This is a genomic window from Pseudomonas mendocina (assembly GCF_900636545.1).
Classification (GTDB): Bacteria; Pseudomonadota; Gammaproteobacteria; order Pseudomonadales; family Pseudomonadaceae; genus Aquipseudomonas; species Aquipseudomonas mendocina.
This window is the reverse complement of the sequence record NZ_LR134290.1, coordinates 2,343,606-2,801,638: the sequence shown is the minus strand read 5'-3', so window position 1 is coordinate 2,801,638 and position 458,033 is coordinate 2,343,606. Positions and strand designations below refer to the sequence as shown.

421 protein-coding genes, 8 tRNA genes and 9 pseudogenes (2 of these 438 cut by a window edge) are annotated in these 458,033 nt (G+C 62.3%); 203 read left to right on the top strand and 235 right to left on the bottom strand.

Translation table 11 applies throughout. The annotated features are described in order from the left end of the window. The 4 genes in view from EL191_RS12955 to EL191_RS12940 are tightly spaced (at most 38 nt apart) and all read left to right on the top strand, a layout consistent with a single transcriptional unit that may run on beyond the window. Positions 1-49, top strand: partial view of a C39 family peptidase gene (locus EL191_RS12955; RefSeq protein ID WP_013715752.1) — the final stretch only. The gene continues 713 nt to the left of window position 1, outside the view; 49 of the gene's 762 nt are visible here — the last part of the coding sequence; its start codon lies off the left edge, out of view; the stop codon is at positions 47-49. A gap of 38 nt (positions 50-87) precedes the next feature. After that, positions 88-1,092: a transporter gene (locus EL191_RS12950; protein WP_041769463.1), complete on the top strand. Its 1,005-nt coding sequence runs from the start codon at positions 88-90 to the stop codon at positions 1,090-1,092. Between the two features lie 18 nt (positions 1,093-1,110). Beyond that, positions 1,111-2,700 carry an outer membrane protein transport protein gene (locus EL191_RS12945; protein ID WP_041978952.1) on the top strand — a complete coding sequence of 530 codons (1,590 nt, stop codon included), beginning with the start codon at positions 1,111-1,113 and terminating at the stop codon, positions 2,698-2,700. A gap of 4 nt (positions 2,701-2,704) precedes the next feature. Beyond that, a complete protein-coding gene (locus EL191_RS12940) occupies positions 2,705-3,856 on the top strand; it encodes a MalM family protein (protein WP_041978955.1) in 1,152 nt (383 codons plus the stop codon). A gap of 58 nt (positions 3,857-3,914) precedes the next feature. Here the strand turns inward: EL191_RS12940 and EL191_RS12935 are convergent, their stop codons facing one another. The 3 genes from EL191_RS12935 to rloA are packed head-to-tail and all read right to left on the bottom strand — an operon-like array spanning position 3,915 to position 6,974. Then, on the bottom strand, positions 3,915-4,901 hold the full coding sequence (locus tag EL191_RS12935) for an alpha-L-glutamate ligase-like protein (protein ID WP_013715748.1): 987 nt from the start codon (positions 4,899-4,901) through the stop codon (positions 3,915-3,917). 4 nt (positions 4,902-4,905) lie between these two features. Beyond that, positions 4,906-6,432, bottom strand: a complete 1,527-nt coding sequence (gene rloB / locus EL191_RS12930) for an osmotic stress tolerance membrane protein RloB (RefSeq protein WP_041978957.1) — start codon at positions 6,430-6,432, stop codon at positions 4,906-4,908. Between the two features lie 5 nt (positions 6,433-6,437). Next, entirely contained in the window at positions 6,438-6,974 is a 537-nt protein-coding gene (rloA, locus tag EL191_RS12925) for a retropepsin-like aspartic peptidase RloA (protein WP_041978959.1), read from the bottom strand. 304 nt (positions 6,975-7,278) lie between these two features. Here rloA and EL191_RS12920 point away from each other — a divergent pair, with 304 nt between their 5' ends. From EL191_RS12920 to prpF, 5 genes are all read left to right on the top strand, one after another. Continuing rightward, positions 7,279-8,001, top strand: a complete 723-nt coding sequence (locus EL191_RS12920) for a GntR family transcriptional regulator (protein ID WP_041978961.1) — start codon at positions 7,279-7,281, stop codon at positions 7,999-8,001. Further along, a complete protein-coding gene (gene prpB / locus EL191_RS12915; RefSeq protein WP_041978962.1) occupies positions 7,998-8,885 on the top strand; it encodes a methylisocitrate lyase in 888 nt (295 codons plus the stop codon). Before EL191_RS12920 ends, prpB begins: the two co-directional genes overlap by 4 nt. Positions 8,886-9,005: 120 nt before the next feature. After that, positions 9,006-10,163 (top strand): bifunctional 2-methylcitrate synthase/citrate synthase, encoded by a 1,158-nt coding sequence (gene prpC, locus EL191_RS12910; protein ID WP_041978965.1) that lies wholly within the window; start codon positions 9,006-9,008, stop codon positions 10,161-10,163. Between the two features lie 2 nt (positions 10,164-10,165). Beyond that, positions 10,166-12,787 carry a Fe/S-dependent 2-methylisocitrate dehydratase AcnD gene (gene acnD, locus EL191_RS12905; RefSeq protein WP_041978968.1) on the top strand — a complete coding sequence of 874 codons (2,622 nt, stop codon included), beginning with the start codon at positions 10,166-10,168 and terminating at the stop codon, positions 12,785-12,787. Between the two features lie 126 nt (positions 12,788-12,913). After that, complete coding sequence (prpF, locus tag EL191_RS12900; protein WP_041978970.1) at positions 12,914-14,101, top strand: 2-methylaconitate cis-trans isomerase PrpF; 1,188 nt, start codon at positions 12,914-12,916, stop codon at positions 14,099-14,101. 65 nt (positions 14,102-14,166) lie between these two features. On the opposite strand, the gene ppsR is transcribed toward prpF, so the two are convergent. Then, a complete protein-coding gene (gene ppsR / locus EL191_RS12895; protein ID WP_013715740.1) occupies positions 14,167-14,985 on the bottom strand; it encodes a posphoenolpyruvate synthetase regulatory kinase/phosphorylase PpsR in 819 nt (272 codons plus the stop codon). Positions 14,986-15,248: 263 nt separating this feature from the next. Here ppsR and ppsA point away from each other — a divergent pair, with 263 nt between their 5' ends. From ppsA to EL191_RS12850, 8 genes are all read left to right on the top strand, one after another. Beyond that, the gene (gene ppsA, locus EL191_RS12885; protein WP_017361005.1) at positions 15,249-17,621 is read left to right on the top strand and encodes a phosphoenolpyruvate synthase; all 2,373 of its coding nucleotides are present in this window, start codon (positions 15,249-15,251) and stop codon (positions 17,619-17,621) included. A gap of 154 nt (positions 17,622-17,775) precedes the next feature. Then, entirely contained in the window at positions 17,776-18,765 is a 990-nt protein-coding gene (locus tag EL191_RS12880) for an alpha/beta fold hydrolase (protein ID WP_041978973.1), read from the top strand. A gap of 119 nt (positions 18,766-18,884) precedes the next feature. Then, on the top strand, positions 18,885-19,373 hold the full coding sequence (gene rraA, locus EL191_RS12875) for a ribonuclease E activity regulator RraA (protein WP_041978976.1): 489 nt from the start codon (positions 18,885-18,887) through the stop codon (positions 19,371-19,373). A 4-nt stretch (positions 19,374-19,377) separates the two neighbouring features. Next, complete coding sequence (locus tag EL191_RS12870; protein ID WP_013715736.1) at positions 19,378-20,364, top strand: CorA family divalent cation transporter; 987 nt, start codon at positions 19,378-19,380, stop codon at positions 20,362-20,364. A 55-nt stretch (positions 20,365-20,419) separates the two neighbouring features. After that, a complete protein-coding gene (locus tag EL191_RS12865; protein WP_013715735.1) occupies positions 20,420-20,665 on the top strand; it encodes a hypothetical protein in 246 nt (81 codons plus the stop codon). Between the two features lies 1 nt (position 20,666). Next, complete coding sequence (locus EL191_RS12860; protein WP_013715734.1) at positions 20,667-21,491, top strand: mechanosensitive ion channel family protein; 825 nt, start codon at positions 20,667-20,669, stop codon at positions 21,489-21,491. 82 nt (positions 21,492-21,573) lie between these two features. Next, positions 21,574-22,164 carry an RNA polymerase sigma factor SigX gene (sigX, locus tag EL191_RS12855; protein ID WP_013715733.1) on the top strand — a complete coding sequence of 197 codons (591 nt, stop codon included), beginning with the start codon at positions 21,574-21,576 and terminating at the stop codon, positions 22,162-22,164. A gap of 108 nt (positions 22,165-22,272) precedes the next feature. Further along, positions 22,273-23,253, top strand: a complete 981-nt coding sequence (locus EL191_RS12850; RefSeq protein ID WP_013715732.1) for an OmpA family protein — start codon at positions 22,273-22,275, stop codon at positions 23,251-23,253. Between the two features lie 115 nt (positions 23,254-23,368). On the opposite strand, the gene cobA is transcribed toward EL191_RS12850, so the two are convergent. The 13 genes from cobA to EL191_RS12790 all read right to left on the bottom strand — a co-directional run bounded on the left by cobA (position 23,369) and on the right by EL191_RS12790 (position 39,078). Further along, complete coding sequence (gene cobA / locus EL191_RS12845) at positions 23,369-24,112, bottom strand: uroporphyrinogen-III C-methyltransferase (RefSeq protein WP_041978980.1); 744 nt, start codon at positions 24,110-24,112, stop codon at positions 23,369-23,371. Between the two features lie 146 nt (positions 24,113-24,258). Beyond that, the gene (locus EL191_RS12840; protein ID WP_041978982.1) at positions 24,259-26,976 is read right to left on the bottom strand and encodes a nitrate reductase; all 2,718 of its coding nucleotides are present in this window, start codon (positions 26,974-26,976) and stop codon (positions 24,259-24,261) included. An 83-nt stretch (positions 26,977-27,059) separates the two neighbouring features. Continuing rightward, positions 27,060-27,377: a nitrite reductase small subunit NirD gene (gene nirD, locus EL191_RS12835; protein WP_041978983.1), complete on the bottom strand. Its 318-nt coding sequence runs from the start codon at positions 27,375-27,377 to the stop codon at positions 27,060-27,062. Further along, positions 27,374-29,830, bottom strand: a complete 2,457-nt coding sequence (gene nirB, locus EL191_RS12830; RefSeq protein WP_041979546.1) for a nitrite reductase large subunit NirB — start codon at positions 29,828-29,830, stop codon at positions 27,374-27,376. Before nirB ends, nirD begins: the two co-directional genes overlap by 4 nt. 308 nt (positions 29,831-30,138) lie before the next feature. After that, positions 30,139-31,806, bottom strand: coding sequence for a bifunctional protein-serine/threonine kinase/phosphatase (locus EL191_RS12825; protein ID WP_041978985.1), 1,668 nt, complete (start codon positions 31,804-31,806; stop codon positions 30,139-30,141). Positions 31,807-32,064: 258 nt separating this feature from the next. Continuing rightward, positions 32,065-33,276, bottom strand: a complete 1,212-nt coding sequence (locus tag EL191_RS12820) for a nitrate/nitrite transporter (protein ID WP_041978987.1) — start codon at positions 33,274-33,276, stop codon at positions 32,065-32,067. Between the two features lie 424 nt (positions 33,277-33,700). Beyond that, complete coding sequence (locus EL191_RS24420) at positions 33,701-33,856, bottom strand: hypothetical protein (RefSeq protein WP_164722332.1); 156 nt, start codon at positions 33,854-33,856, stop codon at positions 33,701-33,703. 138 nt (positions 33,857-33,994) lie between these two features. After that, entirely contained in the window at positions 33,995-34,438 is a 444-nt protein-coding gene (locus EL191_RS12815; RefSeq protein WP_003240052.1) for a thioesterase family protein, read from the bottom strand. Positions 34,439-34,486: 48 nt separating this feature from the next. Further along, positions 34,487-35,176, bottom strand: a complete 690-nt coding sequence (locus EL191_RS12810) for a polysaccharide lyase family 7 protein (protein WP_013715725.1) — start codon at positions 35,174-35,176, stop codon at positions 34,487-34,489. Positions 35,177-35,273: 97 nt separating this feature from the next. After that, positions 35,274-36,065, bottom strand: coding sequence for an ABC transporter ATP-binding protein (locus tag EL191_RS12805; RefSeq protein ID WP_041978990.1), 792 nt, complete (start codon positions 36,063-36,065; stop codon positions 35,274-35,276). Between the two features lie 164 nt (positions 36,066-36,229). Continuing rightward, entirely contained in the window at positions 36,230-37,081 is an 852-nt protein-coding gene (gene ntrB, locus EL191_RS12800; RefSeq protein ID WP_041978993.1) for a nitrate ABC transporter permease, read from the bottom strand. A 12-nt stretch (positions 37,082-37,093) separates the two neighbouring features. Continuing rightward, positions 37,094-38,377: a CmpA/NrtA family ABC transporter substrate-binding protein gene (locus tag EL191_RS12795; protein WP_041978995.1), complete on the bottom strand. Its 1,284-nt coding sequence runs from the start codon at positions 38,375-38,377 to the stop codon at positions 37,094-37,096. Between the two features lie 386 nt (positions 38,378-38,763). After that, the gene (locus tag EL191_RS12790) at positions 38,764-39,078 is read right to left on the bottom strand and encodes a hypothetical protein (RefSeq protein ID WP_013715721.1); all 315 of its coding nucleotides are present in this window, start codon (positions 39,076-39,078) and stop codon (positions 38,764-38,766) included. A 155-nt stretch (positions 39,079-39,233) separates the two neighbouring features. Here EL191_RS12790 and EL191_RS12785 point away from each other — a divergent pair, with 155 nt between their 5' ends. Continuing rightward, on the top strand, positions 39,234-39,626 hold the full coding sequence (locus tag EL191_RS12785) for a hypothetical protein (protein ID WP_017360994.1): 393 nt from the start codon (positions 39,234-39,236) through the stop codon (positions 39,624-39,626). Between the two features lie 123 nt (positions 39,627-39,749). On the opposite strand, the gene EL191_RS12780 is transcribed toward EL191_RS12785, so the two are convergent. Then, positions 39,750-40,439, bottom strand: coding sequence for a crotonase/enoyl-CoA hydratase family protein (locus tag EL191_RS12780; protein WP_041978997.1), 690 nt, complete (start codon positions 40,437-40,439; stop codon positions 39,750-39,752). A gap of 186 nt (positions 40,440-40,625) precedes the next feature. Between EL191_RS12780 and EL191_RS12775 the strand changes: the two genes are divergently transcribed. Next, positions 40,626-40,844 (top strand): hypothetical protein, encoded by a 219-nt coding sequence (locus tag EL191_RS12775; protein WP_041978999.1) that lies wholly within the window; start codon positions 40,626-40,628, stop codon positions 40,842-40,844. A 92-nt stretch (positions 40,845-40,936) separates the two neighbouring features. Further along, positions 40,937-41,026 (top strand) — tRNA-Ser (locus tag EL191_RS12770). A gap of 55 nt (positions 41,027-41,081) precedes the next feature. Here EL191_RS12770 and EL191_RS12765 read toward each other — a convergent pair. The 13 genes from EL191_RS12765 to EL191_RS12710 all read right to left on the bottom strand — a co-directional run bounded on the left by EL191_RS12765 (position 41,082) and on the right by EL191_RS12710 (position 48,950). Further along, complete coding sequence (locus EL191_RS12765; RefSeq protein ID WP_041979547.1) at positions 41,082-42,089, bottom strand: phage integrase; 1,008 nt, start codon at positions 42,087-42,089, stop codon at positions 41,082-41,084. 69 nt (positions 42,090-42,158) lie between these two features. Next, complete coding sequence (locus EL191_RS12760; RefSeq protein ID WP_041979001.1) at positions 42,159-43,436, bottom strand: hypothetical protein; 1,278 nt, start codon at positions 43,434-43,436, stop codon at positions 42,159-42,161. Between the two features lie 143 nt (positions 43,437-43,579). After that, positions 43,580-44,758, bottom strand: a complete 1,179-nt coding sequence (locus tag EL191_RS12755; RefSeq protein WP_041979003.1) for a zonular occludens toxin domain-containing protein — start codon at positions 44,756-44,758, stop codon at positions 43,580-43,582. A gap of 12 nt (positions 44,759-44,770) precedes the next feature. Then, positions 44,771-45,097 carry a DUF2523 domain-containing protein gene (locus EL191_RS12750; RefSeq protein WP_041979005.1) on the bottom strand — a complete coding sequence of 109 codons (327 nt, stop codon included), beginning with the start codon at positions 45,095-45,097 and terminating at the stop codon, positions 44,771-44,773. Further along, positions 45,097-46,515: a virulence factor TspB C-terminal domain-related protein gene (locus EL191_RS24575; protein ID WP_232005477.1), complete on the bottom strand. Its 1,419-nt coding sequence runs from the start codon at positions 46,513-46,515 to the stop codon at positions 45,097-45,099. The genes EL191_RS12750 and EL191_RS24575 overlap by 1 nt, the downstream gene beginning before the upstream one ends. A 147-nt stretch (positions 46,516-46,662) precedes the next feature. After that, positions 46,663-46,869: a major capsid protein gene (locus tag EL191_RS12740; protein WP_041979008.1), complete on the bottom strand. Its 207-nt coding sequence runs from the start codon at positions 46,867-46,869 to the stop codon at positions 46,663-46,665. 5 nt (positions 46,870-46,874) lie between these two features. Next, positions 46,875-47,093: a hypothetical protein gene (locus tag EL191_RS12735; RefSeq protein WP_041979010.1), complete on the bottom strand. Its 219-nt coding sequence runs from the start codon at positions 47,091-47,093 to the stop codon at positions 46,875-46,877. A 10-nt stretch (positions 47,094-47,103) separates the two neighbouring features. Beyond that, a complete protein-coding gene (locus EL191_RS12730; RefSeq protein WP_041979012.1) occupies positions 47,104-47,283 on the bottom strand; it encodes a hypothetical protein in 180 nt (59 codons plus the stop codon). 15 nt (positions 47,284-47,298) lie between these two features. After that, positions 47,299-47,664 (bottom strand): hypothetical protein, encoded by a 366-nt coding sequence (locus tag EL191_RS12725; RefSeq protein WP_041979014.1) that lies wholly within the window; start codon positions 47,662-47,664, stop codon positions 47,299-47,301. Between the two features lie 254 nt (positions 47,665-47,918). After that, on the bottom strand, positions 47,919-48,230 hold the full coding sequence (locus EL191_RS24475) for a hypothetical protein (protein ID WP_041979016.1): 312 nt from the start codon (positions 48,228-48,230) through the stop codon (positions 47,919-47,921). Continuing rightward, positions 48,227-48,400: a hypothetical protein gene (locus EL191_RS24415; protein WP_155294769.1), complete on the bottom strand. Its 174-nt coding sequence runs from the start codon at positions 48,398-48,400 to the stop codon at positions 48,227-48,229. The genes EL191_RS24475 and EL191_RS24415 overlap by 4 nt, the downstream gene beginning before the upstream one ends. Before the next feature lie 4 nt (positions 48,401-48,404). Next, positions 48,405-48,695, bottom strand: a complete 291-nt coding sequence (locus tag EL191_RS12715; RefSeq protein ID WP_080764275.1) for a DUF5447 family protein — start codon at positions 48,693-48,695, stop codon at positions 48,405-48,407. Positions 48,696-48,734: 39 nt separating this feature from the next. Beyond that, entirely contained in the window at positions 48,735-48,950 is a 216-nt protein-coding gene (locus EL191_RS12710) for a hypothetical protein (RefSeq protein ID WP_012018532.1), read from the bottom strand. Between the two features lie 130 nt (positions 48,951-49,080). On the opposite strand from EL191_RS12710, the gene EL191_RS24570 reads away from it, so the two are divergent. The 10 genes from EL191_RS24570 (at position 49,081) to EL191_RS12660 (ending at position 56,382) form a co-directional block, all read left to right on the top strand. Next, entirely contained in the window at positions 49,081-49,350 is a 270-nt protein-coding gene (locus tag EL191_RS24570; RefSeq protein ID WP_041979021.1) for a hypothetical protein, read from the top strand. A gap of 86 nt (positions 49,351-49,436) precedes the next feature. Continuing rightward, positions 49,437-49,877, top strand: a complete 441-nt coding sequence (locus EL191_RS12700; RefSeq protein ID WP_041979023.1) for a hypothetical protein — start codon at positions 49,437-49,439, stop codon at positions 49,875-49,877. After that, the gene (locus EL191_RS12695; protein WP_052435033.1) at positions 49,874-50,245 is read left to right on the top strand and encodes a hypothetical protein; all 372 of its coding nucleotides are present in this window, start codon (positions 49,874-49,876) and stop codon (positions 50,243-50,245) included. The genes EL191_RS12700 and EL191_RS12695 overlap by 4 nt, the downstream gene beginning before the upstream one ends. 43 nt (positions 50,246-50,288) lie before the next feature. Continuing rightward, entirely contained in the window at positions 50,289-51,059 is a 771-nt protein-coding gene (locus tag EL191_RS12690) for a hypothetical protein (RefSeq protein WP_041979025.1), read from the top strand. Between the two features lie 65 nt (positions 51,060-51,124). Continuing rightward, positions 51,125-51,328 carry a carbon storage regulator gene (locus EL191_RS12685; protein WP_041979027.1) on the top strand — a complete coding sequence of 68 codons (204 nt, stop codon included), beginning with the start codon at positions 51,125-51,127 and terminating at the stop codon, positions 51,326-51,328. A gap of 108 nt (positions 51,329-51,436) precedes the next feature. Continuing rightward, positions 51,437-53,356: an NACHT domain-containing protein gene (locus EL191_RS12680; protein ID WP_126403481.1), complete on the top strand. Its 1,920-nt coding sequence runs from the start codon at positions 51,437-51,439 to the stop codon at positions 53,354-53,356. Positions 53,357-53,743: 387 nt separating this feature from the next. Next, positions 53,744-53,944: a hypothetical protein gene (locus tag EL191_RS12675; RefSeq protein WP_080764276.1), complete on the top strand. Its 201-nt coding sequence runs from the start codon at positions 53,744-53,746 to the stop codon at positions 53,942-53,944. 107 nt (positions 53,945-54,051) lie between these two features. Then, positions 54,052-55,182 carry an elongation factor P maturation arginine rhamnosyltransferase EarP gene (gene earP / locus EL191_RS12670; RefSeq protein WP_041979031.1) on the top strand — a complete coding sequence of 377 codons (1,131 nt, stop codon included), beginning with the start codon at positions 54,052-54,054 and terminating at the stop codon, positions 55,180-55,182. 46 nt (positions 55,183-55,228) lie between these two features. After that, the gene (efp, locus tag EL191_RS12665; RefSeq protein WP_003240094.1) at positions 55,229-55,801 is read left to right on the top strand and encodes an elongation factor P; all 573 of its coding nucleotides are present in this window, start codon (positions 55,229-55,231) and stop codon (positions 55,799-55,801) included. Positions 55,802-55,878: 77 nt separating this feature from the next. Next, entirely contained in the window at positions 55,879-56,382 is a 504-nt protein-coding gene (locus EL191_RS12660) for an RDD family protein (RefSeq protein ID WP_041979034.1), read from the top strand. Positions 56,383-56,388: 6 nt separating this feature from the next. On the opposite strand, the gene EL191_RS12655 is transcribed toward EL191_RS12660, so the two are convergent. Then, entirely contained in the window at positions 56,389-57,339 is a 951-nt protein-coding gene (locus EL191_RS12655; RefSeq protein ID WP_041979036.1) for a LysR family transcriptional regulator, read from the bottom strand. 100 nt (positions 57,340-57,439) lie between these two features. Here EL191_RS12655 and EL191_RS12650 point away from each other — a divergent pair, with 100 nt between their 5' ends. Continuing rightward, positions 57,440-58,207: a sulfite exporter TauE/SafE family protein gene (locus tag EL191_RS12650; RefSeq protein WP_041979039.1), complete on the top strand. Its 768-nt coding sequence runs from the start codon at positions 57,440-57,442 to the stop codon at positions 58,205-58,207. On the opposite strand, the gene EL191_RS12645 is transcribed toward EL191_RS12650, so the two are convergent. After that, positions 58,202-59,056 (bottom strand): LysR family transcriptional regulator, encoded by an 855-nt coding sequence (locus tag EL191_RS12645; protein ID WP_041979042.1) that lies wholly within the window; start codon positions 59,054-59,056, stop codon positions 58,202-58,204. The two genes, EL191_RS12650 and EL191_RS12645, sit on opposite strands and share 6 nt — an antisense overlap. 96 nt (positions 59,057-59,152) lie before the next feature. Here EL191_RS12645 and EL191_RS12640 point away from each other — a divergent pair, with 96 nt between their 5' ends. From EL191_RS12640 to EL191_RS12625, 4 genes and pseudogenes are all read left to right on the top strand, one after another. Continuing rightward, positions 59,153-59,377, top strand: a complete 225-nt coding sequence (locus tag EL191_RS12640) for a DUF1127 domain-containing protein (RefSeq protein WP_013715695.1) — start codon at positions 59,153-59,155, stop codon at positions 59,375-59,377. Between the two features lie 23 nt (positions 59,378-59,400). Further along, a pseudogene (locus EL191_RS12635) lies at positions 59,401-60,308 on the top strand (DMT family transporter). Between the two features lie 24 nt (positions 60,309-60,332). Continuing rightward, positions 60,333-60,779 (top strand): DUF3291 domain-containing protein, encoded by a 447-nt coding sequence (locus EL191_RS12630; protein ID WP_041979044.1) that lies wholly within the window; start codon positions 60,333-60,335, stop codon positions 60,777-60,779. A gap of 14 nt (positions 60,780-60,793) precedes the next feature. Then, entirely contained in the window at positions 60,794-61,987 is a 1,194-nt protein-coding gene (locus EL191_RS12625) for a winged helix-turn-helix domain-containing protein (RefSeq protein ID WP_041979046.1), read from the top strand. Here the strand turns inward: EL191_RS12625 and EL191_RS12620 are convergent. The 7 genes from EL191_RS12620 to EL191_RS12590 all read right to left on the bottom strand — a co-directional run bounded on the left by EL191_RS12620 (position 61,984) and on the right by EL191_RS12590 (position 68,584). After that, the gene (locus EL191_RS12620) at positions 61,984-62,373 is read right to left on the bottom strand and encodes a lysozyme inhibitor LprI family protein (protein ID WP_041979048.1); all 390 of its coding nucleotides are present in this window, start codon (positions 62,371-62,373) and stop codon (positions 61,984-61,986) included. The two genes, EL191_RS12625 and EL191_RS12620, sit on opposite strands and share 4 nt — an antisense overlap. Before the next feature lie 51 nt (positions 62,374-62,424). Beyond that, positions 62,425-63,180, bottom strand: a complete 756-nt coding sequence (loiP, locus tag EL191_RS12615; protein ID WP_017360983.1) for a metalloprotease LoiP — start codon at positions 63,178-63,180, stop codon at positions 62,425-62,427. A gap of 159 nt (positions 63,181-63,339) precedes the next feature. Beyond that, positions 63,340-64,686: a class II 3-deoxy-7-phosphoheptulonate synthase gene (locus EL191_RS12610; RefSeq protein ID WP_041979052.1), complete on the bottom strand. Its 1,347-nt coding sequence runs from the start codon at positions 64,684-64,686 to the stop codon at positions 63,340-63,342. Positions 64,687-64,798: 112 nt separating this feature from the next. After that, on the bottom strand, positions 64,799-65,542 hold the full coding sequence (locus tag EL191_RS12605) for a sulfite exporter TauE/SafE family protein (protein ID WP_013715688.1): 744 nt from the start codon (positions 65,540-65,542) through the stop codon (positions 64,799-64,801). Continuing rightward, positions 65,539-66,324: an SDR family NAD(P)-dependent oxidoreductase gene (locus tag EL191_RS12600; RefSeq protein WP_041979055.1), complete on the bottom strand. Its 786-nt coding sequence runs from the start codon at positions 66,322-66,324 to the stop codon at positions 65,539-65,541. Before EL191_RS12600 ends, EL191_RS12605 begins: the two co-directional genes overlap by 4 nt. Further along, the gene (locus tag EL191_RS12595; protein WP_041979057.1) at positions 66,321-67,259 is read right to left on the bottom strand and encodes a bile acid:sodium symporter family protein; all 939 of its coding nucleotides are present in this window, start codon (positions 67,257-67,259) and stop codon (positions 66,321-66,323) included. The genes EL191_RS12600 and EL191_RS12595 overlap by 4 nt, the downstream gene beginning before the upstream one ends. Continuing rightward, positions 67,256-68,584 (bottom strand): flavin-containing monooxygenase, encoded by a 1,329-nt coding sequence (locus tag EL191_RS12590; RefSeq protein WP_041979060.1) that lies wholly within the window; start codon positions 68,582-68,584, stop codon positions 67,256-67,258. Before EL191_RS12590 ends, EL191_RS12595 begins: the two co-directional genes overlap by 4 nt. A gap of 158 nt (positions 68,585-68,742) precedes the next feature. Between EL191_RS12590 and EL191_RS12585 the strand changes: the two genes are divergently transcribed. Both EL191_RS12585 and EL191_RS12580 read left to right on the top strand, forming a co-directional pair. Beyond that, positions 68,743-69,516 carry a spermidine synthase gene (locus tag EL191_RS12585; RefSeq protein WP_041979063.1) on the top strand — a complete coding sequence of 258 codons (774 nt, stop codon included), beginning with the start codon at positions 68,743-68,745 and terminating at the stop codon, positions 69,514-69,516. A gap of 330 nt (positions 69,517-69,846) precedes the next feature. Next, complete coding sequence (locus tag EL191_RS12580; RefSeq protein ID WP_013715683.1) at positions 69,847-71,529, top strand: DEAD/DEAH box helicase; 1,683 nt, start codon at positions 69,847-69,849, stop codon at positions 71,527-71,529. 84 nt (positions 71,530-71,613) lie between these two features. Here EL191_RS12580 and EL191_RS12575 read toward each other — a convergent pair whose 3' ends face one another. The 3 genes from EL191_RS12575 to EL191_RS12565 form a co-directional block, all read right to left on the bottom strand. Next, positions 71,614-72,012, bottom strand: coding sequence for a hypothetical protein (locus tag EL191_RS12575; protein ID WP_013715682.1), 399 nt, complete (start codon positions 72,010-72,012; stop codon positions 71,614-71,616). A gap of 140 nt (positions 72,013-72,152) precedes the next feature. After that, complete coding sequence (locus EL191_RS12570) at positions 72,153-72,650, bottom strand: DUF934 domain-containing protein (RefSeq protein WP_013715681.1); 498 nt, start codon at positions 72,648-72,650, stop codon at positions 72,153-72,155. Continuing rightward, the gene (locus tag EL191_RS12565) at positions 72,634-74,292 is read right to left on the bottom strand and encodes a nitrite/sulfite reductase (protein ID WP_041979066.1); all 1,659 of its coding nucleotides are present in this window, start codon (positions 74,290-74,292) and stop codon (positions 72,634-72,636) included. The genes EL191_RS12570 and EL191_RS12565 overlap by 17 nt, the downstream gene beginning before the upstream one ends. A 464-nt stretch (positions 74,293-74,756) precedes the next feature. Here EL191_RS12565 and EL191_RS12560 point away from each other — a divergent pair, with 464 nt between their 5' ends. Then, positions 74,757-75,785 (top strand): ABC transporter substrate-binding protein, encoded by a 1,029-nt coding sequence (locus tag EL191_RS12560; protein ID WP_017360976.1) that lies wholly within the window; start codon positions 74,757-74,759, stop codon positions 75,783-75,785. Between the two features lies 1 nt (position 75,786). On the opposite strand, the gene EL191_RS12555 is transcribed toward EL191_RS12560, so the two are convergent. Further along, on the bottom strand, positions 75,787-76,011 hold the full coding sequence (locus tag EL191_RS12555; RefSeq protein ID WP_013715677.1) for a DUF2970 domain-containing protein: 225 nt from the start codon (positions 76,009-76,011) through the stop codon (positions 75,787-75,789). Positions 76,012-76,128: 117 nt separating this feature from the next. On the opposite strand from EL191_RS12555, the gene EL191_RS12550 reads away from it, so the two are divergent. From EL191_RS12550 to EL191_RS12535, 4 genes are read left to right on the top strand one after another with little or no spacing between them, the layout of a single operon-like run. Then, positions 76,129-76,950 carry an AraC family transcriptional regulator gene (locus EL191_RS12550; protein ID WP_013715676.1) on the top strand — a complete coding sequence of 274 codons (822 nt, stop codon included), beginning with the start codon at positions 76,129-76,131 and terminating at the stop codon, positions 76,948-76,950. Between the two features lie 45 nt (positions 76,951-76,995). Continuing rightward, positions 76,996-78,399 carry an NAD(P)/FAD-dependent oxidoreductase gene (locus tag EL191_RS12545; RefSeq protein ID WP_041979069.1) on the top strand — a complete coding sequence of 468 codons (1,404 nt, stop codon included), beginning with the start codon at positions 76,996-76,998 and terminating at the stop codon, positions 78,397-78,399. 35 nt (positions 78,400-78,434) lie between these two features. Further along, positions 78,435-78,776, top strand: a complete 342-nt coding sequence (locus EL191_RS12540; RefSeq protein WP_013715674.1) for a cupin domain-containing protein — start codon at positions 78,435-78,437, stop codon at positions 78,774-78,776. A gap of 54 nt (positions 78,777-78,830) precedes the next feature. After that, complete coding sequence (locus EL191_RS12535) at positions 78,831-79,907, top strand: polyamine ABC transporter substrate-binding protein (RefSeq protein WP_013715673.1); 1,077 nt, start codon at positions 78,831-78,833, stop codon at positions 79,905-79,907. Between the two features lie 66 nt (positions 79,908-79,973). On the opposite strand, the gene EL191_RS12530 is transcribed toward EL191_RS12535, so the two are convergent. The 3 genes from EL191_RS12530 to EL191_RS12520 form a co-directional block, all read right to left on the bottom strand. Next, positions 79,974-81,857, bottom strand: coding sequence for a methyl-accepting chemotaxis protein (locus EL191_RS12530; RefSeq protein WP_041979072.1), 1,884 nt, complete (start codon positions 81,855-81,857; stop codon positions 79,974-79,976). A 142-nt stretch (positions 81,858-81,999) separates the two neighbouring features. Further along, positions 82,000-83,040, bottom strand: a complete 1,041-nt coding sequence (locus EL191_RS12525; protein ID WP_013715671.1) for an RNA methyltransferase — start codon at positions 83,038-83,040, stop codon at positions 82,000-82,002. A gap of 45 nt (positions 83,041-83,085) precedes the next feature. Further along, positions 83,086-84,825, bottom strand: a complete 1,740-nt coding sequence (locus EL191_RS12520) for an N-acyl-D-amino-acid deacylase family protein (RefSeq protein WP_017360972.1) — start codon at positions 84,823-84,825, stop codon at positions 83,086-83,088. 114 nt (positions 84,826-84,939) lie between these two features. On the opposite strand from EL191_RS12520, the gene EL191_RS12515 reads away from it, so the two are divergent. Continuing rightward, positions 84,940-85,944 (top strand): AraC family transcriptional regulator, encoded by a 1,005-nt coding sequence (locus EL191_RS12515; protein ID WP_041979074.1) that lies wholly within the window; start codon positions 84,940-84,942, stop codon positions 85,942-85,944. A gap of 9 nt (positions 85,945-85,953) precedes the next feature. On the opposite strand, the gene EL191_RS12510 is transcribed toward EL191_RS12515, so the two are convergent. Further along, entirely contained in the window at positions 85,954-87,000 is a 1,047-nt protein-coding gene (locus EL191_RS12510) for a DUF5924 family protein (protein WP_013715668.1), read from the bottom strand. 139 nt (positions 87,001-87,139) lie between these two features. On the opposite strand from EL191_RS12510, the gene EL191_RS12505 reads away from it, so the two are divergent. Together EL191_RS12505 and EL191_RS24755 are read left to right on the top strand one after the other, a co-directional pair. After that, complete coding sequence (locus EL191_RS12505; protein ID WP_013715667.1) at positions 87,140-87,433, top strand: DUF1883 domain-containing protein; 294 nt, start codon at positions 87,140-87,142, stop codon at positions 87,431-87,433. 88 nt (positions 87,434-87,521) lie between these two features. After that, entirely contained in the window at positions 87,522-87,608 is an 87-nt protein-coding gene (locus EL191_RS24755; RefSeq protein WP_115291545.1) for a small membrane protein YohP, read from the top strand. A gap of 38 nt (positions 87,609-87,646) precedes the next feature. On the opposite strand, the gene osmE is transcribed toward EL191_RS24755, so the two are convergent. Beyond that, a complete protein-coding gene (osmE, locus tag EL191_RS12495; RefSeq protein WP_013715666.1) occupies positions 87,647-87,982 on the bottom strand; it encodes an osmotically-inducible lipoprotein OsmE in 336 nt (111 codons plus the stop codon). A gap of 149 nt (positions 87,983-88,131) precedes the next feature. After that, positions 88,132-91,842, bottom strand: a complete 3,711-nt coding sequence (gene metH, locus EL191_RS12490) for a methionine synthase (RefSeq protein ID WP_041979076.1) — start codon at positions 91,840-91,842, stop codon at positions 88,132-88,134. A 152-nt stretch (positions 91,843-91,994) separates the two neighbouring features. Here metH and EL191_RS12485 point away from each other — a divergent pair, with 152 nt between their 5' ends. The 3 genes from EL191_RS12485 to nfuA all read left to right on the top strand — a co-directional run bounded on the left by EL191_RS12485 (position 91,995) and on the right by nfuA (position 96,117). Beyond that, complete coding sequence (locus EL191_RS12485; protein WP_041979078.1) at positions 91,995-94,271, top strand: fatty acid cis/trans isomerase; 2,277 nt, start codon at positions 91,995-91,997, stop codon at positions 94,269-94,271. Between the two features lie 171 nt (positions 94,272-94,442). Further along, positions 94,443-95,462 (top strand): acyltransferase family protein, encoded by a 1,020-nt coding sequence (locus EL191_RS12480; protein ID WP_041979081.1) that lies wholly within the window; start codon positions 94,443-94,445, stop codon positions 95,460-95,462. Between the two features lie 70 nt (positions 95,463-95,532). Beyond that, complete coding sequence (nfuA, locus tag EL191_RS12475) at positions 95,533-96,117, top strand: Fe-S biogenesis protein NfuA (RefSeq protein ID WP_017360966.1); 585 nt, start codon at positions 95,533-95,535, stop codon at positions 96,115-96,117. A 51-nt stretch (positions 96,118-96,168) separates the two neighbouring features. On the opposite strand, the gene EL191_RS12470 is transcribed toward nfuA, so the two are convergent. The 5 genes from EL191_RS12470 to EL191_RS24565 form a co-directional block, all read right to left on the bottom strand. Beyond that, positions 96,169-96,396: a DUF1272 domain-containing protein gene (locus EL191_RS12470; RefSeq protein WP_013715661.1), complete on the bottom strand. Its 228-nt coding sequence runs from the start codon at positions 96,394-96,396 to the stop codon at positions 96,169-96,171. Positions 96,397-96,518: 122 nt separating this feature from the next. Beyond that, positions 96,519-96,785 (bottom strand): hypothetical protein, encoded by a 267-nt coding sequence (locus EL191_RS12465; RefSeq protein WP_017360965.1) that lies wholly within the window; start codon positions 96,783-96,785, stop codon positions 96,519-96,521. A gap of 172 nt (positions 96,786-96,957) precedes the next feature. Further along, positions 96,958-98,151 carry a catalase family protein gene (locus EL191_RS12460; protein WP_017360964.1) on the bottom strand — a complete coding sequence of 398 codons (1,194 nt, stop codon included), beginning with the start codon at positions 98,149-98,151 and terminating at the stop codon, positions 96,958-96,960. Between the two features lie 33 nt (positions 98,152-98,184). Then, positions 98,185-100,059 (bottom strand): di-heme-cytochrome C peroxidase, encoded by a 1,875-nt coding sequence (locus EL191_RS12455; RefSeq protein WP_041979084.1) that lies wholly within the window; start codon positions 100,057-100,059, stop codon positions 98,185-98,187. A 527-nt stretch (positions 100,060-100,586) separates the two neighbouring features. After that, positions 100,587-100,811 carry a hypothetical protein gene (locus tag EL191_RS24565; RefSeq protein WP_232005546.1) on the bottom strand — a complete coding sequence of 75 codons (225 nt, stop codon included), beginning with the start codon at positions 100,809-100,811 and terminating at the stop codon, positions 100,587-100,589. Between EL191_RS24565 and EL191_RS12450 the strand changes: the two genes are divergently transcribed. Both EL191_RS12450 and EL191_RS12445 read left to right on the top strand, forming a co-directional pair. Continuing rightward, positions 100,725-101,495: a sigma-54-dependent transcriptional regulator gene (locus tag EL191_RS12450; protein ID WP_231118670.1), complete on the top strand. Its 771-nt coding sequence runs from the start codon at positions 100,725-100,727 to the stop codon at positions 101,493-101,495. The two genes, EL191_RS24565 and EL191_RS12450, sit on opposite strands and share 87 nt — an antisense overlap. A 68-nt stretch (positions 101,496-101,563) precedes the next feature. Then, positions 101,564-102,031, top strand: coding sequence for a DUF3429 domain-containing protein (locus tag EL191_RS12445; protein ID WP_041979087.1), 468 nt, complete (start codon positions 101,564-101,566; stop codon positions 102,029-102,031). Here EL191_RS12445 and EL191_RS12440 read toward each other — a convergent pair. The 4 genes and pseudogenes from EL191_RS12440 to EL191_RS12425 all read right to left on the bottom strand — a co-directional run bounded on the left by EL191_RS12440 (position 101,999) and on the right by EL191_RS12425 (position 105,422). Beyond that, a complete protein-coding gene (locus tag EL191_RS12440) occupies positions 101,999-102,550 on the bottom strand; it encodes an AAA family ATPase (protein ID WP_041979089.1) in 552 nt (183 codons plus the stop codon). The genes EL191_RS12445 and EL191_RS12440 overlap by 33 nt on opposite strands. Next, positions 102,547-103,116 carry a nicotinamide riboside transporter PnuC gene (pnuC, locus tag EL191_RS12435; RefSeq protein ID WP_017360960.1) on the bottom strand — a complete coding sequence of 190 codons (570 nt, stop codon included), beginning with the start codon at positions 103,114-103,116 and terminating at the stop codon, positions 102,547-102,549. Before pnuC ends, EL191_RS12440 begins: the two co-directional genes overlap by 4 nt. A gap of 50 nt (positions 103,117-103,166) precedes the next feature. Beyond that, positions 103,167-103,781 carry a hypothetical protein gene (locus EL191_RS12430; RefSeq protein WP_017360959.1) on the bottom strand — a complete coding sequence of 205 codons (615 nt, stop codon included), beginning with the start codon at positions 103,779-103,781 and terminating at the stop codon, positions 103,167-103,169. 7 nt (positions 103,782-103,788) lie between these two features. Continuing rightward, positions 103,789-105,422 (bottom strand): annotated as a pseudogene (locus EL191_RS12425) (methyl-accepting chemotaxis protein). A gap of 251 nt (positions 105,423-105,673) precedes the next feature. Between EL191_RS12425 and EL191_RS12420 the strand changes: the two are divergent. The 3 genes from EL191_RS12420 to EL191_RS12410 all read left to right on the top strand — a co-directional run bounded on the left by EL191_RS12420 (position 105,674) and on the right by EL191_RS12410 (position 108,184). Then, positions 105,674-106,504, top strand: a complete 831-nt coding sequence (locus EL191_RS12420) for an undecaprenyl-diphosphate phosphatase (protein ID WP_026041899.1) — start codon at positions 105,674-105,676, stop codon at positions 106,502-106,504. After that, the gene (locus EL191_RS12415) at positions 106,501-107,223 is read left to right on the top strand and encodes a DUF1294 domain-containing protein (protein WP_041979096.1); all 723 of its coding nucleotides are present in this window, start codon (positions 106,501-106,503) and stop codon (positions 107,221-107,223) included. The genes EL191_RS12420 and EL191_RS12415 overlap by 4 nt, the downstream gene beginning before the upstream one ends. Positions 107,224-107,326: 103 nt before the next feature. Then, on the top strand, positions 107,327-108,184 hold the full coding sequence (locus tag EL191_RS12410) for a hypothetical protein (RefSeq protein WP_041979098.1): 858 nt from the start codon (positions 107,327-107,329) through the stop codon (positions 108,182-108,184). Here EL191_RS12410 and EL191_RS12405 read toward each other — a convergent pair. The 3 genes from EL191_RS12405 to EL191_RS12395 are packed head-to-tail and all read right to left on the bottom strand — an operon-like array spanning position 108,179 to position 110,132. Beyond that, positions 108,179-108,526: an MmcQ/YjbR family DNA-binding protein gene (locus EL191_RS12405; protein WP_017360955.1), complete on the bottom strand. Its 348-nt coding sequence runs from the start codon at positions 108,524-108,526 to the stop codon at positions 108,179-108,181. The genes EL191_RS12410 and EL191_RS12405 overlap by 6 nt on opposite strands. 29 nt (positions 108,527-108,555) lie before the next feature. Further along, positions 108,556-109,320, bottom strand: coding sequence for an aminoglycoside nucleotidyltransferase ANT9 (locus EL191_RS12400; RefSeq protein WP_017360954.1), 765 nt, complete (start codon positions 109,318-109,320; stop codon positions 108,556-108,558). Then, complete coding sequence (locus EL191_RS12395) at positions 109,317-110,132, bottom strand: helix-turn-helix domain-containing protein (RefSeq protein ID WP_013715646.1); 816 nt, start codon at positions 110,130-110,132, stop codon at positions 109,317-109,319. The genes EL191_RS12400 and EL191_RS12395 overlap by 4 nt, the downstream gene beginning before the upstream one ends. A gap of 108 nt (positions 110,133-110,240) precedes the next feature. Between EL191_RS12395 and EL191_RS12390 the strand changes: the two genes are divergently transcribed. From EL191_RS12390 to EL191_RS12380, 3 genes are all read left to right on the top strand, one after another. After that, positions 110,241-110,567: a hypothetical protein gene (locus EL191_RS12390; RefSeq protein WP_041979100.1), complete on the top strand. Its 327-nt coding sequence runs from the start codon at positions 110,241-110,243 to the stop codon at positions 110,565-110,567. After that, the gene (locus EL191_RS12385) at positions 110,564-110,986 is read left to right on the top strand and encodes an MAPEG family protein (RefSeq protein WP_013715644.1); all 423 of its coding nucleotides are present in this window, start codon (positions 110,564-110,566) and stop codon (positions 110,984-110,986) included. Before EL191_RS12390 ends, EL191_RS12385 begins: the two co-directional genes overlap by 4 nt. Positions 110,987-111,078: 92 nt before the next feature. Further along, positions 111,079-112,935 carry a sensor domain-containing diguanylate cyclase gene (locus tag EL191_RS12380; protein ID WP_041979102.1) on the top strand — a complete coding sequence of 619 codons (1,857 nt, stop codon included), beginning with the start codon at positions 111,079-111,081 and terminating at the stop codon, positions 112,933-112,935. Positions 112,936-113,003: 68 nt separating this feature from the next. On the opposite strand, the gene EL191_RS12375 is transcribed toward EL191_RS12380, so the two are convergent. The 6 genes from EL191_RS12375 to EL191_RS12350 form a co-directional block, all read right to left on the bottom strand. Continuing rightward, positions 113,004-114,392, bottom strand: coding sequence for an efflux transporter outer membrane subunit (locus EL191_RS12375; protein WP_041979104.1), 1,389 nt, complete (start codon positions 114,390-114,392; stop codon positions 113,004-113,006). Beyond that, on the bottom strand, positions 114,389-117,568 hold the full coding sequence (locus tag EL191_RS12370) for an efflux RND transporter permease subunit (protein ID WP_017360948.1): 3,180 nt from the start codon (positions 117,566-117,568) through the stop codon (positions 114,389-114,391). The genes EL191_RS12375 and EL191_RS12370 overlap by 4 nt, the downstream gene beginning before the upstream one ends. Before the next feature lie 27 nt (positions 117,569-117,595). Beyond that, entirely contained in the window at positions 117,596-118,834 is a 1,239-nt protein-coding gene (mexE, locus tag EL191_RS12365; RefSeq protein ID WP_017360947.1) for a multidrug efflux RND transporter periplasmic adaptor subunit MexE, read from the bottom strand. 240 nt (positions 118,835-119,074) lie between these two features. After that, positions 119,075-119,983 (bottom strand): aromatic amino acid exporter YddG, encoded by a 909-nt coding sequence (gene yddG, locus EL191_RS12360; RefSeq protein WP_041979106.1) that lies wholly within the window; start codon positions 119,981-119,983, stop codon positions 119,075-119,077. A gap of 161 nt (positions 119,984-120,144) precedes the next feature. After that, positions 120,145-120,909, bottom strand: coding sequence for an AraC family transcriptional regulator (locus EL191_RS12355; protein ID WP_041979108.1), 765 nt, complete (start codon positions 120,907-120,909; stop codon positions 120,145-120,147). A 70-nt stretch (positions 120,910-120,979) separates the two neighbouring features. After that, complete coding sequence (locus EL191_RS12350) at positions 120,980-121,894, bottom strand: LysR family transcriptional regulator (protein ID WP_013715637.1); 915 nt, start codon at positions 121,892-121,894, stop codon at positions 120,980-120,982. A 218-nt stretch (positions 121,895-122,112) separates the two neighbouring features. On the opposite strand from EL191_RS12350, the gene EL191_RS12345 reads away from it, so the two are divergent. From EL191_RS12345 to EL191_RS12330, 4 genes are all read left to right on the top strand, one after another. After that, on the top strand, positions 122,113-123,135 hold the full coding sequence (locus tag EL191_RS12345) for a zinc-dependent alcohol dehydrogenase family protein (protein ID WP_041979111.1): 1,023 nt from the start codon (positions 122,113-122,115) through the stop codon (positions 123,133-123,135). Between the two features lie 58 nt (positions 123,136-123,193). Beyond that, positions 123,194-124,084: a chemotaxis protein CheV gene (locus tag EL191_RS12340; RefSeq protein WP_013715634.1), complete on the top strand. Its 891-nt coding sequence runs from the start codon at positions 123,194-123,196 to the stop codon at positions 124,082-124,084. Between the two features lie 165 nt (positions 124,085-124,249). Continuing rightward, positions 124,250-124,753, top strand: coding sequence for a hypothetical protein (locus tag EL191_RS12335; protein WP_013715633.1), 504 nt, complete (start codon positions 124,250-124,252; stop codon positions 124,751-124,753). A gap of 197 nt (positions 124,754-124,950) precedes the next feature. Continuing rightward, complete coding sequence (locus EL191_RS12330) at positions 124,951-125,814, top strand: helix-turn-helix transcriptional regulator (protein WP_013715632.1); 864 nt, start codon at positions 124,951-124,953, stop codon at positions 125,812-125,814. Positions 125,815-125,859: 45 nt separating this feature from the next. On the opposite strand, the gene EL191_RS12325 is transcribed toward EL191_RS12330, so the two are convergent. Continuing rightward, positions 125,860-127,065, bottom strand: coding sequence for an NAD(P)/FAD-dependent oxidoreductase (locus tag EL191_RS12325; protein ID WP_041979113.1), 1,206 nt, complete (start codon positions 127,063-127,065; stop codon positions 125,860-125,862). Between the two features lie 121 nt (positions 127,066-127,186). Here EL191_RS12325 and pdxR point away from each other — a divergent pair, with 121 nt between their 5' ends. After that, complete coding sequence (pdxR, locus tag EL191_RS12320; protein WP_041979115.1) at positions 127,187-128,686, top strand: MocR-like pyridoxine biosynthesis transcription factor PdxR; 1,500 nt, start codon at positions 127,187-127,189, stop codon at positions 128,684-128,686. A gap of 36 nt (positions 128,687-128,722) precedes the next feature. Here the strand turns inward: pdxR and EL191_RS12315 are convergent, their stop codons facing one another. After that, positions 128,723-129,976: an OprD family porin gene (locus EL191_RS12315; RefSeq protein ID WP_013715629.1), complete on the bottom strand. Its 1,254-nt coding sequence runs from the start codon at positions 129,974-129,976 to the stop codon at positions 128,723-128,725. Positions 129,977-130,094: 118 nt separating this feature from the next. Here EL191_RS12315 and EL191_RS24410 point away from each other — a divergent pair, with 118 nt between their 5' ends. Then, positions 130,095-130,256 carry a hypothetical protein gene (locus EL191_RS24410; protein WP_155294770.1) on the top strand — a complete coding sequence of 54 codons (162 nt, stop codon included), beginning with the start codon at positions 130,095-130,097 and terminating at the stop codon, positions 130,254-130,256. Positions 130,257-130,315: 59 nt separating this feature from the next. Here the strand turns inward: EL191_RS24410 and EL191_RS12310 are convergent, their stop codons facing one another. From EL191_RS12310 to imuA, 3 genes are read right to left on the bottom strand one after another with little or no spacing between them, the layout of a single operon-like run. Continuing rightward, positions 130,316-133,384 (bottom strand): error-prone DNA polymerase, encoded by a 3,069-nt coding sequence (locus EL191_RS12310; RefSeq protein WP_041979117.1) that lies wholly within the window; start codon positions 133,382-133,384, stop codon positions 130,316-130,318. Then, complete coding sequence (locus EL191_RS12305) at positions 133,381-134,790, bottom strand: Y-family DNA polymerase (RefSeq protein WP_041979120.1); 1,410 nt, start codon at positions 134,788-134,790, stop codon at positions 133,381-133,383. The genes EL191_RS12310 and EL191_RS12305 overlap by 4 nt, the downstream gene beginning before the upstream one ends. A 7-nt stretch (positions 134,791-134,797) precedes the next feature. Next, positions 134,798-135,415, bottom strand: coding sequence for a translesion DNA synthesis-associated protein ImuA (gene imuA / locus EL191_RS12300; protein ID WP_041979122.1), 618 nt, complete (start codon positions 135,413-135,415; stop codon positions 134,798-134,800). A gap of 236 nt (positions 135,416-135,651) precedes the next feature. Here imuA and EL191_RS12295 point away from each other — a divergent pair, with 236 nt between their 5' ends. Both EL191_RS12295 and EL191_RS12290 read left to right on the top strand, forming a co-directional pair. Then, positions 135,652-135,972 (top strand): hypothetical protein, encoded by a 321-nt coding sequence (locus EL191_RS12295; RefSeq protein ID WP_017360938.1) that lies wholly within the window; start codon positions 135,652-135,654, stop codon positions 135,970-135,972. Beyond that, complete coding sequence (locus tag EL191_RS12290) at positions 135,969-136,388, top strand: DUF1810 domain-containing protein (protein ID WP_017360937.1); 420 nt, start codon at positions 135,969-135,971, stop codon at positions 136,386-136,388. The genes EL191_RS12295 and EL191_RS12290 overlap by 4 nt, the downstream gene beginning before the upstream one ends. Before the next feature lie 3 nt (positions 136,389-136,391). Here EL191_RS12290 and pdeM read toward each other — a convergent pair whose 3' ends face one another. The 5 genes from pdeM to EL191_RS12265 all read right to left on the bottom strand — a co-directional run bounded on the left by pdeM (position 136,392) and on the right by EL191_RS12265 (position 143,656). Next, a complete protein-coding gene (gene pdeM, locus EL191_RS12285) occupies positions 136,392-137,066 on the bottom strand; it encodes a ligase-associated DNA damage response endonuclease PdeM (protein WP_041979126.1) in 675 nt (224 codons plus the stop codon). 10 nt (positions 137,067-137,076) lie between these two features. After that, positions 137,077-139,689 (bottom strand): ligase-associated DNA damage response DEXH box helicase, encoded by a 2,613-nt coding sequence (locus EL191_RS12280; RefSeq protein ID WP_041979129.1) that lies wholly within the window; start codon positions 139,687-139,689, stop codon positions 137,077-137,079. After that, positions 139,689-141,347 (bottom strand): ATP-dependent DNA ligase, encoded by a 1,659-nt coding sequence (locus tag EL191_RS12275; protein WP_041979132.1) that lies wholly within the window; start codon positions 141,345-141,347, stop codon positions 139,689-139,691. The genes EL191_RS12280 and EL191_RS12275 overlap by 1 nt, the downstream gene beginning before the upstream one ends. Then, on the bottom strand, positions 141,344-142,351 hold the full coding sequence (locus EL191_RS12270; protein ID WP_041979134.1) for a ligase-associated DNA damage response exonuclease: 1,008 nt from the start codon (positions 142,349-142,351) through the stop codon (positions 141,344-141,346). Before EL191_RS12270 ends, EL191_RS12275 begins: the two co-directional genes overlap by 4 nt. Positions 142,352-142,528: 177 nt before the next feature. Beyond that, entirely contained in the window at positions 142,529-143,656 is a 1,128-nt protein-coding gene (locus tag EL191_RS12265; RefSeq protein ID WP_026041897.1) for a YkvI family membrane protein, read from the bottom strand. Between the two features lie 399 nt (positions 143,657-144,055). Between EL191_RS12265 and EL191_RS12260 the strand changes: the two genes are divergently transcribed. Continuing rightward, positions 144,056-145,102 (top strand): GlxA family transcriptional regulator, encoded by a 1,047-nt coding sequence (locus tag EL191_RS12260; protein ID WP_232005537.1) that lies wholly within the window; start codon positions 144,056-144,058, stop codon positions 145,100-145,102. A 230-nt stretch (positions 145,103-145,332) separates the two neighbouring features. Here the strand turns inward: EL191_RS12260 and EL191_RS12255 are convergent. Further along, positions 145,333-146,297 (bottom strand): annotated as a pseudogene (locus EL191_RS12255) (GNAT family N-acetyltransferase). Positions 146,298-146,531: 234 nt separating this feature from the next. On the opposite strand from EL191_RS12255, the gene EL191_RS12250 reads away from it, so the two are divergent. Together EL191_RS12250 and EL191_RS12245 are read left to right on the top strand one after the other, a co-directional pair. Continuing rightward, positions 146,532-147,704, top strand: a complete 1,173-nt coding sequence (locus EL191_RS12250) for a hypothetical protein (RefSeq protein ID WP_013715596.1) — start codon at positions 146,532-146,534, stop codon at positions 147,702-147,704. A gap of 10 nt (positions 147,705-147,714) precedes the next feature. Next, entirely contained in the window at positions 147,715-148,434 is a 720-nt protein-coding gene (locus EL191_RS12245; RefSeq protein ID WP_013715595.1) for a ferritin-like domain-containing protein, read from the top strand. A 44-nt stretch (positions 148,435-148,478) separates the two neighbouring features. Here EL191_RS12245 and EL191_RS12240 read toward each other — a convergent pair whose 3' ends face one another. Together EL191_RS12240 and EL191_RS12235 are read right to left on the bottom strand one after the other, a co-directional pair. Continuing rightward, entirely contained in the window at positions 148,479-148,745 is a 267-nt protein-coding gene (locus EL191_RS12240; RefSeq protein ID WP_041979554.1) for a DUF2061 domain-containing protein, read from the bottom strand. 38 nt (positions 148,746-148,783) lie between these two features. After that, positions 148,784-149,293 (bottom strand): ferritin-like domain-containing protein, encoded by a 510-nt coding sequence (locus tag EL191_RS12235; RefSeq protein WP_017360929.1) that lies wholly within the window; start codon positions 149,291-149,293, stop codon positions 148,784-148,786. 282 nt (positions 149,294-149,575) lie between these two features. Between EL191_RS12235 and EL191_RS12230 the strand changes: the two genes are divergently transcribed. Next, positions 149,576-151,057: an FAD-dependent oxidoreductase gene (locus tag EL191_RS12230; RefSeq protein ID WP_041979139.1), complete on the top strand. Its 1,482-nt coding sequence runs from the start codon at positions 149,576-149,578 to the stop codon at positions 151,055-151,057. A gap of 30 nt (positions 151,058-151,087) precedes the next feature. On the opposite strand, the gene EL191_RS12225 is transcribed toward EL191_RS12230, so the two are convergent. The 3 genes from EL191_RS12225 to EL191_RS12215 form a co-directional block, all read right to left on the bottom strand. Further along, positions 151,088-151,522, bottom strand: coding sequence for a DUF2383 domain-containing protein (locus tag EL191_RS12225; RefSeq protein WP_013715591.1), 435 nt, complete (start codon positions 151,520-151,522; stop codon positions 151,088-151,090). A gap of 87 nt (positions 151,523-151,609) precedes the next feature. After that, entirely contained in the window at positions 151,610-152,074 is a 465-nt protein-coding gene (locus tag EL191_RS12220; RefSeq protein ID WP_013715590.1) for a ferritin-like domain-containing protein, read from the bottom strand. Positions 152,075-152,203: 129 nt separating this feature from the next. Beyond that, positions 152,204-152,755 (bottom strand): ATP-dependent Clp protease proteolytic subunit, encoded by a 552-nt coding sequence (locus EL191_RS12215; RefSeq protein WP_013715589.1) that lies wholly within the window; start codon positions 152,753-152,755, stop codon positions 152,204-152,206. 434 nt (positions 152,756-153,189) lie between these two features. On the opposite strand from EL191_RS12215, the gene EL191_RS12210 reads away from it, so the two are divergent. Further along, positions 153,190-153,603 carry a CopD family protein gene (locus tag EL191_RS12210; protein ID WP_013715588.1) on the top strand — a complete coding sequence of 138 codons (414 nt, stop codon included), beginning with the start codon at positions 153,190-153,192 and terminating at the stop codon, positions 153,601-153,603. Positions 153,604-153,680: 77 nt separating this feature from the next. Here EL191_RS12210 and EL191_RS12205 read toward each other — a convergent pair whose 3' ends face one another. Next, positions 153,681-154,139 (bottom strand): DUF2231 domain-containing protein, encoded by a 459-nt coding sequence (locus tag EL191_RS12205; protein ID WP_013715587.1) that lies wholly within the window; start codon positions 154,137-154,139, stop codon positions 153,681-153,683. 147 nt (positions 154,140-154,286) lie between these two features. On the opposite strand from EL191_RS12205, the gene coxB reads away from it, so the two are divergent. The 7 genes from coxB (at position 154,287) to EL191_RS12170 (ending at position 160,727) form a co-directional block, all read left to right on the top strand. Continuing rightward, positions 154,287-155,177 (top strand): cytochrome c oxidase subunit II, encoded by an 891-nt coding sequence (gene coxB, locus EL191_RS12200; RefSeq protein WP_041979142.1) that lies wholly within the window; start codon positions 154,287-154,289, stop codon positions 155,175-155,177. Beyond that, the gene (gene ctaD, locus EL191_RS12195; RefSeq protein ID WP_041979144.1) at positions 155,174-157,705 is read left to right on the top strand and encodes a cytochrome c oxidase subunit I; all 2,532 of its coding nucleotides are present in this window, start codon (positions 155,174-155,176) and stop codon (positions 157,703-157,705) included. Before coxB ends, ctaD begins: the two co-directional genes overlap by 4 nt. Beyond that, positions 157,705-158,058: a hypothetical protein gene (locus tag EL191_RS12190; protein ID WP_041979146.1), complete on the top strand. Its 354-nt coding sequence runs from the start codon at positions 157,705-157,707 to the stop codon at positions 158,056-158,058. The genes ctaD and EL191_RS12190 overlap by 1 nt, the downstream gene beginning before the upstream one ends. After that, on the top strand, positions 158,049-158,867 hold the full coding sequence (locus tag EL191_RS12185; protein WP_041979150.1) for a cytochrome c oxidase assembly protein: 819 nt from the start codon (positions 158,049-158,051) through the stop codon (positions 158,865-158,867). The genes EL191_RS12190 and EL191_RS12185 overlap by 10 nt, the downstream gene beginning before the upstream one ends. 345 nt (positions 158,868-159,212) lie before the next feature. Beyond that, entirely contained in the window at positions 159,213-159,530 is a 318-nt protein-coding gene (locus EL191_RS12180; RefSeq protein ID WP_041979152.1) for a hypothetical protein, read from the top strand. Between the two features lie 144 nt (positions 159,531-159,674). Then, on the top strand, positions 159,675-160,001 hold the full coding sequence (locus EL191_RS12175; protein WP_232005475.1) for a hypothetical protein: 327 nt from the start codon (positions 159,675-159,677) through the stop codon (positions 159,999-160,001). A 396-nt stretch (positions 160,002-160,397) separates the two neighbouring features. Next, positions 160,398-160,727, top strand: coding sequence for a four-helix bundle copper-binding protein (locus EL191_RS12170; protein ID WP_013715581.1), 330 nt, complete (start codon positions 160,398-160,400; stop codon positions 160,725-160,727). A 197-nt stretch (positions 160,728-160,924) separates the two neighbouring features. Here the strand turns inward: EL191_RS12170 and katE are convergent, their stop codons facing one another. After that, positions 160,925-163,063, bottom strand: a complete 2,139-nt coding sequence (katE, locus tag EL191_RS12165) for a catalase HPII (RefSeq protein ID WP_041979154.1) — start codon at positions 163,061-163,063, stop codon at positions 160,925-160,927. Between the two features lie 279 nt (positions 163,064-163,342). Between katE and EL191_RS12160 the strand changes: the two genes are divergently transcribed. Beyond that, entirely contained in the window at positions 163,343-163,867 is a 525-nt protein-coding gene (locus tag EL191_RS12160) for a DUF4142 domain-containing protein (protein WP_041979157.1), read from the top strand. Between the two features lie 45 nt (positions 163,868-163,912). Here the strand turns inward: EL191_RS12160 and EL191_RS12155 are convergent, their stop codons facing one another. Beyond that, complete coding sequence (locus tag EL191_RS12155; RefSeq protein ID WP_041979160.1) at positions 163,913-164,395, bottom strand: CinA family protein; 483 nt, start codon at positions 164,393-164,395, stop codon at positions 163,913-163,915. A gap of 230 nt (positions 164,396-164,625) precedes the next feature. On the opposite strand from EL191_RS12155, the gene glgA reads away from it, so the two are divergent. From glgA to glgX, 6 genes are read left to right on the top strand one after another with little or no spacing between them, the layout of a single operon-like run. Further along, complete coding sequence (gene glgA / locus EL191_RS12150) at positions 164,626-166,161, top strand: glycogen synthase GlgA (RefSeq protein ID WP_041979162.1); 1,536 nt, start codon at positions 164,626-164,628, stop codon at positions 166,159-166,161. Positions 166,162-166,184: 23 nt separating this feature from the next. Continuing rightward, positions 166,185-167,915 (top strand): malto-oligosyltrehalose trehalohydrolase, encoded by a 1,731-nt coding sequence (gene treZ / locus EL191_RS12145; protein ID WP_041979165.1) that lies wholly within the window; start codon positions 166,185-166,187, stop codon positions 167,913-167,915. After that, positions 167,912-169,966, top strand: coding sequence for a 4-alpha-glucanotransferase (gene malQ, locus EL191_RS12140; protein WP_041979167.1), 2,055 nt, complete (start codon positions 167,912-167,914; stop codon positions 169,964-169,966). The genes treZ and malQ overlap by 4 nt, the downstream gene beginning before the upstream one ends. Further along, positions 169,959-172,730 carry a malto-oligosyltrehalose synthase gene (locus tag EL191_RS12135; RefSeq protein WP_041979171.1) on the top strand — a complete coding sequence of 924 codons (2,772 nt, stop codon included), beginning with the start codon at positions 169,959-169,961 and terminating at the stop codon, positions 172,728-172,730. Before malQ ends, EL191_RS12135 begins: the two co-directional genes overlap by 8 nt. After that, positions 172,720-172,974: a DUF2934 domain-containing protein gene (locus EL191_RS12130; RefSeq protein WP_013715573.1), complete on the top strand. Its 255-nt coding sequence runs from the start codon at positions 172,720-172,722 to the stop codon at positions 172,972-172,974. The genes EL191_RS12135 and EL191_RS12130 overlap by 11 nt, the downstream gene beginning before the upstream one ends. Before the next feature lie 10 nt (positions 172,975-172,984). Further along, entirely contained in the window at positions 172,985-175,105 is a 2,121-nt protein-coding gene (gene glgX, locus EL191_RS12125; protein ID WP_041979174.1) for a glycogen debranching protein GlgX, read from the top strand. Positions 175,106-175,133: 28 nt separating this feature from the next. On the opposite strand, the gene EL191_RS12120 is transcribed toward glgX, so the two are convergent. Beyond that, positions 175,134-176,345, bottom strand: a complete 1,212-nt coding sequence (locus EL191_RS12120) for an MFS transporter (RefSeq protein WP_041979176.1) — start codon at positions 176,343-176,345, stop codon at positions 175,134-175,136. 129 nt (positions 176,346-176,474) lie between these two features. On the opposite strand from EL191_RS12120, the gene EL191_RS12115 reads away from it, so the two are divergent. From EL191_RS12115 to EL191_RS12090, 6 genes are all read left to right on the top strand, one after another. Then, positions 176,475-177,062 (top strand): TetR/AcrR family transcriptional regulator, encoded by a 588-nt coding sequence (locus EL191_RS12115; protein WP_013715570.1) that lies wholly within the window; start codon positions 176,475-176,477, stop codon positions 177,060-177,062. Positions 177,063-177,229: 167 nt separating this feature from the next. After that, entirely contained in the window at positions 177,230-178,498 is a 1,269-nt protein-coding gene (locus EL191_RS12110; RefSeq protein WP_041979178.1) for a zinc-dependent alcohol dehydrogenase, read from the top strand. A 16-nt stretch (positions 178,499-178,514) separates the two neighbouring features. Next, positions 178,515-179,303: an endonuclease/exonuclease/phosphatase family protein gene (locus EL191_RS12105; protein ID WP_041979180.1), complete on the top strand. Its 789-nt coding sequence runs from the start codon at positions 178,515-178,517 to the stop codon at positions 179,301-179,303. Beyond that, positions 179,300-180,502 carry a cardiolipin synthase ClsB gene (gene clsB, locus EL191_RS12100; protein ID WP_041979182.1) on the top strand — a complete coding sequence of 401 codons (1,203 nt, stop codon included), beginning with the start codon at positions 179,300-179,302 and terminating at the stop codon, positions 180,500-180,502. Before EL191_RS12105 ends, clsB begins: the two co-directional genes overlap by 4 nt. After that, positions 180,499-181,473, top strand: a complete 975-nt coding sequence (locus EL191_RS12095) for a lysylphosphatidylglycerol synthase domain-containing protein (protein ID WP_041979184.1) — start codon at positions 180,499-180,501, stop codon at positions 181,471-181,473. Before clsB ends, EL191_RS12095 begins: the two co-directional genes overlap by 4 nt. A gap of 139 nt (positions 181,474-181,612) precedes the next feature. Then, positions 181,613-181,834, top strand: a complete 222-nt coding sequence (locus tag EL191_RS12090; protein WP_041979187.1) for a hypothetical protein — start codon at positions 181,613-181,615, stop codon at positions 181,832-181,834. Positions 181,835-181,888: 54 nt separating this feature from the next. On the opposite strand, the gene EL191_RS12085 is transcribed toward EL191_RS12090, so the two are convergent. Then, the gene (locus EL191_RS12085) at positions 181,889-184,354 is read right to left on the bottom strand and encodes a glycogen/starch/alpha-glucan phosphorylase (RefSeq protein ID WP_041979189.1); all 2,466 of its coding nucleotides are present in this window, start codon (positions 184,352-184,354) and stop codon (positions 181,889-181,891) included. A 188-nt stretch (positions 184,355-184,542) separates the two neighbouring features. Here EL191_RS12085 and EL191_RS12080 point away from each other — a divergent pair, with 188 nt between their 5' ends. From EL191_RS12080 to EL191_RS12065, 4 genes are all read left to right on the top strand, one after another. Next, complete coding sequence (locus tag EL191_RS12080) at positions 184,543-184,971, top strand: hypothetical protein (protein ID WP_232005474.1); 429 nt, start codon at positions 184,543-184,545, stop codon at positions 184,969-184,971. After that, a complete protein-coding gene (locus EL191_RS12075; protein ID WP_041979557.1) occupies positions 184,971-186,059 on the top strand; it encodes a DUF3182 family protein in 1,089 nt (362 codons plus the stop codon). Before EL191_RS12080 ends, EL191_RS12075 begins: the two co-directional genes overlap by 1 nt. After that, entirely contained in the window at positions 186,056-186,826 is a 771-nt protein-coding gene (locus EL191_RS12070; RefSeq protein ID WP_013715561.1) for an alpha/beta hydrolase family protein, read from the top strand. Before EL191_RS12075 ends, EL191_RS12070 begins: the two co-directional genes overlap by 4 nt. A gap of 71 nt (positions 186,827-186,897) precedes the next feature. Further along, entirely contained in the window at positions 186,898-187,311 is a 414-nt protein-coding gene (locus EL191_RS12065; protein WP_026041892.1) for a CBS domain-containing protein, read from the top strand. Positions 187,312-187,454: 143 nt separating this feature from the next. On the opposite strand, the gene glgB is transcribed toward EL191_RS12065, so the two are convergent. The 4 genes and pseudogenes from glgB to EL191_RS12045 all read right to left on the bottom strand — a co-directional run bounded on the left by glgB (position 187,455) and on the right by EL191_RS12045 (position 195,588). Then, complete coding sequence (gene glgB / locus EL191_RS12060; RefSeq protein WP_080764278.1) at positions 187,455-189,617, bottom strand: 1,4-alpha-glucan branching protein GlgB; 2,163 nt, start codon at positions 189,615-189,617, stop codon at positions 187,455-187,457. Next, positions 189,614-192,912 (bottom strand): annotated as a pseudogene (gene treS / locus EL191_RS12055) (maltose alpha-D-glucosyltransferase). The gene glgB and the pseudogene treS overlap by 4 nt, the downstream one beginning before the upstream one ends. Positions 192,913-192,928: 16 nt before the next feature. Beyond that, the gene (locus EL191_RS12050; RefSeq protein WP_041979197.1) at positions 192,929-194,911 is read right to left on the bottom strand and encodes an alpha-1,4-glucan--maltose-1-phosphate maltosyltransferase; all 1,983 of its coding nucleotides are present in this window, start codon (positions 194,909-194,911) and stop codon (positions 192,929-192,931) included. A 152-nt stretch (positions 194,912-195,063) separates the two neighbouring features. Continuing rightward, on the bottom strand, positions 195,064-195,588 hold the full coding sequence (locus tag EL191_RS12045) for an MgtC/SapB family protein (RefSeq protein ID WP_041979199.1): 525 nt from the start codon (positions 195,586-195,588) through the stop codon (positions 195,064-195,066). Positions 195,589-195,735: 147 nt separating this feature from the next. On the opposite strand from EL191_RS12045, the gene EL191_RS12040 reads away from it, so the two are divergent. Next, positions 195,736-196,116, top strand: coding sequence for a Rho termination factor N-terminal domain-containing protein (locus tag EL191_RS12040; protein WP_041979201.1), 381 nt, complete (start codon positions 195,736-195,738; stop codon positions 196,114-196,116). A gap of 108 nt (positions 196,117-196,224) precedes the next feature. On the opposite strand, the gene EL191_RS12035 is transcribed toward EL191_RS12040, so the two are convergent. The 5 genes from EL191_RS12035 to EL191_RS12015 form a co-directional block, all read right to left on the bottom strand. Continuing rightward, positions 196,225-196,425, bottom strand: coding sequence for a hypothetical protein (locus EL191_RS12035; RefSeq protein WP_041979204.1), 201 nt, complete (start codon positions 196,423-196,425; stop codon positions 196,225-196,227). Next, a complete protein-coding gene (locus EL191_RS12030; protein WP_041979206.1) occupies positions 196,422-196,844 on the bottom strand; it encodes a hypothetical protein in 423 nt (140 codons plus the stop codon). The genes EL191_RS12035 and EL191_RS12030 overlap by 4 nt, the downstream gene beginning before the upstream one ends. A 72-nt stretch (positions 196,845-196,916) precedes the next feature. Next, the gene (locus tag EL191_RS12025; protein WP_013715553.1) at positions 196,917-197,261 is read right to left on the bottom strand and encodes a YgaP family membrane protein; all 345 of its coding nucleotides are present in this window, start codon (positions 197,259-197,261) and stop codon (positions 196,917-196,919) included. A 118-nt stretch (positions 197,262-197,379) separates the two neighbouring features. Then, the gene (locus EL191_RS12020; RefSeq protein WP_041979209.1) at positions 197,380-198,546 is read right to left on the bottom strand and encodes a zinc-dependent alcohol dehydrogenase; all 1,167 of its coding nucleotides are present in this window, start codon (positions 198,544-198,546) and stop codon (positions 197,380-197,382) included. A 56-nt stretch (positions 198,547-198,602) separates the two neighbouring features. After that, positions 198,603-199,739 carry a carboxylate-amine ligase gene (locus EL191_RS12015; RefSeq protein WP_041979213.1) on the bottom strand — a complete coding sequence of 379 codons (1,137 nt, stop codon included), beginning with the start codon at positions 199,737-199,739 and terminating at the stop codon, positions 198,603-198,605. Positions 199,740-199,900: 161 nt separating this feature from the next. Here EL191_RS12015 and EL191_RS12010 point away from each other — a divergent pair, with 161 nt between their 5' ends. Continuing rightward, entirely contained in the window at positions 199,901-201,301 is a 1,401-nt protein-coding gene (locus tag EL191_RS12010; protein ID WP_041979216.1) for an iron-containing redox enzyme family protein, read from the top strand. 15 nt (positions 201,302-201,316) lie between these two features. Further along, positions 201,317-202,285 carry a methyltransferase gene (locus tag EL191_RS12005; RefSeq protein ID WP_041979219.1) on the top strand — a complete coding sequence of 323 codons (969 nt, stop codon included), beginning with the start codon at positions 201,317-201,319 and terminating at the stop codon, positions 202,283-202,285. Between the two features lie 37 nt (positions 202,286-202,322). On the opposite strand, the gene EL191_RS12000 is transcribed toward EL191_RS12005, so the two are convergent. The 9 genes from EL191_RS12000 to gorA form a co-directional block, all read right to left on the bottom strand. After that, entirely contained in the window at positions 202,323-202,793 is a 471-nt protein-coding gene (locus tag EL191_RS12000) for a hemerythrin domain-containing protein (RefSeq protein ID WP_013715548.1), read from the bottom strand. A gap of 77 nt (positions 202,794-202,870) precedes the next feature. Further along, on the bottom strand, positions 202,871-203,041 hold the full coding sequence (locus EL191_RS11995; protein ID WP_013715547.1) for a con-10 family general stress protein: 171 nt from the start codon (positions 203,039-203,041) through the stop codon (positions 202,871-202,873). 91 nt (positions 203,042-203,132) lie between these two features. After that, positions 203,133-203,987, bottom strand: a complete 855-nt coding sequence (locus tag EL191_RS11990; RefSeq protein ID WP_041979222.1) for an SDR family oxidoreductase — start codon at positions 203,985-203,987, stop codon at positions 203,133-203,135. A gap of 26 nt (positions 203,988-204,013) precedes the next feature. Then, positions 204,014-204,877, bottom strand: coding sequence for a UTP--glucose-1-phosphate uridylyltransferase GalU (gene galU, locus EL191_RS11985; protein WP_013715545.1), 864 nt, complete (start codon positions 204,875-204,877; stop codon positions 204,014-204,016). A gap of 144 nt (positions 204,878-205,021) precedes the next feature. Then, a complete protein-coding gene (locus tag EL191_RS11980) occupies positions 205,022-205,189 on the bottom strand; it encodes a con-10 family general stress protein (protein ID WP_013715544.1) in 168 nt (55 codons plus the stop codon). 118 nt (positions 205,190-205,307) lie between these two features. After that, positions 205,308-205,757, bottom strand: coding sequence for a DUF421 domain-containing protein (locus EL191_RS11975; RefSeq protein ID WP_041979224.1), 450 nt, complete (start codon positions 205,755-205,757; stop codon positions 205,308-205,310). Positions 205,758-205,767: 10 nt separating this feature from the next. Next, positions 205,768-206,259 carry a hypothetical protein gene (locus EL191_RS11970; protein WP_041979227.1) on the bottom strand — a complete coding sequence of 164 codons (492 nt, stop codon included), beginning with the start codon at positions 206,257-206,259 and terminating at the stop codon, positions 205,768-205,770. Positions 206,260-206,456: 197 nt separating this feature from the next. Next, entirely contained in the window at positions 206,457-207,080 is a 624-nt protein-coding gene (locus tag EL191_RS11965) for a trimeric intracellular cation channel family protein (RefSeq protein ID WP_013715541.1), read from the bottom strand. Positions 207,081-207,087: 7 nt separating this feature from the next. Beyond that, a complete protein-coding gene (gene gorA / locus EL191_RS11960; RefSeq protein ID WP_041979229.1) occupies positions 207,088-208,446 on the bottom strand; it encodes a glutathione-disulfide reductase in 1,359 nt (452 codons plus the stop codon). A 69-nt stretch (positions 208,447-208,515) separates the two neighbouring features. On the opposite strand from gorA, the gene EL191_RS11955 reads away from it, so the two are divergent. Then, positions 208,516-208,950: a VOC family protein gene (locus tag EL191_RS11955; protein ID WP_041979231.1), complete on the top strand. Its 435-nt coding sequence runs from the start codon at positions 208,516-208,518 to the stop codon at positions 208,948-208,950. A gap of 179 nt (positions 208,951-209,129) precedes the next feature. Here EL191_RS11955 and galU (EL191_RS11950) read toward each other — a convergent pair whose 3' ends face one another. Continuing rightward, positions 209,130-209,969, bottom strand: a complete 840-nt coding sequence (gene galU / locus EL191_RS11950) for a UTP--glucose-1-phosphate uridylyltransferase GalU (RefSeq protein WP_013715538.1) — start codon at positions 209,967-209,969, stop codon at positions 209,130-209,132. Positions 209,970-210,011: 42 nt separating this feature from the next. Continuing rightward, on the bottom strand, positions 210,012-211,373 hold the full coding sequence (locus EL191_RS11945; RefSeq protein WP_041979234.1) for a UDP-glucose dehydrogenase family protein: 1,362 nt from the start codon (positions 211,371-211,373) through the stop codon (positions 210,012-210,014). Positions 211,374-211,547: 174 nt separating this feature from the next. Here EL191_RS11945 and EL191_RS11940 point away from each other — a divergent pair, with 174 nt between their 5' ends. The 3 genes from EL191_RS11940 (at position 211,548) to EL191_RS11930 (ending at position 215,134) form a co-directional block, all read left to right on the top strand. Next, positions 211,548-212,195 (top strand): hypothetical protein, encoded by a 648-nt coding sequence (locus EL191_RS11940; protein WP_013715536.1) that lies wholly within the window; start codon positions 211,548-211,550, stop codon positions 212,193-212,195. Between the two features lie 154 nt (positions 212,196-212,349). After that, on the top strand, positions 212,350-214,143 hold the full coding sequence (locus EL191_RS11935; RefSeq protein WP_041979237.1) for a thiamine pyrophosphate-requiring protein: 1,794 nt from the start codon (positions 212,350-212,352) through the stop codon (positions 214,141-214,143). A gap of 16 nt (positions 214,144-214,159) precedes the next feature. Next, entirely contained in the window at positions 214,160-215,134 is a 975-nt protein-coding gene (locus tag EL191_RS11930; RefSeq protein WP_041979240.1) for an SDR family oxidoreductase, read from the top strand. A 9-nt stretch (positions 215,135-215,143) separates the two neighbouring features. Here EL191_RS11930 and ligD read toward each other — a convergent pair whose 3' ends face one another. The 3 genes from ligD to EL191_RS11915 all read right to left on the bottom strand — a co-directional run bounded on the left by ligD (position 215,144) and on the right by EL191_RS11915 (position 218,884). Then, the gene (gene ligD / locus EL191_RS11925; protein WP_041979242.1) at positions 215,144-217,684 is read right to left on the bottom strand and encodes a DNA ligase D; all 2,541 of its coding nucleotides are present in this window, start codon (positions 217,682-217,684) and stop codon (positions 215,144-215,146) included. A 15-nt stretch (positions 217,685-217,699) separates the two neighbouring features. After that, complete coding sequence (ku, locus tag EL191_RS11920) at positions 217,700-218,560, bottom strand: non-homologous end joining protein Ku (RefSeq protein WP_041979245.1); 861 nt, start codon at positions 218,558-218,560, stop codon at positions 217,700-217,702. Between the two features lie 99 nt (positions 218,561-218,659). After that, on the bottom strand, positions 218,660-218,884 hold the full coding sequence (locus EL191_RS11915; protein ID WP_013715531.1) for a PLDc N-terminal domain-containing protein: 225 nt from the start codon (positions 218,882-218,884) through the stop codon (positions 218,660-218,662). A gap of 184 nt (positions 218,885-219,068) precedes the next feature. Here EL191_RS11915 and EL191_RS11910 point away from each other — a divergent pair, with 184 nt between their 5' ends. Further along, positions 219,069-219,965: a DUF72 domain-containing protein gene (locus tag EL191_RS11910; protein ID WP_041979247.1), complete on the top strand. Its 897-nt coding sequence runs from the start codon at positions 219,069-219,071 to the stop codon at positions 219,963-219,965. 22 nt (positions 219,966-219,987) lie between these two features. On the opposite strand, the gene ubiT is transcribed toward EL191_RS11910, so the two are convergent. Genes ubiT through ubiU form a run of 3 tightly spaced genes read right to left on the bottom strand, consistent with a single transcriptional unit; the run spans position 219,988 to position 222,330 of the window. After that, positions 219,988-220,449, bottom strand: coding sequence for a ubiquinone anaerobic biosynthesis accessory factor UbiT (ubiT, locus tag EL191_RS11905; protein WP_041979249.1), 462 nt, complete (start codon positions 220,447-220,449; stop codon positions 219,988-219,990). After that, positions 220,446-221,333 carry a U32 family peptidase gene (locus tag EL191_RS11900; protein WP_041979251.1) on the bottom strand — a complete coding sequence of 296 codons (888 nt, stop codon included), beginning with the start codon at positions 221,331-221,333 and terminating at the stop codon, positions 220,446-220,448. The genes ubiT and EL191_RS11900 overlap by 4 nt, the downstream gene beginning before the upstream one ends. Before the next feature lie 7 nt (positions 221,334-221,340). Further along, positions 221,341-222,330: a ubiquinone anaerobic biosynthesis protein UbiU gene (gene ubiU, locus EL191_RS11895; RefSeq protein WP_013715527.1), complete on the bottom strand. Its 990-nt coding sequence runs from the start codon at positions 222,328-222,330 to the stop codon at positions 221,341-221,343. A 191-nt stretch (positions 222,331-222,521) separates the two neighbouring features. On the opposite strand from ubiU, the gene EL191_RS11890 reads away from it, so the two are divergent. Next, on the top strand, positions 222,522-222,758 hold the full coding sequence (locus EL191_RS11890) for a DUF3079 domain-containing protein (RefSeq protein WP_013715526.1): 237 nt from the start codon (positions 222,522-222,524) through the stop codon (positions 222,756-222,758). 39 nt (positions 222,759-222,797) lie between these two features. On the opposite strand, the gene norR is transcribed toward EL191_RS11890, so the two are convergent. Next, positions 222,798-224,327 carry a nitric oxide reductase transcriptional regulator NorR gene (gene norR, locus EL191_RS11885; protein WP_041979253.1) on the bottom strand — a complete coding sequence of 510 codons (1,530 nt, stop codon included), beginning with the start codon at positions 224,325-224,327 and terminating at the stop codon, positions 222,798-222,800. A gap of 137 nt (positions 224,328-224,464) precedes the next feature. On the opposite strand from norR, the gene ytfE reads away from it, so the two are divergent. Continuing rightward, complete coding sequence (gene ytfE / locus EL191_RS11880) at positions 224,465-225,148, top strand: iron-sulfur cluster repair protein YtfE (RefSeq protein WP_041979256.1); 684 nt, start codon at positions 224,465-224,467, stop codon at positions 225,146-225,148. Positions 225,149-225,214: 66 nt separating this feature from the next. Here the strand turns inward: ytfE and EL191_RS11875 are convergent, their stop codons facing one another. The 3 genes and pseudogenes from EL191_RS11875 to EL191_RS11860 form a co-directional block, all read right to left on the bottom strand. Then, positions 225,215-226,399 carry an NnrS family protein gene (locus EL191_RS11875; RefSeq protein ID WP_041979258.1) on the bottom strand — a complete coding sequence of 395 codons (1,185 nt, stop codon included), beginning with the start codon at positions 226,397-226,399 and terminating at the stop codon, positions 225,215-225,217. Positions 226,400-226,506: 107 nt separating this feature from the next. Then, positions 226,507-227,232 carry an anaerobic ribonucleoside-triphosphate reductase activating protein gene (locus EL191_RS11870; protein WP_041979260.1) on the bottom strand — a complete coding sequence of 242 codons (726 nt, stop codon included), beginning with the start codon at positions 227,230-227,232 and terminating at the stop codon, positions 226,507-226,509. Positions 227,233-227,299: 67 nt separating this feature from the next. Continuing rightward, a pseudogene (locus tag EL191_RS11860) lies at positions 227,300-229,507 on the bottom strand (ribonucleoside triphosphate reductase). Positions 229,508-229,720: 213 nt separating this feature from the next. Here EL191_RS11860 and EL191_RS11855 point away from each other — a divergent pair. Both EL191_RS11855 and EL191_RS11850 read left to right on the top strand, forming a co-directional pair. Further along, the gene (locus EL191_RS11855) at positions 229,721-230,128 is read left to right on the top strand and encodes an antitoxin Xre-like helix-turn-helix domain-containing protein (protein WP_013715519.1); all 408 of its coding nucleotides are present in this window, start codon (positions 229,721-229,723) and stop codon (positions 230,126-230,128) included. Next, complete coding sequence (locus EL191_RS11850; RefSeq protein WP_041979267.1) at positions 230,128-230,823, top strand: RES family NAD+ phosphorylase; 696 nt, start codon at positions 230,128-230,130, stop codon at positions 230,821-230,823. Before EL191_RS11855 ends, EL191_RS11850 begins: the two co-directional genes overlap by 1 nt. A gap of 168 nt (positions 230,824-230,991) precedes the next feature. Here the strand turns inward: EL191_RS11850 and EL191_RS11845 are convergent. The 7 genes from EL191_RS11845 to EL191_RS11815 form a co-directional block, all read right to left on the bottom strand. Then, positions 230,992-231,078, bottom strand: a tRNA-Leu gene (locus EL191_RS11845). 119 nt (positions 231,079-231,197) lie between these two features. Continuing rightward, positions 231,198-231,271: transfer RNA gene (locus EL191_RS11840), tRNA-Cys, on the bottom strand. Between the two features lie 38 nt (positions 231,272-231,309). After that, positions 231,310-231,385, bottom strand: a tRNA-Gly gene (locus EL191_RS11835). A 67-nt stretch (positions 231,386-231,452) separates the two neighbouring features. Then, positions 231,453-232,013, bottom strand: coding sequence for a CDP-diacylglycerol--glycerol-3-phosphate 3-phosphatidyltransferase (gene pgsA, locus EL191_RS11830; RefSeq protein WP_013715517.1), 561 nt, complete (start codon positions 232,011-232,013; stop codon positions 231,453-231,455). 33 nt (positions 232,014-232,046) lie between these two features. After that, the gene (uvrC, locus tag EL191_RS11825) at positions 232,047-233,870 is read right to left on the bottom strand and encodes an excinuclease ABC subunit UvrC (RefSeq protein WP_041979270.1); all 1,824 of its coding nucleotides are present in this window, start codon (positions 233,868-233,870) and stop codon (positions 232,047-232,049) included. A 2-nt stretch (positions 233,871-233,872) separates the two neighbouring features. Then, a complete protein-coding gene (gene gacA / locus EL191_RS11820; protein WP_041769442.1) occupies positions 233,873-234,517 on the bottom strand; it encodes a response regulator transcription factor GacA in 645 nt (214 codons plus the stop codon). Between the two features lie 162 nt (positions 234,518-234,679). Further along, a tRNA-Ser gene (locus EL191_RS11815) sits at positions 234,680-234,767 on the bottom strand. Positions 234,768-234,934: 167 nt separating this feature from the next. Between EL191_RS11815 and EL191_RS11810 the strand changes: the two genes are divergently transcribed. The 7 genes from EL191_RS11810 to EL191_RS11780 all read left to right on the top strand — a co-directional run bounded on the left by EL191_RS11810 (position 234,935) and on the right by EL191_RS11780 (position 239,185). Then, the gene (locus EL191_RS11810; protein ID WP_017360873.1) at positions 234,935-235,603 is read left to right on the top strand and encodes a Bax inhibitor-1/YccA family protein; all 669 of its coding nucleotides are present in this window, start codon (positions 234,935-234,937) and stop codon (positions 235,601-235,603) included. Between the two features lie 134 nt (positions 235,604-235,737). Further along, the gene (gene tusD / locus EL191_RS11805; protein WP_013715513.1) at positions 235,738-236,130 is read left to right on the top strand and encodes a sulfurtransferase complex subunit TusD; all 393 of its coding nucleotides are present in this window, start codon (positions 235,738-235,740) and stop codon (positions 236,128-236,130) included. Then, a complete protein-coding gene (tusC, locus tag EL191_RS11800; RefSeq protein WP_013715512.1) occupies positions 236,131-236,490 on the top strand; it encodes a sulfurtransferase complex subunit TusC in 360 nt (119 codons plus the stop codon). Beyond that, positions 236,490-236,789, top strand: a complete 300-nt coding sequence (gene tusB / locus EL191_RS11795) for a sulfurtransferase complex subunit TusB (protein ID WP_013715511.1) — start codon at positions 236,490-236,492, stop codon at positions 236,787-236,789. Before tusC ends, tusB begins: the two co-directional genes overlap by 1 nt. Continuing rightward, on the top strand, positions 236,786-237,121 hold the full coding sequence (locus tag EL191_RS11790) for a TusE/DsrC/DsvC family sulfur relay protein (protein ID WP_041979273.1): 336 nt from the start codon (positions 236,786-236,788) through the stop codon (positions 237,119-237,121). Before tusB ends, EL191_RS11790 begins: the two co-directional genes overlap by 4 nt. After that, positions 237,118-238,101, top strand: a complete 984-nt coding sequence (locus tag EL191_RS11785) for a glycosyl transferase family protein (RefSeq protein WP_041979276.1) — start codon at positions 237,118-237,120, stop codon at positions 238,099-238,101. Before EL191_RS11790 ends, EL191_RS11785 begins: the two co-directional genes overlap by 4 nt. 85 nt (positions 238,102-238,186) lie before the next feature. Beyond that, complete coding sequence (locus EL191_RS11780) at positions 238,187-239,185, top strand: glutathione S-transferase family protein (RefSeq protein WP_041979278.1); 999 nt, start codon at positions 238,187-238,189, stop codon at positions 239,183-239,185. A gap of 44 nt (positions 239,186-239,229) precedes the next feature. Here EL191_RS11780 and cysG read toward each other — a convergent pair whose 3' ends face one another. The 6 genes from cysG to ftsK form a co-directional block, all read right to left on the bottom strand. After that, entirely contained in the window at positions 239,230-240,618 is a 1,389-nt protein-coding gene (gene cysG, locus EL191_RS11775) for a siroheme synthase CysG (protein ID WP_041979281.1), read from the bottom strand. A gap of 166 nt (positions 240,619-240,784) precedes the next feature. After that, entirely contained in the window at positions 240,785-242,065 is a 1,281-nt protein-coding gene (gene serS, locus EL191_RS11770; RefSeq protein WP_041979283.1) for a serine--tRNA ligase, read from the bottom strand. Between the two features lie 123 nt (positions 242,066-242,188). Beyond that, positions 242,189-242,569: a fluoride efflux transporter CrcB gene (crcB, locus tag EL191_RS11765; RefSeq protein WP_041979285.1), complete on the bottom strand. Its 381-nt coding sequence runs from the start codon at positions 242,567-242,569 to the stop codon at positions 242,189-242,191. Beyond that, entirely contained in the window at positions 242,566-243,891 is a 1,326-nt protein-coding gene (locus EL191_RS11760) for a replication-associated recombination protein A (protein ID WP_041979287.1), read from the bottom strand. The genes crcB and EL191_RS11760 overlap by 4 nt, the downstream gene beginning before the upstream one ends. Before the next feature lie 3 nt (positions 243,892-243,894). Then, entirely contained in the window at positions 243,895-244,521 is a 627-nt protein-coding gene (lolA, locus tag EL191_RS11755) for an outer membrane lipoprotein chaperone LolA (protein ID WP_024308154.1), read from the bottom strand. 116 nt (positions 244,522-244,637) lie between these two features. Further along, positions 244,638-247,043 carry a DNA translocase FtsK gene (gene ftsK, locus EL191_RS11750; RefSeq protein WP_041979291.1) on the bottom strand — a complete coding sequence of 802 codons (2,406 nt, stop codon included), beginning with the start codon at positions 247,041-247,043 and terminating at the stop codon, positions 244,638-244,640. A 194-nt stretch (positions 247,044-247,237) separates the two neighbouring features. Between ftsK and trxB the strand changes: the two genes are divergently transcribed. The 4 genes from trxB to infA all read left to right on the top strand — a co-directional run bounded on the left by trxB (position 247,238) and on the right by infA (position 250,039). Continuing rightward, positions 247,238-248,188, top strand: coding sequence for a thioredoxin-disulfide reductase (gene trxB / locus EL191_RS11745; protein ID WP_013715501.1), 951 nt, complete (start codon positions 247,238-247,240; stop codon positions 248,186-248,188). A 54-nt stretch (positions 248,189-248,242) separates the two neighbouring features. Next, positions 248,243-248,923, top strand: coding sequence for a leucyl/phenylalanyl-tRNA--protein transferase (gene aat, locus EL191_RS11740; RefSeq protein WP_013715500.1), 681 nt, complete (start codon positions 248,243-248,245; stop codon positions 248,921-248,923). Positions 248,924-248,976: 53 nt separating this feature from the next. Beyond that, on the top strand, positions 248,977-249,684 hold the full coding sequence (locus tag EL191_RS11735; RefSeq protein WP_013715499.1) for an arginyltransferase: 708 nt from the start codon (positions 248,977-248,979) through the stop codon (positions 249,682-249,684). 136 nt (positions 249,685-249,820) lie between these two features. Then, entirely contained in the window at positions 249,821-250,039 is a 219-nt protein-coding gene (gene infA / locus EL191_RS11730) for a translation initiation factor IF-1 (RefSeq protein WP_002553999.1), read from the top strand. An 89-nt stretch (positions 250,040-250,128) separates the two neighbouring features. On the opposite strand, the gene clpA is transcribed toward infA, so the two are convergent. Beyond that, a complete protein-coding gene (gene clpA, locus EL191_RS11725) occupies positions 250,129-252,399 on the bottom strand; it encodes an ATP-dependent Clp protease ATP-binding subunit ClpA (RefSeq protein ID WP_041979335.1) in 2,271 nt (756 codons plus the stop codon). A gap of 29 nt (positions 252,400-252,428) precedes the next feature. Next, a complete protein-coding gene (gene clpS, locus EL191_RS11720) occupies positions 252,429-252,791 on the bottom strand; it encodes an ATP-dependent Clp protease adapter ClpS (RefSeq protein WP_003460431.1) in 363 nt (120 codons plus the stop codon). A 231-nt stretch (positions 252,792-253,022) separates the two neighbouring features. Between clpS and cspD the strand changes: the two genes are divergently transcribed. Continuing rightward, a complete protein-coding gene (cspD, locus tag EL191_RS11715) occupies positions 253,023-253,292 on the top strand; it encodes a cold shock domain-containing protein CspD (RefSeq protein WP_017360860.1) in 270 nt (89 codons plus the stop codon). A gap of 100 nt (positions 253,293-253,392) precedes the next feature. On the opposite strand, the gene icd is transcribed toward cspD, so the two are convergent. After that, entirely contained in the window at positions 253,393-254,649 is a 1,257-nt protein-coding gene (gene icd / locus EL191_RS11710) for an NADP-dependent isocitrate dehydrogenase (protein WP_013715496.1), read from the bottom strand. A 360-nt stretch (positions 254,650-255,009) separates the two neighbouring features. Here icd and EL191_RS11705 point away from each other — a divergent pair, with 360 nt between their 5' ends. The 12 genes from EL191_RS11705 to EL191_RS11650 all read left to right on the top strand — a co-directional run bounded on the left by EL191_RS11705 (position 255,010) and on the right by EL191_RS11650 (position 268,268). After that, positions 255,010-257,238 (top strand): NADP-dependent isocitrate dehydrogenase, encoded by a 2,229-nt coding sequence (locus EL191_RS11705; protein ID WP_013715495.1) that lies wholly within the window; start codon positions 255,010-255,012, stop codon positions 257,236-257,238. 124 nt (positions 257,239-257,362) lie between these two features. Further along, complete coding sequence (locus tag EL191_RS11700; protein ID WP_013715494.1) at positions 257,363-257,803, top strand: NUDIX hydrolase; 441 nt, start codon at positions 257,363-257,365, stop codon at positions 257,801-257,803. 260 nt (positions 257,804-258,063) lie between these two features. Then, complete coding sequence (mnmA, locus tag EL191_RS11695) at positions 258,064-259,176, top strand: tRNA 2-thiouridine(34) synthase MnmA (RefSeq protein WP_041979338.1); 1,113 nt, start codon at positions 258,064-258,066, stop codon at positions 259,174-259,176. Next, on the top strand, positions 259,173-259,793 hold the full coding sequence (gene hflD / locus EL191_RS11690; protein ID WP_041979341.1) for a high frequency lysogenization protein HflD: 621 nt from the start codon (positions 259,173-259,175) through the stop codon (positions 259,791-259,793). The genes mnmA and hflD overlap by 4 nt, the downstream gene beginning before the upstream one ends. 2 nt (positions 259,794-259,795) lie before the next feature. After that, positions 259,796-260,659 (top strand): DMT family transporter, encoded by an 864-nt coding sequence (locus EL191_RS11685; protein WP_041979344.1) that lies wholly within the window; start codon positions 259,796-259,798, stop codon positions 260,657-260,659. A 148-nt stretch (positions 260,660-260,807) separates the two neighbouring features. Next, positions 260,808-262,178 (top strand): adenylosuccinate lyase, encoded by a 1,371-nt coding sequence (gene purB / locus EL191_RS11680; protein ID WP_017360854.1) that lies wholly within the window; start codon positions 260,808-260,810, stop codon positions 262,176-262,178. A 78-nt stretch (positions 262,179-262,256) separates the two neighbouring features. Continuing rightward, positions 262,257-263,423 carry a ribosomal protein uL16 3-hydroxylase gene (locus EL191_RS11675; RefSeq protein ID WP_013715488.1) on the top strand — a complete coding sequence of 389 codons (1,167 nt, stop codon included), beginning with the start codon at positions 262,257-262,259 and terminating at the stop codon, positions 263,421-263,423. Then, positions 263,416-263,841, top strand: a complete 426-nt coding sequence (locus EL191_RS11670) for a GNAT family N-acetyltransferase (RefSeq protein WP_013715487.1) — start codon at positions 263,416-263,418, stop codon at positions 263,839-263,841. The genes EL191_RS11675 and EL191_RS11670 overlap by 8 nt, the downstream gene beginning before the upstream one ends. An 8-nt stretch (positions 263,842-263,849) precedes the next feature. Next, complete coding sequence (locus tag EL191_RS11665; protein WP_041979345.1) at positions 263,850-264,491, top strand: DUF7931 domain-containing protein; 642 nt, start codon at positions 263,850-263,852, stop codon at positions 264,489-264,491. After that, positions 264,488-265,297, top strand: coding sequence for a secretin N-terminal domain-containing protein (locus tag EL191_RS11660; RefSeq protein WP_041979346.1), 810 nt, complete (start codon positions 264,488-264,490; stop codon positions 265,295-265,297). Before EL191_RS11665 ends, EL191_RS11660 begins: the two co-directional genes overlap by 4 nt. Positions 265,298-265,858: 561 nt before the next feature. Then, a complete protein-coding gene (locus EL191_RS11655; RefSeq protein WP_013715484.1) occupies positions 265,859-267,454 on the top strand; it encodes an isocitrate lyase in 1,596 nt (531 codons plus the stop codon). Positions 267,455-267,605: 151 nt separating this feature from the next. Then, positions 267,606-268,268 (top strand): hypothetical protein, encoded by a 663-nt coding sequence (locus EL191_RS11650; RefSeq protein WP_041979347.1) that lies wholly within the window; start codon positions 267,606-267,608, stop codon positions 268,266-268,268. Between the two features lie 39 nt (positions 268,269-268,307). Here the strand turns inward: EL191_RS11650 and EL191_RS11645 are convergent, their stop codons facing one another. After that, positions 268,308-269,705, bottom strand: a complete 1,398-nt coding sequence (locus tag EL191_RS11645) for a pectin acetylesterase-family hydrolase (protein ID WP_041979348.1) — start codon at positions 269,703-269,705, stop codon at positions 268,308-268,310. 569 nt (positions 269,706-270,274) lie between these two features. On the opposite strand from EL191_RS11645, the gene EL191_RS11640 reads away from it, so the two are divergent. From EL191_RS11640 to nuoN, 13 genes are all read left to right on the top strand, one after another. After that, positions 270,275-270,688, top strand: coding sequence for an NADH-quinone oxidoreductase subunit A (locus tag EL191_RS11640; RefSeq protein ID WP_013715479.1), 414 nt, complete (start codon positions 270,275-270,277; stop codon positions 270,686-270,688). Between the two features lie 10 nt (positions 270,689-270,698). After that, positions 270,699-271,376 carry a NuoB/complex I 20 kDa subunit family protein gene (locus EL191_RS11635; RefSeq protein ID WP_013715478.1) on the top strand — a complete coding sequence of 226 codons (678 nt, stop codon included), beginning with the start codon at positions 270,699-270,701 and terminating at the stop codon, positions 271,374-271,376. Positions 271,377-271,439: 63 nt separating this feature from the next. Next, on the top strand, positions 271,440-273,221 hold the full coding sequence (gene nuoC / locus EL191_RS11630; protein WP_041979349.1) for an NADH-quinone oxidoreductase subunit C/D: 1,782 nt from the start codon (positions 271,440-271,442) through the stop codon (positions 273,219-273,221). Next, the gene (nuoE, locus tag EL191_RS11625) at positions 273,218-273,718 is read left to right on the top strand and encodes an NADH-quinone oxidoreductase subunit NuoE (protein ID WP_085982470.1); all 501 of its coding nucleotides are present in this window, start codon (positions 273,218-273,220) and stop codon (positions 273,716-273,718) included. The genes nuoC and nuoE overlap by 4 nt, the downstream gene beginning before the upstream one ends. Next, the gene (nuoF, locus tag EL191_RS11620) at positions 273,715-275,061 is read left to right on the top strand and encodes an NADH-quinone oxidoreductase subunit NuoF (protein WP_041979351.1); all 1,347 of its coding nucleotides are present in this window, start codon (positions 273,715-273,717) and stop codon (positions 275,059-275,061) included. Before nuoE ends, nuoF begins: the two co-directional genes overlap by 4 nt. A gap of 59 nt (positions 275,062-275,120) precedes the next feature. Next, the gene (gene nuoG, locus EL191_RS11615; RefSeq protein ID WP_041979352.1) at positions 275,121-277,829 is read left to right on the top strand and encodes an NADH-quinone oxidoreductase subunit NuoG; all 2,709 of its coding nucleotides are present in this window, start codon (positions 275,121-275,123) and stop codon (positions 277,827-277,829) included. Next, positions 277,826-278,818: an NADH-quinone oxidoreductase subunit NuoH gene (gene nuoH, locus EL191_RS11610; RefSeq protein WP_041979354.1), complete on the top strand. Its 993-nt coding sequence runs from the start codon at positions 277,826-277,828 to the stop codon at positions 278,816-278,818. The genes nuoG and nuoH overlap by 4 nt, the downstream gene beginning before the upstream one ends. 11 nt (positions 278,819-278,829) lie before the next feature. Next, positions 278,830-279,378, top strand: a complete 549-nt coding sequence (gene nuoI, locus EL191_RS11605; protein ID WP_041979355.1) for an NADH-quinone oxidoreductase subunit NuoI — start codon at positions 278,830-278,832, stop codon at positions 279,376-279,378. Positions 279,379-279,388: 10 nt separating this feature from the next. Continuing rightward, positions 279,389-279,898 carry an NADH-quinone oxidoreductase subunit J gene (nuoJ, locus tag EL191_RS11600; protein WP_041979356.1) on the top strand — a complete coding sequence of 170 codons (510 nt, stop codon included), beginning with the start codon at positions 279,389-279,391 and terminating at the stop codon, positions 279,896-279,898. Next, the gene (gene nuoK, locus EL191_RS11595) at positions 279,895-280,203 is read left to right on the top strand and encodes an NADH-quinone oxidoreductase subunit NuoK (protein WP_003460477.1); all 309 of its coding nucleotides are present in this window, start codon (positions 279,895-279,897) and stop codon (positions 280,201-280,203) included. The genes nuoJ and nuoK overlap by 4 nt, the downstream gene beginning before the upstream one ends. Further along, positions 280,200-282,050: an NADH-quinone oxidoreductase subunit L gene (gene nuoL / locus EL191_RS11590; protein ID WP_041979358.1), complete on the top strand. Its 1,851-nt coding sequence runs from the start codon at positions 280,200-280,202 to the stop codon at positions 282,048-282,050. Before nuoK ends, nuoL begins: the two co-directional genes overlap by 4 nt. 13 nt (positions 282,051-282,063) lie before the next feature. Beyond that, positions 282,064-283,593: an NADH-quinone oxidoreductase subunit M gene (nuoM, locus tag EL191_RS11585; RefSeq protein ID WP_041979359.1), complete on the top strand. Its 1,530-nt coding sequence runs from the start codon at positions 282,064-282,066 to the stop codon at positions 283,591-283,593. A gap of 19 nt (positions 283,594-283,612) precedes the next feature. Beyond that, the gene (nuoN, locus tag EL191_RS11580) at positions 283,613-285,097 is read left to right on the top strand and encodes an NADH-quinone oxidoreductase subunit NuoN (RefSeq protein WP_041979360.1); all 1,485 of its coding nucleotides are present in this window, start codon (positions 283,613-283,615) and stop codon (positions 285,095-285,097) included. A 128-nt stretch (positions 285,098-285,225) separates the two neighbouring features. On the opposite strand, the gene tam is transcribed toward nuoN, so the two are convergent. After that, positions 285,226-285,987, bottom strand: a complete 762-nt coding sequence (gene tam / locus EL191_RS11575) for a trans-aconitate 2-methyltransferase (RefSeq protein WP_041979362.1) — start codon at positions 285,985-285,987, stop codon at positions 285,226-285,228. Between the two features lie 312 nt (positions 285,988-286,299). On the opposite strand from tam, the gene EL191_RS11570 reads away from it, so the two are divergent. Beyond that, positions 286,300-287,307 (top strand): TRAP transporter substrate-binding protein, encoded by a 1,008-nt coding sequence (locus tag EL191_RS11570; RefSeq protein ID WP_013715466.1) that lies wholly within the window; start codon positions 286,300-286,302, stop codon positions 287,305-287,307. 55 nt (positions 287,308-287,362) lie between these two features. Here EL191_RS11570 and EL191_RS11565 read toward each other — a convergent pair whose 3' ends face one another. The 8 genes and pseudogenes from EL191_RS11565 to EL191_RS11530 all read right to left on the bottom strand — a co-directional run bounded on the left by EL191_RS11565 (position 287,363) and on the right by EL191_RS11530 (position 303,454). After that, on the bottom strand, positions 287,363-288,829 hold the full coding sequence (locus EL191_RS11565) for an efflux transporter outer membrane subunit (protein ID WP_041979364.1): 1,467 nt from the start codon (positions 288,827-288,829) through the stop codon (positions 287,363-287,365). Beyond that, positions 288,826-291,929: pseudogene (locus EL191_RS11560) on the bottom strand (multidrug efflux RND transporter permease subunit). The gene EL191_RS11565 and the pseudogene EL191_RS11560 overlap by 4 nt, the downstream one beginning before the upstream one ends. Before the next feature lie 103 nt (positions 291,930-292,032). Beyond that, positions 292,033-295,125, bottom strand: a complete 3,093-nt coding sequence (locus EL191_RS11555) for an MdtB/MuxB family multidrug efflux RND transporter permease subunit (RefSeq protein ID WP_017360837.1) — start codon at positions 295,123-295,125, stop codon at positions 292,033-292,035. Continuing rightward, positions 295,122-296,339, bottom strand: a complete 1,218-nt coding sequence (locus tag EL191_RS11550) for an MdtA/MuxA family multidrug efflux RND transporter periplasmic adaptor subunit (protein WP_041979366.1) — start codon at positions 296,337-296,339, stop codon at positions 295,122-295,124. Before EL191_RS11550 ends, EL191_RS11555 begins: the two co-directional genes overlap by 4 nt. A 164-nt stretch (positions 296,340-296,503) precedes the next feature. Next, entirely contained in the window at positions 296,504-297,004 is a 501-nt protein-coding gene (gene tpx, locus EL191_RS11545; RefSeq protein ID WP_017360836.1) for a thiol peroxidase, read from the bottom strand. Positions 297,005-297,178: 174 nt separating this feature from the next. Next, complete coding sequence (locus EL191_RS11540; protein ID WP_041979368.1) at positions 297,179-300,859, bottom strand: translocation/assembly module TamB domain-containing protein; 3,681 nt, start codon at positions 300,857-300,859, stop codon at positions 297,179-297,181. After that, positions 300,856-302,583, bottom strand: a complete 1,728-nt coding sequence (locus EL191_RS11535) for an autotransporter assembly complex protein TamA (protein ID WP_041979369.1) — start codon at positions 302,581-302,583, stop codon at positions 300,856-300,858. Before EL191_RS11535 ends, EL191_RS11540 begins: the two co-directional genes overlap by 4 nt. A 226-nt stretch (positions 302,584-302,809) precedes the next feature. Next, positions 302,810-303,454: a GNAT family N-acetyltransferase gene (locus EL191_RS11530; RefSeq protein ID WP_017360833.1), complete on the bottom strand. Its 645-nt coding sequence runs from the start codon at positions 303,452-303,454 to the stop codon at positions 302,810-302,812. A 136-nt stretch (positions 303,455-303,590) separates the two neighbouring features. On the opposite strand from EL191_RS11530, the gene xthA reads away from it, so the two are divergent. The 4 genes from xthA (at position 303,591) to EL191_RS11510 (ending at position 307,229) form a co-directional block, all read left to right on the top strand. Next, positions 303,591-304,403 (top strand): exodeoxyribonuclease III, encoded by an 813-nt coding sequence (gene xthA / locus EL191_RS11525; protein ID WP_041979370.1) that lies wholly within the window; start codon positions 303,591-303,593, stop codon positions 304,401-304,403. A 101-nt stretch (positions 304,404-304,504) separates the two neighbouring features. Further along, positions 304,505-305,887, top strand: a complete 1,383-nt coding sequence (locus tag EL191_RS11520; RefSeq protein ID WP_041979372.1) for a substrate-binding domain-containing protein — start codon at positions 304,505-304,507, stop codon at positions 305,885-305,887. A 163-nt stretch (positions 305,888-306,050) separates the two neighbouring features. Further along, the gene (locus EL191_RS11515; protein ID WP_017360830.1) at positions 306,051-307,040 is read left to right on the top strand and encodes a TerC family protein; all 990 of its coding nucleotides are present in this window, start codon (positions 306,051-306,053) and stop codon (positions 307,038-307,040) included. Positions 307,041-307,049: 9 nt separating this feature from the next. Continuing rightward, positions 307,050-307,229: a hypothetical protein gene (locus EL191_RS11510; RefSeq protein WP_013715454.1), complete on the top strand. Its 180-nt coding sequence runs from the start codon at positions 307,050-307,052 to the stop codon at positions 307,227-307,229. A gap of 52 nt (positions 307,230-307,281) precedes the next feature. Here EL191_RS11510 and EL191_RS11505 read toward each other — a convergent pair whose 3' ends face one another. Next, complete coding sequence (locus EL191_RS11505; RefSeq protein WP_017360829.1) at positions 307,282-308,511, bottom strand: acyl-CoA dehydrogenase; 1,230 nt, start codon at positions 308,509-308,511, stop codon at positions 307,282-307,284. 151 nt (positions 308,512-308,662) lie between these two features. On the opposite strand from EL191_RS11505, the gene EL191_RS11500 reads away from it, so the two are divergent. After that, on the top strand, positions 308,663-309,598 hold the full coding sequence (locus EL191_RS11500; protein ID WP_013715452.1) for a LysR family transcriptional regulator: 936 nt from the start codon (positions 308,663-308,665) through the stop codon (positions 309,596-309,598). 63 nt (positions 309,599-309,661) lie between these two features. Here EL191_RS11500 and EL191_RS11495 read toward each other — a convergent pair whose 3' ends face one another. Together EL191_RS11495 and EL191_RS11490 are read right to left on the bottom strand one after the other, a co-directional pair. Further along, positions 309,662-310,096: a DoxX family protein gene (locus tag EL191_RS11495; RefSeq protein ID WP_041979374.1), complete on the bottom strand. Its 435-nt coding sequence runs from the start codon at positions 310,094-310,096 to the stop codon at positions 309,662-309,664. A gap of 105 nt (positions 310,097-310,201) precedes the next feature. Continuing rightward, positions 310,202-311,617 carry an MltF family protein gene (locus EL191_RS11490; protein ID WP_013715450.1) on the bottom strand — a complete coding sequence of 472 codons (1,416 nt, stop codon included), beginning with the start codon at positions 311,615-311,617 and terminating at the stop codon, positions 310,202-310,204. Between the two features lie 269 nt (positions 311,618-311,886). Between EL191_RS11490 and EL191_RS11485 the strand changes: the two genes are divergently transcribed. The 3 genes and pseudogenes from EL191_RS11485 to EL191_RS11475 all read left to right on the top strand — a co-directional run bounded on the left by EL191_RS11485 (position 311,887) and on the right by EL191_RS11475 (position 314,716). Further along, positions 311,887-312,714, top strand: a complete 828-nt coding sequence (locus EL191_RS11485; RefSeq protein ID WP_041979376.1) for a TatD family hydrolase — start codon at positions 311,887-311,889, stop codon at positions 312,712-312,714. An 84-nt stretch (positions 312,715-312,798) separates the two neighbouring features. Beyond that, a complete protein-coding gene (locus EL191_RS11480; RefSeq protein WP_041979378.1) occupies positions 312,799-314,265 on the top strand; it encodes a methyl-accepting chemotaxis protein in 1,467 nt (488 codons plus the stop codon). Positions 314,266-314,360: 95 nt separating this feature from the next. Further along, a pseudogene (locus EL191_RS11475) lies at positions 314,361-314,716 on the top strand (Mpo1-like protein). Between the two features lie 15 nt (positions 314,717-314,731). On the opposite strand, the gene EL191_RS11470 reads toward EL191_RS11475, so the two are convergent. The 10 genes from EL191_RS11470 to selD all read right to left on the bottom strand — a co-directional run bounded on the left by EL191_RS11470 (position 314,732) and on the right by selD (position 325,625). Then, positions 314,732-315,529, bottom strand: a complete 798-nt coding sequence (locus tag EL191_RS11470) for an acyl-CoA thioesterase (protein WP_041979383.1) — start codon at positions 315,527-315,529, stop codon at positions 314,732-314,734. A gap of 106 nt (positions 315,530-315,635) precedes the next feature. Continuing rightward, positions 315,636-316,406, bottom strand: a complete 771-nt coding sequence (locus tag EL191_RS11465; protein ID WP_041979386.1) for a CHAD domain-containing protein — start codon at positions 316,404-316,406, stop codon at positions 315,636-315,638. 72 nt (positions 316,407-316,478) lie between these two features. Further along, complete coding sequence (locus EL191_RS11460) at positions 316,479-318,470, bottom strand: transglutaminase TgpA family protein (RefSeq protein ID WP_041979388.1); 1,992 nt, start codon at positions 318,468-318,470, stop codon at positions 316,479-316,481. Beyond that, on the bottom strand, positions 318,467-319,423 hold the full coding sequence (locus EL191_RS11455) for a DUF58 domain-containing protein (protein ID WP_041979390.1): 957 nt from the start codon (positions 319,421-319,423) through the stop codon (positions 318,467-318,469). The genes EL191_RS11460 and EL191_RS11455 overlap by 4 nt, the downstream gene beginning before the upstream one ends. Further along, positions 319,423-320,340, bottom strand: coding sequence for an AAA family ATPase (locus EL191_RS11450; protein WP_041979392.1), 918 nt, complete (start codon positions 320,338-320,340; stop codon positions 319,423-319,425). Before EL191_RS11450 ends, EL191_RS11455 begins: the two co-directional genes overlap by 1 nt. 95 nt (positions 320,341-320,435) lie before the next feature. After that, complete coding sequence (locus EL191_RS11445; RefSeq protein ID WP_041979394.1) at positions 320,436-322,403, bottom strand: methyl-accepting chemotaxis protein; 1,968 nt, start codon at positions 322,401-322,403, stop codon at positions 320,436-320,438. 126 nt (positions 322,404-322,529) lie between these two features. Next, positions 322,530-323,135, bottom strand: a complete 606-nt coding sequence (locus tag EL191_RS11440; protein ID WP_041979395.1) for a flavin reductase family protein — start codon at positions 323,133-323,135, stop codon at positions 322,530-322,532. After that, entirely contained in the window at positions 323,135-323,413 is a 279-nt protein-coding gene (locus EL191_RS11435; protein ID WP_013715439.1) for a hypothetical protein, read from the bottom strand. The genes EL191_RS11440 and EL191_RS11435 overlap by 1 nt, the downstream gene beginning before the upstream one ends. A 77-nt stretch (positions 323,414-323,490) precedes the next feature. Then, complete coding sequence (gene mnmH / locus EL191_RS11430) at positions 323,491-324,591, bottom strand: tRNA 2-selenouridine(34) synthase MnmH (protein ID WP_041979398.1); 1,101 nt, start codon at positions 324,589-324,591, stop codon at positions 323,491-323,493. Continuing rightward, positions 324,591-325,625 carry a selenide, water dikinase SelD gene (gene selD, locus EL191_RS11425; protein WP_041979400.1) on the bottom strand — a complete coding sequence of 345 codons (1,035 nt, stop codon included), beginning with the start codon at positions 325,623-325,625 and terminating at the stop codon, positions 324,591-324,593. Before selD ends, mnmH begins: the two co-directional genes overlap by 1 nt. Before the next feature lie 103 nt (positions 325,626-325,728). Here selD and EL191_RS11420 point away from each other — a divergent pair, with 103 nt between their 5' ends. Further along, entirely contained in the window at positions 325,729-326,742 is a 1,014-nt protein-coding gene (locus EL191_RS11420) for a patatin-like phospholipase family protein (RefSeq protein WP_041979402.1), read from the top strand. Here the strand turns inward: EL191_RS11420 and EL191_RS11415 are convergent, their stop codons facing one another. The 11 genes from EL191_RS11415 to EL191_RS11365 form a co-directional block, all read right to left on the bottom strand. Beyond that, entirely contained in the window at positions 326,743-327,828 is a 1,086-nt protein-coding gene (locus EL191_RS11415) for an AI-2E family transporter (RefSeq protein ID WP_041979405.1), read from the bottom strand. A gap of 75 nt (positions 327,829-327,903) precedes the next feature. Further along, the gene (locus EL191_RS11410) at positions 327,904-328,707 is read right to left on the bottom strand and encodes a DUF4892 domain-containing protein (protein ID WP_041979558.1); all 804 of its coding nucleotides are present in this window, start codon (positions 328,705-328,707) and stop codon (positions 327,904-327,906) included. Between the two features lie 127 nt (positions 328,708-328,834). Next, positions 328,835-329,698, bottom strand: a complete 864-nt coding sequence (locus EL191_RS11405) for an alpha/beta hydrolase (RefSeq protein ID WP_041979408.1) — start codon at positions 329,696-329,698, stop codon at positions 328,835-328,837. Then, complete coding sequence (locus EL191_RS11400; RefSeq protein ID WP_041979410.1) at positions 329,695-330,498, bottom strand: alpha/beta fold hydrolase; 804 nt, start codon at positions 330,496-330,498, stop codon at positions 329,695-329,697. The genes EL191_RS11405 and EL191_RS11400 overlap by 4 nt, the downstream gene beginning before the upstream one ends. Positions 330,499-330,596: 98 nt before the next feature. Then, positions 330,597-331,229: a LysE family translocator gene (locus EL191_RS11395; RefSeq protein ID WP_041979413.1), complete on the bottom strand. Its 633-nt coding sequence runs from the start codon at positions 331,227-331,229 to the stop codon at positions 330,597-330,599. Positions 331,230-331,274: 45 nt separating this feature from the next. Continuing rightward, positions 331,275-332,078: an AraC family transcriptional regulator gene (locus EL191_RS11390; protein WP_041979415.1), complete on the bottom strand. Its 804-nt coding sequence runs from the start codon at positions 332,076-332,078 to the stop codon at positions 331,275-331,277. A gap of 58 nt (positions 332,079-332,136) precedes the next feature. Then, the gene (locus tag EL191_RS11385; protein ID WP_041979416.1) at positions 332,137-332,580 is read right to left on the bottom strand and encodes a hotdog fold thioesterase; all 444 of its coding nucleotides are present in this window, start codon (positions 332,578-332,580) and stop codon (positions 332,137-332,139) included. 54 nt (positions 332,581-332,634) lie between these two features. Then, positions 332,635-334,302: an AMP-binding protein gene (locus EL191_RS11380; RefSeq protein ID WP_041979418.1), complete on the bottom strand. Its 1,668-nt coding sequence runs from the start codon at positions 334,300-334,302 to the stop codon at positions 332,635-332,637. Between the two features lie 178 nt (positions 334,303-334,480). Beyond that, the gene (sixA, locus tag EL191_RS11375; RefSeq protein ID WP_013715424.1) at positions 334,481-334,939 is read right to left on the bottom strand and encodes a phosphohistidine phosphatase SixA; all 459 of its coding nucleotides are present in this window, start codon (positions 334,937-334,939) and stop codon (positions 334,481-334,483) included. After that, the gene (locus tag EL191_RS11370) at positions 334,936-335,283 is read right to left on the bottom strand and encodes a DUF4389 domain-containing protein (protein ID WP_013715423.1); all 348 of its coding nucleotides are present in this window, start codon (positions 335,281-335,283) and stop codon (positions 334,936-334,938) included. The genes sixA and EL191_RS11370 overlap by 4 nt, the downstream gene beginning before the upstream one ends. 29 nt (positions 335,284-335,312) lie before the next feature. Continuing rightward, positions 335,313-336,335 (bottom strand): NAD(P)H-dependent glycerol-3-phosphate dehydrogenase, encoded by a 1,023-nt coding sequence (locus EL191_RS11365; RefSeq protein WP_017360809.1) that lies wholly within the window; start codon positions 336,333-336,335, stop codon positions 335,313-335,315. A 222-nt stretch (positions 336,336-336,557) separates the two neighbouring features. Here EL191_RS11365 and EL191_RS11360 point away from each other — a divergent pair, with 222 nt between their 5' ends. The 3 genes from EL191_RS11360 (at position 336,558) to fabB (ending at position 340,476) form a co-directional block, all read left to right on the top strand. Then, the gene (locus EL191_RS11360; RefSeq protein WP_232005527.1) at positions 336,558-338,510 is read left to right on the top strand and encodes an ATP-binding protein; all 1,953 of its coding nucleotides are present in this window, start codon (positions 336,558-336,560) and stop codon (positions 338,508-338,510) included. 218 nt (positions 338,511-338,728) lie between these two features. After that, a complete protein-coding gene (gene fabA, locus EL191_RS11355; protein WP_013715420.1) occupies positions 338,729-339,244 on the top strand; it encodes a 3-hydroxyacyl-[acyl-carrier-protein] dehydratase FabA in 516 nt (171 codons plus the stop codon). Positions 339,245-339,255: 11 nt separating this feature from the next. Continuing rightward, positions 339,256-340,476, top strand: a complete 1,221-nt coding sequence (fabB, locus tag EL191_RS11350) for a beta-ketoacyl-ACP synthase I (RefSeq protein ID WP_013715419.1) — start codon at positions 339,256-339,258, stop codon at positions 340,474-340,476. 62 nt (positions 340,477-340,538) lie between these two features. Here the strand turns inward: fabB and EL191_RS11345 are convergent, their stop codons facing one another. The 5 genes from EL191_RS11345 to EL191_RS11325 all read right to left on the bottom strand — a co-directional run bounded on the left by EL191_RS11345 (position 340,539) and on the right by EL191_RS11325 (position 346,023). Continuing rightward, entirely contained in the window at positions 340,539-342,164 is a 1,626-nt protein-coding gene (locus EL191_RS11345; RefSeq protein ID WP_041979423.1) for a methyl-accepting chemotaxis protein, read from the bottom strand. 133 nt (positions 342,165-342,297) lie between these two features. Further along, positions 342,298-342,648 (bottom strand): hypothetical protein, encoded by a 351-nt coding sequence (locus EL191_RS11340; protein ID WP_041979426.1) that lies wholly within the window; start codon positions 342,646-342,648, stop codon positions 342,298-342,300. A 4-nt stretch (positions 342,649-342,652) separates the two neighbouring features. Then, on the bottom strand, positions 342,653-343,333 hold the full coding sequence (locus tag EL191_RS11335) for a phosphatase domain-containing protein (RefSeq protein ID WP_041979429.1): 681 nt from the start codon (positions 343,331-343,333) through the stop codon (positions 342,653-342,655). Beyond that, positions 343,330-344,055 (bottom strand): phosphatase PAP2 family protein, encoded by a 726-nt coding sequence (locus EL191_RS11330; RefSeq protein ID WP_041979431.1) that lies wholly within the window; start codon positions 344,053-344,055, stop codon positions 343,330-343,332. Before EL191_RS11330 ends, EL191_RS11335 begins: the two co-directional genes overlap by 4 nt. A gap of 9 nt (positions 344,056-344,064) precedes the next feature. After that, positions 344,065-346,023 (bottom strand): LTA synthase family protein, encoded by a 1,959-nt coding sequence (locus EL191_RS11325; protein ID WP_041979434.1) that lies wholly within the window; start codon positions 346,021-346,023, stop codon positions 344,065-344,067. A 103-nt stretch (positions 346,024-346,126) separates the two neighbouring features. Between EL191_RS11325 and EL191_RS11320 the strand changes: the two genes are divergently transcribed. The 5 genes from EL191_RS11320 to EL191_RS11300 all read left to right on the top strand — a co-directional run bounded on the left by EL191_RS11320 (position 346,127) and on the right by EL191_RS11300 (position 349,931). Continuing rightward, the gene (locus EL191_RS11320; protein WP_041979436.1) at positions 346,127-346,810 is read left to right on the top strand and encodes a response regulator transcription factor; all 684 of its coding nucleotides are present in this window, start codon (positions 346,127-346,129) and stop codon (positions 346,808-346,810) included. Then, on the top strand, positions 346,800-348,071 hold the full coding sequence (locus EL191_RS11315) for a sensor histidine kinase (protein ID WP_013715412.1): 1,272 nt from the start codon (positions 346,800-346,802) through the stop codon (positions 348,069-348,071). Before EL191_RS11320 ends, EL191_RS11315 begins: the two co-directional genes overlap by 11 nt. 81 nt (positions 348,072-348,152) lie before the next feature. Next, complete coding sequence (locus tag EL191_RS11310; RefSeq protein WP_041979438.1) at positions 348,153-348,842, top strand: class I SAM-dependent methyltransferase; 690 nt, start codon at positions 348,153-348,155, stop codon at positions 348,840-348,842. A 1-nt stretch (position 348,843) separates the two neighbouring features. After that, a complete protein-coding gene (locus tag EL191_RS11305) occupies positions 348,844-349,548 on the top strand; it encodes a lipopolysaccharide kinase InaA family protein (RefSeq protein ID WP_041979440.1) in 705 nt (234 codons plus the stop codon). Continuing rightward, entirely contained in the window at positions 349,545-349,931 is a 387-nt protein-coding gene (locus EL191_RS11300) for a diacylglycerol kinase (RefSeq protein WP_041979442.1), read from the top strand. The genes EL191_RS11305 and EL191_RS11300 overlap by 4 nt, the downstream gene beginning before the upstream one ends. Here the strand turns inward: EL191_RS11300 and EL191_RS11295 are convergent, their stop codons facing one another. Both EL191_RS11295 and EL191_RS11290 read right to left on the bottom strand, forming a co-directional pair. Next, on the bottom strand, positions 349,932-350,396 hold the full coding sequence (locus tag EL191_RS11295) for a DUF3859 domain-containing protein (protein WP_017360800.1): 465 nt from the start codon (positions 350,394-350,396) through the stop codon (positions 349,932-349,934). It lies immediately after the preceding gene. 66 nt (positions 350,397-350,462) lie between these two features. Continuing rightward, positions 350,463-351,473, bottom strand: a complete 1,011-nt coding sequence (locus EL191_RS11290; protein WP_041979444.1) for an amidohydrolase family protein — start codon at positions 351,471-351,473, stop codon at positions 350,463-350,465. A 241-nt stretch (positions 351,474-351,714) separates the two neighbouring features. On the opposite strand from EL191_RS11290, the gene EL191_RS11285 reads away from it, so the two are divergent. From EL191_RS11285 to EL191_RS11255, 7 genes are all read left to right on the top strand, one after another. Continuing rightward, entirely contained in the window at positions 351,715-353,109 is a 1,395-nt protein-coding gene (locus EL191_RS11285) for a methyl-accepting chemotaxis protein (protein WP_041979447.1), read from the top strand. Positions 353,110-353,167: 58 nt separating this feature from the next. Continuing rightward, on the top strand, positions 353,168-353,569 hold the full coding sequence (locus EL191_RS11280; RefSeq protein WP_017360797.1) for an OsmC family protein: 402 nt from the start codon (positions 353,168-353,170) through the stop codon (positions 353,567-353,569). Further along, positions 353,566-354,426: a pirin family protein gene (locus tag EL191_RS11275; RefSeq protein WP_041979449.1), complete on the top strand. Its 861-nt coding sequence runs from the start codon at positions 353,566-353,568 to the stop codon at positions 354,424-354,426. Before EL191_RS11280 ends, EL191_RS11275 begins: the two co-directional genes overlap by 4 nt. A 53-nt stretch (positions 354,427-354,479) precedes the next feature. Continuing rightward, positions 354,480-355,283 carry an XAC2610-related protein gene (locus tag EL191_RS11270; RefSeq protein WP_041979452.1) on the top strand — a complete coding sequence of 268 codons (804 nt, stop codon included), beginning with the start codon at positions 354,480-354,482 and terminating at the stop codon, positions 355,281-355,283. A 106-nt stretch (positions 355,284-355,389) separates the two neighbouring features. Continuing rightward, positions 355,390-355,938: a sigma-70 family RNA polymerase sigma factor gene (locus EL191_RS11265; protein WP_041979455.1), complete on the top strand. Its 549-nt coding sequence runs from the start codon at positions 355,390-355,392 to the stop codon at positions 355,936-355,938. Next, a complete protein-coding gene (locus tag EL191_RS11260) occupies positions 355,935-356,645 on the top strand; it encodes an anti-sigma factor (RefSeq protein WP_041979458.1) in 711 nt (236 codons plus the stop codon). Before EL191_RS11265 ends, EL191_RS11260 begins: the two co-directional genes overlap by 4 nt. 182 nt (positions 356,646-356,827) lie before the next feature. Then, a complete protein-coding gene (locus EL191_RS11255; protein WP_041979460.1) occupies positions 356,828-357,607 on the top strand; it encodes a DUF4394 domain-containing protein in 780 nt (259 codons plus the stop codon). 62 nt (positions 357,608-357,669) lie between these two features. Here the strand turns inward: EL191_RS11255 and EL191_RS11250 are convergent, their stop codons facing one another. From EL191_RS11250 to EL191_RS11220, 7 genes are all read right to left on the bottom strand, one after another. Further along, complete coding sequence (locus EL191_RS11250; protein WP_041979463.1) at positions 357,670-358,458, bottom strand: dienelactone hydrolase family protein; 789 nt, start codon at positions 358,456-358,458, stop codon at positions 357,670-357,672. Between the two features lie 95 nt (positions 358,459-358,553). Next, positions 358,554-359,558, bottom strand: coding sequence for a response regulator (locus tag EL191_RS11245; protein WP_041979466.1), 1,005 nt, complete (start codon positions 359,556-359,558; stop codon positions 358,554-358,556). Further along, entirely contained in the window at positions 359,555-363,196 is a 3,642-nt protein-coding gene (locus EL191_RS11240) for a PAS domain S-box protein (RefSeq protein WP_232005526.1), read from the bottom strand. The genes EL191_RS11245 and EL191_RS11240 overlap by 4 nt, the downstream gene beginning before the upstream one ends. A gap of 186 nt (positions 363,197-363,382) precedes the next feature. After that, positions 363,383-365,281 carry a molecular chaperone HtpG gene (gene htpG / locus EL191_RS11235; protein ID WP_041979468.1) on the bottom strand — a complete coding sequence of 633 codons (1,899 nt, stop codon included), beginning with the start codon at positions 365,279-365,281 and terminating at the stop codon, positions 363,383-363,385. A gap of 84 nt (positions 365,282-365,365) precedes the next feature. Then, a complete protein-coding gene (locus tag EL191_RS11230; RefSeq protein ID WP_041979470.1) occupies positions 365,366-366,613 on the bottom strand; it encodes a hypothetical protein in 1,248 nt (415 codons plus the stop codon). A 61-nt stretch (positions 366,614-366,674) separates the two neighbouring features. After that, positions 366,675-367,121, bottom strand: a complete 447-nt coding sequence (locus tag EL191_RS11225; protein WP_013715394.1) for a PaaI family thioesterase — start codon at positions 367,119-367,121, stop codon at positions 366,675-366,677. Further along, the gene (locus EL191_RS11220; RefSeq protein WP_017360785.1) at positions 367,118-367,570 is read right to left on the bottom strand and encodes a PaaI family thioesterase; all 453 of its coding nucleotides are present in this window, start codon (positions 367,568-367,570) and stop codon (positions 367,118-367,120) included. Before EL191_RS11220 ends, EL191_RS11225 begins: the two co-directional genes overlap by 4 nt. A 147-nt stretch (positions 367,571-367,717) precedes the next feature. On the opposite strand from EL191_RS11220, the gene EL191_RS11215 reads away from it, so the two are divergent. Both EL191_RS11215 and EL191_RS11210 read left to right on the top strand, forming a co-directional pair. Further along, positions 367,718-367,993: a hypothetical protein gene (locus EL191_RS11215; RefSeq protein WP_017360784.1), complete on the top strand. Its 276-nt coding sequence runs from the start codon at positions 367,718-367,720 to the stop codon at positions 367,991-367,993. A 143-nt stretch (positions 367,994-368,136) separates the two neighbouring features. Beyond that, on the top strand, positions 368,137-368,427 hold the full coding sequence (locus tag EL191_RS11210; protein ID WP_013715391.1) for a hypothetical protein: 291 nt from the start codon (positions 368,137-368,139) through the stop codon (positions 368,425-368,427). Between the two features lie 62 nt (positions 368,428-368,489). Here the strand turns inward: EL191_RS11210 and EL191_RS11205 are convergent, their stop codons facing one another. The 12 genes from EL191_RS11205 to sdhC all read right to left on the bottom strand — a co-directional run bounded on the left by EL191_RS11205 (position 368,490) and on the right by sdhC (position 382,788). Further along, a complete protein-coding gene (locus EL191_RS11205) occupies positions 368,490-368,882 on the bottom strand; it encodes an MAPEG family protein (protein ID WP_041979474.1) in 393 nt (130 codons plus the stop codon). Further along, positions 368,879-369,613, bottom strand: coding sequence for a DUF599 domain-containing protein (locus EL191_RS11200; RefSeq protein ID WP_013715389.1), 735 nt, complete (start codon positions 369,611-369,613; stop codon positions 368,879-368,881). Before EL191_RS11200 ends, EL191_RS11205 begins: the two co-directional genes overlap by 4 nt. A 105-nt stretch (positions 369,614-369,718) precedes the next feature. Next, entirely contained in the window at positions 369,719-371,032 is a 1,314-nt protein-coding gene (gene brnQ, locus EL191_RS11195) for a branched-chain amino acid transport system II carrier protein (RefSeq protein WP_041979476.1), read from the bottom strand. Positions 371,033-371,387: 355 nt separating this feature from the next. Then, complete coding sequence (gene sucD / locus EL191_RS11190; protein ID WP_017360781.1) at positions 371,388-372,275, bottom strand: succinate--CoA ligase subunit alpha; 888 nt, start codon at positions 372,273-372,275, stop codon at positions 371,388-371,390. Then, entirely contained in the window at positions 372,275-373,441 is a 1,167-nt protein-coding gene (sucC, locus tag EL191_RS11185) for an ADP-forming succinate--CoA ligase subunit beta (RefSeq protein ID WP_013715386.1), read from the bottom strand. Before sucC ends, sucD begins: the two co-directional genes overlap by 1 nt. A gap of 240 nt (positions 373,442-373,681) precedes the next feature. Further along, the gene (gene lpdA, locus EL191_RS11180; RefSeq protein ID WP_013715385.1) at positions 373,682-375,118 is read right to left on the bottom strand and encodes a dihydrolipoyl dehydrogenase; all 1,437 of its coding nucleotides are present in this window, start codon (positions 375,116-375,118) and stop codon (positions 373,682-373,684) included. Positions 375,119-375,184: 66 nt separating this feature from the next. Then, positions 375,185-376,411 carry a 2-oxoglutarate dehydrogenase complex dihydrolipoyllysine-residue succinyltransferase gene (odhB, locus tag EL191_RS11175; protein WP_041979478.1) on the bottom strand — a complete coding sequence of 409 codons (1,227 nt, stop codon included), beginning with the start codon at positions 376,409-376,411 and terminating at the stop codon, positions 375,185-375,187. 64 nt (positions 376,412-376,475) lie between these two features. Further along, positions 376,476-379,307, bottom strand: a complete 2,832-nt coding sequence (locus EL191_RS11170) for a 2-oxoglutarate dehydrogenase E1 component (RefSeq protein ID WP_013715383.1) — start codon at positions 379,305-379,307, stop codon at positions 376,476-376,478. A gap of 249 nt (positions 379,308-379,556) precedes the next feature. Then, positions 379,557-380,264 (bottom strand): succinate dehydrogenase iron-sulfur subunit, encoded by a 708-nt coding sequence (locus tag EL191_RS11165; protein WP_013715382.1) that lies wholly within the window; start codon positions 380,262-380,264, stop codon positions 379,557-379,559. Positions 380,265-380,275: 11 nt separating this feature from the next. Further along, entirely contained in the window at positions 380,276-382,048 is a 1,773-nt protein-coding gene (gene sdhA, locus EL191_RS11160) for a succinate dehydrogenase flavoprotein subunit (protein ID WP_013715381.1), read from the bottom strand. A 3-nt stretch (positions 382,049-382,051) separates the two neighbouring features. Then, entirely contained in the window at positions 382,052-382,420 is a 369-nt protein-coding gene (gene sdhD / locus EL191_RS11155) for a succinate dehydrogenase, hydrophobic membrane anchor protein (protein WP_024308045.1), read from the bottom strand. Next, positions 382,414-382,788: a succinate dehydrogenase, cytochrome b556 subunit gene (gene sdhC / locus EL191_RS11150; protein WP_013715379.1), complete on the bottom strand. Its 375-nt coding sequence runs from the start codon at positions 382,786-382,788 to the stop codon at positions 382,414-382,416. Before sdhC ends, sdhD begins: the two co-directional genes overlap by 7 nt. Before the next feature lie 362 nt (positions 382,789-383,150). Between sdhC and gltA the strand changes: the two genes are divergently transcribed. Next, a complete protein-coding gene (gltA, locus tag EL191_RS11145) occupies positions 383,151-384,431 on the top strand; it encodes a citrate synthase (RefSeq protein WP_041979482.1) in 1,281 nt (426 codons plus the stop codon). Between the two features lie 66 nt (positions 384,432-384,497). Here the strand turns inward: gltA and EL191_RS11140 are convergent, their stop codons facing one another. The 3 genes from EL191_RS11140 to EL191_RS11130 form a co-directional block, all read right to left on the bottom strand. After that, on the bottom strand, positions 384,498-385,097 hold the full coding sequence (locus EL191_RS11140; RefSeq protein ID WP_013715377.1) for an START domain-containing protein: 600 nt from the start codon (positions 385,095-385,097) through the stop codon (positions 384,498-384,500). Positions 385,098-385,162: 65 nt separating this feature from the next. Beyond that, positions 385,163-385,414, bottom strand: a complete 252-nt coding sequence (locus EL191_RS11135) for a YkgJ family cysteine cluster protein (RefSeq protein ID WP_013715376.1) — start codon at positions 385,412-385,414, stop codon at positions 385,163-385,165. A 125-nt stretch (positions 385,415-385,539) separates the two neighbouring features. After that, a complete protein-coding gene (locus EL191_RS11130) occupies positions 385,540-386,415 on the bottom strand; it encodes an NAD(P)-dependent oxidoreductase (protein WP_041979484.1) in 876 nt (291 codons plus the stop codon). A 121-nt stretch (positions 386,416-386,536) separates the two neighbouring features. Between EL191_RS11130 and EL191_RS11125 the strand changes: the two genes are divergently transcribed. The 3 genes from EL191_RS11125 (at position 386,537) to rhtA (ending at position 388,573) form a co-directional block, all read left to right on the top strand. Beyond that, the gene (locus EL191_RS11125; protein WP_013715374.1) at positions 386,537-387,085 is read left to right on the top strand and encodes an exonuclease domain-containing protein; all 549 of its coding nucleotides are present in this window, start codon (positions 386,537-386,539) and stop codon (positions 387,083-387,085) included. A gap of 138 nt (positions 387,086-387,223) precedes the next feature. After that, positions 387,224-387,505 (top strand): pyrimidine/purine nucleoside phosphorylase, encoded by a 282-nt coding sequence (gene ppnP, locus EL191_RS11120; RefSeq protein WP_041979485.1) that lies wholly within the window; start codon positions 387,224-387,226, stop codon positions 387,503-387,505. A gap of 216 nt (positions 387,506-387,721) precedes the next feature. Beyond that, on the top strand, positions 387,722-388,573 hold the full coding sequence (gene rhtA, locus EL191_RS11115) for a threonine/homoserine exporter RhtA (protein WP_013715372.1): 852 nt from the start codon (positions 387,722-387,724) through the stop codon (positions 388,571-388,573). Here rhtA and EL191_RS11110 read toward each other — a convergent pair. From EL191_RS11110 to EL191_RS11090, 5 genes are read right to left on the bottom strand one after another with little or no spacing between them, the layout of a single operon-like run. Continuing rightward, a complete protein-coding gene (locus EL191_RS11110; RefSeq protein ID WP_041979486.1) occupies positions 388,570-390,327 on the bottom strand; it encodes an ABC transporter transmembrane domain-containing protein in 1,758 nt (585 codons plus the stop codon). The genes rhtA and EL191_RS11110 overlap by 4 nt on opposite strands. Positions 390,328-390,334: 7 nt before the next feature. Beyond that, on the bottom strand, positions 390,335-390,742 hold the full coding sequence (locus tag EL191_RS11105) for a DoxX-like family protein (RefSeq protein WP_041979489.1): 408 nt from the start codon (positions 390,740-390,742) through the stop codon (positions 390,335-390,337). Next, positions 390,735-391,169, bottom strand: a complete 435-nt coding sequence (locus EL191_RS11100; protein WP_041979491.1) for a thiol-disulfide oxidoreductase DCC family protein — start codon at positions 391,167-391,169, stop codon at positions 390,735-390,737. Before EL191_RS11100 ends, EL191_RS11105 begins: the two co-directional genes overlap by 8 nt. Continuing rightward, entirely contained in the window at positions 391,166-391,756 is a 591-nt protein-coding gene (locus tag EL191_RS11095) for a DUF1287 domain-containing protein (protein ID WP_041979493.1), read from the bottom strand. Before EL191_RS11095 ends, EL191_RS11100 begins: the two co-directional genes overlap by 4 nt. 9 nt (positions 391,757-391,765) lie before the next feature. Next, entirely contained in the window at positions 391,766-392,881 is a 1,116-nt protein-coding gene (locus EL191_RS11090) for an ATP-NAD kinase family protein (RefSeq protein WP_041979497.1), read from the bottom strand. A 147-nt stretch (positions 392,882-393,028) separates the two neighbouring features. On the opposite strand from EL191_RS11090, the gene EL191_RS24405 reads away from it, so the two are divergent. Then, positions 393,029-393,196 carry a PA1571 family protein gene (locus tag EL191_RS24405; RefSeq protein ID WP_017360767.1) on the top strand — a complete coding sequence of 56 codons (168 nt, stop codon included), beginning with the start codon at positions 393,029-393,031 and terminating at the stop codon, positions 393,194-393,196. Positions 393,197-393,237: 41 nt separating this feature from the next. Here EL191_RS24405 and msrB read toward each other — a convergent pair whose 3' ends face one another. Next, on the bottom strand, positions 393,238-393,633 hold the full coding sequence (msrB, locus tag EL191_RS11085; RefSeq protein ID WP_017360766.1) for a peptide-methionine (R)-S-oxide reductase MsrB: 396 nt from the start codon (positions 393,631-393,633) through the stop codon (positions 393,238-393,240). A gap of 289 nt (positions 393,634-393,922) precedes the next feature. Between msrB and EL191_RS11080 the strand changes: the two genes are divergently transcribed. The 3 genes from EL191_RS11080 to htpX all read left to right on the top strand — a co-directional run bounded on the left by EL191_RS11080 (position 393,923) and on the right by htpX (position 396,554). After that, entirely contained in the window at positions 393,923-395,134 is a 1,212-nt protein-coding gene (locus EL191_RS11080) for a pyridoxal phosphate-dependent aminotransferase (RefSeq protein ID WP_041979498.1), read from the top strand. A gap of 6 nt (positions 395,135-395,140) precedes the next feature. Next, a complete protein-coding gene (locus EL191_RS11075; RefSeq protein WP_013715363.1) occupies positions 395,141-395,593 on the top strand; it encodes a hypothetical protein in 453 nt (150 codons plus the stop codon). 88 nt (positions 395,594-395,681) lie between these two features. Further along, positions 395,682-396,554, top strand: coding sequence for a protease HtpX (gene htpX / locus EL191_RS11070; protein ID WP_017360762.1), 873 nt, complete (start codon positions 395,682-395,684; stop codon positions 396,552-396,554). A gap of 62 nt (positions 396,555-396,616) precedes the next feature. Here the strand turns inward: htpX and EL191_RS11065 are convergent, their stop codons facing one another. Continuing rightward, positions 396,617-397,273 carry a thiopurine S-methyltransferase gene (locus EL191_RS11065; protein ID WP_041979500.1) on the bottom strand — a complete coding sequence of 219 codons (657 nt, stop codon included), beginning with the start codon at positions 397,271-397,273 and terminating at the stop codon, positions 396,617-396,619. A 53-nt stretch (positions 397,274-397,326) separates the two neighbouring features. Between EL191_RS11065 and EL191_RS11060 the strand changes: the two genes are divergently transcribed. Continuing rightward, complete coding sequence (locus tag EL191_RS11060; RefSeq protein ID WP_041979502.1) at positions 397,327-398,559, top strand: transporter substrate-binding domain-containing protein; 1,233 nt, start codon at positions 397,327-397,329, stop codon at positions 398,557-398,559. Positions 398,560-398,651: 92 nt separating this feature from the next. Continuing rightward, positions 398,652-399,419, top strand: a complete 768-nt coding sequence (locus tag EL191_RS11055) for a DODA-type extradiol aromatic ring-opening family dioxygenase (protein ID WP_041979505.1) — start codon at positions 398,652-398,654, stop codon at positions 399,417-399,419. On the opposite strand, the gene EL191_RS11050 is transcribed toward EL191_RS11055, so the two are convergent. Continuing rightward, positions 399,416-400,000: a TetR/AcrR family transcriptional regulator gene (locus EL191_RS11050; RefSeq protein WP_017360759.1), complete on the bottom strand. Its 585-nt coding sequence runs from the start codon at positions 399,998-400,000 to the stop codon at positions 399,416-399,418. The two genes, EL191_RS11055 and EL191_RS11050, sit on opposite strands and share 4 nt — an antisense overlap. A 102-nt stretch (positions 400,001-400,102) precedes the next feature. On the opposite strand from EL191_RS11050, the gene EL191_RS11045 reads away from it, so the two are divergent. Continuing rightward, positions 400,103-400,540: a hotdog fold domain-containing protein gene (locus EL191_RS11045; RefSeq protein ID WP_017360758.1), complete on the top strand. Its 438-nt coding sequence runs from the start codon at positions 400,103-400,105 to the stop codon at positions 400,538-400,540. Positions 400,541-400,579: 39 nt separating this feature from the next. On the opposite strand, the gene EL191_RS11040 is transcribed toward EL191_RS11045, so the two are convergent. Then, positions 400,580-401,569 carry a YhdH/YhfP family quinone oxidoreductase gene (locus EL191_RS11040; protein WP_041979509.1) on the bottom strand — a complete coding sequence of 330 codons (990 nt, stop codon included), beginning with the start codon at positions 401,567-401,569 and terminating at the stop codon, positions 400,580-400,582. Between the two features lie 69 nt (positions 401,570-401,638). After that, on the bottom strand, positions 401,639-402,658 hold the full coding sequence (gene sohB / locus EL191_RS11035; RefSeq protein ID WP_041979511.1) for a protease SohB: 1,020 nt from the start codon (positions 402,656-402,658) through the stop codon (positions 401,639-401,641). Positions 402,659-402,857: 199 nt separating this feature from the next. On the opposite strand from sohB, the gene EL191_RS11030 reads away from it, so the two are divergent. The 4 genes from EL191_RS11030 (at position 402,858) to EL191_RS11015 (ending at position 406,072) form a co-directional block, all read left to right on the top strand. Next, positions 402,858-403,556, top strand: coding sequence for a histidine phosphatase family protein (locus EL191_RS11030; protein WP_041769432.1), 699 nt, complete (start codon positions 402,858-402,860; stop codon positions 403,554-403,556). A gap of 58 nt (positions 403,557-403,614) precedes the next feature. Continuing rightward, positions 403,615-403,926 (top strand): SCP2 sterol-binding domain-containing protein, encoded by a 312-nt coding sequence (locus EL191_RS11025; protein ID WP_003459932.1) that lies wholly within the window; start codon positions 403,615-403,617, stop codon positions 403,924-403,926. Positions 403,927-404,220: 294 nt separating this feature from the next. Next, a complete protein-coding gene (locus tag EL191_RS11020; RefSeq protein ID WP_041979513.1) occupies positions 404,221-405,288 on the top strand; it encodes a phosphotransferase family protein in 1,068 nt (355 codons plus the stop codon). Positions 405,289-405,304: 16 nt separating this feature from the next. Then, entirely contained in the window at positions 405,305-406,072 is a 768-nt protein-coding gene (locus EL191_RS11015) for an SDR family oxidoreductase (protein WP_041979515.1), read from the top strand. A gap of 346 nt (positions 406,073-406,418) precedes the next feature. Here the strand turns inward: EL191_RS11015 and EL191_RS11010 are convergent, their stop codons facing one another. Then, a complete protein-coding gene (locus EL191_RS11010) occupies positions 406,419-407,066 on the bottom strand; it encodes a membrane protein (RefSeq protein ID WP_041979516.1) in 648 nt (215 codons plus the stop codon). A 102-nt stretch (positions 407,067-407,168) separates the two neighbouring features. Between EL191_RS11010 and EL191_RS11005 the strand changes: the two genes are divergently transcribed. Continuing rightward, entirely contained in the window at positions 407,169-407,948 is a 780-nt protein-coding gene (locus EL191_RS11005; RefSeq protein WP_041979518.1) for a TSUP family transporter, read from the top strand. 92 nt (positions 407,949-408,040) lie between these two features. Here EL191_RS11005 and nudC read toward each other — a convergent pair whose 3' ends face one another. The 7 genes from nudC to EL191_RS10970 all read right to left on the bottom strand — a co-directional run bounded on the left by nudC (position 408,041) and on the right by EL191_RS10970 (position 416,039). Continuing rightward, positions 408,041-408,865 (bottom strand): NAD(+) diphosphatase, encoded by an 825-nt coding sequence (nudC, locus tag EL191_RS11000; RefSeq protein ID WP_013715348.1) that lies wholly within the window; start codon positions 408,863-408,865, stop codon positions 408,041-408,043. Further along, the gene (locus EL191_RS10995) at positions 408,865-410,544 is read right to left on the bottom strand and encodes a hypothetical protein (protein WP_041979519.1); all 1,680 of its coding nucleotides are present in this window, start codon (positions 410,542-410,544) and stop codon (positions 408,865-408,867) included. Before EL191_RS10995 ends, nudC begins: the two co-directional genes overlap by 1 nt. Positions 410,545-410,581: 37 nt before the next feature. Then, positions 410,582-411,394 (bottom strand): crotonase/enoyl-CoA hydratase family protein, encoded by an 813-nt coding sequence (locus EL191_RS10990; RefSeq protein WP_041979522.1) that lies wholly within the window; start codon positions 411,392-411,394, stop codon positions 410,582-410,584. Positions 411,395-411,597: 203 nt separating this feature from the next. Then, a complete protein-coding gene (locus tag EL191_RS10985) occupies positions 411,598-413,841 on the bottom strand; it encodes an Orn/Lys/Arg family decarboxylase (RefSeq protein WP_041979524.1) in 2,244 nt (747 codons plus the stop codon). Positions 413,842-413,963: 122 nt separating this feature from the next. Beyond that, positions 413,964-414,758 (bottom strand): DNA polymerase III subunit epsilon, encoded by a 795-nt coding sequence (dnaQ, locus tag EL191_RS10980; protein WP_041979525.1) that lies wholly within the window; start codon positions 414,756-414,758, stop codon positions 413,964-413,966. 28 nt (positions 414,759-414,786) lie between these two features. Next, a complete protein-coding gene (rnhA, locus tag EL191_RS10975) occupies positions 414,787-415,239 on the bottom strand; it encodes a ribonuclease HI (protein WP_013715343.1) in 453 nt (150 codons plus the stop codon). Positions 415,240-415,280: 41 nt separating this feature from the next. Then, the gene (locus EL191_RS10970; protein ID WP_017360749.1) at positions 415,281-416,039 is read right to left on the bottom strand and encodes a class I SAM-dependent methyltransferase; all 759 of its coding nucleotides are present in this window, start codon (positions 416,037-416,039) and stop codon (positions 415,281-415,283) included. A 72-nt stretch (positions 416,040-416,111) separates the two neighbouring features. On the opposite strand from EL191_RS10970, the gene gloB reads away from it, so the two are divergent. Beyond that, positions 416,112-416,885: a hydroxyacylglutathione hydrolase gene (gene gloB, locus EL191_RS10965; RefSeq protein ID WP_017360748.1), complete on the top strand. Its 774-nt coding sequence runs from the start codon at positions 416,112-416,114 to the stop codon at positions 416,883-416,885. A gap of 168 nt (positions 416,886-417,053) precedes the next feature. Continuing rightward, the gene (locus tag EL191_RS10960; protein ID WP_041979527.1) at positions 417,054-418,628 is read left to right on the top strand and encodes a lytic transglycosylase domain-containing protein; all 1,575 of its coding nucleotides are present in this window, start codon (positions 417,054-417,056) and stop codon (positions 418,626-418,628) included. On the opposite strand, the gene EL191_RS10955 is transcribed toward EL191_RS10960, so the two are convergent. Continuing rightward, a complete protein-coding gene (locus EL191_RS10955; protein WP_013715339.1) occupies positions 418,629-420,050 on the bottom strand; it encodes an HDOD domain-containing protein in 1,422 nt (473 codons plus the stop codon). Between the two features lie 168 nt (positions 420,051-420,218). Between EL191_RS10955 and EL191_RS10950 the strand changes: the two genes are divergently transcribed. From EL191_RS10950 to EL191_RS10920, 7 genes are all read left to right on the top strand, one after another. Continuing rightward, the gene (locus EL191_RS10950) at positions 420,219-422,048 is read left to right on the top strand and encodes an extracellular solute-binding protein (RefSeq protein ID WP_041979529.1); all 1,830 of its coding nucleotides are present in this window, start codon (positions 420,219-420,221) and stop codon (positions 422,046-422,048) included. Continuing rightward, positions 422,045-423,892, top strand: coding sequence for an extracellular solute-binding protein (locus EL191_RS10945; RefSeq protein ID WP_013715337.1), 1,848 nt, complete (start codon positions 422,045-422,047; stop codon positions 423,890-423,892). Before EL191_RS10950 ends, EL191_RS10945 begins: the two co-directional genes overlap by 4 nt. After that, positions 423,892-424,965 carry a microcin C ABC transporter permease YejB gene (locus EL191_RS10940; protein WP_013715336.1) on the top strand — a complete coding sequence of 358 codons (1,074 nt, stop codon included), beginning with the start codon at positions 423,892-423,894 and terminating at the stop codon, positions 424,963-424,965. The genes EL191_RS10945 and EL191_RS10940 overlap by 1 nt, the downstream gene beginning before the upstream one ends. A 2-nt stretch (positions 424,966-424,967) precedes the next feature. After that, positions 424,968-425,987, top strand: a complete 1,020-nt coding sequence (locus tag EL191_RS10935; protein WP_013715335.1) for an ABC transporter permease — start codon at positions 424,968-424,970, stop codon at positions 425,985-425,987. A 1-nt stretch (position 425,988) separates the two neighbouring features. After that, on the top strand, positions 425,989-427,602 hold the full coding sequence (locus EL191_RS10930; protein WP_017360743.1) for an ABC transporter ATP-binding protein: 1,614 nt from the start codon (positions 425,989-425,991) through the stop codon (positions 427,600-427,602). 28 nt (positions 427,603-427,630) lie between these two features. Then, positions 427,631-428,425, top strand: coding sequence for an enoyl-ACP reductase FabI (gene fabI, locus EL191_RS10925; protein ID WP_013715333.1), 795 nt, complete (start codon positions 427,631-427,633; stop codon positions 428,423-428,425). A 199-nt stretch (positions 428,426-428,624) separates the two neighbouring features. Further along, entirely contained in the window at positions 428,625-430,172 is a 1,548-nt protein-coding gene (locus tag EL191_RS10920; RefSeq protein ID WP_041979530.1) for a phospholipase D family protein, read from the top strand. 52 nt (positions 430,173-430,224) lie between these two features. Here the strand turns inward: EL191_RS10920 and EL191_RS10915 are convergent, their stop codons facing one another. From EL191_RS10915 to EL191_RS10875, 9 genes are all read right to left on the bottom strand, one after another. Continuing rightward, positions 430,225-432,072, bottom strand: a complete 1,848-nt coding sequence (locus EL191_RS10915; RefSeq protein ID WP_041979531.1) for a SurA N-terminal domain-containing protein — start codon at positions 432,070-432,072, stop codon at positions 430,225-430,227. A gap of 194 nt (positions 432,073-432,266) precedes the next feature. Continuing rightward, positions 432,267-432,539, bottom strand: coding sequence for a nucleoid-associated protein HU-beta (gene hupB, locus EL191_RS10910; protein WP_003239952.1), 273 nt, complete (start codon positions 432,537-432,539; stop codon positions 432,267-432,269). A gap of 135 nt (positions 432,540-432,674) precedes the next feature. Further along, complete coding sequence (gene lon / locus EL191_RS10905; RefSeq protein ID WP_041979534.1) at positions 432,675-435,071, bottom strand: endopeptidase La; 2,397 nt, start codon at positions 435,069-435,071, stop codon at positions 432,675-432,677. A gap of 149 nt (positions 435,072-435,220) precedes the next feature. Continuing rightward, a complete protein-coding gene (gene clpX, locus EL191_RS10900) occupies positions 435,221-436,501 on the bottom strand; it encodes an ATP-dependent Clp protease ATP-binding subunit ClpX (RefSeq protein WP_041979536.1) in 1,281 nt (426 codons plus the stop codon). Between the two features lie 107 nt (positions 436,502-436,608). Then, positions 436,609-437,250, bottom strand: a complete 642-nt coding sequence (clpP, locus tag EL191_RS10895) for an ATP-dependent Clp endopeptidase proteolytic subunit ClpP (protein ID WP_013715328.1) — start codon at positions 437,248-437,250, stop codon at positions 436,609-436,611. A gap of 94 nt (positions 437,251-437,344) precedes the next feature. After that, positions 437,345-438,655, bottom strand: coding sequence for a trigger factor (gene tig / locus EL191_RS10890; protein WP_017360740.1), 1,311 nt, complete (start codon positions 438,653-438,655; stop codon positions 437,345-437,347). Between the two features lie 127 nt (positions 438,656-438,782). Then, positions 438,783-438,867, bottom strand: a tRNA-Leu gene (locus EL191_RS10885). Positions 438,868-438,923: 56 nt separating this feature from the next. After that, positions 438,924-438,999, bottom strand: a tRNA-His gene (locus EL191_RS10880). 38 nt (positions 439,000-439,037) lie between these two features. Continuing rightward, positions 439,038-439,114, bottom strand: a tRNA-Arg gene (locus EL191_RS10875). Between the two features lie 269 nt (positions 439,115-439,383). Between EL191_RS10875 and folD the strand changes: the two genes are divergently transcribed. Next, complete coding sequence (gene folD / locus EL191_RS10870; RefSeq protein ID WP_041979537.1) at positions 439,384-440,238, top strand: bifunctional methylenetetrahydrofolate dehydrogenase/methenyltetrahydrofolate cyclohydrolase FolD; 855 nt, start codon at positions 439,384-439,386, stop codon at positions 440,236-440,238. A gap of 60 nt (positions 440,239-440,298) precedes the next feature. Here folD and EL191_RS10865 read toward each other — a convergent pair whose 3' ends face one another. From EL191_RS10865 to EL191_RS10840, 6 genes are read right to left on the bottom strand one after another with little or no spacing between them, the layout of a single operon-like run. Next, complete coding sequence (locus EL191_RS10865; protein WP_017360739.1) at positions 440,299-442,041, bottom strand: ABC transporter substrate-binding protein; 1,743 nt, start codon at positions 442,039-442,041, stop codon at positions 440,299-440,301. Between the two features lie 51 nt (positions 442,042-442,092). Beyond that, positions 442,093-442,365: a DUF2160 domain-containing protein gene (locus tag EL191_RS10860; RefSeq protein ID WP_013715271.1), complete on the bottom strand. Its 273-nt coding sequence runs from the start codon at positions 442,363-442,365 to the stop codon at positions 442,093-442,095. A gap of 12 nt (positions 442,366-442,377) precedes the next feature. Continuing rightward, positions 442,378-443,178: a carbohydrate ABC transporter permease gene (locus EL191_RS10855; protein ID WP_041979539.1), complete on the bottom strand. Its 801-nt coding sequence runs from the start codon at positions 443,176-443,178 to the stop codon at positions 442,378-442,380. Between the two features lie 8 nt (positions 443,179-443,186). Beyond that, positions 443,187-444,050, bottom strand: a complete 864-nt coding sequence (locus tag EL191_RS10850) for a carbohydrate ABC transporter permease (RefSeq protein WP_013715269.1) — start codon at positions 444,048-444,050, stop codon at positions 443,187-443,189. Further along, entirely contained in the window at positions 444,047-445,144 is a 1,098-nt protein-coding gene (locus EL191_RS10845) for an ABC transporter ATP-binding protein (RefSeq protein WP_041979541.1), read from the bottom strand. The genes EL191_RS10850 and EL191_RS10845 overlap by 4 nt, the downstream gene beginning before the upstream one ends. After that, a complete protein-coding gene (locus EL191_RS10840) occupies positions 445,144-446,238 on the bottom strand; it encodes an ABC transporter ATP-binding protein (protein WP_041979542.1) in 1,095 nt (364 codons plus the stop codon). Before EL191_RS10840 ends, EL191_RS10845 begins: the two co-directional genes overlap by 1 nt. 259 nt (positions 446,239-446,497) lie before the next feature. Between EL191_RS10840 and EL191_RS10835 the strand changes: the two genes are divergently transcribed. From EL191_RS10835 to ampC, 7 genes and pseudogenes are all read left to right on the top strand, one after another. Next, entirely contained in the window at positions 446,498-448,327 is a 1,830-nt protein-coding gene (locus EL191_RS10835; protein WP_041979543.1) for a sigma-54-dependent Fis family transcriptional regulator, read from the top strand. A gap of 275 nt (positions 448,328-448,602) precedes the next feature. Then, a complete protein-coding gene (locus tag EL191_RS10830) occupies positions 448,603-449,487 on the top strand; it encodes a hypothetical protein (RefSeq protein WP_177491351.1) in 885 nt (294 codons plus the stop codon). A 45-nt stretch (positions 449,488-449,532) separates the two neighbouring features. Beyond that, positions 449,533-450,686 (top strand): IS3 family transposase gene (locus EL191_RS10825; protein WP_126403479.1). Its coding sequence is split into 2 segments (ribosomal slippage): positions 449,533-449,779 and positions 449,779-450,686, totalling 1,155 coding nucleotides; the frame shifts between segments, so codons are not numbered across the junction. Positions 450,687-450,693: 7 nt separating this feature from the next. Beyond that, positions 450,694-450,960, top strand: coding sequence for a hypothetical protein (locus EL191_RS10820; RefSeq protein ID WP_041978762.1), 267 nt, complete (start codon positions 450,694-450,696; stop codon positions 450,958-450,960). After that, complete coding sequence (locus EL191_RS10815; protein WP_041978759.1) at positions 450,957-451,682, top strand: DUF1353 domain-containing protein; 726 nt, start codon at positions 450,957-450,959, stop codon at positions 451,680-451,682. The genes EL191_RS10820 and EL191_RS10815 overlap by 4 nt, the downstream gene beginning before the upstream one ends. Before the next feature lie 133 nt (positions 451,683-451,815). Beyond that, positions 451,816-451,941, top strand: a pseudogene (locus tag EL191_RS10810) (Lrp/AsnC family transcriptional regulator); the annotation flags it as partial. A gap of 12 nt (positions 451,942-451,953) precedes the next feature. Then, a complete protein-coding gene (ampC, locus tag EL191_RS10805; protein ID WP_041978756.1) occupies positions 451,954-453,090 on the top strand; it encodes a class C beta-lactamase in 1,137 nt (378 codons plus the stop codon). 51 nt (positions 453,091-453,141) lie between these two features. Here ampC and EL191_RS10800 read toward each other — a convergent pair. After that, positions 453,142-453,890: pseudogene (locus EL191_RS10800) on the bottom strand (3-oxoacyl-ACP reductase family protein). Between the two features lie 120 nt (positions 453,891-454,010). Between EL191_RS10800 and EL191_RS10795 the strand changes: the two are divergent. After that, positions 454,011-454,961, top strand: coding sequence for a LysR family transcriptional regulator (locus EL191_RS10795; RefSeq protein ID WP_041978754.1), 951 nt, complete (start codon positions 454,011-454,013; stop codon positions 454,959-454,961). A 42-nt stretch (positions 454,962-455,003) separates the two neighbouring features. On the opposite strand, the gene cysS is transcribed toward EL191_RS10795, so the two are convergent. Then, positions 455,004-456,389 carry a cysteine--tRNA ligase gene (gene cysS, locus EL191_RS10790; RefSeq protein WP_041978752.1) on the bottom strand — a complete coding sequence of 462 codons (1,386 nt, stop codon included), beginning with the start codon at positions 456,387-456,389 and terminating at the stop codon, positions 455,004-455,006. Then, positions 456,389-458,033: the 3' portion of a glutamine--tRNA ligase/YqeY domain fusion protein gene (locus tag EL191_RS10785; protein WP_041978750.1), read on the bottom strand. It continues 20 nt past the right edge of the window; the window shows 1,645 of its 1,665 coding nt (coding positions 21-1,665); its start codon lies beyond the right edge, outside the window — the gene reads right to left on this strand; its stop codon occupies positions 456,389-456,391. Before EL191_RS10785 ends, cysS begins: the two co-directional genes overlap by 1 nt.

Here is a 458,033-nt window from a genome sequence, read left to right as displayed (position 1 = left end):
CGACCAACTGGGGTCGGGAGGCGACATCCAATACATTCGCCGCAAGTGATTTGCCCGGCATAACAATAACGATCTGGGGATAGCGTCATGGGAGTTTGGGGGTATGCATGGCTGGCCATGCTGACGCTGGTCGCGGCGCAGCCGTTGATGGCTGCAGAGACCACGGTCGACGACGCACGCGATGCGCTGACCAAGAAGGAGGACGACGCCGACAGCGCCAAGGCGCTGGAGGAGGTCTTCCAGGCTGCGGAGAAGAGCTACACCCTGCTCAAGAAGGGCGAGCGGACGCTGACCTACGGCTTCGACTACTCGTTGTTGCGTGATACGCAGATCCAGACTGTGCGTACCGGGGAGAACATCTACAGTGTAATCGGCCAGAGCGAGGCGCAGCATACCTTCACCAATTCCTTCACCTTCGATTACGGGGTGTGGGACAACCTCACCTTCAGCATGCGCGTGCCGTTTCTGGCCAAGTACGATACAGAGCGTGACCTCAGTACCTACAGCCTCGGCGATATCTCCGCCAGCTTTCGCTGGCAGCCCTGGTCGTCGGTGCGCGGTCGGCCGGTTACCACGCTCTTCGCGACTCTGGGTCTGCCGACCGGCGACAGTCCCTATGACGTCAACCTGGACAATGGCCTGGCCACGGGCAGTGGCTACTACAGCCTGGGCGTCGGCGCGAATCTCTCTTACGTGATCGATCCGGTGGTGCTGTTCGGCTCCCTTGGCTACACCTACAACCTGCCGATTCGCGACGCCGATCAGGTGCGTGGCGGACGCTTGCTGGAGGAAGTTGATCCGGGCTCCAGCCTGTCGCTGAGCATGGGCTTCGCTTACGCGCTGTCTTACGACGTGTCGCTAGCCACCTCCTTCCAGATGGCCCACAACCTGGCACCCAAGTTCAAGTTCAGCGACGCCACCTTCGAGGGCAACGAACAGACCAGTGCAGTGATGAATTTCTCGCTGGGTCTGCGTACGGCGCCCAATACTATCGTCAACGTCAATGCCGGTTTCGGCATGACCGAAGATTCGCCCGATGTCCTGCTCGGTATCTCCATGCCCCTGGATATCAAGGGTCTCAAGGCCGAGTAAGCAGCGAGCGAACCTGATATGACTCATCTTGCCAAGCTGCAGGCTCTGCTGCTGGTGGGGCTCGGCGCGGCCTGCGTCCTGCCTGCCCAGGCGCAACTGGCCAACAACCTGACCATCGGCAACCCCAAGGCCATGGCCATGGGTAACGCCGTCACCGCCGATATCACCGGTATCGATGCCGTGCACTACAACCCGGCGGCACTGAGCAAGCTCAAGGGGCGACAGACTACGGTCAAGCTGCTCAGCGGCGTGATGGATATCCGTGCCAAATTCGAAGCCAGAGAAGGGTACGGCTTCATGGGTTACGACGACGATCCCGTCAAAAACTCCAGTAGTCGCACTTTAACTCCGACCATGTACTTGCCGGGTGTCGGCGGCATGACCGAGTTGCCGGTGCTGGTGGCGCCGCTGGCCGGTTTGTCGATCAACCCGCCTGGCTCCAAGTTCACTTTCGCCACCAACGTCTATGCGCCGATGGCGCTGGGCTACTCCCGCGACTCCGACGACGATCCAGGTCGCTTCCAGGGGCGTCAGGTGTCCTTGCAGCGCATCACCTATTTCTCTCCATCGTTGGCCTACCAAGTCAATGATGAGTTGTCGCTGGGCTTGTCCATCGGCTTTTCCCATCAGGCCGTGGCGCTCAACCAGAACTTTCGCAACCCCGGCATGCTCACCGGTCTGACCCGTATCCTCAACGAGGCGCTTTGTCTGCCGGGGATGGATGACATTATTGGATCGTTGATTAATGTCTGTGGTGGCAAGATCGGCCCTTTCGATTCGCTGGCCAATATGGATCTGGATTTGCAGCAGAGTCTGTCGCCGAGCTACAACCTGGGCATCCTCTGGGAGCCGACCGACTGGTTCGCCTGGGGCGCGACTTACCAGAGTGAGTCGCGCATGAATCTCAAGGGCAAGTACCGCGTCGACTATACCGAGGACTGGGCCGGCTTCTGGCAAGGCTTTCAGGAGGCTCTCGCCGGAAAAATTCTCAGTCCCCTGTTCCCCTATGGGGCCGACGAAGAGAGCGGTAATGCCTCGCTCAAGCTGACCTATCCAGATGCTTTCAGCACCGGTATCAAGGTACGTCCGTTCGACAAGTGGCAGTTCAACCTGGACCTGCGCTGGGTCGGCTATAGCGACTGGAACAATTTCGAGATCGAGTTCGATCGCGAGCTAGATCTGTTACGTATCGCCAAGACCTTCGGCGGTGGCAACGCCACCGATCGCAGCATCATTCTCGATCGCGGCTATCGCGACACCTGGAACTGGGGTGTCGGCGTGCAGTACGACGTCAATGATCGCCTGGCCCTGCGTGCCGGCTACGAGTACCGCCCCTCGGCCATTCCCAAGAACAAGGCCGACGTGCTCGCTCCCGTCGGTGATGCCGATCTCTATGGTCTTGGCCTGGGTTATCGTTGGGACAAGGACACCACCATCGATGTCGGCTTCAACTATTTCGTTTCCAAGCAAAGCATTCCTGCCGGCAGTAGCTGCAACGTCAGCTGCGAAGGGCTGGACAACTTGGTCTACAACCCCTATGCCGGGCTCAATATCGAAACCACGGTCAAGGCCTATATCTTTGCCATGACCTACACCTCGAGGTTCTGAGGCGATGCGCAGTCTGATTATCGTCTTGGCATTGTTGCCCTGGGTGCAGGCCACTGCCAGCAGCCGTTACCTGACCTGGGTCGATGATCTTGGAAGGGTGCACAACACTTTCGTCGATAACCGTTTCGCCGAGCAGCAGGGCCAGGCCAAGCGCCGCGCTGAACAGAGCGATCAGACGCGGCTCGGAGACGGCGGTGCCTGGCCGGGTAGTGCGCCAAGCACGGGGGAGAGCAAGCGCCGCTATTTCACCTGGGTCGATGGCAATGGCCAACTGCAGAACAGTTTTTATGCCGGCGCACAGATTGCCGGTGCGTCGGATCGCGATCAGGTATTGGCCACCGGGGAACGGGCAGGGGAGTACATCGACTCGGCCGTGCTGGAAGGGCGAGGTTTTACCCGTGGCAGCTACGACAGCCCCTATTACACCTGGGTCGACGAACAGGGGCGGACTCACAATTCGCCCGTGCCTACCCAGCAGCAAACCTCTGCTTCCAGCACGACTGCTTCATCGGTGCGCTACAGCGAGGGTCGGCAGATCGAGTTCGAGCGCAGCAAACCGTCGTTGCCGATGCTCGATGGCCAGCCTAGCGCTGCCATGCAGGCGCTGCTTGAGGGCAGTCAGGCGCGTGGTGAAAACCTGTATGGCGAATTGTCGATTCGTTGTTGCGGGCAACTGCGCGACAGCGACTTCAGTGTGTTGTCGGCTGAGGAGCCTCGCTATGAAGAGCTGGATCGCTTCTCGCCCAGTTTCGACTTCCCGATGGGGCGCAGTTATTACGCTGCGCTGAAACTGCCGACATCGCGGCAAAGTTATGGATTGCGTGTGCGCAGTTTTGCCAACCGCCAGGTGGTCTATCCATCGCTGCTGTTTCTCGACGAGGCCAAGCGGCCGACCCGACTGGTCAGCGACGCGGTTTATCAGCTGCATCCGGAGACCTGGTACCGCTACGCCTACATCGAGGGCACGGTGCAGGTGCGCGCCGAACGTGGTGAGCGTTACGTACTGCTGATCACTACCGACGAGGATCGCAGTCTGCAGACGCTGGACAACAAGCCGTTCAAGCGGCCGTTGCAGGACCTGGCTGTGGATGCGGCGGGCATGCAGCGGCATGCGCATGCGGACGAAGGAGCGTTCGAGCTGGCAATCGTGCGTTGAGCCAGCCTTGGGCGCGCCAGGTCGGGGTGACCTGGCGCGACGCTACGGTAGCCGAGCGTCAGACTTCCTTGCTGACGATATGGCCAAACAGCTCCTGGGAGAAACGTACGCGCTCTTCGGCATCTTCCTGAATGCCCTTGGCCTTCAATTCTTCCAGGCGAGCTTCTACGGCGTGAGCACGATGGGTCAGGCCGCAGTCGTTGGCGATCTGGATGTTCAGGCCGGGGCGGGCGTTGAGCTCGAGAATCAACGGGCCCTTGTCCTGATCCAGCACCATGTCCACACCGATGTAGCCCAGGCCGCACAATTCGTAACAGCCGGCGGCGAGCTTCATGAAACCGTCCCAGTTCGGCAGTTGCACACCGTCCACCGCGTTGGTGGTGTCCGGGTGCTTGCTGATCTTGTTGTTCAGCCAGGTGCCGCGCAGGGTCACACCCGTGGCGAGGTCCACACCCACGCCGATGGCGCCCTGGTGCAGGTTGGCCTTGCCGTTGGACTGGCGGGTGGGCAAGCGCAGCATGGCCATCACCGGATAGCCCATCAGCACGATGATGCGGATGTCTGGTACGCCTTCGTAGCTGATGCTCTTGAAGATGGTGTCCGGGGTCACGCGGTACTCGATCAGCGCGCGGTCACGGTGACCACCGAGCGAATACAGGCCTGAAAGGATGCTGGAAATCTGCTGTTCCAGCTCCTCATGGCTGACGATCTTGCCGGAGACCGTCTTGAAACGGTCCTCGAAACGATCCGCGATGACCATGATGCCGTCACCGCCGGCACCTTGCGCCGGCTTGATGACGAAATCGCTGCGCCCGGCGATGATCTCGTCGAGCTTGTCGATTTCCTTCTCGGTTTCGATGATGCCGTACATCTCCGGCACGTCGATGCCGGCCTCGATGGCCCGCTCCTTGGTGATGATCTTGTCGTCGACGATGGGATACAGGTGCCGTTTGTTGTACTTCAGCACGTAGTCCGCATTACGTCGGTTGATGCCCATGATGCCTTTGGCTTCAAGGGCCTTCCACGTCTTGATCAGGCCGAACATGGTCTTAGTCCTTGAGGAAGGCTTTGAAACGGAACAGTTCGGTCAGGCGGTAGCCACGGTAGCGACCCATCGCCAGCATGAAGCCCACCAGGATCAGCAGGATCGCTGGGAAGGTGAACACGAAGTACACCAGCTCCGGCACGCTCATCAGCAGGTGGGCGATGGTTGCGGCGAACAGGGTGCCGATGGCGACCTTGAAGGCGTGGCCACCACCGCGCTCTTCCCAGGTGATCGACAGACGTTCGATGGTCATGGTCAGAATCACCATCGGGAACAGCGCCACCGACAGGCCGCGTTCCAGGCCCAGCTTGTGGCTGAGCAGGCTGATGGCGGCGATCAACACCACGACGAAGGTCAGTACCACCGACAGGCGCGGTAGCATCTGTAGTTTGAGGTGTTCCAGATAGGAGCGTAGCGACAGGCCCAGTGCCGTTATCACGGTGAACAGGAAGATACCGAAGCCCAGCTGGGTTTCACGGAAGGCCAGGGCGATCAGTACCGGGGTGAAGGTGCCGAGGGTCTGCAGGCCGCCGAGGTTGCGCAGGATCAGGATGACCAGCACGCCGATCGGGATCATCACCATGATCATGAAGGTCTGCTGGGTCTGCAGCGGCAGCCCGTACAGCGAGTATTCGAGGAAGCTGGCGTCGGTGTTCTCGTCGGTCAGCTTGGCCAGGCGAATGGCGTTCATCTCGCTGTTGTTCAGGCTGAAGCTGACCTGCGCCTGACGGCCGCCTTCGAGGCTGACCAGATCGCCATCGCCGATCCACCAGACCAGGCGATCGGCCGGCAGGCCCTGCTCACCGGTTTCCGGGTTGAAATACAGCCACTTCTGGCCATTGAAGCTGCGCAGCCACAGCTCCGGCGACTGCGCCACCTCGGCCTGCAGGCGAATGGTGTGAACGCGTTCCATAGGCACGTGAGCGATGGACAGCAGCAGGTCGACCACCTTGGCCTTGTTGGCGGTGGAGGCGTCGCCGCCGAGCAGCAGCTTGACGTTGTCGTCGTTGGCGTTGTTGACGCGCTTGATGGTCTCGCTGATGAAGGTTTCGACGTCTGCCGAGTGCTGGCGGATCGGCGCGAGCAGGGCTTCGGCTGCGATCTTCTCCGGGCCTTCGACCGGGATGCTGTCGCGGAAGATCGGGCCTTTGGCCGGTGGTTGTTCACCGCTGTAGCGCTTGGTCAGGACCAGACGGTAGTAAAGGGTCTGCTTGCCGCTGGCACGACGGGCCGACCAGGTGACACGGCGGTTGCCGTCCACACGGTTGACGCTGACGCCGTAGTTGTTGGAAATGAAGCTCTCGTTGAGACTCACGTAATCCTGGTTCAGCGGCGGTACGAACATCTGCAGCTTCACCGGCTCGCGCGGGGTCGCCTGGAATTCGACCTTGGCGTCGATGTTCCACAGATCGTCGGTCTCGTCCTCGGTCACCGGGATGCCGAGAATGAAGATTTGGTATGCCGTAATCAGAACGCCCAGGGTCACCAGCAGGGTGATCAGGACTTTCAGATGCAGGTTAAGAGAGCGCATGGGAATTACTCGCCAGGGGTTGCGTCGTCGGTGCAGTCGGGTTTGCCGGCCGCGTATTTAAGGCTTGGATCGACCATGGCTTCGAAGTCCTTGAGCGCTTCGGAGCCGATCAGAAGCGGGTATTGGAATGCGCTTCGGTCGGTCAAGTTCACTTCGATGGTGCGCAGGGTCTGCCCCATGCACAGTTCAAGGTCGATGACAGGGCGTGCGGTGTAGCTCTTGTCCTCTTCGGGATCGAAGTCGCCAGCCCGTCGTTTGATCTTGCTGATGCGCGCCAGTGGCCGTTCGATGGTCCGCTCGTGGGCATCATCGATGGCCAGCACGAAGCGCACCCAGGTTTCTCCGTCACGCTTGAAGCGTTTGATGTCGCGCGCGCTGAGCGAAGCCGTCTTGGCGCCGGTGTCGAGCTTGGCCGCTACCTGCAGATCCAGTTCTTCTATATGAATGTATTCGTTCAGGCCATAGATCGACTTGCCCATGGCCAGGGCCGGGCAGGACAAGGTGAGCAGGCAGAGAAACAGGGAGAAGGGTTTCAGTCTCATGTGTCCTTGAGAAGGTATTGCCAGGGGCGGGTGAGCGACAGCGTCTGGCGGCATCCTGCCATATAACTGTCTGCCGGGAAGTCTAGCAGGCATGGCAAAAGGCGTTAACCGGGCGTGAGTAGGTGGATTCTAACATGGGGATTTTCCGTGCTGACAGCAGCTTATGTAGCTTTCTGCAAGTAAGGTCGCGCCTCGGCGAGCGTGGCAGAAGAAAAATATTGTCGACAATACTTTGCTCTGCTTTGACGATTTTGCCGTTATGGCGTATTTTTATCGCCATTGAAAGTTATTGGTGTCGACAATCATGCTGCTAGAATCAGATGCGCCGGCAATGCCGCAGGTGGATTCGGAAACACTTTCCGAGCATGTGTTTCGCCTGATCCAGGCGGCCATCGTCAAGGGCGAGATCGCGCCGGGCAGCAAGATCTCCGAGCCCGAGCTGGCGCGCACCTACGGCATCAGCCGGGGGCCGCTGCGTGAGGCGATCCACCGGCTGGAGGGGCAGAAGCTGCTGGTGCGCGTGCCGCATGTGGGCGCACGGGTGGTGTCGCTCAGCCATGCCGAGCTGATCGAGCTGTACGAGATTCGCGAATCCCTCGAGGGCATGGCTTGCCGCCTGGCGGCCGAGCGCATGACCCAGCAGGAGATCGATGAGCTGCGCCGGGTGCTGGAGCTGCACGAGCAGGACGCCGCCTTCAAGGCCGGCGTCGGCTACTACCAGCAGGAAGGCGACTTCGACTTTCACTACCGGATCATCCAGGGCAGCGGCAACCGCACCCTGGCCAAACTGTTGTGCGACGAGCTGTACCAGCTGGTGCGCATGTATCGCCTGCAGTTCTCCGCCACGCCCAATCGGCCGCACCAGGCTTTCACCGAACATCACCGCATTCTCGATGCCATCGCCGACCGTGACGGCGAACTGGCCGAACTGCTGATGCGCCGTCACATCGGCGCCTCCAAGCGCAATATCGAGCGCCACTACAGCGAAGCGCTCGCCACTTCATCCAAGACCCGAGGTGATTCATGACCCAGCTTTCCGCCGGCCAGCGTTTCCGCCAGGCCCTCGCCGAAGAGCAACCGCTGCAGGTGATCGGCGCGATCAACGCCAACCATGCACTGCTGGCCAAGCGTGCCGGCTTTCGTGCCATCTACCTGTCCGGTGGCGGTGTTGCAGCCGGCTCGCTCGGGCTGCCGGATCTGGGCATCAATACCCTGGATGACGTGCTCACCGACGTACGCCGCATCACCGATGTCTGCGATCTGCCGCTGCTGGTCGACATCGACACCGGCTTCGGCCCATCGGCCTTCAATATCGAGCGCACCATCAAGAACCTGATCAAGGCCGGCGCTGCTGCGGCGCATATCGAGGATCAGGTCGGTGCCAAGCGCTGTGGCCACCGTCCGGGCAAGGAGATCGTCTCCTGCGAGGAAATGGTCGACCGCGTGAAGGCTGCCGCTGACGCCAAGACCGATCCGGACTTCTTCCTCATCGCCCGCACCGACGCCATCCAGGCCGAGGGCGTGGACGCCGCCATCGAGCGGTGCCAGGCCTACGTCGAGGCCGGCGCTGACGGCATTTTCGCCGAGGCTGCCTACGACCTGCCGACCTACAAGCGTTTCGTCGAGGCGCTGAAGGTGCCGGTGCTGGCCAACATCACCGAATTCGGTGCCACGCCGCTGTTCAGCCGCGACGAACTGGCCTCGGTCGGTGTGGCCGTCCAGCTTTATCCGCTGTCGGCCTTCCGCGCGGCGAACAAAGCGGCGGAAACTGTCTACACCTCGATTCGCCAGAACGGCCATCAGAAAGACGTCATTGAACTGATGCAGACTCGTGCCGAGCTGTACGACCGCATCGGCTATCACGCCTTCGAGCAGAAGCTCGACGCGCTGTTCGCCGCCGGCAAGAAGTAAACAGTAGGGTGGGCCGGGCGACGATTCGTTTCAGCCCACCGCATCAGCGCTGCCGGTGGGCCGAAGCGAATCGCCCCCCCCGCAAAGCTCAGCAGAACAAAAAGAGTCGAGGAGATAACCATGAGTGCCACCGAAACCACCCCTGGCTTCAAACCGAAAAAATCCGTCGCCCTGAGCGGCACCGCCGCCGGCAACACCGCGCTGTGCACCGTCGGCCGCACCGGCAACGACCTGCACTACCGCGGCTATGATGTGCTCGATTTCGCCAACCGCTGCGAGTTCGAGGAAATTGCCCACTTGCTGGTGCACGGCAAGTTGCCCAACGTCGCCGAGCTGGCTGGCTACAAGGCCAAGCTCAAGGCCCTGCGTGGTCTGCCTGCTGGGGTCAAGGCCGCACTGGAACAACTGCCGCCCTCGGCCCATCCGATGGACGTGATGCGCACCGCCGTCTCCGTACTCGGTTGCCTGGCGCCGGAGAAGGACGACCACAACCATCCGGGTGCTCGTGATATCGCCGACAAGCTGATGGCCAGCCTTGGTTCGGCGCTGCTGTACTGGTACCACTACAGCCACAACGGCAAGCGCATCGAGGTGGATACCGATGACGACTCCATCGGTGGCCATTTCCTGCATCTGCTGCATGGCGAGAAACCGCGCGAGTCCTGGGTACGCGCCATGCATACCTCACTCAACCTGTACGCCGAGCATGAATTCAACGCTTCGACCTTCACCTCGCGGGTGATCGCCGGTACCGGTTCCGACCTGTTCTCCTGCATCGCCGGCGCTATCGGCGCGCTGCGTGGGCCGAAACACGGCGGCGCCAACGAGGTGGCCTTCGAGGTGCAGAAGCGCTACGACAACCCGGACGAGGCCGAGGCCGATATCCGCGAGCGGGTAGGGCGCAAGGAAGTGGTGATCGGCTTCGGTCATCCGGTCTACACCGTGAGCGACCCACGCAACAAGGTGATCAAGGAAGTGGCCCGCGAGCTGTCCGTGGAGCAGGGCAATACCAAGATGTTCGACATCGCCGAGCGTCTGGAAACTATCATGTGGGACATCAAGAAGATGTTCCCCAACCTCGATTGGTTCAGCGCCGTCAGCTACCACATGATGGGCGTGCCCACCGCCATGTTCACCCCGCTGTTCGTCATCGCCCGCACCGCCGGCTGGTCCGCTCATGTCATCGAGCAACGCATCGACGGCAAGATCATCCGTCCGAGCGCCAACTACACAGGCCCCGAAGACCTGAAGTTCGTGCCGCTCAAGGATCGTAAATAACCATGAATGACACCGTGAATAGCCAATACCGCAAGCGCCTGCCTGGCACCGCGCTGGATTACTTCGACGCCCGCGAGGCGGTCGAGTCGATCCAGGCCGGCGCTTGGGACAAGCTGCCCTACACCTCGCGCGTACTTGCCGAGCAACTGGTGCGTCGCTGCGATCGGCAGGATCTGACCGCCTCGCTGGAGCAACTGGTCTACCGCAAGCGCGACCTGGATTTTCCCTGGTACCCGGCGCGCGTGGTCTGCCACGACATTCTTGGCCAGACCGCGCTGGTCGACCTGGCCGGCTTGCGCGACGCCATCGCCGAAAAAGGTGGTGATCCGTCCAAGGTCAACCCGGTGGTGCCGACCCAGTTGATCGTCGACCACTCGCTGGCCGTGGAAGCGCCGGGCTTCGACCCGGATGCCTTCGAGAAGAACCGCGCCATCGAGGATCGCCGCAACGAGGATCGCTTCCACTTCATCGACTGGACGAAAACAGCGTTCAAGAACGTCGACGTGATCCCGGCCGGCAACGGCATCATGCACCAGATCAACCTGGAGAAGATGAGCCCGGTGATCCAGGCGCGCGGCGGCATCGCCTTCCCCGACACCTGCGTCGGCACCGACTCGCACACCCCGCACGTGGATGCACTGGGCGTGATCGCCATTGGCGTCGGCGGTCTGGAGGCCGAGACGGTGATGCTTGGTCACCCATCGATGATGCGCCTGCCCGATATCGTCGGCGTCGAACTGACCGGCAAGCGTCAGCCGGGCATTACCGCCACCGATATCGTCCTGGCGCTGACCGAGTTCCTGCGCAAGGAGCGCGTCGTGGGTGCCTACGTCGAGTTCTTCGGCGAGGGTGCGGACAGCCTGTCCATCGGTGACCGCGCGACCATCTCCAACATGTGCCCGGAATACGGCGCCACCGCCTCGATGTTCTATATCGACGGTCAGACCATCGACTACCTCAAGCTTACTGGCCGCGAGCCGGAGCAGGTGGCGTTGGTGGAAACCTACGCCAAGACCCTTGGCCTGTGGAGCGACGCGCTGAAAACCGCCGAGTACGAGCGCGTGCTGCGTTTCGACCTGGGCAGCGTGGTGCGCAACATGGCCGGCCCGAGCAACCCGCATCGGCGCCTGCCGACCTCGGCGCTGGCCGAGCGCGGTATCGCCGACGAAGCCAAGCTGCAAGCCGGCAAGGGTGAAGAAGCCCAGGGGCTGATGCCAGATGGCGCGGTGATCATCGCCGCCATCACCAGTTGCACCAACACTTCCAACCCGCGCAACGTCATCGCCGCCGGTCTGGTGGCGAAGAAGGCCAATGCGCTGGGCCTCGTGCGCAAAACCTGGGTGAAAACGTCGTTCGCTCCCGGCTCGAAAGTCGCCAAGCTGTACCTCGAAGAGGCCGGCCTGCTGCCGGAACTGGAGAAGCTCGGCTTCGGCATCGTTGCCTACGCCTGCACCACCTGCAACGGCATGTCCGGCGCGCTCGATCCGGTGATCCAGAAGGAAATCATCGACCGTGACCTGTACGCCACGGCTGTGCTTTCGGGCAACCGTAACTTCGACGGGCGTATCCACCCCTACGCCAAGCAAGCCTTCCTCGCCTCGCCGCCGCTGGTGGTGGCTTATGCCATTGCCGGCACTGTGCGTTTCGATATCGAGCAGGATGCGCTGGGCACCGATGCCCAAGGCAGGCCGATCACGTTGAAGGACTTGTGGCCGAGTGACGAGGAGATCGATGCCATCGTCGCCGCCTCGGTGAAGCCCGAACAGTTCAAGCAGATCTATATTCCGATGTTCGACCTGGGCAGCGTGCAAGAGGCCGAGAGCCCGTTGTACGACTGGCGGCCGATGAGCACCTATATCCGCCGCCCGCCTTACTGGGAAGGCGCGCTGGCCGGCGAGCGCACGCTCAAGGGCATGCGCCCGCTGGCGATCCTGCCGGACAACATCACCACCGACCACCTGTCTCCATCCAATGCCATCCTGGCGGACTCGGCAGCTGGCGAGTACCTGGCGAAAATGGGCCTGCCGGAGGAGGACTTCAACTCTTACGCGACCCACCGTGGCGATCACCTGACCGCGCAGCGCGCCACCTTTGCCAACCCGCAACTGGTCAACGAGATGGTCGTGGTCGACGGACAGGTGAAGAAGGGCTCGCTGGCCCGCGTCGAGCCGGAAGGTCAGGTGATGCGTATGTGGGAGGCCATCGAAACCTACATGAACCGCAAGCAGAACCTGATCATCATTGCCGGTGCCGACTACGGCCAGGGCTCGTCCCGTGACTGGGCGGCCAAGGGCGTGCGTTTGGCAGGCGTGGAGGTGATCGTCGCCGAGGGCTTCGAGCGCATCCACCGCACCAATCTGGTGGGCATGGGTGTGCTGCCGGTGGAGTTCAAAGCGGGCACCACGCGCCTGACCCTGGGGCTGGACGGCACCGAAACCTATGACATCGAGGGCGACATTTCGCCGCGTTGCGAGCTGACCCTGGTGGTCAATCGCCGCAGCGGTGAGGTAGTGCGCGTGCCGGTGACCTGCCGCCTGGATACCGCGGCGGATGTCAGCGTGTACAAGGCCGGCGGCGTGCTGCAGCGCTTCGCCAAGGACTTCCTCGAAGGCGCGGTGGCGTGATGACGCGGTCTGCTCCCTCTCCCATTCATGGGAGAGGGAAGATAAGCGCGTAGCCCGGATGAAATCCGGGGCAAGGTTGAATGATTCGATCCCGGATTGCATCCGGGCTACTTCAGGACTGCACTCATGGCTCATCTGCCTCAAGTTAAAATCCCCGCCACCTACATCCGAGGCGGCACCAGCAAGGGCGTGTTCTTCCGCCTGCAGGATCTGCCCGAGCGCTGCCAAGTGCCGGGCGAGGCGCGCGACAAGCTGTTCATGCGCGTGATCGGCAGCCCCGATCCGTATGCCGCGCAGATCGACGGCATGGGCGGCGCTACCTCGAGCACTTCCAAGTGCGTGATCCTGTCGAAGAGCCGCCAGCCCGAGCACGACGTCGACTACCTCTACGGCCAGGTCTCCATCGACAAGGCTTTCGTCGACTGGAGCGGCAACTGCGGCAATCTCTCGACCGCAGCCGGTGCCTTCGCCATTCACGCCGGCTTGGTCGATCCCGAGCGGATTCCCGACAACGGTACCTGCGTGGTGCGCATCTGGCAGGCCAATATCCAGAAAACCATCATCGCCCATGTGCCGATCACCAACAGCCAGGTGCAGGAAACCGGCGATTTCGAACTCGATGGTGTGACCTTTCCGGCGGCGGAGATCGTGCTGGAATTCCTCGATCCGTCCGATGACGGCGAGGAGGGCGGTTCGATGTTTCCCACCGGTAACCTGGTGGATGAGCTTGAAGTGCCCGGCATCGGTACCTTCAAGGCGACCATGATCACGGCTGGTATCCCGACGATCTTCGTCAATGCCGAAGATATCGGCTATCAGGGCACCGAACTGCGCGACGCCATCAACGGCGACCCGGCGCAGTTGGCGCGTTTTGAGCAGATCCGTATTGCTGCAGCGCTACGCATGGGACTGATCAAAACGGCCGAGGAGGCTGCGACACGTCAGCACACCCCGAAGATCGCCTTCGTCAGCCCGCCCAAGGATTACCGCACGTCCAGTAGCAAAGACGTGAATGCCGGTGAGGTCGATCTGCTGGTACGAGCGCTGTCCATGGGCAAGCTGCACCACGCGATGATGGGCACCTGCGCGGTAGCCATCGGCACGGCGGCGGCGATCCCCGGCACCCTGGTCAACCTGGCTGCGGGTGGCGGTGAGCGTGAGGCGGTGCGCTTCGGTCATCCATCTGGCACCTTGCGGGTTGGTGCACAGGCCAAGCTGGTAAATGGTCAGTGGACGGTAACCAAAGCAGTGATGAGCCGTAGCGCGCGCATCCTGATGGAAGGTTGGGTGCGTGTGCCGGGCGATAGTTTCTAATGCCTAAACTAGAAAGGGCTCGAAGTCTCAAGCCCTTTCTCTTTTAAAACAAGATGTTGCGGGGGTTATTTAAGGCGTCGCTCAACACCTTTCTCCACCAGAATCTTGGCCGAGATCTCCTCGACCGAGAAATGCGTGGAGTTGATGAAGGCGATGTTTTCGCGGCGGAACAGGCTCTCGACCTCGCGCACTTCAAACTCGCATTGCGCATAACTGGCATAGCGGCTGTTCGGCTTGCGCTCGTGGCGGATGGCGGTGAGACGATCCGGGTCGATGGTCAGGCCGAACAGCTTTTCGCGGTACTTCTTCAGCGAGTCGGGAAGCTGCAGGCGCTCCATGTCGTCTTCGGTAAGCGGATAGTTGGCGGCACGGATGCCGTACTGCATGGCCATATATAGGCAGGTGGGCGTTTTGCCGCAGCGCGATACGCCGACCAGGATCAGATCAGCCTTGTCGTAATAGTGAGTGCGCGCGCCGTCGTCATTGTCCAGCGCAAAGTTAACCGCCTCGATACGCTCCATATAGTTGGAGTGCTGGCCAATGGAGTGGGACTTGCCGACGGAGTAGGAAGAGTGCGAACTCAACTCCTGCTCCAGGGGCGATAGGAAGGTGGAGAAGATATCGATCATGAAACCATTTGCGGTATCGAGGATCGCACGAATATCTCGATTGACGATGGTGTCGAAGATGATCGGACGCACGCCATCCCTTTCAGCGGCAGCATCGATTTGTTGTACCATGGCGCGCGCTTTATCGACGCTGTCGATATAGGGACGCGTGAGTTTGGTGAATTGAATATTCTCGAACTGCGCGAGCAAGCTCTGGCCCAGGGTTTCGGCCGTGATGCCGGTGCCGTCGGAGATGAAGAAAGCGGTACGTTTCATTTGCGCCAAAGGCCTTAAGCTGAGATCGATTCTTGGCTATGATAGGCCGCGTTTTTCGCCGGCCCCATGGGGTTTCGGCATTGTTACTTATTCAAGGGCAAGGCCACAATCTTGCGGCAGTTCGCCGCCAGAGCATCCAGCCCCCCGAGAATTTGTGCGAAGGCTTGCGAGCTGGAGCCCCGCTTTATAACGCAGCAGGGCTGAAGCGTAGCTGGCTTTACGCGAATTCTGAGCTTTTCCAACATCTTAGTGGAGAGATCACCTTGGTAGAGTACGTAGTTTCCCTCGATAAGCTCGGCAATCACGATGTTGAGCATGTGGGGGGCAAGAACGCATCCCTCGGCGAGATGATCAGTAACTTGGCTGGCGCCGGCGTATCGGTTCCCGGTGGTTTCGCCACTACGGCTCAGGCCTATCGCGATTTTCTCGAGCAAAGTGGCCTGAACGCCCAGATTCACGCAGCGCTGGACAGTCTGGATGTCGATGACGTCAATGCGCTGGCCAAGACCGGCGCGCAGATTCGCCAATGGGTGATGGACGCCGAGTTCCCCGCCGAGCTGGACAAGCAGATTCGTGAAGCCTTCGCCACCATGAGCGCTGGCAACGACAACATGGCCGTGGCCGTGCGTTCTTCTGCTACCGCTGAAGACCTGCCGGATGCTTCCTTCGCCGGCCAGCAGGAAACCTTCCTCAACATCCGTGGCGTGGACAACGTGATCCGCGCTGCCAAGGAAGTCTTCGCCTCGCTGTTCAACGACCGCGCCATCGCCTACCGCGTGCACCAGGGCTTCGATCACAAGCTGGTCGCCCTGTCTGCCGGTGTGCAGCGCATGGTGCGTTCGGAAACTGGCACCGCCGGCGTTATGTTCACCTTGGATACCGAGTCCGGCTTCCGTGACGTGGTGTTCATCACTGGTGCTTACGGTCTCGGCGAGACCGTGGTGCAGGGAGCGGTCAACCCCGACGAGTTCTACGTGCACAAGCCGACTCTGGAGGCTGGCCGTCCGGCAATCCTGCGTCGCAATCTGGGCAGCAAGGCGATCAAGATGGTCTACGGCGACGAAGCCAAGGCCGGTCGTTCGGTCAAGACCGTTGAAGTCGACCGTGCCGAGCGCGCGCGTTTCTGCATCACCGATGCCGAGGTCAGCGAGCTGGCCAAGCAGGCGCTGATCATCGAGAAACACTACGGCCGCCCGATGGATATCGAGTGGGCGAAAGACGGCGACGACGGCAAGCTGTACATCGTGCAGGCCCGTCCGGAAACCGTGAAGAGCCGCTCCAGCGCCACCGTGATGGAGCGCTACCTGCTGAAAGAGAAGGGTACCGTTCTGGTGGAAGGCCGCGCCATCGGTCAGCGCATCGGCGCCGGCAAGGTGCGCGTGATCCACGACGTATCCGAGATGGACAAGGTGCAGCCCGGCGATGTGCTGGTTTCCGACATGACCGACCCGGACTGGGAGCCGGTGATGAAACGCGCCAGCGCCATCGTCACCAACCGTGGCGGGCGTACCTGCCATGCGGCGATCATCGCTCGTGAGCTGGGCATTCCGGCCGTGGTCGGTTGCGGCAACGCCACCAGCGTGCTGAAAGACGGCCAGGGTGTCACCGTCTCCTGCGCTGAAGGTGATACCGGCTTCATCTTCGAAGGCGAGCTGGGCTTCGATATCCGCAAGAACTCGGTCGATGCCATGCCGGATCTGCCGTTCAAGATCATGATGAACGTCGGCAACCCGGATCGCGCCTTCGACTTCGCCCAACTGCCGAACGAAGGTGTGGGCCTGGCCCGTCTGGAATTCATCATCAACCGCATGATCGGCGTGCACCCGAAGGCGCTGCTGAACTTCTCCAGCCTGCCTCCGGAGATCAAGGACAGCGTCGAGAAGCGCATCGCCGGCTACGGCGACCCGGTCGACTTCTACGTCGAGAAGCTGGTCGAGGGCATCAGCACCCTGGCGGCGGCCTTCTGGCCGAAGAAGGTCATCGTGCGCCTGTCGGACTTCAAGTCCAACGAATACGCCAACCTGATCGGCGGCAAGCTGTACGAGCCGGAAGAAGAGAACCCGATGCTGGGCTTCCGTGGTGCTTCGCGTTACATCAGCGAATCCTTCCGCGACTGCTTCGAGCTGGAGTGCCGTGCGCTGAAGAAAGTGCGCAACGAGATGGGCCTGACCAACGTCGAGATCATGGTGCCCTTCGTGCGTACCCTGGGCGAGGCTTCGCAAGTGGTCGAGCTGCTGGCCAGCAATGGTCTGGCGCGCGGTCAGGATGGCCTGAAAGTCATCATGATGTGCGAACTGCCGTCCAACGCGCTGCTGGCTGAAGAGTTCCTCGAATTCTTCGATGGCTTCTCCATCGGTTCCAACGATCTGACTCAGCTGACCCTGGGTCTGGATCGTGACTCCGGCATCGTTGCCCATCTGTTCGATGAGCGTAACCCGGCCGTGAAGAAGCTGTTGGCCAATGCCATCGCCGCCTGCAACAAGGCCGGCAAGTACATCGGCATCTGCGGTCAGGGCCCTTCGGATCACCCGGATCTGGCCAAGTGGCTGATGGAGCAGGGCATCGAGAGCGTCTCGCTGAACCCCGATTCGGTCCTCGACACCTGGTTCTTCCTGGCTGAGGCGCAGCCTGCCTGAGAGCAGTAGCTGACGCGGAAAGAGGGCGGGTTGATCCCGCCTTTTTTCTGGGTAGTTACCCGAAGCCGTCGCCAGCGATTTGAACGTCGCTCCGACGGTTTTTTATGGGTTTCGTTCTTCTTTGTGGCACAGCGCCATTGCGGTTTTTCGATCCATGCAAAGCAGTAGTGAGCTTTTCCCCGTCGCGCTGATCAGTGCCGAGCTACGTGGCGATCTCAGTGAAGACGTCTATCGCCTGAAGCCCAACAACAGTCCGGATTCCAGTGTAGAGCTGGCGTTGACGCGAGTAGGCCTGGCGGATGCCGAAGGTGCGCGCGGCGTGCCTGTGGTGTTGCTGCATGGCAGTTTTTCCAACCGACGTTTCTGGTACTCGCCCAAGGGCATCGGCCTTGGCGCCTATCTGGCGCGTGCGGGGTTTGACGTGTGGATCGCCGAAATGCGCGGCCACGGCCTTTCGCCCCGCAATGAAGGCTATCGCGACAACAGCGTGGCGCAGTATGTGCACTACGACGTACCGGCCATCGCCGATTTCCTATTCGAGCAGACCGGGCAGGCCGCGCACTGGATTGGCCACTCGCTAGGCGGGGTGATCCTGGCGGCTGCGTTGGGTGGTGGTTATCTCGATCAGTCGCGTGCCAGCTCGGTTGCGTTGTTCGGCAGTCAGGTCAGCCGCAGCTACTGGCCGCTGAAGATACCTCCGATAGAGTGGGGCGCGCGTCTACTGCTGCGCGCCTTTCCTTACCTGTCCGGCCGGCGCCTGAAGCGCGGCCCTGAAGATGAACCTATCGGGCTGGCGCTGGAAGTTCTACGTTGGCTCAGGCTGTTCGGGCGATTCGGTGATGGGCGGAAGGACTGGTGGGCAGGCCTCGCTGAGGTGAGCGTACCGCTTATGGCCGTGGCAGCTGCAGCCGATTTCGATGATCCTGCCTGGGCCTGTCGCAAGCTTCTGGAGCAATGCAGCAGCGCGCCGAGGCACTTTCTACTGTTGGGTAAGGAGAAAGGCTTCAGCAGCGATTTCGGGCACATTGAAATGTTGGTCAGCAAAGAGGCGCAGCGCGAAGTTTGGCCGCTGACTGAATACTGGCTGCAATACCTGCGACTGCCTGTAGAGCTCACCGAGCAGGCCGCCGTTGCGGGTGTCTGAGCTATCGTAACGTTTCTTCGGCGAGTGCTTGGCGGTAAGATGTGACGCATCGTTTGGTGGCGGTCATTTCCTGGTCTTCCACTTGCCTGTCGTTCATTCATTGTCGAAAGGAGTTTGTCATGCACTACATCACCCCCGATCTGTGCGATGCCTACCCGGAGCTGGTTCAGGTCGTCGAGCCTATGTTCGCCAACTATGGCGGTCGCGACTCCTTCGGTGGGCAGATCGTCACCATCAAGTGCCATGAAGACAACTCGCTGGTGAAGGAGCAGGTCGATCTGCCAGGTCAGGGGAAAGTACTGGTCGTCGATGGCGGCGGCTCGCTGCGTCGGGCGCTGCTGGGTGACATGCTGGCCGAGAAGGCCGCCAAGAATGGCTGGGAAGGCATCGTGGTATATGGCTGCATTCGTGATGTCGACGCTATCGCGCAGACCGACCTGGGGGTCCAGGCGCTGGCCAGTCACCCGATGAAAACCGACAAGCGCGGCATCGGTGATCTGAACGTGCCGGTTACCTTTGGTGGTGTGACATTCAAGCCGGGCGAATACCTGTACGCCGATAACAACGGCGTGATCGTGTCGCCGCAAGCCCTGAAAGTGCCGGAATAAGCCGATGCAGGATCAGGATTCGGCACTGCTGCATGCCTTCGTACTCGATGGCCGCGGCGGGGCGCGCAGCATCAGTCGCGACGAACTAGACAGCCTGCAGCTAGGCGAGCAGGAGAGCCTGTGGCTGCACTGGGATCGTGGCCAGGTGCAGTCACAGCGCTGGTTGCGCGAAAACAGTGGCCTGGATGAATTCAGCTGCGATCTGCTGCTGGAAGAGAACACTCGGCCACGCCTGTTGCCACTGCCAGAAAATGAGCTGCTGGTCTTTCTGCGTGGTATCAATCGTAATCCGGGTGCCGAGCCGGAAGACATGGTATCGGTGCGCATATTCGCCGATGCGCGGCGGGTCATCTCGCTGCGCCTGCGCCCGCTGCTCGCGACCGATGCGTTGATTGCCGATCTGCTGGCGGGCAAGGGGCCGAAAACCTCTTCTGAGTTGTTGCTGGAGCTGGCTCGTCATCTCACCAGTCGCGTCGATGATCTAGTTGCAGAATTGAGCGAGTTGCTGGACGGTGAGGAAGATGCTCTCGATGACGACGAACGTTACCGTCCCGATCACGGCCTGATGCTGCAGGTGCGTCGGCGAGCGGCCAGCTTGCGGCGCTTTCTCGCGCCGCAGCGCGATCTTTATGCCCAGTTGGCGCGCAATCGACAGCCCTGGTTCGTCGAGGACGACGACGACTACTGGAACGAGTTGAACAACCGCCTGACTCGCTATCTCGAGGAGCTGGAACTGCTCCGCGAGCGTGTCGGTCTGGTGCTGGAGGCTGAGAATCGGCGTCTGGGTGAGCGCATGAATCGCATCATGTATCGCTTCACGGTGATCACCGGGCTGTTCCTGCCACTCACTTTTCTCACCGGGCTGCTGGGTATCAACGTCGGTGGTATTCCAGGCTCCGAAAGTCCGATCGGCTTTTTCGTCGCCTGTGGCCTGATGATCCTTCTGGCAGTGGGGCAAGTGCTGCTTTTTCGCCGTTGGCGTTGGTTGTGATGTGTGACTCATCCGCTGGCTACTACGTCTAGCCGTGACATCCCGTGAGGTGCGCATGCACGATCCATTCGAAGAGTCTCTACGCGATTTGCTCAAGTCATCGCCGTCCAGCCACGACGACGATGCTTGCTTGCACCGGGTTCTCAAGACCGCCAACCGTCAGGTCGGTGCTGGTGATCTGTTCAGCCTGATGGGGCACTGGGCACAGGCCCTGATGATCGCCCTGAACAACGGTTCGGCGCATGTCGCGCCGGTATCGCGCCGTACCCAATCCTCCGCTTCTGCTGATAAGGCCGACTGAAATGGAACTCGATCCCTGGACCCAAAGCCTGATTTCCGCGATGACCGCACTGTGGACCAAGGTTGCCGGATTCATTCCCAACCTGTTCGTCGCACTGGTGCTGGTGTTGCTTGGCTTCGTTGTCGCCAAACTGCTCGACACCCTGCTGTCCAAGCTGCTTGGCAAGGTCGGCCTGGATCGCCTGATGATGGGGACCGGCCTGACCAAGCTGTTGGCTCGTGTCGGTATTCACGCCTCGGTCTCGACCCTGATCGGCAAGATCGTCTACTGGTTCGTTCTGCTGATCTTCCTGGTTTCCGCTGCTGAGTCGCTGGGGCTGCAGCGCGTTTCCGCGACTCTGGATGTGCTGGCGCTGTATCTGCCCAAGGTGTTCGGAGCGGCCCTGGTGCTGCTGGCCGGCGTGCTGCTGGCGCAACTGGTCAGCAGCCTGGTGCGTGGCGCCGCCGAAGGTGTGGGCCTCGAGTACGCCAATGGCCTGGGGCGCGTTGCGCAGGGCCTGGTGATCATCATCAGCATCTCCGTGGCCATCGGCCAGCTGGAGGTCAAGACCGACCTGCTGAACAACGTCATCGCCATCGTGTTGATCTCGGTCGGTCTGGCAGTGGCGCTGGCACTGGGTTTGGGCAGTCGCGATATCGCCAGCCAGATTCTGGCCGGTATCTATGTGCGCGAGTTGTACCAGGTCGGGCAACAAGTGCAGGTTGGTGAGGTCGAAGGCCAGATCGAAGAGATCGGCACAGTGAAAACCACCCTGTTGACCGATACCGGTGAGCTGGTATCGGTAGCCAATCGAGTGATGCTCGAGCAACGCGTGAACAGTCGCTGACGCCAATCTGTTATTTTATGCAGCTGCCCGACAGGCGTGACCTGTCGGGCACTTTTCGTCCTGACCGTCGGCCCGACTCGTTTTGAACAAAGCTCAAGCCCTGCCTACGCGCTACGACCCCCGCGAGCTCACCGATGAAGAGCTGGTGGCGCGCGCCCATGACGAGCTGTTTCACATCACTCGTGCTTATGAAGAGTTGATGAGACGCTACCAGCGAACATTATTTAACGTTTGTGCACGTTATCTGGGGAACGAAAGGGATGCTGACGATGTCTGTCAGGAGGTGATGCTCAAAGTTCTTTATGGCCTTAAGAACTTTGAGGGTAAGTCCAAGTTCAAGACTTGGCTCTATAGCATCACCTACAACGAATGCATTACTCAGTATCGAAAAGAGCGGCGCAAGCGTCGATTGATTGACGCCTTGAGTTTGGATCCGCTCGAAGAAGCTTCCGACGAGAAGACACCCAAAGTCGAGGAGCGAGGCGGTCTGGATCGGTGGTTGGTTCATGTCAACCCGATCGATCGCGAGATTCTGGTGCTACGTTTTGTCGCAGAGCTCGAGTTTCAAGAGATTGCCGACATCATGCACATGGGCTTGAGCGCAACGAAGATGCGCTACAAGCGAGCATTGGATCGGTTGCGGGATAAATTTTCGGAAACTTCCGAAACTTAGTTCAGCTTGCCGACCACTAAGGGAGTGGCGAAACCTGATAAAATCGCCGCCAAGTTGCCGACTGAAGTTAACGGCGACTTATTAACCACCAAGATGGGGATTTAACGGATGAAAGTAAAAAACACCTTGGGCGTAGTCATTGGCTCTCTCGTTGCCGCAACCTCCTTCGGCGCGCTGGCGCAAGGCCAAGGCGCTGTCGAGGTGGAGGGCTTCGTCAATCGCTACTTCACCGACTCTCAGCGTGATTTCGCTCACGACGAAGGCAACCTGTTCGGTGGCAGCATCGGCTACTACCTGACCGACGACGTCGAGCTGGCACTGTCCTACGGCGAGTACCATGATCTGCGCGGCGAAGGCTCTCGCGGCAGCAAGAACATCAAGGGCAACCTGACTGACCTGAAGGCGATCTACCACTTCGGTCAGCCGGGTGTTGGTCTGCGTCCTTACGTCTCTGCCGGTTTCGGCCATCAGAGCATCGGCGACGCCAACGGTGGTGGTCGTAACCACTCCACCCTGGCCATCGCTGGCGCTGGCGCCAAGTACTACTTCACCGAGATGTTCTACGCCCGTGCCGGCGTCGACGCTCTGTACAACATCGACCAGGGCGACACCGAGTGGCAAGCTGGCGTGGGTGTTGGTCTGAACTTCGGTGGCGGCAGCAAGCCTGCTCCGGCTCCGGTCGTAGCTGCTGCACCCGAGCCGATGCCTGAGCCTGCTCCGGAGCCGGCTCTGGAAACCGTTCGCGTTGAACTGGACGTCAAGTTCGACTTCGACAAGGACCGCGTCAAAGAAGAAAGCTACGGTGACATCAAGAACCTGGCTGACTTCATGAACCAGTACCCGCAGACCACCACCACCGTTGAAGGTCACACTGACTCCGTCGGTTCTGACGCTTACAACCAGGGTCTGTCCGAGCGTCGTGCCAACGCCGTACGTAACGTGCTGGTCAACCAGTACGGTGTAGACGGCAGCCGCGTGAACGCTGTTGGTTACGGCGAAACCCGCCCGGTAGCCGACAACGCCACCGACTCCGGCCGCGCCATCAACCGTCGCGTTGAAGCCGAAGTAGAAGCCCAGATCAAGCAGTAATGCTTCTGGTGCTACAAGAAAAACCCGGCCTCGGCCGGGTTTTTTCTTTTCTGGAATAAAAAAGCCCGCCGAGGGGGCGACGGGCAAACAACGTCTTCTCCGGAGCGTGAAGCGGTCAGGCATGCAGGAGCTGGGGCATGCTGATCTGTGTGCTGGCGCGGGCGACTTCGCCGATCACCAGAATGGCCGGGCTCTTCAGGGCGAAGGCTGTTGCATCTTCCTGCATCGCGCCCAGTTGGCTGCGGCATTCACGCTGGGCGGGCAGAGAGGCGTTCTCGATCATCGCCACCGGCATCTCGGCGCTCATGCCGCCGGCGAGCAGGCCGTCGCGAATATCCGCCAGTTTGGCCACGCCCATATAGACCACCAAGGTGGTGCCGCTCTGCGCCAGGGCCGTCCAGTTCAGGCTGCTGTCGTCCTGGGTGTGGGCGGTGACCAGGGTCACGCCACGGGCAACGCCGCGCAGGGTCAGGGGAATGCCGCAGTTGGTGGCGCCGGCCAGCCCGGCGGTGATGCCGTTGACCATTTCCACTTCGATGCCGTGCTCGCCGAGCCAGTCGGCTTCCTCGCTGCCGCGGCCAAAGATGCACGGATCGCCGCCTTTGAGGCGCACCACGCACTTGCCCTGGCGCGCATAGCGCAGCATCAGGCGATGGATAAAGGCCTGCGGTGTGGAGCGACAGCCTCCGCGCTTGCCTACCGAGACGATGCGGGCGCCGGGGCAATGCTCGAGCACGGCCGGGTTGACCAGATCGTCAATCATCACGACCTCGGCCTGGTTCAGTGCCTTGACCGCCTTGAGGGTCAGCAGCTCGGGGTCACCGGGCCCAGCGCCCACCAGCCAGACTTTTGCATTCATGTTCACCACCTCTCTCGTGTCATGTGCCGGCGTTTGCCGCTGGCTCCCACGCTCCGGCGTGGGAACGGATTCGGGGACGCTCTGCGTCCCATGAGACGCGGAGCGTCTCGGCCTGCATACCCACGCAGAGCGTGGGTACGATCAATTCATGCGTTCACTGCAGTGGGCTGTTGCGCCAGCAGACGTTTGATTTCGGGGACACAGGAGCCACAACTGGTGCCGCACTTGAGCTCTTGCCTGAGACCGTCCAGATCCAGGCCGCGTGCGATGCCGGCGCATACCGCGCCTTCGCTGACGTTCAGGCAGTTGCACAGGGTCTTGCCACGCGTGTTGGCGGCTGCATTACCTGGCGGCGCGGAGACCGGGGCGAGCAGCCAGCGACGCAGGTCGGCGTCGGCCTGGCCGTCCAGCCACAGGCTTCTGAGCCACTCGCTGGCGGCGGTTTCGCCGGCCAGGCGGATGCTGACGATGCGGCCGTCCTCGATGCGCACGCGCTTGCCCACCGCACGGCGCGGGTCGTCGTAGGCCAGCACCGGACCTTCATTCAGGCGCAGCAGGCGGTCGATCTGCGCCAGCAGCTCCGGTTGCGGCGCCACGGCGCTGGCGGCGCGGATCAGCAGAGCGGGACGCTCGCGACCGGTGGGGGTGAGGCTGGCGTAGGCGAACTCCTCGAACAGCGGACGCAGGGCCTCGAAGCGGCTCTGCACTTCACCCTCGACCAGGGCGAACAGCCGCCAGGGCAGTTCGACCTTGTCCACCTCGACGCCGGCATGCTTGAGCTCCGGCTGCTTGGACAGCGGATCGAAGGCCGGCTGGGTCAGCACGTTGGTGCCCAGGCCCTTGAGGAAGCGGTCGCCCCAGTGCATCGGCAGCCAGGCCTGGCCTGGGCGCACCGACTCGTCGGCCTGCACCGGCAGGATCAGGCTGCCGCGGCGGCTGCGCAGCTTGACCAGGTCGCCGTCCCGCAGGCGACGACGACGTAACTCGTCCGGATGCAGGCCGAGTACGGCGGCCTCGACATGGCCGAACAGGCGCGCGGCGGTACCGGTGCGGCTCATGCCGTGCCACTGATCGCGCAGGCGGCCGGTGTTGAGAGTCAGGGAGAAACGCGCCTCGCGCTTTTCCTTCGGCGCGCGGTACGGGTCGGCATGGAACTGCGCGCGCCCGCTGGCAGTGGGGAATCGGCCGTCGGCATAGAGCCGTGCGGTACCCTGGCTCGCGCCGGGCGCAAACGGCCATTGTTGTGGACCTTGGTCATCGAGTAGCGCGTAGCTTAGCCCCGAGAGGTCGAGATCGCGCTGGGCGGTCAGGTGCTTGTATTCCTCGAACAGCGCCTCGGCGCTGGCGAAGTCGAACAGGCTGGGCAGGCCGGGGCGGAGCAGAGTTTCCAGGCGACGGGCGAAGTCGCAGGTGATCGACCAATCGGGCCGCGCCTCTGCGGGCGCTGGCACAGCACGGCGTACATGGCTGACGCGGCGTTCGGAGTTGGTCACCGTACCTTCCTTCTCGCCCCAGCTGGCGGCGGGCAGCAGCAGGTCGGCGTAGCGGCAGGTTTCGGTGGTGAAGAAGGCTTCCTGCACCACGACGAAGGGACAGGCGGCCAGGGCCTCGTGCACCTTGCTCTGGTTCGGCAGCGATTGGGCCGGGTTCGTACAGGCGATCCACAGTGCCATGATGCGGCCGTCGTGCACCGCATCGAACAACTCGATGGCGGACAGCCCGGGCGTCTCCGGCAGCGCGTCGACGCCCCAGTAGGCGGCGACTTCGGCACGGTGCTCGGCATTGCCGGCCTCGCGGTGACCCGGCAACAGGTTGCTCAGGCTGCCGGTCTCGCGGCCGCCCATGGCGTTGGGCTGGCCAGTCAGCGAGAAGGGGCCGGCGCCGGGCTTGCCGATCTGCCCGGTGGCCAGGTGCAGGTTGATCAGCGCGCTGTTCTTGGCGCTGCCGGAGGAGGACTGATTCAGCCCCATGCACCACAGCGAGAGGAAGGAGGGCGCTCGGCCGATCAGCTCGGCGCAGCGCTGCAGATCGTCCAGGCTGATGCCGCAAAGGTCGGCGGTGACTGCCGGGCTGTAGTCGCGCACCAGCTTCTTCAGTGCCTCGAAGCCTTCTGTGTGGGCGTCGATATAGGCGCGGTCGATCCAGCCCTCCCACAGCAGGATATGCAGGATGCCGTGAAACAGCGCCACATCGGTGCCGGGCAGGATCGCCAGGTGCAGGTCGGCCAGTTCGCAGGTGTCGGTGCGCCGCGGGTCAATGACGATCACCTTCATCTCTGGGCGGCGCGCCTTGGCTTCTTCCAGGCGGCGGAACAGCACCGGGTGGGCATAGGCCATGTTGGAGCCGGCGATCAGCAGGCAGTCGCTTTGCTCGATGTCCTCGTAGGAGCAGGGCGGACCGTCGGCGCCGAGGCTGCGTTTGTAGCCGACCACGGCGCTGGACATGCACAGGCGCGAGTTGGAGTCGATGTTGTGGGTGCCGACCAGGGCGCGTGCCAGCTTGTTGAAGGCGTAGTAGTCCTCGGTCAGCAACTGGCCGGAGATGTAGAAAGCGACGCTGTCCGGGCCATGTTCACGAATGGTTTCGGCGAACACCGCCGCGGCATGGTCCAGGGCGCTGTTCCAGTCGGTGCGCGAACGGGCCAGGCCCTTGCCCAGGCGCAGCTCGGGATAGAGGGCGCGGGCATCGAGGTCGCCGGTCAGGTGCAGGGTCGAACCCTTGCTGCACAGTTTGCCGAAGTTGGCCGGGTGGCTGGGGTCGCCGGCAACGCCGAGGATCTTCTCGCCGTCGTGCTCGATCAGCACGCCGCAGCCCACGCCGCAGTAGCAGCAGGTGGAGGCGGTGACTTGAGTGGGGCTGGCCATGTTCGGAGCTCCTGAGGCGCGGGGAAGTTCTGGTGGGAGGGGCTTCAGCCGCGACCGTCGCCGCTGAAGCGCCTCCCACAGGGCTAGCTGCTGTGAGCGAATGCCAGCAGCACGCGGCCATTCTCGACCCGGGCGTGGTGCCGATGAGCGCAGCCCACATCCGGCGCCACGGCGTCGCCGGACTCCAGCTCGATCTGCCAGTTGTGCAGCGGGCAGGCCACGCGCTTGCCGTAGATCAGTCCCTGGGACAGCGGGCCGCCCTTGTGCGGGCAGCGGTCGTCGAGGGCGAAGACCTCGTCGGCGGCGGTGCGGAAGATGGCGATGTCGCCCTTGGGGCCGCTGACGATTCGCGAGCCGAGCACGTTGATGTCGTCCAGGGCGCAGATATCCAGCCAGTTCATACGGTGGCCTCCTCGATTTGCACCACCTTGATGGTGTCGAACTCTTTCTTCAGTTGCGGCGTCTCGATGCGTTCCTTCCAGGGGTCCTGCTCGAACGACAGGGCGTAGTGCAGGCGTGCGGCCAGGGCCTTGCGGTTGGCTTCGTCTTCCAGCACCGCCTTCTTGATGTGCTCCATGCCGACGCGCTGCATGTAGTGCACGGTGCGCTCCAGATAGAAGGCCTCCTCGCGGTACAGCTGGAGGAAGGCGGCGTTGTATTCGCGCACTTCTTCGGCGGTCTTCACCTTGACGAAGAACTCGGCCACCTCGGTCTTGATCCCGCCGTTGCCGCCGATGTACATCTCGAAACCGGAATCCACGCCAATGATGCCGACGTCCTTGATGCCGGCCTCGGCGCAGTTGCGCGGGCAGCCGGAGACCGCTAGCTTGACCTTGTGCGGCGACCACATGTTGAACAGGTCGTGCTCCAGGTCGATGCCCAACTGGGTCGAGTTCTGCGTGCCGAAGCGGCAGAACTCGCTGCCGACGCAGGTTTTCACCGTGCGGATGGACTTGCCGTAGGCGTGGCCGGAGGGCATGTCCAGATCCTTCCACACCGCTGGCAGGTCGTCCTTCTTGATGCCGAGCAGGTCGATGCGCTGGCCGCCAGTGACCTTGACCATGGGCACGTTGTACTTATCAGCCACATCGGCGATGCGGCGCAGCTCGGAGGGGTTGGTCACGCCGCCCCACATGCGCGGCACCACCGAGTAGGTGCCGTCCTTCTGGATATTGGCGTGGGCGCGTTCGTTGATCAGGCGCGACTGCGGGTCGTCCTTGGCCTCGCCCGGCCAGGTGGAGATCAGGTAGTAGTTGAGCGCCGGGCGGCAGGTGGCGCAGCCGTTGGGCGTGCTCCAGTTGAGAAATGCCATGGTCTGCGCCATGGACGTCAGGTGTTGCTCGCGGATGGCCTTGCGAATCTGTCCGTGGTTGAGGTCGGAGCAGCCGCAGATGGCCTTCTCGCTCTTGGGCTTGACGTCCGCCGCGCCGCCAACGGTGCTAATCAGGATCTGCTCGACCAGGCCGGCGCAGGAACCGCAGGAGCTGGCTGCCTTGGTGTGCTTCTTGACCTCGTCGACCGAGAACAGGCCGTTCTCCTGGATCGCCCGGACTATGGTGCCCTTGCACACGCCGTTGCAGCCGCAGATTTCCATGCTGTCAGGCATGTTGGCGGTCTTGTCGGCGCCCTGGTGGCCGACGTCGCCGATGGCGCCTTCGCCGAACATCAGATGGTCGCGAATCTCGCTGACGTTGTGGCTCTCGCGGATCTGGCGGAAGTACCAGCCACCGTCGGCAGTGTCGCCATACAGACAGGCGCCGACCAGCACGTCGTCCTTGATCACCAGCTTCTTGTATACGCCGCCGATGGGGTCGGACAGCGTTATCGTTTCCGTTCCCTCGCCGCCCATAAATTCGCCGGCGGAGAACAGGTCGATACCGGTGACCTTGAGTTTGGTCGAGGTCACCGAGCCCTGGTAGCGGGAGAAACCGAGCTGGGCCAGGTGGTTGGCGCAGACCTTGGCCTGCTCGAACAGCGGCGCCACCAGGCCATAGGCGATGCCGCGGTGGCTGGCGCATTCGCCGATGGCGTAGACGCGCGGGTCATAGGTCTGCATGGTGTCGTTGACCAGGATGCCGCGGTTGCAGGCGATGCCGGCGCTCTCGGCCAGTTCGGTGTTGGGGCGGATACCGGCGGCCATCACCACCAAGTCGGCGGGAATCACCTCGCCGTCCTTGAACTTCACCGCACAGACGCGGCCTTCGCCGTTATCCAGCAGCTCGGCGGTGTGCTTGGGCAGGAGGAACTTCAGGCCACGGTCTTCCAGGGACTTCTGCAGCAGCTCGCCGGCGGTGCGGTCGAGCTGGCGCTCCAGCAGCCAGTCGCCGATATGCACCACGGTGACGTCCATGCCGCGCAGCTTGAGGCCGTTGGCCGCCTCCAGGCCGAGCAGGCCGCCGCCGATGACCACCGCATGCTTATGGGTCCTGGCGGTGTCCATCATGGTCTGGGTGTCGGCGATGTCGCGGTAGCCGATCACACCCTGCAGGTCCTTGCCCGGAATTGGCAGGATGAAGGGGTTGGAGCCGGTGGCGATGAGCAGACGGTCGTACTCGGCCTCGCTGCCGTCGTCGGCAATCACCAGGCGCTTCTTGCGGTCGATCTTGACCACCTTGCGCCCGAGCAGCAGTTTGATGCCGTTATCGGCGTACCAGTTGAGATCGTTGAGCACGATCTCCTCGAAGGTTTGCTCGCCGGCCAGCACCGGGGAGAGCAGGATACGGTTGTAGTTGGGGTGCGGCTCGGCGCCGAACACGGTGATGTCGTAGAGATTGGGGGCGAGCTTGAGCAGCTCTTCGAGGGTGCGCACACCCGCCATGCCGTTGCCGATCATCACCAGCTTGAGTTTTTGCATGCCGGCCATCTCCTGAGTCATTGATCACGGAAAAAAGTGGCCGCCATGAATGGCAGGCCAGAAAAACAAAAAAGGCGTCCCGCTAGTCACCTAGCGAGGACGCCTTTGTCCAGATCCCGTTCTATCGGGAAGTGCAGCCTTCTTCGTTGAAGGTCGCGCTTTATGTGTTTGCTGCCAGTAACAATGCAGCGCTTGTGCCAACTTTCTCGGAACCCTGTTTTCCCGGCTTTTCAGCAACTTGGCGGTGTGTAACGGCTGGGTTTATGCACCTTTGCGAGGCGTTTTGCGCTGCTTTGGTGCGAGCTGGGCTATTTGAACAGCAGCAGCGCCAGCAGCAGGTTGAGCAGCAGCGACACCAGCGCCACCGTGCGCCACACCAGCAGCGGCTCGCGCTCGAGCAGCGGCAGGGGATGGTTGTTCAGCGACTGACGCTCGCCGTTTTCCAGGGCCAGCAGCCATTCCTCGGCCGTCTCGAAGCGCTGTGCCGGGGTGGCGGCGACGGCGCGGTTCAACATCTCGTCGAGCCACGCCGGCACGTCCGGACGATAGCGGCTGGCCGGCACCGGCTGGCCGAAACGCGGGCGCTGGAAGGCTTCGACCTCGCCGTATGGATAGTGACCGGTGAGCAGGTGATAGAGGGTCACGCCGGCGGCATAGAGATCCTGCTGGGCGCTGGGCGGCGTGCCGATGAAGGCCTCTGGAGCAATATAGCTGGGGGTGCCGGGCAGGCTGTGGGTCTCGTCGCGCGTCAGGCCCGGACAGTAGGCCAGGCCGAAGTCGAGCACGCGCAGCTCCCCGTCGTCGCCAAGCAGCAGGTTCTCCGGCTTGATGTCACGGTGGATGATGTTGCGTCGGTGCAGCAGGCCCAGCGCCTTGATCAGGCGCGGCGCCAGGTCCTGCCAGTCGGCCATGCTCAGCGGGCCATGCTGCCGCAGGCGCGCGGCCAATGTCTGGCCGGCATATTGGCGCTGCACGTAATACAGGTGCTGGCGCTGCGGCAGGGCGTGCAGCTCGGGGAAATGGCGGCCGGCGACGCGGCGCAGGAACCATTCCTCCTGCAGCAGCGCCGGGCCGGCCTGCTCCTCACCGGCGCGGCTGGCCGGCAGGGTCTTGAGCAGCCAGGGCAGGTTGTCAGCATCGCGCACCCGGTAGATCAGCGACTGGCGTGATTCACCCAGCAGCCCTTCGACTCGCCAGCCTTCGAACTCCTGGCCATCGCGCAGACGCGGCGGCAGCGGCCAATGTTCGAGCTGGGCCAGGGTGTCAGCCAATGCGGCTTCAGGTAGCTGTTCGACCTTTACCAGCAGGGCACTGGCGTTGTCCTGGCTGCCGGCGCGGTGGGCTTCATTGACCAGTGCCTGACAGGTCGTTTCGGCGTCGTCGCTTTGCTGCAGCAACTCACCGATGCGCGTGTCGCTGAGGCAGGCCCAGACGCCGTCGCTGACCAGCAGGAAGTGATCGCCGGCCTGCAGCTCGCCGTCTCGGTAGTCCACCACCAGATGCTGGTCCAGGCCCATGGCGCGCTTGAGCACGTGCTGCATGTCCGGTTGCTCCCACACGTGGTCCTCGGTCAGGCGTGTGAGCTGGTGGTCGCGCCACAGGTAGGCGCGGCTGTCGCCGATATGCGCCAGGGTGTAGCGACGGCCGCGCAGCACTAGAGCAGTGAGGGTGGTGAGCAGCGGCTGGCCGCCGCCGTTGGCCTGTAGCCAGCGGTTATGCGCGATCAGTAGGCGATCCAGGCTGTGTTGCACCGGCCAGGTTTCGGGGGTGGAGTAGTAGTCCAGGGCCAGCGCCTGCAGGGTCGCGCGTGCGGCCAGGCCGCCGTCGGCGCACTGGCTGACACCATCGGCCAGGCCCAGCAGGTAGCCCTTGCTGGCGGCCAGGGCCGGCGCCGGGGTGACCACACGCAGGGCGTCCTGGTTCTCGCTGCGCGGGCCGGTGGCGCTGTTTTCGCCGATGCTCAGTTGCAGGGGCATGGGGAGTTTCCACAGATTCGTCAGTGGGGAAGGGCTGAGGCAAAGGCGGGACGGAGCCACGCGGTACAGGTGCGTCGCTGCCGACTTCACCCGCTTTTCCTGACCAGTGCAATGCCGCGCGGCTGGCCGGTCCCGCCTTTGCCTCAACGCTTCGGGTGGATTGAGCTATACCGATCCACCCTGGTTTGCATGGTGGATGAACAAAACGTCATCCACCCTACGATGGGCGGATCGTCGGAGAACGATCCGCCCGTGCGCTCACACCCGTGCGGCTGTCACCGCGGCGCTGCCCCAGGTGGTGCGCCAGCGCTGCTTGACCCCGTGCAGGCCGATCCAGGCCAGCACGCCGAGGCTGGCGAACAGCCACAGGCCGAGCTGGTAATCGCCGGTGTGCTGCTTGATGGTGCCGAGGCCAGCGGCGAGGAAGAAGCCGCCGACGCCACCGGCCATGCCGATCAGCCCGGTCATCACGCCGATTTCCCTGCGAAAGCGCTGCGGCACCAGCTGGAATACTGCGCCGTTGCCGGCACCGAGGCCGAGCATGGCGGCGACGAACAGGGCCAGGGCCGCGGTCGAGCTGGGCAGGTTGAAGCCCACCGCGGCGATGCACAGCGAAGCGATGGTGTACATCATCAGCAGCGAGCGGATGCCGCCGATGCGGTCGGCCAGGGCGCCGCCGAGCGGGCGCAGCAGGCTGCCGGCAAAGACGCAGGCGGCGGTGTAGTAGCCGGCGGTCACCGGGTTCAGCCCGTACTGGTCGCTGAAGTAACCGGGCAGGGCGCTGGCCAGGCCGATGAAGCCGCCGAAGGTGACGCTGTAGAAGAACATGAACCACCAGCTGTCGCGGTCGCCGAGTGCCTTGAGGTAGTCGCCGAACGCCTTGGGCTTGGGCCGCTCCGGCGCGTTCCTGGCGACCAGGGCGAAGATCACCAGGGTCGCCAGCAGCGGGATCAGTGCCCAGCCGAACACGTTCTGCCAGCCGAATAGCGCCGCCAGGCCTGGGGCGAACAGTGCGGCGAGCACGGTGCCGGAGTTGCCCGCACCGGCGATGCCCATGGCCTTGCCCTGGTGCTGCGGCGGGTACCACTGCGAGGCCAGCGGTAGGGCGACGGCGAAGGCGGCGCCGGCGAAACCGAGGAACAGGCCGAGCAGCAGCGCCTGCTCGTAGCTGCCGATGCCGACCTGCCAGGCGCAGAACAGCGCGACTATCACCACCACCTGGCCGAGCAGGCCGGCGGTCTTCGGTGACAGGCGGTCGCAGAGAAAGCCCATCAGCAGGCGCAGCACGGCGCCGGCAAGGATCGGCGTGGCCACCATCAGGCCGCGTTGCTGGGCGTTGAGCTCGAGGTCAGTGGCGATCTGCACCGCCAGCGGGCCGAGCAGGTACCAGACCATGAAGCTCAGGTCGAAATAGAGGAAGGCGGCGAACAGGGTGGGGGCGTGGCCGGCTTTCCAGAAACTTGTATTCATCGATCACCTCATCAGCGAGAAGGAGCCCGGCATGGCGCGGCGAACCGTGGTCGTGGACACGGCGGCCGTGCCTGCCGGGGAGGCCGTGCACTTGTGGTGCAGGGCCCTGCGGCCGAAGCCACAGCAGGGTTGAGCGATTGCGGTACAGGCTCGGATCGCGACACCTGCGCCTGCCCCGGACACTGGGGCTAACACGAAAAAAAACGCCGCTTCACCGCAGGCCATGAAGGCCGGGTGAGGCGACGTCTTTGTCGTGAGGGAGGTGGCCGCCGTTGGCTACCTGGTATCAGGGACTAAGCAAGTGCCGGGCCAATCGAACGAAGGCCCTGATAGGGGGGGCGTTGCGGCATTTCGGCGAGCGCCGGGCTGCCGCAAAACGAGGCGTTTGCGCCGTCAGTGCACCTGAACGGGGCGGGTGCTTCTCTCAACTGCGGTAAGTGCTGAGTGCAACCTGTGGAGTGATGCTGGAAGGAAGGGCCCCACTGGTGGCGTGAGTCGGTAGCGGCAGCGTCAGCAGGGCGATTGCCAACAGATTGCTGAGTAGTCCGGCCTGACGGGCACGGCGGTAGGTGTCAGACATCCTCGATCCCCCTTTTTTCTGTTCTGACCTAGGCGTAGCAGACGATTGGCAACGTGTCACGGTACTCACAGCAATAACTGTGCAAGTTCCTGCCAGGGCCTGCTTCGTCAGCGTGCGCCTGGCGCATGAAGACCCCACTCAGTCGAGCCGATTGACCTTGGGGAACTTGGCACTGAAGGCGTCCGGCATCGGCACCACCTTCGACTGGCGGTAATCGAAGAACACGAAGCCGGACTTGGCCATGGCCACCAGTGTGCCGTCGGCCGGGCGGGTGATGCGGAAGGTGATATCGCCGCCATAGCGGTTGAAGTCCATCACCCCGACCTCGAACAGCAACTGGTCGCGGGCATGGGCCTCGGCGCGGTAGGTGGTAGCCAGGTCGGTGACGATGATGCCGGTACCGTCCTCGTCGGTCTCGCGAATGCCGAACTCGTAGAGAAAACGCGCCCTGGCCTCGGAGATCATCGAAATCATCGAGTCGTTGCCCAGGTGGTTGGCGCCATTGATGTCGGTGACCCGCACGGTCAGCTGGGTGCTGTAGCAGTACTGGTCTTCGGGAAACTCCAGGGTCAGGCGGGCCATGGTCGAGCCTTACTCGAGAAAAGCGGCGATTGTATGTCGCCGCGAGCTTTAGCGGTGTGTGCTGTTGAGGTGATAGAAGGTAACCCGACCGCCTTCATTGTCCGGCCCGTAGTTGTCCTGAATGTAGGCGCCGGCCTTGAAGTAAAGGTACTGAGTATTCCAGCGGCTGCTGAGCTGGCGGTAAACCGCGCCCTCGTCACCGTCGCTGCTGGCCACGCTGACACCGAGGCGGCCGCTGGGGGTGACGCGCAGGTCGTAACCGAAGCGTTCGCCGAGCTGTACGTTGTCGGCCAGCAGGATGTTCTGCACCTCGCTATCACCGGGACGGACGCGCAGCAGCAGCTCCACGCGTCCGACGCCGCGGCGATAGTGGTATTGCACCTTGACCAGTGGATCGTTCTGGCTGCCCGGCACGTCTGTGCTGTGAATCTGACCAATCACTACCTTGTTGCGACTGGGTACCTGATCCACCTTCAGCACGGCGCTGAGGTAGCTATCGCTGCTGGCGTGCTGCCAGTTGCTCAGGCTGCCGTCACGCTGGGTTTCACGCAGCTCGCTGCGGGGATAGCGTGCATCAGCGGTGGTCGAGCCGGTTACCGGTACCCAGAAGGTCACGCTGCCATCGCCGTTGCGCCGGAAGTAGCGGCTTTCGTAACCATTGCTCAGGCGCTCGGTGCTGATGGTGGTGGGGGCGTTTTCAGTCGGGATCGACAGGTTCCAGGTCGTAAGGTCTAGCACGGCGTTCTCTGCTTGTCGGTTGAGGCCACTGGTTCGTCCTCTCAACAGGCCAGAGGTTCCCCGCTCCAGCCCTTGAGCCAGAGCGGTTGTCACAGGCTCAGGCGGCGGGGCGCTGCTGACGCTGGTAGAGAAACTCCAGTACGGCGGTACGGTAGGCGTGGTACTGCGGGTCGTTGGCCAAGGCCAGGCGGTCGCGCGGGCGCGGCAGCTCGACCGCGAGGATTTCGCCGACGGTGGCCGCCGGGCCGTTGGTCATCATCACGATGCGATCGGACAGCAGCACGGCTTCGTCGACGTCATGGGTGACCATCACCACGGTGCTCTGGGTCTGTCCGACGATACGCAGCAGCTCGTCCTGCAGGTGCGCGCGGGTCAGGGCATCGAGGGCGCCGAACGGCTCGTCCATCAGCAGCACCTTGGGCTCCATGGCCAGGGCGCGGGCGATGCCAACGCGCTGCTTCATGCCGCCGGAGATCTCGTTGGGGTGCTTGTGCATGGCATGGCTGAGGCCGACCATGTTCAGCGCCTGCTCGGTGCGAGCCCTGAGCTGGGCCTTGCTTTCACGTGCACCGAAGACCTTCTCCACGGCCAGGTGGACGTTGCCGAAGCAGGTCATCCAGGGCAGCAGGCTGTGGTTCTGGAACACCACGGCGCGCTCCGGGCCGGGGCCGTCGATCTCGCGACCATTGCAGATCAGCCCGCCCTCGTTGGCCTCGAGCAGGCCAGCGATCAGGTTGAGCACGGTGGATTTGCCGCAGCCGGAATGGCCGATCAGCGCCACGAACTCGCCGCGGGCGATGCTCAGGTTGACGTCTGCCAGGGCCTGGAAGCGGCCTTTCTTGGTGTCGAAGTGCTTGCTGACGGCAGTCAGCTCCACGAATTTGTCCATTGGAATTCTCTCGTTCTGATTTCGTCAAGAACTCATTTAAAACAATGACTTGTAATCGGTTATTGAACTGATTTGTAAGCTTACGTAGCCCGGATGCAATCCGGGGAACCGGAAATCGTGCTCCTGAACTGCATCCTGGCTACGAGGTTGGCGGATGCGTCTCTTCAGCTCGCGTAGTCGAAGCGTCTGGCGATCAACAGCAGCATCTGCTCCAGCGCCAGGCCCACCAGACCTACGATGATGATGGCGATGAGAATGTGCTCGACGTTGAGGTTGTTCCATTCATCCCACACCCAGAAACCCAGGCCGATGCCGCCGGTGAGCATCTCCGCGGCGACGATCACCAGCCAGGCCACGCCGATGGCCAGGCGGATGCCGGTCATCAGGTGCGGCAGCACGGCAGGAAACAGGATGCGCGTCAGCACCTTGAACTCCGACAGCTTGAGCACGCGGGCCACGTTCAGGTAGTCCTGCGGCACGCTGGCCACGCCAGCTGCGGTGTTGAGGATGATCGGCCAGATAGAGCTGATGAATATCACCCAGATCGACGCCGGGCCGGCTGCCTCGAACACCAGCAGGCCGATGGGCAACCAGGCCAGCGGCGAGACCGGGCGCAGCAGGCTGATGATCGGTGCCAGCATGCCGGCCAGGAAGGCGAAGCGGCCGATGGCGAAGCCCAGGGGAATGCCCACCAGCGCCGCCAGGCCGAAGCCGACGCCGACGCGGCCGAGCGAGTTGAGGATGTTCCAGCCGATGCCCATGTCGTTGGGGCCGTTGTCGTAGAAAGGATCGGCGAACAGCACCAGGGCAGCCTGCCAGGTGCTCAAAGGCCCGGGCAGACCCTCGCTGTACTGCGCCAGCAGTGACCAGAAGCCGATGAAGGCGAGGATACCCAGCAGCGGAGCGATGCCGGCCTTGAACAGCGTGGCGAGGGTTTGCGTGTCGGGTAGCCGCGTCACAAGGCTCGCGCGTGGTTTGGTGACTGGGGGTAATGGCGTTTTCAGGGGCGCATTCATGGTCACCTCCGGTCAGGCTTTGATGGCGAAGGAATCGGCGTAGGCGGCCGGGTTGCTGCCGTCCCAGACCGCACCGTCGATCAGCGTGCTGCTGCGCAACGGGCTGCTCGGCACGGCCAGTTTCAGCGCTCCGGCGGCCTCGGCGTAGAGCGCGGTCTGGTTGATCTGCGCGGCCACGGCGGCGTAATCCGGCGCATCCTTGAGCAGGCCCCAGCGCTTGAACTGGGTGAGGAACCACATACCGTCGGAGTGATAGGGGAAGTTGACGCTGCCGTCCTTGCAGAAGGCCATGGCGTGTTCGTCCTTCCAGCTGTTGCCCAGGCCGTCTTCATACTGAGCGAGAAAGCGCGGCTCGATCACCTGCACCGGCGCGTTGACGTAGGCCTTGCCGGAAATCAGCTTGGCGGTGCTCTTGCGGTTCTCCTCGCTGGCCTCGATGAAGCGGCTGGCTTCGAGAATCGCCATGATCAGCGCGCGCGCCGCGTTGGGATACTGCTCGATGAAGGCGCGGGTGGTGCCCAGCACCTTCTCCGGGTGGTCTGGCCAGATCTGCTGGGTGGTGGTGGCGGTGAAGCCGATCTTGTCGAAGATCGCCCGCGCGCCCCAGGGCTCGCCAACGCAGAAACCGTCCATGTTGCCGACGCGCATGTTGGCAACCATCTGCGGCGGCGGCACGACGATGGTCTTCACGTCACTCATGGGGTTGATGCCCAGGCTGCCGAGCCAGTAGTACAGCCACATGGCATGAGTGCCGGTGGGGAAGGTCTGGGCGAAGGTCAGCGGGTTGCCGCCTTTCTTCACGTGTTCGGCCAGTTGCGCGCCGTTGGTCACACCGGCCTCGCGCAACTGTTTAGAAAGGGTGATGGCCTGGCCGTTCTGGTTCAGCCCCATCAGGACCGCCATGTCTTTCTGCGGGCCGGCCAGGCCGAGCTGGGCGCCGTACATCATGCCGTAAAGCACGTGGGCAGCGTCCAGTTCGCCGGTACCCAGCTTGTCGCGCACGCCGGCCCAAGAGGCCTCCTTGCTCGGGTTGATGGTCAGGCCATATTTCTCGCCGAAACCCTGTGTCGCGGCTACCACCACCGAGGCGCAATCGGTCAGCGGAATGAAGCCGACCGTCAGCGCGGATTTTTCTGGTGCATCGGAGCCGGCAGCCCAGGCCGCGCTGCGCAGCGAAGCAGGGGCGGACAGGCCGAGCGCGGCGATACCGCTCACGGCGCCGGCCAGGGCGATGGATTGCTTGAGGAAGTTGCGGCGGCTGGTGCTCGAGGGCTTGTTCGAATCACGATCGGTCATGGGTCTAATCCTTGTCAGAGCGCATAAACAAAAACGGCGTACGCCAGGCCGCCTCGGTAAGAGGAGGTGACCTGACGGACGCCGTTGTCCGTGATCCTCGGCCCGCCGCCGTTGGCGTGCTACGCAGGATGTTGACAGGGACTTAGCAAGGGCCTTGCCAGCTTTCACACGCGCAAATCGGGCATCACTCTGCGATGCGCAAAGAGCACTCGATGCAGGGCATCTTTGTCTGCTCGTAGCAATTTAAAACAATGGGTTACGTATGTTTTATGAGATTGATTGGAGATTTTTGCATCCTTGCGCAAGAGCAATCTTCCAGACTCACTGTTGAGCCAATGCCGTGCATGAATGTTCGTCGTTGAGCGTTTTTGGTTCGCGTTGCCTGCTCAGGAGGCCGGTTGTACGTGAGCTTCTTCGACGTAATCACGAAGCCAGCGCAGCACTTCGACGGCCTCCCAACGAGCCGGGTCGAACAGTGCGTAGGCCAACCCCTGATAACCGACCACATCCAGTTGCCGATGGTAGCCAGCGCGTTGCAACAGCGCCTCGATCTCTGCGAAGCATGTATTGAAGTGCTGACGATTAAAGGGAGTGCGGCTCTCGGTGACGATGCCTTCGAGCCGCAACTCATCGACCATCTCGCGAACGCGCTCCAGCGGCATACGGTTCACTCGGTGTTTCAGCTGCAGTACGTCCAGCATGATGGCGCTCCTAATGTGCTCGGTCATTTACTGCCAAACAGGGTAATTGAAAAATACTGTACAAATAAACAGTATTGGGTAATAGTGAGCTCACTCACGCGATTACAACCCGCCCATCCGTGCGCGATGGGCGCCTTGCTAAAGGGGTATTGGCAATGCAACAGATGCTGATGACGATTGTGCTATTGGCCTTGCTGAGTGGCTGCGCGCAACCGCAGATCGAACGACCACAGGCCAATGGCGCCTATCTGGTGATTGAGGGCGAGCAGGCGTGGGCCGTGCTGGTGTCCGATGGCCAGCGTGTCGAGGAGGTCGGCGTCGTCCTCGACGTGATTCACTTGCCCAGCCATCACTCCAACATCGCCGCTAGCTACGTAATCGAGACGCCCAATTGCGGCAAGCTGCAGTGGCTCACTGAGCGCCATGGTGCTGCGGAAGGGGAAACCACGCTGTTGCCGGCAGCCTTCAACGAACAATTGAGCATGCCGGGCTGCGTACTGGCACAGGGCCTCAGCAGGGCCTGGACGGCGCTGGATTACTCCGGATGATGCGGTGCAGGCACGGTGAGTCCGGGTAGGTTGCGCTGTGCGCACCGACATCTGACGACGTGTAAAAAAGCGCCACGACCTTAACGGATGCGGCGCTTTTCATAGGCGCGGTGTATCCCGTGTTTACATCAGATGCTGCTTGTCCATCTCGATGGCGGCATCGAGGATTTCCAGCAACGCCTTGCGCACTTTCAGCTTGGTGTTTTTGTGCGCGGTCATATTTATCTTCTTCATCTGCTGCGCTGCCGCCTGGGCGGTGGCCAGCAATTGCTCTGCCGGTACCACCTTGTCCAGAAAGCCGGCATCTACGGCTGCCGCCGGATCGAACATCTCGCCATTGATCACCGAGCGGTGGAAGGCTGACTTGCGCAGGCGGTCACGGGCCAGCTCGATACCGACATGATGCATGGTCATGCCGATCTGAACTTCGTTCAGGCCGATGCTGAACGGGCCCTCGACGCCGATACGGTAATCGCTCGACAGCAGGATGAAGGCACCCTTGGCCACGGCATGACCCGGGCAGGCCACAATTATCGGGAAGGGGTGGGCGAGCATGCGCCGCGCCAGGGTGGAACCAGCGGCTACCAGGTTGATCGCGTTCTGCGGGCCGGAGGTCATTACTTTCAGGTCGTAGCCGCCGGAAAGAATGCCTGGCTGACCGGTGATGATGACGATAGCGCGATCCTGTTCCGCGCGGTCGAGCGCAGTATTGAAGGCGGCGATCACATCGGGCGAGATGGCATTGACCTTGCCATTGCTCAGGGTGAGGGTGGCGATGCCGTCTTCGAGTTGATAGCTGATCAGGTCGCTCATGGCAGTTTTCCTTGTTGGAGCCGCGGGGCTGAATGTCGGCAGAAGGTACTCAGCCCAATCGTTCCGGTAAAGCGCCATGACTGACTGGTGGGTCAGTGTTTTTGCCTATCGTGGTGATGCTGGATAGCAATTGGCGTACGGCGAAACCTGACCCTTAAGGTGAGCAGCGAAGCGAAGGAGCTGCCCATGAATATCCTGTACCCGATCCTTTATACAGTCACCGTGATCAGTTTGCTGCTGGTGTCGGTCGTGCTCAGCGAGACGCTCTACCTGCGTAGTCCCGCGGGCGTGCTGTTGCTCTTCGGCGTGGGCCTGTTTCTGTCCCTGGGCTTCTTGCTGTTCGGCCACCTGCGTTTCGACGAAAAGCCTGCCGACGCCCCTAAGGAAAACACGCTGCGCTCTTAAGCGCATGAATCCTTTAAAAAAATTTGCCATTCGAAAAACATTCGTCTACATTAGCGCACCTCGACGGGCTGCACGCCAAAACGTCGAGATCCGGTGAAGTGTCCGAGTGGTTGAAGGAGCACGCCTGGAAAGTGTGTATACGGGAAACCGTATCAAGAGTTCGAATCTCTTCTTCACCGCCACTTTCGCAATACCTAAAGCCCTGAAAGCTAACAAGTTTTCGGGGCTTTTTGCTTTTCAGCTTTCGGCAGGTGTCGAAGAAGTGTCGAAAAGCGGATTCAAGGTCAAAGCATCCTGCAAATGATCGGGTGACAGGTGCGCATAGCGCATGGTCATTGCCAGCGACGTATGCCCCAGGATTTTCTGAAGCGTCAGGATATTCCCGCCCCGCATGACGAAGTGGCTGGCGAATGTGTGCCGCAGCACATGGGTGGCCTGGCCGGCCGGGAGCTTGATCGAGGTCTTCTCCAGGACCCTGCTGAAGGTCAGTATGCAGTTGGTGAACAGGCCGTGTCGCTTGAAGTAGATCTGCAAAGCCTTTTCCAGTTCGCCAGCAATCGGTATCGACCGGGTTCGCTTCGACTTGGTGTTGGCGAAGGTCACCATGCCGTTACGCACTCGCTCAGGTGTCAGCGCTTGGGCTTCTCCCCATCGAGCCCCAGTACTCAGACAGACGCGAGCGATCAGGCCGATGCCTGGGCTAGTCGTGCGTCCGTCCAGAGCTTCAAGCAGCTCAGCTATCTGGCAGGTCGACAGGAAGGAGATAGGACGTTCCTGAAGGCGTAGCGGACGTACCTTGGCCAGCGGGTTCGGGTAGTCGATATCGCCCAGGCGGTGCAGTTCGTTGAACAGCGCTTTCAGGTAGCCCAGCCGGTTATTCATGGTCTTGCCTTGAATGCCAGCCTTGAGCAGCTCGCTGCGCGTTTCGCAGAAGGCATTGCCGGTAAGCTTCACCGCGATAGGATCGCCTAGATCCTTGGCAAGGTTCTGCAGGGTTCGGAGGATCGCGGCACCGTCAGCCAGGGCGTGGCCGTGCAGTTCGTGGTAGCGGGTGCAGAGTTCGGAGAGGCGGCGACGGTCTTTCGGCTTGGGCGTCCAGGCAGGGGATTCGATGCAGTTGGCCCGGCAGGTTGCCTCAAAGCGCTGGGCTTCACCCTTGGTCTTGAAGGTCTTGCGAAAGCGCCGGCCCTTGATGGGCTCAACATCGACTTTCCAGCGGCCATCGCTCAGTTGCTCAATTGCCATGATGTCGGCCCCGGCCAAGAGCGTGAACGTCAGCGTGTTTGTCTTGTTTGTGTATTTGGCAAACAAACATCAGACAGCACGCCCCCAACGCACATGCCGTTCCTCAAGGATGCCTTTGATGTGCTTGTACAGACCGTCCTCATCCATGCCCTTGGCGGCATAGTGGTCGCGGATCACCGGCCAGCATTCCCAATCCTTGAGCCGATAGAAAGCCTTTCTAGCGCCCACTCGCTCCCGTGCCAGCAGGCTGACGAAGTTTCCCAGGAACAGTTCCACGTTCTTACCGGAGAAGCCCCGCGAGGTCTTGTATTGGCGCTTGTACTCGGTTTCGTCCACCAGGGAATCGACCGGCAGATCGACGCGCACGTCGTCGCGGATCAGCGTCCAGATGGGTTCGAAGTAACCAGGGCGAGCCAGCAACTTGAATTGGCGCAGGCCATAGCGCCACAGGCCGTCGAGGTGCGGAGCAAAGGCGGCGTAGCTGTTGGTTTCAATGGCCGCACCGGTGTGCAGATCCACCGAGCCACTGGCGAATTGCTGGATAACAGAGTGGTGGTAACGCAGCTCGACACGCCACACGTCTTGCTCGGGGTTGTAGTTGTCCGGGTCGGTTTCGTCGAAGCTATCGCGACGCTTCCAGACGCCTTCCCAGTAGTCGAGCTTATCGATGGCTCGGGCTTGTTCGGTCTTGTTGTAGATGCCCAGCTGGACGCCTCCAGCGGAGCCAAACAGGTAGGACTGGCCTTTACCGTAGGTCGCAGACTCCAGCGTCCACTGGATTTCCTTGATGCCGGAAATATCACGGGCAGCACGTGCGCGGCAGTGCATGCGGGCGACCAGATCGGCAGGCGGTTGCCAGCCTTGGAGGTCAAGCGCGAGGTGGACAGCGCATTGGTTGCGTTCGATGTTGGTCAGGACGTGGCTGGCGTAGTAGTCGAGGCGCTCTTGCAGGCGCTCAGGCGAGAAGGTGTCGATGGCATGGGGCGACACTTCGATTTTCAGGTGTGGCCCGATGTTCTCCAGCTTGGCGTTGAAGTTCTTCACCAGCAGGATGATGCCCAGGTCAGCATTCTGCAGCTTGTACTGGTAGCCGGAATCCTTGCTCACACGGCCCGAGTGCCAACGCTGGCCAGCGAAGTCAACGATGGTCCCTGGCTTGTCGAATAGGCACATGATTTCCGGGCGGATCAGGCCGCGATACAACTGGCGGACGGTATCGACACTGCAGGCCAGGATTCGGACGTTGGAAAGGTCAGTTATCCGAGCGGTCATGCTGTCGAAAAACAGCCTACCGGTCGGGGTTTTATTGAACTCACCATCAACACGGAGTTGGTCTTTAACTGCCATTTTCTACTGCTCCAAATAGTGCCGAATCGACACGTTTAACCTTGGTTTATCTGACGTGCTACAAGGGCGTCAGCAGGCGCGTTCTGCGCGCCTGCTCGTCCCTCGCAGGCGTATGCAGAACACGCCCAGGACGCCCCGAGGGATCACCACAAGAAACGCCCCTTCTCATAGGTCACGATGGTTACGCCGTTGTTTGACTGCGGCTCTGGGGGCGTCTGAACAGGGGGCGAGCTGGGAGGCTGGGCGGCGGGAGCCTGGCTGTATTCTGGCTGGGTGCGATCAGGTATCGCGGGATCGAAATAGCCGTTCTCGACGACATCCAGGCAAAACCGAAAATCAGTTTTCACCTTGGTGCCTTGTTGGGTGTAGCACTGGCACACGGTCGGCCTGCCGTTGACGGTGGCGCTCGGGGCGCTGGCGAACTTGCGGGCATAGATATCGGGGTCATGGCTGGACATGCAGTACAGCCGCGGAAAGGCCTTGGGCTTGGTCAGGTCGTCATAGATCGGAGCCGATGCCGGTAGCTGCGGCACCCGAGGTGTTCGGTCGGCCAGGTAGTTGGCGGGGTTCTTTCTGTCTTGCTCGGGCGCCTGCTGGCCAAGCGGATTGATGAAGGAGCCAATAGCCCCTTTGGCTTGCTCAACCACGCTTGCCTCGGGCGCGCCTGCCGATGCCGCGCTCTCGCCTGTAGGTGCGTATTGCCCGATGAAGCGATACGACCAAACGACAGCAATAGCAATGACGGCAGCAGCCAGGATGAACTTGGTTGGCACCGTGGTCTGAAAGTGGTGTTTGGCGTTGGTGCTGGTGTAGCTACCGAAGTAGCGCTTATCGAGGCGTAGGGTTTTCTTGTCGGCATCCTTGAAGCTGGTTTTGACTTCGACCTTTTCCACCACCACTTCGGATTCGAAGCGCAACAGCTGGGATGACTTGAAGACGCGCCAGTAGTGGATGTGGCTGTTGCACAGGCGGCGAAGGTGCACATCCAGGTATCGCGGGTCCTGGGTGACCAGGTGCACTTCATGGCCTTGGTGACGCATGGTTTCGAAGCGGGTGATGTGCTCTGGCGGTCGCGCCCTTGGGTCACGGGCGCCAAACCAGCCTTGGGCCTCATCGATGACGACGATGCTGTCTTTCGGCAGTTCGTACCACTTTTCCGGGTCTTCGAACTCGAACCACTGCGCCTGCAAGGTTTCGGGTTTGAGGCCGTTGATGTTGTGGAAGTAGACCACACGCCCTTCGGCCAGGGCTTTCTGGTCGACTTCACGGATGGTGTTGAGGGTCTTGCCGTGGCCGGGCTTGCCGGTGCGGATAACGAGCATGGTGCGGCCCCCTTAAGCTTCGATTGAGGTGCCGCCTGGCTTGCGCCAGACCTGATTGCGCTTGCGATCCTGGGCCTTGTCGATGCCGGCCAGGATGAACCGCGTGGCGATAGCCGCGAAGTACATGTTGACGATCACGTCGAAGTTGGCGAGGCCGAGGATGCCGCTGATTTCGGCACCTAGCTGACCCATGCTGGCTTGCATGTAACTGCGTGCCTGATCGATCACGAGATTGAAGCCGACATAGGAAACGAAGCCGAAGCCGATGATGCGTAGCGCCATCTTCACCAATGGCCCGACGATCATGATCAGGAGCTGTGCAAGGAATAGGTAGTGCATTAGTTACCTCCTACGGAACGACCGACATAGAGCGCGCAGATCACGGCGGTGACGGCGACGAGGAACGGGCCGAGTGAGCTGGCGAAGGTGCAGAGCGGTTGAAAGGACAGGCCGACCGTGCGGCCTGCCATGGAGAGGGAAATGACGCGATCAGGTGGGCAGGACGGGGTCAGAAAGCGGGTGCCCTGGCTAATGAAGGAGGGCACGTCGATATCACCCTGGCCTTCCTGCAGGTTGAACTTATCGCCTTCCAGCAGCCCATTGATCGCGTCTTTGTTTTCTTCAAAGTCGTTGGCCTCTTCGAAGTCGCAACGGGCCTCGTACTGTTGATTGAGGATGGCGCACTGGACGGCATCGCCTTCGCACACCGGGGCGGCCTCACAGGTCTGGCCACCAGACACGGAGCTTTCGCTTTCCTCTTCTTGTTCCTTTTCGCGCTCTTCCTGGCTTTTGCCGTCCGAGTCAGGACAGGCCGCGCCGGTACAGGTGGTGGACTCGCCACCCGGAGTGCCGTCCGACTTGGTGTGGCTGGTGGTGCTTGAGGTGGTGGTGCTGGTTGAGCACGCATTCACACCACTGCAATTGGTGGTGGTCGTGGTGGTCGTGGTTGTGGTGTCTTTTGAACCGTCCGGATTGGTTTTTTCGGTGACTTCGACATCGGTGGTTTTGTCGGTCATCTTTGGGCTGGGCGCTTTCGGCTCACAGCGATATTCACCACCGGCTTCGAACTGGCCGCAGTTCATGTTGCCAATGTCGGTGTACTTTTCAGCCGAACTGCACGAGTAGGTTTGGCTGCCATCGGCGTGGACTATTTTGTTCGTGCACTCGCTGCTTTTCTCAGCTGTTGGAGTGCCGTTAGTGGGCTGTGAACGGATGGCATCGCCACCGGTACAAGAAACGCCATTGCCCTTGTATGTGTAGGTCGCGAAGACCCCGCTAGGGTCACCGTTGACGAACCGCGTGATGCTAGTGGGTGGCTGCTGAGTGGAGGCGTACTGGCAACCGCCGTCGCAGACCACGCCCGGCGGATCGATCCGAGCACCGACGACACCTCTCCCGGTGAACTCACCCAGCCGATGCTGGTGGCCGACATTGGAGCCGACTGACGATTCACATTTATCTGGCTCAGGCGTGATGCACTGGCCGCCAGCACCGGTTGGTATCTGACCAGCAGGGCAACCAGACCATTTGTAAGCGTGAATAATACTGCCAATGGAGCTAACAAGAATGGCTTGTTGCTGTTGGCCGTATACCTGACACCAAGAACCTGGGTAAGTACCAGAGCGCTCAGCAGCTTGGCAGGCCTTAACCGCGTCAGTCGAATTTGCGAAGTTATAGGTAGCTGAAAAAACAAACTGCCCCCACCCCATAAGGCCAAGGACCAGCAATAATCGAAGTAGTAAACCTGGCTTGTTCATCGTTAAACCCGCCCAAAGAACACGAGATACAGCGCCAGGACGGTGATCAGCAGGACAAACAGTTGGTAGTTCATGGCGGTATCCGGAAAAGAAAACCCCGCCGAGGCGGGGCTTTGCTTGCTTCGGCACATACGTGCAGTTGCTGGGTTACATGGCACGACGCATGTACTTGAACGCGGCAGCCGCGATCAGCACGACGAGGACCAGGCCACCCAGCTCGACAACGTCGGTCTTGGCGTTGCCGAGTTCGGTGTTCACCTCGGCTGGCAGGGCGGCATAAGCCTGTTGAACAGTCAGTACGCCGACTGCAGCAGCGGCGCCGAGCGAACGGCGCAGGGTGCGGATGTGCTTCATGGGTATTACCTCGATTTCAGGACTTTTTTGAGGACGAGGAACCCGAACACGGTGGCGAACAGAATCATCGCTTCGCCTTGCAGTTCGGACACGTCATCCCAGGTGAGCGCAGAGCCTGTAAGGCCCTGCATTTCAGCGTCCGCGACGGATACCAGTTGGCCTGTGCACAAGAGTTCACCCGAGGCACCAACCGACCATTCCCCATCGCAGGCGATGAAATTCATAGGCCCTCGGTTACTCAGCCAGGCTGGGGTCGCGGATGACCTCAGCCATGGCGATGCAGTCGGGGCAGATGACGAGGGCGGGCGCCTTGTTCAGATCGGGCAGCAGGTCGGGCTGAGGAGCAGGCTGGCTGTAGAGCTGGCCCATGGGCTGCCCGCAGCAGTCACACAGCACGCGATCAACGATCAGCACGGCGGCGCCCTCCCGTCAGGCCTTGGCCGCGTCCGGTTGAGCACCGGTCGGCTTGGGCTGTTGTTGGGTGGCTTGCGGGGCCGGCTTGTTGGCCTGAGCCGGCTTAGCCGACTCGACGTGCAGGACGATGAACTTGCCCGCGTTCTTGGAGCCGCGTTCGATTTCGGCAGTAACGCGGATGGTCTCCAGTACATCGAAGCCCTGGCAGGCCGCCCACACTTCGTCGAGGGCGTCTTCAGTGACTTGCATCGACATGAGCGAAACGCCGAGGTCCTTTTCGCCATCGGGTTCGTCACCGAAGAACAATTTGACGAGCTTTACGTTATCGAACTGGACGCGCTCAGCGCTGATGAATGCCAATTCCATAGTGGTGCGTGCCATGTTGTGTTTCCTCGCTTAGTTGCGCCTTATTGCGCGGGTTTGCCTTTCAGCAGGCCGAGCGGGTCCACACGGGCAAACTTCTCGTTTTTGCCCGGGTGGGGTTCTCGACTTGCCGAGGTTTTCAGTTAGCGCCGCTGGTGCAGCGGGTTAGTTGTTCAACACCAAGGGCTTTGCCCTTGTCATCCCACTCTTGCCGCCGAGGGCTCGGGAGCGCGGGGCGGTGGAGCTGCCCCACACTCACGAGCGGAGGCTATTTAGGGTGGTGGGTGTTCAAGGGTGCGCTCCGCCCGTGCTTCCGTTCGCCGGATCGGTGAAGCGTGATCCGACGAGCCGGGAGCGCGGCCCTTGACCTGTTCAGCAGCGGCGGCGTTGGCCGGATCGCTGGGGGCGCACTGGTGAACGACCTTGGCCATTGCCTGATAGAAGTAGTCGTCTACCGATTCCACCACCTTGACGACTTGCAGCGTCGAGAAGATCGAACCGACAGCAAACCCGATGCACAGATAGGGAAATGCGTGCCAGAGCAGGGCGACCAGATAGCGACCTGTACGGAATGAGACGGTCATTGATGGCCTGCCTCTTCATTATCAAGAGAACCCTCAAGTCCCTCTCGGTTGTCCTGAGCTTCAAATTCGATGTCCTCAAGAAAGCCAATGCGTTGCTCAACGGTGAATTGCTTGCTGAGGGCAAGGACTCGAATAGCACGAATGATTTCTTCCTTGGCTGGGTTGCTCATGCGCTCACCCCACCAGCTCGAACGGCTCGCGTAGCGGCACGAAGGGCGTTGGTTTGCCGGTGTCGAGCACAACGTGCCAATACCTGGGCGGTCGGTTGCTTGGGGTGTGTTTCGCGCAGATGAAGGCAGGCGTCAGCTTCCAGCGTCCATCGACCTTTAGGACCGACACGGGGCGGCACTCGGTGCAGGGTGTGGACGGGCAGACTGCGCGGCGAGCCGTTTCGCGTCGGGACCAGCACACAGAGCAGTCGCAGCCCTCGGGGTGCGGTTGGTGCAGGTAGCGGGAGAGGTTCATAAGTCATGCCCTCACCTGGGAGGCCGGAGGTTTGGCGGATCATGCCGTCCACTCCTGTTCCAGCAGCCAGGAGCGGAGCAGGGCGCTATTGACCATGCGGCGCTTGCCTAGCTTTACGGTGGGGAGAACGCCTTTCATTGCCCAGGCACGCGCAGTGCCGTAGGTCAGGCCGTTTCGGTCGGCCCAGGACTCGACGGTTTCCACGTCCTGTTGCGGGCCTATCAGCTTCGAAGGTTCCAGCTCTTCCAGTTCCATGCTCGTTCCGTCACTATTCGTTTCAGTAACACCGAGGGGCAAATCTACGGTGTAATTATTGAACTCATGATGGAGTCTATCAGTTCAGATTTGGAGTTCAAATATTGAACTGATGATTTTATAGAACAATATGGAATCAATTCAGGATAGGGCTATAGCCTTGATTTATAAGGCTGGGCTTGACGAGCTGGTAAGGCAATCTGATATCACTTGGAGCAGGTGGAAGAACCTGCGCCACCGGAAGGCTCGCATCAGTACCGAAGAGGTTGAGGTGCTGGTGAAGCTTTTTCCTAGCTATGCGCTATGGATCGCGAGCGGCCAGGTTGCGCCGGAAGCAGGGCAGACAAGCCCCGAATACGATCAGGCCAATTCAAACTTGCCCAATCAAAACGCGGGATAGCGATTACAACGGAAGTGACTAGGCGTTGGTACGAGCGCAAGGGGAGAGAGGAAAAGCAGTGATGCTAGTTTATAAGGGAGGGAGGAATGCTAAGCGAGATAGTGACATTTTTAGAAGTTTCGGCTGATATTGCAACTATAGCCGCTTCAGGTATTGCTGTTTATTTGTTTGTCGCCAAGGGGGCGGCAATTTCAAATGCGCTTTCAGTACTGATAAACTACAGTCATCAAGTGACTTTGGCTGAGTTAAAAGAAAAGCTTGAGAGATTAAATGATTATAATGTGAATGGCGAAGAGGGGTATGAAAAGGTCATCATAATTTTTCATGAAATGATAGGTCAGATTAACGGCAATGAAAGGCTGAATGAGCGATTTTCTGATCTTGTTGTAAAACTGGAGGCTGCGGTCTCAGAAAAGCAGCGCCTAACAGAACCTAGGAAAAGAAGTCTGGTCAGCGAGATAAGAGAGCGTATTAGACACCTGAACGTTGCTGATAATGCTATTGTGATGGATGGAGGTAAAAGGTGAGTAAGATTGTTCAGGCAATTAATTCGATGATTGCCAATGCGGGGCTCTTGGCTAATGTTGTTGAAGGGCATAATACTCGTAATGGGGAGGAGTATTTTTTCTGCTATAAGGAAAAATATATATGGTCGATTTATTTGAGGGAGGATGGTGATTATTGGGTGTACTATTATCCTGAGGCAATGAGCTCTGCTCAGGCGGCTAGTATTCAGGATTTTTCTACTTATCCTACGGTTGCATATGGGGACAACGATTTAAGATCAAGAGAAGCCAGGGAGTCGGTTGCTGAGCTCTTCATGATTTTGAAGGGTAAGTTGTATGATATTGATGCTGTTTTAGATGATATTATCAATGATGATCTTATTGGCTAGTTGATTTTTGATTTTGTAGCGCAGTTAAAAGCACGGAGGCTAAATGAAGTCCGACTGGGATGACGCACCAGACTACCTACGCAGCAAGAAAAATGCCGGGCCATGGCGAATGGTGGCCATCCTGGGCGTGGGTTCCGCGATTACCTGGGGCGTGATCGCGTTGTTTGCCAAGCCAATCGTGATCAATGTGGATCAGCTCAAGCAGGCGATTCACGTAGACGGCAAACCCCTGTTCAGCCAGCAATCGGCGCCACAGCACTTTAGCGAGCCGGAAGAGCCTACAAGGCTGCCATCCATTCCCATCGATCCACCCGCACAGCAGGTTGCATATGAGCCGGTTAATCAGCCTCAGCCGCATGCATCGATCCAGTGGACGGATAAAGACATGGAGAGGGCGATTGCCAGTTCTAGGAATGCATTCAGCGACAAGAACTACACGCCTAAGCAGCCGGCCAGCACCTACACACCGCCCGCAACCCACCAAATAGCGCAGGCACCCCAGCAGACGCAGCAGCGCCAAACTAGGCAGGTAAACCGCGAGCACACATCCAAGTGGATCAAGAGTTGGAATGGCGGCACTAACTACCTGGCGGAATGGCTATCGGTGAACAACTACATCGACGGCACCAGCGTTTGCGCCAATCACCGGCGCGGATCAATCGACTACCGCGAATGCCGCAAGGCCGCCAAACAGCACTTCCACGAAGAGTGCAAAACCTGGCGTGCCCGCTATGACAGTGACCGCAAGACAAGCAGTGATCGCATGAAGACGCGCTATTGCTCTGCGGCGAGTAGCTTTAATCCGATGGGATAAGCGATTCTTGCACTAAAAAAAGATTGAGCTAGTCTAAAAGTCGACAAACACAAGGAAGGTGCCGCATGTCTCTGGTAATTACTCGTCGAGCTGGCGAAAAAATCTATATTTTTCTTGAGCCTAATGCTGACCTCGACTCTATTGTGAAAACACTAGTCACGACTGGTATAGAGATAAAGGTGACGTCGATGAAGCGCTCTCAGGTTAAGGTTGGTATAGAAGCGCCGCAAGGGCTTATGGTGCTTCGTGAGGAGTTGTGCGCGCTCTGAAACTGGCGTTGCATATCTTAGTTTGCGGTCTGTCGTGTGGAAATCGAGTGACGTGATAATAAATATCTTTTGAAAGATATTTTTTTATAAGTTTGGGGAGGTTTTGTGGTGGTAGGTGAGGTAGCTGCGGCGCGTACCGCATTACAGCCTGTGGGGACTGTTGTGAGTGCTCTGCTAGGGCCAAAAATTGAACGAATCAAGCAGTGGGCCATTGAAAAAGATTTGGCAAAGCACCTTGAGGAAAAAAAATTATCTGTGCTCCTAGAGAATTATTTGACAAGGATCACGGCTAAAATTTCTTTCGTTTCTACAATAGTATTTCCTCAGGAAAAGATTGAGCTTGCAGTTATTTATGAGCCAATTACTTTAAGCGAGCGCAGTGCAGAATGGGGGAGAAGCGGGGCAGGCGCTCTTGCTCAGTTAGATATAGCTGCGGATGGAGCATCTTATCTGATAGTTGACGAGGCCGGGATGGGGAAGTCAACTTACGTGAAATCCCTATGTCTTCATGTCTTGAAAGATTCTGATAGAATTCCGGTATTATATGATCTCTCTGAATATGATGGGTCGCGAAGCCTGTTTGAATGTATTGCTGATATGTTTGACGAGCTTGATTCGGTTTTTAGTCGGGAACTGCTTAAAAAGCTTATTGTTGGGGGGTATCTTTTCATTGTTCTCGATGGCTTTGATGAGGTTTCGTCAGGTGCTAGGGATAAGTTAGCTAAAGAAATAAAAGCATTAAATGAAAAGAAAAGAAAGACGCCGCTGGTTGTTACTTCGAGGCCCCGGGAATCTCTTCCCAGCATTGGTGGTGCAGTAATTTATCGTTTAAATAGGCTAAATAGAAAGCAAGTCCTTTCAATTCTTGAAAGGTATGATAAATATTCATTGAGAACCATTGGGGTTGATCTAATAAATGAAATAGATAAGGTTCCGCCCAGATTTCTTGAAACCCCGCTTTTGGTTGGGCTTTTGTACCGAACTTATGGGTTTAATGGGGCAATTGCTGATAAGATCACTATTTTTTATAGTGAGGTATTTGAGGCTCTTTTTAAAGGGCATGATCTCACGAAGGCGGGATATGTTAGGGATAAAGAGTCGCGGTTAGATATTGATGATTTTAGAAAATTACTAACTGTTTTTTCATATTATTATATCGTTAGATCCTCTGGCTCCGAAGGGACGCGCGAAGCATTGATTGAGTTAGTGAATGAAGCTAAGGCGCTGTCTGCATCGCCCGATGTTTCTTCGAAGGCGTTTATAGATGACCTGCTGTTGGCTGTGCCCTTGCTTACCACTGTTGGTAGTGGCATCAAGTTTATGCACCGAAGTTTGGCGGAATATTTTGCGGCAGAATTCATTTCCACTCGACCTCAGCTGCTTGATCGTTTGATATCTAGCAAACTGGTCGAGCAGTTCAGGGACTCTATTGAGTATATTTACGAGCTTTTCCCTCAGTTGTATCTTGAGAAAATAACGGTGCCACTAGCTCAGAAGTACTTAACTTATGTTTCATTAAGGGGGTCTGGTGATGTCTTGTGGGACAATCTTGATTTTATTTCGGAGTGGGCGATTTCGTGCTGGCCTTTAGAGGCTGTCTCGCATGTTGTAGGCGATAGACATATGGTGACGATTCCGGATAGCGTTGGTTTTACTGGGACGCATTACTCATACACCTCAATTAATGATGTTGATTATGTTGTTTGTTTGGGACAGAAAATCACGGAGGATTATTTGGCACGGAATGCATTTTCGGAGCTGGGAGCGGAGGCGCTCTCTAAGTCTCGCACAGCTGAGCGCGAAGCTGCAAAGTATCTAGCGTCTATTTTGCCACTGGGGCAGTGGCACCATCCTCAAGATGAAATTATTTCGAATTTGAAGAGTAACCCCCAAGTTGAGGGCGTTCTCAGGAGGGGGCTAATGACTACTGGAGTCATGATTTGTGAGGATAAATGTAAGGCTGCAATTGAGGCGCTTGCAAGGCTGAAGCAAGCAGAAAAAAATCTAGATAGTATTCTGGATTTTTAGGTTTCTTAGCTTTTTATAGTGTCGAAAAAGTGTCGAAATCATAGAGCCGAATAGCGACGAAACGAGCCGTCGAGGGTAGCGCAAAGCCCGTATTGAGCGGGTTTGGCATGAAATGACACGCTGTCGAAACGGGTTCGAATCTCTTCTTCACCGCCACTTTCGTAATAAACAAAGCCCCGAGAACTGAAAGGTTCTCGGGGCTTTCGTTTTCTGGCCTTTATTTCTCTCTTTTGTCCAGTCCACTGGGGTCGCGTACTGGTTAGTGCTGACTCCAATGGGGCGTCATTGGCAGTATCCATGGTCACTATCGAAACCACTGATTTCTGTCTGGCGAGGCGGCGGCCTACAGTTGATCCCAACAGAGATTGAGTTTGTTTGGAGGTCGTGATGCCCCGTATCGATGTGGTTTCCCTTGTAGGCAGCGCCATTCCAGCCGAGCTGAGGGCCGATGGTCGAATGGCCTGCTGGCTGTTGCTAGTCGATGGTCAACCCAAGGCTGGTCCGTTCGCTTCTCGTGAGGCGGCGCTGGCTTGCCAGGCTGTCTGGTTATTGAGTAGTCACCGTGATAGCGACTCACTACTGGCTTGATTGATCGCTTTACCCGCGCTTGCTCCAGCGCTCCCCTTGGCCCGCCTCTGGCGGGCTTTTTCTTGCACGCCGGTTAGAATGGCGATCATTTTCTGAAGGGGTGCAGTGTGGCCAGGTGGGACATCTTCTGCAGCGTGGTGGACAACTACGGTGATATCGGCGTGACCTGGCGACTGGCCCGACAACTTGTGGCTGAGCGGGGGCATGCGCTGTGCCTTTGGGTCGATGACCTGGGGGCATTCGTGCGCTTGTGTCCTGACGCAAATGCCAGTGTCGAAAGTCAGCTATGGTCTGGCGTCGAGGTGCGTCAGTGGTGTGAACCTTTCCCCCAGGTCGAGCCAGCCGAAGTGGTGATCGAGGCCTTTGCCTGCCAGTTGCCACCGTCTTATATAAAGGCGATGGCCGCCAGCGGCAGCCGCCGTTTGTGGCTGAACCTGGAGTATCTCAGCGCCGAGGATTGGGTCGCAGGCTGCCATGGCCTGCCATCGCCGCAGCCTGGGGGTTTGCAGAAGTTCTTCTTCTTTCCGGGGTTCGTGGAGGGTACGGGCGGTCTGCTGCGTGAGGCTGATCTACTGACGCGAAGACGTGCCTTTCAGGCTGACGTGCCGGCGCAAGAAGCCTTTTTGCTATCGCTTGGAGTGGTGCGTGAAACAGGCACGCGCCTGATTTCGTTGTTTGCCTATGAAAATGCGGGGCTGGCGGGCTGGCTCGATGTTCTGGCGGCCGATACGCAGTTGACCCAATTACTGGTGCCGCAAGGTAAGGTCATCGGCGACCTGCAAGCCTGGCTCGGTGAGGCCCTGCTGGAGCCCGGTGATCAGCGTCGCCGTGGCAACCTGCAAATTCACGTCCTGCCTTTCGTCGCGCAGGACGACTATGACTGCCTGCTGTGGTGTTGTGATCTCAATGCAGTACGCGGCGAGGACTCTTTCATTCGCGCACAATGGGCCGGGCGGCCATTGCTCTGGCATATCTATCCGCAGGAAGAGGGGGCGCACTGGAACAAGCTGGAAGCTTTTCTGGCGCTCTATGGCGATGAGTTACCAGTAGAAGCGTCGGCCGTGCATGCCGCCTTGTGGCGCGCCTGGAATGCAGGGGAGGGAATGGAGGAGGCCTGGCTTGAACTGCAAAACGCGTGGCCGGCGCTGCAGCAGCATGCCGAGCATTGGTGCGATTTACAGGCCGGCCGGCCAGACCTCGCCACAGCGCTGGAACAGTTTTACCTAAATTGGCTATGATACGCGGCCTAGATTTCTGTACCTCCCGCATATTTCGGATATCCGCATGAAAACTGCACAAGAAATGAGAGTCAACAGCGTGGCCCTGATCGATGGCCAGCCGTGGCTGATCCAGAAGGCCGAGTTCACCAAGTCCGGTCGTAACAGCGCCATCGTCAAGATGAAGCTGAAGAACCTGCTCAACGGTTCCAAGACCGAGACCGTCTACAAAGCCGACGACAAGATGGAGCCGGTGATTCTCGAGCGCAAGGAAGTGAACCTGTCCTACATCAGCGGTGAGGACTACGTGTTCATGGATCCGGAGTACAACTCCTACGAGCTGCGTGCCGAAGATCTGGAAAGCGTTCTGCCGTTCATCGAAGAAGGCATGACCGATGTCTGCGAAGCCGTGTTCTTCGAAGGCAAGGTGATCTCCGTCGACCTGCCGACCACCATCGTGCGTCAGGTTGTTTACACCGAGAACGCTGCTCGTGGTGACACTTCCGGCAAGGTGATGAAGCCTGCCAAGCTGCGCAACGGCACCGAGATCAAGGTTGCCGAGTTCGTCGACATCGACGACTGGATCGAGATCGATACCCGTGACGGTTCCTACAAGGGCCGTACCCAGGCGCCGGCCTGATTCAGGCGGTATGATGAAAAAGCCCAGTCAGGTGACTGGGCTTTTTTATGTCTCTGTTTGCTAACAAGGAGGTTTCAATGAGTACCGACAATCCTTACCAGACTCCTCAGGCCGTATTGCATGAGCGGGCAGCGAATGAGCCGGCACAGGCTTCGCGAGGTGCGCGTCTCGGTGCGGTGATCATCGACACGCTACTGATGATGTTGGTTACGATGCCCATCGCCTATTTCAAAGGTGACTTCGAGCTGATCATGCAGGGCGTCGAGCCGGGCATCTGGCAGCAGGTGCAGAGCCTGGTGATGGGCATGGCGGTGTTCGTGCTGATCAACGGGCTGTGGCTCAAACGCTTTGGACAGACCGTCGGCAAACGTATCTGCAAGGTGCGAATCGTCGACATGCAAGGCCAGGTCCCAGCACTGCCGGGCTTGCTGCTCAAGCGCTACCTGAGTGTATGGGTGGTGTCGATGATCCCGCTCGTCGGTGGTCTGCTGTGCGTCGTCAACTACCTGTTCATCTTCCGTGGCGACCGCCGTTGTCTGCATGATCACCTGGCCGGAACCCGAGTCGTACCCGCCGACTGATGGCGCTCATCCGAGGTTTGCCTGGAGCGCCTGATCCCAGGGCGGGGGGAAGCCGAAACGCTGTTGCAGGAAGCTGAGCAGCAGACGCGTTCGCGGGCTGGCTTCGCGCTCCAGACGCAGCGCGTAGATGCTCACTGGCTCTGCTGCGGGCAGCCCATCCTCACAGAACAGGGGAATCAGTTCGCCACGCTGCAGATGCTCGCTACTCATCCAGGTCGGCAGGTGGGCCACGCCAAGGCCGGCGAGGGCGCCGAATAGCAGGGTTTCGGCATTGTTGCTGGTCTGTCGCAGGCGTTTGGGCTTGCACAGCTGCAGCTTGCCGTCGACTTCGAAGCGCCAGGCGTAGGGCGGCGCAAGACTATCCCAGTCGAGACCGTCGTGTTGTTCCAGCTCCAGCGGGCTGCGCGGAATACCGCGGCGACGCAGGTAGTCCGGGCTGGCGCAGACGATGCGGATCATGGATGCCAGCGGCGTGGCGACCAATCGGCTGTCGGGCAACGGGCCGATGCGCACGACGATGTCCACTTCGCCCAGGTGTTCGCCCTGCAGGTCGATGAAGCTGTCGATCAATCGCAGTTGCACGTCCAAACCGGGATTGGCACGCAGGAAATCGGCGATCGCCGGGGCCAGATGGCGACGACCGAAGGGTGAGGGGGCGTCGATTCGGATCAGGCCTTCCGGTGCGCTGCTCAGCGACACGGCCTCGGCTCGTGCCAGGTGTAGCTCGGCGAGGATTCGTCGCGCGCGCTCGGCAAATGCCAGGCCTGCTGGGGTGACCCGCACTGCGTGTGTGGTGCGGCTGAACAGACTGCTGCCCATGGCCCGTTCCAGTGCATCGATACGCCGCGCCACCGCCGACGGCGTAAGTGGATGGCGCCTTGCAGCGGCAGAGAAGCTGCCGGTTTCTAGTACGTCGAGGAAGAGTTCCAGCTGGTCGGTCAGGGCATCGGGATTCATGGCAGACTACTTATGCGGGATTAGCAAAGCCATTGTGCGTTGCTATGCGTTTCCGCGCTAGCCGCCACTGAGTAACATGCGCCCACTGTCTGGAGGTGCCATGAATCTGTTCGACTTGTTGCTGAATCTGCTGCTGGGGCTGAGCCTGGGAACGCTGGGCGGTTTGTTCGGAATTGGTGGCGGCCTGATCGCAATCCCGGTGTTGGGCATCGTCTTCGGGCTGGATCAGCAACTGGCGCAGGGCACCGCGCTGGTCATGGTGGTGCCGAACGTAATGTTGGCGATCTGGCGCTATCACCAGAGAAATCGCATCAACCTGCGGCATGCCCTGCTACTGGGTATCACCAGTTTCTTTTGTGCCTGGCTGGCCTCGTTGTACGCCGTGGAGGTGGACTCACGCACCATGCGATGGGCCTTCGTTGGTTTCCTGCTGGCGCTGGCGGCGTACAACCTGCTGCGTATGCTGATGGCTCAGGCGCCAGCGAGCGGTGAGCTGCGTCACCACTGGGGCTGGCTTGGTGTGCTGGGCGGAGTGTCCGGTGCCATGGGCGGCCTATTTGGCGTAGGCGGCGCGGTGGTGGCGACGCCGATGCTGACCAGCGTGTTCGGCACTACTCAGGTGGTGGCGCAGGGGCTATCGCTGTCGCTGGCGCTGCCCAGCACAGGGGTGACCTTGCTGACTTATGCCGTGCACCAGCACGTCAATTGGTGGATGGGCATCCCGTTGGCCGTCGGTGGCCTGCTCAGTATCAGCTGGGGCGTGCGTTTGGCGCACTCGCTGCCTGAGCGCCTGCTGCGCAGCCTGTTCTGCGGCTTCCTGCTGCTTTGTGCGTTGATGCTCGCGCTGGAGTCAGGCGGCAGCCTATAGGCGAAAACCTTCGACGATGTGATCGGCCAGGCATTCGGTGACGGGAGACCGGCTGCTCTCGTTACGCAGCAGCACGATGCTGGTCAGCGGCAGCAGCGGTAGGCCTTCGGCTTCGCCGAGGATGCGCAGATCGGGGGTGATCAGGCTTTGCAGTTGTGCGGTGACGGCCAGGCCGGCACGCACCACGGCGAAGATCGCCGACAGGCTCGGGCTGGTGTAGGCGATACGGTAGGGGCGATGCATGGCATCCAGCGCGTTGCAGGCCCATTCACGGCAGAAACAATCGGCATTGAACATGGCCAGTGGCATGGGGCTCTGTTCGTGCGGCGCAAAGCCTTGCGCAACGGCCCAGGCGAAGCGCTCCTGGCGCAGCAGTTGGCCGATCTCCTTGCCGGGCTGGCGAGTGACGATGGTCAGGTCCAGATCCTGGCGCAGGAGTAACTGACCGGAGGGTTCGCAATGGACCTCGACCTGAACCAGCGGATAGGCCTGGGCGAAGCGCGAGAGAATCTCCGGTAGGAAGCGCATCACGTAGTCGTCGGGTGTACCGATGCGCACGGCGCCGACCATATGTGGCTCGCGCAGGGTGTTGAGCACCTCGCCGTGCAGCTTGAGGATGCGCCGCGCATAGCCCAGCAGTACTTGACCCTCGGGCGTCAGTCGCACCTGGCGGCCGTCGCGCTCGAACAGTGGGCGCTGTACAACGTCCTCCTCCAGTCGCTTCATCTGCATGCTCACGGCCGATTGGGTGCGATTGACTGTTTCCGCTGCGCGGGTGAAGCCGCCGGTGTCGGCGATGGCAACGAAGCTGCGCAGCAATTCGGTATCGATACTGGGGTGATAAGCCATTCATCAATCCTCGAGATGGATTGCATAAGAAACATTCGTTTGATTGATCATAAGCGCGGGCTGACACTGACGCCAACCCCACAGGAGGGCGGAAAGATGAAAGGTCAAAAAGGTTACGCGCTGGCGCAGGCCATCCACTTTGAACGGTTGCCGTCATTGACCAATGTTTGGCGTATGCTGCGGCGCTGGCGCCAACTGGCTCGTGAGCGGCAGCAACTGGCACGACTGGGTGATATGGCGCTGAAGGATCTGGGGTTGTCCCGGGCCGATGCGTTGCAAGAGGCGGAACGGCCCTTTTGGGATGATCCATTGAAAAAATGAGTGGTAATGACTGGAGTGGTTGAATGACCGCGGTACGCAAGGGCGCCGACTTTTTCCTGTTCCAACTGATGCTGTTGCTGTGCGCCATCTGGGGCAGTCAGCAAGTAGCGATCAAGCTGGCTGCCGACGACATCGCGCCAATGATGCAGGTGGCACTGCGCTCTGGTATCGCGGTTGGCGCGAATGGCTGAGTTCTACCTGGCTGGCCGGTGTGCTGGCGGGCGTGCTGTTCGCGCTGGAGTTTTTCTTCATTGCGCTGGGTTTGCGCCATACCACTGCGTCGCATATGGCGGTGTTTCTATATACCGCGCCGATCTTCTCGGCGCTGGGGCTGCACCTGCTGCTGCCCAGCGAGCGCCTGCGGCGCCTGCAATGGCTGGGTATCGCGCTGTGCTTCGGCGGTGTGGTAATGGCTTTCGGTGTCGGTGGCAGTTGGGCGCAGATCGATGCCGGCATCCTGCTCGGTGATGCGCTGGGGCTGTGCGCAGGTATGGCCTGGGGCGCTACCACCGTGGTGGTAAGGGGTTCTCGCCTGTCCGAGGCGCCGGCCGGGCTGACGCTGTTCTATCAACTGGCAGTGGCTTTCGTGCTGCTGCTCGGCTACGCGCTGGCGGTCGTTGACCTCGACCAATTGCGCTGGACGCCGATCGCCATCGCCAGCATTGTGCTGCAGGGCGTGGTGGTGTCGTTCTTCACCTACCTGGCGTGGTTCTGGCTGCTGCGTCGCTATCTGGCCTCGAACATGGCGGTGTTTTCCTTCATGACGCCGCTGTTCGGTGTGACCTTCGGTGTGCTGGTGTTGGACGAACCACTTACCTTGAACTTCGTCATCGGCGCGGTATTGGTACTGTCGGGTATCACCCTGGTCAGCAGCGAAGCCTGGCTGCGCCGTCGCCTGGCCGACTGGCGTAGCGTGCCGCAGCAACCCTGATCATTCATGCGCAAGGAGGCTTAAGTGCCCGCTTATCACCTGGCCCAACTGAACATCGCCTTGATGACGGCGCCGCTTGAGTCGCCACAGATGGCCGACTTCGTTGCCAGCCTCGAGCGCATCAACGCCCTGGCCGAAGCCTCGCAGGGCTACGTCTGGCGTTTGCAGGACGAAGCGGGCGACGCCACGGCGATCCGCCCCTTTGGCGACGATGTTTTGGTCAATATGTCGGTCTGGCAGGACGTGCAGTCGCTCAGCGACTACGTCTACAAATCCGCGCACACCGAGATGCTCAAGCGCCGCCGCGAATGGTTCGAGCGCGTCGAGCAGGCGCATCAGGTGCTGTGGTGGGTGCCGGCTGGGCATCGACCGAGCGTGGTCGAGGCCGCCGAGCGCCTGGCGCATCTTCGCGAGCATGGCGCTACGGAACAGGCATTTATCTTTCGCCATGCGTTCGCGGCGCCGGCCTGATAGGCTGAATCGCCATGACAGACTCTCTTTCCCTGGCCGAAGCACGGCGCCTGGCCCTGGCTGCCCAGGGTTTTGGCCGTACGCCACGCGGCGTCATCGCCCACAAGCACTTGCAGGCGCAGATCGAGCGCCTTGGCGTGCTGCAGATCGATTCGGTCAACGCCCTGGTGCGATCGCACTACCTGCCGGCGTTTTCCCGCCTTGGTCATTACCAGGCTGAGCATCTCGATGAGCTGGCCTGGGGGCACGCACGGGGCAGACGACTGTTCGAGTACTGGGGGCACGAGGCCTCGTTGTTGCCGCTGGAGCTTTATCCGCTGCTGCGTTGGCGTATGCGCAGGGCTGCCGATGGTCAGGGCATCTACCCGGGCCTGGCACGCTTCGGCGTGGAGCGGCGCGACGTGATCGAGTCCGTGTTGCAGGCCGTGCGTGAGCGCGGCGCGTTAGGTGCCGGTAGCCTCAGCAGCCGCACCGAGAAGGCCGGCCCCTGGTGGGACTGGAGCGCTGAAAAGACGGCGCTGGAATGGCTGTTCGCTGCGGGTCTGGTCACTGTGGCTGGGCGCCGCGGCTTCGAAAGGCTGTACGACCTGTCGGAGCGGATCATTCCTGCGGATGTGCTGAATCACCCGTATCTCGATGAAGACGAGGCGCAACGGCGCCTGTTGCTGCGCTCGGCCGACGCTCTGGGCGTGGCGACCGAGAAGGACCTGCGCGACTACTACCGGCTCGATGCCAGCGACAGCAAACGTCGTATCGCCGAACTGGTGGAGGCGGGCGAGCTACGAGCGGTCGCTGTACAAGGTTGGCGGCAGCCTGCCTATTGCCGGGGCGAGCCGCGCATTCCGCGGCGTGTGCGCCATAACGCCTTGCTATCGCCCTTCGATTCACTGATCTGGGAGCGAGAGCGCACCGAGCGCCTTTTCGGCTTCCGCTACCGTCTGGAAATCTACACCCCGCAGGCCAAGCGTGTGTATGGCTACTACGTGCTGCCGTTTCTGCATCACGAACGCCTGGTGGCGCGGGTAGATCTGCGTAGCGAGCGCGCGGCTGCGCGACTGGCCGTGCATGCTGTGCATGTGGAAGAGTCGGTATTGAGCGAGGAAGCGCGCCTGGCGCTGGGGGACTCTCTGCATGCGCTGGCGCACTGGTTGGGCCTGCAGGAGGTGTGGCTGGCGCCGAGCGTCAATCTGCGTGGACTAATGGGCTAGCCGCCGTTCTCCAGCAGAAACTTCAACTCATCGAGACGCTGGATGTTCAGCTCCATCGGGCAGGTGTAGTACATCGGTGAGCCGATGTGCTTGCCCTGCAGGTCGCATTGGCCATTGCGGTAGATCAGCCAGGCCTTCTGCGCCGCTTGCAGTTGCTCGGCATCTTCCGGTGTACTTTCCTGCAGTTTCAGGAACAACTGCTGGTAGATGCGGTTCATCTCCTTCTTTGCCGTTTCCGATACCCCCTCGGCGCAACCCGCGACACTGGCGTTGTTGATCATCCCGCTGGCGTCCAGGCAGTCCTGGTACCGCTGGTCGTAGTCGGCCAGGGCGCTGAACGGCAGGATCAGCAAAAGCGGTATCAGGTATTTATGCAGGGCTGGCATGGCAGTTTTCCAATGAAACAGGGGCCGCTGAGCAGCCCCTGAGCGTCGTGCTTACTTGGCTGCCAGGCGGGTACGCATATTGTTGGCGCGGTCGCTTGAGCCCGGGTGCGAGGAGAACATGCTGCTTTCGCCGCCGCCCAGCTTGGCCAGTTTCTCGAACGCGGTAACTAGGCCTTCACGCGGGATGTTGCGTTGGGTCAGCAGGTCGAAGGAGAAGTTGTCGGCCGCATTTTCCTGGCTCTGCGAGAACTGCGCGTTGATCAATTGTTCGCCCAGGGCGCCAAGTTGCGAGGCGGACAGTGCTGCGACGGAGGCATTGCCCGAAGCAGCTGCAGCATTGCGCGCGGCAGTGGTGGCGTAAGCGGTCTGCATGGCCTTCTTGCTGTGACCGAGGGCGACGTGGCCGATTTCGTGGCCGAGTACGCCTTCCACTTCGTTGTCGGTCATCAGGTCCATCAGGCCGCTGTAGACACGCACGCAACCGTTGGCCATGGCCCAGGCATTGACTTCGTCGGCCTGGTAAACCTTATAGGTGATCGGCGTGCCGTTGATCTGGTGGCCGAGGTTATTGGCGATCTTGTCCAGGCGCTTGGTGTACGGGCTGTTCGGGCCGGCGATGTTGGCTTCGGCGTCCATCTCGGCGCAGGCCTGATCGGACATGCTGCGCACTTCGGCGTCGCTGAGGGTTACCGCCTGCACGGCCATCAGGCCGGATTGCAGCATGGCGTCGGGCGACATGTTCTGGCAGCCGGTCAGCAGAGCGGCGCTGGAGAGGGCGAAAGCGGAGAGTGTGGTGCGCAGTTGCATGGATCATCGTCCTTGTTGGTCGTGTTGGCCGCGAGTCCTTTCCGGCTGGGTAGCATCTCGGCACCTGAACGGCGCTCGCGTTGGGGGGCATTATGCCGGATACCGCACAAAAGAAGTGCGAGCCGGTTCGCGCCCTGGCAGCAGCCAGGGCGCAACGGGTCAGCGGCGTACCTGCTTAAGCGTTTCGGCAATCATGAAGGCCAGCTCCAGCGACTGATCTGCATTCATACGCGGGTCGCAGTGGGTGTGGTAGCGGTCGGACAGGCCGTCTTCGGTGATCGGGCGCGAACCGCCGATGCACTCGGTGACGTTCTGTCCGGTCATCTCGATATGGATGCCGCCGGCATAGGTCCCCTCGGCCTGGTGCACGGCGAAGAACTGCCGGACTTCGCTGAGAATCTGCGCGAAGTCGCGGGTCTTGTAGCCGCTGCTGGCCTTGATGGTGTTGCCGTGCATGGGGTCGGAGCTCCACAGTACCTGGCGACCCTCTTGCTTGACCTTGCGCAGTAGGCGCGGGAAGTGCTCTTCGACCTTGTCGGCGCCCATGCGCACGATCAGGTTGAGGCGGCCCGGATCGTTGTCCGGGTTGAGCGTGTCGATCAGGCGGATCAGCTCGTCCGGGTCCATGCTCGGGCCGACCTTGACGCCGATGGGGTTCTCGATACCGCGCATGAACTCGACGTGCGCGCCGTCCAGCTGACGGGTGCGATCGCCGATCCACAGCATGTGCGCGGAGCAGTCGTACCAGCGGCCGGTGAGGCTGTCACGACGGACGAAGGCCTCTTCGTAGTTGAGCAGCAGCGCTTCGTGCGCGGTGAAGAAGCTGACTTCGCGTAGCTGTGGCGCGCTGTCCATGCCGACCGCGCGCATGAAAGCGAGGGTTTCGTCGATGCGATTGGCGAGCTGGTGGTACTTCTCGGCCAGCGCCGAGTTGGCGATGAAGTCGAGATTCCACTGGTGAACCTGGTGCACGTCGGCGAAACCGCCTTGGGCGAACGCGCGCAGCAGGTTGAGGCTGGCGGTGGCCTGGTGATAGGCCTGCAGCAGACGCTCTGGATCTGGTACGCGGCTGGCGGCGTCAAAGCCGATGCCGTTGACGATATCGCCCCGGTAGGCGGGCAGCGTGATGCCATCGATGGTTTCGCTGCCGGATGAGCGCGGCTTGGCGAACTGGCCAGCCATGCGCCCGACTTTCACCACCGGGCAACCGGCGGCGAAGGTCATGACGATGGCCATCTGTAGCAGCACCTTGAAGGTGTCACGAATCTTCGCGGCGGAAAACTCGGCGAAGCTCTCCGCGCAGTCGCCGCCTTGCAGCAGGAAGGCGCGGCCCTCGGTGACTTCGGCAAACTGGCGGCGCAGCTCGCGTGCCTCGCCGGCGAACACCAGCGGCGGGTAGCCGGCCAGGGTCTGTTCGACACGGGCAACGTGAGTGGCATCAGGGTATTCAGGCTGCTGCTGGATGGGCTTGGCCCTCCAGCTATCGGGACTCCAGGCGTGCGACATGCTGCGTCTCTAGCGATTGATCAGGCGGAGGCGCATGTTAACCGATAAGCCTGGTGGCGTGACGGCAGGGAATCGCCTGCGAAGCGGATGTCGGCGATGGTCGTGCAGCGCCTCATGCCAGCCGCCAGGGTGCCAGCAACAGCAGCCCCGTAAGCAGTAGCAGCAGATGAATGGCGATGCGAAAGTGACGCTCGTCGAAGCGACGATGCAAGCGCTCGCCGAGCCAGACGCCAAGGAGCAATAGCGGGGCGTAGCTCAGCACCTGAGGCAGCGCTGGCAGCAGACGGCCGTCAAGCGCAAAGGCGAGGGTGAGCAGGCTGTTGAGGGTGAACCAGACGCTGATCAGGGTGGCGCGCAGTCGCGCCTTGTCCAACGGCGTGCCGGCCAGGCCATAGACCAGCAGCGGACCACCGGAGGCGAACAGGCCGTGGCTGAGGCCGGCGCCCAGCATGATGGCCCGGGTCAACCAGGCGGGGCGTCGTACCGGCGAACTGGCTTGGCTCAGGCGCCATAGTTCGCGGCCGGCGAACCAGGTGATCAACAGGCCGAAGCCGATTTGCAGTGCCTGCGTGTCCAGATAAGGCAACAGCGCGTAGCCCAGCAGTGTACCGACGAGCATGCCTGGCAACAGCGTACCGAGCAGCAAGGGCAGATCGATCTGCCGCCAGTGGCGCCGAACCAGGTAGCCGGTCATGCATATGTTCAGCGGCACCAGGATGGGCAGCAACTGGTCGATGGGCAGGAGCAGGGCTCCGAGCGACAGGGCAATGACCACGCTGCCGAAGCCGGTGATGGCTTCCAGGGTGTAGGCCAGCAGGATGAAAACGCCCAGAGCAAAGGAAATCAGAGCGCTCACTTCAGGTCTCCGGCGAAGCGCTCGCACATCTTGCGGTGATACAGCCTCGGTGTGAGGCGCCATAGCAGACTTGCCAGCCAACTGCCGTGATCAGGGAACAGGCGTTCGTGGCGCTGCTCGACGGCCTCGAGAATCTGCTTGGCCATCCAGTCGGCGCCGCGAATCCTGCCGATGGTCGAGCGGGCATGGCCGGCGGGCTGGCCATCACCACCCAGGGCGTTACGGTCGATGGGGGTGTTCAGAAAGCTTGGGTAGACCATCAGCAGAGCGATGCCGTCTTCGGTGATTTCTGCACGCAGCACTTCGAAGGCCTGGCCAAGCGCAGCCTTTGCTGCGCAGTAGCCGGCACGGCCAAGTACAGGCATCCAGCCGGCCATGGAGCCGATAGCGACCACCTGGCCGCGGCTTTCACGCAGCAGCGGCAGGGCGATCAACGTCAGTTCCAGCGGTGCGTGATAGTCCACCGCCATGACCTTGCGAAATACCGCTGGATCGGTGCGCAGCGTGGGTGAACGGTGGGTGATGCCGGCGTTGTTGATCAGCACGTCCAACCGGCCGAAGCGCTGTCTGCAGCCGTTGATCAGGCGTGCATGCAGCTCGGGATCGGTGATGTCTCCGGCCAGGCCCAGTACTCGCTCCGTGCCGAGCTCCGCGATTCGTGCTGTGAGCCCTTTGGCGTCGATATCGGTGAGCAGCAGGGCATCGCCCCGTGCGTGGCAGGCGCGCGCCAGTTGCCAGCCCAAGCCACTGGCAGCGCCGCTGATCAGGACGACGCGTGTCATCGTTCAGCACTACTGGTCAGGGGAGTCAGCAGCGTCTTTTCTTCGGGCGGCCGTCGCGACCAGAGCCAGGCCAGGCTGAGGCCGGACACCAGATGCCAGCAACCCCAAAAAGCGGCAATCAACAGCATGCCGCTGGCCTGTGGGAAGAAGGTGAAAATGATCACCAGGCCCAGCGCGGAGTTCTGGATCCCCACTTCAAGGGTCAGGGCGCGCCGGTCGGCCGAGGGCAGCCCGCTCAGGCGCGCACACAGGTAACCAATACTCAGCGCCAGGGCGTTGTGCGCCACCACCAGCCAGAAGAACAGGTGAAAGTGGCGAGTGAACTGTTCCAGGTTGCGACTGAAGGCCAGGGCCACGAAACCCAGCATCACCAACAGGGCGAACAGGCGCAGGGGCTTTTCCACTTTCAGCGTCAGTTGTGGGAAACGCCGCCCCACCCACATACCGGCAAGCAGCGGTAGGCCCAGTACCAGCAGCACGAGCAGCAGCAAGTTCAGCGGGGCGAGTTCGATCTGCGTCAGCAAAGGGCGCGTGTGAGGATTGAGCCAGGCATAGAGTGCGAAGTTGAGCGGTGTCAGCAGGCTGGCGGCGATGCTGGAAACCGCGGTCATGCTCACGGACAGTGCAACGTTGCCGCGCGCCATCCAGGTCATGATGTTGGAAAAACTGCCGCCGGGGCAGGCAGCGATCAAGGTCATGCCCAGAGCCAGCTCCGGCTGGATGGCTAGCGCCCAGCAAGCCAGGCAGGTCAGCGCTGGTAGTGCCAGGAACTGTGCCAGCATGCCGATCACCGGCGCTTTGGGGGCGCGGGCGACACGACGGAAGTCATCGGCGCGCAGGTCCAGGGAAACGCCAAACATCATCAGGGCGACGATCAGGTTGATCAGTACCAGGCTGCTGGGATCGAAGGCGATATCGACCTGTTCCACGTTCATGCCCTCTGCATCGCGGGTGCGGCTTGTTCGACAAGTTCGCGGCGCAATGCTGCGCTGTGTTCGGCTATGCGTTGACGATAGCTGTCCTTGTGCACGTAATAGGCCATGCGCTCCAGTTGCAGGTAACGGTAGCCCCCGTCCAGGCGTTGCCCGGCCTGCTCGCGGATGGTCTGGCGCAGCGCCTGTGCGGCCGGGCTGCCGGCTTGGCGCTGGCGGATGTACAGGGCCACCAGTTCGGCTTGCTCGTCGCGTCCTTGCCAGCCCAGGCCGGAGGCCTCGACCATGCCCAGCATGAACAGGTCGTCGTGCTCGGGATGAAAGACATTCAGGTACAACTGCGGCGCGCCGGCATCTGGCGGCCAGTTCAACTCGCTGCGGGCGATGAAGGGGTAATCGAGTGCGTAGCCGGTTGCCGTCAGAATCAGGTCGTAGTCGGCCCGGTCGCCATTGGCGAAGGTCACGCTGCGGCCATCCACCGCTGCGATATCGCCACGTGTGCGGATGTCGCCATGGCCGATGTGGTGCAGTACCAGTGAGTTCATCACCGGATGCGACTCGTACAGGCGATAGTCCGGATCGGGCAGGCCATATTGCGAGGGCTTACCGACCAGGGCGCGCACCAGCAGGCCATCGAGGAGTTGCTTGAGGCGACGCGGCAGCCTGATCGCACCGCCAAAGGTGTCGGTGGGCTTGCCGAGGATGAATTTGGGCAGGAAGTAATAGCCGCGGCGCACCGACAGATCGACCGAGGCTGCGCGGTGCACGGCGTCGACTGCGATATCGCAGGCCGAGTTACCGCAGCCGACCACCAAGACGCGCTTGCCGGCGAAGATGTCGGCGCTCTTGTAGGCGCTCGAGTGCAGCAGCTCGCCGCTGAAGTCGCCGGGCAGGCGTGGCAGGTTGGGCGTGTGCAGGGTGCCGTTGGCGATCAGTACACCGTCGAAATGCCATTCGCGCTGCTCGCCGTTGCGCTCGCTGATCAGCTTCCAGCCGCCTTGCTGGCGCTGCACCTGAATCACGCGGGTGTCGAACTGGTAGTGATCGTAGAGCTGAAACTGCCTGGCGTAGTCGTGAAAATACTGGCGCATTTCGCTGTGATGCGGGTAGGGCGCCACGTCGGCGCGCATGGGGAATTCACGGAACTCGGTGGTCCCCTTGGAGGAAATCAGGTGTGCCGAGTGGTACATGGTGCTGTGCGGATTGTCGATGTCCCACAAGCCGCCGACGTCGCTGTGCAGCTCGAAGCCGACGAAATCGATGCCGTGTTTCTTCAATTGCCTGGCCGTGCACAGGCCCATTGGGCCGGCACCTATGATGGCGTACATGGCGAACCTCGTTATTGTTATGGGTTGCAGCGCAAGATTGCTTGGTGTCACGTCGACGTAGCTGAATTATCGCGTGACCCGGCACGTCCGCTTCAATGACAATCGGCGCCTTAAGCGCGCCACTAGTGGTGCGGGATGTCACTGTGGGAGAGGTATCGATGCCAGGGTTGCCGCCAGACGACGAGTTGCAGGACGAGGTCCTGCTGGCCGAGGTGCGCGATGCCTTCGGGGTGATTCGCGTGGTGCAGATCGGTGCCTACCGCTTCCTCGAGTTCGGTGATGCCATCGAGCAGAGCTGCGTGTTCCAGGGCGATCCCAGCTGGCTTGAATACGACTACACCCGTGCCATGCTGCTGGGCGCGCTGTGCCATGATGCGCCGGAGACCGCGCTGTTCCTTGGTCTGGGCGCCGGTAACCTGACCCAGGCCTGCTTGAAATTCCTGCCGCTGGAGGATGTGGAGGCCATCGAGCTACGACCGGACGTGCCGCGCTTGGCCATGGAGTTTCTCGGGCTCGACGACGATCCACGCCTGACCATTCGCATCGGCGATGCTACCGAGCTGCTCGACAGCGCAGAAACCGCCGACCTGATCTTCCTCGATCTGTACACCGACCAGGGGCCGGGTGTCGGGCACCTGGCCTGGCGCTTTTTGGACCGTTGTCGCGAAAAGCTCAATCCGGGCGGTTGGCTGATCATCAACCAGTGGGCTGGCAATGACGGCAAGCCACTCGGCGCGGCGTTGTTGCGCGGACTCTATCACCGGCATTACTGGGAGTGCCCGGTGAAGGAGGGCAATGTAGTGCTGTTGATTCCGGCTGACCTCGAGCAGCGCCTTAACATGGGGCGTTTGCAGATGCGTGCGGGTGAACTGGCGCCGCGTCTGGGGTACTCCCTGCAACCGTTGATCGGGGCACTGCGTCCGGCCACCTGAGGCGTCATGGCCTGAAAACCAGGAAGAAACGGCCCGGGAGCTTCTACAGGGGGCGACGCAGGGAGGCGCGAAACATAAAAAACAGCACCCTGGTCAGGAATTTCCGGTATGATGCGCGCCGGCCAATTCACTGGCCACGTTCAGGTAGTGCAACTCGCCCGGGAAATTAACTTCCGGCAGCCAGTCCCCAGCGGACTATCCTTGACGATTCACTTTCATCACGTTTTCGCAAATCCCCGCCGACCAGGCTGCCAGGGTGACCCACAAGGTCTTACACGGCATGCGCAGCTTTGGAACATGGGTCTTTGCGGATGCACTTGAGGCAGACCCATGACCCAGGAAATCGGCGGCTTCGCCGCGCTCGGACTTCACCCCAATATTCTCGCCGCTCTGACCGCCGTCGGTTACGAAGAACCGTCCCCGATCCAGTCGCAGGCCATTCCGGTGATCCTTGCCGGCCACGACATGATCGGCCAGGCGCAGACCGGTACCGGCAAGACCGCAGCTTTCGCGCTGCCGCTGCTGAGCAAGATCGACCCGGCCAAGCGCGAGCCGCAGGTGCTGATCCTCGCTCCGACCCGCGAGCTGGCCCTGCAGGTGGCCACCGCCTTCGAAACCTACTCCAAGCAGATGCCGGGCGTTAACGTCGTCGCGGTCTATGGTGGCGCGCCGATGGGCCCGCAGCTCAAGGCCATCCGTCAGGGCGCGCAGATCATCGTCGCGACCCCGGGCCGTCTGGTCGACCACCTGCGTCGCGACGAGAAGGTGCTGTCCACCATCCAGCACCTGGTGCTCGACGAAGCTGACGAGATGCTCAAACTGGGCTTCATGGACGATCTGGAGATCATCTTCGAAGCCATGCCGGAAAGCCGCCAGAGCGTGCTGTTCTCCGCCACGCTGCCGCATTCGATCCGCGCCATCGCCGAGAAGCACCTGCGCGAGCCGCAGCACATCAAGATCGCGGCCAAGACCCAGACCGTCTCGCGCATCGAGCAGGCGCATCTGATGATTCACGCTGACCAGAAGACCAACGCCGTGTTGCGTCTGCTGGAAGTCGAGGATTTCGACGCTCTGATCGCCTTCGTGCGCACCAAGCAGGCCACTCTGGATCTGGCCTCCGCGCTGGAAGCCAAAGGCTTCAAGGCCGCTGCGCTGAACGGCGACATCGCCCAGAACCAGCGCGAGCGCGTTATCGAGTCGCTCAAGGACGGTCGCCTGGACATCGTCGTCGCTACCGACGTGGCTGCTCGGGGTATCGACGTGCCGCGCATCACCCACGTGTTCAACGTCGACATGCCGTACGACCCTGAGTCCTACGTGCACCGTATCGGCCGTACCGGCCGCGCCGGTCGCGATGGCCGTGCGCTGCTGCTGGTAACCCCGCGCGAGCGCCGCATGCTGCAGGTGATCGAACGTGTCACCGGGCAGAAGGTCGGTGAGGTCAAGCTGCCGAACGCCCAGCAGGTGCTCGATGCCCGCATCAAGAAGCTGACCAGCAGCCTGGCGCCGCTGGTGGCTGATGCCGAAGCCAGTCATGGCGATCTGCTCGACCGACTGACCGCCGACATCGGTTGCAGCCCGCGCGCCCTGGCCGCCGCACTGCTGAAGAAGGCCACCAACGGCCAGGCACTGGATCTGGCCAGCGTCGAGCGCGAGCAGCCGTTGGTGCCGGGTGTGGGTGGTGCGCCGCGTGAGCGTCGCGAGCGTGATGGTGATCGTGGCGGTGAGCGCGGTGAATACCGCGAGCGTCGTGCGCCAATGCCGCTGGCCGAAGGTCGTGTGCGCTGCCGTACCGCGCTGGGCACTCGCGACGGCATCGCCGCGAAGAACCTGTTGGGCGCTATCCTCAACGAGGGCGGCCTGGCGCGTGAAGCCATCGGTCGCATTCAGATCCGTGAGACCTTCAGCCTGGTCGAGCTGCCGGAAGACGGCCTGGATCGTCTGCTCGGCAAGCTGAAAGACACCCGTGTGGCCGGCAAGGCGCTGAAACTGCGTCGCTACCGCGAGGATTGATCAGGCAGGCTCGATGCCTTGCCACAGGATCAAAAAACGCCGCGCCCTAACAGGGCGCGGCGTTTTTGTTTCTGCACCGCGCTGTCAGCCAGTCTCGAGATTGGCCTTGGGCGCCAGGCGGTCGAACACCTCCGGCGTCAGCGCCGCTTCCCCTGCTTCGTCGAGCACTTCACGCGGGTGCTCGCTGCCGGGAATGCTGCTGTCGAGCATGCTCAGCAATTGTGCGCCGCGCGCGGTGAGGATGAAATTCTCGCCGTTACCGCCTTCTTCCTCCGGGCGCGGCTCGATAAAGCCGTTGTGTAGCAGGCGGGCCTCGTAGCGCGCGGCCTCGGCGCGCAGGTGGTCGAGATCGTCCACGGGTTCGCCGGCATGCTCATGCTCTTCGGCCAGGTCCTCGGCGTAGCGACGCGGGGCGAAGGGTTTGCCAGCGGAGTTCTGCGCCTCGTGCAGCAGGCGTTCGATCAGGTCCCAGTCATGTTTCATGGCGGTACTCCCTAAGCGATGGGCTTATAAAGTCCGACTTCACTGACGCGGCACGGTTCGACCCAATTGCCTGAGCGGTCCGTGCAAAGCAAAACGCCCCGAACCAGTCGGGGCGTTTCAGGTGTTCCTGCCTGCTGCGATCAGGCGCGGCGGCGGAACAGCGGTTGTGGCTGGTCGGCCGACGCCTGGTAGACCTCGCTGTAGTCCTCGAAGGCCTTCAGCGCATCGTACGGGTCCTTGTCGGCGCGTACGGCGAAGGCGTCGAAGCCGACGCGGCGCAGGGCGAACAACTGGTCACGCAGGACGTCGCCGATAGCACGGACTTCGCCTTTGTAGCCGTAGCGGGTACGCAGCAGGTAGGCAGTGGAGGAATGGCGGCCGTCGGTGAAGGCCGGGAACTCCAGGGCGATGACCTGGAAATGCGCCAGGTCATCGGCGATTTCCTCGATTTCGTCGCCGGCTTCCAGCCACACGCCGAGGCCGCCGTCGCGGGCCTTGAGGGCATGAGCATGCTCGCGCCACAGGGCCAGCGGGACGATGATGTCATCGCAGTTGGGAATGACGTCCAGGGTCACGTCCTTGGCTAGCAGGTGCCAGGTTTCGTCGACCACCTGACCGTTCTTAATGATTCGCTGCATAGACGCGCTCCTTGAACGGGTCGATACCGATGCGGCGATAGGTATCGAGGAAGCTTTCTTCTTCGGTGCGTTGTTCGACGTAGACGTTGATGATCTTGTCGATCACGTCCGGCATGTCGTCCTGAGCGAAGGACGGGCCGAGAATCTGCGCCAGGCTGGCTTCGCGACCGGCGCTGCCGCCCAGCGAGACCTGATAGAACTCCTGGCCTTTCTTGTCGACGCCAAGGATGCCGATATGGCCGACGTGATGGTGACCGCAGGCGTTCATGCAGCCGGAAATGTTCAGGTCGATGTCGCCGATGTCGAACAGGTAGTCGAGATCGTCGAAACGACGCTGGATGGCTTCGGCCACCGGAATCGACTTGGCATTGGCCAGCGAGCAGAAATCACCGCCCGGGCAGCAGATGATGTCGGTCAGCAGGCCCACGTTCGGCGTGGCGAAGCCCTGCTCACGCAGCTCGCCCCACAGGGTAAGCAACTGACGTTGCTCGACGTCGGCGAGGATGATGTTCTGGTTGTGACTGTTGCGCACTTCACCGAAGGAATAGCGGTCGGCCAGGTCGGCGATGGCATCGAGTTGCTTGTCGGTGACGTCGCCCGGCGCCACGCCGGTGGGCTTGAGCGACAGGGTCACGGCGACATAGCCAGGCTTCTTGTGGGCGAAGGTGTTGCGCTGACGCCAGCGGGCGAAGCCCGGGTGCTCGGCGTCCTGCTGGGCGAGCAGGGCGTCTTCGTCCTGCAGGGCCAGGTAGGCCGGGTCGACGAAATGGGTGGCGACGCGGGCGACTTCGGCCTCGGTCAGGGTGGTTGGGCCATCCTTGAGGTGCGCCCACTCGGCGTTGACGCGCTCGGCGAATACCTCGGGGGTCAGCGCCTTGACCAGAATCTTGATGCGCGCCTTGTACTTGTTGTCACGACGGCCATAGCGGTTGTACACACGCAGGATGGCGTCGAGATAACTGATCAGGTGCTGCCAGGGCAGGAATTCGTTGATGAAGCTGCCGACGATCGGCGTACGGCCCAGGCCACCGCCGACGGAGACGCGGAAGCCCAGCTCGCCGGCCTCGTTCTTCACCGCTTCCAGGCCGATGTCATGCACCTCGATGGCGGCGCGGTCGCTCACGGCGCCGTTGACGGCGATCTTGAACTTGCGCGGCAGGTGGCTGAACTCGGGGTGGAAGGTCGACCACTGACGGATGATTTCGCACCAGGGGCGCGGATCGACGATCTCGTCCTTGGCCACACCGGCGAACTGGTCGGTAGTGGTGTTGCGGATGCAGTTGCCGCTGGTCTGGATGGCATGCATCTGCACGGTGGCCAGCTCGGCGAGAATCTCCGGCACGTCTTCCAGCTCCGGCCAGTTGTACTGGACGTTCTGGCGGGTGCTGATATGGGCGTAGCCCTTGTCGTAGTCGCGGGCAATGCGTGCGAGCACGCGGACCTGAGCGGACGACAGCAGGCCGTAGGGCACGGCGACGCGCAGCATGGGCGCGTAACGCTGGATATACAGACCGTTCTGCAGGCGCAGCGGACGGAATTCCTCGCCGCTCAGCTCTCCGGCGAGATAGCGGCGGGTTTGATCGCGGAACTGCTTGACGCGATCCTCGACGATCTTTTGATCGTACTGGTCATATACGTACATGAAGGGTCCTGTTTTCAGGCTACTTACTGCCAATCAGCGCGCACGGCCGCGCACTCCCCGAGGAGCCGGGGCACGATACCAGCTCAGGTTTATGCGTAAAAGTGATGTTTGAATATATAAACCTAGCTTTAAGGAATAAGACTGTCCCAAAGCATAACCATATGGTTTGAGCGAAGGCCGAGGCTGGTCTTAAATGCAGTGTGCGTTACCCACAATCACAAGAAGAGGGGGAGCCATGAGCGAACACACCGATATGGACAATTCCGACAGCGTCATCGACGCCTGGGCGATCTTCTGCCTGATCCTGATTGCAGTGGGCACGGCGGTTTTCTGGGTCAGCGGGCAGTGAGCGCAAGGGCCGGCGCGCATTAGCGGTCGGCCTTTTCCCGTTTGCACCCTATACTGCGCCCCGTCAACCGGGGAGGGGCGTCGTGATCAGGTGGGTGTTGGGCGTCGGGATACTGATGTGCTGCGCGCTGGCGGCAGCGCAATCGCGTGCGCCGTCGGTGGTATTTCTCAATCCCGGTTTTTCCGACGAACCGTTCTGGGTCGACTACTCCCGCTACATGCAGGACGCCGCAGACGATCTCGGTATCGAGCTGACGGTGCTCTATGGCGAGCGTGACCTGACGCGTATGTTGAGCAATGCCCGGCAGGTTCTGGAAGGCGAACATCCCGATTACCTGATCTTCACCAACGAGCAGTTCCAGGGGCCGGTGTTGCTGCGTTTGTTCGAAGGCACTCAGGTTGGTCTTTTCGCCCTGCACAGCACGCTCACCGAGGAGCAGCAGGCCCTGATCGGAGGCAGCCGCGAACGGCATCGCAATTGGCTGGGCAGCCTGGTACCCAATGACGAAGAGGCCGGCTACCTGATGGGCCGCGAGCTGATCGCGCTCAGCAGCGGCAAACCGGCCGACTTGCTGGCGTTCGCCGGAGTCAAGCAAACACCTTCTTCAGTATTACGCCTGGCCGGCCTGCAACGCGCGCTGAACGAGGCGCCGCACGTGCGCCTGGTGCAGGCGGTGCATGGTGAATGGCTGGAACAGCGCGCCTATGAGCAGGCCGTTAGTCTGTTGCCACGCTACCCGGAGGTCAGCCTGGTCTGGTCCGCCAACGACGCCATGGCGTTCGGTGTCATGCAGGCGGCTGCCGAACAGAATCGAAAGTTGCACTATTCCGCCGTGAACAACTCGGCCCGTGTGCTGCAAGCGCGAATGGACGGGCAGATCGAGGTCCTGGTGAGCGGGCATTTTCTCCTGGGGGCTTGCGCGATGGTGATGCTTGGTGATCACGCACGCGGCCTGGACTTCATCGAGCGAGGCGGCAAGGACCAGATTGCGCGATTGTTGCGTACGGTCGATGGCCGGCAATCGCAGCAGTTGCTCATGCGTCTTGGCCAGGCGGATCTGGAAATGGACTTCCGCCAGTTCAGCGCTGCCTCGCAGCCACAACCGCAAGGCTACGACTGTTCGATCGCATCGCTGCTGGACTGATTCAGCCGGTCGCCAGGTGCAGGATCAGTTTCACCGCGCCCAGCAGCACGACCACGAACAGGGCAGTGAACAGTACCCCGAGCAGAATGAAGTGAGTGGGCTTGCCGCGGCTGAAGTCGCGACTGCGGTTCTTGCCGCTTTGCACCCCCAGCGCCGCTGCCAGCACGCTCTGTAGCATCTCGCGCAGCGTCAGAGGGGCCTGGGGGTCTTTGTCCTGATCAGTCATGGTCGGTCTCTCCTTCAGTCCTGCAAGCATAGTCCGCAACCGGCGAGGCGGCACGAGGGGCTAGGCCGGCTTCGGCGAATCAGGCAATCTGCCCGTGCCTGACCAACGATGCTTGCCATGCCTGACGACCTTTTTGCCGACGATGCCGCGCAGACCGAGCGCACCCGCGAAACCATCTTGCGCTACCACCTGAGCTGGAAGCATCGCGACCTCGAAGCGGTGCTGGCGCTGTATCACCCCGATATCGAATACAACGATTTCTATCAGCAACGTTGCATGCGCCTGGCTGAGTTGCGCGAGTACGTCGAAGCCAACCTGCCGCGCCGCCCAGGCGAGTTGCTGGAGCACGTCGATCGTATTCGCATCGATGGCCATACCGCCTTCATCCAGTACCGCACCAGCCTGCAGGGCGGGGAAGGGCTGGTGTCGTTTCGCACCGGCGAGGCCATCACCGTGCGTGACGGGCTGATCTGGCGTATCAACGAGTACGCCACCCTGGTGCACGAGATTCGTGGCGCTGGCGCAACCGCTACTTCACGCCCGGCGATCAGTCGCCTGGGGTTGTCGACGCGTCAGCTCGGGCAACTGGCGCAGGATCTTCAGGATTATTTCCAGCGCAGCCAGCCTTTTCTCGACCCGGAGCTAGACCTGCAGCAAGTCGCGACCGCCACTGGCTACAGCCGCAACCAGATTTCCCACCTGCTCAACCAGGTGCTTGGCGAAAGCTTCTATCGCTACGTCAACCGCGCGCGGTTGCAGTACCTGCTCGACGCCCTGCAGGCCGGCAGTGACCTGAAACGCATCGACGAGCTGGCCTTTGCCTCGGGTTTCAATTCCTTGTCGGCGTTCTATAGCTGCTTCAAGCGCCACACCGGGTTGTCGCCGAAATCCTATCTCAAGGAAATTTCCTCGCGGGCACGCACGCAAGACAGCGCCTGATCGCCACTACTAGCCTTGCGTCATCAAACGATGACGGAGGCGTGGATGAACTGGCGCAACATCAGCTTGTGGATGGATCAGCTCGATGATCCACTGCAGGCGCGGCCTGGCCTGCAGCACGATATTCAGGCGGACGTGACCATCATCGGCGCCGGCTATACCGGCTTGTGGACGGCCTATTACCTCAAGCGCCAGGCGCCGCAGCTGCGGGTGGTGATCGTGGAGGCCGAGACCGCCGGCTTCGGTGCTTCCGGTCGCAATGGTGGCTGGCTGATGGGCAACCTGCTAGGCGAAGACCGGTTGCTGGCCGGCTTGCCGGCGACCTTCCGCAAGGCCTCGTTCGAACTGCTGCACGCCATTCCCGATGAAGTGGCTGAGGTCGTCGCCCGTGAGGGGATCGACTGCGACCTGCGCAAGGGTGGGGTGTTGTATTGCGCAGCGCGTTATCCGGAGCAGGAGTTGCGGCTACGGGACTATCTCAAGGAACTGCGTGCACTGGGCCTGAGCGAGGACGACTACCGCTGGCTGCCGCCGAGCGAACTGGCTACGCAGCTGCGCCTGGCCAATGCCTACGGTGCGCTGTACAGCCCGCATTGCGCGACCATTCAGCCCGCCAAACTGGTCCGGGGCCTGGCGCGTTGCGTCGAAGACATGGGCGTCGAGCTCTACGAGCGCAGCCCGGTGATCGACTGGCAGCCAGGCCAGGTACGCACGGCACAGGCTCGTGTCACGGCTGACTGGGTGGTGCCGGCCATCGAGGGTTACGCGGCCACCTTGTCGCCGCTGGGTAATCATCAGTTGCCGGTGCAGAGTCTGATCGTGGCCACCGAGCCACTACCGGGGGACGTCTGGGCCGGTATCGGCCTGGAGCGCGGGCAGGCGTTCAGCGAATTCAGCCGCCAAGTGACCTATGGCCAGCGCAGCCTCGATGATCGTCTGATCTTCGGCGCACGCGGCGGTTATCGCTTTGGTGGACGTCTGCGCAGCGATTTCAACCTCACCGAAGAAGAACTGGGCCTGCGCCGCTATTTGATGGGGGAAATCTTCCCGCAACTACGCAACGTGCGCTTCAGCCACTCCTGGGGCGGCAATCTGGGCATGGCGCGGCGCTTCCAGCCGCACATGCTGCGTGACTCACGCAACCGCATCGCGTTGTCTGGCGGCTACGGCGGCGAGGGTGTAGGTGCCAGCAACCTGGGCGGACGCACCCTGGCTGACCTGATTCTGGGGCGCGACAGCGAACTGCTACGCCAGCCCTGGGTGCTGAGTGACAGCCCGATTTCCCGTTTGCCTCGCTGGGAGCCCGAGCCCTGCCGCTGGCTCGGTTACAACGCGATCATCCGCAGTTTCGTTCACGAGGACGAAGTCCTCGCCAACCCGCGCAGCCCAGCCTGGCGGCGGCGTCTGGCGCAGGCGGTGGCTGCGCGTATGGAAAGCCTGATGGGCTGAGCGAATGCCAGCCGTCTCTTTTATCTGGAGTCCCCATGAACATTACCCATTTTCGTGACACCCCCAACGTCGTCCTGGATACGTCCAATCCTGTCGCCGTTCCGCTGGGCGAGCCGGTGGCGGTCGCCTCGACCACCAGTGTCGAGCGCAGTGACGGCGTCGAGACCGGTGTCTGGGAGTGCACCCCAGGACGTTGGCGCCGGCAGATCGTGCAGCAGGAGTTCTGTCACTTCGTGGCTGGGTGCTGCACCTTCACGCCTGACGGTGGCGAGCCTATCGAGATCCGCGCGGGCGACGCGCTGATGATGCCGGCCAATACGGTCGGCATCTGGGACATACAAGAAACGGTGCGCAAGACCTATGTGCTGATCTTCTGACCAGCACCTTTTCAGTGACTGCCTAGAACAACAAGACCATCGACGAGGTATTCCATGCTGAAGAAACTCCTGCCGTGCCTGATCCTGGCCGGCACCGCCCATGCCGCTGACAGCGTGCGCATCTACAACTGGACCGACTACATCGCCCCGGACACCCTCAAGCAGTTTGAAAAGAGCAGCGGCCTGGGCACCCATTACGACGTCTATGACAGCAACGAGACCCTGGACGCCAAGCTCATGGCCGGGCGCTCCGGCTACGACGTGGTGTTCCCTTCCAACCACTTCATGGCCCGGCAGATTCAGGGTGGTGCGCTGAAGAAGCTCGATCGCAGCAAGCTACCGAACTGGAACAACCTCAACCCAGTGCTTATGAAGGCGCTGGAGGTGAACGACCCGGGCAACGAGCATGGCTTCCCTTATCTCTGGGGCAGTACCGGGATTGGCTACAACGTCGACAAGGTGCGCGCGGTGCTGGGTAACGACGTGAAGATGGACAGCTGGGACGTACTGTTCGACCCAGCCAAGCTGGCCAAGCTCAATGAGTGTGGCGTCGCGATCCTCGACAATGGCCCGGAAATGCTGCCGATTGCCCTGCATCATCTGGGGCTGCCGCACCACAGCAAGAACCCCGAGGACTACAAGCGCGCCGAAGCGCTGCTGATGGAGATGCGCAAGAACGTGCGCTACTTCCACTCCTCCAAATACGTTGGCGATCTGGCCAATGGCGAGATCTGCATGGCGGTCGGCTTCTCCGGCGACATCATGCAGGCTGGCGCGCGTGCTGCCGAGGCCGGCAATGGTGTGAAGATTCAGTACGAGATCCCGAAAGAGGGCGCGCCGATCTGGTTCGACATGGTGGCCATGCCGACCGATGCCGGCAACGAGGAGGGGGCCTACGCCTTCATGAACTACCTGCTGCAGCCAGAGGTGATGGCGGGTATCAGTAACCATGTGAACTACGCCAACGGCAACCTGAAGGCCGACAGCCTGGTCGATCCTGCGCTCAAGGCAGATCCGACCGTCTATCCGCCTGACGCGGTGATGGACAAGCTGTACACGCTGGAGGCCATGCCGCTGAAGATCGACCGGGTGCGCACGCGCATCTGGAGCAAGGTCAAGAGCGGCGTCTGATCGCTACGATTAAAAAGCCCCGGCATGCCGGGGCTTTTTCTTGTGCGTGGATCTGCGGCGCTTGGCTCAAACCTTGAAACGGCCCAGCAGGCGATCCTGTTGGCCGACTTGCTCCACCATCGAGGCGCACTGGCGAACCTGCTGTTCGGCGCCGCCGGCCAGTTCATGGCTGATGTCGCGGATGTTGGTGGTGTTGCGGTTGATCTCCTCAGTGGTGGCGCTCTGTTCTTCAGCCGCGGTGGCGATCTGCAGGTTCATGTCGTTGATGCGGGTGATGGCCTCACGAATACGGCCAAGCATGTCGTTGGCCGCGCTGGCCTCTTCGGCGGTCCTGCTCGCCGTATCGCGGCTTTGCTGCATGCGGTTTTCCGCCTGGCGTACGCCGCCCTGCAACTGGTCGATCATCTGGCGGATTTCCTGCGTGGCCTGCTGGGTGCGCGAAGCCAGCGAGCGGACCTCGTCGGCTACCACGGCGAAGCCCCGGCCGGATTCGCCTGCGCGAGCGGCTTCGATGGCTGCGTTCAGTGCCAGCAGGTTGGTCTGCTCGGCGATGCTGGTGATGACCTGCAGGATCGACTCGATGTTGTGGCTGAGCTTGGCCAGTTCGTTGATCGCATGACTGGTGCCGTCCATCTCGTCCGCCAGGTGACGAATCGCCGAACTCGATTGCGACACCACACGCACGCCGTTCTCGGTTTCCTCGTTGGCGGCGACAGCAGCCTGGGCCGCGGCCTGGGCATTACGCGCCACTTCCTCGGCGGTGGAGGCCATTTCCTGCATGGCAGTGGCCAGTTGATCAACCTCCTGCAACTGCTCTTGCAGGCGGCGGGCGGCCTGTTCCGATTCGTTCGAGGTAAGCGCAGTGCTTTCGCGGACATGGTGCGAGCTGCTCATCACGTCGCCGATCAGTGTCTGCAATGTCTGCAGGAAACGGTTGAACTCCTGCGAAAGCTCGCCCACCTCGTCGTTGCTGCTGATCGCCAGGCGACGGGTCAGGTCGCCTTCGCCGCTGTTGATTTCGCGCAACGAGCTGCTGAGCAGGCCCAACGGCTTGAGCAGGCTGTTCATCAGCAAGCCCAGCACCACCAGGCTGATGGCGACGCCGACCACGGTGCCGACAACCGCCAGCCAGGTCAGGCGATTGGTCTCGGCCATCACCACGCTCTCGTCCAGCACCACGCCGATGTACCAGTCCATGCCGCGAAGATTGGGCAGCGGGGTGAAGGAAATCAGCAGGGTCTTGCCGTCGGCCTCGACCTCGCGCAGCTCCTTGCCCAGGGCCGGGCTCTGGCCGCCGAAGAGTTCGCTGTAGGATTTGCCGTTATAGTCGGAGTTTGGGTGGGAGATGATGTTGCCTGAGCGGCTGAGCAGAAAGGCGTAACCGGCGCCATTGAAGTCCAGGGTATTGACCGCATCAGCTACCGATTGCAGGCGGATGTCGCCGCCGAACACACCGAGGAACCGGCCTGCATCGCTGATCTTGGCGACTGCCGAGATCAGGATTTCGCCGGTAGTGGAGTCGACATAGGGTTCGGTCAGCACCGCCCGGTCAGCGCCCTTGCCCAGGTCGTACCATGGGCGCTTGCGACCGTCATAGTCCGCCGCTGGGTTCCAGTCGGCACTGTTCTTGAGGGTTTGGCCGGTTGCCTCCAGTGCGCCGAAGACGAGGATGAATTCATCCTTGAGCAGCGGGAGATCGAAGACGCGCTGGGTTTCTTCCGGGCCGTAATGGCTGTCGATGGTTTGCGACATGGTGTCCATGAGCCGCAGTTTGGCGTTCAGCCAGTTTTCGATCTGTCGAGCGAGGGCATTGCTTGACTCGGAGATGCTGGATTCGATCTGGCTGCGCAGGGTATCGCGCACTTGGGTAACCTGCAGCAGCGATAGCAGGCTGGTGGTGAGAAAAAGCACGGTAGCGGCGGCTAAACCGACCTGGTGGGCGATTTTCATGGATGGCTCCTGGGTGCAAGGCAACGGGGGGCTGCATCCATGCAATGCGATTCTTTACAAACCTAGTACAGTGCTGGCGTTTTGCCGGCTGGACGCGTGATCTCTGAGCTTCTTATCGGTCTGTAGCGGCCGTTCTTGAGGCTCAGCGGCGATTTCTGTGGAGACGACTCGTGTTGATCACGTCCACCGCCCGCGCCCGCAACTGTCCGCAGCCACCGTCCACGTCCTGGCCGGCGGAATTACGCACCTTGGTCAGCACGCCGCGGCTATGCAGGTAGCGCACCATCTCGACGATGCGCTCACCCTCGGGGCGTCGGTATTCGTCGGCTTCCAGGCTGTTGTAGGGGATCAGGTTGAGCACGGCGAACTTGCCCTTGAACAGGCGCAGGATGTTGTCCATTTCCTGCTGGCTGTCGTTGATGCCTTTTAGCAGTGTCCACTGGTACTGGATCGGGTAGTCGATGGCACGGGCATAGGCTTCGCCCAGTTCCATCAGTTGCTCCGGATCGATGCGCGGCGCTCTGGGCAGCAGGCGCTGGCGCAGCTCGGCGTCGGTGGTGTGCAGCGACAGGGCCAGGGCGGGGCGTACGCGCTGCCTGGGCAGGCGTTCGAAGACACGGGGATCGCCAACCGTGGAGAAGACCAGGTTGCGGTGGCCAATGCCGCCCTCGGTGCCGAGCAGGTCGATGGCCTCCAGCACGTTGTCGAGGTTATGGGCGGGCTCGCCCATGCCCATGAATACCACTTTCTTCACTGCGCGGCGGCGACGACCCAACACCACCTGGGCGACCATCTCGGCACTGCTGAGCTGGCGCAGCAGGCCACTCTTGCCGGTCATGCAAAAGGTGCAACCCACGGCGCAACCGACCTGGCTGGAAATGCACAAGCCGTCACGTGGCAACAGCACGCTTTCGACCATCTGCCGGTCGGCCAGCTCCACCAGCAAGCGCGATGAACCATCCGCGCCCGGGTGTTCGGTGCTGACCCGGGCCAGTTGCTCGAGACTGGCAGAAATGGCTGGCAATCCCTCACGTACCGTAAGCGGCAGAAAATTCTCGGTCTTCTGGTGCTTGGTGCCAGTATCCAGCGCCTTGCCTTGTAGCCAGGCGCGGGTGATGCGCCCAATATGCTGGGGTTTGGCGCCGAGGGCGGCGAGGCGATGGTTGAGTTCGGAGAGCTGCATGGGGCGCGCATGCTACCACCGCGACGCGCCCATGCGTAGGCCGTTTCAGCGCGCCGCGAGGAACTGACCAAAACCGCGCTCGCGGCCCAGCTCAGGGACGATGCGCTCGTCGTCCACGGCCAGTTTCCCATTGATCAGCACATGGCTGACGCAGCCTGGATTGCGGCAGACCATGCGCTGAATGCCGAAGCCCTGCATCTCGTCCCAGTTTTCCCGCTCCAGGTTCTGCTGTAGCCCGGCCGGGTCGATCAGCACCAGGTCGGCGCGGTCTCCCAGGCGAATGTAACCCGCCTCGATGCCGAGCCAGTCTGCCTGCTCGCCGGTCAGGCGGTGTACGGCCCGTTCCAGGCTCATCACAGGCTGGCCTTCGTCGTGACTCTCCTTGACCAGCTTGAGGAAACGCAGCGGCAGGTTGTAGAAGGCCATGTTGCGAATATGCGCGCCGGCGTCGGAGAAGGTGATCAGCGTGTGCGGGCTGCGCACCATCTGCCGCAGCTTTTCCTGGCGATGGTTGCCGATCACGGTGAACCAGCGCAGCTGGCGGCCGTACTGCACCACCATGTCGAGGAACAGGTCGACCACGTGCAGGCCGCGCTCGCGCGCCACCTCGGCGAAATTCTTGCCGACCAGGGATGAGTCCGGACAGCCGAGAATCACCGCATCGCCGAAATCACGCTGCCAGACCCGCGGCGATAACTTGTCGGCGTAGTACTTGCGGAAGGTGCGGCGGTACTGCTCGTTCTGCAGCAGCATGTTGCGCTCGATGTGATCCTTGACGTCCAGCGCCATCTCGCCGGCACCGAACTCCTCGAACAGCACGATATCCATGCCGTCGGCGTAGATGGCGAACGGTGTGGGCAAGAGTTGCCAGCGGAAGTCGCCACCCAGGCGGTTGGTCAGCCAGGCGGAAAGGCGGGCGAGCAGTGCCAGGCTGCGGTTACCCTTGAGGTCGAGCAGGGAGATCAAAGTGGTCTTCAACGGCTTGCGCAGCACACCGATGGCTTCGCTGATGTACTGGGTGATCTGCAAGGGGTTGGCAGCATTGGGCGCCCCCTGATGTACGCGTCCGCGCTGGCGCAGCAGACGATTGAGGCGGCGCACTTCACGCCAGCGTGCATAGGTGCTGGGCAGGCTTTTCGACCATTCACGGTCGCCGTCGATCTTGTCCCACTTCAGGCACATGGTGGACAGGCCGAGAAAACCGCAATCCAACGCCTCGCCGAGCAGCGCTTCCATGCGCTGCAGTTCGGTCTCTGTCGGCACTACCTGGCGGTCGGTGGCGCGGTGCAGGCCCATGACCGCTACGCGCAAGTCACTGTGTCCAAGAAAGCTGACCAGATTCGGCCCCAGCGGATGTCGGTCGACGAATTCGCGCCATTGCCGTGGGCCGTTCCAGCGTTTGCGTTCCCGCAGGATCGGCAGGACCTTCTCGCGCGGCACCGTTTCCACGCGGGTGAAGATGTCGGAGGCGTCCTCGGCCTCGCTGCACACCATGCTCAGTGAGCAACTGCCCACCAGCACCGTGGTTACGCCATGGCGTACCGACTCGGAAAGGCTGGGGGCGACCATCAGTTCGGCATCGTAGTGGGTATGGGTATCGAGGAAACCAGGCGTGATCCACTTGCCCCGGGCATCGATGACCCGCTCGGCCAGACTGGCGTCGAGCGGTTCGACGCTGACCAGGGCGATGCGACCGTTCTTGATCGCCAGGCTGCGGGTAGCGGAAGGAGCGGGGCTACCGTCGAAGTAACGGCCGCTCTGGATGATCAGATCGAACTGGGGCATGACGGAGGCCTCGGATCTTGTTGTTGTGATGCCAGACTAGGCGCCTGCGCAGTGCAAAACTTGTCATGACGCGACAGTGTTGGCATCTTCGAGCGATCTGCCTGGAGGGGCGCCATGTCCGTTCGCTATGAAGTGCGCAGTGCAGCCCTGACCGGGCTGGATGCCGAGGTGGCGAGCCTGGGTGGCGATCTGCGCATGCTGCTTGCGCGCGTGGGCATGAGGCCCGATGCGCTTGACGATGGCGAAGGCCTGATTCGCATCGAACAACTGATCCACCTTCTGAGCGAAGCGGCCGCGCAATTGCAGTGCCCCGACCTGGGGCTGCGCGTGGCCGGCCATCAGGGGCTGGAGATGCTCGGCTTGCTGGGGCGCCTGCTGGTGCGAGAGGCGAACCTGCAGGCTGCCTTCAGCGCGGCGCAACGCTACCTGGCTCTGCACAACAAGGCCGAGCATTGGCAATTGCTGGCGCTGGAAGGGCGTATCCAGGTGCGGCGTATCGAGCACTTCTTTGCTCTGGAGGGCGCGCAGCAGTACCGGGAGATGGCGATCGCCGCCTATGCCCGTCTGGTACGTGCTGTGGGCGGCGCAGACCTGCGTCCGCTGCGTGTGGAATTCAGCCACAGTCCGGTGGCGCCGCGAGCCCGCTATCGCCAGCATCTGGGTTGTGAGGTGCTGTTCGATCAGGAATACGACTGCCTGGTGTACGACGCCAGTATCTTGCAGCGTCCGGTGTCGGCGATGGCCATGGATGATGCGCAGCGTCTCGAGGTGTTGTTGCGTGAGCGCCTGGCCGGTCTGCAGGACGATTTGGAGTTGCAGGTGCGCAGCCTGATCGTACAGACCCTCGGCATGCGCCAGCACTCGCTCGGGCATATCGCCGAGCTGCTTGGCCTGCATCCACGCACCCTGCAGCGGCGCCTGCGGGGTGAGGGCCTGTGCTTCAAGCAACTGGTGCATCAGGTGAAGATGGATACTGCCGGTTGGCAGGTGCGGGCATCGAACATGCCGCTGACGCTACTGGCCGATGTACTCGGCTATGCTGACCAGGCTGCTTTCAGTAAGGCCTTTCGCGAGCATTTCGGCCAGTCGCCATCGAGCTGGCGCAAGGCTCATCGCTAAAGGCAATCGCTAGAAGGGCGGCGTGGCCGACGCTCGCGGCGCAGCGGGAACCACCTCGAAACGCAGCACGCCAATCATCTGTCCAGCTTCGGTAACGACTCGCACCTGCCAGCGCCCCTCGGGCGAAGCGGGGAAATTGAGTTTGTGCGTCCAGGCGCGATAGCCTTCCTTGCGCCCACCGCTGATGTCCAGGGCGATGCGATCGACTTCCTGACCGTTGTGCTGCCAGACGTGATAGATGCGCTCGTTGAGGCCGCGTGGAGCATTGATCGAGGTATAGGCGTAGAGCCCATCATCGTGCAATTGCTGTGGCGTTATTTGCTCCAGGCTTGCACCCGGGGTGCGCTGTTCACCATCGAAACGGTCGCTGATCGCCACTTCGGTCAGCCAAAGTGTGGCCGGCGGCACCCACACCCGTGCCATCCAGCCGGCACTTGCCATCGCCAGCGGCAAGGCAGCCAACAGCAGGATGCGTCGCCAGCCGGCGAAACCGATCAGCCCGGGAAGGCTCGGTAGTGCCAGCAGCGTGGCGACCGCCAGGGCGATGCGATAACTCTGTGGCGTACTGAGGTGGAAGATGATTGGCAGCGCCGTGAGCATCACCGCGAACAGCGTCAGACTGTGAAAGATCAGTAGCAGCCAGCGCCGAGGCGCCAGCCAGCGGTAGTAGACCGGATCGGTGATCGAGGCCAGTGCAGCGAGCGCGAGCAGGCCGCTGAACAGCAATTGCCCACTGTTCCAGGTGGTGGTGATGAAGAAGAACGGCAGAACGAAGAACAGACTCTCCTGATGGATCATCTGCGTGCCGTAGCGCAGCAACGGCAGCGGCAACTCGAAGCCGAAGCGCTGGGCAATACGCTCGCGAAGCAGATTTTCCAGAATGAGCCAGACCCAGCTGACTACCAGCACTACGCCCAGAACCTTGGCCAGATGCGCCTGGCGGTCGACCAGCAGAAAGCTGGCCACGCCCGAGCAGAAGCCGAACAGCGCGACCAGGCCGGGATAGCGCTTGAGCACGGCAATCAGAATGGGAATACGGTCGAGCAGGACTTTCATGGAAGCAGCGCGTTTCTGTGATGGGGGCGCATGCTAGGTAGCGCGTGCTCCGGGCGCAAGCGAGTCGTCAGCTGTGCTGGCGATGCCGCGCTGCTTGCGGCACTATTGCGCCCCCGTTTCACCACCGAGTCCGAATACGATGAAATTCATCCATCAACGCGAGCATCTGGAAGAGGGCGATCTGGTGGTCATCCAGTGTTCGCAACCCTGCAATATCCGTCTGATGAACGATGCCAACTTTCGCGCCTTCAGGAACCGTGGGCGGCACAGTTACCACGGCGGCGCCTTCATCAAGTTCCCGGCGAAGATCCGCGTGCCCTCCAGCGGCTTCTGGAACATCACCCTGGATACCGTCAGCCGCCGAGCAGTGAGCATGACGCGCAAGCCGCAGATGGAATACAGCATCAAGATCGTTCGTCGCCCTGGCGCCTGACCGCCGCTGCTGCGGATTGAGAAAAAAGCTAAACGCTGGCGGCCGCTTCGCGGTCACAACTCCTGAATCCCGAAAAAGGAGAGTCAGCATGCTCAAGTTTCTAGGTGGCACCGTCGGTATCATTTTCATCATCGGCCTGATCGTGGTGATCGGGTTGCTGAAACTGATCTTCTAGCCATTCCAGCCCCGCTGCGTGCAGCGGGGCTGATTGCATCAGAGTCGTTTACGCTGGTTGCCCTGGTGTTGTTCGCAGGTCATGAAGCCTTTGCTGTCTACACGTCCGTTGACGTCGAAGTCCACGTAATAGGGTTGTTCGAGGCCGTCGACGTTCATCACGTAGTTGTTGCAGGTGCCGCCGGTGACGCTGTTGCGTACTTCCGAAGAGGGTGGGCCGCCGAGGGTGCGTACCTCTTCCTTGGTCATGCCGTGATCGACCTGCTTGACCAGAGGCTCGTTGCGAAAGGTCACGTAGTCGACCGGGTTCTCGATGGTCGAGCAACCGGTCATCACGGCCGCTACGGCCAGTACTGCAAGGCTGTGCTTGTACATGTCATCGCTCCGTCGAATGAGCCGAATTGGCTCGACAGTCGTTGGAGCTGAATTCACGTAATAGAGTTCGCGTTTTTCGATGATCGGCGCGAATCGCCCCTTGTATACGCTTTTGAATGAAAGAGCCCGCTTTCGCGGGCTCGTTTGCATCAGTCGTCGTAACCGAGGTTCGGTGCCAGCCAGCGCTCGCTGACGGCGATGTCCTGACCCTTGCGCGCGGTGTAGCTTTCGATCTGATCCTTGTCGACCTTGCCCACGGCGAAGTACTGCGCTTCGGGGTGGGCGAAATACCAGCCGGAGACCGCTGCTGCCGGGAACATGGCGTAGTGCTCGGTGAGGAACACGCCGCTGCGGCCGGCCTTGTTGTAGTCGGCCTCGGGGTCGAGCAGCTTGAACAGCGTGCCTTTCTCGGTGTGATCCGGGCAGGCCGGGTAGCCGGGGGCAGGGCGGATGCCCTTGTACTGCTCGCGGATCAGCGCCTCGTTGTCCAGTTGCTCGTCCTTGGCATAACCCCAGTACTCTTTGCGCACGCGCTCGTGCAGCCATTCGGCGCAGGCTTCAGCGAGGCGGTCGGCCAGGGCCTTGACCATGATCGAGTTGTAGTCGTCGCCCTTGGCCTCGTAGGCCTTGGCCACTTCCTCGGCGCCTATGCCGGCGGTGGTGATGAAACCGCCGACATAGTCGGTCACGCCGCTGTCTTTCGGTGCGACGAAGTCGGCCAGGGACAGATTCGGCTTGCCGTCCGGCTTGATGGTCTGCTGACGCAGGTGGTGCAGGGTGGCGAGCTGCTCGCCGTTGTCGCCGTACACCTCGATGTCGTCATCACGCACCTGATTGGCCGGCCAGAAGCCGAATACGGCGCGGGCCTTGATCAGCTTCTCGTCGATCAGCTTGCGCAGCATCGCCTGGGCGTCGTTGAACAGGCTGGTAGCCGCTTCGCCGACGATCTCGTCGGTGAGGATGCGCGGGTACTTGCCGGCCAGATCCCAGGAGATGAAGAAGGGCGTCCAGTCGATATATTCGGCCAGCACGTTGAGGTCGATATCGTCGAGCACCTTGGCGCCGGTGAAGCTCGGTTTGGGCGCGACATAGCCGTTCCAGTCGAAGGCCGGCTTGTTGGCGATGGCGTTGTCGTAGCTCAGGCGTTCGGTGCGTGTCGCACGGGCGGCGGTACGTTCGCGTACCACCACGTATTCGTCGCGGGTCTTCTGCACGAAGTCGGCTTTCAGTTCCTTGGACAGCAGCTGGGTGGCCACGCCCACGGCGCGCGAGGCGTCGGTGACGTAGACCACGGCATCGTTGCTGTACTGCGGGTCGATCTTCACCGCCGTGTGTGCTTTGGAGGTGGTGGCGCCGCCGATCATCAGCGGCAGCTTGAAGCCCTGGCGCTGCATTTCCTTGGCGACGTGGACCATCTCATCCAGCGACGGGGTTATCAGGCCGGACAGGCCGATGATGTCGCATTTTTCGGCGATGGCGGTCTGCAGGATCTTCTCCGCCGGCACCATCACGCCTAGGTCGACGATGTCGTAGCCGTTACAGCCCAGCACCACGCCGACGATGTTCTTGCCGATGTCGTGCACGTCGCCCTTGACCGTAGCCATGAGGATCTTGCCCTTGGCTTCGGGCTTGTCGCCTTTCTCGGCTTCGATGAAGGGGATCAGGTGCGCTACGGCCTGCTTCATCACCCGGGCGGACTTGACCACCTGAGGCAGGAACATCTTGCCCGAGCCGAACAGGTCGCCGACCACGTTCATGCCGGCCATCAGTGGGCCTTCGATCACCTCGATGGGGCGTGCACACTGCTGGCGGCATTCCTCGGTGTCCTCGACGATGAACGCGGTGATGCCCTTGACCAGTGCGTGCTCCAGGCGCTTGTCGACCGGCAGCGAGCGCCACTCTTCGTTCTCGACTTCCTTGGCGGCGCCGTCGCCCTTGTACTTGTCGGCGATGGCCAGCAGGGCCTCAGTGGCGCCGTCGTTGCGGTTGAGCACCACATCCTCGACCGCGTCGCGCAGCTCCTTGGGAATCTCGTCGTAGATCTCCAGCTGGCCGGCGTTGACGATGCCCATGGAGAGGCCATTCTGGATGGCGTAGTAGAGGAACACCGAGTGAATCGCTTCGCGCACCGGGTTGTTGCCACGGAAGGAGAACGACACGTTGGACACACCGCCGCTCGACAGGGCATAGGGCAGGTTGTCGCGAATGAAGGCGCAGGCTTCTATGAAGTCCACGGCGTAGTTGTTGTGTTCCTCGATGCCGGTGGCGACGGCGAAGATATTCGGGTCGAAGATGATGTCTTCCGGTGGGAAGCCCACTTCGTTGACCAGGATGTCATAGCTGCGCTGGCAGATTTCCTTCTTGCGCGCTGCAGTGTCGGCCTGGCCGACCTCGTCGAAGGCCATCACCACCACGGCGGCGCCGTAGCGCTTGCACAGCTTGGCGTGGTGCTTGAACTGCTCGACACCTTCCTTCATGGAAATCGAGTTGACGATGCCCTTGCCCTGGATGCATTTGAGGCCCGCCTCGATCACTTCCCACTTGGAGGAGTCGATCATGATCGGCACGCGGGAAATGTCCGGCTCGCCGGCGATCAGGTTGAGGAACCTGACCATGGCCGCCTTGGAGTCGAGCATCCCTTCGTCCATGTTGATGTCGATCACCTGGGCGCCGGCTTCCACCTGCTGCAGGGCGACTTCCAGCGCTTCGGTGTAGTTCTCCTCGCGGATCAGGCGGGCGAACTTGGCCGAGCCGGTGATGTTGGTGCGCTCGCCGACGTTCACGAACAGCGACTGGCGGTCGATGGTAAACGGCTCCAGGCCTGACAGGCGGCAGGCCTTGGGAATATCCGGAATTGGGCGCGGCGCGTATTTGGCGACCGCCTCGGCGATGGCCTGGATGTGGCCCGGCGTGGTGCCGCAGCAGCCGCCGATGATGTTGAGGAAACCCGAGGCGGCGAACTCTTCGACCACAGCAGCCATCTGCGCCGGGGTTTCGTCGTATTCACCGAAGGCGTTGGGCAAGCCCGCGTTGGGGTGCGCGGAGACGTGGGTGCCGGCCTTGTTCGACAGCTCTTCCAGGTACGGGCGCAGGTCGGCGGCGCCGAGGGCGCAGTTCAGGCCCACGGAAATTGGTTTGGCATGGGCCACCGAGTTCCAGAAGGCTTCGGTGGTCTGGCCGGACAGGGTGCGGCCGGAGGCGTCGGTGATGGTGCCGGAGATCATGATCGGCAGTTCGACGCCGTCTTCCTCGAACACCTGTTGCACGGCGAAGATCGCCGCCTTGGCGTTCAGCGTATCGAAGATGGTCTCGATGAGGATCAGGTCGGCGCCGCCCTCGATCAGGCCACGGGTGGCCTCGGTGTAGTTCTCCACCAGTTCGTCGAAGGTGACGTTACGGTAGCCGGGGTCGTTGACGTCCGGTGAGATCGAGCAGGTGCGACTGGTCGGGCCGAGGACTCCGGCGACGAAACGCGGGCGGTCCGGGGTTTCCAGGGTCTTGGCATCGGCCACTTTACGGGCCACGCGGGCGCCGGCGACGTTCAGCTCGTAGACCAGCTCCTCCATGTCGTAGTCGGCCTGCGACACACGGGTGGCGTTGAAGGTGTTGGTTTCCAGGATGTCGGCGCCGGCATCCAGATACGCCTTCTCGATGGCAGCGATGATCTGCGGCTGGGTCAGCAGCAGCAGGTCGTTGTTGCCCTTCACGTCGCTCGGCCAGTCGGCGAAGCGTTCGCCGCGGTAGTCGGCTTCTTCGAGCTTGTAGCTCTGGATCATGGTGCCCATGCCGCCGTCGAGGATCAGAATGCGTTCCTTGAGGGCTTGCTGAAGTGCTTGGAGGCGGGCGCTGCGATCTGACATGAGAACTACCTGAGCAAAGCGGGAACAAAGGTGCGCGATGATAGCAAAGCTGCAGGGTTCTGGAGCGGGTGGACGGTTTCCATGAATTTCATTCATGTTGCTAAAGGCGCCGTCTCGTTAGAATTGCCAGCATCGCAACCAAGGACGTGGTCATGTTCAAGCCCGCTGCATTGTTGTTCCTATCCTTCGCAGCTGGCCTGGCCCGCGCCGAAGCAATTTCCTACATAGATGACGTCCAGCCCATCCTTACCCACAAGTGCGTGGCGTGCCATACCTGCTATGACGCGCCGTGCCAGCTCAATCTCGGTGGTGGCGAGGGCATCCTGCGTGGCGCCAGCAAGCAACTGGTTTACGACGGTACACGTACCAAGGCACAAGCCACCACGCGCCTGTACCTGGATGCGCAAGGCGAGGCGGCCTGGCGTAAACGCGACTTTCACTCGGTGCTCGATGGCGAGAGCGGCCAGGCTGCCCTGATCAAGCGCATGCTCGAGCTTGGGCGCAGCCAGCCGCTGGAACCCAATGCCAAGCTGCCCGACAACCTGGATATCGCCATCACTCGCAGCAATAGCTGCCCAACACCGGTCGAGTTCGCCGCCTATGCGCAGAAGAATCCTCACGGCGGTATGCCGTTCGCCGTGACCGGCTTGAGCGATGACGAATACGCCACTCTGGAGCAGTGGCTGGCGCAGGGTTCGCCGGTCGCCGAGCAGGCGCTCAAGCCCAGCGCGGTCGAATTGCGCCAAGTCGAGCAGTGGGAACGTTTCCTCAACGCTCCCGGTGCGCGACAGGACCTGGTATCACGCTGGCTTTATGAGCACCTGTTCCTGGCGCATCTGCACTTCGAGGGGGGGGAGCCTGGGCACTTTTTCCAGATGGTGCGCTCGCGCACCCCGAGCGGCAAACCCATTGACCCCATCGCCACGCGCCGACCGAATGATGATCCGGGGTCCGAGTTCTACTACCGCCTGTGGCCGATCCAGGGCGTGATCGTGCACAAGACGCACATCACCTATCCGCTGGGCGAGGACAAGCTGGCACGGGTCAAGGAGCTGTTCTTCGGTGAAGAATGGGTGCTCGATGCGGTGCCGGGTTATGGCGCGCAACGCCGTGCCAACCCGTTCGAAACCTTCGCCGCGATTCCGGCGCAGGCTCGTTATCAATTCATGCTCGATAACGCCGAATACTTCGTGCGTACCTTTATCCGTGGCCCGGTGTGCCGCGGGCAGATCGCCACTGACGTGATTCGCGACAACTTCTGGGCGTTGTTCCAGGCACCGGAACACGACCTCTACATCACCAATGCCGAGTATCAACGCGAGGCCACGCCACTGCTGGCGATGCCCGGCCAGTTCGACGACATTGGCGATCTGCTGGGCCTATGGCGCAACTATCGCGACAAGCGCAACGACTACGAGAACCTGCGCAGGGATGCCTACGCCGATGCACCACCTGCTGATTGGGCTCATATCTGGAGTGGCAACGACAATGCGTTGCTGTCGATCTTCCGCCAGCACGACAGCGCATCGGTGCGCAAAGGCCTGCTCGGTGAGGTTCCACAAACCATCTGGTGGCTGGATTACCCGCTGCTGGAGCGCACCTACTACCAATTGGTGGTCAACTTCGACGTGTTCGGCAATGTCTCGCATCAGGCGCAAACACGCCTGTATTTCGACCTGATCCGTAACGGCGCCGAGGTGAACTTCCTGCGCCTGTTGCCGGCCCGTTCGCGCGAGACCTACCTGGACGACTGGTATCAGAACAGCGGCAAGCTGAAGATGTTGCTGGATTACACTTCGGTCGATCACCGCTCGCCGAGCGCCCTTGGCCTGACGGGCAAGGATCCTAAGAAGCAGTTCGCCGAACAGTTGCTGCAGCGCTATGCCACGCTCAATGCGCGGCCTGATCCGATCAACCGCTGCCTGGGGGCGCACTGTTATCGCGACGCTCTGCCCAAGGAACTGCAGCATGCCGAGCAGTCACTGTCGCGCCTGGCCAGTCGTCCGGCAGGGGGCTTGCGGGTGATCGACCAATTGCCGGAGGCGACCATGCTGCGGGTGGAGCTGAGCGATGGTTCGCGCGAGATCTACAGCCTGCTGCGCAACCGTGCGCACAGCAACGTGGCCTTCATGCTGGGTGAGGAGCTGCGTTATCAGCCTCGCCTCGACACCCTGACCATCTATCCGGAAGTTCTGAGCAGCTATCCGAACTTCATGTTCAACGTGAAGGCCGGTGAGGTGGACACCTTCGTCAAGCAGATGGAGGGCGTCAGTGACGCCAAGTCCTTCGAGTCCATCGTCGAGCGCTGGGGCGTGCGCCGCAGTCATCCCGAGTTCTGGCGCTATTTCCATGATCTGGCCGAGCGTATCCGTGAAACCCAGCCGCTGGAAGCGGGAGTGCTGGACATGAACCGCTACCAGAATCTGTAGTGGAGCGCTGAAAGCAGTGCGCGGCTGGCACTGATGTCTGCCGCGCTGCATGCAGCCCGTCGTTCGCCGTTTCTTCCGCCGACCTTTCTCCCGCCGTTGCGGTCGGACCCTGTGGTTGCCTGAACAAGGCAGCCCGGTGTCGAGTTCAGCGAAAGGGGGAATGGCGGTTTCATGCTGGTTTCAGTGCAGGCTTTACGGGCATTGGCGGCCTGGGTTGTAGTCTTTCATCACGTCATGCAGATTTTCTTCAATTTTCAGGCGGACAGCTTCGTCGGTCGGCTGTTCGCCGAAAGAGGTGCGGTTGGCGTCGACATCTTCTTCGTCATCAGCGGGTTGGTGATCTATCTGTCCACCCAGGGCAAGACGGTCACGCCCTGGCGCTTCATGCTCAATCGTGTGCTGCGCATTGTCCCTGCTTACTGGCTCTACTCGTTGATCGCGGCCTTGATCATCGCCTTTGCCAATCCGGTGATGCCCGTGCAGGAGTTCGATCTGCATCATCTCCTGCTCTCGCTGTTCTTCATCCCTGCGGAGAATCCCGCGGGCTTCGGTCTTTACCCGACGCTCAACGTCGGTTGGACGCTGAATTACGAGATGTTCTTCTATCTGCTGTTCGCAATGGCTTTCATGGTCACCGAGCGTCTGCGTCTGCTGTTCATCGTCCTCGCCCTGACGGCGTTCAGCCTGCTGGCAACCCAGCCGTGGATGAGCGATTTCTACCGCAACAGCATCGTCTACGAATTCATCTTCGGCATGCTTCTGGGCGTTCTCTACAAACGGGGCTGGATTCGCCACGGCCTGTGGCTGCCACTATTGGTCATCACGGCTTCGCTGCTGACCATTTATCACTTCGATAACTCCATGCGCCTGCTGCATTGGGGATTGCCAAGCGCATTGATAGTCGCTGCCTGTATCGCCATGGAGCCCTGGTTCAAGGGCAATCGGCTGCTGAGCCATCTAGGCGACTCTTCCTACTCGGTCTACCTGCTGCACGTGATCGTTCTCTCCCTTGGCTGGTATCTACAGGCCCGTCTCGATCTCTCGCCTGCGGTCGTCATCGCTGCCTGCGTGCCGGTAATCGCCCTGGCTGCCTGGGGCAGTTATGAGCTGATCGAAAAGCGTTTCGTCGCTCACGCCAAAGTCTGGGTCGGGCAGCGAGCAGACCGTGGAGGGCTGCAGTCGCTATCCTGAGTAAATTAGTAGGTCTATGTTCAGATCGTCACTTGGCGTACAATCCGCCACATGACCGTGAGGAGTTGCCATGAGTGCCATCACCATTACCCAAGCTGCCGAAGACTACCTGGCCGAGCTGCTGAGCAAGCAGGACACCCCGGGTATCGGCATCCGCGTTTTCATCACCCAACCAGGTACGCCTTATGCAGAAACCTGCATCGCGTACTGCAAGCCGGGTGAACAGAAGCCTGAAGACACCGCCGTTGGCCTGGCCAGTTTCACTGCCTGGATCGATGGTATCAGCGAGCCTTTCCTGGAAGATGCTGTCGTCGACTATGCGACCGACCGCATGGGTGGTCAGCTGACCATCAAGGCGCCGAACGCCAAGGTGCCGATGGTCAATGAGGACAGCCCCCTCAACGAACGCATCAACTACTACCTGCAGACCGAGATCAACCCCGGCCTTGCCAGCCATGGCGGTCAGGTGAGCCTGGTCGACGTGGTCGACGAAGGGATCGCCGTGCTGCAGTTCGGTGGTGGTTGCCAGGGTTGTGGTCAGGCCGACTACACCCTGAAGGAAGGTATCGAGAAAACCCTCCTCGAGCGTATCCCCGAACTCAAGGGTGTGCGTGACGTGACCGACCACAGCAATCGTGAAAACGCCTACTACTGATAGGCGCAGCGCACATGCAAAGGGGCGGCCGAGAGGTCGCCCCTTTGCATTTCAGGTTTTGTGTACGCGCTTGCTGGAAGCCGGGAACCGTTCGAGTTTGTCCGCAGGGCGGATCGGTCGCTTCACCAGTTCGCCGCCGCAGTTAGGGCAGCGTAGCGCCAGGACCGACTCGGCGCAGGAGCGGCAGAAGGTGCACTCGAAGGAACAGATCAGTGCGTCGGAACTGGCGGCCGGCAGATCGCAGTCGCAGTTCTCGCAGTTGGGGCGTAGTTCAAGCATGGCTCTAGGCTCTGCGCAGTAGGGGATTGCAGCAGTCTGCAGTTTCTCCTGGCACAAGCGCAACGGGGCAAAGCGTGCTCCCCATAACGAGCCCGGGGCGCACAAGGCGCCCCGGGAAAGACTTACTCCGGCATGCTCCATGGTGCCAGGTCGAAGCCCTGGCTGCGCAGTTCATCACGGGAGTTCTGCAGCGCATCTTCCAGTTGTTGCGGGTCGGTGTAGGTCGAGCTGGACAGTTGACGACCGAGCAGGCGAGTGCTGGTGCGGTCGACGACGCTGATATTGACGATGCCGGTGCCGTCCTGCGGAGCCCAAGCCACGCACTGGAACGGGCGGAAGGCACGATCGGCAATCAGCAAGGCTTCGTTGAAACGCAGCGGTGTGTTCATGGGTTCGGTTTCTCCGAGTGGATCCCAACAATTAATTGCGGCCAGCTTGTTGGCCTTACATTGTTGTTGATGAACTCAGCGAACCCATAAGTCACACATTGCTGAAAAAAGTTTTATTGCTGTGCAAAGTGCCTCAGTAAAAACTTCTGGCGTCTTGCGCGATTACAACTTTCTACTGTGAAAGTTCCGCCTCCGCTTCCTCTAAGGCCGGCTGCAGCTCAGGTACAGCGGGGGCTGGGGCGTTACGTTGATGGCGGTAGGCGCTCACCGCTTCATATACCGATTTGCGCAAACGGTTTATGCCGCCGATAGGACGGTGCTCGGGTAGTGCATGCCAGGGATTGAAGGACAAATTGTCGCAGAAGAGATTTTGTTCGCGGCTGTCGAAGTCCTGCGGCTGCACGGTAATACGCGCGACGCTTTCAAAGGGCGATATCTTTTCGCTCCATTCCACTGTCGGATCTTCGATGGGCATGTAGTACTGCGCGTCCTGTTTTTGCACCTGAAGTTCGAAGCACGCCGGTGCGCGATCCAGAGACAGTTGCTGGTAAAGCGCATTGCGCAGGAAGTTGGGCAAATCGGTGTTCTGTTCCGGCAACTCATAGGGTGGGCAGTTCTGCGGAGCCGGTATCACACGGTACTTGATGTTCAGCTCACCGAGCTTGAACGGAGCGATGGAGTTGTAGGTGGTAGCCACCGGGCTTTCCGGCGCAGGCGCCAGGGTCTTCAGGGCGATGATCAGGTGACGTGCTTCCCAGGTGCGCGGGTCCCAGCTGGGAAAGAAGGCAAGGGCCTTCTTGCCATCGGCCTGGGCGGCGAAGTTGGTACGGTATTCAGCCACGTCGCGCACGAAGAAGGCCGGATGATTGAACATCACGAAATCCTGCTCTGTGGCATGTGCCGGACTTTTCATGAGTTTCTCACCAGGCACTTCGAGCAGCTTGATGGCCATGCCACGGGCATCGCGGGCGCGATCGAATTGCGGATAGGCGTTGCCGTTGGAGAGGCGCATCCAGGCTTGCCAGGTATGCCCCGGTTCACTGAACACACCTTGGCGCAATGACTCGTCCAGCGTATCCAGCACCTGTACCTCGGCCCTGACGCAGCCGTGTGCCTTGGCATGGGCGTCGCGCAACACGCGAGTATTGTCACGGTGCTGCTCGACGATGCGCACCGCATCTTCGATGATCAGCCGGCTCAGTGCGGCTTCATCCGGAGCGATTTCTTCTTGAGTGGAAACCGGGCCGGAGAACTTCCAGGCGTAATAGGCCTCGCCCAATCCCCAGCCAACCAGGCCGAGCAGCGCGACGGTGAGCAGCAGTTTGCCGAGCAGGCGACCGAGCCAGAGCCAGAAGCGTTTCAACATCGTTGCAATCCTTGTTCTAGGTGTCGGTTGACATCAGCCTTCGCATCTCGGTCCGGGTGTCCAGGGGCGTACGGGCATATCGCTGAGCTGGGCTTCCAGTTCGGTATTGCCGAGCACCTTGAGGTACTCGATCAGTGCCAGACGCTCGTCCGGCGACAGGGCACGGCCGATCACGCCTTCCTGGCGGCAGCCGTCGCGGAATTCATGGCCGCCGTTGCCATTGCCGGTGACCCGGGTGTCGAGCAAGAAACCGCCCTTGAACTCTTCACTGCGGTAGCCCACCCGTACCGGATCGTATTCGAAGTTGCCGACCCAGAACTGGGCCTGCCGCTCGTAAACGGGGGAGAGCAACTCGAACAGGTTGGGTACCGAGCCGTTATGCAGGAAGGGAGGGGTGGCCCAGATGCCGTCCAGCGGGCGCGCCTTGTAGCCGCGCTTCTCCTGAACACCGATGGGCAGGCCATAGCCGTCCATTTCCTGGCGTTGGCGCGGTCCGATGCCCGCGTCCTGATAGGCGCGGTTTTCCACGTAGGCAGTGATGTAGGCCAGGGCCTTGGCGCTGGAAATGCTCTTGAAGTCGACGTCGTCGAGGCTGGCGCCGTACAACCTTACATCCAGCTTCGACAGTTCGGCCTTGGTCCAGCCCAGGCGGCTGATGTCGAAACGATGGTCGGCGATATTGTTGGCAGTGGTTGGATCGGTACCGACGATGCTGACCGGCACCACGCGCATTTTCCACTCGGGATCGCGTGACGGCGCCAGGCGCTCGTCCCGCGGTTTGGGATCAGGCGCGTGGCAGTAGGCGCAGTTTTCCGTGTAGAGGGCCTTGCCGCGACTGGCCAGGGGCAGATCCACCGCGCCAAAAATAGCTTGCGGCCACTTCGGTGGCTGCAGCCGTTTCAGGGTTTCCTCGAGGGTATACAGGTCGTGCAGGCGCACGCTGGAAGCGTAACGATCCGCCTCGGCGACGCCTTTGCCGTGTTCGTCGAGCAGGTGCAGGCTGGCTCCGACACCAAGGGCCTCGCCGACGTTGCGGGCCATCGGCTGCATGGCCGAGCCATTCCATTGCACCCAGTCGAACTTCCAGATGTCCCAGAGATGTGGGTAGCTCACCGGGGCATCGGCGATGCGGTAGTTGCTGTCGTCCAGGTCGTCGCCGAATACGGTGTTGGCGATACGGCCGAACGCATCGGTGCGACCAAAGCCTTCTTCGGTTGGGTAAAGGCCACGATGCCAGTCGTTGAATGCAGTCGCCAGCAGGCGGTCGAGCACCTGTTTGAATTCCTCGCGCAACTGATCACGGCGTTGCGGGTACTGCTCGCCCAGGACTTGTTGAGCGAAACGACGGAATTTCAGCGGGTTGTAGTAAGTGAACGCCATGCTCATGCCCAGCGCCTGGCCGAAGCCACCGCCGCGCAGGGTGGGGACGGTGGAGGCCAGCGAATGCAGGGCGGCGCCGCCGTCGATGCGCACAGCCTGGCCCTTGTAGCGCAGTTCACCGGTGTGGCAGGCGGCGCAGCTGATGTCCAGAAAGTGCTCACCGCTCTCGCTGTCCTGATGGCGGGTAAAGCCCACGGGCAGATTGCCGGGGTTGAGCGCACTAGGCTGCTGCTTGGGATCGGTGAGAAAGCCGAAACGGGCCAGGTAATCGAGGCGGGCGAACTTTTCCGTGCCGAATGGCATTTCCAGCGCATTGAACCAGTCGTAGCGCAGGCCTTTAACTGTGGTGCCTTGCGGCGTGTAGTAATAGGTCTGGCGCTGCTCGTCGCTCCATTGCTGCAGATAATGCAATTGCTCGGGCTGCTGGTAGGTCGGCAGGTTGGGGTTGGCCACGTAGTACAACACCACCGCCAGGCCGATCAGCGCCAGCAGAATAACGAGCTTGAGGGTACGGCGGAGCAGACGCATCGGAGACATCCTTGTGGCGTTCTTATTAATTGGCCCGTTATGCCAATACTGCAGGCTGTTGGCAAGGTGCCATCGCTGCAACCGTGAAAACTGCTCAATAACCCACAGGAACAAGGCTTATAGAGAAACGATCCATTAAACGTCAAAGTTCTTGCTAGCGTTACACTTGTGTGCGCCAAAGCATTGTTTTTATTGGAATTACAAAATAATGGCGCCAAGGATGGAGTATGCAGGCTGTTTCCGTCGTATCCCGGCGTTTATTGGTGCTCGAACCTTTCGCTGCATGCGAGACGTTGCTTCAGCCTCTGCAGGCGGCTGGCTGGACCTTGCAGCGTTGCACGGCAGAGACCTTCACTGGCGATGGAGCTGATGCGCTCGTGCTTCACCTCGACCAGCAACCTGGGCGTGCATTGCTCCAACACCTGCAACGGACAGGGCTCGCGTGTGTGGCGCTGCTGGATGCCCAGCGACTGAGGGCAATCGACAGCGAAGCGCTCGTCGGAGACTGGTGCTTCGCCGTGTTGTCGCTACCGGTGGAAATTCCACGTCTGATCGAGGCCTTGCAGCAGGCACAGGCAGGCACTCGCTTGCGCAAGTTCAAAAGCGGGCGGCAATCCTTCCAGTTTCTGGGCAATAGCGGCGCGGCGCGAAACCTGCGCAAACAGATGGATCACCTTAGTCGTGTCGATGGCCCGCTGTTTGTCAGCGGCGAGCGAGGCAGCGGCAAGCATCTGCTTGCGCACTTGCTTCATCAGCGCTCATCCCGCCGAGCAAGGCCCATGCGCCTGATGAATTGTGCAGAGTGCTTCGATGACGCCATCGTGGCCGCGTCGAGTACAACCACCGTGCTGCTTGAACATACCGCGGAGTTGGCGGATGCCGCGCAGCAGCGATTGCTCGATTACCTGCGGGCTCACCCTCGGGCCTCGCTAGTGACCCTGGATCGAGGGGAACTGATGCTGGCAGTGCAGCAGGCGCGTTTCAGCCGAGATCTGTTTCATCTGCTCACGGCGCAGCAATTGCACACACCGAATCTGCGCGAACATCCTGGCGATCTGTTGCTGCTGGCCGAGCATTTCGCCAAGCAGCATGGTGCGACGGTAGGACGCCCATACCGTCGCTTCAGCGAGGAAGCGATCAACGCCATGACCGCTCATGCCTGGCCGGGCAACGTGCACGAGCTGCGCAACCGTGTGGTACGAGCCCTGGTGCTGGCGCAGGGACGGCAGATCCTGGCTGCGGACCTGGGCTTACAGCCAGTGCAGATCGATATCGACGCGCCGGTGACTCTGGAGGATTACATCCTGCGGGCCGAGCGCCAGGCGCTGAACGATGTGCTGGGTCGTTACACCCACAACATGAGTCAGGCGGCGCGAACGCTAGGGGTTTCTAGGCCGACCTTCTATCGCCTGCTGCACAAGCATCGCCTGCGCTGAGACGCATGCTGTAACGCTCGAGAAACACTGCTAAGGTGCCCGTCGAACCTATCGCCAAGGAGATTTTCATGCACCCGTTCGACGCCGCGAAGCCACCGAAACTGGCAGTGTTGCTGGGTTATGCCGGGCTGGTGCCATTCGTTGGCGGCGCGCTGGGCATCTGGTTGATTCCCTTGGGCTGGCGACCCTTCGTGCTGGATGCCTTGCTGGATTTCTCGGCAGTGATCCTGGCCTTCATGGGAGCCATTCACTGGGGATTGGCGATGCGCGCGCAAGAGACCGATAAAAATGCCCAACTGCAACTGGGGCTTTCGGTGATACCGCCGCTGCTGGGGTGGGCTGCGCTGGCTGGCGGGTTGCCTATGGGGCTGGCGCTGCCGATCTTCCTGTTCGCCTTCATCGGCCTGTACCTGGCCGATATGCATGCAGTGCGCGTCAGGCTGGCACCGCAATGGTATCCGGCGCTGCGCACCCCGCTGACACTGGTGGTATGCCTGAGTCTGCTAGTAGCCTGGGCCAGCGTGCTGGTCAACTGAGCCGAGCAGCGCTGCGACCTGCTCCAGCGCTGCTGCGCGCCGTGCGCTCCAACTGCCGGATAGCTCGCTGAAGGGCTGACCGTGCTTCATCAGCCAGTCCCGACAGGCACGATGAAAAGCCTGGCGCTCAGCCAACTGCGGTTGGCAGCGCTGGCCATCCTCGACCCATGGCACCCCCGCCGGGTCGAGCAGCAGATGCTGGTCGTAGTGACGTGCAAGTAGCTCGGTTTCCAACCAGCCTGGACAATCGCCGAACAGGCATTGGCTCCACAACATGTTGCTCAGCAGATGGGTGTCGAGAATCAGCAGAGCGGGTTTGGCCGCCCGCGCAGCATCCTCCCAGGCCAATTGCCCGCGGGCGATATCGGCGATATCGGCGTAGCAGGTATCGCGCTGCTGCTGGTCGATGAAGTGGCGTACGTATTCGCCCACCACCACGCCGCCGAAGCGCGCTTGAATCTCCCCGGCCAGCCAGCTCTTGCCGCTGGACTCCGGCCCGGTCAGCACCAGGACCTTCATGACGCGTGCTGCAGGGCCGGATCGCGGCGCCAGCTCAACCAGCCACTGACGGCCAGGGCGGTGAAGGCGGCGTAGAGAGCCGCGGTCAGATACAGCTCGCTATACAGGAAGAACGCCACGTAGCAGAGATCCACGACCACCCACAGCGCCCAGCATTGCAGACGTTTTTGCGCCATCCACAATTGTGCGACCAGGCTGAATGCTGTCAATGCCGAATCCAGCCAGGGCGAGCTGGCGTCGGTATAGGTCGCCATCAGGTAGCCAAGCAGCCAGGCGCCGAGCGCGCCGATCAGCAGGCCGGCAGCGACCGCGAGGGGCCCCAGCCGGCTGACCCTGCGCCCATCATGGCGTTCGCCACCTCGGGTCCACTGCCACCAGCCGTAGAGCTGCAGCGCAGCGAACAGCAGTTGCAGGAGCAGGTTGGAGTACAGCCGCCAGTCGTAGAACAGCCAGGCGTAGAGCAACACCATGATCAAGCCGATGGGCCAGCACCAGGGGTTCTGCCTGACGGTCAGCCAGACGGCGACGATGCCGAGTCCGGCAGCAATGAGTTCGAGCCAGGACATGCGGCGTTCTCACACGGGGAAAGGAGGGCGATTGTACTGATGCAGGCGGCTCAGCACACCAGGCTGTCGGCCTGCCGGTAGAGCATCAGCAGCTTGCGCGTGATGGTCTGCTGGATGTCGTCGCGCTCGAAACTCGACAATCGTTCCAGGCGCGCCAATTGCAGGCGGTGCAGGTGGATGTAAGGCATCTGTTGGTCGAATTCGCGCAGATCGCCCTTCATCAGAACAGGCAGGAACAGATCGCCGATTTTCTTCTGGTTACTGATGATCTGCGCCAGGGCCGGTTTGAACGGCATGGTCTTGGGCGCCGGCCCGCCATCCCTGATCTGGGTGCTGAGCAACAGCCCGGGTTTGCCCAGCACCTTGCCCGGCAGCACGCACAGGCCCGTCTTGCGAATGGCCTGGCTATCGATGCCGTGCAGGGTGTCGTGGAAGGCGTAAGGGTTGGGCAGCACCACCATCTTGCGCCCGAGATCGCTGGGAAAATGCAGGCTGTAGTTGGTGTACAGCTGGCCCACCGACTCGGAGTAGACGCACAGGCGGTTCTCGAACAGCTTGATGAAGCGCTCGGCCAGCTCGCGGCGGGCGATGCTGTCCAGGTCCCAGACCAGGTCCTGGTTTTGTGGTCGACTGAAATCGACCTCCTGATGTTGCATGCTGCTCATGCTTGCCTCATACGCGGAATTGCCCGAGCAAGCGATTGAGCTGGTCGGCCAGTTGCTTCAGGTGCTGACTGGCTGCACTCGACTGCTCGGCGGCTTCGGCTGTGTTGTGAGCCAGCGCCGCCGTCTGCGTGACGTTTTGATTGATGTCTTCCACCACATGCGACTGTTCCAGAGTGGCACTGGCGATCGAGGCGTTGAGCCCGGTCAGGTTGCGCAGCGACTGGGCGATCTGGGCGAGGCTTTCACCGGCCTGGCTGGCTTGTTCCACGGTCAGCTGGGATGCACGGCTGCTGTCGTGGATCACCTTGACGGCGGCCTCGGAGTTGCCCTGCAGGCGTTCGATCATGCCCTGGATTTCGGCCGTGGACTGCTGGGTGCGCTGCGCCAGGAGCCGCACTTCGTCGGCGACCACGGCGAAACCACGGCCTTGTTCGCCTGCGCGTGCCGCCTCGATGGCCGCATTGAGGGCGAGCAGGTTGGTCTGCTCGGCAATCGAGCGGATCACTTCCAGCACGCTGCCGATCTGCGTGCTCTCGCTGGCCAGCGATTGGATTACCTCCACCGCCTTGTCGATGGTGCCGGAGAGCTGATCGATCTGGCGCAGGCTCGATTCGATGTTCTGCTGCCCCTGCCTGGCCTGATCCTCGGCCGTGTGCATCTCACTGGAGGCGTGTTCGGCGTTTTTCGCCACGTCCTGCACACCGTAGGTCACCTGGTTGACGGCGGTAGCGACCAGTTCCATTTGCTGCGCCTGTTGTTGGCTGTGGCGCTGCGCTTCGCTGGAGATATCGCCGAGGGTGCCTGCGGCCTGCTCCAGTGAGCCTGCCGAGTCGAGCATCTGCCGGATGACATGGCGCAGCTTGTCGGTGAAGGCGTTGAAATGGGTGGCCAGCGAGGTGAGCTCGTCGCGGCCGTGGGTGTCGAGGTTGCGGGTCAGGTCGCCTTCACCGCTGGCAATGTTGGCCATGGCTGCCACGGCATGCTGCAGCGGCTGGACGATGCTGCGGGTGATCAGCACCACCAGGGCAGCGAGGAGCAGGGCGATCAACAGGCCGATGCTCATGGCTTTGAGCGCCTGGGTTCTGAATTCCTCCTGCACGTCATCGACATACACCCCGGAGCCGATGATCCAACCCAGGGCTGAAACAGTTCGACGTAGGAAATCTTCGGTACGGGGTCGCTGGCGCCTGGTTTCGGCCAGCGGTAGTCGACCTGGCCGGCGCCCTTGCTGCGGGTAACGGCGACCATCTCGTTGAACAGCTCCTTGCCGTCCGGGTCCTTGAAACCCGACAGATTCTGTCCCTCGAGCTTGGCGTTGATCGGGTGCATGAGCATGACTGGGGTCTGGTCATTGATCCAGAAGTACTCCTGGCCGTCGTAGCGCAAGCCGCGAATCACTTCCATGGCCTGCTTCTGCGCCTCTTCGCGGCTCAGGCTGCCGGTGCTTTCCAGGCTGTGGAAGTGCTTGAGAATTCCGGCTGCGCTCTGCACCACGTGCTCGGTCTTTTCCGCTTTGCCGAGGTAGAGGTCGGAGTGGATCTGGCGCAGCATGTAGGCGCCCTGCAGGATCAGCGTCAGGATGGCCAGCGCCAGGATCAGCCATAGGCGGCGGCTGATGGGAAGACTACGTAAGCTGTTCATGGACGAATACCTGATTGTTGTAATTGTCGGCGTCAGGGCAACTCTAGAGTGCGCGAGGCCATACTGTCACATCGCCGCATTATTCACTCTAGTTGTCTGATAGCATTTCGGCCGTTCGGTACAGAACCTGAGCGAGCACCGAGCTAGACCTACGCGAGGAACCTCCGCGGCGGGTTTGTGTCCCACGGCGGGATCTGTGTTCCACGTTTTAGTTTTACGCGTAGGTGAGTCGCCGCGCTTTGGGGGATTTGATGGATATCTGGATGGCCTTTCAGGCCCTGATTCTGGGCATTGTGGAAGGCCTGACCGAGTTCTTGCCCATTTCCAGCACCGGGCACCTGATCGTGGTCGGTGACCTGCTGGGCTTCAACGGCGAGACGGCAACTGCGTTCAAGATCATCATCCAGCTCGGCGCCATTCTGGCTGTCATATGGGAATTTCGCGCGAAAGTATTGGGTGTGATCCTGGGTTTGCCCAGCGATCCGAAGGCCCAGCGCTTCAGCTTCAATCTGCTCCTGGCGTTCATTCCGGCGGTGGTCTTCGGTCTGGCCTTCGCCGACCTGATCGAACACTGGCTGTTCAACCCGATTACCGTCGCGATGGCGCTGATCATCGGCGGGATCATCATGCTCTGGGCCGAGAAGCGCGCCCATACGATTCAGGCTGAAACGGTCGATGAGATGAACTGGAAACTGGCCCTGAAGGTCGGCTTCGCGCAGTGCCTGGCGCTGATTCCGGGGACATCGCGCTCGGGTGCCACCATTATCGGCGGGCTGGTATTCGGTCTGTCGCGCAAGGCCGCGACCGAGTTTTCCTTCTTTCTGGCGATGCCGACGATGGTTGCGGCCACGGTCTATTCGTTGTTCAAGTACCGCGACATTCTGCAGGTGAGCGACCTACCGATCTTCGCCATCGGTTTCGTCAGCACCTTCATCGTGGCGATGATCACCGTGCGTGCACTGCTCAAGTTCATCACCAGTCACAGCTACGCTGTGTTCGCCTGGTATCGCATCGCTTTTGGCCTGGTGATTCTCGCTACTTGGCAACTGCACCTGATCGACTGGAGCACTGCGCAGCCGTGATTGGCAACGAGCGCAAGGGACGCCTGAAAAGCTGGGACGACGCCAAGGGTTTCGGTTTCATCCAGCCGGAAAACGGCGGGGCGGATGTGTTCGCGCATATCTCGGTAATGCGCGGCGACCGGCGCCCACAGCCGGGGGATGACGTACTGTTCATCGAAGGACGTGACCAGCGTGGCCGGCCGCGCGCGGAGCACCTGCGTCTGGCCGGTGAGTTGAGCCTTGATCGCCAGGCGATACGGCGCAAACCGAAAAGTCCCGACAAGGCTGCCCCGGCATCGCGAAAGACGTCCGACAGATCGGCGTACAAGGTGGTGGGCAAGGCTTCCATACAGAATTTCTCTGGCAAGGCCGTGATGCTCGCTTCGCTGTGCGTCTTGCCACTGCTGGGCGTATTGCAACTGTTCGGCAAGGGCCTCTGGTGGATATTGCCGCTTTATCTGCTGGCCAGCTTGCTGAGCTTTGTACAGTACTGGCTGGACAAACGCAGCGCCCAGAACGGTAGCCGCCGTACAGCTGAAAACACCTTGCATCTGGTGGAACTGGCCGGTGGTTGGCCGGGCGCGCTGATTGCCCAGCAGATCTTCCGGCACAAGACGCGCAAGGCGTCCTATCAGGCGGTGTTCTGGATGATCGTCGCCGCACATCAGATCTTCTGGGTCGACCTGCTGTTGTTTGACGGTGCTTACATAGCCCGCCATGTCCCGTTACTTGTTCAGTAGCAGCTAGCTGCAGGCACACTGGCATTAAGGTGTGGTTAGCGGCTATGTTCGCGCTCGGAGTCTGCCAGAGACGGATTCCGCCCCGTGGCGGAGCAACGTGGTCATGAAAACAATAATGAACAACCTCGGCGCAGGAAGTGCCGGACGACGTCTTGTGGCCTGCTTGCAGGGGCTGGGCCTGTGCCTGCTGGGCTGCTTCTCTGCCATCACGCAGGCGTCCACCGTGGTGCAATTGGCCCTGGGCGGCACGCCCGAGTCGGTAGCCTATTCCCGGCTGCTGCTTGAACAAACCCTTGCCTCGGATGGGCATTCGTTGGTTGTGCACGAGCGTGGCAACCTGCCGATGACACGCCTGGAACTCATGCTGCAACGTGGGGACATCAGCGTACTGATCCTCGGGCCGACGGCCGAGCGTGACCGCAGGTTCCTACCGGTGCGGGTGGATATGACCGACAATCTGGTCAACCAGCGCATCCTCTTCATTCCCAAGGGGAGTCAGGCACTGTACGATCCGGTACGCAGCCTGGAGGATTTTCGCCGTCTGCAGCGGGTAGCAGGCGTGGGCGCGGCCTGGGCGGATCGGACGATCTGGGAGGCCAATGACCTGCTGGTAGAGGCTGTCGACGGTGACTGGAAACGGCTCTACCGCATGGTGGCCTCGCCGACGCGGCCGATCGACTATCTGCCTCGCGGCGCCCACGAAATGGCCCGCGAATGGATGCAGCATTCCGAGCTGGAAGTGGAGCGCAACCTGGTGTTCCGCTATGCGCAGGATCACATTCTCTACGTCTCCCCCGCGTATCCGGAGCTACACCGGTTACTGCAGGAACTGCTGCCAAAGGCGCAACGCAGTGGCCTGATACGCCGCCTGGCTAGAGAGCACTACCGCCAGGTCTTCGAGCCCCCGGTCAGCCTGCAGCAGCGGCGGGTCATCCGCTTGGAAATGGCCACGCCGCTATAGAAGCAGCCCGGGTTGCAGGCGTTTGGGCAATCTGCGCACCACCAGTTGATGCGAACGAGTCAGTAACTGGCGCAGCTCGTCGTCACCCAACGGCAATTGCCGAGCGCTCATGTTGATCCAGCGAGCACGGGCCAGATAGGGAGCAGGGCGCACGCCCGGGCGGTCGACATAGCCAAGAAACAGGTCGTCATCGACCTTGAATGCCAGGTTCTCGCCAAGAAAGTCGAGTATGGCGAACATCTTGTTGCCCGCCACCGAGAACACCCGGTTGCTGCCCCACTTGAGATCTTCTCGGGCGCCGGGCAGGCCGAGGCAAAAGGCGGCGATCTGATCTGGTGTCATGGATGTCTCCACAAAGGGGTCAAGGCCGGTTAACTCGTGCGTAGCCGTTCGATTTGCAGGCGTGCGTAGTCGATGAAGCCTGCCAGTGCCCGTGGGTACTGGGCCAGATCATCTTCGCCCGTGCCCAGGTAGATGTTCCGCGCAGCTTGCAGCACAGGTCGATGTTCAGCTGGCAGGCGCTCCAGTAGCCAATCGGCTGCTACATCCTTGGCCGCGATCTCGCCAGTGCTCAGTGTCAGCCAGATGCGGGCCAGGGCCAGTACTACGCTGCACTCATCTCCCAGCCAATCGTCCGGTTGATTCCATTGTGCGACGGTATCGTGCAGTGCACGGAGCAGATCGGCTTCGGGCACTGGTTCGTACAACTCTGTTGCCGCTGGGCCGAACAGACAGATGCTGTGCTGGCGGGCCTTGCTGATGAGAATCGCCAGGTCGTGGTCGGTAACAGCCGGTTCGATGCGGCCCGCGTTCAGATCGTCGCGCAGCCATTCACCAAATTGCATCTCGCGCTTCGCGGGGTAGCGCCAGGGCAGCACGGCGTCTCGGTTCAACACCGTAACCTCCAGTGGTCGCAGGTATTCGGTGGCTGGCCAGGCGGAAATGTTCAGCAGTGCCCGCATCAGGCTGTGGCGCACGGCATCGCTCAGCGGCGTACCGACCATTACCAGCAGGTCAAGATCACTGCCAGGCTTGAGGCCACCGGCCACGGCTGAACCATAGAGGTGTACGGCCAGCAGGTCATCGCCCAGGTGCTGCTGCAGAAGGGCGAGGGCGGCGCTGATCTGTGCATTCATGACGGCGTTACCAGCGAACGTTCATAGGCCCGGGTCATGACCTGCCAGGTGAGTGGGTCGGCCGGGATCAGGTGTTCGATGCGCAGCGAAGCCACGGTGATGTCCAGCGGCATGCCGAAAGTCGTAAAGGTGGATAGAAAACTCAGCTCCCCTTCAGGCGAGTCGATGCGCGTCATCACCAGTGGCGGGAATTCGTTGCTCAGCGACGCCGGCCCGGATGGTGTCGGCAGGCTAGTCAGCAGCGTGGCCAGCTCCCGATTTTCCAGCGCTTCGCGGGAGGCGCGTTGCCAGGCGACGGTGCGGATTTCTTCGGCATTGAGCAGATGGTCGCCGAGGCCTCCCGGCTGCAGCAGAGTGACCAGCAGATTCAGCTCATCGGTCGTGTTCGCAGGTAGCCCCAGCAGCCCAAATAGCGCGGCCGTGCTGGCATTGGCAGCCAGTACCTGCCACTGGCTGCCCAGCACGATCGCCGGAGCCGGGTTATTGGCCTGCAGGACATGGCCGATGGCGCCACGAATGGCCTCCAGCGAAGGAGAGGTGAGCGGCGACGTACCATACCGCGGCGCATAACCGGCAGCCAGGAACACGCTGTTGCATTGTTCCAGCGGCGCCTCCAGTGCCATCAACAGGGCATGCAGGGTAGCGGGGCTTGGTTTGGCACGGCCGGTTTCGATGCAACTGAGGTGGCGCTGGGAAACGCCGGTGAGCAATGCCAGTTCGAGTTGGCTGAGGCTGGCCTGGCGGCGTAGCTGACGCAGTTGCAGTCCGGCCGTGGCAACGGTGGTGGGGCGAGGCGACAGGCGGGCATTCATACGCAAACTCTGATCGTGCGGGTGAGGGGGTGTCTATGACCTCACAGGTCATTGAGTCAGCGGCGACGATAGCACTAACTTGCGCGGGTCATCGATCAGGAGCCGCGCATGAACAAGCCTTACCTCGCCCTCGTCGCCTTGCTGGCATTTTCTGCCTATACAGCCTGGAGCATGGCGATTGCCGAACAGTCGCTGATAGCCTTCGGTCTGGAGCTGATGTCCCGTCCCGATACGGCGCAAGTGGTCATCGACCTTTATCTGCTCGGCAGCATGGCCTGCATCTGGATATACCGGGATGCCCGCGCGAAGGGGCGTTCGCTGTTCTCGATCTTGCCGTACCTGCTGCTTACCGCCGTCTTCGTCTCGATTGGCCCGCTGTTGTATCTCGTGGTCGAAGGTTTCTGCCGCGAGCGACTGAGCGAGACGCAGGCGTGAACGATCTCTTGCATCTTTACAGCCTGTGCGTGCTGGCGCTTTTTCTGAAGATGCTGGCGATCTCCTGCTACCAGGGATATTTCCGCCTCAGGTATCGGGCGTTCGCCAACCTCGAGGACGCCACCTTCTTCGGCCGCGCGGTACACGCGCAGGACATGCCGCAGGTACAGCGGGCAGCCAAGGCCTGGATGAACGATCTGGAGAACATTCCCTTGTTCTTCATGCTCGGCGCTCTTGCCGTGGCGCTGCAGACGCCGATTGAAACGACCAGCGTGGCATTCGCCACTTTCACGGGCGCGCGTGTCGCGCATACGCTGATGTACCTGGGCGGCTGGCAACCCTGGCGGACGCTTTCATATTTCGTGGCGTTAGCCTGCCTCCTCGTTCTGGCCGTATTGATCGGTATCGCCTTGCTGTGATTTTGCCGCCGCCAGAATTTGTCTTGTAGACTCTGGCTCCCCGTGATCACGCGCGAGCCGGGGCTCGTCCGAGCCCCAGTCGATATCTGCCAATGAACGCCCATCACCGTCTTCGGCTCTCTTCCTGGCTTTTGCTGGGCCTGTTGCTGCTTTCATCGCCGATATGGGCAGATAGTCGCCAACTCGATATCGCACAACCGAGTCAGCAACCCCTGTCGTTGACGACCCATGTCGGATTACTGGAAGACACCTCGCGGACGTTGGCATTGGAAGATATCCGTTCCGCCGAAATGGCCGGGCCATTTCGTTATGAACAGGCCAGCAGCGCGTCTTTCGCCCTCGGTTTTACCCGCTCGGCCTATTGGTTTCGTCTGGACGTCGGCAATTCCAGCGCCGAGTCCGTGACCCGTTTGCTGGTGGTCGACAATCCACGCATATCCCTGGTCGATGTCTATCTGCCGGACGAGCAGGGCGGCTATCGCGCCTGGTTCACCGGGGCTGACCGGCCGCAGGGCGGCAAGGCCTACGACAATCGCAACTTCGTCTTCCCGCTGCACCTGGCTGCACACTCGCAGCAGGTGGTGTACCTGCGGGTCGAGTCGAGCATCGGTCTGCTGGTGCCGTTACAGCTCTGGTCGGAGCAGGCGTTCCATGCCTACGAGCGCGAAGACTACATGGCGCGTGCCGGTTACATGGGGATCGCCATTGCCATGATCCTGTTTAACCTGATGCTGTTCATCGCCCTGCGCGAACGCATCTACCTGCTCTACGTGACCTTCGTGTTGTGCGCCGTTTGCACCTTGACGATCAAGAACGGCATGGCGCCGGACTGGACGTTGTTCGGCCTGCCGCTCAACTCCAACGTGGCGTATTACTCAGGCGCATCGCTGGCGCTGAGCGGGATGTTGCTGTTCATGCGCAGCATGCTGCAGACTACACGCCTGTTGCCGCGGGTCGACCGCGGTTTGCTGGCATTGGTGGCCCTCTACCTAGTTTCCCCGCTGATCTACGCCGTTGCGTTGCCGCAGGTGTCACGCGTGGCCATCGTGGCCTATTTACTGACCGCCTTCGTGATGATGGGGGTAGGGCTGGCCTGCGCCCTCAAGCGGCAGCGCAGCGCCTACTTCTTCCTGGCTGCATTCGGCCTGCTGATTCTCGGTGGCGCCACCACGACCCTGCGTGCCCTGGGCATCTTGCCGACCAACGCTTTTACGGAAGACGGCCTACAGATCGGTTCGTCACTGGAGATGCTGTTGCTGGCCTTCGCATTGGCCGACCGCATCAACGTCATGCGTCAGGAAAAACTGCAGGCTCAGGCCAGATTGCTACAAGCCCAGGAACAACTGGTGGAAACCCTGCAGCATTCCGAGCGTGAGCTGGAGCAGCGCGTTGCGGTGCGTACCGAAGAGCTGCAGGTACTCAACAGCCGCCTGGAGATGCTCAGCCTGACCGATGCCCTGACGGGCATCGCCAACCGCCGGCATTTCGACGAAGTCCTAGCCAAGGAATGCAAGCGCGCTCAGCGTGTCGGCGAGCCGTTGGCCCTGGCCGTGCTGGATGTCGACTGGTTCAAGGCCTACAACGACCATTACGGCCATCCCGCTGGCGATAGCTGCCTGCAGCAGATTGCGCACACCCTGGCCGCAACCATCAGTCGCTCCACCGACCTGGTGGCGCGCTATGGCGGTGAGGAGTTCGTCTTTCTCGCGCCTTCGACCGGGCTCGCCGGTGCACAGAGCATGGCGGAGAAACTGGTGAGAGCGGTCGAAGCATTGGCACTGCCACACGAGCGTTCGCCTTTGGGGTACGTCACGATCAGCGTGGGCATCGCCTTGATGCCGCTCGACGCCGAAAGCCCGGCGCAGGCGCTTCTGCAACGGGCCGATGCGGCGCTGTACCGGGCCAAGAGCCAGGGTCGCAATCGCGTGGCGTGTGACGGCCAGGCATAAAAAAGCCCCGGAGCATCCGCCCAGGGGCTGAGGAAGGTCGGCTAGCTGCCGACCGGGGGAGAGTCGTTTCAGGCCTGCGGCTGCCAACCACCGCCGAGCGCCTTGTAGATCGCGACGATGCCGCTGTACAGCTCGGTCTCGGCAGACGCTTGTGCATCCTCGGCAGCCAGGCGCTCGCGCTCGGCGTCCAGCAGCACGAGAAAGTCCACCGTACCTTCGCGATAGCGAATCGCGGCCTGATCGGCAGCAGCGCGGCTGGCTTCGGCCTGGCGTACCAGGGAAACCAGGCGTTGCTGGCGCTTGGCGTAATCGCTGAAGGCGTTTTCCGATTCCTCCAGCGCCAACAGCACTTGCTGTTCGTACTGTGCCAGGGCGCCGTCAGCTTGCGCTTCGGCGCCACGCAGACGAGCACGAACGCTACCCAGATCGAAGGCCGCCCAGCTGATGCTCGGTGCTACGCCCCAGGCGCGAGCTGCCGAGGCGCCCAGTTGCGAGCCACGACCAGCGGTGAAGCCGAGAAAACCGGACAGACTCACCCGTGGGAACAGGTCTGCCGTCGCCACACCCACGTCGGCGGTAGCGGCTGCCAGCTGCCGTTCGGCCGCCTGGATATCCGGACGCCGCCGCAGCAGTTCGGCCGGATTGCCGATCGGCAGCGCCTTGGCGATCACCGGCAAAGGCCGCGGCGCCAGGTCAACCTGCAGCTGCTCCGGGCGTTGGCCGAGCAGAGTGGCGATACGATTCTGTGCACGTACCTGTTGCGCCTGCAGTTGCGGCAGGCTGGCTTCGGTTGCCGCCAGTCGGGCATCGGCGCGCAACACATCGAGCTCGGTGCCGACACCGGCATCGCGCAACTGCTCGGTGATGGCGCGGGAGTCCTGCTGGTTCTTCAGGTTCTCGCGGGCGATGCTTTCACGCAGTTGCGCGCCGCGCAGGGTGCCGTAGGCATCGACCAGTTCGGCAATCAGGCTGACCTGCAACTGGTAGTAGTCGGCCTCGGCCACTTCGATGCGCGCCTCGCTGGCTTCCAACTGCCGCTGGATGCGACCGAACAGATCCACTTCCCAGGCCATGTCCAGGCCCAGGTCGTAGCGCTCCTGACGAACGCGCTGGTCCGTGGTCGGGGGCTGCTGAGCCTTGCCGAACTCGCCGCTGGCGCGGCTGGTGACGGTGGGCAGGCGGTCGTTGGCAACGTCATCGCGAATGGCACGTGCCGCACGCAGGCGGTTGAACGCCACGCGCAGCTCGCGGTTGTCCTGCAACGAGCGCTGCACCAGCTGGTTCAGCGTTGGGTCGTCGAACTGCTGCCACCAGGCGGCTTCGAACCGGCTGCGGTCGTAGTCGGCCGCCTCCAGCGCGGCGATGCGCGCGGGGTCGGTAGCAGGTGCTCGGTAGTCCGGGCCGACGGCGCAGGCCGATAGCGCCAGGGTCAGGAGAGCGGGAACAAAGGCTTTCATGCATGCGACTCCTGCAGGCGGGCGGCTTTGCGGGCTTCGCGTTTTTCCACGAAGCCACGGATCAGGACATAGAACACCGGCGTCAGCAGCAGGCCGAAGAAGGTCACGCCGATCATCCCGGAGAACACCGCCACGCCCATGGCATGACGCATCTCGGCGCCGGCACCGGAGGAGAGCACCAGCGGCACCACGCCCATGATGAAGGCGATGGAGGTCATCAGGATCGGACGCAGACGCAGGCGGCAGGCTTCCAGTACGGCAGCGACGCGATCCATGCCTTCTTCCTGTTTGTCCTTGGCGAACTCCACCAGCAGGATGGCGTTCTTGCAGGCCAGGCCCACCAGTACGATCAGGCCGATCTGGGTGAAGATGTTGTTGTCGATGCCGGCCATGATCACGCCGGTGATGGCGGCGAGCAGTACGGTCGGTACGATCAGGATCACCGCCAGCGGCAGACTCCAGCTTTCGTACTGGGCAGCCAGCACGAGGAAGGCCAGCAGCACGCAGAGCGGGAAGATGAAGATCGCGGTATTGCCGGCGAGAATCTGCTGGTAGGTCAGGTCGGTCCACTCGTAGGTCATACCGATTGGCAGTTCTTCTTCCAGCAGCTTGGCGATGGCGGCTTCGGCCTGGCCCGAGCTGTAGCCCGGCGCGGCGGCACCGTTGATCTCGGCAGTGAGGAAGCCGTTGTAGTGCATCACCCGATCCGGGCCTGCGCTGTCATCGACCTTGACGAAGGTCGACAGCGGTACCATCTCGCCACGGTTGTTGCGCACCTTGAGCTGGCCGATCTGTTCCGGCTCCAGGCGGAACTGCTGGTCAGCCTGGACGTTGACCTGGTAGGTGCGGCCGAAGCGGTTGAAGTCGTTGGCATACAGCGAGCCCAGGTACACCTGCAGGGTGTCGAAGATGTCGCTGATGGCTACGCCATGGGTCTTGGCCTTTTCACGGTCGATGGCGGCATCGACCTGCGGCACGTTGACCTGATAGCTGGTGAACACCGACATCGGGTTCAGCTCCGGCAACTGGCGGGCCTTGCCCAGAATGTTCTGGGTCTGCGTATACAGCTCTTCGTAGCCCAGGTTGCCACGGTCCTGAACCTGCAGGCGGAAGCCGCCGATGGTGCCCAGGCCCTGTACCGGTGGTGGCGGGAAGATGGCGATATAGGCGTCTTGAATCTCTCCGAACTGGCCGTTGAGTTCCGCGGCAATGGCGTTGGCGGACAGGTGATCGTCCTTGCGCTGGTCGAAGTCCTTCAGTGCAACGAACACGATGCCGCTGTTCGGGCTGTTGGTGAACCCGTTGATCGACAGGCCCGGGAACGCCACGGTGTTTTCCACGCCCGGATATTTGCCGGCGATCTCGCTCATGCGCTTGATCACCGATTCGGTACGATCCAGGGTTGCGGCGTCCGGCAGTTGGGCGAAGGCCACCAGGTACTGCTTGTCCTGCTGCGGTACGAAGCCGGTCGGGGTGCTGGAAAAGCCCAGATAACCGAGTGCCAGCAGGCCGCCGTAGACCAGCATGGCGATGCTACTGCCGCGCAGGACGCGGCGCACGGTGCCGACGTAGCCACTACTGGCACGGTCGAACATGCGGTTGAACGGGCCGAACAGCCAGCCGCCGAAGAGTTTGTCGAGTACACGCGAGAAGCGGTCCTTCGGCGCGTGATGGTCCTTGAGCAGGATGGCCGACAGGGCTGGCGACAGGGTCAGCGAGTTGACCGCGGAAATCACCGTGGAAATCGCGATGGTCAGTGCGAACTGCTGGTAGAACTGCCCGGTGAGGCCGGAGATGAACGCGGTCGGCACGAATACCGCGCACAGCACCAGCGCGGTGGCGACGATTGGGCCGGTCACTTCCTTCATGGCCTGGCGTGTGGCTTCCACCGGCGTCTTGCCCAGGGCGATGTTGCGCTCGACGTTCTCCACCACGACGATGGCGTCGTCCACCACGATACCGATGGCCAATACCAGGCCGAACAGCGACAGGGCATTGAGTGAGAAGCCGAACAGGTGCATTACCGCGAAGGTGCCGATCAGCGATACCGGCACGGCGGCCAGCGGGATGATCGACGCGCGCCAGGTCTGCAGGAACAGGATCACCACCAACACCACCAGCACGATGGCTTCGAGCAGGGTGTGCACCACCGCCTCGATGGAGCCTCGGACGAAGATGGTCGGGTCATAGACGATTTCGTAGTCCATGCCCTGTGGGAAGCTCTGCTTGAGCTCGGCCATGCGCTCGCGCACCGAGTCGGAAAGCGCGATGGCGTTGGAGCCGGGGCGCTGGAATACCGGCATGGCCACGGCCGGCTGGTTGTTCAGCAGCGAGCGCAGGGCGTACTGGTTGGAGCCCAACTCGACCCGCGCGATATCACGCAGGCGGGTGATCTCGCCGTTGTCGCCGACGCGGATGATGATGTTCTCGAACTCTTCCTCGGTGACCAGGCGGCCCTGAGTGTTGATCGATAGTTGGAAGCTGTTGCCGGCATCGGCCGGTGGCGCGCCGAGGGCACCGGCGGCGACCTGGCGGTTCTGCTCACGAATGGCGTTGACCACATCGGTGGCGGTGAGCCCGCGCGAGGCTACCTTGTTCGGGTCGAGCCAGACGCGCAGCGAGTAGTTGCCCATGCCGAACAGTTGCACGTCGCCGACACCATCCAGGCGCGCCAGCTCGTCCTTGACGTTGAGCGCGGCGTAGTTGGACAGGTAGAGCATGTCATAGCGCTGGTCTGGCGAGGTCAGGTGCACCACCATGGTCAGGTCCGGAGAGGCCTTGTCCACGGTCACGCCAAGGCGCTGCACTTCGGTGGGCAGGGTCGGCATGGTGCGGGTGACGCGGTTCTGCACCTGCACCTGGGCGTTGTCCAGGTCGGTGCCGAGGGCGAAGGTCACGGTCAGGGTCAGCTTGCCGTCGTTGGTCGACTGCGACGACATGTAGAGCATGCCTTCGACACCGACGATGGCCTGTTCCAGCGGTGAGGCGACGGTTTCACCGATCACCTTGGGGTTGGCGCCGGGGAAGTTGGCGCGCACCACTACGGTCGGCGGCACCACTTCCGGGTACTCGCTGATGGGCAGCTGGAACAGCGAGATGGCACCGCCGATCAGGATCAGCAGCGACAGCACGGCAGCGAAGATCGGCCGCTGGATGAAGAATTGCGAGAAATTCATGGGTCTGTCCTCAAGGCGCGGGCTGGATCAGCCGCGCGGCGCGCGTGCGTCGATTTTTTCGGCGGCGATACGCGGGGCCTGGCTACCATCGACGGCCTGGCGCATACGAGCCAGTTGCTCGAGGGTGCTGTCATCGGCCATGGTCACCGGCTGCGGGTCGACGGTGGCGCCCGGCATGGCACGTTGCAGACCGTTTACGACGATTTTCTCGCCCTTGCTCAGGCCACTACGGACGATGCGCAGGCCTTCGAGCTTCGGCCCCAGTTCGATGGCGCGGTAGGCCACGGCGTTGTCTGCGCCGAGCACCAGCACGTACTTCTTGCCCAGGTCGGTGCCGACCGCTTCGTCCTTGATCAGGGTGGCGGCGTACGGCTTGCTGCCCACCAGTTTCAGGCGCGCGTACAGGCCCGGGGTGAAGCGACCGTCCTGGTTGTCGAACACGGCGCGGCCACGGATGGTGCCGGTACGCGGGTTGACCTGGTTGTCGAGAAAATCCAGCTGGCCCAGATGCGGGTGGCCGGCTTCATCGGACAGGCCGAGGTATACCGGGCTGGCGCCACGGGCGTCGGCACCGGACTCGCGGGCCAATTGCACGTACTTGAGGAAGGCGCGTTCGTCGGCGTCGAAATAGGCGTAGACCTTGTCGGTGGAGACCACCGAGGTCAGCAGGCTTTCACCGGCACCCACCAGGTTGCCCTCGGTGATCTCGGCGCGGCTGACGCGGCCATCGATGGGCGCGGTGATACGGGTAAACCCGAGGTTCAGGCGCGCATTCTCCAGTTCGGCGGTAATCGCCGCGACCTGAGCCTGAGCTTCGGTAGCGGCACTGGCGCGGGCATCGGCGAGTTCGGCGGAAATGGCGTTGCTCTGGCGCAGGCGCTCGCCACGACGTGCTTCGTTGGCGGCGCGAGCCTGGTTGGCACGAGCCTGTTGCAGCTGGGCTTCGAGGCGTTTGACTTCGGCCTGGAAGGGGCGCGGGTCGATCTGGAACAACAGATCGCCTTTCTTCACCAGGGTGCCCTCGTCGAAGGCGACCTTGTCGATGTAGCCGGAAACGCGCGGGCGAATTTCGACGGACTGCGGCGCTTCGAGACGCCCGGTGAACTCATCCCACTCGTTGACCGGTTGCTCGATGACCTCGGCCACGCTGACCTTGGGCGCAGGCATTTGTGCCTGGGTCTGCGCTGCCTGATCGCAACCGCTGAGGGTAAGGACACCAGCGAGGGCCAGGGGGAATATCCAGATGTTCTTGTGGTGCTGTTCCATGGGTGACTCCGCCAGTCGGATTTGTGGATGGGCGGAGTCTGCTGCGAGTCTTGGAAGGCTACGAATCGAACGCCATGAACTTGAATATCATCGTCAATGATTATGTGCGGCTATTCATCAATCGGGGGCGTGGTTGGAGACGAGTCTATTGGCCATTGATGCGCTGGGGACCAGCGGAAACCCGATCTGCGGTTATTGATGCTGCCCTGCGAAGCGATCCACCTGCAAGTCTGCCCGTCGCTATCGGTCCGAGGTCTTGCGTGCACGCGAGGTAGCGATGACCGCCCCGAGGATGATGAGCACTGCCGGGACCAACAGGATCGGGCTGGCATCGCTTTGCCCCACCACGATCAGCAATGCCGTGGAGAACAGGGGGGCCAGGTAGGACAGGGCGCCCAGCATCGCCAGGTTGCCGTGCTTGGTGGCGTGATCCCAGGCGAAGAAGGCCAGGCCTACCGGCCCCAGGCCCAGGGCGACGATTGCCGCCCATTGCTCGGCTGCAGGATGAACCGTGTTCTCGAAAAGCAGATGGCAGAGCAGGCCGGCAACTGCAACCAGGCCGCAGACACCTCCGATGATGCTGCTTGGAACCTTGCTGAAGCGTCGATTGACGACGGAGTAGCTCGACCATACCCACGCGCAGGCAAAGGCGGCGGCATAACCGAAGACAGGCATCGGCACTCTTGTTTCGCTGCTGCTCCGGTACATGATCAGGGCTGTCCCCACCAGGCCGAGCAAGGCGCCCAGCAGTTGGCGTTTATGCAGTGACTCGCCGGAGGTGACGCTTGACAGCAGGACGATCAGCAAGGGCCAGAGGTAGGCGATAAGGCTGGCTTCAGCCGCCGGCGCGGTCTTCAGGGCGAAGAAATACAAGGCGTGATAACCGAAGATGCCCGCGAAGGAGGTTGCCCATACGTACCAGGGCTGGCGCCACTTGGCGAATTCGCCTGCGCCACGCAAGCCGAGAACGCACAGGCTGGCCACAAAGGCGACAGCGAAGCTCGAGGCTAGCAATTGAAAGGACGGAATGCCGGCTGTCAGGGTCGTCAACAGCGCCAGGCAGGCCCACAAGAATACCGCGATCACCCCGATCAGCGTGGCGCCTGCGCTCGTGCCAAGGGGCGCGATGGAGAGGTTGGGAGTGGTCATGCAAGTTCCGCCTGCGTGTAATCCTCAAGCCGAGAGAATAGAAAGGCGTATGCCGCGGTGTCTTGATCGTGACTGCCGGAGAATTGTTCGAGACTGCTGCTTCAGGGCAGCTTGAAAAACGCTGGAGTGGGCGACGCCAGCAAAGGTCGAGCATGTGCCCTTCAGTGGGCACGCGTGCGTTTGCGCAGTGATGCGGGTGTCAGGCCGTGTGCCTTCTTCAGCGCGTGGGTCAGCGCGCTTTGGTCGGCGTAACCGGTGCGATGGGCAATCTCGATGATCGGCAGCGAGGTCTGGCGCAGCAGGTCGATGGCCAGGTTCAGGCGCAGGCTGGCGATATGGCTGAATGGCGTTCTGGCCAGGTGCCGCTCGAACAGGGCGTACAAGCGCCGTTCACTGGTGCCGGAATGGCGGGCAATATCGCGATTCTTCAAGGGTGTATGCAGGTGCCGTTCGATGTAGGCCAACGCCTTGGCGAGGATCAGCTGGCCGGGATCCTGCGGGCTGGCCTCGGGCTGCACCAAGGAGTGCAGCAGCAACTGGCTCCACGATGCAGTCAGTGCCGGTGACTGGCTCAAGTGCACACTGTTGCCGTTGGCGTAATCGAGCAGATGACGGATCTCTGGGCTGAGTGCGAAGAAGCGCTTGCCGCTCAGTGGGACCAGAGTTTGTGCGCCGCTGTCGCATTGGGCGGGCATGTCCAGCACCAGAAAAGTGCTATGGGCGTTGGCCTGGAAGGTGTGCCGGGCGCCAGAGGCGATCACCACGCCCTGGCTGGCATCCACCTTGCCACCTCGTCCGTCGAGCTCGATTTCCATCGCACCGGAACGAGGCAGGACGATCTGGTGAAAATCGTGCTGGTGAAGCTCCACCTCTCCCGAATAGGAACGTATCACCAGGGAGAAGGGAAGGAGGACCGTCGCGTTCATCCGTGACTCTCCGAATGTCGATACAGCGCGCAAGTGTCATGCGCCGCTCGGGTCTAACCAAAAAATGATGCTACAGGCTGTCCGGATCGCCGCAGAACATCTGGATGCGCGAGCGCAGCCAGCGCTCGGCAGGATCATTGTCCTGGGCGCCGCGCCAGGCCATGTGCAGTTCGAAGCTCTGCGTCTGCAGTGGCAAGTCCTCGGCACGTAGCCCTCCAGCCGCGGTCAGCGCAGCGGCGGTGTAGTCCGGCACGCTGGCGACGATATCGGTTTCCGCCAGCAGGGTGGCCAGGCCGTTGAATTGCGGTACGGCCAGTACCACGTGCCGTTCGCGGCCGAGCTTGGCCAGCTCATCGTCGATGAAACCGGTCAGATCACCCGCGAAAGACACCAGCGCATGGGGGCGCGCGCAGTAATCGTCCAGGCTCAGCGCGCCAGGGACGGTGTCGGCACGCAGCAGCTTGGCCTTGCTGCGGCGCAGCACCTTGCGCTTGGCATTGGCCGGCAGCTCCTCGGTGTAGGCCACACCTACGGAGATTTCCCCGGAAGCCAGCAGCCCGGGCATCATCAGGTAGTTGGTGCGCCGGATCACCAGCACCACGCCGGGCGCTTCGGCGCGCAGGCGACGCAGCAGGGCAGGCAGCAGGGCGAACTCGACATCATCGGAAAGGCCAATGCGAAATACTGCCTTGCTGGTGGCCGGGTCGAAGTCGGCGGCGCGACTGACGGCGGTGGAAATCGAGTCCAGCGCTGGCGAGAGCAGGGCGAAGATCTCCTGCGCGCGCGGTGTCGGCTCCATGCTGCGGCCGGTGCGTACGAACAGGGGGTCATCGAACAGGGTACGCAGGCGAGCCAGCGCCGCGCTGATGGCCGGCTGACCGAGGAACAGCTTTTCTGCGGCTCGAGTTACACTGCGTTCGTGCATCAGGGTCTCGAAGACGATCAACAGGTTGAGATCGAGGCGACGCAGGTCGTTGCGGTTCATCCGGGTACCATCCGAGGGATACGGGCCTTGTCAGCACGGTGTTGCTAATGAGAGCCTTTGCCCGGGCAATAGTACGGGCAGTGTGTAGCGGATTGAAAGACGCTGAATCACTGACAGGCATGAAGACTATCGATAGAGTCTGATAGTGTCGCCGCCGCACAGCGGATAGAGTCCACAGTCATTGAAGTGTTAATCCGCGATCAAGCTCGAGGTAAGCGATGTCCCGCATGATCCGTTTTCATAAGTTCGGCGATGCCGATGTGCTCCAGTACGAAGAGGTTCCGACGCCCGTGCCCGGCCCTGGTGAGGTGCTGGTGCGCGTTCAGGCCGTCGGCCTGGGCTGGAAAGACGTGCTGTGGCGGCAGAACCTGGCAGCCGAACAGGCCAAGCTTCCGGCTGGTACCGGCTTCGAACTGGCCGGTACCGTGGCGGCGCTGGGCGATGGCGTGAGCGACTTCGAGGTCGGCACCGCCGTTGCCGGTTTCCCGGCCAGCACGCCGAATCGTTATCCGACCTGGGGTGATCTGGTGCTGATGCCCAGCCACGCCCTGACCCGTTATCCCGAGGTCCTCAGCCCGGTCGAGGCCAGTGTTCATTACACCAGCCTACTGTTCGGCTACCTGGCGCTGAACGATCTCGCGCACCTCAAGCCCGGCCAGCACGTGCTGATCACCGAGGCCAGCCACTGCATGGCGCCGCAGACCGTGCAACTGGCCAAGGCATTGGGCGCCAAGGTCATCGTTTCCACCAGTTCTGCGGATGATCGCGAGTTCCTGCGCGGCCTGGGCGCCGACAAGGTGATCGCGACCGAAGAGCAGGACCTGGTTCTGGAAGTCGAGCGCTACACCGAGGGCAAGGGCGTCGAGGTGATCCTCGACCAGTGCGCCGGCCCACAGATGAAGCTGCTCGGCGATATCGCCGCACCGCGTGGCAAGCTGATCCTGTACGGGATCAACGGTGGCAACGACACGGCTTTCCCAGCCTGCGCCGCGTTCAAGAAGCACCTGCAGTTCTTCCGTCACTGCGTGCTGGACTTCACCGGTTGCCCGGAGCTGGGCATCGAGCCGAACAACGAGGCGGTGCAGCGTGCGCTTACACACATCAATCAGATGACCGCCGACCGGCTGCTCACGCCGGTGATCGACAAGGTCTTCGACTTCGAGGACTTCGTCGCGGCCCATCGCTACATGGAAACCTGTCCGAATCGTGGGCGGGTAGCCCTGAAGCTGGCCACGGATTAAAGTCCGTGGCCATGCGGTCGCTATAACTTGGGTCTAAGTTCGTTCTAAGGAAAGGGTCATGAGTCTGGTTACCGGCGACGCGCTATCGCTGTTGTTGTTTCGTCTGCATAGCGGTCGTCTGCTGGGGATCAACCTGCTCAAGGTCAATGAGATCATTCCCTGTCCGGCGTTGACCAAGCTGCCCAACCGCCATCCCAACGTACGCGGCATCGCTACCTTGCGTGGCGCCGCGATGACGGTGATCGACCTGGCGCGCGCCATCGGTGAACGTGGTGCGGCCGATGAAGATGACGGTTGCCTGATCGTCACGGAGTTGAGCCGCTCGCGTCAGGGACTGCACGTGAAGAACGTCGAGCGCATCGTGCAGTGTTCCACCCGTGATGTGCGCCCACCACCTGCCGGCTCGGGTAATCGCGCCTTCATTACCGGCGTGACCCAGATCGATGGTGCCATCGTGCAGGTTCTCGATATCGAGAAGGTGCTGCACGATATCGCGCCGGCACTGGAAGAGGCGCCCGTTGGCCTTATTGAAGGGCAGGATGCGCGCCTGTTGCAGGGGCGTCGCGTGCTGCTGGTTGATGACTCGCAAGTGGCATTGCAGCAAACCCTCAATGTACTGCGCCAACTGGGCTTCGATTGCACGGCGGTACGCAGTGCTCAGGCCGCCTTGCAGCAACTGCATGAATATCATCAGGCTGGCATGCCGTTCGAGCTGCTGGTTTCGGATATCGAAATGCCTGAGCTTGATGGCTACAGCCTGGTTCAGGAGATTCGTCGCAGTCCGGACATCGCCGGCACCTATGTGCTGCTGCACACTTCGCTGGACAGTACGATGAATACCGAAAAAGCCCGCTCGGTCGGCGCCAACGCGGTACTGACCAAGTTTTCCTCGGTTGATCTCACCCAGGCCCTGCTCGATGCCTTCCGGCAAATGAGTGGGCAAGCCTGACCCGGCCAGGCCGCACCTTGCCGCCTGGCGGCAAGGTTTTGCCTCTCCCATTTCCGTAAGAACCGCTAAAGCCCAGTAATTCCAATGGTTTGGTCGCGTGCTGCGAGCTGGCACGCGCTTTGAAACAGTGGGCCTTGCAATTGCAAGTCAGTCAAGGAGCACGGAATGAGCACCATTGGAGGTATTGGCAGTTACGGCGGCATATCGCTAAGCGGATTTCGTAACAAACCAAGCGAGGAGCAGGGCGAGCTGGCCCTGATGGCGCGCAACGTCGAAAAGACCACGCGCACGGCGAGCGCCGAGTCGGAGCGGGAGTTTCGCGCCAGGCAGGCGACGGAAGAGGGGTTTGCCCGCCTGCGTGTCGCCTTGCAGACCACAGCCGAAGGTCAGGTGGAAACCGGCGTCAGTTCGGGAACCGTGGAAAAACCCCTGGCGGAGGACAGCGGTGACGCTGCTCTGGCCGAGTTCATGGCCTACATGGCGATGACGCCGGCGGAGAAGATACGCTATGGCATCCTCAAGGAAATGGGGCTGACCGAAGAAGATATCGAAGCCATGTCCCCAGAACAGCAGCAGGCTGTCGAGCAGGAGATCGCCCAGCGTATGAAGGACCGCGCGGAAATGCAGGCCCAGGAAGAAGGCAGAGGCCGCTCTTACGGGCTGATCTGACCGGCATCGGCCGTGCTCGATGAACTTGGCGCCATGGGACCTGTGATCTGGATCATGAAGATTCTCTGTTGGGGCCGAATATAGTTGGAATTTTCATGGCTTGGACTGTCTATCAATCGACGACAGTTCAGCTTCCATGAAGGACAGCTGATTCGACATTTCCCAACGTAGAAATCTTTATCAGGCGTTCCCAAAAAATGGATGTTCTTTCCGAGTTCTTCGAGCGCACGAGCCTGCAAGGGCGACTGCTATTCGCCGGCCCGGTGGACGGTACCCTGGTGCTGGATAAGCCTCCTGGCATGGCTTTCATTCATGTGGTCGAACGCGGTGCACTGGATATGGTGCACTCCGAAAAACCACGCGTCGCGATCAGCCAGCCCAGCGTGTTGTTCTGTCCCAGCTGTTGTTGCTACAAGCTGCGCGCCCACGAGCCGGGAGGTGCGGACCTGATCTGCGCCTCGTTCCAGTTCGGGCGCTACGGTCAGCAGCCGTTCGAGCTGGGGCTGGAGGAAACCTTGGTGTTTCCACTGAGTGCCCTGGAGCAGCTCGGGCCAGTCATCGGTTCGCTGGTCAACGAGTTCCGTACGCCCGCGCCCGGCCGCAGCAAGGCGCTCAACCTGCTGTTCGAGTACGTGTTCGTACTGCTGGTGCGCCGCGCCGTGAACGAAGGGCGTATTACCAGCGGTCTGCTCTACGCGTTGCAGGACAGTCAACTGGGCCCTGCGCTGATCTGCATTCACCAGGAACCTCAACTGGCCTGGAGTGTGGAGCGTCTGGCGGAGCTGGCGAAGATGTCGCGTACCAAGTTCGCCGCGTTGTTCAACGAGGTGATGGGCATGACGCCGATGGCCTATGTCACGGCCTGGCGCATGAAAGTGGCGCAGGACCTATTGCGCGAGGGGATGCCGATCAAGGTGATCGCCGACGCGGTGGGATATGGGTCGCAAGCATCCTTCTCGCGAACCTTCGCCCAGCAAGTCGGGCAACCACCGGGCGAATGGTTGCGCGGTGAGGGGCAGGACCTGCCGGCGAAGCTGCAGGTGCAGATCTATCGCGATTGACCTTGGCCAGGCTCAGGGCGGCTTGCGCCCTGGGCCCGGCATCATTCAGGCGACAACCGGGATCAGCGGATCGGCAGCAGCCAGGGCGATGTCGCGCTTGGCCTCCGGCGGGTAGATCCACTGCGTGTTGATCTGCGTTTTCAGCTCCTTGCCTTCCTTGCCGGTCAGTACCACTTTACGCTCCCAGCCTTCGGTGAACACCGCGCCCCAGGCGCCCAGGTCGAGGCAGGTGACGTACTTGGGCTGGCTGTAGGGGATCGGCTGTACGCCAAGCAGATCGGCCGCAGCGTTGTTGCCGGATGAGCGGCCCAGGGCGATGGCATGCTGGCAGGTCATCAGCGCGTGGTTGCCCAGATCATCCACCGCCGCATATGCCGTATCGCCCGTGGCGTAGACGGCGTCCTGACCCAGAACCTTGAGGTTGCGATCCACGTGCAGGCGGCCAAAGGCATCGCGTTCGCCGTCGATCTGCTGGGTGAGCGGAGAAGCCTTTACACCCACGGTCCAGACCACGGTGCTGGCCTCGATACGTTCGCCATTGTCGAGCTGCACGCCTTGTTCATCGACCATCGACACCGGGCTGCCAAGTTTCCAGGTTACCCCGAGCGTATCGCTGGCCTCGGCGATCACCGTGGCGATCTGCTCGCCCATGACGCTGCCGACCTGTTTGCCCATGTCGACGATTATGACGCGAATATCCGCCTGGCTACCGAGGATGGCGCGCAGACGTGCTGGCATTTCCGTGGCCGTTTCGATACCGGTGAAGCCACCTCCCACCACCACGACGGTATTGCGCGCCTGGCTGCTTGGGCGATGACGCAGGCCTTGCAGGTGAGCCTCGAGCTTTTGCGCGGACTCCAGGCTGTCGACATCGAAGGCGAAACGGTCGATGCCGGCCAGCGGTGGGCGGGCAACCTGACTGCCCGAAGCAAGGATCAGCCGGTCATAAGCCAGTGTCGACTGCTCGCCACTGACGCTGCGGTAGAACACCTGCCTGTTCTGCGCATCGATACGGGTGGCGCAGCCCTGCACGAACTGCACGCCGACCGCATCGAACAGCGGACCGAGCGGAGCCACCGTGGTCGTCAGGTCTGTTTCATAGAAGCGTGGGCGCACGCGCAGCTCGGCTTGGGGGGCGAGGAGGGTAACGGCGATGTCGAGACGCTGATGCTGGTCCAGAAGACGAATCGCGCTCAATGCGCTCCACATGCCACCGAAGCCGGCGCCGATGATCAGGATTTGCTGTTTCATGTCGTTATGGTCCGTAATGAGGGGAGGTGTTTGGCTGACTACGGAGCGAATTTTGCCGCTAGCTTGGATCAAGGTATTGATCCAATATCTACATAAATAAATGGTCCACTTTGGAGGCGATATGCCGCTCGAGAAAGCCGCCCCGCAAGTGCTGTTCCTGCCGCTGGGAACCCCGGAAAACGGGGTCAGCCTGCAGAGTTGGCTGTATGAGTCGTTGCGCGGCGCCATTCTGGGCGGGCGTCTGCCGGCTGGCAGCAAGCTGCCCAGCACCCGTGCCATGGCCGAGCACTATGGTCTCGCGCGCGGAACGGTACAGGCGGCTTATCAGCAACTGCTCTCCGAGGGCTATCTGCAGGCGCGGACTGGCAGCGGTACACGCGTCAGCGAGGTGCTGCCGGATCCGACGCTCAATGCCGGCTATGTACGCCGCAAAGTGGTGGCCAAGAACGAGGAAGAGCGTGTTGCCCCACAGACGCCATGGCTGAACAAGCTGGCCGAGATCGAGCCGATCTTCTCGCGTCGCACTTCGCCTTCCGGCCTGCGTCCGTTCTTTCCGCACCGGGGTGATATCAACGCCTTTCCCATTGACCTGTGGCGCAAGCTGCACACGCAACAGCTGCGCAGTTCACGTCTGTCGATGCTGCTCGATGGCGACCCGGCAGGCTTGCACGCGCTGCGCGAGGCCATCGCCGGCTACCTCGCCATCGCCCGCGGCGTACAGGTCTCACCGCAGCGCATCCTGGTACTCGGCAGCGTGCAGCAGGGCCTGGATATCTGCCTGCGTTTGCTGGCGCCAGGTGATTCGCAGGTCTGGATGGAGGACCCTGGCTACCCAGGTGCCCGGCAGCTGATGGACATTTCCGGCGTGAGCCGTGTGGATGTGCCGGTGGATCGCTGCGGCCTCAAGGTGGACGAAGGGCTACGCCTGGCGCCAGGCGCTCGACTGGCATATGTCACACCGTCGCGTCAGGCGCCGCTGGGTGGCGAGCTATCGCCAGCTCGGCGTCTGGCGCTGCTGCGCTGGGCGGCGGAGCAGGGTAGTTACATCTTCGAGGATGACTACGACAGCGAATACCGCTTTATCGCCAAGCCGATTCCGGCGCTGCGTTCGATGCCGGGCGCCGAGCAGTCGGTCATCCTCGCCGGCACCTTCAGCAAGCTGCTGTTTCCCTCGATTCGCCTGGCCTATCTGGTGGTGCCTGAGCATCTGATCGAGTGTTTCACCCGTGCCGCTGCGCTGATGTCGCGGCATGCCAACAGCCTGGCCCAGGCCGTGTTGGCCGACTTCATCCATGAAGGGCATTTCGACCGTCATGTGCGGCGTATGCGCAAGATCTACGCAGCGCGCGCCGATGCCTTCGCCGAGGCGGCGCACAAGCATTGGCAGGGATTGATCGAGGTACCGGAAATCCGCGCGGGTATGGACATCGCCTGCCGCTTGCAAGTCGAGAACGAGCAGGATGCGTTCGCACGTTTTCAGGCAGCGGGCGTCGACGTGCTGCCGCTGGCGAGTTACTGCGTCAATACCAGGGCGCCAGGGCTGGTGATGGGCTTCGCGCCTTATGAGGAGCAGGCAATCGAAGAGGCGGCCCAGGCTGTCGCCCGGGCCTTGCGCAACTGAGCGAGAACAGCCCCGGCCAAGCCGGGGCAGCGACCATCAGAGGATGCTCAGTGGGTATTCGACGAATGCGCGAATCTCGTTGAGATCCGGCCCTACGTCGGTGCTGGAGCGGTAGATGGAGTTGCGCAGACGCAGGTGCAGATCCTTGGCTGCACCACTTTGGATGGTGTAGCCGATCTGGTTGAAGATCTCGCGTTCGGTGCCGTTGTTGTCAGTGCCGGTATCGATGTTGTCACCACGGACGTAGGCGAACTTGTAGCGCAGGCCCGGCACGCCGTACTCGGCGAAATCAAGCTCGTAGCTGGCCTGCCAGGAACGCTCGTCCTTCAGGTTGAAGTCCGAGTAGTAGGAGTTGGCCAGGTAGATGCTGGCGCCACCATCGCCGTAGTCATAGGCGAAGCCGGCATCGCCACTGTTGCGCTGATGAGCGACGATGAAGGCATGGGCACCGATGCTGTACTTGGCTGCCAGGCTCCAGATGGTGTTGCGATCACCCTGGCCATCGCCGCCAAGATCGATTGCGGCTACCGAGCCGGTGTCATACTTGGTGCGGTAGATGTTGAAGTCGAAGTTCAACGCCTGATCCGCCGCCAGAGCCAGGTTGTAATTGGCGTTGGCGTAGTAGCGTTTGTACATGTCCTCGAGGTCGGCGTGATAGACCGCCAGGCTCAGGTCATCACTGACGGCGTAGCTGCCGCCGAGCACGTCGATGCTCTTGAGACGATTGGGGTCGCGCGCCGAGTCGCCCATCGGGCTGTCGGCGGTGAAGCGTCCTGCATTCAGTTCCAGTCCCTCGATCTCGTTGCTGGTCACCAGCGTACCGGTGAAGGACTGCGGCAGCAGGCGGCTGTCGTCATGGGCCAGAACCGGCAGGGAGGGGAACTGGTTGCCGTACTTGATCACGGTATTGGAGACGCGCAGCTTCACCGCACCACCGGCCTGGGACAGATCATCCACTGGGCGACCTTCGCTGTCGGTGTCGAAGAATGCGCGATAGTTGCGGCCGCGGCCGCTGTCGAGCTTGATCCCGAGCAGGCCAAAGGCGTCGACACCGAAACCGACCGTGCCCTGGGTGAAGCCGGACTCGAAGGTGGCGATGAAGCCCTGGCCCCAGCTCTTGGCGTCGTTGGTGTTGTCCTTGTAATCACGGTTAAAGTAGGCGTTGCGCAGCAACAGATCGAGGTTGGCGTCTTCGATGAAACCCTTGGCTTCGGACTGGCTGCTGGCGTGCGCCAACTGCCCGCCCAGCGCGAGGCTGCAAGCCAGCGCGAGACAGTGCTTCTTGTGCATGGGTGCTCCCGGTGTTGGTGTGCTGTTCTAAACGCGCCTCACAGCGAGGTAAGGCCCGGCCCAGAGGGCGCGCTTAGAGTTATCACCCCGTCTGTCGATGCACTATTCGAGCTGATTGATGATCACTATCAATGACTTCGATGCGCTGTTGCAGTCGATCGACGATAGGCTTCACACCGATGAAGATTCCAGGGGCGGCGGTTTTGCTTCACTCCCGAAAGCCGTCGCCTTGGCTCCACTTCATCTCCTTTGGTTAAGACGACTTGTGGCCGCCTGGTGATCCAGTGCGGCCTTTTTTCATCTTCTTGGCCTGCGGTGAGTGCTGGCCAGACGAGTGATTCAATGAAAGTCGCGGCTGCGTATGTCCAACCCGGTCAGTAGCTCCGTCATATCCGTCAGACGCCCTGCGATCACATGGCGCACGCCATCTTCCGTCTCCAGATGACCGTCGATGCGCAGCAGCTGCGACTGCACCAGCACCCGCCGCTGGCGCTCGGCCAGATCATGCCAGACGACGACGTTGACCAGGCCGAACTCATCTTCGAGTGTGACGAAAATGACCCCACTGGCGGTTTGTGGCCTTTGCCGGCCGATCACCAGGCCGGCAACGCTGACTGGCCGGCCATGTTCGACCGCCTGCAGTTCATGCGAACTCCGGCAGCGCCGCGCGCGTAGCACCTGGCGCAGCAGGGCCAGTGGATGCGGGCCGAGGGTGGTGCCGAGCGTGGCATAGTCGGTCAGCAGATCTTCCCCTTGCGAGGGTGCCGGCAGGCTCAGGCTGGCTTCGTTCGGCGCAGACACGCCGGCGAACAGCGGCAGTTGCTCCTCTACGCCCGCCACGGCCCAGCGCGCCTGATGACGATGACCAGCCAGACCGGCAAGCGCGCCGGCATCGGCCAGTCGCTCGCGCGCCGAAGCATCCAGGCGTGCCCGCACGCTGAGGTCTTCGACATCACGGAATGAACCTGACTGGCGCGCCTGTTCGATACGGCGCGCGTCGTCTTCACGCATGCCGCGGATCATCCTCAGCCCCATGCGGATGGCCGGCTCGCCATGTTCATTGGGCTCCAGGCTGCAGTCCCAGTCGCTGTAGCGTACGTCCACGGGGCGCACCTCGACGTCATGCCGCCGCGCGTCCTGCAGCACCTGGTCGGGGCTGTAGAAACCCATCGGCCAACTGTTGACCAGGGCGCAGGCGTAGGCCGCGGGCTCGTGACACTTCAGCCAGCAACTGGCGTAGGCGAGCAGGGCGAAGCTGGCGGCATGCGACTCGGGGAAGCCGTAGCTGCCGAAGCCCTCGATCTGGCGGAAGATCCGCTCGGTAAATTCCTGCGTGTAACCCTTTTCCTGCATGCGCGAGGTGAGCCGCTGACGATGCGGTTCGAGACCTCCATGGCGTTTCCAGGCGGCCATGCTGCGGCGCAGCTCATCCGCTTCGCCTGGGGTGTACTCGGCGGCGACGATGGCCAGTTCCATCACCTGTTCCTGAAACAGCGGCACGCCGAGGGTGCGCTCGAAGACCGGCTTGAGTTCATCGGAGGGGTAGTCGATAGCTTCCTCTTCGTTCCGCCGACGCAGATAGGGATGCACCATGTCGCCCTGGATCGGCCCCGGGCGGACGATGGCCACCTGGATCACCAGGTCGTAGAAGGTATTCGGGCGCAGGCGCGGCAGCATCGCCATCTGCGCGCGGGATTCGATCTGGAACGCGCCGATGGTGTCGGCGCGGCTGATCATGGCGTAGGTGGCCGGGTCCTCCTTGGGCAGGGTGGCCAGCGTCCATTGCGTACCGCGGTAGCGCTCGATCAGGCCGAAACAACGGCGCAGGGCGCTGAGCATGCCCAGGGCCAGCACGTCGACCTTGAGCAGGCCGACCCTGTCGAGATCGTCCTTGTCCCACTGGATCACGGTGCGCTCGGTCATGGTCGCATTCTCCACCGGCACCAGGGTGTCCAGCGCGTGCTCGGAAATGACGAAACCGCCCGGGTGTTGCGACAGGTGCCGGGGGAAGCCGATCAGCTCGCCGGTCAGGATCAGCACGCGCCTGAGCAGCGGATTCTGCGGATCGAAGCCCGCTTCAAGCAGGCGTTCCGGTGTTGGTGGGCCGCTGCTCCAGCGGCCACAGCAGTCAGCCAGGGCATTGACCTGATCCGGCGGCAAGCCAAGGGCCTTGGCGACGTCGCGTATCGCCCCGGCGCCGTGGTAGGTGTTGACCACGGCCGTGAGCGCCGCACGCGTTCGCCCGTAGCGGCGAAATACGTACTGGATGACCTCTTCACGGCGCTCATGCTCGAAATCGACGTCGATATCCGGTGGCTCGTTGCGCTCGCGGGAGAGAAAACGCTCGAACAACAGCCGGCTCTCGGTGGGGTCCAGCTCGGTGATGCCGAGCGCGAAGCAGACGCTGGAGTTGGCCGCCGAACCCCGGCCCTGGCAGAGAATGTGCTGCTCGCGGGCGAAGCGGACGATGTCATGCACGGTCAGAAAGTAGCTTTCGTATTCCAGCTCGGCGATCAGCGCCAGCTCATGCTCGATCTGCGCGCGAGCGGTGGCCGGCACACTCTTGCCCCAGCGTTCGGCAGCGCCACGCTCCACCAGAACGCGCAGCCAGGAGGTGGGGTCATGACCTGCCGGCACCAGTTCGTGCGGGTAGTGGTATTCCAATTGTTTGAGGTGGAAGCTGCAGCGCTCGGCGATGCGCAGCGTTTGCGCGAGCAACTGCGGCGGATACAGCTCGGCCAGCTCTTCAGGCCGGCGCAGATGCCGTTCGCCATTGGCGAACAGATGGGCGCCGGCCTCGGCCACCGGCAGATGATGACGGATGGCGGTCATGCAATCCTGCAGGGCGCGGCGGCCACGGGCATGCATGTGCACGTCGCCACAGGCCACGGCAGGCAAAGCGTGCTGCTTGGCCAGGTCGAGCAGATGCTGCAGGCGCTCGGCATCGTCCGCGCCGCGGTGCAACTCGACGCCCAGCCACAGGCGCTCGGAGAATATCGAGCGCAGCCAGGGCAGGGCAGTGGTGTCATCTTCGCTGAGCCAGATGGCCAAAAGACCATCGAGCGGTACCACGAAATCCTCGTGCAACAGCCGATAGGTGCCCTTTGCCGCCCTGCGTCGCGCCCGGGTGATCAGGCCGCATAGCGCCTGATAGCCCACCAGGCTCTCGGCCAGCAGCACCAGCTTCGGGCCTTTCTCGATCTGCACTTCGCTGCCCACGATCAGCTTTACCCCGGTTTTTTTCGAGGCCTCCCACGCGCGCACGATGCCGGCCAGGGTGCATTCATCGGTGATCGCCAGGGCGTGGTAACCCAGCCGAGCCGCACGCTCGAACAGCTCCTGGGCGCTGGATGCGCCGCGCTGGAAAGTGAAATTCGACAGGCAATGGAGTTCGGCGTAATCGCTCATGCGAACCACCCGTGCAGCAGCAATGGGCCCTCACTGCCGACTGGGCGATACGCCCAGCCGCGCTGGCCGGCACGGGTCTGCACCACGTAATAGTCGCGGCGTACATCCTCGCCATCCCACCAGCCGGATTCGATGCGTTCGGGGCCGGCGAGAATGCGTAGCGAGGCCTCGTGCAGCGGCTGCGGTTCTTTCAGCAGCCAGCCGGGCCGAGGACCGCTGGGTGGTAGCACGGGGCGGGTTGCCTCATTGGCCCAAGCACGTTCGGGGCGGTGGTCGGCTCTGGCACCGAGGCCATGCAGGGCGTCATCACCGAGGCGCGCACGCAATCGCTCGCGTAGTTGCTCCCAGGGCTGGTTCTGTTGTGGTCGCTCGTCGAACAACTGCTGATGCTGCGGCGCGAAGGCCGGTAGTTCCCGCGCCACCAAGCGCACGGCCAGCACCGGCGCTGGTAGCTGCTGATGCTCCAGGCGTCCGCGCGTCAGCTCGAACAGCATGCCGGGATCACGCTCTGCGCTGAGCAGGCCCACCTGTATCTGCGTATCGGCACCCACGCGGTGTTCCAGGTGCAGGGCGAAACGCTGCACACCACTGTCACGCCCGGCCAGGTAGGCGGCCAGGTCGGCTGTCAGCCGGCGTAGCGGGAACAGCAGCGCCTGATGGGATTCCACCTCGAAATTCAGCTCGATACGGGCATCGAACACATCAGCGGGGGTATAGAAATCCAGCGCCAGTGGCCGCTGGCCAAGCAGGGTATCGAGATGGCGCAGCACCTCGGCGGGAAAACGCCTGGCCAGGCTGTCACGCGGTAGAGCCAATAACTGGCGCAACTGCCTGAGGCCCATGCGGTTGCAGGCTGTGGTTACCGTAGCGCCAAGCCCGAGCCGATCCACGGGCAAGGGATCGAGCATCTGTCTGAGCGTCTGCCCATCGCCTGCCATCAGGCCATCACCGATATTGACCAGCACCCGCGCAGCGGCCGGGTTCGGCGCGACCGCAATGCGGTGCTGGAAGGCCAGCGCCGACAGCTCGGCGCGCAGGCGTGCTTCGAAGCGCGGCCAGGGGCCGAATAGTCCCAGGCTCGATTGCACCTCTAGCAGCAGGCAGCGCGGGTAATGCAGGCTGACCTGCGCGCTGAAGCCATAGGCCCAGGCGGCGAGAAACTGCTGCCAACGCTCGATGGCCGCAAGGTCGTACTCCGCCGTAGCGAAACCGCGTGTCAGCGCCTGCGCCGCCGTCAGTGACTGGCCGGGCTTCAACCCCAGGGCGCGGGCCGCCGGATTGACCGCCTGCAGAACGCGCCGCTGCGGCGAACCGGTGAGCAGCGCCAATGGCTCGTCGGGATTGGCGCGGTTACGCTGCACGCCGTCCATGGCCAGTTGCGGCAGCAGGATGCAAGCCCAGAGCATGGCAGGCTCAATGCCAGGCAAAGGCGAGCGGCCGCGCTGGCGGCAAACCACCGCGACACTTGATCACCCGCACTTGTGCCGGCTGGCTTTCCAGCACCAGACGCAGCGCCGCCGGTGACGGGTTGGCGGCCTCTGCCTGCGGCCGGTAGGCGAACGCCAGGGTTTGCCCGCTGCCAGCGGCCACCTGCAGGCGCCTCAGGGAACGATCATCGGCCTGGCGCAACCAGCTCAGCACCGCGCCACAACTGCCCGAGCGCAGGCACTGTTCAGCCGCCCACAAGGCGTCGCGACCCTCGGCCTGGATGATGCTCAGTTGGCGCAGATCGACACCGGCGTGAATCCAGGCCAGGGGATAGGGCAGGTGCGGCGGTGCGACCAGTACCACCCGCTCGCCTGCAACCGTCAGGGCGGCAAGAGTGGGCCACAGCAGGCTCAGCTCGCCGATGCCCGGCACCGCCGTGAGAATTTCGCTGAGCGCAGCCGCAGGCCAGCCGCCGCCAGGCAGTGCGGCATCGAGAAAGCGGTGTCCGGTGGAGAAATGGGCACTCGATGGCGACGAAACGGCCTGACCTCGCCATACACGGCGAGCGTCGATCAGCCGGTCGAGCGCGATCACGGATGACATGGGTAAAAGACCAAATACTGTATATAGATACAGTATTGATGTGGCCGTTGCTCAGGTCAAGCGAATCGAAGGCAGAGGGCGCTGCCATCGGACGAAGCGCCTGCTGCCTGTTCTGAGCCGCTGAAGCACGCGGCCGACGCGGATGGCTTGCCACTCGATAGCCGCCAGTCTGAAGTGGCGAACGCCTGAACAGCGGCCCTGTCAGTTATCGGGTCATCCTTTGGGAAATACTCGACATGAAAGAACACAGCAATCTTCATGACTGGGAGCGCTGCGCAACGATCGGCGGCGGTTTGACCTTGCTGGGCTTGAGCTTGCGGCGCGGCGGAGTGCTGGGCCTGGCGGGCGCGGCATTGGGCGGGTGGCTACTGGCTTGCGGCCTTCAGAGGCATCACGAGCCCAAGCGCGCGGGGCAGTTCGACCCACTCGCGCCAGGTGCCGAAAAGGCCCGCTACGCGCATATGCCGCTGGATTCCGAGGTGCACAGCCCGGACTTCGCCACGCAGGACGTGCTGCCCGATACCACGCCGATGGGGCACGAACGGACAGGACGATGAACGATCCGTTCGACCTGACGCGGTTCGTCGAGGCGCAGCAGCGCGACTATGCGCGGGCCCTTGATGAGCTGTGTGCCGGGGCCAAGCGCAGCCACTGGATCTGGTACGTGTTTCCGCAGTTGCGCGGCCTCGGTCGTAGCGAAATGGCCGAGCGCTACGGTATCTCCGGCATCGACGAGGCGCGTGCCTACCTGGCGCATCCGTTGCTGGGCGCACGTCTGGAAGATTGCGTGCGTGCCTTGCTGTCGCATCGCGGGCGGCCGGTGCGGCAGATCATGGGTTCGCCGGACGACCTCAAGCTGCGTTCGAGCATGACCCTGTTCCAGGCCGCCGCGCCGGCCCAGCCACTGTTCGCCGAGGTGCTGCAGGCGTTCTACGACGGCGAGGCCGATCCAGCGACCTTGCAGCGCCTGTAAGCCTCAGGACTCGTGTACGGGCCAGATACCGCCGTCGCCGACCACCACGATGCGCTGCCCGGGTTCGACGCGAAAGGTCATGCTGCCGGTGAAGCTGCCGAAGGCCGGCAGCAGGCTGACCTCATCACCCAGCACGAAACACGGCAGGCGCAGGCGTTGCCGGCCCCGGCCGCGCAATGGGTAGGCCGGATGCAGGTGGCCCGCCAACACGTGGTGGGTAGCATGCGCGCGCGGTTCGTGCTGCAGGGCGAATGGGCCGAGCAGCAAAGGTTCTTCGACCACCTCGATACGCAGGTCTTCAGGTGGGTCGCCCGCGCGCTTGTCGTGGTTGCCGCGCACCAGTGTCATGCCCAGCCCGGCATGCCGCTCGCGCCATTCGGCCAGCGCCGCCAGTGTGGCCGGCGTGCGTGAGCCGGGGGCGTGGAGAAAATCGCCGAGAAAGATCAGTTGCCGGCAAGCGAAACGCTGCAAGAGGGCGTCCAGCCGCTGCAGATTGGCCGCGGTGGTGCCCTGTGGCACCGGCTGACCCAGGGCACGATAGGCCGCAGCCTTGCCGATATGGATATCGGCGATCAGCAGTGCCTGCTGCTGCGGCCACCAGATGGCCTTGTCCGCCAGCAGCCAGAGTTCGGTACCGGCTAGTTGCACGCTGTGATAATTGGTAGGGGTTTCGGTCATTTGGTCTCTATCAGCGGCGTTTTTTCGGGCGCTGCGCTGGTGGTCTTGGCAGGCCGTCCTTGCCTTGACGCGGAGAGCGGCCTTTGCGCGGCGCCGGGCGCTCGTCGTCGATGGCGAATGCCGGGTCCTGATAGCCGCCCGGCCCGGCGGCCTGCTCCAGATCGGCCACCATACGCCGGATGCGGTCAGCGAGTTTCTCCGAACTCAGGCTTTCGCGAAAGCGTTCCACCAGCAGCGGGAAGGCGAACGGCGTGGCGCGCCTGACCGTGCGGATATCCAGCCGGCGCGACTGCAGGCGCTGCAGGGTGTGCTGCAGGCGCTGCACGTCCAGCTCCTGGCGCAGCACTTCTTCCTGCGCCTGGCCGAGCAGCAGGTTGCCCGGGTCGTATTGGCTGAACACGTCGAAGAACAAGGCGCTGGAGGCCTGTAGCTGGCGGGTGCTCTTCGGCGCGCCGGGGTAGCCGCTGAATACCAGGCCGGCGATGCGGGCGATCTCGCGAAAGCGCCGGCGCGCCAGTTCACCGGCGTTGAGGCTGGCCATTACGTCGGCCAACAGATCGTCCGTGCTGAACAGCTCGGGCGTGAGCCGCGCGGCGAAATCCACCTCGCTGGGGCAGAGCAGCTCCAGGCCGTAATCATTGACCGCGATGGACAGGCTCAGTGGTTGCTCGCGGGCCAGGCGCCAGGCCAGCAGGCTGGCCAGCCCCAGATGCACCGAACGCCCGGCGAAGGGATAGAGGAACAGATGCCAGCCTTCGCGGGATTTCAGCACCTCCGCCAGCAGCGTGGCGGCGCCGGGCAAGGCGGACCAGGCCTGCTGCACGTCGAGCAAGGGGCGCAGCAACTGCATCTCCGGGCCGGTGTATTCATGGCGCGCAGCGGCATCGAGCTTGGCCAGCACGGCATCCGCCAGTTCGCTGGACAGCGGCATGCGCCCGCCATTCCAGCGCGGGATCGCCGCCTTGCGGCTGGTGGCTCGGCGCACGTAGACAGTCATGTTCTCCACCCGCACCAGCTCCAGCGTGCGGCCGGCGAAAAGGAAGGTATCGCCGGGGCGCAAGCGGGCGATGAAACCTTCCTCGACGCTGCCCAGCGAGCCACCACCGCCGCCCTTGCTCCAGTACTTAACCGCCAGGCTGGCGTCGCTGACGATGGTGCCGATGCTCATGCGATGACGCCGCGCCAGGCGCGCATCGGGCACCTGCCACAGGCCGCTGCCGTCCGGCTCGGCGCGGCGGTAGTCGGGATAGGCGGTCAACGAGTTGCCACCGTGGCGGATGAAGGCCAGCGCCCACTGCCATTCATCGTCGCTAAGGCTGCGGTAGGCCCAGGCGCTGCGCACCTCGGCCAGCATGGCATCGGCCTGGAAACCGCCGCCCAGGGCCATGCTCACCAGGTGCTGGACCAGTACGTCGAGTGGTTTGTCCGGCGACTGCCGCCCCTCGACCTTGCGTTCGTCCACCGCGGTTTTCGCGGCGGCGGCTTCCAGCACTTCCAGGCTATGGGTCGGCACCAGGGTTGCGCGTGATGGCCGCCCCGGAGCATGGCCGGAGCGCCCGGCGCGCTGCATCAGGCGGGCTACGCCCTTGGGCGAGCCGATCTGCAGCACCCGTTCCACCGGCAGGAAATCCACCCCGAGGTCCAGGCTGGACGTGCAGACCACGGCTTTCAGCCGGCCCTCCTTGAGCGCCAGTTCGACCCAGTCGCGCACCTCCCGCGACAGCGAGCCGTGGTGTAGGGCAAGCAGGCCGGCCCAGTCCGGACGTGCCTCCAGCAGCGCCTGGTACCAGGTTTCCGCCTGCGAGCGGGTGTTGGTGAACACCAGTGCAGTGCTGCTGGCGTCGAGCTCCTCGACCACCTGCGGCAGCATGCGCAGGCCCAGGTGCCCTGCCCAGGGAAAGCGCTCCAGACCGGCCGGCAGCAGGCTGTCGATGCGTAGGTCGTTGGCCAGCTTGCCCTGCACCAGGCGCCCGGCCTGCATCAGCACCTCGCGGGCATGGTCGAGATTGCCGAGCGTGGCGGACAGCGCCCACACCAGCAGCTCCGGCTTCCACAGACGCAGCCGTGCCAGGGCCAATTGCAGCTGCACCCCGCGCTTGTTGCCGAGCAGCTCGTGCCACTCGTCCACCACCACCATGCGCAGGTGAGCGAAGGTCTCACGGGCGTCGGCACGGGTCAGCAGCAGGGTCAGACTTTCCGGCGTGGTGATCAGCGTGCTCGGCAGCCGGCGGCTTTGCCGCGCGCGTTCGCTGCTGTCGGTGTCGCCGGTGCGCAGGCCGATGCTCCAGGCAATCTGCAGATCATCCAAGGGCGCCTGCAGGGCGCGGGCGGTGTCGGCGGCGAGGGCGCGCATCGGGGTGATCCACAGCACCGTCAGCGGCGCCATGACCGGTTTCTTGCGCGGGCGAGGGCTGGCGGTAACGGCAGGAGAGGGCGTGGCGAAACGGTCCAGGGTGGCGAACCACACCGCGTAGGTCTTGCCGGAACCGGTGGAGGCGTGCAGCAGGCCCGACTCGCCTGCCTTGACTGCCTGCCACACCTCCTTCTGAAAGGCGAAAGGCTTCCAGCCGCGCTGGGCGAACCAGGCAGCGGACAGACTCCGCCGGCGAACGGGCTGATCCATCAGAGCAGGCCCTGCAGCGTGGCCAGGGTATCGGCGTCCTCCACCTGCTTGTCGGTGCGCCAGCGCAGCATACGCGGGAAACGCACGGCGACGCCGCTCTTGTGCCGCTTGGACAGGGCGATGCCCTCGAAACCCAGCTCGAACACCAAGGTCGGGGTGACGCTGCGCACCGGGCCGAATTTCTCTACGGTGGTCTTGCGGATGATCGCATCGACCTTGCGCATCTCTTCATCGGTGAGGCCCGAGTAGGCCTTGGCGAAGGGTACCAGCACGCGCTCGCCAGGCGTGGAGTCGTCCCACACGGCGAAGGTGTAGTCGCTGTACAGGCTGGCACGGCGACCGTGGCCGCGCTGGGCGTAAATCAGTACCGCATCGACACTGAACGGGTCGATCTTCCACTTCCACCACAGGCCCAGATCGCGGGTGCGGCCGACCCCGTACAGGGAGTCGCGGCGCTTGAGCATCATGCCTTCCACGCCCAGCTCACGGGAGGCTTCGCGCTGACGGGCAAAGTCCTGCCAGTCGCTGCCGGTCAGTTGCGGTGACAGCTGCAGGCGCCCATCGCCGACTTCCGCCACCAGCAGCTCCAGGCGGGCGCGGCGCTCGTCCTGGGGGCGTGACCGCCAGTCTTCGCCACGCCATTCCAGCAGGTCGTAGGCCAGCAGCGCGGCGGGCACGTCCTGCAGCAGCTTCTTGCTCAGGGTCTTGCGGCCGATGCGTTGTTGAAGCAGGGCGAAGGGCTGGATGCCGAACACCGTCTCGCTGTCTGTGGCGGGCTCCTTCCAGGCCACCAGTTCACCGTCGAGCACGCTGCCGTCCGGCAGCGCCTCGGCCAGTTCGTGCAGCTCCGGGAAGCGTTCAGTGATCAGTTCCTCGCCGCGGGACCACAACCACAGCCGCCCGTCGCGTTTGACCAGTTGCGCGCGGATGCCGTCCCACTTCCATTCCACCAGCCAGTCGCTGGCCGGCCCCAGTTGCGTCTCGAACTGCTCAAGCGGCAGTTGCAGCGGGTGGGCGAGAAAGAAGGGGTAGGGCTGGCCGCCGCGCTGGGCGTGTTCGTCTTCCGACTCGGCGGCGATCAGCGCCAGGTAGCGCTGCGCCGTCGGCCGATGCGACAGGTCGGTGTAGCCGACCAAGCGCTGCGCCACACGCTTGGCGTCGATCTGCGCCAGGCCGGCCAGGGCACGGGTCACCAGCAGCTTGGAGACGCCGACGCGAAAGGCGCCGGTGAGCAGCTTGAGGCTGACCATCAGGCTTTCTCGATCCAGCTGCGCCCATAAAGGTGGCAGACGCTCGGCCAGCTCCGCTGGCGTCAGGCCGCGCAGGGGCAGCAGTTGTTCTTCCAGCCACCAGGCCAGGCCTTGGTCGGACACATGTTGAGAGTCGGGCAGGAGTAGGGCGATGGTTTCCGCGAGATCGCCAACGGTCTGGTAGCTTTCCTCGAACAACCAGTCGGACAGGCCGGAAAGCTGCGTGGCCAGCTCGCGCAGCACCCTTGTCGGCACGATCTGACGGGGCCGGCCGCCAGCTAGAAAGTACACCGCCCAGGCCGCATCCGCTGGCGGCGCTTCGGCGAAATATTCCTGCATCGCCTGCAGCTTGGCGTTGCTCGAGGTAGTGGCATCCAGCCGCGCGTAGAGTTCGGCGAAGGCTTTCATGGGCTCGGTTCCACGTCGTCTTCATCACCGTATTCGGTCTGAAAGGCGCGGGCGTCGAGGCCTTGCTCGCGCAAATGACGCACCAGCACGTTGACCTGGCCGTGGGTGACCATCACCCGTTCGGCGCCGGTCTGCTCGATGGCCCAGAGCAGGCCGGGCCAGTCGGCATGGTCGGAGAGGGCGAAGCCGCGATCCACACCACGCCGCCTACGGGTGCCGCGCAGCAGCATCCAGCCGCTGGCGAAGGCATCGCTGTACTCGCCAAAACGACGCATCCAGGTGCTGCCGCCGGCCGAGGGCGGGGCGATGATCAACGCCTGACGCAGCAGCGGGTCATTCCTGGCGATATCACCAGCGTATTGGGTGGGCGGCAGATGCACACCGCCGGCGCGGTACACCTCGTTCAACGGCTCCACGGCGCCATGCACGAGGATCGGACCGATGCTGGCGTCGATGCCGTGGAGAATGCGCTGGGCCTTGCCGAAGGAATAGGCGAACAGCACGCTGGCCTTGCCGGCGGCGGCATTGGCGCGCCACCAGGCGTCGATACCGGCGAAGATCTCGGCCTGGGACGGCCAGCGGTAGATCGGCAGGCCGAAGGTGGACTCCGTGATGAAGGTATGGCAACGCACCGGCTCGAAGGGTGCGCAGGTGCCGTCCGGCTCGACCTTGTAGTCCCCCGAGGCGACCCAGACTTCGCCCTGGTATTCCAAACGCACCTGGGCCGAACCCAGCACGTGCCCGGCGGGATGAAAGCTCAGGGTTACGCCGTGATGATCGAGGCGTTCGCCGTAGGCCAGGGTCTGCAGGCTGATGTCATCGCCCAGACGCGAGCGCAGAATGCCTGCGCCGGGCGCCGCCGCCAGGTAGCGACCGTTGCCGCGGCGGGCGTGATCGCCATGGGCATGGGTAATGACCGCGCGTTCCACCGGCCGCCATGGATCGATGTAGAAATCACCGGGCGGGCAGTAAAGACCTTCGGGACGGGCGACGACCAGATCCATGAAATCCCCTTGGCGCATTGGTGGAACTTAGAACGCCGGGGAGAAGATTAGGTTCGGATTTCAGGCCAGGCCAGCGTCGCCATCGAGAGTTTCGGTGCGCTGCTGCGGTGGATGGAAAGGCCGTATCGGATAACCAGTACGGCCTTCTGGCTCAGCGGAGGTGAGTCGTTATCCGCATCAGGAGCGCAAGGGAACGGCTACTGCCGACTTGAACAGTCGCGTACGGACGTCCTTGGCCAGCATCAGGAAGAGCAGGGCGAAGCCCACATAGCCATTGATCACGTAGACGACATTGATCAGGCGGTCGAAGGGGATGGTCAGACCAACGACGGTGCCGATCACTGCAAGCGATACCAGCAGAACGCGGTGGCGTCGGCTGTTCTCGTCCGGGGCGAAGCGTTTTACCGGCGCCCACAGCAGTGGCGCTGCGGTGGTGAAAATGGCGACGAACACGATCAGTGCGAAGCCGAGCGCCAGGGCCGGATGAATCTTGGCTATCAGCGCCAACGTAGGGATCTGCGTACCGGCCACGTCATCGAGATGTGCGGCCAGGCCCAGCATCATGGCCAGCACTGCCAGGCTGAACATTACCGCGCCCAGCGTCGCTCCCCAGCAGGCTTCCTTTCTGCTGGAGGCCGATTTGCCGAGATTGGTCATGAATGCGGCCAGCCACATCATGCAAAAGCCGACATAGGACGCGCAGGCGATGAACCAGTTGCTGCTGGCCTGCAGAATGGTGCGATCGCTCACCAGCGGTTCCAGTTTGGCCAGGTAGTTCTCCAACCCAGCAGGCGCGATGGCATAGCTGACGACGCCGATGATGATCGCCAGAACGCTCAGCAGTGGGCCAATCAGGCCGATGATCTCCACCAGGCGTTTGAAGCCGAAGAGCAGTGCCAGCAGGGAAAGGCTGCCCATCACCGCACCACCGACCCAGTTCGCCCAGCCGAACTGCTGATGCAACGCGGCACCTGCGCCGGCGATCATCACCCAGAAGGACATGAACAGGAAAACGACCGAGAAATAGTCGAAGAAATTGCCGATCAGTTTGCCGCAGTAGTACTGATAAATACTTTTAGGCTCGCTGAACTGTTGTTCATAGCCGGCGCTGACGAAACTGAGATTGACGTAGACGAACAGCAACAGCATGAGCGCGACGCTGGCGATGCCGCCATAACCGTATGCGACGAAGTACTGCATGATTTCCTGACCTGTGGTGAAGCCAGAGCCCACCAACAGTGCGATCAGAGCTCCACCAGTCAGCATTACGCGCATCAAGCGCACGGGGTTGTCGTTCCGAGACATAAATTTGCACCTTGTATTATTGGTCTTGTTGAGGCGGCAGCGGCGGATGTCTGTGACGTGCTGGAGGCACGGCGCGCTCCGGTCTGCAGGTATTGCGGGTTCCTTGTGGCTGTAGATGCAGGAACAGTAAGCTCGGGACGTCGTTTTCGGAGCAACTGCAAGCGGCATGAATTCGTCTGGATGCGACACGTTCGTGGGGCTGCGATGCTGCAAGAGTTCCGGTTTGCCGAGCGCGCGCTAATCGGGAAGAATCCAGGTACATCCACTGCTCTCGATGGCTGCCAATGAACAGGCAGAGGAGGGCGCGCTTACACGATGGCTCCAGTGGACAGTGGGTTGAACATGCCGCTTCTGATAACAAGTCAAATAACAACGGGTTCGGATAAGGTCTTGAAAGTGTTGCCAAAACGTAGCTTCAGCGAAGCCATGCAGGGGAAGAATCTGCGTTTCGTAGATGACAAGAAACAGCCGGTCAAACAGGCCCGGGTCGGTTTTTTGCTGCTTGAGCATTTCTCCTTGCCGGCCTATACCCAGGCGCTCGATACCATGGTCACGGCCAACCTGATCAGCCCCGGCTGCTTCGTTACCGACTCTTACAGCCTGACAGGCGAATCGGTTACCAGTGATCTGGGGCTGGTGATCTGTCCCGGTGCGCAGATACAGCTGTCGAACATGGCAGACATGGATCTGCTGGTGATCTGCGGTGGCTTGCGTACGCCATTGAAAGCCTCGCCGGCACTGAGCGCCTTGCTGCATGGTGCGAACAAGCAGTCCGTCGCGCTGGCTGGGCTATGGAATGGCGCCTGGTTCCTGGGGCAAGCCGGGCTGCTTGATGGCCACAAATGCGCGATCCATCCGGAGAATCGTGCCGTGCTGGCAGAAGTTGCCAAAAACAGCCAGGTAACCAGCGAAAGTTATATGGTCGATGGCAATCGATTGACCGCCGCCAGCCCGAGTGGTGCCTTCCATATGGTGATGGAGTGGATTCGCAATCGACATGGCCGGGAACTGGCAGATGGCGTTACCGACATCCTGGCCTTCGAGGAATCGCGTTACCGCCGCGCGCGTCCGTCGCTGCACGACAAGATGAGCGAGCCGCTGCGCAATGTGGTGCAGCTGATGTCCGCCAACATCGAAGAGCCACTGAGCCTGAGCCAGATTGCCGAGTATGTCGGGCGTTCCAGGCGGCAGATCGAGCGGTTGTTCCAGGATCAGATGACGACCACGCCAGTGCGTTATTACCTGGAGCTGCGCCTGACCGAAGGGCGACGTCTGCTGCAGCATTCCGATCTGCCGATCCTCGATGTGTCCCTGGCTTGCGGATTCGTCTCATCGAGTCATTTCAGCAAGTGCTACACGGAGTTCTATGGTTATCCGCCGTCAAAGGAAATGCGCTACGGCAATGTGCGTTCCTCGAAGGGTGAGAAACCTGGGGTTCGCACGTAGCTGCAATATGTTTAAGTTCGCATAATGTATATTATGTTAAATTACGTATTAGGAAAGATGCCCCACCTCGATTGAACTCAGCGTTTCAAGGATTCTAGATCGGGTTTCAAGGCTGACGCCCATGACCGCCCCTGATGACGGCGGTCATGGGTGTCGCCGGGCACCGAAGCTACCTCTTCCTCTCGAGGAATCTTCGTGCCTGATTGACCAGCGCTGGGCCAAAGATGCAATTACAGGTGGAAGTCGCCCGCGGCTTCCGGCTGGTAAAGCACTTTCCTGATTTCGATCCGACGAGTCCGATCGGAAATCCGCCAGTCGATGGCGTCTCCTTCCTGGTAGCCAAGGATCGCCGCACCGATGTCTGAACATACGGAATGCTTGCCGGCACTTCCGTCCGCGTCCTCAGGGTAAACCAGGGCCACTTCGATCTCTTCATCGTCGAGCTGCAGCAAGGCCCTGGAATTCATCGTTACGACATTGCGTGCCACCTGCTCTGGCTTGACGACAATGGCTCGCTCGAGCTCGTGTTCGAGTTCGACAACGGCAGGACCTTCCTCGAGTGCGATCAGGTTCTCGAGCCTGGCCTTGTCGATTTCAGTGATCTGAATCCCCGTGGCGTCGGCAACGGCACCTTCACGCAGCAACTGGCGATAGCGCCCCACCGTCATGGAAAACGATTTCAATGTCGGCGTTTCGTTCTCGAGCATAAAGCCGCTGCGCACGAAGGCTTTCAGGGAGCGCAGGTTGTCCGGGTGGATCTTGGCGATGAGCTTCTCGGCACGCATGTCGAGAAAGGCCAGTTTCATGCCTTCGCGGATCGTGCGGGCGCCGAGGTTTCGGCCCCATTTGTCGCTGTCGCCGATGACCAGGACGATCTCGCACTCCCGGCCGGTCTTGATCAGACGGACAAAGCCCACTGGTTCGTCATGCCGGTCATAGGCCATGAAGAAACGGCCGCCCCGGTTGAACAGATGGGTCAGGATCGGCAACTGCGTCCGATCGATGACTTCCTCGATGGAACGCGAAACATGGCGCGAATCGCTCAGATAGCAAGTGACGCGCTCATCTTCCAACCAATCCATCAACGTCAGCGCGTGTGCCCGAGTAATTTCAGGGCACAGCGAAATGAAAGGCTTGTTCATCTTCACCACACACTTATTCGCAAAGAATGAAAGCCCTTCATGGCTATGGCCATGACGGTTCTTTCGGCAACCGGTTACTTTAAGCCATAACGCGAAGAATGCCGAACCGCCTGCGCGCTTTTCCTGGTAATCGCTCCTCTGGCTGCGGCTGCGCCCCTGCCAACAATCAACCGAATCAAGGCATTCAGCCACCCCTGCCGCTCATCGCCCAACTGCAACATCGTCTCTGCACCTCCACTCCAGACTGAAGGCTCTCCCGCCTTTTGGACCAATCTGGAGGAACACAGATGGAAACCCTGACTAGCCTGTTCGATACCAAGGGTTGCCCCTTGGACAAACAAAAATTCACTTGGCGTGAAATGGCCGGCAAACCGATCAGCAAGCTCGACGACGATGCCTTCACGCGCGTGCGCATCATCCTGATGAATGGAATCGAAACCGATGCCCTGCGTTTGAAAAATATCGGCGCGCGCTTCAATGGGCATCTGCGTCAGGCTCTGGCCGAGGTGCGACGCACCGAGCAGCACCAGGCCACGATGGTCAACTGGCTGCTCTCGGCTGATCACTCACCGTTGGAAACCACAGTGGCCTACGAACAGGTGGCGATCGAGGTGACTGCCGCCGTGGCGCAGACCGAACCTGATCCCTACCAGGCGCAGACCTACCGCTTCGGCCTGCTCGAAGATTTCGATCACCTTTACCGTTATTCGGCGATGCTCGATCGCCTTGAGGGCAAGGACGCGAACAATATTCTCCAGGGCTATACGGACATCATCCCCAGTCGGCCGACCACCGTGCATCACCGCGCGCCCGAGGACGATCTGCGCGACTCCTATCAGCGCGACAGCGCGGCGCTGATCACCAAGATCCACGCAGCGATGATTACCGCCGCCGAATACCAGACGCATGACTACTACATGACCATCGGCCCGACCTTCGCCGATCCCCTCGCCCGTCAGCTGTACGCGGAAATCGCCTCGGTCGAAGAGCAGCACGTGACCCAGTACGGTTCGCTGCAAGACCCAGACGAAAGTTTTCTGGAGAAGTGGCTGATCCACGAAGCGATGGAGGTTTATGCCTACAACAGTTGCATGGAGCAGGAAGAGAACCCGCGGATCAAGGCGATCTGGGAGCGTTTTCTCGACTACGAGCAAGGCCACCTGCATCTGGTTTGCGAGCTGTTCAAGCAGTACGAGCGGCGCGACCCGGCGGAAATTCTGGGAGGCTCGGTACCCAAGCTGATCGAGTTCAAAAGCCAGCGCGACTTCGTACGCAAGACCCTGGCCGAGGAAATGGACCTGCGCGCCAAGGGCCATGATTACGTCGACAAGAAGCACGAGGGCCATGCCAGCCGTGACTACCGCAACCACCTGAACTCCGAGGGCGTACCTGCCGAAGCGGTTTCCGCCGGATACCAGTGGGCACCCGGTACCGAGCTCAGCCTTAAGAAAGCATCCTGAGGATCAAGTCATGCAGAACGCTACCAAGATGGGACTCAACTACACCGGCGTGCAGATGTCGCCAATCGACAGTGAAGCCATGCTCAAGGCCAGCCAGGAAGTGCCGCCAGATGTGCCTGGCAACGAACGCAAGCTAGCGGCGGTGCGCAGCGAGGAAGTAGTGCGGGCCGACAGCGTTGGTTCGGTTCCACTGCCTGGCTCGGTCAAGGGCATGATGAAGACGGCGCTGAACAAGCTCACTGGCGTTAGCCCGGAGATGCTCATCGACAAGCTTGGTGAGCGGCTGGCCTTCGAGCGCGCCGGGGTGCGCCTGTATGAGGCGCTATTGGCCAAGGCGTCGGTGGTCGAGGTGGTCGACAAGAATCAGCTACAGACCCTGCAGCGCTTTCGCGCTGAAGAAGCTGAGCATTTCGAGCTGGTGGTGGCCGCCATGGAAAAGCTCGGGGCGGACCCATCGGCGATGACGCCGTGTGCCGACGTCGTAGGCGTGACCGGGATGGGCGTCCTGCAGACCATCAGCGATCCGCGGACCAATCTGGCGCAGTCACTCAATGCCCTGCTCACGGCCGAACTCACCGATAACGCCGGCTGGGAACTGCTGATCGAGCTGGCCGACACCTGTGGTCAAACCGAGATTGCCGAGAGTTTCTACAAGGCATTGAGCCAGGAGCAGGTGCATCTCGAAACCATACGCGGTTGGCTCAGGGATGAGATCGTAAGGCAGGTATGACGCAGCAGCCTGGAGGGGCTGACAGCCCCTCCAGGCCACACGAGTCAAGAACTCTCACCGCCACGCAACATTCGCCGCAAGCTGCTCAGGATGCGGCCGTGGTTGCCCTCCCCTGAGCCATCGCTTTCCGGGTTTCCCTTGCCCTTCTCGATGCGCTTCCAGAACTTCTCGTGGAAGTAATACGCGACCGTGTTGCACGCCGGCTCCAGCAGCGCGATCAGGCCGCCGGTGAGGAGGTCACCGGTCAGCGCGAAGGCGATACCGAAGGCGATGGAAAAGTGCAGGATGGCAAAGGTGAAGGTCTTCAGCATGGAAGGCCCCAGCACCGCTTTGCCGGTGCTGGGCTCGCTCAACGCTTGGCATCCAGGTCTGGCGCGGCGCTACGTTGGAGGAAGGCCGCGGTGATCTGTGGCAAGTGCTCACGCAACCAGTCCGCCATTGCCACCTCCTGTTTCAGGATCTGCTCGCAGGCCGTCTGGGTTTGGGCGTCGCCGGCCTCCTCGGCGGCGGCTATCAGTACGGTGTAGGCCGCGATTTCCATGTTCTCGAACACGTAGCCGCTCATGGCGCCTTTGACCACCTCGTCGCTGACGGTCATGCCGGCAACGGCTTGGCCGAAGGCCATGACCTTGGCGGACAGATCCTTGAATGTCGATGGGCTGCTGCCCAGACGCTGCAGACAGGACTCCAGCAATTCGCGCTGGCCACGGGTCTCGTCGATGTGCTGGACGATACGTGCCTTGAGTTCGGGATAATGTTCCAGGCGCTCGGATTGGGCGGTAAGCATCTTCTCTGCTTGCTGCTCCATGGCATGGGCGTCGCGTAGCCAATCCAGCAGGTTCTCGGTAGCGGTGGACATTGGGTCATCTCCTGTTGGTCTGATCGGGCCGCCCTCCTCTCGCACCTGCTGAAAACTGGCGGAGGGAGAAAGACGGTCATGGACGAAGCATCTGGAAAGGGCTGTCGCGATTGCGTTGGCCCTCCTTATTGATGAGTCCGCCCCGACCGCGCCAGTTCAGGTTATTTGCTGGGACGCTTGACGAGTGGCGTGGGCTCTTACCAATGGGCCGAAAGGTTGAACCGTGCGGCGTGGCAGGTTTTCTACACGGGAACCTGTCTCTGCAGAAACGAGGAAAAGTCCATGACCGCGCTATCTGCCCAACCCGGCTGCTGCTGGCCTGCTTCCACTCCGGAAATCGACTTCCCCACCCTCTCCGGCCATTGCGAATGTGACGTAGCGGTAGTCGGTGCCGGCATTGCCGGACTGAGCACGGCGCTGGCGTTGTGTGAGGCCGGCAAATCGGTGGTGGTACTCGAAGCGAGGAAGGTCGGCCGCCAGGTGACAGGCCTGTCCACCGCCAAGGTCACCACCCAGCACGCGCTCATTTATCACGACCTGATCGCCAAGGCTGGTCGCGCTACCGCACAGTCCTACGCGGACGCCAATCAGCAGGCGCTGCAGCGCATTGCCGACTGGGTCGAGCAGTACGCGATCGATTGTGATTTCCAGCGTCGCTCGGCCTATGTCTACTCCCTCAGCGATAAGCAGGATGCCGCCCTCTCGGACGAAGCCGAGGCCGCGCGTTCGCTGGGGCTGGAGGCGCAGATTCTGGCACGTGCGCCGCTACCGTTTGCAACGTCCAGCGCGCTGGAGTTTCCGCAGCAGGCTCAGTTCAATCCGGCCCGTTATCTGCTGGGCCTTGCGCAGGCGCTGCAGGCCAAGGGCGGGCGTGTTTTCGAGGGTGTCCGAGCGACCCGCTTCGAGCACCATGGGCGCTGGCAGATCGGCTTCGAAGGCGGCGTGCTCAGCGCGGATACGCTGGTCATCGCCACTCATATGCCGGTGAAGACTCCGGTGGACTATGTCAGCCCGACACAGCCGCGCTGCCACGTCGCCATCGCCTTTCGACCGCGTGCAGGCGAGGAGCTGGACGGGATGTTCATCGCGGCTGACGAGCCCACGCACTCCATTCGTATGGCACAGGATGACGACGGACCACTGATTCTGGTGCTAGGCCCGCGTTTCAATACCGGTCAGGACGCTGACGTTGCGCAGCGTTTCGTCGAATTGGAGAGGTGGGCACGTCAGCACCTCCCGGTCGCTGAGGCCGTCTGGCGCTGGTGCAACGAGGATTACGACACCCCTGACCGCATGGCCTATGTCGGTGAACCGGATCCGGAGAAGGCCCCCCGCCTGTACGTTGCCACCGGGTTCAGCGCCTGGGGCATCACCAATGGCACCGCCTCCGGCATCGGCCTGGCGCAGCAGATCGACACCGGCCGTTGGCCCTGGGGCAAGTTGTTCGATCCCAGGCGTGATGCAGGGCAAGATCTCAATCAGAGCAGCGACAGCCATACGCTGATCGATGATGTGCAGGCGCTGAAGCCCGGCCAGGGCGGAGTCGTCATGCGTGGCGATGAAAAGCTGGCGGTGTGGCGCGACGATGACGGTGCATTGCACGCTCTGACGGCGGAGTGCACGCACATGGGCTGCCCGGTGACCTGGAACAATGCAGATCGTACCTGGGACTGTCCCTGCCACGGCTCGATCTTCGAGGCAGACGGCCAGGTCAGGCACGGCCCTGCCTGCGAGCCTTTGGCCAAGCGCCAACTGCCGGACTGAAGCGGGCTTCGCTGCAGCCGTGAGCCGTGGTTACAGCCGCGCGCGGATGAGTCTTTCGAACTCGATGCTGCGGCTGTTGTGCTCTTGCAGCTGCTGACGAAATTGCGGTGACAACTGCTCCGCGAAGAGCTGCTCGAAACCATGGCGAATCTGTTTCTCCGTGCGCAGTGCTGCGCGCAGACGGGCGCGGCCACGTTCGGGCAGTAGCGCGGCGGTCAGGCTGCGCCAGGCATGACGAAATACGCCGGGCACGCTTGGATGCTCGGCCGGTCGGCCGCCATAGGTGAGGATCTGGTTGTGCAGGCAGTCCATCAGCATCACGCACTGCTGTTCGCGCTCGCTGAACAGTCGCTGCTGTTCGGACGTTGCAGTGCTACCTGCGAGGCGTCGATAACTCAGGCTGGCGTCATGGCTGGCCATCAGCAGGTGGTTGAGCTGGGTGATGGTCTTGTCCAAGGTCGGCATGCGCTGCGCCTCCCCTACGCTTGCAGACTATGGGAATGAATCAACCGGATGCACGCGTTGGCACGCGGCACCCGGTAGTCAGCGAGATCAGCTCTTGGCGCGAGCCACGTCACGCATCGCTCTGACCTCGTTGTGGTTGCGCAGCACGCCCTGATACTGACGCTCCACCAGGGTGCGGATCTGCGGCGGCAGATTCTGGGTCAGGGCTTCGCTGTAGCGTTCCTTGGCGACGTCCTCGCCACGCTCGGCTTCGTTGAGAATCGCCTCTTCATCCTTGCCGGTGATCAACGATTTCAGGTCGACCCAACGGCGGTGCAGGTCGGCACTCACGCTGGTGCTGTCCTCGGGGTCACCGCCCAGTTCCAGTACGGTTCGCTGCAACTCTTCAGCCGCTTCGGCGCACTGCCGCGAGCGCTGCGAGAATAGCTGCTTCATGTCCGGGCGCTTGACGTCTTCGGCGCAGACCTTGAAGCCGGCTTCGCCGTCCTTGCAGGTTTCGATCAGCTTGTTGAGGGTGCGTACCAGGTCTTTGCGATCGTCTGTGAGATCCATAACTCGCCTCCGGGCCGGCTAAACGGCCATTGCTTGGTGGTATGTCCCTTGGCGGGGCCTACAAAAACTCCGACGCGCAGGCTTCGCTGATCGTTCAGGGAATTTTCCAAGCGGTTGAGGGAGCCCGGTTCAGGTATGCACGCACCAGTTCACCGACTCGGCCGGCATGCCGAGGCAGTCCTCGCGGTGAATCACGCCTGCTGCCAGGGCTTGCTCGACGTCGAGAATGCGCGGCGCGGACATCAGGCATTCCATCACGTTGAGTGGCGTCTCGGCGCCTGCCGTACGCTCGGCGACGATATCGGCGTAAAGCTGCAGGTCGTAGTCCAGGCTCATGGCGTATTCGGACATGCGCGCATGGTCCACGGCGCCATTGACCGTCCAGTGAAAGGGGTGGAACAGGAACTTGCTGTGCTGGCACGCGGTGCGTGTTTCCCCGGCGAGAAAGATGATGTTGCCCATCGACTCCACGGTGCCGAGGTTGTGCGTCTTGACCGGCACCGGCAGTGAGATGAGGAAGTTGTAGAGGGAGAAGCCGTAGCTGCACTCCCCACCCATGGTGGCGATCTTCAGCACCAGCTCATCGGCACCCTGGTGGATGGCCTGGCTGCATTTGTCGATCAACTGGCCACAGGTGTAGGAGTTGATCGGCGCAGTGAAATGCACGACATGAGTTCTCATGGTGTCCTCCTTTGCCAATGAAGCCCGTTACGGTCTGCGGTTGTGGGGCCTCTCTTGAAATGAGTGAAAACTCACCAGTGGGTTTCAATTTTCTGCCGGCGGCCGATTGTGACGAGTCGCATGCATCGGCGAAAAAGCTTGAACGCTCGCACGCTGGCACAACTCTGTTTGTTTCAGGGGGAGCTTGCCAGGCTTCGCACCTCGGCCTGGCCGGCGCAATGGCGCCAATCGAACGAGCATCCATGCTTCCCCCGGGCCGCCGCACCGTCTCCCTCCTTCTCCTTGCGGCGGCTCCTTCTTTCTCATCCGGGAGGCGATCGAGGCTCGTTCAGGAAAGCGGCCGAACTCACACACCATCAGGCAGTCACACAGTCGTGGCCTGCCCCACCAAAGGGCCACGTGCTCGAAACGAACGGACGCACGGGAGAGCATCGATGCCACTGCTCAAACTGCTGCATTTCATGGCGCTGATCGGCTGGTGCGGCGCACTGCTGTACCTGCCCGCGATGATCGCCGCCGGCACGCGTAGCAGCGACGACCTGTTCTACCGCGACCATGCCCACCTCACGCGCACCATTTTCAACCTGATTGCCACGCCAGCTGCCCTGCTTGCCATCGGCTCGGGCACGGCGCTGTTCCTGCGCGAGTCGATCTTCGACGCCTGGCTGATCGTCAAGCTCACCACCGTCGCCGGCATGGTGCTGTGCCATGCCCTGTGCGGCGTGCTGATCCTGCGCATCGAGCGCGTGAGCGATCCGGCGCTGCGCCGCGACTGCCTGCTGATCGGCCTGCTGCTGACGGTGCTGATCGGCGCCACGCTGTGGCTGGTGCTGGCCAAACCTTTCTGACCACGGAGTACCCGAGAATGCCTGCCCTGCCCCGCTCTCCCTACCATCCAGTGGCCGGCAAGCAGGGGCCGAGTGATTCAGCGCGTATCCACGCCGACACCGTGTTCGTACACCAGGCGCCCGCCCAGGTAAGCCGCCAGGCCGATCAGGGCAGCGGTCAGCAGCGACAGGTACAGCCCCCAGCGCTCCATGCCCTGTTCCGGGCCGGCGTAGCGCAGCAGCCAGTTGAGCGATGCCAGCGACAGCATCATCACGGCGATGATGGCATGGCACCAAGCAGTGATCTTGCGCCGGATGCTGCCGACCGTAAGCAGATCGACCAGCCCCGCCATGCTCGCCACCCAGCCACCGAAGGCGCCCACGCCTGCCAGCCAGAGACTGGCGCGCGCCCAGAACGGATCGGCCAGCAGCAGATAGGCGATGTCGGTCGCCACCAGGCCCAGCAGCGCGGCCACGGGAAAGTGGATCATCATCGGATGCAGCGGATGTCCGGCGATGGCTGCGCGACTGACGATAACTTCCTTTATTTCGGCCATCCCGGCCTCCCTGAACAGGTTGATGATGAGGTTAGGCAGGCGCGTCATTGGCTGACGCCCTGTTTCAAGTTGACCACGCTGACGCTGGCAGTTCCGTTTCTCGTTGCCTGCGAGGGGCCACAATCGGCGCTTGACCCGGCCGGACCGATGGCGCACGAGGTGGCGATCCTGTGGTGGGCGATGTGCGCGTTCGCCACCCTGGTGCTGATCGTAGTAACGGCGTTGTGGGTGCATGCCATGCGCCGCAAGACCCCGCTGATGGACGATGCACGGGCACGCCAGCTGACCCTGCGCTGGCTGATCGGTGGTGGCCTGTTGCTGCCGACCCTGAGCATTCTGGTGCTGTTGCTGTTCGGCATTCCCATCGGCCACCGCATGCTGCCCTTGCCGCTGAGCGGCGAGCAGCCGTTGCGCATCGAGGTGATCGGCCATCAATGGTGGTGGGAGGTGCGCTACCCGGACAGCGGCGTGGTCACCGCCAACCAGTTACACCTGCCGGTCGACCGCCCGGTGGACCTCGACGTCACCAGCGCCGATGTCATCCATTCGTTCTGGGTACCGCGCCTGGGCGGCAAGATCGACATGATCCCCGGCCGCCACAACCGCATCCGTCTGCAGGCCGACCGCCCCGGCATCTTTCGCGGGCAGTGCTCGGAGTTCTGCGGCACCCAGCACACGCACATGATCCTCGACGTGCAGGCCCACGACGAAGAGGACTTCGCCAACTGGCTGCAGACTCGCAGCGACTGGCAGGCCAGCGCCCTGCCCGGCCCGGCCGGCGAAGCCTTCGCCGCGCGTTGCGGCCAGTGCCACCGCGTCGCAGGCGTCAGCGACGGCGATCGTGCCCCGGATCTGAGCGATATCGGCGCGCGCTCGATGCTCGGCGCCGGTGTGCTGAACAACCAACCGGGCGCGCTATTGCGCTGGCTGCAGGAGCACCAGCGGCTCAAGCCCGGCAACGCCATGCCGTTGCACGACGATCTCGACCCTGACCACCTCAGTGCCATCGCCGACTGGCTGGAGACCCTGCACCCGTGAGCGAACCAAACAACCAGCGCGTTGCCGACCCCGAGCAACTGCACGATCAGTTCAACGATGTCTGGGGTAACCCGAGCGGCTGGAAGTCGCTGACCATCGTCAACCACACCACCGTCGGCATCCGCTTCATGCTCACCGGGCTGGGCTTCTTCCTGTTCGGCGGCCTGCTGGCGATGCTGGTACGCACGCAGCTTGCGATCCCCGGCTACGAGTTTCTCGAGCCGGATGTCTACAACCAGGTGTTCACCATGCACGGCACGGTGATGATGTTCCTCTTCGCCGTACCGATGATGGAGGGCCTGGCGGTCTACCTGATTCCGAAGATGCTCGGCGCGCGTGACCTGGTGTTTCCGCGGCTGTCGGCGCTGGGCTACTGGTGCTACCTGTTCGGTGGGCTGATTCTGTGCGCCAGCCTGCTGCTGGGTATCGCGCCCAAGGCCGGCTGGTTCATGTACACGCCGCTGTCCAGTGCCGTGCATACGCCAGGGCCGAATTCGGATTTCTGGCTGATCGGCATCACCTTCGTGGAGATATCCGCGGTGTCTGCCGGCGTCGAGCTGGTGGTATCGATCCTGCGTACCCGCGCCGAAGGCATGGCCCTGAACAAGATGCCGATCTATGCCTGGTACATCCTGGTGATGGCCATGATGATCGTGGTCGGCTTCCCGCCGCTGATCCTCGGCAGCATCCTGCTGGAACTCGAGCGCGCAGTCGGCCTGCCGTTCTTCGAGGTGGCGCGCGGCGGCGATCCGATTCTCTGGCAACACCTGTTCTGGCTGTTCGGCCATCCCGAGGTGTACATCATCTTCCTGCCGGCGGCCGGCATCGTCTCGACCCTGCTGCCGGTGTTCTGCCAGCGGCCACTGGTGGGCTATCGCTGGGTGGTGCTGTCGATCCTGACCACAGGTTTCATCAGCTTCGGCCTGTGGGTGCACCACATGTTCACCGTGGGCATCCCGCAGTTGGCGCAGGCGTTCTTTTCCGCCGCGAGCATGCTGGTGGCGATCCCCACCGGGGTCCAGGTATTCGCCTGGATCGCCACGCTGTGGGTCGGCAAACCGCGCTACCACGTGCCGATGCTGTGGCTGGTGGGCTTTCTGGTGATCTTCGTCTGCGGCGGCCTGACCGGCGTGATGCTGGCCCTGGTGCCGTTCGACTGGCAAGTACACGATACCCATTTCGTGGTCGCGCACATGCACTACGTGCTGGTGGGCGGCATGTTCTTCCCGCTGCTGGCCGGCATCTATTACTGGCTGCCGCATTTTTCCGGGCGCATGCCGTCGCTGCGTCTCGGCAAATGGGGCTTCTGGCTGGTGTTCATCGGTTTCAACCTGACCTTCCTGATCATGCACTGGACCGGCCTGATGGGCATGCCGCGGCGGATCTACACCTACCAGTCGGGCCTGGGCTGGGACCTGCCCAACCTGATTTCCTCGGTGGGCAGTTTCATCATGGCCATCGGTATCGCCACGGTGCTGCTGGATATCGTCCTGCACTTTCGCTTCGGTCAGAAGGCGCCGAACAACCCCTGGGATGCCGACACCCTGGAGTGGAGCACGCACCTGCCACCGAGCGCCTACAACTTCGTCAGCCTGCCGCCGGTACGTACCCGTCATCCGATGTGGGAGTGCCCCGATCTGGGCGAGCGCATCGACAAGGGCGAATTCGCCCTGACCGTGATCGACCATGGCCGGCGCGAAACCTGGGGCGTCGAGCCGCTGACCGGCAAGGTGCGCGAGATCATCCACCTGCCTGGCAACAGCTGGCTGCCCTTCGCGGCTTCGGTATTCATCGCCATCATGTGCCTGGGGCTGCTGACCAAGTTCTACTGGGTCGCATTGGCTGCCTGCATCGTCGCCGTGGCGGTGTTGCTGCGCTGGAGCTGGGAGAACGGTGCGCATCCGCTGGCGGCGCCGGATGCGCGGGTGCAACCGGGTGAACCGCCGCTGCACTCGCGCACCTGTGACGGGCCGGGGCTCTGGGGCATGGGCGTGACTCTGCTGGCCAACGGCGCCCTGTATCTGTCGCTGCTATTTGGCTGGTTCTACCTGTGGACGGTGTCGCCGAACTGGCTGGTGCCGGACGATCCGGTCATCGATCAACGCCTGCTCCTGGCCAGCGCCGTGCTGCTCAGCGTCGCCGTATTCTGGCAGCGGCCAGTGCTACGGCGTTTGCGTCAGGGCCAGGGCGAGCCGGCCACGCTGATCGCCTGCTTCGCCGGCGTGGCGCTGCTCGGCGTACTACATGCCGCTTTGCTGCTCTGGGCCCTGCTTTCTGGCGATCTGGCGCCACGCTCCACTGCACATGACGCGGTGATCACCGTCATGCTTGCCTATAGCCTGGTGCACGGCGCGCTGGCGTCCATCCTCAGCGCCTTGCAGGCGCTGCGCGTGCATTACGGCTACGTGTGCAAGCGCACACCTTACGAACCGCTGGTGGTCGAACAGTTGTGGCAGTACAACCTCGCCGTGCTGTGGATCACCTATTGCAGCGTGGTGCTGTTTCCACCCACCTTCGGAGGTGCGTGATGCAGCCATTACGCAGCCCCTACAACCCGGTTCATATTCCGCTCGGGCTGGTGCTCTGGAGCATCTGGTTCGTGGTCATCTACGGCGGCCTGTCGGTAGGCTGTTCGCTGCTGCCGCCACCTCCTGCACAAGGCCAGTGGACCTGGCTGAACGCCTCGCTAGGTGTGCTCAGCGTGGTTACGGTGGTGGCCCTGCTTGGCCTGGCGCGGCTGTTCCAGCGAGCTGCCAGAAGAGACCGCGCCACCCAATCCGAGCGCTTCGTGGCCCGCCTTGCAGCGGGTGTGAACCTGATCGGCGCCATCGCCACCGTCTTCGTCGCCCTGCCGACCCTGAGCCTGCCGCCATGCCTGTGATTGCTCTCGCCCTGCTGTTGCTGCCCGGTACAGCCGCTGCGCATGGCCTGCTCGATGGCCATCTGCACCTGAACGAGCGCGTGCCGTTGCTGTTGAGTGCACTGCTGCTCGGCGCCGCCTGGCTGCTCTACGTGCTCGGCTGTCGCAAGGTCAAGCCGCATGGGCGTGAAGCGCTATGGATGCACCTGGCGATGATCATCACCGTGCTCGCCGTGTTCGGCCCCATCGATGACTGGGCGGAAACCAGTACCAGCCTGCACATGGTCCAGCACATGCTGTTCATGATCGTCATCGCACCGCTCTGGGCACTGGCCCGGCCACTGCCGCAGTGGCGTGCGGTGCTCGGCGGCTGGATGGCCCCGGTGTCCAATGCGATTTTGCGTAGCGGTCGTTATCCGGTAGCGCTGGCGATGCTGCACGGGGCGATGATCTGGGTCTGGCACACGCCGAGCCTGTACATGCTGGCGCTGGAAAATACCTGGTGGCATGCCATCGAACATGCTTGTTTCCTCTTCAGCGCCTGGTTGTTCTGGTGGTCCTGCCTGCGCGCCAACCCGCGGCAGGTGCCGCACGCGCTGATGGCCATCCTCCTGACGTTAATGCACACCGGTTTGCTGGGCGCCCTGCTCACCTTCGGCAATGCACCGTTCTACGGCGAGTCCCGCGATCTGGCGGACCAGCAACTGGCCGGGCTGCTCATGTGGGTGCCGGGCAGCTTGGTCTATCTGGCCGCAGCCGGCTGGATCAGTTGGCGCTGGTTGACACGCATCTGGCGACGTCAGGGTGAAAAGGCCGGTACTACCCCATAGCGCGTTCTTCGTGCGCGCTAACTTCTTGTACAACTTCAATCCAAGTCTGCCGACAGCCTCTGGGCGTTTCGGTGAAAGCGTGACGCGCATTTGGTTCAGGGTATTTTTTCTGTCACTGCGAACCAGTTGACTTATTGCTCTGGCGCAAGATGCTGTATGCAAACAATAAAGTTATCGTCGCATTTCCAAGTCTCCGATTCTTTTTGAACTGATTCGTGTGTGCAGAAATTTTGTATAACTTCGGTAAATGATGTCACTTTGAATTTTTTTTTTACCAATCGTCCCAACTGTTGGTGTTAGCGAAAATCACCGTTATGTTTCATGAGTGCCATTAAGGAGATACTCATGAAACACGACTTGGAAAGTATTAGATCGGCGCTAGCCAATTATGAAGTTGATATGACGCCAAGGCCGGACGGCAGCATCGTGCTTACCGTTGCCCATAAAGAACGGCAACTCGTCCGCGTTCTGGATGGGAGTTGTCCTACTCAGGAGGTGATCAGACTGATTCATTTCGATATGACGCTGGAAGAGAATGGCGAGTCGATCAGCGAAGCGGTCAAACACTGTAATACCAAGCAGTTGCCAACCTATTCGCGCGAGCCGATTTTCCGTACGCGCATCTCCCGTTTGTGGGCTATGAGAAAGCTCACGAAAGAATGAGGGGATACGCACATGCCCAGATGCAAGGATTCAGCAACGATTCGGAACAAGGCCGAAGAGGTGATGGGAAGAATCAGACGGCATATGCCCTATCGGCACCAACTGATGTACGAGTGGCCTTACATGACGGGCGCGACATGCCTGGTGGTTCTTCTGGTTTGGCAACCCTTTCAGCCAGCGGCGCTGGCAGTAATGCTCTCTCAGCCGCCACCCAGTACCCAGGTAGCCCAGCGTTCGCTTCGGGAGGTCGACTCGAACTGCTATCAGGTGCACAGCGAAGCGCTTGACGAGCAGCCTTGCGAGGATTGTGACAAGGACAAGGTCACCGCCACGCACCCTGAGCGGGATTTTCAGTTCAGCCGCTCCATTCTCACCTGCCGGGATATACACCACGACCCGCTGCGCGCTCGCGCAGCGGACAGGCCAAACAACATGATGATCGAAGTGATCAAGGCCAATCACTCCTTCTAGCCGCCACTAGCGCCCTCGGCTGGCATTTCCAGCCTCTTACCCTGCCCTACCGATTACCCGCCCCCGATTGTTTGAGCTAACGATTCAAGTGACTGTCGACATGCATAGATGCCAGTCGCGGGATGTATATCATGCGCAACGGGTGAATTTACTTTTTCATTACAGTTGCTGTCGTCAGGGCATTGTCGCTTGCCTGGGTATTCAACTGAGCTTGCCTGATATTGCCGTTGGCAAGATGGCCGGCAAGCCATTTAAGTGAAACCCGGCAAGAGACCATTCGGGCTTTTCTTTATAAATAAGAGGTGCTTATAAGGCGCGCTGCGATCTGTATGGCCAAGTTGCTCTTTATTGGTGCGGCGCAATGTTTCTACAGTGGCTATATATGGAGGCATGAAAATGACAGATCAGTACAATTATCTGGATCAGATCACCGCCTACAGCAGTTGCGCCAATGCGTGTGAACAATGCGCATCGGCGTGCCTGCGTGAGAAAGACGCAGGCCATTACCGTTGCATCGAGCTGTGCCGAGATTGCGCAGACCTGTGCCGCCTCACGGCCACCCTGATGTTGCGTGACAGTCCTTACGTGGCAGTGGCCAGCCAACTGTGCCGGATCGCCTGTCTGGCCTGTGCCGAGGAATGCATCCAGCACACCAGTCAGCATTGCCAGGAATGCGCGCATGCTTGTCAGCAGTGCGCAGACGATCCCTTGCTGGAGACAGCCTGAGATGAACAGGAAAACACCGAAGGAAATCGGGCGGACGCCCGTAGCGCGTAGCAACGATAGGTTGCTGGACGACCCGGGTAACGAAGACCCTGGCTCACAGCTCGACGCGCCAGTGCCGCTGCGCCCCTCGACCGGGGCGCAGCAGGAGAAGCCGCCTCGACCTAGCGACGGAAAACCGCGCTAGGCCTGGCGTCGGTTCAGGCTGGAATGCTCTTGGCGCGGGCCTCTCGTGCCCAGATGCGATGTTGCTTGAGCGCCGTCTCGAAGCGCATGTACAGCGGATCGAAGCTGTCGCCGCCGAGCATCCCGTCATCCTCTTCCAGGCCCAGCATGGCCGCCAGCTGAGCGGCATCGCCGCTGAGCGCGACAGGCTTGAGGTGCTTGTAGGCTTCCAGCAGGTAATGCTTGGCCACGCCATCGTCCTGCAGGGTCTTGAGCACGTACTCGCCTCCCGGGACGAACACGGCGTCGACGGTGATCGACGGCTCCGAGGCGAAGCTGCCATCAGGTTGCACTGGCTGGCCGTCGGAGTCCTTCACTGCCGCCGCTGAAGGCGCCAGGAGTTTGGTCACGGCGCCGGCAGCTTCGAGTATCTTCTTCAGGCTGGCGACTTCGTCGGCCTTGCAACCGGGCGTCAGCAGAACCGCGACGCGACGCCCGCGAATGTCGCCAGGCAGCAGGTTCATCTGGCTGAGCGCCGGAGAAACCTGCGGCTTGCCTTCCATTTGCGGCGTCGAGGTACTGTCCAGATCGATGCCCAGGTTCTGCGCAACCCGCAGGGCCAACAGCGGGTCGATGTGAGCGAGTATTTCCTTTACCTGGCGCTCGCGAATGTACAGGCGCTCTACCTTCGACAGCTCGAAGCTGTAGGCGTCGACGATGTGCTGCTGCTCGGCCTCGCTCATGCTGCGCCAGAACAGCGTGGCCTGGGAGAAGTGGTCGGCGAAGCTGGGCGAACGCACACGGATCTTGGTGCCGTGCAGCGGCTCGGGATAGGAGCTGTAACCGCCTCCACTCGGCGCTGGCGGCGTTTCGCGTGGCCAGTTGCCGTCGATCGAGTTCGGCTCGTAGGACGCGCGGCCACGATTGATCTGCTGACGATGCGGCGCATCGCGCTGGTTGTTGTGAAACGGACACAGCGGGCGGTTGATCGGGATTTCATTGAAGTTCGGACCACCCAGGCGCAGCAGCTGGGTATCGGTGTACGAGAACAGTCGCCCCTGCAACAGCGGATCGTTGCTGAAGTCGATGCCCGGCACCACGTGGCCGATGTGAAACGCCGCCTGCTCGGTCTCGGCGAAGAAGTTGTCCGGGTTGCGGTTGAGCACCATGCGACCGACCACGCGCACCGGCACCAGCTCCTCGGGTACCAGCTTGGTTGGATCGAGCAGGTCGAAGCCGAAGCTTTGCGCGTCTTCCTCGTTCATCACCTGCAGGCCCAGTTCCCATTCCGGGTAGAGGCCGCGCTCGATGTCTTCCCAAAGGCCGCGGCGGTGAAAGTCCGGGTCCTTGCCAGCGAGTTTCTGCGCTTCGTCCCACACCAGCGAACAGACGCCGGCCTTGGGCCGCCAGTGAAACTTCACCAACTTGCTCTGGCCCTCGGCGTTGACCAGGCGAAAGCTGTGCACGCCAAAACCCTGCATCGAGCGATAGGCGATAGGAATGGCGCGGTCGGACATGGTCCAGAGCACCATGTGCGCCGACTCCGGGGTCAGCGAGACGAAGTCCCAGAAAGTGTCGTGGGCCGAGGCTCCGGTCGGGATCTCGTTGTGCGGCTCGGGTTTGACCGCATGAACGAAGTCGGGAAACTTGATCGCATCCTGGATGAAGAACACCGGCATGTTGTTGCCCACCAGGTCGAAGTTGCCCTCCTCGGTGTAGAACTTCACGGCAAAGCCGCGCACGTCGCGCACCGTATCGGCCGAGCCACGCGGCCCCTGCACAGTGGAAAAACGCACGAACACCGGGGTGCGCTTGCCGGCTTCGCTGAGAAAATTGGCGCAGGTCAGGTCGGTGGCAGGGTCGGTGACCTCGAAATAGCCATGAGCTGCCGAACCGCGGGCATGTACCACGCGCTCGGGAATACGCTCGTGATCGAAGTGGGTGATCTTCTCGCGCATGATGAAATCTTCCATCAGCGTCGGCCCACGTTCACCCGCGCGCAGGCTGTTCTGGTTGTCGGCGATGCGCACGCCGGTGTTGGTGGTCAGCGCCTCACCGGTGGAATCTTCGCGGAATTGCTCTAGCTGTTCGAGCTTGGCGTTGCTGTTGCTTCTGTCGAGCGTATCGCTGCCGGCCATCTGGCTCTGCTCGGCGGTTTTCGGTTGCTTGCTCATGGGCTACTCCCGGCTGTTGGAAGCACGCATAGGGCCGCGCGCTGGTAATTGTCGGTGGCCATGCCAGGCATGGCGGCCGCGCAGGCGACGACATGTCGCCACGGGTAATTTTTGAGGCGAGCTGGCGCTGCTTCGTTCGACTTGAATTTTCCTCGGCAGCTGGCGCTTTGCGGTCGTTTCGCTTGTCGTTGCGCGGTTTCACCGAGGCAAATTTGTCCTGAACTTCGCCCTCGCCCGGCCCTTCTACCCCTGTGAACGCACACCCCAGGAGGAACCACCATGCATCCATTGAAACCACTGGCCCTATTGGCCGCAGCCGCCTTTGCCATTTGCGCCGTCACCAGCCTGCAGGCCGCCAACAAGGCGGAGTCGATCAGCAGCGAGGAGTTCGTCGAAGAGGCATCGGCCAAAGGTGTCGCCGAAATCGAAACGGCCAAGCTGGCCCTGGAAAAATCGCAGAACGAAGCGGTCAAGGGGTTCGCCCAGATGATGATCGACGACCATCGTCAGGCGAATCAGAAACTGGCCGATCTGGCCAAGAGCAAGGATCTGGAGGTGTCCGACGACGCCGAACTGCTCAACAAGGCCAAGGCCATGGTCCTGAAAATGCGGGGCGAGGCGAGCTTCGACAAGGCCTATATGAACAACCAGGTAGTCGCACATCGCGAAACCATCGAGTTGTTCCGTCGCGGCGTGAATGCCGATGATGCCGAAATTGCCGCGTTAGCCCGCGAGACCCTGCCCAAGCTGGAGCAGCATCTGCAGCGGGCCGAGCAGCTCAACGGCCAACTGCCAGAAGAGTGATCTGACCTGCCGGGTCGCCTTTGCGGCCCGGCAGCGCCCGCGCCGTCAAACCTGGCGCAGGCGTTCGTAGTAATAGGGCAGCTGCATCAGCGCATAACGCGCCGTCTCTTCGCGCACTTCGTTGCGCGCACCGCTGAACTGCACTGTTTCGCTGACGATGCCCTGGTGCTGGTCGAGACGAATCGCGCAAGCGATGCACTGCACGCCATCCATGTCCCCTTCCGCTTCCGCCAGCCCGGTATTGGCCAGGACGATATCGGCATCGCTGCGCTGTAACGCGCCGAGCGCCATTTCCCGTGCCACTTCCTCGCTGGTCAGGCCGAAGCGCTCGATGGTCTCCGGATTGACGCCCAGGCAGCGCTGCTTGGCCTGGGGCGAATAGGTGACGAACGCGCAGTCCAGCACCTGGCCGCTGCCGGGCACGTCCGCCACCAGCGAACTGATCAGCCCGGCCGTGCAGGACTCGGCGGTGGCCAGGCGCAGTTTGTACTTGCTGAGAAAATTAACCACCTGCTCGATGCTGTGCATCTGCCGCTCTCCTAAGGCGAACAGTTGAGCTCTGTGGAAGTGTCGGCACTGGGCAAAGTTCAACCTTTCGCGTTGCGCCTGTCTGGTTAAAAAAAGGTCGAACCTTTGTCGCGATCGCCCCGTCAGGAAAAGGGTAAGGGGGAGATTGCCGGTCATGCTCATCGCACTCCTCCGATAGGCCCTCGCCCAACCGGCGAGTCGTCGTCGGTTCCAACCCAATGGAGAGAGACATGGCAAGTGCTGCAGCCTCCGCACATATTCCGTCCACGCCCACCCTTTGCGCCGCAGCCAAGCCACCCCTGCAGATGCACAGCGAGCATCCCGAGCGTAAGCGCGTGCTGTTCGTCACCTCGGAGTTCGCCGACCTGATCAAGTGTGGCGGGCTCGGTGACGTATCTGCCGCGCTGCCGCGAGCGCTGTCACCACAACACGACATGCGCCTGCTGATTCCGGGCTATCGCAAGGTCGTGGAAAGTGGCCGGCCGATTCGCATCGTCGGGCAACTGCCTGGCGTTGCCGCCCTGCCGCCCTGCCAGATCGGACGCATGGACCTGGCCGATGGGCTGATCGTCTATGTGCTGCTCAACCATGCGCTGTACGAGCGCGACGGCTCGCCCTACGTCGATGCCCAGGGGCGCGACTGGGCCGACAACCACATTCGTTTCGCCCGCCTCGGCCTGGCCGCAGCGGAGATCGCCAGCGGTGACGCCGGTATCCAGTGGCGGCCGGAGCTGGTACACGCCAATGACTGGCCCGCGGCAATGGCGCCCGCCTACATGGCCTGGCGCCAGGCCAGCGCGCCAGCCGTGCTGACCATTCACAACCTGGCCTATCAGGGCCTGTGCGACATGCGCTGTGCCAGCGAACTGGCGATACCGGAATCGGCGTGCGGCGTCGATGGCCTGGAATTCTATGGCCAGCTGTCGTTTCTCAAGGCCGGCATCGCCTACGCGCAGCACGTGACCACCGTAAGCCGCCGCTATGCCCGCGAAATCACCACTCCGGAACAGGGCTGTGGCCTCGACGGCCTGTTGCGGGCCAAGGTCCTGGGCAATCAGCTCAGCGGCATCGCCAACGGCATCGACGAAAGCTGGCAGCCCGAGAGCGACCCGCACCTGCTGCAGGGTTTCAGCGCCGGCGACTGGGCCGGCAAGCGGGCCAACACCGAGTATGTCCAGCGTTGGCTGAATCTCGACGCTGACGGCCCGCTGTTCGCCGTGGTGTCGCGCCTGGTGCAGCAGAAAGGGATAGACCTGACGCTTGATGTTGCCGAACACATCGTCGCCCGCGGCGGCCGTATCGGCGTGATCGGCCAGGGCGAGCCGGCGCTGGAAGCGGCCATGGCCGACCTGGGGCGGCGTCATCCTGGCCGCATCGGAGTGCATATCGGCTTCAACGAGAGCGATGCGCGGCGCCTGTACGCGGGTAGCGATTTCCTGCTGATGCCTTCGCGTTTCGAGCCCTGTGGCCTTAGCCAGATGTACGCCCAGCGCTATGCCTCACTGCCCATCGCGCGTTGCACCGGCGGCCTGGCCGATACCATCGAGGATGGTGTCAGCGGCTTTCTCTTCGATGCGCCGCACGTCGATGCCTACCGCGAAGCCATCGACCGCGCACTGCAGGTATTCGAGCACCCCGAGTTGCTGGAGGCCATGCGCTGCCACGCCATGCGCTCCCCGCTTTACTGGCGCCAGTCGGTGCAACCTTACGACCGGCTGTTCCAGCGTCTGCTGGGCCAGGTCAACGCCCGCCGGGCCCTGCGTTGATGTACAGCCATGGTGCTCGGCCAATGGCCGATGGACGCGTGCGTTTCGCTCTCTGGGCCCCCAGCGCTAGCCAGGTGGAACTAGAACTGCAGGACGGTGGCTTGCAGCCGATGCAGGCGCAGGACGATGGCTGGTTCGTGGCGTTGCTGCAGTGCCCGGCCGATACCCGTTATCGCTACCGTATCGACGGTCAGTGGTCGGTACCGGACCCGGCCTCGCGGCGCCAGGTCGAGGACGTGCATGGTTTCAGCCAGGTGGTCGACCATTCGGCCTACCTCTGGCATCACCGCGACTGGAACGGCCGCCCCTGGCACGAGACGGTGCTGTACGAGTTGCATGTCGGCCTGTTCGGTGGCTTTCAGCAGGTCATTGAACACCTGCCGCACCTGGCCGATCTGGGCGTCACCGCCTTGCAGCTGATGCCGCTCAACGCCTTCTCCGGCACGCGCAACTGGGGTTACGACGGTGTTCTGCCCTTTGCCCCGGCCAACGCCTACGGTACGCCCGAACAACTCAAGCAACTGATCGACGCGGCTCATGCCTATGGCCTTATGGTGTTCGTCGACGTGGTCTACAACCACTTCGGCCCCGACGGTAATTACCTGGGCGTGTATGCGCGGCAGTTCTTCCATGAAGAGCGCATCACGCCCTGGGGGGCGGCCATCGACTTCAGTCGCCCGCAGGTGCGCGATTTCTTCTGCGAAAACGCGCTGATGTGGTTGCTGGATTATCGCGTCGACGGCCTGCGGCTGGACGCCGTGCACGCCATCGACGATGACGACTTCCTCAAGGAGCTGGCGGCGCGCGTACGCTCGGCAATGCCCCGGCAACGCCATGTGCACCTGGTGCTGGAGAACGAGCACAACGCCGCGCACCTGCTGCGTGATGGCTTCGATGCGCAGTGGAACGACGATGGCCACAACACCCTGCATGCGCTGCTGACCTTCGAGAACGAAAGCTACTACGCCGATTACGCCCAGGCGCCGACGCGCAAGTTGGCCACCTGCCTGGAGCAGGGTTTCGTCTATCAGGGCCAGGCCAATCGTCACGGCCTGCCGCGCGGCGAGCCAAGCGCCGACCTGCCGCCGCACGCCTTCGTGCTGTTTCTGCAGAACCATGACCAGGTGGGTAACCGCGCCTTTGGCGAGCGCCTGACGCTGCTCGCCGACGTCGATGCGCTGAAGGCCGCTACCGTGCTCCTGCTGCTGTGCCCGATGGTGCCGCTGCTGTTCATGGGCGAGGAATGGGGCAGCAAGCGGCCGTTCCTGTTCTTCACCGATTACCACGACGAGCTGGCCAATGCCGTGCGTGAAGGCCGGCGCAACGAGTTCGCGGATTTCTCCCAATTCAATTCGGCGCACGACCGCGAGGCCATCGCCGACCCCAATGCCGAGGCCAGCTTCCAGCGCTCGCAGCCGGACCTGGCACCGGCGCTGGAACCTCAGCAGCGCGAGTGGCTGGCTTTCTATCGCGGCCTTTTACAAGTGCGCCACAGTCGTTTGCTGGCCGGCTTGCAGGAGGCTCGCAGCCTCGGTGTGCAAGTACTGGGCGACGGCGCCGTACTGGCGCGCTGGCGGCTCGGCAACGGGCCGGCACTGGGCATCGCCATCAACCTGGGTACCGGCGTCGTGTCCCTGCCTGCCGAAGCCATGCATGGCGAGCGTCTGTACACCCTGCGTATCGATGATGCCGACCTGCGCCAAACGCAATTGCCGCCGCGCAGTGCCCTGGTCACCCTGGAGCCCGTCCGATGAGCGATCAACTGCTGGCCGAGCTGGCTCAGGCTGCGGATCTCAGCATCGACTGGATCGACGCCTACGGTAAGCCACAAAGCGTAACCCCAGAAGCGCAGCGCAACTTGCTGGAGGCGCTGGGCTACCCTGCGCAAAGCCCCGAGCAGATACGTGAAAGCCTGACCTCGCTGGTGCACCGCCAGCATGTGCCGGAAGATTGTGGCCTGCTCCTGCAGGACCAGGGCCAAGCGCTGGCTCTGACCCTTTATCCGGCCGAGAGCCCCTATCAGCTGACCGACGAACAGGGCAACGTCAGCGAAGGACGACTCGACTCGGATGGTCGTTTGCCGGCCCAACAGCGCATCGGTTACTACCAGCTGGCAATCCGCGAGAGCCGGCATGCGCTTGCGGTGGCGCCGCAGGCCTGCCTTTCGGTGCAGCAACTGTGCGGCAAGCCGCGTATCTGGGGGCTCACCGCCCAACTCTACGGCCTGCGCCGCAGCGGCGACGGCGGACTGGGCGATACCCTGGCCGTGGCCGACCTGGCCCGGCATGCTGCCAATCATGGCGCCGATGCCATCGGCCTGAGCCCGGTGCACGCACAATTCAGCGCCGACCTGCGTAGCTATGGCCCCTACTCGCCATCCAGCCGGCTGTTCTTCAATACTCTGTACGCCGCCCCTGCCACCTTGTTGGGTGAGGAGCGCGTCAAGCGCGCCATTCAGGCCGCCGGCCTGCACGATGAAATGACGCGCCTGGAGTCGCTGGAGTTGATCGACTGGCCGGCTGTAGCCGCCGCTCGCCAGCGCCTGTTGCGTCAGCTGTACGAAGATTTTCGACAGGCCCCGACTCCCTTACGGGAACGCTTCGAAGCATTTCGCGCAACTGGCGGTGAAGCCCTTGAGCAACATTGCTGTTTCGAGGCCATTCATGGGCAACGCTTGCGCGAAGGGACCAGCGGCGACTGGCGCACCTGGCCGGATGAGCTGCGCAGCCCCAACCAGGGCGCCGTGACCCGTTTTGCCATCGAACATGCCAATGAGCTGCGTTTTCATGCGTTCTGCCAATGGCTGATCGCCCATGGGCTGGAAAGCGCGCAGGCCACCGCCAGCGGTGCCGGCATGGGCATTGGCCTGATCGCCGACCTGGCGGTGGGGGCCGACTGCGCCGGCAGCCAGGCCTGGTCGCGCCAGGATGAACTGCTGCCGCAGGTCACCGTCGGCGCGCCGCCGGATGTACTCAATCGCCAGGGACAGAACTGGGGCGTCGCCGCCTTCTCACCGCAGGGCCTGCGTCAGCACGGCTTTCGTGCCTATATCGAAATGCTCCAGGCCAACCTGGCACATGCCGGCGGCATTCGCATCGACCATGTGATGGGGCTACAGCGTCTGTGGGTGATCCCCCAAGGGGCGGAATCGCAGCACGGCGCCTACCTGCGCTACCCGCTGGATGACCTGCTGCGCCTGCTGTCTCTGGAGTCGCATCGCCATCGTGCGCTGGTGATCGGCGAGGACCTAGGTACTGTGCCCGAGGGCCTGCTCGACAAGCTCGCCGCGCGCAATATCCTCGGCACCCGCGTCCTGCTGTTCGAGCAGGACGACCTCGGTTTCGTCCCGGCCGAGCGCTGGCCCGGCAATGCCCTGGCCACCACCACCACTCACGACCTGCCGACGATCAAGGGCTGGCTCGCCGGCCGAGATCTGGAATGGCGGGTGCGCACCGGCCAACGCGACGCCGAGCTGCTGGAGGGCGACCACGCCGAGCGCGCCGGTGAGCGCGTGGCGCTGCGTCAGCTGCTGGAACGCCAAGGCATGGTCAGCGGCGGTGATGACGATGGCTGTCTGCAAGCCTGCATCGAACATGTCGGCCGTACCCCCGCGCCACTGGCGCTGCTGCCGCTGGAGGACGCCTGTGGCCTGGAGCAGCAGCCCAATCTGCCGGGGCCTGGCGATATCCACCCGAACTGGCGCCGCCGCTATCCGTTGGCGGCCAGCGAACTGCTGGAACAACCCGCCACCAGCGAGCGCCTGGCCACCCTCGATGACGCACGCCGGGAGGCTGGCAATGACTGAGTTGCGCGCAACGCTGCGCCTGCAGCTGCACAAGGATTTCACCCTGTTCGACGCGGCTGCGCAGGTGCCCTACATGGCGCAGCTGGGGGTCAGCCACCTGTATGCCTCGCCAATTCTCACCGCCCGCCCCGGTTCGCAACACGGCTACGACGTGATCGATCCGACCCGGATCAACCCCGAGCTGGGCGGCGAAGAAGCCCTAGTGCAGCTGGTCAATACCCTGCGCGCCCATGACATGGGGCTGATCCTGGACATAGTGCCCAACCATATGGCCGTCGGTGGCGATGGCAATCCCTGGTGGCTGGACGTGCTGGAATGGGGGCAAGGCAGCCCTTATGCGAGCTTCTTCGATATCCAGTGGCAATCTCACGACCCCTTGCTCAGCGGCCAGCTGCTGGTGCCCTTTCTGCGCAGCGACTACGGCGAGGCGTTGCGCGACGGCACCCTGGAGCTGCACTTCGATGCGCAGCGCGGACGCTTCCATGCGCAGCACTTCGAGCATCGCCTGCCGCTGACTCCAGCCAGCTACGCCAGCATCTTGCGCGGCAGCGATGATGCCGACTTGCGCGCGCTGGGCCAGCGCTTCGCGCGCCTGGGCAACGATGACGCCAGCCGCGCACAGGCCGCGCAGCTGTGCGCCGAACTGGCCGTTCAGGCGCACAAGGTGCCGCCGTTGCTCGCCGGCTTTCAGGGCGGTGACGAAGCGGCGCAGAAGCGCCTGCACGCGCTGCTCGAACGTCAGCATTACCGCGTGGCCAGTTGGCGCACCGCGGCGGACGATATCAACTGGCGGCGATTCTTCGACATCAACGAGCTTGGCGCGCTGCGCGTCGAGCACCGGCAGGTGTTCGAACAGACCCATGCCAAGGTCTTCGAACTGATCGAACGTGGGCTGATCGACGGCCTGCGCATCGATCATATCGACGGCCTGGCCAATCCACGCGCCTATTGCAGCCGCCTGCGCCGACGCATCCGGCAACTGCGTGGTGATGCGCCCTTCCCCATTTTCGTGGAGAAGATCCTTGGCGCAGGCGAACAGCTGCCGCAGGAGTGGCCGGTGGACGGCAGCACCGGCTACGAGTTCATGAATCAGGTCTCGCTGCTGCAGCACGACCCACACGGCGAACTGCCGCTCAGCGAGCTGTGGCAAACGCTTAGCGGCAGGCCTACAGCGTTCGAGGAGGAGATCCAGCAGGCACGCCGCCTGGTGCTGGAGGGTTCGCTGGCCGGCGATCTGGAGGAAGTCGCCCAGCGCCTGCTGCATGTCGCCCGCCACGATATCGCCACTCGCGACCTGACCCTCGGCGCGATCCGCCGGGCGCTGCGCGAGCTGATCGTGCATTTCCCGGTGTATCGCACCTACGCCCAGGGCTGTGGCCGCTCGCTGCAGGATCGGCGCTTCTTCCAGCAGGCGCTGGACGGCGCGCGACAGACCCTGGCCGAGGCTGACTGGCCCTTGCTGCCGCATCTCGATGACTGGCTTGGCGGTGCCATCCTGCGTACCTTGCCGCCCGGCCGTGCGCGGCGCCTGCGGGCCCAGGCGCTGACGCGCTTCCAGCAGCTGACCTCGCCGGTGGCTGCCAAGGCCGTCGAAGACACTGCGTTGTATCGCGCAGGCGTGCTGCTCTCTCGTTATGACGTGGGCTTCGATGCCGAGCACTTCAGCGCCAGCGTCGAGCGTTTTCACCAGGCCTGCGTCGAGCGTGCGGACCACCATCCGCAGAACCTGCTGGCCACCGCCACCCATGATCACAAACGCGGCGAAGACTCCCGTGCGCGCCTGGCAGTGCTCAGCGAACGTGCCGCCTGGTACGCCGAGCGTGTTCGGGAATGGCAGCGCCTCGCTCAATCGTTGCGCAGCAGCCAGATGCAGCAGGCGCCGGACGGTGGCGAAGAAGCGATTCTCTACCAGGCGCTGATCGGCAGCTGGCCGCTGGGGCTGCAGGCCGACGATGCCACAGGTCTGGACGCGTACTTGCAGCGCCTGCTCGAATGGCAGCGCAAGGCGCTGCGCGAGGCCAAACTCAACAGTGCCTGGAGCGCGCCGAACGACGAGCACGAAACAGCCTGCGCGGACTTCCTCCGGCGCCTGCTGGTCGAACCTGATGGCCTGGCGCTGCGTCGCGAACTGGCCAGTACGGTGTCCGCCATCGCGCCGGCCGGCGCTCTGAACAGCCTGGCGCAATGCCTGCTGCGCCTGACCACACCTGGTGTGCCCGACCTCTACCAGGGCTGCGAATTCTGGGATTTCAGCCTGGTCGACCCGGACAACCGCCGCCCGGTGGACTTCCCCGCGCGGCAGGCTGCCCTGCACGCCGAGGTCACGGCCGAGGCCAGGCTGGAGAGCTGGCAGGATGGGCGCATCAAGCAATGGCTGATCCGCCAGGCACTGGCCTTGCGCGCAGAACGGCCACAGCTATTCCGCCACGGCAGCTACCAACCACTTGGCGTCACCGGTGAGCACGCCGCCCAGGTGCTGGCCTTCCTGCGCAGCCACGGCGACGACCACCTGCTGGTCATCGTCCCACGGCTGGCCGCTGGCCTGCTCGACGAACATCCGGTGCCGCACGTACCGCCACAGCGCTGGGGCAACACCACGGTCGTCTTGCCCGACGCACTGCATGTCCGGCAGGCAACGGGCATGCTCGGCGACTGCCAGGCCGCCACGGATCAGGGCATCGCACTCGCCACTGCACTGGCCAGGTTTCCCGTCAATCTGCTTCGCATCACCCCGTCATTACAGGAGCCACGCCATGATCGATGAACAGCGTATCCGCGAATTTGCCTTCCAGATCTGGGAGTCCGAAGGTCGTCCCCATGGCCAGCATGAGCGCCATTGGAAGATGGCCAGCAAACTGGCCGAAGCCGAGGCGCAGGCCCAGACGCCGGCAGCGCCCAAGCCGCGGCGCATCAGCAAACCCAAGACGGTGCCGCTAAGCGAAGCCGAACAACCGGCGTTGCTGAAGAAGCCCCGTGCTCCGCGCACGCCCAAAACGCCGAAAGCCTGAGGTCGTTACCATGCGCAAACAACAGCGCTCACGCGTTACCGAAGGCAGACCCTTCCCCCTGGGCGCCAGTTGGGACGGCCTCGGCGTCAATTTCGCCCTGTTCTCGGCGCATGCCACGCGCGTCGAGCTGTGCCTGTTCGACGAACAGGGCAAGACGGAAATCGAACGCATCGAACTGCCGGAATACACCGACGAGATCTGGCACGGCTATCTGCCCGATGCGCGCCCTGGCCAGGTCTACGGCTACCGCGTTTACGGCCCCTACGAGCCGGAAGCCGGGCACCGTTTCAACCCCAACAAGTTGCTGATCGACCCCTATGCCAAGCAACTGGTGGGCAAGCTGCAATGGTCTGAGGCGCTGTTCGGCTACACCATCGGCGATCCGGATGGCGACCTCAGTTTCGACGAGCGAGACAGCGCACCCTACGTGCCCAAGTGCAAGGTGATCGACCCGGCCTTCACCTGGGGCGAGCAACCGCCGCCGCGCATCCCCTGGGACAGCACGGTGATCTACGAGGCGCACCTGCGCGGTCTGAGCATGCGCCATCCGGCGGTGCCCGACGCGCATCGCGGCACTTGTGCGGCGCTGACCAACCCGCAACTGCTGCGCTACCTGCACGAGTTGGGTATCTCCAGCCTGGAACTGTTGCCGGTGCACGCTTTCGTCAACGACCAGCACCTGCTGGAAAAGGGCATGAATAACTATTGGGGCTACAACAGCATCGGCTTCTTCGCGCCCCACCCCGCCTACCTGGCCAGCGGCAAGGTCAGCGAGTTCAAGGAGATGGTTGCCCACCTGCACGCGGCGGGCCTGGAGCTGATTCTCGACGTGGTCTACAACCACACCGCCGAGGGTAACGAGCGCGGCCCGACCCTCTGTATGCGCGGTATCGACAACGCCAGCTACTACCGCCTGATGCCCGACGAGCGCCGCTATTACGTGAACGACACGGGTACCGGCAACACCCTGGACCTGAGCCATCCGTGCGTGCTGCAGATGGTCACCGACTCCCTGCGCTACTGGGCCACCGAAATGCGCGTGGATGGCTTTCGCTTCGACCTGGCGACCATTCTCGGCCGCTATGCCGACGGTTTCGACGAGCGCCACAGCTTCCTTGTCGCCTGCCGCCAGGACCCGGTGTTGAGCAAGGTCAAGCTGATCGCCGAGCCCTGGGACTGCGGCCCCGGCGGCTATCAGGTCGGCGGCTTCCCGCCCGGCTGGGCCGAGTGGAACGACAAGTTTCGCGACAACGTACGCGCCTTCTGGAAAGGCGACGAAGGCGAGCTGGCCGCGCTGGCCAGCCGCCTCACCGCCTCCGGCGACCTCTACAATCAGCGCGGCCGGCGCCCGTTCGCCTCGGTCAACTTCATCACCGCCCACGACGGTTTCACCCTGCGCGACGTGGTGTCCTACGATCACAAGCACAACGAGGCCAACGACGAGAACAACCAGGACGGCACCGACCACAACATCTCCTGGAACCACGGCTGCGAAGGCGAAACCGATGATCAGGACATTCGCCAGTTGCGTCTGCAACAGATGCGCAACCTGCTGGCCACCCTGCTGTTCGCTCAGGGCACGCCGATGCTGCTGGCCGGCGACGAGTTCGGCCGCACCCAGCACGGCAACAACAACGCCTACTGCCAGGACAACGAGCTGAGTTGGGTCGATTGGGCCATCGACGAGGAAGGCCAGGCGCTGACCGCATTTTGCCAACGCCTGATCGCCCTGCGCCGCAGCTACCCGATCTTGCGTCGCGGGCGCTTTCTGGTGGGGCATTACAACGAGGAGTTGGGCGTCAAGGACGTCACCTGGCTGGCCCCCGGCGGCGAGGAAATGACCGAGGCGCACTGGCACGACGGCGAGGCGCGCTGCATGGGCATGCTGCTCGACGGACGTGCCCAGCCCACCGGCATCAAGCGCAGTGGTGCCGATGCCACCCTGTTGCTGTTGCTCAATGCCCATCACGACGCTCGCAGTTTCCAGCTACCGGAAGTGGCTGGCGGCAAGCACTGGATCTGTCTGGTGGACACCCATCGGCCGGATGCAGCCGATGAGCAGCGCCCTTTGTATAGCGAGACCCTGGAACTGGCCGGTCGCTCGCTGCAACTGCTGGAGCTGCAGCGCTGAACGTTGGCGTGAGGTCGCGTTAAACGGCCTAGCCGGCGGTATCTGGCTGTTCGGGCAGCGGCGTGCGCAGGCGCTGCTGCCCCCATAGCGCCACCGCCAGTACCAGCGTGCCGGCAGCCAGGGCAACGGTGAATCCGGCCAGTGCCCCGCTCTGGTCGACGACCCGGCCGGATATGGCGGCCCCCGTCGCTACGCCGACGTTCAGTCCCGCCAGCAGCCAGGTCATGCCTTCGGTCAGGCGCTGCTCGGGCACCAGGCGTTCGACCAGCGACATCGCCACGATCATCGTGGGTGCGAAGAACAGCCCTGCCAACAGTACGGCACCCGCCAGCTCTGCAATGCTGCCGGCCAGTTGCAGGGGCACGGTGGTCAGCGCCGTGGCCAGACCGCCCAGAAGCAGCAAACGGTGCAGCGGCGTCGTCAGGTTCAGCGCCCCGAATAGCAACCCGGCCACGCAGGAGCTCGCGGCATAGGCCGACAATATTAGGCTGGCTGCAGCGGGCCACCCCAACTGCTCGGCGAAGGCCACGCTGACGATGTCCACGGTGCCGACGATGATGCCCATGCCAACCATCAGCAGTGCCAGCAGTCGCACATTGCCGTTACGGATTACCGAACCCGAGGTATCGAGTTCGCTCGCCTGTGCCTCGACGGGTGGTTCACTGCCGCGTTGCAGCACCAGGGCAAAGACGCCAAGGGCCAGCAACAGCGCAGCGACCAGGGGGCCGGCCTGCGCGAACAGGCCGATGCACAGCCCTACCGACAGCGGCGGCCCGGCGATGAAGGTCACTTCATCGAATACCGTTTCCAGTGAATAGGCGGTCTGCAGGCGTGGCTGGCCGCGATAGATGGTCGTCCAGCGCGCCCGCACCATCGCCGACAGGCTGGGCATGAAGCCGGCCAGTGCAGCACCGATGAACAGGCACCAGTCGGCCGACCTCCACCACGAGCAGGCCACCAGCAAAAGCATCCCGGCCACGCTGATAGCCGTTGCCACCGGCAGCACGCGGCGTTGTCCATGCCGATCCACCAGGCGTGAAACCTGTGGCGACAGCAACGCGTAGGTCAGCACGAAAGTGGCCGATACCGCGCCCGCCAGCGTGTAGCTGCCTCGCAACTGGGCGAGCATGGTGATGATGCCAATCCCCGTCATCGGCAGCGCCAGGCGCGCGATCAAGCCCGCCAGGACGAAGCCCGTGGCGCCAGGCGCAGTGAAGAGTTCTCGGTAAGGATTGGCCATCTTGTTCTCCATGATTCCAGGCGCCAGGCGTGGCGCCAGGGCATATACATACGGATCGTATGAATAGAAGGCTATATTTATACACGGCGTATGTAAATAATCATCTGGTCCGTAACCCAGGAGAGAACCATGGCCCGCCGCACCCGTGCCGAGATGGAAGAAACCCGCGCCCTGCTGCTCGCCACGGCGCGCAAGGTGTTCACTGAACGCGGCTACGCCGATACATCCATGGACGACCTCACTGCGCAGGCGGGGCTGACCCGCGGCGCGCTCTACTACCACTTCGGCGACAAGAAAGGCCTGCTGGCCGCGGTGGTACAGCAGATCGACAGCGAGATGGACGAACGCCTCGAGGCCATTTCCACCAACGCCGAGGATGCCTGGCAGGGGTTTCGCCGACGTTGCCAGGCCTATCTGGAAATGGCCCTGGAGCCCGACATCCAGCGCATCGTGCTTCGCGATGCACGCGCCGTGCTGGGCGGCGCATCACCGGAAGCGCAACGCCGGTGCGTCGAGTCGATGCAGCAATTGATCGATGACATGATGCAGCGCGGCATCATCGCCAGGGCAGAGCCGCAGATATTGGCGGCGCTGATTTACGGCAGCCTGGCCGAAGCGACGTTATGGATCGCTGCCAGCGATCAAGGCCAGACGCATCTGGCCGACAGCCTCGCCGCGCTGGACCTGATGTTGCGTGGCTTGCTGGTGCAGCGCTAAGCCAGGTAGCAGCCCCGTCGACAGTGCCCAGTATCACGACAATCATCGGAGTCAGCGAAACGCCCGGAGCAGAAATAACCTGAACCCCTGTTTTTCTCCCGCACTCGAAAACACATGCGACGACATTCGTGTGCAGTACCGGCGACGCCGGTTTACGGGAGACGATCATGAAAGCAGTGGTATTCCACGACATTGGCGACATCCGCCTGGACGACGTACCTGAGCCCGAGGTGCAGGCCAGTACCGATGCGGTGATTCGCATAACCGCCTCGGCGATCTGCGGCACCGACCTGCATTTCGTGCGTGGCACCGTGGGCGGCATGCGCAAGGGCACCATCCTCGGTCATGAGGCCGTCGGCATCGTCGAGGCGTTGGGCAGCGATGTGCGCAACCTCAACATCGGCGATCGTGTCGTGGTGCCCTCCACCATCGCCTGTGGCAACTGCAGCTATTGCCGCGCCGGCTACTACGCCCAATGCGACGAGGCCAACCCCAATGGCAAGCAGGCCGGCACCTCCTTTTACGGCGGGCCGGAGATCACCGGCGCCTTCCACGGCCTGCAGGCCGAGATGGCACGCATTCCCTTCGCCCATATCGGCCTGGTGAAACTGCCCAGCGAGATCAGCGACGACCAGGCCATCCTGCTTTCCGATATCTTCCCCACCGGTTACTTCGGCGCGAAGCTGGCCGAAGTCGGTAGCGGCGATACCGTCGCCGTCTTCGGCGCCGGGCCGGTCGGCCAGTTCGCCATCGCCAGCGCCAAGCTGCTGGGTGCCGCACGCGTGTTCGCCATCGATCATCTCGATGATCGCCTGGACATGGCCCGCCGCCAGGGCGCCGAGGTGATCAACTTCGACCGTGAAGACCCGGTCGAAACCCTGCGCCGACTGACCAATGGCATCGGTGTGGACCGCGCCATCGATGCCGTTGGCGTCGATGCACAGTGCCCTGTCCATGGCCACTCGCCGCGTCAGCCAGAAGGCCACGAATGGCAACCGGGCGATGCGCCCGAGCAGGCCCTGCAGTGGGCTGTCGATGCCCTGGCCAAGGCCGGCACGCTGGGCATCATCGGCGTCTATCCGCAACAGGCGCGCGAGTTTCCCATCGGCCAGGCGATGAACAAGAACCTCAGCGTCAACATGGGCAACTGCAACCATCGCCGCTACATCCCGCAACTGATCGAGATGGTTCAGGCCGGGCGCATCGACCCGGCGAAGATCCTCACCCAGGTCAAGCCCATGAGCGACGCCATCGAAGCATTCAAGGCCTTCGACCGACGTGACAGCGGCTGGATCAAGGTGCAACTGCAGCCGGCGAAGAACGACGCCAGCCACGGCAGCGAAGAACAGGTGCATGGCGAGGCGCTTCTCGATCGCGCCATTGCCGAAGCCGATCCGCTCGGCGAGTCGCGCTCGAAAAAGCCCGGCAGCCTGTGAGCGAGCGCGGCCGAACATGAACAACACCATTGCCAAGCCGGAGGTGATCATCGACCGCGTGACACCGGTCAAGCGCCTGCGCGTGCTGACGATCAACACGCACAAGGGCTTTACCGCTCTCAACCGTCGCTTCATCCTGCCCGAGCTGCGCAGCGCCGTGCAGGCCACCGGGTCCGACCTGGTATTCCTGCAGGAGGTGCTCGGCAACCATGCTCTGCACGCCAAGCGTTTCCATGACTGGCCGAGCGTGCCGCAGTACGAATTTCTCGCCGACAGCATGTGGCCGCAGTTCGCCTACGGGCGCAATGCCGTGTACCCGGACGGCCACCACGGCAACGCCCTGCTCTCGCGCTTCCCGATTCTCGAACATCACAACCTCGATGTGACCGTCAGCGGCACCGAGCAGCGCGGGCTGCTGCATTGCCGTCTCGACGTGCCGGGTCACGATGCGGTGCATGCCGTGTGCGTGCATCTTGGCCTGCGCGAAGCGCACCGCCGCCAACAGATCGGCCTGCTGCTCGACCTGCTGGCGACCTTCGAACCCGATGCCCCGGTGATAGTCGCCGGTGATTTCAACGATTGGCGCCTGCGTGCGGACCAGCAGCTGGCACCACATGGCCTGCGCGAGGCTTTCGAGCATCGCCACGGCAAGCCGGCGCGCAGTTTTCCCGCACGCCTGCCGTGGCTGCGCCTGGATCGCATCTATACCCGCAATGCCTCGGCGTACGAGCCGCAGGTGTTGTCCACTCGGCCCTGGTCGCATTTGTCCGACCACGCGCCACTGGCAGCGGAGATTCACCTGTGAGCGGCATATGGCGAGATGGCAACCAGCTGCGCCTGCTGATCAATGGCGAGGGCTACTACCCGAGGGTGTTCGAATGCATTCGCGCGGCGCGTATCGAGGTGCTGCTGGAAACCTTCATCATCCGTGAGGACAAGGTCGGCTTCGAGCTGCAGGAAGTGCTGATCGAGGCCGCGCGGCGCGGTGTGCGCGTGGTCATCGCCGTGGACGGCTACGGCACCGCCGACCTGCAGCACGAGTACGTCGCGGCATTGACCCGCGAGGGGGTTAAGATCCACGTTTTCGACCCCAGCCCCAGGCGCTTCGGCGTACGGACCAACCTGTTCCGGCGCCTGCACCGCAAGCTGGTGGTGATCGATGGCCAGCGCGCCTTCGTCGGTGGCATCAACTACTCGGCCGACCATCTTGGCGACTATGGCGAAATGGCCAAGCAGGACTATGCCGTCGAAGTGGTTGGCCCGATCGTCAGCGATCTGCATGTGGCCATGCTGCGCCTACTGCGTCCGGCGTTCAGCGAGCCGAGTCCGGCGCAGCCTTCCAGAGAGCCGGTGGGCGATGCGCGGGTGATGCTGCTGGAGCGCGACAACGAACGCCACACCACTGATATCGAAGACGAGCACCTGCGCGCCTTCGAATCGGCGCACAAGCGCGTGGTGATCGCCAACGCCTATTTCTTCCCCGGCTACCGCGTGCTGCGCGCCCTGCGCAACGCGGCACAACGTGGCGTAGAGGTCACCCTGATCCTCCAGGGGCAGCCGGACATGCGCTGGGTCCAGGCCTTTTCCCGCCTGCTCTACAACTATCTGCTGCGCCACGGCGTGGTGGTCTACGAATACTGCCAGCGCCCGCTGCACGGCAAGGTGGCACTGGTGGATGAAGACTGGTCCACAGTGGGTTCGAGCAACCTCGACCCGCTGAGCCTGGCTCTGAACCTGGAAGCCAACCTGGTGATTCAGGACCGGGCCTTCAACCAATACCTGCACGACCATTTGCTCGAGCTGTCCGCCGAGCACTGCAAGCGCATCGAACTCGAACGCGTGATACGCGGCTACTGGTGGCGCGCGCCACTGGTGTTCCTGTGCTTTCACTTTCTGCGCCGCTTTCCGGCCATCGCCGGCTGGCTGCCGGCGCACCGCAAGAGACTGAAACCGCTGGCGCCGGACGCAAAGGCCAGCGGCTATGAAGAGGAAAAAACTGGATGAATGGTGCCCAGAACAACCCCTGGATGCGCTGGGGCAAACGCGCACTGACCTTGTTCTTCCTACTTGCGGTACCGGCACTGCTGTATATGCTGGCGCGCAACCTGGACTGGGGCGAGGTGCGTCAGGCGCTCGGGGACTACAGCGCCCAGACCCTGCTAGTGGGGGTCCTGCTCACCTGCGCCAGTTACCTGGTATTCAGCTGCTACGACCTGCTTGGTCGCCAGTACAGCCGCCACCACTTGCCGGCGCGCCAGGTCATGCCGGTGGCGATGGTCTGCTACGCCTTCAACCTGAACTTCACCACCTGGATCGGCGGTGTGGCGATGCGCTACCGGCTGTACATGCGTCTTGGCCTGAGTGCCTCGACGGTGACACGCATCCTCAGCCTCAGCCTGCTGACCAACTGGACCGGCTACATGGCGCTGGCCGGGGTGATCTTCTCCATGCGCCTGGTGCAGTTGCCCGACAACTGGGGCCTGGGCGTCACCGGCCTGCAGTTGGTGGGGTTCGCGCTGCTGGGCGTGGTCAGTGCCTATATCGGTATCTGCGCTTTCGCGCGGCAACGCGTGTGGCACTTGCGCGAGCGGTCGATCACCCTGCCCTCGCTGAAGATGGCGCTGTTGCAACTGTGCCTGGGTGCGAGCAACTGGGCGCTGATGGCGGCGCTGATCTTCTGGCTGTTGCCGGAGGGTGCGGCCTATACCTCGGTGCTCGGGGTGCTGCTGATCAGCTGCATGGCTGCGGTGGTGGCGCATATCCCCGCCGGCCTGGGCGTGCTCGAGGCGGTATTTCTCGCCCTGTTGCAGCACCAGTACAGCCAGGCCAGCCTGATCGCCGCCCTGCTCGCCTATCGCGTGCTCTATTACCTGCTGCCGCTGCTGCTGGCCAGCGTCACCTACCTGGTGCTGGAGAAACGCGCGAAAGCTCTGCGCAAGCAGGGCGAGCAGCGCATCGAGACCCAGCCCGGCTAGCGGATGCAAACAATGCCTGGTGCAATTGCACCAGGCGCAGCGGACTGCGGCCTGCAACTGCCACCCGGCGGATGGCGGGAACTTGCAAGCGAGGTGGGCTGGTCTATCTCACATCACTCAGCAAAACCGGAGGCATCGCATGGCCAAGCCACTGCATCTGATCAGCTACATCCTGCACAACCAGCCCCACAGCGTCGAAGTCGAGTCGGACCGCGAGCAGCTCACGCCGGACCAGGCACGCTTCTACCTTAGTGCCCTGCACACCTTCGAATGGCCCAACGAGTTCACCGACGTGCAGGTCACGCGCATCCTGCATCCGAAGAAAGGCGGCAGCACGCCGGCGCACCGCGTACAGCGCTGAACGCCTGTTCAACCTCTTGCAGTGTGTCGCTGCAAGAGGTTGAACAGGCTGCGATTAATCTCCCTCACGCTGCGGCAGCGCCGCCTGCCAGATATCTTTGGCATATTCGGCGATGGTGCGATCGGAGGAGAACCAGCCCATCCGCGCGGTATTCAGCACCGCCGAACGCCACCATTGCTCAGGCCGCTGCCAACGTTGATCGACCTGGCGCTGCGCCTTCCAGTAGGCATCGAAGTCGGCGCAGACCATGAAGCGGTCCTCGTACAGCAACGCGTCCACCAGGCCTACATAGCGCGCAGGATCGTCCGGCGAGAACACCCCGGCGCGAATGGCACCGAGGGCGGCTTCCAGGCGCTCCGAATCGGCCACCACATCGCCCATTTCCAGCCCCTGGCGCTGCCGTGCGGCGACCTGCTGCGCGGTCATGCCGAAGATGAACATATGCTCTTCGCCGACCTGCTCGCACATCTCCACGTTGGCACCGTCCAGCGTGCCGATGGTCAGGGCGCCATTGAGGGCGAACTTCATGTTGCTGGTGCCGGAGGCCTCCAGCCCCGCCGTGGAAATTTGCTCCGACAGATCGGCCGCGGGAATGATGGTTTCGGCCAGGCTGACGTTGTAGTTGGGAATGAACACCACCTTGAGCAAGCCGCGTACGGTGGGATCGTCATTGATGGTGCGGCTGATATCGTTGGCCAGTTTGATGATCAGCTTGGCCTGGCGATAACTGGCTGCGGCCTTGCCGGCGAAGATCTTCACCCGCGGCACCCAGTCGGTGGTTGGATCGTTGCGGATGGCCTGGTACAAGGCCACGGTGTGTAGCAGGTTGAGCAACTGGCGCTTGTATTCGTGGATGCGTTTGACGTGCACGTCGAAGATCGCCGTGGTGTCGAGGTTGATCCCCAGCAGCTGCCGCACCCGCTCGGCCAGCGCTTCCTTGCTGCGCTGGCGGCATAGCGCGTACTCGTCGCGAAAATCCTGGCGTTCGGCGTAGGGTTCGAGCGCCTTGAGGTGCTCCTCGGGGCGCTGCAGCACCGGCTCGCCCAAGGCATCGACGAGCAGATGGGTGAGCCCCGGATTGACCTGGAACAACCAGCGGCGGAAGGTCACGCCATTGGTCTTGTTGTTCACCCGGTCGGGGTAGAGCCGGTGCAGGTCACGGAACACCGTGTCACGCATCAGCCGCGTATGCAGCGCGGACACCCCGTTGATACTGTGCGCACCGAGGAACGCCAGGTTGCCCATGCGCACGCGTCGGCCGTGGTCCTCCTCGATCAACGAGACTGCGCGCAGCAGGCGGAAGTCGTGGATGTCCTTGGCGCGCAGCGCATCGATATGCTCGGCATTGATCAGGTAGATGATCTGCAGATGCCGCGGCAGCAGACGCTCCATCAGCGACACCGGCCATGACTCCAGCGCTTCGGGCAGCAGCGTGTGATTGGTGTAGGCGGTGGTCGCCACCGTCAGTTGCCAGGCTTGCGCCCAGGGCATGCGATGCTCGTCCACCAGCAGGCGCATCAGCTCGACCACGGCGATGGCTGGATGGGTGTCGTTGAGCTGGATCGCCACGTGCTGCGCCAGGCAGTGCAGGTCCTGATGCAGGCGCAGGTGGCGCTCGAGCAGATCCTGCAGCGAGGCGGAAACCAGAAAGTATTCCTGGCGCAGGCGCAGCTCCTGGCCAGCCTCGGTATCGTCGGCCGGATAGAGCACCCGCGAGATGCTCTCCGCGCGAACCTCGCCGGCCACCGCGCCGAAGTGATCGCCGGCATTGAAGCGATCCAGTTGCAGGTTCTCCTCAGCGCGCGCACGCCATAGCCGCAAGGTGTTGACCGACGCACCCCGCCAGCCCACCACCGGGGTGTCGTAGGCGATGGCGCGCACCCTCTCCTGCGGCTGCCAATACTGCCGCGTGTTGCCGCTGCCATCGTCCAGGGTGGTCACGCCGCCGCCGAAACCGATGCGATAGGCCACTTCCGGACGCTCGAATTCCCAGGGGTTGCCGAAGTCCAGCCAGGTTTCGGTCTGTTCGGCCTGCCAGCCGTCGATGATCGCCTGGCGAAACAGCCCGTGTTCATAACGGATGCCGTAGCCGTGAGCGGCCAGACGCAAGGTCGCCATGCTTTCCATGAAACAGGCGGCCAGGCGCCCGAGGCCACCGTTACCGAGCGCCGCATCCGGTTCCACCAGACGGATGCGCTCGAGTTCGACACCGAGCTCGGCCATGGCCTGGCGAGCCACGTCGAGCAAACCGAGGTTGCTCAGGTTGTCCACCAGCAAGCGGCCGATCAGAAACTCGAGGGACAGGTAGTAAATGCGTTTGGCGCCCTGGCGCTCGACTTGGGCGGAGGACTCCTCCCAGCGATCGATCATGTGGTCACGGGTGGCAAGGGCCAGTGCCTCGAACCAGTCGTGGTCGAAGGCGGTACTCGGGTCCTTGCCCACGGCGTAGCGCAGCTTGGCCAGGATGGCCGCCTTGAACTGGGCTACGGCACTCTCGGCCTCGCTGTGCGATTCGCTCATATCGATCCCCTCACGCGCGCGTCGCGTCGATTGCAGCCGAAGCGATGGGTTCGGCTTTTTCTTTGTGGCCTTCGCAACGGCGATGAGTTCAGGGTTTTTCTGTCTGGCGCCCCTTTGATCAAAAAGCCTGAACTTCGACTTGGCGGCTTACCTCACAACTCATGAATGCCATTGTCGAGGAGATCATCATGCGAGCCATCATTCCCGGCCTTCTGGTCGGTGCGCTGACGGCCGGCGACGCGCTGGCCGAGGCCTGCTACGTCAGCGCCAGCGCATCCAGCGATGCCATACAGGAAGTCGAGCAGGAGTTCTGCTACGAGTTCACCGGCATGGACAAGGGCGCCATCGACTGGTCATGCCATAACGAAACCGGGGACATGATCAGCAGCGAACAACGCAAGGTGGCCAGCTGCGCCGAGGCCAAGCTGGGCAGCTGCGAAGCGGCGCTGACCCAGGAAACCTTGACCAACTATCGCTCCGGCGACGACGACCGGGGCGAGGCGCGCCCGGCGGTGCCCAACGATGCCAAGGTGGTCACCCACTATTACCAGGCGGGTGACCTCAAGCAGGTACGCATCGACTGTGAAAGTGCCGGTGGCACCTGGCGGGATCGATGATGGGCACTTACCGAGGCCTGCTTCTGCTACCAGGCACCGCTCAGCACATGGCCCATGAACGCATGGTGCAACGCCAGCTCGGCGAGAAGCTCGCCGAGCTGCTCGATTGCCCCTTTCTTGGCCCCTATCAGCCGGGCATGCAGATTCGCGGACGCCACTACTTCCTGCCGGAGGACACGTTGGTCGGCGATGTGGGCTCGCTGGGCATCGACGGGCCGGACGATTTCTTCGGCGGCCAGGTCGGGCATGCCTTTCTCGCCACCAAGGCCATCAGTCACCCGGCCCTCGAGGCACCGCGCCACCTGCCAGCGGGCTGGTCCGAACGTTTAGCCTGGCAGGTCGAAAGCGTTACCTTGCAGGGCTTCAGCGTCTTCGACCTGGAAGACGCTGCCGAGGCTGGCCAGCGCCTGCTGCGCGAGGGTCCGATACGCCTGAAGCCGGTAGACGGCACCGGCGGCCGAGGCCAGCAGGTGGTGCGAGCGCATGATGAGCTGGCCAATGCCCTGGCGGCATTCGATGAGCCGCGTGTGAGGGAACAGGGCCTGGTACTGGAAGAGGATCTGCAGCAGCCCAGTACCTACAGCGTTGGCCAGATTCAGGTGGCAGGCGTCACCTTGAGCTACCACGGTACCCAGCAACTGACTGACGACGGCCACGGCAATCAGGTCTACGGTGGCTCGCGCCTGACACTGGTACGCGGCGACTATCTTGCGCTGATGACCCTCGATCTGCCGCGCGCCGTGCGCCTGGCTGTGCAGCAGGCGCGCATCTTCGAACTGGCGGCACTGGAGGTCTACCCCTCCATCAGGGCCTCGCGGCGCAACTACGACGTGGCGCAGGGGCTGAATGCGCGCGGGCTGTCACGCAGTGGCGTGCTGGAGCAATCCTGGCGTGTCGGCGGGGCCAGTGCGGCGGAAATCTTCGCCCTGGAAGCGTTCATCAAGGACCCGCATCTGCAAACGCTGCAGGCCTCGACCCATGAGTTCTACCGGGATGTACCGCCGCCGGCAGGCTCCATTTGCCTGTATCAAGGGCAGGATAGCGAGGACGGCCCGCTGGCCAAGTACGTCAAGGTGGGGCCGTTATGAGTGCCTGCAGCCAGAGCCTGGACATTCTGGTGGATGACCAGCACATCGCCGGGACTCTGCTGACGCCACCGAACAAGGTCCCCGGCGTGCTTTTCGTGCACGGTTGGGGCGGTAGCCAGCAACGCGACCTGGCCCGCGCCCGTGGTATCGCCGGGCTGGGCTGCGTGTGCCTGACCTTCGACCTGCGCGGGCACGAACGTAACGTCGAAGCGCAGGAGCGCGTATCGCGTGAAGACAACCTGGCTGACATCCTCGCCGCCTACGACCTGTTGGCTGCGCACGAGGCGGTCGACCCCGAATGCATCGCGGTGATCGGCACCAGCTACGGCGGCTACCTGGCCACCCTGCTCAGCGTGAGGCGCCCAGTGCGCTGGTTGGCCCTGCGTGTGCCGGCGCTGTACTGGGACGAGCAATGGCAGCTGCCCAAGCGCCAACTGGACGTTGCACGGCTGGCCGTGTACCGCCGCACGCCACTGCGCGCGCAGGACAATCTGGCGCTCGGCGCCTGCTCCGAGTTTCGCGGCGACGTGCTGCTGGTGGAGTCCGAGCATGACGACTTCGTCCCGCACACCACGCTGATGAGCTACCGCAATGCCTTCGACAAGGCGCACTCGCTGACCCATCGCACCATGGCCGGCGCCGACCACGGGCTCAGTGAGGACCGCCACCAGCAAGCCTATACGCGCATCCTGATCGATTGGGTCAGCGAGATGGTGGTAGGCGCGCGGGTAGGCGATTACCCGCATCACCTGGTGCGCTATTCCTGAACCGCCGTGCCTCGATGTGGTGGTTCGTTCTGGGCATATCTGCCCGCCTAACCTGCAACAGGAGATCGATGATGAAAATCAGCAAGCTTATGACCCGCAACGTTCGCACCCTGGAGCCCGAGCGCAGCATTCGCGAGGCCGCCACGCTGATGGCCGATATCGACAGCGGTGCGCTGCTGATCAATGAAGGCGACCGCCTGATCGGCATGATCACCGACCGCGACATTGCCGTACGTGCCGTTGCCGCAGGCCTTGACGGGGATACGCCGGTGCGTCAGGTAATGAGCAGCAACGTGCGTTACTGCTTCGACGACGAGGACGTCGAGCATGTAGCTGCCAATATGGCGGATATCCAGGTGCGCCGGCTGCCCGTGCTCAACCGCGAGAAGCGCCTGGTGGGTGTGGTATCGCTGGGCAATATCGCCTCCGGACATAGCCGGATGGCCAACGACACCGTGCTGCGCGGCGTGACCTCCGCGCACTGACCGCACCCTGGGTGGGAGGGGCTTTAGCCGCGATTGCCGTTAAAGCCCCTCCGGCTACAAGTCCGGGGCCTTGTTGGCCGGAGCAGAATCATCACTGCCAAGGCACATCTCGGTCTCTGTGGGAGGCGCTTCAGCGGCGAGGCTCATTGCGCCGGCCGCAGAATCAGCGTCGCCAACGGCGGCAATTGCAGATTCAACGAATCGGACTGGCCGTGAGCGGCCAGGTGCTCCGTGTGCAGCTCACCCTCGCTGCCAGCGCCCGAACCGCTCCAGCGGCGTTCATCGCTGTTGAGCAGCACCTGCCAGCGGCCAGCGTGCGGTACGCCGACCCGGTAGCCATCGAGCACCTGCGGGGTGAAGTTGTGCACCACCAGCAGCGGCGCGCTGCCCTCGCCGCCCTTGCGCAGCCAGGCGAACACGCTGTTGCGCGCGTCATCACCGATAACCCATTGAAAGCCGCTGTCCTGGTCATCGAGGCGGTGCAACGCCGGTTCTTCGCGGTACAGGCGATTCAGCTCGCGTACCAGCGCCTGGGCAGCCGCATGCTCCGGGTACTGCAGCAGGTACCAGTCCAGTTGCTGGTCGTGGTTCCACTCGCCCCACTGGCCGAACTCGCAGCCCATGAACAGCAGCTTCTTGCCCGGGTGGCTCCACATCAGGGCGAGGAACAGGCGCAGGTTGGCGAATTGCTGCCAGCGATCACCGGGCATGCGCCCGAGCAGCGAGCGTTTGCCATGCACCACCTCGTCATGGGAGATCGGCAGGATAAAGCGCTCGGAGAAGGCGTAATGCAGGCCGAAGGTGATCTGGTGGTGATGGTGCAGGCGGTACATCGGGTCCTGCTGGATATAGCTCAGGCTGTCGTTCATCCAGCCCATGTTCCATTTGTGGCTGAAGCCCAGGCCGCCCTGCTGCACCGGGCGACTGACGCCAGGCCAGGCGGTGGATTCCTCGGCGATCATCAACGCGTCGGGCACTTCGTTGCGCACCACCTCGTTGAGATGCTGGAGGAATTCGATGGCCTCCAGGTTCTCGCGCCCGCCGTGGCGGTTGGGAATCCACTGCCCCGCTTCACGCGAATAATCGCGATAGAGCATCGACGCCACCGCATCCACGCGTAGGCCGTCGACGTGGTACTCGCGCAACCAGTACAGCGCGCTGGCCAGCATGAAACCGTGCACCTCAGTGCGGCCGAGGTTGTAGATGCAGGTGTTCCAGTCCGGGTGAAAACCCTCGAACGGGTGCGCGTACTCGTACAGCGCGGTGCCGTCGAACTCGGCCAGGCCGTGGGCATCGTTGGGGAAATGCCCAGGCACCCAGTCGAGAATCACGCCGATGCCGGCGCGGTGGCAGCGATCGACGAAGGCAGCGAAGCGTTGCGGGCTGCCGAAGCGTGAGGTGGGCGCGAACATCGACAGCGGCTGGTAACCCCAGGAACCGCCGAACGGGTGCTCCATGATCGGCATCAGTTCGATATGGGTGAAGCCCAGGTCCTGCACGTAGGGAATCAGCCGTTCTGCCAGTTCGTCCCAGTCGGGTGCATGATCGTTATGCCATTGCCAGGAGCCGGCATGCAGCTCGTAGATCGCCAGCGGTGCCTGCGGAGCATGGCGTTGCTGGCGTTCGCTCATCCACTGCTGGTCCTGCCAGGCAAAGGCTTCATCCTGTGGCACCTTCGAGGCGGTGGCCGGCGGTACCTCGGTGGCTTGCGCCATGGGGTCTGCGCGCAGCGGCAGCACACCGTGCTCACCGAGAATTTCGTATTTGTAGCATTCGCCGGGCTGCAGCCTCGGGATGAACAGCTCCCACACGCCCGCCGGGTAGCGCAAACGCATGGGGTGGCGGCGCCCGTCCCAGCTGTTGAAGTCGCCAACCACCGACACCCGCCGCGCATTGGGCGCCCAGACGGCGAAGCGCACCCCAGGCACGCCTTCATGCTCTACCGGTGCCGAGCCCAGGCAGCGCCACAGCTGACGGTGGTTGCCTTCGGCGAACAGGTAGAGGTCGGTATCACCCAGCAGCGGGCTAAAGGCATAGGGATCTTCTGTTTCCTGCACGCTGCCCGGCCAGTGGATGCGCAGGCGGTAGCGCTGCGCCTGGGGCAGCTGCAATTCGAACAGGCCCTGCGGGTCGCTGCAGTGCATGCGCCCCAGCGGCGAGCCGTCGCTGGCCAGCAGCTCCACCGCGTCGGCACCGGGCAGCCAGACTCGCACCAGGCTCTCGTCGCCCTGCGGGTGAGGACCAAGGAAGCTGAACGGATCGCCATCTTCGGCGCGCTGCAGGCGCTGCACTCTGTTTTGATTCAAGGTCGCACTCCTAGCAATTGGTTAGCGAGATCCACCAGCCCCTGCAACGGGACATCGATCCAGTCGGGGCGGTGGCCGCTTTCGTAGACGATTTCATAGACAGCCTTTTCCAGGCAGAACAGGTCGAGGGCGGCGCCCTCGCCTTCGCGTTCGTGCCATTCGTGGGGCAGGCCGTTGGCGGCCAGACGATAGGCATCGAGAAAGGCACTGCACGCTTGCTCGCGGTAGCGTGACACCACGTCGCGAACTACCTGCTGGGCGTCCGCCGCGCCTTCCACGCCGCCGGCGTTGCGCTGGGCTACCGCGGCCGCGTAGTCGAAGGAGCGCAGCATGCCGGCAACGTCCTTGAACGGACTGTGGCGCTGGCGGCGCTCCTCCAGCGAGCGGTTGGGCTCGCCCTCGAAGTCGATGATGTAGGCATCGCCCTGCACCACCAGGACCTGGCCCAGGTGAAGGTCGCCATGCACCCGTATGCGCAGGCCACCTGCCGCCTGCGTTGCCAGGCGGGTGACGGCTTCCAGCAAGGATTTCTCCCTGGCCAGCAGCCAGTCGGCCTGTTCGGCTGTCGCCGGGCTCAGGGCGTCCCGCTGACGAGCCAGAGCCTGCAAGGCTTCCTGCAGCTGCGCCGTGATGGATTTGGCCCAGTGGGCGCTGTCGCGCTCGCCGCTGAGCTGATAACCGAAGTCCGGATTCTCAACCGGCCGCGCCAGTACCGCGTGCATCTCGCCGACGCGTTTGCCGAGCACGCCGGCGAACTGTTGCAGTTCGCCCAACGCATCGACATCCGGATCGGCGGTACCGCCGGCCAACTGATCGCGGATGGCGCGGTCGAGGGTGTTGAGCGTCCATTGCCAGGCGTCGCCCTGATTGTCCAGATAACGTTGCATCACCATCAGTGTATGGGGCTGGCCTTGCTCGTCGACCCGCACCACTTCGCCAAGAAATGGTGCGACGTTGGCGTAGCCGTGATCGGTCAGAAAACGCCCCATCTCCACTTCCGGGTGGATACCGGCGAAGCCGCGACGCAGTAGCTTGAGCAGCACCTGCCCTCCGATCAGCGCCGAGCTGTTGGACTGCTCTGCGGAGAGCAGCTTGAAGTCGTTCTCGTCGATACCTTCGAGTGCCAGCAGCGCCGCCTCGGCGCGGAACTGCAATTCGCCGCCAGCGCTGCGCAGCACTGCCTGCTCACGCAGCAGGCGCAGAACCTGCTGGCTGAACTGCGGCAGGCTGAAGGCATCGGTCAGCAGCTCCACATGGCGACCCCGGCGCAGCCGGGCCAGCGCCAGTTGCTGTGGTAGATCGTTACCCTCGGCGCGTTCCGGCACGGCCGCCAGCGGCAGGCGGTAATGCTCGACGCCGCCCCCCCCGTCACCTGAACCTCGGCCAGCAGCGGCGCGTTGGCGTCGTCGCCAAGCGGCATCACGTACAACACGCTGACGGCCGGGCGCTGTTCACCCGCGAACCAGCGGCGCTTGGGCAGATACAGCGGCAGCGACTCGCGCTCCAGCGTCTGCCGCGCGCGCCCGTCCATCACTTCGCTCAGGGTGCGACCCAGCACCAGGGTCTGTAGCTCCGGCATACGCTCCACCGGTTTCAGGTGCCAGCTGGGCATCTGCGAGGCGTCGGCCAGGTAGAACCAGTAGAAACCATACGGCGGCAACGTCAGCAGGTAGGTGAGCTGGCCAATGGGTGGGAACGAGGCGCCGCCGATCATTTCCACCGGCACCCGGTCGCGGTAGTCGGCCAGTTCCAGCTCGACGGCCTGGGCCGCACTGGACAGGTTGGCCACGCAGAGGATCTGCTGCTCGCTGCCGTCCTCGCCGCGATGCACGCGCAGGTAGGCCAGGATGCGCCGGTTGCTCGGCGTCAGCATCGTTAGCGTGCCACGGCCAAAGGCCTTGTGCTGGTTGCGGATGGCGAGCATACGCCGCGTCCAGTTGAGCAGCGAATGCGGGTCGCGCGCCTGCGCCTCGACGTTGATGGTCTGGTAGCCGTACAGCGGGTCCATGATCGGCGGCAGCACCAGGCTGGCCGGGTCGGCACGGGAAAAGCCACCGTTGCGGTCCACCGACCACTGCATCGGCGTACGCACGCCATCGCGATCGCCGAGGTAAATGTTGTCGCCCATGCCGATCTCGTCGCCGTAGTACAGGGTCGGCGTGCCGGGCATCGACAGCAGCAGGCTGTTGAGCAGCTCGATGCGTCGCCGGTCACGCCCTACCAGGGGCGCCAGGCGCCGGCGAATGCCCAGGTTGATCCGCGCACGGCTGTCGGCAGCGTAGTAGTTCCACAGGTAATCGCGCTCGTCGTCGGTGACCATTTCCAGGGTCAGCTCATCGTGGTTGCGCAGGAAGATGGCCCACTGGCAGTTGGGCGGAATTTCCGGGGTCTGGCGCAGGATGTCGGTGATCGGAAAGCGGTCTTCCTGGGCGATGGCCATGTACATCCGCGGCATCAGCGGGAAGTGGAAGGCCATGTGGCATTCGTCGTCCTCGCCAAAATACGGACGGGTGTCCTCCGGCCACTGGTTGGCCTCGGCCAGCAGCAGGCGATCCGGGTAGCGTGCATCCAGTTCGGCGCGGATGCGCTTGAGCACGGCATGGGTCTCCGGCAGGTTCTCGCTGCTGGTGCCGTCACGCTCGATCAAGTACGGAATGGCGTCCAGGCGCAGGCCATCGACGCCCATGTCGAGCCAGAAGCGCATCACCCCGAGCACGGCTTCGAGCACCTTGGGATTGTCGAAATTGAGGTCCGGCTGATGCGAGTAGAAGCGGTGCCAGAAGTACTGGCCGGCCACCGCGTCCCAGGTCCAGTTGGACTTCTCGCTGTCGATGAAGATGATCCGTGTGCCGGCGTACTTCTCGTCGCTGTCGGACCAGACATAGTAATCACGAGCCTTGGAGCCCTTCTTCGCCCGGCGTGCGCGCTGGAACCAGGGGTGCTGATCGGAGGTGTGGTTGATCACCAGCTCGGTGATCACGCGCAGGCCGCGCCGGTGTGCCTCGGCGATGAAACGGCGGGCGTCGGCCAGGCTGCCATAGTCCGGGTGGACATCGTTGTACTTGGCGATGTCATAGCCGTCGTCACGCCGTGGCGAGGGATAGAACGGCAGCAGCCAAAGGGTGTTCACCCCCAGCTCGGCGATGTAGTCGAGCTTGTCGATCAGGCCCTGAAAGTCGCCGATGCCGTCGTTGTTGGCGTCGAAGAAGGACTTCACGTGAACCTGATAGATCACCGCGTCCTTGTACCACTGCGGGTCGTTGAGGAAGGTCTTGCCGGCGCTGCGCTTGGCCATGGTGTTACTCCGTTGTTCAGCGGGCGGTCTGGATTCGCCAGATGCCGAAAGGCAGGTGCCAGGGTTCGATGCGCATCCACTGCACCTTGCCGTGCCAGGTCCAGCGGTGGCCGTTCATCAGGTCTTCACCGGCCAGCGAGGCATCGTCTGGCAGGCCCAGTTCCCACAGCGGCAGTTCGAAGTGCGCTTCCTGGGCGTGATGCGGATCGAGGCTGATGGCGATCAGGATGAAGTTGCTCAGATCAGCCGTGCGCTTGCCGAAGTAAAGGATGTTGTCGTTCCACGCGGTGTAGGCCTGGAAGCCCAGATGGGTCTGCAACGCCGGGTTCTCGCGGCGAATCTGGTTGAGCCGGGTGATCTCGGCGTTGATGTTGCCGGGGGCCTGGTAGTCGCGTGGGCGCAGCTGGTACTTCTCCGAATCGAAGTACTCCTCCTTGCCCGGCACCGGCTCGGCCTCGCACAGCTCGAAGCCCGAATACATGCCCCACAAGCCGGAGCCCATGGTCGCCAGCGCGGCGCGGATGAGAAAGCCGGGCCGGCCGCTGCGCTGCAGGAAATAGGGATTGATATCCGGCGTGTTGACGAAGAAGTTCGGCCGGTAGCAATCGCGCCAGGGCGGCTGGTTAAGCTCTTCGAAGTAGGCCTGCAGCTCGGCCTTGGTGTTGCGCCAGGTGAAGTAGGTGTAGCTCTGGCTGAAGCCGAGCTTGCCCAGGCGCGCCATCATGGCCGGGCGGGTGAAGGCCTCGGAGAGGAAGATCACCTCGGGATGGCGTTCACGCACGTCGGCGATCAGCCATTCCCAGAACGGCATCGGCTTGGTGTGCGGGTTATCGACGCGAAACAGTGTCACGCCCTGCTCCACCCAGCCCAGCACCACGTCGCGCAATGCCAGCCACAGGTCGGGCATGGCCGCTTCGGCGTAGAACTCGACGTTGACGATGTCCTCGTACTTCTTCGGCGGGTTCTCGGCATGGCGAATGCTGCCGTCCGGGCGCCAGCTGAACCAGCCGGGGTGCTGCTCGAGCCAGGGGTGATCGGGCGAGCACTGCACGGCAAAATCCAGCGCCACCTCCAGGCCATGTTCACGGGCCACGCGCACCAGCGTGCGAAAGTCTTCCAGGCTGCCCAGCTCGGGGTGCACGGCGTCGTGGCCGCCCTCCTCGCTACCGATGGCGTAGGGGCTGCCGGGGTCGTCCGGGCCGGCGCTCAGGCTGTTGTTCGGCCCCTTGCGATGGCTGCGGCCGATGGGATGGATGGGCGGAAAATACAGCACGTCGAAGCCCATGGCGGCGATCTCGGGGATGCGCGCCTGCACGTCGGCGAAGGTGCCGTGGCGGCCCTCCTCGCCCAGCGAGCGGGGAAACAGTTCGTACCAACTGGCGAACTCGGCCAGGTTGCGTTCCACGTCCAGCGGGTAGTTGGCCGTGCGCAGCAGATGGGGCCGATATTCGGCGCGGCGCATCAGCTCATTGACCGAAGGATCGATCAACACCGCCTCGCGTTCAGACTGCGATTGCGAGGCCTCCATGCGTTCGATCAGCGCTGTAAGCTCGGCACGCAATGGTTCCGGGGCCTGCGCGGCGATACGCCGGACCAGCTGCGCGCCCTCCTGCAGTTCGAGCTCTACCGGCACACCCGCACCGAGCTTCTTCACCAGTTCCTGGCGGAAGCTGGCGTAAACGTCCAGCCAGGCCTCGATGGCAAATTCACCACGGCCCTGCTGGTCGATGCGCAGCTCTGCGCTCCAGCGATCATTGCCCAGCGCCTGCATCGGCGTGCGCTGCCAGGTAGCTTCGCCGCCCGCGCGCCACAGCAGATCAGCGGCCAGTTGCTCATGGCCATCGCTGAATATCACCGCACTGACCGGCAACGGCCGGCCGCTCAGGCATTTGCTGGCGAAGCGGCCGCCTTCGATGATCGGCTGTACCGCTTCGATGGCGATTCTGGGTTGGGCAATGGCGTGTCTGACGGTCTGGTCGGCATGCTGCGGGGACGGCATCTTTCCTGGCTCCTCTACGCCTGGCAGACGTGTTCGAAGGGATGGGCAGGCAGGTTTGCGACAGCGCGCGAAGCGCTGCACCTGTCAGAAATTCCGAGGCGAAGGCAGTGGGAAAAGTTCAGGCAGTTTTTGCCCGTTCACCGGGCTGACGGTTATCGCCTGTCGCCCGGCTTTTCATCGCCCTGGTCGTCCGGCTTGGTTCTGGTGCCTGGATCTACCATCAGTGGCATGAGGTGTAGCACCACCAGCACAATCACCGTGGACAGCACGGCGGTGGCCTCGCGCCCGAGGCCGACCGCCACGCCGATGGCGGCCGAGGCCCACAGGCCGGCTGCGGTGGTCAGGCCTTTGACGTCGGAAATGTTCTGGCCTTTGAGGATGGTGCCGGCGCCGAGAAAACCGACGCCCGCGGCGATGCCCTGGATCACCCGGCTCATTGCATCGGCTTCGGCGCCGTCCTGCTCCAGGGCCATGACGAAGATCGCTGCGCCGAGGCAGACCAGCATGTGCGTGCGCATGCCGGCGGCCTTGCCCATCACCTCGCGCTCGTAGCCGAGCAGCCCGCCAAGGAACATGGCCAGAAGCAGGCGCAACGTGGCACGAGTGATGTGCTCCACCTGGCCGAGGTCGGAGAACTCCTGCATCAGGGTGGTAAGAATTCGTTCGAGTATGTCCATCTTCGTTCGATCTCCTGGGACGCTTTCCTTCTGAGCGACGTTGATGCCTGGAGGTTCGAACAATCGCCGCCGGTCATCCGAAACCGGGAACCAATTAATCAGGGCGCATTCACTTCCTTTACCTCACAACCAGCCGGGAGAACGCTCATGCCCCGTGGCAGCAAAGACAAATACACCGACAAGCAGAAGCGCAAGGCCGAACACATCGAGGACAGCTACAAGGAACGCGGCGTCCCCCAAGACGAGGCCGAGGCGCGCGCCTGGGCCACGGTCAACAAGCAGTCCGGCGGTGGCGACAAGGCTGGCGGTTCCGGACAGACGACCAGCGCGACCAGCAAGCAGGCTGCACGCAAGTCCTCGGCGCGGCGTGCAGCCGCTACTCGCGAAGGTACACCCCGCCCCGGTCAGCGCCTGGAAGCGATGACCAAGACCGAGCTGATGGACTTGGCGCGCAAGCGGGATATCGCCGGGCGCTCTCGCATGCGCAAGGAAGAACTGTTGCAGGCGCTGCGCAAGGCCAGTGCCTGAGAGGGGCTGCTGTTCACGCGATCAGTGCCCTCGGCCCTCTCCCCCAGCCCCTCTCCCATGAATGGGAGAGGGGAGCAAACGCGTGCCTCCAGTGAACAGCATTAGCGCCTAGGGAGCCTGCTCGCGTTCACGCGCCACGCGCTCGCCGCAATCGCAGCCGGCGCTCTGGCACTGGACCAGGCCCTTGGGATGTCGCTGCATGCAGGCCTCGCAGCAATACAGCAGATCTTCGCCCGCGACTTCGTGCACCCATTCACGGGACTCGACCGGGCAATCGCAATGTGGGCAGGCGCAGGTTCGTGCGTTCATGGCTTGCGCTCCTCGTCGGTAGGTACCACTTCATCGGTCCAGGGCTTGCCGTCGATGGGGGCCGAGCGCGCCAGCTCCGCTTCGTCGAGGCCAAAGCCACCGCCGACCTGCGATTCGTCGACCACGCTCAGTTCCTCATCGTTGGCACCGTCGCCACCACGTTCGAGCGGCGAGCGCGCGCCGCTGTCGTCGATCAGGGTGTCCGGACTGAGATCGTCGAGGCTGACGTTGTCCTCGTGTTCGCTTTCGCCGAGGGTCGCGGCGCCGGTCAGGCCGATCTCGTTCTCGGCGCTGGACGATGGTCGCGCGGACTGCCGCAACGAGGGCTCACCCGTGCCAAGGCTGTCGTCGTCATCGCTGAAGTCCAGCGCCTGTTCATCGATTCGTTCCGGGGTGGGACCTGGAGTCGTGTCTTTCATGGGATGCCTCCTTCGAACGATATGGGCCAAGCATGGCGACGGCGCAGATGCGCCATCGCCCTTACGCTCGGTTCAAGGCGAGATCGGATCGCTGGCCGGGAACGTTTCTTCGACGGCATGATCCAGCCGGTTTTCCTGGCGCCCTTTCAAGCTGTCCATTTCCTTCTGCAGGCGCGGCAGTGCGGCGCGCAGTTCGGCCACCCGCTCACGCAGGCATTCCAGCTCGGCCTTGGGGTCGCTGATCAGCCCCTTGACCACGCAGTGGCCAGTCAGACCGCGTTGCAGCAGTGCGGCGCCGCCAAGGGCCTTGAGTACACCCGAGGTGCCGCCCTGGCAGACGCCGGCGACGATGGCAGTGGCGCCCGTGGCGAGCGATACGGCACGTTCAACACGATGGACGTTTTGGGTCAGTGACATGGCGTTTCCTCCTGATGGTTCATGACGAATGCCGATTGCGGCGCCCGTGAGATTTAGAAAGCCTCGCCGACGCCAAAGGTTCAGAGAATCGGGCCAGCGGCCGCTTGGTAGCCTCGGTTCAGGGCCGCAGAATCACCTTGCGGCACTGATCGCGGCGCGAGTCGAACAGGCGATAGCCTTCAGCCGCCTCGGCCAGCGGCATGCGATGACTGATGATGATTTCCGGGTTCAGGTCGCCACGCTGGATGTGTTCCAGTAGCGTGGGCAGCAGCGGGTGGACATGGGTCTGGCCCATCTTGAAGGTCAGCCCCTTGTCGAAGGCATCGCCAAACAGAAAGCCGTGGATGAAACCGGCATAGACGCCTGGCACGCTGACCGTGCCGCCGCGGCGAACGGCCGCGATGCACTGGCGCAGCGCCACGCCGCTGCTGGCTTCCAGCTTGAGCGTGGTCAGCACGGTTTCGGTGAGGCTGCCCTTGGCCTCGAAGCCCACCGCATCGATCACCGCATCCACGCCACGGTGCCCCGGCGTCTGTTCGATGATGGCGCTGGCTGGATCATCGATCACGTCGAAATTGATCGGTATCACCCCGTAGGTCTGCTGAGCGTAGGTCAGACGGTAATCGTGATGGTCGACCATGAAGATCTGCTCGGCACCGAGCATGCGCGCGCAGGCTGCGCTCATCAGACCGACCGGGCCGGCGCCATAGATCGCCACGCGACTGCCCGGTCTGACTCCTGCGTTGACTGCAGCCTGGTAGCCAGTGGGCAGGATGTCGGTGAGGAACAGCACCTGCTCGTCGTCGAGTACGTCCGGCACCTTGAACGGGCCGGCATTGGCCTTGGGCACGCGCACCAGCTCGGCCTGCCCGCCCGGCACACCGCCGTACAGGTGGCTGTAGCCGAACAGCGCCGCGCCTGGCGGAATCTGCTTCTTGTTGAGAATCGCGCCACGCCCCGGATTGGTGGTTTCGCACGCCGCGTGCAGGTCCATCTGGCAGAAGAAGCAGTCGCCGCAGGCGATGACGAAGGGCACGATGACCCGATCGCCCTTGCTAACCGCGGTGACCTGCGGGCCGACCTCCTCGACCACGCCCATGAACTCGTGGCCGAAGATATCGCCGTCCTTGACCTGCGGAATCTTGCCGCGATACAGGTGCAGGTCCGAGCCGCAGATCGCCGTGGCGGTCACGCGCAGGATGATGTCGTCGGGTTGTTCGATGACGGGATCGGGCACCCGCTCCACCCGCACGTCGTGGCTACCGTGATAGGTCAATGCTTGCATGAGGCTTCTCCCGCAAAAGGCATGTTCCTATTCCGAAATCGCTGCCGGGCGGATGTTCAGGCTATTTGCCGAACGTCCTGCAGGGCCGTCTGCTGCATCAGCGTATCGACCACTTCGCCCACGGCGGCGCGATGATCGGCGCCGCCGCTGCGGGCACGCCGATAGAGGCCAAGCTGCGCTTCGGCACTGCCGCCGATACGTGCCAGCTTGCGCGCATGTGCCATGACCCAGCGGTCCTCGGGCGCGATCTGCTCGGCGACGCAGGCCAGTACCTGCTCCAGCCAGGCCGCGAACGGCAAGGTGCTCCGGCTGCGCGGTTCGATGAACAGACCGCGCAGGCCACGGCGCTTGGCACGCCAGCGGTTTTCCAGGGTGAGAATGCGCGTCAGCGGGTCGTCGAACCAGTCATGGTGCGGGGCATCCAGCGCATGGCCGAGCATGGCGCGGAACAACCCGGCGATGCACAGGGCGTCCTGCAGTTGCGGGCAGGCGTCGGCGATACGCAACTCTAGGGTAGGAAAGCGCAGTGACGGGCGGATGTTCCACCACAGGTTGACGGCCGAGCCGATGCAGTCGGTCGCGGTCATCACCTTCAGGTAACGCTGGTATTCGGCGTCATCGCGAAAGTGATCGGGAATGCCCATGCGCGGCCATTCATCACAGACGGCCTGGCGGTAGCTCATCAGACCGCTGGGCCGGCCATCCCAGAATGGCGACGACGCGCTCAAACCCAACAGCAATGGCAGCCAGGGCGTCAGCCTGTTCATCAGACGAATGCGGTCGATGCCTTCCGGCACCCCGACATGCACATGCAGGCCGGCCAGCACGCTGCGGCTGGCGACGATGCGGTAATCGTCGAAGATCGCCTGGTAGCGCGCCATGTTGGTGGCCTGCACGCTGCGCCATTGCCCCAGCGGATGGGTACCGGCGGCGAGAATGCCGCAGCCGAACTCGCTGGCCAGTTCGGCCATGGTGCGGCGCGCCTGGCCGAGAAATTCGCGCGCCTCGTCGAGGCTGTGCAGCACCGGGGTCACCACTTCGAACTGCGCGGCGAACATCTCGCGCGTCACGCGCGGGCCCAAGGCGCGGCGGCTGGATACGGCAAAGGCCTCGACCCCCTGCTGCGCCACGCAACGACTTGCCAGGTCGGTCAGAAAGTACTCTTCCTCGATGCCGAACGTGCTCGTGCTCATGCCCCACCTACTCCCAGGATTCCTGCAGTTGAGGACGTGTCTGCGGCTTGGGTTCAACCTGTTTGCGGCAGCGCCGGGTGAGGCGAATTTAGGTGGAATCTTTGTTTAGGCCGGGCCCTCCTAGACAGAACATGGCACCCGTTCTTCAGGAGACTTGACCCATGTCGATCGCCAGTTTCATCGACACGCCTGCCGCGCAACGTATTTCCTTCGTTCCTGCCACCGGCCCCTGGCAAAGCCTCTATCGCCAACTGCTGGACGAACCCGAGCCGGGTCATCCGCAAGCACGTGAGTTTCTCCAGGAGTGTCTGCAGGAGGTCGAGCAGTTGCCCTGCGAACTGCCGGCCAGCCCCTATGAGCTGGCCGACTGGTCGTTGCGTCAACATCAACGGGTGACCGCCGATTACGCCAGTTACCTGGAAGGACGCCGCTCGGGGCAGGGCCGCCGTTTCTTTCCGCGCAAGGCGCATGCGCTGCATTTTCTCCGCGCGGTAGCGCCAACCAAGCTGGTCGACGGTGCCTGGCTCTACGGCACCCTGCCCCACTGGCGTGATCACCGTGTGTATCCCCTGGTGCGGACCTACCTGGAAGAGCTGGGCGACGGCGTGCCACAGCAGAATCATGTGCTGCTCTATCGCCAACTGCTGGCCAGCCAGGGCTGTGAAGATGCGCTGGAACTGGAGGACGTGCTTTATCGCCAGGGGGCGATCCAGCTGGCCCTTGGGCTGCTGGTCGAGGAGTTTTTGCCCGAGGTGATCGGCTACAACCTTGGCTACGAACAGTTGCCGCTGCATCTGCTGATCAGCGCCTTCGAACTCAATGAACTGGACATCGACCCCTACTATTTTCAACTGCACGTGACCATCGACAACGGCTCCAGCGGCCATGCCGCCAAGGCCGTGCAAAGCGTGCTGGACAATCTGCCGCGGGTTGGCGACGCCCAGGCTTATTACCAGCGCGTCATGCGCGGTTATCTGCTCAACGACCTAGGCATGGGCTCCACCGCCGTGATCGACAGTTTCGATCTGGAGCAGCAGGTACTGCAGATGCTCGAACGCAAGCGCAAGGTGGCCAGCCAGGTGCATTCGGACTACTGCCGTATCGAAGGGCGTACGGTGAACCAGTGGCTGGGTAGCTCCGGTGACGTGGCGGGTTTTCTCGAAGCGCTGCAGCGCAACGGCTGGATAAGACGCGACAAGGACCCGGCCGACAGTCGTTTCTGGCGTCTGGTACAAGGTCAGGGCGCGGCGATGTTCGGTGTATTCAGCCCCTACGAGCGTCAGCTGCTGCACGACTGGATCGCGGGTGACTGGCAGCCAGCCGAACAGCGCACGCCGTTCCGAGCGCGCCGCATGAGTCAAGCCGCTATGCCGTCCGAAGGGGGTACGCAACATGGCGAGCTGGATCGCGAGCGCCGCGAAATGCTCAGGCAGTTACAGGGCCTGGATGCCTACCGACGCGAGTGCCGCCTGATCGAATTGCAGTCGCCGGCCCAGCACTGGAGCAGTGCCGGCCTGGCGGCTACCCGCACCTTCACGGCGTTGATGCGACAACCGCGCTGACTCAGGAGCCCGCTTATGCTCGAACAGACCTTCGATGCCACCCAAACCCTCGCCCTGCTGCGTCTGGGCACCTTGCTACGCGCACGTCGCTACCACTTCGTCACGCCTACGCCGCTCACCCACCAGCGGGTCAATCAGCGCCCGGACAATGCCCGGGCGAAGGATTTGCGCGACGTATTCGGTTGGAGCCGGCCTTTCGCCGATGGAACGCTGGATGAGGAAATCGTCGCGGCCATGCGTGAAGCGCAGGTACTGCAGCCTCACGCTCTGGGCTGGATCAGCCAGGTGCGCTTCTCCAGCCTGGGCGACGAACTCTATGTGCACTCGCCCTTTCCCACCGAGGAAAGCGACGCGGTGTTCTTCGGCCCCGATACCTACCGCTTCACCCGCCTGCTGCGCGATTACCTGGCGCACGCCAACCAACCGCTGCGGCGCATCGCCGATATCGGCTGCGGCGCGGGCCCGGGTGCGATCACAGCAGCGCAGCTGCGACCGGGAGCCGAGGTCATGGCGCTGGATATCAACAACAAAGCCCTGGCCATGACTGCGGTGAATGCACGCCAGGCTGGCATCTACAACCTGCGCGTACAGCGCAGCGACCTGCTGCGGGATGTTCCGGGCCAGTTCGATCTGATCATCGCCAACCCGCCTTATATGCTCGACTCGCAACAGCGAACCTATCGCCACGGCGGCGGCAAGCACGGTGCCGGATTGTCCCTGGCGATCTTCGATACGGCGATGGAACGCCTGGCACCTGGCGGTACGCTGCTGTTGTATACCGGCGTGGCGATCTTCGCCGGCGAGGACCCGTTCCTAAACGCCATTCGCCTGTCGCTGCGCGATACCGGCTGGGACTGGGATTACCAGGAGATCGATCCGGATGTGTTCGGCGAGGAGTTGCAGAAGCCCGAGTACGCTCAGGCCGAGCGTATTGCCTGCGTGGCGTTGCGGCTTACCTATCAACCCAGCCTGCGCCAGCGTTAGAGCAGCGCCTGCCATGCGCAGGCGCCGCCCTTGAGCGTCAGGCCGCCTTGGCCTGCGCGCTGCTCTTCAGCGACTTGCGCAGCACTTCCATCGACTCGCCCAGTTGCTCCAGCTGCTGTTTGCTCAGCAGCTTGCGGGCCTGAGGGAACATGTCGCGTTCCTCTTCCTCGATGTGGTGTTCGAGTAGTTCCTTGAGCACCTTGACCCGACCGGCGAACTCGACCGTAGACGGCGGTGTTTCCTTGATATCGGGCAACACCAGCGCCTCGACGGCACGGTGCTCTTCCTTCGCTTCGACGGCCAGCACCGCTTCGTCCTTGCTGCCCGCTTGCCTGAAGGCCGGATAGAAAATCTGCTCTTCGAGCTCGGTATGGATCTTCAGCTCCTGCTCGATCTTGAGCAGCAGCTTCTTGCGCGTCTGCACCGCTCGTTCAGTGGTTTCTTCGAGCTTGCTCAGCAGGTCTTTGACGGTTTCGTGGTCCTTCTTCAGCAGTTCGATGGCATTCATCGTCTTGCTCTCCTGAGGTCTACTAATCACATCGTTAGAAAAGCCTGGGCCCGCTAGCAGCGGGCCCAGGGTGAGCGTCACGAGTCGCGAGCGCCGTGGCTTTTCTGGCCACCCTTGCGCCCGGCCTCGGAGGCTCTCTGGCGGTCATTGGCGAAGTTGCCGCCGCTGTTCTTGCCACCTTTACGGCCGGCTTCGGAAGCCTTTTCACGATCGTTTGCGAAGTTACCCGGATTTTTGTTGGTCGCCATTGCTGGTACCTCCTGAGAGTTTTTCGCGAGGCGTTATTGCCTCTACCTAATTTCAGGCAGGCGCTTCGCCGACTCGTTCAGGCTTTTTTAATCAGCCATTGACCACGCTGCCGCCGTTTACATGGAGCATCTGCCCGGTGACGTAAGAGGCGTCGTTACTGGCCAGATAGACGAATGCCGGCGCGACCTCCGACGGCTGTCCGGGGCGCCCCAGCGGCGTGTCGGCACCGAACTCGGAAACCTTTTCGGCACTGAAGGTGGAGGGAATCAACGGCGTCCAGATCGGCCCCGGGGCAACGCCGTTGACCCGTATGCCACGCGGCGCCAGGTTGATCGACAGCGACCGGGTGAACGAAGTGATCGCCCCCTTGGTGGAGGAATAGTCGAGCAGCATGGGATTGCCCTTGTAGGCCGTCACCGAACTGGTGTTGATGATGCTCGAGCCCGGCTGCAGGTGCTGCAGCGCGACCTTGGTCAGGTGGAACATGGCGAAGATGTTGGTGCGAAAGGTCTGTTCCCACTGCGCTTCGTCGAGTGCCTCGAGGTTGTGCTCGGGGTGCTGTTCGCCAGCATTGTTGATAAGGATGTCGATGCGTCCCCACTTGGCGATGACCGCATCGACCACGCACTGGCAGAAGTTGCCGTCGCCCACGTCACCGGCCAGGGCGACGGCTTCGCCGCCATGCCGGTTCACTTCGTCGAGGGTTTTCTGTGCGTCCGCGTCTTCGTTGAGATAGACCAGCGCGACTTTGGCGCCTTCGAGCGCGTAGTGCACGGCGACGGCGCGGCCGATGCCGCTGTCGCCACCGGTGATGATCGCCACCTTGCCAGCCAGCTTGCCAGCGGCGCGATAATCGTCGGCGAGGTACACCGGCTCGGGGTGCATGGCGTGCTCGACGCCGGGCTGTCGCTCCTGATGCTGAGCGGGCAGTGTCTTGTCGTTCATCTTCACTCCTCCCTTCGGGTAAGCGTTCAGACGGCCTGCAGACGTGGGCTGGCCATCACCGGGTGGGTCTTGTGGCGGTTCTCGAAGCAGAAATTGGTGGCCTGCACATAGCCTTCGGCCGAGCCGCAGTCGAAGCGACGGCCCTTGAACTTGTACGCCAGCACGCAGCCCTGCTGGGCCTGTTTCATCAGCGCGTCGGTGATCTGGATTTCGCCGCTCTTGCCCGGTTCGGTCTGCTCGATCAGCTCGAAGATATCCGGTGTGAGGATGTAGCGGCCGATGATCGCCAGGTTCGACGGCGCATCTTCGGGATTGGGTTTCTCCACCATGCGCTCGATGCGGAAGATGTCGTCACGCAGCGCTTCGCCGGCGATCACGCCGTAACGCGAAACCTCCTCCATCGGCACCTCCTGGATGGCGACGATGGAGCAGCGGAACTGTTCGTAGAGCTTGACCATCTGGGCCAGCACGCCGTCGCCTTCCAGGTTCAGGCACAGGTCATCGGCCAGCACCACGGCGAACGCCTCGTCGCCAATCAGCGAACGGCCGGTGAGGATGGCATGACCGAGGCCTTTCATCTCGATCTGGCGGGTATAGGAGAAAGTGCATTGGTCGATCAAGTGGCGCACACCGCTCAAGGATTTTTCCTTGCCGGTGTTGGAAATCTCGTGTTCCAGCTCATAGCTGATATCGAAGTGGTCTTCCAGCGAACGCTTGCCACGGCCCGTGACGATGGCAATTTCATGCAGCCCGGCTTGCAGTGCTTCTTCGACGCCATACTGGATCAACGGGGTGTCGACTACCGGGAGCATTTCCTTGGGCATCGACTTGGTAGCGGGAAGAAAACGGGTGCCGTAACCGGCTGCGGGGAACAAACATTTCTTGATCATGGTTCTCTACCAGTTGAATGACTCGGTAATAGAACTTGACCTATCTGAAGTGCTGGCGGTTCAAGGAATTTCGCGCGTTTGGCGTTTCGCTGCGGCAGAGGGAAAGGAGGCCCGTAGTGGGCCTCCCCCAGGCTACGCAATCAATCAACTGCGGCCTCCACCGTGGCTGTTCTGGCCACCTTTGCGGCCAGCCTCGGAGGCTTTCTGACGATCATTGGCGAAGTTGCCGCCGCTGTTCTGGCCGCCCTTCTTGCCGGCTTCGGACGCTTTTTCACGATCGTTGGCGAAGTTGCCAGGGTTCTTGTTACTCATGTCGTTTCTCCTCAGTGATGGGCAGAATTGCCCGTGCACTGATTTGGAGAAAGGACCCTGCGCGGACGTTCAGCCTATTTCTCCGCCTCGCTCGACAATCGCTGACGAGCGGTCATGCTCATTTTTCGTCGCGTCGCTGGATGATGGAGATCTTGCCGTTACGCTCGATGATCGCGTAGCGAATCTGGTCCAGACGCTCCAGCCCGCTCTCCCGCGCAGATTCCATGATGTCGTCGAGAGTCAGGCGCGCCTTGTCCATGCGCCACTGCATCGGCACGCCGTCCTCGACGATTATGGTCGGTGACCCATCGAGCAGGCGCGCCAACCAGTCGTTGCGGCGCTTGAGCAGCGAGGCGCCGACATCCAGGGCGATCAGAGTGGTGACCACCAGGATCATGTTGGTAACGGAGAAGTCATCGCCCAGCAGTGCCTGCTGAGTCGCTTCGCCGATGATCAGTAGCAGCACGAAATCGAAGGTGGTCAGTTGCGCCAACGAGCGTCTGCCAGACAGCTTGAACAGGATCAGCAGCGCCAGATAGACGGCGCAGGCACGCAATACCGCATCCATGATCGTCTCCTCAGGGGTAGATGAACTGGTTCAGTTCGAGCTGCTGGCCCGCTGCATGGAACGTCGAGCGATAAGCCCCCAAGCCGTCAGCGGTGAGTCTCAGGCTGACGTCGATGCGTTCGGCCTCGCCAGTGAAATCGAGAATCAGGCCGCCGGCCCCGTCGCTGGCGCTACGCCTCGGAACGGGTTGGATCGACTCGATGGAAAAGCCCTCCAGCAGTTCGCCGGCGATATGCAGTTGCATGGTGCCCTGCAGGCTCACCTTGAGTGGCGAATGCGCGCCATTGCGTGCAAAACGCTGGTATTCCACCTGGAGCGCATCCTGCGCGCCACCGGCCTGAACATGACTGAGCGGCCCTTTGGAAAACAGCCCGGCCAGTGCCAGGGCCATGATCAGCAGCAGGCCATACCAGCCCAGGCGCTCTATCTTCCAGCCACGGACCTGCAGGGCCATGTTTTCCTCTACGGGGGCGTCGCGACTGCTTTGTTCAGGTAGGTGCATGTTGGTCTCCTCCTGAAACCTATGACCTACCGTCGAAGGCAAACATCAGAAGAAAATTTCCCATGCTGTATCGACCGGAGCGGACGCGTGTTGCACGCGTCCCGGCTGCCGTCATGGCAGGCCTCAGATCAGATGGGGACCAGCAGGCGCCATGCAGCTGGTAGTGCCGACAGGCACTACCAGACTTGCAGTCATGCTCAATGCCGGTCGAGCAGGTGGAAGCGCGGCAAGCCAAGGTGCCAGTGGATCGCCGCCAGCCGCGCTGCCAACACCACGAACATCGCCGCGGCGGTATCCAGCCAGTGCGGCGTACCCAGGGCGCGCAGACCGATGAAGGTGAGCGCCCCGGCGATGCAGGCGGTAGCGTAGATTTCCTTCTGGAAGATCAGCGGGATCTCGTTGCACAGCACATCACGAATCACCCCGCCGACCACGCCGGTCATCACCCCCATGATCACTGCAGTGCTGATCGGTGTGCCGTTCTGCAACGCCAGCTCGGTGCCATACACGGTGAACACGGCCAGGCCGAAGGCATCGGCGATCAGCAGGCCCTTTTCATGAATTGGCCGGGTCATGCGCACCCAGGCCACTGTGCCCAGTGCCGCCAGGGACGCGACGAGAATGTAGGTGTCGTCGCGAATCCAGCTGACCGGATGGTTGTCCAGGATCAGGTCACGCAGCGTACCGCCACCCAGTGCGGTGACGATGGCCATCACCAGCACGCCGAACAGGTCCATGGACTTGCGCCCCGCCATCAATGCCCCGGTGATGGCGAACACCGCCACGCCGAACAGGTCGGCGACATAGAAAAGCTTTTCCATGCGGCCCTCAACGGCTGACCGGCGTACGCAGGGTGACGAACTCCTCGGCGGCGCTCGGGTGCACGCCGATGGTCTCGTCGAAGATCTGCTTGGTCGCACCAGCCTTGAGCGCGATGGCCAGGCCCTGGATGATCTCACCCGCCTCCGGGCCGACCATGTGGCAGCCGAGCACACGGTCGCTGTCGGCATCGACCACCAGCTTCATCAGGGTGCGCTCCGGGTTTTCCGTGAGCGTCAGCTTCATCGGGCGGAAGCGGCTCTCGAAGACCTTGACCTTGTGGCCGTCTTCGATGGCCTGCTCTTCGCTGAGGCCAACGGTGCCGATGTTCGGCAGGCTGAAAACGGCGGTGGGGATCATGCGGTAGTCCAGCGGACGATATTCCTCGGGCTTGAACAGCCGCCGCGCCACGGCCATGCCTTCGGCCAGCGCGACCGGGGTCAACTGCACGCGGCCGATCACATCGCCCAGGGCGAGAATCGACGGCGTGGACGTCTGGAACAGATCATCGACTTCGATGTAGCCCCGCTTGTCCAGCTTGACCTCGACGTTCTCCAGGCCAAGGTTGTCGAGCATCGGGCGGCGACCGGTGGCATAGAACACACAGTCGGCCTCCAGCACGCGGCCATCCTTGAGTGTGGCCGCGAGGCTGCCGTCAGCCTTGCGTTCGATGCTGGCGATGTCGGCATTGAACTGCAGGTCCAGGCCCTTCTTGCTCAGCTCGTCGCGCAGGTGCTCGCGCACCGCACCGTCGAAACCGCGCAGGAACAAGTCGCCGCGATACAGCAGCGAAGTCCGAGCGCCCAGGCCATGGAAGATCGAGGCGAACTCCACGGCGATATAGCCACCGCCGACCACCAGCACACGCTTGGGCAGTTGCTTGAGGAAGAAGGCTTCGTTGGAGCTGATGGCGTGCTCGCGACCGGGAATGTCGGGGATCTGCGGCCAGCCACCGGTGGCGATGAGGATGCGCTCGGCGCTGTGGCGCTGGCCATTGACCTCGACGGTATGGGCATCGACGATGCGCGCATGGCCTTCGAACAGGCTGACGCCACTGTTGGTCAATAGATTGCGGTAGATGCCATTGAGGCGCTCGATTTCGCGGTTCTTGTTGGCGATCAATGTCGCCCAGTCGAAGTTCGCCTCGCCGAGCGACCAGCCGAAACCCGAGGCCTGCTCGAAGTCCTCGGAGAAATGCGCACCGTACACCAGCAGTTTCTTCGGTACGCAGCCGACGTTGACGCAGGTGCCGCCCAGGTAGCGGCTCTCGGCGACCGCGACGCGAGCGCCAAAACCAGCGGCGAAGCGCGCCGCACGCACGCCGCCGGAACCGGCGCCGATCACGAACAGGTCGAAGTCGTAACTCATGAGGTATCTCCTTGGCAGATGAGGAGCATACCGTAAAGGCCAGCACTAAGCTGAAAGCAGGAGGTGGATATGCGCCCTACCCTGACTCATCTCGCCCTGCACGTTCCCGATCTCGATGCCTGCATCGCGTTCTATCAGCAATTTTGCGGCATGCAGGTGATCCACGAGCGCCCTGGCAAGGGCACGCGTATCGTCTGGATGGCCGAGCCGGGCAAGGAACACCAGTTCATCTTCGTCATCATGCCCGGCGGTGAGGACCGTAACCTGGCGGCCAACGACTACAGTCACTTCGGCTTCGCCCTGGGCAGCCGCGAGGAGGTCGACCGCATTGCCGCCCTGGCCGAGCGCGAGGGTTGCCTGATCTGGGCGCCACGTGATGAGCCCTATCCGGTTGGTTATTACTGCGGCATGCGTGACCCGGCCGGCAACTATGTTGAATTCAGCTACGGCCAGCCGCTCGGCCCCGGCTCGGAGCAGATGCCAGTTCCCAGGTACGGCCAGTGATTTGAGCACGACAGCTTCGCGGACAAGTCCGCTCCCACAGCCCACGCCAAAGGCCTCTGGTGCAGCCCCTTGTGGGAGCGGACTTGTCCGCGAATAAATGAAAACGCCGCGATCATGCAAGACGATCGCGGCGTTTTTTCAACTGAGGGGATTACCCCGGGCGCTGACCTGGCGGCGTATCAGAACGCCTTGCCGGTCTTGTACAGATTCTCGAAGCAGAAGTTGGTCGCGTCGATGTAACCCTCGGCGCTACCGCAGTCGAAACGCTGGCCCTTGAACTTGTATGCCATCACGCAGCCCTGCTGGGCCTGGCGCATCAGGGCGTCGGTGATCTGGATCTCACCGCCCTTGCCCGGCGGCGTGCTGCGGATCAGATCGAAGATGTCCGGGGTGAGGATGTAGCGACCGATGATCGCCAGGTTCGACGGTGCATCCTCGGGCTTGGGCTTCTCCACCATGTTGCTGACGCGGTAGATGTCCTCGCGGATCATCTCGCCGGCGATCACACCGTACTTGGAGGTTTCGTCCCTCGGCACTTCCTGGATCGCGACGATGGAGCAGCGGAACTGGTTGTACAGCTTGACCATCTGCGCCAGTACGCTGTCGCCTTCGAGGTTCAGGCACAGGTCGTCGGCCAGAACCACGGCGAAGGGTTCGTCACCGATCAGCGGCTGACCGCAGAGGATGGCGTGGCCCAGGCCTTTCATCTCGACCTGACGGGTGTAGGAGAAGCTGCACTCGTCGATCAGGCGACGGATGCCAACCAGGTATTTTTCCTTGTCGGTGCCCTTGATCTGATGCTCGAGCTCATAGCTCACGTCGAAATGGTCTTCCAGTGCGCGCTTGCCACGGCCGGTGACGATGGAAATCTGGTCGAGGCCAGCTTCCAGTGCCTCTTCGACGCCGTACTGGATCAGTGGCTTGTTCACCACCGGAAGCATTTCCTTGGGCATTGCCTTGGTCGCTGGCAAAAAGCGGGTGCCGTAACCGGCAGCGGGGAACAGGCATTTCTTGATCATGGGACTCCCAGATGGGGATGGTTGGAATGCCTGCTCAGTCTATCAAGCCGCGCTAGCCTTACAACTGCCGCTTGCAGGCCGACCGATACCCCGATACAGAAAACCCGATTCCGCCAGTTGTTCGGCGTCATAGATATTGCGCCCATCGAAAAGCACCGGCATGCGCATGGCACCGCGAATGCGCGGGAAATCCGGCTGGCGAAACTGCTTCCACTCGGTCACCAGTACCAGCGCATCGGCACCCTGGGTGACTGCATAGGGAGACTCGCTGAGCACCAGCTGCCCCGCCTCGACGGCCGACGGATAGCGTGACGCGACGGCGGCCGTAGCCGCCGGATCGCAGGCCTGCACCCTGGCGCCGGCAAGTAATAGCGCCTCGAGCAGCACCAGGCTGGGCGCCTCGCGTAGATCATCGGTACCGGGCTTGAACGCCAGGCCCCAGAGTGCGACGACCCGTCCCTGCAGGTGGCCGTCGAAGTGTTCGCGCAGTGCCTGGAACAGCAGCGTTTTCTGCAGCGCATTGCGCGCCTCGACCGCGCGCAGGATGCCCGGCTCGATACCCTCGTGCTCGGCGGTGCGGATCAACGCCTTGACGTCCTTGGGAAAGCACGAGCCGCCATAGCCGCAGCCGGCATAGATGAAGTGCGTACCGATGCGCCGGTCGCTGCCGATGCCGCGACGCACCTCCTCGATATCGACGCCAAGGCGCGCGCAGATACCGGCCATCTCGTTGATGAAGGAAATCTTGGTGGCCAGGAAGGCGTTGGCCGCATATTTGCTGAACTCGGCCGCGCGCACACCCATGCACAACAGGCGGTCGTGATTGCGCAGGAACGGCGCATACAATCTGCGCAGCAGCTCACGCCCGCGCTCGTCATCACAGCCGACGATGACCCGATCGGGGCGCATGAAGTCTTCGACCGCCGAGCCCTCCTTGAGGAATTCCGGGTTGCTGGCAACGCTCACCCGCACGCGCTTGCCTCGACGGGCCAGGCCGGCGTTGATGCGCTGTTCGACGCGTTCGGCGGTGCCCACTGGCACGGTGGACTTGTCGACGACCAGGCATCCGTGCTCGAGCCGCTCCCCCAACTCATCGGCAACCGCCAGTACATGACTCAGGTCGGCCGAACCGTCCTCACCACTGGGCGTGCCCACCGCGATGAAAATGACCTCGGTGCGGCGGATTCCCGCCTGAAGCTGCGCGGTGAAGCTGAGCTGCCCCGCCGTCAGCTGCGCCCTGAGCAGCGCCTCCAGGCCCGGCTCGTAGATCGGTACCTCACCTTGCGCAAGCTGCGCAACGCGCTGCGGATCACGCTCGACGCAGACCACCTGGTTGCCCATCTCGGCCAGGCAGGTCGCCGTCACCAGCCCCACGTACCCTGCTCCTATCACGCATATCTGCATCGCAGTATCCTCCAGGCGTTTGCTGCGATTGCAACCAATCGTGGTGGCAGTGATGTGACGAAACGACTAAGCAATGGTGACAAGCGCCAGCCCTGCCGCGCGACTGGCGCTGGCTCCAGGCGGCTTGTATCTTCCACGGGCAGCTGGAAACCAACCGACTACAGGGACCTCGTCATGCGCTCACTGGCTATCGCCGCCCTCGCCTGTTCTGCCGCCACCGTCTTCGCCGCGCCCCCGACGCCGCCGTCGCCTACTCAGATCGCCGCCTGGTCACCCGAGGAAATCAATGAAATGGGGCCGAGCATCGACAAGTTGCTGCCCATCACCCTCAAGGGCGGTGAGCAGGCCTATCTCGCTTCCGTGTCCTACGAGAACGCCGGGCGCAATTTCTGGGCCGGCTACCTGCTGGTACGCCCCCAGATCGGCGAAGCACGACCTTTGGACGAATTCGGCGGGCAGTACAACCAGATTCGCACCCTGGACGAATACAGCACCAGCCATTCTGCGGTGATCATTGGCGGCGCGGGTTCGGGCCAAGGTACGTCGGAGAGCAGCTATTCGTTGGTGGTGTTCGATGGCTGGGCAGTCAAAACGCTGTTCAGCGCAAGCGAATCCGACAATTCCGGCAACTGCGGCGCCTATGTAGAGCGCGACTGCTCGGGTAACAGGGTGTTCATCAATGTCTTCGAGGGCGACGCCAACAGCAAGCGAGTCGGGCTGCTGGTCAGCAATCTCCAGTACTCCTCACCGGACATCGAGGCCACGCCCTATGAGTACAGCCAGGAGACGGAAATCCTGTTCCTGGACAACCCCAACCAATAATCGCCGCCCTGGGGCGCCCCGCGCTGACCGCAGGTCAAACAGTAGAAACTTCCGCCGCTGCCTCACGTCCACCCTAATCAGCGGTCATGACAGCGGTAGCCGCCTGGTTACCGCTGCCTCGTCTGGCCGAAACTCGATCTAGCGGAGGGTGCAGATGACCACGACAGTCGGAGATTTCATCGTCGAACGGCTTTACCAGTGGGGCGTTCGGCGCATTTATGGCTACCCCGGCGATGGCATCAACGGCGTGTTCGGGGCGCTTCGCCGGGCCGATGGGAAGATCAAGTTCATCCAGGCCCGACACGAAGAAATGGCTGCCTTCATGGCTGCGGCAGATGCCAAGTTCTCCGGCGAGCTAGGGGTTTGTATCGCCACCTCCGGCCCCGGCGCGACCCATTTGCTCACCGGCCTTTACGATGCGCGCATGGACCATATGCCGGTGCTGGCGATAACCGGACAGCAGGCGCGCACCGCGCTTGGCGGGCATTACCAGCAGGAGTTGGACCTGGTCTCGGTGTTCAAGGACGTCGCCGGCGCCTTCGTCCAGCAGGCCAGCGCACCGGCGCAGGTGCGTCATCTGATCGACCGTGCCATCCGCACCGCCATCGGTGAGCGCCGGGTGACGGCGATCATCCTGCCCAACGATCTGCAGGAGGCCGAGTACGCCGAGCCAGCGCACAAGCACGGCACCGTGCACAGCGGCATCGGCTACAGCCACCCGTGCGTCGTGCCCTATGACGCGGATCTGCAGCGCGCTGCCGAAGTGCTCAACAGCGGCAACAAGGTCGCCATACTGGTAGGCGCCGGGGCGCTGAATGCCAGTGATGAGGTCTTCGAAGTGGCGCAGAAACTCGGCGCCGGGGTGGCCAAGGCGCTGCTGGGCAAGGCCGTGCTGCCTGACGAGTTGCCTTGGGTCACCGGCTCCATCGGCCTGCTCGGTACGGTGCCGAGCTACAAGATGATGGAGGAATGCGACACCCTGCTGATGATCGGCTCGGGCTTCCCCTACTCCGAGTTCCTGCCCGCAGAAGGACATGCGCGTGGCGTGCAGATCGACATCCAGCCGGACATGCTCAGCCTGCGCTATCCAATGGAGGTCAATCTGCAGGGCAATGCCGCCGAGACCCTTCGTGCCCTGCTGCCCCTGCTGGAGGCCAAGCAGGATGACAGCTGGCGCACCACCATCGAGGCGTGGCGCAGGGACTGGGACCAGACGCTGGAAAGCCGCGCCATGGTCTCGGCCAACCCGATCAACCCGCAGCGGGTGGTCTACGAGTTGTCGCCGCGGCTGCCGGAGCGCGCCGTGGTCACTTGCGACTCCGGCTCCTGCGCCAACTGGTATGCCCGCGATCTGAAGATACGCCGCGACATGCTCTGCTCGCTGTCCGGCGGCCTGGCCTCGATGGGCGCGGCGGTGCCTTACGCCATCGCCGCCAAGTTCGCCCACCCGGACCGTCCGGTGGTCGGCCTGGTGGGTGACGGCGCCATGCAGATGAATAACCTGGCTGAGCTGATCACCGTGGCCAAGTACTGGCGCGAGTGGCAGAACCCGCAATGGGTGCTCGCAGTGTTCAACAATCAGGACCTCAACCAGGTCACCTGGGAGCAGAGGGTGATGGAAGGCGACCCGAAATTCGAGGCTTCGCAGAATATCCCCGACGTGCCCTACCACACCTTCGCCAACTCCATTGGCCTGCTCGGCCTGTTGATCGAGCGTGAAGAGGATGTCGGCCCGGCCTGGGAGCAGGCTCTCGCTGCAGATCGCCCGGTGCTGCTGGAATTTCGCACCGACCCGGATGTCCCACCATTGCCGCCGCATATCAGCCTGGAGCAGGCCAAGCAGTTCGCCTCCACCCTGCTGCAGGTCGACCCGGACCAGCGCGGCATCCTTGCGCAAACCGCCAAGCAATTGTTCGGTTCGCTGCTGCCGGGTAAGCACAAGAAGTGATCCTGAGGCTGTTTGAATGAAAAAAGACGATTGCCCCGTGGTGGTGATCTGCGGGGCCAGCGCCGGTGTCGGCCGGGCCACCGCGCATGCTTTCGCTGCCGCGGGCTATGCCGTCGGCTTGCTGGCTCGTAGCGACGAGGGGCTGGCAGCGGCGACATCGGAGCTGGAGGTCTATGGCACGCCGACCCTGGCGATCAGCGCGGACGTGGCCGATGCCAATGCCGTGGCGCTGGCGGCGCAACGTTTCGAGGCCGAACTCGGCCCCATCGACGTCTGGGTCAATTCGGCGCTGGTCACGGTGTTCGCTGCGATCGAGCAGTTGACGCCGGAGGAGATCAGGCGCGTTACCGAGGTGACCTACCTCGGCGCCGTACATGGCACCCTGGCGGCGCTGCCCCTGATGCGCGCACGTAATCGAGGCGTGATCATCCAGGTCGGTTCGGCACTCGCCTATCGCGCCATTCCTTTGCAGTCGGCCTATTGCGCCGCGAAGTTCGCGCTGCGCGGCTTCACCGACTCGCTACGCTGCGAACTCATTCACCAGCGCAGCGAGGTCAAGGTCTGCATGGTGCAGCTTCCTGCGATCAATACCCCTCAGTTCGACTGGGCCCGCAACAAGCTGGGGCAACGGCTGCAGCCCGTGCCGCCCATCCATGACCCCGGCGTCGCGGCGCGTGCCATTCTCAGCGTCGCCAGCGCACCGCCAAGGGAGCTGTGGGTCGGCCTGCCGACGCTCAAGGCCATCCTCGGCACGCTGTTCTTTCCGGGCTTGCTCGACCGGCTCCTGGCGCGTCGCGCCTGGCAGGGCCAGTTGAGCGAGGGCCAGCCGGAATCGACAAGCGACAACCTCTTTCACAGCGTCGATGGCCTGCACGAGGTGCAGGGGCGCTTTACCCGCAGATCGCGTGGACACGCCTTGGCCTTGAGTTCGGCCCGCGTCACCGCCCTGCTCGGCGCCTGCGCCGCCTTGCTGGTTCTGTTGCTGATCTGACTGCGCTGCTCATGGCGGCTCGGCGCCGAGTCTGTCCCACATGGCGCGGCTCAGGCGCTGACGGTTGGCGTAGCCGGCCCAGGGGTCCTGGCGCAGCCCATCGAGGCGCTGCTGCAGATTGGCGAGCGTCCACTGCTGGGCGCTGCGCAGGCCATCCAGCTCGTCCCGGGCGACCGGCACCGACACCGGCAGGCCGGGCCGCGCGCGCACCGAGTAGGCCGACACCGTACTGGCGCCACGGCCGTTGCGCAGATAGTCGATGAAGATTTTCCCCACCCGATTCTTCGGCCCCGACGTCGCGGTGAATCGCTCGGGTAGCTGCCTGGCCATGAACTGCGCCAGGGCCTTGGCGAAGCCCTTGACCGTATCCCAGCCGGCGTGCCGGGCAAGCGGCACGATGATGTGCATGCCTTTGCCACCGCTGGTCTTGATAAAGGCCTGCAGACCCAGTTCGTCGAGCACGCTCAGGGTCAGACGGGTCGCCTCCAGCATGCTGCGCCACGGCAGCGCCGGGTCCGGGTCGAGATCGAGCACGAAATGATCGGGCGTTTCGATGCGGTCGCTGGTAGCGCCCCAGCGGTGGAACTCGATGCAGCCCATCTGCGCTGCACCGACCAGGGCTGGCACACTGTCGATTTCCATGAGGCGCGCGTGTCCGGGATCCAGCTTGGGATCGAGATGCTTGATGTTGGGGATTGCCAGGCGCTCGGCATGCTTCTGGAAGAATTGTTCCCCCTCTACCCCGTCCGGCGCCCGCACCAGCGAGACTGGCCGGTTGCGCAGGTACGGCAGCAACCATGCGGCGATATCCGCATAGAACTGGGCGAGCTGCAGTTTCGTGGTGCCGCTGTCCGGGTCGATCACCCGTTGCGGATTGCTGATCGGCACCCCGGCCACTACCGGCTTGGCGGATGACTTGCGCGAACTTTCGGCTTTCCTTGTCTGTTTCTCTGTTGCAGCTTCCGGCATGCGCGGATGCTCACGAACGATCTGCGCCGCCGGCTTGTCACTGCGCAAGGCGATGAAGCTGGCCTGGCGCACGATGCCTTCACGCGTCCATTCGGCGAACTCGACCTCGCCGACCAGTTGCGGCTCAACCCAGCTCACACCGCGGGCCAGGGCAGCGGTCAGTTTCCGCTCGAGTGGCGACTCGTCTCGCCCCAGCTTGCGCAACTGCTCATGCAGGGCCTTGAGCGAGGCTTCCCCGAAGCCGGTGCCGACCCGCCCGGCATAGCGCAGCCCGCCCGCCTCGTTCACCGCCAACAGCAGCGCGCCAAAGCCGCTGCGACTGCCCTGCGGCTTGGTGTAGCCGACGATGACGAACTCCTGGCGCAGACGGCATTTGAGCTTGATCCAGTCCGCGCTGCGGCGCGACACGTAAAGGCTGCCCGAGCGCTTGCCGATGACGCCTTCCAGCGACATGGCGCAGGCGCTCTCGACGATGTCCCTGTGATGGGCGGTAAAAGCCTCCGAAAAACGCAGCGGGCTGCGCCGCGTGCTGCCCAATGCAGTCTTGAGTTTGCCGCGCCGAGTCTCCAGGGGCACCTCGCGCATGTCTTCGCCGTTGAGAAACGGCGCATCGAACAGGTAGTAGATGAGATCGTGACTGCGGCCGATATCGAAGGCATTCTGCAGTTGCTGGAAATCCGGCAGGCCTTGCTCATTGAGCGCCACGACCTCTCCGTCCAGCCAGCTATCGCTCAGGCCCAGCTTGGCCAGAGCCTTGGCCTGCTGCGGCAGGCGCTCCGTCCAGTCATGGCCATTGCGGGTGAACAGACGCACCTCATCGCCGCGCACCCGCGCCAGGATGCGATAACCGTCGAACTTCACCTCATACAGCCAGTCGCCTTCGGGCGGACGCTCGGCTAGGGTCGCCAGCTGCGGCGCTAGGCTGTCGGGGAACTCCGTCTGGGCCTTGCGACTTTTTGCGGGTTTCGTCGATGCCTTGCGCTTGGCCACCTTGCTTGGGCCTCCCACCAGCGCGCCGCTGATCACGCTTTGCGGCTGCGCCTCGACGATGTCGTACTCGTCGCCGGGGCGCGCGATGTCGTCGCGTTCCTTGATCAGTAGCCACTGCTCCTTGTCGCCACTGCCGCGCAGACGAGTGCGCACCAGCGTCCAGTCCCCGGAAAGTTTCTCGCCCACCAGAGTGAACTTGAGCTTGCCGGCCTGGTAGGCAGCCGTCGGGTCGCCCTGCGGCTGCCAGATACCATGGTCCCAGACGATCACATCGCCGGCGCCATAGTTGCCTTCGGCGATGCTGCCTTCGAAGCTGGCGTAATCCAGCGGATGGTCTTCGACGTGCACCGCCAGGCGCTTTTGCGTCGGGTCCAGGCTCGGCCCCTTGGGCACCGCCCAGCTCTTCAGAGTGCCGTCCAGCTCCAGGCGAAAGTCGTAGTGCAGGCGGCGCGCATCGTGCTTCTGCACCACGAAACGCAGCGCACCGGCCTTGCTGCGGCGCTTGCGCGGTTGTTCGCGCGGTTGTTCGCGCGGTTCGCTGGTCTGCTCGAAATTGCGTTTGCGGTTGTATTCGCTCTGCGCTCTGGCCATGGTCGGTATCCCGGCTTATTTGCGTGCAGTCTTGGGGCTCTTGCGGGGCGTGCTGGCCTTGGGCTTGGCTTTCGCCTTGCTGTCGGGCTTGCCGCCCAGGCTGCGTTTGAGCAGTTCGGTCAGGTCGATGACATCGGCACTGCGCCGCTCCTCCTCGCCTTCGACGCGCTCGACGTTCTCGATCTTGCCGGCCTTGGCCTTCTTCTCCACCAGCGCCATGATGCGGTCCTGGAAGCTGTCCTGATACTCCTCAGGCTGCCAGTCGGCGCTCATGTCCTTGATCAGGCGCTTGGCCATGTCCAGCTCGCTTTTGGCCAGCTTGGGCTTGGTCACCGAATCATCCAGTTCCAGCGTGTCCAGCCCACGCACCTCGCTCGGCCAGCGCAGGATTACCAGCACCATTGCCGAGTCGATCGGCATCAGGGCCGCAAGGTGCTGGCGGGTGTGCAGCACCACATGAGCCAGGGCCACCTTGTTGGTGCTGCTCAGCGCTTCGCGCAGCAGCGCATAGACTTTCTCACCCCGTCGATCCGGGGCCAGGTAATACGGCTTGTCGATGTGCTGCAGGGGAATCTGCGCGCTGTCGACGAAAGCGAAGATATCGATGGTCTGCGTCGACTTGGGGTGCGCTTCGCGAATCTCTTCTTCGCTGATCACCACGTAGCGGCCTTTCTCGTAGGCCACGCCCTTGACGATGTTTTCCTTGCTCACTTCCTTGCCGGTGACCTTGTTCACCCGCTTGTAACCGACCGGCTCCATGCTGCGCTTGTCCAGCCAGTCGAAGTCCACGCCCTGGGTCGACGTTGCGGTCACCAGGGCAACGGGGATATGAACCAGACCGAAACTGATGGCGCCTTTCCAGATGGCCCTAGGCATGGTGCTCGTCTCCGTACCGACCATTGCCAGCACGTATGGCCAGCGCCGAGGCAGTCTCAACGTTCATCTCATCCTCCTGTTCTCTGCAGGTCGCCGTCGTTACTTGCTGTGCTCCGGCGAGGACGGCGGCGGGCTCATGCCTCGCGGTCCGAACAGGCCCCACAGGCCCAATCCCAGTACCGGGAACAGCACGATCAGCAGCGACCACAGGGCTTTCGTCTCTACCCCCTTGTCGCTGCGGAAGACGCTGACGATGGCCCATAGGTCGAGCAGGATGACGATCACGCCGAGCGCAATGAATAGCAGACTGAGTTCACCGGACATCTCGAATTTCCTCCGCACAGGTCCATACAGTTGTGGCCGCCCGCGAGGCCTGCGGTTCAGAGAAAATTTGCTCGAATGACCGGCACCTGCCAGGTATCCAATGACTCATGCCAGTTGCGAGGTGGTGTCATGGTCTTTTCGTTGTGTCCCGACAGCGCTACCGGAGACGTTGGGAGGCGGCAGCATGAGTGATGTACGCATCGGTATTTCCGGCTGGCGCTACGCGCCCTGGCGCGGCGACTTCTACCCCAGGGGGTTGGCGCAGCGGCGCGAACTGGAGTTCGCCTCGCGCGAGGTGAACAGCATTGAGATCAACGGTTCGTTCTACGGCCTGCAGGCGCCCGAGCGCTACAGCAAGTGGGCAGCACAGACGCCCGACGACTTCGTCTTCAGTGTCAAGGCGCCGCGCTTCATCACCCATGTGCGCCGTCTGGTCGACATCGACGAACCGCTGGCCAACTTCTTCGCGTCCGGCCTGCTGAGTCTTAAGGAAAAGCTCGGCCCCATCCTCTGGCAGTTCCCACCCAGCTTCCGCTTCGACGAAACCCTCTTCGCCGAGTTCGTCGCCAAGCTGCCAACCGATACCGACCAGGCCCGCAGTCTCGCCCGTCACGCCTCCGCCCGACTGCATGTGGCCGGCTACCTGGACGCCGCAGCGGATCGCCCACTGCGGCATGCCGTGGAGGTTCGCAATGCCAGTTTCTGCGATCCGGCGTTCATCGAGCTGCTGCGCCAACACGGCATCGCCCTGGTGGTGGCAGACACGGCGGGCAAATGGCCTTATGCCGAAGACATCACCGCCGATTTCCTCTACTTGCGTCTGCATGGCGATGCCGAGCTCTATGTCAGCGGGTATTCGACTGAAGCCCTGCAGCATTGGCAGCAACGCATCGAAACCTGGACTGCCGGAGGCCAACCCGACGATGCCCGGTTGATCGACCAGGCACATAAGCCCCGCCGCACGGCGCGCGATCTTTACTGTTACTTCGATAACGACGTGAAGGTGCGAGCGCCCTACGACGCGCGCGACCTCCAGCAACGGCTACAGCGAAGCGCAGGAGCTGGTCAGGATTCAGGCTGACTCAGCAGGTGGTCATCATCACTCAGTGCACGGCTTCGCCAATCGCCTGGATCAGCTGCCAGGCCCTGGGTGAAAGCTCCTGCGGTTCAAGCGCGTCCAGCAGATTCTTCACACCCAGCCCCAGATCGGTGTCGCCTTCGATCACCAGGTGACGGCGAAAGAACAGGGTATCCGGATCTTCCCGACGGCTGGCCAGCAGAAGGAAGTCGCGCCACCTGCCGCGAATGGTCACGTCCACGGTTTCACGGCGGCGCACCAGCAGCCGGGTGCCGACACAACTGATGCACCAGGCCAGGCCCAGATCGCTGATTTCGATGCACAGCCAACGGCCTGCCAGCAGATCGAACGCACCCTCGGCCAGTGGCTTGGCGAACAACCGGGCCGCCGCGCTTTCGATCAGCCGGCGCTGTACGGCAAAGGGTACGTACTGACCAAGTGGCAATAGCGGCGTGCCCAGTTTCACCAGTCGTTGGGCCAGGGTCATGGGTTCAGCCCCTGCGCCGTCAGCATGCCCGGAAGGCCATGCCAGTAACCGTTGCAGCCGCTCACTGCCAGGGGCGGCAGGCCTCCGTCGCGCACCGCGGCGAAGTCCCCGATTACCTGCGCCATACCTTCGCTACGCGGGCTCAGGCGCAGGATGTCCACTCCACTATCGGCAAGGGTCGGATAGTCGGCGAGAAGATTGCTGACCTCCGCAGACAGGGTCTGGATGCCGTTGATGGTGAACAACGGCTGCGCCTCCTGGCTGAGCAGCGCGATGCCCTCGGGATAGTTCTGGCAGCAGAATTGGCAGTCGTCCTTGGGCCGGTTCTCGGCACGCGCCGTGAAGCAGCGCGCCGAGTAGGCCAGCGGTAGATGGCCGTAGGCGAACAGTTCCACTTCCGGGCGTTCGATCTGCAGGGCGTCGAGTTGTTGCAGGCAATCGTGCAGCAGTTGCCCGGAGCATTCCACGGGTGGAACCCAGCGTTGCAGCCCGCACGTTATCAACTCGTGCAAGGCATGAGCGTTGTACAGGTTCAGCGCCGGCCCGGCGACGAAAGGCAGGCCGCGGTCGGCAAGCAGCTGTACCGCCCCCATGTCGTTGGCCTCGACCAGCAGCTCGCCGTTGTCGCACAGGCGGCGCAGGCTCGCCAGTTCGGAGGCTGCCTCAACCAGCGCCAGCCCGGACAGCACCAGCTCGGCGCCAGTGCATGTGCGCAGTTCACGGGCCAGTTGCAGCCAGTCGTCCAACGACAGCGCGCGGCGCTTGGAGCAAACCGTTTCGCCCAGGTAGATGATGTCGAGTGGTTGTTCGGCCATCTCGGCATAGAAGTCCAGCAGTTTGCTGCGACTCCAGTAGAACAGGACGGGGCCCAGACTCAGTTTCATAGCTTCCTCATTGCCAGGATCGATGATAGGCGCCAAGCGTGGTCTGGCTGCCCTCGGACAGCCGCGCCAACTCCTGGCGCCAGCGTTCCTGAACGGCGAAATGGCCAGTTGCATGGGCATCCAGCGCTTCACGCCAGACCCGCGTGACCTGCTCGACATACGCCGGACTGCGCTGGCGTCCTTCGATTTTCACCGCGGCGATGCCCATTCCGGCCAACTGCGGGATCAGATCGATGGTGTTGAGGCTGGTGGGTTCCTCCAGGGCGTGGAAGCGCTGGCCCTCGACCAGGAACCGTCCCTTGCACAGAGTCGGATAGCCCGCCGGCTCGCCCGGCGCATAACGGTCGATCAGCACGCCGCCCAGACGCGAATTCAGGCCCTGGGCATCTTCCTGCCAGCGCACGGCCTTGGCCGGCGAACAGACACCGCACAGATTGGGCGACTCGCCGGTAACGTAGGACGACAGGTGGCAGCGCCCCTCGGCCATGATGCACAGGCTGCCGAAGGCGAAGACCTCCAGCGGCACGCTGCTCTTTTCCGCCACCTGGCGCACTTGGGCCAGTGACAGCACCCGCGGTAGCACCGCGCGGCGGATGTTGTAGCGCTGCTGGTAGAACGCCAGGGCCGCGGCGTTGGTGGCAGACCCCTGCACCGAGAGATGCAGGCTGAGGTCGGGATGATGGCGGCTGGCATATGCCAGCACACCTGGATCGGCGGCAATCAGCGCGTCCACTCCGAGTGCGGCGGCCTGGTCCACGGCGCGCTGCCAGCGCTTCCAGCCCTGCGCCTGGGCGTAGGTGTTGACCGCGACATAGAGCTGGCGGCCGCGCTGACGGATGAGCTGCAAGCCCGTGTCCAGCTGGCGCTCATCCAGATTCAGGCCGGCAAAATGACGGGCATTGGTGTCATCGCGAAAGCCCACGTAGATGGCATCCGCCCCCTGATTCAGCGCGGCCTTGAGGGCGGGAAGACTTCCCGCGGGACAGACCAGATGCATGATTCGACTCCTGCTTCGACAGCGAGGCGCCACTCTAGGCGACGCATCACAGCGGTCGCCTTGACTGCGATCAAGTCGGTCCGGCCGTTTCCTCACGGCGCCGAATGCGCCGAAACTTGATATCGATCAAGGCCGCCACAACTGGCGCCACTAGGCTTGAGAGGACGACAAGCCAGGCAGGAAACGCTGAAATGGCCAAGAAGTTTCCCTTGCACCCGAGCCGCCCTGATCGCATCTGCTGGGGCTGTGATCGCTATTGCCCGGCTGATTCGCTGGCCTGCGGCAATGGCGCAGACCGCACCATGCACCCGGTCGAGATGCTCGGCGACGATTGGTATGAGCATGGCGATTGGGGTATGGATCTGGCAGAGCCGCAAGAGAAAGCGAGTGCCGATATCGCCCAGGTACGCCTGGTGCCGCTGGAATAAAGCTCTTGCGGTCTAGCGCATCTCACCTGCTGTTCGCAATCAAAGAAGGTTCAATCGCCTTGCCAGCTTGCGCAGGTTGCTCGGATCGACGGCCAGCGTCCGTGCAGTGGCGGCCCACTTACCACCATGCTCGCTCAGTGCGTTGCGGATCAGCTCCCGCTGATAGCGATCCACGCTCTGCTGCAGGCTCTCGCTGGCGACCGGGCGCGGCGCTGCAGGGGCACTTGCCGGCAGCGAGACCGGGCCTTCCAGACCCAACCAGGATGCACCGATACTGAGCAAAGCGGTACGCGACTCGGCCTGGCTCAATACCTTGAGCGCAGCCCTGCTGATCACGTGTTCCAGTTCACGCACATTGCCTGGCCAACAATAGCCAAGCAGCGCTTCCTCGGCATCGGCCGCCAGACGCAGGCAGCGCAGGCCCAGGCGCGCGCGGTTTAGCTCGAGAAAGTGCCCGGCCAGCAGCAGGATGTCCCTGCCCCGCTCGCGCAGCGACGGGATGTGTACCGGGTAGACCGACAGACGATGATAGAGGTCGGCCCTGAATCGCCCCTCACGAACCTCTTCCCACAGCCGTCGGTTGGTCGCGGTGATCACCCGGACATCGACATGCCGCGTGCGGTCCGAGCCCAGGCGCTGAATCTCGCCGTTCTGCAGGGCACGCAGCAACTTGGCCTGGATCGACAGCGGCAGCTCACCGATCTCGTCGAGAAACAGCGTGCCGCCGTTGGCGGCCTCGAAGCGCCCGGGCCGATCCTGCGTGGCGCCGGAAAACGCGCCGCGCACATGCCCGAATAGCTCGCTTTCCGCCAGCGTCTCTGGCAGAGCTGCACAATTGACGTACACCAGCGGCTTGCGCGCGCGGGGCGAATGGGCATGCAGCCAACGGGCAAACAATTCCTTGCCGACGCCGGTTTCGCCCTGCAGCAACACCGGCAATTCGGATTCAGCCACCACGCCGAGCTCGTCGAGCAACTGCGTGAGGATTGGGCTATCGCCCAGAATCATGCCCGCCGCCTCGTCACCCTCCTCGCCCGGCTCAGAGCGGACCAGACGCAGGCTGCGAATCTCGTTCTCCAGTCGACAGGTCCGCAGCGCCGCCTCGATCAACAGGCCATAGCGCTGCAGCCGTTCGCCGGCGCGGCGGTCGAAGGTGCCGGGGCGCAAGGCATCGAGCGTCACCGCGCCCCACGTACGACCATCGACCACCAGGCTCATCCCCATGCAGTCGTGCACCGGTAGCGGCTCGTCCGGGCTGTGCTGCAACAAGCCATCGTAAGGATCGGGCAGCTCGCTATCGGCCGGAAACTGTACCGGCGCGCGCTGCTCCATGATCAGTGCCAGACGCGGGTGCCTGGCAACTGCGAAGCTGCGCCCCAGGGTTTCGTGGCTGAGCCCGACCGCAGCCTGAGGTCGCAGATTGTCGCCATCCAGGCGCAATAGCACCACCGCACTGCAGGCGAAGACTTCACGCAGGCTGACCACTAGTCGCTGCAGGCGTACAGCGCTGGGCAACTCGCCTGTCAGGTCGGCGAGCAAGGTGTTCTGCAAGGGAGTGAAATCTACCATTTCGGGTGCCCCGGACCTGATTCATGCCGGGTAGATTAGACCTGTAAGCCGCGCTAGCCCTTGATTGTCGTCAAGTCTTGCCCCGGCACGGTGTTTGCGATGGGCACAGGCACAAACCAGCCTGAAAGGAGCCATGCATGGCCAGCCAACTGCTCGACCACACCCTCGGCCACATCGCCTGCAACATCCCCGGTGCGACCCGGGTTCTCCATGAGTTCCACCTCGATTTCTGCTGCGGCGGCCAGAAAAGCCTTCGCCAGGCAGCACAGGAGCGCGGCATTGATGCCGAACAGGTACAACGACAGCTGCTTTCGCTCGACGGCGAAATAGGGAATGAAGAAGATTGGCGCACGGCGCCGCCAGAGCAACTTATCGATCACATCCTGGAGCGCTACCACGACGTCCATCGCCAGCAGTTGCCGGAGCTGATTCGCCTCGCGGCCCGTGTCGAACAGGTGCACGGCGGCCGCGAGCACTGCCCGCTGGGCCTGACGGATCTGTTGATGAATCTGCTGCAGGAACTGGAAAGCCACATGCAGAAGGAGGAGCAGATCCTCTTTCCGATGATCCAGCGCGGCGGTGGTGTGATGCTGGGTGCGCCGGTTTCGGTAATGCGCTATGAGCATGACCAGCACGGCGATGCCCTGGAGCGTATGGTGGCATTGACCAATGGCATGCAGCCGCCTGCCAACGCCTGCAACACCTGGCGAGCGCTTTACGGCGGGCTGGATGAACTACGCCGCGACCTGATGCAACACATCCATCTGGAAAACAACCTGCTGTTCCCTCGCGCGTTGGGTGAATCGGTCGGCTATCAATAAGCCCCTGCCGCCGCGCGCCCCAAGCAGGAGTGCGCGGCGGCAGTGAGGTCACTTGTTTTCTGGCCCCTAGCCCGGATGACCATCGACACGTGGCCGACACAGCATGGGCCCGTAGCAGTAGAGATATTGTGCAAAGGCCAGGCTCCAGGCCAGGGCTGCCAGCCAGAGCGCCGGCTGGTAGGCGAAGGACACGCCGAAGACCCTGACCAGCGCGGCCAGATTGAGCGCGACGAAGGCGATGGCGAAACCGCGTGGCAACTGCAGCGCCCTTCCCGTATGGCCCAGCGACACCCGTGCCAACATGGCCAGGATCAGGCCGCCCATCGCACCGATGGTCAGCCCATGCAATGCCTGGCTGAAAGCCAGCGCAGCGCCCAGCTGCGACGCCGCAAGCGCAATGCAAGCCACTACCAGCCAGGCATAGGCCAGGTGCAGCGACCACAGCAGCGGCACCCGCAGCAGACCGGCATCGAACCAGCGGTAGAGACGAATCCCGTGCCCCAGCCCCAGAGCCAGCGGCAGGATCGTGCCGAGCCAATGAGGCTGCAGCAGCAGTCCGGCAGCGGTGAGCACTGCCATTAGCACATTGCCGACCAGCAGGGCCACATCCAGCCAGACCCAGGGCTGTACTGCCTCTGTCCGGCCCAGCCCGCGTTGGGTGAAGAAGGGAATCACCCGCCCGCCGATCACTGTCATCATCGCGGCCACCAGCCAGATGGCCGTCAGGCAGCCCTGGCGTTGCCAGGACTCGTGCCCGAACACCACGCCGAGCAGACTGAGCAGATCCGCCGCAGCCAGCAACGCCAGCACCAGTACGATCGGGTAATTGCGTCGCTGACGCACCGCCCAGAGCAGCCGGGCCATGACTACCGCGACCGCGAGTAGAAACGCCACGTTGGCCACCAGCAGCAACCAGGACGAAGGCAGCCACCAGCTCAGACGCCCCAGCAACCAGAGTGCGGCCAGCCAGGCCAGTGGTCTGCCCGACAGGCTCGGTCGCCCCGTCCAGGTCTGCACCGCCGTCAGCAGGAAGCCCGCGATGATGGCCCCGGCGAAGCCGAACGTCTGCTCGTGGCGGTGCCAGGCCAGCCAACCACCCTGTGGCTCGGCGATAGGGCCGCCGTAGAGCGCCATGATCCACAGCGGCACGGCCAATACGGCCAGTCCCGCGCCGAACAGAAAGAATGGGCGAAAGCCCAGGCGCAGGATCGCCGGAATGGCCAGGGCCTTGCGCTTATCGGTAATCAGCATGTTGTCTCCTCCCCCGCCCGGATCGAGGCACAGGGGTTACTAGAATGTCGGGGCCTTGGTGGTCGAGCGGTCCCCGGGGTATTTCCGACACTCTTTCAGCCATTGGCCTAGGCCGCGCGCAGTTCAAAACGTTCGAACAGTTGCTCGAAGTAAGGCCAGAGCTCTGCCGCCTGCGGTGGTGTGGCAGCAGTGCCCAACTGCTCGTCGAGCATCCGCTGCGAGCGAGCCAGCTGCACTGCGAAGCGGCGTACGCCTTGAGCCGCCAGGCGTTCGCCCAGACGTCGCAGGTGCCGGCAATCGAACAGGTCCCAATGCACCGTGGTGCGGCATTCGTAGCTCACACCGCTGGCCAGCAGCAGCTCCAGGCTTTTCCAGTTGGCCTGGCCGCTGCCGCTGACGCCGGTGATCAGGGCCGACTCTTCCTCCAATGCCTTGACGTCGAAACCGACCCAGTTGCAATGCGCCAGTGCGCGTCCGAACGAAGCCGGTTTGATCCCGGCGCTGTGCAAGCCGACCTTGAAACCCAGTTCGCGTACCCGACGCATGGCCGACGGCAACGCTAGCTGCAGGGTAGCCTCGCCACCGGAAAACACCACCGCCTGCAGCAGTCCCTGGCGCTGCTGCAGGAAATCCAACACCTTGGCCCAGCTCCATTCGGCGTTCGTTGCACCGCAGCGGATCAGCTCCGGGTTGTGGCAATAGCGGCAGCGCCATGCGCAGCCCTGGCAGAACAGCACGCAGGCCAGGTGATCGGGGTAGTCGAGGGTCGTCATCGGCTGCAGCCCACCAATGCGCAACGCCTGGCGGGCTGGATGCAAGGGAGATGGAGGCATGGCCGTCACTCCAGGAATGAAGATGGCGAAGTCCGGGCCATCGTAATGGCCCGGACTCACGGCGCAATCAACGTGGCTCGACGAAATGACGGCGCTCGCGATGCTCGGACTGCTTGCCCAGGTTGAAGGCCGTCACTGGCCGGTGATAGCCCATCACCCGGGTCCAGACCTCGCAGCGCTGCCGCTGGGCTTCGGGAAGTTTCAGTTGTGCGTTCATGGTGTCGCTCCTTGTGGTGGTTAGTGCTGGATGAGGTCCTCATCCGCCGCAGGCGCCGCAGCACTGCTGTTTTTGCAGCAGTACCTCGTCGCACTTTGGGCAAAACTCATGTTCACCAGCCAGGTAACCGTGCACCGGGCAGATGGAGAAGGTCGGGGTGATGGTCAGGTACGGCAGGCGGAAGCGCGACAGCGCCGTGCGCACCAGTTGTTTGCAGGCCTGCGCCGAAGAAATCCGCTCAGCCATGTACAGGTGCAGCACGGTGCCGCCGGTGTACTTACATTGCAGCTCGTCCTGCAGGGCCAAGGCTTCGAAGGGATCGTCAGTGAAGCCGACTGGCAGTTGCGAGGAGTTGGTGTAGTAAGGCGCATCGACCGTCCCAGCGTGGAGGATGTCGGGGAAACGCTTCTGGTCCTCCTTGGCGAAACGGTAGGTAGTGCCCTCGGCCGGCGTGGCTTCGAGGTTGTAGAGATGGCCACTGCGTTCCTGGAACTGCACCAGGCGCGCCCGCACATGATCGAGCACCTGCAGCGCCAGCTCACGCCCCAGCTCGGTGTGCATGCCTTCGCGGTCGCCGGTGAAGTTGCGTAGCATTTCGTGCAGGCCGTTCACACCAATGGTGGAGAAGTGATTGCGCAGCGTGCCCAGGTAGCGCCGCGTGTAGGGATAGAGCCCTGCATCCATGTGGTGCTGAATGACCTTGCGTTTGACCTCCAGGCTTTCGTACGCCATGTCCAGCAGCGCATCCAGGCGCTGTAGCAGGCCGGGCAGATCCTGCCGATGGCGATAGCCGAGGCGCGCGCAGTTGATGGTCACCACGCCAAGGGACCCCGTCTGCTCCGCTGAGCCGAACAGCCCGTTGCCGCGTTTCAGTAGCTCACGCACGTCCAGTTGCAGGCGGCAGCACATCGAGCGCACCTGATTAGGCTGCATGTCCGAATTGAGGAAGTTCTGGAAGTACGGCAAGCCATAGCGCGCGGTCATGTCGAACAGACGCGTGGCGTTGTCGCTGTCCCAGGGGAAGTCGTGGGTGATGTTGTAGGTCGGGATCGGGAAGGTGAACACCCGCCCTTTCGCGTCGCCGGCCATCATGACCTCGATGTAGGCGCGGTTGATCAGCTCCATCTCGTCCTGCAGGTCGCCGTAGCAGAACGACATCTCCTGGCCACCGATCACCGGCACCTGCTCACGCAGGTCCTCGGGGCAGACCCAGTCGAAGGTCAGGTTGGTGAAAGGCGTCTGTGTCCCCCAGCGCGACGGCACGTTGAGGTTGTAGATGAACTCCTGAATGGCCTGGCGGATTTCGTCGTAGGTCAGACCGTCCTTGCGCACGAAAGGCGCGAGGTAGGTATCGAACGAGCTGAACGCCTGAGCGCCGGCCCATTCGTTCTGCAGGGTCCCGAGGAAGTTGACCATCTGCCCCAGCGCGCTGGACAGATGCTTGGGCGGCCCCGCCTCGACCCGCCCCGCGATGCCATTGAAACCCTCATGCAGCAGCGTGCGCAGCGACCAACCCGCGCAGTATCCGGCCAGCATGTCGAGGTCATGGATGTGCAGGTCGGCCTCACGGTGTGCCCGGCCGACCTCCTCGCTGTATACCTCGTCCAGCCAGTAGTTGGCCGTCACCTTGCCGGATACGTTGAGAATCAGCCCACCCAGTGAATAGCCCTGGTTGGCGTTGGCCTGCACCCGCCAATCCTCGCGCGACAGGTATTCGTTCATCGACGCCGCTACATCGATCAGGTGTTTGCGGTCGCGCCGCAGACGACCATGCCGCTCGCGATAGACGATGTAGGCGCGTGCGGTCTGATAGTAACCGGCCTCCATCAGCACCTGCTCGACCCGATCCTGAACCTGCTCCACGTCCAGGCTGCGGAACTCCGTCAGACGTGCCAGCACCGCGTCGGAGAGCGCCTTGGCCTCAATCGCCGCGAATTCCCCAGTGGCCTGGCCAGCAGCAGTGATCGCACGCTCTATCTTGGCGCCCTCGAAAGGCACCTCCTGGCCGTCGCGCTTGAACAACGACTGCGGTCGATATGGGACACGCTCCTTATACACTCAGCACCTCCTGGCACATCATCTAGTTTAAAGATCAGACTAAGAACACAAGATGATGTGGAATCTACGCTTCGAGGGCCGGTTTAAAATTGACCGTGATCAAGTTTGTCGGGCGCTGACGCTGACCTCTCTTCGTTCGGGAAAGTAAGCAAATTTAATCTGCAGATTAAAATATGCTATAAATTTATCTGCAGACACAAAGAAGGGTTCTATATGACTGCTACAGCCCTCCAGCTTCAGGACTTCTCGAAAAGCCAGTGCGCAGCCGGTCTGCGCGCGGCGTTGAACATTCTCGACAAGTGGAAGGCCTCGGCCGAGCAGGCCTGCCGAGTGCTACGAATTTCCCGCAGCACCTACGCCCGTGCCAGCCAGAAGGACTCGTCGTGGACGGTGAGCCTGGATTCCGATCAGATGCAGCGCATCAGCCTGGTGCTGAATATCCATGCCGCATTGCGCGTGATGTTCGACAACCCCGATAACGTCTATGGCTTTGCCCTGATGGAGAATCACAACGAGTTCTTCAACGGTCGCACGCCAATGGAAGTCATGGCGCAAGGCGACATGATCTCGCTGTACGAGACGTTCCGGCGCATCGACACACTGCGAGGTGCTCAGTGGTAATGCTCAGCGACCTGCCGCTGCTGGAGGATGAGCCGGTACAAGCCTATCGCCTGGTCAACTCCAAGTTCCCGCCCATCGCCCTGTTCGATGACGTCGCCGACGCAGAGGACTTCGAAGCCCTCTATCAGATCCAGGCGCTGACCAATCCAAGGCTGCAGAACGAGATTGGTCGCCTGGAGCTGATCCCGCGTGATCAGATTCCCTTCGGCATTGCTGGCTGCTCGTACGCGACGGCCCCCTTCACCCACGTCAACCCTGCCGGATCGCGCTTCAGCAACGGCAGCTTCGGCGTGCTGTACCTGGCGGACAGGATGGATACCGCGATTGCCGAGGTGTGCTACCACCAGGAAAGCTACTGGTCGAAGGTGCCGGAGCTCAATTATGAGCGCTTCGTCTTCAGAGGGCTGACAGCCAACTTCAACGAAACGGGGTTGAGAGACGCGACGGTCGTGCCACTATCCGACCCGATCTATGCGCCGAGCGACTACTCCCACTCCAACCAGCTCGGGGCCGAGGTCAAAAGCGCAGGATGCATGGGCCTGCGCTATCACTCGGTTCGCTCTGCCGGCAATATCTGCTGGGCACTGATGACGCCGCGGCCAGTGGCTTCAATCATCCAGAGCGCGCATTACGAAATGATCTGGAGCGGCCAGGTGATCAGCGTCAATCAGATCACGACGTTGATTGGCACCTAGGTTTGCCGGATATAGACAAGCAGAACGCCTTAGCCGTCATTAACCCGCGCCAAACACTTTTCGCCGATTTCAGAATGGGAAATAAGAGACAGCCATAAATGACAAAACCGGCCAGAGTGCCGATTGGATGAGTTTCGTAGACTTGTAGGCCAGCTAGAAACAGATGAATGGTGCCCGAAGCCGGACTCGAACCGGCACGCCATTGCTGGCGAGAGATTTTAAGTCTCCTGCGTCTACCGATTTCGCCATTCGGGCGGTAGCGCTGTGCGAAGGGCGGACTATATACAGCCCTCCGCGTCCTCGCAAGGCATGCAAAGCGCACTAGCGAGAATGAAAAAGGCCTCGTAAATCATTGATCTACGAGGCCTTTTGATTGGAGGCTGAGGTCGGAATCGAACCGGCGTTCACGGATTTGCAATCCGGTGCATAACCACTCTGCAACTCAGCCATGAAGCAAACGAGCCGCCTTGGCGACTCGTGTAAAACTGGAGCGGGAAACGAGACTCGAACTCGCGACCCCGACCTTGGCAAGGTCGTGCTCTACCAACTGAGCTATTCCCGCTTGTCTTGTCGACGGGCGCCATTCTATAGAATCGAATCGTGCCGTCAACCCTTTGATTCAAAAATACTTATTTCTTTTCCGAGGTGGTGCTGAGGTGCGGCCAGGCAGCCAGCAGGTACTGCAGCATCGACCACAATGTCAGCACCGCCGCGATCACCAGCAGGATGTATCCGACCACGACCCAGAAGGTGAACACAGGCGGATTGCCCAGCAGGATGACCAGGGCCAGCATCTGCGCCGCGGTTTTCCATTTACCGAGATTGGATACCGCCACATGTGCCCGAGCCCCCAGCTCGGCCATCCACTCGCGCAAGGCAGAGACGACGATCTCGCGGCCGATGATGGTCGCAGCCGCCAGGGTCAGCCACAGATTGGAATGCTCCGCAGCCAGCAGCACCAACGCCACGGCCACCATCAGTTTGTCGGCTACCGGGTCGAGGAAGGCGCCGAACGGCGTGCCCTGCTCCCAGCGGCGTGCCAGATAGCCGTCGAGCCAGTCGGTCACGGCGGCAACGGCGAAGACGCCGCTGGCCGCCCAGTAGCTCCAGGAGAACGGCAGATAGAACAGCAGGATGAAGACCGGAATCAGTGCGACCCGGAGCACGGTAAGCAAGTTGGGGATATTCATCGGCACAACTAGGCTGCGAAATGAACGGGCATTCTACTCACTGTGCAGAGTGTCATAAATCAACTCGGCGAGCTTTTTACTGATTCCGGGCGCTTTGGCGATTTCTTCGGCGCTGGCGCGGGACAGCTCCTGCAGACCGCCGAAGTGATTGAGCAGCTCACGTCGCCGCTTCGGACCGATCCCAGCGACCTCTTCCAGCGTCGAAGTACGCCGCGTCTTGCCTCGGCGTGCGCGGTGCCCAGTGATCGCGAAGCGGTGTGATTCGTCACGAATCTGCTGGATCAGGTGCAGCGCCGGTGAATTGCCGGGCAAGGTGAACTCATGCTCGGCGTCGTTTAGGTAGAGCACTTCGAGGCCAGGTTTGCGCGTCGTGCCCTTGGCCACGCCAAGCAGGATCAGGTCCGGCACCGCCAGCTCCTGCAGCACCTCGCGGGCCATGGCCAGTTGGCCCTTGCCGCCGTCGACCAGCAGCACGTCTGGCAGTTTGCCTTCGCCATCCTTGATCTTGCTGAAACGGCGTGTCAGGGCCTGGTGCATGGCGGCGTAGTCATCGCCGGCAGTCACGCCCTCGATATTGAAGCAACGATAATCGGATTTCAGCGGGCCCTCGGGGCCGAACACCACGCAGGAAGCGACAGTCGCCTCGCCGCTGGAGTGACTGATATCGAAGCACTCCATGCGCTGCGGCGGTTCGTCCATTTCCAGCACGGTCGCCAGCGCCTCGAAGCGCTCTGCCAGATGCTGCCGATTGGCCAGTCTCGCAGCCAGTGCCTGTTCCGCATTGGTGACCGCCAGTTGCTGCCAACGAGCGCGGGTGCCACGCACGCGCAAGCTGATGCTGATGCTGCGCCCGCGCAGCGATTCGATGGCCTCGATCAACGTGGCGAAGTCTTCATGCTGCACGTTGACGATCAACTCGCTGGGCAGGTCTCGCTCGGCGTTGCCCAAATAGTACTGGGCGAGGAAGGCCATCAGCACATCGCCCCCCTCCTCCTCGATCGCCACCTGCGGAAAGAAATTCTTGCTGCCCAGCACGCGGCCGCCACGCACGCTGATCAGGTGCACACATGCGCCGCCCGGCGTGAGCATCACAGCGACCACATCGACATCGCCGGTGCCACCTTCCATGCTCTGCTGGTCCTGTACGCGACGCAGCATGGCGATCTGGTCGCGCAGTTCGGCGGCGCGTTCGAACTCCAGGGCCATGGAGGCCTTCTCCATGCTGGCGGAGAGTTCTTCGCTCAATGCATTGCTGCGACCATCGAGGAACATCACCGAATGACGCACGTCTTCGGCGTACTCCTCCGGGCTGACCAGACCGACGCAGGGGCCCTTGCAGCGCTTGATCTGGTACTGCAGGCAGGGGCGCGTACGGTTCTTGTAGTAACTGTCCTCGCACTGACGAACCAGAAAGGTCTTCTGCAGCAGGCTCAAGCTCTCGCGAATCGCCAGGGCGCTGGGGTAAGGACCGAAATAGCGCCCCTTGGCCTTCTTCGCGCCGCGGTGAATACCGAGGCGCGGGAATTCACCATCGGAGAGGAACACATAGGGATAGGACTTATCGTCGCGCAGCAGGATGTTGTACGGCGGCCGCCATTCCTTGATCAGCGTCTGCTCGAGCAGCAGCGCCTCGGTCTCGTTGGCGGTAATGGTCGTTTCGATCTGCGCGATGCGGGCTACCAGAGCGGCGGTCTTGGGTGCCTGGCCAGTCTTGCGGAAATAACTGGAGAGACGCTTCTTGAGGTTCTTCGCCTTGCCGACGTAAAGCAGCCTGCCCTCGCCATCGAACATGCGATAGACACCAGGACGGCCGCTGCAGGTCGCCAGGAAGGCACTCGAATCGAAGGAAGCGGACATCTTCAGCTGACGGCGTCGACCATGCCGTGGCGTACCGCAAGCAGGGCCAGCTCGACGTCGCTGGTGATGGAGAGTTTCTCGAAGATGCGGTAACGATAGGTATTGACCGTCTTCGGCGACAGGCACAGCTTGTCCGAGATGTTCTGCACCTTGTGGCAGTTGGCGATCATCAGCGCGATCTGGATTTCGCGTTCGGATAGAAGATCGAACGGCGAACCACTGGTTTGCGGCTGGAAGGATTTCAGCGCCAGTTGCTGGGCGATTTGCGGGTCGATGTAGCGCTGGCCGGCAAACACCAGGCGAATGGCTTGCACCATTTCATCCAGCGCCGCGCCCTTGGTCAGATAACCAGCGGCGCCGGCCTGCAGCAGGCGAGTCGGGAATGGATCTTCCTCGCATACGGTGACAGCGACGACCTTGATGTCGGGGTGGCTGCGCATCAGTTTGCGGGTGGCCTCCAGACCGCCGATGCCGGGCATCTTGACGTCCATCAGAACGACGTCGGGCTTGAGTTCGCGAACCTTGAGCAGGGCTTCTTCGCCGGTGCAGGCTTCACCTACGACTTGCAGACCTTCGATGTCAGCCAGCATGCGGGTGATGCCCGTGCGAACCAGATCGTGATCGTCGACAACCAAGACCCTAATCAATCGCCACCTCGTTGCACCTTGTCAGCCACCGTGCACGACGGTGAGGTTGAACTTGCCGGCCACCTTAGCAAAAAGCCAGACACTGACCTAGCTTGGCGCATAGCAGTCAAAAAGAAAGCGCCAGATTACGGTCAGATATCGCATCAAGGCAATATGGAAAATTGGCGGAAGCGGTGAGATTCGAACTCACGGATAGTTGCCCATCGACGGTTTTCAAGACCGTTGCCTTAAACCACTCGGCCACGCTTCCAAATTCTTGAGTTGCGGAGGCTGGTGCTCAAGCCTCTGCAGTAGTGCGGGCGGCAATCTTACCCGAACGCAACACACTGTCAAACTCTCTGTCTTGGCACCTCGACTGGCTCTGTTATGATCCGGTGCATTCGAATAACGGAATCCTTGTGTCACAGGAGCGTTGCCATGCAAGAGCGAGACTACGTACTAAATCATTCGCAGACCGACCAGCTGGAAGTCAGCAAGGTATTGCGCAACACCTATGGCCTGCTGGCAATCACCCTGGCCTTCAGTGGCCTGGTCGCCTTTCTCAGCCAGCGCGCCAACGTGCCCTACCCGAACTTCTTCGTGGTACTGATCGGCTTCTACGGTTTGTTCTTCCTCACCTACAAGCTGCGCGATTCGGCTTGGGGCCTGGTTTCCACCCTCGCCCTGACTGGTTTCATGGGCTACACCCTCGGCCCGATCCTCAACCGTTACTTGGGCATGGCCAACGGGGCCGAGGTGATCAGCTCGGCGTTCTCCATGACCGCGCTGGTGTTCTTCGGCCTGTCCGCCTATGTGCTGACTACCCGCAAGGACATGAGCTTCCTCAGCGGCTTCATTACCGCGGGCTTCTTCGTCCTGCTCGCTGCCGTTCTGGCCAGTTTCTTCTTCCAGATCAGCGGCCTGCAGCTGGCGATCAGTGCCGGCTTCGTGCTGTTCTCCTCGGTCTGCATCCTGTTCCAGACCAGCGCCATCATCCATGGCGGTGAACGCAACTACATCATGGCCACCATCAGCCTGTACGTTTCGATCTACAACCTGTTCGTCAGCCTGCTGCAGATCTTCGGCATCATGGGCGGCGACGACTGATCACGGTTCGTCCCCCTTAGAGCCCGCTTCGGCGGGCTTTTTCTTGCGCGCTTGTTTGTCCTGCCGCAGTGATCCTTTGTTTGCCGGGCACCCTGGCTTTATCATTGCCGCAGTTTTACCTCGCCGGACACCCCATGAAGTTTGCCATTGCCCTGTTCGCCGCCCCTCACCAGCCTGCCTCACGTCGCGCGCTGCGCTTTGCCCAGGCCGCATTGGCCGGCGGCCATGAGATCGTTCGCCTGTTCTTCTATCAGGACGGCGTGCACAGTGCTGCCAGCAATGTCGTGAGCCCGCAGGACGAGCTGGACCTGCCCCGAGAGTGGCGCGAGTTCGTCACAAGCAACGGGCTGGACGCCGTGGTGTGCATCGCCGCGGCACTGCGTCGCGGTGTGCTGAACACTGAAGAGTCACGGCGCTATGCACGCCCAGCAGCCAACCTGGAGGCACCATGGGAGCTTTCCGGCCTCGGCCAGTTGCATGAAGCGGCGCAACAGGCTGACCGACTGATCTGCTTCGGAGGCCACTGAATGAACAAGTCGCTCTTGATCATCAGCCGCCAGGCCCCATGGAGCGGCCCCGGCGCACGCGAGGCATTGGACATCGCCCTGGCTGGCGGCGCTTTCGATCTGCCCATTGGCATGCTGTTTCTCGATGACGGCGTCTTTCAGCTCTGCGCCGGGCAGCAACCTAGTCGACTGCAACAGAAAGACCTCGGCGCCAATCTGCAGGCACTCCCCATGTTCGGCGTAGAGAATCTGTACGCTAGCCAGCGCAGCCTGGTCGAACGCGGTCTTGGCGATAGCGAATTGAATCTGGCGATAGAGCGCCTCGACGACAACGCGCTGACCGCCCTCCTCAATCGTTACGACCAGGTGATCACCCTCTGATGGCCACCCTGCATGTTCTTTCCCACTCCCCATTCGCCGACAGCCGTCTGGCCAGTTGCCTGCGCCTGCTGGGTGCTGACGACGCGCTGTTGCTCAGCGGTGACGCGGTGTATGCCCTACAACCCGGCACCGCCAACCTGCAGGCGCTGCAACTGATGCCCGCCAGAGTCGCGCTCTACGCACTGGATGAAGACCTCGCCGCCCGCGGCCTGCAGGCCTGCGGGCGCGTTCAGTCCGTGGATTACCCGACATTCGTCGAACTCTGCACCCGCTACGCAAAGGTCAACAGCTGGCTATGAGTACGCTTAACGTCGGCGGACGTGATATCGCCCTGGACAAGGATGGCTACCTCATCGACCTGCAGGACTGGTCGCGCCCCGTTGCCGAGGCGCTTGCCGCCGCCGAAGAGCTGCAACTGAGCGATGAGCACTGGGAAATTCTCGACCTGTTGCGCGCCTTCTATGACGAATTCCAGCTGTCACCGGCCAACCGTCCGCTGATCAAGTACGTGGCCCTGAAACTCGGGCCAGACAAGGGCAACGGCCTGCACCTCAATCGCCTGTTCAAGGGCACCCCCGCCAAACTCGCCGCCAAGCTCGCCGGCCTGCCGAAACCGACCAACTGCCTATGAACCTGATCACGCCCGAAGAACACCCTTTCGCCCAGTTCGTGCGCATTCTCGGCAAGGGCAAACGCGGTGCACGCGGGCTGACACGCGACGAAGCCCGCGAAGCCATGGGCATGCTGCTCGATGGCAAGGTCGAGGACGCCCAGCTCGGCGCCTTCCTGATGCTACTGCGGCACAAGGAGGAAAGCGCAGAGGAGCTCGCCGGTTTCACCGAAGCCATCCGCCCGCGGCTGGCTGCACCCACCATCCAGGTCGATCTGGACTGGCCCAGCTACGCCGGCAAAAAGCGCCATCTGCCCTGGTATCTGCTGGCCGCCAAGGCGTTGGCCGCCAGCGGCGTGCGCATCTTCATGCACGGCGGTGGCGCGCATACTGCCGGGCGCCTTTATACCGAGCAACTACTGGCAAAACTGGATATCGCCTACTGCCGTGATTGGCAGAATGTGGCGGTTGCGCTCGATCAGCACGGCCTAGCCTACAGCTACCTGGGTGATTGGATGCCGGCACTGCAACACATGATCGACTTGCGCAATACCCTCGGCCTGCGCTCACCCATTCATTCCCTGGCGCGCGTGATCAACCCACTCGGCGCCCGCTGCGGATTGCAGAGCATCTTTCACCCTGGCTATCAGGCCGTGCACCGCGAGGCCAGTCGCCTGCTGGGCGATGAAGCCATCGTGATCAAGGGCGAAGGTGGCGAGATCGAAGTCAACCCTGATGCGGCCTGCCATCTGTATGGCACGCGGAACGGCAAGGATTGGGACGAGGAATGGCCAGCGCTCTCGGCACAGCGTCACGTCAAGCCCGAACGGCTCGACACAGACATGCTGGGGGCGTTCTGGCGCGGCGAGCATGAGGATGCCTACGGGCGCCTGGCAGTGATCGCCACCATGGCGACCGCGCTGCGCGGATTGGGCGTGGCCCGCAATGAGGCTTTCCAACAGGCGCAACACCGCTGGGATGCACGCCTTCAATCGAATTGATCGATTCTTTAAGCCAGCTTTTTCCACCTTTCAATCGACTTCATGTCGCTAGACTTCAGGTTCATTCTGAACGGAGGCAAGCGCTATGGGCTTGTTGATCGATGGGCGCTGGCACGACCAGTGGTATGACACCGGCAACAGTGGCCGCTTCCAGCGCGAGAGCGCACAACGCCGCAACTGGGTGACCGCTGATGGCAGCGCCGGACCGAGTGGCGATGGCGGCTTCAAGGCCGAGGCCGGGCGTTATCACCTGTACGTTTCTCTGGCCTGCCCGTGGGCTCATCGCACGCTGATCCTGCGCAAGCTCAAGGGGCTGGAATCCCTGATCGACGTATCGATAGTCAGTTGGCTGATGCGTGAGCAAGGCTGGACCTTCGATCGCGACACCGGCTCCAGCGGTGATCACCTCGACAACCTGAGCTACATGCACCAGCGCTACACCGCCGATGACCGTCACTACACCGGCCGCGTCACCGTACCCGTGTTGTGGGACAAGCAGAGCGGCGGCATCGTCAGCAACGAATCGGCGGAGATCATCCGCATGTTCAACAGTGCATTCGATGGCCTGACCGGCAACACCCTGGACTTCTACCCCGAGCCGTTACGCGAGCGTATCGACGACCTCAACGAGCGTATCTACCCGGCAGTGAACAATGGTGTCTATCGCGCCGGCTTCGCCACGACCCAGGAAGCTTATGAGGAAGCCTTCGACGAGCTGTTCGCCATGCTCGACGAGCTGGAAGCGCTGCTAGACAGCGACCGCTACCTGGCAGGCGAATACCTGACCGAAGCGGACATCCGCCTTTTCACCACGCTGATTCGCTTCGACGCCGTCTATCACGGGCACTTCAAGTGCAACCTGCGGCGCATCGAGGACTACCCGAACCTGTCCAACTGGCTGCGCGAGCTGTACCAATGGCCAGGCATCGCCGAGACGGTGGACTTCACTCACATCAAGTCGCACTACTACGCCAGCCACGCCACCATCAATCCGACCGGCGTGATTCCCAAGGGGCCGCAACAGGACTTCACGCGCGCATATGATCGCCAGCGCCTGCCGGGCAAAGGTGTATTCAAGCGTTGATGGCGATGACTGAAGCCTCGCAAAGGGGCTTCAGTCTCGCTGCGTCAGATGCTGCTCTGAGCGCCTTCGAACCAGGCCAGCTTGTCACGTAGCGTCACTACCTCCCCGACTATCACCAGGGTAGGCGCGTGCACTTCGTGTTCGGCCACCAGCTCCGGCAGGGTATCCAGCGTGCCAGTGAAGACGCGCTGATTCTGCGTGGTGCCCTGTTGCACCAATGCCGCGGGCGTTGCACCTGAGCGGCCGTGCGCGATCAGTTGCTCACAGATGCCCGGCAGCCCTACCAGGCCCATGTAGAACACCAGCGTCTGACCGGGCGCGACAAGATCCTTCCATGGCAGATTACTGCTGCCGTCCTTCAGGTGACCGGTAACGAAACGCACCGACTGCGCGTGGTCGCGATGGGTCAGCGGAATGCCCGCATAGGCTGCACAGCCCGACGCGGCGGTGATGCCCGGCACGACCTGGAACGGAATCCCCTCAACCGCCAGTTGCTCGATCTCCTCGCCGCCACGGCCGAATATGAACGGATCGCCGCCCTTAAGACGCAGCACACGCTTGCCCTGGCGCGCCAGATCGATCAGAAGTTGGTTGATCTGCTCCTGTGGCACAGCGTGATCGGCGCGGCGCTTGCCGACGTAGATGCGTTCGGCATCGCGCCGGCACAGCTCGATGATCGCAGGCGCCACCAAACGGTCGTAGAGCACCACATCGGCCTGCTGCATCAGTCGCAGGGCACGGAAGGTCAGCAAATCCGGATCCCCCGGACCTGCGCCGACCAGGTACACCTCACCCAGCGCACGCGGCGCAGCCCCAGCCAACCGCTCTTCCAGCAGGCGCTCGGCCTCGTGCGGCTTGCCGGAGAAAACGCTCTCGGCAATCTGGCCCTGGAAAACATCCTCCCAGAACACCCGGCGTTGCTGCACATCGGGAAACAGCTGCTTGACCCGTTCCCGGAAGCGCTTGCCCAGGTTAGCCAGCTGGCCGTAGGTAGCCGGAATCCAGGTTTCGATCTTGGCGCGGATCAGCCTGGCCAGTACCGGAGCATCGCCGCCACTGCTGACAGCGACGATCAGTGGCGAGCGATCGACGATAGCGGGAAAGATCACGCTACACAGCGCCGGCGCATCCACCACGTTGACCGGAATACCCAGCGCCTGGGCCTCAGCGGAAATCCGAGCATTGAGCGGAACGTCATCGGTGGCAGCGATGACCAGGGATACCCCCTGCAAATCGCCACTCGCGTAGCCGCGCAGGAAGATGCCGTCGGGGCCGGCAAGCTCCTGCAGCTCGCTACGAATATCCGGCGCGACAACGCGCAGACGAGCCCCGGCATCGCTTAGCAGTCGTGCCTTGCGCAGCGCGACTTCGCCACCGCCGATCACCAGTACCGAGCGATCCTGCAGCTTGTGGAACAGCGGAAGGAATTGCATGAATCACACCTCGTAAGAGGAAGGTGAGCGGCAAGCTTTAGGGGGCGCCGTGCGCGCCATTGATTGATGCCGATCCTGATGCGCATCGCGCACCCTGCTCACGGCGTTTGCCGCCTAAAAAACGGGGCGGCCATTGCCACCCCGTATGATGCGAACCGATCGCGGTTTAGCCGACCACCTCGATGCCGCCCATGTAGGGTTTGAGCACTTCGGGGACGCGGATGCTGCCATCGGCCTGCTGGTAGTTCTCCAGTACCGCCACCAGGGTGCGACCAACCGCCAGACCGGAACCGTTGAGTGTGTGCACCAGCTCGGGTTTGCCGGTTTCCGGGTTGCGGTAACGTGCCTGCATGCGGCGCGCCTGGAAGTCGCCGCAGTTGGAACAGGAGGAAATCTCGCGGTACTTGTCCTGGCTCGGCACCCAGACTTCGAGGTCGTAGGTTTTCACCGCAGAGAAGCCCATGTCGCCGGTGCACAGCGCCAACTTGCGATACGGCAATTCCAGCAGTTGCAGAACACGCTCGGCGTTGGCGGTCATGCCTTCCAGCGCCTCGAAGGACTTGGAGGGCTCGACGATCTGCACCATCTCGACCTTGTCGAATTGGTGCTGGCGGATCATGCCACGGGTATCGCGGCCGGAAGCGCCTGCTTCACTGCGGAAGCACGGTGTGTGTGCGACGAACTTCAATGGCAGCTGTTTGGCATCGAGAATTTCGCCAGCAACGATATTGGTCAGCGAGACTTCGGCAGTCGGGATCAGATACAGATCGGCCTGGTCCTCACGGCGGACCTTGAACAGGTCTTCCTCAAACTTCGGCAGCTGACCGGTGCCCTGCAGTGCCGGAGCCTGCACCAGATAAGGGGTGTAGGCCTCTTCGTAGCCGTGCTCACCGGTGTGCAGGTTGATCATGAACTGCGCCAGGGCGCGATGCAGACGCGCAATGGGGCCGCGTAGCAACGCGAAGCGCGCGCCGGAAAGCTTGGCAGCGGTTTCGAAATCCAGCCAGCCATGCTGTTCGCCGAGGGCGACATGGTCCTTGATTTCGAAGGCGAAGGTGCGCGGGGTGCCCCAGCGCGCCACCTCGACATTGCCGTCTTCGTCGGCACCGACCGGTACCGACTCGTGCGGCAGGTTGGGGATGTTCAACAGCAGGTTGTCCAGCTCGTTCTGGATGGCATCCAGCTCACGCTTGCCCGCTTCCAGATCACTGCCCATCTGATCGACTTCCGCCAGCAGGGGCGTGATGTCTTCGCCGCGCGCCTTGGCCTGGCCGATGGATTTGGAACGGCTGTTGCGCTCGGCCTGCAGCTGCTCGGTGCGTACCTGCACCGACTTGCGCTGACTCTCCAGGGCCTCGAAACGAGCGACATCGAGGGCGAAGCCGCGGGTAGCGAGGCGCTCGGCGATTTCGGAGAGTTGCGTGCGGACAAGTTTGGAATCGAGCATGTTCGGGTCTCAATACAACAGCGAAATGATGATGGCCGGCACTGTGGCGCGGGTTGTGGAGTGTAAAGCCTTAGCAGGCTGTTGAAAAACCACCTGCGTTCTTTTCAACAGCCTGCTGCCAGGTCAGGCCGCCAAACGAGCCAGGCTCAAACCTGCCCAGGCCGCCAGCAGACCGCCGATGATGCTGAACGCCAGGTAGCCGAGCGCCTCGACTGCGCGACCACCCTCGATCAGTTTCATGATTTCCAGGCTGAAGGATGAAAAAGTGGTGAAACCGCCCAAAACGCCGGTAATCAACCCCGTGCGCAGCTCCAGTGGAAGGTCGGTACGCGTGAGGAACAGCCCCGAAAGCAAGCCGATCAACAGGCAGCCAACGAGGTTGACGGCAAAGGTGCCCAGATAAAAGTGCCTTGGCCAATTGCCCGCGACCCAGCTGGAAGCCAGAAACCGCAGCACCGAGCCAACCGCGCCCCCAGCAGCTACGGCAAGCGCGACGCGGATCATGGTGCTCTCCTCCGCCTCGGGCTCGCAGCGTCCAGGCTGCGCAAATGCAGCAGCTTGTCGCGAATCTTCAGCTCCAGGCCGCGCGGCACAGGGTCGTAGTACTGACGCGGCTGCAGGCTCTCGGGGAAGTAATCCTCGCCCGCAGCGTAAGCATCCGGCTCGTCGTGGGCATAGCGGTATTCATCGCCGTAGCCGAGCTGCTTCATCAGCTTGGTCGGCGCATTGCGCAGGTGCAGCGGGACCTCCTGCGAACCCTGCTCGGCGGCATCGCGCATGGCCGCCTTGAACGCCATATAGACAGCGTTGCTCTTGGGTGCACAGGCCAGATACACGATGGCCTGGGCCACGGCCAATTCGCCTTCCGGGCTGCCCAGGCGCTCCTGGACATCCCAGGCGTTAAGACATAGGGTCAGCGCGCGTGGGTCAGCATTGCCAATGTCTTCGCTGGCCATGCGCACCACGCGGCGGGCGATGTACAGCGGATCGCAGCCGCCGTCGAGCATCCGCGCGTACCAGTACAGCGCGCCGTCCGGACTGGAGCCTCGCACCGACTTGTGCAGCGCGGATATCTGGTCGTAGAAGGCCTCGCCGCCCTTGTCGAAACGTCGGCGGCTGTCACCCAGCAGATTCTGCAGCAGTTCGACGCCGATCTCGCCATCATCCTCCGCCAGGTCCGCGGCGTTCTCGAGGAAATTGAGCAGGCGGCGGCCATCACCGTCAGCGGCAGCCAGAAGAATCTGAAAGGCGTCGTCCGGCAGGCTCAGGTGACGCTCGCCCAAGCCTTTCGGATCACTCAAGGCACGATTGACCAGCTTACGCATGGCCGCTTCGTCGAGGCTCTTGAGCACGTAGACGCGAGCGCGGGACAGCAAGGCATTGTTGAGTTCGAAGGAGGGGTTTTCGGTAGTCGCGCCGATGAAAATCAGCGTGCCATCTTCAACGTAAGGCAGGAAGGCGTCCTGCTGGCTCTTGTTGAAGCGATGCACCTCGTCGACGAAGAGGATGGTGCGACGGCCGTACTGCGCCGCATGCTGCTGAGCCACCTCGACAGCCTGACGGATTTCCTTCACACCTGACAAAACGGCCGAGATGGTCTCGAAATGAGCATCGGTGACCTTGGCCAGCAGACGCGCCAGGGTGGTCTTGCCCACCCCGGGCGGCCCCCAGAAGATCATCGAGTGCAAGGCGCCCTGCTCCAGCGCCTCGCGCAGTGGCTTACCCGGCGCCAGCACATGCTCCTGCCCGACGTACTCGTCCAGGCTGGTGGCACGCAAACGCGCAGCCAGCGGCTGCGCGACAGGTTGGCGACCGAACAGATCCACGTCTTACTCCTGGATGACGTCCGCACCTTCCGGAATGTCGAAGGTGAACTGCCCATCATCGACCGGCTCGTTCATCTTCACATTGAGGAACAGGATGTTGGTACGCTGACCAATGCTGTCGATCAGTTGCATATCGTTGAGCATGCGGTTGCGGAACGACAGGCGCAGGCTGTCGAACAGGCTGTCCTTTGCCTTGGGCTTGAGAATGAAGTCGACCACGCTGCCACCTTCCTTGTAGTCGATCTCGAAGTTCTCGCGAATCTGCGACACATCACCGGACAGCAACAAGGCCGGAGTGTGGGTCAGGCGCTGATCAAGGGTCTGGATAGTCACCTGCTCCAGATCCGGGTCATACAGCCAGACCTTTTCACCATTGGAAACCAGCAGTTGCTCCATCGGCTGATCGGTATGCCAGCGGAACAGGCCAGGACGCTTGAGTACCAGCTCGCCGGCGGTTTCCTGCAGCTGGGTGCCGCTGGCATCCAGGGTCAGCTGGGAAAAACGGGCGTTGATGGTTTGCGCCTGGTTGAGCAGTTCGGTCAGGCGCTTGGTGGCCGCCTCTTCGTCAGCCTGGGCGGTCAGCAGGGTAAAGCTCAGAGCAGCCAGCATCAGCAGGCGAATAACACGCATATAAACCCCTTGAGTCCGTATGAGAATGACGGGGCGACTCCGCACCCCGCACTGCTCGGCAGCATCATGAGCTGCCGTGAATCCTGTAGACCGCCAACCGGGCGGTTTATCCGCGATCAGTCGCGCGATGAACCTGGCGCGAGCACCTCGCGCGAACCGTTGGTATTCATCGAGCTGACCACGCCGGCCATTTCCATCGCTTCGATCATCCGTGCTGCGCGGTTGTAGCCGATCTTCAGCTTGCGCTGCACCGCGGAAATGGAGGCGCGACGGCTTTCCAGCACGAAATTGACAGCCTCGTCGTACAGCGGGTCTTCCTCGCTGCCCTCACCACCTTCGCCACCACCGCCTTCGAAGCCGCTGCCGCTCTCCTCGACGCCTGCAAGGATGTCCTCGATGTAGTCCGGTGCGCCGCGCTGCTTCCACGCTTCGACGACACGATGCACCTCGTCGTCGGAGACGAAGGCGCCGTGCACGCGAATCGGCAGGCCTGTTCCAGGCGGCAGATAGAGCATGTCACCATGGCCAAGCAACTGCTCGGCGCCGCCCTGATCGAGAATGGTGCGCGAGTCGATCTTGCTCGATACCTGGAAGGCCATACGGGTCGGAATGTTGGCCTTGATCAGGCCGGTGATCACGTCCACCGATGGGCGCTGGGTCGCGAGGATCAGGTGAATACCGGCGGCACGCGCCTTCTGCGCGATACGCGCGATCAGCTCTTCGACCTTCTTGCCGACAATCATCATCATGTCGGCGAATTCGTCCACGACCACGACGATAGTCGGCAGCGTCTTCAGGTACGGCGGCTCGTCGTCCATCGACTCGCGCTTGTAGAGCGGATCATGCAGCGGGGTGCCGGCGTCGATGGCGTCTTTCACCTTGCGGTTGAAGCCCGCCAGGTTGCGCACGCCCATGGCCGCCATCAGCTTGTAACGACGCTCCATCTCGGCCACCGACCAGCGCAGCGCATTGGCGGCTTCCTTCATGTCGGTGACGACCGGGCACAGCAGGTGGGGAATACCTTCGTAGATCGACAGTTCGAGCATTTTCGGGTCGATCATGATCATCCGCGCCTCTTCCGGCGTGGACTTGAACAGCACCGACAGGATCATGGCGTTGACGCCCACCGACTTACCGGAACCGGTAGTACCGGCCACCAGCAGGTGCGGCATCTTGGCCAGGTCGGCGATGACCGGGCGACCGCCGATATCATGACCCAACGCCAGGGTGACCGGCGACTTGGCATCATCGTATTCGCTGGAGGATAGCACTTCGGAGAAGCGCACGATCTGCCGATCCTCGTTGGGCACCTCGATGCCCACGGTGGTCTTGCCGGGAATCACTTCGACCACGCGCACGCTGACCATCGCCATCGAGCGCGCCAGGTCCTTGGCCAGGTTGGAGATGCGGCTGACCTTCACCCCCGCAGCAGGCTGGATTTCGAAACGGGTAATCACCGGACCGGGATGTACGGACTCGACCACCACATCGACGCCGAACTCCTTGAGCTTGATCTCCAGCAGACGCGACATGGCCTCCAGCGACTCAGGGGAGAACTGCTTCTGCTTCTTCTCGGCGACATCGAGGATGGAAATCGGCGGCAGGCTGCCTTCGACAGCAGTATCGACGAACAGAGGTGCCTGTTTCTCCTTGAGTACCCGCTTGCTCGGCTCCGCTGCCTTGGGCGGTGCTGGCGGGGTGATCACCGGCGCCGGGCGCTTCTCGCGCTCGCTCATGTGTTTGCTCAGCGACTCCTCGCGTTCGAGCAGGCGTTCCTTGACCTTGGCCTGCTCGCGACGGTCGGATACTACAGGTGCCGCCACTTCGGTGACCCGCTCGTCCAGCTCGCGCAGCTGGATCTTCATCTGCTTGCGCTCGCTGCGCGCATTCCACCAGCCGGTGATAATGCCCTGGATCAGTTCGATCAGATCGAGCGTGATCTTGCCCGTCAGGTCCATTACCCGGAACCAGGACAGGTCGGTGAATACGGTCAGACCAAACAGGAACAGCGCCAGGAACACCAGTGTGCTGCCCTGCACGTTCAGTGCGTGCACGGCCAGATCGCCCAGGCTGGCACCGAGCATACCGCCGCCAGAGCCTTGCATCCCGGCAGCGGCAGAGAAATGAATGTCACCCAGCGCGGCGCCGGACAGGATCAGGAAAACCAGGCCGATGCTGTGCCAGGAAAACAGCCAGCCATTCCAGTGCCAGGGTTGATTGCGGGTGCGGAAGACCTGCCAGGTCTTGGCGGCCAACAGAAGCGGAAAGATGTAGGCGAAATAACCCAGGGCGCCAAACAACGCACTGGAGAGCCAGGCGCCAATGCTGCCGCCTGCATTGATGATGCGCTCGACCTGCACGCTGTTGTCCCAGGCCGGATCGGCAACGTTGTAGGTCAACAGTGCCATCAACAGATAGAGGCACATTGCGCCCAGGGCGATCAACGCACCTTCCTTCAGTCGATACTGAAGTTTCTGGCGCCAATCGTTGATCTGGGTGGTGGAATTCTTCAAAACAGCCATTTCCTGCGCCTCAGGCGCGTCCATCTGATGGTTAACCGCAGAAGCGGCCTATTGTAGGGCCAGCCTGGCGAGTAGGCCAATCAGCGTGCTCCCGCACCTACCCTGCTTCGGTGTAGCATAGCCGCCAGCAGCTTCCATGCGGCTCAATTGGAGCACGCATTCTCTTTTGTGACAAAGGCTTATGGGGTTTTTTTATGAGCGAAGTCAAGCATTCCCGCCTGATCATTCTGGGTTCCGGCCCTGCCGGTTACAGCGCAGCGGTTTACGCTGCACGTGCCAATCTCAAACCCGTTGTGATCACCGGCATCCAGCCTGGCGGCCAGCTCACCACCACCACCGAAGTGGATAACTGGCCGGGTGACGTCGAAGGCCTTACTGGCCCGGCACTGATGGAGCGCATGCAGAAACACGCTGAACGCTTCGACACCGAGATCATCTACGACCACATTCATACTGCCGAGTTGCAGAGCCGCCCCTTCGTACTCAAGGGCGATAGCGGCACTTACAGCTGCGATGCACTGATCATCGCCACCGGCGCCAGCGCCCAGTACCTGGGCCTGCCCTCGGAAGAAGCCTTCTCCGGCAAGGGTGTTTCGGCCTGCGCCACCTGCGACGGCTTCTTCTATCGCAACCAGGTGGTCGCGGTGATCGGTGGCGGCAATACCGCCGTCGAAGAAGCCCTGTACCTGTCGAACATCGCCAAGGAAGTGCACCTCGTGCACCGCCGCGACAAGCTGCGTTCGGAGAAGATCCTGCAGGACAAGCTGTTCGACAAGGTCGAGAACGGTAACATGCGCCTGCACTGGAACCACACCCTGGATGAGGTTCTGGGCGACCAAAGCGGCGTGACCGGCGTACGCCTGAAGAGCACGCTCGACGGCAGCACCAAGGAACTGGACCTTGCCGGCGTATTCATCGCCATCGGCCACAAGCCCAATACCGAGCTGTTCGTCGGCCAGTTGGACATGCATGACGGCTACCTGAAGATCAAGGGCGGCAGTGAAGGCAATGCCACCGCCACCAGCATCGAGGGCGTATTCGCCGCTGGCGACGTGGCCGATCACGTCTACCGCCAGGCCATCACCTCGGCCGGCGCTGGCTGCATGGCCGCACTGGACGTCGAGAAATTCCTCGACAACAACTGATGGACCAGGGCGAGCGACCTGCTCGCCCTCCTCTGCCCCGCTGGACCAACGCGCATGCTGACCTGGCTGCAACGTGACTCCCTACAGTTCCCGCCACTGGCCAAAGCCATGCGCGAGCCCAACGGCTTGCTGGCAGCCGGCGGCGACCTGAGTGCCGACCGCCTGGTCAGCGCCTATCGGCATGGCTGTTTCCCCTGGTTCCAGGATGGCCAGCCGATCCTCTGGTGGTCACCGGACCCACGCACAGTGCTCTTCCCTGAGGAACTCCACGTTTCCCGTAGCCTGGCCAAATTGCTGCGCCAACAGCGCTATCGCGTCACCTTCGATCAGGATTTCGCAGCCGTCATCGCAGCCTGCGCTGCACCGCGCTCATACGCCGACGGCACCTGGATCACCCCAGGCATGCAGGACGCCTATCTGCAGTTGCATCAACGCGGTATCGCTCATTCGGTGGAGGTCTGGCAGGAGGACGAGCTGGTTGGCGGTCTTTACGGCCTGGCCATGGGCCAACTGTTCTTCGGCGAATCAATGTTCAGCCGTGCCGACAACGCATCCAAGATTGGCTTCGCTACGCTCGTTGGCAAGCTGCAGCAATGGGGTTTCGTGCTCATCGATTGCCAGATGCCTACCCAGCACCTGCACAGCTTCGGCGCCAGAGCCATACCGCGCGCTCGTTTTGCCGACTATCTGCAGAACCATCTCGATCTGCCGAGCCAAGCTGACTGGCTTGCCTAGTCGTACAGCCAAGCCTGGCTTACACTCAAGTCAGGCTTTTTCGAGATTTCGCCATGACCGAGCTGGCCCGCCTGAAGTTCTACGCCACTCAACCTCATCCTTGCAGCTATCTGCCGGAAGAGCAGGCCACCACCCTGTTTCTCGACCCCAGTCAGCCCATGGACGTGCTGGTCTACGCCGAACTGTCGGAGCTGGGCTTTCGCCGCAGCGGCGATCACCTCTACCGTCCGCACTGCCAGCAGTGCACCGCCTGCATCCCGGCGCGAATTCCGGCTGCGCGCTTCACGCCAAACCGGCAACAGCGCCGCATCCTCAAGCGCAATGAAGATATTGCGGTTCGCTGCGTGCGGCCGGCATTCAACGAAGAGTATTACGACCTCTACGTGCGCTATATCGAGCAACGCCACGCCGACGGCGATATGTATCCCCCCAGCCGCGATCAGTTCTCCACCTTCCTGGTACGCGACCTGCCCTTCTCACGCTTCTATGAGTTCCGCCTGCAAGACCGACTGGTGGCGATTGCCGTCACCGATCTTCTGCCGAACGGTCTGTCGGCGGTCTACACCTTTTACGACCCAACGGAAGAGCGTCGTAGCCTGGGCCGTTTCGCCATTCTCTGGCAGATCGGCGAGACTGCGCGCCAGGGGCTTGATGCCGTCTATCTTGGCTACTGGATCAAGAACTGCCGCAAGATGAACTACAAGACCCAGTACCGCCCGATCGAGCTCTTCGTGAATCAGCGCTGGACGCTGCTGACCTAGCCCTGCACACATCACCCAGCCAGCTCGACAATCCAAGCCCCTTGGCGCAGCCCCCTGTTTTCGGGCACAATGCACGCCGCTTTTGCCTGGCGCCAGTTGCACCGGGCCATTTCCTGGATACCGAGGGCTTTACTGCATGTCGAAAGAAGACAGCTTCGAAATGGAAGGCACTGTCGTCGACACCCTGCCCAACACCATGTTCCGCGTGGAGTTGGAAAACGGGCACGTCGTTACCGCGCACATCTCCGGCAAGATGCGCAAGAACTACATCCGCATTCTCACTGGTGACAAGGTGCGCGTTGAGCTGACGCCTTATGACTTGAGCAAGGGTCGCATTACCTACCGCGCCCGTTAAGCCAAGCACCAAACGAAAACGCCCGGCATATGCCGGGCGTTTTCGTTAGTTCACCGAAAGTCGTCGACTTCCGGTGGACCACCATCCGATCAGGCGACCTCTGCCGCCGTCTCGAACTCGAAGCTGGGTTCGCCATCCTTGATGTCGACGTGGACCACGCCGCCATGCTCGGCCAGTTCGCCGAAAAGGATTTCCTCCGCCAGCGGACGCTTGATCTTGTCCTGGATCAAACGCGCCATCGGCCGCGCGCCCATCATCACATCGTAGCCGCGCTCGGCCAGCCAGCTGCGCGCCGTATCGCTGACTTCCAGCGTAACGCGCTTGTCTTCCAGCTGCGCCTGCAGTTCGGTGAGGAACTTGTCGACGATGCTCTTGATGGTTTCGTGACTCAGGCGACCAAACTGGATGATGGTATCCAGGCGGTTGCGGAACTCCGGCGTGAAGCTCTTCTTGATCACTTCCATGGCATCGGTGGAGTGATCCTGCTGAGTGAAGCCGATCGAAGCTCGCGACGCGGTTTCCGCGCCAGCGTTGGTAGTCATGATCAGGATCACGTTGCGGAAGTCCGCCTTGCGCCCGTTGTTGTCAGTCAGCGTCCCGTGATCCATCACCTGCAGCAGCAGATTGAAGACTTCCGGATGCGCCTTCTCGATTTCGTCGAGCAGCAACACGCAGTGAGGCTGCTTGGTAATCGCTTCTGTCAGCAACCCCCCCTGATCGAAACCGACGTAGCCGGGCGGCGCACCGATCAGACGCGATACGGTGTGGCGCTCCATGTACTCAGACATGTCGAAACGCACCAACTCGATGCCCATGGCCTTGGCCAGCTGCCGCGCCGCCTCGGTCTTGCCCACACCGGTAGGGCCGGCGAACAGGAAGGAGCCAACCGGCTTGTCTGGCGCCTTGAGACCGGCACGCGACAGCTTGATCGCGGTTGACAGCGAATCGATGGCAGCGTCCTGACCGAATACGGTGAGTTTCAGGTCACGCTCCAGGTTGCGCAGCAGCTCCTTGTCGGAGCTGGAAACGTGCTTCGGTGGAATCCGCGCGATCTTGGCGACGATATCCTCGACCTGGGCGACCTCGATACGCGATACCCGCTTGTCTTCCGGCAGCAGACGCTGGTAGGCGCCCGCCTCATCGATCACGTCAATGGCCTTGTCCGGCATGTGCCGGTCATTGATGTAGCGTGCAGCCAGCTCCGCCGCTGCACGCAGGGCCTCGTCGCTGTACTCGATGTGGTGGTGCTGCTCGAAGCGCGCCTTGAGCCCCTTGAGAATGCCGACAGTGTCCTCTACCGAAGGCTCGACCACGTCGACCTTCTGGAAACGCCGCGCCAACGCACGGTCCTTCTCGAAAATGCCGCGAAATTCCTGGAAGGTGGTGGAGCCGATGCAGCGGATCTCGCCCGACGACAACATCGGCTTGAGCAGGTTGGACGCATCCATGACCCCACCTGATGCCGCGCCGGCACCGATGATGGTGTGAATCTCGTCGATGAAGAGGATGGCGTGCGGACGCTTGCGCAACTCGTTGAGCAACGCCTTGAAACGCTTCTCGAAGTCGCCGCGGTACTTGGTACCGGCCAGCAGTGCGCCGAGATCCAGGGAATAGACCACGCTGTCGGCCAGCAGATCAGGCACCTGCTCGTCGACGATGCGCTTGGCCAGACCTTCGGCAATGGCGGTCTTGCCGACGCCAGCCTCGCCTACCAGTAGCGGGTTGTTCTTGCGCCGACGAGCGAGAATCTGCGCGACGCGCTCGACTTCATGCTCGCGCCCGACCAGCGGATCGATACGCCCCTGACGTGCCAGTTCGTTGAGGTTGCTGGCGTAGGCATCCAGAGGATTGCCGGAAGTGGAGGCCTCACCGCCCTCTTCATCCTGCATGTCCTGGTCGTTTTCGTGGTGCTCGCCGTGCCCCGGCACCTTGGAAATGCCATGGGCGATATAGTTGACCACATCGATACGGGCGACGCTCTGTTGCTTGAGCAGGAATACCGCCTGACTTTCCTGTTCGCTGAAGATGGCCACCAGCACGTTGGCGCCGGTCACTTCGCGCTTGCCGGAACTCTGCACGTGAAACACCGCGCGCTGCAGCACGCGCTGGAAGCCCAGGGTCGGCTGGGTTTCGCGATCTTCATCGTGCTGAGGAATCAATGGCGTGGTGGAGTCGATGAACTCCTGCAGATCATGGCGCAGCTTGTCGAGGTTGGCCCCACAGGCCCGCAGCACGCTGGCGGCTGCCTCGTTGTCCAGCAAGGCGAGCAGCAGATGCTCGACCGTCATGAACTCATGACGCTTGGCACGGGCCTCCTTGAAAGCCAGATTGAGGGTGACTTCGAGCTCTCGATTCAACATAGCTTCACCTCATACCCAAGTGGCCGGCGTTAACCGTCCTTCTCTATTTCACAGAGTAGCGGATGCTGACTTTCCCGTGCGTACTGATTGACCTGCATCGCCTTGGTCTCTGCAATATCGCGGGTGTAAACACCACATACCGCACGCCCTTCTGTATGGACGGCCAGCATGATCTTGGTCGCCAGCTCCCGGTTCATGCCGAAAAATGTTTCAAGCACTTCGACGACGAAATCCATCGGGGTGTAGTCGTCATTGAATAAGACCACCTTGTACATCGGTGGTGCCTGCAATGCTGGCTTGGATTCCTGAACAGCAATACCAGAGGAGTCATCCTCATGCTCTGCCGGGTGATCCTGATTGAATGTTAGTCGAATCTGGCTACTTGCATGCATGCTGAAATCAGAGGTTCGAGGCCGGGCGAACGGGGATGCTAGAGGGATTTTGACTGACTTCTCAGCCATCCGCCGTATAGCCTTGACTAACGGCAAAAGGGTGTTACAACAAAAGAATACCCAGTAGCGGGTATCAGGGATTCCACGCCTTCGCCCAGCCTGGTTGGTTATCGCGCGGAATCGAAGTGGATGATACTCCAGAGATGGAGTCCTTTGCAGAGGGATATCAGCATGCTCAGTGGTAAGGTCAAGTGGTTCAACAACGCCAAAGGCTATGGGTTCATCCTGGCCGACGGCCGAGATGAGGACCTGTTCGCCCACTACTCGGCCATCCAGATGGACGGTTATAAAACGCTCAAGGCCGGTCAGCCGGTCCGCTTCGAGATCGTGCAAGGCCCCAAAGGACTGCATGCGGTCAATATCAGCGCAGCCAGCGCCACCCAGGATGCCCCCGTGGCAGCCACCCAGACGCAGAGTATCGCGAGCACTGCCGAAGTCTGAGTATCCTGACTCACAGCTTCATCGAATACGAAGCACATGGATGTGCTGAGCACGAAAAGGCCGGTCATTTGACCGGCCTTTTTTTCACACCTTAATCAGCCTACATATGGCTGATCATCGCATCGCCAAATTCGGAGCATGACATCAGTTTCGCTCCTTCCATCAGGCGCTCGAAGTCATAAGTCACGGTCTTGGCAGCGATGGCGCCATTAGTGCCTTTGATGATCAGGTCGGCAGCCTCGCCCCAGCCCATGTGACGCAGCATCATTTCGGCAGAAAGGATGACCGAGCCCGGGTTGACCTTGTCCTGGCCGGCATACTTCGGTGCGGTGCCGTGAGTCGCCTCGAACATGGCCACGGAGTCGGACAGGTTGGCACCCGGTGCAATGCCAATGCCACCCACCTCGGCCGCCAGCGCGTCGGAGAGGTAGTCGCCATTGAGATTGAGCGTGGCGATCACGTCATATTCAGCCGGACGCAGCAGGATCTGTTGCAGCATGGCGTCAGCGATCACGTCCTTGACCACGATGTTCTTGCCGGTGCGCGGATTCTTGAACTGCATCCATGGGCCACCATCGAGCAACTCGGCGCCGAACTCCTCGCGGGCGATCTCGTAACCCCATTCCTTGAAGGCGCCTTCGGTGAACTTCATGATGTTGCCCTTGTGCACCAGAGTCACCGAACTGCGGTCGTTGTCTACGGCATACTGCAGCGCCTTGCGCACCAGGCGTTTGGTCCCGGCCTCGGAAACCGGCTTGATGCCGATACCGCACATGTCGGTGAAGCGGATCTTCTTGACGCCCATTTCCTCGGTGAGGAACTTGATGACCTTCTCCGCTTCGGGGCTGCCAGCCTTCCACTCGACACCGGCGTAAATGTCCTCGGAGTTCTCGCGGAAGATCACCATGTCCACGTCACCCGGCTTCTTGACCGGGCTGGGCACGCCCTCGAACCAGCGTACCGGGCGCAGGCAGACATAAAGGTCGAGCTCCTGGCGCAGGGCCACGTTGAGCGAACGAATGCCGCCACCAACAGGCGTTGTCAGCGGGCCTTTGATCGAGACCACATAATCACGCACGGCCTCGAGGGTTTCTTTCGGCAGCCAGGTGTCCTGATCGTAAACCTGGGTCGCCTTCTCACCGGCATAAACTTCCATCCAGGAGATCTTGCGAGCGCCGCCATAGGCTTTTTCGACGGCAGCGTCGACCACCTTGATCATCACCGGAGAAATATCGACGCCGATACCATCACCCTCGATGAAAGGGATGATCGGATTATCGGGAACGTTCAACGACATATCGGCGTTGACGGTGATTTTGTCACCGCTGGCTGGCACCTGGATCTTTTGGTATCCCATGCTGGACTCCATCTCGTGGTTAGACAGTGTGCATCCCCGAGAGTAGCGCAAACCGCTCGGCGAGACACATGTGCAAAGGTCTTATTCAACTGGGCATTCTGCGGCGAGGTGCCGCAGTGGTATACTGCTTAGGTGACTAACGAGTCATAAGGGGCGACCTGCCTGGAACCAGGCAGCAACCTCTTGAAACCGGTACGCGACCATCACTGTCTGCCGGCTCGAAATGCTCGACACTCTACGGGTGCATCCAACATCACCGCGGCGAGTCCTCGACCCGGCCCCGCCACCATGGGGCCCAGGCACCTACCAGTGCAGGTCGAGTTTCTATGCGCGCTCAGCAAAGAAGAGAGTTAACGCTAAATGTCCACCCCTTCGAAGATCATCTACACCTTCACCGACGAAGCCCCGGCACTTGCCACCTATTCGCTTCTGCCCATCGTGGAAGCCTTTGCCGCCTCGGCTGACATCTCCGTTGAAACCCGCGACATCTCTCTTGCTGGGCGAATCCTGGCGAGCTTTGCCGACCGTCTGGACGCTGACAAGCGCATCGATGACGACCTGGCCAAGCTGGCTGAGCTGACCCTGCAGCCTGACGCCAACATCATCAAACTGCCGAACATCAGTGCCTCCGTCCCTCAGCTCAAGGCCGCCATCGCCGAGCTGCAGGCCCAGGGCTACAACATCCCGGACTTCCCGGAAGATCCGCAGAGCGAAGAAGACAAGGAAGTTCGCGCGCGTTACGCCAAGGTTCTCGGCAGCGCTGTCAACCCGGTTCTGCGCGAAGGCAACTCCGACCGCCGTGCTCCGGCCGCGGTAAAAGCCTACGCCCGCAAGCACCCGCACAGCATGGGCAAGTGGAGCATGGCTTCGCAGTCCCACGCCGACTACATGCGCGGCGGCGACTTCTTCTCCAGCGAGCAGTCGATCACCATGGCCAAGGCCGGTGATGTGCGTATCGAGTTCGTCGGCAAGGACGGCAAGGTCGAAGTCAAGAAACAACTCGCCCTGCAGGAAGGCGAAGTGTTCGACAGCATGTTCATGAGCTGCCGCAAGCTGCGCGCCTTCTTCGAGAAGACCCTGCAAGACTGCAAGGAAACCGGCGTAATGTGGTCCCTGCACGTCAAGGCGACCATGATGAAGGTCTCCCACCCGATCGTCTTCGGTCATGCCGTCAGCGTTTACTACAAGGACGTGTTCGACAAGTACGGCGACCTGTTCAAGGAACTGGGCGTCAACCCGAACAACGGCATCAGCAGCGTCTACGACAAGATCAAGTCGCTGCCAGCCTCGCAGCAGGAAGAAATCCTGCATGACATCCACGAGGTTTATGCTCATCGCCCGGAAATGGCGATGGTCGACTCGGTCAAGGGCATCACTAACCTGCACATCCCGAGCGACGTCATTGTCGACGCCTCGATGCCGGCCATGATCCGCAACTCCGGTCAGATGTGGGGCAAAGATGGCAAGCAGAAAGACACCAAGGCGGTCATGCCTGAGAGCACCTACGCTCGCATCTATCAGGAAATGATCAACTTCTGCAAAACCAACGGTGCGTTCGACCCGACCACCATGGGCAGCGTGCCGAACGTTGGCCTGATGGCGCAGAAAGCCGAAGAATACGGCTCTCACGACAAGACCTTCGAAATGACCGCCGACGGCACCATGCGCGTCGTAGCTGCCGATGGCACCGTGCTGATGCAGCACGAAGTCGAAGCTGGCGATATTTGGCGCGCCTGCCAGACCAAGGACGCCCCGATCCGCGACTGGGTCAAGCTGGCCGTTACCCGTGCCCGTCAATCCGATACCCCGGCCATCTTCTGGCTGGACCCGGAGCGCGCCCATGATCGCGAGCTGCAGAAGAAAGTCGAGCTGTACCTCAAGGATCACGATCTGACCGGTCTGGACATTCGCATGATGGGCTACAACGAGGCCATCCGCGTGTCCATGGAGCGCATGATCCGTGGCCAGGACACCATCTCGGTGACCGGTAACGTGCTGCGTGACTACCTGACCGACCTGTTCCCGATCATGGAGCTGGGTACTTCGGCCAAGATGCTGTCCATCGTTCCGCTGATGGCCGGCGGCGGCATGTATGAAACCGGCGCCGGCGGCTCGGCTCCCAAGCACGTACAACAGCTGGTCGAAGAGAACTACCTGCGCTGGGATTCCCTGGGCGAGTTCCTGGCCTTGGCCGTATCGCTGGAAGAAACCGGCATCAAGACCAACAACGCCAAGGCCAAGGTACTGGGCAAGACCCTGGACCAGGCTACCGGCAAGCTGCTGGACAACAACAAGTCCCCGGCGCGCAAGGTTGGTGAGATCGACAACCGTGGCAGCCACTTCTATCTGGCGCTGTACTGGGCTCAAGCCCTGGCCGAGCAGAACGACGATGCCGAGCTGAAGGCTCACTTCGCGCCGCTGGCCAAGCAATTGACCGAGCAGGAAGCGACCATCGTTGCCGAACTGGCTGCCGTGCAAGGCAAGCCGGCTGAGATCGGTGGCTACTACCGCTCCAACCCCGAGCTGACCAGCAAGGTTATGCGACCCAGCACTACCTTCAATGCCGCTCTGGCTGCACTGAATGCCTGATAAGGCTTGAGTGTCAGAAGAACCCCGGCCTTGCGCCGGGGTTCTTTTTTATCAGGCAGAACTTTCGCGAGCTGCACTCGCCGCCGCAAAATCCTGCTCATCGACCTTTTTCTGGAGCACCGAGATGGACTGGCAACCCCATATCACCGTGGCCACGGTGATCGAAGATGACGGCCGTTTCCTCTTCGTCGAAGAATTCAAAGCCGGCCGTATGGTGCTGAACCAGCCAGCTGGACACCTGGAGGCCAACGAGTCGCTGCGTGAAGCCGCAGTGCGGGAAACACTCGAGGAGACCGGCTGGAACGTGGAGCTGACCGCCCTGCTCGGCATCTATCTCTACACGGCACCGAGCAACGGCGTGACCTATCAACGCGTGTGCTTCAGCGCCCGCCCCGTATGCCATGACCCCGAGCGCGAGCTGGATAGCGACATCAGCAGCATCACCTGGCTGACCCGTGACGAGCTGGCCGCACAACCCGAGCGCTGGCGCAGCGAGCTGGTGTTGCGCTGCGTTGACGACTACCTCGCGGGGGTCAGCGGGTCGCTGGAGCTGCTACGCGACTAAGCGTAGCCCGGATGAAATCCGGGGATGCCGCGCTCGCCGGTTCCAGATGATGACGGACGGATCGAAACGCCGGCCGCTTGTAGCGAAGCGAACAGCCCGCCGCTCTTGAGCGCCACACGACGCCAACGGCGTACTGCTTCACGACGACTGCATGGATGCAGGAGGTAGAGCGACGCAGGAAGCCAAAGCCGACTACGCCCTACGGGCGGCAGGCTTTCTGGTAGACTCGACAGTTTTTCAGGCTTCACTCGCAGACTCCCATGCAAGCACCTAGCACCCAACGCGTGATCGTCGGCATGTCCGGCGGCGTCGACTCGTCCGTTTCCGCCCTGCTGCTGATGGAGCAGGGTTACCAGGTCGAAGGCCTGTTCATGAAGAACTGGGACGAAGACGACGGCACCGAATACTGCACCGCCATGGATGACCTGGCCGACGCCCAGGCCGTATGCGACCGCATCGGCATCAAGCTGCACACCGCCAACTTCGCCGCCGAATACTGGGACAACGTGTTCGAACACTTCCTGGCCGAATACAAGGCCGGGCGTACACCGAACCCGGACATCCTGTGCAATCGCGAAATCAAGTTCAAAGCCTTTCTCGACTACGCCCTGAGCCTCGGCGCCGACCTGATCGCCACCGGCCATTATGTGCGTCGCCGCGATATCGATGGCCGTACCGAACTGCTCAAGGGCCTCGACCCGAACAAGGACCAGAGCTACTTCCTGCACGCCGTCGGCGGCGTGCAGATCGCCAAGACCCTGTTCCCGGTCGGCGAACTGGAAAAACCGCAGGTGCGCGCCATCGCCGAGAAATACGAGCTGGCCACCGCAAAGAAGAAGGACTCCACCGGCATCTGCTTCATCGGTGAGCGCCGCTTCAGCGATTTCCTCAAGCAGTATCTGCCGGCGCAGCCGGGCGACATCGAAACCACGGAAGGCCAGGTCATCGGCCGCCATCACGGCCTGATGTATCACACCATCGGCCAACGCCAGGGCCTCGGCATCGGCGGCCTCAAGGACGCCAGCGATGATCCCTGGTACGTGCTGCGCAAGGACCTGACGCGCAATGTGCTGATCGTCGGCCAGGGCAACGCACACCCCTGGCTGTTCTCCCGCGCCCTGCTCGCCTCGGAAATCTACTGGGTCAACCCAGTGGACCTGAGCAGCCCGCGCCGCCTCACCGCCAAGGTGCGCTACCGCCAGAGTGACCAGCTCTGCACCCTGGAGAAGACCGAGACCGGCTATCGCGCCGTGTTCGATGAACCGCAGCGCGCTGTGACCCCGGGGCAGTCCGTGGTGTTCTACGACGGCGAGGTGTGCCTCGGCGGCGGCGTGATCGAAACCGCAGAAGCCTGGTACGAGGACGCCCGATGAGCCCGATGCAGGAGCAGTTGGTCGCGCTCGGCGCCGTCTTCGAAGCCGCCGTACTGGCCGACAAGATCGCCCGCACCGGCCAGGTCAGTGAAGCCTCGATGGGCTGCATGCTCGGCAGTCTGCTGGTGCGCGATCCGAAAACCACACTGGACGTGTACGGTGGTGACGACCTCAACCTGCGTGATGGCTATCGCGCGCTGATCAGCTCGCTGGAGCGCAACCCGTCTGCCCTGCAGCGCGAGCCGCTGCGCTACTCCCTGGCGATGATCGGGCTGGAACGGCAACTGGATAAACGCAGCGACATGCTGCAGGTGATGGGCAGTCGCCTGGACCAGATTCAGCAGCAGGTCGAGCACTTCGGCCTGGTGCATGACAACGTCATCGCCGCCTGCGGTGGCCTGTACCAGGACACCATCAGCACCTTCCGCCAACGTATCCAGGTGCATGGCGACATGCGCTTCCTGCAGCAGCCTAGCAATGCGGCGAAAATTCGCGCGCTACTGCTCGCAGGCATTCGTTCGGCGCGCCTCTGGCGTCAGCTCGGCGGCCACCGCTGGCAGTTGGTGTTCAGTCGCGGCAAGCTGCTCAAGGCGCTCTACGACATGACGCGAAACTGACCATGGAGCCCGCCAGCCGCAGCGTCAAACCCCTTCAGGGTGCCCTGCTGCTGGCGCTCTCGGCACTGTTGTTCGCCTTCACCGGAGTCGGCATCCGCGAGATATCCGCCAGCGTCAACAACGAGTCGGTAGTCTTCTTCCGTAACCTGGTTGGTGTGCTGTTCTTCCTGCCCTTGCTGCTGGTGCGCGGCGTTCGCCCGCTACGCACGACACGCCTTAAGTCCCACCTGTGGCGCACCACCTACGGCCTGGCGGCGATGTACTGCTTCTTCTACGCCATTGCCCACCTGCCACTGGCCGACGCCATGCTGTTCACCTATTCAGCTCCCGTCTTCACTCCGCTGATCGCACATATCTGGCTGAAGGAGCCGCTGACTCGACGGATGCTGATCAGCAGCCTGATCGGCCTGTGCGGGGTACTGCTGGTGGCCAAGCCCAGCAGCGCTCTGTTCGAGGGGCCCGCCCTGTTTGGCCTGGCCGCCAGCCTGCTGGCCGCATTCGCCTTCGTCTCCATCCGCGAAATGAGCGACAGCGAGCCGGCTACCCGCATCGTTTTCTATTTCTCGCTGTTTTCCGCGCTGTTTTCCGCCATTCCGCTGACCTGGAGCTGGCAGCCACTGGACGCCAACCAGCTTGGCTGGCTGCTGGGCATCGGCCTGCTGGCCACCGCCAGCCAGGTGATCATGTCACGCGCCTACGGCCTGGCTCCACCCGGACTGATCGGGCCAGTCGCCTATCTGGCCATCGTCTTCGCCGGCCTCATCGCCTGGCTGCTCTGGGGCGAGACGCCAGACACCTTGTCACTGCTCGGTGCGGCGCTGATCTTTGCCGCCAGTCTGTTATCGGTCGCAAGACGCAGGGCATAGGCGGCCAAGTTCTGGTTTTCATGTATGATATGCGCCCTTTTCGTCAGAGGCCGTCCAGGCACCTGAGCTAGCGCCTACTTCACTGAAGCAGGCACGACGCACAGCGACCCCGGATGGCTTTTCAGCCCGACAGCTCGAGAACGCCTACATGCAGCTTTCCTCGCTCACCGCGGTTTCCCCCGTCGACGGCCGCTACGCCGGCAAAACCAGCGCACTGCGCCCCATCTTCAGCGAATACGGCTTGATCCGCAGCCGCGTACTGGTCGAAGTGCGCTGGCTGCAGCGCCTGGCTGCCCACGAAGGTATTCCGGAAGTCGCACCCTTCTCCGCTGAAGCCAACGCCCTGCTCAACGAGTTGACCGAGAACTTCGCCGTAGAGCACGCCGAGCGCGTCAAGGAAATCGAGCGCACCACCAACCACGATGTCAAGGCCGTGGAATACCTGCTCAAAGAACAAGCTGCCAAGCTGCCGGAGCTGGACAAGGTCAGCGAGTTCATCCACTTCGCCTGCACCAGCGAGGACATCAACAACCTGTCCCACGCCCTGATGCTGCGTGAAGGCCGTGACAGCGTGCTGCTGCCGCTGATGAAGCAACTCGCAGGTGCCATTCGCGGACTGGCAGTGAAGTTCGCTGACGTGCCGATGCTCTCGCGCACCCACGGCCAGCCGGCCTCGCCGACCACTCTGGGCAAGGAACTGGCCAACGTCGTCCACCGCCTGGAGCGCCAGATCGCTCAGGTGGCTGCCGTGCCGCTGCTGGGCAAGATCAACGGTGCCGTGGGCAACTACAACGCGCATTTGTCGGCCTACCCGAGCATCGACTGGGAAGCCAACGCCCGTCAGTTCATCGAAGGTGACCTTGGTCTGACCTGGAACCCCTACACCACCCAGATCGAGCCGCACGACTACATCGCCGAGCTGTTCGACGCCATCGCTCGCTTCAACACCATCCTGATCGACTTCGACCGCGACGTCTGGGGCTACATCTCCCTCGGCTACTTCAAGCAGAAGACCGTGGCTGGCGAGATCGGCTCCTCGACCATGCCGCACAAGGTCAACCCGATCGACTTCGAAAACTCCGAAGGCAACCTGGGTATCGCCAACGCGATCTTCCAGCACCTGGCCAGCAAACTGCCGATTTCCCGCTGGCAGCGTGACCTGACCGATTCCACCGTGCTGCGCAACCTCGGCGTCGGCTTCGCTCACAGCGTTATCGCTTATGAAGCCAGCCTCAAGGGAATCAGCAAGTTGGAGCTCAATGCTCAGCGTATTGCTGAAGACCTGGATGCCTGCTGGGAAGTGCTCGCCGAGCCGATCCAGACCGTGATGCGTCGCTACGCCATCGAGAACCCGTACGAGAAGCTCAAGGAGCTGACCCGCGGCAAGGGCATCAGCCCCGAGGCCCTGCTGGCCTTCATCGACGGACTGGACATGCCGGCCGCCGCCAAGGAAGAGCTCAAGCAACTGACCCCGGCGCGCTACATTGGTAACGCCGTGGCCCAGGCCAAGCGCATCTAAGCGCGATCAGCCTCGAGGACGCCCGGCTGAGCCGGGCGTTTTTGTTTTAAGGTTTTTATCTATTTCAAGGGCTTACTGATGAATCCTGATACTCCGCTGCAATTGCTGGGTGGCCTCACAGCCCGTGAATTTTTGCGCGACTACTGGCAGAAAAAACCGCTGCTGGTGCGCCAGGCCATTCCTGACTTCGAAAGCCCGATCAGCCCGGATGAACTGGCCGGCCTGGCGCTGGAAGAAGAAGTCGAGTCGCGCCTGGTGATCGAGCATGGTGAGCGCCCCTGGGAACTGCAGCGCGGCCCGTTCAACGAGGACACCTTCCAGGATTTGCCCGAGCGCGACTGGACGCTGCTGGTACAGGCCGTCGACCAGTTCGTCCCGGAAGTGGCCGAGCTGCTGGAAGACTTCAAGTTCCTGCCCAAGTGGCGCATCGATGACCTGATGATCAGCTTCGCTGCCCCCGGCGGCGGTGTCGGCCCGCATTTCGACAACTACGACGTATTCCTGCTGCAGGCTCACGGCCATCGCCGCTGGCAAATTGGCCAGATGTGCGATGCCGACAGCCCGCTGCTCCCCCACGCCGATCTGAAGATCCTGGCTCAATTCGAACCAACCGATGAATGGGTGTTGGCACCCGGCGACATGCTTTACCTGCCGCCCTGCCTCGCCCACTGTGGCACCGCTGAGGATGATTGCATGACCTATTCCGTGGGCTTCCGCGCGCCGAGCGCCGCTGAAGTACTGACCCATTTCACTGACTTCCTCGGCCAGTTCCTGCCCGACGAAGAGCGCTACAGCGATGCCGACATCCAGCCAAGCGAGGATCCCAACCAGATCCAGCGCGACGCTCTGGAGCGCCTCAAGGCCCTGCTCAACGAACACATGAGCGACGAGCGCCTGCTGATGACCTGGTTCGGCCAGTTCATGACCGAGCCCAAGTACCCGGAACTGGTCGCCGGCATCGAGATCGAGGAAGAAGACTTCCTCGGCGCCCTGGAAGATGGCGCGATCCTGATCCGCAACCCCAGCGCGCGCATGGCCTGGTCGGAAGTCGGTGAAGATCTGGTGCTGTTCGCCAGTGGCCAGAGCCGCCTGGTTTCGGCCCACCTGCGTGAGCTATTGAAGCTGATCTGCAGCGCCGATGCGTTACATGTGGAAAACCTCGGTGCCTGGCTGGCCGACGACGAGGGGCGTACCCTGCTGTGGGAACTGGTCAAACAAGGCAGCCTGGGATTTGCCGATGAGTGAGATCTCCGTCCGAGTCGCGGACTGGCATAGGGACAATGCCGAGCTTCGTCGTATCCGCGACAGCGTATTCGTCGCCGAGCAATCGGTGCCGCCGGAACTGGAGTGGGACGCCGAAGATACCGAGGCCGTGCACTTTCTCGCAGAGGAAGGTGACTACCCGGTTGGCACCGCGCGCCTGCTGCCGGATGGCCATATCGGTCGTGTCTCGGTACTGAAGGACTGGCGCGGCCTCAAGGTCGGCGAGAAACTGATGCAGGCGGTGATCGCAGAAGCGGAAAAACGCGGCCTGCATCAGCAAATGCTCACCGCTCAGGTGCACGCGACGCCGTTCTATGAAAGGCTAGGCTTCAGGATTGTCAGCGAAGAGTACCTCGACGCCGGCATACCGCACGTAGATATGGTGCGCACCAGCCAGTAGAGACCCAGATGAACGAAAAAGACGCCCCGGTCGACCCGATCGATACGCCAGTTCCCATTGAACTGGCGGCCATCGAATTCGAGTCGCCGGGGCGTTTTGCCGTGCATAACCCCGAATCCGTCACGGCGGATGCGGCGCAATGGGAACCCGCTCCGTTCACCCTCGGCCAGCATGAGCACCTGGAGCGCTTCAGCAAACCGCAGGAAGCGCGCGCGCATGTCCTGGCACTGATACAGCAGGCCCAGCGCAACCTGTGCCTGTATACCGACGATCTCGAGCCCTGGCTTTATCACCACAGCAGCGTGCAGCAGGCCTGCACCCGCTTCCTGCTGAACAGCCCGCGGGCGCGCCTGCGTATCCTGCTGCGCGATCCAACCCGTGCGGTGAAGGAAGGCCATCGCCTGCTCGCCCTATCGCGTCGGCTGTCCTCCAATCTGCATATCCGCAAACTCAACCCGGACTACGCCAGTGATGAACTGGCCTTCCTGATCGCCGACGACAGAGGCTTGTTCTTGCGCCCAGAACTCGATCAGCAGTCCGGCTACACCCTGTACAACGATCCGGCGCGCGTGCGCCAGCGCCAGGCCCAGTTCGATCAGGCCTGGGACACCAGCATTACCGACCCTGACTTGCGGAGCTTCCTGCTATGACCTTGCGCACGCTGTTCGCCGCCCTGCTTCTCGGCCTGTGCCTGCCTTTGCAAGCCGCGACCGAGGTGATCCCGCTGAATTACCGCACCGCCGACGACGTGCTCGGCGTGGTGCAGTCGATGCTCGGCAACGAGGGCAAGGTTAGCGCCTACGGCAACCAGCTGATCGTCAACGCCTCACCGGCCAAGATCGGTGAAGTTCGCGTGCTCCTGCAGCAGCTCGACACCCGCCCGCGCCGCCTGCTGATCACGGTGGAAAGTGCCGACAGCAACTATCAGAACGACCGCGGCTACAGGGTCGATGGCACCCTCAGCGCAGGCAATGCAGAGGTCCAGGTTGGCCGTGGCGAAGTCAACGGCCGCGACCAGGTGCGCATCATCCGCCGCAGTACCGACAGCCGTGGTGGCGGCACCCAGCAGGTACAAGCAACCGAAGGCTATCCGGCGCTGATTCAGGTCGGCCAGAGCGTGCCGTTGACCACCACCAGCACCGGCCCCTACGGCCAGGTCTACCAAGACACCCAATACCGCGACATGACCCGCGGCTTCTACGTGACGGCCAGCCTCACCGGCGAGTTGGTGCACGTTTCCATCAGCAGCCAGCGTGACCGGATGAATGATCATCGTCCCGGGGTGGTCGATGTGCAGAGCACCGACACGCGCGTCAGTGGTCGCCTGGGCGAATGGATAACCCTGGGCGGCGTCAGCGAGGAGACCAGTTCCAGCGGTCGCGATGTACTACGCCGGCACACCACTCAAGGTCGCGAGGACATGTCGCTGCGCCTTAAGGTCGAAGCTCTCGACTGACGCTGCGACCAAAGTCGAATGCTCCTGAGCCTCAAGAACGATGGACAAGCCGCACAACCCGCAAATTGCCTGAAACGCCCGCCCCATGGGCCACCACGCGTGACCATGCAGTCGCCGAATGAATATGTAGTAGTTTTAAAAAACCACTACAAAACGTTTGACGAAGCATTTCCCCAGAGGCATGATGGCCTCGCTCCCGCTAGCCAGGGGTCCTGAAAAGGATCTCCAGATCGTTCACGAAGTACTTCGTAGCGGTCCGTGTCCCAACAGCCCACAAGGCCGTACGACGAGGTTGCGACTGGAACGAAGTTGTCCTGAGGGACGGGGAAGCGTTTAGCGTCAGACAGATCGAAAGCCCAGCAGGTTGCCCAAGGTTTCCACGAGCCAACCGGTAAATGCGACGTTCTCGAACTGTTCGCCACATCCCCCCTCCTCGCGGTCAATCCTCGCCCCAGCCGTTTTCCCCGCCGTCAAAGTGGAAGCCTCCCGCAGCCGCTGCATCCGTGCACGCATTGCGTGGGTAGTCGGTGCTCAACCAACACATTTCTTGAAGGATTGACCATGTCCGCATATCAAAACGACATCAAGGCTGTAGCCGCTCTGAAAGAGAAGTTCGGCAGCAGCTGGAGCGCTATCAACCCCGAGTCCGTCGCCCGTATGCGCGCTCAGAACCGCTTCAAGACCGGTCTGGAAATCGCTCAGTACACCGCTGACATCATGCGCAAGGATATGGAAGAGTACGACGCCGACTCCTCCGTCTACACCCAGTCCCTGGGCTGCTGGCACGGCTTCATCGGTCAGCAGAAGCTGATCTCGATCAAGAAGCACCTGAAGACCACCAACAAGCGCTACCTCTACCTGTCCGGCTGGATGGTTGCCGCCCTGCGCTCCGACTTCGGCCCACTGCCGGACCAGTCGATGCACGAGAAGACTGCCGTCTCCGACCTGATCGAAGAGCTGTACACCTTCCTGCGTCAGGCCGACAGCCGCGAACTGGACCTGCTGTTCACCGCGCTGGACGCCGCTCGTGATGCTGGCGACCACGCCAAGGCTGCCGAGATCCAGAACCAGATCGATAACTACGAAACGCACATTGTCCCGATCATCGCCGACATCGATGCCGGTTTCGGTAACCCGGAAGCCACCTACCTGCTGGCCAAGCGCATGATCGAAGCCGGTGCCTGCTGCATCCAGATCGAGAACCAGGTTTCCGACGAGAAGCAGTGCGGCCACCAGGACGGTAAAGTGACCGTTCCTCACGCCGACTTCCTCGCCAAGATCGCTGCCGTTCGCTACGCCTTCCTCGAACTGGGCATCGACAACGGCGTGATCGTCGCTCGTACCGACTCCCTGGGTGCCGGCCTGACCAAGCAGATCGCCGTGACCAAAGAGCCGGGCGACCTGGGCGACCTGTACAACAGCTTCCTCGATTGCGAAGAAGTGTCCGCTGCCGACCTGGGCAATGGCGATGTCGTGATCAACCGCGGCGGCAAACTGCTGCGTCCGAAGCGCCTGCCGTCCAACCTGTTCCAGTTCCGCAAGGGCACAGGCGAAGACCGCTGCGTACTAGACTGCATCACCAGCCTGCAGAACGGCGCCGACCTGCTGTGGATCGAAACCGAGAAGCCGCACGTTGGCCAGATCAAGGCCATGGTTGACCGCATCCGCGAAGTCATCCCGAACGCCAAACTGGTGTACAACAACAGCCCGTCCTTCAACTGGACGCTGAACTTCCGTCAGCAGGTGTTCGACGCCATGGTTGCCGAAGGCAAGGATGTTTCCGCCTACGACCGCGCCAAGCTGATGAGCGTCGAGTACGACGAGACCGAGCTGGCTCAGATCGCCGACGAGAAGATCCGTACCTTCCAGCGCGATGGTTCTGCCCACGCCGGCATCTTCCACCACCTGATCACCCTGCCGACCTACCACACTGCGGCTCTGTCCACCGATAACCTGGCCAAGGGCTACTTCGCCGACCAGGGCATGCTGGCCTACGTGAAAGGTGTTCAGCGTCAGGAACTGCGTCAGGGTATCGCCTGCGTCAAGCACCAGAACATGGCTGGCTCCGACATCGGCGACAACCACAAGGAGTACTTCGCTGGCGAAGCTGCTCTGAAGGCGAGCGGTAAAGACAACACCATGAACCAGTTCCACTAAGAACGGTTCCCTGCTGCGGACCACGCATCCGCAGCAGACTTTTTGCCTAATCCGCCCCGGTTCTACCGGGGCTTTTTTCGTCTGCGTTTATTGTCCAGGCAAACCGGTCTTTCAGCTCCTAAGCTCAAATGACGCCCCCTGGAACCTGCCTATGCCCTCGCCTCGTAACGCCCTGCTATTGGGCAGTTGCCTTCTGATCGGCAACGCAACACTGACCTGGTACTGGCAACGCCCCGCCATCGAAGAACACCTCAGCCTCGAGCCCGAGCAGCTGCCGACAGCTCAAGCCGCGCAAGCCAGCCCAACGCCAGCAGCGCCGCCCCTCAGCACGGAGCAGCTGCAACTGCTGGCCCGCCCGGAAATCCAGCAACAGGAACAGCGCCTGGGATTTCACCAGCGCTATAGAGACTTCATCGAACACGCCAAACAGCTAGACGCCGAAAAGCGCGAAGCACAGGCAGAAGATCTGGGCAAAGGGCTCGACGCAATGGAACAGAGAGGCGAGCTTGCATTGAGCGAGGCCCTGCTGCTGCAGATCGCTCTGATCAAAGCTGTCAGCGAGGACGAGGCCGAGCAGAAAACACGCGCCGAAGCGCTGATCAAACGCTATCAGGTCATCAGTGCAGAGCGCGAAGCCAGACTGGCACAACGGCCCGACCCAAACTTCGAACGCTACAAGGCCGAGGAGAAACGCATCGTCGAGGAAGTACTCGCCCAGCAGAACGTCCCCGACGGGCTCACTCGCGACCAGTACCTAAGGCAACGCCTGCAGGAGGCACGCGAGCGCAATTATCGGCAAGATCCGGACAGCTGAACGCTGCAGCGAAACCGCTCGCTGCAGCGCCGGCTCTGCTCAGAGCAGTTGATCGAGCAGGTAATACAGCAGATTGAATGGTTTGTTGCGGTCGGCCACATCGCTGCCTTCGGAAGCATCAAGGACCTGCCCGCTACCATCGAGCACGTTGCTGACGAAGTGATCCAGCTGCAGATTCTGCTCCTGGATATCGGAGTTGGCGAACTCGATGATGCTGGTGCAGTGGCTTTCGTTGACGTTGCGGAACTGCGGAAAATAACCTCCGACATTGCCCAGGCTGGCCAACTGGCTGCGCAGACGCGTGGTATCAGTGGCCCAGCGCTGCCTGATTAACGCCTCCTTGGCCGCCTGATTCGGCGCATTGACGATTTCCGGATAGAAGCGCTCGTAGGAATAGGACGAATAGTTCAGGTCCTGCCAGAAGTGCGTGTGCCCCATGCGGTCGCCCGGCAGGTTGCTCGACAGCGCGGGGTACAGGCTGCCCAGGTCGTTGCGGTTGAAGCCTGGCAGGCGTGCCTGCAGGTACTGCAGGGGACCTTGAGCGGCATCCAGCCCCCAGGCCTGGCGAATGAAGGCCTGCAATGGATAGGACGGATACGTCTGATTGTCGCCGGCAAGGGCGGTGTACACCGGCCCGGAGTCGTTAATCAGGTAACCGCGATCCGGGGCGATGTCCTGACGCAGATTGGCGTAGTTGGTCAGGCTCCCGGCGCCACCTGCACTGCAGCCCGTGGTCAGCATCTGGGTAGGTCGCGGCAAGTTGTCTTTCAACCACCCCGCCACCGCACGCATGTTGCGCAAGCCGTTGTGGTGCCACACCAACGGCGGATTTTCTCCTTGCGGATCCTCGTAGATCGCCACCTTGTCGCCGGAGTAGATATCGCCCGTGCAGTACGGCACATAGACGATGTTCCAATTCTGCGTCTTCACTCGTGTCCAGGGATGCAGACGTACGACGAAGGGGCTCACCAGACTGGCGCCAGGGTTGAGCAACGACATGTAGTCATCAGCGATGCCATCAGGATTGCGTGCCCCACGGATGCCGCTTTGCCCGCTGCAACTGGCGTAATCCCAGCAGGCACCGCCACCTTCCAGATAAACGATGGTGTTGCGTGTGTTCGGCACACGATTGATGAAGAATTTGTAAGGCGATCCATTCCCGCACACAGCGCCGGTCTGCGGCGCCATCTGAATCGTTTGCCAACCGTAGTAATTACCGGGGTTGAAGCCGCTGTTGAATCCCGGCGGATTGGCCAGGAGCGGATACGGGCCGAGACGCTGTGCAGGCGTCACTGGATTGTCGGCCTTTGGCGGCGAGACCAGATTGCTCAGACCCTGCCAGAAGTTGTAATCGCCAAGTTCGGCGTTGGCAGGTCCACTCAGGACCAGCAGGAGAACGGCTGGAATGGCGCGTGGCAAGGCGCGGGCGACAGGCATGGAAAACCCCTCATGTTGTTAAGCATGCGAAGGGTCGGCATACCCAGGCAGGGGCAACTGCGCAGACCCAGCGGATGGCGGGTACTGCTCAATCAGAAAGGCATCGCCCCACGGCGATTCATGCACGCTAGTACAAGATTCGGTGTGCGGCACCCCAGAATGAATAACTTTTGGTGATATGTAAGCCTGCGAGTTATGCGCTGTAGGAATTTAACGGCGCACTCTGCTGCTTTGGCCTTAACACCAAAGTGGCAATGAATTGCTCATCTAGCCGAGGGCAATCACGCTGCGGAATAAGGCAAATTAGTCGGATGAATGAGCCTTGAAATTGCCAGAACAGAGTCATCGGCTATAGTCCTGAAACGCCGCCCCATACGGCTCGCTTCAGAATTACACCGATGCGACAAATCGATCAGAGATGAACAAATTTCAGGAATAAATTTCCTCTGAAAAATTTACTTACAGTTAGCGTACACATAGTATTGTATACACACTTTGCGTCAGCACCCTTGGGGGAGCTGCACTGCTAACTAAATTAAAAGCCGTTCCTTAGTTCAAGGAGTACCGGCATGCCTGATGCGGTAACGACCATGTCCCATAACTGGGCTTTCGCTGTGTTCTTGCTGGGTGTCTGTGGGCTCATCGCCTTCATGCTCGGCGTTTCCAGTCTGCTCGGCAGCAAAGCCTGGGGACGTAGCAAGAACGAGCCTTTCGAGTCGGGCATGCTTCCTACCGGCAGCGCGCGTCTGCGCCTGTCAGCCAAGTTCTATCTGGTCGCGATGCTCTTCGTGATCTTCGACGTTGAAGCCCTCTATCTCTTCGCTTGGGCAGTCTCGGTGCGCGAAAGCGGCTGGGCGGGCCTGATCGAAGCTACAGTTTTCATAGCAATTCTGTTGGCAGGTCTTGTCTATCTTTGGCGTATCGGGGCGCTCGATTGGGCACCGCAGGGACGTCGTGAACGGCAGGCGAAGCTAAAACAATGAGGCTTTGGCGATGCAATACAAACTTACTCGGGTCGACCCGAATGCGCCCAATGAGGCGTATCCGATCGGCCAGCGGGAGGTCGTCTCCGACCCGCTGCTAGAGGATCAGGTTCACAAGAACATCTACATGGGCAAGCTCTCGGACGTGCTTAACGGCGCGGTCAACTGGGGGCGCAAGAATTCCTTGTGGCCGTACAACTTCGGCCTGTCCTGCTGCTATGTGGAAATGACCACCGCCTTCACCGCCCCGCACGATGTGGCGCGTTTTGGCGCGGAAGTCATTCGCGCATCACCCCGCCAGGCCGACTTCATGGTCATCGCCGGCACCTGCTTCATCAAGATGGCGCCGGTCATCCAGCGTCTCTACGAGCAGATGCTGGAGCCCAAGTGGGTTATCTCCATGGGTTCATGCGCCAACTCCGGCGGCATGTACGACATCTACTCGGTCGTTCAGGGCGTGGACAAGTTCCTCCCCGTGGACGTCTACATTCCCGGCTGCCCGCCCCGTCCGGAGGCGTTCCTGCAAGGCTTGATGCTGCTGCAGGAATCCATCGGCCAGGAGCGCCGCCCGCTATCCTGGGTCGTTGGCGATCAAGGCATCTACCGTGCCGAAATGCCTTCGCAGAAGGAACAGCGTCGCGAGCAGCGAATCGCCGTTACCAACCTGCGTAGCCCCGACGAAGTCTGAGCCGATGCTTGCCTGCGCAAGCGTCATGCCCACTTTCTACGTTGATCGACAGCGACCGAGACCATGACTCAAGACACCGTTGTGTCCATACCGCCTTACAAGGCTGACGACCATGACGTCGTCGCCGAACTGCGCGCCCGTTTTGGCGACGACAGTTTCACCCTGCAAGCGACCCGCACCGGCATGCCGGTGCTCTGGGTCGCCCGTGAGCGCCTCATTGAAGTGCTCACCTGCCTGCGCAATCTGCCGCGCCCCTACGTGATGCTCTACGACCTGCACGGCGTCGACGAGCGCCTGCGCACCCAACGCCGCGGCCTGCCGGACGCCGACTTTACGGTGTTCTATCACCTGATGTCGCTGGAGCGTAATAGTGACGTGATGATCAAGGTCGCCTTGTCCGAGCGCGACCTCAACCTGCCCACCGCCACCGGTATCTGGCCCAACGCCAACTGGTACGAGCGCGAAGTCTGGGATCTGTACGGCATCACCTTCACCGGCCACCCGCACCTGAGCCGCATCATGATGCCGCCGACCTGGGAAGGTCACCCGCTGCGCAAGGACTACCCGGCGCGCGCCACCGAATTCGATCCATTCAGCCTGACCCTGGCCAAGCAACAGCTCGAGGAAGAAGCTGCGCGCTTCCGTCCCGAAGACTGGGGTATGAAACGCGGCGGCGATCACGAGGACTACATGTTCCTCAACCTCGGCCCCAACCACCCATCCGCCCACGGCGCCTTCCGCATCATCCTGCAGCTCGACGGCGAAGAGATCGTCGATTGCGTGCCAGAGATCGGCTACCACCACCGTGGCGCCGAGAAGATGGCCGAACGGCAAAGCTGGCACAGCTTCATCCCCTACACCGACCGCATCGACTACCTCGGCGGGGTGATGAACAATCTGCCCTACGTGCTCTCGGTCGAGAAGCTGGCCGGGATCAAGGTGCCGGCCCGCGTCGACTTCATCCGCGTGATGCTCGCCGAATTCTTCCGTATCACCAGTCACCTCTTGTTCTTGGGCACCTATATCCAGGACGTGGGCGCCATGACCCCGGTGTTCTTCACCTTCACCGATCGCCAGCGCGCCTACAAGGTGATCGAGGCCATCACCGGCTTTCGCCTGCACCCGGCCTGGTACCGCATTGGCGGCGTCGCCCACGATCTGCCGCGCGGCTGGGACAAGCTGGTCAAGGAGTTCGTCGACTGGCTGCCCAAGCGCCTGGACGAATACGAAAAGGCGGCGCTGAAGAACAGCATCCTCAAGGCCCGGACCATCGGTGTGGCCCAGTACAACACCAAGGAAGCCCTGGAATGGGGCACCACCGGTGCCGGCCTGCGCGCCACCGGTTGCGACTTCGACCTGCGCAAGGCGCGCCCCTACTCCGGCTACGAGCACTTCGACTTCGAGGTGCCGCTGGCCGTCAACGGCGATGCCTACGACCGCTGCATGGTGCGCGTGGAAGAGATGCGCCAGAGCATCCGCATCATCGATCAGTGCCTGAAGAACATGCCGGAAGGCCCGTACAAGGCCGACCACCCGCTGACCACGCCGCCGCCGAAAGAGCGCACGCTGCAGCACATCGAAACCCTGATCACCCACTTCCTGCAGGTTTCCTGGGGCCCGGTCATGCCGGCCAACGAAGCCTTCCAGATGATCGAGGCGACCAAGGGCATCAACAGCTACTACCTGACGAGCGACGGCAGCACCATGAGCTACCGCACCCGGATTCGCACCCCCAGCTTCGCCCACCTGCAGCAGATCCCTTCGGTGATTCGCGGCAGCATGGTGGCGGACCTGATCGCCTATCTGGGCAGTATCGACTTCGTCATGGCCGACGTGGACCGCTGATCATGAGCACGCTAATTCAGACCGACCGTTTCACCCTCAGCGAAACCGAGCGCTCGGCCATCGAGCACGAGATGCATCACTACGAAGACCCGCGCGCCGCCAGCATCGAGGCGCTGAAGATCGTGCAGAAGCAACGCGGCTGGGTGCCAGATGGCGCTGCTGACGCCATTGGCGAGATTCTCGGCATACCTGCCAGCGACGTCGAAGGAGTGGCCACCTTCTACAGCCAGATTTTCCGTCAGCCCGTCGGTCGCCACGTGATTCGCGTGTGCGACAGCATGACCTGCTACATCGGCGGCCATGAATCGGTGGTCAGTGAGATGCAGAAGCAGCTTGGCATCGGCCTTGGCCAAACCACCAGCGATGAGCGTTTCACCCTGCTGCCGGTGTGCTGCCTGGGCAACTGCGACAAGGCTCCGGCGTTGATGATCGACGACGACACCTTCGGCGACGTTCAACCCGACGGCGTCGCCAAGCTGCTGGAGGACTACAAATGAAGACCCTCACCTCCATCGGCCCAGCCAACCGCATTACCCGCAGCGAAGAAACCCACCCGCTGACCTGGCGCCTGCGTGATGACGCCCAGCCGGTATGGCTGGAGGAATACCAGCAGAAGAACGGCTACGCGGCCGCACGCAAGGCGCTGACCGAGATGGCGCAGGCCGACATCGTGCAGACCGTCAAGGAATCCGGCCTCAAGGGCCGTGGCGGTGCAGGCTTCCCCACGGGCGTGAAGTGGGGCCTGATGCCGGCCGACGAATCCATGAGCATCCGCTACCTGCTGTGCAATGCGGACGAAATGGAGCCCAACACCTGGAAAGACCGCATGCTCATGGAACAGCTGCCCCACCTGTTGGTGGAAGGCATGCTGATTTCGGCGCGTGCGCTCAAGGCCTATCGCGGCTACATCTTCCTGCGCGGCGAGTACGTCGACGCCGCGGCCAACCTCAACCGCGCCATCGACGAAGCCAAGGCTGCCGGCCTGCTCGGCAAGAACATCTTCGGCTCAGGCTTCGATTTCGAGCTGTTCGTGCACACCGGCGCCGGCCGCTACATCTGCGGCGAGGAAACCGCGCTGATCAACTCGCTGGAAGGTCGCCGTGCCAACCCGCGCGCCAAGCCGCCCTTCCCGGCTGCTGTCGGCGTGTGGGGCAAGCCCACCTGCGTCAACAACGTCGAAACCCTGTGCAACGTGCCCGCCATCGTTTCGGGCGGTGTTGACTGGTACAAGGGCCTCGCCCGCCCGGGCAGCGAAGACCACGGCACCAAGCTGATGGGCTTCTCCGGCAAGGTGAAGAACCCCGGTCTGTGGGAACTGCCGTTCGGCATCACCGCCCGCGAGCTGTTCGAGGACTACGCCGGCGGCATGCGTGACGGCTACAAGCTCAAGTGCTGGCAGCCTGGCGGCGCCGGTACCGGCTTCCTGCTGCCCGAGCACCTCGAGGCGCAGATGTATGCCGGCGGCATCGGCAAGGTCGGCACGCGCATGGGCACCGGCCTGGCCCTGGCGGTGGACGACTCGATCAACATGGTTTCCCTGCTACGCAATATGGAAGAGTTCTTCGCCCGCGAGTCCTGCGGCTGGTGTACGCCGTGCCGCGACGGCCTGCCGTGGAGCGTGAAGATTCTCCGCGCCCTGGAGCGTGGCGAAGGCACCCGCGAGGACATCGCCACCCTGCTCGGCCTGGTCAACTTCCTCGGCCCGGGCAAGACCTTCTGTGCTCACGCACCGGGTGCCGTGGAGCCGTTGGGCAGCGCGATCAAATATTTCCGTGAAGAGTTCGAGGCCGGTGTGGCCAAGGTGGCGACCACGCCCCGCATGCCGGCAAGTGCGAGCTGAACAGACGAATTCCCTTAGCCAGCCGCTTTTATGAAGCGGGTAAACGAAGACTCAAAGAAATGGCCACTATCCACGTAGACGGCAAAGATTTCGAAGTCGATGGTGCAGACAACCTCCTGCAGGCCTGCCTGTCCCTCGGACTCGATATCCCCTACTTCTGCTGGCATCCGGCGCTAGGCAGCGTCGGCGCCTGCCGCCAGTGTGCGGTCAAGCAGTACAACGACGAGAACGACACTCGTGGTCGCATCGTCATGTCCTGCATGACGCCTGCCACCGACAACACCTGGATCAGCATCGACGACGAGGAATCCAAGGCGTTCCGCGCCAGCGTCGTCGAATGGCTGATGACCAACCACCCGCACGACTGCCCGGTGTGCGAGGAAGGTGGTCACTGCCACCTGCAGGACATGACGGTGATGACCGGGCACAACGCCCGTCGCTATCGCTTTACCAAGCGGACTCATCAAAACCAAGAGTTGGGCCCCTTTATCGCTCACGAGATGAACCGCTGCATCGCCTGCTACCGCTGCGTGCGCTACTACAAGGATTACGCTGGCGGCACCGACCTGGGCGTCTATGGCGCGCACGACAACGTGTACTTCGGCCGCGTCGAGGACGGCACGCTGGAAAGCGAGTTCTCAGGTAACCTGGTGGAGGTCTGCCCCACCGGCGTGTTCACCGACAAGACCCACTCCGAGCGCTACAACCGCAAGTGGGACATGCAGTTCGCCCCGAGCATCTGCCACGGCTGCTCCAGCGGCTGCAACATCAGTCCCGGTGAGCGCTACGGCGAGCTGCGCCGTATCGAGAACCGCTTCAACGGCTCGGTGAACCAGTACTTCCTCTGCGACCGTGGCCGCTTCGGCTATGGCTACGTCAACCGCGAAGACCGCCCGCGTCAGCCGCTACTGGCCGGCCAGGCCATCGGCATCGATGCCGCGCTGGACAAGGCCGCCGAGCTGCTCAAGGGCAAGCGTGTCATCGGCATCGGCTCGCCGCGCGCCAGCCTGGAATCCAACTTCGCCCTGCGCGAGCTGGTCGGCGCCAGCAACTTCTACAGCGGCATCGCCGCCAGCGAACTGGCCAATATCCGCCTGATCCGCGACATCCTGCAAAACGGCCCGCTGCCGACACCGACCCTGCGCGATGTCGAGCTGCACGACGCCATCTTCGTCCTTGGCGAAGACCTGACCCAGACCGCTGCACGCCTGGCCCTGGCCCTGCGCCAGGCGGTCAAGGGCAAGGCCACCGAAATCGCTGCCGGTGCGCGTATTCAGGACTGGCACATGGCGGCGGTGCAGAACGTCGCCCAGCACGCGCTGCACCCGCTATTCATCGCCAGCGTCGCTGAAACCCGCCTCGACGATATCGCCGAGCAGTGCGTGCACGCCGCGCCGGCCGACCTGGCCCGTATCGGTTTCGCCGTGGCTCATGCCATCGACCCGAACGCCCCGGCCGTCGACGGCCTGGACGCCGAAGCCGGCGAACTGGTGCAGCGCATCGCCGATGCCCTGATCAATGCCAAGCGCCCGCTGATCATTTCCGGCGCATCCCTGGGCGACAAGGCCCTGATCGAAGCCGCCGCCAATATCGCCAGCGCGCTGAAGAACCGTGAGAAGAATGGCTCGCTGAGCCTGGTGGTACCCGAAGCCAACAGCCTGGGCCTGGCACTGCTCGGTGGCGAGTCCGTCGATGCCGCACTCGATGCTGTGAGCAACGGCCAGGCCGATGCCGTGGTGATACTGGAAAACGACCTGTACCGCCGCGCGGATACCGCCAAGGTGGATGCAGCACTCAGCGCCGCACAGACGGTGATCGTCGCCGATCACCAGCGCACCGCCACCAGCGAACGCGCCCATCTGCTGCTGCCGGCGGCCAGCTTCGCCGAAGGCGACGGCACCCTGGTCAGCCTCGAAGGCCGCGCTCAGCGCTTCTTCCAGGTCTATGAACCGAGCTACTACGACGCGGGCATTCTGATTCGCGAGGGCTGGCGCTGGCTGCACGCGCTGCACAGCACCCTGCAGGGCAAGGCCGTGGACTGGACGCAACTGGATCAGGTCACCGCAGCCTGCGCCGCCAGCAACCCGCATTTGTCCGGCATCAAGGATGCCGCACCGAGCGCCTCGTTCCGCATCAAGGGGCTCAAGCTGGCGCGCGAGCCGCACCGCTACAGCGGCCGCACCGCCATGCGCGCCAATATCAGCGTGCACGAGCCGCGTCAGCCGCAGGATCAGGACACCGCTTTCGCCTTCTCCATGGAAGGCTACGCCGGCAGCAAGGAAGATCGGCAGCAGATTCCGTTCGCCTGGTCGCCGGGCTGGAACTCGCCACAGGCCTGGAACAAGTTCCAGGACGAGGTCGGCGGGCACCTGCGCGCCGGCGACCCCGGCGTACGCCTGCTCGAAGCTGCCGGCAACGCCCTGCCCTGGTTCGCCGTGAACGCCGCGTTCAACCCGGCAGCCGGCACCTGGCAGGTGGCGCCGCTGCACCACCTGTTCGGCAGCGAGGAAAACTCCGCGCGCGCCAAACCGATTCAGGAGCGCATGCCCGAACCTTACGTGGCCCTGGCCCGCGATGAAGCGGCACGCCTGGGGGTGAACGACGGTGCGCTGCTGGCCCTGCGCGTCAATGGCCAGGCCCTGCGCCTGCCGCTGCAGGTGCGTGATGATCTGGCCATCGGTCTGGTCGGCTTGCCGCTTGGCCTGCCTGGGATTCCGGCCGTCATCGCCGGTGCCAGCGTGACCCTGCTGCAGGAGGCCGCGCAATGAGCTGGTTGACGCCCGAACTGATCGAGATCGTCATCGCGGTACTCAAGGCCATCGTCATCCTGCTGGTGGTGGTGGTCTGCGGCGCGCTGCTGAGCTTCATTGAGCGCCGTCTGCTCGGCTGGTGGCAGGATCGCTACGGGCCCAACCGCGTGGGGCCGTTCGGCATGTTCCAGATCGCCGCCGACATGATCAAGATGTTCTTCAAGGAGGACTGGACGCCGCCGTTCGCCGACAGGTTCATCTTCATCCTGGCGCCCATGATCGCCTTCGCCGCAATGCTGATGGCCTTCGCCATCATCCCCATCACCCCGACCTGGGGCGTGGCGGATCTGAACATCGGCATCCTGTTCTTCTTCGCCATGGCGGGTTTGTCAGTCTACGCGGTGCTGTTCGCCGGCTGGTCGAGCAACAACAAGTTCGCCCTGCTCGGCAGCCTGCGTGCCTCGGCCCAGACCATCTCCTACGAGGTGTTCCTGGCCCTGGCGCTGATGGGCGTGGTGGCGCAGGTCGGCTCGTTCAACATGCGCGATATCGTCGACTACCAGGCGCAGAACCTGTGGTTCATCATTCCGCAGTTCTTCGGCTTCTGTACCTTCTTCATCGCCGCCGTCGCCGTGACCCACCGTCACCCGTTCGACCAGCCGGAAGCCGAGCAGGAGCTGGCCGACGGTTACCACATCGAATATGCCGGGATGAAATGGGGCATGTTCTTCGTTGGCGAATACGTGGCCATCGTCACCGTGTCGGCCTTGCTGGTAACCCTGTTCTTCGGTGGCTGGCATGGCCCGTTCGGCATCCTGCCGCAGATTCCGTTCTTCTGGTTCGCGCTGAAAACGGCCTTCTTCATCATGATCTTCATTCTGCTGCGCGCGTCGATCCCACGCCCGCGCTATGACCAGGTCATGGCCTTCAGCTGGAAGTTCTGCCTGCCGCTGACCCTGATCAACCTGCTGGTGACCGGCGCCGTCGTGCTGGCCACGGCCCAGTAAGGAGAAAAGCAATGTTCAAGTACATCTGGGACGTGCTGGTCGGTACCGGCACCCAACTGCGCAGCCTGGTCATGGTGTTCAGCCATGGCTTTCGCAAGCGCGACACCCTGCAATACCCGGAAGAACCGGTCTACCTGCCACCGCGCTACCGTGGCCGCATCGTCCTGACCCGCGACCCCGACGGCGAGGAACGCTGCGTGGCCTGCAACCTGTGCGCCGTGGCCTGCCCGGTGGGCTGCATCTCGCTGCAGAAGGCCGAGACCGACGACGGGCGCTGGTACCCGGAGTTCTTCCGCATCAACTTCTCGCGCTGCATCTTCTGCGGCCTGTGCGAGGAAGCCTGCCCGACCACCGCGATCCAGCTCACCCCCGATTTCGAGATGGGCGAGTTCAAGCGTCAGGATCTGGTGTACGAGAAGGAAGACCTGCTGATCAGCGGCCCCGGCAAGAACCCGGACTACAACTTCTACCGCGTTGCCGGTATGGCCATCGCCGGCAAGCCCAAGGGCGCCGCGCAGAACGAGGCCGAGCCGATCAACGTGAAGAGCCTGCTGCCTTGAGGAGCTTCTGATGGAATTCGCGTTCTACTTCGCCGCCGGTGTGGCGGTGGCAGCAACGGTCGGGGTGGTCACCAACACCAACCCGGTGCATGCCCTGCTCTACCTCATCGTCTCGCTGCTGGCGGTGTCGATGGTGTTCTTCGCCCTTGGCGCGCCCTTTGCTGGCGCGCTGGAAATCATCGTCTACGCCGGCGCCATCATGGTGCTGTTCGTCTTCGTGGTGATGATGCTCAACCTTGGCCCGGCTGCTGCCGAGCAGGAGCGCAAGTGGCTGACGCCTGGCATCTGGGTTGGCCCGGCGATTCTCAGCGCCTTGCTGCTCGGCCAGTTGCTCTATGTACTGCTGAATCACGTCAGCGACGCCCACATCGGCCACACCACGGTCGAAGCCAAGGCCGTCGGTATCAGCCTGTTCGGCCCCTACCTGCTGGCCGTAGAGCTGGCCTCCATGCTGCTGCTCGCCGCACTGGTCGCTGCCTACCACCTGGGCCGCCATGACGCCAAGGAGCCCACCGTATGACCGGCATCCCACTCGAACACGGCCTGGCCCTGGCCGGCGTGCTGTTCTGCATCGGCCTGGTCGGCCTGATGGTGCGGCGCAACATCCTGTTCATCCTGATGAGCCTGGAAGTGATGATGAACGCTGCTGCACTGGCCTTCGTGGTTGCCGGCGCCCGTTGGGGCGCGGCTGACGGCCAAGTGATGTTCATTCTGGTGATCACCCTGGCAGCCGCCGAGGCCAGCATCGGCCTGGCGATCCTGCTGCAGTTGTATCGCCGCTTCAACACCCTGGATATCGACGCTGCCAGCGAGATGCGCGGATGAACCTTCTAGCCCTGACTCTATTCTTCCCGCTGCTCGGCTGGCTGCTGCTGGCCTTCTCGCGCGGACGCTTCTCGGAAAACACCAGCGCAGTGATCGGTGTCGGCTCCATCGGCCTGGCGGCCGCCAGCGCTGCCTGGGTCATCGCCGCCTTTCTCGGCAATCCGCCGGCCAGCGGCGCCTACAGCCTGACCCTGTGGCAGTGGATGAGCGTCGAAGGCCTGGCGCTGAGCTTCACCCTGCATCTGGATGGCCTGTCCGCCACCATGCTCGGCGTGGTCACCAGCGTGGGTTTTCTGATCCACCTGTTCGCCAGCTGGTACATGCGCGGCGAGGAAGGCTATTCGCGCTTCTTCGCCTACACCAACCTGTTCATCTTCAGCATGTTGCTGCTGGTACTCGGCGACAACCTACTGGTGCTGTTCTTCGGCTGGGAAGGCGTGGGCCTGTGCTCGTACCTGCTGATCGGCTTCTACTACAAGCACGTGCCCAATGGTAACGCGGCGCTCAAGGCGTTCATCGTCACCCGCGTCGGTGACGTGTTCCTGATGATTGGCATGTTCATCCTGTTCCTCAACCTCGGCACCTTGAACATCCAGGAGCTGATGGTGCTGGCGCCGCAAAAGTATGTAGCCGGCGACGCCTGGCTGTGGGTTGCCACGCTGATGCTGCTCGGCGGCGCGGTGGGCAAGTCTGCCCAGTTGCCGCTGCAGACCTGGCTGGCCGACGCCATGGCCGGCCCGACCCCGGTGTCGGCGCTGATCCACGCGGCGACCATGGTCACCGCCGGCGTCTACCTGATCGCCCGTACCCACGGTCTGTTCCTGCTGACCCCGGAGATTCTCGAGCTGGTCGGCGTCGTTGGCGGCGTGACCCTGGTGCTGGCCGGTTTCGCCGCACTGGTACAAACCGACATCAAGCGCATCCTCGCCTACTCGACCATGAGCCAGATCGGCTACATGTTCCTGGCCCTGGGCGTCGGTGCCTGGGACGCGGCGATCTTCCACCTGATGACCCACGCCTTCTTCAAGGCCCTGCTGTTCCTCGCCTCCGGTGCGGTGATTCACGCCTGCCACCACGAGCAGAACATCTTCAAGATGGGTGGCCTGTGGAAGAAGCTGCCGCTGGCCTATGCCAGCTTCGTCGTCGGTGGTTCCGCGCTGGCGGCCCTACCGCTGCTGACCGCCGGCTTTTACTCCAAGGACGAAATCCTCTGGGAAGCTTTCGCCAGCGGCCATAGCGAGCTGCTCTACGCGGGCCTGGTTGGTGCCTTCCTGACCTCGATCTACACCTTCCGTCTGATCTTCATCGCCTTCCACGGCGAGCAGAAGACCGAGGCACACGCCGGCCATGGCATCGCCCACAACCTCCCGCTGATGGTGCTGATCGTGCTGTCCACCTTCATCGGCGCCTGGATCACTCCGCCTCTGGCCGGCGTACTGCCGGAAAGCGCCGGCCATGCTGGCGGTGAGGCCAAGCACAGCCTGGAACTGCTGTCGGGGCTGATCGCAGTGAGCGGCATCGTCATCGCCGCCCTGCTCTTCCTCGGCCAGCGCCGCGTTGCCTCCGCCGTGGCGCAGAGCGCGCCGGGTCGCCTGCTGAGCGCCCTGTGGTTCGCCGCCTGGGGCTTCGACTGGCTCTACGACAAGCTGTTCGTACACCCTTATCTGCTGCTCTGCCACCTGCTGCGCCGCGACCCCATCGACCGCAGCATCGGCCTGATTCCGCTGCTCGCGCGTGGTGGCAACGCCGCACTGGTACGCAGCGAAACCGGCCAGGTGCGCTGGTACGCCGCTTCGATCGCCGGGGGCGCCGTACTGGTGCTCGCCGCCATCCTCTTTCTGAGTTAAGGAAAACAGCCTGATGATTCTGCCCTGGCTAATCCTGATTCCCTTCATTGGCGGCCTGCTGTGCTGGCAAGGCGAGCGCTTCGGCCACGTCCTGCCGCGCTGGATCGCCCTGATCACCATGGGCCTGTTGTTCGGCCTGAGCCTATGGCTGTGGGTCAGTGGTGATTTCACCCTGGCGCCGGCCCCGGACGGCGGCCCGCGCTGGGCCCACGAGTTCGTCATCGACTGGATCCCGCGGATGGGCATCACCATCCACCTGGCGATGGACGGCCTGTCGGTGCTGATGGTGGTGCTTACCGGCCTGCTCGGTGTGCTCTCGGTACTGTGCTCGTGGAACGAGATCCAGCACCGCGTCGGCTTCTTCCACCTCAACCTGATGTGGATTCTCGGCGGTGTGGTCGGCGTGTTCCTCGCCGTCGATCTGTTCCTGTTCTTCTTCTTCTGGGAAATGATGCTGGTGCCGATGTATTTCCTCATCGCGCTCTGGGGTCATAGCGGCAGCGACGGCCGCACCCGTATCACCGCTGCCACCAAGTTCTTCATCTTCACCCAGGCCAGTGGCCTGATCATGCTGGTGTCGATCCTGGCTTTGGTGTTCGTGCACTTCAACCAGACCGGCGTGCTCAGCTTCAACTACGCCGATCTGCTGAAGACGCAACTGGCGCCGGGCACCGAATACCTGCTGATGCTCGGTTTCTTCGTCGCCTTCGCGGTGAAGTTCCCGGTGGTGCCGGTGCACTCCTGGCTGCCCGATGCCCACGCCCAGGCGCCCACCGCTGGTTCCGTTGACTTGGCCGGTATCCTGCTGAAAACCGCCGCTTACGGCCTGCTGCGTTTCGCCCTGCCGCTGTTCCCCAACGCCTCGGCGGAGTTCGCGCCCATCGCCCAGTGGCTCGGTGTGTTCGCCATCGTCTACGGCGCCCTGCTGTCGTTCGCGCAGACCGATATCAAGCGCCTGGTGGCCTACTCCAGCGTCTCGCACATGGGCTTCGTGCTGATCGCCATCTATTCGGGCAGCCAGATCGCCCTGCAAGGCGCGGTGGTACAGATGGTTGCCCACGGCCTGTCCGCTGCTGCGCTGTTCATCCTCTGCGGCCAACTGTACGAGCGCGTGCACACCCGTGACCTGCGCCAGATGGGCGGCATCTGGGCGCGCATGCCCTGGCTGCCGGCCATCAGCCTGTTCTTCGCCGCCGCCGCGCTTGGTCTGCCGGGCACCGGCAACTTCGTCGGTGAATTCCTCATCCTGATCGGCAGCTTCCCCAGCGCGCCCTGGGTCGTGGTGCTGGCCGCCACCGGCCTGGTGCTCGGCTCGGTATACGCCCTGGCGATGATCCACCGCGCCTACTTCGGACCGGTGCAGCAGGAGGCGCCGCTGCCGGGGCTGAAAGCCCGCGAATTGGCCATGGTACTCGGCCTTGGCGTGCTGCTGATTCTGCTTGGCGTTTACCCGCAACCGGTGCTCGATACCTCCGCGGCCAGCATGCATGGCGTGCAGCAGTGGATGGCAGGCGCCCTCGATCAACTCGCCTCGGGCCGGTAAGGGTAAGGATTAGAGACTCATGGAACATCACGCTGTCGAATTCACCCTGCAACACCTGATCGCCCTGCTGCCGCTGCTGGTGACCAGCCTCACTGCCGTCGTGGTGATGCTGGCCATCGCCGCCAAACGCAACCACGCGCTGACCTTCATCCTCTCGGTGATCGGCCTTAACCTGGCACTGCTGTCGCTGATTCCGGCCCTGGAGGTGGCGCCGCTGTCGGTCACCCCGCTGCTGCTGATCGACAACTTCGCCTGCTACTACATGGCCCTGGTGCTGGCCGCCAGCCTGGCCTGCATCACCCTGATCCATGCCTACCTGGGCGGCGCATCGGGCAAGGGCTATCCGGGCAACCGCGAGGAACTGTACCTGCTGGTGCTGCTGTCGGCGGCCGGTGGCCTGGTGCTGGTCAGCGCACAGCATCTGGCCGGTCTGTTCATCGGCCTGGAACTGTTGTCGGTGCCCACTTACGGGATGATCGCCTACGCCTTCTTCAACAAGCGCTCGCTGGAGGCTGGCATCAAGTACATGGTGCTGTCGGCCGCAGGCAGCGCCTTCCTGCTGTTCGGCATGGCGCTGCTGTACGCCGAGTCAGGCAACCTGGCCTTCGCAGATATCGGCGCCAGCCTGATGCGCGAAAGCAGCCAGCTGGTGCAGATCGGCATCGGCATGATGCTGATCGGCCTGGCCTTCAAGCTGTCGCTGGTGCCCTTCCACCTGTGGACGCCGGACGTCTACGAAGGCGCCCCGGCGCCGGTGGCGGCCTTCCTGGCTACCGCCAGCAAGGTCGCGGTATTCGCCGTGCTGCTGCGCCTGTACCAGATATCCCCGGCCATGAGCGGCGGCTGGCTGAGCGATCTGCTGACCCTGATCGCCATCGCTTCGATCCTGTTCGGCAACCTGCTGGCCCTGCTGCAGAACAACCTTAAACGCCTGCTGGGTTACTCCTCCATCGCCCACTTCGGTTATCTGCTGGTGGCGCTGATCGCCAGCAAGGGCCTGGCGGTGGAAGCCGTGGGCGTGTACCTGGCCACCTACGTGCTAACCAGCCTGGGCGCCTTCGGTGTGATCACCCTGATGTCCACGCCGTACAGCGGTCGCGATGCCGATGCGCTGTACGAATACCGTGGTCTGTTCTGGCGCCGTCCGTACCTGACCGCCGTACTCACGGTGATGATGCTGTCGCTAGCCGGCATTCCGCTGACCGCAGGCTTTATCGGCAAGTTCTACGTGATCGCCGCTGGCGTCGAGGCGCACCTCTGGTGGCTGCTCGGCGCCATGGTGCTGGGCAGTGCCATCGGCGTGTTCTATTACCTGCGAGTGATGGTCACCCTGTTCATGCGCGAGCCCAACCTGCATCGCCACGACGCCCCCTTCGACTGGGGCCAGCGCGCTGGCGGCATCATGCTGCTGGTGGTCGCCCTGCTCGCCTTCTTCCTCGGCGTGTACCCGCAGCCACTGCTGGAACTGGTGCAGCACGCCGGACTAGTCGCACTGGCGCAGTAAGCGAAGCCCCGCAAAGGAAAAGCCCCCGCAGATGCGGGGGCTTTCTTTTAAGGGGCGCGGCTAAAGCCTCTCCCACACAGGTTCATGGTGAATTGTGGGAAGGGCTTTAGCCGTGACAGCGTGTTGCGTTAGCGCCGCGCGACCAGGAACAGCCGTGGAAACGGCAACAACACCCGGCCATCGGCCTGCGCCGGATAGGCCTCGGTGATCGCTGCCTGGTAGCGTTCCAGAAATGCGGCCTGTTGCCCGGCATCCAATGGCTGCAAAAACGGCAGCAGTGCAGTGGACTTGAACCACTCCACTACCGCAGCAGCATCGTCCAACACATGGAAGTACGTGGTGCGCCAGATATCCAGCTCGCTGGCGTGGGCGCCGAGGATACCGTAGTAGGTCTGCGCGCTGTGCCGCTCGGCATGACGCACCTCGCCGATACGCGCCGCCCACGGGCCGTCAGCGGCTACCTCACGGGCCAGGCGGTGCGCCGGCTCCTGCAGGTTGTCCGGCGTCTGAATCGCCAGCCAACCACCAGGCGCCAGTTGCGCCAGCAACCTTGGGTAAAGCTGGGCGTGATCAGGCAGCCATTGCAGCGAGGCGTTGGCGAGGATCAGCTGTGGTACGACGTCGGTCTGCCAGTGCTGGATATCCGCCAACTGGAAGCTGACCAGCGGCAGACGCTCACGTGCCGCGCGCAACATGTCTTCGCTGCTGTCGATACCGATTACTTGCGCTTGTGACGCATGCGCCTGCAATACAGCTGTGGAATTGCCGGGACCGCAGCCCAGATCGACGGCCAGCTCGACACTCTCGCGGGGCACCGCCGCCAATAGGTCATGCACCGGGCGGGTACGCTGACGTTCGAAGAGAGAATACTGCTGCGCGGACCAACTCATTCGGGCACTCCTGCGTTCAGACGAGCGAGACAGAATAACAGGCGAAGACAAGCCACCGGCGCACCGGCAATTTTCCGCTGCCTACGCACTGGCACATGGCGGTTATCCGCCACTCACTGTGCACCAGATCACATGCTTTTTAACGACCCAAGCAGCTTGGCGGAAATTCGCCACAATGGCATAACCCTTGCCATGCAAGACCCAGCTCTAAACTGTCTGGGATGCTGCCTATCCCCAACAGCAGAACAGTGGAGCGACCAACACGAGGCGCCTGCCAAGGCACCGCAACCGACAAGAAGAAAAGGAAGCAGTATGTTCAATCCAGTCCGCGCCCTGGCCGCCTGCGCCTTGGCGTTAGCCTCTTTCGGTGCCGCCACGGCACTGGCCGATGAACCTATCCTGATCAAATTCTCCCACGTCGTCGCCGATGGCACCCCCAAGGGCCAGGGCGCACTGCTGTTCAAGAAACTGGTGGAAGAGCGTCTGGGCGGCAAGGTGAAGGTCGAGGTCTACCCGAACTCCAGTCTCTACGGCGATGCCAATGAGCTCGAAGCGCTGCGCAACAACGAGGTACAGTTGCTGGCGCCCTCGCTGGCCAAATTCGAGCAGTACACCAAGCAGTTACAGGTGTTCGACCTGCCCTTCCTGTTCGATGACATCGAGGCCGTCAATCGTTTCCAGAAGCGCTCCAAGGGCCGCCAACTGCTGCGCTCGATGGAGGATCACAACATCGTCGGCCTGGCTTATTGGCATAACGGCATGAAGCAGTTGTCGGCGACCCGTGCGCTGCATACACCCGGTGATGCCAACGGCCTGAGCTTCCGCATCCAGCCATCGGCGGTGCTGGAAGCGCAATTCGCTCAGGTTGGCGCCAGCACCCAGAAACTGCCGTTCGCAGAAGTGTTCAAGGCACTGCAGAGCGGCCAGGTACAAGGCGCGGAAAACCCCTGGTCGAACATCTACAGCCAGAAACTGCACGAGGTGCAGCCCTTCATCAGCGAAACCAACCATGGCGTGCTGGACTACATGCTGGTGAGCAACTCACGCTTCTGGTACGGCATCCCTCATCAGATGCGCGTGGAGCTGGAAGCCATCATCGATGAAGTCACCTATGCGGTGAACAAGCAGGCCGAAGCCGCCAACCAGGCCGACCGCCAGCGCATCATCGACTCGGGCCGCAGCCAATTGATCACCCTTAGCAGCGAAGAGCGCGAAGCCTGGCGTGACGCCATGCGTCCGGTGTGGCAGCAATTCGAATCGGTGATCGGCAGTGACGTGATCAAGGCTGCACAAACCGTCAATCGCAAGCAGCGCAATTGACTTGAAGCCGGCATGGCGGGAAACCGCCATGCCGGCTTGTTCACTCTGGAGCCCGCTACGGCTCTGACTGAAGCAATTGCTCCACTTGCCAGCCGCCACCTAACGCGGCGATCAGCTGCACGCTGGCAGTCAGACGGCTGCCCAGCAACGTGAGATTGCTGCGTTCATTGTTCAGCGCAGTAGCCTGTACGTTGACCACGCTGTTGAAGTCGACGGTTCCGGCGCGGTACTGGTTCTCGATCAGGCGCAGCGACTCGCGCGCCGCATCCAGCGCTTCCTGCTGCACCCCGCTTTCCTGCTCCAGCACACGTAGCTGCACCAGGTAGTCCTCCACTTCACGGAAGCTGTCCAGCACGGCCTGGCGGTATTGCGCCACCGTCTGGTCGTAGGCGGCTTCGCTGCGTTCCAGCTCCGCACGTCGCGCACCACCGTCGAACAGGCTCAAGGCCAGTTGCGGGCCCAGCGACCAGAAACGATTGGGCACTTCGATCCAGTCGGCGAAGCTGCTGCCGCGATAGCCCCCGCTGGCCGAGATCGTCAGATCGGGGAACCACGCAGCTTCGGCTACACCAATCTGCGCGTTGGCCGCCATCACCCGGCGCTCGGCAGCGGCAACGTCAGGGCGGCGTTCGAGCAACTGTGAAGGCAGCGCCACGGGTACCTCGGGCAGCGCCGGCAGGCTCTCGCGCGGCGCTATGGACAGTTCGGCCGGGCTGACGCCCACCAACACGGCAATGGCGTGTTCGAGCTGCGCACGCTGCCACTCGAGATCGATGGCCTGCGCCTGGGTGCTCTTGAGCTGCGTGGTGGCCTGGGACACATCGGACCTGGGCACGATGCCGGCGCGGTACTGGTTCTCGGTCAGGCGCAGCGAGCGTGCGTAAGCGGCCACCGTGGCGTCCAGCAGTCGCTTCTGCTCGTCGAGAATGCGCAGTTGCAGGTAGTTCTGCACCAGTTCGCTCTGCAGGCTAAGGCGCGCCGCAGCGAGGTCGGCGGCGCTGGCCTCGAACTCGGCACGACTCGCCTCCAGGCCACGACGCAGCTTGCCCCAGATATCCAGCTCCCAGGCCGCATTCAGGCTAAGGTCATAGCTCTTGGATATCCGCGAGGCCCCCGAGCCGCTGACAGTGACGCCATCGGCGGTGCGGATGGTGCTGTCACCGCCGCCCTGCCCAGCTCGGGTCACCCCGGCGCTGCCGGACAGCGTCGGGTAGAAGCTGGCGCGCGCACTGCGCACCAGCGCGCGCGCCTGGCGGTACTGGGCCTCGGCAGCGGCCAGGTTCTGGTTGGAAACGTGCAGGCGCTCAACCAGCGCATCGAGCTCGGCGTCACCGTACAGCGCCCACCAGTTACCGCGCTCCAACACGTCTGCCGGAGCTGCACTCTTCCAGCCCTCGACCTGCTTGAACTGCACAGGCGCCGCCAGTTCGGGACGCTGATAGTCAGGCCCCAGGGCGCAGCCGGCCAATACGCCCGCCAGCAGCAGGGAGACGAGTGTTCGGGCGAAGGGAGCTCGGTTCATAGCGGATTTTCCAATGAAGCATCGGTGCGCACGCCGCGCCAGCGGTTGACGCGATGACGCAGGCGGTCGAAGTAGAGGTAGATCACCGGAGTGGTATAGAGGGTCAGCACCTGACTCAGCACCAGGCCACCGACGATAGTGATACCCAGCGGCTGGCGCATTTCCGAACCTTCGGCGCTGCCCAGCACCAACGGCAGGGCACCAAGGATGGCAGCCAGGGTGGTCATCATGATCGGGCGGAAACGTAGCAGGCAGGCCTGGCGGATGGACTCCTGCGGGCTCAGGCGCTCGCCGCGCTCCAGTTGCAACGCCAGATCGACCATGAGGGTGGCGTTCTTCTTGACGATACCGATCAGCAGAAACAGGCCCAGCAGCGAGATCAGACTGAACTCCATGCCGACCAGCTGCAGTGCGAGCAAGGCACCGACCCCGGCAGACGGCAAGGTCGAAAGAATGGTCAGCGGATGCACGTAGCTCTCGTAGAGCACGCCCAACACCAGGTACACCACCACCAGCGCCAGCAGGATCATCAGCGGCTGGTTGTCCTGCGCCTGCTGGAAGGCTGCACCGGTGCCACCCAGCGTGCCCTGCACTTCGGTCGGCAGGTTGAGCTGGGCGACGGCCACGTCGATGGCTCGGGTCGCCTGATCCAGGCTGACGCCCTCGGCCAGCGAGAAGCCGATGTTCTCCACCGCGAACTGGCCCTGGTGGCTGACCCGGTCGTTCTCCAGGCTGCGCTCCCAACGGGCGAAGGCCGACAGCGGCACACGCGCGCCATCGTCGGTGATCAGCTGGATCTGATCCAGCGCCTCAGGGTACTGGGCGTACTTGGGATTGATCTCCATCACCACGCTGTACTGGTTCAGCGCCTGGTAGATGGTCGACACCTGGCGCTGGCTGAACGCGTTGTTCAGCACCGCCGTGATCATGTCCATGTCGACGCCCAGGCGACGTGCCGTCTCGCGGTCCACCACCAGGCGAATCTGCTGCGCGCCCTCGGTTTCCCGCGCATCGATACCGGTCAGCTCGGGCAGTGCGCGCAGTGCTTCTCGCACCCTCGGCAGCCAGGTACGCAGTGCATCGAGGTCATCGGACAGCAGCATGTATTCGTTTTCCGAGCTGCGCCCCTGGCGCCCCCCCATCTGCAGGTCCTGGTCAGGCATGAGGAACATGCGCCCACCCGGCACCTTGGGCACCGTGTTGCGCAAACGGTTGATCACTTCCTGCGCCGAGTCGCTGCGCTGGGCGATGGGCTTCAGGCGCACGATCATGAAGGCGTTGTTGATCCCCCGCTACCGCCGATGAAACCCGCCACGCTCTCCACCGCCGGATCAGCCAACACCGCATTACGGAAGATTTCCATCTTCGGCTGCATGACCTGGAACGACAGGCCGTCGTCACCGCGGATGAAGCCGATCAGTTGGCCGGTGTCCTGCTGCGGCATGAAGGTTTTCGGCACGCTGACGAACAGGTAGACATTCAATGCGATGGTGGCGAGGAAGCTCAGCAGCATCAGCAATGAGTGGCGTAGCGCCCAATCCAGGCTGCGTGCGTAGAAGGCCAGCACCCGCTCCTGCACATGGTCACCCCACTGCTGCAGGCGACTGCGTGATTGTTCGTCCTCGGCCCTGAGCCAGCGCGCGCAGAGCATCGGCGTCAGGGTCAGCGACACCAGCAGGGAAATCACCACCGCGACTGCCAGGGTCAGCGAGAACTCACGGAACAGGCGTTCGATGATGCCGCCCATGAACAGGATGGAGATGAACACCGCGACCAGCGACAGGTTCATCGACAGCAGGGTAAAGCCCACTTCGCGCGTGCCCTTGAGCGCTGCATCCAGCGGTTTCTCGCCATTGCGGATATGTCGGGAAATGTTCTCCAGCACCACGATGGCGTCGTCCACCACCAGACCGGTGGCGATGATCAGCGCCATCAGCGACAGGTTGTTCAGCGAGAAGCCCAGCAGGTACATGGCGGCGAAACTGCCGATCAGCGACACCGGCACCGCCAGCGCCGGAATCAGCGCCGCACGCCAGCGGCCGAGGAAGGCCAGTACCACCAGGATCACCAGGCCCACGGCGATCAGCAGGGTCTGCTCGGCTTCGTGCAGGGTGGCGCGGATTACCGGCGAACGGTCCATGGCCACCTCCAGCTTGACGCTGGCCGGCATCACCTCACGCAAGGCCGGCAACTCGGCGCGAATGTCGGTGATGGTCTGCAGGATGTTCGCCCCGCTCTGCCGGTTGATCACCAGCAGCACCGCTTCCTGGTCGTTGTAGAAACCGCTGTTGTAGCGATCCTCGACACCATCGGTGACGGTCGCCACATCGCCCAGGCGAACCGCCGCGCCATTCTGGTAGCGGATGATCATCGGCATGTAATCGGCGGCCTTGGCCAACTGGTCGCTGGCCTGCACCTGCCAGCGGCGCTGCGGGTCTTCCACGGCGCCCTTGGGTTTCAGCGCATTGCTGGCGGCGATGGCCTGGCGCACTTCGTCCAGGGCGATGCCGTACTGGTCGAGCAGGCGCGGCTCCAGCGCCACCCGTACCGCCGGCAGCGAACTGCCACCAACCTGCACTTCACCCACGCCGGTGACCTGAGACAGCTTCTGCGCCAGGATGGTCGAGGCAACATCGTACAGCTGGCCCTTGTTCAGCGTGTCACTGGTCAACGAGATGACCATGATCGGCGCTTGCGAGGGATTGATCTTGCGGTAGCTGGGCATGGTGCGCATGCCGCTGGGCAACAACTCGCGCGCCGCATTGATCGCCGCCTGCACTTCACGGGCGGCGGTGTTGATGTCCTTGTCGAGATCGAACTCGACCATGATCCGCGTACTGCCCTGGCTGCTGTTGCTGTTCATCTGGTTGACGCCGGCGATGCTGCCCAGCGAGCGCTCCAGTGGCGTGGCCACCGTAGCCGCCATGATCTGCGGGCTGGCACCCGGCAGGTTGGCCTGCACGGTGATCACCGGAAAATCCATGTTCGGCAACGGTGACACCGGCAGCAGGCCAAAACTGACCCCGCCGAGCAGCATGATCGCCAGGCTCAGCAACAGCGTGGCCACCGGACGACGGATGAAGGGTGCGGACAGGTTCATTCGCGATGGGCCCCAAGGCTTGGCCAACCCTGTAGGCGCGGCTTCAGCCGTGATTCCCCTGCAACGATCTGTTCGCGGCTGAAGCCGCTCCTACGACGGCGCTTCATACCACGACCCCGGCGGCACTACGCCTGCTGAAACGCCGCGACAGGCGATCGAAGTACAGGTAGATCACCGGCGTGGTGAACAGCGTCAGCACCTGGCTGACCAGCAGGCCGCCGACCATAACCAGCCCCAGAGGTTGACGCAGCTCGGCACCGGAGCCCGAGGCGAGCATCAGCGGAATGGCCCCGAACAGCGCCGCCAGCGTGGTCATCAGGATCGGCCGAAAGCGCAGCAGTGCGGCCTGGTAGATCGCCGCTTCCGGCGCCATGCCCTGATGACGCTCGGCCTCGAGAGCGAAGTCGATCATCATGATCGCGTTCTTCTTGACGATGCCGATCAGCAGGATGATGCCGATGATGGCGATCAACCCCAGGTCGTTCCCCGTGAGCAACAACGCGAGCAGCGCCCCGACACCCGCAGACGGCAGCGTGGAAAGAATGGTGATCGGGTGGATATAACTCTCGTAGAGCACGCCGAGCACGATGTACATGGTGACGATGGCTGCCAGGATCAGCAGCAGGGTCGAGGCCAGCGATGCGCGGAACGCCTCGGCAGCGCCCTGGAACTGGGTGTTGATGGACAACGGCAAGCCGATTTCCTGCTCGACACGCTCGATGACCTCTACCGCCTCGCCCAATGACACGCCCTGTGCCAGGTTGAACGACAGGGTCACCGCCGGAAACTGGCCGATATGGTTGACCAGCAGGCTGGCCGGACGCTCTTCGATATGCGCCAGGGATGACAGCGGCACCTGCTGGCCGTCGCCGGTGGCGACGTGGATCTGGCGCAGGGCAGCCAGGCCGATACGCCCGCCATCGCGGCTTTCCAGCACCACGCGGTACTGACTGGCCTGGGTGTAGATGGTGCTGATCTGGCGCTGGCCGAAGGCGTCATATAGCGCATCGTCGATGTTGCCGACGTTGATCCCAAGGCGCGCGGCAGCGTCACGGTCGATATCCAGGTAAACCTGCAGGCCACGGTTCTGCAGGTCACTGGCCACATCGGTAAGCTCCGCTTGTTCGCGCAGCGCTTCGACCAGGCGCGGCGTCCAGGTTTCCAGCAACTGGCTGTCAGGCGATTCCAGGGTGAACTGGAACTGGGTGCGGCTGATGCGATCCTCGATGGTCAGGTCCTGCACCGGCTGCATGTACAGTTCAATCCCGGGAATCCTTGCCAGTTCTGGACGCAGGCGTTCGATCACCTCGCTGGCGGTGACGTCGCGCTCGGCGTGGGGCTTGAGGTTGATCAGCAGGCGACCGCTATTGAGCGTCGGGTTGTCGCCATCCACACCAATCGAGGACGACAGACTGGCCACCGCCGGATCACGCAGGATCACATCGGCCAGGCGCTGCTGACGTTCGCTCATGGCGGTGAAGGAAATCGACTGCGGCGCCTCGGAGATGCCCTGTATCACCCCGGTGTCCTGCACCGGGAAGAAGCCCTTGGGCACGACCAGGTACAGCACCACGGTCAGGCCCAGCGTGGCCACGGCGACCAGCAGCGTCAGCGGCTGATGCTTGAGCACCCACTGCAGCCAGACGCCATAACGTTCGATCATCGCGTCGATGAAGCCGCCGGCAGCCTGGTAGAAGCGCCCTTCGTTCTCCGGTTTCTCGGCCTTGAGCAGGCGCGCGCACATCATCGGCGTCAGGGTCAGCGACACCACCAGGGAAATCAGGATGGCCACGGCCAGGGTGATGGCGAACTCGCGGAACAAACGGCCGACCACATCGGCCATGAACAGCAACGGAATCAATACGGCGATCAGCGACAGGGTCAGCGAAACCAGGGTGAAGCCAATCTGCCGGGCACCCTTGAGGGCGGCGTTGAGCGGCGTTTCACCCTCCTCCAGATGGCGCGCGATGTTCTCCAGCATGACGATGGCGTCGTCGACCACGAAGCCGGTGGCAATGGTCAGCGCCATCAGCGTCAGGTTGTTGATGGTGAACCCGGCCAGGTACATCACGCCGAAGGTGCCGATCAGCGACAGCGGCACGACGATGGACGGAATGATGGTCGCCGACAGCTTGCGCAGGAACAGGAAAGTCACCATCACCACCAGAGCAATGGCCAGCAGCAACTCGTGCTGCACATCGCGCACGGCTGCACGAATGGTCTGCGTACGGTCGGTAAGCACCTTGACCTCGACGCTGGCAGGCAGGCCTTCGGTCAGGTGCGGCAACAGGGTCTGGATGCGATCGACCACGTCGATGACGTTGGCGCCCGGCTGGCGCTGCACGTTGACCAGCACCGCCTGGTTGCGGTTGGCCCAGGCCGCCAGCCGCTCGTTCTCGGCACCGTCGATGATCTCGGCGACGTCTTTCAGGCGCAGTGCCGCGCCGTTCTGATAGCTGAGGATCAGTTCGCGGTATTCATCGACCGATTTCAGCTGGTCGTTGGCATCGAGCTGAGCAACCCGCGTAGGCCCATCGAAGTTGCCCTTGGGCTGGTTGACATTGCTGGCGGTGATCAGGCTACGCACGTCGGCAAGGCTCAGGCCATAGGATGCCAACGCCTCCGGGTTGACGCGAATGCGCACGGCCGGACGTTGCCCACCGGCCAGGGTCACCAGACCGACACCGCTGGTTTGCGCGAGCTTCTGCGCCAGACGGGTATCGACCAGATCGTTGACCTGCGGCAGCGGCAGCGTCTTTGAGCTCACCGCCAGGGTCAGCACCGGCGTATCGGCCGGATTGACCTTGTTGTACACCGGCGGTGCCGGCAAATCCCCCGGCAACAGGTTGCTCGCCGCGTTGATCGCCGCCTGCACCTCCTGCTCGGCCACCGCCAGGGAAACATCCAGATTGAAGCGCAAGGTGATCACCGAGGCACCACCCGAGCTGGTCGAGGACATCTGCTTGAGCCCGGCCATCTGCCCGAACTGGCGCTCTAGCGGCGCCGTCACCGCACTGGTCATCACATCCGGGCTGGCGCCTGGGTACAGGGTCAGCACGCGGATGGTCGGATAATCCACCTCCGGCAGCGCCGACACCGGTAGCAGCCGGTAGGCGATCAGGCCGCTGAGGAAGATCGCTACCATCAATAGCGTGGTGGCGACCGGCCGCAGGATGAACGGGCGGGAGATGTTCATGCGTCGTTCCGTGGCGCGGCCTGGCCGCCCTGCTCAACAGCCTTCTGTGCCGCCTGCGGGTCGACTACCTCTACCTCGCTACCGTCGCGCAGACGATCGGTGCCTTCCGTGACCAGCCGTTGGCCTTGCTGGACGCCTTCGCCGACCATGCTGCGCTCGGCATCGCTGGCCACGACGGTGATCGGGCGGATGCTTACCTTGTTATCACCGTCGACTACATAGACGAAGGTGCCGCGGGTACCGAACTGCACCGCAGCGGACGGAATGATGGTGGCGGCGTCATGGGTTTCCACACGTAGGCGCACGTTGACGAACTGATTGGGAAAAAGCATCTGCTCGGCATTATCGAAGCGCGCCTTGAGCTTGACCGTGCCGGTGGTGGTGTCGATCTGGTTATCCAGGCTTTCCAGCACGCCCTCGGCGAGTTTCAGGCGTTCGCCACGATCCCAGGCCTCGACCACCAACGTAGCGCCGTCGCGGCGACGCTGCAGCACGGCGGGCAGATCGCCTTCGGGAATGGTGAACACCACCGAAATCGGATCGGTCTGGGTAATTACCACCAACGGTGTGGTGTCACCACTGCTGACCAGGTTGCCAATATCCAGCTGACGCAGACCAAGGCGACCGGCGATGGGCGCACGAATCTGGGTGAAGTCGAGGTTCAGCTTGGCCGTGGCGACGTCAGCCTGGTTACTCTGCAGGCTGCCTCGGTACTGATTGACCAGCGCCTGCTGGGTATCCAGGGTCTGCTTGGCGATGCTGTCTTCATCGTACAGCCCCTTGTAGCGCTGCAGATCCAGTTCAGCGTTCTTCAACTGCGCCTGGTTCTCCTGCAGCGCGCCCTGCGCCTGCTGCAGAGCGACCTGATAAGGACGAGGGTCGATCACCGCCAGCAGATCACCAGCCTTGACCTGTTGGCCCTCGTCGAACAGCACCTTGACCAGCTCGCCGTCGACCCGCGAGCGCACGTTAACCGTGTTGTAGGCGGTCACCGTTCCGAGTGCCTTGAGTTCGATGGCAAACTCGCCCTGCTCCACTTCAGCCACGCGAACGGGTACCGGCCCCATGTCACCGAAGCGGCCCCGGCCCATCTGCTGGGACGGCGGCTTGCTCGGCCAGAACCACCACAGCAGCAAAAGCAGCACGGCGAGCAGCGTCAGACCGATCAACCATTGGCGGGAGGTGTTCGAGGCAGGTGAGGAAGCATTCGACATGGCAGGAGTGAGATCACTTTTAGTGGGAGTCGGAACGATAAGCATTGGCCCGCGTCAAGCAAAGCCCATTTACCCGCTTTTTACGCTCCCCTTACGTAACTAACTGTTTGAGGCGCAAATAAAAACGGCCTGCTGAGCAGGCCGTTTCAATTGCAGCCGAAATCTTACTTCAGCACTGCCAGGGCAGCTGCGTAGTCCGGCTCGTGGGCGATTTCGCCAACCAGCTCGCTGTGCAGCACCTTGTCCTGCTCGTCCAGCACCACCACGGCGCGCGCAGCCAGGCCGGTCAGCGGGCCAGTGGCGATGGCCACGCCATAGTTCTTGAGGAACTCGGCGCCACGCAGGGTGGACAGGTTGACCACGCTTTCCAGGCCTTCGGCGCCGCAGAAGCGCGCCTGGGCGAACGGCAGGTCAGCGGAAATGCACAGCACCACGGTGTTGTTCAGCTGGCTGGCTTCGGCGTTGAACTTGCGCACGGAGGTCGCGCAGGTCGGAGTATCGACGCTCGGGAAGATGTTCAGCACCTTGCGCTTGCCGGCCAGGCTGGCCAGGGTAACGTCGCTCAGGTCGCCAGCGACCAGGCTGAAAGCCGGCGCCTGTTGACCAGCCTGCGGCAGCTGACCGTCGACCTGCACCGGGTTGCCTTTGAGAGTGACTTGCGCCATGGGAGTTTCCTTATCGTTCAGGGAGTTGAAGGGCAAATGTGCGAAATGGGGTTCGCCAAGACGAACGACCCAGCAAATGGCAGGTCACGGCCCGACCATGGGTCCAGCCTAGCGCAGAAGCGTCGCCGATACACCCGCGGCCAAGTAGGGATTTAACAAAAGAGCGCGCCGCCATCAGAAATCTCGCCGGTAGAACAGATCGAGCGAACTGGCCAGGCCGCTGGCGGCCTCAAGGTACAGACGTCGGCTCAGCTCATAACGCAGGGCGATGGTATTGGCCGGCTCGAAAACGCCGACGCCATAACGCAGGCTGAGGCGCTCGGTGATATTGCCGCTGGCCACCACGCTGGTGGTCACGCCGCTGCCCTCGGTGTCGAGCTGGAAATCCTTGATGCCCAGGCTGTTGGCCAGGCCGGTGGTAATCGAACTGCTGCCCGCCAGGCCGAGTGCCAACGCCGCCTGGCCCAACATGTTGTTGTCACCGCTGCTCTGCCCAAGCGGTCGGCCCAGCACCAGATAGGACAGCGCCTGCTCCTGACTCATGGCCGGTTCGGCGAATACCGTGGTCGTGGGCTGCTCGGCGTTGCCGGACAGGCGAATGCCGGCCACTACGGTGTCGACCCGGCGAATGGCTTCCACATCGAGGAACGGCTGATCGATCGGCCCGGTGAACAGCAGGCGCGCACGGCGAATGGTCAGGCGCTGGCCGTAGGCGCGATAGCGTCCATTGGCCAGCTCCAGCTCACCACGAGTATCGAGGTTATCGCCGATGTGCACGCGCCCGCGCAGGTCAGCGGTCAGGCCAAAGCCGCTGAAGGCAAGCTTGTCCTGCCCTACTTCAACATCGACATCCATGGCGATGCCCAGGCCCTGTTCGGCCTCGGGGACCTCGCGGCCGACCACTCGCGCGTCGCCAGAGACCTTTACCGTCGAGGGCGGCAGTTCGCGTACGCTGATCAGGCCGCGCGGCACGCCGACCTTGCCGCTGACTGCCAGCCGTTGGGCGCGCAGCTGTAACTGCAGATCGGGTTCCACTTCCAACTCGGCATAGGGCTCGACCTTCACCGGCAGGCGCTGCCCCTGCAATTTCAGGTTGCCGCTTAGCCCTTCGACCCAGTTGATTTCACCGCGCAGGTTGCCGCGGCCCTGCTCGCCGCTGCGCCAGTCACCGGATAGTTGAACCTGTTCGCCCGCAATCAAGGCCTGCAACTGCAAACCCTCCAGGCTCACGGGCAGCTCGCTGCCGGACAGCTCGCCACCAGCCAGGCGCAACTGGCCATTGATCTGTGGCGCCAGCAGATGGCCGCTTATGTTGCCATTGCCCAGCAGCGTGCCTTCGAGCTTTTCCGCCATGGGCACGAAGGGGCGCAGCACTGCGAGGTCGAAGCCGCTGAGGCGGAACTCGCCATTGATCGGTTTATTCACCGGGCGCGGGTCGATCTGCGTCTGCAACACCAGTTCACCCAGACGACCACTGACGAAACGCAGCTCGCTATCCACCCTCTGTGGACGCAATGTGCTGTTCAGGCGCAGGCTGTCGTACGGAAAATCCAGCCACTGTTCTTCATCCGGCTGACGAATACGCAGATTGCCACTGCCGGCATCGAGGGTGACCTGGCCATTGGGGCCGCTCTCGGGCAGTTCGACCTTGAACTGACCGTCCAGGCGCCCCTGCCAGGCGAAATCCTCGGGCAACCAGGGCTGCAGGCTGGCCAGCGGGAAATTTTCCAGGCGCCAGTCCAGGCTGGGTTGCGGCATCAGCCGCTGCTGCCCGCCGCACAGGCTGGCGTCGCCGGATTGCCAGCAATGCGCGCCCAGGTTCAGCCGACCACTGGCCAGACGTTCCAGGCTGGCGGCCTGCTGCAGCTGCCAATCCTGACCGCCACTCTGCACCCGACCACTGGCGATGCGTCCACGCCAGTCACCCTGCTCGCTCAAGTTACCGTCCAGCGCCAGTGCCAACTGCAGCAGCGGGCCTTGCAGATCGACATCCAGCGCCTGACGACGCTGATCGCCACGGCCCTCGGCCTGCAACCGCCCGAGATAGGTGTCGCCAATACGGATGCCGCGCAGATTCAAATCAATGCGCGCCTGCTGGCGAGCATCCAGTGTCGCATCCATCTGCAGTCGACGCAGGCTGGGATCGCCGAAAGCGAGGCGTTCCCCCGTCAGCGCCAACTGCCCTTGCGGCGCCTGCAGGGTGCCGGCCAGCGCCAACTGCCCTTGCATCTGGCCCTGCAAGCCGGGCCAGAGCTGCCCCAGACGTGGCAGGGCCAGCTCCAGTTGACCGCGCAAGCGCTGATCCAGCGCACCCTGGCCACTGACCCGGTTGTCGCCCAGGCGCACCAGCAGTCGCTGCAGTTGCCACTGTTCGCCACTACCGGCACCCTGCACTTGCAACTGCGCCGGCTGACCACGCAGACGACCATCGAGGTCGATATCGGCTTGGGCCTGTAACGCACCGTCGTTGAAACGACCCGAGGTATTCAACGGGCCGGCCAGATTACCCGGCATTTCCGCCAACCAGTAACCCGGATCGAGGGCGCTGAGCTGCAGCATGGCCTGCCAATCGATACCCTCGGCGAACCCCAGCTTGAGCACACCTTCGGCACGCCCCTGGCCGGCCACCAGTTGCAGTTGCGGCAAGCTGACCTGGCCAAGATCGCCACTGACCGGGCTGCCAAGGCTGAAATCCCCCGCAGGGCCCTGCAACTGCGCTGCGAAGTTACCGAGGTAGTTGCCTTCGCTATAGCTGACTTCGGCCTGCAAGGTATGCAGCGCAACGGGTGGAGGCTCATTCAGCGGATAGAGGCGCGGCCAGGGGAAGTCGAGCCAGTCCAGTTTGGCATCGGCGGTGAACGCCTCGCTCCATGCCAGCTTGCCCTCGACCTGGACATACTGTGTCTCGGCCTGGATCCGCAGCAGTTCGATATCCGCGCCGGTGGCGTCGACCCGACCGCTCAGCTGTAACGGCATCGGCGCCTGCTCGGCAGGCAGGCTGGCCGTGCCCTCGACACGATAGCCGGCCGCCAGATCACCCTTGGCCTGCAGTTGCAGGTCCTGCAGGCGCAGGGTCGGCGGCAAGGCGCTGCTGGCCTGGAATCCGCGGCTGGTCAGGCGCAACTCGGCCGGTAGATGCTCGGCCAGAGCCTGCACGCTGCCCTGCAGACGCGCCTCAAGATAACCGCTGCTGTCCGCGTCGAGCTCCAGGCTGCGCTGCAGCTCTCCACTGATCTGCAGTGCCACCTGCCAGGGCCTGCCGTCGATTTCCGGCAATTGCAGGCGCCCACTCAATGCCAGCGGCCAGTCGCCTTGCGGACTAAGACGGCCGCTGACATCCAGACGCAGGTCATCACGTTGCAGGGCCAGGCGTTGCAACTCGACGCCCTGCTCGCCCCAACTGGCGATCAACTGCAGGTCGCTCAATTGCGTCTGGCCGTCCAGCCGCAGTGTGCCCAGCTGGATATCGCCCAGTTGCAGGCGCAGAGGCAGATTCAGACTTGGCAAGCTGAGCGGCTCACTGCTCGACTCGGTGCTTGGCGGCAGGTTGAGCGACGCCTGTTGCAGGTGCAGTCGGTCGATGCACAACGTCAGACGCAACAGGCAGGACGGTGACCAGGCCATCTCCAGTTGCCGCAATTCAACGCGCGTCTGATCCTGCTGCCAGAGCAACGTATCGGCTTGCCAGGTCCCCCCCAGACGCCCCTGGAAATTATCGGCCTGCAGGCCAGGCACCTGCGCCAGCATCCAGCGACTGCCGGCCTGGGTGCCGAGCAGCAGTGACAGCGTCGCAGCAAGCAGCACTACCAGGCCGAGCAGCCCGAAGGCCAGCCACTTCAGCAAGCGCCGGCTCATAGCTCAGGCCCCATGGAGAAATGCAGGCGCACGCCGCCATCGTCATCCAGGGCATGGGCGAGGTCCAGGCGTAGCGGGCCGACCGGCGACACCCAGCGCACGCCAAAGCCGACCCCGGTCTTGAGGGTGGGAATATCCAGTGAGTTGAACGAATTGCCCTGATCGATGAAAGTCGCCAGGCGCCACTTGTCCGTGAGGCTGTACTGGTACTCGACGCTGGCCGCGAACAGGTAGCGTCCGCCAATCTTGTCACCGCGATTGTTCTCCGGCGACAGGCTCTGGTAGTCGTAACCGCGCACACTCTGATCACCACCGGCAAAGAAACGCAGCGATGGAGGCACCGCCGAGAAGCCATTGGTTTCGGTACCGCCGAACTGCACGCGGCCGAGCAGGCGATGATTGTCGAATACGGTGGTAAGCCCCTTGAGCATGACGTTGCCGTGCAACACATTGGCATCGGACAGTACGCCATCGACCGCGCCACGCAGGTCGAACTGCACGCGGTAGCCCTGATTCGGATCGAGGCGATTGTCGCTGCGCAACAGCGAGTAACTCACCCCCGGCATCAGCAAGGTGCTCAATCCTGAATCGTCACCCAGACGGTACTCCTCGCGCTGCCACTTCACAGACAGTACGCGCTGCCAACCGCCCGGGCGCTGACTGTGCCACTCGGGACCGAGAGTTAGCAGACGGCTCAGGCTGTCATTGCTGGCCAGCTCCTCGTATTGATAGCCGCCGGCCAGACGCAGCTTGTCGGTCAGCGGTGGATCACCGGGAATGTCGTACCACAGACCGATGTTCTGCCGCGGCGCAGAGAGCTCGGATTCAATGCCGTAGCTATGCCCCTGCGGGTTGCGCCAGTGACGCGTCCAGTTGGCGCGCAGGCGCGGCCCGACGTCAGTGGAGAAACCCAACCCCAGCCCCATGGTGCGTGGCTCGCGCACCTGCAGCGCCACCGCAACCGGGATGCGCAACTGATCGGCCTGGGTAGGAATGGCGTCGACCCTTACCGATTCGAAATAGCCGCTGGACTGCAGCGCCTGATACAGCTCGGCAATCAGTTCGGAATCATAGGGGGTGTCCGGGGTGAACGGCACCATGCGCATCAGCAGCTCTTCGTCGAACGGGAAATCACCGCTGAAGGCGATATCACCCAGGCTGTAGCGCGGCCCGCTGCTGAATACCAGGTCGATGTCGGCCACTCCAGCGGCTGGGTCGATCTGCAGACTCTGACGTGTGAATCGACCGTCGAAGAAGCCATAGCGCGAGGCCTGATTCTGAATCAGCCGCTTGGCATCCTCGTAGCGCCCGTGATTGAGCACCGAACCCGGCTTCAGTCGGCTGGCAGTAGGCACACGAAACGCCGACAGTTCGCTGGCCGGCCCCTCTATGCGGATGTCGACATTGCGCAGGCGAACTCGCTCGCCTGGCTCCACTTCGAGTACCAGCCTCGGTGTTTCGCCCTCTTCGACATGGCTGCGAATGCGCGCCTGGTAATACCCCAGGGCCTGAGCGGCCTTGTCGGCCTCGCTCTCGGCGATGCGACGCAAACGGCGCAACGCCTGCGCGTCGCGCCCGTCGAGGTTGCCGACGTAACCTTCGATATTGGCCTTGAGGGCCGAATTGTTCGGGGTGATCCGTACGTCCAGCTCGCTTGCAGCGACGGCCCCCGTACTGATCAGCAGCAGCGCCAGGCTGCGCTGGAGATGTCCATATACGCTCATGGCGGGGATGCTACCACGGAGCAGAGCCCTCGCTCGCAGGACGTTGAAAAACTACCTGCGTTGCCATTGCGGCGTTAAAAACAGGCTCAAAATACTCATTTACAGCCCGTAAACTCCGCTTTTTCGCCTGTTTCTGCGGGGCCGCCATCGGTATTGCACTGACTGCCTCGCCTACGTTTTTCAACGACCTGCTGGAAGCGTTGCGTTTACGCCAGACAGCCGGAGTTCAGGCGCTGGCTCTGACCACCGGTTGCGGGTTGGGATGGAAGAATACGTGCTCGACCACCGGTCCGATGGCCAGTTCGCCAACTTCCTCATAGCCCTGACGCCGGTAGAACTCCAGGTAACGAGCGTTGCCGGTGTCCAGCACCACACCCTGCGAGCCGCTGTCCTGCGCGCACCAGTCGTGTAGCGCCTCAAGCAACTGCTCGCCGCGGTGTTGCCCCTGGAACTCGGGATGAATCCCCAGCAGCGGCAACACGTGATAGGGACCTGGCGGCAGACAGGCAAGCACTGCATCATGATATTCCAGATAGCGCCTGGTGCAGCTGAAGCCGGTACTCAGCAGCATGCGCAAACGCCAGCCCCAGCTCTCGGTGATGTCCAGGCGCCGTTGCGGTGGCGCGATCAGTGCTGCGCCGATCAGACGGTCGTCGATCAACAGACCAATGGCTGGCAGTTCCTCGGCGAAATGCTGCTGCACCAGCTCACGAATCGTTGCCCGTACACGCTGGTCGAAGCCGGGGCGCTCGGCCTCGAACAGATAGGCGAAGGTCGGCTCGTGACGATAGGCATGGTAGAGCAGTGAACGAACCTCACGGGCGTAACCACCATCGAGCATGCGCACTTCTGCTGGGGCGTTGTGGGGCATGGCGGACCTCTGTTTTTATAGGTTGTGGGTCAGGCGCGGTATAGCCAACTTAGCACCACCGCCCGGCACCTGCCAGGCGCTGGCCGTCAGCGCCGAGGATCGGCTAGCATCGCCTTTTGCCCAGGACCCGCTGCCCATGAAAATCGTCTCCTTCAATATCAATGGCCTGCGTGCGCGCCCTCACCAATTGCAAGCCCTGATCGAAAAACACCAGCCGGACGTGATTGGCCTGCAGGAAACCAAGGTGGCCGATGAGCAGTTCCCGGAAGCCGAGATCCGCCAGCTTGGCTATCACGTGCATTACCACGGCCAGAAGGGTCACTACGGCGTCGCCCTGCTCTCTCGCCAAGAGCCGCTGAGCCTGCACAAGGGTTTCCCCGACGATGGCGAAGACTCTCAGCGGCGCTTCATCTACGGCACCTTCGCCGATGCCAGCGGCAATCCCATCACCGTGATGAACGGCTATTTTCCTCAAGGTGAGAGCCGCGACCATCCGGTTAAATTCCCGGCCAAGCAGCGCTTCTATGCCGATCTGCAGCAGTTGCTGGTAGAGCGTTTCGACCCGCAGCAGGCACTGGTGGTAATGGGCGACATCAACATCAGTCCCGAGGATTGCGACATCGGTATCGGCGAACCCAATCGCCTGCGCTGGCTGAAGACCGGCAAGTGCAGCTTCCTGCCGGAAGAACGCGAATGGCTGGCAACCCTCAAGAGCTGGGGTCTGGTGGACAGCTTCCGCCACCTCAACCCCGAGGTGAATGATCGCTTCAGCTGGTTCGACTACCGCAGCCGCGGTTTCGAAGACGAGCCCAAGCGCGGCCTGCGCATTGACGTGATTCTCGCCAGCCAGCCGCTGCAGGCACGCTTCAAGGACGCGGGCATCGACTACGATCTGCGCGGCATGGACAAGCCGTCCGATCATGCGCCGATCTGGCTTGAGCTGAACTGAAACACAGGCGCAGGCAGATGATGCGCCCCGTCACAAGACTGCAACCTGACTGACTTAATCTGCGCGGCACGTTGTCCCACTCACTAGAAGGTGCCTGCCGCATGCCGCGCGCGCTGTCCGCCGACCGCGACCTCTGGGGTCGTACCCTGTCACTGTTGCTGATCGGTTTCATCTGCTACGCCCTGCCCCTTTCCGTCTTCGCCTCCGCTCTGCCCGCATCGGAGGGCAACCAGCCGGTCCTGCGTATTCAGGGCTCCAACACCATTGGTGCCAAGCTGGCTCCGGAACTGGTCAGGGGGTTGTTCGAGGCGCAAGGCCTGCAGGACATTCACAGCGAAGACGGCGCCCGCGAAAACGAGCAGCGCGTGCTGGCACGCCAAGTGGACGGCCGCCTGGTAGTCGTCGAAATTGCGGCTCATGGCTCCGGGACAGGCTTCGCCGCACTCAAGGATGGCAGTGCACATCTGGCGGCCTCATCGCGACCGATCAAGGACAGCGAAGCGGCCAGCCTCGCGTCGCTTGGCGATCTACGCAGCCCACAGGGTGAACAGGTCATAGCCATCGACGGACTGGCGATCATCGTTCACCCGTCCAACCCTGTCGCTGCACTGAGCGTGGAGCAGATCGCAAAACTCTTCTCTGGCGAAATCGACGACTGGGCAGCACTGGGTGGCAAACCAGGCAAGGTTCGCCCCTATGCTCGCGACGATAATTCCGGCACCTATGACACCTTCAAGGAGTTGGTGCTGGCTGCGGGCGGACGCACCCTCGCGGCCAGTGCGCAACGCTTCGAGTCGAGCAATCAGCTGTCCGACTCGGTCAGCCGCGACCCCAACGGCATCGGTTTCATAGGCCTGCCCTACATTCGCCAGGCCAAGGCAGTCGCCGTCGCGGCTGGTAATTCGCAGCCCATGCTGCCGAGCAACACACTGATCGCTACCGAGGATTATCCGCTGGCGCGTCGCCTGTTTCTCTACAACGACCCACAGCTGACCAATCCCTGGGCGCGTGCGCTGATCGACTTCGCCCACAGCACTCGTGGCCAGGCCATCGTCGCCGACAGCGGCTTCATCGCCCAGACCGTGCAGGCGGTGAAGGTCGCGACAGATCCACAGATGCCGACGCATTATCGGCAACTGGCGCAGCAGGCGCAGCGGCTGTCAGTGAATTTCCGCTTCCAGGAAGGCAGCGCGACGCTGGACAACAAGGCTCACCGTGACCTGCAGCGCGTACTGGATTACCTCAAGCAGCACGACAAGCTGCAGAACAAGGTGGTGCTGGTTGGTTTCGGCGACCCGAAGAACGACCCCGAGCGCGCCGAACTGCTGTCAAAACTGCGGGCCATGGCGGTACGACGCGAGCTTGCCAAGCAAGGCGTGCTGTTTCGTGAAATCACCGGCCTGGGCAGTGAGCTGCCGGTGGCGGCCAATGATCAGGACAACGGCCGCATCCGTAATCGCCGCGTCGAAGTCTGGGTTTACTGACGCCAGAAAATATTCCTCTCCAGGGGGCTTGGCAGCCTGTCGACTCGGCGTTAGCCTTTGCACCGCGTGACGCCGGGCCCCTCTGGCGGTGAGTCTTCTCACCGTGATGTCGGAGTCACTGAGTGAATTTTCTTTCAACTCAGGCAGACATAAGGGAGGGCTCATGGACGCTCTACTTGCCTTTTTGACATCCCCCATCTTCGGTACACCCGGCTGGTTCTGGCTGGCCTTCCTGGTACTGATCATCACTCTTCTGGTACTCGACCTCGGCGTGCTGCATCGCGATCAGCATGAGATCGAGATGCGCGAAAGCTTGTTGCTGTACTCCGGTTACTTCAGCGTCGGTGTCGCTTTCGGCGGCTGGATCTGGTGGCAACTCGGCGGTACCAAGGCGATGGAGTACTACACCGGCTTTCTGGTGGAACAATCGCTGTCGATGGACAACGTCTTCGTCATGGCGATGATCCTCGGCTACTTCAACATCCCACGTAAGTACCAGCACCGAGTACTGTTCTGGGGCATCCTCGGGGTGATCGTGCTGCGCGCGATCATGATCGGCCTGGGCACGGCCCTGGTGCAGCAGTTCGACTGGATTCTCTACATCTTCGGTGCCTTCCTGCTGTTCAGCGGCATCAAGATGTTGCGCAGCGGCGGTGACGAAGAGTCGCATCCGGATCTGGCGCAGAATCCGGTGATCCGCTTCGTGCGCAAGCACATTCGCGTCACCGACGACCTGCACGAAGGCAAGTTCCTGGTGCGCCTGAAGGACAAGGTCAACGGCAAGCCGTTGCTATACGCCACCCCGCTGCTGCTGGCACTGGTGCTGATCGAGCTGGCCGACCTGGTCTTCGCCGTGGACAGCGTACCGGCCGTGCTGGCCATTTCGCAGGATCCGTTCATCGTCTACACCTCGAACATCTTCGCCATTCTCGGCCTGCGCGCCCTGTACTTCGCCCTGGCGGCACTGATGCACCGCTTCATCTACCTGAAGTACGCCCTGGCGCTGGTGCTGATGTACATCGGCAGCAAGATCTTCCTGCACGACCTGATCAAGGTTCCCGCCCTGCTCTCACTTGGCGTAACCTTGGGGCTGCTGGCCGGCGGTGTACTCCTGTCGCTGCTGAAGACGCGAGACAAGGCCAGCACGACCTGAGGAGAAGCGATGCCCGAAGTCTGCATAGAACTCATCGAGCGCCAGGGCCAACGGCTCTGGCAGGTACGATTCGGGCGTCGCACCCTGACCTTTCAGGAAGAACTGGCAGCACGCACCTTCGCCGCGCAACTGCATATGCGCCTCGGTTGGCTGGGCCAGGCACAGCGCTCGGACGACAGCTTGCCCTGACCTTGCAGACATAAAAAGGCCCGCAAAGCGGGCCTTTTTTCGTGCAGCCGAATCAGCGGCTGGCCTTCATCATCTCGCGCGGTACGTACTTGCCGATCTCGTACTTGCCGATGGCCGCACGGTGCACCTCGTCCGGACCGTCAGCCAGACGCAGGGTGCGCTGCATGGCGTACCAGTACGCCAGCGGGAAGTCATTGGAAACACCGGCACCGCCATGCACCTGGATCGCCCGGTCGATCACCTTGAGCGCGACGTTGGGCGCCACTACCTTGATCTGGGCAATCTCGCTGGCCGCGATCTTGTTGCCGACGGTATCCATCATATAGGCCGCGTTCAGCGTCAGCAGACGTGCCTGGTTGATTTCCATGCGCGAATCGGCGATGTGGTCGATATTGCCGCCCAGGCGCGCCAGTGGTTTGCCGAAGGCGGTGCGGCTCACGGCGCGCTTGCACATCAATTCCAGGGCTCGCTCGGCCATGCCGATCGAGCGCATGCAGTGGTGGATACGGCCAGGGCCTAGGCGGCCCTGGGCAATCTCGAAGCCACGCCCCTCGCCCAGCAGCACGTTCTCGTAAGGCACGCGTACGTTCTCGAACAACACTTCGGCATGGCCATGCGGGGCATCGTCGTAGCCGAACACCGGCAGCGGACGCAACACGGTGACGCCCGGGGCATCCATCGGCACCAGAATCATCGAGTGCTGTTGGTGACGCGGCGCGTCCGGATTGGTCAGGCCCATGAAGATCATCACCTTGCAGCGCGGGTCGCAGGCGCCCGAGGTCCACCATTTGCGGCCGTTGATCACCCACTCGTCACCTTCACGGCGAGCGTTGGCCTGCATGTTCGTGGCGTCGCTGGAGGCCACGCCTGGCTCGGTCATGGCGAAGGCAGAACGAATCTCGCCAGACAGCAGCGGCTCCAGCCATTGCTGCTTCTGCGCCTCGTTGCCGTAGCGCACCAGCACCTCCATGTTGCCGGTGTCCGGCGCGGCGCAGTTGAACGGCTCCGGGCCGATCAGCGAGCGGCCCATGATCTCGGCCAGTGGCGCGTATTCGGTATTGGTCAGGCCCGCACCGTAGTCGGACTCGGGCAGGAACAGGTTCCACAGGCCTTCGGCTTTGGCCTTGCTCTTCAGCTCTTCCATGATCGCGGTCGGCTGCCAGCGATCACCTTCGGCCACTTGCTGCTCGAACACCGCTTCAGCCGGATAGACGTGCGCCTCCATGAAGGCGCTGACACGTTCACGCAGCTCTTGAACCTTAGGGGAATAGGCAAAATCCATGGGGTTACCTGTTTTGTGACAAAGGGGTGAGAGGTTGTGGAAATGATGCTAGAACAGCGCTTAAGATTTATCGAACCTATTTTCAGCGTGTATGAACATTCATAACCGATATATGATCGACTGATATCGACGCCCCTGGAGCACAGCCGGCATGAACCTGACCAAGGTGGACCTGAATCTCTTCATCGTCTTCGACGCCATTTACACCGAGGCCAACCTGACCCGTGCCGGACAGATCGTCGGCATTACCCAGCCGGCGGTGTCCAACGCCCTCGCCCGCCTGCGCGAAACCTTCAACGATCCGCTGTTCGTGCGCACCGCCCAGGGCATGGTGCCGACGCCCATGGCGCAGAACATCATCGGCCCGGTGCGCAACGCCCTGCAGCTGCTGCGCGTCTCCGTGCAAGAAAGCCGTACGTTCAATCCGCAGCAGGCCGGCAAGACCTATCGCATCAGCATGACCGACCTGTCCGAGCAGATTCTTCTGCCGCCGCTGTTCCAGCGCCTGCGCCGCCTGGCACCGAGCGTGTGCATCGAGAGCTTCCTGGCCAAACGCCGTGAAACCACCAAGGAGCTGGCCGCCGGCCGCCTCGATTTTGCCGTTGATGCACCACTCAACACCGACCCGCAGGTTCGCCACGTCAAGCTACTGGATGATCGCTACGTCTGCGCCATGCGCCAGGGACACCCGCTGGCCAAGGAAAAGATCAGCCTCGACGAATACCTGTCGCTGACCCACATCCACATCTCCAGCCGCCGCAGCGGCCTTGGCTACGTGGATCTGGCCTTGGGCAAAATGGGTATTCAGCGCAAGATCGCCCTGCGCTCGCAGCACTATCTGATGGCCAGCAGCGTGATGCAGCAGACCGATATGGTGATGACCGTGCCGGAACGCTTCGCCCGCCGCCACAACCTGCACCACGTGACCTTGCCGGTCGGCGACGTGCCGACGCTGGAAACCCACCTGTACTGGCATGAAAGCACCGACCAGGATCCGGCTAACCGCTGGATGCGTGAACAGATGATCGAGCTGGCGCAACAGGTGGTTGCCCAGGAGAAGAAAGCCGAGCAGGCTGCTACGGCCTGATCGCTAAAGACAAACGCAAGAAGGCCCGCATTGGCGGGCCTTCTCGTTTGCTGCCGGGCTGAATCAGCGCGCTAGCTTGCCATCGACAGACAGCTTGCCGGCACCTTCGAACACCAGCGCCACGCTGATGGCCAGCAGCGCCAGGGCGAACTCGTAGCCGTTGTTGCTCATGAAGAAGCCATTGGCCAGGTGCACGGTGAAGATCGCCACCAGCATGGTCACCGCCAGTACTGCAGCCGCCGGGCGTACCAGCAGGCCGATGATCAGTGCCACACCACCAAAGAACTCGGCGCTACCGGCCATCAGCGCCATCAGGTAGCCGGGAGCCAGGCCAATGCTTTCCATCCATTGCGCGACACCCGCCAGCCCGTAGCCGCCGAACCAGCCGAACAGCTTCTGCGAGCCGTGGGCAGCAAAGGTGATGCCGGCAATGATGCGCAGGATGGTGATACCCAAGCCGGCTTGGCTGGCGGTGATGCTTTTGATCAGATTGTTCATTGCAAGGCTTCCTTTGGTGTGTGGGTTGGATGGCGCACAGAATATCCAATTTATTCGATTAAAAAATAGCAAAATACCGCTTATAAAAATCGAATAAATAGATATCTATTTGGCCGTCAGACGCCGTCCCTGCGGTTCGAGCAAATAGCGTTCACGGTCATAAGCAAGGTAGTACTTATTCACCGCGTTCACATAACTCACCACACCCATGCCCATCTGTTCCATGGCCACACGTTCGACCTGAAAGAACCATTGATTGGGATTCAGGCCCCGCCTGCGCGCCTCGGCACGCAGACTCTGCACCCGTTGCGGGCCCAGGTTGTAGCCCGCCAGCACGAAGGCCATGCGCTCGCGCTCGTTGAGCTGCGGGCTATTGAAGAAATTGCGGCGAATCATCGCCAGGTATTTGCTGCTGGCCTGGACGTTGTCGTTGATGCTCTGAATGCTGCCCACCCCGACACTGCGCGCTGCCGCCGGGGTGATCTGCATCAGTCCGGTTGCGCCGCTGGCGCCACGTGCCGACGGGTTCAAGGTCGACTCCTTGAATGCCAGCGCGGCCAGCATCAGCCAATCGAAGCCCTGCTGCTCGGCATGCTGCTGCAACACCGGACGCACCTTCTCCAGGCGCTGTCGCTCGGCGCGTCCCAGCGGTGAATGCACCTTGTACAGGCGGCGATAGACACGCTGGAAGGCGGCGTCCTGATCGGACGGTGACTGATAGCTGCTGAAGAAGCGGTCGATGCTGGCACGCAGCATCGGCGCATCAGGACGCACGAACCACTTCATGTCACCGTCACGCGCCAGGACCAGATGCCTGTCGACACGCAGCTTGGGCATCACCTTGGCCCAGCGCTCGGCGATCGGCAGCTCCACCGCGGTACGCTCGAAGATACCGGCCTGGACCATCTCCAGCACATCCTCGACAGCCAGGGTGGGATCGACCCACTCGACGACTATAGGCGGCAGCTTGCGGTCGGCGAGTTGCTGATTGATACGGCGCAACGCCTCCCCCACAGCGCTGCCTGCCGGCAGGGACAGGCTACGCCCCGCCAACTGCTCGAGGCTGCGGTAATGTCGGTTGCCCTGCTTGGAAACCAGCACCAGTGGTACTTCACGGCGAATCGCCGTACTGGCGCTGACATCGTGCCCGGTCCGAACATTGAGCAACTCGCCGGGCGCGACCAGATCGCCCTCGCCGCGCTGCAAGGCGCCAAGCAACTGATCCTTGGCCTTGGGAATGATCTTCAGCGTAAGGTTGCGACCGTCACGAGAATTGCGATTGAGGTATTGCTCGAAAGCGCGCAGACGGTGGTACTCGACACCGATGCTCTGGCCCTTGACCGAGCCCGAACTGTTGCGGCTCTGATTGACCAGTACACGCAACTCGCCGCTGCTACGAATCGCCGGTAGATCGCGGGTACTGCGAGTCTGGCTGCCAACCTCAGGCGGGCCGGCCAGGCGTGCGCTGACCGGCAGCGGCAGCATGGCCAACAGACACAGGATCAGCAGCAATCGCGACATCGATTCTCCAGGGAAGGCGGTTGGCCGCCGAAGCCTCTTGGTGGCCTGCTGCTCGCCGATGCGCGACAGACGGCTTCAGACCTTACGCCCGCCGAACAAGTTCCCAAAGCTGGCAGGGGCGCGGAGATTGGCACAGCCAAGCGTCACAGCGCCACCCCAAAACCTTGCATCAACCTTAAAAATGGCGAACAAGTTATTGTTTTAAATCGACTTTCTGACGAATGGACGGCTTCTGCTATTCTGCCCTTTCGCTTTCAACAGGTGGCACCATGCAGCTCATCGATATTGCCGTCAATCTCACCCACCCCAGCCTCGCCGTGCAGGCCGAAGCGCTACTCGAGCGGGCCTACGCCGCAGGCGTGTGCCAGATGGTGCTGACCGGCACCAGTCTGAACGAAAGCGAGGCCAGCCTCGCACTTTGCCGACAGCTGGATACCAGTGGCGAACGCCTGTTCTGCACCGCTGGTGTCCACCCTCACGATGCCAGTACGTGGAACAGCGCCAGCAGCGCGGCCCTCAAGTCTCTGTTGGCGCAGCCGCAAGTGCGCGCCGTCGGAGAGTGCGGGCTGGATTTCGATCGTGACTTCTCCCCGCGCCCCGCACAGGAAAAGGCGCTGGAAGAACAGCTGGCGCTGGCTGTGGAGTTGCAGATGCCGGTGTTTCTCCACGAACGCGAAGCCAGCCAACGCATGCTGGAAATTCTGCGTAGTTACCGCGATCAGTTGCCCGCTGCGGTGGTGCACTGCTTCACTGGCGAGCGCCGCGCACTCTATGCCTATCTCGATCTCGACCTGCATATCGGTATCACCGGCTGGGTTTGCGACGAACGTCGTGGCACGCACCTGCACCCGCTGCTCAAGGATATTCCTGGCGAGCGCCTGATGCTGGAGACCGACGCCCCCTTCCTGCTGCCGCGCAGCTTGCGGCCAAAGCCCAGGAGCGGGCGTAACGAGCCGGCTTACCTCGGCGAGGTACTGCGAGAAGTAGCGCTGCATCGTGGCCAGAGCGAACAAGCTCTGGCTGCACAAACCACGGCCTGCGCCCGGGCGTTCTTCAATATGCCGGCCATACTAAAGAGAGCAGCACCAGAGTTTTGATTGACGTCAAGACTCTGACTGCTTTCCCCGGCATACTGCTGGCAAATAGCCAACAGTGAACGCAGCGAGACGGATAACAACAGCATGGGCGCCTGGATCAGCAACCTTTCTCTCAAGTACAAATTCTGGGCGGTCAACGCCGTTGCCTTCGTCATCAGCCTGATGTTGGTGCTGTTCGCCCTGCATACCGAACAGCAGTCCCGTAGCGCCGATGCCAGGCAAACCGCCGCCGAGCAGGCCCGTCTGCTGCAACAGTGGCCGCAGCAGGCGACCCTGCCCAGCGCGGCCAATATCCAGGTGCTGCAAGGCAACAGTCTGCCCGATTCTCAAGGCGCACCCGATGCCAGCGGCTGGCAGGCATTGCAACACGACGCCTGGTTCGGCACTTCGCCCGTGATCGGCGCCCAGCGCATCACACTCAGCGATGGACGCAACCTGGCGGTCAGCGCTCGCGCCCCCAGTTATCTCGACCTGTTCGCCCAGCACGCCCTGACCTACGCCCTGGCAGTCGCGGTGCTGATGCTGTTGCTGCTGGCCGCCTCGCAATTGTTGATCCGTTTTCTTCTGAGCCACCTCAATACCCTCAAGGACGTCATGCTGCAGGCCGAGCGCAGCGGCGACCTGTCGCTGCGCGTACCGCTGGAGAGCTCCGATGAAGTCGGCCAGATGGCCGCAGCGTTCAATGCCATGCAGGCCGGCTACCAGCGTGTGGTCGGCACCGTCGGCCAGGTCGCCAGCGAGCTGAACAGCGGTACCCGCGACATGGCCGAGCGCATGGGCGCAGTGCGCCAGGGCATGCTCAGCCAGCAAAGCGAAACCGACCAGGCCGCCACCGCGATCAACGAGATGTCGGCGACTGTGCAGCATATCGCCGATCACGCCGGCACTACCCGCGACCAGTCGCTGAACGCCGATCAACTGGCCCGTGCAGGTCAGCAGGTGGTCGGACGCGTCGAACAGTCCATCGCTGCGTTGTCACGTGGTGTGCAACAAAGCGCAGGCAGCATCGAGCGACTGGCCGAGGACAGCCAGCACATCAGCCGCGTGGTCGGAGTGATTCACGGCATCGCCGAGCAAACCAACCTGCTGGCCCTCAACGCAGCCATCGAAGCAGCCCGCGCCGGTGAAATGGGCCGTGGCTTTGCCGTGGTCGCCGACGAGGTGCGCAACCTGGCCAAGCGCGTGCAGGACTCCACCGACGAAATCACCCAGATGATCGGCAACCTGCAGGGCGGCACCCGCGACGCCGTGGAGTTCATGCGCGAAAGCTCAGAAAACGCCAATCACTGTGTACAACTGGCGCAGGAGGCCGGCGAGTCGCTCGCCGCGATCACTGCTGCCGTAGCCATGATGCGTGACAGCAATACCCAAATTGCCGTGGCTGCAACTCAGCAGAGCCAGGTGGCCGAGGAGATGAGTCGCTCGGTGGTCGGCATCCGCGACGTTACCGAGCAGACAGTCGGCCAAACCCTCGAATCGGCCGCGACCAGCCAGCAGCTCGCACAACTGGCAGGCGAATTGAACAAGGCCATCGGTCAGTTGCGCCTTTAACAGCCTCCGCGGACCTATCTGCTCCATAGTCAGGAGCAATTCGTCGTGCGGCAATGACAGCCCTAGACTCGGATTCTCGAGTCGAGGACTGCATCATGAGCAAACGCCATCCCAATCTGCTGAGCTGGCAGTGGCGCCACTACGCCGACCAGCACCGGCATCCGACCAACCTGTTGCTGCACCTGATCGCCGTACCGCTGTTTCTGTTGTCGCTGCTACTGCTATTGATCGGGCTCTGGCACATGGGTTTCGTCCCTCTGGTTATCGCTGCCATCGGCCTGTATGGGGCACTGTGCCTGCAGGCGCAGGTTCATCGCCTGGAGCAGAACCAGCCGCCCCCTTCAGTGGCGAGCGAGATGCCTGCAAGCATCAGTTGCTGGAACAGAGCGTCACCTTTCCCCGCTTCTTGTTCAGCGGCGGCTGGTGGCGTGCCTGGCGCAATCGCAGGTAAGCAGTGGCGGCCTACCTAGCCAAATACCGTCACGGTCTGCCGACTCAGGGCAATCAACTCACCGGCAGGGCTCCACATCGCGGCCGCCACATGACCGTAGCCATCGCGGGCATGCTCAATGTCCGCACGATAAAGGCACCAGTCTTCAGTACTGAGGCGTTGCAGCGGCTGGACGAACTCGATGGTCCAGGTCAGCGAGCTGCCCGGCGCCGGGCTTTTCAGATGCGGCAGCACCGCCGGCGGCCAGGCGTCTACCAGCGCCAGCACGTGGGCTTCGCTAAGCGCCTGCGGTTCGCCCTCCTCGCGCAAGCGCACCCAGCCGCCCATCTGCCGCGACGGGTTATTAGTGAACGGCATGCCGCCGATGCCCCAGCGCATGGCCAGAAAGCGCGTGAACTCAGGCGTGACGTTGCGTACGTAGGGCAACTCCTGGCAATGCTCGACCGGCGGGACACGCGGCGCAGCAAGTGCCTCCACGGCGATCGCCGACGGGCGAGACGCCCCGAAGCTACCCTGCACGACCGTCACCACCTGACCATCCTGTACTGCCCGCAGGAGTATCTGGCTGACGGCCTTGCCTTCACGCAGCACTTCGGCCTGGAAACTGACCGGTACATCTGGCGCCACCGGACCGACGAAGGTAATTGCCAGCGAGCGCACCGGTCGCCCCTCTGGCACCTTGGCACGCATCGCCTCGAACGCCAGCGCAGTCACCAGACCACCGAAGCTGGCGCGACCCTGCCCCCATTCAGGCGGAATCGTCACAGCATCAGGATCGCGACGCACCGCTTCAAGCATCTCGGAAAAGACCATACGCACCTCATGACTCATCGATGGCGACGATCTTAGGGGATGGTGACGGCTGAACGATAGCCCGTAAAAGTGCCTAAACAGCCAGATAGCCGACGAAAATGTCGCCTTATCCTTCGGCAGGAAAATCTCCGTACAACGCCAGCAGGGCATCATCGGCACGGCGCTCAGCCGCTTGCTGAGTCTGCAACCAGATATCCCTACAGGGGCGCAAGGAAGTCAGCATTTCGGCCTGCGCCAGCCATTGCAAGTGGTCGTGCCAGTCCCCCAGTGCGCTCTGTGCACGCTTGAGCCTCAATTGCGCTGCTTTGCTCAAACGACTCTGCGCCGGGTAGGTTTCAGCAGCGTAACGCACACGTTTGATCAGCAGCCGCAGGCGATGACGATCATGCGCAGGATCGCGCAATGCCTGGGCCAATTGCCTTTGCTGGCGGCGCAAGCGACGGCGGATGCGCTTTTTCACATTGTCCAGTTGGCCTTGCCTGGCGGCGTCACGCCAATTGCCCGGCCAGCCGTCGAGCAGCAACATCAAACCCGCAAGCTCAACGCTGCAGGCAAGCGCGACATAGCCAGCGGCCCGCTGCGCCTCATCGATGGGAGCCAGGTGCGCCAGCCCCAAGCGCTCCAGCTCAGCCGTCAGCACTTCACGATCACGCAGCGGTCCGCTGAGCCGTCCCAGCACCGCCGCTCCCTCTTCCAGGGCATCCACGGCGGGCAGGCCACGCAACGGGCGCAAAAGGCTGCGTAGCTGCCGCAGAGTGATACGAAGATCGTGTAGCGCCTCCGGGTCGGTACAGTCAGCCAGCCGCGCCTGGCAGGCATACAGACGCACCTGCAAAGCCACAACGCGGCCCAGGCAGTGCTCGATGAAATCGCTCATGCTCGCTCTCTCCGAAGACGATGGCCCTAGCTAACAGCCTGGCTATACCCTCACACCAGTGACCAATGGTCGCTAACGCAACAAGCGCCAGGGCAATGCCCGGCGCAAATCATTCAATGCCCTCTGCAAGGCCGCAGGCGAAACCGGTTCACCGGCATAACGCTGCTGCTCGAAGCAACGGGCGAACGCCTCGATCTGCGCCGCTTGCTCAGGTAATTGCCGTGCAGCACGCAAAGCGAAGGAGCGCGGCCCCTCGCCGGCTTCTCGCCGCATCTCATGCCGTGCCAGCAGACGTTCGAACTTGCGAAACACCTGGCGCTGCGGATCGGAACGTTGTTGCCAGGGCTTGAGCAACCACAGCGCCAGCAGCCCTAACAACACACCACCCGTACCCACCAAAGCCAGGGCCAGGGCCAGGCGCTGCCAGTCGAGGCTACCGAACCAGTTCTGCAATAGTTGCAATTGCTGCTCGCCCTGATAGCCCAGCACCCAGCGCTGCCAGTCGTAATTCAGATTCTCCCAGCTCATGCGCAACTGATTGAGCCAGGCCTTTTCACGATAACGCAGCGGCGAGAACGGCTGGTCATCGAGAAAGCCATCCTCTTCGCTCAAGGCCTCTTCCAGGCCGCGCTCGATGCGCTCTGGCGCGACCTGGAAGGTGGGATCGACGCTACGCCAGCCCTGCCCGGGTTGCCAGTACTCCACCCAGGCATGGGCATCGAACTGGCGTACCTGGATGTAGTTGCCGCTGGGGTTGAGTTCGCCGCCTTGGTAACCAGCGACGACTCGTGCAGGAATACCTGCCGCGCGCAGCACGAAGGTCATCGCGCCGGCATAGTGCGCACAGAAGCCGCGCCGGGTGTTGAACAGGAAATCGTCGATACTGTCCCGTCCCAGAGGCTGAGGATGCAAGGTATAGACGTAGGGTTCGCGATTGAAATGCTGCAGCACGGCCGCTACCAGCGCCTCGCCCTGCGGGTACTGCGCCTTCAGCTCGGCCGCCCAGGCACGACTGCGCGGATCACCCTGCTCGGGCAACTGCAACGCCTGGCGCACGCCAGGCGGCTCGCTCTGTCCTTCACGCGTGGCCTGTGGCCAGGAGCGCACCTGGTAAAGCAAGGGCCGATCCACCGGACGCAGCCGCTGCCAACGGAAGTCGCTCATCATGCGTCCACTTTCCTGGGCCATTTCGCCAACGTCGAGGGCGAACAGCCAGCGTTTGCCGCTGGGCTGCATGATGATGCTGTAGTCGAGCGGCTCTCCGACCTTGCTCCACTGCGGTGCGACGGGGACATCGGCGTAATTGGACTGCGACCAGCGCCGCCCATCGAAACGCTCAAGGGTCAACGCCCGCCAGTACAGTTGTGCGCGCGGCGGCACTTCGCCCTCGAAACTGGCGCGAAACGCCAGTGCCGAAGAACGGCTCAACTCGGCGATATCGGCTGGTTCCATGTTGTCCGACAGACCGGTGACGCCCTTGTCACTCGGTAGCGGCAGCGACCACAACGGTCCCATGCGCGGAAAGAACACGAAGAGCAGCACCATCAGCGGCATCGCCTGCAGCATCAGGCCACCTGCCAGGCGCAGGGTCGGCCAGGGACGCTCGGCGAAACCACTGTGCTGCAGACCGACCAGCGCCGCCAGCAGCGCCGTGACCGGCAACAGGCTGTAGAGCGCGGTCAGAATGCCGTCCTCGAACAGATAGGCGGTCACCACGCAGAAGAAACCGAGGAAGATCACCACCAGCGCATCACGCCGCGTGCGCATTTCCAGCAACTTGAGGGTGAAGGTGGCGATCAGCAGCACCGCTGCCGCATCCAGCCCCACCAAGGTGCCGCGCGACAGCAGAATACCGGCCAATACCAACAGCACCAAGCCGCCCTTGGCCCAGCCGTTGGGGTAGCGCGCGCGCATGCGGAAGATCTGCACGCGCCAACCGGCTGCAACCAGCCACAGGGCGATCATCCACAGCGGCAGGTGAACCAAGTGCGGCAGGATCACCAGCACCTGTGCGACCAGCAGCCAGATCAGGGCGACCCGCGGAATCCCAGGCAGACTACTCATGAGTGCGCCCCAAACAGCGCCAGGGCACGCAGGCAGGCATCGCGATGGCCATCACCGTAATCCGGGGCGATCACCTGTCCCGGTAGTTGCAGACCGAATGCCTGCTGCCGCTCGGAAAATTGCAGCACCCAGTGGCAGAGCAGCGCCAGGCGCATTTCACTGTCGCCAGCCAGGCTGTCGAAGTCCAGCCATAGATCACGCCCACTGAGCATGGCGAAGTCCTTGACCAACAGGCCCTGGCCACGCGAGTAAGCCTTCCAGTCCAGACGCCGCTTCGAGTCACCCGGCTGATATTCGCGCAGCCCCTGAAAATCGTCGGCGCCCTGGCCACGGGCACGCATGCCCTCTTCTTCCTCCTCGTCGCCCAGGCCCGCCGACAACGGCAAATCGCCTTCCAGCGGCCGCGGATAAACCAGTACTGCCTGGTCCAGGTCGACCCAGCTCCAGGCCACCAGCAACCCCAGCGGGAAGCGACTTTCCACCCGCAGGCGCTCGGGGCGCAGCCAGCCTCGCCGCGTGGCGGGGAGATTCAGGTCCACCTCGGTCTGGCCTTCATGCGACACATCGCGCACTACCAGCTCGGCCGGTGGCCAGCCCAGTGCGATGGCCTGATGCTCACGCTCGCGGCTTTCCAGGCGTACTCGAAAACGTGCCTGCTCGCCAACGAACACCGCCCCGCCACCGCCCGCCTTGAGCACCAGCCCGGCCAGGTTGCGGTAGGTATGCAGGATGGTCACGACGAACACCGACATCAGCAGAAAGGTCAGGCCATAGGCCAGGCTGTTCTGGTAATTGATGCCCACCAGCAGCATCAGCAGCAGCGCCACGGCAAACGCGCCGCCTACCCGGCTGGGCAGAATGAAGATGCGCCGCTGATTCAGGCGCACGCTGGCTGCCGGCGGAATACGCCTGGCCAGCCAACGCCGCCAAAGCGGTTTCAGCGCTGCGCGCATCAGAGTGCCGGCACTTCGCGCAGCAACCATTGCACCAGGCCACCGCCACCGTGCCCGGTGGGATCAGCGCGCTCGCGCAAGCGATGACCAACCACCGATGGCAGCACCGCCTGTACATCTTCGGGGATCACGTAATCACGCTCGGCCAACAGTGCCCAGGCCCTGGCCGCGGCCAGCAAAGCCAGGCTGGCGCGTGGCGAAAGCCCCCAGGCGAACTGAGGCTGGCTGCGTGTCGCCTCGACCAGACGCAGCACATAGTCGACCAACGCATCGCTGGCACGCACCTTGGGCACTTCCGCCTGCAGGCGCGCCAGCTCGGCATGATCGAGAATCGGCTCGATACGCGGTAGCAGGTCGCGCCGGGCGTCGCCCAGGAGCAAGGCGCGCTCTGCGGCTTGGGCCGGATAGCCCAGCGACAGGCGCATGAGAAAGCGGTCGAGTTGGGACTCAGGCAAGGCGAAGGTGCCGCCGCTGCTGACAGGGTTCTGCGTGGCGATGACGAAAAATGGATCGGGCAGCGGCCGGGTCGCACCCTCGATGGTCACCTGACCTTCTTCCATGGCTTCGAGCAGCGCGCTCTGGCTCTTCGGCGTGGCGCGGTTGATCTCGTCTGCGAGCACCAGCTCAGCGAAGATCGGCCCGGGATGAAAGACGAACTGGCCACTGTCCTTGTCGAACACCGAGGTGCCGAGAATATCGCCGGGCAACAGGTCGGACGTGAACTGGATACGCTGGAAGCTCAGCCCCAGCACACGTGCCAGGGCATGGCTGAGGGTAGTCTTGCCCATGCCTGGCAGGTCTTCGATCAGCAGGTGACCACGCGCCAACAGGCAGGTCAGTGCCAGGCGCACCTGCGCCTCCTTGCCCAGCAACACCTGATTGACCGAATCCAGACAGGCATCGAGTTTGCTTCGCATCGTTCGCTCCTTATGCAGAACGACGATGCTACTGGGACGCTGGCAAGCGGCATAGCGCCATGACATTTTTGCTCACGAAACTGTGAGACCGACCGCTATGCCAGTCGAAACTGCCCCGCCATGCCCTGCAACTCGCGCCCCAGCTCGGCCAGCTGAATGCTCGACGCGGCGGTTTCGTCCATTGCCGTAGCCGACTGATCGGCGATATCGCGGATCGAGGTGACGCTACGGCTGATTTCCTCGGCCACGGCAGTTTGCTGCTCGGCCGCGGCGGCGATCTGCTGGTTCATCTCCGAGATCAGACTAACCGCCTCGGCAATGGCTGCCAGCGCACCCTCGGTCTGGTTGGCATCGCCAACAGTGAGGCTGACCAGGCTGGCGCTCTGCTCCATATCGGTCACGGCGCGGCGACTGCCCTCTCGCAAGGCGGCGATCAACGATTCAATTTCTGCTGTGGACTGCTGGGTACGCTTGGCCAGGGCGCGCACCTCATCGGCGACCACCGCGAAACCGCGCCCCTGTTCGCCGGCGCGCGCTGCCTCAATGGCTGCGTTGAGCGCCAGCAGGTTGGTCTGCTCGGCAACACTCTTGATCACATCGAGCACTGCATCGATGCGCTGGGTATCCTGGCTCAGGCGCTGGATGCTCTCAGTGGTCGCTTCCATCGCACGAGCCAACTGCTCGATGCGTTGCAGGGTCTGACGCACCACCTGACTGCCCGCCCCGACACGCTGGTCAGCCTGTTCGGTGGAAGCAGCTGCCGCTTCGGCATTGCGTGCGACCTCATGCACCGTGGCGGTCATCTCGCTCATCGCGGTGGCGACCTGATCGGTTTCAAGCTTCTGGCCGTTGACCCCCTGACGCGTCTGTTCGGCGGTCGCCGAGAGCGTCTGGGCAGAACTGGATATCTGCGCCACGCCGCCCTGCAGACGGCCGACCATCTCCCGCAGGTTGCCCGCCATACGCTGCATGGCCGCGAGCAGTTGGCCGACTTCGTCACCACGGTCCTGCTCGATGCGCACACTGAGGTCGCCAGCGGCGATGGATTCGGCCAGGCCGATCACCCGCTTCAGCGGCCGCACGATGGCCAGACTGATCATGATCGCCGCGCCAAGACCGAACAGCAGCGCCAGCGCCGCTGCCGCAATGATCAGGCCACTGCTGGCCTGGCGCTCGGCATGTATGGCCTGGCGCTGGGTATCCAGAGCCAGATCGACACGCTGCAGCAGTTGTTCGATCTGAGCGACCAACTGCCCATAAACCTGTTTTTGTTGCTGCAACTGATCGGCATATTCCTTGAGCCGCTCGTTGAAGGAGTCGACGTTGACCACCACCTCGCCGAGCACTGCGGCATAGCCGGGATCATTCAACTCATCACGTAACTCGGCAGCCAGGGCCTGTGCCTCGCCGGCCTGGGCAATTTCGCTCTGTTCTTCGCCATCGCCGCGGCGGCTGGCCTCCAGACGCTGGCGCGCCTGATCCAGTGCCTGCAGCAGCAACTGATGGATCTTGCCGACCTTGCCGGCCTGCAATACCGAATCGCCGCCCTGCTCGCCCTGGGAACTCTTGAGCAGGTCGACGCCGTCTTCGGACAGTCCTTCCTGCAGCAGATCCAGGCTATTGGCAGCGCTGACCACCAGCCAGTCGGCGGCCTGCAGCGACAGCTGCATGTTGTCGGTGAGTTCAACGTAGCGGTCGAAGGCACTGCGATAGTCGGCCAGTGCAGGCTCGACCTGCGCCATGACCGCGGCAGTGTCACTATCCAGCTCGGCCTGCAGGGCCTGGCCGGCCTGGAGGATGGCCTCGGCCTGCTGCCCCAGGCGCTCGGCATGCTGCTTGTCGCCACTCAGGGCAAACGCCTGTTCGCTCTGTCGCATACGCAGCACCTGCTCGCCAAGGGCACTCATGCGCTGCTGCAACTCGGCGCCGGCACTGACCTCTCGCAACGCCAGCAGGCCGGTTGCGGCTACCAGAGCGGTCAGAATCAATACCAGAGCGAAACCCAGCATCAACTTGCTGGCCGTACTCAGACTGGCCAACCGCCTACCCAATGAGCCACCCATGACAACCCCCTGCCTACCGCAGCCAGCCCCGAATTCTGGAACATAGGAGTGCAAGGCTACTGGCGACAAGCCAGCAGACGGCGAGATGGCCGGAAAAGTTAACTGGACGTCGTTTTCAGAACGGGTTCAGGGACGTTGCATCTGGAACAGGTCCCGCGTGCGGCAATAGGCACTGCTACCCAGGCGCCCGACCAGATCGAGCTTGAGCGGGTCGAGACGCCCCTGCTCGCTGAGCACCTCGTCATCGATATGTGCCAGCAAGATCTCGGCGAAAATCAGGTGGCAATTCGGCTGCTGCGCCGGGTAGGGCAGGATCTGCGCCACGCGGCACTCGAAGGTTACCGGTGCGCCGACGACACGCGGCACGTCGATGCGCTCGCAGGGCTGGCTGGCGATGGCGCAGTGGGCGAACTCGCTGACCTGGTGAGGCAGGATCGCGGCACTGGCATTCATCGCCTCGGCCTGAGCGAAGCTGACCAATTGAATTGCCAGCTCGCCGCTGGCTTGGGCATTGCGCAGGCTGTCCTTGAGGCTGCCATCGTCGCGGGTATTGACGTTGACCAGCAAGGTCGGCGGGTTGTCACTGATCACCTGAAAGAAACTGAACGGCGCAAGATTGGCTACGCCGTCGGCCGAACGGGTCGAGACCCAGGCAATGGGACGCGGAGTGACGCTGGAAGCCAGCCAGCGATAAGCCTCGAGCGGGCTCAGATCAGCGAAATCGAGTCGCATCAGCGCCCAGCTCGCGATTCACGGATGTAGAAACGCGCTCGCTCGGCCTTGCTGACACAACCTGCATAGGCTTCGAACTGCTGCTGGGTCTTGGCAGCAGTGAGCAGCGAGAGCGCCTTGGAATAACTCACGGTACCGGCGAAACCTTCGGCCTCGGCGATGCTCAGCTCTTTCCAGGCGGCATCCAGCTGATTGGCGCAAGTCTCGCGGTAAACGGTCTTGCCGGCGCAGCCGGTAAGCGCCACCGCAAGCAGCGGCAAACAGATCCAGTGTTTCATCGACCACACTCCTCGGATGGATAGGGACTACGGGTTGGCCCAGTCTATGACGCTATGGCAGAGCGAAAGTGCCCGGCTCACCCGCCGTTTCGCTTGCGCAGGTATTCCACCACAGCCTGCTGCTCGCCGGCGAACTCTATACGCCCGGATTTGCTTTCGCGCTGGAACACGTACATAGGATCGTAGTACTCCACCAGCAAGGCTTCTATCCAGCCACGATGGGTATCTACCTGACCGTCGACCTGCTGTTCCTGTAGCGCTTGGTCCATGATCGCGGCCAGCCGCTGGTAACGCTCACCACCGAGGCGACGGGTGATGTTGCCCAGGCTTTCGCGCAGGCGTGCAGCGAATGCCGTGAAGCCCTCCTCCGCGCCCAGAGCCGCAACGAACTCGTCACACAGCTCGACCACGTAGGCCTGCAGAATGCGCTCCACGCGATTGGCCACGCTGTCTTCCAGCCATACCAAGGGATGGTGCTGCATCGCCTGGTACAGCGGCAACGGTAGCGAGCAGCGACCAATCAGACGCGCCTCGTCCTCCAGCACGAACTGCTGATGGCCCGAGGCACGCCGCTTGAGGAAATCAATGGACAGAGCGTTCTCGAAGTCGATCTGAGCCGGCTGACCATTGGCACGCTTGCCGAAACTCGAGCCACGGTGATTGGCATGAGCCTCCAGGTCCACGGCATTGTCCAGCTGACCGAGGACCTCGGTCTTGCCGGTGCCGGTCATGCCGCCGACCAGCACGAAATCGCACTCCTGCACGGCCTGTTCGGTGGTATGCAGGAGAAAGTTACGCATGGCCTTGTAACCGCCGACCACGCGCGGATAGTCGATCCCCGCCTCGCTTTTCAGCCACTGCTGGACGATCTGCGAACGCAGACCGCCGCGAAAGCAGTACAGATAGCCGTCGGGATTGGCCTTGGCAAAAGCCGCCCAAGCCTCGATGCGCTCGGTCTTGTTGCGACCGCTGACCAATTGGTGGCCGAGTTCGATCGCCGCCTGCTGGCCGTGCTGCTTGTAGCAGGTACCAACCTTCTGCCGCTCGATGTCGTTCATCAAAGGCAGATTGACTACGCCCGGAAAGGCGCCCTTGACGAACTCCACGGGCGCACGGGCATCCATCATCGGTCGGTCGTGCAGGAACAGATCGCGGTAGTCGGTGCAGTTGTCGCGCATCAAAGCACCTCGACCGCGTAGCGCTGTCGCTCGACCATCTCGCCAATAGGCGCCAGCTCCAGCCCCAGCTCGGCGGCCACGGATAAAAACTCGGCCTCGCCCTCCGGCGCCACCGCAATCAGCAGGCCACCGCTGGTCTGCGGGTCGCACAGCAGCAGCTTGGCCAGCTCCGGCAGTGGCGCGATCTTGTCGCCGTAACTGTCAAAGTTGCGCAAGGTGCCGCCCGGCACGCAGCCCTGCTCCAGGTAATGCTCGACACTGTCCAGACGCGGCACACGAGCGAACTCGACACGAGCACTGAGGTCACTGCCATCGGCCATTTCCACCAGGTGGCCGAGCAGGCCGAAGCCGGTCACGTCGGTCATCGCGTGCACACCGGCGAGCTTGCCGAAGCGGCTGCCGGGCTTGTTCAGGGTGCACATCCAGTCACGCGCCAGGCCAACGTCCGCATCACGCAGCTTGGCTTTCTTCTCCGCCGTGGTGAGGATGCCGATACCCAGCGGTTTGGTCAGGTAAAGCCTGCAGCCAACCGTAGCGGTGTCGTTGCGCTTCATGTTGACCTTGCTCACCAGACCAGTCACGGCAAGGCCGAAAATCGGCTCCGGCGCATCGATCGAATGCCCGCCCGCCAGCGGGATTCCGGCCTTGTCGCACACCGCGCGCCCGCCGCGGATCACCTCACGGGCCACTTCGGGGGCCAGCACATTGACCGGCCAGCCGAGGATGGCAATGGCCATCAGTGGGTCGCCGCCCATGGCGTAGATATCACTGATGGCATTGGTGGCAGCGATACGGCCGAAGTCGTAGGGGTCGTCGACGATCGGCATGAAGAAATCGGTGGTGGAAACCACGCCACGCTCCTCATCGATCGCGTAGACCGCCGCATCATCGCGCGAGGCATTGCCGACCCAGAGCTTGGGATCGATATTTTGCGCGCCGCTGCCAGCGAGGATCACTTCGAGCACCTTCGGCGAAATCTTGCAGCCGCAACCGGCGCCATGGCTGTACTGGGTCAAACGAATGGGTTCGCTCATGGTTCTCTCTCACCGCGATGACTGGCGGCGAATTCTAGCAAAGACTGCCTTGGCTCCGCTCCGCTGCCCGAGTAAGGTCGAAGCTCGACACGGAGAAACGTAGATGAGCAAGAAAGTAGCGCTGGTGCTGGGTTCGGGGGGCGCACGCGGCTATGCGCACATTGGTGTGATCGAGGAGCTGCAGGCGCGTGGCTACGAAATCGGCTGCATCGCTGGCTGTTCGATGGGTGCGGTGGTCGGTGGCATCTTCGCCGCAGGCAAGCTACGTGAATACCGTGAATGGACGGAGAGCCTCGATTATCTGGACGTGCTGCGCCTGCTCGATGTCAGTTTCCGTCTCGGCGCCATCCGTGGCGAACGGGTGTTCGGGCGAATTCAGGAGATCGTCGGCGACGTGGACATCGAAAACCTGGACATCCCCTTCACTGCAGTCGCCACTGACCTGACCAACCAGCAGGAAATCTGGTTTCAGGAGGGCTGCCTGCACCAGGCGATGCGCGCCTCGGCGGCGATTCCCAGCCTGTTCACGCCGGTCATTCAGGGCAAGCGCATGTTGGTCGATGGTGGCCTGCTCAACCCGCTGCCGATCGTACCGGTGGTCTCCAGCCACTGCGACCTGATCATCGCGGTGAACCTCAACGCCACCAACCAGAACCACTACCAGCTGCCGGTGATCGAGCGCCCCGCCGCCCTCAAAGGCCGCATCGATCAGTTGATGACGTCGCTCGGCTCACGTTTACCAAGTTTTCGCCGCAAGAGCGAAGACGAGGCCCTGCTGCTTGCCGAGGAGCAACGACTCGCCGATGACGTCAGCCCGGCTGCAGCGCCCAGCCGCAAGGACGATCAGGAGGAAGCGGCGCCGAAGTCCGCCAGCGGCTCACGGGTTGCCGAATTCAGCGGGCCGGCGTCGTTGCTGGAGCTGGTCAACCAGAGCTTCGAGGTAATGCAGACCTCATTGGCGCAGTACAAGATCGCCGGTTATCCGCCAGACGTTCTGATCAACGTGCCCAAGCGCGCCTGCCGCTTCTTCGAGTTCTACAAGGCGCCGGAGCTGATCATGCTGGGCCGGCAGATCGCTCGCGACACCCTCGATAAGTACGAACGCGAACGCGGCTGATCAGCCGCGTGGCTCCTCGCCCGGCAGTGGCTTGTCCAGCACTGTTTCGACCGGTGGCGTCTTGTTTGCCACCCAGTCGCTGAGCAGGCTGTAGGCCACTGCCAGCAAGGTCGGCCCCAGGAACAGGCCCATGAAGCCGAACGCCAGGATGCCACCGAACACGCCGAGCAGCACCACCACCAGCGGCAGGTTGCCGCCACGGCTGATCAGGTAGGGTTTGAGGATGTTGTCCACCCCGCTGATGATGAAGAAGCCCCAGACACCCAGGAAGATCGCCATGCCGATCTCCCCCTGCCACACCAGCCAGGCCACGGCCGGCCCCCAGATCAGCGGCGGAATCATGATGAAGCTGAAGGCGAAGGTCAGCAGACCTAGCACCAGCGCGCCCGGCACGCCGGCGATGACGAAGCCGATGTAAGCCAGCACGGCTTGCGCTGCGGCGGTACCGATCACACCGTTGACCACACGCTGCACGGTGCCGGCAACCAGCTCCAGATAATGATCGGCACGTTCGCCGATCAGCCGCTCCAGCAGGCTGTGCACGAACACCGCCAGGCGCGGTCCGTCACGATAGAAGAAGAACACCAGCACCAGGCTCAGGGCCAGTTCGACCATGCCCGCACCGATCTTCGCGCTGCGAGCCACCAGCCAGTTGCCAACCTGCCCGAGGTAAGGACGCAAGGTATCGAAGAAGGCGGCGCCCTGCTGGTCGATGGTGCGCCACAGCTCCACCAGGCGATCGCCCACCAACGGAATGCTGGCCAACCAGCTCGGCGGTGGCGGCAGTCCTTCCACCTGCAGATCTCTGATCAGGGCATTGGCGTCCTTGATGTGATCGGCCAGATTGAAGCCCAGCCAAACCAGCGGCACGGCCACCATGATCACCCAGACACCGGTCAGGATGCCCGCGGCCAGCGACATGCGACCATTGAGCAACTGCGTCAGCAGGCGCATCAGCGGCCAGCTGGCAAAGGCCAGCACCGCGGCCCAGAACAGCGCAGACCAGAATGGTGCCAGCACCCAGAGGCTGGCAGCCAGCAGGCCGAGCAGGAGAATCTGTACCAGCAGACGATCATTGGTGGCCATCGAGCGAAACTCCCTACGACGAAACGACAGAGCGCCCTTGCGGGCGCTCTGCTACGGGCAATTGCGGATGCTAGCTTAACGCAACAGGCGCACGCTCAGTGCCTCCTCGGCGCCTTCACCCAACTCCAGGCGCGCTTCGCGCACGCGCTGCTCGATCAGCGCTTCACGCCAGGCTTCGGCCTGGCTGCCGGCCAGGGTTACGCGCAAGGTGCTGTCGAGGTTCAGGCTGCGCGCCAGCACTTCCACCCAGGCGCTATCGGCCTTGGCATCGTCCGGCAGCTTCAACTGGCCATCGGTGCGCAGCTGGCGCAGCAGGGTCGCGGGTGTCGGCAGCAATACCCCCAGGGGCGCGTCGGCATCCAGCTGCTCGACGTGCAGGTAGGCACGGCGGTTGCCTCGGGTAATGCTGTAGAGCGCCAGCAGGCTTTCATGATTCGGTTCGGCCAAGCGCAACAGGGCATAGGCCTGCTGGTCGTCGGAGCCATACAGCGTGGCATTGCCGAACACCGCGTTGGCCCACAGGTTACTTGCCCCACACTCACGGCCCTGACACCAGTAGAGCAGCTCGGCGTCCTGCTGCAGCAGTGCTTCCCGCGCCGCAGTAAATACCTGATCGGCGCTGTGAGTGCGCGGCAGTTCGTAGGTCACTGCGCTGTGCTGGCCCTGCACGAGAATTTCACGCTCGTAACGCAAACGCCCGCTGATGCGGCGAATCGAACCCTGCGGATAGATGCGCTCGACATGGGACGCCTGCTTGAACGCAACGATCTGGCTGGCGGGGAAACGCGGCAGCACTTCAAGGTCACGGCTACCGGGTATGTCGGCCGCCAGTACGGTACCGCTGCAGAAGGTGGCCAGCGCTGCGCACAACAGCTTCATGCGCACCGTCATCGAGAAGATCCTTGTGCAGGCGAGGTTGCGAAGCAGTGGGTGGCGTGGTTGAACGGGTCGATCATGCGATCCTCCATGGCAGACCGCCACACCTTTCCCCAGGGCTGCAGGCAAGTCAAGAAATGCGCAGGAATGGATTGAAACAATCCGCTACACGTTGCGCGCCCGCCTCGTCATCCAGATGCAGATGGTGGCCACCCGGCAGGCGATGCACCTCGAACGGCAGATCCTGCAGCAATTTCTGCAGGGCCGGCTGCGCCCCCATCATGCCCTGCTCGGCCACTACCAGACTGACCGGGCACTGCAGCGCACGCACGAACGCCTGGGCATGCGCCCAACTCAGGCGCAGCGGCGACGGCAAGGTCAGGCGACTGTCGGTGCGCCAGGTGTAACCGCCCGGCACCGGCATCAGGCCACGCAGGGCCAACAGCTCGGCCGCCTCACGGCTGACGGCACCGACACCTTTCATCCGCGCCTCGACGGCGCGCGCCATCTCGGCATACACCGGCTTGCGCTTGTCGGAGAGCTTCTGCCTGGCACGCAATGCCTCGCCAAGCTTGGCTGGTGCCTGCTCGGCTTCACCGGTGTAGGGCACCAGACCATCGATCAACGCCAGTCGCGCAATCCGCTCGGGCATCGCGCCTGCCAGCAGCACCGCAGTGATCGCCCCCATGGAGTGCCCGAGAATGGAAAATCGCTGCCAGCCGAACTGCTCGGCGACTTGCAGCACATCGAAGGCGTAGTCCCAAAGCGCATAACCAGCGCCGGCCGCACGATGATCGGAGTGGCCATGACCGGCAAAATCCAGGGCGACGATGCGTAGTCCTTCGAGCTTCGGCGCCAGGCGTGCAAAACTCGCGGCGTTATCCAGCCAGCCGTGCAAGGCCAGCACCGGCAGCCCATCCTCCGGACCATAGAGATGCGCCGCCAACTCGATATGCGGGAGGCTCAGGCGGACTTCCTCGAAACCTACGTTCATGCGCTTTGCTCCTGATTGGCGCTCCAACGACCGAACAGCTGACGCAGCAGGTCGGCGGTGGCCTGCGGGCGCTCCAGCGGAAACATGTGGCCACCCGGCAGATGATGGTATTCGGCTCGCGGCATGCGCTTGAGCAGACGCGCATGATGCGGCAGCACGACGCGACTGTGACGCCCTCGAACCATGGCCAGCGGTACGGCAAGCTGCTGCGGCCGCCCCGGCGCGGTGTGCGGCACGCTGCGGTAGATGCTGATCTCGGTGGCAGGATCGAACTTCAAACGCAAACCCTGCGCTCCCGCTTGCAGACCGTGGCTGACATAAGCATCCAGACATTCGGGATCGAAACGCCGGAACAGGCTCTTGCCGGCAAAATAATTACGCGCTTCGAGCAGGTCGGCGAACGCTTCACGGCGCCCCAGCGTACGCCCGGCCGGGGTGATGCGATCGATGAACCCGAAGCGCTTGGCGGCACGGATCACCATGCGGTCGGCCAGGGTCAATACCGGCGAGTCGAGCATCACCACACCACGGTAGAGTTCGGGGCGCAGCAAGGCAGCGTGATAGTGCAGCACGCCGCCAAGGGAATGACCGACGCCCCAGACCGGCTCAGCGCCGCCCTCCAGGTGATGGATCAATTCATCGACCAGGTTGGACCAATTATCATTCACCGGAAAACGCGGATCGTGGCCATGCTGCGCCAGGTACTGCACCTGAAATTCAGGCGCCAGCGCGGCGAACAACTTGCCGTAAGTACCAGACGGGAAGCCATTGGCATGTGCGAAGAAGATCGGCTGCGGCATGCATCAAACTCGTAATACGAATAGGCCGAGATTCTCCGGCAGCCGCTGGCACGCGGCAATGACCGTAACGGCCATTGATGGCGGCGCAATGGTCAGCGCTATAACAGAAGCCTGCCGACAATGCTCACGGCGACCAGCAAAAATACCAGACCGCATAGGAAGTCGATGGTGGGCGCCACCTGCAGCAGCCGCTGGCGCATCAGCGGTCGGCTGAGGGTCATGCCGAGCAGCCCAAACCAGAACAGACTGAGACCGAACAGCAACGCGGCACAAGCAACCTTGCCCAGCAGCGACATGTCCGCGGGTACCAGGCTGCTCAGCAGCGCCAGGAAGAACACCAACGCCTTGGGATTACCCAGGTTGGTCAACACACCACGCAACCAGGGGCCGAATGCCGACGGCGCCAGCTCACTGTCCAGGCGCAGGCTCCCTGCCCCGCCCTGCCACCAGGCCTTGACCGCACCGATCCCCAGCCAGCCCAGATACAGAGCCCCTGCTACCTGCACTAGATCGAACAGCCATTCGGTGCGACTGAGCAGCAAGGCCACGCCGCTCAGTACAAGCGTGCCGTGCAGGAGAATGCCGCAGGCCAGGCCCAATGCGCTGAGCAGACCCGCACGCTGGCCCTGATGAAGGGAAGTACGCACCACCAGCGCCACATCCGGGCCAGGGCTGATGAGGGCCACCGCGAAGACGGCAGTGAGCGACAGCAAGACGGATGTCTCCTGCATGGTTGTTCTCCAGGTGATAGGAAGGGGGTTGAGGCTTTGCGGGTATCAGCCCTGGCGCAGGCGCGCAGGCGGCAGCCCGTAGGTGCGGCGGAACAGCCGCGAGAAGTGAGCCTGGTCGTAGAAGCCCAGGCGCAAGGCGATTTCGCTTAGCGGCTCACCTGCCAACACCAGCGGCAAGGCGCGTTGCAGGCGCAACTGGGTGAGCCACTGGTGCGGCGGCAGGCCGGTATGCTGGCGAAAGCGCCGCAGTGCCTGCCAGGGGCTCATGGCGCAGAACGCTGCCAATTCCTCCAGCGAGGGCGGATCGTCCAGGCGACTTTCCAGCCAATCACGCAGCCGCTGCCAGATGCGCTGATCGAAAACGCGATGCGGCTCGCTGACGCGCAATGTCGAGCCCATCTCCAGCAGATTGGCCAGTGCCTGCCAGAGCGCCTCTTCCTGGGCCAGCTGTGACCCTCCCAGCATCGCCGCGTGAAAATGCTGCAAGTGCTGCGCCAGCAGGGGATGACGCAAGCTGCTGGTGGTCAACCTCGGCGCCCCCTGGCGACCATCGCTCAGGGTTCGACTGGCTTCATCCAGCCAGAAGGGATCGAAGGCCATCACGCGAATGCGGTAGCTCTCTCCATCCAGGCAAGCGCCGTCATGAATTTCTTCCGGCGCCATCAGCAACACATCCCCTGCCCCGACATGCCGGCGCTCACCACCATAGGCGTAGCGATGCTGCCCCTGGATCAGCAGGCCGACGTGGTACTCCAGATGAAAATGTCGGGGAAAGGCAAAGCGGCGATATTCCGCGTCGATCAGGCGAACGCCGGGCAAGCTGCTCTGGATGTGAGTGATCTGGTCCATGGCGCGTACTGTAGCGCCATGGATCGGACAAATCTTGGATGAAATTGCAGGCGGGCACTCACAGTTTCGTTGGCTGATCGCCCAGCGGCACGATGGCCATGGTCAGCCGTGAAATACAGTTGGCCTTGCCGTCGTCACCGCTTAGGCGAATATCCCAGACGTGCGTGGTTCGCCCCAGGTGCACTGGCCGTGCAACCGCGTGCACACGCCCGCTGCGCAAACCACGCAGGTGGTTGGCATTGACCTCCAGACCGACGCAGTAGAAGCGACTGTTGTCGATGCACAGGTAGCTGGCGGTCGACCCAAGGGTTTCCGCCAGCACCACCGAGGCACCACCGTGCAGCAGACCGTAAGGCTGATGAGTGCGCGAGTCGATCACCATGCTGGCGCTGAGCGATTCGTCGTCGAAGGATTCGAAACGGATGTCCAGCACCTCGCCGATGCTGTTTTTTAAGGTCGCGTTGAGTGCATCGATATCGGGCGTTCGTTGCCACAGTCCCATGGATACGTTCCTTGTGCGTTGAACACAGGGCCGGTCAACCCGGCCCATTCAGGCTCAATCGTGCCAGAGCACGGCTTCGCTGCGCTGTTGCCACTCGGCGAAACGCTCGCCATAAGTGCCCTCGATCACCGCGCGTTTGATTTTCAGGGTCGGCGTCAGGAAACCGTTCTCCACTGCCCAGACCTCCTTGACCAGTACCAGGCCTTGCAGCCGCTCATGATGATCGAGGCAACCATTGACCTCGGCGAGCAAGGCCTTGAGGCTGTTCTCCAGCTCATCGCGACTGTCATTGGCCGCTTCCTGACGCCCTACATCGGATAGCACGCACAGGGCTATGGGCTGCGGCAGGCCGTCGCCGACCACGCAAACCTGCTCGATGCGCGAGTGCTCGCCAATGCGGTTTTCGATCGGCGCAGGCGCGACATACTTGCCCTTGCTGGTCTTGAAGATTTCCTTGATGCGGCCGGTGAGGCGCAGGTTGCCTTCGGCGTCCTGCTCGCCCTTGTCGCCGGTGCGCAGGAAGCCATCGTCAGTCAGCGTCTCGGCGGTCTTGATCGGGTCCTTGTAGTAACCCTGCATGGTCGCGCCGCTGCGCACCAGGACTTCGCCATCCTCGCCGATACGTACCTCGACGCCCGGGTTGTTCTGGCCGATCCAGCCCTGCTTGAACTTGCCCGGCAAACACACGTGGGAATAACCACAATTCTCGGTCATGCCATAGACCTCCTGGATCTCCATACCCAGACGCCTGTACCAGTTGAGAAGCGCCTCGGGCACCGGTGCTGCGCCGGACAGCGCGTAGCGAATCGCATCCAGACCAAGCCCGGCGAGCACCTTGCGGCCGATGAAACGGCCGATGATCGGCAGCCGCAGCAGGCGATCCAGCTTCTGCGCTGGCATCTTGCTGTACACGCCCATCTGGAACTTGGTCCAGATGCGCGGCACACCGAACATCACGGTCGGCCGGGCGCGCTTGAGGTCTTCGAGGAAGGTGTCCAGGCTCTCGGCGAAGAAGATTGTCTGCCCGGCATAGATCGAGGCCAGCTCAACGAACATGCGTTCGGCCACATGGCACAGTGGCAAGTAGGAAATAAGCCGGTCGTCCTCGCCCACCCCGAACAGCTTGATGGCGTTGCTGGCGGCGAAGCCAAGGTTGGAGAAGTTGTGCATCACCCCCTTGGGCGTACCGGTGGTCCCGGAGGTGTAGATGATAGTGGCCAATTGGTTGGCGGCAGGCTTGGGATCATCCTGGATCGGCGCACTGCGCTGCAGGTCGTCCCAACGGTAATCGAAGTCGCCATGTGGATGCAGAGGCAGGCTGACAGTCGGCATGCCCGCCGGCAACCCAGGCGCCATCGAGGCCCAGTCATCGAGTTTGCCAACGAAGGCCAGAGCCGCCTCGGAATGCTCCAATACCTGGCGCATGGAGCCTGCGGTGAGGTTGGGATAGAGCGGCACCGAGACGTAGCCAGCCATCCAGATACCCAGATCGGCGACGATCCAGTGCGCGCAATTCTTGGAAATGATGGCGATGCGGCTGCCCGGCGGCAGTTCGCGGCTACGCAGCCAGTTGGCCACGCGACGAGCCTGTTCGCCGACATCGGCCCAGCTCAGTTCGAGCAGTTGGCCGCCCCCCAAAGGTTGCACCATGTAGCGTTTGTTCGGGTGCCTTGCTTCACGTTCGTAAAACAGCTCGAGCGGCAAACGGATTGCATCAGCCACAGGGCTTCCTCCTTTGTTGTTTTTGTAGGAATCAACCAAGCACTTGCTTGGTTGACTATTCCACGCTGACAAAAGAGGCGCAAGTTAAGAAATGTTTCTCGTCTGGATACATTTGCCGGATCGGCGCAATACGAAGACGGGACACCCATGGCAGCACAGCCGCGCTAAGGGTAGAAGCTCAGCGAGGATGGATCAGTGCCAGCAGCTCCATCAGCCCTGCGGCCGGGATATCGCCCTCTAGCTCTGCCAGGCTCGCCGTGCGCATGGGCAGCGGGTCCTGACGGTGGCCATGCACCAGCAATCCACCCAGCGCACCGATCAACGGCTGGTGGCTGACCAGTAGTACCTCAGCGCCCTCTCGTTCATCGAGAAATTTCAGCGCATCACGCGGGTCACTGTCCGGCGTCAGCCAGGGTACGGTGTTGATCTTGCCGGCAAACCCCAGCGCGCTGCGCACCAGCTCGGCTGTCTGCTGCGCACGCACATAGGGGCTGGCGATAATGGCGGTCAGCGGCCGACCGATGAGCTGCGCAGCGGCCTGCTGCACCTCCTTGCGACCGTAGGCGGTAAGCTCGCGAGCGGCATCGCTGGCAGCGTGCGGCTCGGCCTCGCCATGGCGAAGCAGCCACAGCCTCACAGCTTCGGCTCCTCGTCGCGCACCGGGTGCGGCGCTGGTGGAATGCTATGGGCGGTTTCACCTTCCGGCGCGCGCGGCGTCGGCCAATCGGCGAACGGCCAAGGTTTCTCATCGGTATTGAAAGTGCCGAAACGGCCGATCTGTGCCAGGTACTGGCTAAGGCTATCGCCGAAGCCCAGCAAGCCGGCATTCGGTGCGCCGTAGAACAGGCGGTAGCCCAGCTGCAGCAGCACTACGGCACCGAGCAGCAGCTCGGCCAATTGCCAGACGATGAGGAAAATCACCATCCATAGAACGCGCAGCAGAATCGACTCGCGCTCCAACTCCTGCTTTTCGTCGCTCATGACTCACTCTCCTTGATTGGCTGCAAGGTTCAGAAACCCGCGGTGGGGATGAAATCAACATCGGTCTTGGGCTCGCCACGCATCAGCAGTTCAATGACCTGAGCCAGCGTACGCCCCTCGAAAAGGATGGCATGCAGGCCGGCGACCAGCGGCATGTAAACCTCGAGCTCTTCGGCACGGGCCTTGAGCACCTTCAGCGTATTGACCCCCTCGGCGACCTCGCCAAGGCGCTGCACCGCCTCCTCCAGGCTGAGGCCTTCGCCCAGAGCGAAACCAACCTGATAGTTGCGACTCTTCGGTGACGAACAGGTGACGATCAGATCGCCGACACCGGCCAGGCCGAGGAAGGTCATCGGATTGGCACCGAGCTTGACTGCGAACCGGGTCATTTCCGCCAGCGCACGGGTGATCAGCATGCTCTTGGTGTTCTCGCCCATACCCAGCGCTGCCGCCATGCCGGACATGATGGCGTAGACGTTCTTCAGCGCTCCACCGAGCTCGACACCGAAACGGTCGGCACTGGCGTAGACGCGGAAGGTCCGGCCGTGCAGAGCCTGCTGGACGCGCAGACAGAGTTCTTCGTCCTCACTGGCAATCACCGTCGCGGTCAAGGCGTGGTCGGCCACTTCCTTGGCCAGGTTCGGCCCGGACAGCACGCCAATTCGCGCATCGGGAGCGATCTCTTCGAGAATCTGGCTCATCAGCTTGAAGGTCTTGGCTTCGATACCTTTGGTGGTGCTGATCAGCATCTTGCCTGCCAATTGCCCGGCCACCGGCTGCAGGGCATCTCGCAGAGCGCTGGAAGGCAGTGCCACCAGTACCAGCTCGGCCTGCTGCAGTGCCGCGCCAAGATCACTGGTCGGTTCAATGCCGCGATGTAGCTTGACGCCCTTCAGATAGCGCGGGTTTTCGCCGCTCTGACGCATCTGCTCGGCCTGCTCAGGATCGCGCATCCATTGCAGGACACGCTGGCCGTTCTCCGCCAGCAGGTTGGCCAGGGCGGTGCCGAAGCTGCCGCCGCCGAGGACGGCAATGGGTTGGGGCTGAGTCATAGTTCTTCCGAATGAGGCCATGCATGATGGCGGTCTGCGGGCATTATACGGAGCCGAGAGTACCCGGCCAGGGCAAAAGTTCAGTGACTGCCGCCCGTTGACGCGAGCAGATGAGAATTACCGCAGAGTGCGCGCGCCTTACGCTGGCAAAGCGCGACGGGTCGGTTAACATGCCGGATCGACGTTAATTGCCAAGGACGATTCGTGCCCACAGGCAGCCCCTTGCCCCCGCCCTGCCCCTCTCGGGAGCCGCAGTCCGCCAGGGACGGTACAACCACTGGCCAGCGCCGTGGCTGGAACATTCATACCCGCACCCAGCTGATCAGCGTCGGCCCTGCACTGCTGCTGACCCTGCTGCTTACCGGTTTTCTCACCTTCACCCGGTTGCAGGACCTGCGCCAGGAGCAGGGCCACACCGGTCAATTGATCGCCAATCAGCTTGCGCCGGCCACCGAATACGGGGTGCTCAATGGCAACCTGGACACACTGGAAAGCCTGTTGCGCGCGACCTTGAGCACCCCCGACGTGCGTTTTGCCGAGGTACGTGACCGCGACGACAACATTCTGGTCTACGTCGAACGGCCCAAGGAGCAAGGCCACAGCACGCCTCAGGTGGAGGTGTTTCAGGCACCGATCCACCTGCAAGGACCGCCTGGCGTAGGGCTAGCCATGCCGCCGCGGGGCAAGGTGATCGGCGATGGCTATCTCGGCCGCGTCGTCGTGGGCATGTCCAACGACACCTTCAATACCCGCCAGCAGGAAATTCTGCTCAAGGCTGGCGTCCTCTCGCTGTTCGCCCTGCTGCTGACCTTCCTCCTCGCCCGCCGCCTGGCGCGCCGCCTCGCTCAGCCGCTCAGCGCCATGGGCCAGGCTCTGGAACGCATCCAGAACGGCGACTACCGACCTTCATTAGTCGAGCGAGGCAACGACGAACTGACCGATCTGGCCAGGCATATCAACAACCTGGCCTGCGCACTCGAACAAAGTGGCCAGGAACAGCAGCAGGCGATTGCCGAGCTGATCCAGGCGCGCGAGGAGTCGGAGCAGGCCAACCGAGCCAAGTCGGACTTCCTGGCCATGATGAGCCATGAATTGCGCACCCCCATGAACGGCGTACTGGGCATGCTGCAGTTGCTCGAAACCACCAGCCTCAACGACGAGCAGAGCGAGTACGCGGCCCTGGCGACCGAGTCCACCGAGCACCTGCTCAAGGTGATCAACGATATTCTCGATTTCTCGCGCATCGAACGCGGGGCACTAGAACTCGAAGCGATTCCTTTCAACCTGCTGGAGCTGTTGCAGGGCTCCATCCAGGTATTCCAGCACAGTGCCCAGCAGCGCGGCCTGCAGCTGTTGCTGGACGACCAGCCCGGCCTGGAACAGCTGGAAGTGCGTGGCGACCCCACGCGCATCCGGCAGATCCTGGTCAACCTGATCGGCAACGCGCTGAAGTTCACCGAAGAAGGCCACATCCGTGTGGAAACCCATTGGCAGCCACTGGACGACCAGGTGTTGTGGTTCACCTGTGCCGTGCGCGACAGCGGCATCGGCATCGATGGCGAACGCCTGGAACATATGTTCGATGCTTTCCAGCAGGCGGATACCTCCATATCCAGACGCTACGGCGGTACCGGTCTCGGCCTGCCGATCGCGCGGACCCTGGCCGAGCGTATGGGCGGCACGCTGCGTGCGGAGAGCCAGCTGGGCACGGGCTCGGTCTTCACTCTGGAAATTCCCCTACCATTTCGCCCCTACAGCGAGCAGGTGCAGAGCAGCGACAATCAAGCCCTGGGCAGCGGCGATGGCCAGGCCGTGCTGCTGGTCGAAGACAATCCCGTGAACCAGACGGTGATCGAGGCCATGTTGCGCAGCCTGGGCTATCAGGTCAGCCTGGTCGGCGATGGCCAGCAGGCCGTGCAAAGTTGCAGCCAGCAGGATTACGCTGCAATTCTCATGGACTGCAGGCTGCCGCTGATGGACGGCTACGAAGCCACACGGCAGATTCGCCAGCTCGAGCAAGGACGGCAGGTACCGATCATCGCCCTGACCGCCAACGCCTTGCAGGGTGATCGCGAAGCCTGCCTTGAAGCGGGAATGAACGATTACCTGGCAAAACCGTTCAAACGAGCAGATCTGCAACGCATTCTGCTGCGTTGGTTGCCAGCCCGACCATAGGCGAGTGGCACCGATGACAAGCGGGCGTTACAAGGAGAAACTGCTGGTTCTGTGACAATGCAGAGCCAGCGGAGTACAACTGTACTCACTGCGCTGTGACTTTCACCACAACGCAACAGTCTATGACTAGGCTGCCGGCAGACGCCCCCTATTTTCAGGCGCGCCGGCCAGGACGATTCGCCCAGCCTTAGAAGCATGGGGACAATTGAGGAGCTCGCATGACAAAACAAAACGCCTACTCTCGGGAAGATCTGCTCGCCTGCGGCCGCGGCGAACTGTTCGGCCCCGGGAACGCGCAACTGCCCGCCCCGAACATGCTGATGATTGATCGCATCGTTCACATTAGCGAGACCGGCGGCAAGTACGGCAAGGGCGAAATCGTCGCTGAGCTCGATATCAATCCGGATCTGTGGTTCTTTGCGTGCCACTTCGAAGGCGACCCGGTCATGCCAGGCTGCCTCGGCCTCGATGCCATGTGGCAGCTGGTTGGCTTCTATCTGGGCTGGCAAGGCAACCCAGGCAAGGGCCGCGCCCTGGGCTCGGGCGAAGTGAAATTCTTCGGTCAGGTTCTGCCGACCGCCAAGAAAGTCACCTACAACATCCATATCAAGCGCACCATCAACCGCTCACTGATCCTCGGTATCGCCGATGGCACCGTAGCCGTCGATGGCCGCGAGATCTACAGTGCCGAAGGCCTGCGCGTTGGCCTGTTCACCTCTACCGACAGTTTCTGAAGGACTTGCACATGCGTCGTGTCGTGATTACCGGTCTGGGCATCGTTTCCTGCCTGGGCAATGACAAAGAAGCCGTTGCCGACAGCCTCCGCGCGGGCAAATCCGGCATCCGTTTCAACCCGTCCTATGCCGAAATGGGCCTGCGTAGCCATGTTTCCGGCTCGGTCAACCTGAACCTGGAAGAGCTGATCGACCGCAAGCTGTTCCGTTTCATGGGCGACGCCGCCGCCTACGCCTACCTGGCGATGGAGCAGGCGATCAAGGACTCCGGTCTTAGCGAAGAGCAGATCTCCAACCCGCGCACCGGCCTGATCGCCGGTTCCGGTGGTGCATCCACCGTTAACCAGATGGAAGCCATCGACACCCTGCGCGAGAAAGGCGTCAAGCGCATCGGCCCATACCGTGTGACCCGCACCATGGGCAGCACCGTGTCGGCGTGCCTGGCCACTCCATTCAAGATCAAGGGCGTCAACTTCTCCATCTCCTCGGCCTGCGCTACCAGCGCACATTGCATCGGCCAGGCGATGGAGCAGATCCAGCTGGGCAAACAGGACGTGGTCTTCGCCGGTGGCGGTGAAGAAGAGCACTGGAGCCAGAGCTGCCTGTTCGACGCCATGGGAGCCCTCTCCACCCAGTACAACGACACCCCGGAAAAAGCCTCGCGCGCCTATGACGCCAAGCGTGACGGTTTCGTCATCGCCGGCGGTGGCGGCATGGTCGTGGTCGAAGAGCTGGAACACGCCCTGGCCCGTGGCGCCAAGATCTACGCAGAAATCGTCGGCTACGGCGCGACCAGCGACGGCTACGACATGGTCGCCCCGAGCGGCGAAGGCGCCATCCGCTGCATGCAGCAGGCGCTGGCTACCGTCGACACCCCGATCGATTACCTGAACACCCACGGCACCTCCACCCCGGTCGGCGACGTCGCTGAAATCCGCGGTGTACGTGAAGTGTTCGGCGACAAGGCCCCGGCCATCAGCTCGACCAAGAGTCTGTCCGGCCACAGCCTCGGCGCCGCCGGCGTGCAGGAAGCGATCTACTGCATGCTGATGATGGAAGGCAACTTCATTGCTGGCTCGGCCAACATCGACGAGCTCGACCCGGAAGTGGCCGACATGCCGATCCAGCTCACAACCGTCGAGAACGCCAAGCTCGACACCGTGATGAGCAACAGCTTCGGCTTCGGTGGCACCAACGCCACCCTGGTGCTCAAGCGCTGGGCTGGCAAGTAACTGCTGCTGTGGTAAAGAAAACGGCGCCTTCGGGCGCCGTTTTCGTTTCGTGGCCAAACGCATCAGACCTTGAAGCGCGCTACCAGGTTGTTCAAATCGACCGCCAGGCGCGACAGCTCCTGACTGGCTGCACTGGTCTGATTGGCGCCCGCCGAGGTCTGCATCGACAGGTCGCGGATATTGACCAGATTGCGATCCACCTCGCGCGCCACCTGCGCCTGCTCCTCGGAAGCGCTGGCGATCACTAGGTTGCGCTCGTTGATCGAGGAAATCGCCTGGGCGATCTGCTCCAGCGCAACGCCAGCAGCCTGAGCCACCTCCAACGTGGAACGAGCACGACCGTTGCTGCTCTGCATGGCGCTGACGGCGCGATCTGTCCCACTCTGAATACCACCGATCATCTGTTCGATTTCCTGGGTCGACTGTTGGGTGCGATGTGCCAAAGCCCTTACCTCGTCGGCCACCACGGCGAAGCCACGGCCAGCGTCGCCGGCCCGCGCAGCCTCGATGGCCGCGTTGAGCGCCAGCAGGTTGGTCTGCTCGGCGATAGAGCGGATCACATCGAGCACCTTGCTGATCTCGTGCACACGCTGGGCTAGCTGCTCCACCTCGCCCGAAGTGGTGGTGACGTCAGCCGCCAGTTGGCCAATCGAATCGACGGTCTGGCGTACCTGCTCGCGTCCCTGCTGGGCCGTGACGTTGGATTCACGCGAGGCTTCGGAGGTGCTCACCGCATTGCGCGCCACCTCCTCCACCGCCGCCGTCATCTCGTTCACTGCGGTGGCCGCCTGCTCGATCTCGGTGTTCTGCTGGTGCAGACCGCGCGTCGAATCCTCGGTGACGGCATGCAGCTCTTCGGAGGCCGAGGCCAGTTGATTGGATGAGTCGGAAATGCTCTGGATGGTGGTGCGCAGGCTTTGTTGCATGTTTCTCAGGGCATTGAGCAAGCGCGCAGGCTCGTCGCTTCCGTCAGCATGAATGTTCTGCGTCAGGTCTCCCGAGGCCACCACCTCGGCCACCCGCACCGCTTCCGTCAGCGGCGCAACGATGCTGCGTGTCAGTAGCAGGGCCAGCACCACGGTGGCCAGAGTCGCCACGATCATCATGCCGATCACCCAGATACGCGCAGAATCCGTCACCTCGGCAACCGTATCACCGGCAGCCAGCGCGCTTACCCGATTGATTTCGGTCAGCTTGCCGAGATTCTGCAGCATGTCGTCGGCATGCTGGTTGAGCGAGCCGCTAGCCACCTCGATGGCAGCATCGAAATTGCCCTGACGAGCTGCCTCCATTATTCGGCCCTGTTCCTGCAGGTATGCCGCCTCGACACGCTTGAACTCGTCATAGATCGCCCGCTCTTCGGCGCTGGAAATCAATTGCTCATAAATGCCCTGGTTCTTGCCAAGCGATGAGCGCAACTCCTCAGCCAGACGCAGATTATTTTGCACCTGCGTTGAGTCACGATTGAGGGTCAGACGCAGAGTAATGGCACGCAAACGCAGCACGTTGGCATTCACATCACCAATGGCCAACACACTAGGCAACCAGTTGACGTTGATCTCGTTGGACTTCTCCCGCATCGCCCCCATCTGCATCAGTGAAAAAATCCCGAGCAGTACAACCAACAGAGCAACCAATCCAAATCCCAGAGCTGCCCGAGGGGCAATAGACAGATCACGCAGTGACATTTTGTGAAACTCCCATTACGCGCTCAATCGAGATATCCGGTGCCTTACCTGGCATAGGACCTTTGAGATTGCGCCAATCCCTTCTTTCTTATCGACGCCATCCCTGTGTGCTTGATAAGCAAGAAAGAAATCCCTAACGCCGCAGCGCCCTGGCCATAGCCTGGTCGACATGCTGACGCCACTCTTGATCGCGCCACTGATCATCTTGACGCTCTGTCCAATCATAGACGCGCTGGACACGCTCGCACTGCCGAAAGCCATCGTCCCACCCCAGGGCATACAACGGCTCGTACTGGTAGCGAGGTACGTCCTTGGCAAACTGGCCGAGCGGACCCGCCGCTGAGCGACCACTGCTGCAGCCGGCTTCGAAGCCGTCGACGAAGGTCGGCGGATAGTTCTCCGCCAGCATCTGCTCGCGCAGGCTCTGACACCCCAGCAAGACCAGCAACGACAGGCCACAGATCAGCAAACGCGCGACCTTCATGACTTCATACCCCCTCGATTGCACCGAGCAGCCGATCCTTGAGCGCGCACAGCGCCCATGCGCTGGTGCTGCAGGCACCTGTGGCCAATGCTGAACGCAACGCCGGAATGTCAGCGTCGCGCAGGTAGCGCTCGGCGTCGCCCATACGCTCTTCGCCGCCAAAGCCGCCACCGCGCATTTCTGCCAACGCCTGCTCCTTGCTCCAGTTCTGGTAGATCACCCGGTACAGGGCAGCGATCAGCCCGGTACGGTTCTGCCCATGTTTGCAGTGAATCAGCACCGTGCCGCGGCTCTGCGCCTGGCGGATGCTGCGCAGTACCTCGATGACGTCGGTGTCATCGATACGATCAGTGCGCAACGGTAGGTGAACCTGATGAACGCGCGGGTCACCCAGCCATTGCTCGTCCCCACGCTGATAGAAGTTGATCACCGTGGCAATACCGAGCGCCTGCAGTTGTGGCCAGTCCCGCGCCGCAGGCAATGCGCTGCGGTACAGATCCGGAGTCATGCGATACAGGTTGATGCGGGTATCCAGTTGCTGTGCCCAGTTGGCTGGGCGCACGCCCTGCAGGGGCGCCGCCGATGTCGTCGCGCCCCACGCCATGCTCAAGGGCAGCGCCAACAGCGCACTGAAGAAAACCACGGCGGCCAACGCCAGGCGCAAGCCCTGCTGGAATCTGTTCATCGGCAGGTTTCTCCCCAGACCACCTGATTTCCTGCGCTTTGTGCGACAGGCGCCCGGTAAAGCAGCCAGCGATAGGTCAGTACGCAGATCACCCAGTCGATCAGCAGCGTCCAGAGGTTGTGCGAGAGAAAGTGCGCGCCCTGCAACATCCGCCCCAGGGAGAACAGCGAACCCAGCCCCAGCGCCACCACCAGCGCGATTCGCGCGGCACGCGGGCGGCGGTCGCGCAAGACGAAGAACAGTGCCAGCAGCGAGAATCCTGCCGAGGCATGCCCGCCTGGCCAGCATCGGCCGGGGTTGGCGGTGGGTGCGCGCTCGCTCAGCAGCGGGGTGAACTGCTCCTGGCCGCCAAACTCGCTCAGGCTCCAGGGGCAATGCATGCCGGTCAGGGTCTTCAGCGGCGTGACCACCGAAGTCGACAGGCCCAGCGCCAGTACCAGATAACCAAGCTGTCGACGCCAGGCACGCAGCCGTGTCGGCATCAGGCTGAGCAGAAAGCCAGCGATGGCCAGCACACCGAGCACGATAATCGCCTGCTTGGCACGGTCATGCAGGATGTCTTCGAGCCAGAAACTGCTACGGCCGATGAAGCCCAGCCCAGGTTCGTAGAACAGACGGGCCAGGGCGAAGTCCACGGGGCTGGGATCGACTACCAGCAACAACGCCATCAGCAGCAGCGGTATACCCAGCGCCAGGCGAAAATCGAAATAACGAGACGACATATTCACTCCTTAGCGCTGGCTGAGCTGCTGGCCCGGCTGGATCTCGGGTTGCCAGGCGATCAGCCGCTTGCCGAAGGCATGGCTCGCGCCCTGGTAGTAGGCGATGTCGCGCCGCAACAGCGGATCGGCATCATTCACCCGCCACTCATGGCTCAGGCCCAGAGCATCGTCGTGGCGACGCATGCCCTGGCGCGGGCTGAGAATCGCCAGGTTCTGCCCATCGAACAGGCCCAGGTGCTGGTAGTTGCCGAGCAGTGCCCGCCCAGGAGCGTGGTCGGCGCGTAGCAGGTTGCGACCGAAGAAGGTGGACACGTAATCCAGGTTGAGCACCCCAAGCAGTGTCGGCGCTACGTCGATCTGGCTGGCCACGTCGGCGTACTCGGCAGGCTTGATGTGTTTCGGCGAGTAGACGAACAACGGGATGTGGTAGTTGGCCACGGGCAGGTCTTCCTGCCCGGCACTGCCTGCAGTGTGGTCGGCGACGAAGACGAACAGCGTGTTGTCGAACCAGGGCTTGCTGCGCGCCTGCGCCAGGAACTGGCCGATGGCGTAGTCGGTGTATTTCACCGCACCCTCACGGCCCTCGCCGGAGGCGATGTCGATACGCCCGTCCGGGTAGGTATAGGGCCGATGGTTGGAGGTGGTCATCAGTTGCAGGAAGAACGGCTTGCCGGCCGCATGGTCGCTATCAGCCACCTTCAGCGCCTGATGGTAGAGATCCTCGTCGGCCATGCCCCAGGCATTCTGGAAGCTCATCTCGGACTCATCGACGCTGCTCTGATCGACGATGCGATAACCATTGCCGCCGAAGAATGCGTTCATGTTGTCGAAGTATCCGCGCCCGCCGTAGACGAAGACGCTGTCGTAACCCTGCGCGCCCAACTGCTGGCCCAGGCTGGCATAGCCGGATTCGCGGCCGATACGCTTGACGATGGAGCGCCCCGGAGTCGGCGGTACCGACAGAGTCAGCGCCTCCAAACCGCGGTCGGTGCGCGTACCCGTGGCGTAGAAGTTGGTGAACACCAGACTGTGCTTGCGCAACTCGTCCAGGTTCGGGGTCAACCCACGGGTATCGCCAAAACTGCCCAGGTATTTGGCGCTCAGGCTCTCGATGGTGACCAGCACCACGTTGAGCTTGCGTGCCTTGCCGGGGTTGTCGATCACCCGGCGGATGTCCTGCGGGTCACTGCCGATGAGGCGCGCATTGGGCTCGGCTACTTCGGCGCGCAACTGCTCGGCCACCGCAGCATCGGGCAAGGTGGCGTAGAACTGCTGATAGTCCAGCTCGTTGTTACGAAACGCCGCGAAGAACTGGTACGGGCCATTGCTCGCCAGCTCACGCTGGTAGGTATTGCCGCCCAGGCTGCGCGGCGCATCCTGCCCTACCAGGCCGCTGCACAGCCCGACCAGCAATGCCAGCATGACCAGTGCATAGACCGCACGCAGTCGTGGCAAACGCGGCGCCTGCAACGCCGCATGCAACGGCCGACGCAGCGCTACGGTCAAGCCGATGGCCAAGACCGCCAACAGCGCCAGCAACGGATAGATCGGGTAGGACTCGAGAATGTTGTCGACGACCTCTTTGGAGTACACGAGGTAGTCCACGGCAATGAAGTTGAAACGCACGCCGAACTCGTCCCAGAACAGCCATTCGGCCACCGCTGTGAAGAACATGGCGAACAGGCTGACGGCCGCCAGGACGATCAACAGACGCTGATGCCAACGGCGCCGCCACAACCAGGCAGGACACAGCAACAGGTAAAGCGCCAGCGGCGCGGCGGCGTAGACCAGGAAGCTCAGGTCGTAGACCAGACCGACGCCATACAGACCCAGCAGGTTCGACAGGGTGACACCGGCATCGCTCAGATGCGCGATCAGCAGCACGCTACGAGTGAGGAAGAAAACCGCCAGCCAGGCCAGCAGAATGATCGACAGATAACGAAGTTGCGCGTAATGGAGCCGTGGCATCGTATGATCCTTGTAGGATGAACGAGCCGCAGTCTGCGAGGCGAGCTGTGAGCCTCTCGTCAAAGCCGTGTGAAAAAATCGTCAAACCCAGGAATAACCCGCGATGCGCATTCTGGTCATCGAAGACAACCGAGACATCCTCGCCAACGTGCTCGACTATTTGCAGCTCAAGGGCTTTTCCGTCGACTGCGCGCAGGACGGTCTGAGCGGCCTGCACCTGGCCAGCAGCGGCCACTACGACCTGATCGTGCTGGACATCATGTTGCCAGGCATCGACGGCTATCAGGTGTGCAAGCGCCTGCGCGAGGACGGCCGCAGCGAGGTGCCGATCCTCATGCTCACCGCGCGCGATGCGCTGGATGACCGCCTGCAGGGGCTCAACGCCGGCGCTGACGACTACCTGATCAAGCCTTTCGCCCTCTCCGAACTGGTAGCGCGCATCGAAGCGATCCTGCGCCGTAGCCGCGGCAGTCGCAAACGTCAGTTGCAGGTCGCCGATCTCAACTACGACCTCGATACCCTGCACGTCAGTCGCGCCGGTCAGTTGCTCAAGCTCAACCCGTTGGGCCTCAAGCTGCTGGCCATCCTCATGCAACGCAGCCCGGCAGTGGTACGCCGTGAAGCGCTGGAAGAAGCCCTGTGGGGCGACGACTGCCCGGACAGTGACAGCCTGCGCAGCCATGTCCACCAGTTACGCCAGGTGCTCGACAAACCCTTCCCCACGCCGCTGCTGCACACCATTCACGGGGTCGGTTATCGCCTGGCGGAGAGCGCCGATGCTGTCTAAGCAGCCGTTCGAGCGGCGCATTCTGATCGCCTTCATCCTGATGACTGCGGTGGTCAGCGGGCTGTTCTCGTTGAGTATCGTCGGCGTGGTGCATTTCATCGAGGAACACCTGGTTTCCCAGGAGATGAGCCGCGAGTTGGGCGAAACGCTGAACGAGGATATCCGCCAGGGACGCCCTCCGCGCCTGGACTCCAGCACCCGTTTCTTCTCGTCCAACTACCCCGACTATGCGATTCCGCCCGAATACGATGGGCTGCAGGAAGGTTTCAACGAGGTCGTCAGCGGCGATGAGGCGTATTACGTCTACGTGCAGAAGATCAATGGCGAGACCTACCTGCTGGTGCAGGAGCAGCAGGAGTTCGAAGCACGGGAAAACGCACTGTTCAACGTGGTGTTGGCGGGTTTCCTGCTCACCGTGATCGCCGCCTGGGGCCTGGGCCTGATGATGGCGCGCAAGGTGATGGCGCCGATCAGTCGGCTCGCCCAGCAGGTACGCCACCGCGACCAGTTGCACCCACTGGCGCCCCCCTTGGCGCCCGACTACCCCAACGATGAAATCGGCCAACTGGCCGCCGCCTTCGACAGCACATTAGGCCAGGTGCGCCAGTCACTGGAGCGAGAACGCCTGTTCACCAGCGACGTCAGCCACGAGCTACGCACACCGCTGATGGTCATCGCCACCTCCTGCGAACTGTTGAGTGAGGCGCCGTTGAGCCCACGCGAAAAAGAACAGGTGGCCCGTATTGCCCGCGCCAGCGAGGAAATGCGCGAACTGGTGCAGACGTTCATGCAGCTGGCTCGCGACAAGACCAATGAAGCCGTCCTGGTCGGTGATCGAGGCCTGGCAGCCGTCGCCCAGGAGCAGGCCAGCCGCTGGGGCGCACTGATGAAGGAAAAGGGACTGGATTTCCAGCTTATCGAGGAAGGCCAGGATGACGGGCGCTACAACGCGACCTTTCTCGCCACGGTGATGGCCAATCTGCTACGCAATGCCCTGCACTACACCGAGCGTGGCGAGGTGCGCCTGATTCTCGAGCCGGGCGCATTTCGCATCGAGGACAGCGGCGCCGGTATTCCCGCCGAGCAGCACGAGCGCATCTTCCAGCCATTCGTGCGTGGCGCGCAGGCCCGTGGCGAAGGTCTCGGCCTGGGTCTCTCGCTGGTCAAACGCATCTGTGCCAAGCAGGGTTGGAGCGTAAGCCTGCAGAGTGAACCTGGCAGCACCCGCTTCCGCGTCACGTTGAACGAGGAGGATGCTTGACGAAATTTTCACGCCCCTTTGACGCGACCTTGATATGCGGCTCTCTAAGGTAACGAACGTATCCATCAAGGGACGTTCGTCATGCCCAAGCCCAGCCCCATCGAACTGGATTTCTCCCGCAAGTACGATTTCGAGCACGCCCAGCAATATCTGCACAAGCATCAGGACGGCTTGTCCAGGCGCCTGTCGCATTGGCGTGATGTCCAGGTCGCGCGTCGTGCATTGCAGATGGCCGATCAGCCGAATCTGGTGCTCGACCTGCCCTGCGGCGCTGGCCGTTTCTGGCCAATGCTCTGCGAGCAGCCGAACCGGGTGATCTTCGCCGCTGACAACTCGGCCGACATGCTTGCCACAGCCCGCGCCGCACAAGCTCCCGAGGTCGTCGCACGAGTCAACAGCTTCCGCACCTCGGCCTTCGATATCGACCTGGGGAGCAATGCGGTGGACTGCATCTTCTGCATCCGCCTGCTGCATCACATCGAGTCGAGCGAACACCGGCTGGCCATCCTTCGCGAGTTTCATCGCGTCAGCCGCGACACGGTGATCGTCTCGCTGTGGGTCGACGGCAACTACAAGGCCTGGAAACGCCGGCGCCTGGAGGCCCGGCGCGCCGCTCAAGGCCGGGCTACGGAGAACCAGAACCGCTTCGTCGTTCCCCGCAAGACGGTGGAGGATGAGTTCCACCAGGCCGGCTTCGCCATCCTGGACCACCTGGACTTCCTGCCCGGTTATGCCATGTGGCGCACCTACGTGCTGCGCAAGGTGGCCTGACATGGGAATCCTCAGCGAACAGGCGCTGGCCGCCCTGCCCTCTACCGAGTTCGATCGCTGGTGGCACAGCCCTGGCGAATGGGTGGAACCAGCCAACCAGCGACGTGGCGGTGAAAGCGGCGTTCGTCTGTTGCAACACTGGGACAGCAACAGGCCGCTGCTGTATTGCAAGTACCAGAGTGGGCATACCTATCGCTCGCTGCGCCACCCGTTGGGCAGGCCGACCATTCTGCGCGAGCTGCAGGCCTATCGCGCCTTTGCCCGCCTCGGCATTCGCACACCAAACATCGTTTACTGCTCGGCCCGCAAGCAGGCCGGGCACTGGCAGGCATTGCTGGTCACCGAAGCATTGCCAGGCTTCGTCAGCCTGGAGCAGTGGTACGACGAGCCCCGTACGCAGCAGCTCAACCAGGTCATGCTGCAACGCCTGGCCGTAACGCTGGCGCGCCTGCACCTGGGCGGCTGGCAACACGGCTGCTGCTACGCCAAGCACCTGTTCGTCAAAGCCCGTAGCGATGGCGACGTGGATATCGCCCTCCTGGATCTGGAAAAAAGCCGACGCCGCTGGCGGGTCGCCAGCGCCTCGCGGCGCGATCTGGGCCAGTTGGACCGACACCGTGGCGCCATGCCCGAGGCGGACATGAGTTACCTGCGCCAGGCCTACCAGCAAGCGCGGAACGCCCCATGGGGCGGGCTGCATCCATGAACGAAAGCTCCGATCTCGACGCTCTCTCGTTCAAGGGCCGCCGCGGCCTGGCGCGCATCCTCGACGCCACCGGCTACTCGCTGGCCGGGCTGCGCGCGGCCTATCAGGGCGAAGCGGCTTTCCGTCAACTGGTCTGGTTGAACCTGCTACTGCTGCCGCTGGCCTGTCTGGTCGATGTCAGCCGCACCGAGCGCGTATTGCTGGTGATCGTGCCGCTGCTGGCACTGGTAGTAGAGCTGCTCAATTCCGCCATCGAGGCAGTGGTCGACCGCATCTCGCTGAACCTGCACCCGCTGTCCAAGCAGGCCAAGGACATGGGCAGCGCGGCGCAGATGGTCGCGCTGCTGGTGGTCGTCCTGACCTGGACGATCATCCTGCTCTGATCAACGCACCGTGAAGCGCTGCTCGGCGAGCTTGCGGTCGCCCTGGTAGACGATGAAGTGCCACTCACCGGGCACCACTTCGTGATGCTCGGTGAATTCGAAGGCCATCACGTCCTGCGGCGCACCGACTACCAGCTTCTGCTGCACTTCGAACTTGTCGTGACGCTGGCCATCCGCGGTGACCACCCCAGGCGTGAGGTACAGCAACGTCAGCGGCGCGTCGCCCTCACGCTTGCCGGCCAGGCTGTAGCGCATGCCGAACTTGGTGCCGAGCTTGGCGGGAATCTGTTCGGTGCGCTGGATGGCCTGGTCGCCGCGCGTCAGCACGCGCTCGCCCGGCTGAAAATCCTGGTACTGGCTGCTGAAGATGCCGTATTCCACCGGCCCTTCTACGCGAACCTCGGCCTGGCTCAGGCCTACCCAGGCGAATAGACCGGCCATCATGGCCACTCGGGTGTAATGCATGGTGCGCTCCTCGTTGAGATGAGCGCGAGCCTATGACGCCCGAGTGACAGCCTGATGACAACCCTGCTATCGATCCAGCTCGGCCTGCACCCGGCGCGGCAGAATGGACAGGAAATTGTCGCGCGCGACCTTGTGCGCGACATCCTCGGGCAATGCATCGAGGAAGGGATCGAAACCTTTCATGTACTCGCCCAGGTTGCCGAAGCGCCCAACCACGTCCGACCCCAACATGAAGCGCTCCGGATAGCTGCTGACCAGATGCACCCATTTCTCGTCGGGCTTGCCATTTTCGTCCAGTAAATAGGGCCGCAACATGGTCCAGGACAGATCGATGTACAGATTCGGGTATTGACCCAGCATGCGTTCGACCGTGTCCATGAGGAAATCGAGCTTCTCCTGGTGACGGTGGATCTCGGCACTGGTGCCAGCATGCGCCCAGATGAAACGTACATGCGGATGGTTGCGCAGCGGCGCCTCGATTTCCTCCAGGTAGATCGGCTCACGCTCCCGCTTGGAGGTGATGTTCGAGTGCAGCATCACCGGCAGGTCGTATTCGGCAGCCAGGTGAAAGACCCGCGCCAGCGCCTCATTGTTGGCACGGGGAGCACTGCCATGAATCAGCGCGGTGAGGTCGTCATGCCGAGTAAAGACTTCGCCGATGCCCTGCCACAGGCCAGGGTCGAGCTCCAGCATGCGGCGAATATGGGCATCGGCGTTCTTGTCATTGGGGTTGAAGCCGGAAAGAAACGGGTGGAAGCGTTTGCGTTGCTCGGCCGGCAAACGCTTGTAGGCGTCGGCGATGAACACATCGGTGGCGCTGTACCAATAGGCATTGGCATCGTCACCCGCGTAATAGCGCGGACGTTTGGGCTCGTCCTCGTCCCACTTCTTGGCCACCGGGATGCCGGAGAACATCACGTGATCGACGTTGTTCTGCGCCATCTTCTCCAGCAGCTCATCCATGCCCGCACTTTCCTGGAAGAAGTCGACGTAGTGCAGATGGGCGTCGCTATAACGGTATTCCCTGGCCTGAGCACTGCAGGCGATCATCGCACTGAGCGCGAATATCCATGGCATCGTTCGAGATTTGAGCAAAGCGAGTCCTCCTGACGGTTCGAGCAGCATAGACCGCCGACTCGCAGGCCAAGTTCGGCGGGGCCCCCATGCACCTTACGCACCGCGATGAAACACACGAGCGAAGCGCGCACCAATGCAGTACATCGATAGCCTGCTAACGGCGCCTAGCGGCCAGGGAAACGCCGGCGAATGATGGCACCTGGCTTGCAATGCCCTCGTCAGATCAGACAGGGGAATCATCATGTTGCAGTTACTGCGCAAGCCGGCCCGTAAGACCGAAGGCGACATCGCATTGGATGCACTCTTCCATCAGCACGACCTCACCATCCGCCTGCCGGAACACTATCAGTGGATGGTGCGCCTGAACGACTTCAGCGCCAGCCTTCAGGAACGCATACGCACCAGCCTCGGCGCTGCCGTCGGCATCGCCGCACACGCGCCGGAACTGGCGCGTATTGCCGCCGCCAACCAGCAGAGCGGGCAGACCCTGGCGCAGTCCTCGGAGCTGATCGCCAGCGCCAGCGAACAAGTCACCACCACGCTGGATGCCGAGCTTGTGCCTGGTGCCGGCGAGGTCGCGCGGCTGTCCGCCGAGGTTTCGGCCACCCTGCGGCAATGCCAGCAGAGTGGTCAGGCTGTGCTGCGCCAGGTCGAAGTGATCGATGCCAGCGAAGCGCAGCTGGCTCAGGTAATCGGGCAACTGGCCGGACAACTGGATGAAGTGAGCAAGGTCATCGGCGTGATTGCCAGCATCTCCCAGCAGACCAACCTGCTGGCCCTGAACGCCGCCATCGAGGCCGCTCGCGCTGGCGACCATGGCCGCGGCTTCGCCGTCGTCGCCGAAGAGGTACGCCGCCTAGCCGGCCATACCACCGACGCGACCGGACAAGTCAGTGACATCATCGAACGCTTTCGTGAAGGCATGTACCAGCTTGGCGATGCCGGCCAGCATATGAACCAGGCCGTGGCCGACGGCCGCAGCGGCATCCTCGCGGTCAGCCAGGGCCTGGACAGCACGCGCCAGGCCATGGATCGCCTGGACGCCCAGGTCGGGCAGATCGCCGCGGGCACCGAGCAGATCGGCCAGGCCGTGCGCTCGATCAACGGTGACGTACAAAGCATCGCCCAGGTCGCGGGCGAGCTGCTTGGCAAGGCCGGCCAGGTACTGCATCACAGCAAGGCCGTACGTGAGGACGGCGACCGTCTGCTTGCCGGGCTGGGTGACTTCCGCCTGGAAATTCACGCAGCCGTGCGTGCCAGCGTCGAGCTGCTGGCGACACGCTCCGAACTGGCCGGCGACATGGCAGCAGCTGAACGCCTGCTCGGCGAGACCCTCGCGCGCGACAGCCGTTTCGAGCTGTTCTACCTGGTCGACAACCGCGGTGTGCAGATTTCCGAGAACATCTTCGCCGCCGATGTGGCACACAGCGAAAGTCCCAGTTGTCGCGGCCGCGACTGGAGCCAGCGCCCCTGGTTTCGTGCCGTTGCCGAACAGATGGAGCCACACATCACCCAGGTCTATCGCTCTTCGGCGACCGATGACTTCTGCTTTACCGTGTCCGTGCCCATCGTCGATGGACACAGACGCCTGTTGCGCGTCTTGGGCGCCGACGTACGGCTGTCGGCACTGGTGTGATCGGGGCGGCCTGGGCTAGGCTGGCGGACATTGCCGTCACGCCTACCAAGGAAGCGCCATGATCCGTATTCATAACAGCAAGGGTCTGCAGCAGCAGATCGAAATCGGTTCTCACCAGTTGCTCGGCGACGTTTCGCCCGAACTTGGCGGCGACGGGGTCGGCCCCGACCCGCACGACCTGTTCGACGCGTCGCTCGGCACCTGCAAAGCCATGACCCTGCTGCTCTACGCACGCCAGCGCGGCCTGCCGCTGGAAGGCATCGACGTCAGCGTCGAGCGTGACGACAGCGAAGAACGTCAAGGCAACTACCGCCTGATCGTGGAGCTGTCGCTCAAGGGGCCGCTGGACGATGCGCAGCGCCAGCAATTGCTGCGCGTCGCCGACAAATGCCCCATTCACAAGTTGATGACCACCACCGACATCCAGGTGCAAACCCGTCTGGCCGGAGCCCAGGCATGAGCGAGCTGCAGCTTATCCGCCCACGCGCCGAAGACATCGCCGGCCAGCCGATCCTGCGCCCCCTGCCCTCAGCGCGTTTTCGCAGCATCGGCCCCTTCGTCTTCTTCGATCACATGCTCGAGCAGGACTACCCGGCCGGCAGCGGCTTGAACATTGCCCAGCATCCGCATATCGGCCTGTCCACCCTCACCTATCTGTTCGAAGGCCAGTTGCAGCACAAGGACAGCCTGGGTTCCGACCAACTGGTCGGCCCTGGTGACGTCAGCTGGATGACTGCCGGGCGAGCAGTGGCCCATGTCGAACGCACGCCGCCCTCGCAGTTGGGACAGAACAAACGCACGCACGGCCTGCAGGTGTGGCTGGCGCTGCCGGAAGCCGAGGAACAGTGCGAGCCTGCCTACAGCTACCACCCTGCCGGATCGTTGCCACGCAGCGATGCCATGGGGGTGCAGATCACCCTGATCGCCGGCACCGGTTTCTGTCTCGAGTCGCCGGTACCGGTTCGCTCACCGACGCTTTACGCCGAGCTACGGCTGGCGGCCGGGGCCAGCCTGCTGATCCCAAACGAGCACAGCGAGCGCGCCCTGTACCTGATCGAAGGCGAAGCCGAGCTGGACGGCGAAACGCTGCCTGCTCACGCCATGGCGGTGATTCCGGCGGGTGAAACGCCACTGCTCAGCGCCTGCGGCGAGTGCCACCTGGCGCTGATCGGCGGCGAGCCCATCGGGCCACGACGGATGAACTGGAACTTCGTCGCCAGCAGCGCGGAGCTGATCGACCAGGCGCGCAAGCGCTGGGCCGCTGGGGACTGGCCTCAGGTACCCGGTGAAACCGCCCGCATCGAACTGCCACGCTGACGCCAATGACGACAGGCGCACAAAGCGCCTGTCACTCGCAAAGGACTGCCCTCTTGCCCCTCTATCGCCCCCTCTTCGGCCTGCTGCTGTTGCCCACGCTGGCCGTGGCCGACCTCCCCCGCTTCGAACCAGAACCGGAACAACATGCCCAGGTACAGCAGCAAGGCGAACGCTATTTTCTGCAGCAGCCCGACGGCAGCCGCCTCGAACTGGACATTCCCGAAGGCAACGATGCAGAGGCGCCAAGCTTCGATATCGAGGACTACGATTTCGACGGTTATCCGGATCTGGCGATCCGCGTGCCAGTCGGGATGGTCAACTCCGCCTACCATATTTATCTCTACCGTCCGGCCCTGCGCCGCTTCGAGCAGTTACATATGCCGCCCTCGCTGATGGAGCGCGCCAACTGTCCGTGGTTGTCGGAGCTGCAGCCCAACCATGAAGAGCGAGCGCTCTACAGTCACTGCCGCAGCGGACCACGCTGGTACTATGACGCCTATCGCTTCGATGAGTCGGGCGCCCCATGGCTGTACAAGACCCTGCACGTCAACCAAGGCTACGACCCGGACGTCCCGGTGTTCTTCCCGGTGTTCGAGAGGACGCTCGACCCTCAGGGCAATACCATAGCCAGTCGTGCTCTAGACGATGACGATAAGCCACAGACCTGGGCCGTTCCCAACGCACGTCTGTATCTCCACCAGCGCCCGGACGAAGCGAGCCGGACCAGGGCGTACCTGATCGAGGGTGACGTCTGCGAGGTGCTGGACCAACAGCAAAACTGGCTGCTGATCCGCTACGCGTCACGCAAGGGCCCACTGGAACGCTGGGTGTCGCTCGATGAGGCTTATGGCCTGTAAACGCTGATAGTTCTCTGCACCGGTTTTTTTGTTACGCCTGCGTGATCCAGCGCGCTTGCTGGTGGGTATAAGCTGCATGCGGATTTCTCAGGCCAACGGATGACCCATGGCAGATCGCGAGTTCGATTACGAAAGCACTCTGGAAGCCTGTGCACGCGGAGACGAGCGTGCCTTCCAGGCGCTCTATCGGCAAGAGGCCGGGCAACTGCTTGGCCTGGCCATCAGCATGCTGGGGCGACGCGACGTTGCCGAGGACTGCCTGCATGACGCTTTCGTGCGCATCTGGCAACACGCTGCGCGTTTCAGACGCGAGCTCGGTAGCGGCCGCGCCTGGGTACACAGCATCCTGCGCTACCGCGTACTCAATGCCCTGCGCAGTGGCGGCCGGCATGCCGAAGTCGACGATGAACTCATCGAACGCGTACTGGACGATAGCCCGCAGGCCGAAGCGCAGGCGCTTGAGCAATCCGAACAGCGCCTGCTGCGTCGCTGCCTGCAGCGTCTGGAAAAGCCGCGACGTCACCCAATCCTGCTGGCGTTCTACCGTGGTCTGACCCACGAGCAGATCGCCAGTCGCCTGAGCATACCGCTGGGCACCATCAAAGGCCGTATCCGCGCCGGCCTGCGCGCGCTGCAGGAGTGTCTGCAAGCATGACTCCGCACGATCCCGAAGAACGCCGCGCCCTGATCGGCGAATACCTGCTCGGTCTGCTCGAAGAACAGGAGGCTGCCGAAGTGCGCCAGTTGATCGACGAGGATGAACAGGCCGCCCGCATGGCCCTGGACTGGGAGCGGCACTTTCTCGAACTGAGCGACCAAGTGCCGGCACAAGCACCCTCCCCGGCGCTCTGGCCGCGCATTCGGCAGAGTCTAGGCCTCGACGAGCCGCGCCCTGGCCCGCTGGCCAACTGGTGGAACAGCCTGCTGACCTGGCGCCTGACTAGTGCCGCGCTGGCCATGGCGCTGCTGGTCGCCGTACTGATGCCGCTGTTGCGCGCCCCGGACATCATCGGCGAACGTTATACCGTGGTGTTGCAACAACCAGGCGAGGCAGCCAAACCGGGCTGGGTGATCCAGGTCAGCAGTGACGGCACCCTGACGCTCGATCCGCTGGTCGCCGATCAGGTTCCTGACGGTCGCGCACTGCAGTTCTGGACGCTGATCGACCCGGCCGACGGCCCGCGTTCGCTGGGCCTGGTCGAAGCCGGCCAGCCGCTGCGTCTGCCTGCCGAGCAAATCGGCGCCGTACAGGCCGGCCAGTTGTTCGAGCTGACTCTCGAACCGGCAGGCGGCTCGCCCTACAACCGCCCCAGCGGCCCGGTGCTGTATATCGGTCGCGCCGTGCTGGCCAGCGCCAACTGAGCAGGTTGCCGGCCGCCTGGCCGGCAGCTTTCCTCCCCCGATTACCCTGCGAAAAAATATTTTCATCCGCCGACATCCAACCCCGTTCCTCGCGGGTATAGCTCACAGGTGTTTCGTCGAGGCACCTGCGAAGCCGGCCAGCTGGCTTCGTCTCGATGCTGAAACCTTTATGAGGAACAACCATGAAACGCATCACTACCCTTTGCACCGCCGGCCTGCTGACCCTGAGCGCAGGTGCCGCCAGCGCCACCGAACTGCTTGCACTGGGCGCCGACGGCAAGCTGTTCAAGGTCGATGTCGCCAGCCTCAAGGTCACCGGCAGCATGGCTGTCAGCGGCGCCAGCGACCTGCGCGGCCTGGACGTACGTCCGGCCAGCGGTCAGCTCTACGCCCTCAGCGGTACCGATCAGCTCTACACCCTGGACGCCGCCAGCGGTAAGGCGACCGCAGGCAGCAAGCTGCAAACCGCATTGGCTGGCAGCGGCCAGGCAGTGGTCGACTTCAACCCGGTGGCCGACCGCCTGCGCCTGCTCGGCCCGGACGGCACCAGCCTGCGGGTAAACGTCGATACGGGTGAAGTCGCCGTAGACGGCAAGGTCGCCTACGCCGCCGATGGCCCTTACGCCGGCAAGCAACCCAAGGTGGTCGCCGGTGCCTACACCAATGCCTATGCCGGCACACAGAGCACCGCGCTGTACAACATCGACCTGGCCAGCGGCAGCCTGATGCTGCAGAACCCGCCGAACGATGGCGTACAGCAGGAAGTCGGCAAGGTCGCCGACGGCCTCAAAGCGGCGGCGATGGATATCGCCAGCGACGGCAAGGGTGGCAACACGGCCTACGTGCTGACCGGCAAGACCCTGCACAAGCTGGATCTGGACAGCGGCAAGCCCACCACCCTGGGCGACGTCGCGGATCTGCCGGACGGCATCATCGACATCGCCGTGCTGCCAGCGAAGTGAGATGAAAAAAGGCTGCGCCCATTGGGCGCAGCCTTTCGTTCAACGCGCGGCAAAGCCGCGTGTCACTGCTCGGCGAATACCTCATCGAACAGATCGTTCATCGCCTTGAATGCCCGCGCAGCAACAACCGGGTGGTATTCGTTGCGACCAGGCACGTTGGCCTTGGGATTAGTGAACGAGTGCACGGCGCCGCCGTAGCTCACCAACTGCCAATCCACTTTGACAGCCTTCATTTCCGAGACGAAATCGTCGACCTGCTCCTGCGGCACGGCCGGATCGTCCGCACCATGCAGTACCAGTACCGGCGCCTTGATGTTCTTGGCATCGGCCGGGTTGGGTGTATCCAGGTTGCCGTGGAAGGAGACGAAGCCCTTCAGCGGCGCGCCCGAACGGGCCAGCTCCAGTACCGTGCCACCACCGAAGCAGAAGCCAATGGCGCCGAGTCTGTCGAGATCCAGCGCCACCTCGCCGCTTTGCGCCTTGAGCACATCGACCGCTGCCTGGGCGCGCTTGCGCATCAGCGGGCGGTCGGCGCGTACCTTGCCGGCCGCGGCGCCTGCCTCCTCAGCGTTGCTGGGACGAATGGCCTTGCCGTACATGTCGGCAACGAACACCACGTATTTGTCGCCGGCTGCGCGCGCCGCCTTGGCCACGGTGTCCTGGTTGACGCCCATCCAGTTGGGAACGGCTAACAAACCGGGGCGCGGGGTTGTCACCGAGTCGTCATAAACCAGCACACCCTCGAAAGCCTCGCCCTCGATCTCATAGGAAATCGGCTTGGTCACGACGGCCGCATCGGCAAGACCGGCGAATGCCGCGCACAACAAGGGAACCAGTGTCTTCTTCTGCATGATGAGGCCTGCCCTTGGCAATGGTAGGCCCCTAACAATAGCTGCGTCGTCGACAATGACCAAGTCGGCAACGGGAAGGTTTTAGACAGGACGTTTCAAGCCGCCGAATGCTCGGCCCAACGCTCCTTGATGAGCAGGATTTCCGGCAGGCAACCAATGAACAATTCGACCAGGCGCGGATCGAAATGCCGCCCACTCTGCTCACGCAAGAAGGCCACTGCCTCCTCCACCGGCCAGGCCTGCTTGTAGGGCCGCACACTGGTCAGCGCGTCGAACACATCGGCGATGGCGACGATGCGTCCCTCCAGTGGAATGTCTTCGCCGCGCAGGCCATTGGGATAGCCGCTGCCGTCCCATTTCTCGTGGTGCGACAGGGCGATCCGTTGCGCCGTGCGCAGCAGCCCGGAGCTGTGCTCACCGATAATCCGCGCACCGATCTCGACATGCTGCCGCATCACCTGCCATTCCTGATCGTCGAGCTTGCCCGGCTTGCGCAACACGGCATCGGGGATACCGATCTTGCCGACATCATGCATCGGCGCAGCGTTGAGCAGCTCCTCGGCAGCGCTTTCGCTGAAGCCCGCAGCCAGTGCCAGCACCTTGGAGAAATGGCTCATGCGAATTACATGCAGGCCGGTCTCGTTGTCCTTGTACTCAGCCGCCATGCCCAGGCGCTGGACGATCTGCAGGCGGGTCTGCCTGAGCTCATCGACCCCCACCAGCGACAGGTGAGTTCGCACGCGAGCGCGGACGATGGGCGGGCTAACCGGCTTGGTGATGTAGTCCACCGCGCCGACTTCGAAGCCACGGGTTTCGTCGTCAACATCGCCCAAGGCGGTGATGAATATCACCGGAATCGCCTGCAGCAGTGGGTTCGCCTTGAGCGCTTCGCATACCTCATAGCCGGTCATGCCCGGCATCATCACATCCAGCAGGATCAGGTCAGGCAGCTCGCGTTCGGCCATTTCCAGCGCGCGTACCCCCTCCTTGGCGAACAACAGGCGATAGTCGTCCTGCAGGATATGACGCAGCACCTGCAGGTTGGTCGGTTCGTCGTCGACCAGCAACAATAGTGGGCGGGTATCGGCAGCCAGGGTCATGATGGGGTGGTTTCCTCGTCCTGCAATTGCAGCAACAGTTGATCGAGCAGCCGCAATGCCTGGTCGAAATCAAAATTATCCAGCGCCTGGCGCAGGTCATTCACCAGACCGGCGCAGGACGTACCGCGTGCAGCCTGCTCCATCGCCGCCAGGCTGGCATCGTCAAGGGCGCCACGCTCAAGGGCGATACGCAGCTGGCGTGCCTGGCCACTCAGCAAGCCTAAATCAGCACTCGCAGGTTCTCCTTCGGAGACATCCTCAGGCGCCTGCGGCACGCTCTCGCGGACAGCATGCAGCGCCTGCTCGAGTTCGCCGAGCAGCACGCCAAGCGCGTGTTCGTCCTGAGACTCGAACGCCTGTTCGATAGCCCGCCCGAGAGTGGTCAGCTGCGTCAACGCCAGGTTGCTGGACGCCCCATGCAAACGATGCGCGAGCGCTCGCCCATCATCCCACTGCCGTGAAGCCACGAGCTGATTCATGCGCGTGACCAGATCATTCTGTTCAGCGATGAACACGCCAATCGCCTGCGCCATACGCAGCGGTCCGCCCCAAAGGTTACTGCCGCGCACCCAATCGAACATCCCGACGTCGGCAACACGGGAGGCACTCACTACGGCGCTCGGCACCTCGGTCAAGCCGAGCAGACGCGCCACCTCCCACAGCAGCGCATTGAGATCCAGGGGTTTGGAAGCGAAAGCATTCATGCCCGAATCCAGTGCAGCCTGGCGGTCCTGGTCGAGCACGCTGGCGGTGAGTGCGATGATCGGCACTGGCTCGCGGGCCTCGCGTGCCTCCAACTGACGAATGCGCCGTGAGGCCTCCAGACCATCGACACCCGGCATCTGTACATCCATCAAGATCAGGTCGAAGTGTTCTTCAGCGAAAGCCTGCAGCGCACCCTCCCCGTCGGCCACGCAACGCACACGATGCCCAAGGCTTTCCAGCAATAGTTGCAGCAGCTCCAGGTTCTGCGGCACATCATCGGCGGCGAGAATGTTCAGTTGGCCAAGTTCCGGCAGTACCGCACGCTGTTGCGACGCCAGGCGTTTGCCGGCACGCAGCGGCAGCTCGACACTGAAGCAACTGCCCTGCCCCTCGGTACTTTCCACCTTCAAACGCCCGCCCATTAGCTCGACCAGTTGTCGCGAGATGGTGGTACCGAGTCCGGTACCGCCAAAGCGCCGGCTCATCGAGGCGTCAGCCTGAGCGAAAGGCTCGAAGATCTTCTCCAGCCGATCCGCGGCGATACCGATACCGGTGTCCTTCACCGCCAGGCGCATGGCTCCCGGCTCGCCGGACACCTTCAGGCGCACCTCACCCTGCTGAGTGAACTTGACCGCGTTGCCCAGCAGGTTGGTCAGCACCTGCTGCAACCGCAATGGGTCGCCGCTGAAAAAGTCGCCAACCGTGCTCGGGTAATCCAGGTGTAGCTGCAACCCTTTGCTCTCTGCCGTCAGGCGCTGCGTTGCGACCACCTGTTCGCACAGCTCGCGCAGGGAGAAATCCAGTTGCTCCAGCTCGATGGCGCCACGGTCGAGTTTGGCAGTATCGAGAATGTCATTGAGCAGCCCCAGCAGCGAACGCGACGAATGCTGCACCGTACTCAGGTGGCGGCGCTGATCGGGCGACAGCGGCGTTTCCAGCAGCAGGTCGGTGAAACCGATGATGGCGTTCATGGGCGTACGAATTTCATGGCTCATATTGGCCAGGAAGCTGCTGCGGGCGGCAGCGGCCGCCTCGGCACGATCACGGGCAGCACGCAAATCCTGCTCCATCACACGGCGGGGAGTCAGGTCAGTGGCCAACTTGACGACCTTGAACGGCTTGTCATCGGTATCGAGGATCGGGTTGTAGCTGGCCTGAATCCATACTTCCCGACCGCCCTTGGCAAGGCGCCGGTATTCGCCCGTACGGAATTGCCCAGCTCGCAGCTCTGCCCAGACCTCGCGATAGGCATCACTGGCAACCAGTTCAGGGGCGCAGAACATGGCATGGTGATGGCCGACCACCTCTTCGCGGTCATAACCAAACAAGGCCAGCGCGTTTCCGTTGATTTCGAGGATATTGCCATCGAGGTCGAATTCGACCAACGCCATGGCCTTGCTGATCGCCGTTACCTTGCCTTCGTACTCGGCATTACGCCGCTTGGTCTCGGTCTGATCGATGAGCACGCCGTCGATCCATCGCGGAACGCCCTGCTCGTCACAGACCGCGCTGCCGCTTTCCCAGATCCAGTGCTCATGCCCCTCACGGTCGAACAGGCGATACTCGACCGTGTAGTTGCGCCCCTCCTCGATAGCGGCGACCACCTGATCGGCGGTAGGTTGGTAATCGTCCGGGTGATAGAGGTCGGCAATCGAGCAGCGACGACTGATGAAGTCATCGGCGCTATAGCCCGTCAGCTTTTCCACCGCATCGCTGATGAACAGCATGCTCCAGTTGCGGTCCAGCAGGCAGCGGAACGAGACGCCGGGAATGTTGCTGATCAGCGAGCGGTATTGCTGCTCGCTTCGGCGCAGAGCCATTTCCATATGCTGGCGTTCGCTGATGTCAGCCACGAACACCACGAACAGCGGACGACTGCCAGCATGGGTAATGCCGACACTGATGCGCACCGGTTTCTCTTCGCCCTCACGGGTCAGACAGACCAGCTCCTGCTCACCCGACATCATCGTCAGTTGTCCTGTGCGCAGGTAATCGGCCACCAGTCCTTCCACCTTATCGATAAGGCGAGCAGGCACCAGCGTGCTCATGTGCAAACCAACCAGCTCCTCTGGCGTCCAGCCGAACAGACGCAACACCGCGCGGTTGGCAGAACGTAACGTACCGGTATGATCGACCGTGATGATCGCGTCCAGCGCGGTATCGAAGATGGAGCGCAGGTGCTGTTCGCTGGCCTTGAGTTGATGGCTCATGTGCCGGTAACGCAGCAGCGTGTTGGCGGCCACGACGAAGATCGTCAGCGCGACGGTCAACAGCGTGATGCCAATGGCGATGTAACCACTGTCGACCACGGCCATCGGCGTTTGCGACTCGGGCGTGCCTACGAAGCGCGCCGCTGCCATGCCAGTGTAGTGCATGCCGCTGATCGCCAGCCCCATCACCAGAGCGCTCAGCATCAACGCCCAACGCGTCGGCAAGCGTCCCTCCAGGCCGAAACGCACCCATAGCGCCAGGATGGCCAAGGCGACCGCGACGACGATCGACAGGGCGAACATCCAGGGGTCATAACGCAGCAGCGGTGCCATCTGCATCGCAGCCATACCGCTGTAATGCATGGCGCCTATACCGGCACCGACCAGCACGCCGCCCACACACAATTGCGGCAGGCTCAGGTCACGCCGCGCCAGCAGGCTCAGGGCGACCCAGGAAGCGGCCAAGCTCGGCAACATGGACAACAGGGTTACGCCCAGGTCGAAACGCACCGCCGCGCATAGCTCGAATGCGAGCATGCCAAGGAAGTGCATGGACCAGATACCGCCGCCAAGGGCAAGCGAACCGGTGAAGATGGTGATCTGCCGAGCGAGTGGATGCGAATTGTCGCGCGCCTCGCCAGCCAGCTGCAGTGCCATACCGGCGGCGAATACGGCAATCGCCAGCGACAACAGTACCAACTGCGGGTCGTAACGACTGAGCACGAGGACACCGGGATCCGCGCCCATGATGAAAAAAAGCTCGAGAATCGACATACAACCCCAGGACGCGACAGAACGCCGGCTAATTGCCAGCATCTGAAACGACGGGGCCTCGCTTGTCAATTAAAGCCGATCAATCACACCCATAGAAAAGCCCGCCGAAGCGGGCTTGTCCTATTACCAGATAGATCAGGCGGAGAGCTCCACCAGCAGCTTGTTCAGGCGCTGCACGTACGCGGCCGGATCCTTCAGGCTGTCGCCCGCGGCCAAAGCGGCCTGGTCGAAGAGGATGTGCGAGAGATCGGTGAAGCGATCCTCATCCGGTTCTGCGTCCAGACGCTCGATCAGCGGGTGGCCTGGGTTGAATTCGAAGATCGGCTTGGCATCCGGCACCTTCTGCCCGCTGGCCTCGAGAATCTGGCGCATCTGCAGGCCCAGATCCTGTTCACCAATGGCGAGAATCGCCGGGGAATCGGTGAGACGGTGCGAGACGCGCACCTCGGCGACCTGCTCACCCAGCGCACCTTTCAGACGCTCGATCAGCCCTTCCTTGGCCTTCGCCACCTCTTCCTGAGCCTTCTTGTCCTCTTCCGAGTCCAGCTTGCCCAGATCCAGGTCGCCACGCGCCACGTCGACGAACTGCTTGCCATCGAACTCGCTCAGGTAGCTCATCAGCCACTCATCGATGCGGTCGGTGAGCAGCAGCACTTCGATGCCTTTCTTGCGGAAGACTTCCAGGTGCGGGCTGTTCTTGATCTGAGCGTAGCTTTCGCCAGTGAGGAAGTAGATCTTGTCCTGGCCTTCCTTGACGCGACCGAGGTAGTCGGCCAGGGAAACCGACTGCTCGTCGCCCTCGCCAGCGGTGGAGGCGAAACGCAGCAGGCCGGCGATCTTCTCCTTGTTGGCGAAGTCTTCCGCCGGGCCTTCCTTGAGCACCTGGCCGAAGGCCTTCCAGAAGGTCGCGTAGTCCTCCGGCTTGTCCTTGGCCAGCTTCTCCAGCATATCCAGCACGCGCTTGGTCAGCGCCGACTTCATCGAATCGATGACCGGGCCGGACTGCAGGATCTCGCGGGAGACGTTCAGCGACAGGTCGTTGGAGTCGACCACGCCCTTGATGAAGCGCAGGTACAGCGGCAGGAACTGGTCGGCCTGGTCCATGATGAACACGCGCTGCACGTAGAGCTTCAGGCCCTTGGGCGCTTCGCGGTGATACAGGTCGAACGGCGCACGGCCCGGCACGTACAGCAGCGAGGTGTACTCCAGCTTGCCCTCGACCTTGTTGTGGCTCCAGGACAGCGGGTTCTCGAAATCGTGGCCGACGTGCTTGTAGAACTCCTGGTATTCCTCGTCCTTGATCTCGGTGCGCGGACGCGTCCATAGAGCGCTGGCGCGGTTGACGGTTTCCCACTCGACTTCCGCGGGCTTGTCTTCACCGTGGTGCTCCTTCGGCAGTTCGATGGGCAGCGCGATATGGTCGGAGTATTTCTTGACGATGTTGCGCAGGCGCCAACCATCGGCGAACTCTTCCTCACCGCTCTTGAGGTGCAGAACTATACGGGTACCGCGCTCGGCCTTGTCGATGGTGGCAACCTCGAACTCACCCTCGCCCTTGCTCGACCAGTGCACACCTTCGCTGGCCGGAGTACCGGCGCGGCGGCTGAACACCTCGACCTGATCGGCGACGATGAATGCCGAGTAGAAGCCCACACCGAACTGGCCGATCAGGTGCGAATCCTTCTTCTGGTCACCAGAGAGGTTCTTCAGGAAGTCAGCCGTGCCGGATTTGGCGATGGTACCCAGGTGCGCGATGACTTCCTCGCGGTTCATGCCGATACCGTTGTCTTCGAGGGTAACGGTCTTGGCATCCTTGTCGAAGGACAGACGGATCTTCAGATCGGCGCCACCTTCGAGCAGTTCGGGTTTGGCCAGCGCCTCGAAACGCAGCTTGTCAGCGGCGTCGGAAGCGTTGGAAATCAACTCGCGCAGGAAGATTTCCTTGTTCGAGTACAGGGAATGGATCATCAGATGAAGCAGTTGCTTCACCTCGGTCTGGAAGCCCAGGGTTTCTTTTTGAGTTTCCACACTCATGGTCGTCTAACTCCACATGCAGGACTATGCCGCGCGAGCGGCGGATGTCCTGGAGATGGGGGCAGCGCGATCAATTTCAAGGGTTTAGGGTTCCAGCAACTCCAAACGGCCGATTTCTTCCGGCTTGAAACTGAAACTGGCCTGCCCACCACCACTGCCCATCTGCTGAGTGAGGCGAATGCTGCCATCGGCGTCGACGCCGACGAAGCGCCCCTCGACCGTACCGCCACTGGCGCGACTCAGGCGCATGCTGAGGTTGCGATACTGTTCCGGATTGCGCTGCAGGCGCGCCAGACTGAAGCGTTGCCGGCGGTCGACCGGGCGACTCAGGCGCTCCTCGATCGGGGCCGCCTCGCGCTGCGGCGTAGCCTGAGCTGTGGCAATGGCAGGCAGCGCCGGGAAGCGATCACCTTCCACCGCCCAGCCCTGCTCGGCACGCTTGTGCAGGCGCACCGGTAGACGCTCGCTACGCCCGTCAATCTGCGCATCGACCTGCAGCTCCAGGCGGTCACCCTCGAAGGTGAACACCGGCAGCTTCAGCTCGCTCACCTTGCGCGTGGCGAAGCGCCGTTGCAGATAGTCCTGTAGCACATGGGCAATGGTGTCACTGGAATCGAAACGCGCATCGACCTGGCCATCGGTATAGCGCAGACGATCACGATAGAGCTCGACGCGACCACTGAGGCTGGTTTTGAAACGTGGCGGCAACACCAGGTGGAAATCCCCGACCAGGCGATTCGGTGCCTGCGGTTGCAGGTCCAGATGCAGGGTGTAACCCCGGCCGAGGCGACGCGCCTCGGGCAAGTCCTGTTCTGGCAGCAGCCAGCTCAACTCCACCTCTGGCAGGTTGCCACTGTCTTGCGGCAGGACGTCGACACGCACCGGGCCGTCGACAGGCTGCGGCAGGCGAATGCTCAGTTCGCGCTGGGCGAAGAAGTCGAGCCCTTCGCGCAGCACCAGCACGCCGTCGATCAGTTCACCCTGCTGCGGTCGAAACGGCTGGCCATTGAGTTCACCGGCCAGATCGATGGCCAGCTCCGCCGGCGCGTGTACCTCGGGCTTGAGCCAGTCGAGGCGAATGATCGCCGCCAGGCGCTCGGCATCCTTGCTGGCCAGCAGCGTCATGCCCACCACCAGGGGAATGATGCCAAGCCCCACCAGAGCGACCGCGCTGCGCGCACGCGCCCAGTGACGAACGACGTAAAGCAGCGTGATCGGCGGTATCAGGCTGCCCCAGCCCCACAACAGACTGGTGGCGAACGCACGCATCACCAACCAGACAAGACCGGCCAGCATCAGCAACAGACCACCAATAATCAGCAACGCATCCATCTACAGAATCCTTGTCATTGTTTCGCTGCGCTGCCATACCACCCGGCGTTCCGAGCGGAACTCAGGGCTCATCGACCTTGAAATGGGCACGGGCGGTGGCGATGGGCTCGGTCTGAGTGGTTTGCCAGGCGGTAATTGCCACGTTGGCCACCCGCCGCCCCTGGCGCCAGACCTGGCACTGCGCGTAGGTGTCACGATAATGGCCGGCGCGCAGGTAATCTATCGAGAAGTCGATGATTTTCGGCAAATGTGGAATGCCCATGAACATCAGCAGATGAAGCATGGCGGCATGCTCCATGAAGCCGGCGATCACTCCGCCGTGCAGCGCCGGCAACATCGGATTGCCGATGCAATCCTGGTTGGCGGGCAGGCGGAAGACCATGTCCTCGCCCAGGCGCAGACACTCGATACCGAGCAGTTTGGCGTAGGGAATCAGGTTGATCAGCGGATCGTAGTCATTTTCCTGATGGGCGCGTGCCACCAATTGCTCCAGATTCAGCTCGCTCATGCCCCTGCTCCCTTACCTGCATTGACCTTGCCCATACGCATGAAAGTGCCCACCACGTGGGCGATGGGTTGCTCGGGGTCATCCTGGTAGGCGTAGCCGCGGGTGAAGATGACATGAGGCGTGACTCGGTAGCACTCGGCAAAACCGAACACGTCCTTGCCGGGTTCGGCCGGGTGCATGTAGTCGATGCGCAGGTCCAGCGTCGGGCAGATCTCGAATTCCGGCAGCACGCACACCGTGGAGATGCCGCAGGTGGTATCCATCAACGTGGTGATCGCCCCACCGTGAATCACCCCGCTATCAGGGTTGCCGACAATGTGCTGGCTGTAGGGCAGGCGCAGGGTCAGGCCTTCGGCGCTGGCCGCCTGCACCTGCATGCCAAGCACCTGGCAATGGCGCAGGGCCGATAGAAAGCGCTGGGCGCGCTCCAGAACGGGGGAAGTGCTCATCCTCATACCTCGTGATGGCGACGCAAAGTCGCGCATGATAGCGCCAGCCGACAGATGCGGCACGGCTTGCCGAACGCAACGACAATGAACTTATGACGCTCTGCTCTTTCGAAAAAATGTACTGGCATTTTTTCCAAGGAGAACAACATGCAGAAAACACTCGCCTATGCCGTCATGCTAGCCGCCACGCTGGGCCTCGCCGCGTGCGACAAGCCCTCCGAGAATGCCGCCGAAGACGCCCGCGAAGCGCAGTCAGAGGCACAGGAGTCGATGAACGAGGCCGCCGAGGAGCGCAACGAAGCGGCTCAGGAGCGTGCGGAGGAGCAGCGCCAACAAACTCCGGAGCCGATGCCAGCCCCCGAAAGCGAATCGGGGCAGCCGGCCACGCCCTCTGCTGCACCGGCCGAACCCGCCAACCAGTAATCCGGCCTGTTTCACCGCCAAGCCCGCGCCCTCTTGCGCGGGCTTGGTTTTTCCGCGCTTCGGAACTTCGCTTCGCTTGTTCGCTCCAAGTTGCACGGATGACGCCAGACGCCTTCATCCGCATCACACATGGAGATGTAACCGTGCAAAAACCATTTACCTATGCCCTGCTGCTCGCGGCCATGCTAGGCCTGGCGGCCTGTGAACAATCCCCAGAAGACAAGATGGAGTCCGCCAAAGAGTCCGTTTCCGAAGCGGCCGAGTCCATGGGTGAAGCGGCCGAACAAGCCGGTGAAGCCATCGAGCAGAAAACCGATGAAGTGATGGGCACCGAACCCACCACTGGCGAGAAGATCGAGGATGCAGCCGACGATGCTGCCGATGCGATCGACAATGCCGGTGACGAAATCGGCGACGCGGTCGAAGGCCGATAAGCCCCCTCACTGAAACGACAAGGCCCGCTCGAAGCGGGCCTTGTCGTTTCTACCAGCACCGTTTACAGCGCTGGGCTGAGCATCAGCAGCAGGCTGCAGACCAGGCCCACCACCCAGATCAGACTGCGTTGCCAGTGCAGGTCCCACCAGTAGAGCAGCAGGTACAGCACGCGACTGACGACGAAGGTGATCGCCAGCGCGTCGATCAGGAATCCATAAGTCTGCGTGGTGTGCGCCATCAGCACGCCTGCGGCGAACAACGGAAATGCCTCGATGCTGTTCAGGTGAGCGGCCAGGGCGCGCGCGCCGAACCCGGTCAGGCGTGCCTGTTGCGCGCGTGGATGATGGTTGTCATAGCGCCCGCCTCCCTCCTTGGCCATGGCCTTGGCCACCGGCGCCTTGGCGATGAAGATCAACAAGGCGCTGATGAACACGCACCAGAATGGAATACTCATTCACTCTTCTCCTTGGCCACTTCGGCGGCCGGCGTTGGGGTATAGACCATTACTTCCAGCACATCCGAATGAAACTCCCGGCGATAAAGGACCAGGACCACACCCGTGGTCACCAGCATGAAGAACCAGGGATTGATGAACCAGGCCAGCGTTGCCATACCGAAATAATAGGCGCGCAGGCCAAAGTTGAACTGGTTGGCGGCCATGGAGATCACCCGAGCCGTACGCTCGCCGAAGGCCTTGCGCTCCTGCTCGGTCACGTGCCGCTCCCCCACCATCGGCGCCGACCCCACCAGCACCGCAGCGAAGTTGTACTGACGCATGCACCAGCTGAAGGTGAAGAAGGCATAGACGAAGATGATGCCCAGGCACAACAACTTGATTTCCGACAACCCACGGCTGGCCTGCTGCACGAAAGGGATGTCAGCCAACAGCGACAGTGCGCGATCGGAGGCCCCCAGCACGGTGAGAATACCGGCGAGAATGATCAGCGTGCTGGAAGCAAAGAAAGATGCGTTGCGCTCGAGGTTGCCAATCACGTTGGCATCGGCGATGCGGTTGTCGCGCAGCAGCATGCGGCGCATCCAGTCCTCACGGTACAGATGCAGGACACTGGCAAGACAGGGAGTGGTTTGCGCCTTTACCGAGGCATAACGGGTGTAGCCGCCCCAGCAGATGACGAACCAAAGCGCGGCCAGGACATGAGGCAGGTACGGATAGCTGTTGAGCATGCCAACTCCTTGTAAGACTGCTGGCGATTATAGCCAGGCCACCCGCCTTCTTGTTCCACAAAAAAGGCCGCCTTGTGGGCAGCCTTGTTTTGTTTCGAGCAAGCGTTAAGCGGTAGCACTCTGGCGCAGCCCACGGATGCGATCCAGCACCACTACCAGCGCCAGGGTGATCGCCACCGGTAGCAACCAGCCCAGGCTCTGACCGGCCAGCGGCAGTTGCCCGAACCAGGCCGGAACCTTGTCGGCCCAAGGGGTCGCAGCGATACCGTCGGCAATGCCGAAAACCAGCGTAACGGCCATCACCGGCACGAACACCAGCGATTGGGAGCGCCATAGGCGATTGGCCAGGCTCAGAGCGACCAGGACGATCGCCAGCGGATACAGGCCGACCAGCACAGGGATGGAGAAGCTGATCAACTGGGTCAGCCCCTGATTGGCTACCCCGAGACTGAACAGCCCGAACACGATCACCACGCTGCGATAGGACACCGGCAGCAGCTTGCTGAAGAACTCGCCGCAGGCGGTCAACAGGCCTACCGCGGTGGTCAGGCATGCCAGGGTGATGACCACGGCCAACAGCAGACTACCGGTGGTGCCGAAGGTGTGTTGCACATAAGTCGTCAGTACCTGCACGCCATTTTGCGCATCACCGGCGATATCCTGGCTGGTGGCGCCGAGGTAGAACAACGCCAGATAGACCAACGACAGGCCGATGGCTGCGATGATGCCGGCGATGACCGAGTAACGGGTGACGAGCCCGGCATCGTTGACTCCGCGATCACGGATGGCGCTGGCGATTACGATGCCGAAGACCAGTGCACCCAGGGTATCCATGGTCAGGTAGCCCTGCAGGAAGCCTTGCACCAGCGGCGCCTCGCGATAGCTCTCGGCGACCACACCGATCGCGCCGGCGGGAGCGAACAAGGCAGCGCCGCCCAGCACCAGCAGCGCAGCCAGCAGTACCGGGGTGATGAATTTGCCGATGCGATCGACCAACCGTCCCGGATTGAGGGAAAGGAACAACACAGCAGCGAAATACACCAGGGTGTAGATCAGCAGCGGTGCACCTTCATTGCCGGTGAACGGCGCGATGCCCATCTCGAACGACACCACGGCCGTGCGCGGCGTGGCGAACAACGGGCCGATCGCCAGGTAAACCGCTACCGCGAGGATTGCGCCGGCAATCCTGCCCAGGGGCGCGGTGAGCAGGTCCATACCGCCACCGACACGAGCCAGGGCGACCACGGTGAGCAGTGGTAGGCCAACACCGGTCAACAGAAAGCCGATTGCTGCGGGAAGTAGATTCTCGCCAGCAGCCAGACCGGCGCTGGGCGGGAAGATGATGTTGCCGGCGCCAAGAAACAGCGCAAAAGTCATGAAGCCGAGGGCCAGGAGGTCTGGGCCTTTCAAACGAGTCATAGGGGGAAATACCACAAGCAGGAAATCGAAGAATTGCGGGGGGTTTCCTTGAGGGATCCGGGAAACGTCGCCCGAGCGTTTGGCTCGAACCACTGCATGCATCGCCAGGCGCTTGTGGCGCCACGGACACGGTAGACCACGCATACTAACGAAAAGCACCCTGCAGCAGCACAGTTGCCGGGCGAGCTGTCGAACTGGCATAACTGACTGTCGCATCGATAACAGTTAGCGCAGGGCCAGCCGCACAATCTTTGTTCCCTCTCCCCGCCTCTGGCCAAGAAGATCCGGCTCGCATAAAAACGTCAGAAACAAAAAGGCCACCCGAAGGTGGCCTTTTTGCGAGGGTCAGAAGCGCTTAAGCCTTCTTGACTTCCCAACCGGTCAGCTCGGCCAGGGCCTTGCCGATGTCAGCCAGGGAACGCACGGTTTTCACACCAGCGTCCTGCAGTGCAGCGAACTTCTCGTCTGCAGTGCCCTTGCCGCCGGAGATGATGGCGCCAGCGTGGCCCATGCGCTTGCCGGGAGGAGCGGTTACACCAGCGATGTAGGACACCACCGGCTTGGTGACGTTGGCCTTGATGAAGGCAGCCGCTTCTTCCTCGGCCGAACCGCCGATCTCACCGATCATGACGATCGCTTCGGTCTTCGGATCTTCCTGGAACAGCTTCAGGATATCGATGAAGTTGGAGCCCGGGATGGGGTCACCGCCGATGCCCACGCAGGTGGACTGGCCGAAACCGGCGTCGGTGGTCTGCTTCACGGCTTCATAGGTCAGGGTACCCGAACGGGACACGATGCCGACTTTACCTGGCAGGTGGATGTGACCCGGCATGATGCCGATCTTGCACTCACCGGGAGTGATCACGCCCGGGCAGTTCGGGCCGATCAGACGCACGCCCAGCTCGTCGCACTTGACCTTGGCTTCCAGCATGTCGATGGTCGGGATGCCTTCGGTGATGCAAACGATCAGCTTGATGCCGCCGTTGGCCGCTTCCAGGATCGAGTCCTTGCAGAACGGAGCCGGAACGTAGATCACGGACGCTTCAGCGCCAGTGGCTTCTACGGCTTCCTTGACGGTGTTGAACACCGGCAGGCCCAGGTGGGTGGTGCCACCCTTGCCCGGAGTAACGCCGCCAACCATCTTGGTGCCGTAGGCGATGGCTTGTTCGCTGTGGAAGGTGCCCTGCGAGCCGGTGAAACCCTGGCAGATGACCTTGGTGTCTTTGTTGATCAGGATGCTCATTACTTACCCTCCGCGGCCTTGACGACCTGCTGGGCAGCGTCGGTCAGGCTGGTTGCCGCGATGATGTTCAGACCGCTGTCAGCCAGGACCTTGGCGCCCAGCTCGGCGTTGTTACCTTCGAGACGGACGACCACCGGGATCTTCACGCCAACTTCCTTCACCGCGCCGATGATGCCTTCGGCAATCATGTCGCAACGAACGATACCGCCGAAGATGTTCACCAAAACGGCTTTGACATTGTCATCGGAGAGGATGATCTTGAACGCTTCGGTCACGCGCTCTTTGGTCGCGCCACCACCGACGTCGAGGAAGTTGGCCGGCTGACCGCCGTGCAGGTTGACGATGTCCATGGTGCCCATGGCCAGGCCAGCACCGTTGACCATGCAACCGATGTTGCCTTCCAGCGCAACGTAGTTCAGCTCCCACTTCTGCGCATGGGCTTCACGCGGATCGTCCTGGGACGGATCGTGCATGGCGCGCAGCTTGGGCTGACGGTACATGGCGTTGGAGTCGATGTTGATCTTGGCGTCCAGGCAGTGCAGGTTGCCGTCAGCCTTGATCACCAGGGGGTTCACTTCCAGCAGAGCCAGGTCGTAGTCCTGGAACAGCTTGGCCAGGCCAACGAAGATGTGGGTGAACTGCTTGACCTGATCGCCTTCCAGACCCAGCTGGAAAGCCAGCTCGCGGCCCTGGTACGGCTGAGCGCCGACCAGCGGATCGACGGTGGCCTTGAGGATCTTCTCAGGGGTTTCGTGAGCCACTTTCTCGATGTCCACGCCACCTTCGGTGGAAGCCATGAACACGATGCGACGGCTGGAACGGTCCACTACAGCGCCCAGGTACAGTTCCTTGGCGATGTCGGTGCAGGATTCGACCAGGATTTTGCTGACCGGCTGACCATTGGCGTCAGTCTGGTAGGTCACCAGACGCTTGCCCAGCCAGTTGGCGGCGAAGGCCTTGGCGTCTTCCTTGCTCTTGACCAGCTTTACGCCACCGGCTTTGCCGCGGCCACCAGCGTGGACCTGAGCCTTGACGACCCACTCGCTGCCGCCGATTTTTTCGCAGGCTTCTGCGGCTTCTTCCGGGGTGTCCACCGCGAAGCCCTTGGATACAGGCAGGCCGTATTCAGCGAACAGCTGCTTACCCTGATACTCGTGAAGATTCATGCTTGTCTACCGTCTTCGTTTAGGTATTGCGCATTCGGCGCTGTACTTGTGATACCGCGCCACCTGTGACTGCCGAAGCAGTCCGTCGGGTTTTCCGCCGCGAGTCGAGCTCGACGCGGGCCACACGACGTGGTTCTGCTTGCAAACACCACCGCAGCGATGGGGCGATTACGCGACGCCCCGCCTACTACGGCGGCTTACAACAATTTGCGTGGCCGAACGGGTCGGCCACTGCCACGCTTAGCGCTTCTTGCGGTTGGCGATGTGGATCGCGCCACCGTTGACCGCCAGAGCCGCTTCATGCAGCGCTTCGGACAGGGTCGGGTGGGAGAAGACCATCATGCCCAGGTCTTCGGCGCTGGTGCCGAATTCCATGCCGATCGCGCCTTGCTGGACCAGCTCGGCAGCGCTTGGGCCGATGACGTGCACGCCCAGTACGCGGTCGGTATTGGCATCAGCGATGACCTTGACGAAACCGCCGGTATCGTTGGCCGCCATGGCACGACCGCTAGCAGCGAACGGGAAGGTACCGACATTGACGGCAACGCCTTCGGCCTTCAGTTGCTGCTCGGTCTTGCCGACCCATGCGATTTCCGGGTGGGTGTAAATCACGGACGGGATCAGGTCGTAGTTCATCTGCGCCTTGTGGCCAGCGATGCGCTCGGCAACCATCACGCCCTCTTCCGAGGCCTTGTGCGCGAGCATGGCACCACGCACGACGTCACCGATGGCGTAAACGCCCGGAACGCTGGTTTCGCACTGGTCGTTGACGAAGATGAAACCGCGCTCGTCCAGATCAACACCACTGTCGGCAGCCAGCAGATCGGTGGTCACCGGGCGACGGCCCACGGCCACGATCAGCTTGTCGAAGGTCATCTTCTGCTCGCCATTGGCGTCGGTGAAGCTGACAACGACCTGCTTCTTCTTGATTTCCGAACCGGTCACGCGAGCGCCCAGGCGGATGTCCAGGCCCTGCTTGGTCAGGGTCTTCTGGGCTTCCTTGGCGATCTGCTCGTCGGCAGCGGCGAGGAACTTGTCCATGGCTTCCAGCACGGTCACTTCAGAACCCAGGCGAGCCCATACCGAGCCCAGCTCAAGGCCGATAACGCCAGCGCCGATGACGCCCAGCTTCTTCGGTACGCTCTGGAATTCCAGGGCGCCGGTGGAGTCAACGATCACATCCTGATCGACCGGGGCCGGCGGGATTTCGACCGGTTTGGAACCGGAGGCGATGATCACGTGGGCGCCTTCGACCACCTGGGTCTTGCCGTCAGTGCCGGTGACTTCGACCTGCTTGCCAGCCAGCAGCTTGCCGTGGCCTTCCAGCAGGGTCACGCCGTTGGCCTTGAATAGCGAGCCGATACCGCCGGTCAGGTTCTTAACGATGGTGGCCTTGCGACCGATCATCGCCGGTACGTCGATGGTCACGCCCTTGGCTTCGATACCGTGTACAGCGAAGCCTTCTTTGGCTTCATGGTACTTCCAGGAGCTGTCCAGCAGCGCCTTGGAGGGAATGCAGCCGACGTTCAGGCAGGTGCCGCCGAGGGCGATCTTGCCGTCCTTGCCCTGGTACTTCTCGATGCAGGCGGTCTTCAGACCGAGCTGAGCTGCTTTGATGGCGGCTACATAGCCACCAGGGCCGGCACCGATGACTACCACGTCGAATTTCTGGGTCATAACGTATTCCTTCTCGAATAAACCGGACGGCCCTGAGAACAGGGCCGCCGTGGAGGAGACTGGCTTTTAGATTTCCAGCAGCAGGCGCGCCGGATCTTCAAGCAAGTTCTTGATGGTCACCAGGAAGGTCACGGCCTCCTTACCATCGATCAGGCGGTGGTCGTAAGACAGCGCCAGGTACATCATCGGGCGGATCACCACCTGACCGTTGATCGCCATCGGACGCTGGATGATGTTGTGCATACCCAGGATGGCGGCTTGCGGCGGGTTGACGATCGGAGTCGACATCATCGAACCGAACGTACCACCGTTGGTGATGGTGAAGGTGCCGCCAGTCATTTCTTCGATGGACAGCTTGCCGTCTTTGGCTTTCTTGCCGAAGGTGGCGATGCCGCTCTCGATTTCAGCCAGGCTCATCTGCTCGGCGTTACGCAGAACCGGAACCACCAGGCCACGGTCGCTGGACACGGCAACGCCGATGTCGGCATAGCCGTGGTAAACGATGTCGTTGCCGTCGATCGAGGCGTTGACAGCCGGGAAACGCTTCAGCGCCTCGGTAGCAGCCTTGACGAAGAACGACATGAAGCCCAGGCGCACGCCATTGTGGGACTTCTCGAACAGGTCCTTGTACTTCGAACGCAGAGCCATGACTTCGGTCATGTCGACTTCGTTGAAGGTGGTCAGCATGGCCATGGAGGACTGAGCTTCGACCAGACGCTCGGCGATCTTGGCGCGCAGGCGGGTCATCGGCACACGCTTCTCGGTACGGTCGCCAGTGGCAACGACCGGAGCAGCGGCGGCAGCGGCAGCCGGCTTGGCAGCGGCGGCCGGAGCGTTCTTCTTGGCTTCAACGGCAGCGACCACGTCTTCCTTGGTCACACGGCCACCTTTACCGGTACCGGCGATGCTGTTCGGATCGATACCGTTCTCTTCGGCCAGCTTGCGCGCGGCCGGAGAGAGGATGGCGTCGTCGCCAGCAGCGGCAGCCGGTGCAGCAGTCTGGGCTGGAGCGGCGGCAGCGGCCGGAGCGGCAGCCGGAGCAGCGGCAGCAACGCCACCTTCGGTCAGTTTGCCCAGCAGCTCGTTAGAGAGAACGGTGTCGCCTTCGTTCTTGATGATTTCAGCCAGGACGCCGTCGGCCTCGGCCAGGACTTCGATCACCACCTTGTCGGTTTCGATGTCGACGATCAGCTCATCACGCTTGACCGCTTCGCCCGGCTTCTTGTGCCAGGTGGCCACGGTGCCGTCGGCAACCGATTCCGGGAAGGTTGGGGCTTTGATCTCGATAGCCATTTTATGTGTTTCCTTAAATTCGGTTTACCGGTAGGTGGCACCTGCCACCTACCGGATGAAGGCGTTAAACAGTAAAGGCGTCCTGCAGCAGTTTTTCCTGCTGCTCGGCGTGCATCGAGGCATAACCGCAAGCCGGCGCTGCCGACGCATCACGACCGGCATACTCCAAGAACAACGACTTCTTGTGTGCGGTGGCGACACGACGCATGTGGTGCTGGCTGCAGTACCAGGCGCCCTGGTTCATCGGCTCTTCCTGACACCAGACGATGTGCTTGAGGTTCTTGTACGGCGCCAGCGCTTCGGCCAGATCCTCTTCCGGGAACGGATAGAGCTGTTCGATACGCACGATAGCGATGTCTTCGCGACCCTCGGCACGACGCTTCTCCAGCAGGTCGTAGTAGACCTTGCCGCTGCACAGGATCATGCGCTCGACCTTTTTCGGGTCCAGCGAATCGATCTCGCCGATCACGGTCTGGAAGGAGCCTTCGGCCAGATCTTCCAGGGTCGAGATGGCCAGCTTGTGACGCAGCAGCGACTTCGGAGTCAGCACCACCAGCGGCTTGCGCAGCGGACGGATCACCTGGCGACGCAGCATGTGGTAGACCTGAGCCGGGGTGGTCGGCACGCAGACCTGCATGTTGTGCTCGGCGCACAGTTGCAGGTAACGCTCCAGACGCGCCGAGCTGTGCTCAGGCCCCTGCCCTTCATAACCATGCGGCAACAGAACGGTCAGACCACACAGACGACCCCACTTGGTCTCGCCGCTGGAAATGAACTGGTCGAATACCACCTGGGCACCGTTGGCGAAGTCGCCGAACTGGGCTTCCCAGATCACCAGCGCGTTAGGCGTGGTGGTGGCGTAGCCGTATTCGAACGCCAGCACCGCTTCCTCGGAGAGGTAGGAGTCGTACAGTTCGAACTTCGGCTGGCCGTCGTACAGGTTCTTCAGCGGAACGTAGGTCGAGGCATCCTTCTGGTTGTGCAGCACCGCGTGACGGTGCGAGAAGGTGCCACGGCCGATGTCCTGACCGGTCATACGGATCGGGTGCCCCTCGACCAGCAACGTGGCGTAGGCCATGGTCTCGGCGAAGCCCCAGTTGATCGGCAGGCCGCCGGCCCCCATCTTCTGGCGGTCTTCGAGGATCTTCGCCACCTGACGCTGGACCAGGAAGCCTTCCGGGATTTCCAGCAGTTTGGCGGACAGGTCCTGCAGGGTCTTCAGATCGAAACGGGTGTCGTGACGCGCGGTCCAGGCATGCCCCAGGTACGGACGCCAATCGACGAACAATTCCTTGTTCGGTTCCTTGACCAGGCTCTTGACCACGTGCTGACCGTTATCCAGCGCAGTACGGTAGTCATCAATCTTGGCTTGCACGTCCTCGTTGCTCTGCACACCGGCTGCAATCAGGGCATCGGCATACAGCTCACGGGTGGTGCGCTGCTTGGCGATCTGCTGATACATCAGCGGCTGGGTACCATTCGGCTCGTCGGCCTCGTTGTGGCCGCGACGACGGTAGCAGACCAGGTCAATGACCACGTCACGCTTGTACTGCATGCGATAATCGACGGCCAGTTGGGTGACGAACAGCACGGCTTCCGGATCGTCGCCATTCACGTGGAAGATCGGCGCCTGGATCATCTTGGCCACGTCGGTAGCGTACTCGGTCGAGCGCGCATCCTGCGGGTTACTGATGGTGAAACCGACCTGGTTGTTGATCACGATGTGGATGGTGCCGCCAGTCTTGTAGCCGCGAGTCTGCGACATCTGGAAGGTTTCCATGACCACGCCCTGGCCAGCGAACGCCGCGTCACCGTGGATGGAGATCGGCAGTACCTTGTCGCCGCTGGCGTCGCTGCGACGATCCTGGCGGGCACGCACCGAACCCTCGACCACCGGGGAAACGATCTCCAGGTGCGAGGGGTTGAAGGCCAGCGCCAGGTGTACTTCGCCACCAGCAGTCATAACGTTGGAGGAGAAGCCCTGGTGGTATTTCACGTCACCGGAGGACAGGCCTTCGGTCTTCTTGCCTTCGAACTCGTCGAACAGGTCGCGCGGGTTCTTGCCGAAGGTATTGACCAGAACGTTGAGACGGCCACGGTGGGCCATGCCGATGACGATTTCCTTGGTACCGTAGGAACCAGAGCGCTGAATGATCTCATCCAGCATGGGAATCAAGCTCTCGCCACCTTCCAGACCGAAACGCTTGGTGCCCGGGTACTTGGTGCCCAGGTACTTCTCCAGGCCCTCGGCAGCGGTGACGCGCTCGAGCACGTGCGCCTGCACCTCGGCGGAAAATTGCGGGCGACCACGCACGCTTTCCAGACGCTGAGCGAACCAGTGGCGCTGGCCGGAATCGACGATGTGCATGAACTCGGCACCGATGGTGCGACAATATGTCTGCTGCAACGCACCGATGATTTCACGTAGGGTCGCCTCCTCCTTGCCGATGTACAGTTCACCGGTACGGAAAGTGGTGTCCAGATCGGCGTCGGTCAGACCGTAGTGATTGATCGACAGGTCGGACGGCGCGTTACGCACCCATAGCCCCAGCGGATCGAGCTGAGCGGCTTGGTGGCCACGCACGCGGTAGGCCTGGATCAGACGCAGCACTTCCACCTGCTTCTTCTCGTGCTCGCTGCTGACGGCACCGGCCGAGACCGGCTGGGCGCGACGCGAATTCTTAGCGAGCAGGATGAAATGATCGCGAATGGTCGAATGCGACACATCCGCTGCAGGGCTGCCGTCGGTCGGCAACTTCTGGAAGTAAGTGCGCCACTCTTCTGGCACAGCGTTGGGATCGTGCAGGTAGAGCTCGTAGAGCTCTTCCACGTAGGCAGCGTTGCCACCGGATAGGTGGGCACTGTCCCACATGCGCTGCATCACGCTTTCTTGCATGCTTGGTCACCCTCGGTAAGGGGACACCACCGGCGTGAATACCGCATGGCTCCAATCAAAGTCATGTTGCTGCGACTCGGATGAAGCCACTTGGGTTCCCGCAGATAGTCCGGGTACCAGCCCGGATGCCCCTGCTGGTCGTCATATTTTTCGAGTATGAGCCGCGGCTTTGTGGGCTTCGGCTCTGGCTTTTGCTGCAATACCGGCCGAAGCCGGTATGCAGGTGTTACAGGTACAGCAACTTGCGAATCAGGTACCGCTCTGCAGCAGCATGTTACGCACGTGACCGATGGCCTTGGTCGGGTTCAGACCCTTCGGGCACACGTTCACGCAGTTCATGATGCCGCGGCAGCGGAACACGCTGAACGGATCGTCCAGAGACGCCAGACGCTCGGCGGTCTTGGTGTCACGGCTGTCGGCCAGGAAGCGGTAGGCCTGCAGCAGTGCAGCGGGACCGAGGAACTTGTCCGGGTTCCACCAGAACGACGGGCAGCTGGTCGAGCAGCACGCGCACAGGATGCACTCGTACAGGCCGTCGAGCTTCTCACGCTCTTCCGGCGACTGCAGACGCTCGATGGCCGGAGCCGGCGTATCGTTCTGCAGGAACGGCTGCACCTTCTCGTACTGCTTGTAGAAGATGCTCATGTCGACGACCAGGTCACGAATAACCGGCAGACCCGGCAACGGGCGAATCACCAGCTTGCCGCCCTTGAGGCCGGCAGCGGAGATCGGCGTGATACAGGCCAGGCCGTTCTTGCCGTTGATGTTCATGCCGTCGGAGCCACAGACGCCTTCACGGCAGGAGCGGCGGTAGGAGAAGCCTTCGTCCTGTTCCTTGATCAGCGCCAGTACGTCGAGGACCATGATGTCCTTGCCGCCGGTGTCGACCTGGAAGTCCTGCATGAACGGAGCAGCGTCCTTCTCCGGGTTGTAGCGATAAACACTGACTTGCAACATATCAGTCACCCTTAATAAGTCCGAACCTTGGGTTCAAATGCCGGAACGGTCTTCGGCGCGAAGTTCACGTCACGCTTGGCTACGCGCTTCTCGCCCGGGAAGTACAGGGAGTGGCACAGCCAGTTCTGATCGTCGCGCTCCTCGAAATCTTCACGAGCGTGTGCACCGCGGGACTCTTTACGAGCCTCGGCAGCCACTGCGGTCGCTTCGGCGACTTCGAGCAGGTTTTGCAGTTCCAGCGCTTCGATACGCGCAGTGTTGAACGCCTGGCTCTTGTCCGCGATTTTGACTTTCGCGATGCGCTCACGCAGGTCGGCCAGTTGTTGGATGCCCTTCTGCATGTATTCGCCGGTACGGAATACACCGAAGTAGTTTTGCATGCACTGTTGCAGTTCTTTACGCAGCGGGGCCACGTCTTCGCCAGTGCTGCGCTCGTTGACGCCAGCCAAACGCGACAGCGACTGCTCGATGTCGGTTTCGCTGGCACCACGGACCTCCACGCCTTCTTTCAGCGCTTTTTCCAGGTGCAGACCAGCGGCGCGGCCGAATACCACCAGGTCAAGCAGCGAGTTTCCGCCCAGACGGTTGGCGCCGTGTACCGATACACAGGCGACTTCACCAACAGCGAACAGGCCTTCGATGATGGTGTCCTTGCCGCTGGCATCCTGGGTGATGGCCTGGCCATGAATGTTGGTGGCAACGCCGCCCATCATGTAGTGGCAGGTCGGGATGACCGGGACCGGAGCGACGACCGGATCGACGTGAGCGAAGGTCTTCGACAGCTCGCAAATGCCTGGCAGGCGGCTGTGCAGCACTTCCTCGCCCAGGTGATCGAGCTTCAGCAGCACGTGGTCCTTGTTCGGGCCACAGCCGTTGCCGGCGATGACTTCCTTGACCATGGAGCGCGCAACCACGTCGCGGCCAGCCAGGTCTTTGGCGTTCGGAGCATAACGCTCCATGAAGCGCTCGCCATGGGCGTTGATCAGGTAACCACCCTCGCCACGGCAGCCTTCGGTAACCAGCACACCAGCGCCAGCGATACCGGTCGGGTGGAACTGCCACATTTCGATGTCCTGCACCGGCACACCGGCACGCAGGGCCATGCCCACGCCATCACCGGTGTTGATCAGGGCGTTGGTGGTGGAGGCGTAGATACGGCCAGCACCGCCAGTTGCCAGGACCACGGCCTTGGAGCGAATGTAGACGGTCTCGCCAGTCTCGATGCAGATGGCGATGATGCCGACGATGGCGCCATCCTGGTTCTTCACCAGGTCAACGGCATACCACTCGTTGAGGAACGAGGTGCCGGCTTTCAGGTTGGCCTGATACAGGGTGTGCAGCAGCGCGTGACCGGTACGGTCGGCAGCGGCGCAGGTACGAGCCGCCTGGGTCGGATTGTCCGGCCCCTTGGACTGACCGCCGAACGGACGCTGATAGATGCGGCCCTGCTCGGTACGGGAAAACGGCAGGCCCATGTGCTCGAGCTCGAACACAGCCTCCGGCCCAACGGAACACATGTACTCGATCGCGTCCTGGTCGCCGATATAGTCGGAACCCTTGACGGTGTCGTACATGTGCCAGCGCCAATCGTCGTTCGGGTCGGCCGAGGCGATGGCGCAGGTAATGCCACCCTGAGCGGAAACGGTGTGCGAGCGAGTCGGGAACACCTTGGTGACCACGGCAGTCTTGTGACCGCCCTGAGCCAATTGCAGCGCAGCACGCATGCCGGCGCCGCCGCCACCTACGATGATGGCGTCATAGGAAAGAGTACGGATGCTAGCCATGAATCAGAAACCCCACAGAATCTGCACGCCCCAGACGAACATCGCGAACATGGCGATGCCACACACGGCCTGGAACAGGAAACGCACACCAGTCGCCCACTTGCCCAGCGCCATCGGCGTCAGGTAGTCGGTGGAAATGGTCCACATGCCAACCCAGGCGTGCACGCTCAGTGCAACCAGAGCCAGCAGGCTGAAAATGCGCATTGCGGTATGCGAGAACAGACCATGCCACTCGGCGTAGCCCATGCCCGGATTGCAGATCACATAGCCCAGCAGAAACAGCGTGTAAGCCGCAAGAACGACCGCAGAAACGCGTTGCGCCATCCAGTCATAGAGGCCCGAACGCGAGAAATTCGTGACATTAGTTACCATATCCATACCCCCAGCAGCACGATCACGACCGCCGCAACGGCGATGACGATTTTCGAGCCCAGCTTGCCGCCTTCCAGCGTCTCGCCGATGCCCATGTCCATGATCAAGTGGCGCACGCCGGCCACCAGGTGATACAGCAGAGCGGAAAGAAGACCCCAGATCACGAACTTGGCCAGCGGACTGGTCAGGCATTCTTTCACCTGGGCGAAGCCCTCTTCGGAGGTCAGCGACTTGTCGAGGCCGAACAGCAGAATGGCGATACCGACAAAGAGGATGACACCGGAGATACGGTGAAGAATGGAGGTGTAAGCGGTGACTGGGAGCTTGATAGTCCTAAGGTCTAGGTTTACAGGTCGTTGGCTATTCACGGCTTTTTATCACACTGAGAGCCCCTAACTATCAGGGCAAAGTTGTTGGGAAGTGCACTGGTCAGGTACCCATCACCCAAGGAGTGACGACCGCCATGATATGGCCGCAAAGCCCCTGGCGGTCGGGCGCAGAGTATAGACAGTTAGCAGACTAATGACAATGCAATGCCCTACCCCAAAAAGCGCATTGCAGCCTTTAAACAAATGGCGTAAATAGCGGCCTTTTTTCGTTGAAAATCACGCGCAAACCCTTCTACTGTCTGGGTTCTCGCAAATTGACTTTCGGATTTATCTCACTATAGTGGTGCGGGCCCTGCGTGGGGGGCTGTCTGATGATTTCAAGCATAACTAGGAGGCCACATATGGCTGACAAAAAAGCGCAGTTGATCATCGAGGGCAATGCCCCCGTCGAACTGCCCGTTCTGACCGGCACTGTTGGTCCCGAAGTAATAGATGTGCGGAGCCTGACCGCCACGGGTCGGTTCACATTTGATCCTGGTTTCATGTCGACCGCCTCTTGCGAGTCGAAGATCACCTACATCGACGGCGACAAAGGGATTCTGCTGCACCGCGGCTACCCCATCGAGCAACTCGCCGAGCAATCCGACTACCTGGAAACCTGCTACCTGCTGCTCAACGGCGAACTGCCGAGCAAGGAAGAGAAGGCCCAGTTCGTCAGCACCATCAAGAACCACACCATGGTTCACGAACAGTTGAAGACCTTCTTCAACGGTTTCCGCCGCGATGCTCACCCGATGGCCATCATGTGCGGCGTGGTCGGCGCCCTGTCCGCCTTCTATCACGACTCGCTGGACATCAAGAACCCGCAGCACCGCGAAGTATCGGCCATGCGCCTGGTGGCCAAGATGCCGACCATCGCCGCCATGACCTACAAGTACTCCATGGGTCAACCCATGATGTACCCGCGTAACGACCTGAACTACGCGGAAAACTTCCTGCACATGATGTTCAACACCCCGTGCGAGATCAAACCGATCAGCCCGGTGCTGGCCAAGGCGATGGACAAGATCTTCATCCTCCATGCCGACCACGAGCAGAACGCCTCCACCTCCACCGTACGCCTGGCTGGCTCCTCGGGCGCCAACCCGTTCGCCTGTATCGCCGCCGGCATCGCCGCGCTGTGGGGCCCGGCCCACGGTGGCGCCAACGAAGCGGTGCTGACCATGCTCGATGAGATCGGCAGCGTGGACAACATCGAAAAATTCGTGGCCAAGGCCAAGGACAAGGACGACCCGTTCAAGCTGATGGGCTTCGGCCACCGCGTCTACAAGAACTTCGACCCGCGCGCCAAGGTCATGAAGCAGACCTGCGACGAAGTACTGGCCGAGCTGGGTATCAACGATCCGCAGCTGGAACTGGCGATGAAGCTGGAAGAGATCGCGCGCAACGATCCTTACTTCAAGGAGCGCAACCTCTACCCGAACGTGGACTTCTACTCGGGCATCATCCTCAAAGCCATCGGCATTCCGACCTCGATGTTCACCGTGATCTTCGCCCTGGCGCGTACCGTCGGCTGGATCTCACATTGGAAGGAAATGCTTTCCGGCCCGTACAAGATTGGCCGCCCGCGTCAGCTGTACACCGGTTACGAGCAGCGCGACCTGCCAGCCGACCGCGGCTGATAGCACCGCGAGACAAAAAAGGCTGCCAATCTGGCAGCCTTTTTTATTACGGGAAGCGCTACTGGTTCAGCGCCCTTCCACCTTAGCCCGCAAGCCCTGCAGGGTCTGCAACGGCGCATCGACGACGAAACTGTTGGCCAACCAAGACGGCACGCTGCCGCCCGGCTCGGTATGCACCTCGTACGTCACTTCCACCTTGCCGCCATCCAGCGGTTTCAGGTGCCACTGCCCATCGACGCGCTGCACGCGGACGAAGTCCTTCTCCTCCGGCAAGCGCTCTGGCACCGCCTTGAGCAGCCGGGTCACGCTGCCATCGGCATCGGTTTGCGTCGTCACCTGAATAACCGAGTCGCGAGCTTTCACCGGCCAGGGCATTTCGAAACGGGTGTACAGCTCACTCACATCGCCTTTGGTTTCCAGCAGGCGCTGTTGCTGACAACTGAAGATCCAGGCACAGGAACCTGCGACGTCCTCCTGCACGGCCTGCACGGCAGCTAGATCGCCATTGATCGTCACCACGCCGCGGTAAGCCTTGTACTTGGACCCCGGCACATCGGCCAGGTACACGCTGACACCATCTTCTTCACGCTCCAGCTGCCACTGCCTTTCGGCAGCCTGGGCAGCAGTCGCACACATCAGCATCGCCAGAACGGAAAAACGCATCATCTTCGAGCAACTCCCGGTGGGACTGTTTGCGATTCGACCCACGAGGGGGCAAGCGGTTCAGATCATCAGGCAGTCGCCTGCTCCAGCCACCCCAACATGCGAATGGCGCTTTCGCGATCATCCGCGCAGAGCTGTTCTTCCGCCTTGAAGCCCGCGCATACAGCAGGCCTCTCAGGGCGGCCGAAAATGGCGCAGAGGAACTCGGCATTGAGATGGATGCAGCGCACACCTGCCGGCTTGCCGTTCGGCATACCTGGAATCGGCGAGCTGATGGAAGGCGCGATGCAGCAGGCACCGCAACCGGCACGACACTCCATGAAACGACCTCGACTACAAACGAACGGCGGCGATCCTAATCAGCCGCGCGCCATCCGTCGATATCTTTGGCGGGCCGGTGCACCCTGCTTTGGCTTCCAACCCGACCGCCTCCAGCAGCATAGGCCTACTGGCGGTTACGCTGCAGGCGCGCCAGCAGGCTCGAAGTGTCCCAACGCCCGCCGCCCATGCCCTGAACATCGGCGTAGAACTGATCCACCAGCGCTGTCACCGGCAGTTGAGCGCCATTGCGACGAGACTCCTCGAGCACGATAGAAAGATCCTTGCGCATCCAGTCGACCGCGAAGCCGAAATCGAACTCACCGGCCAGCATGGTCTTGTAGCGATTTTCCATCTGCCACGACTGCGCCGCTCCCTTGCTGATCACATCGACCACCGCATGACCATCGAGGCCCGCGCACTGGGCGAAGTTCAGCGCCTCGGCCAGCCCCTGCACCAGGCCAGCGATGCAAATCTGGTTGACCATCTTGCTCAACTGGCCGCTGCCGGCCGGCCCCATAAGACGCATCATGCGCGCGTAGCACTGGATCACCGGCTCTGCCGCCGCGTAGGCCTGCTGCTCGCCGCCGACCATCACGGTCAGCACGCCATTGACCGCACCGGCCTGGCCACCAGACACCGGCGCATCGAGGAAACCCAGGCCACGCTCGGTCGCGACAGCCGCAAGCTCACGCGCCACGTCAGCCGAAGCAGTGGTGTGGTCGACCAGGATGGCACCTGGCGCCATACCAGCAAAGGCGCCCTGCTCACCCAGAATCACGCTGCGCAGATCATCATCATTGCCGACGCAGCACATCACCAACTCGGCGCCCTCTGCTGCTTCGCGCGGGGTCGCCGCGCTGCTGCCAGCATATTCCGCCACCCATTGCACGGCCTTGCCAGGCGAACGATTGTAGACCGTCACCTGATGCCCCTTGCGGGCAAGATGCCCGGCCATCGGATACCCCATAACGCCCAAGCCGATAAATGCGACCTTTGCCATAACAACCTCCTGCAGACATAGGCAGCAGAGCCTAACACGACGTTTGCCCTGGCCGGAAAGGCCTTCCATACTGCCTGCCAATCGGCCCCGAGCAAGGCCTTGCGAACGACTAGGAGCACCAATGGGACATTGGTTGGTCATCGACCTGGAAGCCACGACCGACGAAGGTGGCTGGCCGATGGAAGAAATGGAAATCATCGAGATCGGTGCCAGTCTGGTTGGCGTGGACGGCCATGAGCGCGATCACTTTCAGCGCATCGTCAAACCACAGCGGCGCCCGTGTCTGACAGACTTCTGCCGTGAGCTCACCCACATCACCCAGAGCGATGTCGATAGCGCTGCGCCAATGCCACAAGTCTGGGCCCAGTTCGAGCGCTGGCTGACCCAACATGCTCCTCGCCTGGTGGGCTGGAGCAGTTGGGGCGACTACGACCGCCGCCAACTGGAGCAGGAATGGCGCCAGCACCACTTGAACAGCTTGCTGTCTGAGGTTCCCCACCTGAATCTGAAGCAGGCTTTCGCCAAGGCCCGCCAACTCCAGCGCCCAATTGGCCTGCACAGTGCGTTGCAGCTGGCCGGCATGCAATTTCAAGGGCAGCAGCACAGAGCTCTCGAGGACGCACGCAATACCGCACGCTTATTGCCATTGGTACTTCCTCTCAAAGACTAATGACGAAGAAAAGCCGCTTGGGCATACTGGCGACCCTTTTATGGCCTGCCGCTTAAGGCAGCCATTCTTCGTACCGTCGTCAGGCGACGCTACGAACGGCTCCCGACAATTTCCCCAACTCCTTCCGAGGAATCGCAGATGTTCAAGGTCAACGAGTACTTCGACGGCACCGTCAAATCCATCGGCTTCGCCATGGCCGAGGGTCCTGCCACCATCGGCGTGATGGCCCCGGGTGAATACGAATTTGGCACCAGCCAGCTGGAAGTCATGCATGTCGTCGCCGGTGCCCTGACCGTGAAACTGCCGGGCAGCGACAGCTGGAACACCTTCGAGGCCGGCAGCCAGTTCACCGTCGAGGCCAATAGCAAGTTCCAGCTCAAGGTGGCCGTGGATACCGCCTACCTCTGCGAATACCGCTAACAGCCCGTTGAAAAACTACCTACGTTGGCAATACCGCGTTAAAAGCGACCTCAAAATGCTCATTTACAGCTTGTAAACTCCGCTTTTTCGGTCACTTTTGCCTTGTCTTGCCTGCCTCGCCTACGTTTTTTCAACGGCCTGGCAGCCACTAGGCGCCACGAAGAACCGGCCCCAGCGGCCGGTTTTTTCTTTGCTGATCACCACCAGGACACCCCCATGCCACGCTCCGCCCTTCTTGTCCCCATCGCCCTGCTCTTGGTGGCCATGGTTTCGATCCAGAGCGGCGCCTCGCTGGCCAAGAACCTGTTCCCGCTGGTAGGCGCCGAAGGCACGACAGCCCTGCGCCTGGTACTCGGCGCGATCATCCTGTCGCTGGTGATGCAGCCGTGGCGGGCCCGCCTGGACCTGCGCAAGTGCCATGCCCTGCTGGCGTATGGCCTGGCGCTGGGCGGCATGAATCTGATGTTCTACATGTCGCTGCAGAGTATCCCGCTGGGCATCGCCGTGGCACTGGAGTTCACCGGCCCACTGGCACTGGCGCTGTTTTCCTCACGCCGCCTGCTGGACTTCGTCTGGGTGATCCTGGCCATCGCCGGGTTGTGGATGCTGCTGCCCACCGGCGCCACGCAGCACGCCATCGACCCGCTCGGTGCGGCTTTGGCGCTCGGCGCCGGTATCTGCTGGGCGTTGTACATCGTCTTCGGGCAGAAGGCCGGCGCCCAGCATGGTCGCCACACCGTGGCCCTGGGCACCTGGGTCGCCGCACTACTGGTCTTGCCCATCGGCGCCTGGCACGCAGGCAGCGACCTACTCAGCCTCGACCTGCTGCCTATCGCTCTCGGCGTCGCGGTGTTGTCGTCCGCCCTGCCCTACAGCCTGGAAATGGTGGCGCTGACGCGTCTGCCAGCGCGCACCTTCAGCGTATTGATGAGCCTGGAACCAGCCGTCGCCGCAATGTGCGGCCTGGCCTTTCTCGGCGAGAAGCTGCTCTGGGGCCAATGGCTGGCCGTGGGCGCGATCATCGTCGCCTCGGCTGGCGCGGCTGCGACCATCAAACCGAAGAGCTAGCTGCCGAACTGCAACTCGGCCAAGCGCGCGTACAGCGGGCTGGTCGCGATCAACTCGGCATGCCGACCGATTGCAGCCAGGCGCCCTTGCTCGATCACCGCAATGCGATCCGCCTGCTTGACCGTGGCCAGACGGTGAGCGATCACCAAGGTGGTACGCCCGGCCATCAGCGAGGGCAGTGCCTGCTGGATCAGATGTTCACTCTCGGCATCCAACGCACTGGTCGCCTCATCGAGCAGCAGGATCGGGGCATCAGCCAACAGCGCTCGGGCAATGGCCAGACGCTGGCGCTGCCCGCCGGAAAGCCCGAGCCCAGCTTCGCCCAGATGAGTCTGGTAACCCTGCGGCAGGCGCTGGATAAACTCATCAGCGTGTGCGGCCCGCGCGGCAGCTTCCACCTCGGCCTGGCTGGCATCGAGGCGACCATAGCGAATGTTGTCCTCGACCGAGCCGAAGAATAGCGCCGGGTTCTGCGAAACCAGGGCGAAGCAGGCACGCAGCTCACGCGGGTCCAGTTGATCGATCGGCACGCCATCGATGAGGATGCGCCCGGCCTGCGGGTCGAAGAAGCGCAGCAGCAGATCGAACAGCGTCGACTTGCCAGCTCCGGACGGCCCGACCAGCGCCAGCGTTTCACCAGTTGCCACCCGCAGATCGACGCCATCGATGGCGTAACTGTCCGAACGCGATGGATAGGCGAAACGCACGCCCTGTAGCTCGATAATGCCCTGCACAGGATGCGGCAGATGTTGCGGCTCGTCCGGCGCGACAATGGCATTGCTGGAGCGCAGCAGCTCGCCAATACGCTCCGCCGCTCCGGCTGCGCGCTGCAGTTCACCGATCACCTCGCTCAAGGTACCGAAGGACGAACCGACGATCAGGCTGTAGAACACGAATGCCGCCAGCTCACCGCCGGAAATGCGCCCGGCGATCACATCCATGCCGCCGACCCAGAGCATCACCCCTACCGCACCGAGCACCAGCACGATGACCACGGTGATCAGCCAGGAACGCTGAGCGATGCGCTTGCGCGCCACATCGAAAGCCGCCTCAGCCGACTCGCCAAAGCGTCGCTTGTCCTCGTTCTGATGGTTGTAGGCCTGCACCGTCTTGATCTGCCCCAACACCTCGCCGACGTAGCTGCCAACATCGGCCACGCGATCCTGACTCTGCCGCGACAGCGCACGCACACGGCGGCCGAACAGCAGGATCGGTGCCACCACCAGGGGCAAGGCCAGCAGGACGATACCGCTGAGCTTGGGATTGGTGATCACCAGCAACACGCTGCCGCCAATCAGCATGATCAGGTTGCGCAGCGCCATCGACAGTGACGAGCCGATCACCGACTGCAACAGCGTCGTGTCGGCGGTCAGCCGCGACTGGATCTCCGAACTGCGATTGCTCTCGTAGAAGCCGGGATGCAGCTCGATCAGGTGATCGAACACCCGCCGCCGAATGTCGGCCACCACCCGCTCGCCGATCCATGACACCAGATAGAAGCGTGTGTAGGTGCCGAAGGCCAGTGCCAGCACCAGCACGAAGAACAACAGCAGGGACTGACGCAATGCGGCTGGGGATTGCGTGGCCAGTCCCTGATCCACCAGCAGCTTGATGCCCTGCCCCATGGACAGGGTGATCGCCGCTGTGAACAGCAAGGCCAGCAGCGCACCCACTACACGACCGCGATAAGGCGCGATGAAACGCCAGGCCAGGCGCATCGCGCCGCGCTGACGAGAAGACAGCATCGAGATCATACGAGCCTCAGGGGTCGGTAACCGTGGGCGCCTCGGCCAACCAGGCCACTGCGCACAGTGCCAATGCAGCCAGATTGGTAGAAAGCGGATTGAACGCCTGGATCAACAGATGGGGGCTCAGCAGCGCCACATCAAGCAGCAGCAACAGTAATGCCCCACCGGCCAACAGCAGAGGCCAGCGCTGACGGCGAATGGTCAGCAGCGCAATGCCCAGCAATACCTCGGCGATGCCTCCGATACGGGCGATCAGCTCCGGTGCGAACAACGGGTGATCGGGCAAGCCGTGCGCACCGATCATCGCCACCTCATCAGGGCTCAGCCAGAGGATTTTTGGCGCCAGGCCATGCCAAATGAAGACTGCGGCCAGCGCCAGCCGTGCAAGCCAGGCGATGTACGCCAGGCGCCGCTCAGTCATGTAGAAAACGCTCGGCGTGGTCTGCTGAAGGCAGCATACATACGTCATGCCGGCCAAACAGGCGATAGCGGTTCAGCGCGACGCGGTCATAGCACCAATCCCGCAGCGGCCGCGGAATCAGCCGCAACCATGAGAACGCACGCCAGGGCTGGGGCAATCGGGCAAGAATGCGCAGCAGCGCCGTGGAGCGCACATGCAGCCCGGCATCATCGATCAGCGCCATGGTGTCGAAACGGTCGGTGGGCAGCCCGTACCAGGCCAGCAACGCCTGCCCCTGGGGGGACTGCACCGAAGCCAGACGAAACCGGTGCTGCCGGTCATGGCGGATAAGGAATTTCGCCCAGCCGTTGCACAGCTTGCAGACGCCGTCGAACAGCACGACGCGCTCGCCTGCAGACAAGCCGGGTGGTAACGACGCTTGCGTCATCGCGTGGCACCCACCTGTTGCGCCTGCGGGCGGTAATGGCCGGTGATGCGGTAGGTGAACAGGATGTCTTCCTCCTGCGTGCCCCGGCCGATGTTATGCAGGATCAGCGGCGCACCATTTGACGCCTGACGATCGCTGACGATGCCGATGTGAGTCAGGCCACGCCCCAGATCCCAGGTGACGATATCGCCGGCTCGGTAGGAATCGGCGTCCTGACTGACCGGCAGCGACCAGCCCTGGCGCTTGAACCAGGTCATCAGATTGGGCACGCGACGGTGGTCGATGTTGCTGTCCGGTCGACTCAGGCCCCAGTTCTTCGGGTAGACGGCAAAGTTGCCGCGCATGTCGCGGTGCACCGCCTCCTGCAGATCCAGTCCCTGCTGCCGCAGCGCACGGATCACCACGTCGGTGCACACGCCGGTAGCCATAGGTACGTCGCCACCGGGATAACTCAACTGTCGGTAGGCCGGGTCATAACCCAGAGTCACGCCGACCTGCTTGCGTGCATCCAGCACCAGCCTGTCAGCTTCGATGGCCTGCGCGGCAAGCGCCAGCGACCAAGCCAGCAGTAGAACCAGCATGCGCATTGCGATCTCCTATCGACTCAGGGGGTAGAGCAACTCTTCCTTGTAACCCGCCCACACCCGCACGGCATCGGGGAAGGCATCATCCAGCGTCACGTCACCACTATCGACCAGCAGCGGCCGGCCCTCCAGCGTCGCCAGCTTGCGTTTGGTGGCGACCACGCGCAGGCGCTCCAGGCCGACGGCGCGCAGCACACGCGGGCTGATCTGCTGATTACCGCGACCAATGATATGCCCCTGGCCGCCGATTGCGGTCACCAACAAGTAGGTCGCATGTCCTTCTACCAGCGCGAACAGCTCGGCTTCGTTGACGTCGCGGGCGATCACCCGGCCATCCTCGATCACATCGACACCGAGCAAGGTAGTTTCCAGCCCAAGATTCTGCGCCAAGCCGTGCAGCGTCGAGCCGGGGCCGAACACGTAGCGAACGCCCGGCTCCCATTCACTCTCCAGCCAGGCGGCCAGATCGGCAAGCACCAGCTCTTCGGACTCCATCCCACCCTGCTTGACTGCCTGCACATAGCCGCCCTCTTGCGGCACGCACAACTCGCCATACCAGCGAGCGGTCACACGCCCCTCGCGCAGGGCAGCCTCGTCGATATCGCGAACTTCGCCACTGGCCAGGCGCACCAGACCGCCTTCGACCAGTCGCGCAGTCAGTTCGCCTGCTGCCCGTGGGCTGATGGCATAGACGCCAGACTGGATCTTCACCCCTGCCGGAATGCCCAGCACAGGCTGCGACGCGTTCACCACCGCACAGACATCACGAGCAGTACCGTCACCGCCAGCGAACAGAATCAGCGCCACGCCGGCGTCCTGAAGCTGCCGCACCGCACGGCGGGTATCTTCGGCGGTGGTCGCGCCCTCGCCCAACTCACCCAGCAAGCGATGCTCGAAGCCCATCTGCGCCAGTAGATCGCCACCCATGGCGCCGGGATAGCTGACGAACTCAATGCGTTCATGGAGGGTCGACAACTGTTCAAGCGCGGTACGCGTACGTTGCGCCGCTCTGGGCTCGACACCCATGGCCAGCGCCTGGCTGGCCATGCCGTCGCTGCCCTTGAAGGCGGCCGGGCCACCCAGCCCGGCCAGTGGATTGATGATCAGACCGATACGAAAACGCGCCATTTATCCCTCGTTCCATACAGGCTGGCACGCAGCCTGCAATACGACTTTTGCCAAGTGTTTTGTGACGGAGTTCCGCCGTCGCAGCTGTCACCGCGCCTTCATCTAGCCCTCCTAGACTGGCGCGCACTACCAATGAGGAGACAGGCCATGAGCTTGCAAGACAATGCCCAACATCCCGCCACCCAGCAATCGCATGCGCCGGTGGGTTTTATCATTGATGGTCAGGGCCGCGAAGTGCCGATCACCGAAGACATGATCCAGCAGGCCTGCAACGCCCTGGAAGAAAGCCGCCAGCCTTTAGAGCAGCAGAGTTGAACCCTAAGTGCCAGGCACGCAAGGTGCCTGGCGCGCCGTAATCAATCCCGCGGCACCAGTTTCAGCGACAGCGAATTGATGCAGTAACGCAGCCCCGTCGGCCGAGGGCCATCCGGGAACACGTGCCCCAGATGGGCATCGCACTTGGCGCATTTGACCTCGATGCGATGCATGCCATGGCTGTAATCGTCGAGGCTGGCGATCACCTCGTCGTTGATCGGCTGGAAATAGCTTGGCCAGCCACTGCCGGAATCGTACTTGGCGTCCGAATCGAACAGGGCTTCGCCACAGCAGGCGCAGTGGTAGACGCCTGGGGTCTTGCTGTCGTGGTAGGCACCGGTGAATGGTCGCTCCGTCCCTCCCAGGCGACAGACATGGAACTGCTCGTCGGTCAGTTCTTCACGCCAGGTGTCCAACGACTTGTCGACTTTATCCACGAGCGGGTTTCCTCCTCGGTAATGGGCAACACGGGTTTCGCGCGTGACGCCAGCACTCCCATGAGGAAATCGACCGCGGAAGCCTCGATTGAGAAGTTTCCGGGCCGCGACACGAGTGTGCGGCGCGTGGCAGGCCAGAAAAAAGCAGGGCTGGCACCTTTGCCGCGCCCAGGTCGCCACGTATGATTCGACCCCAGTCTGTCACCCACGTTACGGGCTGCCAAGATTCCCCGCCGGGAGAATTTTGCAGCGTGCTTCAGTGGGTTTTCCTTAGCTCGGGATTCCTTACATGCAGGTCAGCAAATCGAACAAGCTCGCCAACGTCTGTTACGACATTCGCGGGCCGGTGCTCAAGCACGCCAAGCGTCTGGAAGAGGAAGGCCACCGCATCCTCAAGTTGAACATCGGCAATCCGGCGCCGTTCGGTTTCGAGGCCCCTGAAGAGATCCTCCAGGACGTCATCCGCAACCTGCCCACCGCGCAGGGCTACAGCGACTCCAAGGGTCTGTTCAGCGCACGCAAGGCGGTGATGCAGTACTACCAGCAGAAGCAGGTCGAAGGCGTCACCATCGAGGACATCTACCTCGGCAATGGCGTCTCCGAGCTGATCGTCATGGCCATGCAGGCGCTGCTCAACAACGGTGACGAAGTGCTCATCCCGGCACCCGACTATCCGCTGTGGACCGCCGCGGTGGCGCTGTCCGGTGGCAAGCCGGTGCACTATATGTGCGACGAGCAGGCCGGCTGGTTCCCCGATATCGCCGACATGCGCGCCAAGATCACGCCGAACACCAAGGCGCTGGTGCTGATCAACCCGAACAACCCGACCGGCGCGGTATATTCCAGGCAAGTCCTGCAGGACATCGTCGAACTGGCGCGCCAGCACAACCTGGTGATCTTCTCCGACGAGATCTACGACAAGATCCTCTACGACGAAGCCGTGCACATCAGCACCGCCTCGCTGGCACCGGACGTGCTCTGCCTGACCTTCAACGGCCTGTCCAAGAGCTACCGCGTGGCCGGCTTCCGCTCCGGCTGGGTGGCCATCTCCGGGCCCAAGCACAAGGCGCAGAGCTACATCGAGGGCCTGGATATCCTCGCCAACATGCGCCTGTGCGCCAACGTGCCGAGCCAGCACGCGATCCAGACCGCCCTGGGCGGCTACCAGAGCATCAACGACCTGGTACTGCCCAACGGCCGTCTGCTGGAGCAGCGCAACCGCGCCTGGGAGCTGCTCAACGACATCCCCGGGGTGAGCTGCGTCAAGCCCATGGGCGCGCTGTACGCCTTCCCGAAAATCGACCCGAAGGTCTGCCCGATCCACAACGACGAGAAGTTCGTCCTCGACCTGCTGCTATCGGAGAAGCTGCTGATCGTCCAGGGCACCGCCTTCAACTGGCCGTGGCCGGATCACTTCCGCGTGGTCACCCTGCCCCGCGTCGACGATCTGGAGCAGGCCATCGGCCGTATCGGCAACTTCCTCAAGACCTACCGCCAGTAGGCCGGCATGGATCTGCAGATAGACGACTTCTACAAGGACGCTGCCAGCGGCCTGCTCATGCTCTATCAGGCCTTCCCGCGCAAGATGGCGCTGTACGTGGAAGACCTGATAGGCCGCGAGGAGCCTGACGAGTTCGGCCTGCCCAGCAAGCGCCACCAGGCCTGCCTGGGCGCATTGTTGTGGCTGGCCGAGGAAGGCTACCTGCGTTTCGAGTCGACCATTGCCTACGACGCACTGGATCAAGCAGTACTCAGCGAAAAAGGCTTCATGCGCCTTTCCCGCAGTATTCCTCATGCTCTACCGGAGGGCGAACCACTGCCTCCCAGCGTACGTCGCGTACATGCCACCCTGGCCTTCCAGTTGCGCGAAGCACTGGCGCGCCAGCATGGGGAACGTACCGCTCGGCTTACCCGTCTATTGTTCGATGCCCAGCCCAGCGCTACAGGCGACATAGTTTGAAATAGTCGCCAGTTGAAAGCCCCTGGGGGGCGCCCTTATATAGCCGGCATTAGTAAAAGTCTTTCCCCGTGAGGAGTCCGTTCACACCATGATGCGCATTATGTTGTTCCTGGCCACCAACCTGGCGGTGCTGATCATCGCCAGCATCACCCTCAAGCTGCTGGGGGTCGATCGGTTTACCGGCCAGAACCATGGCAGCCTGCTGATCTTCTGCGCCGTGTTCGGTTTCGCCGGCTCGCTGGTGTCGCTGTTCCTGTCCAAGTGGATGGCGAAGATGAGCACCGGTACCCAGATCATCACTCAGCCGCGCACCCGCCATGAACAGTGGCTGTTGCAGACCGTCGAAGAGCTGTCGCGCGATGCCGGCATCAAGATGCCGGAAGTGGGTATCTTCCCGGCCTACGAATCCAACGCCTTCGCCACCGGTTGGAACAAGAACGATGCACTGGTCGCCGTCAGCCAGGGCCTGCTGGAGCGCTTCTCACCCGATGAAGTGCGCGCAGTGCTGGCCCACGAGATCGGCCACGTAGCCAACGGTGACATGGTCACCCTGGCGCTGATCCAGGGCGTGGTGAACACCTTCGTGATGTTCTTCGCCCGCATCTTCGGCAACTTCGTCGACAAGGCCATCCTGAAGAATGAAGACGGCCACGGCATCGGCTACTTCGTGGCAACCATCTTCGCCGAACTGGTTCTGGGCATCCTGGCCAGCATCATCGTCATGTGGTTCTCGCGCAAACGTGAGTTCAAGGCCGATGAAGCCGGTGCGCGCCTGGCGGGTACCGGTGCGATGATCGCCGCGCTGCAGCGCCTGCGTGCCGAACAGGGCGTACCAGTGCAGATGCCTGACAGCCTGACCGCCTTCGGCATCAACGGCGGCCTGAAGAACGGCCTGGCCGGCCTGCTGATGACCCACCCGCCGCTGGAAGACCGTATCGAGGCGCTGCGCCGCCTGGGCTGATCCAGGTCAGCACACGAAAAAGGCGACCTCCGGGTCGCCTTTTTCATTGTCTGCCGCCACCGCTAACGGCGCGTCAGATGAAAGACTCGCTCGTCCACTGCGGCAAGGCCGCTGTCGGCGAAACGTGGATTACCCGCCAGCACGTCCTCTTCCTCGACCATGCGCAGCATCCAGCCGGCGGAGAAATGCCCCTGCACTTCGGCGTCCTCGACCGAGAACGGCGGACCGTCCATGCGCTGCTGGTCATAGACCAGCGTCACCAGCAGCCCCTGGCAGCTGCTCGGCAGTATCGCCTGCAGATGCGCGACATAACGTTCGCGCATTTCCGGCGGCAGGGCGATCAGCGCAGCACGGTCATAGAAGGCCTGGCAGTCGGCGACGTCTTCGCGGCTCAGGGCGAAAAAATCGCCACAAAGAATCTGCAACTCCCCCGCCTGATAGACCTTGAATGCACCGCGTTGCGATACCTGCGGCTGCACGTCACGTTCGGTAAAGAAATCCTGAACGGCGCGCTCGGCCAGCTCGACGCCGATCACCCTGTGCCCCTGCTCCGCCAGCCAGGCCAGATCGAGGCTCTTGCCGCACAGCGGTACCAGCACCGCCGAGCCGTTCGCCAGCCCGAGTGCGGACCAGTGGCGACGCAGATAGCCGTTGACCTTTTCCTGATGAAAACCAATTTGGCTGCGCGCCCAGCGCTCTTGCCAGAATGTCGCGTGCATCCCGCTCCCCTCACCTAAACTGAAATCAACAATCCTGTGCGCCAGGTGACTCCATGCCAGATCGCCACCTGTTTCCCTGCCTGCTGTTGCTCATCGCCACGCTGGCCCAGACCAGTGACGAAGACCACCCGACCGTGCGCCTCGATACCAGCCTCGAAGACCCTTACCAGGTGGTGGTCGACGGCGAACTCAGCGGCAGCTCGGTCACTGTACTCCAATGCATCTTCAGCCGGCTGCATCAGCCTTATCAAATCCAGCTCACTTCCCTGAGCCGAGCCCGGCAGAACGTCAGCCGCCGCATCGCTGATGGTTTCTTCAGCTCCGCACCAGATACCCAGGTCGATGGCTATGCGCAGCTTTCCGCGCCCCTTCTGATGGAAAAATGGTACTGGTACGCCTTGGAACCGCAAATCCTCAACAAACCCATATGGGAACGCGACCTGCGCATCGGCAGCGTTCTGGGCAGCAACAGCATGACCTGGCTGGAGGCGCGCGGCATCACGGTTGCGCAAAAGGTCCCGCGCCTGGAGCAACTGATCGAACTGCTCCAGCGCGGGCGAATCGACCTGTTTCTGGCCGATGACAATGTCATGCGCAGCGCCCTCTCCCAGCAACCGAAACAGCCGGACTTACAGCAGCGCTTCGTACGCTATTCACCATTAGGAGTGTATTTTTCTCACGACTTCCTGCAGCAACACCCCGACTTTCTTAACGCCTTCAACCGCCAGGTGGAACACTGCGCGCCCAGAGGCAGTACGCTCACCGACGCGGAGGCGCACTATCTGCGCCAGTTGACTGCCCAGCATCTGAGGCGCTGGGCTTACCATGATGAGCTGCTCAACGCCCTGCGCCAGGCCGCAACACGCAACACCAGCATCGAGCGTATCCGCGAGCTGGACCGCCAATGGCAGCGCGAACGCCTGTTCGAGGAGAAACCACTGATCCGCCGCCTGCTGCAGGCTCCGGCGTCACAGCTGCTGGCCAACATCACGCGTCAGCACCAGCCACTGTTCAACGAGATATTCCTCAGCGACCAATCTGGCCAGCTGGTCGCGATCAGCGAGATCACCAGCGATTACTGGCAGGCCGACGAGGATGACTTTCAACAGGCGCAACGTTTGGCGCCCGGCCAGGTGCATATTGGCAATATCGAATACGACGGTTCGACCCAGAGCTTTCAGAGCAAGGTCTCAGCGCCTATTCACGATCCGGAGGATGGGCGGCTGCTCGGCGTACTCAGCCTGGGCATCAACATAGAAACCGCCTTCGGCGACAACCTGCGCTAAACATCTAACCAATCGATTGGTATCGCTGAAAAACCTCATTATTCATCCATGGCCGCCTCGGGGAGAATGTATACAAATCTCTGGAGGTCCTCATGCTGCCCAGTCTGTTCATTTCCCATGGTTCGCCCATGCTGGCGTTGGAGCCCGGCGCCAGCGGTCCAGCGCTGGCCAAACTGGCCGCCGAATTGCCGAGCCCCAAAGCCATAGTGGTAGTGTCGGCCCACTGGGAAAGTCGCCAGTTGCTGCTGACCGCAGGTGAACAACCGCAGACCTGGCACGACTTTGGCGGCTTCCCGGCGCCGCTTTACGCCGTGCAATACCCTGCCCCAGGCGCTCCGGCCTTGGCTGGCGAGATTGCCCAGCAATTGAATGAGGCCGGTTTGGCAACCGAGCTAGACGCGCAGCGCCCCTTCGATCATGGCGCTTGGGTACCGTTGTCGCTGATGTATCCGCAAGCCGACATCCCCGTAGTCCAGCTGTCACTGCCAAGCCGTGAAGGCCCTGAGTTGCAGACGCGGGTAGGCCGGGCGCTGGCCAGCCTACGCGAGCAAGGCATCCTGCTGATCGGCTCCGGCAGTATTACGCATAACCTGGGTGAACTGAGCTGGCGCGCCGGTCCGGAGGTCATCACGCCCTGGGCCAAGGAGTTTCGCGACTGGGTAGTGGAAAAGCTTGGAGCGGATGATGAACAGGCCTTGCATCACTATCGTCGCCTGGCACCGGACGCCGTGCGTAATCACCCAAGTGAAGAACACCTTCTGCCCCTGTTCTTCGCGCGTGGTGCTGGCGGTGCTTTTTCCGTGGTGCACAGCGGCTTCACCTACGGCGCACTGGGCATGGATATCTATCGCTTCGACTAGCCGCTGCTCTTCACGCTGTCCCAGGCGATCTGCGCCAGTAGCTCACGGCACTCGCCCAGTTCGCTCTGGGTGCGGCCGGCCAGCCAGTTGCGCGCCAGGTCATGCGTCGGGCCTATCACCACAGAGGCGAAACAGTCATCCGGCAGCGCCTTGAACAGCCCCTGCTGGCGGTACTTGGCGAGCGCCGTGAGAATCTGCGCGAAGTGCTGTCGATTGGCTTCGCGCAGGGCATCACCCATCTCCCCTGCTTCGACCCGGCTTCGACTGTGCAGGATGAAACGCGCCCAATCCGGATTGGCCACCACCCAATCGATGTAGCTGGTCACCAGCAACTTGACGCAGGCCTCGGCGCTGGTCGCGCTGACGAATCCGCGCTGCAGCAGCTCGGCGTATTGTGCAGTGCCGCCCAGATAGAGCGCGGCGATGATCCGCTCCTTGTTGCCGAAGTGGTGATACAGACTGCCGATGCTCGCACCAGAACGGTCACGGATCATCTCGATGGTAGTGGCATCAACACCGTGCTCGGTAAAGCACGCCAGCGCGGCGTGCAGAATCTGGTCTTTGCGTGATGGACGGGACATGTGGCTCTCACGACTAGAATATTTTTCTAGAATAAATTTCTAATGCTCTTATACTGCCTCGGCGCGCGCTCATCTTCAATTGCCAACACGCAGGAGAGAGTCATGAGTCAGATGTTGCAGATGTTCCAACAGGCAGGTGCTAGCCATTTCAGTACGATGATCGGTCAAGTCGCCCCTTATTTCGCTAGCATCGCACCGCAGATGATCGAACTGCGCCCAGGCTATGCCGAGGTGCATTTTGCCAAACGCCGTGAGGTGCTGAATCACATCGGTACGGTGCACGCTATCGCTTTGTGCAACGCCGCCGAACTCGCCGCCGGCAGCATGACCGACGCCTCGATCCCCGGCGATTGCCGCTGGATTCCCAGGGGAATGACGGTGGAATATCTGGCAAAGGCCGACGGCGATATCCGCACGGTGGCCGATGGCAGCGAGGTGGATTGGGGAAAGACCGGCGACATCAAGGTACCGGTGATGGCCTACGTCGGTGATAAGGCGGTATTCCGCGCCGAGATCACCATGTATGTGAGCAGGACCTGAAAGCACGAGGCCCGTCATCGACGGGCCTCGTTTACCCATTCAATCGAGTCGCACCAGTATCCGGCCAACCATGCCGCCAGCCAGTATGCGGTCGATGGCCTCGGGCAATTCTGCCAACTCGACTTCCCGGCAAAGCGCCGAAAGATCAAGCTTCCACTGTAGCGACAGCTTGTCCCACATCGAAGCCTTGACCACCAGCGGCAACTCCACCGAGTCCACGCCCAGCAGGTTGACCCCCCGCAGGATGAACGGCAGTACGCTAGCCTGGAAGCTGACGCCGGCGGTCAGCCCGCAGCAGGCCACGCTGCCGCTGTGGCGCAGCGACTTGACCACGTTGAACAGGATATCGCCGCCCACCGTATCCACCGCAGCCGCCCAGCGCTCCTTGAGCATCGGACGCTCGCTGCCCTGCTGCAGCTCTTCACGGCTTACGATCTCGTCGGCCCCCAGGCCACGCAGAAACTCGGCCTGCTCAGCCTTGCCGGTGGCTGCGGCCACACGATAACCGAGCTGTTTGAGCAGTACGACCGCAATGCTGCCGACACCACCCGTGGCACCGGTGACCAATACGGTACCGGCCTCGGGCGTGACACCCGCCTGCTCCAGCTTGTCCACGCACAGTGCGGCGGTCAGGCCGGCAGTACCGAGGATCATCGCCTCACGCAGCGGCAGCCCCTGCGGGCGCTTGATCGCCCAGGCCGCCGGCACGCGGATGTACTGACCGAAGCCGCCGGCGGTATTCATGCCCAGGTCATAGCCGGTGACGATGACCTCGTCACCGACGGCGAACTCCGCCACGCTGGAGGCCTCGACCACGCCCGCTGCGTCGATGCCGGGCGTATGCGGATAGGCCTTGGTCACTCCACGATTGCCACTGGCGGACAGCGCGTCCTTGTAATTGAGCGAGGAATAGCGCACGCGGATCAGCAGTTCGCCTTGCGGCAGTTGCTCGACGTTGCGCTGGACGACTTCACTCTGGAAGCTGCCATCGGTGCCTTCACTGACCAGCAAGGCCTTGAACTCGGTCATCACCCTCTCCTCTTGTCGTGGTTTGCTGCGCGACGCAAGCCGGCCGCACAGCCCATCCTGAACGAAGTGTTACCAGAAGCGCTGCTGGTTGAGTCGACTCAGCCAGGTCAGCACGAAACGGTCCAAAGCCATGCTCGCAGCCAGCCCGACGCGTTCCTGCAGACTCTTTTTCTGAGCGAAATGCAGGTGGAACAGTTCAGCTTCGGCGGCGCGCTCAGCCAGGTACTGATCACTGGTCTTGAGCTCGTCTACCAGCAAACGCTCCTGCGCCGCCATGCCCAGCCAGACTTCGCCGGTGGCGATGGCGTCGATATCCAGCTGCGGGCGGTACCGGGCGACGAAGCCCTTGAACAGCTCGTGAGTGGTTTCCAGGTCTTCCTGGAATTTCTCCCGGCCCTTTTCGGTGTTTTCGCCGAACACGGTCAGGGTGCGCTTGTATTCACCAGCTGTCAGCACTTCAAAGTCGATCTCGTGCTTCTTCAGCAAGCGATGCACGTTGGGCAACTGCGCCACAACACCGATGGAGCCGAGAATGGCGAACGGCGCGCTGAGAATCTTCTGGCCGATGCAAGCCATCATGTAACCGCCGCTGGCGGCTACCTTGTCAACGCACACGGTCAGCGGAATGCCAGCGTCGCGGATGCGCACCAACTGCGAAGAGGCCAGGCCATAGCTGTGCACCATGCCACCACCGCTTTCCAGGCGCAGCACCACTTCATCCTCGGCCTTGGCCATCGACAGCAGCGCGGTCACTTCATGGCGCAGGTTGTCAGTCGCCGACGCCTTGATGTCACCATCGAAATCCAGCACGAACACGCGCGGTTTGCTCGGAGGTGCCTTCTTCTCCTGCTTGGCGGCCTTGACCTCGGCCTTGCGCGAAGCTTTGAGCTGGTCCTTGGACAGCACGCTCTGCTCCAGACGCTCGCGCAGGTCCTTGTAGAAATCATTGAGCTTCTGTACCTGCAGCTGGCCGCCTGCGCGCCGGCCTCGACCGCGAGTGGCAGCGATGGCCACCAGTACCACGACGATGGCGACCACCAGGGTCAGGGTTTTCGCCAGAAAGCTGGCGTACTCGCTAAGAAACTCCACGCATCCCCCTTGGGCAATACAGCGGCGCTTGCGCGCTCAAAGGCTCAAGCATACCGGCGCAGCGCCTTACCGGCCAAGCGCGTCAGTGCTGCGGAACAGCCACACGAGCAATTCAAACAAGCGTATGTTTTTTCGTTGACAGCCCCTGAGCTTCCTCATAACCTCGCGAAACATTCAACGTACCGAGATCGATACGGACGTGGGCAGCATCTATCTGATTCGACATGGCCAGGCCTCATTCGGTGCAGACGACTATGATGTCCTGTCTCCCGTAGGCGTGCGCCAGGCCGAAGTGCTGGGCGAACATCTCGAGCAACTCGGCATCACCCTCGATCGCTGCGTCAGCGGCAGCCTGCGCCGTCAGCAGCACACGGCCAATGCGGCGCTGCAACGCATGAGCAATGCGCCTGCGCTGGATATCGACGAGGCCTTCAACGAATTCGATGCCGACGCGGTGATTCGCACGCTGCTGCCAGACCTGCTGCCGGAAGAACCCGAAGCGCTGCATATCCTGCGCAATGGCGCGCAGAATCGCGCCGAGTTCCAGCGCCTGTTCGCCAAGCTGATCCATCGCTGGATTTCCGGTGAGCATGACAAACCCGGCCTGCAAAGCTGGCAAGCCTACATCGAGCAGGTCGAAGGTGGTCTGCAGCGCATCCTCCAACACGCAGGCAGCAAACAGAACGTTGCCGTATTCACCTCCGGCGGCACCATCACCGCCCTGCTACACCTGATCACCGGAGTGCCTTCGGCAAAGGCCTTCGAACTGAATTGGCAAATCGTCAATACCTCGCTCAGCCAGCTGAAATTCCGTGGCCGTGAGGTGAGTCTGGCTTCCTTCAACAGCCATGTGCATCTACAGCTGCTGAAGGCGCCGGAGCTCATTACCTACCGATGAGCTCCAGCCCACTGCGGCCGCGAGGCTGCGCGAAAAAACCGAGAAAAAGGATAAGACCATGAGTGTTGCTGACATCGCCCAAACCATGCAATCCAAGTTCAACGCCAGCGCCGCTGCCGGCCTGGACCTGGTGTTCCAGTTCAACATCGAAGATGGCGAGAACTACGCGCTGATCGTCAAGGACGGCACCTGCGCCCTCGAGCAAGGCGACAACCCGAACGCCAACGTGACCCTGATCATGGACAGCGAAACCCTCAAGGGCATCGTCAGCGGCGAAACCGACGGCATGCAGGCCTTCATGGCTGGCAAGCTGCGCGCTGAAGGCGACATGATGCTGGCGATGAAGCTGGGCGAACTGTTCCCGGTCTGATCGGCGAACCGAGCGCAAGACACGAAAACCGGAGTCCTGGCACTCCGGTTTTTTATTGCCTGCCATCCATGGCGGCAACCCTTCGGGCCGTCGCTGCGCGACGTTAAAAATTTCTCCTGAAATTTTTTATTGCCTGCGCACAAGCGAAGGTTCAGGTCGAAGATGACTGATCAGGCAGTTTGATCGAGGTGCAACACGCCCGCCTATAACGGCGCGTATTGCTTGTGACAGCTCGGGTGCAGCATTAGATTAGCCAATTATCTAGGGCACCTATCATAAGTAGAAGGGATAAGCATGGCGCTCACTGACCAATCCACCCGCATCCGCACGGGCGAAGAACTCGACGCTGGCGTCATCGATGCCTACCTGAAAGCCAATATCCCGGGCCTGAGCGGCGAAGCGAGAATCAGCCAGTTTCCCGGTGGCGCATCCAACCTGACCTATCTGATCGAATACCCGCAGCAGGAATTCGTCCTGCGCCGCCCGCCATTCGGCCACAAGGCCAAGTCCGCTCACGACATGGGCCGTGAGTACCGCATTCTCAATCAGCTCAATGCCGGCTTTCCCTATTGCCCCAAGGCCTACGTGCACTGCACCGATGAATCGGTGATCGGTGCTGAGTTCTACGTGATGGAGCGGGTCAAGGGCATCATCCTACGCTCGGAAATGCCGGCCGAACTGAACTTCAGCGCCGAGCAGACCACAGCGCTGTGCAAGAGCTTCATCGACAAGCTGGTGGAGTTGCACAACGTCGACTACGACGCCTGCGGCCTGGGTGACCTGGGCAAGCCCGAGGGTTATGTCGCGCGCCAGATCAAGGGCTGGAGCGACCGCTACGAGAAGGCGCTGACACCGGACGCACCGACCTGGGAACCGGTCAAAGCCTGGCTCAACGACAAGATGCCGGCCGACCACCACAAGCCAGGCATCGTGCACAACGACTACCGCTTCGACAACGTGATCCTCGACCCGAACAACCCGATGCAGATCATCGGCGTGCTCGACTGGGAGATGACCACCATCGGCGATCCGCTGATGGATCTGGGCAACACCCTCGCCTATTGGATCGAAGCCGGCGACCCGGCACCAGTGCAGTTGATGCGCCGCCAGCCGAGCAACGCGCCAGGCATGCTCACGCGTCAGCAGTTCGTCAACTACTACGCCGAAAAGGCCGGCATCGCGATCAACAGTTTCGACTTCTACTACACCTACGGCCTGTTCCGCCTGGCCGGCATCGTGCAGCAGATCTACTACCGCTTCTACCATGGCCAGACCCAGGACAAGCGCTTCGCCCAGTTCATTCACATGAACAAGCTGCTGGAGCAGATGTGCCTGCAGGTCATCGGCAAATCCACTCTCTAACCCCGGGGTAATCACAATGTCCAAGACCCAACTGTTCGACCTCGACGGCAAGATCGCCTTCGTCTCCGGCGCCAGCCGCGGCATCGGCGAAGCCATCGCCAAGCTACTGGCGCAGCAAGGCGCTCACGTGATCGTTTCCAGCCGCAAGATCGACGGCTGCCAGGCCGTGGCTGACGCCATCATTGCCGACGGCGGCAAGGCCACTGCCATCGCCTGCCACATTGGCGAGATGGAGCAGATCCAGAGCGTCTTCGCGCAGATCCGCGAGCAGTTCGGCCGCCTCGACATCCTGGTCAACAACGCCGCCACCAACCCGCAGTTCTGCAACGTGCTGGACACCGACCTGGGCGCTTTCCAGAAAACCGTCGACGTGAACATCCGTGGCTACTACTTCATGTCCATCGAAGGCGGCAAGCTGATGAAGGAAAACGGTGGCGGCTCGATCATCAACGTCGCCTCGATCAATGGCGTCTCTCCGGGGGAGTTCCAGGGCATCTACTCGGTGACCAAGGCCGCCGTGATCAGCATGACCAAGGTCTTCGCCAAGGAATGCGCGCAGTTCGGCATTCGCTGCAACGCCCTGCTGCCGGGCCTGACCGACACCAAGTTCGCTTCGGCGCTGACCAAGAACGACGCCATCCTCAAGCACGCCCTGCAGCGCATTCCGCTCAAGCGCGTAGCCGACCCGAGCGAAATGGCCGGCGCCGTGCTGTACCTGGCCAGCGACGCCTCCAGCTATACCACTGGCGTCGCCCTGAACGTGGACGGTGGCTTCCTTTCCTGAGGCCGGATGCCAGAACGACAAAGGCACCTTGTAGGTGCCTTTTTTGTAGGGTGCGCCGTGCGCACCGCCAGTTCACTCGTCCTTATCGGTGCGCAAGGCGCACCCTACAACGACGACAGGCTTCCTGCGCCACTACCAATTCTTGAATGCGGCCTCAGTTGCCGGATTCATCGGTTCGACCAGCAGGCCGGTCGGCGAAGCTTTTTTACCCCTAAGGCCGGCGACAAAGATGGCATCCGTCCTGCCGCCCCCACCGCCGCTACCGGCTTTGTAGGGTGGGCTTCAGCCCACCAATCACTCTCGATGTGGGCTAAAACCCACCCTACATCTACCTGCCTGCTGGCCGCTACCAATCCTTCAGCGCAGCTTCCGCCGCTGAGTTCATTGGCTCGGCAAGCAAACCCGTTGGTGTCAGGCTAACGCTGTAGACCGCGTCAGCGGCAATCGGCAGGTAGGTGACGCGCAACGCCTGCGGATCGAACAGCAGCAAGTCACGCTGATTCAGGCGCAGCCAGCGCCACAGGTCGATGCCATAGGGGCTTTCGGCCAATTGCACGCGGCCATGTTGCGCCAGCGCCTGCTGCTCGATGGCAAGAAAGCGGCCGGACAGGCGCTCCAGGCGATAACCCGGCTCAAGACCGATCAGTCCGGCCAAACCCTTCCAGCGAATCAAACGGCCATCGAGTTGCCACATGTCGCCCTCGAGCGTGACCGTGCGCTCACGACTACCTTCGAGCAGCGTCACCTGATAACGCTGCGGACCGTCGGCCTTGAAACTCAGCGTGACCAGTGGCTTGCCCGCCTGCAGCGGCTCGTAGGCGTACAAGTCGTACGCCACCAGGCCGACCAATCCGGCCAGGGCCAGAAATGCCAGACCACAGGTGCCACGCAACCAACCGAGGAACCAGCCCGTATTGAGCAGAATGCGCAATGCCACCAGCAGCGCCAACACGGCCAACAGCGCCACGGCCCAGGCCAACCCGTCGTATTGCATCGATTGCGTTCCTTCTCTGACGAAATCCCGGCATTATGCGCAGCTCTCCCCACGACGAACAGCCAACAGGCTGCGCACTCGCCCACAAGTCGACACTTTGATATGCCTTTCGCCCTCGAGCTCGCCATTGACCCCAGTACCCTAGCCATTCTCGCCCTGGTCGCCTTCATCGCCGGCTTCATCGACGCCATTGCCGGTGGAGGCGGCCTGCTGACCATTCCGGCTTTGCTGACCGCCGGCTTGCCGCCGCACCTGGTGCTGGGCACCAACAAGCTCTGCGCCACCTTCGGTTCGGGTACCGCTGCCCTGACCTTCTACCGGCGCAAGCTGTTCAACCCCGCACAATGGCGCAATGCCCTGCTGGCGACGCTGATTGGCGCCCTGCTGGGAGCCATCATCGCCCACTGGATGCCGGCCGCCTGGCTCAACCAGATGCTGCCGGTGATCGTCTTCGCCTGCGGCATTTACCTGTTGTTCGGCCGTATGCCGGAGGCGCCAGCCGAACACGACCTGCCGATTGCCCGTGGCCGGCAGTGGCCACAGGGGCTGGGACTGGGGCTCTACGATGGCGTGGCCGGCCCTGGCACCGGCGCATTCTGGACGGTCAGCAGCCTGCTGATGTATCCGCTCGACCTGGTGCGTGCCAGCGGTGTGGCGCGCACCATGAACTTCGTCAGCAACGCGGCAGCGCTTGCGGTGTTCATCGCCTTTGGCCAGGTGGCCTGGGTACTCGGCCTGAGCATGGGCGCGGCCTTGATGGTCGGCGCATTCCTCGGCGCACGCACCGCGATCAAGGGCGGCTCGAAATTCATTCGTCCGGTATTCATCACCGTGGTACTGGCGCTGACCGCCCGCCTGGTCTGGCAGCACTGGTTTGGCTGAATCCGGCGGGCTATCCAGGGTCGCGTAGGAGCGGCTTCAGCCGCGAAATGGTCGGTGAGTTCGCGGCTAAAGCCGCTCCTGCATAAGGCGACTTACACCGGCAGCGTCGGCTCGGGAAGACCCAGGCGCCTGGCAACGTAGAGATCGATCAGATGGCGGGCGATGGACCGCGATGCCGGCAGCGGCGGCAGATCATCGATACGGAACCAGCGCGCATCCTCGATTTCGTCTTCCTGCATGACGATATCGCCACCGGCATATTCGGCATGGAAGCCGAGCATCAGCGAATGTGGGAACGGCCAGCCCTGGCTACCGATGTACTGCAAGCTCTTCACTTCGAGCCCGACTTCCTCGCGCACCTCGCGCGCCACGCAATGTTCAACCGACTCACCGGGTTCGACGAAGCCCGCCAGAGTGCTGTAGACCCCTGTCACGAAACGCGGCGAACGCGCGAGCAGGACTTCATCGCCACGCGTCACCAGCACGATCATGCTCGGCGCCAGGCGCGGATAATGCTGCGATTCGCAGCTGTCACAACGCATGGCCCGCTCGCCAGAAAGCTGCCGGGTCGGCGCACCGCAACTGCCGCAGAAACGATGCTCGGAGTACCAGGTGCCGATCTGCGCGGCGTAGGCGAGCATGCGGAAGGTTTCCGCCTCGCCCTGCAACATGAACTGGCGCAGGCTCTGCCAGTTGCAGCCATCCAGCGCGGCCGACGGTTTGACCTGTACGAGATAGACGGCGTCCTCACCGAAATGGCCAATGCCCTGCTCGCCGATGATCGGCAGATCCTGGCGCTTGATCCAGTCACGCGGGAACAGCACACCATTGCTGTCGGCAAGAAAGTGCTGCTGGCTGTAGAGCAGCGCCCAGCCACCCGGCTGGGCCGGATCGAGGAACGTATTACGCCAGACCATCAGGCAGCCACCGGCATGCCCAGCGCCTTGACGCTCTCTTCGGCAAGGTCGAGCACACTCGGGCGGGTTTCAGGACGCATGACGGCGCCAGCTTCCAGGTAGTACTCCAGGCTGCTGAGCGCATCGGCCAGGGTTTCCAGCATCTGCTCCGAAGGCATCTGCCCTGATTCGAGCATGCGCGTCTGGATGTAGTCGGCGCACGCCCCGACCAGCATCGCGGCGCGGCGCTGCTCGAGGAACCACAGACCACCGCGGACGGCCTGCAGACTGAAAGGCACATTGGACAGGTGCATCTTGTCGCCACCGGATTCCAGATAAGCCGTAATAGCGCGCTTGGCCAGGGCCAGGCCGGCCTGCGCCTCATCGACCACGACGATACGGGCTTCGTTGAGCTGGTGGCTGGCGAAGGAGTCGGCTTCATTGCCGGGCTCGACGGCTGCCGGCCGGGAATCGCGGCCTTCACCCCGCTCCAGACTGGCGACCATACCTTCGACATAGAGCACCGCATCGGCCAGCTTGTGCAATTGTTCCGGCTGCGGTGGCGTGTCTTCATTCCAGGCCGCGACGTGCGGCAACTGCGCACTCAGCGAATTGCCCGCAGAGTTGAGACCGACCATACCGAGAGTCTTGGCCAGCTTGCCCAGCAGCGCATGCAGGGTACCCAGGGTTTCCCCTTGCAAGGTGCCGCGTTCGAGCAGATCGAGCATGTCCTTGACGCTGGCCAGTTCCTCGCGAATCGCCGTGGACAGTGAACGCATCACCGCCTGGCCGGGGCCGGCCAGGCGCTGGTATTCCTCTTCCAGCAGGTGGTCGGTGAATGGCAGCGGCGTGAGGCCGAATACCTCGCGCATGGCGCTGGCGAGTGGTCCGTGGCTGTCTGCCAGCGCAACCAGGTACAGCAGCTCCTTGAGCAGGCTGCGTGGCGCCTCGTACTGAGGGTTGCCGAGCATCAACTTGAGTTCGCGATCGAGCCTTGAGAACAGCTGCTTGCGCGCCTTACGCGGCAACAGCTGGCCATCGCATTGCGCCTCGATGGCCGCCGCGCCGATCCAGCACATGCGCCCTCGCGGCTCGTTGGCGAACAAGCTGTCCAGGCGCGCCATGGCTCGCACCATGAGCTTGAGGCTGGCGTGCGGATTTTGCTCACGAATGAAACCGAGCAAGCCCACCTGATACATATGGCGCAGGCGTTTGCCTTCGGACAGCTTGGCCGCCCCGTCGAGCGCCTGGGTCGCGCTGTGCGGCCGCGCATGGTCAAGGCGCACGCTGAAGAAGAAGCTTTCCGGCAGTGGCTGTTGCACGCCGGCCTGGCGCAGATCGTTGATCGCCGGCAACAGCAGCTCGGGCATTTCCTGGCGATGGGCGTCGACGTTTTCCAGGTAGCGACGCAGCACATGCAGCGCGTTGCTCAGCGCCGCGAGTTGTACATCGCGCTCCTCGCCGGCACCAGCGGGTATGTCGGTGGCCTGGTCGAGCACTTCCTGCGCCAGCAGTTCGGCGCCTGCCAACTCGATCAGATTGAGCGTACCGCGCACCTGGTGCAGGCTCTCCACCGCCTGCTGCAACAGGCTGCCGTTATGCCGCTCGGCGATGAAATGCTCAAGGCTCTGCTCGGCTTCCTCCATGGTCACGAACAGCTCGTCGCGCACCAGGTTCAGCGATGTGGCTCCACTTACCATGCGATAGGCCTCGCAACGAACATCAGCGAATACGGCATCAGTCGGCGAACTCCGGCTTCTGCTTGGTCATGTGCGCTGACATGGCCAGGCGCAGGTCTTCGGATTGGAGCATCGCGGCGTTCCAGGTGGCGATATATTCCAGGCCGTCGTCGACGCGGTGATCGCGCATGTAGCGAATCATTTCCTTGGTACCGCGTACGGCAATCGGCGACTTGGCAGCGATTTGCGCGGCAGTTTCCATTACCCCGGCCAGCAGGGCCTCCTGATCTTCATAGGTGCGGTTGACCAGGCCGATGCGAGCCGCCTCGTGGCCGTCGATGCTGCGTCCGGTGTAAGCCAGCTCACGCATCATGCCGTCGCCGATGATGCTCGGCAGGCGTTGCAGGGTGCCCACATCGGCAGCCATGCCCATATCGATTTCCTTGATCGAGAACTGCGCATCGACAGTGGAATAGCGCATGTCGCAGGCGCTGATCAGATCGATGGCACCACCGATGCAATAACCCTGGATGGCCGCCAGCACCGGCTTGCGGCAGTTGTCGACAGCATTGAAGGAGGCTTGCAGTTCGAGAATCTTGCGACGCAGCGCGGTGGCGTTGCGACCGACGTCCTTGCCCAGTTGGGCGCCGACAGACGCCAGCAGCATCAGGTCAATGCCTGAGGAGAAGTGCTTGCCCGCCCCGGAGAGCACCACCACACGCGCTGCATCGGTGTCGTCGACCCATTGGAATATCTCGATGATCTCACGCCAGAAGTCGGCATTCATGGCGTTAATCTTGTCCGGACGGTTGATCTGCACGTGGGCGATCTTGTCCACCAGCTCGACGCGGAAGGCTTGATAGTCGGACATGGCAGGCATCCTCAGCCGCGGCTTGGCAGCACAGTAATTATTTTGTGATTAATAACCGAGCAACTATAACAAGCGCGCCATAAAAGTCGATGCTTGCCACTGTGACACAGGGCACGCCCCGGCACGTTAGCAACAGCTTTGAATGTCAGAGATAAGAGATTGATCTGTCGAGGATCTTACGCCTCGACAGATTCGCCCACTATTTATTCGACCAGGCAGTCCACGCAGTACTCGCCCGCTTCGGTTTGCAGGCCATGCACGTCGATGTCGAAACCCGGGAAGGCCTGATCGAAGGTTCTGGCGAATGCCAGGTAGTCGAGAATCGAGCGCGTCGCCGCCGTGAAGCGTTCGCCCGGCATGATCAGCGGAATGCCTGGCGGATAAGGCACCAGCATCACTGCAGCGATACGCCCCTGCAACTGATCGATAGGCACCGCCTCCACCTCACCGCGCACCAGCCGGTCATAGGCGTCGGCTGGTTTGATAGCCAGCTCGGGCAACGCTGTGTACATGCTCTTCAGCGCCTTGGCCGTGGCGTTTTCGCGGTAGCAACCGTGCAACGCGTCACACAGGTCACGCAGGCCCATACACTGATAACGCCCACCGCCCGCGTGGGCGATGGAGGGCAACACATCGATCAGCGGCAGGTTGGCATCGTAGCTGCGCTTGAACTCCAGCAACTCGGTCAGCAGCGTGCTCCACTTGCCCTTGGTGATGCCCATGGAGAACAGCACCAGGAAGGAATAAAGGCCGGTCTTTTCCACCACCAGGCCGCGCTCCCAGAGGAACTTGCTGACAACCGCGGCAGGAATGCCCTGCTGCTCCAGCTTGCCGGCGGCATTGAGGCCCGGCATCACCAGCGTGACCTTGATCGGATCGAGCAGCACATAGTCGCTGGCCACTTCGCCGAAGCCATGCCAATCGGCGTCTGGCTGCAGCACCCAGTCTGCGGTGGACAGGCTGTCGGCACCGTCGGCAGCGCCCGGCTGCCAGATACTGAACCACCAGTCCTCGGCGCTCAGGTTACGCCGCACGTTGGCCAAGGCGCGGCGGAAGCTCAGTGCCTCGTCGAAGGTTTCCTGAATCAGCGAACGCCCGGCCGGCCCCTCCATCATCGCCGAGGCCACATCCAGCGAGGCGATGATGCCGTACTGCGGCGAAGTGGAGATGTGCATCATGAAGGCTTCATTGAAGCGATCGCGATCCAGTTGGCGCTGGCCGCCATCCTGCACGTGGATCATCGAAGCCTGGCTGAATGCGGCCAGCAGCTTGTGCGTGGAATGGGTGGTGAACACCAGCGGCGAATGCTCGTCGCATTGGGTGCCCATACCGTAGCGGCCAGCATAGAACTCATGGAAGGCGGCGTAGGCATACCAGGCCTCGTCGAAATGCAGCACTTCCACCGAGTCACCAAGGGCCTGCTTGACCATCTCGGCGTTGTAGCAGAGCCCGTCATAGGTGGAGTTGGTCACTACAGCCAGCTTGACCTTGGGTGCGCGACCCCGTGCCAGCGGGCTGGCGTCGATCTTGGCCTGGATCGACTCACGGCTGAACTCCGAGAGCGGGATCGGCCCGATGATGCCCAGCTCGTTGCGCTCGGGGCACAGGTACAGCGGGATCGCGCCGGTCATGATGATCGAATGCAGGATCGACTTGTGGCAGTTGCGGTCCACCAGTACCAGATCGTCACGCCCGACCATCGAATGCCAGACGATCTTGTTCGCCGTGGACGTGCCGTTGATCACGAAGAAGGTATGGTCGGCGCCGAAGTTGCGCGCGGCACGAGCCTCAGCTTCCGCCAGCGGGCCAGTGTGGTCGAGCAGCGAACCCAGCTCCGGCACAGAGACCGACAGGTCCGAGCGCAGGGTGTTTTCACCAAAGAACTGGTGGAAAGCCTGGCCGACCGGACTCTTGCGATAGGCCACACCACCGCCATGACCCGGCGTATGCCAGGAATAGTTGGATTGCGCGGTGTGTTGCACCAATGCCTTGAAGAAGGGCGGCAGCAGACCATCAAGGTAATTGTGCGCCGCCCGCGCAACCTGCCGGGCCAGAAAGGACACGGTGTCTTCGTAGAGATAGAGGATGCCGCGCAGGTGGTTGAGATCGGCCATGGCCTCGGCAGGCGCGTTCTCGATGGTGACCTGCTCGCCCAGGGCGAAGATCGGCAATTGTGGCGCCCTCACCCGGGCCACACGGATCAGCTCGACCATGTCCTGCAGCAGGCGGCTGTTCTCCCCCGCTCCCTCGGCGGCCACCAGAATGCAGGCCAGACCGTGATGGGTGGAGGCGACGATGCGCCCCTCGGCGGCGCTCGCCGTGGGCAGGATGCTGAATCCGTCCTGAGTGAGCTCCTGCGCGATGGCGCGCACGCGATCACCGGCCACGGTATCGGCCTTGATATCGCGGTGCACGATTAGGACGGGAAACTTGAGATCTTTATACATTGTGGCGTCCTGAAGGCTGGCAGGCTGGGCCTGCCCATCACTTCAGGTTAGAGGCTCGCCCTGATCGGCGGAACCCCCCTGTGCATCACGCTATAACAAAAGGTCGCAATTGCGCTGTTCGGTTATTCCGGCGACTTTTCCAGCTGAGCCCACAGCGATGGACCGCCAGCGGATTTCTCGATCACGGCCAGGCGCGCCATATGGGCCGCGAGCTCTTCCTCACTGGCACGAATGACGCGAGTGCGCGCACGCGAAGGGTCCAGGCGGCGAATCGGCGTAGCCTGCTGGCGCCCGCTGCCATCGCCGTCAGCACCATCACCCGCCAGGGAGAGATTGGTCTGCCCTCCCGTCATCGCTAGGTAGACGTCGGCAAGAATCTCCGAGTCGAGCAAGGCGCCGTGCAGTTCGCGGTTGGAGTTGTCGACGCCGTAACGCTTGCACAGCGCGTCGAGACTGTTGCGCTGCCCCGGATGGCGTTCGCGGGCCATCATCAGGGTATCGAGTACCGAGCAATAGTCACTGACGTCGGCGCGTTCGCTCTGTCCCAGCAGGGCGAACTCGTTGTTGATGAAGCCAACGTCGAACGCCGCGTTGTGAATGATCAGTTGGGCGCCCTTGATGAACTCGTAGAATTCATCGGCGACCTCCCGGAAGCGCGGTTTGTCGGCCACGTATTCGTTGGTAATGCCGTGAACCGCGATGGCGCCTTCGTCGATCTCGCGATCAGGGTTGAGATAGACATGGAAATGACGCCCGGTCAGGCGGCGCCCCAACAACTCGACACAACCGATCTCGATGATGCGGTGCCCGTCGGTGACCGGCATACCCGTGGTTTCGGTATCCAGCACCACATAGCGCTTGACGGTATTCTCGGTTGTCACGCCTTGCCTCTCCAATCTATTCGGGTTGTCGCACATTCAAGCGCGGCATATTAACTCATGTGACCTAACGCGCCGAACGCACCTCGTCGACCCCACGATTGGCCAACTGGTCCGCTCGTTCGTTGCCGGGGTGGCCGGTATGGCCACGCACCCACTGCCAGCTCACCTGATGACGATTTACTTCCTCGTCCAGCTTCTGCCAGAGGTCGGCATTTTTCACTGGTTCTTTCGAAGCCGTCTTCCAGCCGCGCTTCTTCCAGTTCGGCAGCCATTCCTGAATACCCTTCATCACGTACTGCGAGTCGGTCACCAACTTGACCGAACAGGGCCGGGTCAATGCGATCAGGCCGGCGATCGCCGCCATCAGTTCCATGCGATTGTTAGTGGTATTCGGGTCACCGCCCCACAATTCCTTTTCCACGCCTTTGTAGACCAACAGCGCCCCCCAGCCTCCGGGGCCAGGATTACCCTTGCAGGCGCCGTCGGTGTAGATCACCACTTCATCGGTTTCGGACATTCATAAACTCTGTACAGATTTGACGGGCCTGGGCATGGCCTTTAGTTGTCGACGTCTCGCCGACTGATCTTGGCCACCGGCATCGGCAGCAACTTGCCCATTGGCTCACGGCGCGACTGCCGCAAGGGGCGCAGGCCGACCACCAGTTTGCGCGCCACCAACAGGTAGAAGCCGGCACCCGGCAACTGCCAGGCATCGCCCCAGCTTTCCATTCGCCGCAGGCGCATTTGCCAGGCCAGCGAAGCGAGCGGCGGACGATAGCACCCGAAGCGACGTTTCTCCAACGCGAAGCCCAGCAGGCTCAGCCAGTCACCGACACGACTGGGTGCAATGCAGCGCGCCCTGGCCAGGCCATCCTGAGCGAACAGGCGGCGCACACCCCAGGTGCTCCAGGGATGGATACCCAGGACCAACAGATGTCCGCCAGGCCTGACGCTGCGGGCCGCCTCACGCAACAGACCATGCGGTGACAGACTGAAATCGAGGCCGTGCTGCAGCACCACCACATCGGCAGCGTGCTCGCCGAGGGGCCAGGATTGTTCTTCACAGACGATCTGCACCCCCGGCATCGGCGCGCCAAGGCGAACGTTGTGCTGGATCTGACCGGCCTTGGGCGGGCCCTCGGCGCCTGGGCCAAAGCTCACCAGATAACCGCCGAAGAAACGTGCCAACTCTTCCTCCAGCAAGCGTCGTTCTTCCTCGAGCAACAGTTGCCCAAGCGGCCCGGCTAGCCAGTTGCGCGCCTCGCCGACGAGCTTGAGCCACTCCGGGTCAGCCTGGGCGAATGCCTCATCAGTCATCGCTGCCTCCGCATGACAGGTTCTGCATGTCGTGTCTAAGATGCACCTTTATCAACAGCTTAGCGACCCGCAATGATTCAGATCGACGCGTTGCCCGCCTTCAATGACAACTATATCTGGCTGCTGCAGGATACCGACACCAGGCGCTGCGCCGTGGTCGACCCCGGTGATGCAGCGCCGGTGCAGGCCTGGCTGGAGGCTCACCCGCAGTGGCAGCTCAGCGATATCCTGATCACCCACCATCACTTCGATCATGTCGGCGGCGTCGAGAAGCTGAAGAGCGCCACTGGCGCACGTGTTGCCGGCCCGGCGGCAGAAAAGATTCCGGCTCGCGACCTCGACCTGAACGACAACGATGAGATCGTCGTGCTCGGTCTGCGTTTCCAGGTCATGGCCGTGCCGGGCCACACGCTCGGCCACATCGCCTACTATGATGGCGAACAAAACCTGCTGTTCTGCGGAGACACGCTGTTCGCTGGTGGTTGCGGTCGCCTGTTCGAGGGCACGCCGCAGCAGATGCACCAGTCACTGAGCCGCCTGGCAGCCTTGCCCGCCCGCACAAAGGTGTACTGCACCCATGAATACACCTTGAGCAACCTGCGCTTCGCCCACGCCGTCGAGCCAGACAATTTACGCCTGAGCGAACGCCTGGCCGAAGTGACTCGCTGGCGTGCGGAAGGCCGTATCAGCCTGCCATCGAACATCGAACTGGAGCTGGCGACCAATCCGTTCCTGCGCACCCGCGAGCCCTCGATCATCGCTGCGGCAAAAGGACGCGAAAACGGGCAATCGAGCGAACCGAGCGCGATATTCGCCAGCCTACGCACCTGGAAGGACAGTTTCTAAGCCCTGGAAAAGCCTGGTCCAAGGGTCGCTGGAGAACTGCTGAACAGCGCTTTCGACAGATTCTTCCCGACATGGATACAGGTCACAAAAGACTGGCGAAAACTTGACCACCCCCGCTTCGGTTTCTAGAATCGCCCGACCTTTTCGCCGGGACAACCACCGAACCCAATGCCTTTATCATCACGCAAGCCATTGAATATAAAGGCATTGGTGCGCGGCGTTCGAGCGCTCGCGGTGATGTGCAGCATAGCCCTGGCCGGCTGTCAGAGCCTACCCAGCGACACCCCGGACCGCTCGACAGACACCTCTCGCGCCGTGGGCCTTGAGCGTGAGCCAGAGTGGCTCAGCAGCCAGATCAAACCACGTGAGTACAGCGATATCTGGGAGCGCATGCGCGACGGTTTCAAGCTGCAGGACGAAATCGGCATCAACCCGCGCATCGAACGCGTACGCCTGTGGTACGCCAGCAACCCGAAGCACGTCGACACTGTCAGCGAGCGCAGCGCTCCTTATATTCACTACATCGTCGAACGCCTGGCCGAACGTGACATGCCGATGGAGCTCGCGCTGCTGCCGGTGATCGAGAGTGCCTACGACCCGCTGGCCTACTCCTCGGCACACGCCGTTGGCCTGTGGCAGTTCATTCCCTCCACCGGCCGCCATTACAACCTGCGCCAGACCAACTGGTACGACGGCCGACGCGACGTTACAGCCTCGACCCAGGCCGCGCTCAACTACCTGAGCCGTCTGCACGAGATGTTCAACGGCGACTGGCTGCTCGCCCTGGCTGCCTACAATGCCGGCGAAGGCCGCATCAGCCGCGCCATCGAACGCAACGAGAAGCTCGGCCTGCCCAGCGACTACTGGAACCTGTCGCTGCCCAAGGAAACCGAAGACTACGTCCCCAAGCTGCTGGCACTGTCGCAAGTAATCCTGACGCCGGAAGCCTACGGTGTGAGCCTTTCACCCATTGCCAACGAGCCCTACTTCGAGCAGATCGCGATCAAGCAGCACATGGACCTGGCCCGCGTCGCCAAGTTGGCCGACCTGGATGAACAGGAACTGCTACAGCTCAACCCCGCCTACAAACGCGGCATCACCCTCGACGGCCCGCAGCATCTGCTGGTGCCAACCGAGAAAGCAGAACTGCTGAGCGCCAACCTGGCCCTGATGAAACCGCAGGAACTGGTCGACTGGCAAAGCTACACCGTACGCTCCGGCGACAGCTTGCATGCCATCGCCAACCGCCATCATCTGTCGGTGAACATGCTCAAGGACGTCAACCGTCTGAGCAGCAACAACCTGAGCATCGGCCAGGTGCTGACCATACCTGCCAAACCCGGCACGGCGCCAAACGAGCCGCTGTATCAACAGCGCAGCACCACGCAGAGCGTCGCCAGTCGCACCTACCGCGTGCAGAATGGCGACAACCTCTGGCAAATCGCCCGTAACAATCAGGTTGCCGTGCATGACCTGAAACGCTGGAACAAGCTGCAAGGCAATCAGTTAAAAGTCGGCCAGGTGCTCACACTGGCGGCCGCTGATAGCTCCCCTCAGGTTGCCGGCAATGGGCGCAGCACCACCAGCTCGCGGGACAAGGCCACCTACTATCGCGTGCAGCACGGCGACTCGCTGTACGTGATTGCCAAGCGCTTCAAGATCGACCTGAAACGTCTGCAAGCCTGGAATCCACGCAGTAGCACGCTGCGCCCCGGGCAAATGCTGACACTCTATCTACCCTGATCAGCGCTTGCTGATGGCCTCCAGGCAGCGCCCGGTGAGCTGGGTGAAGCGCTGAAAGGCGACGAACTGCTCATGCCGTAGCGCTCGCCCCGACAAACGACTGTCGGCATAAAGCACGCCGATCTCACGTGTACCCGCAATGATCGGCGCGATGAAGAACATGCCATTGCCCAGACTGCGACGGATCGGCTGGGTCACCAGCTCGGCGAGGTTGTAGCTGGCAGGCACACCCATCCAGATCGCTTCACGATGGCGCAGCGCATAGCTGAAGATGTGCGGCTGCTCCGCCTGCTCGGCCGGCAAGACAAAATCCTGCAGCCACTGCTCGCTCTTGTCGCCAACCACGCGCTTGACGCGAAAGCGGCTTTGCCCATCGGCCAGCACCGTTAGCATCACCCGTTCCAGTCCAGCGCCACGGTGCAGGCCCTTGAGCAAGGTATCGAGCACCAGACCGACATCGGCCCGGGCGCTGATCATCAGGCCGAGATCCTGTAGCGCCTGCTGCATCACCAGCAGATCGGGCTGCAGCAGACGCGCCTTGCGCTCTTCCTGCTGCAGGCGAATCTGCTCGGGATCGGTATTGGGGATAAGCCGGCATAGCTTGCTGGCACCGAAGGTCGAGGCGACCTTCACCGCCTCGTCGGCGCTGGCCAGCACCTGCTGCAGCGCGTCCTCGGGACTGAGATCGACGAATGCCGCCATCTTCGCCAGCACCGCCTCCATCTCCGGCGACTCCCAGCCCTGCAAAGCGGCCTCGCTGATACGCACACCCAACTGCACGGCGTACGCCGCCGGGTCATGTTGATTGACGCCAGCATGGGCCAGACTGACGGTCTCACCGAGATTCCAGCTCTTTACCAGCCCCTGGGTCAGTTGACGGAAGCTGGTGCCGAGCACCTCGCGTACTGCCTCATCGACCTCTACTCCCGGTTGCGCCAGAGCTGCAGCCAGCTCGTCTGCCTGCTCGCCGCCACAGCCCCAGAACGCCAGCTCGCCCAGATGATGAAGCAAGGCGGCGATGAACACCTCCTCGGCATGCTTGGAGAGCACGTAACCGGCGATGTTGCGCGCCTGTACTGCAGCGTGGAAGGAGCGCGCGAGCAGCTCCTGCAATTGTTCGCGCGGTGCCCGGGTGAGCAACCCATCGATCAGGCTTACCGACAGGCCAATCAGGCGCACGTTGTCGAAGCCGATCAGCACGATGGCTCGCGAGATGGTCTTGATGGTTTCCTGGGACGGGTTGTAGTAGACGCTGTTTCCGACCCGCAGCACCTTGCTGGTCAGTGCCGCATCACGCAGCAACACATCAGCCAATTGCTGCACCGAAGCAGAATCCTGCTGTGCAAGGCGCTGCAGATCCTGCACCACGGCAGCCAGTGCGGGCAGTTCGGCTTGGTTAAGGCGATCGATCCATGACTGCAAACCATGGCTTCGTTCCGACAATTTCGTACCCTCATGGTGTGTCCATGAAGTGTATGCCAAAGTGCCGCTACTGCTCACTCGCCACAGCGCTCTTTTTCCTGCCCAGACAAGCTGTTACTGTACTGCCCCAGAAGCCCAAACGCCGCCAAGGATCGGATCTCACGCCCGATGCGTCCCCTCCTCCTGCTGTTCCTCAGCCTGGCCTTGAGCTTTCCCGCCTCTGCGACTATCAGCGAAAGCCACGGCTACGCCCAGTTCGGGACACTCAAGTACCCTGCCAGCTTCAGTCATTTCGACTGGGTCAACCCCGACGCGCCCAAAGGCGGGACGTTGCGCATCATGGCGTCCGGCACTTTCGATACGCTCAACCCTTACACACTCAAGGGCAGCAGCCCGATCTCGACCGCGCATTTTCTGCAGTACGGCGCCAATGAGCTGAACGAACCCCTGATGGTCGGTACCGGCGCCTACGACCCCTCGGGCGACGAACCCGCCTCCAGCTATGGCCTGATCGCCAAGAGCGTCGAGTACAGCGAGGATCGCAGCTGGGTAGTGTTCAATCTGCGCCCCGAAGCGCGCTTTCATGATGGCAAGCCGATCACCGCCTATGACGTAGCCTTCTCCTATCGCCTTCTGCGCAATGATGGCCATCCGCAGTACCGCACCAACCTCCAGGAAGTGAAGCGCGTCGACATCCTCGGTCGTCACCGCATCCGCTTCGTCTTCAAGCGCGCCGGCAATCCGCTGTTGATCCTGCGCCTGGGCGAGCTGCCGGTGCTGCCGCAGCATTACTGGAAGAATCGCGACTTCAAGAGCACCACCTTCGAGGCCCCGCTGGGCAGCGGCCCCTACCGTATCGTCCAGGTGGTGCCGGGCCGCCGCCTGGTGTTCGAGCGGGTGAAGGACTGGTGGGCCAAGGATCTGCCGGTCAACCGCGGCAAGTACAACTTCGACCGTGTCGAAGTTGAGTTCTACCGCGATAACCATGTCGCCTTCGAGGCCTTCAAGGCCGGCGAATTCGACTTCTACATCGAGAATCAGGCGAAGAACTGGAGCAACGGCTATCGCTTCCCGGCCGTTACCCGCGGCGATGTGGTCCGCGCAGAGATTCCACACCAGATCCCGACACAGACCCAGGCGTTGTTCATGAACACCCGCCGCCCCCTGTTCAGCGACCGCCGCGTGCGCGAGGCGTTGGGGCTGATGTTCGATTTCGAGTGGACCAACCGCACCCTGTTCAATAACGCCTATGTGCGGGCGGCCAGCTACTACCCCAACAGCGAGTTCTCGGCCACCGGCAAGCCCGAGGGCGCCGAATGGCTGCTTCTTTCGCGTCACCGAGACAAGCTGCCCGCTCGCCTGTTCACCGAGGCGCCGAAACAACCGGTAACCGATGGCCGCGGCATACCTCGGGAAACCTTGCGCCGCGCCCTCGGTCTATTGGCCGACGCCGGCTGGAAGACCTCCGGCCAGGAGCTGCGCAATGCGCGTGGTCAACGCCTGGAGTTCGAGATCATGCTGGTCAACCCCAGCCTCGAACGCATTCTCCAGCCCTACGTCGCCAATCTCGCCAGCCTCGGCATCAGCGCCAACCTGCGCACCGTCGACCGCGCTCAATACAAGCAACGCCTCGATCAGTTCGACTACGACATGATTCTGCTGACCCTGCCGCAAACCCTCAGCCCAGGCCTGGAACAGTCGCTGTACTTCCACTCCAGCCAGGTGAACATCAAGGGCGGCAAGAACTACGCGGGCGTCAACGACCCGGTTGTCGACGAGATGATCGACAAGCTGCTCTCGGCGCAGACCCGCGACGAACAGATCGCCGCCACTCGCGCTCTGGATCGGGTTCTGCTCTGGCAGCACTACAGCATTCCCAACTGGTACATCAATTATCACCGCCTGGCGTACCGCAACCGGTTCGCCTTCGTCACCACGCCGCCCTACACCCTGGGCCTGCGCACCTGGTGGCTGAAGCCCACGGAGAACGCTCGATGACCCACCCGCTGCGCAGTTTCCTGCTCCACGGTAGCAGCCTCATCCTGCTCGGCCTGGCCGGCCTCACCTTCGCGGCTCCCAAACATGCCGTCACCCTCTACGATGAGCCGCCCAAGTACCCCGCCGACTTCACTCACTTCGAATACACCAACCCCGACGCGCCCAAGGGCGGCACGTTCCGCGAAGCAGGGTTCGGCGGTTTCGACAGCCTGAATCCGTTCATCAGCAAGGGCGTTGCCGCCGACGAGATCGGCCTGATCTACGACACCCTGGCAGTGCAGAGCATGGACGAGCCATTCACCGCCTATGGCCTGGTCGCAGAGAAGATCGAAAAGGCGCCCGACAACGCCTGGGTACGCTTCCTGATACGCAAGGAAGCGCGCTTTCACGACGGCACGCCGATCACCGCCGAGGACGTCAAGTTCACCTTCGACACCCTGATGGAGAAAGGCGCGCCGATGTACCGCGGCTACTACGCCGACGTCGAGCAGGTGGAAGTGGAGTCACCACACAGCGTGCGCTTCGTGTTCAAGCACGCCGGCAATCGCGAGCTACCGCTGATCGTCGGCCAGCTGCCGGTACTGCCCAAACACTGGTGGGCCGAGCGCGACTTCGCCAAGGGCAATCTCGAGACGCCTCTGGGCAGCGGCCCATACAAGGTCGGCCGGGTCCAGGCCGGTCGCAGCATTCGCTACGAGCGCGTCAAGGACTGGTGGGCCAAGGACCTGCCGGTGAGCCGCGGTTTCTACAATTTCGACACCATCCAGATCGACTACTACCGCGACAACACCGTGGCTCTGGAAGCGCTGAAGGCCGGCCAATTCGACTACTGGCTGGAGACCAGCGCGAAGAACTGGGCCACCGCCTATAACACCCCGGCAGTCGCCAACGGCCAGTTGATCAAGGAAGAAATCCAGAACCGCAACCCGACCGGAATGCAGGGTTTCATCTTCAACACCCGCCGCCCGCAGTTCCAGGATCGCCGCGTACGCGAAGCCCTGGGCCTGCTGTACGACTTCGAATGGGCCAACAAACGCCTGTTCAACGGTGCCTACTTCCGCACCCGCAGCTACTTCGACAACTCCGAACTGGGATCACGCGGACTGCCCGATGAAAGCGAGCTGGCGATTCTCGAACCACTGCGCGGCAAGATTCCGGCTGAAGTATTCAACGAAGAATTCCGCGTACCTGTCACCGACGGCAGCGGCATCATTCGCGAGCAGCAGCGCCGCGCCTATCAGCTGTTGCAACAGGCAGGCTGGCGCATCGAAGGTGATCGCATGCTCGACGCCAATGGCCAGCCGGTGAGCTTCGAGTTCCTCCTGGCACAGACCGAGTTCGAGCGCGTTCTTCTGCCTTTCAAGCGCAATCTGGCCGACCTCGGCATCGAGATGGTGATTCGCCGCGTCGACGTTTCGCAGTACATCAACCGCCTGCGCTCGCGTGATTTCGACATGATCGTCGGCGGCTTCGGCCAGTCCAACTCGCCAGGAAACGAGCAGCGCGAGTATTGGCACTCTTCCAGCGCCGACAACCCTGGCAGCCGCAACTACATAGGTCTCAAGGACCCGGCCATCGACCAGATCGTCGAAGAACTGATCAACGCCGACTCGCGACAGGACCTGATCGCCCATACCCGCGCGCTGGACCGCGTATTGCTGTGGGGCTATTACGTAATCCCCAACTGGCATATCAAGACCTGGCGCGTCGCCTATTGGAACCGTTTCGAACACCCGAAAGTGACACCGCTCTACGATATCGGTCTGCACACCTGGTGGGTGCGCCCGGGCCTCGAAGAGCCAAGCGAAGCCCAGCAGCAAGCTACCGAAGAGGCGAAGCAATAATGCTGGCCTACATTCTTCGTCGCCTGCTGCTGATCATTCCGACCCTGTTCGGCATTCTGGTGATCAACTTCGTCATCATCCAGGCTGCACCCGGCGGCCCGGTGGAACAGATGATCGCCAAGCTGGAAGGATTCGACGGTGCCACCAGTCGCATCGCTGGCGGCGGCGCCGAGGTTTCGGTGGCCGGTTCCAACTATCGCGGTGCGCAGGGCCTCGACCCCAAGCTGATCGAAGAAATCGAAAAGATGTACGGCTTCGACAAGCCGGCACCGGAACGCTTCTGGATCATGCTGAAGAACTACGCCCAATTGGATTTCGGCTCCAGCTTCTTTCGTGATGCCAAAGTGATCGACCTGATCATAGAGAAAATGCCGGTATCGATCTCGCTCGGTCTCTGGAGCACCCTGATCATGTATCTGGTCTCCATCCCGCTGGGCATCGCCAAGGCCACCCGCCACGGCAGCGCCTTCGACGTCTGGACCAGCTCGGCGATCATCATCGGCTACGCCATCCCGGCCTTCCTGTTCGCCATCCTCCTGATCGTGCTGTTCGCCGGCGGCAGCTACTGGGACTGGTTCCCTCTGCGCGGGCTGACCTCGAACAACTTCGAGGAGCTCAGCCTCGGCGGCAAGATTCTCGACTACCTCTGGCACCTGGTGCTGCCGGTCACGGCTCTGGTCATCGGCAACTTCGCCACCCTGACCCTGCTGACCAAGAACAGCTTCCTCGACGAGATCAACAAGCAGTACGTGATCACCGCACGGGCCAAGGGCCTGACCAACCATCGCGTGCTCTATGGCCACGTCTTCCGTAACGCCATGCTGCTGATCATCGCCGGTTTCCCCGCTGCCTTTATCGGCATTTTCTTCACCGGCTCGCTGCTGATCGAGGTGATCTTCTCCCTCGACGGCCTGGGCCTGATGAGCTTCGAGGCAGCGATCAACCGCGACTATCCGGTGGTGTTCGGCACGCTCTTCATCTTTACCTTGCTGGGACTGGTCGTGAAATTGATCGGTGACATTACCTACACCCTGGTCGATCCGCGCATCGACTTCGAAAGCCGGGAGGGTTGAGCATGAAACTCTCCCCGCTCAATCGACGCCGCCTCGATCGCTTCAAGGCGCACAAACGCGGCTGGTGGTCGCTGTGGCTGTTTCTCATCCTGTTCGGCCTGAGCCTCGGCGCCGAACTGATCGCCAACGACAAGCCGCTGGCCGTACGCTATGACGGGCAGTGGTACTTTCCGGTGGTCAAGCGCTACCCGGAAACGGTGTTCGGCGGTGAATTCCCGCTGCAGGCCAACTACAAGAGTCCCTATATCCAGGACCTGATCGCGGCGAAGGACGGCTGGATGATCTGGCCACCGATTCCCTTCAGCTATTCGAGCATCAACTACGACCTGGAGGTGCCCGCTCCGGCGCCGCCCTCGGCGCAGAACTGGCTGGGCACAGACGATCAGGGCCGCGACGTGCTGGCACGGGTCATTTATGGCTTTCGCATCTCGGTGCTGTTCGCCCTGACCCTGACCCTGGCCAGCTCGGTAATCGGCGTGATCGCCGGCGCATTACAAGGCTTCTATGGTGGCTGGGTCGACCTGCTCGGCCAGCGCTTTCTGGAAATCTGGTCGGGCCTGCCAGTGCTCTACCTGCTGATCATCCTCGCCAGTTTCGTCCAGCCGAACTTCTGGTGGTTGCTGGGCATCATGCTGCTGTTCTCCTGGATGAGCCTGGTGGACGTGGTGCGGGCCGAATTCCTCCGCGGCCGCAACCTCGAATACGTGCGTGCGGCACGGGCGCTGGGCATGGGCAACGGCGCGATCATGTTTCGCCATATCCTGCCCAATGCCATGGTCTCGACCATGACCTTCATGCCCTTCATCCTCACCGGTGCCATCGGTACCCTGACTGCACTGGATTTCCTCGGTTTCGGCCTGCCGCCCGGCGCGCCCTCGCTCGGCGAACTGGTCGCCCAAGGCAAGAGCAACCTGCAGGCGCCCTGGCTGGGCATCAGCGCCTTCGCCGTGCTGGCGATCATGCTGAGTCTGCTGGTGTTCATCGGCGAAGCCGCCCGCGATGCCTTCGACCCGAGGAAATGACATGAGCCAGAACGAAACCCTGCTACAAGTTCGCGACCTGGCCGTCGAGTTCGTCACGGGCGACAATTGCCAGCGCGTAGTCGAGGGCGTCAGCTTCGACATCCGCAAAGGCGAGACACTGGCCCTGGTCGGCGAAAGCGGCTCAGGCAAATCGGTCACCGCGCACTCGATCCTGCGCCTGCTGCCCTACCCGCTCGCACGTCATCCGCATGGCAGCATCGAGTACGCTGGCGAAGACCTGCTCAAGCTCGGCGAGGGCCGTCTGCGCGGCATCCGTGGCAACCGCATCGCCATGGTCTTCCAGGAGCCGATGACCTCGCTCAACCCGCTGCATACCATCGAGAAGCAGATCAACGAAGTGCTCGCCCTGCACAAGGGCCTGCGTGGCAAGGCGGCCAGCGCTCGCACTCTAGAGTTGCTGGAGCTGGTCGGCATTCCGGAGCCGAAGAAGCGCCTGAAGGCCTACCCACACGAACTTTCCGGCGGCCAACGGCAGCGGGTGATGATCGCCATGGCCCTGGCCAACGAGCCACAGCTGTTGATCGCCGACGAGCCGACCACCGCGCTGGATGTCACCGTACAGCTGAAAATCCTCGAACTGCTCAAGGATCTACAGGCGCGTCTGGGCATGTCACTGCTGCTGATCAGCCATGATCTCAATCTGGTTCGCAGAATTGCCCATCGCGTATGTGTCATGCAGCGCGGTCGCATCGTCGAACAGGCGTCGTGTGAACAATTGTTCCAGGCGCCGCAGCATCCCTATACCCAGGAACTGCTCGGCGCCGAGCCCAGTGGCGAACCTGCGGCCAACCCCGCAGGCCAGACATTGCTGGAAGTGGACGACCTGCGCGTGTGGTTCCCGATAAAGAAGGGCCTGCTGCGCCGGACGGTGGATCATGTCAAAGCGGTGGACGGCATCAACTTCAGCCTGCCTCAGGGCCAGACCCTGGGCATCGTCGGCGAAAGTGGTTCCGGCAAGTCCACCCTGGGCATGGCCATTCTGCGACTGCTCGCCAGCCGCGGTGATATCCGCTTCCAGGGCCAGCAGCTGCAGGGCCTGAGCCAGCAGGAAGTACGCCCGCTGCGCAGGCAGATGCAGGTGGTGTTTCAAGACCCCTTCGGCAGCCTGAGCCCGCGCATGTCGGTGAGCCAGATCGTCGGTGAAGGTCTGCGCATTCACCGCATGGGCAACGAGGCGGAGCAGGAACAGGCGATCATCGACGCGCTTTTGGAGGTAGGGCTGGATCCGCAGACGCGGCATCGCTACCCCCACGAGTTTTCTGGCGGGCAACGGCAGCGGATTGCCATTGCCCGGGCACTGGTGTTGAAACCGGCGCTGATTCTGCTGGACGAGCCCACCTCGGCGCTCGACCGCACGGTTCAGCGTCAGGTGGTGGAGTTGTTGCGCGGCTTGCAGGCCAAGTACAACCTGACCTATCTGTTTATCAGCCATGACCTGGCGGTAGTCAGAGCGCTGAGCCACCAATTGATGGTGGTCAAGCAGGGTCAGGTGGTCGAACAGGGGTCTGCCGAGTCGATCTTCAGCGCACCGCAACACCCTTATACGCAGCAGTTGCTGGAAGCCGCTTTTCTGGCCCCGGCAACGGCTCACTGATCCTTGAAACAGGAAGAGGAATAGCACAATGGGTTTTCTAACCGGTAAGCGCGTACTCATCGTTGGCGTTGCCAGCAAACTGTCCATCGCCTCGGGTATCGCCGCTGCCATGCACCGCGAAGGTGCCGAGCTGGCCTTCACCTACCAGAACGAGAAGCTCAAGGGCCGCGTTGAAGAGTTCGCCGCTGGCTGGGGCTCCAGCGCCGACCTGTGCTTCCCCTGCGATGTGGCCAGCGACGAGGAAATCGCCGCCGTATTCGAAGCACTGAGCAAGAAGTGGGACGGCCTGGACTGCATCGTCCACTCGGTCGGCTTCGCCCCGGGCGACCAGCTCAATGGCGACTTCACCGAGGTGACCACCCGTGAAGGCTTCAAGATCGCCCATGACATCAGCGCCTACAGCTTCGTCGCCCTGGCCAAGGCTGGCCGCGAGATGATGAAAGGCCGCAACGGCAGCCTGCTCACCCTCTCCTACCTGGGTGCCGAGCGCACCATGCCCAACTACAACGTCATGGGCATGGCCAAGGCCAGCCTGGAAGCCGGCGTACGCTACCTGGCTGGCAGCCTCGGCCCGGAAGGCACTCGCGTCAACGCCATTTCCGCTGGCCCGATTCGCACCCTGGCCGCCAGCGGCATCGCCAGCTTCCGCAAGATGCTGGCTGCCAACGAGAAGCAGACCCCGCTGCGCCGCAACGTCACCATCGAGGAAGTCGGCAACGTCGGCGCCTTCCTCTGCTCTGACCTGGCCTCGGGCATCAGCGGCGAAATCACCTACGTCGACGGCGGCTTCAACACCACCGCAATGGGCGCAATGGAAGACTGAGAAAGCCACCAATCCCTGCAACATCTCATGCACGGCCTGGCCGTGCGTGAACCCGCAACGCCGCACCTTCCTCAGAAAGTGCGGCGTTGTCGATTTCGGCGCTTGTCATCGTTCAAACCGAACCGAAACGCCGACACTACTCGGCACGCTTCAACCTTGGCGTTGTCATAGCTGGGAAGCCTGCAACCGAGATGGGTCAATGATCCCGACAAGCATATGGCGAGCCTGCCTGATCACCGCGCTATGCAGCCTTTCGGTCGGCTGTGCGCTGCCACCGCTGGACGGCCGCACCGAGAGCCAGGCATTCACCCAAGCCGAAACAGCCGATACCACGCTGGGGCAAGCGCTGGGCAGCGAACGCGATGCTCACCCCGGCTTGTCAGGCATTCTTACGCTGGCAGCTGCCCGCGATGCCTTTGCAGCACGCATGCTCCTGGTCGAAGCAGCCGAGCGCAGCCTCGATATTCAGTACTACATCTGGCGTAACGATATTACCGGCACCCTGCTGCTCGATGCGCTGCTCAGAGCCGCTGAAAGGGGCGTTCGCGTCCGTCTGCTGCTGGACGACAACGGCATCGCCGGTCTCGATCAGATGCTCAGCACGCTCGACCGTCATCCCAACATCGAGGTGCGCCTGTTCAATCCCTTCTCCCTGCGAAAGGCCAAGGTGCTGGGTTATCTCACCCACTTCCCCCGCGCCAACCGGCGCATGCACAACAAGTCCTTCACCGTGGACAACCAGGCCACCATCATCGGTGGACGCAATATCGGCGACGAATACTTCGACGCCAGCGAGGGCGTACTCTTCGCCGACCTCGACGTTCTGGCCATCGGCCCGGTCGTGGCCGATACCTCGGCCGATTTCGACCGCTACTGGGCCAGCGAATCCAGCTACCCGCTGGAGTTGATCGTGCCCGCCAGCCGAAACACTGCACAGCCCCTGCACGATCTCGCAGCTGAGCTTTCCAGCTCGCCTGCGGCCAGCGGTTACGTGAAGACCCTGCAGGAAAGCGAGTTCATCCAGCGCCTGCTGAACAAGAACCTGAGCTTCGAATGGAGCGAGACCACACTGGTCAGCGATGATCCTGCCAAAGGCCTTGGCAAGGCCAGTGACGGCGAACTGCTGATAAGCCACCTGGGCGAGATGCTCGCCATCCCCAAAACACGGGTCGACCTGGTCTCCCCCTACTTCGTCCCCACGCAAAGCGGCGTCGATATCTTTACCGGCCTGGTTCAGCGCGGCGTCGAAGTGCGCATCCTGACCAACGCACTGGAGGCAACGGATGTAACCCCCGTGCATGCCGGCTACGCCAAACGTCGCCACGCCCTACTCGAAGGCGGTGTGAAGCTCTATGAAATGCGGCTGGGTGCGGACGACGAAGGCCACCGGGAGAAAGCCGGCCCATTCGGCAGCTCCGGCTCGAGCCTGCACGCCAAGACCTTCGCCCTCGATGGCAAGCGGGTGTTCATTGGCTCATTCAATTTCGATCCACGCTCTGCCAGCCTCAACACGGAGATGGGTTTTCTTATCGAAAGCCAGAAACTGGCGGCAGCGATCGGCCAGGCATTCGAGACCGATATCCCGGCCAATGCCTACGAACTGCACCTGGACGAACACAACCGAATCTACTGGCTGCAACGTGTGGATGGTGAACAACGGCGATTCGATAGCGAGCCCGGTACGGGTCTGCTCAAACGCCTGGGCATCCATCTGCTCTCTTGGCTACCCATCGAATGGTTGCTGTGACCCAAAAACGAGAAAGCCCCGCACTTGGCGGGGCTTTCTTGGCAAACAGCGATCAGAAACGCTCGATGTCGGCCTTGGCTTCAAGCTGCTTGCGCAGCGCCGCGAAGTCCTGCTGACCAGCACGCGAAGCCAGGAAGTTGCGGTACATTGCGAGTTCTTCGTCAGCCAGCGCCTCTTCCGGCACATTCACACCATCGAGACGCAGCACAACGTAGTCGCCATTGTTCAGCGTCACACCGGCAAAGGTCGGCTCACCCGCCTTGGCTGGCTTGGGCATACGGAACAACGCCTGCAGCACCTTCGGCTCGACGCCGTCCTGGCTGCGAGTCGCCGCCTCCTGCACCTGCCAGTTGGCAGCAACAGCCTCACCGGCCTCAGCGGCAGCCAATTGCTTCTCGCCTTCGGCCTTGGCCGCAGCGCTGGCACGCTCCTGCAACAGGTGACCGCGGATGCTCTCGGCAACCTGCTCCAGCGGTAATTGCTCGGGCTTGTTGTGCTCCTTCACGCGCACGACCACCACGGTGCTCGGGTCCAGTTCGATGGTCGAACTGTTGGCACCGTCCTCCAGAACATCGGGGCTGAATGCAGCTTGCAGCACCTGACGGTTGGCGGTAATGCCGGTAGCACCACCCTCACGACCGAAGGCTGCGCTGGTCTTGACCTCGAGCCCCAGCTCCTGAGCCGGCTGAGCCAGATCAGATGCCTGGAACGCGGCATCCTCCAGTTGCTTGGTAGCCTCGACGAAATGCTGCTCGACCTGTTGCGCCTTGAAGTCACGCGCCAACTTGTCCTTGAGGCTATCGAAGCTCGGCACTTCCGGCGCCTGAACGCCCAGCAACTTGATCAGGTGCCAGCCGAACTCGCTCTTGACCGGCTCGGAAACCTGTCCTTGCTGCAGAGCATAGAGCGCCTTTTCGAAGGCCGGGTCGTATACGCCAGGACCGGCATAACCCAGGTCACCGCCATCGACGGCAGAGCCAGGGTCCTGCGAGAACTCCTTGGCCAGGGCAGCAAAATCCTCACCCGCATCGACACGCTTCTTGATCTCTTCGATCTTGCTGCGTGCAGCTTCGTCATCGCCTTCGATGAGAATATGCGCGGCCTGACGCTGCTCGGCCAGGTTGGCGATTTCGCTCTCGTACAACGGTTTCAGGTCTTCATCGCTGACCTCGACCTGGTCGAAGAAGCTGTCCTTTTGCAGCTCGACGTATTCCAGTACGACCTGCTCAGGGCTCATGAACTCACTGGCATGCTCGTCGTAATAGGCCTTCACGTCAGCATCGTTCAGCTCCACCGCAGCGGGATCGGCCTTGATGGTAAGGCTGGCGAAATCACGAGTCTGACGCTCGAGGTTGGCGAACGCGCGCGCCTCCTGCTCGGTGACGAAGCTGCTGGCACCGAGACCGGCGCGCAATTGACCGATCAGCATTTCCTCTTCCAGCATCTGGCGGAACTGCAGGCGGGTGTAGCCCATTTGGCGAATGACCTGATCGAAGCGCGAGGCATCGAAGCGGCCATCCACCTGGAATTCGGGAGTCTGCAGAATCACCTGGTCCAGCGAGCCTTGCGAGAAGGCAAAGTGAGCATCATTGGCTGCCTGCAGCAGCAGCTTGCGCTCGATCAGCCCCTTGAGCGAAGCCTCACGCAGCAGCTTCTCGTCGAGCAGCGAGGCATCGAAATCGCGCCCCAGTTGTTGCAGTAGCTGACGACGCTGCATTTCAACGGCCTGGTTGAGCTCGTTGAGGGTAATGGTGTCACCGTTCACGTCAGCCGCATTGTTGCGGTTGCTGGTTCCGGTGACGATGGCTTCGAAACCGGTAAAGGCCATCAGCATGACGATGAGGCCGATGATGATTTTGGCAATCCAACCGCGTGAATTGTCCCTGATGTTTTGCAGCATGCTTCCCCCAGAACGACTGTACAGAGTCACCAGCCGCGCAGTGTGGGTAATGTCCAGATAGAAGAAAGGCGCATCCGTGGATGCGCCTTCTCGTAACGCGTTAAGCGGTCAGTGCAGAAAAGTCTCCGACTCCCTGCTCTGCCTCCTAACAGCCGCCAGACAGAACCTGACGGCGAGGCAAACCCGGAAGACGCTTAGTTGACGGCGTCTTTCAGAGCCTTGCCAGCTTTGAAGCCCGGGATCTTGGCAGCAGCGATGCTGATCGGCTTGCCGGTCTGCGGGTTGCGGCCAGTGCGAGCAGCACGCTCTTTGACAGCGAAGGTGCCGAAGCCAACCAGTACGACGGAATCACCAGCCTTCAGGGCGCCAGTGACGGATTCAATCACTGCATCCAGCGCGCGGCCAGCAACAGCTTTCGGGATATCAGCAGATGCAGCGATAGCATCGATCAGTTCCGACTTGTTCACTCTAAGTCCCCTTATTTCTGTTGAGTTTGTTTCTTGATTTTTAGTGTAAGCAAAGCGGGTGCTGGATGGCCTGCTGACACAATAAGAGCCGCTTTATATCAAGGGCTCAAAAATTGTGTCAAGGAAGCCCCCCGGCTAATGCGTGCTGATTCGCTCCTTGGAATCAGTCTCGCGCTTGTCATCCGTTGCAACCATCTCGGGAGCCGCATCGGGCAAGGGCTCCGGGGCGTATTGCAGCGCAATTTGCAGGACCTCGTCAATCCATTTAACCGGTTTAATCTGCAGGTCTTGCTTAATATTTTCCGGAATTTCTTTCAGATCACGCACATTTTCTTCGGGAATGATCACAGTCTTGATCCCACCCCGATGAGCAGCCAGAAGTTTTTCCTTCAAGCCGCCGATTGCCAGCACCTGCCCCCGCAGGGTGATTTCACCCGTCATGGCCACATCGGCGCGCACTGGAATCTGCGTCAGCGCCGAGACCAGCGCGGTGCACAGGCCGATACCCGCACTCGGACCATCCTTCGGCGTAGCCCCTTCAGGCATATGGATGTGAACGTCGCGCTTCTCGTTGAAATCAGCGGGGATCCCCAGGCTTTTTGCACGACTGCGCACCACGGTCATGGCGGCCGTCATCGACTCTGCCATGACGTCGCCCAGCGACCCGGTCTTGATCAGCACGCCCTTGCCTGGCACCACCGCCGTCTCGATGGTGAGCAGCTCACCGCCCACCTGGGTCCAGGCCAGGCCGGTCACCTGACCGATCTGATCCTGCTGCTCGGCAAGGCCATAGCGATGCTTACGCACGCCCAGGAAGTGCTCCAGCGACTCGGCCGTCACCCGCACCTGGAAGCGCTTCTCGCCGGCATGCTCCTTGACCGCCTTGCGGCATACCTTGGCGATTTGCCGCTCCAGACTGCGCACGCCCGCCTCGCGGGTGTAGTAGCGAATGATGTCGCGGATCGCCGCCTCATCGAATTCCAGCTCGCCCTTCTTCAGGCCATTGGCCTTGATCTGCTTGGGCGCCAGGTACTTGATGGCGATATTGACCTTCTCGTCCTCGGTGTAACCCGGCAGACGGATGACCTCCATGCGATCCAGAAGCGGACCGGGGATGTTCATCGAGTTGGCGGTACAGAGGAACATCACATCAGACAGGTCGTAATCGACCTCCAGATAGTGATCGTTGAAGTTGTGGTTCTGCTCCGGATCGAGCACTTCGAGCAGCGCAGACGCAGGATCACCACGCATGTCCTGGCCCATCTTGTCGATTTCATCGAGCAGGAACAGCGGATTGCGCACACCCACCTTGGTCATCTTTTGAATCAAACGACCCGGCATGGAGCCGATATAGGTGCGACGGTGACCACGTATCTCGGCCTCGTCACGCACACCGCCCAGCGCCATACGTACGAACTTGCGGTTGGTGGCAGTGGCAATGGACTCGGCCAGCGAGGTCTTGCCTACGCCGGGTGGACCTACCAGGCACAGCACCGGCCCCTTGAGCTTCTTCACCCGCTTCTGCACGGCAAGGTACTCGAGGATGCGTTCCTTGACCTCCTCCAGACCGTAATGGTCCGCATCGAGGATGCTCTCGGCGCGCGCCAGGTCGAGGCGCACCTTGCTCTCGGCTTTCCACGGCACGTTCACCAACCAGTCAATATAGGAACGCACCACGGTGGCCTCAGCGGACATCGGCGACATCTGCTTGAGCTTGTTCAGCTCCGCATTGGCCTTGGTCAGCGCCTCCTTGGTCAGACCGGCGTTGTCGATACGCTTCTTCAGCTCATCGATCTCGTTGTGACCTTCGTCGATGTCGCCCAGCTCCTTCTGAATGGCCTTCATCTGCTCATTCAGGTAGTACTCCCGCTGGCTGCGCTCCATCTGCTTCTTCACGCGACCACGGATACGCTTCTCGACCTGCAGCAGGTCGATCTCGGCATCCAGCAGCGCCAGCACATGCTCGACGCGGGCGGATAGCGAAGTGATTTCGAGGATTTCCTGCTTCTGCTCGATCTTCAGCGCCATGTGCGCGGCCATGGTATCGACCAGGCGGCTGGGCTCATCGATGCTGTTGAGCGAGGACAGCACTTCGGCCGGAACCTTCTTACCCAACTGCACGTACTGCTCGAACTGGCTGAGCAGGCTACGAGTAAAGACCTCGGACTCGCGCTCGGCGGTCTCGCCCTCCTCGATCAACTGCACTTCGGCGCGGCAATGATCGTCGAGCTCGATGAAACGCTCGATGGAGCCTCGCTGCTCACCCTCTACCAGCACCTTGACGGTGCCGTCAGGCAACTTGAGCAATTGCAGGACAGTGGCAATGGTGCCAACGCGATACAGATCCTGGTCATCCGGATCATCGACGGCCGGATTTTTCTGGGCCACCAGCAGAATCTGCTTGTCGCCCGTCATCGCAGCCTCGAGGGCCTCGATGGATTTCTCACGCCCGACGAAAAGCGGGATGACCATGTGCGGATAGACCACTACATCGCGCAATGGCAGGAGAGGCAATTCGATGGTTGTCTTCATGATTTCGGCTCAGCGGCGGCCATAAGGCCGTAAACAGGCGGGATTACCCTTGGCTTTTAAGATGGGGGTAGCTCCCGTAAAAAACAAGCGCAATGTCCAGAAAAGCGAAGGGGCCCGCGGGGCCCCTTCTTTGCATCGTGTGACAGCCGTCAGGCGTCTGGCGCGGCCTTCGCCGGCGGCTCGCTGTTCTCGTAGATCAATAGCGGCTTGGAGGTGCCTTCGATGACGCTCTCGTCGATCACCACCTTGCTCACGTCCTGCTGGGACGGGATCTCGTACATGGTGTCGAGCAGAATGCCCTCGAGGATCGAACGCAGGCCACGTGCACCGGTTTTGCGCTCCAGCGCCTTCTGCGCCACGGACTTCAGCGCATCGGAGCGGAACTCCAGGTCCACGCCTTCCATCTCGAACAGCTTGGCGTACTGCTTGGTCAGTGCGTTCTTCGGCTCTGTGAGAATCTGCACCAGTGCAGCCTCGTCCAGCTCTTCAAGCGTGGCAATCACCGGCAGACGGCCGACGAACTCGGGAATCAGGCCGAACTTGACCAGATCGTCCGGCTCGACTTCACGCAGGGATTCGCCGATCCTCTTGCCTTCCTGCTTGCTGCGCACTTCCGCACCGAAACCAATGCCGCCCTTGGTGGAGCGGGCCTGGATGACTTTCTCCAGGCCTGCAAAGGCACCACCGCAGATGAACAGGATGTTACGCGTATCGACCTGCAGGAATTCCTGCTGCGGGTGCTTGCGCCCGCCCTGCGGCGGAACCGAAGCAACAGTGCCCTCGATCAATTTGAGCAGCGCCTGCTGCACGCCCTCACCCGACACATCACGAGTGATCGACGGGTTGTCGGATTTGCGCGAGATCTTGTCGATTTCGTCGATGTAGACGATGCCCATCTGGGCCTTCTCGACATCGTAATCGCACTTCTGCAGCAGCTTCTGAATGATGTTCTCGACGTCCTCACCCACATAACCGGCTTCGGTCAGGGTGGTGGCGTCAGCGATGGTGAACGGCACATTGAGCAGGCGCGCCAGCGTTTCGGCCAGCAGCGTCTTACCCGAACCGGTCGGACCGATCAGCAGGATATTGCTCTTGCCCAGCTCGACATCGTCTTTCTTGTCGCGCTGGTTCAGACGCTTGTAGTGGTTGTACACCGCTACCGACAGCACCTTCTTGGCGCGTTCCTGGCCGATCACGTACTGATCGAGGATAGCGCTGATTTCCTTGGGTGCCGGGAGTTTGTGCGCGCTGCTCTCAGCCTGGGCTTCCTGCACCTCCTCGCGGATGATGTCGTTGCACAGGTCGACGCATTCGTCGCAGATGAAGACGGAAGGACCGGCGATCAACTTGCGCACTTCATGCTGGCTTTTGCCGCAGAAGGAGCAATAAAGCAGTTTGCCGTTGTCCTCACCGTTACGGGTGTCAGTCATTCGATCAATCCAATACGGTAGGCTTGAAACACAAGATGAAGGCAAATGCGGGCATTTTCAAGGGCGCAAGTCGCGTCAATGAAGCATGCCCGCAGCCGGCGCCTCATCTAGACCGGCATTTGACGTTTTTCGTGCACCGCATCGACCAGACCATACTCCACGGCACGCGAAGCGCTCATGAAATTGTCGCGGTTGGTGTCACGCTCGATGGTTTCCAGGCTCTGACCGGTGTGATGAGCCAGCAGTTCGTTCAGGCGCTCACGGATGAAGAGGATTTCCTTGGCATGGATCTCGATGTCCGAAGCCTGCCCCTGGAAGCCGCCCAGCGGCTGGTGAATCATCACGCGCGAGTTCGGCAGGCAGAAACGCTTGCCCTTGGCGCCGCCAGCCAGCAGGAACGCACCCATGCTGCAAGCCTGACCGATGCAGGTGGTGGATACGTCCGCCTTGATGAACTGCATGGTGTCGTAGATCGCCATGCCAGCGGTCACCGAACCACCTGGTGAGTTGATGTACAGGTGGATGTCCTTGTCCGGGTTCTCTGCTTCCAGGAACAACAGCTGGGCGCAGATCAGGTTGGCCATGTAGTCCTCGACCTGGCCGACCATGAAGATCACGCGCTCCTTGAGCAGACGCGAGTAGATGTCATAGGCACGTTCGCCACGAGCAGATTGCTCGATGACCATCGGCACCAGGCCGCCAGCGGCCTGGATTTCAGGCATGTTTTGCATAAAAGGATTGCGGGACATGTCTTGCGCTCACTCCCTAATAGTCATGTCTCAAATACACATAAGCCAGCACGGAGGCTGGCTTATGGTGGTGTACTCGAACGAGGTTACCAGATCAGTCGGCTTTAGGAGCTTCCGCCGGCTTGACTGCGTCTTCGTAGGAAACCGCTTTGTCGGTCACGTTGGCCTTCTGCAGAACAGTATCTACAACTTGCTCTTCCAGTACAACCGAACGTACTTCGTTCATCTGCTGGTCGTTCTTGTAGTACCAGGCCACGACCTGCTCGGGCTCCTGGTAAGCCGAAGCCATTTCTTCGATCAGCTCGCGCACGCGGGTTTCGTCAGGCTTCAGGTCGAACTGCTTGACCACCTCGGCGACGATCAGACCCAGCACCACGCGACGCTTGGCCTGCTCTTCGAACAGCTCGGCCGGCAGCTGGTCAGGCTTGATGTTGCCACCGAACTGCTGAACGGCCTGCACGCGCAGACGGTTCACTTCGTTACCGATCAGCGCCTTCGGCACCTCGACCGGGTTGGCAGCCAGCAGGCCGTCCATTACCTGGTTCTTGACCTTGGATTTGATGGCCTGACGCAGCTCGCGCTCCATGTTCTTGCGAACTTCGGCGCGGAAACCTTCCAGACCGCCTTCCTTGATACCGAACAGGGCGAAGAATTCATCGTTCAGTTCAGGCAGTTGCGGCGCGGAAACGCTGTTCACGGTGACGGTGAACTCGGCGGTTTTGCCGGCCAGGTCGAGGTTCTGGTAGTCCTCGGGGAAGGTCGGGTTGATCACGCGCTCTTCACCGGCCTTGACACCGACCAGGGCGTCTTCGAAGCCCGGGATCATGCGACCGGAACCCAGCACCAGCTGAGTGCCCTTGGCGCTGCCGCCTGCGAAGGCTTCGCCGTCGATCTTGCCGACGAAATCGATGTTCAGCTGGTCGCCATTCTCGGCAGCACGCTCAACAGCTTCGAAACGGGTGTTCTGCTTGCGCAGGATATCCAGCATGTTGTCGACATCGCTGTCGGCCACGTCAGCCTGCAGGCGCTCGATGGCGATGGAGTCGAAACCGGAAACCTCGAACTCGGGGAATACTTCGAAAGTAGCAACGTACTCCAGGTCCTTGCCCTTCTCGAAGGACTTCGGCTCGACAGCCGGAGCACCTGCCGGGTTCAGCTTCTGCTCGACCACGGCTTCATAGAAGGTCGCCTGGATCAGGTCGCCCAGCGCTTCCTGACGAGCAGCGTCTTCGTAACGCTGACGGATAACGCTCATCGGCACCTTGCCAGGACGGAAGCCAGGAACCTTGGCACGACGGGCAGTCTGTTGCAGACGCTTGTTGACTTCAGTCTCGATGCGCTCGACGGGTACGCCGACGGTCATGCGGCGCTCAAGAGCAGAAGTGCTTTCAACAGAAACTTGCATGGATATTCCTCGTTGCACAGACAAAAGCCGGCTCGAACCGGCCCCGAATTCAAGGCCAAGCATTCTAGAGGGTCAATATTAAGAAGTCACCCTAGAAGCAGGCGTGAATGCGGGAGGATTTGTAAGATGGTGCGGACGGAGAGACTCGAACTCTCACACCTTGCGGCGCCAGAACCTAAATCTGGTGTGTCTACCAATTTCACCACGTCCGCGTGGCTTTGCAGCTTAAAACAAAAACGCCAGGCTTTTGGCCTGGCGCTTTGGAATATGGGGTGGACGATGGGAATCGAACCCACGACACCAGGAGCCACAATCCTGTGCTCTACCAACTGAGCTACGCCCACCATATTGCATTGCTTACTCAAATTGCCTGACCGCCAAATGGCGCACCCGGCAGGACTCGAACCTGCGACCATCCGCTTAGAAGGCGGATGCTCTATCCAGCTGAGCTACGGGCGCTTATCCATCTGCTAGCGCAGACTTAGAAGCTTTCGACTCCAGCCTTGCCACGAGGACTTGGCTTTTGCCGTCTCACCCAGCGAGTGGCTGTTCCTGAGAAGCGGGGCGAATATTATAGACGCCTCCGAACCTCGTCAACAGAAATTTTCAAAAAAATTCAGCGATTTAAAGGAGTTACGCTAAATCGACGGCAGGCGCCTTTGCCCGAGTGAACACCCATGCGAGAATGCGCGTCCTTTTTTCATCCTTATTAATGGTTAACCAGCGCAATGACCGCACAACTGATCGACGGCAAGGCGATCGCCGCCCGCCTCCGCCAGCAGATTGCCCAACGTGTCGCCGAACGCCGCCAACAAGGCCTTCGCGCGCCAGGCCTGGCCGTAATCCTGGTTGGTACCGATCCCGCCTCCCAGGTCTATGTGTCACATAAACGCAAGGATTGCGAAGAAGTCGGCTTTGTTTCCCGCGCCTATGACCTGCCAGCCGAAACCAGCCAGGCCGACCTGCTCGCGTTGATCGACGAGCTCAACGAAGACCCGACCATCGACGGCATTCTGGTACAGCTGCCGCTACCGGAGCACCTGGATTCCTCGCTGCTGCTCGAGCGTATTCGCCCAGACAAGGACGTGGACGGCTTCCACCCCTACAACATTGGCCGCCTGGCCCAGCGCATGCCGCTGCTACGCCCATGCACGCCGAAAGGCATCATGACGCTGCTGGAAAGCACTGGCGTTGACCTCTACGGCCTGCATGCCGTGGTAGTCGGCGCCTCGAATATCGTTGGCCGGCCGATGGCCATGGAGCTGCTGCTGGCAGGCTGCACGGTAACCGTTACCCACCGTTTCACCAAGGATCTGGCCCACCATGTTGGCCAGGCCGACATCGTCGTGGTCGCAGCCGGCAAGCCGGGCCTGGTCAAGGGTGAGTGGATCAAGCCAGGCGCTATCGTCATCGATGTTGGCATCAACCGCCAGGAAGATGGCAAGCTGGTCGGCGATGTGACCTTTGATGCCGCCCTGCCCCGCGCCGGCTGGATCACTCCGGTTCCGGGTGGCGTAGGCCCGATGACTCGCGCAGGCCTCTTGGAAAACACCCTGCACGCAGCCGAGCATCTGCATAAATAAGCAGCGCTGCACAACGAACAACGGCACCCGAGGGTGCCGTTGTCGTTTCTGCTACTTGGATCAGTTACGCGCCTGCTCCCAAGATTTGAGCAGCTCATCGTAGGCGATGGTTTCGCCCTTGGGTTTCTCGTTGGCCAACTTGGGTTTCGGTGCACCCGGCTGATCGAACCAGTATTGCGGATCACGCGGTTCGTTCAGCTTCGGCCCGCACTCGCCCAGCACACCTGAGCGTTCCAGACGACCAAGCATGGTGTCTTGCGCTGCGGCCAGGCCATCGAGCGCCTGTTGCGGCGTCTTGTCACCGCTGGCGGCCTCGGCGATGAACTGCCACCAGAGCTGAGCCAGACGTGGATAGTCAGGCACGTTGGTGCCGGTCGGCGTCCATTGCACACGTGCCGGACTGCGGTAGAACTCCACCAGACCACCCAGCTTGGGCGCTACGTCCGTCATCGCCTGCGAGTTGATGTCCGACTCGCGAATCGGCGTCAGCCCGACCAGGGTCTTCTTCAACGACACAGTCTTGGAGGTGACGAACTGCGCATAGAGCCAGGCGGCCAGGCGCTGCTTCTCCGGCGTCGAGTTGAGGAAGGTCCAGGAGCCGGTGTCCTGATAACCGAGCTTCATGCCCTCCTCCCAGTACGGGCCCTTGGGCGACGGTGCCATACGCCATTTCGGCGTGCCATCGTCGTTGACCACCGGCAGGCCCGGCTTGGTCATATCGGCGGTAAAAGCGGTGTACCAGAAGATCTGCTGAGCGATGGCGCCCTGCGCCGGCACCGGGCCGGATTCGGAGAAGGTCATGCCCTGCGCTTCCGGCGGCGCGTACTGTCGCATCCAATCGACGTATTTCTGCGTGGCGAACACCGCCGCCGGCCCGTTGGTATCACCACCACGGGCGACACTGGAACCTACCGGCCGGCAGCCGTCGACGCGAATGCCCCACTCGTCCACCGGCAGGCCGTTGGGCAGCCCCTTGTCGCCGCCGCCGGCCATGGAGAACCAGGCATCGGTGAAGCGCCAGCCCAGCGACGGATCTTTCTTGCCGTAGTCCATGTGGCCATAGACGCGTTTACCGTCGATTTCCTTGACGTGTACCGAGAAGAATTCAGCAATGTCCTCATAGGCTGACCAGTTCACCGGCACGCCCAGCTCGTAGCCGTAGATTTCCTTGAACTTGGCCTTCAGCTCCGGACGCTCGAACCAGTCAGCGCGGAACCAGTAGAGGTTGGCGAACTGCTGATCGGGTAACTGATAAACCTTGCCGTCCGGCCCGGTGGTGAAGGACAGGCCGATGAAGTCGTCAAGATCGAGAGTCGGCGAAGTGAAATCCTTGCCTTCGTTAGCCATCATGTCGGTGATCGAGACCGCCTTGCCATAGCGGAAGTGGGTACCGATTAGGTCCGAGTCGTTGACCCAGCCGTCGTAGATGTTCTTGCCGGACTGCATCTGCGTCTGCAGTTTCTCGACCACATCGCCTTCCTGCATCAGGTCATGCTTGAGCTTGATGCCAGTGATTTCACTGAAGGCCTTCGCTAGGACCTTGGACTCGTATTCATGGGTGGTCAGGGTTTCCGAGGCGACATTGATGTTCATGCCACGAAACGGCTCGGCAGCCTTGATGAACCATTTCAGCTCCTCGAGCTGCTGCTCCGGGGTCAGGGTCGAGGGGTTGAACTCATCGGCAATCCATTTCTTCGCGGCCTCTTCATAGGCATCCGCCCAGGCCGCACCGCTCAAACCGGACAACGCCAGCAAGGCGGCCAACGCCATGCTATGTCGGGTCTTGTTGTTATTGTCGAACATAGAGACCTCCATCTCAGGATATGGGGAGAGGCATACCGGCGGCAGCCCGGCTTAGCCCCAGCGCATGACTGCGCACAACCACAACAGTGATAGCAGCGACGCTATCCACACGCTCCAGTCGGTCACGCCGATTACCAGCAGATGCAGGTAGGCGCTGCCGAGCAGACCGATAAACAGCCGATCACCCCGGGTGGTGGTGATCGGCAGAAAACCCTTGCGCTCGACACAGGGCCAGCGCAACTCGACCAGCGTCATACCGGCCAGCAGCACGGCGATGCAGCCGAAGAACAGCGCGGTCGGCAGAGTCCAGGCCATCCAGCTCATGATGAACCTCCCTTACACGCGACCCAGGGCGAAGCCCTTGGCCACATGGTTGCGAACGAACCAGATCACCAGCATCCCCGGGATGATGGTCAGCACCCCGGCAGCGGCGAGCACGCCCCAGTCGATACCCGAGGCCGACACGGTACGGGTCATCACCGCCGCGATGGGCTTGGCGTCCACCGAGGTCAGGGTGCGCGCCAGCAGCAGTTCGACCCAGGAGAACATGAAGCAGAAGAAGGCGGTGACGCCGATACCGGAGCGGATCAGCGGGATGAAGGTCTTCACGAAGAATTTCGGGAAGCTGTAGCCGTCGATATAGGCGGTCTCGTCGATCTCCTTGGGCACGCTGGACATGAAGCCCTCGAGAATCCACACCGCCAACGGCACGTTGAACAGGCAGTGCGCCAGCGCCACGGCGATATGGGTGTCGAACAGGCCGATGGACGAATACAGCTGGAAGAACGGCAACAGGAACACCGCTGGCGGCGCCATGCGGTTGGTCAGCAGCCAGAAGAACAGGTGCTTGTCGCCGAGGAAACGATAGCGCGAGAAAGCATAAGCCGCCGGCAGCGCCACGCTCAGCGAGATCAGGGTATTGAGGCTGACGTAGTACAGCGAATTGAGGTAACCCTCGTACCAGCTACGGTCGGTGAAGATCACCCGGTAGTTGTCCAGAGTGAAATTCTGCGGCCACAGGCTGAGCCCACCGAGAATCTCGGTATTGCTCTTGAACGACATGTTCAGCAGCCAGTAGATCGGCACCAGCAGGAACAGGAAGTAGATCAGCAGTACCAGGCGTTTGCGCAGCGTCATGGTCGACCTCAACGGGTTTTGTCGTCGTGGGTCATGGCGGTGTAGAACAGCCAGGACACCAGCAGGATGATCAGGAAGTACACCAGCGAGAACGCCGCCGCCGGGCCCAGATCGAACTGGCCGACAGCCATTTGCGTCAGGGTCTGGCTGAGGAAGGTGGTAGCGTTGCCCGGCCCGCCGCCGGTGAGCACGAAGGGCTCGGTGTAGATCATGAAGCTGTCCATGAAGCGCAGCATCACCGCGATCAGCAGCACGCTTTTCAGCTTGGGCAACTGGATATGGCGGAACACCGCCCAGTTCGACGCACGGTCGATGCGCGCCGCCTGGTAATAGACGTCGGGAATGGCGCGCAGGCCTGAGTAGCACAGCAGCGCCACCAGCGAGGTCCAGTGCCAGACGTCCATGATCAGCACCGTCACCCAAGCATCCATGGTGTTAGCAGCGTAGTTGTAGCTAATGCCCAGACTGTTCAGCGCCCAGCCCATCAGGCCGATATCGGCGCGACCGAAAATCTGCCAGATGGTGCCCACTACGTTCCACGGGATCAGCAGCGGAATGGCCATCAGGATCAGACACAGCGAGGCCCAGCGCCCGCGCGTCGGCATGCACAGAGCGATAGCGATCCCTAGCGGAATCTCGATCAGCAGCACGCAGGCGGAGAAGATAAATTGACGCAGCAATGAGTCGTGCAGGCGTGGGTCCTGCAGCACCTGGCGATACCAGTCGACGCCGACGAAGTAGCGCGTGGCCGGGTCGAAGATGTCCTGCACCGAGTAGTTGACCACCGTCATCATCGGCACGATGGCGCTGAAGGCCACCAGCAGGAACACCGGCAGCACCAGCCACCAGGCCTTGTTGTTCTGCACCTTCATGGCGCCACCTCCACCAGATAGTCGTCGGCATAGAGCATCAGCCACTGCGCCGGAAAACTCAGGTACACCTGCTCGCGCGGCACGGGCTGATCCTCCTGCAAGCGCACCTTGAGCACCTGGCCGTCAAGGTCGAAGGTGAGGATCTTGTAAGTGCCGAGATCCTCGACGTGCAACACGCGGCCACACAGCGCGTCTTCGTATGCACCGTCCCAGACGTGTACGAACTCGGGACGGATACCGACCTGCAGACGCTTGCCATCCAGTTCGACCAGGCGCTGGTTGAGCGCGTCGGAAAGCGGCAGCACGGTACCGGCGAAGCGCACACCGCCCTCGCAGCGCTGCACGTCGATCAGATTCATCCCTGGGCTGCCAATGAAATAGCCGACGAAGGTATGGCCGGGGCGCTCGAACAACTCGCGTGGCGTACCGAACTGGACGATCTGCCCGCCGTACATCACCGCGATCTTGTCGGCGAAGGTGGAAGCCTCCAACTGATCGTGGGTGACGTAGACCATGGTGATGTTGAACTGCTCGTGGATCTGCTTGAGCTTGCGCCGTAGCTTCCACTTCAGGTGTGGGTCGATCACCGTCAGCGGCTCGTCGAAGAGAATCGCCGAGACGTCGTCACGCACCAGGCCACGGCCCATGGAGACCTTCTGCTTCTCGTCGGCGGTGAGGTTGCGCGCCTTCTTGTGCAGCAGCGGGTGCAACTCCAGCACCTCGGCAATCTCATGCACCTTGCTCATCACCCGCGCCTCATCCATGCCCTGGTTGCGCAATGGGAAGGCCAGGTTGTCGAACACCGTCATGGTGTCGTAGACCACTGGAAACTGGAAAACCTGGGCGATGTTGCGCTGCTGCGGCGACAGCGTGTTGACCGCCTTGCCGTCGAACTGCACCTCACCCTGCGATGGGCTGAGGAGACCGGAGATGATGTTGAGCAACGTCGACTTGCCGCAGCCCGACGGCCCCAGCAGCGCATAGGCACCACCCTGCTGCCAGATATGGTTCATCTCGCGGATTGCGTAATCTTCCGGCGATTTCGGCGTGCCGCTGTAACTGTGCGCAAGGTTGTGCAAGCGAATCTCGGCCATCAGGCGGCCCTCCCCTGACGACGACTGGGCGCCTGCACCAACTGCCCATCGGCAGCGAAGACGAACAGCTTGTGGGTCGGGATGTAGATCAGGATCGGCGTATCGACCGCATACTCGTGCACGCCCGGCAGGTGCAGTACCAGTACGAATTGCTCGTTGCGCACATGCAGGAAGGTTTCCGAGCCGCTGATCTCAGCCAGCTCAACCGTTACCGCCAGCTCCAGGTCATCGTCGTTGGACGGCACCAGGCCGATATGGCTGGGGCGCACACCGAAGCGGTACTCGCCCTCGGCGATGCCGCGCAGATCGGGATTGAGCGGAAAGTGCACGCAGTCGGCGAAGCTCACCTCGGAGCCGCTGATACGCCCCGGCATCAGGTTGATCGCCGGCTCCGAGAACAGCTCGGCAGCCAGCACCTGCTGCGGACGGTGGTAGACCTCGGCAGTCTTGCCGCTCTGCACCACCCGCCCCTCGTGCAGGATGGTGGTGGTGCCGCCCAGGGCCAGCGCCTCATTGGGCTCGGTGGTGGCATAGACGGCAATGGTGTGGCGCGCCTGGAACAGCTCGCGCATTTCCTGGCGCAGCTCTTCACGCAGCTTGTAGTCGAGGTTGACCAGGGGCTCGTCGAAGAGAATCAGCGAAGCATCCTTAACCAGCGCCCGGGCCATGGCCGTGCGCTGCTGCTGGCCGCCGGACAGTTCCAGCGGATAGCGCGACAGCAGTTTCTCGATGCGCAGCATGCGCGCGGTGGTCTCGACCTTCTCGACGATCTGCTCCTTGGCCACACCGGCCTGGCGCAGCGGCGAGGCGATGTTCTCGAACACCGTCAGGGTCGGGTAGTTGATGAACTGCTGATAGACCATCGACACGTTGCGCTGGCGCACCGGTACGCCGGTGACATCGGCGCCGTTCATCAGCACCCGGCCGCTGCTGGGCCGATCCAGACCGGCCATCAGGCGCATCAGGCTGGTCTTACCGGCCAGGGTGCGGCCGAGCAAGACGTTGAAGGAACCCGGTTCAAAACTCAGGCAGGCATCGTCGATATGCACCTGGCCGTCGACGATACGGGTGACGTGTTCGAGCTTGAGCGACATGGCCTGTCCTTTTTCTTGTCGTGCCATTCGGTTGCGAACATCGATAGCGACAAGCGTGCCAGCGCCCAAAAATCAGACGTACCCCTTTGATATAAATCAAAAAATCCATTCAAGCTCATTAGCACGCTGGTATTCCACTGAACACTTTTGAACAGTCAAATGTGAACAACTGAACAATTCGTTCGTTGACTTTGAACAGGCTTGAACGAAACTGGACCGATCGCGGCGCAGATCGCGAACCAACAAGAAGAGATCATCTATGACAGAAGCTGCCCGCGCCCCGGCGCACGACACCCTCATCCAGGAGTCCTGGTCGCGCTGTCGTGACTATGGCCTGACCCATCAGAGCCCGCCGCGCTTCGACCCACCGCCTGCCGGCGAACTTTCGGCCCTGCTGGAAAGCCGCCAGGCCCTGGTGCAGACCACCCACCAGGAAGTGCTGCCTTACTACGGCACCATTCTGTCCAACTCCAACTGCCTGATCATGCTCGCCGACGAGCAGGGCCGGCTGCTGCAATCCTGGGGCGACCAGCGCTTCATCGAACCGCGTCAGGCCGCCGGCTTCGTCGCCGGCGCCAGTTGGCTGGAGCGCTACACCGGCACCAACGCCATCGGCACCGCGCTCAGTTGCGGCCAGGCCGTGCATATCCAGCACGACGAGCATTTCCTCAAGGCCAACCGTTTCATGACCGGCTCGGCCTCGCCGATCTTCGACGAACAACGGCGCATGATCGCCGTGCTCGATGTGTCCAGCGACAGCTACCTGCCGCCTGCGCACACCTTGGGCATGGTCAAGATGATGAGCCAGTCGGTGGAGAACCGCCTGATCCTCAAACTATTTTCCGACCAGTACCATCTGCTCAGCTTCAATACCAGCCTCGACAACCTCGACAGCCCATGGGCCGGCCTGGTGGTGTTCGACGAACAGGGCCACGTGGTGTCGGCCAACCGCCGCGCTGACAATCTGCTGGGCCAACCTTTGACCTACGGTGCCATCGAGCAACTGTTCGACGTGCCTCTACAGCAGTTGCTCAACCAGCCGGAGGGCCAGCCGTTCAGCCTGCGCACCAGCAGCCACTATCGCTTTCACGCACAGGTACGACGCCCTGCCCGACCGGCCCCCATTCAGCCTCGCGACTTCCGCCCGCAGGTCGCGCAGAGCACGCCACAAGAGCCTCATCTGCATGCACTGAGCATGGGTGACGCACGCATGGACAAGGCCATCCGCCAGGCCGAACGCCTGCTGGAGAAGGACATTCCGATCCTGATTCAGGGCGAAACGGGGGCCGGCAAGGAGGTTTTCGTCAAGGCACTGCACCAGGCTAGCTCGCGCGCCAGCCAGCCCTTTATCGCGGTCAACTGCGCCGCCATTCCGGCGGAACTGGTGGAGTCGGAATTGTTCGGCTACGAGAAAGGCGCCTTCACCGGCGCCAGCCAGAAAGGCCATGTCGGGCTGATCCGCAAGGCGCACAAGGGCACCCTGTTTCTCGACGAAATCGGCGACATGCCGCTGCGCGTACAGGCGCGGCTGCTGCGCGTGCTGCAGGAGCGCTGCGTGCAACCACTGGGGAGCAGCGAGCTGCACCCGGTGGATGTGCGCCTGGTCTCGGCCACCAATCGCCCACTGCGCCAGGATGTCGACAGCGGCCAGTTCCGCGCCGACCTGTATTACCGCATCAGCGGCCTGAATCTGGAACTGCCACCACTGCGTGAGCGCAGCGACAAGCAGGCACTGTTCCAGAAACTCTGGGAGCAGCACCGCGAACCCCACCAGCGCGCGGGCATCAGCCGCGAAGTGCTGGAGCTGTTCCAGCATCACCCCTGGCCCGGCAACCTGCGCCAGCTCAGCAGCGTGCTGCAAGTGGCACTGGCCATGGCCGACGACCAGCCCATCCGCGCCGAGCACCTGCCTGACGACTTCTTCCTCGACCTGCCAACGGAGGTACCCCTGCCAACGCATCTCGAGTCCGATGATCTGGCCAGCCAGTACCAGGCTTGCGGCGGCAATATCTCCTACCTCGCCCGTCACCTCGGCCTAAGCCGCAATACCCTGTACAAGCGTTTGCGCGAACAGGGGCTGAAGACCTAGCGCCTGGAACAGTCGTCATTCCCGCACAGGCAGCGGTTCCAGCGCCAAGCTGCGCTTGCGCCCCCGTAGGGAAATCATCCAGAGGGCATGAAATGCCAGGACTCCCGCCTTCTCGAAAGTGGCCATGAATACTTTTTTCAGGGTCGCCCCGGGGATAAAGCAGAGCCCGCGAATACGCTCCTCGCTTATGGCACATTGCAATCAGTCAAATCTCATCTAGCTTTTCCCTGAGACCTCCACATACAGGGATGCCACAAGCGATGGAACGAAGACTCTTGAAGCACTGCATCTGCGCACCGATCCTGCTGGCACTGGCGGGCTGCACACAGGGTCTCCATCACAACGAAGGCGCGACACAGATAGCGCACTCACCCGACGGCAAGCACATTCGCAGCATATTCATTCCCGATCCAGGCAGAAATCCTCGGGCTAACGACCATCCCATCGAAAAGGGAGAAGCGTTTTCCATCAAGTTGATTTCGGCATACATTTGCGACTTCCGCGAAAGTAGCGACCCCAAGGACTGGTTATCCAGAAGCAATGCAGGCGCCTTGCCTTGTGAAGGCGGCGATGGCAATACCAGCCTGCCTGGATTCGCCAACTACACGCGCGGGGAGATCGCCATCATCGTCAATGCGGGAGAGCGCAACGACGGGGTGACAGGGCTGACGTTCAACCCCGCGGACATACAACGCAACGGACGAATTGTTTATTACAACGAAGACATCCGAGAAAGTGGCCAGCTCATCAACGCATTGAACATTCCCGTCTATGGTCCGAAGACCTACGAGGGTGGGTCGTTCTTCATGGACTGGGCAATTCTCGAACTGGACAACGACGAAAGCGCCCAAAGCCGTCAACTGCTTCAGGAGCTGGCCAAGATCGGCAGCGCAGCCTATGCCCCGGGGACTCCGGTACTCAATCTCTTGAATACCCTTGGAGGGGCGATGCTAGGCGCCAACGGCGATGACGTCGAACTTCGCTATCAGGTCGAATTCGACCCGCCCTACTCCGGGCTGACGAAAAAAGGCAGCACGACCGCCAGGAAGCGCCTCACTCACCACGCGCCCCTGCGAGAGGGTTACTACGTCATCGTTCGAGAAGAAAACCGTAACCAGCTCCCACCTTTTGAGAAACTTCGTGGGGTTCTACCCCGTTAGCACGGACACTTTCGAGTAAGCTCACACCGAGCTGAAGGAGTGTTCATGAAGCGCAAGAAATACAGTCCTGAGTTCAAGCGGGAAGCCATCGAACTGGTTCGTCGTTCAGGGGCGAGCTGCCGGCAGGTGGCCTTGGAGATTGGTGTTGCCCCCAACCTGCTCACACGCTGGGTGCGGGAGGCGCAACCAAGCACTGAGAAAGCCTTTCCTGGAACGGGAAGTCCGCGGGATGAGGAGCTTGCCCGTCTCAAGCGCGAGTTGGCCCGAGTAACCAAGGAACGTGATTTTTTAAGAGACGCGGCAGCGTACTTTGCCAAGGAGTCATCGAGCGGTACACGATGATCCAGCGCTGCCGCAACGAGTACCCGGTACGATTGATGTGCCGTTGCCTGAAGGTTTCTGCCAGCGGCTATTACGCCTGGCAGGATCGTGAACCAAGCGCGCGAGCTCAGGAGAATGCGCGCTTGGTGAAGCGCATTCGGGAGATTCACGAGGACAGCCGGGGCGTGATTGGAGCGCCACGAATGCACGAGGATTTGCTCGACGAGGGCGAAGTCGTCAGCCTGAACCGAGTTGCTCGCCTGATGGCGGCTGAGCGAATTCAAGGCTGGCCACGCCGGAAACGACGTGGCTTTGGAAGAGTCGCCAGTGGCCGCCCAGCAGGCGTGAAAAACCTCCTGGAGCGCGATTTCACTGCACAGGAACCAGAGCGCAAGTGGGTCACGGACATCACGGAAATAGCCACACTGGAAGGCAAACTCTTCCTGTGCGTAGTGCTCGACCTGTACAGCAAGCTGGTGATCGGTTGGTCGATGCATCACCGCCAGGATCGGCAAATGGTGATCCGTGCAGTGGAGATGGCAATCTGGCAGCGCCAGGGTGACTGGTCAGTGATCCTGCATTCGGATCGCGGTAGCCAATTCACCAGTGCTGACTACCAGCGCTTTCTCAACCGCAACACGTTGGTGTGCAGCATGAGTGCCGTCGGGCATTGCGGCGACAACGCTGCTTGTGAGGGTTTCTTCGGTCAGCTCAAACGGGAGCGGGTTGCCCATCAGTCGTATCGAACTCGCGATGAGGCACGAGCGGATCTCTTCGACTACATCGAGCGGTTCCATAACCCACGAATGCGTCGTAGAGTCGCCCGGCAAGATCTGAAGTTTTCAGCCCTTTTCAAACCGTCCGTGGAAATGGGGTAGAACCCGTGTGAGCCAGGGCAAATACAACCCTCTGCTGGGGATAAAAGATGCGCCTGATCAGCCTTATCGACTCTACAAGGATCGCTCCTGGTTACTCGTACGCGTCTCTCGTGAAGATCATGACCAGGCCTTGACGCAAGACACCTCAGCCAAAGCGGCGCAGTTTCTCGAACAATTGAGCAAGGACAAAAACGCCGCGATCCACTACCTGGAAGCCCTGCCAAAGGCAATCGAAGACGCCAGAAACGCGCACGCCAAAGGCAGCAAACCATGAGTCGCTCGCACATTAAGTGGCTATTGGCAGCCCTCCTGCTCACGACCGCTACCACACGCGCAGGCGAGTTCACTGGAGAGCTGATTCTTCTGCCTGAAGGCTGCCAGCAAACATCGGGGCGAATCTGCAAGCTCGGAGCGCCGCTGACGTACAAAGACCCGAATGGCCTAGTCTGGCAGGCAGACGATTGGCAAGAAGGCAAGCACCAATCCGGCACAACGGACGGAGCCTCCATTCCCGAATGGGCACAACCTATCATCGGAGATGCTTACGACAGTTCTTACCTGAAGGCTGCCGTGATCCATGACCACTACTGCTACGAGGAAAACAGAGTACGGAGCTGGAGGCAGACCCATCGCATGTTCTATGACGCCCTCACCGACCTGCAGATCGGCAAGGTTAAAGCGAAGACCATGTATTACGCGGTCTATGCTTTCGGCCCTCACTGGGTCGAGCTAGTGCCAGGAACATACTGCGGTCAGAACTGCATCAACAGTCTCTCGTCTACCAGCCAACGCTGGGAAGGCGATGAGTTTCTGACGACCAGAGCCCGGGAAAACATAGAAAAGATGATGAAAGCCCTCGAACAGAATCCCGACATGCGCATAGAGGAGATCGAGGCAAGAGCAAAAATGGATAAACCCGGTGATTTCTTTCTGATGCGAGGCTCCAGCTACTCGCCCACAGGCCCCGACGATCCAAATATCCACCCGCACAGGTAGCCCTTTACTGAAAAGACGGGTGTAGTATCCGCACGGCCGCGCGCCACCACCTCGGTCACGCCTTCCATTGCAGGAAAACCGTGAACCGGAACGCCACGACGTCAATCCCGGGGGCATGCTCACTGGCAGACGCCGCCTGCACGTTCGCTCCATGGAACCACTCGGCGGAGTGCCCGCTCACATCAACGACTACGCCGAAACCAATACCGCCATCGTCAAGAAGACCTCGGTTCCCCGCCGACTGCCCCCGATGAACTGACAAGGAACGATCATGCGCTCATCCCTACGCCCGCTGCTCGTCACGCTCGGCCTGTGCCTCAGCAGTCAGGCGGCTTTCGCCGAACTGAACCAGGCAGTCGATGCTGCCGTGAAACCGATGATGCACGCCTACGCCATCCCCGGCATGGCCATTGCCATCAGCCACAAGGGGCAGTCGCATTTCTTCGAGTACGGCGTCGCATCCCGCGAAAGCGGCAGGGCCGTGGATCGCCACACCCTGTTCGAGCTGGGTTCGATCAGCAAACTGTTCACCGCCACCCTCGGCGCCTACGCCGAAGCCCGCGGCACGCTGAACCTCAGCGACAACACCAGCCAGTACCTGCCAGCCCTGCGCGGCAGCGCCTTCGACCACATCAGCCTGCTGGATCTGGCCACCTACACAGCGGGCGGCCTACCGCTGCAGTTCCCAGATGCAGTCAGCAATGAACAGCAGATGCTCGATTACTACCGCAACTGGCAGGCGGTCTACCCACCAGGTACGCAGCGCCTGTACTCCAACCCCAGCATCGGCCTGTTCGGTCACCTGGCAGCTGCCAGCCTGGCCGAGCCGTTTCAGCAGCTGGTGGAAAAGGATCTGCTGCCGCAACTGGGCATGCAGGAAAGCTACATCCGCATACCGTCCGAACAGATGAAGCGTTACGCCTGGGGCTACCGCGACAACAAGGCTGTGCGGGTAAACCCCGGCGCACTGGACGCCGAGGCTTACGGCTTGAAGTCCACGGCCGCCGACATGCTGCGTTTCATCGACGCCAACCTGCATCCGGAGCGGCTGCCTGCACCGCTGCGCCAGGCTATCAGCGCCACACATCGTGGCTACTATCAGGTCGGCGATATGACTCAGGCGCTGGGCTGGGAGCGCTACGCCTATCCCATCAGCCTGGAGAAACTGCAAGCCGGCAACTCAGCGGAAATGGCGCTGCAACCCCAGACAGTGGAGCGCTTCAGCGTACCTAAACCAGCCGATGGCGACCTGCTGCTGAACAAGACGGGTTCGACCAATGGCTTCGGCGCCTACATCCTGCTGCTACCGGCGCGTGAAACCGGCCTGGTGATACTCGCCAACCGCAACTACCCCAATGCCGAGCGCGTACGCCTGGCGCTGCAGCTGCTCGAGGCCATCAAGCCGTAGCGTAATCCTGGCAGGGGGCGTGAACGGTGCCCCCTACCCTCGCCAACTTCGTCAGGCAGAGAAACCACCGTCGATGGTCAGGTTGGCCCCCGTGATATACGCTGCCTCGGGGCCGGCCAAATAGGCGACGAAACTGGCAATCTCCTCGGCCTTGCCATAGCGCGGCAGGGCCATGGTCTGCTTCAGCGACTCGGCGAAATCACCCTGATCCGGGTTCATGTCGGTATCCACCGGGCCCGGCTGCACGTTGTTGACGGTGATCCCGCGCGGCCCCAGGTCACGCGCCAGGCCCTTGGTGAACCCGGCCACTGCAGCCTTGCTCAGCGCATAGACCGAACCACCGGCGAACGGCATACGCTCGGCGTTGGTGCTGCCGATGGTGATGATGCGCCCCCCTCACTCATCCGCCGCGCTGCCTCCTGACTGGCGATCACCACGCTGCGCACGTTGACGTCCAGGGTGCGATCCAGGTCCTCGATGCTGAACTCATCGATCGGCGCTACCGCCAGCACACCGGCATTGTTCACCAGGATATCGAGACGACCGAAGGTATCCAGCGTATGGCTGATGGCGCCGCGAATGGCCTGCTCGTCACGACTGTCGGCCTGGATGGCGATGGCGCGGCCGCCGGCGGCTTCGATCTCACGCACCACATCGAGGGCACCAGCCGCCGATGAAACATAGGTCAGTGCAACGGCCGCACCTTCCTTTGCCAGGCGCACAGCGATGGCAGCACCGATGCCACGGGAACCGCCCTGGATGAAGGCGACCTTGTTTTCGAGGGTTTTCTGAGTGCTCATAGGAAATCTCCTGAAACTGAGGGGTTGAATGGAACACGCCCTCAGTATTCACCCGAGATTCAAAACCGATAAGCTGGCAATTGTGATATTCAGTCGATACCAAAGGTTTATGAAGCGCCTATGGAAACCCTCAGCAGCATCGAAAGCTTCGTCCGTACCGCCGAGGCTGGCAGCTTTGCCGAAGCCGCGCGACGCCTGGGCTTGTCCCCGGCAGCCGTTGGCAAGAACGTTGCCCGTCTGGAGTCCAGTCTCGGCGTGCGCCTGTTCCTGCGCAGCACCAGACGCCTGACGCTGACCGAAGCCGGCGAACGCTTTCTGGCGGAAGTGAGCGGCGGCCTTGCGAGCATTCAGGGCGCGGTGGCGAACCTGGCGAGCAGCCAGGGGCAACCTGCGGGTACGTTGAAGGTGAGCATGGGTGTAGCCTTTGGTCGCGACTATATCCTGCCGCACCTGACCGATTTCCTCGCCCGCTACCCGGCGATCACCCCGGACTGGCACTTCGACAACCGTGCCGTCGACCTCATCGGTGGAGGTTTCGACGCGGCCATCGGCGGCGGCTTCGAATTGCCGCCCGGCGCGATTGCCCGCCAACTGGCGCCTGCCCACCGAGTGCTGCTGGCAGCTCCGGCCTATCTCGCCAGGCACGCTCCTATTACGCGACCAGAGGATCTGACGCAGCATGACGGCATCCTCATCCGCTCGCCGCAGACGGGTCGTGTGCGCAGCTGGCCACTGTGTACGCGTGACGACCAACAATCCACCCTCGAACTGAAGCAGCGCATGACCATGAACGATCCCGAGGCGGCTTGCCATGCCGCCCAGCAAGGCCTTGGCATCACCCTGGTCAGCACCGTCCATGCGCTGCCCTATCTGCAACGCCGCAGCCTGCAGCGGGTATTACCGGACTGGTACGTCGATACCGGCAGCCTGAGCCTGTACTTCAGCGCGCAGAAGCTGCTGCCGGCCAAGACGCGGGTATTCATCGATTTCATCGTCGAGCGATTTCGTGAACACCGCTGGGCGGAGCGTTTCGACGCTCGCAAACCGCACGAGTACTTATCCCAGAAATGACAAAGGCCGCTGGAAAGCGGCCTTTGTCATTCAGCGCAGCACTTACTCGGCCAGACGCCAGGTGGTGCCGCCCTTACCGTCTTCCAGCACCACACCCATGGCAGTGAGCTGGTCGCGGATACGGTCACTTTCCGCCCAGTTCTTGTCGGCACGGGCCTGCAGGCGCGCGGCGATCAGCGCCTCGACTTCGGCGGCATCGACCTTGCCGGCAGCACCGGCCTGGAGGAAGGCATCCGGCTCCAGCTGCAACACACCGAGCACGCCGGCCAGTTGCTTGAGCTGCGCGGCCAGGCCGGCAGCGGCCTGCAGGTCGGACTCACGCAGGCGGTTGACCTCGCGGATCATCTCGAACAGCACCGCGCAGGCTTCCGGCGAGTTGAAATCGTCGTCCATCGCTGCGCCGAAACGCTCGACGAACGCCTCGCCGCCGGCTGGCGCCGCTTCCGGCAAACCTTTGAGGCCGTTGTAGAAGCGCTCCAGGGCGCCCTTGGCTTCCTTGAGGCTCTCTTCCGAATAGTTGATCGGGCTGCGGTAGTGGCTGGATACCAGCAGGTAGCGCACTACCTCCGGGTGGTACTTTTCCAGCACCTCGCGGATGGTGAAGAAGTTGCCCAGGCTCTTGGACATCTTCTCGCCATCCACGCGCACTGCGCCGGCGTGCATCCAGGCATTGGCGTACTGCTTGCCGGTGGCCGCCTCACTCTGGGCGATCTCGTTCTCATGGTGCGGGAACACCAGGTCAGGGCCACCGCCGTGAATGTCGAAGGTCTCGCCCAGGCAGCAGGTGGACATCACCGAGCACTCGATATGCCAGCCTGGCCGCCCCTTGCCCCAGGGCGACTCCCAGCTCGGCTCGCCCGGCTTGGCGGCTTTCCAGAGCACGAAGTCCAGCGGGTCTTCCTTGACTTCGTCGACTTCGATACGCGCACCGATCTTCAGCTCGTCGATCTTGCGGCGCGACAGCTTGCCGTAGGTCTCGAACTTGGTGACGCGGTAGTACACGTCGCCATTGCCCGGCGCGTAGGCATAGCCCTTGTCGATCAGGGTCTGGATCATCTGGTGCATGCCGACGATATGCCCGGTAGCGCGCGGCTCGATGTCCGGGCGCAGCACATTCAGGCGACCTTCGTCCTCGTGCATCGCGGCGATCATGCGCTCGACTAGCGCCTCGAACGGTTCGCCGTTTTCGTTGGCACGCTTGATGATCTTGTCGTCGATATCGGTGATGTTGCGCACGTAGGTCACGTCATAGCCGCGCTGACGCAGCCAACGAGTGACCACGTCGAAGGCAACCATCACGCGGGCGTGGCCGATGTGGCAGAAGTCGTAAACGGTCATGCCACACACGTACATGCGCACGCTGTTGCCTTCGAGCGGCTTGAAGGGTTCCTTGACCTTGCTGAGCGTGTTGTAAATCGACAGTGCCATTACTGACCCCACGAATCGCGCAGCGTGACGGTACGGTTGAACACCAGCGTATCGGCGGTCGAATCCTTGTCCAGGCAGAAGTAACCCTCACGCTCGAACTGAAAGCGGTCGTCAGCGTCGGCCTTGGCCAGCGACGGCTCGGCGCGGCAGCCGGTGAGCACCACCAGCGAATCCGGGTTGATGTTGTCGAGGAAGCTGCCGCCCTCTTCAGCTTTCTCTGGATTGGCCGAGCGGAACAGGCGGTCATACAGGCGCACTTCGCACTCGACGCTCTCCGCGGCCGGCACCCAGTGGATCACGCCCTTGACCTTGCGGCCTTCCGGGTTCTTGCCCAGGGTGTTCTCGTCGTAGGAGCAGCGCAGCTCGACGATATTGCCGGCGGCGTCCTTGATGGCTTCGTCGGCGCGGATCACGTAACTGCCACGCAGGCGCACTTCACCACCAGGGATCAGGCGCTTGTAGCCATCCGGCGGGGTTTCCTCGAAGTCGCTGGCGTCGATGTAGATCTCGCGGGAGAACGGCAGCACGCGGGTGCCCATGTCCTGCTTGGGATGGCGCGGCAGCTCCAGGTTTTCGACCTGGCCTTGCGGGTAGTTGGTGATCACCACCTTGAGCGGCTTGAGCACGCACATAGCGCGCGAGGCGTTGGCGTCCAGGTCTTCGCGGATGGCGAATTCCAGCATGCCGATATCCACCAGCCCGCCGGCGCGGTTGACGCCGATCATGTCGCAGAAGGTACGGATCGATGCCGGCGTATAGCCACGACGGCGGTAGCCCGAGAGCGTCGACATGCGCGGGTCGTCCCAGCCGTTGACGTGCTTCTCGTCGACCAGCTGCTTGAGCTTGCGCTTGCTGGTGATGGTGTAGTTCAGGTTCAGGCGCGCGAATTCGTACTGACGCGGCTGCGCCGGCACCGACAGGTTCTCCAGAAACCACTCGTACAGCGGGCGGTGATCCTCGAACTCCAGGGTGCAGATGGAGTGGGTCACGCCCTCGATGGCATCGGACTGGCCATGGGTGAAGTCGTAGCTCGGGTAGATGCACCACTTGTCACCGGTCTGGTGGTGATGGGCATGGCGGATGCGGTAGAGGATCGGGTCACGCAGATTGATGTTCGGCGAGGCCATGTCGATCTTGGCGCGCAGCGAACGCGCGCCGTCGGGGAACTCGCCGGCCTTCATGCGGGCGAACAGGTCGAGGTTTTCCTCGACGCTACGCTCGCGGAACGGGCTGTTCTTGCCCGGCTCGGTCAGGCTGCCGCGATACTCGCGCATTTCTTCGGCATTGAGGTCGCAGACGAAGGCCTTGCCGGCCTTGATCAGCTCGACGGCCCAGGCATGCAACTGATCGAAATAATTGGAGGCATAGCGCTCCTCACCGGCCCACTTGAAGCCCAGCCATTCGACATCGGCCTTGATCGCGTCGATGTATTCCTGGTCTTCCTTGGCCGGGTTGGTGTCGTCGAAACGCAGGTTGCACTGGCCGCCGAACTCTTCGGCCAGGCCGAAGTTCAGGCAGATGCTCTTGGCATGGCCGATGTGCAGGTAGCCGTTGGGCTCCGGCGGAAAGCGGGTCACGATCTGGGCGTGCTTGCCGCTGTCCAGATCGGCCTGGACGATGGGGCGCAGGAAGTTGGCAGCTTTT

Bases quoted from the DNA above. Each gene is read 5' to 3' on its own strand.
- imuA (WP_041979122.1), bottom strand. From the start codon at position 135,415: ATGTCATCCGTGATCGCGCTCGACCGGCTGATCGACGCTCGCCGTGTA.
- pnuC (WP_017360960.1), bottom strand. From the start codon at position 103,116: ATGTCCTGGCTCGAACTCATTGCTGCCGGACTCGGCATCGTCGCCGTC.
- EL191_RS10940 (WP_013715336.1), top strand. From the start codon at position 423,892: ATGCTGGCCTACATTCTTCGTCGCCTGCTGCTGATCATTCCGACCCTG.
- EL191_RS11395 (WP_041979413.1), bottom strand. From the start codon at position 331,229: ATGCAGGAGACATCCGTCTTGCTGTCGCTCACTGCCGTCTTCGCGGTG.
- lpdA (WP_013715385.1), bottom strand. From the start codon at position 375,118: ATGACCCAGAAATTCGACGTGGTAGTCATCGGTGCCGGCCCTGGTGGC.
- pgsA (WP_013715517.1), bottom strand. From the start codon at position 232,013: ATGAATATCCCCAACTTGCTTACCGTGCTCCGGGTCGCACTGATTCCG.
- EL191_RS10930 (WP_017360743.1), top strand. From the start codon at position 425,989: ATGAGCCAGAACGAAACCCTGCTACAAGTTCGCGACCTGGCCGTCGAG.
- sdhA (WP_013715381.1), bottom strand. From the start codon at position 382,048: ATGGCTAGCATCCGTACTCTTTCCTATGACGCCATCATCGTAGGTGGC.
- ppnP (WP_041979485.1), top strand. From the start codon at position 387,224: ATGTTCAAGGTCAACGAGTACTTCGACGGCACCGTCAAATCCATCGGC.
- EL191_RS12135 (WP_041979171.1), top strand. From the start codon at position 169,959: ATGACTGAGTTGCGCGCAACGCTGCGCCTGCAGCTGCACAAGGATTTC.
- EL191_RS11370 (WP_013715423.1), bottom strand. From the start codon at position 335,283: ATGAGCGACGAAAAGCAGGAGTTGGAGCGCGAGTCGATTCTGCTGCGC.
- EL191_RS11900 (WP_041979251.1), bottom strand. From the start codon at position 221,333: ATGAAACTGAGTCTGGGCCCCGTCCTGTTCTACTGGAGTCGCAGCAAA.
- EL191_RS12445 (WP_041979087.1), top strand. From the start codon at position 101,564: ATGCACCCGTTCGACGCCGCGAAGCCACCGAAACTGGCAGTGTTGCTG.
- EL191_RS11970 (WP_041979227.1), bottom strand. From the start codon at position 206,259: ATGCACCTACCTGAACAAAGCAGTCGCGACGCCCCCGTAGAGGAAAAC.
- EL191_RS11005 (WP_041979518.1), top strand. From the start codon at position 407,169: ATGCCTTTCGCCCTCGAGCTCGCCATTGACCCCAGTACCCTAGCCATT.
- sucD (WP_017360781.1), bottom strand. From the start codon at position 372,275: ATGAGCATCCTGATCAACAAAGACACCAAGGTCATCTGCCAGGGTTTC.
- EL191_RS11505 (WP_017360829.1), bottom strand. From the start codon at position 308,511: ATGGATTTTGCCTATTCCCCTAAGGTTCAAGAGCTGCGTGAACGTGTC.
- EL191_RS12470 (WP_013715661.1), bottom strand. From the start codon at position 96,396: ATGCTTGAACTACGCCCCAACTGCGAGAACTGCGACTGCGATCTGCCG.
- EL191_RS12850 (WP_013715732.1), top strand. From the start codon at position 22,273: ATGAAAGTAAAAAACACCTTGGGCGTAGTCATTGGCTCTCTCGTTGCC.
- EL191_RS11050 (WP_017360759.1), bottom strand. From the start codon at position 400,000: ATGTCCCGTCCATCACGCAAAGACCAGATTCTGCACGCCGCGCTGGCG.
- EL191_RS10915 (WP_041979531.1), bottom strand. From the start codon at position 432,072: ATGCTGCAAAACATCAGGGACAATTCACGCGGTTGGATTGCCAAAATC.
- EL191_RS12390 (WP_041979100.1), top strand. From the start codon at position 110,241: ATGAACAAGCCTTACCTCGCCCTCGTCGCCTTGCTGGCATTTTCTGCC.
- EL191_RS12045 (WP_041979199.1), bottom strand. From the start codon at position 195,588: ATGGACATACTCGAACGAATTCTTACCACCCTGATGCAGGAGTTCTCC.
- EL191_RS11495 (WP_041979374.1), bottom strand. From the start codon at position 310,096: ATGAACAATCTGATCAAAAGCATCACCGCCAGCCAAGCCGGCTTGGGT.
- EL191_RS12160 (WP_041979157.1), top strand. From the start codon at position 163,343: ATGCATCCATTGAAACCACTGGCCCTATTGGCCGCAGCCGCCTTTGCC.
- EL191_RS10850 (WP_013715269.1), bottom strand. From the start codon at position 444,050: ATGAAGGTGCAGAACAACAAGGCCTGGTGGCTGGTGCTGCCGGTGTTC.
- EL191_RS12280 (WP_041979129.1), bottom strand. From the start codon at position 139,689: ATGGATCAGCCCGTTCGCCGGCGGAGTCTGTCCGCTGCCTGGTTCGCC.
- icd (WP_013715496.1), bottom strand. From the start codon at position 254,649: ATGGGATACCAAAAGATCCAGGTGCCAGCCAGCGGTGACAAAATCACC.
- dnaQ (WP_041979525.1), bottom strand. From the start codon at position 414,758: ATGTGCGACAACCCGAATAGATTGGAGAGGCAAGGCGTGACAACCGAG.
- mexE (WP_017360947.1), bottom strand. From the start codon at position 118,834: ATGGAACAGCACCACAAGAACATCTGGATATTCCCCCTGGCCCTCGCT.
- EL191_RS12780 (WP_041978997.1), bottom strand. From the start codon at position 40,439: ATGAGCGACCTGATCAGCTATCAACTCGAAGACGGCATCGCCACCCTC.
- EL191_RS12575 (WP_013715682.1), bottom strand. From the start codon at position 72,012: ATGAAACATGACTGGGACCTGATCGAACGCCTGCTGCACGAGGCGCAG.
- nuoL (WP_041979358.1), top strand. From the start codon at position 280,200: ATGAACCTTCTAGCCCTGACTCTATTCTTCCCGCTGCTCGGCTGGCTG.
- EL191_RS12210 (WP_013715588.1), top strand. From the start codon at position 153,190: ATGCCACTGCTCAAACTGCTGCATTTCATGGCGCTGATCGGCTGGTGC.
- cobA (WP_041978980.1), bottom strand. From the start codon at position 24,112: ATGAATGCAAAAGTCTGGCTGGTGGGCGCTGGGCCCGGTGACCCCGAG.
- EL191_RS11200 (WP_013715389.1), bottom strand. From the start codon at position 369,613: ATGCTCAACAGCTATCCGTACCTGCCTCATGTCCTGGCCGCGCTTTGG.
- odhB (WP_041979478.1), bottom strand. From the start codon at position 376,411: ATGGCTATCGAGATCAAAGCCCCAACCTTCCCGGAATCGGTTGCCGAC.
- fabI (WP_013715333.1), top strand. From the start codon at position 427,631: ATGGGTTTTCTAACCGGTAAGCGCGTACTCATCGTTGGCGTTGCCAGC.
- EL191_RS11535 (WP_041979369.1), bottom strand. From the start codon at position 302,583: ATGAGCGTATATGGACATCTCCAGCGCAGCCTGGCGCTGCTGCTGATC.
- EL191_RS11870 (WP_041979260.1), bottom strand. From the start codon at position 227,232: ATGCCTCCATCTCCCTTGCATCCAGCCCGCCAGGCGTTGCGCATTGGT.
- glgX (WP_041979174.1), top strand. From the start codon at position 172,985: ATGCGCAAACAACAGCGCTCACGCGTTACCGAAGGCAGACCCTTCCCC.
- EL191_RS11365 (WP_017360809.1), bottom strand. From the start codon at position 336,335: ATGACTCAGCCCCAACCCATTGCCGTCCTCGGCGGCGGCAGCTTCGGC.
- sdhD (WP_024308045.1), bottom strand. From the start codon at position 382,420: ATGGTAACTAATGTCACGAATTTCTCGCGTTCGGGCCTCTATGACTGG.
- EL191_RS10835 (WP_041979543.1), top strand. From the start codon at position 446,498: ATGACAGAAGCTGCCCGCGCCCCGGCGCACGACACCCTCATCCAGGAG.
- EL191_RS12860 (WP_013715734.1), top strand. From the start codon at position 20,667: ATGGAACTCGATCCCTGGACCCAAAGCCTGATTTCCGCGATGACCGCA.
- clpP (WP_013715328.1), bottom strand. From the start codon at position 437,250: ATGTCCCGCAATCCTTTTATGCAAAACATGCCTGAAATCCAGGCCGCT.
- EL191_RS10990 (WP_041979522.1), bottom strand. From the start codon at position 411,394: ATGTCCGACTATCAAGCCTTCCGCGTCGAGCTGGTGGACAAGATCGCC.
- ligD (WP_041979242.1), bottom strand. From the start codon at position 217,684: ATGGCCAGAGCGCAGAGCGAATACAACCGCAAACGCAATTTCGAGCAG.
- EL191_RS12305 (WP_041979120.1), bottom strand. From the start codon at position 134,790: ATGCTCTGGGCTTGCATCCTGCTGCCGCAACTGGCCATGGACGGCGTG.
- EL191_RS12880 (WP_041978973.1), top strand. From the start codon at position 17,776: ATGCAAAGCAGTAGTGAGCTTTTCCCCGTCGCGCTGATCAGTGCCGAG.
- EL191_RS11255 (WP_041979460.1), top strand. From the start codon at position 356,828: ATGAAACGCATCACTACCCTTTGCACCGCCGGCCTGCTGACCCTGAGC.
- EL191_RS24570 (WP_041979021.1), top strand. From the start codon at position 49,081: ATGGAATCAATTCAGGATAGGGCTATAGCCTTGATTTATAAGGCTGGG.
- uvrC (WP_041979270.1), bottom strand. From the start codon at position 233,870: ATGTCCGCTTCCTTCGATTCGAGTGCCTTCCTGGCGACCTGCAGCGGC.
- acnD (WP_041978968.1), top strand. From the start codon at position 10,166: ATGAATGACACCGTGAATAGCCAATACCGCAAGCGCCTGCCTGGCACC.
- ppsR (WP_013715740.1), bottom strand. From the start codon at position 14,985: ATGAAACGTACCGCTTTCTTCATCTCCGACGGCACCGGCATCACGGCC.
- EL191_RS11485 (WP_041979376.1), top strand. From the start codon at position 311,887: ATGCAGCTCATCGATATTGCCGTCAATCTCACCCACCCCAGCCTCGCC.
- EL191_RS12340 (WP_013715634.1), top strand. From the start codon at position 123,194: ATGAGTCTGGTTACCGGCGACGCGCTATCGCTGTTGTTGTTTCGTCTG.
- EL191_RS12950 (WP_041769463.1), top strand. From the start codon at position 88: ATGGGAGTTTGGGGGTATGCATGGCTGGCCATGCTGACGCTGGTCGCG.
- EL191_RS12865 (WP_013715735.1), top strand. From the start codon at position 20,420: ATGCACGATCCATTCGAAGAGTCTCTACGCGATTTGCTCAAGTCATCG.
- EL191_RS12110 (WP_041979178.1), top strand. From the start codon at position 177,230: ATGAAAGCAGTGGTATTCCACGACATTGGCGACATCCGCCTGGACGAC.
- EL191_RS11165 (WP_013715382.1), bottom strand. From the start codon at position 380,264: ATGTTGCAAGTCAGTGTTTATCGCTACAACCCGGAGAAGGACGCTGCT.
- EL191_RS12565 (WP_041979066.1), bottom strand. From the start codon at position 74,292: ATGTACGTATATGACCAGTACGATCAAAAGATCGTCGAGGATCGCGTC.
- EL191_RS12350 (WP_013715637.1), bottom strand. From the start codon at position 121,894: ATGAACCGCAACGACCTGCGTCGCCTCGATCTCAACCTGTTGATCGTC.
- EL191_RS11415 (WP_041979405.1), bottom strand. From the start codon at position 327,828: ATGGCCACCAATGATCGTCTGCTGGTACAGATTCTCCTGCTCGGCCTG.
- EL191_RS12765 (WP_041979547.1), bottom strand. From the start codon at position 42,089: ATGGCAATTGAGCAACTGAGCGATGGCCGCTGGAAAGTCGATGTTGAG.
- EL191_RS12065 (WP_026041892.1), top strand. From the start codon at position 186,898: ATGAAAATCAGCAAGCTTATGACCCGCAACGTTCGCACCCTGGAGCCC.
- EL191_RS11785 (WP_041979276.1), top strand. From the start codon at position 237,118: ATGAACCTGATCACGCCCGAAGAACACCCTTTCGCCCAGTTCGTGCGC.
- nuoC (WP_041979349.1), top strand. From the start codon at position 271,440: ATGACTCAAGACACCGTTGTGTCCATACCGCCTTACAAGGCTGACGAC.
- EL191_RS12030 (WP_041979206.1), bottom strand. From the start codon at position 196,844: ATGAAAGACACGACTCCAGGTCCCACCCCGGAACGAATCGATGAACAG.
- xthA (WP_041979370.1), top strand. From the start codon at position 303,591: ATGAAAATCGTCTCCTTCAATATCAATGGCCTGCGTGCGCGCCCTCAC.
- EL191_RS11930 (WP_041979240.1), top strand. From the start codon at position 214,160: ATGAAAAAAGACGATTGCCCCGTGGTGGTGATCTGCGGGGCCAGCGCC.
- EL191_RS12230 (WP_041979139.1), top strand. From the start codon at position 149,576: ATGACCGCGCTATCTGCCCAACCCGGCTGCTGCTGGCCTGCTTCCACT.
- malQ (WP_041979167.1), top strand. From the start codon at position 167,912: ATGAGCGATCAACTGCTGGCCGAGCTGGCTCAGGCTGCGGATCTCAGC.
- cysS (WP_041978752.1), bottom strand. From the start codon at position 456,389: ATGGCACTGTCGATTTACAACACGCTCAGCAAGGTCAAGGAACCCTTC.
- EL191_RS12225 (WP_013715591.1), bottom strand. From the start codon at position 151,522: ATGCCGACCTTGGACAAGACCATCACCCAGCTCAACCACCTGCTGATG.
- EL191_RS24475 (WP_041979016.1), bottom strand. From the start codon at position 48,230: ATGACCGTCTCATTCCGTACAGGTCGCTATCTGGTCGCCCTGCTCTGG.
- EL191_RS11490 (WP_013715450.1), bottom strand. From the start codon at position 311,617: ATGTCGCGATTGCTGCTGATCCTGTGTCTGTTGGCCATGCTGCCGCTG.
- EL191_RS12035 (WP_041979204.1), bottom strand. From the start codon at position 196,425: ATGAACGCACGAACCTGCGCCTGCCCACATTGCGATTGCCCGGTCGAG.
- EL191_RS10945 (WP_013715337.1), top strand. From the start codon at position 422,045: ATGACCCACCCGCTGCGCAGTTTCCTGCTCCACGGTAGCAGCCTCATC.
- EL191_RS11685 (WP_041979344.1), top strand. From the start codon at position 259,796: ATGGAGCCCGCCAGCCGCAGCGTCAAACCCCTTCAGGGTGCCCTGCTG.
- EL191_RS11940 (WP_013715536.1), top strand. From the start codon at position 211,548: ATGCGCTCACTGGCTATCGCCGCCCTCGCCTGTTCTGCCGCCACCGTC.
- EL191_RS11655 (WP_013715484.1), top strand. From the start codon at position 265,859: ATGTCCGCATATCAAAACGACATCAAGGCTGTAGCCGCTCTGAAAGAG.
- EL191_RS12725 (WP_041979014.1), bottom strand. From the start codon at position 47,664: ATGGCACGCACCACTATGGAATTGGCATTCATCAGCGCTGAGCGCGTC.
- EL191_RS12650 (WP_041979039.1), top strand. From the start codon at position 57,440: ATGAATCTGTTCGACTTGTTGCTGAATCTGCTGCTGGGGCTGAGCCTG.
- EL191_RS12530 (WP_041979072.1), bottom strand. From the start codon at position 81,857: ATGAAAATCGCCCACCAGGTCGGTTTAGCCGCCGCTACCGTGCTTTTT.
- EL191_RS12815 (WP_003240052.1), bottom strand. From the start codon at position 34,438: ATGGCCCGCCTGACCCTGGAGTTTCCCGAAGACCAGTACTGCTACAGC.
- htpX (WP_017360762.1), top strand. From the start codon at position 395,682: ATGATGCGCATTATGTTGTTCCTGGCCACCAACCTGGCGGTGCTGATC.
- EL191_RS11405 (WP_041979408.1), bottom strand. From the start codon at position 329,698: ATGAACGTAGGTTTCGAGGAAGTCCGCCTGAGCCTCCCGCATATCGAG.
- EL191_RS12270 (WP_041979134.1), bottom strand. From the start codon at position 142,351: ATGGATCTGGTCGTCGCCCGTCCCGAAGGTCTTTACTGCCCGCCCGGT.
- EL191_RS11020 (WP_041979513.1), top strand. From the start codon at position 404,221: ATGGCGCTCACTGACCAATCCACCCGCATCCGCACGGGCGAAGAACTC.
- EL191_RS11230 (WP_041979470.1), bottom strand. From the start codon at position 366,613: ATGGATGCGTTGCTGATTATTGGTGGTCTGTTGCTGATGCTGGCCGGT.
- EL191_RS12465 (WP_017360965.1), bottom strand. From the start codon at position 96,785: ATGAACACACCGCTGCGTTTCAACGAAGCCTTGCTGATTGCCGATCGT.
- EL191_RS12600 (WP_041979055.1), bottom strand. From the start codon at position 66,324: ATGACACGCGTCGTCCTGATCAGCGGCGCTGCCAGTGGCTTGGGCTGG.
- EL191_RS12000 (WP_013715548.1), bottom strand. From the start codon at position 202,793: ATGAATGCCATCGAACTGCTGAAGAAGGACCACGAAACCGTCAAAGAC.
- EL191_RS12405 (WP_017360955.1), bottom strand. From the start codon at position 108,526: ATGACACCAGATCAGATCGCCGCCTTTTGCCTCGGCCTGCCCGGCGCC.
- EL191_RS12240 (WP_041979554.1), bottom strand. From the start codon at position 148,745: ATGCTGAAGACCTTCACCTTTGCCATCCTGCACTTTTCCATCGCCTTC.
- rhtA (WP_013715372.1), top strand. From the start codon at position 387,722: ATGCCACGCTCCGCCCTTCTTGTCCCCATCGCCCTGCTCTTGGTGGCC.
- EL191_RS11040 (WP_041979509.1), bottom strand. From the start codon at position 401,569: ATGACCGAGTTCAAGGCCTTGCTGGTCAGTGAAGGCACCGATGGCAGC.
- loiP (WP_017360983.1), bottom strand. From the start codon at position 63,180: ATGCAACTGCGCACCACACTCTCCGCTTTCGCCCTCTCCAGCGCCGCT.
- EL191_RS12170 (WP_013715581.1), top strand. From the start codon at position 160,398: ATGACAGATCAGTACAATTATCTGGATCAGATCACCGCCTACAGCAGT.
- EL191_RS12450 (WP_231118670.1), top strand. From the start codon at position 100,725: ATGGATCACCTTAGTCGTGTCGATGGCCCGCTGTTTGTCAGCGGCGAG.
- EL191_RS12760 (WP_041979001.1), bottom strand. From the start codon at position 43,436: ATGGCAGTTAAAGACCAACTCCGTGTTGATGGTGAGTTCAATAAAACC.
- EL191_RS11480 (WP_041979378.1), top strand. From the start codon at position 312,799: ATGGGCGCCTGGATCAGCAACCTTTCTCTCAAGTACAAATTCTGGGCG.
- EL191_RS12380 (WP_041979102.1), top strand. From the start codon at position 111,079: ATGAACGCCCATCACCGTCTTCGGCTCTCTTCCTGGCTTTTGCTGGGC.
- EL191_RS11310 (WP_041979438.1), top strand. From the start codon at position 348,153: ATGCCCAAGCCCAGCCCCATCGAACTGGATTTCTCCCGCAAGTACGAT.
- EL191_RS11015 (WP_041979515.1), top strand. From the start codon at position 405,305: ATGTCCAAGACCCAACTGTTCGACCTCGACGGCAAGATCGCCTTCGTC.
- EL191_RS12245 (WP_013715595.1), top strand. From the start codon at position 147,715: ATGCAGAACGCTACCAAGATGGGACTCAACTACACCGGCGTGCAGATG.
- selD (WP_041979400.1), bottom strand. From the start codon at position 325,625: ATGAGCGAACCCATTCGTTTGACCCAGTACAGCCATGGCGCCGGTTGC.
- EL191_RS12820 (WP_041978987.1), bottom strand. From the start codon at position 33,276: ATGAATACAAGTTTCTGGAAAGCCGGCCACGCCCCCACCCTGTTCGCC.
- EL191_RS11420 (WP_041979402.1), top strand. From the start codon at position 325,729: ATGAGCAAGAAAGTAGCGCTGGTGCTGGGTTCGGGGGGCGCACGCGGC.
- EL191_RS11975 (WP_041979224.1), bottom strand. From the start codon at position 205,757: ATGGATGCGGTATTGCGTGCCTGCGCCGTCTATCTGGCGCTGCTGATC.
- nuoI (WP_041979355.1), top strand. From the start codon at position 278,830: ATGTTCAAGTACATCTGGGACGTGCTGGTCGGTACCGGCACCCAACTG.
- pdeM (WP_041979126.1), bottom strand. From the start codon at position 137,066: ATGACCGAAACCCCTACCAATTATCACAGCGTGCAACTAGCCGGTACC.
- rloB (WP_041978957.1), bottom strand. From the start codon at position 6,432: ATGCGCTCTCTTAACCTGCATCTGAAAGTCCTGATCACCCTGCTGGTG.
- tusC (WP_013715512.1), top strand. From the start codon at position 236,131: ATGAACAAGTCGCTCTTGATCATCAGCCGCCAGGCCCCATGGAGCGGC.
- EL191_RS11170 (WP_013715383.1), bottom strand. From the start codon at position 379,307: ATGCAAGAAAGCGTGATGCAGCGCATGTGGGACAGTGCCCACCTATCC.
- EL191_RS11340 (WP_041979426.1), bottom strand. From the start codon at position 342,648: ATGAAGGTCGCGCGTTTGCTGATCTGTGGCCTGTCGTTGCTGGTCTTG.
- EL191_RS12215 (WP_013715589.1), bottom strand. From the start codon at position 152,755: ATGAGAACTCATGTCGTGCATTTCACTGCGCCGATCAACTCCTACACC.
- EL191_RS12265 (WP_026041897.1), bottom strand. From the start codon at position 143,656: ATGTCTCGGAACGACAACCCCGTGCGCTTGATGCGCGTAATGCTGACT.
- EL191_RS11025 (WP_003459932.1), top strand. From the start codon at position 403,615: ATGAGTGTTGCTGACATCGCCCAAACCATGCAATCCAAGTTCAACGCC.
- EL191_RS11855 (WP_013715519.1), top strand. From the start codon at position 229,721: ATGACTGCTACAGCCCTCCAGCTTCAGGACTTCTCGAAAAGCCAGTGC.
- EL191_RS12180 (WP_041979152.1), top strand. From the start codon at position 159,213: ATGAAACACGACTTGGAAAGTATTAGATCGGCGCTAGCCAATTATGAA.
- tpx (WP_017360836.1), bottom strand. From the start codon at position 297,004: ATGGCGCAAGTCACTCTCAAAGGCAACCCGGTGCAGGTCGACGGTCAG.
- ampC (WP_041978756.1), top strand. From the start codon at position 451,954: ATGCGCTCATCCCTACGCCCGCTGCTCGTCACGCTCGGCCTGTGCCTC.
- EL191_RS11205 (WP_041979474.1), bottom strand. From the start codon at position 368,882: ATGAGTATTCCATTCTGGTGCGTGTTCATCAGCGCCTTGTTGATCTTC.
- EL191_RS12050 (WP_041979197.1), bottom strand. From the start codon at position 194,911: ATGCCGTCCCCGCAGCATGCCGACCAGACCGTCAGACACGCCATTGCC.
- crcB (WP_041979285.1), bottom strand. From the start codon at position 242,569: ATGATCCGCGTCGCGCTTGCCGTAGCTGCTGGGGGCGCGGTTGGCTCG.
- EL191_RS11110 (WP_041979486.1), bottom strand. From the start codon at position 390,327: ATGATCTCGATGCTGTCTTCTCGTCAGCGCGGCGCGATGCGCCTGGCC.
- EL191_RS11470 (WP_041979383.1), bottom strand. From the start codon at position 315,529: ATGGTCTTTTCCGAGATGCTTGAAGCGGTGCGTCGCGATCCTGATGCT.
- clpA (WP_041979335.1), bottom strand. From the start codon at position 252,399: ATGTTGAATCGAGAGCTCGAAGTCACCCTCAATCTGGCTTTCAAGGAG.
- ftsK (WP_041979291.1), bottom strand. From the start codon at position 247,043: ATGGCTGTTTTGAAGAATTCCACCACCCAGATCAACGATTGGCGCCAG.
- EL191_RS12480 (WP_041979081.1), top strand. From the start codon at position 94,443: ATGCTGGTTTCAGTGCAGGCTTTACGGGCATTGGCGGCCTGGGTTGTA.
- EL191_RS11265 (WP_041979455.1), top strand. From the start codon at position 355,390: ATGGCAGATCGCGAGTTCGATTACGAAAGCACTCTGGAAGCCTGTGCA.
- EL191_RS12590 (WP_041979060.1), bottom strand. From the start codon at position 68,584: ATGTACGCCATCATAGGTGCCGGCCCAATGGGCCTGTGCACGGCCAGG.
- EL191_RS12105 (WP_041979180.1), top strand. From the start codon at position 178,515: ATGAACAACACCATTGCCAAGCCGGAGGTGATCATCGACCGCGTGACA.
- EL191_RS11105 (WP_041979489.1), bottom strand. From the start codon at position 390,742: ATGACTGAGCGGCGCCTGGCGTACATCGCCTGGCTTGCACGGCTGGCG.
- EL191_RS12570 (WP_013715681.1), bottom strand. From the start codon at position 72,650: ATGCAGCGAATCATTAAGAACGGTCAGGTGGTCGACGAAACCTGGCAC.
- EL191_RS11130 (WP_041979484.1), bottom strand. From the start codon at position 386,415: ATGGCAAAGGTCGCATTTATCGGCTTGGGCGTTATGGGGTATCCGATG.
- EL191_RS12440 (WP_041979089.1), bottom strand. From the start codon at position 102,550: ATGAAGGTCCTGGTGCTGACCGGGCCGGAGTCCAGCGGCAAGAGCTGG.
- EL191_RS11090 (WP_041979497.1), bottom strand. From the start codon at position 392,881: ATGGCGCGTTTTCGTATCGGTCTGATCATCAATCCACTGGCCGGGCTG.
- yddG (WP_041979106.1), bottom strand. From the start codon at position 119,983: ATGACCACTCCCAACCTCTCCATCGCGCCCCTTGGCACGAGCGCAGGC.
- EL191_RS11410 (WP_041979558.1), bottom strand. From the start codon at position 328,707: ATGAAGCTGTTGTGCGCAGCGCTGGCCACCTTCTGCAGCGGTACCGTA.
- EL191_RS12550 (WP_013715676.1), top strand. From the start codon at position 76,129: ATGCCTGACGACCTTTTTGCCGACGATGCCGCGCAGACCGAGCGCACC.
- EL191_RS24410 (WP_155294770.1), top strand. From the start codon at position 130,095: ATGATCACTATCAATGACTTCGATGCGCTGTTGCAGTCGATCGACGAT.
- EL191_RS11305 (WP_041979440.1), top strand. From the start codon at position 348,844: ATGGGAATCCTCAGCGAACAGGCGCTGGCCGCCCTGCCCTCTACCGAG.
- EL191_RS11260 (WP_041979458.1), top strand. From the start codon at position 355,935: ATGACTCCGCACGATCCCGAAGAACGCCGCGCCCTGATCGGCGAATAC.
- EL191_RS11450 (WP_041979392.1), bottom strand. From the start codon at position 320,340: ATGCGAAGCAAACTCGATGCCTGTCTGGATTCGGTCAATCAGGTGTTG.
- EL191_RS12185 (WP_041979150.1), top strand. From the start codon at position 158,049: ATGCCTGTGATTGCTCTCGCCCTGCTGTTGCTGCCCGGTACAGCCGCT.
- EL191_RS12275 (WP_041979132.1), bottom strand. From the start codon at position 141,347: ATGAAAGCCTTCGCCGAACTCTACGCGCGGCTGGATGCCACTACCTCG.
- EL191_RS12020 (WP_041979209.1), bottom strand. From the start codon at position 198,546: ATGCAAGCATTGACCTATCACGGTAGCCACGACGTGCGGGTGGAGCGG.
- EL191_RS11125 (WP_013715374.1), top strand. From the start codon at position 386,537: ATGGGACATTGGTTGGTCATCGACCTGGAAGCCACGACCGACGAAGGT.
- EL191_RS12540 (WP_013715674.1), top strand. From the start codon at position 78,435: ATGAACATTACCCATTTTCGTGACACCCCCAACGTCGTCCTGGATACG.
- EL191_RS11390 (WP_041979415.1), bottom strand. From the start codon at position 332,078: ATGGACCAGATCACTCACATCCAGAGCAGCTTGCCCGGCGTTCGCCTG.
- EL191_RS11910 (WP_041979247.1), top strand. From the start codon at position 219,069: ATGAGTGATGTACGCATCGGTATTTCCGGCTGGCGCTACGCGCCCTGG.
- EL191_RS12120 (WP_041979176.1), bottom strand. From the start codon at position 176,345: ATGGCCAATCCTTACCGAGAACTCTTCACTGCGCCTGGCGCCACGGGC.
- pdxR (WP_041979115.1), top strand. From the start codon at position 127,187: ATGCCGCTCGAGAAAGCCGCCCCGCAAGTGCTGTTCCTGCCGCTGGGA.
- EL191_RS11060 (WP_041979502.1), top strand. From the start codon at position 397,327: ATGCCAGATCGCCACCTGTTTCCCTGCCTGCTGTTGCTCATCGCCACG.
- EL191_RS10855 (WP_041979539.1), bottom strand. From the start codon at position 443,178: ATGACGCTGCGCAAACGCCTGGTACTGCTGATCTACTTCCTGTTCCTG.
- EL191_RS11215 (WP_017360784.1), top strand. From the start codon at position 367,718: ATGCAGAAAACACTCGCCTATGCCGTCATGCTAGCCGCCACGCTGGGC.
- EL191_RS11455 (WP_041979390.1), bottom strand. From the start codon at position 319,423: ATGCGCGCAGCGCTGAAACCGCTTTGGCGGCGTTGGCTGGCCAGGCGT.
- EL191_RS12310 (WP_041979117.1), bottom strand. From the start codon at position 133,384: ATGAGCGATTACGCCGAACTCCATTGCCTGTCGAATTTCACTTTCCAG.
- EL191_RS11635 (WP_013715478.1), top strand. From the start codon at position 270,699: ATGCAATACAAACTTACTCGGGTCGACCCGAATGCGCCCAATGAGGCG.
- EL191_RS12485 (WP_041979078.1), top strand. From the start codon at position 91,995: ATGTTCAAGCCCGCTGCATTGTTGTTCCTATCCTTCGCAGCTGGCCTG.
- EL191_RS12090 (WP_041979187.1), top strand. From the start codon at position 181,613: ATGGCCAAGCCACTGCATCTGATCAGCTACATCCTGCACAACCAGCCC.
- EL191_RS12620 (WP_041979048.1), bottom strand. From the start codon at position 62,373: ATGCCAGCCCTGCATAAATACCTGATACCGCTTTTGCTGATCCTGCCG.
- EL191_RS12335 (WP_013715633.1), top strand. From the start codon at position 124,250: ATGAGCACCATTGGAGGTATTGGCAGTTACGGCGGCATATCGCTAAGC.
- EL191_RS11660 (WP_041979346.1), top strand. From the start codon at position 264,488: ATGACCTTGCGCACGCTGTTCGCCGCCCTGCTTCTCGGCCTGTGCCTG.
- galU (WP_013715538.1), bottom strand. From the start codon at position 209,969: ATGATCAAGAAATGCCTGTTCCCCGCTGCCGGTTACGGCACCCGCTTT.
- EL191_RS12515 (WP_041979074.1), top strand. From the start codon at position 84,940: ATGTCCGTTCGCTATGAAGTGCGCAGTGCAGCCCTGACCGGGCTGGAT.
- cysG (WP_041979281.1), bottom strand. From the start codon at position 240,618: ATGCAATTCCTTCCGCTGTTCCACAAGCTGCAGGATCGCTCGGTACTG.
- nirB (WP_041979546.1), bottom strand. From the start codon at position 29,830: ATGCAAAAACTCAAGCTGGTGATGATCGGCAACGGCATGGCGGGTGTG.
- hflD (WP_041979341.1), top strand. From the start codon at position 259,173: ATGAGCCCGATGCAGGAGCAGTTGGTCGCGCTCGGCGCCGTCTTCGAA.
- EL191_RS12640 (WP_013715695.1), top strand. From the start codon at position 59,153: ATGAAAGGTCAAAAAGGTTACGCGCTGGCGCAGGCCATCCACTTTGAA.
- EL191_RS11010 (WP_041979516.1), bottom strand. From the start codon at position 407,066: ATGCAATACGACGGGTTGGCCTGGGCCGTGGCGCTGTTGGCCGTGTTG.
- EL191_RS12375 (WP_041979104.1), bottom strand. From the start codon at position 114,392: ATGAAAGCCTTTGTTCCCGCTCTCCTGACCCTGGCGCTATCGGCCTGC.
- EL191_RS11700 (WP_013715494.1), top strand. From the start codon at position 257,363: ATGGACTGGCAACCCCATATCACCGTGGCCACGGTGATCGAAGATGAC.
- EL191_RS12560 (WP_017360976.1), top strand. From the start codon at position 74,757: ATGTGCTGCGCGCTGGCGGCAGCGCAATCGCGTGCGCCGTCGGTGGTA.
- EL191_RS11290 (WP_041979444.1), bottom strand. From the start codon at position 351,473: ATGCCATGGATATTCGCGCTCAGTGCGATGATCGCCTGCAGTGCTCAG.
- EL191_RS12595 (WP_041979057.1), bottom strand. From the start codon at position 67,259: ATGAACGTGGAACAGGTCGATATCGCCTTCGATCCCAGCAGCCTGGTA.
- EL191_RS12685 (WP_041979027.1), top strand. From the start codon at position 51,125: ATGTCTCTGGTAATTACTCGTCGAGCTGGCGAAAAAATCTATATTTTT.
- EL191_RS12130 (WP_013715573.1), top strand. From the start codon at position 172,720: ATGATCGATGAACAGCGTATCCGCGAATTTGCCTTCCAGATCTGGGAG.
- EL191_RS24565 (WP_232005546.1), bottom strand. From the start codon at position 100,811: ATGAAGCAAGTGCGCAAGCAGATGCTTGCCGCTGCCTCGCTCGCCGCT.
- EL191_RS11955 (WP_041979231.1), top strand. From the start codon at position 208,516: ATGCGCCCTACCCTGACTCATCTCGCCCTGCACGTTCCCGATCTCGAT.
- EL191_RS11080 (WP_041979498.1), top strand. From the start codon at position 393,923: ATGCAGGTCAGCAAATCGAACAAGCTCGCCAACGTCTGTTACGACATT.
- EL191_RS24405 (WP_017360767.1), top strand. From the start codon at position 393,029: ATGAGCTTGCAAGACAATGCCCAACATCCCGCCACCCAGCAATCGCAT.
- EL191_RS11325 (WP_041979434.1), bottom strand. From the start codon at position 346,023: ATGCCACGGCTCCATTACGCGCAACTTCGTTATCTGTCGATCATTCTG.
- EL191_RS11890 (WP_013715526.1), top strand. From the start codon at position 222,522: ATGGCCAAGAAGTTTCCCTTGCACCCGAGCCGCCCTGATCGCATCTGC.
- EL191_RS12505 (WP_013715667.1), top strand. From the start codon at position 87,140: ATGAAATTCATCCATCAACGCGAGCATCTGGAAGAGGGCGATCTGGTG.
- EL191_RS12290 (WP_017360937.1), top strand. From the start codon at position 135,969: ATGAACGATCCGTTCGACCTGACGCGGTTCGTCGAGGCGCAGCAGCGC.
- EL191_RS11995 (WP_013715547.1), bottom strand. From the start codon at position 203,041: ATGGCGACCAACAAAAATCCGGGTAACTTCGCAAACGATCGTGAAAAG.
- EL191_RS12325 (WP_041979113.1), bottom strand. From the start codon at position 127,065: ATGAAACAGCAAATCCTGATCATCGGCGCCGGCTTCGGTGGCATGTGG.
- EL191_RS12645 (WP_041979042.1), bottom strand. From the start codon at position 59,056: ATGGCTTATCACCCCAGTATCGATACCGAATTGCTGCGCAGCTTCGTT.
- EL191_RS12555 (WP_013715677.1), bottom strand. From the start codon at position 76,011: ATGACTGATCAGGACAAAGACCCCCAGGCCCCTCTGACGCTGCGCGAG.
- EL191_RS11515 (WP_017360830.1), top strand. From the start codon at position 306,051: ATGGACGCTCTACTTGCCTTTTTGACATCCCCCATCTTCGGTACACCC.
- clpS (WP_003460431.1), bottom strand. From the start codon at position 252,791: ATGCATGCAAGTAGCCAGATTCGACTAACATTCAATCAGGATCACCCG.
- tig (WP_017360740.1), bottom strand. From the start codon at position 438,655: ATGCAAGTTTCTGTTGAAAGCACTTCTGCTCTTGAGCGCCGCATGACC.
- EL191_RS11295 (WP_017360800.1), bottom strand. From the start codon at position 350,396: ATGCATTACACCCGAGTGGCCATGATGGCCGGTCTATTCGCCTGGGTA.
- nuoG (WP_041979352.1), top strand. From the start codon at position 275,121: ATGGCCACTATCCACGTAGACGGCAAAGATTTCGAAGTCGATGGTGCA.
- nudC (WP_013715348.1), bottom strand. From the start codon at position 408,865: ATGGTCTGGCGTAATACGTTCCTCGATCCGGCCCAGCCGGGTGGCTGG.
- EL191_RS11400 (WP_041979410.1), bottom strand. From the start codon at position 330,498: ATGCCGCAGCCGATCTTCTTCGCACATGCCAATGGCTTCCCGTCTGGT.
- EL191_RS11665 (WP_041979345.1), top strand. From the start codon at position 263,850: ATGAACGAAAAAGACGCCCCGGTCGACCCGATCGATACGCCAGTTCCC.
- clpX (WP_041979536.1), bottom strand. From the start codon at position 436,501: ATGACTGACACCCGTAACGGTGAGGACAACGGCAAACTGCTTTATTGC.
- EL191_RS11650 (WP_041979347.1), top strand. From the start codon at position 267,606: ATGCCCTCGCCTCGTAACGCCCTGCTATTGGGCAGTTGCCTTCTGATC.
- EL191_RS11965 (WP_013715541.1), bottom strand. From the start codon at position 207,080: ATGGAAAAGCTTTTCTATGTCGCCGACCTGTTCGGCGTGGCGGTGTTC.
- EL191_RS12945 (WP_041978952.1), top strand. From the start codon at position 1,111: ATGACTCATCTTGCCAAGCTGCAGGCTCTGCTGCTGGTGGGGCTCGGC.
- tusD (WP_013715513.1), top strand. From the start codon at position 235,738: ATGAAGTTTGCCATTGCCCTGTTCGCCGCCCCTCACCAGCCTGCCTCA.
- EL191_RS11520 (WP_041979372.1), top strand. From the start codon at position 304,505: ATGCCGCGCGCGCTGTCCGCCGACCGCGACCTCTGGGGTCGTACCCTG.
- EL191_RS12940 (WP_041978955.1), top strand. From the start codon at position 2,705: ATGCGCAGTCTGATTATCGTCTTGGCATTGTTGCCCTGGGTGCAGGCC.
- nuoN (WP_041979360.1), top strand. From the start codon at position 283,613: ATGGAACATCACGCTGTCGAATTCACCCTGCAACACCTGATCGCCCTG.
- EL191_RS10840 (WP_041979542.1), bottom strand. From the start codon at position 446,238: ATGTCGCTCAAGCTCGAACACGTCACCCGTATCGTCGACGGCCAGGTG.
- EL191_RS12420 (WP_026041899.1), top strand. From the start codon at position 105,674: ATGGATATCTGGATGGCCTTTCAGGCCCTGATTCTGGGCATTGTGGAA.
- nuoJ (WP_041979356.1), top strand. From the start codon at position 279,389: ATGGAATTCGCGTTCTACTTCGCCGCCGGTGTGGCGGTGGCAGCAACG.
- EL191_RS12250 (WP_013715596.1), top strand. From the start codon at position 146,532: ATGGAAACCCTGACTAGCCTGTTCGATACCAAGGGTTGCCCCTTGGAC.
- EL191_RS12080 (WP_232005474.1), top strand. From the start codon at position 184,543: ATGCGAGCCATCATTCCCGGCCTTCTGGTCGGTGCGCTGACGGCCGGC.
- EL191_RS11555 (WP_017360837.1), bottom strand. From the start codon at position 295,125: ATGAACATCTCCCGCCCGTTCATCCTGCGGCCGGTCGCCACCACGCTA.
- EL191_RS12795 (WP_041978995.1), bottom strand. From the start codon at position 38,377: ATGACCGATCGTGATTCGAACAAGCCCTCGAGCACCAGCCGCCGCAAC.
- EL191_RS11445 (WP_041979394.1), bottom strand. From the start codon at position 322,403: ATGGGTGGCTCATTGGGTAGGCGGTTGGCCAGTCTGAGTACGGCCAGC.
- EL191_RS11285 (WP_041979447.1), top strand. From the start codon at position 351,715: ATGTTGCAGTTACTGCGCAAGCCGGCCCGTAAGACCGAAGGCGACATC.
- EL191_RS12040 (WP_041979201.1), top strand. From the start codon at position 195,736: ATGCCCCGTGGCAGCAAAGACAAATACACCGACAAGCAGAAGCGCAAG.
- EL191_RS11095 (WP_041979493.1), bottom strand. From the start codon at position 391,756: ATGCGCATGCTGGTTCTACTGCTGGCTTGGTCGCTGGCGCTTGCCGCG.
- mnmH (WP_041979398.1), bottom strand. From the start codon at position 324,591: ATGCGCGACAACTGCACCGACTACCGCGATCTGTTCCTGCACGACCGA.
- EL191_RS12700 (WP_041979023.1), top strand. From the start codon at position 49,437: ATGCTAAGCGAGATAGTGACATTTTTAGAAGTTTCGGCTGATATTGCA.
- treZ (WP_041979165.1), top strand. From the start codon at position 166,185: ATGGCCGATGGACGCGTGCGTTTCGCTCTCTGGGCCCCCAGCGCTAGC.
- EL191_RS10950 (WP_041979529.1), top strand. From the start codon at position 420,219: ATGCGTCCCCTCCTCCTGCTGTTCCTCAGCCTGGCCTTGAGCTTTCCC.
- lon (WP_041979534.1), bottom strand. From the start codon at position 435,071: ATGAAGACAACCATCGAATTGCCTCTCCTGCCATTGCGCGATGTAGTG.
- purB (WP_017360854.1), top strand. From the start codon at position 260,808: ATGCAGCTTTCCTCGCTCACCGCGGTTTCCCCCGTCGACGGCCGCTAC.
- EL191_RS24755 (WP_115291545.1), top strand. From the start codon at position 87,522: ATGCTCAAGTTTCTAGGTGGCACCGTCGGTATCATTTTCATCATCGGC.
- EL191_RS11225 (WP_013715394.1), bottom strand. From the start codon at position 367,121: ATGAGCGAGCTGAATCTGGAGCAATTGGTGGCACGCGCCCATCAGGAA.
- EL191_RS10960 (WP_041979527.1), top strand. From the start codon at position 417,054: ATGCCTTTATCATCACGCAAGCCATTGAATATAAAGGCATTGGTGCGC.
- EL191_RS24415 (WP_155294769.1), bottom strand. From the start codon at position 48,400: ATGAGCAACCCAGCCAAGGAAGAAATCATTCGTGCTATTCGAGTCCTT.
- EL191_RS11300 (WP_041979442.1), top strand. From the start codon at position 349,545: ATGAACGAAAGCTCCGATCTCGACGCTCTCTCGTTCAAGGGCCGCCGC.
- EL191_RS12330 (WP_013715632.1), top strand. From the start codon at position 124,951: ATGGATGTTCTTTCCGAGTTCTTCGAGCGCACGAGCCTGCAAGGGCGA.
- EL191_RS12715 (WP_080764275.1), bottom strand. From the start codon at position 48,695: ATGAACCTCTCCCGCTACCTGCACCAACCGCACCCCGAGGGCTGCGAC.
- mnmA (WP_041979338.1), top strand. From the start codon at position 258,064: ATGCAAGCACCTAGCACCCAACGCGTGATCGTCGGCATGTCCGGCGGC.
- EL191_RS11315 (WP_013715412.1), top strand. From the start codon at position 346,800: ATGCTGTCTAAGCAGCCGTTCGAGCGGCGCATTCTGATCGCCTTCATC.
- EL191_RS11245 (WP_041979466.1), bottom strand. From the start codon at position 359,558: ATGACCCTGGCTGCCGATACCCGCCCACTATTGTTGCTGGTCGACGAC.
- ytfE (WP_041979256.1), top strand. From the start codon at position 224,465: ATGGCCAGCCAACTGCTCGACCACACCCTCGGCCACATCGCCTGCAAC.
- EL191_RS12625 (WP_041979046.1), top strand. From the start codon at position 60,794: ATGACAGACTCTCTTTCCCTGGCCGAAGCACGGCGCCTGGCCCTGGCT.
- EL191_RS11280 (WP_017360797.1), top strand. From the start codon at position 353,168: ATGATCCGTATTCATAACAGCAAGGGTCTGCAGCAGCAGATCGAAATC.
- gorA (WP_041979229.1), bottom strand. From the start codon at position 208,446: ATGAGTTACGACTTCGACCTGTTCGTGATCGGCGCCGGTTCCGGCGGC.
- EL191_RS12025 (WP_013715553.1), bottom strand. From the start codon at position 197,261: ATGTCACTGACCCAAAACGTCCATCGTGTTGAACGTGCCGTATCGCTC.
- EL191_RS10815 (WP_041978759.1), top strand. From the start codon at position 450,957: ATGAGTCGCTCGCACATTAAGTGGCTATTGGCAGCCCTCCTGCTCACG.
- norR (WP_041979253.1), bottom strand. From the start codon at position 224,327: ATGGTAGATTTCACTCCCTTGCAGAACACCTTGCTCGCCGACCTGACA.
- nuoM (WP_041979359.1), top strand. From the start codon at position 282,064: ATGATTCTGCCCTGGCTAATCCTGATTCCCTTCATTGGCGGCCTGCTG.
- EL191_RS12870 (WP_013715736.1), top strand. From the start codon at position 19,378: ATGCAGGATCAGGATTCGGCACTGCTGCATGCCTTCGTACTCGATGGC.
- EL191_RS11320 (WP_041979436.1), top strand. From the start codon at position 346,127: ATGCGCATTCTGGTCATCGAAGACAACCGAGACATCCTCGCCAACGTG.
- EL191_RS11500 (WP_013715452.1), top strand. From the start codon at position 308,663: ATGAACCTGACCAAGGTGGACCTGAATCTCTTCATCGTCTTCGACGCC.
- EL191_RS11330 (WP_041979431.1), bottom strand. From the start codon at position 344,055: ATGTCGTCTCGTTATTTCGATTTTCGCCTGGCGCTGGGTATACCGCTG.
- trxB (WP_013715501.1), top strand. From the start codon at position 247,238: ATGAGCGAAGTCAAGCATTCCCGCCTGATCATTCTGGGTTCCGGCCCT.
- EL191_RS11510 (WP_013715454.1), top strand. From the start codon at position 307,050: ATGCCCGAAGTCTGCATAGAACTCATCGAGCGCCAGGGCCAACGGCTC.
- EL191_RS11935 (WP_041979237.1), top strand. From the start codon at position 212,350: ATGACCACGACAGTCGGAGATTTCATCGTCGAACGGCTTTACCAGTGG.
- EL191_RS12750 (WP_041979005.1), bottom strand. From the start codon at position 45,097: ATGCACTACCTATTCCTTGCACAGCTCCTGATCATGATCGTCGGGCCA.
- EL191_RS12315 (WP_013715629.1), bottom strand. From the start codon at position 129,976: ATGCACAAGAAGCACTGTCTCGCGCTGGCTTGCAGCCTCGCGCTGGGC.
- EL191_RS12205 (WP_013715587.1), bottom strand. From the start codon at position 154,139: ATGGCCGAAATAAAGGAAGTTATCGTCAGTCGCGCAGCCATCGCCGGA.
- EL191_RS24575 (WP_232005477.1), bottom strand. From the start codon at position 46,515: ATGAACAAGCCAGGTTTACTACTTCGATTATTGCTGGTCCTTGGCCTT.
- EL191_RS11640 (WP_013715479.1), top strand. From the start codon at position 270,275: ATGCCTGATGCGGTAACGACCATGTCCCATAACTGGGCTTTCGCTGTG.
- tusB (WP_013715511.1), top strand. From the start codon at position 236,490: ATGGCCACCCTGCATGTTCTTTCCCACTCCCCATTCGCCGACAGCCGT.
- EL191_RS11385 (WP_041979416.1), bottom strand. From the start codon at position 332,580: ATGGGACTGTGGCAACGAACGCCCGATATCGATGCACTCAACGCGACC.
- EL191_RS11570 (WP_013715466.1), top strand. From the start codon at position 286,300: ATGTTCAATCCAGTCCGCGCCCTGGCCGCCTGCGCCTTGGCGTTAGCC.
- EL191_RS12710 (WP_012018532.1), bottom strand. From the start codon at position 48,950: ATGGAACTGGAAGAGCTGGAACCTTCGAAGCTGATAGGCCCGCAACAG.
- folD (WP_041979537.1), top strand. From the start codon at position 439,384: ATGACCGCACAACTGATCGACGGCAAGGCGATCGCCGCCCGCCTCCGC.
- EL191_RS12580 (WP_013715683.1), top strand. From the start codon at position 69,847: ATGACCCAGGAAATCGGCGGCTTCGCCGCGCTCGGACTTCACCCCAAT.
- EL191_RS12455 (WP_041979084.1), bottom strand. From the start codon at position 100,059: ATGCGTCTGCTCCGCCGTACCCTCAAGCTCGTTATTCTGCTGGCGCTG.
- nfuA (WP_017360966.1), top strand. From the start codon at position 95,533: ATGAGTGCCATCACCATTACCCAAGCTGCCGAAGACTACCTGGCCGAG.
- sucC (WP_013715386.1), bottom strand. From the start codon at position 373,441: ATGAATCTTCACGAGTATCAGGGTAAGCAGCTGTTCGCTGAATACGGC.
- galU (WP_013715545.1), bottom strand. From the start codon at position 204,877: ATGATCAAGAAATGTTTGTTCCCCGCAGCCGGTTACGGCACCCGTTTT.
- EL191_RS12785 (WP_017360994.1), top strand. From the start codon at position 39,234: ATGCAACAGATGCTGATGACGATTGTGCTATTGGCCTTGCTGAGTGGC.
- EL191_RS11565 (WP_041979364.1), bottom strand. From the start codon at position 288,829: ATGAACCGAGCTCCCTTCGCCCGAACACTCGTCTCCCTGCTGCTGGCG.
- EL191_RS12370 (WP_017360948.1), bottom strand. From the start codon at position 117,568: ATGAATTTCTCGCAATTCTTCATCCAGCGGCCGATCTTCGCTGCCGTG.
- rraA (WP_041978976.1), top strand. From the start codon at position 18,885: ATGCACTACATCACCCCCGATCTGTGCGATGCCTACCCGGAGCTGGTT.
- ku (WP_041979245.1), bottom strand. From the start codon at position 218,560: ATGCCTAGGGCCATCTGGAAAGGCGCCATCAGTTTCGGTCTGGTTCAT.
- EL191_RS11850 (WP_041979267.1), top strand. From the start codon at position 230,128: ATGCTCAGCGACCTGCCGCTGCTGGAGGATGAGCCGGTACAAGCCTAT.
- EL191_RS12675 (WP_080764276.1), top strand. From the start codon at position 53,744: ATGCCCCGTATCGATGTGGTTTCCCTTGTAGGCAGCGCCATTCCAGCC.
- EL191_RS12755 (WP_041979003.1), bottom strand. From the start codon at position 44,758: ATGCTCGTTATCCGCACCGGCAAGCCCGGCCACGGCAAGACCCTCAAC.
- brnQ (WP_041979476.1), bottom strand. From the start codon at position 371,032: ATGACTCGTTTGAAAGGCCCAGACCTCCTGGCCCTCGGCTTCATGACT.
- aat (WP_013715500.1), top strand. From the start codon at position 248,243: ATGCTGACCTGGCTGCAACGTGACTCCCTACAGTTCCCGCCACTGGCC.
- EL191_RS11915 (WP_013715531.1), bottom strand. From the start codon at position 218,884: ATGTCCGGTGAACTCAGTCTGCTATTCATTGCGCTCGGCGTGATCGTC.
- EL191_RS12840 (WP_041978982.1), bottom strand. From the start codon at position 26,976: ATGGCCAGCCCCACTCAAGTCACCGCCTCCACCTGCTGCTACTGCGGC.
- ubiU (WP_013715527.1), bottom strand. From the start codon at position 222,330: ATGCATCTGGTCTGTCCCGCGGGAAGTCTTCCCGCCCTCAAGGCCGCG.
- glgA (WP_041979162.1), top strand. From the start codon at position 164,626: ATGGCAAGTGCTGCAGCCTCCGCACATATTCCGTCCACGCCCACCCTT.
- EL191_RS12460 (WP_017360964.1), bottom strand. From the start codon at position 98,151: ATGTTGAAACGCTTCTGGCTCTGGCTCGGTCGCCTGCTCGGCAAACTG.
- htpG (WP_041979468.1), bottom strand. From the start codon at position 365,281: ATGAGTGTGGAAACTCAAAAAGAAACCCTGGGCTTCCAGACCGAGGTG.
- EL191_RS12740 (WP_041979008.1), bottom strand. From the start codon at position 46,869: ATGAAGCACATCCGCACCCTGCGCCGTTCGCTCGGCGCCGCTGCTGCA.
- EL191_RS12430 (WP_017360959.1), bottom strand. From the start codon at position 103,781: ATGAGCAGCATGCAACATCAGGAGGTCGATTTCAGTCGACCACAAAAC.
- gltA (WP_041979482.1), top strand. From the start codon at position 383,151: ATGGCTGACAAAAAAGCGCAGTTGATCATCGAGGGCAATGCCCCCGTC.
- EL191_RS11075 (WP_013715363.1), top strand. From the start codon at position 395,141: ATGGATCTGCAGATAGACGACTTCTACAAGGACGCTGCCAGCGGCCTG.
- EL191_RS12345 (WP_041979111.1), top strand. From the start codon at position 122,113: ATGTCCCGCATGATCCGTTTTCATAAGTTCGGCGATGCCGATGTGCTC.
- EL191_RS12510 (WP_013715668.1), bottom strand. From the start codon at position 87,000: ATGAAAGTCCTGCTCGACCGTATTCCCATTCTGATTGCCGTGCTCAAG.
- EL191_RS10865 (WP_017360739.1), bottom strand. From the start codon at position 442,041: ATGTTCGACAATAACAACAAGACCCGACATAGCATGGCGTTGGCCGCC.
- EL191_RS12535 (WP_013715673.1), top strand. From the start codon at position 78,831: ATGCTGAAGAAACTCCTGCCGTGCCTGATCCTGGCCGGCACCGCCCAT.
- EL191_RS11790 (WP_041979273.1), top strand. From the start codon at position 236,786: ATGAGTACGCTTAACGTCGGCGGACGTGATATCGCCCTGGACAAGGAT.
- EL191_RS10860 (WP_013715271.1), bottom strand. From the start codon at position 442,365: ATGAGCTGGATGGCCTGGACTCTGCCGACCGCGCTGTTCTTCGGCTGC.
- nuoF (WP_041979351.1), top strand. From the start codon at position 273,715: ATGAAGACCCTCACCTCCATCGGCCCAGCCAACCGCATTACCCGCAGC.
- EL191_RS11670 (WP_013715487.1), top strand. From the start codon at position 263,416: ATGAGTGAGATCTCCGTCCGAGTCGCGGACTGGCATAGGGACAATGCC.
- fabB (WP_013715419.1), top strand. From the start codon at position 339,256: ATGCGTCGTGTCGTGATTACCGGTCTGGGCATCGTTTCCTGCCTGGGC.
- EL191_RS12005 (WP_041979219.1), top strand. From the start codon at position 201,317: ATGCTCGAACAGACCTTCGATGCCACCCAAACCCTCGCCCTGCTGCGT.
- EL191_RS24420 (WP_164722332.1), bottom strand. From the start codon at position 33,856: ATGTCTGACACCTACCGCCGTGCCCGTCAGGCCGGACTACTCAGCAAT.
- EL191_RS11705 (WP_013715495.1), top strand. From the start codon at position 255,010: ATGTCCACCCCTTCGAAGATCATCTACACCTTCACCGACGAAGCCCCG.
- EL191_RS11275 (WP_041979449.1), top strand. From the start codon at position 353,566: ATGAGCGAGCTGCAGCTTATCCGCCCACGCGCCGAAGACATCGCCGGC.
- nirD (WP_041978983.1), bottom strand. From the start codon at position 27,377: ATGAACTGGCTGGATATCTGCGCCCTGGACGACATCAACGTGCTCGGC.
- EL191_RS11440 (WP_041979395.1), bottom strand. From the start codon at position 323,135: ATGCGACTCGATTTCGCTGATCTGAGCCCGCTCGAGGCTTATCGCTGG.
- EL191_RS12220 (WP_013715590.1), bottom strand. From the start codon at position 152,074: ATGGATCTCACAGACGATCGCAAAGACCTGGTACGCACCCTCAACAAG.
- EL191_RS12545 (WP_041979069.1), top strand. From the start codon at position 76,996: ATGAACTGGCGCAACATCAGCTTGTGGATGGATCAGCTCGATGATCCA.
- nuoK (WP_003460477.1), top strand. From the start codon at position 279,895: ATGACCGGCATCCCACTCGAACACGGCCTGGCCCTGGCCGGCGTGCTG.
- EL191_RS12395 (WP_013715646.1), bottom strand. From the start codon at position 110,132: ATGAATGCCCGCCTGTCGCCTCGCCCCACCACCGTTGCCACGGCCGGA.
- EL191_RS12920 (WP_041978961.1), top strand. From the start codon at position 7,279: ATGCTGCTAGAATCAGATGCGCCGGCAATGCCGCAGGTGGATTCGGAA.
- EL191_RS11100 (WP_041979491.1), bottom strand. From the start codon at position 391,169: ATGACGCAAGCGTCGTTACCACCCGGCTTGTCTGCAGGCGAGCGCGTC.
- coxB (WP_041979142.1), top strand. From the start codon at position 154,287: ATGGCGCACGAGGTGGCGATCCTGTGGTGGGCGATGTGCGCGTTCGCC.
- EL191_RS12585 (WP_041979063.1), top strand. From the start codon at position 68,743: ATGCCAGGGTTGCCGCCAGACGACGAGTTGCAGGACGAGGTCCTGCTG.
- EL191_RS12735 (WP_041979010.1), bottom strand. From the start codon at position 47,093: ATGAATTTCATCGCCTGCGATGGGGAATGGTCGGTTGGTGCCTCGGGT.
- EL191_RS11435 (WP_013715439.1), bottom strand. From the start codon at position 323,413: ATGAAACACTGGATCTGTTTGCCGCTGCTTGCGGTGGCGCTTACCGGC.
- EL191_RS12190 (WP_041979146.1), top strand. From the start codon at position 157,705: ATGCAGCCATTACGCAGCCCCTACAACCCGGTTCATATTCCGCTCGGG.
- efp (WP_003240094.1), top strand. From the start codon at position 55,229: ATGAAAACTGCACAAGAAATGAGAGTCAACAGCGTGGCCCTGATCGAT.
- EL191_RS10985 (WP_041979524.1), bottom strand. From the start codon at position 413,841: ATGTATAAAGATCTCAAGTTTCCCGTCCTAATCGTGCACCGCGATATC.
- infA (WP_002553999.1), top strand. From the start codon at position 249,821: ATGTCGAAAGAAGACAGCTTCGAAATGGAAGGCACTGTCGTCGACACC.
- EL191_RS11990 (WP_041979222.1), bottom strand. From the start codon at position 203,987: ATGAACGACAAGACACTGCCCGCTCAGCATCAGGAGCGACAGCCCGGC.
- EL191_RS11465 (WP_041979386.1), bottom strand. From the start codon at position 316,406: ATGAGCGATTTCATCGAGCACTGCCTGGGCCGCGTTGTGGCTTTGCAG.
- tam (WP_041979362.1), bottom strand. From the start codon at position 285,987: ATGAGTTGGTCCGCGCAGCAGTATTCTCTCTTCGAACGTCAGCGTACC.
- gloB (WP_017360748.1), top strand. From the start codon at position 416,112: ATGATTCAGATCGACGCGTTGCCCGCCTTCAATGACAACTATATCTGG.
- EL191_RS12235 (WP_017360929.1), bottom strand. From the start codon at position 149,293: ATGTCCACCGCTACCGAGAACCTGCTGGATTGGCTACGCGACGCCCAT.
- EL191_RS12075 (WP_041979557.1), top strand. From the start codon at position 184,971: ATGGGCACTTACCGAGGCCTGCTTCTGCTACCAGGCACCGCTCAGCAC.
- EL191_RS11645 (WP_041979348.1), bottom strand. From the start codon at position 269,705: ATGCCTGTCGCCCGCGCCTTGCCACGCGCCATTCCAGCCGTTCTCCTG.
- EL191_RS11460 (WP_041979388.1), bottom strand. From the start codon at position 318,470: ATGAGTAGTCTGCCTGGGATTCCGCGGGTCGCCCTGATCTGGCTGCTG.
- cspD (WP_017360860.1), top strand. From the start codon at position 253,023: ATGCTCAGTGGTAAGGTCAAGTGGTTCAACAACGCCAAAGGCTATGGG.
- EL191_RS11335 (WP_041979429.1), bottom strand. From the start codon at position 343,333: ATGAACAGATTCCAGCAGGGCTTGCGCCTGGCGTTGGCCGCCGTGGTT.
- EL191_RS12400 (WP_017360954.1), bottom strand. From the start codon at position 109,320: ATGAATGCACAGATCAGCGCCGCCCTCGCCCTTCTGCAGCAGCACCTG.
- EL191_RS12295 (WP_017360938.1), top strand. From the start codon at position 135,652: ATGAAAGAACACAGCAATCTTCATGACTGGGAGCGCTGCGCAACGATC.
- EL191_RS12775 (WP_041978999.1), top strand. From the start codon at position 40,626: ATGAATATCCTGTACCCGATCCTTTATACAGTCACCGTGATCAGTTTG.
- EL191_RS12115 (WP_013715570.1), top strand. From the start codon at position 176,475: ATGGCCCGCCGCACCCGTGCCGAGATGGAAGAAACCCGCGCCCTGCTG.
- EL191_RS12805 (WP_041978990.1), bottom strand. From the start codon at position 36,065: ATGGACAAATTCGTGGAGCTGACTGCCGTCAGCAAGCACTTCGACACC.
- EL191_RS10935 (WP_013715335.1), top strand. From the start codon at position 424,968: ATGAAACTCTCCCCGCTCAATCGACGCCGCCTCGATCGCTTCAAGGCG.
- EL191_RS12010 (WP_041979216.1), top strand. From the start codon at position 199,901: ATGTCGATCGCCAGTTTCATCGACACGCCTGCCGCGCAACGTATTTCC.
- EL191_RS12610 (WP_041979052.1), bottom strand. From the start codon at position 64,686: ATGTCGCACGCCTGGAGTCCCGATAGCTGGAGGGCCAAGCCCATCCAG.
- EL191_RS11055 (WP_041979505.1), top strand. From the start codon at position 398,652: ATGCTGCCCAGTCTGTTCATTTCCCATGGTTCGCCCATGCTGGCGTTG.
- EL191_RS11345 (WP_041979423.1), bottom strand. From the start codon at position 342,164: ATGTCACTGCGTGATCTGTCTATTGCCCCTCGGGCAGCTCTGGGATTT.
- EL191_RS11250 (WP_041979463.1), bottom strand. From the start codon at position 358,458: ATGCAGAAGAAGACACTGGTTCCCTTGTTGTGCGCGGCATTCGCCGGT.
- EL191_RS11810 (WP_017360873.1), top strand. From the start codon at position 234,935: ATGCAAGAGCGAGACTACGTACTAAATCATTCGCAGACCGACCAGCTG.
- EL191_RS11135 (WP_013715376.1), bottom strand. From the start codon at position 385,414: ATGGAGTGTCGTGCCGGTTGCGGTGCCTGCTGCATCGCGCCTTCCATC.
- osmE (WP_013715666.1), bottom strand. From the start codon at position 87,982: ATGTACAAGCACAGCCTTGCAGTACTGGCCGTAGCGGCCGTGATGACC.
- katE (WP_041979154.1), bottom strand. From the start codon at position 163,063: ATGAGCAAGCAACCGAAAACCGCCGAGCAGAGCCAGATGGCCGGCAGC.
- EL191_RS12790 (WP_013715721.1), bottom strand. From the start codon at position 39,078: ATGCTGGACGTACTGCAGCTGAAACACCGAGTGAACCGTATGCCGCTG.
- EL191_RS12660 (WP_041979034.1), top strand. From the start codon at position 55,879: ATGAGTACCGACAATCCTTACCAGACTCCTCAGGCCGTATTGCATGAG.
- EL191_RS12525 (WP_013715671.1), bottom strand. From the start codon at position 83,040: ATGCAGCTCTCCGAACTCAACCATCGCCTCGCCGCCCTCGGCGCCAAA.
- EL191_RS12825 (WP_041978985.1), bottom strand. From the start codon at position 31,806: ATGCCCCTGCAACTGAGCATCGGCGAAAACAGCGCCACCGGCCCGCGC.
- serS (WP_041979283.1), bottom strand. From the start codon at position 242,065: ATGCTCGATTCCAAACTTGTCCGCACGCAACTCTCCGAAATCGCCGAG.
- EL191_RS12355 (WP_041979108.1), bottom strand. From the start codon at position 120,909: ATGAACGCGACGGTCCTCCTTCCCTTCTCCCTGGTGATACGTTCCTAT.
- EL191_RS11065 (WP_041979500.1), bottom strand. From the start codon at position 397,273: ATGCACGCGACATTCTGGCAAGAGCGCTGGGCGCGCAGCCAAATTGGT.
- prpC (WP_041978965.1), top strand. From the start codon at position 9,006: ATGAGTGCCACCGAAACCACCCCTGGCTTCAAACCGAAAAAATCCGTC.
- EL191_RS11550 (WP_041979366.1), bottom strand. From the start codon at position 296,339: ATGTCGAATGCTTCCTCACCTGCCTCGAACACCTCCCGCCAATGGTTG.
- nuoH (WP_041979354.1), top strand. From the start codon at position 277,826: ATGAGCTGGTTGACGCCCGAACTGATCGAGATCGTCATCGCGGTACTC.
- EL191_RS11530 (WP_017360833.1), bottom strand. From the start codon at position 303,454: ATGCCCCACAACGCCCCAGCAGAAGTGCGCATGCTCGATGGTGGTTAC.
- prpF (WP_041978970.1), top strand. From the start codon at position 12,914: ATGGCTCATCTGCCTCAAGTTAAAATCCCCGCCACCTACATCCGAGGC.
- ubiT (WP_041979249.1), bottom strand. From the start codon at position 220,449: ATGACCCTGGCCCAACGACTGGTGAAACTGGGCACGCCGCTATTGCCA.
- EL191_RS11875 (WP_041979258.1), bottom strand. From the start codon at position 226,399: ATGCTGATTACCGATAAGCGCAAGGCCCTGGCCATTCCGGCGATCCTG.
- EL191_RS10995 (WP_041979519.1), bottom strand. From the start codon at position 410,544: ATGGTAAGTGGAGCCACATCGCTGAACCTGGTGCGCGACGAGCTGTTC.
- EL191_RS10795 (WP_041978754.1), top strand. From the start codon at position 454,011: ATGGAAACCCTCAGCAGCATCGAAAGCTTCGTCCGTACCGCCGAGGCT.
- EL191_RS10920 (WP_041979530.1), top strand. From the start codon at position 428,625: ATGATCCCGACAAGCATATGGCGAGCCTGCCTGATCACCGCGCTATGC.
- EL191_RS12410 (WP_041979098.1), top strand. From the start codon at position 107,327: ATGAAAACAATAATGAACAACCTCGGCGCAGGAAGTGCCGGACGACGT.
- rloA (WP_041978959.1), bottom strand. From the start codon at position 6,974: ATGAGACTGAAACCCTTCTCCCTGTTTCTCTGCCTGCTCACCTTGTCC.
- EL191_RS11045 (WP_017360758.1), top strand. From the start codon at position 400,103: ATGAGTCAGATGTTGCAGATGTTCCAACAGGCAGGTGCTAGCCATTTC.
- EL191_RS12095 (WP_041979184.1), top strand. From the start codon at position 180,499: ATGAATGGTGCCCAGAACAACCCCTGGATGCGCTGGGGCAAACGCGCA.
- EL191_RS12085 (WP_041979189.1), bottom strand. From the start codon at position 184,354: ATGAGCGAATCGCACAGCGAGGCCGAGAGTGCCGTAGCCCAGTTCAAG.
- EL191_RS11675 (WP_013715488.1), top strand. From the start codon at position 262,257: ATGAATCCTGATACTCCGCTGCAATTGCTGGGTGGCCTCACAGCCCGT.
- ntrB (WP_041978993.1), bottom strand. From the start codon at position 37,081: ATGAATGCGCCCCTGAAAACGCCATTACCCCCAGTCACCAAACCACGC.
- EL191_RS12070 (WP_013715561.1), top strand. From the start codon at position 186,056: ATGAGTGCCTGCAGCCAGAGCCTGGACATTCTGGTGGATGACCAGCAC.
- EL191_RS11220 (WP_017360785.1), bottom strand. From the start codon at position 367,570: ATGAGCACTTCCCCCGTTCTGGAGCGCGCCCAGCGCTTTCTATCGGCC.
- prpB (WP_041978962.1), top strand. From the start codon at position 7,998: ATGACCCAGCTTTCCGCCGGCCAGCGTTTCCGCCAGGCCCTCGCCGAA.
- fabA (WP_013715420.1), top strand. From the start codon at position 338,729: ATGACAAAACAAAACGCCTACTCTCGGGAAGATCTGCTCGCCTGCGGC.
- EL191_RS11540 (WP_041979368.1), bottom strand. From the start codon at position 300,859: ATGAGCCGGCGCTTGCTGAAGTGGCTGGCCTTCGGGCTGCTCGGCCTG.
- EL191_RS11140 (WP_013715377.1), bottom strand. From the start codon at position 385,097: ATGATGCGTTTTTCCGTTCTGGCGATGCTGATGTGTGCGACTGCTGCC.
- lolA (WP_024308154.1), bottom strand. From the start codon at position 244,521: ATGCGTGTTATTCGCCTGCTGATGCTGGCTGCTCTGAGCTTTACCCTG.
- EL191_RS12935 (WP_013715748.1), bottom strand. From the start codon at position 4,901: ATGTTCGGCCTGATCAAGACGTGGAAGGCCCTTGAAGCCAAAGGCATC.
- EL191_RS11945 (WP_041979234.1), bottom strand. From the start codon at position 211,373: ATGCAGATATGCGTGATAGGAGCAGGGTACGTGGGGCTGGTGACGGCG.
- EL191_RS12690 (WP_041979025.1), top strand. From the start codon at position 50,289: ATGAAGTCCGACTGGGATGACGCACCAGACTACCTACGCAGCAAGAAA.
- EL191_RS11980 (WP_013715544.1), bottom strand. From the start codon at position 205,189: ATGAGTAACAAGAACCCTGGCAACTTCGCCAACGATCGTGAAAAAGCG.
- EL191_RS12520 (WP_017360972.1), bottom strand. From the start codon at position 84,825: ATGCCCCAGTTCGATCTGATCATCCAGAGCGGCCGTTACTTCGACGGT.
- rnhA (WP_013715343.1), bottom strand. From the start codon at position 415,239: ATGTCCGAAACCGATGAAGTGGTGATCTACACCGACGGCGCCTGCAAG.
- EL191_RS12015 (WP_041979213.1), bottom strand. From the start codon at position 199,739: ATGAGCACGAGCACGTTCGGCATCGAGGAAGAGTACTTTCTGACCGAC.
- metH (WP_041979076.1), bottom strand. From the start codon at position 91,842: ATGTCAGATCGCAGCGCCCGCCTCCAAGCACTTCAGCAAGCCCTCAAG.
- EL191_RS11780 (WP_041979278.1), top strand. From the start codon at position 238,187: ATGGGCTTGTTGATCGATGGGCGCTGGCACGACCAGTGGTATGACACC.
- EL191_RS10845 (WP_041979541.1), bottom strand. From the start codon at position 445,144: ATGGCCGAGATTCGCTTGCACAACCTTGCGCACAGTTACAGCGGCACG.
- EL191_RS10970 (WP_017360749.1), bottom strand. From the start codon at position 416,039: ATGACTGATGAGGCATTCGCCCAGGCTGACCCGGAGTGGCTCAAGCTC.
- EL191_RS11735 (WP_013715499.1), top strand. From the start codon at position 248,977: ATGACCGAGCTGGCCCGCCTGAAGTTCTACGCCACTCAACCTCATCCT.
- EL191_RS12655 (WP_041979036.1), bottom strand. From the start codon at position 57,339: ATGAATCCCGATGCCCTGACCGACCAGCTGGAACTCTTCCTCGACGTA.
- EL191_RS12155 (WP_041979160.1), bottom strand. From the start codon at position 164,395: ATGCACAGCATCGAGCAGGTGGTTAATTTTCTCAGCAAGTACAAACTG.